This is a genomic window from Vibrio sp. R10-SG-ISO4 (assembly GCF_059834135.1).
Map to the genome: position 1 here is coordinate 57,672 of NZ_JCBDHJ010000013.1, position 387,949 is coordinate 445,620.

Below are 387,949 nucleotides of genomic sequence, written 5' to 3' on the forward strand. Positions count from 1 at the left end.
CAGTGAAGTATTTGCGGAGATGTCCGAGTATTTTAACGAGTGTTATGTGGTCCTTGATGACTACCACCTCATTTCTGACGATGAGATCCACGAGGCGATGCGCTTTTTCCTCAAGCACATGCCCGACAACCTGACATTAGTCGTCACCAGTCGCGCCGCGCCGCCACTCGGCACGGCCAATTTACGTGTGCGCGATCTGATGATTGAGATCGGTGACGAGTTGCTGGCGTTCGATACCGAAGAGACCACCCGTTTCTTCAACCAGCGCATCGCCGATGGCATTGATGATGCCACAGCAGACAACCTGCGCAACTACGTCGAAGGTTGGCCATCGGCCCTGCAGTTGATCGCCCTTCAAGCGCAAGGTCAAAATCGCACGTTGGCGCAATCGGCTGAGTCTTTTTCGCAGTTTAATCACGCGCATCTGTGGGATTATTTGGTTGAAGAAGTGTTTGATCTGCTCGACCAAGAGACACGTCAGTTCTTACTGCAATGCTCGGTGCTGGATCACTTCAACGACAGCATGGTGGCGGCGCTGACTCAGCGTGATGACGCTCTCAGTATGATTGAGTCTCTCAACCGCTATGGGCTGTTTATCCACCCGCTTGAAGGTGAACAAAACTGGTATCGCTTCCACAATCTATTTGCCGAGTTTCTTGCACATGAGCGCTCAGCGCGTATGCCGCAAAAAGAGCAAGAGCTGCACCAAGTCGCCGCGCGCGCTTGGCTCAAACAATCCTCGCCCCATGAAGCACTCAAACACGCGCAAGAAGCCAAAGACAGCCAACTGATCGCCGATATTTTGAGCCAGTTTGGCTGGAAAATGTTCAATGGTGGTGAACTTAAAGCCCTAGAGCAGGCCATTGATTCGTTATCGCCGGAGCAGCTCTACAGCGAACCGAAATTGTGTATGTTGCAAGCGTGGCTCGCGCAGAGTCAGCACCGTTACAACGATGTCGGTGACTTACTTGCCAAAGCCGATGAGCAAATGCGCCAGTTCAACGTAGTACTCAACAGCAAAGAGCAAGGTGAATTCAACGCCCTGCGCGCGCAAGTCGCCATCAACCAGAACCAACCAGAAAAAGCGTTGGAGCTGGCTGAGCTGGCACTGAGCCAAGTTGACAGCACGGTCTATCGAAGCCGCATTGTTGCGACCTCGGTCGTCGGCGAGGTCAATCACGTCCTTGGCCGTCTCAGCCGCGCGTTGCCTATGATGCAGCAAACAGAGAAACTGGCTCGCCAGTATCAGGTCTATCATCAGGCGCTGTGGGCGATGTTACAGCAAAGCGAGATTTTGATAGCACAAGGCTATGTGCAAGCTGCGTACGAAGTGCAAGATAACGCCTTCAAACTGATTGAAGAGCAACAACTGCAGCAAGTACCGATGCATGAATTTTTGCTGCGAGTACGCGCGCAAATCCTCTGGTGTTGGAACCGTTTGGACGAAGCCGAAGACTGCGCGTTCAAAGGCATCGATGTACTGGGCAAACAGAGCCCAAGTAAGCACTTACATAGCTATTCGATGCTGGCTCGCATTGCAATTGGCCGTGGCGAGCTCGACCGAGCCGCGAAATACATCGACCATATTTTGCATCTACTCAAACAATCAACCTATCACGTCGATTGGACTGCAAACGCATCACTGTCGTTGATTCTGTTTTGGCAAGCACGCGGCGATCTTGACTCAACGAAGCAGTGGCTCGATACCGCCGTGAGACCAGAAACCGCCTGCAACCACTTTACTCAGTTGCAATGGCGTAATATTGCACGAGCGCAGATCAATTTGGAGCAATACGAAGACGCGCAGCAAACGCTCGAGTTCATTCAGCAAGAAGCGGCAGACAAGCACTTGCTGACCGACACCAACCGTAATCTGATTGTCCAAGCGGTATTGGCGATTTCCAAACAAGATGAAGAGAAAGCGCGTCAATTGCTCAAAGAAGCCCTAAAACTCACCAATCAAACGGGAATGCTGGGTAACTTCTTGGTGGATGGCGCCAAAATTGGTCACATCCTTAATAAACTCAACACCAAACAAGAGCTTGGTGACCTTGAACGTCACCGCGCGCAGCAACTGCTGAAAGATATTTCCACCACGCAGCGCAGCCGTTCGGTTCATTTTGATGAGGAGTTTGTCGAGAAGTTGGTCAATCACCCGAACATTCCTGAATTGGTGCGCACCAGTCCATTGACGCAACGTGAGTGGCAAGTGCTCGGACTTATCTATTCGGGCTTTAGTAATGAGCAAATTGCACAAGAACTCGATGTGGCGGGCACCACCATCAAAACCCACATCCGTAACTTGTATCAGAAGCTCAATATTGCCAACCGCAAAGAAGCGGTCAAAACCGCAGAGAATCTGCTGCAATTGATGGGCTACTGATCCTATCGTCTAATGCAAAGAGGTCGCCCACATTGGCGACCTCTTTTTCATTTCATCTTGTCACTGCCTAGCCTCATATCACAGAAGCTCAGGATTGCGCACTGTGGCATTGTCCATGTGCTAGAATGATTTCGGTGCGAAGCCTGTCATCACTTCCAAACGCAGCTCTTTGCCGAGTTTTGTCATCGGGTGTACCACCACCAAGCCACGAACGGATTTTTTCAGCTTACCGAGATCCGCTTGCTCAGCCTTGGTAATTTCACGAGAAAACGGCATGTCGAGCAAGCTTTTGCGCTCTTTGTTCATGTCGTACTTCTGCTTACCTTTTAGAGAGTTCAACTTCTTGGTCAAAGACTCCACGTCATCAGTAAATTTACTGATCATCTCATCGTCTTGACGGCTTTTTGCTGCATCAAGTTTACGATTAGCGCTGTCTAAACGGTTGTGAAGTTGCTGGATCTCTTGCTTTAAGCTCATGGTGTGGTTCTCTGCTGGCACTTGGGGGCGGCGAGTGTAGCATAGTGAGGCAGCCCGACCTAGCGCTATCGTTCAATCACGACTTTTTCACCCCGAACCACCGCTGTACTGTCGCTGTGATTTCATATGAGATCACAAGCATTTACAACAAGATAGAACTGCTCCTACCAGCGATAGAATCGGTGATATTCCACACAATTTGTTCAAAAAACAGTAACACAACTATTCAGCGTCACATTGTGCTGTCGATATATAGGCTACTCTTAACTCATAAACCTTTGGTTGACCAACACTACTTTCATAACAACCAAGGTGTGACAACGGCTAGGTTACATTAGATAACCGCATGATAATAAACAGGAAGTTTTGTATGAGTCTAACAATCAAAAGCCGCCTATACATATTAGCGCTTGTACCCCTTATCGTTATAGCACTGGGCATGCTTAGCTTTACGTACATCAAAACCACAGAACTCAATCAAACACAGATTGAGGTTACTCGTGAGAACATGATGAACATGAAAAAAGCCGAGCTGAAAAACTACGTGCAGATGGCGCAATCTGCGATCCAGCCGTTTCTTGACCAAGGCGCTTCGCTTGAAGAAGCGATCCCAACCTTGAAACAGCTCGAATTTGGTGATTCAGGCTATATCTTTGGTTATGACTCCAAAGGTATCCGAGTTGTGGTCGGGAAAAGCGATAAAGGCATTGGCGACAACTTTTACAATTTGCAAGATCAGCAAGGCAACTACTTGGTTCAAGACTTGCTGAAAAACGCCAAAACCGGGGATTACACCACCTACTACTTCCCTAAACCAGGCGGCACCGTCGCACTGCCGAAGTTAAGTTTTTCCATTTTTATCCCACAGTGGGATTTGATGCTCGGGACGGGTTTCTACACCGATGACATCGATGCGATTATCGCTGAAATGGAGATGGCGACCACCTCAGCACTTGAAACCACCTTGTCTGCCATCGCCCTGTTCTGCTTGGTGATTGCCATTTTGGTGGCGATTTTTGCTGTCACCGTGAACCGTACCATCATGTCACCCATTGAACAATTTGATGCCTCTATCAGCTCATTTGCCAGCGGTGAAGCGGATCTCACCGCACGTATGGAAGCATTCAAAGTACCTGAGTTTGCAAAACTCAGTACCAACTTCAATGCGTTCGTTGCCAGCTTACAACAGATCATTCGCAGCGTGAGCGACGTCGGTCAGCAAGTATTGGCTGAAACCAACAACATGACTCAGCGAGCGACGCAGGTCGATGAACTGGCTTCAGGTCAACGTGAAGAGACCGAACAAGTGGCAACAGCAATGACGGAAATGACCACAACCGCATCTGAAATTTCCAACAACGCAAGCCAAGCGGCGAACTCGGCCAAGGAAGCCGACGATAACGCCAAAGAAGCGCGTCAAATCGTCAACTCTGCCGCCAACTCAGTGGAAGCGCTGGCTGAAGAGGTGATGCAAGCGGCGTCGGTGATTTCGCGTCTAGAAGCCGACGTGCAGAATATCTCTTCATCGCTGGAAGTGATTCAAGACATCGCTGAGCAGACCAACTTGTTGGCCTTGAACGCTGCCATCGAGGCTGCGCGCGCGGGTGAACAAGGTCGAGGCTTCGCCGTGGTAGCCGACGAAGTACGTAAGCTGGCCAGTCGTACCCAAGACAGCACCGGTGAAATTCACAATATGATTGAAAAACTGAAAGCCGCTTCCGATGACGCCGTACGCGCGATGGAATCGAGCCAAAAACGGGGTTCAGCCACTGTTGAGGAAGCTAATGCGGCCACCAAAGCGTTGATCCAAATTCAGGAATCAATCGATACCATTATGGACATGAACTCGCTGATTGCGACTGCGACCGAAGAGCAGAGCCTTGTCGGTCAGGAGATATCGCAGCGCATCGTGGTGATTTCAGACCAAAGCTCGCAATCTGCGGATCTGGCCAATGAAAACCGCCAAGGCAGTAATGAGCTCAATGGTCGCGCCAACGAGTTGTACCAGCTAGTGAGCCGATTTACGGTGTAAATTGCCCTCAAAAAAACGGCCCATCGCAAGATGGGCCGTTTTTATTGGATGCCGTTCTGAGGACGCGTACTTTAAAAGCGCTTAGTTAGCCTCTGACTGCGTCATCGCAATGGCGAGCGCTTCCGCTACCTTAATGCCATCAATGCCCGCAGACAAAATTCCGCCCGCATAACCCGCGCCTTCCCCAGCTGGGAAGAAACCTTTTAAATTGACACTTTGGTAATCTTTACCCCGTGGAATACACACCGGCGATGACGTTCGCGTTTCTACACCAGTGAGTAGCCCATCTTCCGTCGCAAAGCCTTTGATTTTCTTGTCAAACGCAGGGATTGCTTCACGAATCGCTTCAATCGCAAAATCCGGTAACGCTTTGGCTAAGTCGGTCAATTTAATACCCGGAGTGAACGAGGGTTCTACCTCACCCAGTGCGCTCGGATCGCGCCCTTTAAGAAAATCACCGATCTTTTGCGCCGGCGCATCATACGTCTCGCCGCCAAGCTCATAAGCCGCCGACTCTAATTGACGCTGGAACTCAATCCCAGCCAGTGGATGGCCTGGGTAGTCTTGCTCTGGGGTAATCCCCACCACAATCGCGCTGTTAGCGTTACGCTCTGCACGTGAATATTGGCTCATGCCGTTAGTGACCACGCGGCCCTCTTCTGAGGTCGCAGCCACCACCGTGCCACCTGGACACATACAGAAACTGTAAACGGTGCGACCATTTTTACAGTGGTGCACCAACTTGTAATCTGCCGCGCCTAAAATCGGGTTACCGGCATTTGGACCAAAGCGCGCTTCATCGATCATCGATTGTTTGTGTTCGATACGAAAACCGACCGAGAAAGGCTTAGCCACCATCTCCACACCGCGCTTATAGAGCATTTCAAACGTATCGCGGGCACTGTGACCTACGGCCAGCACCACGTAACGAGACTGAATTTTTTCGCCATTGGAGAGCGTTAACCCCGTGATCTGGCCATTATCAATGTGGATATCATCAACGCGCGTGCTAAAACGAATCTCACCGCCGAGCTCAATGATTTTGGCGCGCATCTTTTCAATCATGGTCACTAGCTTAAACGTGCCAATGTGCGGCTTACTCACGTAGGCGATCTCTTCTGGCGCGCCCGCTTCCACAAACTCTTTGATCACTTTGCGACCATAGTGTTTTGGATCTTTGATTTGGCTGTAGAGTTTACCGTCAGAGAAGGTGCCTGCGCCGCCCTCACCAAACTGCACGTTCGATTCAGGATTCAACGCACGTTTACGCCAAAAACCGAAGGTATCTTTGGTGCGCTCACGCACCTCTTTACCGCGTTCAACGATGATAGGTTTGAAACCCATTTGCGCCAGAATCAAACCCGCAAACAAACCGCAAGGGCCAAAACCGATCACCACTGGGCGCTCGGTCAAATCCGCCGGTGCGTTGGCGACAAATTTGTATTCCATATCTGGCGTTTCTCTGACGTGAGGGTCGCTGACAAACGCCTCAAGCACCGCGGCTTGATCCGCCACTTCAACATCCAGCGTATAAATCAGCAAGATTTGCGTTTTTTTGCGAGCATCGTAGCCACGTTTAAAGACATTAAAGGAGAGGATCTGATCGGCGGGAATCGCCAGTTTTTTCACGATCGCCGCGAAAATAGCGTCTTCCTCGTGATCCAAAGGAAGTTTAATTTCAGTTAAACGTATCATACGAGTATCTCAGTTAGGGTGGTGTCTTAGCGGCGCTGTCTACCTACACCGCTCACAATGGCGCGCATTTTACGTCAACTCGATTGGCCTGTCATACGAAAACCACTTTTTGTCTCGGCTGAGGATTGCTCAAACGCAGCGGGATGGGTATTATCGCCGATTCGAAAATGAACCAAGATGAGTGCGCACCATGGCCTTTGTCGTGACTGATAACTGTATCCAATGCAAATACACAGACTGTGTCGCGGTCTGCCCTGCTGATGCCTTCTATGAAGGCCCAAACTTCATGGTGATCAGCCCTGTAGATTGCATTGACTGCGGCTTGTGTGTACCTGAATGCGACGCCAACGCCATCTTCCAAGAAGAAGAACTCGCGGAAGATCAGCAAGTCTTTATTGAGTTAAATGCCGAACTTGCCGAGCTGTGGCCCAATCTCACTGAAGTCAAACCCGCCATGGACGAGGCTGAAAAGTGGAATGGCGTGCCCAATAAGCTCGGCATGCTGGAGAAATAGACCGACGCTCTGCCTACTGATGCTGCCTGCGCAGGTTGTCCAAAATAATACCCGTCGCCATCGCGACATTCAGTGATTCTGCCCCGCCAAACGCCGGAATGGTGATTTTGTCACTCACATGCTGAGCGGCGTGCTCGCGGATACCGTGCGATTCACTGCCCATCAAGATGATGCCTTGCGGCGCAAACTGCGTCGTGTGAACACTCTCGCCCTCTAGAAATGCGCCATAAACGGGTAAATTGGCACTGGCAAGATAGGCAGGCAGGTCGCACTGCGTCACGCTGACGCGGCCAAAACTGCCCATGGTCGCACTGATGGTTTTCGGGTTATAGGGGTCGGCGCAGTCCTGACTGGCGATGATGTGTTTGATGCCGTACCAGTCGGCGACACGAATGATGGTCCCTAGATTACCCGGGTCGCTGACGCCATCTAACGCGATGAGCCAACCCTGCGCTTTTGGCACTGGCAAGTTAGGGATCGCCACCACGGCGATGGCCGAATTATTACTTACCAATGTGCTGGCTTTCGTCAACTCATCCAAACTCGCTTCGACACAGTCGTAATCGCTCAGCGTCTCTTGATGCTTGTCGAGAAAGTCTCGGGTGGCGAAAATCTGTTTGACCTCAAGATCACTCACGATGAGCTCTAGGACGTTCTTTTCACCTTGAACTAAAAACAGTCCATTGGCTTTACGCTGCTTCTTTTGTCCCAATGCGCGCAGTAATTTGAGTTGGTTTTTCGATATCATTCATCGCCCCGACGTGCGTTAACCCAGTAAAAACTCGGGGAGTATAACCCTAAACCGCGCTGAGATGCGAGCGTTGGCACCTAGCCTTTCAAGCACGTTAAACTGACGTGCTTTTCATGGTCAACATCCCTTGTGTCACGATGAAATCGATGATGGTGCTCAGCCCTTGGCTCTCTTTTAAGTTGGTAAACACAAACGGTTTGGTCGGGCGCATGCGCTGGGTATCCGACTCCATCACTTCAAGAGACGCCCCGACATACGGCGCAAGGTCGATTTTGTTGATCACCAGTAAGTCCGAGCGTGTGATGCCCGGCCCGCCTTTACGCGGGATTTTTTCCCCTTCTGCCACATCAATGACGTAGATGGTCAGATCAGCGAGCTCAGGGCTAAAGGTCGCACTGAGGTTGTCACCGCCACTTTCAATGAACACCACATCGAGATTTTGATGGCGTTTGGCCAACTCTTCCACTGCGGCGAGGTTCATAGAGGCGTCTTCGCGGATCGCCGTGTGAGGACAGCCGCCGGTTTCGACACCGATGATGCGATCGGGCTCAAGCGCCTCGGCGCGAGTGAGGATCTTCGCGTCTTCCTGGGTATAGATATCGTTAGTGACCACCGCGATGTTGAGCTTATCGCGGATCGCTTTGCACAGCACTTCCAACAGCGCGGTTTTGCCTGAACCTACCGGGCCGCCAATGCCGACCCTTAATGGCTGTTTGTAACTCTCCATTGTCCTTCTTCTCCAATTCTATGTACAAAACTGCACAGACGTTATGAGCGAAATAATCGCGTGTATTGTGTCTCGTGTAAGCTGCTGGCGATGGAGACGCTGGGGGTAAAGCTGCCCATCATCCACTCTTCAATCTGCCGAGCGTGCGCGATGGCGTGCTCAAATTCGTCACTAAGAGCGATCAGCGCTCGCTGGCCATCCGTTTGACCGAGCGGCACTAATTTCACCCCGGCCATAATAAGATTTTCCGCCCAGCTCCAAAGGTAGCCTTGTTTGAGTGATTCGGGTTCGATCTGCCACTGCTCGGCGGCAACACACAAACCAAGCAGTTGATTGATTTTCACCTCAGGGTGATGAAACGCGTCGTGATCCACTCCCAGTTGCACCAAAAGCGTTTTGAGGGCGAGTCCTCGCTGAGATTCTTCGGCGCGCAACTCCTTGGTTTCACGACTGGCGTACAGGGTGTCACTGAGTGATTGAATGCGCGCGATGTCCGCATTCCCGAGCGCCTCGAAGTATCTGTCAATCAACGGCAGTTCTAAGGTCGCCACGCTATTGAACAGCATGTTGCTCAACCATTGGTGCATGCCCTCTTTGTCGGTCACCCATTGTGCTTCGACCGCCCACTCTAGCCCTTGCGAGTAGGTGAACCCGCCGATAGGCAAAGAGGGACTGATCAGCTGGAACAGTCGATACACCGCGCGAGGTTCGCTCATCATTGGCTAAACCCCGTTACGGCAGTAGAATCAAAGCACTGGCAGACGCAACGCCAACCGATAACCAAGGGCTCGACAACGCTCGGCCAAACTGTAAGCCCAGCACCATCAAACCGGCGGCGGCGGTCAACATGCCACTGGCAAAGGGAAGAACACTGCCCGTTGATTCAACGCCATGCGCGTAACCATGAAAAAACATCAAGCCAACGCTGAGGCCAACCGCCAAATTCAATAGCGGCTTGGAGCGATTGAATGACTGCCATATGGCGCCGCTGACCACAAACAGTGAGGCCCCAATCGCCAGCTCGACGCCACCAAAGCCGCCAAACACTTTACCTGCGCTTAGCCCCAGTAATAACGTCGCGAGTGCCGCTAGCATCAGCGTTACTTTGCCGCGCCAACTGACCGATAGACACGCAGTCAGCATGCCGAACGCAATCAACATGACGAGGTGATCCAACCCGGTCACAGGGTGCGTCAATCCGGCCGAAAAAGAGCCGCCCTCATGGCCGGGGTGAGCAAATACTGGGCTTGTCATCGTGGTGGCGGCAAATGCGCCGACGGAGGGAATAAAAGAGATTCGCATAACACTGTCCTTGTAAGTCATCTATCCGTTGAAATAGGTTGAAAGAGAAACTGGCCACGCTGTCGTCAACGTTGACAACGCGCGTGCCCTATCAAAGCCATTTAGTGATGGTGATGATGGCCCCCAGCAGAACGCCCGCCATAAGCACCACTTTCTGGCTCAAAGGCCGCTTGCTCGACCGTCACTTTCGCGCCGAGCCCAGTGACCATGTCATCGAGTACGTGATCATGCTGGTAACGTACCCAGCCAAACGCCACTTGCAACGGCACATGGCGGTTTCCTAAGTGGTAGGCAACGCGCGTCAATAAATGCAGGTCACTGCAGTAGACGGTCGAGACACTTTCTGGCGCGGCAATCACCTCAACCACCAATCCGCATGGGCTTTTGAGCTGCTCTCCCCCGCGTAAAATGTGTCCGCGAGGAAGAAATAGTCCCGCGTCACGGCCATCATCCAATTTGACCTTTAAACGGCTTTTGATACGGCTGTCGATCGGCAAACTGAGAAATGTGTGGGGTTGAATGGTTATCTCCTGAGCAATTTCCGTCAGTTCGATCATGGTTGTTCTCCTAGAATAAGAAATAGCGCTGCGCCATCGGCAGCACGTCTGCAGGTTCACACACCAGCAACTCGCCATCCGCGCGAACTTGATAGGTTTGTGAGTCCACTTCGATGTGCGGCTGCCAGTCGTTTAACTTCATATCGGCTTTACGGATGTCACGACAGTGGCTTACCACACCGATTTGACTGCCTAAGCCCAGTACAGCGGCAATCCCGGCTTGGTGAGCGGCTTGCGAGACAAACAGCATCGAGGTCTTTAGCGCCGCTTTGCCGTAGCTACCAAACATGCCACGGTAATGGACCGGCTGTGGAGTGGGAATGGATGCGTTCGGATCGCCCATCGGCGCCATGGCTATCATGCCGCCTTTCAAAATCACGCTCGGTTTAACGCCGAAAAAAGCCGGTTTCCACAACACCAAATCCGCCAATTTACCCACTTCAATCGAACCAATTTCATGGGCCATCCCGTGAGTGATCGCCGGATTGATGGTGTATTTGGCAATGTAACGCTTCAAGCGAAAATTATCGCTGTAGCTTGAATCTTGTTTCAAACTGCCGCGCTGCACTTTCATTTTGTGCGCCGTTTGCCAAGTGCGTGTGATCACTTCACCCACTCGCCCCATAGCTTGTGAATCCGAAGCGATCATCGAGAAAGCGCCCAAGTCGTGAAGAATATCCTCGGCGGCGATGGTTTCTCGGCGGATGCGAGACTCCGCGAACGCTACATCTTCTGCAATGGATGGTGAGAGGTGATGGCACACCATCAACATGTCCAAATGCTCATCGACCGTGTTAACGGTGTACGGGCGTGTTGGGTTGGTCGACGACGGCAGCACATTGGCTTCACCGGCGGCGCGAATAATATCTGGCGCGTGACCGCCCCCTGCCCCTTCGGTGTGATAGGTATGAATGACGCGATCGCCGATCGCATTCAATGTCGATTCGACAAAGCCGGATTCATTGAGGGTATCGGTGTGTATCGCCACCTGCACGTCCATCTCATCCGCTACCGTCAAGCAGGTATCAATAGAAGCTGGCGTCGTCCCCCAGTCTTCATGCAGTTTCAACCCCACCGCGCCTGCCGCAACTTGCTCTCGCAGTGCGTCAGGTTGGCTGGCATTGCCTTTACCAAGCAAGCCAAAATTCATTGGAAAGCCATCAAGGGATTCGAGCATGCGATGCATATTCCACGGGCCTGGGGTGCAGGTGGTCGCATTGGTGCCGGTGTTCGGGCCAGTGCCGCCACCAATCATGGTGGTGACACCCGATGCGAGCGCCTCTTCAATTTGTTGTGGGCAGATAAAATGGATGTGCGAGTCAATGCCACCAGCGGTTAGAATCGCCCCTTCCCCAGCCAACACCTCAGTGCCCGGGCCAATCACTATGGTGACGCCGGGCTGAACATCGGGGTTGCCTGCTTTGCCAATCGCGTGAATGCGACCATCTTTGACCGCCACGTCGGCTTTGACAATGCCCCAATAGTCGAGCACAACGGCATTGGTGATCACTAAATCTGGGGTTTCTTGGCTTGGCATTTGACTCTGGCCCATGCCATCGCGAATCACCTTCCCGCCACCAAATTTCACTTCATCACCGTAGACGGTGTAATCTTTTTCTACCTCAAGCCACAATTCGGTATCCGCGAGGCGAACTCTGTCTCCGACTGTTGGCCCAAACATTTCGGCGTATGCCCGTCGAGAGATGCTTGCCATGACTTATCCTTGTCTGTTACGTGTGCGCATTACCCATCTGTCTATCAACTTGTCAGTAAACATGTCTGTCAACTGGGTGGTATAACGCCATCGAGCTATAACTTGCCCATCACCTTGCCTTGAAATCCGTACACTTCGCCTTTTCCGGCATATTCCACTAGCTCAACGCTGCGTGATTGGCCGGGTTCAAATCGCGTCGCCGTACCGGCGGGGATATTGAGTCGAAACCCGCGCGCAAGCGCTCTGTCAAACACCAAGGCTTCATTCACTTCAAAAAAATGGTAATGCGATCCGATTTGAACCGGACGGTCACCGACATTCTCAACGCTCACTTTGACGGTGCGGCGGCCCACATTGAGCGCAATCTCACCGGCGGCGGTCTCAATTTGACCCGGCGCCCAACCCTTGCCGATTGTCGTCCCTGCCATCCCTGTATCTCCTTATCCTATTGACTTTGCCTTTCCCCATCACTGACTACACTATCGGCTCGTGCACGGTGACGAGTTTGGTGCCGTCTGGGAACGTTGCCTCAACTTGCACGTCCGGAATCATACTGGCGACCCCTTCCATTACATCCTCTACTGTAAGCAACGTACGCCCGTAATCCATCAATTCGGCGACGCTTTTTCCCTCCCGAGCGCCTTCTAAAATGGCGCTACTGATCAGCGCAATCGACTCTGGGTAGTTGAGTTTTAGCCCTTTTTCTTTGCGACTTTGCGCCAACAGGCCCGCGCAAAAAATGAGTAATTTGTCTTTCTCTCTCGGGGTGAGTTCCATTGCTATCCCTCGCAATTCATCGCTTTGTTCCGCCGCCTACACTCTCATGTTTATGGTTGAGTGTGCTTGTGGATGAGTGTGCTGTAGATGAGTAATTCAGCTTGCATCCACACTCTCAGTCCACCTTGTTAGGTAGCCCAGATCCTCGGAGGCTGAGGCTTCTCGCCAAACCAGTGCAACCTGATCTGCTGCCAAATACGCTCAAAACTGGCCAGAATCACTTCACTCCATTGACCCAATACCCTGACGACTATCAGGTTTTCCAGCTGAGTGGCACCAATGACCAACGACGCCTTACCCACATCATCTTGTATAGAGCAGAGCAAGCTCCGTACCAGCTCGATTAAGTCCTCGTCTTGTGAGGAGATATAAAACGTGCCCATCATTGGAAAGCCGAGCAACCCCTTATTTATCAGATATTTATCGCCGCCTTTCATATTGAGCCCTTCGCTGAGTATTTTGCTCCCTTGGTAGTAAATCTCTGTTTTTCCTACCAAATGTCCACTTAAAAAGCCCTCATTTAGTGCGGGTCTCCCAAAACAGTGCATCTCCCAGCCCATAAATTGTGCATCACGCTCTAAGTGGATCTGTGTGTCTACTCGCGCGTGGGCATCGGGGAAAAAGATGTTCTCTTGCGGTAGCCACTCTAAGGTGGCGTTTGACGCCACGCGCAGTATTTGCGTCTGGCGAGCAAAGCGCGCCGATGAGCGATAAAACTTGGTAGCGCCGGGGGTCGTGACCAGAGCATGCCCCCCCTCTCGCACCTGTGCCTCGATGGCTAACGTGTCGCCGCCGACTACGCCGCCAGGCGGGTGCAACAAATAGGTATGGCACACGGGCCCCTCAGGATAGAGCGGGCGCTGTATCGCCAGCGGGCCTTGCTGCTGGCGCTCTTTGATCACCGTTTTATCTCCTCTGTCGGTAAACAGCAGAGCCAGTTTTGCTTTCCAGCCAGAGCGAGTATCAGAATCGAGTTTTTGTTCAAGGCTGGGGTTGTCATTGGCATCCGTCAAGGCAAATGCCACAGCAGGGTCACACATCATACGGTTAGATACTCCTTAATCAGCGCGTCATTGAGCGCCTCCATGGGGCCATTGGCCACCGGCCGGCCGCGATCCAAAATGCAAAACTCATCGCCCACTTTACGGGCGAAAGGCAGCTTTTGCTCCACCAGCAATACCGTCAGACCATATTGCTGATTGAGCATGCGAATGATGTCGCCAATCTCTTGCACTATATTGGGCTGGATGCCTTCCGTGGGCTCATCCAAAATCAGTAGACTCGGGTTGACCACCAGAGCACGGCCAATCGCCAGTTGCTGCTGCTGCCCTCCCGACAGATCGCCACCGCGGCGATGAAGCATCTCTTTAAGCACCGGGAACAGCTCGAAAATGAATTCTGGGATCTGGCGATCGCCTTTGGCGCGAATCGGCAATCCCACTTCAAGGTTCTCTTGCACGGTGAGCATCGGAAAGATTTGCCGTCCTTGCGGCACATAACCGATACCGAGTCGCGGGCGATCTTCGGCGTCACGTTTAATTAATGACTGATCACCCAGTTTGATGTCGCCACTTTGTACCTTCACCAGCCCCATAATGCACTGCAATAAGGTGGTTTTCCCCACCCCATTGCGACCCATAAGTACGGTACATTTGCCTTTGGGGATCGTCATATTCAAGTCCCACAGGGTGTGGCTTTCGCCATAGAATTGATTCAATCCATTGATGGTCAACATACTACTCTCCCAGATAGACCTGTTTGACTTGCGGATGGGCCTGGACGTGGTCCATCGTCCCTTCTGCCAGCACATGCCCCTGGTGGAGCACAGTGACATGGCTGGCAATTGAACGGACGAAATCCATATCGTGCTCAACGACCACGACCGAGTGTTTCCCGGCGAGCGAGTTAAGCAGCTCAGAGGTGCGATCCATCTCTTGGTGCGTCATCCCCGCGACCGGCTCATCGATGAGCAACAGCTTCGGGTTTTGCATCAAAAGCATACCGATCTCGAGCCACTGCTTTTGACCATGCGACAGATTACCGGCGAGTCGCCTTGCACTGTCTTGTAAATCAATCAGCGTAAGCACTGACTCCAATTTGTCTTTCTGCTCGCCCGATAGCTGCGCGATGTACGTACCCCACACAGAGCGTACGCCCGCCATCGCCAACTCAAGGTTCTCCCACACGCTTAAGCATTCAATCACCGTCGGCTTTTGGAACTTACGTCCGATGCCGGCATTGGCAATTTGCGCCTCGTTCATCTTAAGGAGGTTAATGTTAGAGCCAAGCCACACCGACCCACTGTCGGGTTTCGTTTTGCCCGTGATGATGTCCATCATGGTGGTTTTCCCTGCACCATTGGGGCCGATGATGCAGCGCAGCTCACCCTCTTTGATGTACAAGTTCAAATCGTTGATGGCTTTAAAGCCGTCAAAGCTTTTGTTGACGCCTTCGACATAGAGCAAAATGTTGTGCCGCGTATCAATCAGCGGGTGGGTCTCGGGCTTGAGAAACGAAAAGACTTCATCACGACGGGTCAGTTGCTTGACCGAATCAGTCAATGTTGTATGGGTCATGTTCATGCCGTCACCTCTTTGCTCTTATCTCTTTCCTCATCGCTTGCTGCGCGACGGTTGGCCGTGTCGACCTTCGCAAGCTTGTCGCTGACAAACCCCATCAACCCTTTCGGGAAGTACATAGTCGAGAGCACGAACATGCCCCCGAGGGCGAAGAGCCACACCTCTGGGAACTCAACGGTGAACCAGCTTTTGGCGTAGTTGATCACCAAAGCGCCAACAATCGCGCCGAACAAGGTAGCGCGGCCGCCTAATGCGACCCAGACCACCACTTCAATCGAGTTGAGCGGCGCAAATTCCCCGGGATTGATGATGCCCACTTGCGGGACATAAAGCGCCCCCGCAATGCCCGCTATCACCGCAGAAAGGACAAACACCCACAGCTTGATGCCGTCGACGTCATACCCCATAAATCGAGTGCGGGATTCGGTGTCGCGAATCGCCAACGCCACGCGGCCAAGACGGCTGGCCACCACAGTGCGGCACACCCAGTAGCTCAGGGCCAGCATCAGACCGGTGGCCATAAACAACACGATGCGCGTGCTGTCTTGCTGCAAGCTGTAGCCAAGTATGTCTTTAAAATCCGTGAGGCCGTTGTTGCCGCCAAAGCCCATTTCGTTGCGAAAAAATGCCAACATCAGGGCATAGGTCAGCGCTTGAGTGATGATCGACAAATAGACCCCCGACACGCGAGAGCGAAACGCCAAATAACCAAACAGGTAAGCCAGCGCCCCCGGCACTAATACCACCATCACACATGCGAACCAAAATTGATCAAAGCCGAGCCAGAACCACGGCAGCTCTTGCCAATTTAGAAACACCATAAAATCCGGCAGAATCGGATTCCCGTACACACCACGATCGCCAATTTGACGCATCAAATACATGCCCATCGCATAGCCGCCAAGAGCAAAAAAGGCGCCGTGGCCCAAACTCAAAATGCCGAGGTAGCCCCACACCAGATCCACCGCTAAGGCGAGCATGGCATAGCTGAGATACTTGCCCATCAAAGAGAGCGTGAATGTCTCAACGTGAAAGGGATGACCGACGGGCAGCAAGGTATTGGCCAAGGGCACTAACACCACCGCCAACAGAATGAGCGCCACGGTCACTTGGCCACCTTTGTCGCCTCGCATCGCTGAGAGCACTACCGAGCGTGACTGAATAGATTGACTCATGTGAACTCCTTAACCTTCTGCCGCTCGGCCACGTTGTGGGAAGAGCCCACGAGGACGTTTTTGAATAAATAGGATGATAAACACCAGCACCAAGATCTTCGCCAGTACCGCACCAGCCCAAGGCTCCAATATTTTGTTAAACAGCCCAAGGCCGAGCCCCGCCACTAAGGTGCCCCACAGGTTGCCGACGCCGCCAAACACCACCACCATGAAGGAGTCGATGATGTAGGCTTGGCCCATATTGGGCCCCACGTTGGTGAGTTGAGACAGCGCAACACCTGCAATACCGGCCACCCCGGAACCTAAGCCGAACGTCATGGCATCGACACGCTCTGAGCGGATCCCCATCGCACGAGCCATCGCGCGATTTTGCGACACCGCGCGCACTTGCAGACCCAAAGGTGTTTTTTTCAAGACCATCACCAAGCCAATGAACACACACGCGCAAAATAGGATGATGTACAAGCGGTTGTAGGTGAGAGAGAGCATGGGGTTGATGCTGAGTGCACCGGACATCCAATCCGGCGTGCTGACTGAGCGGTTGAGCGGCGAAAATACCGAGCGCACCGCTTGTTGCAGAATCAGGCTGAGACCAAACGTCGCCAGTAAGGTTTCCAGCGGTCGTCCGTACAAGTGGCGAATCACACTACGTTCAATCGCAACGCCCACCAACCCAGAGACGACAAATGCCGCCGGTATAGAAAGTATCAACGCCAACCCAATGTGATTGGGCATCAACTGCTGCATAACGTAAGTGGTGTAAGCGCCAAGCATGATAAGCTCACCGTGCGCCATGTTGATCACGCCCATCACACCAAAGGTGATCGCCAAGCCAATACCGGCCAACACCAATACCGAGCCTAAACTAAGACCAAAGAAAAGGGTCTCCACCCCCGAATACAAACGCTGGCTTTGTTGGTAGCGGTCGAGGGCCTTTTGCGCCGCCTCAATCACTTCCTCATCTTGCTCACGGCTTAACACTGCATTGAGGGTTTGCACCACCACTGGCTGTTTGTAATCCGACAACAGCGCAATCGCGGCCGTTTGGCCCGGATCACTCGCATTGAGGGCACTGTCCACCGCCAACGCCAGATGCAATTGCTCAATCACCGCGGGCGAGGTTTCGCTCACCAGACGCTTTTTAAACTTAGCCACCACACTGGGCTCTGTATTGCCCACCAGCGCCGTCACCGCCGCAAGTCGCACCGCTTCATCGGCACTGCTTAAGCCCAGTGAGGCGATTTCAGCGCGAATCAGACCGCGCAACGCGTTATTCACCCGCACTTTGCTAAACTGGCGTTTACTTTCAATAACGAGTGTCTCGCCCGTCCAAACCTGAGTGGCGGTTTGTTGCGTTTTGAGCTCTGGCGCGATGTAAAGGTCTTGCTTGTTGGCTTTTAAGCTGTAGAGATCGCCTTCTAGCCAGGCGGTCAAAATAGGCTTCGCTACCTCCACTGGTTGCGACTCCACCAGCCAAGTCATGGCTTGCTCTTTCGCTTGATTGTTCTTGCCATTGAGTATGCTGGCAAAGTCTTCCTGACTTTGCGCATTGGCGAGATTCAACCCGATCAGGCTCAATAGACTGATCCACATAAACTTGATAATCGGCACACTCCTTGGCCTCATGATGTCTGTCCTTGCGTGGGTGAAAAGGAAAGGGTCTCAACGGAAAAAAGACGCCCAGCTTCCACGTAAAAGCCGGGCGCCAATCGTGGAGATTAATTAGAACCTGAACACTGCTTGGTTTCGACGTTAAACGCGCCGCAAGAGAAAGGTTTCGACCAGCTTGAGAACAGTTTCGCCGACTCAGGAAGGTAATCAGACCAAGCATCACCAGCGACTAAACCTGTTGTTTCCCACACCACATCGAACTGACCGTCATCTTGGATTTCACCAATCAAAACCGGTTTGGTGATGTGGTGGTTAGGCATCATGGTCGAGTAGCCTCCTGAGAGGTTAGGAACAGAGACACCAATCAATGCATCTTGCACGGCTTGTGCGTCGGTCGTACCTGCGTTCGTCACCGCTTGCGCCCACATGTTAAAGCCGATGTAGTGCGCTTCCATTGGGTCATTCGTGACACGCTCTTCACTGCCAATGAACGCTTGCCACGTTTCGACAAACTCTGCGTTGCTGTCTGTATCGACACTCATAAAGTAGTTCCAAGCGGCAAGGTGGCCCACCAGTGGTGAGGTATCCATACCCGACAGCTCTTCTTCACCCACAGAGAACGCCACCACGGGGATGTCTTCCGATGAGACGCCTTGCGCCCCAAGCTCTTTGTAGAAAGGCACGTTCGCATCGCCATTGATGGTCGAGACCACCGCGGTTTTCTTCCCTTCTGCGCCAAATTTCTTGATGTCAGAGACAATTGACTGCCAGTCAGAGTGACCAAACGGCGTGTAGTTGATCATGATGTCAGACTCACCCACCCCTTTGGCTTTGAGGTACGCTTCCAAGATCTTATTGGTGGTGCGCGGATAGACGTAATCAGTGCCCGCCAATACCCAGCGCTCAACGCCGAGTTCATTCATGAGGTAATCAACCGCAGGGATCGCCTGCTGATTTGGTGCGGCGCCAGTGTAGAAGACGTTTTTCGACGACTCTTCCCCTTCATATTGAACCGGGTAGAACAAGATGCTGTTGAGCTCTTCAAACACAGGCAACATGGATTTGCGTGATACCGACGTCCAACCACCAAACACCACGTCGACTTTTTCTTTCTCGATCAATTCACGCGCTTTCTCTGCAAACAATGGCCAGTTAGACGCAGGGTCCACCACCACGGCTTCGAGTTTTTTACCTAGCAAACCGCCTTTTTTGTTCTGCTCATCGACCAACATCAGCACGGTGTCTTTCAGTGTGGTTTCACTGATCGCCATCGTCCCGGACAACGAGTGGAGCACACCGACTTTGATCGTCTCTTCTGCGTATGCCAAAGAGGAGCTCAGTGCGAGTGTGGTGCCCAAAGCGGCCAGTTTCAGTTTGAACGTCATGTTCATAGTGGCTATCTCCTTATAGATGAATGGTTATTCAACCTGTCGGTATCTATATCCAACCAATCCAAAAAGGGTGCCAATAAAACTCGTTCAACAATTTAATTTTAACTCATTGAATTATAGTGATTTTATTCTAATCCGCTTCTTAATTGTGCAAGGACGGTTATTTTTTGCGCTGTATATTAGTGCAATCGATTCTCTCCTCTCACCATTTTGGTCTGACCTTAACCCCAAAAAAGAAAACTTGATGCATATCAGTCAGGTAGTTCAGCCGAACGCACCCATCCAGACCAAAACCATAACGGCAAGCAGGATGAGATTGTGCATTCATCCCCAGTAACGAAAACATGCTATGCTCCGAGTTCAGTCTGGCAATCAAAAGGAATAAAGAATGAAAAAAGTGGCGTTTATCACTGGTGCGACATCTGGATTTGGCCGAGCCGCGGCAGAGCGTTTTGCACAAGCGGGTTGGTCATTGGTGCTCTCTGGTCGCCGCCTCGAGCGTTTAGAGGCACTGAAAGCCGAACTCAATGTGCCTGTGCACATCATTCAACTTGACGTTCGTGATTCAGACGCGGTGAAACAAGCCGTGGCAGAACTGCCAAGCGAATTTGCCGCCGTGCGACTGCTCATCAACAATGCCGGTCTGGCATTGGCTCCGCAAGCGGCGCAAGACGTCGAGCTTGATGACTGGAAAACCATGATTGACACCAACGTCACAGGATTGGTGAATGTCACGCACGCGCTACTGCCGACCTTGATCCAATCTGGCGCCGGCAGCACCATCATTAATGTGGGATCTATTGCCGGACAATGGCCCTACCCAGGTAGCCACGTCTATGGGGCAACCAAGGCGTTTGTTCAACAATTTAGCTACAACTTGCGCTGTGATTTGCTCGGCACCGGTGTACGTGTGACTGACATTGCGCCAGGCATGGCAGAAACCGAGTTCACTTTGGTACGCACCAAAGGCGATCAAGCGGCGTCCGATAAGCTCTACAACAGCACTACCCCACTCACCGCGCAAGACATTGCCGAACAGATGTTCTACGTGGCGACGCTACCCGATCACATCAACATTAACCGCCTTGAAGTGATGCCGACACGTCAAGCATGGTCTCCTTTTGCGGTTGACCGCGATTAAGCGATGATTCAACTAGAGCGTGGTGAACTAATCAGCGCTGCGCTCTAGCCAAAATATTTCTTCTCAAACGCCTCAACAGGCAATGGCTGCGAGTAAAAATAGCCCTGATGACGCGCCACCCCGACTCCCTGACAAAGGCTGCTTTGGTACTCGGTTTCTATACCTTCAGCCACGGTATCGTACTCTAGACTGGTCGCAAACAGACAGATGGCCGTAAAGAGTTGCTGAGCGCTTTTCTCTTCAACGTTCGCCATGAACGATTTGTCGATCTTAATGATATCAATCGGGTAATCTTTGAGATGCGAGAGCGACGAGTAGCCAGTACCAAAATCGTCCACCGCAATTTTGAACCCCAGCCCACTGAGCTGTTGCAGCATCTCAGTTGAAGCGCCTTCTGCGACCAAACAGTTTTCCGTGATCTCCAACTCCACCTGACTCGGAGAGACTTCATAAAATGAAAGATACTCTTCAAGCTGTGTTTTTAAACTCAGCTCTGTCAACTGCTTGGGTGAGACATTAATCGCGACCACAAACGAGGCGCTAAAGCGTGCAAATTGCTCTTTCCAAATTTTGAGTTGATCAAACGCCGCGCGAAATACCCAATGACCAATTTCGATCATCAAATGAGACTCCTCCGCGATCGGAATGAAGTCGGTAGGTGACACAATACCCAGCTTTTTGTGATTCCAGCGCAGCAGTGCCTCTGCCCCCACTAAGTTGGCGTTGCGGTCAAACTGAGGCTGAAAGTAGAGTTCAAACTCATCATTTTGAATCGCGCGTTTAAGATCGTTTTCAATGCGTATGCGCTTTTCAATCAAGTTATGAAACTCTTTCGAGTAATACTGCGCTTGATTTCGACCTTGATCTTTGGCTCGGTACAAGGCGATGTCGGCACACTTGGTTAATTCTACGGAGTTAGTGGCACACTCTGGCGCGGAAGCGATGCCAATACTGATGGTCATATCAATGCTATGGCTCTCCACTATGATCGGCTCTTCAAACGCTTTAAGCAGGCGCAGGACCAATAGGTGGACGTGATTTTTCATCTCAAGGTTTTGGATAATAATGGCAAACTCGTCGCCACCGATGCGGCACAAGTAATCACTTTTTCGTGAGCAATGGGAGAGACGCTGCGCCACATGCCTAAGGACCGCATCACCGACAACGTGGCCAAGGCTATCATTGATGTCTTTGAACTTATCGAGATCAATCAACAGGAGCATTAATGGCTTTTTCGAGCGAGAAGCAATCAATAGTGCTTTTTTTAAGGTTTCATCAAAAAAGTAGCGATTACTCAACCCAGTCAAACTGTCCTCTTCTGCCATACGTTTGAGCTCGGTGTGTTTGGCTTGAATCTGCTGCTCGAGGTAGTAGCGTTCGGTGGCAATCACGATAGCGCGACGTAATCGCGACGCGGTGATCTCTTTTTTCATGATGAAGTCTTGCGCACCCACTTCAATGCACGACAGCGCCAACTCCTCATCATTGCTGTGGCTGAGCATCACAATCGAGGTAGAGAAATCGCTCACACTCCTCAATTGCATCAGCACTTCAATACCATTGGATGGTGGAAGCTGATAGTCGAGCAAAATCACATCATATTTATTGGCGAGCGCCATCTTGAGCCCTTCATGGGCCGTCGTTGCTTCGTCGATCTCCTGGATGGGTAAATCGGTATCGCGCAAAGTCCGAATCGCAGCAATTCTATCGATGGTATCATCGTCAATAATCAAGATTTTCATCAGTCAAATCCCATCCTTATGGAGTAAAGGTTAGATTGGCGCGCTCGATGGTTAGCGCGGCAAAGTACGGCTGTTTGGGCCAACTAAAACGGAACGTGCAGCCCTGTTCAAGGTTGTTTTCTAATCGATAGTCGCAACCATAGAGATCGAGCGTTTTCTTAATAATCGACAGGCCAAGGCCACTGCCTTCTACTTTGTCTCTTGGTTGCAGAGTGTGGAAGAGTTCAAACACTTTCTCTTGATAGGCCTCTGGAATGCCTGGCCCGTCGTCTTGTACGGTAAACACATAGCGGTCATCGATTTCCGTGGCGGTCACGCGAATCAACCCCTTGGCTTTGTCATGATGCTTAATCGCGTTGCCAATCAGGTTTCTCAGTACCATTTCAAGCGGCGTAACTAAGGTAGAGATCTCACCCAACTGATCGTCATACTCTAAGGTGATCCCTGTCGGCGGGCTAAGCAGCTCAAAAATCTCTTCAGTCTTATTCCCAACATGAAACAGATCTAAGCTCCACTGTTTCCTGCCTACACGCGAATAAAGCAGCAGATCATCGAGCAAGCGCTCCAAACGACTGACTCGATTTTGCAATAAGGCGGCGTACTGCTCTGTTTGCTCAGTGAGATGGGGTTTTAAGTCATCGATGGTCCAAGTAACCAACTGGGATATGCCACGCAAGGGCGCTTTTAAATCATGGGAAGCGACGTAAGCGAACTGATCCAGTTCGTGGTTGGCCTCTTCGAGCGCGTGGTTGCGCTTCTCTAAATCGGCCGTCACTTGTTCTAAGGTTTGAGTGCGCAACTGCAAATCTTGGGTGGCTTGATCGGCGTACTGCTGAGCACGCTCTTTCTCACGACTGAGCATCAAGAAAATGACCAGTAGCAGAACATCAACCAATAGACCAAACACTAAGATCAGCGCAGGTTGACTCAGGCTTTGCTGCTCTTTAAATAGCAGCGAGGACTGAACATGAAACACCCAAGTACGACCATACAAATCCAAACTGATTTGCTCAGAAAACGTCGGATCAGCATCGTAATGACGGTTGCTATCATTGAGTTCACTGTAGAGCTCCGTGTCGCCATCATAGATGCTGAAATTCACTAAACGTGTACTTCTGTCGAGCGTACCATCCATCAATTTGTAGACCACAAAAGGCGCGTAGACTAAACCCTGAAAATCGCCGCCACTTTCACCATATTGATTGTTTTCCATACCTTGGCGATACCACGGGGCATAAAAAAGAAAGCCCGGCGTGCGCTGAGAATCTTGTACCAAGACGATCGGCCCGGTGATGCTGGCCTGACCGCTCGATTTTGCCCGCTGAGCCGCACTGTAACGATTGGTTTCATGCGCCATGTCTAGACCCACCGCTTTGAGATTGTCTTGCTGAGGCTCGATGTAAGTGATAGGCCAATACTCCTTGCCAGAGCGCGTGGGATGCATGGCATAGGTCGCCATCGTCTCACGCTGCCAAGACAAATACGTCGGTACTTTCTCTTCTGGCACGTAATGAATCACACCAATCCCGTTGATGCCCGGGAACCGAGATTCGATGCGCAGCTCATCGGCAAACACTTTCCAATCCGCGCGGCTCGCCGCTCTATCAAGCATGTGTAGCGCAGAGACGCCGGCCCATAGCGCTTCCTCATACTTCTCCATCCGCTCATGAACCAAGGCGACCAATTGTTTGGCTTGATGTTGAAATTGAACCTTTGATTTCTGATGACTCTGTTTGAGCGTCACTTGCCAAGCAGTCAGCGTTAACGCAAGCGAAAACACAATCACGACCCAGTGATACCAATGCAGGACGCGAGGCGCCCGGACAGCAGAACGGAACAACGAGCTTTTCAGCATTCAACCTAGCCTGTTTTTGTGAGGTATTTAGTAATCACTCTAGTCTATTTCTTTCCACCCTAACTCAGTCAAAAGCACTAACTGGTCAATTTGTGAGCTCCCGCTCTAATTTGTCTCAATAATATTAAAAACGACAATAGTTACAGTTCAATATACTGCGATAAGCCATCAAGAGCTCTTCTCGCGAGAGAAACACGCTACTGGTCGATCAGCTCTGGTGAGTGTTTCAACATTTCCACCAACCCCTGCCTAACAGAATCGGAGCACCCTTTAAGCCAAGCTGCGGCCAAAGGTAAACCGATATGGCTGTGTCCCTCTATCTCCCTAAAACACACATTCGATGGGGCGACACCGGTTGACCAAGAAGGCACAATGGCTAACCCCATTTCCTGAGCAACCAAATTCAAAATCGTCTGCTTTTCATTAGCCACTTGTGAAATCGTGGGCTGAAAGCCTGCAGCCTGAAACAACTTAAAAGTCAGGTCGTAACTATGAGGTCTGTCTTTGCGGTTCGGTACGATCATCGGAAAATCCGCAATCAAGTCGATGGTGACACGCTCGAGCGTCGCTAATGGATGAGAGTCTGGCAGTGCCAAGCGCAGTGATTCATGGCAAATAGGCTCGATTTCAATGCGTTCACTCAGACTGTCCGGCGGTCGGATGAGCGCCAAATCAATCGTGCCGGAGAGCAGCTTTGGAATCAGGCGCTTAGTTTTATCCTCGATGATACGAATCGATGCGTTCGTATGAGAGCGCTTATATTTAAGAATCAATTTCGGCAGCAACCCAATCGCGGCGCTGTCAATTGCCCCGACGCGCAATGTGTGAGGCGAACCAATCCGCAAGTTTTTGTACCGATTTTCTACCGCATCTATCTGATCAATGAGATGACACGCATCAAAATAGAACTGCTGACCAATCAACGTCAGCTCCACGCTTCTCGTCGAACGATTAAACAGTACGAGCCCCAGAGATTGTTCGAGCAACTTAATCTGTCGCCCAAACGCGGCGGGTAGCATGTTCAAACTTTGTGCAGCGCGCCCAAAATGTAGAGTGTCGGCGGCGGCGATAAAACACCTAAGCTGTTCCGTCTTCATCTTACCTCCTTATTATATCGTTAATTTATATAATAGAATGCCAGTGATAACAATTTATTTACATCTCATAATCAAAATCTAACAAGTAAGAAGGTAACCATTATGTCAACATACAAAATCGCGACCATTCCTGCTGATGGCATTGGGATGGAGGTCATTTCAGCAGGGGTTCAAGTACTTAAGTCACTAGCGAGCAGATTCCCGGAGCTCAGATTTGAGTTCAAACACTTTGACTGGGGCTCGGACTACTACCGCCAACACGGTGAAATGATGCCCCATGATGGCCTAGACACACTAAAAGGGTTCGATGCGATTTACTTTGGTGCGGTGGGCGATCCTGACATCCCCGATCACATTACCTTGTGGGGCTTAAGACTGCAGATTTGCCAAGGTTTTGACCAATACGCCAATGTTCGTCCAACCAAAATCATCCCAGGAATCCCATCCCCCCTCAAGGGAAGAACCAAAGGCGACCTAGATTGGGTCATCGTCCGAGAGAACTCGGAAGGCGAATACTCAGGTCACGGCGGACGCGCGCACAAAGGTTTTCCAGAAGAAGTAGGAACGGAAGTATCGATCTTTACCCGTGCAGGCGTAACCAGAATCATGCGATATGCATTCGAGATTGCGCAGCAACGTCCACGTAAGCTCCTGACCGTGGTCACCAAGTCTAATGCTCAACGCCACGGGATGGTGATGTGGGACGAAATTGCAGAGGAAGTGTCGAAAGAGTTCCCTGATGTCACGTGGGACAAGATGCTAGTTGACGCAATGACGGTAAGAATGACGCTTAACCCTGAATCACTCGATACTATCGTCGCCACTAACCTTCACGCCGATATCCTTTCCGATCTTGCCGGTGCCTTAGCAGGCAGTCTAGGAGTGGCTCCGACAGCAAACATCGCACCAAATAGCCCTTATCCCTCAATGTTTGAGCCGATCCATGGCTCTGCGTTCGACATCACTGGACAAGGAATTGCCAATCCTATCGCGACCTTTTGGACTGCAGTCCAAATGCTCGAGCATTTAGGCGAACATCAAGCCGCTCGCCTGGTGATGAGTGCCATAGAGTCGGTGTCTTCCGAAGGGATTTGCACACCCGACATTGGTGGGAAAGCAACCACTAAGCAAGTGACCGATGCGGTCATTGACTACATCCACAACCATTAAAAACTCGTCACACATTTAGAGGAGCTCATCGAACAAAGAATATCAAGGCGCGAAATAAGAACGATAAAAAATCGTCACCCGCTTCGCGCTTAAGTGAACCAATAACGAGGACGAAACAATGAAAACAAGTAAGTTAAGCTATATCACTAAACCATTGCTCACAACACTGGCTGCCGGTGCTCTATCGCTGTCTGGCTCCCTGTTTGCAGCCGATGACTACCCCAGCAAACCCATTAATTATATTCTGCCCTTTAACGCCGGTGGCGAGTCTGATCTTTCTGCACGCTTTCAACAGACCGTGTTTGAAAAACACGCAGGTGTGAAAACCGTCATTCAATATCAACCCGGTGCGGGCGGCGCAGTAGCTTGGTCACAGCTCAACAGTATGGAAGGTGATGGCTATACCGTGATGGGGATAAATATCCCTCACACCATCATGCAGCCGATTGTTAAGGAGTCTGGCTACACGACCGATGACCTCACGCCCATTTATTATTTTCATTACACTCCGAACGCGATTTTCGTCCCGGCAAACAGTCAATTCCAGAGCCTACCTGAACTGATCGATTACGCAAAAGCCAATCCAGGACTGGTCACGTTTGCAGGCTCAGGATCCAACTCAGCCAATCATATTGGTCAGGTATCGTTTGATAAGCAGGTGGGAGTGAAAACAACCTACGTCCCATTTAGCGGTATTGGTCCTGCCATGACAGCGCTAATGGGTAGCCAGGTGACCGCAGGTTTCAACTACGCCACATCTGGGGCAAATGCTGGTGACAAACTGCGCATGCTCGCAGTCTCGGCAGAAGAGCGTCTCGCGGCGTTTCCAGATGTCCCAACGTTCAAGGAGCTAGGCATCGATTTAGTGGGAGGGGCATACCGCGGCGTCGCTGTTCCGAAATCGACCCCAGAGGCCATTCGTGTGGAGCTCTCTCGAATTATCGGCGATATCAATAAAGACCCTGATTTTGTGGAAAAAATGGAGAGCAACGGATTTGTGCTTACCGACATCCCTTATCAAGAGATGGAGGCATTTATTGAAAAAAACAAAGCTGAAAACCAAGAAGTAGCAAAACTGCTTGGGCTAGTTAAATAGGGGTTCACGATGGAATTGCTTAGTTATTTACTTGATGCACTCACACCGATCAACCTGTTACTCGCACTGGTTGGTGTCGTAGCCGGCACAGTAATCGGAGCAATGCCAGGATTGTCTGCCACCATGGCGGTGGCAGTTCTCGTCCCTTTTACCTATGTGATGGGCCCCGCTTCGGGCTTGATTGTCCTCGGTGCAATTTACACCGGAGCTATCTATGGTGGGGCGTTTGCAGCAATTTTGGTTAATACTCCGGGCACCCCTTCTGCCATCGCGACGACGTTCGATGGCTATCCAATGGCTAAGAAAGGAGAAGGGGCCCTTGCCATTTCTCTGGCAACGTTCGCTTCAGTAGGAGGTGGTATCGTGGGTGGCCTTGCCTTATTGATGCTGGCACCACCACTCGCTCAAGTCGCCTTGGCCTTTGGTCCATCAGAATATTTCTGGATGGCGGTTTTTGGTCTGACACTCATATCGTCTCTTTCGGTGGGCAACACTCTCAAAGGCTTGATCGGCGCTTGCATCGGCTTATTGCTTTCTACGGTTGGCGTGGCGGTAGTCGGTGGTGACGTCCGCTATACCTTTGATCAGGTCTCACTGCTCGGCGGAATTGATATTACCTCTGCAATCATTGGATTGTATTGTGTTCCAGTGATCATCGACCTAGTCGCGAACAAAACCCCTCATCTAGATTTTGCTGAGGTATCAGGAAAATCGTCGCTGTCACGCGCCTTTTCTCTCATCAAAAATAGTAAGTTCAATCTGATGCGAAGCTCCATTATCGGCACCGTCGTCGGAATCCTACCCGGTGCAGGTGGTTCTATTGCGGGATTAGTGGCGTATACAGAAGCTCGCCGCAATGCGAAGAAAGATCAAAAATTTGGCGAAGGCGCATCAGATGGTATCGTCGCGACCGAATCTGCCAATAACGCGACCGTTGGCGGTGGTTTTATCCCAACATTGGTGCTTGGCATTCCTGGTACGCCACCTGATGCGATCATACTTGGGGCTTTGCTAGTCCAAGGCATTAAGACCGGTCCATCACTGTTCACTGAACAAGGCAGCATTGTCTACACCTTTATCTACGGTTTGATCATCGCAACGCTATTGATGCTGCCCGTCGGTTTAATTCTTGGAAAATATGCCTATCGTTCGATTGCCAAAACGCCAAAACAGTTGTTGGTCCCCACCGTCGCGTTCTTAACCGTTATTGGGAGTTATGCGATTCACAGCAACCCTCATGACACCTTTATGATGTTCATACTGGGTGTGTTTGCGTGGTTCTTAGGTAAATTTGGCTTCAGTGCTTCGCCAATTGTACTTGGCTTAGTACTAGGAAAGATCGCAGAACAAGGGTTTGTTCAGGCCTATTTGATAGGCTCGGCGCAAGGTAAAGTCTTCGAGATGTTTTTTGCTCGCCCCATCTCTATTGGCATCATTATATGTGCAATCATTGCGCTTGTGTTCCCGCTCTGGGCAGCAAAAAAGCATAACTTTGCTCCCTCTGACACGCCAAGAGATCACAAAGGCTCGACCATAGCGATCGGTGCACTGCTCATCGTCATAGGTGGCCTGCTGCTCAATCAAACGCAGAGCATGTCTAAACTAGGCGCAGTATTTCCCACTTATATTGTGGTCGCCATGATGGTCTTGGCAGTATTACTCATCGGTAAAGTATGGCGCGCTAGCGATACGGTCAATTGGTCTTCGCTAAAGATAAGCCCAACTATGCGACAAAGCGCTCTGATTGCCATTATGGCCCTCTGGACGCTCTTGATGACCACGCTTGGTTTTGGGTTATCCTCGTTACTCGCTTTTGTTGCCATTATGTTGATCGCAAACTTCGATAAAATAGAAACCTGCTCTATGAGTAAACACCTCACCGCTTCATTTGTTATCGTGGTGATGTTTTATCTGCTGATGCGTGATGTACTTTTACTCAGGCTGCCCACTGGGTTATGGTTTTAACACTGATCCAACGTAGCCCGTTCAAACAATGGGCTACGTTGGGCATTCAGAAGTGAATACTCGCTTTGCCCTTAGCTCTTTGTGCTCAAGGTTTGCGTTCTCACCCACCCGATTTGGCGAGTAACCAAACTGCTTTTTGAACGCGAGAGAGAAATTGGAGGGGTGACGATAACCATAACTGTAAGCGGCTTCACTGACCGTCATACAACCGGTCGCCAGTTTCACTCTGGCATCATTCAGCTTTCTGCGCCGTACATAGTGAGCAGCGGTCATGTTCATGTGATCTTTGAACAGTCTCTGCAGCGACGAAATACTCATATGCGCAAACTCAGCGATAGCCTCTAAAGTCAGCGCCTGCGTTAAATGGGTTTCAATAAAGGCAACAATCTCCGCCATCTCGACGTCTTGGCGCGCGTTAGGATGAGGGGCCTGAGTCACCTCGCACGCACACAGCTGGTTCATCAATTGGAGAAGCAGCTGATGGATGTTGATTTCCAGTTCGATGCGTTTGGCAATCGTCTCGGGGGGCGGCGTGCGAAGCAGTCTCTGTATTTCCTTAGCGGCCTCACTCGGCAAATCAAAATGAGCACTGGCGAGGTGAGCGGAGTAAAAAGTACGAAAAGCGCCGCCTTCAAGCGGTTTTGTTTCAAACCAAATTCGCGGCAACACAAGGTGAATTTTCTCGACCCACTGATCTTTCTCTACACTTCGCCAAAAACTGGCAGGGTGAACGAGATTGACGGCCATCACTTGCGCCTGAGGTTGCGCACTAAGCGTACATTCAAGCTGGTCATAACCAAACTCTAAATCTCCATCTAACAACACGGTAAAGATCACCGATGGGGTCGCAGGGGCAATCACTAGGCTCTCTTGCTGACTCCTCTTCCCGCCGCCAAAGACGTTAATCCCGTCCGCCATTTCCATGCGAAACAGTGACGGGGTGATCGGTTTTGAATGCATAACTTTCCTCATAACAAGTTGGCGATTTTGCATAATCATAAAAGCTGTTCATGTACTAGCGGTGTAGCATAACATTAATGATATTAATTATCATTTACAATGCATAAGAGGGAGTTCATGAACTCACATCACCAACCGATCGTTTCGGTATCGACTCTAGCCTTGGCCATTGCGGTCACACTCAGCAGCGGTGCCTATGCCGAGACCCAAAGCGACAACACGAACGATGAAACGCTCACAGTCTGGGGCACTCAAGTTTCGAGCAGCTCTGAGTTCTTGGGCGATCAAGACATCTCCATTAAGCAAGCGGATCACATGTCGGATCTACTGCGCAGTGTACCCGGCGTCGATGTCGGCGGTACTCATTCCGTTAACCAACGCATTACCATTCGTAGCCTCGGGGAAACGGACTTAGACATTCGCCTCGATGGCGCATCGCAGCACGCCAATATGTTCCACCATATCGGCAACCTCACACTCAACCCAGACATCCTTAAAGCGGTCGACATCCAAGTGGGCAACAACTCCGTCACCCAATCAGGCCTTGGTGGTGCGGTCTATTTTGAGACGAAAGACGCTCGAGACCTGCTGCGTTACAACGAAAGCTTTGGCGTCCGTGTGTATGGTGGTGTCGCCAGCAACGACAGTCGTCAAGGCTCTGTCACCGCATATGGTCTCTTGAACGATAATGTTGATGCGATGGTGTACGCGAACTACGTCGAACGTGATGACTTTAAAGACGGCAATGGTGACACCACCTATGGCGCAGCCGGCGATGTCGGCAATATGCTGTTCAAACTGGGTTATGAGCCTTCTTATCTGCATCGTTTTCAGCTCAGCTATGACCTCTACCGTGATGAGGGCGACTACAGCCCAAGACCGGATATGGGTGGCAGTGCCAACACTGAGCTCTCTGGTGAAGACTTAATCCCGACTCAGTATGACCGCGACACCTTTACGGGCTCCTATGAACTGCGGGGCGACAACCATCAAGGTAAAGTCACGCTCTATTCCAGTACCACTCAAATCGATCGTGACGAGTCAGCAATTACTGGCCGCTGGCCAGCCAACCGACACAGCCAGAACACCGCTAAAAACCAAAACTTGGGTGCCACCGCTCAGTTTCAGTCTAATCTAATGTTGGCTGAGCGTGGGCATCGCTTCACCTATGGGCTTGAATACATGGATAAGACCAGCGAAAGCGCCTATGGGGGTACGCCATTTATGCAAGAGCATGCAAAAAGCAGCGCTGGCTATCTCGAAGACAGAATTCAGCTCTCGCCAAGTTTCGCACTGACAGCGGGCCTGCGTTATGACCACTACATCCGTGATGCCGAAACCAGCAAGGACACGTTTAACGAGTGGACTTGGGCGCTTGGCGCCGATTGGGATATCACCGAGCAATGGACGCTCTTTGCCAGCACTCGCAGTCTATTTAAGGGCCCGGAGCTGCTTGAAACCTTTATCGCCTATCAAGATGTCGCCTATCTCGCTGACGATATTAAGGCAGAAACTGGCCTCTCAAGCGAAGTGGGCGCTCGCTACTTCCAACGCTTTGACCAGCATGCCATCAGTGCGAACCTAACGCTGTTCCAAAACGAGATTGACGACTACATCGGTGAATCCTACCAAGATGATGGCAGTTACTTGATTGAGAACATTGGTGATGCGGAGATCAAAGGCTTTGAGCTCAGCGCAGCCTATAGCTATCAGGCTCTGAGTGCGCGAGCGTCCTACGCTCGCAGTGACACCACCAACCAATCCACAGGCGGCCCACTGATTGCAGCGAACGGACGCAGTATGGACATCGGTGACTCAATTTCGCTCGGCATCGACTATGAGTTTGCAGCGATTGATACCACCGTCGGTTGGACATCCATCATCGTGCTGGAAGAAGATAATGTTCAAGAGGATCAGCCGGTTAAAGAAGCGTATAACACGCACGATCTCTATGCTCAATGGCGCCCTAGCCAACTGGATCGCTTGCAGGTCACCTTTGGTATAGACAACATTTTCGATGAAGCCTACACCTCGCACGCCTCACGCTCTGGTGCCGCACGTGGCGCTACCTTGGATGATCTAGAACCCGGGCGCAACTACAAACTGTCCGCCTCTTACGAATTCTAATGATAAGGAGACGCGCCTTGGGCCTTTAGCCTAAGGCGCACATTGCTATGGAATCCAACCAACTCTCCCCTAACGATTGCCAGGTTCATACTCAGATTCATTCTGAGCACTGCGCGCGCTACCTCACCACTTTATGTCGACATTTCAGTCGTAAGATTGAGGTTGAGTATAACGAGCGCCAAGGCGTCGCTTATTTTCCCTATGGGGTGTGTACACTCACCCTCAGCGAACCCGACAGTTTAGATATTCACTGCGCAGCACAAACCCCCGAGGCGCTCAGCGCCGTCAAGCAAGTGCTCACCTCGCACCTGGAGATGTTTGCCTATCGCGGCGATCAGTTTGCTATTCAATGGACTCAACCTGCTTCGGAGTAATGCACATGTTTACGCGTCTATTATTTCAATTCACGCTGGCCGTGATGACCTGCAAGGCACATGCGGCATCAATCGATGTCTCGCATATCAAAGGCCATATCGAACTCGATAAGCCGGCACAACGGGTTGTCGTGTTGACACATAGCGCCCTCGACACGCTCGACTTCCTCGAAGTCACGCCAGTCGGCGCTGTGCATATGCTGATGCCGAGCTACTTGGCCCACTACGGTGAGACGGTCACCAACGTTGGCTCTCTGTTTGAGCCCGATTTTGAAACCCTCTTTACCTTAAAACCCGACTTGATCATTGCCGATGAACGCATGATGCGCATTTATGATGATCTCAACGAGGTCGCACCCACGCTCATGCTGTCAACGACCAATGGACAATATTGGCACGATACCCAAGTGAACTGGCGTGCTATCGCGACGTTGGTCGGCAAAGAAGATAAAATGGCGTCGAAGATTGAAGAAACCGAGCAGCGCATTAACGCCATCCAGTCTGCGGTTCGCGCTGAGAAACGTGACGCGATGATGGTCATGAGCAGTGGCAAAAAAATCTCGACCTTCGAGCCACAAAGTCGCTTTTCCATCATCTTTGAAGAGTTCGGATTTTTGCCCGCATCGAGCCAAACAGTGGCCAGCGAGACTGGCCCGCACGGTAAACTGATTTCGTTTGAATACATCGCCGATGCCAAACCATCAACACTGTTTGTGCTCGACCGAGAGCAAGCCACTGGCAAAGCCCACGGCGCCGCGCAGCAACTCTTTGACAATCCGCTTATCGCGCACACTCCCGCAGCCAAAGCGCAGCGCATTGTCTACGTCGATCCTGCTGCATGGTATCTCGCCTATGGAGGCATTCATGCGACCGAGATCATGCTGGATGATGTCGCCAGTAGCCTCGACAGCTCGCCTCAGTAGTAGACTTAGGCAACACACATTAGAAACGCGAGTAAAACGCACACTCAATGGCAATGCCAAAGGGTGTGCTACTGCACCTTTTTCACAAACTGCGCCGTAATCACCATGTCACCGGACCCATCGACTTTGCAGTCCAACTGGTGATCTTTACCTTCTGTAATCCGACGAATGAGCGCTTTAGTGCCAATTTTCAATACTAGCGAACTGCCTTTCACCTTAAGATCTTTTGCCAACGTCACTTTATCGCCCTCACTGAGCAGCGTTCCGTTCGCATCTTTGACTTGTGGCTCACCCTGAACCTCATCAGGATTCCACTCATAAGCGCATTCCGGACACACTAAATGGGATTGGTCTTGATAAACGTATTCAGATTGACAATTCGGGCAAGGAGGTAAGGACATACTCATCATTCTTTTAGCGAGGAAACACACGGATAGTGTTCAACGTCTTGCGAGCGAAAGCAATGTTTTCGCCACTGATATCCATTGCACGCCAGTTTCATCAGCGTGTTGAAATTCTATTTGTAGTTCGTATTTTCGTGTGGACGCTACCCCTGACAATGCGCCGATGATGATGGAAATCGGCCCTGTGATCACGCCCAAAGATTGCGGGCAAATCATCCAGGCAACTCTTGAAACAATAAAGCCAATAGTCAGGATACGTATGATATGGTCTTTAATCGTATTCGCCTTAGGAGCTAAATCATGGCATTCCTTGCACATTAAAACCAAATTTGAAGGCTCTTCTGTACCACCCAAAGAATGTGGGATTATATGACAAATTTGCAATGGACATTTTGCCCACGCTTTGAGGTAATCACCACCTACAATATCGTATCGCCCATCCCACCCCTGACCGCAAGCCCAGCAAGTTGGTTCATTCAGATCGATAAAGCTTTTAAACACATTGGATTTATCGATCCAAAAATCTATGATTCTTGAAAGCTCTATACTTTCTCTTTCCGATTTCATGTTTCGTCCATACGATTTATCACTAGAACGCCTTGCTAAATGGCGCCTGCGATGAACTCGCAAAACCCACTAAACCCCAAACCAAAACCGCCGAGAGTTTGGCGTCCACTTGAGTAACTGGTTAGTTTGCGTGCCAAAGTGACACAGAGATTGATTATTGCACTCTTTAAGACCATAATACAGATGTGACATTTTGACACGCAAGGAGATAACATTATGGCTACTACTTTGCCTCGCATCACCGCTAGAGTTGATGTCGATACACAAGACTTGCTTGCTAAGGCTGCCGCGATCGCCGGTATGTCTAGCATCAACTCGTTTGTTCTAAGCGCTGCAATCGAAAAAGCCAAACAAGTCATCGAACGTGAACAAGCTTTAAAACTGAGCCAAGCTGATGCGATGCTGCTGATGGAAGCTTTAGACCGTCCTGCGACACAGAACTCAAAACTAAAAGCTGCTGCTGATCGATACGAGAGCAAAACTCAATGATGAATACGGTACTTCTAGATAAAGCTAAACACGATAGAAACCGATTCAACTGTGGCATCGAAGCTCTCAATAATTACTTAAAAGTAATGGCGAGTCAGCAAGCAAAGAAGGACAACACCAGAACGTTTGTTTTGGAAGATGACAGCGACAACTCACATGTCATCGGCTTTTACACGCTAACAATGACACCAATTGACTTAAAGGCATTGCCAAATAAGTTACAAAAAAAACACCAATCATCCACTTCTGGTGGTCTGATTGCCCGTCTTGCTGTTGATGACCGATACAAAGGGAAGGGCTTTGGTGAGTGGCTGCTTATCGACGCACTAAGAAAGCTATTAGCCGCTAGTGATAGCGTTGCATTTCCAGTTGTTGTCGTTGACGCCAAAGACGGAGCAAAACATTTCTATGAACGCTATGGTTTTCAAGCATTTCAAGACGCTGAAAACAAACTCTTCATCACCATTGCAGATGTGAGAGCAAGCTTAGGCTAGTTAACCGCTAGCCTTTAGCCACGCGTGCCGAATCACTCTTAAATTGTTATAGCTCAGCGATGTGCGACAGGGTTTCTGGGTGACGCTGAACCAACTTTAGAAGAGTTACAGCTTGTCCATTTGGTGCGCTACGCCCTTGCTCCCAGTTTTCTAACGTACGGGATGATGTGTGCAACAAACGAGCAAAAACACCACGAGACATATTAAACTGCTCTCGAATACTCACGATTTCATCAGGTGAGATATTTAACTCACTGATGTCGTTAACTTGATGAGTTTTAAGGGTAAGCTTGCCCTCTGAATGTTCTTTAGCCTCAACAAGTGCTGAACTTAACTCCGCAAATAGATCACGATTGCTCATTACGCCATGCCTCCACAAAAGCCTTTAGTTGTTTCTTTTGGTCTGCGGTTAAGTCGGACATTTCATTCTTGCCGTAAATCGCCAGCAAGTAGAAACGACGTTTTTCATCGAGGAAGTAATAGATAACGCGAGAACCACCACGCTTGCCCTTACCTTTACTTGCAACTCGAATCTTTCGCAAACCACCTGTACCTTGAATCACGTCACCCTACTTCGGGTTAGACATTAACTCAGCTTGAAAAAGCCTAAACTCATCATCGCTGAGATATTCATTACGGTACTTTTCAAATATGGTTGATTCGACAAATACACTTTTCATACGCAAAGTATACGCAAGTAACGTACAGATAAGCAAAACTATACGTGATTAACGTAGCAATATTTTTGGGGCAGTAAATCTGACCTAAGCTATAACGCCGCGTTAATGTGTAACTATAAAAAACACAAAACCATTATAAACAACAACTTAAACCAAAAATAAACATCACAAACACTACTCATGTAGCATATGTGTAGCTTAGCAATTGTACAATCTCAGTCAGAGTTATAAATCCTTCTTTACTGTATCAAACGCGCTTTTGGACATTTGTGAGTTACGACAAAGGGCTTGTTTCTACCCTTGAGGAAGTTCTAAACCTCTAACAACGAAGAACGGCACCACTTTTCAGGGTGCCGAATCTGCAAAAAAATGGACATTACCGTGCAACGCGATTTTGTAACTGCCACCTGATTTATGCAGCCATAAAGATAATCTATGCAATATTACAGTTCATTCCAACGAGCCTATCGGCTATGCTCGATTGGTTAGAATTTCTTTTTCGACAATGGTGGGGAATTGGAGTGGCAGGTAAGGTAAGTGTAAAAAAAGGCCACCGAAGCAGCCTTACTTACATTTATATTTTTGCAATTATAGGCTAGCCATAACTACGTTATAGTAAGCTTCAGGAGTCGCTTGTTTTGCTACAACCTGATCAGCCATTTCGGTGCGGATAGTTTTTAGAACTTGTGGTTGTTGGCTTTCTTCAACTTCAAGCATATTCAACATTGTAGTCAGATGAATACCTGCCCCTTGTGATGTTTCTTCAATAACCTGATCGTAGTTATCTTGGATAAACTGTGCAGTTTTTACTTCTTTGCCGTCACATGAGTCTTCTGAAGAAACTTTAGATGATACTGCTGTTGTACCTAAGTCCCAGATGATATTGGAAATAGCTGCTGCGGTACCGTTGTCATCAAAAATCATTGCGCCAATACCACAATGCTTCCATGGGTTAATAGTAGGTTTTTCTTCCGCAATTGCATTTCCAACCAATAGATTTGATACAACTAGTGCACAAAGTGTTAGTTTTTTCATTTTTATTACCAATACGTTGAAAAGTTTATAGCGTATTCAAAAGCTTTATCATATTGGACTAGCGTTCTAAAATCGAAGTCTCGATTCTGAAAAAAACGCTGTTCCCATTTGAGATAGTTTTTGTATTCTGCTATTTTATTTAAGTTATAGCCACTTCCCACTTTTAGGGAAGTAACCCAGTACGGAGCTATATTTAGCACCGCTCCAACTTCCGGACCAAGGTAAGCAGTACCGTTAGAAAGGTCCGAAAACTGAATTTCACCAGCTATAGCTGCATAGCCTGCTGAATTATTTGTCAAATTAAGGCTTTCCCCTATAAAACCGCCAATATACATATCAGAGCAGTCAATACAGGAGATATTGTTTGGTTTATAGCCTGCGTTAAGAGCCCATGCATGGAATTTATCTTCAGCTAATCCGGTCTGAGATACATTTAGATTCAATACATTGAACAAAGTTAGCTCTCGTACTGACCAGCTATTTTTTTCTGAAGTGTATAGCAAGCTCAAATCAAAGGTATTTAACTCAGAAAATGGTATTCGCGCAGCATTGATATTCAGCAAATCATAGTAGTTTGCACGAAAGCGCAGGTTTACCCCTTCTCCAAATGCATCATTGTATAGCGGAGATAGTTGAAACATTGCAGTATTTTGGGCTTTATGGGGTGGTTGCGTGTTTGGCTCTTTCCAGCTAGTTTGTCCTGCCGGCAAATTGAAACGCTCGGTAAGCAGCTTTTCTCGTTTTGCCATTTCTGCCTTAGAAAGACCGTCATGTTTAACTTCTAGGAACGCGTAATAGTCATACATGGTGTCAATCACTCGCTTTGCCTCTTCTTCATCAAGAACGCGAATGACAGCCAGAGTTTCATCCAATGGAGCTTCAATAATTTTTTCTACACTATTTTTCTCATCAGAATTGAGCTGACTGAATCGGTTGTATAATTTCTCCTGACGAGACTCATGGTAGATCACCTTGTGCACATAGCTTTGTGTCTCAGGTTGGTTGAGCATCATCACTAAATCATAGGGCATTACCCAGACCTTTTTGGGAGCCAAAAGGGGCTTATCAACAACCAGCTCTAATAGCTTAGCCAATTGATAGCCGCAATTTTGCTTGAAAAAGTAGTAGGTCATGCTGGTATTTTCTAGCTCCCACAAGTGTGCAAGTAGAAAATCAATTTTTTCTTGGGGTAGGTCTAGCTGGTACTCCCATAAATCACGAAGCTCCGACTCGTTGTAAGCCAGGTTTTGATGGTGGTACTTCTGGTTTGCAAAGTGCCCTTGATAACCTCCAGTAATGCCTTTGTAGATATAAACAAGCTTGTTGTCAGAGCCCGGAACCATCGCTCCATAACTATACGTGTTATCGAGTAATTCCGTGCTACCACGGGCATTAAATTTTAGTAGAACATGCCCATACATTGATGCAGGATTTCCAAGATAGCCGCTTGCGTATACCACACTAATGCTTTCGGTTCTAAACGCATCAATATATTGTTCATACGATGGGCATCTTGCTTCAGGAAATGACATGTCGGGCATCACATTTTTTAGCCATATTTTCCTAGCAGGGAAACGGCATTGCATACTAGGCGTTTTAGTAAATGCCTGAACAGTCTCTCTTAGTTCTGTTTCTGGGTCATCTTGACCGATGGGTGATAAAAAGAATGATGGGCTAGTAACAGCGCTACCAGATGAAAACAATCCTTCTTCATGATGAAGAAGTAAATGCCACGTAGGCGAAGAGCTAATTGTTGCCAAGTCATACTTTAGTATTGTTTCTTTCTCCTGTGAGAAAGCTGCTCTAGATACAACGCAAGATATGGCGATAAAAATAAATATAATTAACTGTTTCAAGTGTAATAAGGTATACCAACCAAACTCTAGTGTATTTGTTCTAGAGGGCAATCTATACTAATACTTTAGTTAAATCAATAAAATTAGTTATAAACATTCTTGGTATCTATATGATAAATAATTAATTTAATTATCAGTACCACATACTTGCTTATGAGGTTGCAGGTTAGACCACTGCTTCAACTGGCAAATGAGTTTATTACGCCAGACTGGGTCATCCCAAATCGTAATATGGCCTCTGGTTTCAGAAATCCAAAGTTGCTTAGGAGCATTGGTTTGTTCAAACAGTGCCTCTGCATGACTTGAGCTAATTAGAGGATCATTGTTACTGTGAGCAATAAGAATGGGAACGCCCATTACCTGAGATACTGCGGTTAATGGGGAGTAATCAGTGGTAATAAACCAGCTTAAAGGATATTGAAAGAGCCAGGTGAGCCATGATTTCCCAAGGGTTTCTTGCACTATCCTCCGGTGTGAACTAAAGGCACTGTCAATAATCAACCCTTGTGGTTGCTCTGTCGGGGAAAGCTCGGCAACTAAATTCACTGCGACGGATGCTCCTAAGCTTTGTCCCCATACTATATTTGGCAGATTGCTTGTTTGTTGACCTAGAAGTTGCTGATATCCTGCTCGTGCATCTATCTGAATCGATGCAAAGTCTGGCTCCCCTTCAGAGAGACCATAACCGCGATAGTCCATTATCACAACTTCCCACCCAATTTTAGATAGCCAATAGATATTAGCAACATGATAACTAAGGTTCTGAGCATTCCCATACAAAAAGAAAACTGTACCTTGCTTTTCCTTGTCTCTAAGCACTTTCCACGCGTGTAACTTTGTACCGTCATCGGCATAAAAAAGAAATCAGTCTTCGTAAACTCCAAGATTTCGGGAGATTGTACTAATTTTTTTGTTGGTCAAAAAAACAAACTCTCGCATCCCCAAAGCGTAAAAGAGATTGATAGACATACTAGAATTTTTAGCAACCGAACCATCTGCACCTCTCTATAGATGTATTCACTTTAGTTTGAGTATCGTTGCTAGGGTGAAAATGTCTAATTGCAAACGATCTCGTTAAATGAATTTGCATAAAAATGCAGACAATGATTCCTGGTTGGCCACACCGTTTTTGGGCGGTTCTGGGAGAAAGCTATCACCGCATCTTAACTTCCGTTCGTGCAGGTAGTGCCGATCAATCAGGGACGGAATTTATCGGTTCAAAATCAGGCTGAATTGCAAAGGGGCATAAACAAGTTACTTATTGTTCAGCGCCGTGATCAGCCTTCTATAGAATGGGTCATTGGCTGGGTCATATGACTCAGCCCCTCCCCAATAGTATCGGCCCAATACTGTTTTCATGTTGTCATAATGCGCTGTTAAAGCACTGGCTCGGCGTTTTGACGTTGTTCCTAGTGCCGTTTGAATTTTGGACTTCCAAGGATGGTTGCTGCCCATAATGTTCTCGTTGCGCGCTATGAGCTTTCGTATGAAATGTTCACCAACCAAGCGGTCTAACTTTAATAGATTACAGTCACCATGCGCCAACACCAAGTTCCAAACTTCATCATGGTTTATCACTTGCCTAGGCAAAACATGATCGACATGAATATCGTCACCCATCGGTTCACCACAGTAGAAACACACGTTCCCCTGATAACCAGATAGAAAAGGAATGTTGTGGGTCAACGATTTCCGCTCATACCCGTCTTTGAGATAGATTTCTCTGATATCGTTAGCTAACTCAAATGAGCTTTGGTTTATGCTGAACGCGCCTTCAAGCAGCCCCCACCTTGCACTAATTTCACTTTCCAGCGTGTCTATCTGGTTTTGAGATAGACCTAACAGGCTATCCTTGAGAACTAATCGCTTACCTTGCTCAATGTCATAAAAATAATTAGCAACGATACTTTTGTCAGTGCCAATTGTCTGAAATCTAGGTACGACATCTTCAAACGCTGTATCACCTACTTTTTGAATAGCTTCATTTTCTGTCAAAACACCGAGTTGATATTCTTTAACGATACGCTCCATTTTGGTGAGTCTATTCGGGTTACCTTGCTGTGGCATAGGATTCGACTCCAAGCGACTTAGGTAGGCATTAAAGTAGTTTCTAGACAAATCTCCCCAGAGTAATTCATTGGATTGATTTCGTGACGCTTGAAGCAAAGTTTGCGCTAGTGCCATTTTGTAAGTTGCGGCATTTAATCCAAAAAGCACGATGCCTTTGAAGAAGTCTTCATTGGTAAATTTCATGTTTGCCCTTTATTAGCAATGCGTTCAACCAACGCTCATTCTCTCGACCTTTACGTAAATCTGACGTAACCCAAGTTTTCTTTATCGTCAGTGGTGTTTCGTCAAGTATGGTGGCGAGCCGTAGTTCATTAAGATTAGTAAAATGGCGCCCATCTCTTTCAACTTCATCTTCTCCATACTTGAATGAGCAATAGAATACGCCGGAGCTTTTCAAGTGAGCACATAGATTGTTGAACGCCAATACTAACTCTTTATATGGGACATGAAGTAACGAAGCACACGCCCAAACCGCATCAAATTTATCTTTTGCTACAAAGCGCTGAAACGTTGTCACCTCTACAGGCTGACCAATTAGCTCTTCTGCGAGTCTAGCTAGCTCCCGACTGGCATCAATGGCATGTACTTGATAGCCCATTGACTTAAACGCTAAGGTATCGCGACCAGAGCCGCACCCTGCATCTAGGATGTGCGCGCTTTCCTCTAAATGTGGAATGAATTGCTCATAGAGACTCATCATTTCTACATTGATTGTTCCATTGTAGAAATCCTGAGCATTGTCATCGTAGTAGTTCATTAAGCGCTATTTTGATTGCCAACTTTCCTAGTAGTTTACTATCAAACTCATTGGTTCTACTCGTTTTATATCAAAAATACAGTTATTCACAGAACTCCAAGTTAAAAAGCATGTCGCACGATTGATTCGATGCGCCACTCAAAAATTCTTGTAATGAACTCGCGCCCTGCGGTGATGACACCTTTTAACGCCCGTATAAGCTCCTGTGTGCAATATTGGCTTGTTTTTACCACCCCATTGCCTTTATCTACCGAAAGCTCGTAGTAAGGCTTAAAAACCTGCTCTTTACGCATACTAAAGACTCCACCCATTTTTTGAGTAAATGTTTTCCAGTCACCTTTGTCTGCTGCTTCGATGATTTCTTTCGCTCGTTCTGGCAAACCTTGCATATCTTTGAGCCGTCTTAACTCTCGCCATACCGTCACAGAGCAACCACCCAATTGCTGAAACTGTCGAATACCCCAACACGCCGCCCACGCATCGACTCGCGCAGCGGCTTCTAATGGGTCTTCACCATACACACCACAATCTATGTCACTGCCATCGATATTTTTTGAAATGTACTTGGCGATGTAACCCGTTGCTGAACCTTTCTTTGGGTCAATTTTCACTTCTGTAAAACGGTGCTCACTCGCCCCTGTTTCTTCGCCGTCTTCCTTTAGAGCATATTCACGCATTATTGAGACCATTTCTTCATAGTGTTTCGGCTCGACAAATAACAGCAAATGCCAATGCGGTGTTCCATCATGTTGTGGCTCTGCTACACGAAAACCATAAAACCGAATATTCAAACGGCTCAATTTCGCTCGGATAAGTTGCCATACGTTATTTAAGTAAGATTGTCCGTCTAGCGGTGTATAGCCGCCCCATTTAGGATTTTCACGCCCTGACTTTGAGTAACTACGGTGATACTTAGATGGGCACGTAATGGTAAGAAACGTTGCTACATGAGAAAGCTCATTGGCCAAGTCCTCAAACCCTCGCGCGCGTACCATTAATTCACTTTTACGAATCTTTGGATCGGACACGCCTTTCTGGGACAATTCAAGCAATGAAAAACTTTGGCCATGCTCATTGGTCGCAATTGTATTTTCTAGATAGGCTTTTTGATATTGCTTCTGTTTAACACGAGCAATCAGAGTTGGCGTAGAACAGTACAGACTGTTTTTCTTATTCACCCGGTTAAGATGATGCAAAACCGTCTCGATATTACGTCTTAACGCCTTTCTAAGCTGTCTAAGCCACCATTTGTGATCACTGTACCGTCCTAACTCACCCGCCAGCGAGTACAACTGTGCTTTGATTACTATCCCCTCAGTTTTCACCAGCGCACGAACAGGCTCTAAAGCAATGGTGTCATTACGGTATTGCCTACGCAATGCCAGAACCGATTTAGCGTTATGTTTGGCTCTTTGTCTTAAATCGTCTTCTGATAGATTTAGCTCAAGCTTAGATAGTGGGATCGATAACTTTTTAGCCAATTCATCGGCTGTCACCCTTAAGTAAGTATTGCGCTCAAACTTAGTCGGTTTGCGCATATATTCACTGAACAGAATATTTTGAACTTCTACCGGAAAGCGATAAAGCCTTTGCTCTGCAAAGGCTCTATCATCACGGTCTATCACTGATAAGTTTATGCAACTCATAACGCCGTTTTCCCTTTTTCAGTAAGAGAAAACACGTCCCAACGAATACCAAACATCAAGGTGCTCTTATAGGTGATAAGCCCCTCTTGAAATAGCTTCTCAATGGTCTTTCTAAATACGCGTATTGGTAGCCGTGTTTTAGGCTGAACATCACCGTAGTTCGGACAATATTCCGAACACATTTGAAATGTCCGTCCTGTGCGCATCCATGTTAATAACGTGATTTGGTCAGGCGTCAGATTACACATACATCAGCCCCCCTTCAGAAAGGTGACTCAACTTAGTATGGCTTTCTAACCATTGGTCTAAATCTTCTTTGAGGTAGCGTACTGCTCGACCAATTTTAATGAATGGTGGTGCATCAGTGCGATTCTTACGATGCCCTTCCATTCGAGCTTGTCGTAAGAATGAACGACTCATACCGATATAAGCCGATGTTTCCTGTTCAGTGTATGCGCGTTTTTCAACAGTAACCTGTGTCATGTTGTTGTCTCCTTGTGTTTATGGAGACTCAACACTAATCGCTTGAAACGTCAATTGACGCTGACATTGACGTTATCATTGACCTTAATTGTTATTCGGCTTTGACCGCCTTTCTTACACGAGCTACCAGCCCTCTTCGAAAGGAGTCATAAGACATCGTTAGTGTCGAATCAACACCCCGACCAAACCAAGAAATATCATCCGCTGTCATTTCGTCAATGACACTATCAATATCATACTTTCGCTTCCCTTCTCGATTGACATCAAGGCGTAGTAAGCGCCATATTTTGTCGGTTCTCAAGTTACGGTCGCTGCGAAGTATTCGATACACAATCTGTTCAATAGGGTGTGTGACCACTTCATCAGAGCACACCTCAATCACGTTTTGACACGTCGGTTTTTCAGTGTCATTTGAACCCAACACTGTGCTCAATTCATGCAAATCTAAGCGCAAATCTTCAGGCTTGATGACAATATTGGACGCTTGGAAATACAGAGTATTATCAACCTCTCTTGGCATCCCTTCGGGCGGTTCCTTATCACTTAAGCTCATCAAAGTTGCAATAAAGTTCGACCCTACTTGCTTCAGTGATTGCCCCATTAGAACTTTGGTGAGCGCGACAAATGGTTTTTGTGGAATAGCGACATTTGAAACCATTTTCAATCGAGTATTGGTAATTGCTCCAAAGACAGACTCTGGGCTTTTCCAATGTTGTATCTTGTTTGGTTCTAGAACTAAGACTCGCTTAACGATTTGCTTCTGATTGGTGCGAGTGAACGCCCGCGAAACATCCTTAGACAGTGCTACCATTCCATCGTAAGAAAAGACCATAGAGACCGCGTCTTTCCCTTCAACAACGTGTAGGGCAGACATATGGCGCTCAGTGATTCTGGCGCATAGTGGAAACAAGCCTTGCTCTACGAAGTCCAGGATGTCGCCTTGTGTATAAGAGGTTTTTTGTTCAATCTCATCTAATCGAATAAAGCGTCTTTTCACTGCCAACCGTCCATTTGACGTTATCTTACTACTATAAAGATTCGTTACATAACGTTAGGTAACGAACTGTGTGTGCATATACTTTTTAAAACATTCCAAATCGATTTTAAATCCGTTAGGTAATGTTATTTTAAATAGCTCACGCAATTGCCAAATAGCATCGGCTATTCTGGCTTTAAGCTTGATTGTACAAGGCTCAAGCTTTACTACATTGACCGTTAATCAAGCCTATTAGGTTAAGTGATTAGCCTATTAGGCCAACACACTAACCTATTAGGTTTACCGCAGCGGATTTATGTTCGGGCGCAAGATGCGCATAACGCAACGTCATTTTCATATCGGCATGACCAAGCAGCTCACGGACAACGTTTAAATCAGCCTCTTTCATGACAAGCTTGCTAGCGAAGTGGTGGCGCAAATCATGAAAACGGAAATTCTCTATTCCCGCATCGTTGAGTAAGGTTTCCCACTGGTACTGATAGGTACTAATCGGAGAACCGTTTTTTTCAAACACCAGTATCGATTCTGGATTTTGCTTATGCCATACCGACAACATTTCATAAACAGTGTTGTTAAGAGGAATGGTGCGCTTGTTCTTAGACTTGGCATTTTCCGAACGAATCGTAAGGTAGCGGTCTTCCATGTTGATGTGCTCCCACTTCAAGGTAAGCATTTCGCCCTTACGCATGCCAGTGTTCATCGCTAAGATGATTAGTGGCTCTAGGTAGTCGATATAGCGTTGTGAAACGATAACCTCGGCTCGCTTGCCGTATTTGTCTTGGTACTCTTGTTTCAACCGCGCGTCTCGCATGCGGATACTATTAAGCAAAGCATTTTCCTCACTGGTTGAAAGATAACGAATCCGTTTGTTATCAATTCGAGGAATCTTCACGTTGTCGAGCGTATGAGAATCAATAAACCCCCACTCCACAGCCCGATTGAAGACAGCACGTAAACGGTTATAGAGGTTGGAAATCGTTGCAGGGGTGCGACCTAGTTTACTTTTCTCCGATACCCATTGCTGAATATCCCATGCCTTAATGTCTATCAGCGGTGTGTCTGCTAAATGTTTGAACGCATTCTTGAGAGATTTGAACGCCTTTTCTGCCGTTTTAACGTTAATCGAGAAGAGGTAAGCCTTATAGTGCTCATCGAGAAACTTCCCAAGGGTTAGACTGTTTCTGAGCGCTTCTTTTTTTGCATCATGGCGGGTAACTTGAACATCTTCACCACTGGCAACTTGACCTGCTTTCTCTTTTGCAAGGTCTCGAGCTTGTGCAGGGGTCAGTGCGGTTGCAGAGCCTAGTAAGAAGTTACGTTGTTTGCCGTTAATGCGGTAGTAGAGGTAATACTTGATCACGCCCTTGGGAGATATGCGCGCATGAAATCCACTGATTTCCGTATCGTTGAGCCGCTTATCTTCGACCTTAAAGTTCTTAATCGAGTTTGCTGTGATTTTTTGCTTGATTGCCATGACACATTTCCTTGTGTAGCTAATATGTAGCAAAAATATTGTATAGCGGCAGACTTCAATGAACAACCATAAACACATAAAATCCATGTAACCAATTGATATTAATTGTATTAAATATCTTTATTGTTTTTCTTTGTTCATTGAGGATTACTAGACAATCGCAGCGTTAAGTAGTGAGCAACGCTACCACCTAACATAAAACTTTGTGCCGTAAACACTAAAGCGGATTCAAATCAAAACTGCCAAGCGTTGCGAATCTGCCTTAAACGCTTTGTTATACGTTTGTTTCCACCATATCCACAGCTAGACATTTACCTTATATGTCAGGTCTTTAACGTCATCTCCGGTCATGCCACGAAAACCCCAGCAGTGTGGTGGTTGCTCCTTGATCGTGATTTCGATGTCTACAGGAGAAATACCCAAACTAGATTCGATATTGGCAAAAAGTGCCTTTATAAGAGCTTTTTTAGTTTCAGCTTTACGCCCTTCCATCATATTGATTTCGATGACTGTATAAGCATCCGTACGACCTTCTGGATAATAGAAGTTAGACTGATCGAGTGGCACAATTCTGTGAGCACGCTTGCTTTCGGGCAGACTCAACACTTGTGTCATCGAGGCTTGAATTACATCAGATAATTGAGCCTTGATCGGGTTCAAATACTCTTTGATTCCATATATTACTACCACCGTTCCTCCTTAGAACGTATAACGCCGCGTTAAGTGGTGAGCAACGCTACCACCAGACTTAAACCATTGTGCCGTAAACACTAAAGTCGAATCAAACCGAAAATGCCAAGCGTTGGGAATCCGTCTTGAACGCTTTGTTATGTTTAATTAAACACTCCGGATAGCAAATTCAGAACATTGTTTGCACTTAGTGCATCCCTAACTAGATTTGTCGCATAATCTATAGAGCCTCTCTTAACTGCATCTTTAAGTTGCTCACCAAGTGACTCGTTTGACTCGACTGAAGATGGTACGGATTTTAGCAACTGAAGACCTTGAAGCGATAGTGTCATTCGGGAGTTCCACGCACCACCAAATTTCCCAATTAGATAACCCGAGTCAAACAGCCAGGAAAGAGTATAAGAAAAAAACTCATTATCTTCTTCACTAAGAGGATCGACAAATTCGCCACCGTCATCCCAATATCCGGTTGCGTCATAATCCATTAATTCACAAGGATCGAGAACAATTTGCTTAGGAAACTCTGAATATAGTTTTTCAAAGACTCTTGCAACAAGCTCATCAAATTTTTCTATATTTTCGCTCATACTTCCTCATTAAACATAACGCCTTGCTAACGGGCGATAACGCTTAACCACCCAACTAAAAATTTGTGCCCTAAACACTGAAGCCGATTTGAATGAAAGTGGCCAAGCGTTAGGAGTCCCTGTTAAGCAATTTGTTATGCGATTGGTGATGATAACTTTGAATTTGCCATTCGCACGATTTGACGGATGGGCTGCAATTGAATTTCTGAAATAATAGCAGCAACAAACCCAACAATTACAACTGGAATTCCAACTGATAAACCAAACCACATAGTGCCACTCAAATCAGGCTGCCCCCACTGACTAGAGAGCGACGATAAGATGGAAGAAAGACCCAAAGTCAACGCTAGAAGCTGAACCCAAGTATGGCTAGACACTACAAAAGTATTTGAATAAGTACTTTTACGAATGATAGCTTTACCAGCTAATCCTCCTACTTTAACTCGAATACTTGAGTTACTACCGGATACTTCATACCCCTGAGCAACCAGTTCATCAATTATTTTTTCCACTCCAAATTCCTTTTTCGTCGGGTCGCATAACGCCTTGCTAACGGGCGATAACGCTTAACCACCCAACTAAAAATTTGTGCCCTAAACACTGAAGCCGATTTGAATGAAAGTGGCCAAGCGTTAGGAGTCCCTGTTAAGCAATTTGTTATGCGACTTGGATTCAAGTACGAAGTGCGACACTTGCCACCAATAAAACAGTGAGATGTGCTATTCATAAGTTTTACTCCCGCCAAGAAGTGAAGAACCATGAATTACACACACCTCACTGAGAATGAAAGGTATATGATTTCTGCGCTTAGAAAGCAAGGAACAACGGTTGCCAACATAGCAATACAGCTAGGTCGTCACAAGTCGACCATCTATCGAGAAGTTGAGCGTAACGCTCGCTATTGTGGTTACAACAAACGGTATTCTTATCAGCCAGCAAGAGCTCAACAGCGAGCTCGAACAAGATTAAGCTATTCGAGGCGCAACAAGCGCTACGATAAATCTGATTTCAGTCTAGTAGAGGCCTTGCTGCGCTTGGACTGGAGTCCAGACCAAGTGGTTGGATATTTGCGATTGAGAGGCTATCCGACGATGAGCCACGAGCTGATTTATCAGCACGTTTGGCAGGATAAAACTGAAGGCGGAACGCTGTGGAAGCACCTGCGTCAGTCAACCAAAATAAGGCGTAAAAGGTACAACTCAAAAGACAGCAGAGGACGCCTAGCCTCGAAGCGCCATATAACGGCAAGACCGGCAGCCGCAGAGGAGAGAAAAGAGCCAGGCCACTGGGAAATTGATACCGTCGTTGGTCGGGGAAGTAAACACTGCATTGTGACCTTAGTCGACAGAATGACGGGTTATACTTTTATAGGTCAATTGGACGATAGAACGACAGAGTCTCTGAATATAAGAATGAGCAAGATAATGAGCCGCTCAAGCTTGCCCTTTAAGACAATTACAGCAGATAACGGGACTGAATTTCACCAATACGCACAGTTAGAAAGGTTCCATAGCTGTTTGTTTTATTTTGCAAATCCATACCATTCGTGGGAACGAGGAACTAATGAGAACACCAATGGATTAATACGGCAATACTTACCAAAACGAACATCTATGTCACACGTGACACAGAAGTTGTGTGATGAAATTGCACATAAATTAAATACACGCCCTCGCAAAAGACTTGGGTATAGGACACCAACGGAGTATATTCATGCGCATCTGTAGAAAGTGTCGCACTTCAAACTTGATACTAAGCGATTGGTGATGATAACTTTGAATTTGCCATTCGCACGATTTGACGGATGGGCTGCAATTGAATTTCTGAAATAATAGCAGCAACAAACCCAACAATTACAACTGGAATTCCAACTGATAAACCAAACCACATAGTGCCACTCAAATCAGGCTGCCCCCACTGACTAGAGAGCGACGATAAGATGGAAGAAAGACCCAAAGTCAACGCTAGAAGCTGAACCCAAGTATGGCTAGACACTACAAAAGTATTTGAATAAGTACTTTTACGAATGATAGCTTTACCAGCTAATCCTCCTACTTTAACTCGAATACTTGAGTTACTACCGGATACTTCATACCCCTGAGCAACCAGTTCATCAATTATTTTTTCCACTCCAAATTCCTTTTTCGTCGGGTCGCATAACGCCGCATTAAGGTGTGAGCAACGCTACCAAGAAACTTAACCAGACCACAGTAAACACAAAACCCAACGATGGAATGAAAAATGCCAAGCGTTGGGAATCACTCTTAAATGCATTGTTATACCGCTTAGTTCTTGACCTGTTGGATGCCTTTCACATCTTTTTCATCAGAATCTAAAGCACTTGTGTCATAGTTAGGTGGCTGTATTGCCAACTTTTCTTTAACGCTATCTAGACCATTAGCCTCCGCTCGTTTTATAACTAAGTCGATTAACTTATGCCTAGTATCAAGGTCGATTAAACCGTCAACTCCTAGGTGTGCATTACCGAACATAAGTGAGTAAATAAAATATGCCGAAGCCATTTTCTTACCGACATGTAACTTAGCTAAAATATCACCAGGCGAGTGAAATTGCGCTTTAGTGGTTAATAACAGCTCATCATTTTCTACAAGAGATAGAAAATATTTTTGGTAACTCTCAACCGTCACATCGTTTAAGTTGGCTTGAGTTAATGCTTCTAAATCATTTAAAGAATCTAGAATCTTTGAAACATATACATTTCGTATATTTTCTTTTTGTTTAATCTTAACGGTGAAGTAAATATCATCATCTTTTCTAAACACTGGGAACAACATATGGTACAAAGCTTCCCAATGCTCATCGATACAAAAGAGTGTCTGATTAGCCATTAAGCTTCGAACAACTCCATAAGGTAGTTCTGATTTAGGCACTCTAGGCCCCCAACTTACATCTCTTCGAAGCGTCATACCCAATGTAAGTTTCAGATCTTTCTGAACATCGTAGATAATTTCCAGAGGCTTACGACTTACATAAGCAGGGCTAGTCACTCGACCGACGCGAATAGCATTATCACCAACAGTTACAACCCAATCCCCTACACTCATATCTGCAACAAAGTGCTTGGCTTGGTTAAAGTGATTTGTACTATGCCTAGAACTTTTGTCGTTTTTGGTGTGTAAGTTTGTTAAGGACTCTTTTAATTTATCGTATTCGGGCTTGAAAAAGTCTACTTTGGTCTCTGGAAGGTTGAGTTTATCTAAGTGCCCTAAAGCCACAACGCCAAACTTCGAAAAATGCTGAAAATACTTCCCTCCGTCAGCACGGACGACCCAGAAACGTCGATTTTCTGGGGGGCTAGAAATCAATTGGTCAATCATAGTCAAACCTAACACATTGCAAATAAGCACATATTACAGTGAAATCAATCGCTAGTCTCTGATTGAACTCTCGATTGCGGTATAACGCCTTGCTAAGTGGCGCCTGCGATAAACGCACAAAACCCACTGAACTCCAAGCCAAAACCGCCGAGCGTTTGGCGTCCACTTGAGTAACTGGTTAGTTGGCTAGTGCGTTGCTCTACCAGAAACGCCACCGTACGAAAAAGTAAACCACCGAACCCAAGCCCACAACACCGCAACCAAAGTTACCCACGATTTACTCAAAGGAATGTGAGCCACTACGCTCCGACAAAGAAAGCGGACACAAAATACCCGTTGAAGTTATTGAGGCGGCAATTCTGACGAGCAGATGAACAACACATAAACCATCTCCTGAAACACCAAAACTCAACGCAACTTTACGCCCACGAAACTGGCAACCAACCTGCACGAAACCTCAATGAGGCAACCCACGAACATTAAAAAGCACTTGGTTCGAGTGATTCAAGCACTGATACCGACAATGCCAAATTGCCGATAACACCAGACGAATGGCCAAAGAAGACGATGAACTAGCCCTAAAAATCACCCGCCAACTAACGCTTTATATACAACCCCAAACCACCTAACCCAACCAACTAGCGCCGCCTATTCTGCATCGATTCTGTGAACGGAATCTGCTAAATCCTTGCAAAACAACTCGCTAAAGGATGAACCCTTATGATACTGGTCGCAATGTGCGGCAAAGTGCAGTCTAACACCAATAGGGCAGCGTACACTGTTTTATATCCGTTAACCGACACACAAAACGTCATGAAAATCCAATCACCGTTTCTGCAACAAGTGACCGATTATATGCGAGCATCGCACTATGCCAATAAAACGATTGAGGCTTACGTGTCGTGGATCAAACGCTATATTCTCCATCATGATAAGCAACATCCGAGCACGCTTGATGTCCAGCATGTTGAGCAGTTTCTCTCGCACCTATCGCTTGATCGAAATGTCGCGGCGAATACTCAGGCTCAAGCACTAAACGCGCTGGTTTTCCTCTATGAGCATATCTTGAAACAGCCGATTAAAGTCGACATCCGATATCGAAAAGCGACCAAACAAAAGAAACTGCCAGTGGTGTTAACCAAACAAGAAATCCGCGCGCTGCTCGAGCATACCAATCCCAAATGGCGTTTGCCTATCCAGTTGATGTATGGCTCAGGTTTAAGGGTCAAAGAGTGTGTCAGGCTGCGCTATGGAGACATCGATTTTGATTTTTACGCGTTGCGTATCCACATCTCCAAGGGGAACAAAAGTCGCATTGTGACCTTGGCCAAAGAACTGTGTCCAGCACTGCATCAGCAAAGAGAAGCGGTAGCAAGCCTTTGGCAAACCGACCTGCTCGCACCGGAGTATGCCGGTGTGATGATGCCTAGCGCGCTAGACAAAAAGTATCCAGGCGCCAACAAAACGCTCAATTGGCAATTTCTGTTTCCTTCCGACAGGCTTAGTGTCGATCCCGCATCCAATCAAACTCGCAGGCACCACATTGATGTCACCACCATTCAACGAGCGATTAAAGCGGCGGCCAAACGGGCCAACATTGAAAAACCTGTGACCTCACATACGCTGCGCCACTCGTTCGCCACGCATCTTCTTGAGAGTGGCGCCGACATTCGAACCGTGCAAGAGCAGCTTGGCCATACGGATGTCAAAACCACTCAAATCTATACCCACGTGATTGAACGTGGAGCAAGCGGCGTTATCAGCCCATTCTCAACGCTTTAAGCTTGGTATTCCACCAAGCAGACAGGCGCATCAATTGAGCACTCATAACCGGTGGGCCTGAATGCATCACTGAGGGTCTCTCGATGAAAACTGACGATGTTATTGGAGTGCTGATTGGCCACCAGCAGCCAATACTCACACGCGCTCAGGGTAAAATCGCGCGGGAACTGACCTTGTGTATCGACTCTGCCAATATTCTGAGGTGGGGTCACTGAGACATCCAAAATAGAGAGGCAGTTCTGCTTACGACAAGAGACGTACACGTAGCGCTCATCTTGGTTAAGGTAAATAGCACTCGCCGCCTCATAGACTGTCTCTTCTGGCAATAGCGGGATCTCAGCGCTCTGAGACCAGCGGCCTTGAGAATAGGTCAGCACTGCAAGCGTTTCAGAGAGCTCACACACCACATAAGCGAGGTTGCTAGCTTGATTGAATACAAGGTGACGCGGTCCACTGCCGGGAGAAAGGGCCACGGAGTAGTCCAGTTCAAACGACGCGAGCGAATCTTGATGACGATAAAAATGGACCCGATCACTGCCTAAATCGACCACCACTAAATGACCATCGATAAAGGTGACTTGATGCGCGTGTGGGCTTGATTGGCGGTGAGTCTTAGGTCCAAATCCGTCAATAAAAAGCGTTGTCGACGTAGAAGAAGGGTGATGATTCTCATCGAGTAAGTGAACACTTACATTGCCACTGCCATAGTTAGCAACAGCGACAAACCGTTGAGCAGCATCGATAGCGATATGGCAAGGCGCATCGCCGTGGATCGGCGCACAGTTCATTGCTCCGTTCTTCTCCGCTGGTTGGAGATGGACAACTTGCGCCCCCTCTTGCTCAGAGACCTCCGAGAAGGTGTAGAGCCCAGTCGAGGTGTTCACCAGATAAGAAGGATTACGCAGCTCACACACATCCTCTAAACGTGTGATTTCTCCTGTCTGAGTATCTAGGGCGATGCGCGCAATGCCGCGGCTTTGGCTAGGGGCATCGGTGTAGGTGCCGACGTAAAAGTGTCTCTGCGTTATGGTCATAATGTGTGTCTTGATGGCGTTTGTTCTACCATGCCGCCAGCAGACGCTGGCGGCAATCGTACTGAGCGATCAGTTATCGAAAGTGTGAAGTAACCTCTCAGTCGGCGTGACGATGGCGACAATGATTTCATCCATGATGATGGCGTTCTCATCAATCACCTGCTGATAGCTCGTGCGCTTGGATCACCAACCGCTGGATGAATCAAAATGACAAGGCGCCAACAACGGCACCTTGTCACGTACTCACGTAAACTTCTCACTTCCCCTCGTAAAGAAGTGTAAATGGCTCATTTGGTGTTTGCATAAATTATGAACCCGAGTATAGTGAACTTAATTGTGAGCCAATACATCATTTGGACTTTTACGTTAACTAAGGAGTCACTATGGCGACTTACCTCTATACTCGCTTCTCACCCAAAAACCGAGCGTATCAAGAACACTTGGCCGCACTACAAGCACACACCGGCGATGCCAAGCACTTTGAAGACCAAGTACAAGGCTGCGTGCCACCCAATGAAAGGGAGCAATTTCAATCGCTCTTCAACAATCTACAATCTGGCGATACGCTGGTGATTTGGTGGTTCACCGTGTTTGGGCGTGATTTTAGCCAAGCTCTCGCAACAATCGAGGATATTCTCGACAAGGGAGTGACACTGCAAACCCTTTGCCAACCCATGACCTTTGCGCCTAATTCCGCAGAAACACAAACGCTACTGAGTATGCTCAGCGGCTATGCGCAAGTACAAACACAGCATCGCTTGTTTGCCGCCGAGCAAGGACGCCGAGCACTCAAGCGTCACCCAGAACAATGGAAACAGAAGTTTCGTGGTAGACCTGCCGATCGCAGCAAGCACAAGCAGATTGCCGCGCTGCTCTTTGAAGGCCTTACCTTAGCTCAGGTTGCCGAGCAGTGTGATGTCAGTTTATCGACCGTCAAACGCGTTAAGGCCAAGCTCAGTGAGCATGATCACGAAGGTGGATTGCGCCGCCGCGGTCATGGAAAACACGCTAACGCTACGCGCAAAGGGGACCGTTAATGGCCAAGGCGATTCACTTTCGCTCCATCTTACTGGCGTGCCTTATCATCAGTATCGGCCAACTCAGTATGGGGTTGGTCTTTCCAGCGCTGCCTTGGATCGCAAAAGATTTTGCGATCACGCTTGATGAAGCGCAGCTTTTGGTCGGTATTTACCTGCTCGGCTTTGGTCCTTCGCAATTTATCTACGGCCCTATCTCTGATGCCTTGGGTCGCAAAAAGGTGCTGCTGACTGGGCTGCTGATTGCGATGTCAGGTCTTATGCTGATCATTGCGCTTAGCGACTCATTTATGGGCATGGTCGCGGGGCGCTTTCTACAAGGGCTCGGCACTGGCTGCTGCGCAGTATTAGCGCGCGCTTCGACTCGCGACCGATTTAGTGGCCCAGAGCTGCCTGTGGCGATGTCATACATTGCGATGGCGGCGTCCATTACCCCACTCATGGCGCCGGTGCTTGGCGGCTTTATCAACTTTCACTTTGGCTGGACGATGGTGTTCGTCTCACTGCTCGGCTATCTCGGATTAGCCTGGGTGGTGATTGCGCTCCGTTTTGATGAAACGCTGCACAGCACCAGTGCCATTCCCTCGCCAAAGGCGATGGTGAGCCAATACCGTGCTCTGCTGACCTCGCGCTACTTTATGAGCTTTGCTAGCATCGGCTGGCTTAATTTTAGCTTGATGATCACCACGGTGTCGGTGATGCCATTTATTATGCAAGATCACATCGGCATGACCTCCGACGAATACGCGATGTGGGCGCTGATCCCAACACTGGGTATGTTGGCAGGCACGAGCCTGTGCAACCGAGTAAGACCGCTGATTGGCACCAAAAAGATGCTGCTGTTTACCCCCGCCTTACACCTCAGCGCAGCGCTGTGGCTGTTCTTTTGCCCGGTAGAACCACTGTTTTTAATGTTGGGGCAACTGTTGATGATCTTAGGCAATGGTATTGCGCTGCCCTGCGCGCAAGCGATGGTGATGCTGCCCTACAAAAAGCAAGCGGGCGCGGCGGCGGCGATGTCGGGAGGCGGGCAAATGGTTGTCTCTGCGCTAGTGAGTATGACGCTAGTGCAGATCGGTCTCAGCCAGGCTTGGCATTTATCGTTTGTCATCGCACTGTTTGCGGCGGTGACCCTGAGCAATATTTTGCGCGGGTTTGATGAAGTTGAGCGCTCAGCCGCAGCCGAGCGCTCTGCACTTTCCACCGATTGACTTAGCGCTATACGCCACCAAAGCAGAGGTATTTGATGTCGAGGTACTCATCCAGTCCCTGCTTGGCACCTTCTCTGCCGATACCGGACTGCTTTACGCCGCCAAATGGCGCCACTTCGGTAGAGATAATCCCTTCATTGATGCCAACCATGCCGTATTCCAGCGCCTCGGCGACCCGCCAAGCTCGGCCAATATGCTGAGTATAAAAGTAGGCGGCGAGACCATAAGGCGTATCGTTGGCCTGCTCAATTAACTGCGCCTCATCGTCAAAGGCGATGATGGGCGCGATGGGGCCGAAAATTTCATCTTGGACCAGTGCCATCGTGTGCTCAACATTTGTCAGCACCACTGGCGCCATAAACTGCCCGTCTAACGTCCGCGCTTTGTTGGCAACGACCGCGCCTTGCGCTGTGGCCTGCTCCACCAGCGATAGGAGATTTTGTTTGGCTTCATGGGTAATGATGGGGCCTATCTCCACGCCTTCGTCGAGGCCATTACCAACCGTTAACGCCTCCACTTTCGCGACAAATTTCGCCACGAATAAGTCGTAAATCTCACGCTGAACATAAAAGCGGTTGGCACACACGCAGGTCTGCCCAGCATTGCGAAACTTAGAGGCGATGGCCCCATCTACCGCCGCGTCTACATCTGCATCGGCAAACACGATAAAGGGTGCGTTACCGCCAAGCTCCATCGATGTGCGTTTAACGTCATGTGCGCTTTGCGCCAGCAAGGCTTTGCCCACTCGGGTAGAGCCAGTAAACGAGAGTTTGCGAATCAACGGAGAAGAGGTAAACCGCTCACCCACCTCTGGGGCGCTGCGCCCAATCACCACCTGAAACACATCAGAGTGGATGCCCGCCTGATACGCCAACTTGGCCAATGCGAACGCGCACAGCGGGGTGAGCTCAGACGGCTTAACGATAAAGCTGCATCCCGCCGCCAACGCCGGCGCCGCTTTGCGGGTGATCATGGCTATCGGAAAGTTCCAAGGCGTAATGGCGCAAGCCACACCCACCGGCTGCTTAATAGTCACAATGCGCTTATCCCCACTTGGTGCGGGGATGGTTTCACCGTAGGCTCGCTTTCCCTCTTCTGCAAACCACTGAATAAAGCTCGCGCCGTAGGCCACCTCACCTCGCGCTTCGGGCAGCGGTTTACCTTGCTCAAGCGTCATCAGGGTTGCCAGTGCTTCTTGGTGTTCAAGCAACAATGCATGCCAGGCAAGCAGGCGATTCGCCCGCGCTTTGGCGCTCAGTGACGCCCACTCAGGCTGTGCCTTATGCGCGCGCCCGATGGCCTGCTCTATCTCTTGTGAAGTGCTAACAGGCACTACACCCACTGGCTCGCCTGTTGCAGGGTTATGCACGGCAAGCCCAGCGTCGGTGTCTGGTAAAAGCAATGAAATCTCGCTCGGATCAAGCCTATTTTCCATGATATTCCCCTAACTTGACTATTCTTACTGATTGACAGCTCTTGTTCACTGAACGTATGGATTTTCACTCTAAGTGGATAAGAAAAAGGGTGCAAGCGCCCAGTTTCAGGTGTAGCTTGAATTTAAAAGATATCATCCATTTTCAAAAGGAATAACAATGAGTTCAGAGATGATCGCCTTGACCCTAGCCGGTGTCGGGGTTCTAGGATTAGTCTGTCAGTGGGTCGCATGGCAACTTAAACTGCCGGCGATTCTATTTTTGTTGATTGCTGGATTGCTAGTGGGGCCAGTGCTTGGCCTGTTCTCACCCGAGCAAGCCTTGGGCGACCTGTTTTTCCCCATCATTTCACTGGCTGTTGCCGTGATTCTATTTGAAGGCAGCTTGACCCTGAACTTCAAACAAATAAGGGGGATCAGTAAAAGTGTTTGGAGTATCGTCACCATAGGGGCAGTGATCTCGTGGATCATTACCTCGTTCGCGACCCACTATTTGCTTGGCCTAGACTGGACCATCGCCTTCCTCTTTGGCAGCTTAACCGTGGTGACAGGGCCAACAGTGATCGTGCCGCTGCTACGCACGGTCAGGCCAAGCTCACGCCTGGCCAATATTTTGCGCTGGGAAGGGATCTTAATTGACCCATTAGGCGCGCTGTTTGTGGTGATGGTGTATGAGTTCATCGTCTCACAAAGCGAAGTGCACAGCTTAGCCGTATTCGGCACCATTTTGGTGGTCGGTTTTGGCTTGGGCATCGCGGCGGGCGTGTTGGTGGCCGCCATGATGCGCCGCCATTGGTTACCGGAGTATTTACAGCCGTTTGCCGTGCTAACGATTGTGCTGGGGGTGTTTGCCGCCTCCAATTACCTTGAACACGAATCGGGTCTTTTGACCGTAACCGTAATGGGCGTATGGCTTGCCAACGTCAAAGGCGTCAGCATTGCGCACATCCTCCATTTTAAAGAGAACCTCACCATTCTCTTTATCTCTGGTCTGTTTATTCTACTCGCCGCGCGAGTGCAAGTGTCCGACTTTGAGCAGCTTGGTTTCGCGGCGTTGGTGCTGTTTGCCGTCATCCAGTTGGTGTCTCGTCCGGTGTCAATTTTCCTGTCCACGGCGCGCAGCCAGCTGTCGACCAAAGAGAAAGCCTTCCTCGCTTGGGTTGCCCCGCGCGGTATCGTTGCCGCTGCGGTCTCTTCACTGTTTGCCATTAAACTGACCTTTTTGGAGGTCGAAGGCGCAAACTTGCTGGTACCACTGATCTTTATGGTCATCATCGGCACCGTAGTGCTGCAAAGTGCCACGGCCCGCCCGATCGCGGCTTGGCTGGGTGTCGCAGAGCCTTCGCCAAGAGGCTTTTTGATTGTGGGTGCCAACGATGTTGCGCGCAAAATTGGTAAAGCGATTTCAACCTACGACTGCCGAATTCTGATGGCCGATTCCAACTGGGACTACGTACGCAAAGCGCGCATGGACGGGTTTGATAGCTACTACGGCAACCCCACCTCGAGCCATGCCGAAGACAACCTCGACCTGATTGGTATTGGTCAGGTGCTGGCGGTCACCCCCGACCAACATTTCAACTCTATTGCCAGTGTGCAACTCGCGACCGACTTTGGCCATCGCAAGGTGTTTTGTCTGCATGAAAAGAAAAGCGATGAGTCACAAGATAAGCATACTCACAACTCTGAACACGCCTACTCCCTGCTGCTCGGTGGCACAGTCAGCTATAAAAAGTTGGCCAGTATGATTGGTCAAGGGGCTGAAATGAAGCACACCAAGATCAGTGATAACTTCACCTTTGAGGATTACAAGACGCAATACAAAGACGCCACCGTGGTGCCGTTGTTTGTGGTCAATGTGAAAAACCGCATCCAGATTGTCAGCCAGCCTGATGAACTCAAGCCCGTGGCGGGCGAAATCATGGTGTCACTGATCCACAGCAAAGAGAACAATCACAAAGAAAGCACTCTCAAAGACAATAACGGCCGAGAGGCGAAAGCCGAATAACGGTACTCGGCGAAGCATCACACGCCAAGCCATAAAAAAACCATCGCCCACCGATTTGGTGGGCGATGGCGTTTATGAATAACCGCTCGCTACAACCAGCGTTTGCGCCTAAAGACGTACAATAGCGCCGACGCGACACCAATCATCACACCCCACAACACAAAATAGCCGTGCTCAAACCGCAGCTCAGGAATGTATTCGAAGTTCATTCCGTAGATACCGGCAATAAAGGTCAGCGGCACGAAAATCGCTGATACCACCGTCAATAGCTGCATGGTCTTGTTCAGTTGATGCGAGCTCAGCGAGATGTAACCTTCAATCAAGTCGCCGCACAAGTCGTAGTACATAGAAGTTAAACTTTCGAGACGATCGAATTTATCAAACACATCACGGAAGCTGTGTTTCACCTCTGAATCGTTCATATCAATGAAGGCCAGCTCTTCTTCCATCACCTGATCAATCAACTTCACGTGGTAGGACTGCACGCGGTGAATTTTACGCAGATGGGATTTAAGCAAAATCAGTCGCTGCATCAGCTCATCACTGGATTGCGTCAGCATGCCATCTTCCAACTCACTGATTTCATCTTCCGCTTCTAACACCGCATCGGTAAAACGCTGCGCCGAGGCGTTCATGATTTTACTCAACAGCAAGCTTGGTGAACGCAAATACTTCGCCAGCGATTTGTGCGCCGCTAACGCTTCAATACCAAACGAGTGTTCCACACGGCGGGTGATCAGGATTTTTTCACCGACAAAACAGGCAAGCGCCATGGTTTTTAAATCGAGATGTTCTTCAACATGACTAAAACCGCGATAAAGCACGAAAGTATGCTGATCAAACTCTTCCACCTTAGGCGGACGGCGATCGCGCTGCGCATCTTGAATGGCTAATGGGTGGCAGCCTAGCTTAGCGAGAAGCTCGGCTTCCTGCTGAGCGGGCTCCTCATAAAAATCTAACCAAATGTGGCCACCTTGAGTTTGCCACTGAGTGATTAACTCCTCGCCGCCTTCGGACAACTGATTGTCATGTAGATAAAACGCTTTTAGCACTCTGACGCTCCTTAATTTTCACGCCCAACCGTGATTTTTTACGGTTAAAAAGTGAGTTGATAAAAAAAATCGAACAATTAACCGGATAAAACAAACATTATCTAATGCTGAAGGTTATCTAATACTATAGGGAAACAGCATCAGTGAATCCTCAATCAGCTCACGTTTGTGGCTGCTGGCCAAGTAAATCGCATAGATATCACGATGAAACGTCGGCGTATTGGGCACCAAATGCAGTTGCTGACGTCGCAACTGGGCAAAACACATCTGCCGCGGCAAGTACGCCGCCCCGCCCGCATCCAGAATAAATGAGAGGGCAACATTGGGCTGCGTCATATGATGCCTTGGCGCGAGCTCTTCGCCAAAGTGATGGGAAAACATAGAGTTAATCGCATCACCGTAATCCACCATCACAAAGCTCTCTAGCTCCGACGCTTCCCTTACTGGCGTCGTACTGACCAACACCAAAGGGACAGTGCAGAGCTTTTTCGCCACGACTTCATCGGTATGTGGCGGCTCAAACAGAAACGCGATATCTAAGATTCGGTTGAGGACCCGTTTACGCAATTCCACCGATGAGTATGTGTGGGTGTAAAGATGGGCATCATCAATATTACGGTGAATTTTTTGTAACCAGTCATGCAGCACGATATCCCAAATGGACATCATGGCACCTAAAAATAGCTGCGAGCCATCGCTGTCTGTCACGCCGACTTCTTGCTTAATTTTGTGCCACATCGCCATCATGTCGTTGGCGTGCTTGACCATTTTATCGCCTTCTGCGGTCAGTTTTAGGCGCTTGTTAGCGCGATCAAACAGCATCACCCCCAACTCATCTTCAAGCTGTTTGATTCGGGAGCTGACCGCCGCCTGCGTCAGGTGTAAGTTCTGAGCAGACATCCGAATATGGAGCGTTTGGCTCACTTCAATAAAGGTCTTTAGTAATTCAATCTTCATCGGTTTTGATAAATTTTTTCAAACAAACTGTAAGAAATATAGAGTTTTGCTTATCGATTTTCAAAGACTACAGTTAAGTCGCACAAACACAAAGGAGTGCCTCATGAAAATCGCTATTCTGTCTCGCAATAAAAAACTCTATTCCACTCAGCGTCTCGTCGAGGCGGGTATCGAACGTGGCCACGAGGTCGATGTGATCGACACTCTACACTGTTACATGGATATAACAAGCAGCCGCCCTACCGTGCGTTATCACGGTGAAGAGCTGCCGCTGTACGATGCGGTGATTCCGCGTATTGGCTCTTCCATCACCTTCTACGGCACTGCTGTGGCAAGGCAGTTTGAAATGATGGGCACCTTTAACGTCAATGAGTCGGTGGCGATTAGCCGCTCTCGTGACAAATTGCGCTCGCTACAATTGCTGTCTCGCAAAGGCATTGGTCTACCAAGAACAGGCTTTGCAAGCAAACCGGACAACATCAAAGACTTGATCAAAAACGTCGGTGGCGCACCGCTGGTCATTAAATTGCTTGAAGGTACTCAAGGCATTGGCGTGGTACTTGCGGAAACCTCTAAAGCGGCGGAGAGCATCATCGAAGCCTTCATGGGACTGCAAGCGAACATTTTGATTCAAGAGTACATCAAAGAGTCTGGCGGCGCTGACATTCGCTGTTTGGTGATTGGTGGACGCGTGGTTGCTGCAATGAAGCGTCAAGCGGCCGAAGGGGAGTTTCGCTCCAACCTGCACCGTGGCGGCTCTGCGGAGATCATTCGTTTGACCAAAGAAGAGCGCGAAACTGCGGTCAATGCGGCCAAAGTGATGGGCTTGAATTTCTGTGGCGTTGACTTGCTGCGCTCTAACAGCGGACCGATGGTGATGGAAGTCAACTCCTCTCCAGGTCTAGAAGGCATTGAAAAAGCAACCAACCTCGATGTGGCGGGCAAGCTGTACGAATTTATTGAGAAAAACGCCAAATTTAACGCCAACAAGACGCGTGGCAAGGGTTAATAAGCATGACAGAACTGAAAATTGGCGCTCACACGATTAAGCCGGGCGAGCGTAAAAAGATTGCGCTGCCAGTAGCAAAGCTGTATACAGACGCCGAAGTTTCGCTGCCGGTGTATATCGTGCGTGGAAAACAGGCAGGGCCGACGATTTTCGTCAGTGCCGCGGTGCATGGTGATGAGCTCAATGGCATTGAAATTGTCCATCGCATCATCAACATGAAACGCTTTCGCGTCCTGCGTGGTACGGTGATTTTTGTGCCTATGGTTAACGTGCATGGTGTGATTCATCAAAGCCGTTATTTACCTGATAGACGCGATCTCAACCGCAGCTTTCCGGGCTCACCTAAAGGGTCCCTCGCGGCTCGAGTCGCCAATATTTTTAAAACCGAAATCATCGACAAATGCCAATACGGTATCGATTTGCATACTGGCGCGATTCATCGCACCAACTTGCCACAGATCCGGGCTAACGTTGAAGATGAGGTGACCGCAGAACTGGCCAACGCCTTTGGTGCGCCTGTGGTACTGCACTCGGAAGAAATTGACGGCTCACTGCGCGATTGCGCCGCCAACTCGAATACCAAAGTCTTGGTGTATGAAGGAGGTGAAGCACTGCGCTTTGATGAGACCTCGATTCGTATGGGCACCCGTGGCGTGATTCGCGTCCTGCGCCATCTCAACATGGTCAGCAAAGGTCGCAACCAACGTAAAGGGGTCCCTGAGCCTGTGGTCGCTCGTGGCAGCCAATGGGTTCGCGGCAGTGCCAGTGGCATCGTCAGACACAAGTACCAGTTGGGTGACTACGTCAAGAAGGGCGATGAACTGGCTACCATTAGCAGTGCGTACGGTGAAAAGTTGGCGGTGATTGTCGCGCCTCGCACAGGGGTCATCATCGGTAAGCAAAACATTCCTTTGGTTCAAGAAGGCGAAGCCATGTATCACATCGCCTATTTTGATGAAGATGAAAAAGCGGTCGCCGAACAGATAGACAAACTGTCTGAAGACGTCGCCTCTAGAGAGATAAAAGAAGGTCTGTAATGAAAAGAAGCAACACAGAAAAAGTCATTATTGGTCGCTTAGAGAACATTTCCTTGCCTGAACTGGGCATTGATAATCTCACCGTGCGAGTGGATTCAGGCGCGCAAACCTCGTCCCTACACGTTGATCACATTAAGCTTATCAAAGTGAACGGTAAACCCGGTATTCAGTTTGATATTCACCCAGAAGTGCACGACGTCGACAAAGTGGTGCGATGCAAATCTGAGTTGTATGACCTGCGCAAAATCAAGTCATCCAACGGTATGTCAGAGCAGCGCTACGTGATTGAAACGATGGCCAAATTGGGCGAGTTAGAGTGGCCGATTCAGATCACGCTCACCGACCGCTCAGACATGACTTATCTGATGTTGCTGGGCCGCCAAGCGATGGGCAAACGCTTTTTAATCGACCCTGCGCAGGTATTTTGCGGGTCTAGCATACAGGAGTAGAACACTATGTTTGAGCAAACCATTTCATGGTTAGAAATGACGCTCTTTACTTTTAACGAACAACCGATCACCTTGTGGGCCATCTTGATGGTCCCTACTTGGGTGGTGGTGAGCTTGTGGATCGCGAAATTGATGATCAAAGCGGTCTCATCAAGGTTGGCGTCCAATGGCAAAGATCCCAACATCATCCATTTGATTGAGCGGATTTTGTTTGTGATTGCCCTTGGCATGATCTTCCTCACCACCTTGTCGATGCTCAACATTCCGATCACGGCGTTTGCGTTTCTCTCCGGCGCTATTGCGATCGGTTTTGGTTTCGGCGCACAAAACATCATCAACAACTTCATCAGTGGTTGGATTTTGATTGGCGAAAAGCCGATTCGAATCGGCGACTTTCTTGAGGTGGAAGGCGCAAAGGGCAAGGTGGAGCAAATCAACACCCGCTCGACCCGTATTCGCCGTGTCGATGGCGTGCATATGTTGATCCCAAACAGCAAGTTGCTTGAAAATACAGTGATCAACTGGACGCTACGCGATGAACTGGTGCGCGCGTCGGTTGTCGTCGGTGTGGCATACGGCAGTGATGTTCGCTTGGTCGAAAAGCTGATGCGTGAAATCACCACCAGCAATCCAAAGGTGCTGCCTAAACCTGAACCCAAAGTCTTTTTCCAAGACTTTGGCGACAACGCGCTGATCTTTGAATCCTTCTTCTGGATTCACTCGCAAGTTGAAGGGGGCATCCGATCCGTCTCAAGCGAGATTCGCTTCGAGATTGACGCCGCGTTTAACGAGCACGGCATCACCATCGCCTACCCGCAGCGTGATATTCACCTCGACGGAGCCATAAAGATAGTGCGAGAGCCGCGTTAAATGGCAAGGAAGGGAGCATGTTGCTCCCTTACTAATCTTTTGAAAATGCTCACTTAACACAAAGAGCCAGCGCCGCCGCAACGTTTCTCGCCGTCAGCTCCACATTGAAGGCCGCTTCTTTTAGTGCAGTAGGAAGATCGGTCGCGCCGAGTACGACGCTAAAAACGGCATCAAGCCCATGTTGATGGACAATCGCGCAATCTTTAGCAAGGCTACCGGCAATACCGATCACAGGAATATCGTAGCGTTTGGCGGCTTTAGCTACACCGATGGGGGTTTTACCATGAATGCTTTGGCTATCGATGCGTCCTTCGCCTGTGATCACCAAATCCGCATCTTGGAGGTGAGAATCAAGCGCCAGCGCTTGCATCACAATATCAATGCCGGGTGTCAGCTTCGCATGAAGCACACCCAGTAACGCCGCCCCTAGACCACCAGCGGCGCCCGCTCCGGCCTGATGTTTGACCATAGCCCCAGTGGTGTGCTCAATGATGTCAGCATAATGCGCTAAGTTGTCATCTAGCTGCTTCACCATCGCCGCTGTCGCCCCTTTTTGCGGACCGAACACAGCAGAAGCGCCAAACTCACCACACAGTGGGTTGTCCACATCGCACGCGACATTGAGCTCCACCTGAGTCAAGGCAGGAAGGAGTCCACTAAGATCAAGGCAATCTAGCTCACGCAACGCACCGCCACCGAATGCGATCTCATTGCCTTGTCTGTCCAGACAACGCGCGCCAAGCGCCTGCAACATGCCGACTCCGCCATCGTTGGTCGCACTCCCACCAATACCAATGATGATGGACGTGACGCCCTGTGCGATGGCAGCGAGAATCAACTCTCCCGTTCCATAGCTGGTGGTGGTAAGCGGATTGCGATCCTCTGCGGCAACGAGATGAATGCCCGATGCCGCGGCCATCTCTATCACCGCAGTGCGGCCATCACCCAGCAATCCATAAAACGCCTCAACAGGCTCGCCCATCGGGCCGGTTACCACTGCAGGTACAATACTGCCTCCCGTGGCATCAACCAGCGACTGCACTGTGCCCTCCCCGCCATCGGCCATCGGCAACTTGATGTAATTCGCATCCGGCCAAACGGTGCGGCAGCCTCGCTCAATCGCATCAGCGACCTCCATCGCGGTTAAGCTTTCTTTAAATGAATCTGGTGCAATCACTACTTTCATCGGTTTTCCTATTTCGCCAAGCACAAATGAGTATCACCAGTATAGAATGGCTTGAACGTCATTTAATTGGATGTATTGACAATATTGATGAAAAATAATGCTAGTTTATTGTGTCAATAAACAATTTTTGCTTGCAGCGCGAGGTAAAGCGCCACTTTATCTTCGAGGCAAGAAAGTCGTTTGTCAGTGAGTGCTTCCACTTTCTCTAGACGGTAGCGCAGCGTATTTTTATGAATATCCAACATTTGGCACGTGCTCATCGCATCCTCATTGTGCTCAAAATAGGTGCGTAGCGTATGTAGCAGCACGCCCTTACGATCTTTGGCTATTAGACGCTCAATCGGCTCTACAAGCTGATGCTGATGCCAGGACGATTGTCGTAAACTCGCCACCAATGCCGCCAAGGTGTGTTGATGATAAAACTGGATGGACAGAGACTCAGAAGTGGCGATAAACAGCAGTGATTGAGCACTGAGATACGAGCGCTTGAGACCATCTAGCCCTGGATAGTAGTGCCCAACGGTCAACCGAGCGGAGTAGCCGCTATCACAATGGCGCTGGATGCACTGCTCAATGGTCTGCCATCGCCTCAAACATGCATGTTCCTCACGAGATTTATCCCAGAGCTGAGCCTTAACTTGCGCAGGCACCAACAAGACAATCTCATCCGGTGCATCAGGCATCAGGCCAATTAAGGCGTCACGCTGAGTATGCTCTAAATCCGCAATGAGCGCTTGAATCGCCTCTAGCGACAAAGGCGTTGGCACCGTTGAGCTCACTTTGAGGATCAATGCAAGACGTGGCTGACGTAAATCAATGGTAAGCCGCTCGGCAATCGTCGCCAATTGCCCTTCTTGAACATTTGGCGCTCCTAGTAATTGCTGCAGGAGTTTCTCTCTATGGCGATTATCCCATTGCAGTTCCGCCACCAAAGCGGCTTGCTCAATGACCATTTCCGCCGTCATTTTGACTAACTCAGCGTAATAGCGTACCTCTTGGGGTTCTCCGGATAAGCCGACTACGCCAATCATTTGTCCACGATAACGAATCGGTAAATTGATCCCTTGTTTAACCCCCACTAACGCCTTGGCCATCGAACTATCCACTTCGACCGCACGTTGCTCTTGCAGTACCAATAAGGCGCCTTTATGAGAGCGATGAAGACGACTCTCGTCACTCGAACCAATGACGATGCCACACTCATCCATCACATTGACGGGGTAAGGCAAGATGGACGAGGCGCGCTCAACAATATGAAGCGCGATGGCAGGGGTTAATTGCATCGGCATACTCTTTGGTTGTCCGTCATCTAAGATTCCAGTTGCTGCTGCCACTCTTTAAGCAGAGCGGTCAGCGCTTCACGCTGCGAAGCGTTCAGCCCTTCGACAAGGCGATGCTGAAGGGCCACGTGCTCGTCGAGCAAGGCATCAATCACAGTGCGCCCACGCTCCGTCAATTCAACCGCAACGCTGCGTCTATCTTGCTCACTGTGAATACGTACGATCAAGCCTTTACTTGTGAGTTTATCAAGACGGTTGGTCATCGCCCCAGAGGTCAGCAGCATCGCGTTGATAAGCTCAGAAGGGGTCAAACGATACGGCGCGCCACTGCGGCGCAGGGTGGCCAAGACGTCAAATTCTCCCAATTTCAAGTCATACTGCTTGTGCAATTGAGCCAGCGCCGCTTCGATCTGCTTCGCAATGCGCAATAGCCGCCCCATCATGGCCATCGGCCCTGTGTCGAGATGCGGTTTTTCTGTCGACCACTGCTGGGTCAAGGTGTCAATGACATCCACCGGGGTGCCTCTCCATTATTCTGACATGCGGATTTACCTTAACATAAAGATACTTTACAAGCACGGTGAATAGGCGTATGGTTCGGGCCAATATCTTAACGTAAAGATAAATTAAATGAATATATTGCTTGCCATGATCCCTGCGTTTTTTTGGGGTACCACTTACGCCGTGACACAGTTCGCCCTTACAGACTGGCCGCCTTTGCTGCTTGGCGCATTGCGCGCGCTACCGGCAGGGCTGTTATTGCTTGCAATAAAACCGAGCTGGCCCAAAAGAGGTGAATGGCGAGTACTGGCTCTACTAGGAACGGTCAACATCGGGCTGTTTTTCAGCTTGATTTTTGTCATGGCACTGCGATTGCCGTCTGCAATTGCCGGTGTTGGCATGGTCTCTGTTCCTGTGTTTGCGCTGAGCTACGCGGCGATCGTTCATAAAATCAGACCGACCTTACTGCAATCGGTTTGCGGCGCATCCTTGATCATGCTTGCGTGGTGGTTGTTCGATCCCAGTGCGATTGTCCTTGATCCGGTTGGCTTGCTCGCCATGCTGGGCGCGATTTTATGCATAGTGACAGGCAGCGCGTTGACCAAATCTTTGGGCAGTCGCATCCACTGGTGGAAAGTCCTGACGTGGCAATTACTCATTGGGGGTGGTGTACTCACCTTAGCGGCGCTGCTCCACAGTGTCTCGTCACCGGAGCAGTACGCCTCCGTCATTGAGCACTTTTCAATGGGCAATGCACTCGGGTTAGTCTGGGTGGTCGGTCTGAATACGGCGTTTAGCTACGCCATGTATGTCTGGCTGCTACAAAGAATGACTGTGGTCGATTTTACTTTTGGCGGCATTGCCAATCCAGTCGCGGGCATCGTGTCAGGGATGATACTGCTTGGTGAATCCTTCACTCCCTTTCAGTACAGCTTAATGCTGGGCATGATCATTATGTCACTGCTGCCTCAAGCGGTTTCGGCGTTAGCGCACGATAGAAAGCGTGTCGCATAATCGTCGAGGTTTACACTGTAAACCGGTTAGACACATTACTCACTCGCATGCAGAATAGCCAAAACAACCATTTAATGAGGAGCTACAATGAGTCGTAAACAATTTTGGATTTCAGCCCTACTGTCATCCTTCACAATGGCGTTTATCATGTCTGGGCTGCTGTCTGGCTACAATTTGGGCTTTAACGCCACCTGGCCAGCCGCTTGGATGAGAGGCTTTACCTTGGCGTGGCCATGCGCTTTGGTCTTGAACCTCACGGTACTGCCACAAATTCGCCGCTTATCAGCCTGGTTGGCCAGCCCAAAGACCAACTCACAGGCATAAAAAAACCGAGCCAAGCTCGGTTTTTGTTACTCTATTCGTCTTACTCGTCGATTACGACAATTCAGCGTTGTGGTAAACCTGCTGAACATCGTCACAATCATCAAGCATATCAAGGAACTTTTGGAATTTCTCCGCATCCTCACCACTGACTGGCGTGTGAGTCTGCGGTACGAAGGTGATTTCCTCAACATCCAAAACTAAGTCTGGGAACGCTTCGCTCAATGCCGTTTTGGTTTTAAAGAACTCGGTATGAGGTGCGAACACTGTGATCACGCCATCTTCCAGTTCTACGTCAGTGACGTCCACATCTTCCATCATCAAGGTCTCTAGGATGACCTCGTCGTCATCACCTTTAAACTGGAACACCGCTTGATGGTCGAACATGTGTGATACTGAGCCTTCCACACCGATTTTCGCGCCTGTTTTCACAAAGCACTGGCGAACATCTTGGAAAGTACGATTGCCGTTATCAGTCAAACAGTCAACGATAACGCTCGTGCCACCCGGACCGAAACCTTCGTAGCGTGCAGGTTGGTAATCTTCACCGCCACCGCCGCTGGCTTTATCTAGCGCTTTATCGATCACGTGCGCAGGAACTTGGTCCTTTTTCGCTTTTGCAATCAAATGCTTAAGCGACAGGTTCATGTCTGGGTCTGAACCGCCGTTTTTTGCACACACGTAAATTTCTTTACCGTACTTGGAATAAACTTTAATTTTTGCGCCTGCAGTTTTCGCCATTGAGGCTTTGCGCACTTCAAAACTTCTTCCCATCGGGATGTTCTCTCTAATTTCAATTTAACGCGAAGGATTTTAGCAAAATGCGAGGGCTTTTCAATTTCTCGCCTTGCTGAGAAATGGGGTCACAACACGCCCATTACTCGCTTATATTTGGCTACAGAGTCTAAGAAGAACGCTTTCTCGTTCTCATCTTTGATTTTGGCCGCTTGCTGATTCACTTCATCTGGGCCAGTTTTAGCCTCACGGAGCTTCCAAACCAAAAATGACGCTTGTTTATCAAGCTCAACCTTGTTTTTTTCTTCGGCAGGAAGGTTCGACAGGTTAATCGACATCAATCACGCTCAGTTTCTGTAAAAATATGGAGTGGGAATATACCACACACCAGCGAGCAAAGTAGAGTCTCAATCACCTCGCTCACCCGCCAAGATCAAAAAAACATCGCTCTTTTGGAAAAACTAAGGGCGGCACTATGGCCGCCCTTAACTAATTAGGGGATTGCTTAATGAAGTAAGCCAAGTTCTTTCGCTTCTTCAATCGATAAGCCGCTTTCACGTATCTCTCTCAATGCTTCAATACGTCTACGTGCCTCGGCAGATTTGACTGCCTTGGTTGGCTCTTTTGTTTCTACTTCTTCCGTGAAGTCCCACTTACCGGCAATATGAGTCATTTCATCATGGTCAATAGAATTAATGGACATAGTAACCTCCGAACAAACCATGCTAGGGACGCCTAATCTGTAGCAAATACGCCTATCCCTTGTTAAGAATTTTAGCGTCAGAATGTGATTGCGCTAATAGTTCGAACACTCTTACCGATTATTTTATAAATAGCCTTTGCAGGGCAGAAAAACTAGCGATACATTTAAATGATTACCCTTAAGAAAAGTCAGGCGATCCAGCTCTCATTTTTTCTAAGGTGTGCCCTACTCTCTCCCTCTGCCACATCCAACTCTCCGCACTCCCGAAGCGTAACAACGGGCTGACTCCATCCTGAGACCAAGGTTTATCCAAACAAAAAGATTCAAGCGAAGCGGTGTCAGTACCGAGATTTCAATCTTTGGAAGAATGATCAAGGGATGTCGGTGATCTTGCACTGTGATCCGAAAGCATGATCAAGGTAATGAAGGTCGCATGGGCGCTTAAGAGAAGCAGCGTAAAAGGAGAAATAGGGGATCAACAGGCAAAAAAATAGCGAGTTCATCGAACTCGCCAAATATTCAGAATGAATGTAACAATATGAGCCAATCTATCAGAGATAATCCTATCTCTCATTCATCAGAAAGGACAAAAGGTTGTCTATTCGGGATAAATAATAGCCAAGCTCGGCGCGCTTTATGTCAGTAAAGTGTCAGGGTAATGTAGTGATAGTGTCCAATTGTCAGACAAGGCCGCAAACTACACCGCCACTTCATCTAATGCGCGGAATACGGTCTCATCCAGATGCCCTTCATGGACTTGTTTGCACACTTTTCGGCGCACGGCGAGGCCCGCAATCAAGCGTTCGATCGACAAGTGCTTGTTTTCACTTTGGCTGTTGTACAACTCGACCATTTTACTCAAAGTCTCGTATGGGATGACCTCTTCACCGACCCGCAGGTAATCAAGCTTGTCAATGAGCTCCAGACACTCTTCTTGGATGGAGTTATGGGAGTGCCCTGTCATCGCCGCTAACGCCGTTATAGAGCGTTCTAGAGCCTCTGGAGAGGTATATTTGGAGAGAGTAATGGTGATCTCATCGGCGTTGATCTCAACTAAGTGCTTACGCTGTTTTACCCGACGGCCCAATTTGCCTTTGGCCGCGCGCTCTTTACGTTGGATAGGCTCGAATTCGCCATCAATGATCTGCGACATCTCATCAAGCTGTTGGCGTGTGACCATCTCATTACGTAGCGGGTTGGGCAGCGTCGGCGCCATGTTGCGCTTACCCGCGTTGGTGGTACGTGCACGCGAATAACGCAGCACTTCTTCAGCATCGCATTTGATGTCGAATTCGTAATCTTTGATCTTGTCGCCTTCCGCGATCGTGCGGATCGTTAAGTGATAACCCCACAAATTGACCACAAACAGATCGTCACTGCCCTTCCCTTCCGAGAGTTTTTTCAGCTCTCGGATCAAATCCATTGAAAAACGGCGCCACTCAATGTTGCGCGCAAGCTTTTGATTTAGCTCGCTTAAGAGCATTTGATCTGTGTGTCGACGAACCATACGGCTACGGAAATAGCTATACAGCTGGAAGACCAAGGTATGCTGCTTCAAAATTTCAGGTGGGAACAAGAAGAAATAGTCACGCGTGAGCAGTTCTTCGTAGAACGACGGCTCCCAGACCAAGATGTAGAGGTTCGGTTTAATGCGAATTTCGCCGTCAGCGCCCTCTGTAGGTGCCTCTTCCGATGCGGTAATGGTTCGGGCCAAGAAACGAAAACGATCGCTCTTAAAGCCTTCTGGCATGTTCTCGCTCAGCCAACGGCCGGTGAGTTCGTGTAACTGAAAGTCGGTAAACTCGATTCTATCGATGCTGTCACGAATGGAGTCTCGTGCAGGGCCGCTGTCTTTTTTGCCACGCAGCGACAAAATGTCGGTGATGTAGAGTGGCGTTTTGTTAGGCACGTGCGTTGCATCGAGTTGATATTGTTGCTGGTGGTGCTCATGGTATTGCACGGTTAAGGTGAACAGCGCGAAGAGCGTCATCAGATCATCCACCGTCATGATGTTTTTAGATGATCGTGTTTCGATCACCGCGCGCGTGCCTGAGATCGACACCATGCTTTTTTGGTACTGTTTGCGCGTTCTGGGCGGCGCTAAGGCTTGATCGATAATGCCCGCCCAGTTGGTAGGCGATACCACAAACTGATCCGCTTCATCTTTCATTGCTGGGGGAATATTCAAGCCATGCTCATTGAGCAAGCGCTTGTTCACCTGAGTTTGAGCCAGTGCCTTAGAGCGTTTTTGTTTCTCACTTTGCTTCACCGATTCCGTGACCAAGCTGGTGGCGCCCAACACGGAAATCAACTGGTTTGGGTTAACAAAGCGATGGAGCATGGTTTTGCCCGCTAACCCTTCTTCAAAACGCACTGGTACCTGTAAAAACAGGCCGATGTTGACTGCGGCGCGTAATCGCTGCTGAATGGCTGCTCGTGTGACTTGCCCATCTGTTGCATCGATCAACTCAGTGGTTGAAACCAAACCATCTTTGCTGCTGAATCCTCGCAGTGAGATGAGATTGAGCAGTTCGACAATACTTTTCGTCACCCCTTTGAAGTGTTGGTATTGTTCTATCCAGTGGACAGCCGTTTCAGACACCTCAAATAAATGGCCATCCTTGTGGCTTCTTGGGGCTTTGATCAGTATTTTTTCGTCAGAACTCATGATTAGATCCGTATCACACTAGCCGTAATATCGCTATAGTTCCTGAAGAATAAAGAAAAAAAGATCATAAATAAAGAAAAAATTAGAGGTTTTTAAATAACTGATCTTTTTGATTTATTTGATCTATATTGGTTATATGATCTTATGATCTGGCCGTCAGTTTCCTTCTAAGTCATTGTTTATTGGCGCGTTATTTTTTTTGACTTGGAAAGCATGATCATGTGAAAGACGAAAGCATGATCATTAAGTTATTGAAAGCATGATCAAAATATCCAAGAACCATGATCATGTGGTTGCTGAATCAATGATCATTGGGCTGGCAGAAGCATGATCATCACTCTCTCACACGTTATCCACAGAGCGCATCGTTAAGTGTCAATAAGCGGCGGTTTATTGGTTGTGCTGAGCGCTCTGTGATGCCGAAAACATGATCAAGGAAACGCCATTTCTGCTGATGTCTCTGAGCCGTGTCGCTTATTTCGCTCAGATTTCCACCGTTTATTGTCCATCATCGCATTTGAACGGCAATCTCGACCAACTTTGCTCTCAACGGCTTCTATGACGATATAGGTCGAAAGCATGATCAAGTGATTCGTGTTTCTTCCCATATTCTGTGCCTGTCAATCTGATTTATTGGCTAAACACCGCTATTTTGGCATGAGTTCTTATTCCATCTGCATTTGTCCGTAAATAAAGCTCTATTTTACATGCTTCCGAAGCATCAATTCACTTGATCATTGATCCGATCATTTGCGATGAAAGATCGCGAGGTTCAATTGATGAGATTTAGGGTTTGTTGCCTTGATCATCGTTCCAGTTTCACAGATTTGGAGCGAAAGCATGATCAAGTGATGTCCCTTGATCATCGTTTCGAATACTCAACCGCTGGATCCGGTTGAATTATGATCGCGTTGCGAGAGCTATTATCACTCATTCTGCTCACGTAAACGGCTTCGTACCGCAACGCGAGTGAGGTTTTGGTTAGATCGGTAAAGATTGAAATGACACGCTCCGTAAAATAGGAGGAAAACCTAATCGTTCCGATACAGGCGATGAGATTTTCTGTGGTGAGTATGTCAGAAGTGAATAATGCGAACGCTGTGGTGCATTAATGGTTTGAACGCACTCGTTGGATTAAAACACCACACTTCTGCCCTACTTCATCTTTCGGTTTGCTTTTGTAGTTTACAATGTAAATATGTGACAAGGTAACACTTTTACGAGAGGTTAGAACGCGAAGCAAAGTGGCTAAGATTTTTAGGCGATTTTGCTCACCTTATTGACGAAAATAACATCAGATTGCAAGAAGTCATCAAATTGTTCCGATTTCTTTTATTTAATGTGATTTTAATCCATAAGTGAATGTTCACCTTTTTATTGTTTGTTTTATTAAATGCTGTACAATTTATTTTAGTCACTTACAACGGATTTTGGCAATGAAAAGAGAACAAACCATAGAGAGTCTCTACCAATTGGCGGAGCAGACGGCTCAAGTTCAAGCGGACCGCATAGAGATCGTATTAGAAGAACGTCGTGACGAACATTTTCCTCCGATGTCGAAAGCGCTGATGGAAACCCGCTCAGGGCTAACGCGTCGCAAACTAGATGATGCGATCAGTAAGCTCGAAGCGGACGGTCACCAATTTACGAAAAACAACGCCAATCACTACTCCATTTCATTGCAAGAAGCGCACATGTTGATGGATGCGGCGGGCATCCCCAAGTTTCATGAACGTAAAAAGAACACAGAGAATAAGCCGTGGATCATTAACGTTCAGAACCAAAAGGGCGGAACCGGTAAGTCGATGACCGCTGTACACTTAGCGGCGTGCTTAGCGCTCAATCTGGATAAACGTTACCGAATTTGTTTGATTGACTTAGATCCACAAGGTTCGTTGCGTCTATTTTTAAATCCACAAATTAGCATCAGTGAACACCAGAGTATCTATTCTGCAGTGGATATCATGCTCGATAACGTACCTGAAGGTACTGAGGTCGATAAGGCATTTTTGCGCAAAAACGTCATGCTACCAACGCAGTACCCGAATTTAAAAACCGTGTCTGCCTTCCCAGAAGATGCGATGTTTAACGCAGAAGCGTGGCAAAGCTTGTCGCAGAATCAGTCGTTGGATATCGTAAAACTACTTAAAGAAAAGCTGATCGATAAGATTGCTGACGATTTTGATGTCATCATGATTGATACCGGTCCGCACGTGGATCCTCTAGTATGGAATGCCATGTACGCGTCAAATGCGCTGCTGATCCCTTGTGCGGCGAAGCGCTTGGATTGGGCGTCGACGGTCAATTTCTTCCAGCACCTACCTACGGTGTATGAGATGTTCCCAGAAGATTGGAAAGGGCTTGAGTTCGTGCGTCTGATGCCCACCATGTTTGAAGATGACAACAAGAAGCAAGTCTCTGTGTTGACTGAGATGAACTACTTGCTTGGCGATCAGGTGATGATGGCCACCATTCCGCGAAGCCGCGCGTTTGAAACCTGTGCGGACACCTACAGCACGGTGTTTGACCTCACGACCGGCGACTTCGAAGGCGGTAAGAAAACCCTAGCGACCGCGCAAGATGCGGTACAAAAGAGTGCACTGGAGCTAGAGCGAGTGTTGCACAGTCACTGGTCATCACTGAATCAGGGGTAAACTAGAGTATGGCAATTAAAACTTCAGACTTAAATGCAAGATTGTTCGGCAAGGCGAATAAACGCCAAGTTACGACACCACAAGAAGCCCAGCAAGCAGCGAAAGATAAAGCGCAGTTTATCGAGTTAGCGGTTGCGGGTGAGGAGTTAGTGCAGTTTGAGTTGGTGCGTATTCCGGCCGATCAAGTGGAAGCGCAGACGGTTGTCTTTGCGGATAATGCCCGCGAGCAATCTTTCCTCAATGAGCATGCGTTATCGGATGTGTTGGTCACTTTACGTGAGCGCGGCCAGCAGTATCCGGCCGTCGGTCGCAAGCGTGAAGATGGCAAGATTGAAGTACTCGATGGTAGCCGTCGCCGCATGTCGTGTATTTTGTCCAACAAAGAGTTCTTGATCTATGTTGCCGATGACATCAACACCCAACATGCAAAATTCTTATCCGATGTGGCGAACGCCCACAAGCCTTTGTCTCTGTATGAGAAGGGCAAAGAGATGCAAGCAAAGCTCGCTAGCGGTGAAGCTGAGGATCAGAAAGCGCTGGCGAAGATGTTTCAGTGCAGTGAAGCCTTGGTCAGTGGAGCGTTGAAAGCCGCTGATTTGCCACTTGAGCTGCTGCAAGCGTATCCGAATGTGGCGGATTTAGGTCGACCTACCATTGTGAAGTTGCACAAGCAGTTCAATGCACTCAGTGATGAGAACCGTGCAAAGCTGCTTGAAAAGTGTCAGTGTGAAGAGGGATTTGTGTGGCAACGCAGTGAAGCCCAAGGGGTTGCACGCATTACCAAAGAAGTCTCTGAAACGATCGAGTCTTGGATTGAAGAGATGACGCCAAGCAAATCCAGTGGCAGTGCGAAAACCGAGCTGGTCAAAGGCCGCGCGAGCTACAGCCGTAAAGGTTCCAGTTTGTCGCTGAACCTAAAGAAAGTCGATGATGCTTTGATGCAAGATATTCTGGATTTCTTGCAAGCCAAGCTCCAGTAACTTCTCCATCAACGTCATCTAAAACCGCTCCTTGTTCGAGCGGTTTTTTTATTGCTGGCGCGCGGCGGCGGGCAGAAACGATGAGCGAATGTCGCAGCGCACAGCGAGAGTGATATACTCACTCCATCGTCCACCGTTAACCACGTGTTATGAATCCGATAGAGTCCTTTTTTCGCGATCTTTTTCAACAAGCCCAATTGATGCGTCATCGTTATGGTGTGGTGATTGAAGGCGATGGTCAATGGCAATACACGGTATTGCGCGCTGCGCTTTCAGCGAGCGGCGCTCAATCGGCGGTTTGTCTCGGTCACACTGTCTTTAATCAAGATGACCGTCTCGTTCGTCATCTATCGGCTAAGCAAGGCACCCAGCTACTGGGCCAAGAGATAGAGCTCTTAGTGGTCGCGGTGAACGACGATTTCGATGCCAACAGCGTCAGTGCGGCACTCGGTGCGGTCAAAGGGGGCGGGGTAGTAATATTCACGCTTGACAAGTGCATCGATGCTTCTTCATCGAAAACGTGGTTGCTGCGCTCAATGCAATCCTTGTATTGGTTATCATCCGATAAACCACTCCCCAACATCACTATGACGAGCGGACAAACTCAAGATCCGTTTATCGAGCAACACTCAGCGATTGAAGCGATTTGTCGCGTGGTGGAAGGCCACAGAAAGCGCCCATTGGTGTTAACGGCAGACCGAGGTCGAGGAAAAAGCAGCGCCTTAGGCATCGCGGCGGCAAGGCTGATGAAGGCTTCTCGAAAACGTCTTCTTGTCTGTGCGCCGAGTTTAGCCGCGACACGCGCAGTGTTTGAGCACACCGCCTCACAACTCGAGGGCGCCACGGTCAGCAAATCATGTATAGACTACCAAGAGAGTCAACTGGCGTTTATTGCGCCAGATGAGTTACTTCGCCAGCGCCCGGATTGTGATGCTTTGTGGGTCGATGAAGCGTCTGCGATTCCTATTTCCATGCTCAAACAGATCACAGAGCGCTATCATCGCGTCGTGTTTTCGACCACCATTCACGGCTATGAGGGATGTGGACGCGGCTTTACGCTCAAGTTTTTAGATTGGCTTAAAGTGGCAAGACCGGGGATGGTACAACTTCATCTCCAACAACCGATTCGTTGGAACGCGGGCGATCCGTTAGAAGCATGGCATTTTTCGACGTTTGCCTTAGACGCCGATTTAGAACCTGCGCCTGTTCAGTTGCCGGAGATAGCGCTCACCTGCATCGACAAAGCGCAGCTGTTGGCAAAACCTGAGTTGCTGCGCCAGTGTTTTGCGCTGTTGGTCAACGCCCATTATCAGACGTCACCCAATGATTTGATGCTTATCCTCGATGAGCCTAGCGTCAACGTTTATGCTCAGTTTGAGTCAGGGACATGCATTGCCTGCGTGTTGACCGTCGATGAGGGCAACATGCCCGCAGAGCTGGTGCAAGACATTGTGCTCGGTAAACGACGCCCCAAAGGTCAATTGGTGCCGAGCACCTTAGCGAATCAATTTGGTATTGAGCGAGCGGCGCAGCAAAAAAGCGTGCGTGTCATGCGAATAGCGGTTCACCCCGATCTACAAAGGCGAGGGGTAGGGCTGGCGGTACTCGCACAGCTTGAAGAGAGCATTGAGTGTGACTTTCTCTCCACCAGCTTTGGCGCCACCGCTGATTTGGTTAAGTTTTGGCGCCAAGCTGGTTTTGCACCGATCAAAGTGAGCAGTCAAAGAGACAGCGCCAGCGGTACACACTCGGTCATTATGATCAAAGGCGATACTGAGTGGCTAGCACAGGTGGCACAACATTACTCCACGCAATTTCACTATTCTCTCTCAGACAGTTTGCGTCAACTTGAAACTGAGGTCGTCCGTAGTTTGGCGCCAAAAACTAATGCTTCCATTGTCCCTACTGGGACGGCTGCGCTTCTGTTGTGTTATGCAAAAGGTGGGGCGAGTTATGACAGTTGTGCGCCACTGCTCGATCGCTTTGCATTCACACACGGTTTTGAGGCGTTCAGCGATGTGATGATAAGAAAGGTATTGCAAAAACAGAGCTGGAGTGAGTGTGCCTTGGCTTTAGGTTTTCCTGGTAAAAAGCAGGTCGAAGCTCAGCTTCGGCTTGATATAGAAACTTGGTTATCTCAATGTTCTGGCTAGTCGAATTTACACTGTAAAATAGACGATAAATTTACAGTGTAAACGGCCACACAATCGAGTCGATTTACACTGTAAAATCTCATTCTATAACACCCTACCTTCAACGCGGTTGCGAACTAGTACTAAAGAACCAGTCAATAAAACACAGTAGAAAATAAGATTTTTTCCAAATAGCCTCCATCGGCAACCCACTAAATCTTCGATAGTTTTTATTCCAACGACAAAAATTTTAACGGCAACTTGCTGTATCAAAAGTTAAGTCACATTTGCCAAATGACGAACCTTTCCTAAACTCAATATAAAACTTTGTGCGTAGTGTTTTGTGGCTAGGAAATAAGAATAACAATGAAAAAGGATTGTCTACTTCCTGATGCGCTTGATATCTCAAGTGCGCTCAATGTCGCTGCTGAATCTAAGCAGTGGCTTCAAGATCATCGCTCGCTTGTGATTCTCGCCTCGAATGTGGAGCGAGTCGACGCTGCGGGCCTACAGGTCCTTGTTTCTCTTTTTCTTAGTGCAGAGCGCGACTCAGTCGAGATACGACTCGACAAGCCGAGCGCCACATTAAAACAAGGAGCAAACGCCTTGGGATTACAACACTTATTGAAGTTAAGTTCAGACGTTGGAGATGGATCTCATGACTAAAATTCTTGCTGTTGATGATTCTGTATCAATCAGACAAATGGTCAGTCACACCCTGAAAGATGCCGGCTATGAGGTAGAAACTGCAAATGATGGTAAAGACGCGCTGAATAAAGTGATGAGCGCAAAGTTTGACGTTGTGATCTCCGATGTCAACATGCCTAACATGGGCGGCTTTGAGCTGGTTAAAGCGCTGCGAGAGAAACCGCAGTACAAATTTGTGCCGATCCTCATGCTTACCACGGAAACCAGTGCGGATAAAAAGCTGCAGGGCAAACAGGCCGGTGCGACGGGGTGGCTAGTGAAACCATTCAATCCCGATACCTTGCTAAAAACATTGAAGCGCGTGCTGTAGTCAGCGGTTTAGAACAGAGAGCGTTTGAGGAGAAAGTATGTCGCTAGATATGGCTCAACTGCGTAAGATGTTCTATGAAGAGTGTCGGGAAAACCTTGAAACTCTCGAACAGGTGTTGCTCAACCTTGATGTCACCAACATCGACAGTGAAGAGATCAACACCATTTTCCGCGCCGCCCACTCGATTAAAGGCGGAGCCGGCACGTTTGGCTTACTCGATATCAGCGAGTTTACTCATTCCGTTGAAGCGTATCTGGATCTGGTGCGTAATGGCGAGCGCCAATTAACCCCCGCCAGCATTGATCTCTTGCTGCGCAGTGTTGACTGCATACACTCGTTGCTTGAGGCGCACGAGTCTGGCGTCCCTAGTGAATCCAACCTAAAAACTGAGATCAGTCAGGAGCTAGAACGCTTATTAGGTGACGAACCAAGCGTTGAAAGTGAGCCCGACGAGTCATTGGCGGAGGCATCCGATGCGGGTTCTCTACCTTACTACATCACGTTTGCTCCCCATCCTGAACTGTTTTTTAGCGGCAACGACCCGTTACGCATCCTTCGCGAATGTCATGAACTGGATCCGAACATGTCGATTTGCGTCGACACCAGCACCTTACCCATGATTGAGCAACTGGAGGCGGAGCTCTGTTATCTGAAATGGCATCTCGTTATGGATGGTCAGCTCGCGCAAGAAGAGATTAGCGAGATATTCGAATGGGTAGAGGATGAGTGCGATCTCATCATTATGCGAGGAAAACCAGAGAGTGGTGAGCGTGGGGTTGAGGAGGCATCGTTAGAAGTCGCCCCATCTGAGTCAATCTCTTCTGCTGCGACGGCGTCTAAGTCCACCGAGTCTGAGTCCATTATACCTAAGCCAATTGCATCTGAGCCCACTGCACCTAAACCTAGCGCAACCAAACCAAGCATTGAGACACCCGCGAAAACCGCGTCTAAGCCGACGAAAATCGAGTCAAGCGTCGGTTCCATTCGGGTAGATATTGATAAAGTCGATAGCTTGATCAACTTGGTGGGCGAACTGGTCATCACGCAATCCATATTGACGGAAATTGGTAACGATTTTACCCCTGACAAATTGGATAAACTCAAAGCTGGCCTCGAGCAGCTGTTGCAAAACAGCAAGGAGCTGCAAGATAAAGTCCTCAATATTCGCATGTTGCCAATGAGCTTTGCCTTTAGTCGCTTCCCCCGCTTGGTTCGAGATTTGTCATCTCGCTTGGACAAACAGGTGGAGTTGGTGATCAAGGGCGAGCATACGGAACTCGACAAAACGGTGCTAGAGCGCATTGTTGATCCGCTCGTGCATTTGGTCCGAAATGGCATTGACCACGGCATAGAGTCACGCCAAACGCGCAGTGAACGAGGTAAACCCGAGGCTGGGATCATTGAGCTTAATGCTTTCCATCAAGGCGGCTCTATCATCATTCAAATATGCGACGATGGCGCCGGACTCGATTGCGATGTGCTGTGGAGAAAAGCGCAGGAAAAAGGCGTTGTCGCGAGCGATGCCAACCGGGACGAGTTTTCCAAACAGCAGGTGATGAACCTGATTTTTTCCCCCGGTTTTTCGACGGCGGAATCGGTCTCAGATATTTCTGGGCGAGGCGTGGGTATGGATGTGGTCAAGCGCAACATTGAAGAATTGGGCGGCCACATCGAGGTGGAATCCGAGCTGGGTAAAGGCAGCCGTTTCACCATCAGCTTACCCCTTACCTTGGCGATTTTGGACGGTCAGCTTATCAAAGTGGCCGACCAAGTGTTTGTCATTCCGTTGCTGACCATCATCGAATCGGTCTCTTTGGATGAGAGCAAAATCAAACGCGCTTCCGGTGGCGTGTTGTTGTATCGCCTACGAGAAGAAAGCATCCCTATCATGAATCTGCAATCCGAGCTTGAACTGGCTCCCGCTACGCCCAGTGAGCACCCCATACTCTGCTTTGTGGAAGCGGCAGGCAATCGCGTTGGGTTATTGGTTGATGAACTGTTAGAGCAGCAACAGGTGGTCATCAAGAGTTTGGAGTCGAACTACAGCAAAGTCTCCGGTATTTCTGGCGCCACCATTTTAGGGGATGGGTCGGTGTCATTGATTTTGGATATTCAGGGATTAATCACCGGCTTTTTGAAAACCCACCTTGATGCGGCGGGCAGTAACGGATTAGCGGCGTAGGGAGACATCATGAATCAAGTGACCGCCATTCAACCAGATACAGACGCGCTAGCTCATGACGCGGCGCTAGTGTCTGGGCAATACAGCGAAGAGCTTGGTGAGCAGAGCGCGGATTTTCTCAGCTTTCTGCTTGCTGACGAGTTGTATGCGGTGCCGATTAAGGATGTCGAAGAGATTCGGGTTTGGGAAAAGCCGACGCCGATACCTCGCGCCCCGGAATTTGTCTGTGGCGTGATCAATATTCGCGGCATGATCGTGCCAGTGACGGATTTAAGACGACGATTTTCGTTAGGTGAATGCCAATACTTGCCGACGACCGTTGTGATTGTATTGCGAGAAGAGGGGGATCAAGGTGAGCGCCTGATGGGCGTCGTGGTGGATGCGGTCAGCGATGTGTTGGCGCAAGACGACAAAACCCTTCACCCCTGTGTTGGCGACACGGCCGTGACACCCTATTTGGTTGGGTTGATGAATGTGGGCGAGCAGGTGATGTCCCTGCTTGATATCCACGAGCTGCTCAACATGGACAAAATCTTGAGGGCGAAGTAATGGAAACCCGACATGAGTTTTTGAGTTTCACCCTACAAGATGACGAATACGGCGTGCCGATTTTAGATGTGCGAGAACTACGGGGCTGGTCGCCTGTGCGCAAAGTCCCGAACTCTCCAGACTATTTCAAAGGCGTGTGGGAAATCCGCGGCGAGTACTTACCCATCATTGACCTCAAAATGCGTCTTGGTCTGGGCAAAACCGAGCTGACCGACGTGACGGTCATCGTGGTGTTGAGTGATGGTCAAGGCAACCCGTTTGGCATCATGGTTGATGCGGTGTCAGAGGTGTATCCCCTTAGTGATGAGGCCATCAAGGCACCACCTAAAGTGTCGATGGGGGTAGACCAGCGTTTTATTCGGGGGCTCGCTTCGGTGCAAGCAGGTCACCTCATCCTACTGAATATAGAAGCTTTATTGGATGTCGAAAAGCTTTCTGAACTGACTCAACATGAGAGCTGGGTCTAAAGCAAACACTGATAACAATAGAGCATGGCAAGAAGAGGGACAGGTATGGGATTTTGGAACAGAAAGGCAGAGCAAGCTCAGCAATTTTCAACCCCGACGGAAGACACGTTGACTCAAGACTTTACTCTGGATGTGGAGCAAGAGAGCGGCATTTCCAAAGAGCAACTCATGTCTGCACTGAATGCGGCGCAAACCGCGCTGATGATGATTGATCGTAATTTCAAGATTACCTATCTCAATCAGAAGTCTCTGGAACTACTCAAGCACCATGAAGCGCTGTTTCAATCAATGTGGCCGAGTTTCAAGGCAAACGAAGATGACTTACTCGGGTTCTGTATAGATGCGTTCCACGCTAATCCAAGCCACCAGCGCCAACTTCTTTCTAATCCCAATAATTTACCTTACACCACGACCATTTCGGTCAAAGACGTGAGGATTGAACTCAATGTCGGCGCCATCATAGATGCCAAAGGGCAGTATGTTGGTAATACCTTGGAATGGTCTGATGTCACGCAGTCTGAGCAGATAAGCCAAGACATTGCGAGACTCCAAGCCGCTGTTGACCAAGCGCAAACTGCCATGGTGATGATTGACCGAGACTTTTTGATCACCTACATCAACAAAGAGACGCTGACGCTATTTCGTCAGCACGAGGCGACGCTGCGCTCGGTATGGTCTGGATTTACCGCAAGTGCGGAATGGCTTATGGGGCGTTGTATTGATGAGTTTCATCAAAACCCCGCTCATCAGCGCAAGATGCTGGCCGATCCGAACAATTTACCTTACAGCACCGATATCACCATTGGTGATTTGAAGATTGAGTTGAACGTCGCTGCCATACACGATGCCCAAGGGGCTTACATTGGCAATACGCTAGAGTGGCGCGATGTCACCGATGAGCGAGCAAAAGAAGAAGAGATCGGGCGCCTCGCCTCTGCGGTGGCGGGCATGACGACGAATCTAATGATGGCCGATATGGAAGGGGTGATTACTTACGTCAACCCGGCTTTGCTCACTTTACTAAAATCGCGTGAAGAGGAGCTAAGGCAAGCACTTCCCGGCTTTGATGCCAGCAATTTAGTTGGGCGTAACATCGATGTATTCCATAAAAACCCCGCCCATCAAAAGAGCATCATTGCTAACCCTGACCGCTTGCCATTTAGCTCTAATATTGCGGTCGGAGGACTAGAGTTCAATTTGACCTGTATTGCCATGAAAGATGGCCAGGGCAAGTACATCGGTCCTGCCTTACAGTGGGTGGATATTACCGAACAGCAAGATGGGCAGCGTCAGGTCGAGTCTTTGATACAAAAAGCGATCGCCGGTGAGCTGCAAGAGCGGATTGACACCAGTGTGTACAGCGGCTTTATGAAAGAGTTGGGGGATGGCATTAATAGCCTACTCGACACTATGGTGACACCGATAGGGCAGTGCATTGATGTGATGAGCCAAGTGGCGAAAGGGAATCTTAATACGACGATGCCCGAGAGCAATAACGGGGAACTGGGTCGATTGTCTCACTCGGTCAATACCTCGATTCTCAACTTGCGCGATATGGTGGATAAGATCACGCAATCCTCGGCGCGCGTTGCTACCGCCTCATCAGAGATCGCCGAAGGCAACAACGATTTGAGTCAACGAGTGGAAGCTCAAGCCGCGAATCTCGAGCAAACCGCGGCGAGCATGGAACAGATGACAGCAACGGTGAAACAAAATGCCGACAACGCGAAAGGCGTTAACGAATTGGCCGTGGATGCAACGAAAAAAGCCACCAAAGGCGGCCAAGTGGTTGGTCAGGCGGTTTCTGCGATGGCTGACATTAACTCGGCCAGTAAAAAGATCTCCGACATCATTGGCGTAATAGACGAAATTGCTTTTCAAACCAACTTGTTAGCACTTAATGCAGCGGTGGAAGCGGCGCGCGCTGGCGAGCAAGGACGCGGTTTCGCCGTTGTCGCGGGTGAAGTGCGCAATCTAGCGCAGCGCAGTGCGGCGGCCGCCAAAGAGATCAAGGGCCTTATCAAAGACAGTGTGGAGAAAGTCGATGAAGGTTCACGCTTAGTGGGTGAGTCCGGCGACACACTCAGTGAAATTGTCGAAGCGGTGGAGAAGGTCAACCAGTTGATTAAACAGATTGCTTCTTCCAGTGTGGAGCAATCGACCGGCATTGACGAGATCAATCGAGCCGTCGCGACGATGGACGAAATGACACAGCAGAATGCGTCGCTGGTTGAAGAAACCTCAGCCGCCAGCCAATCGCTCAAAGATGAAGGCAAAGAGTTGCTCAATCTTATGAACTTCTTTGTGACCGACGCCAAAGTGGCCAGCTTTGATTCGCGCAGCAACAAAGCCCCTAACGAAAATAACGTCAGAGAGATTCGCACCAACAAAGTCAGCAACACGGCATTTAAGGTGGAAGAGGAAGGCGACGAATGGGAAGAATTTTGAACACGGAATTGACGCTACCCGAGCAAGAGTTTGAGCTCACGGATAAAGATTTTCATTTTATCCAATGGTTTATGCATAAACACGTGGGCATTTTTCTCTCGGATCAGAAGCGCGCTATGGTCTATGGCCGTGTCAGTCGTCAGTTGCGCCGATTGGGGCTACGCCGTTTTAGAGAGTATCGCCCGTTGATTGAGAATGACCGCCAGGAGCGAGTCACTTTCATCAATTGTTTGACGACCAATAAAACGTCGTTTTTCCGTGAGTACCACCATTTTGGATTTTTGGAGCAGGTGCTCAGTCGCCAGTGGCAGGAGCAAGGCAAAAAGCAGGTCGCGGTGTGGTCCGCGGGCTGCTCTAGTGGTGAGGAGCCCTACAGCATTGCCGCTTCACTTGCGGCATTTGAACGCAAAGGTCAGTTGGACGAAGTCGTGATTGTTGCGACAGACCTAGATACTGCGGTACTCGAGAAGGCGCAACTTGGCATTTACAGTGATGAGGCACTCAACTCTATTCCTAAGCACTATCTAAAGGGGAACTTTGTTCGAGGTGTTGGACGCCAAAGTGGCCAGATCAAAGTCAAACAGCGACTGATGGATCACGTACAGTTTTCACCACTCAACTTGCTTGAAACTTGGCCATTTACAGCGAGCTTTGATGTCATATTCTGCCGTAACGTGATGATCTATTTCGACAAAAAAACGCAGGCGCGATTGCTCAAACGCTTTTATCAACAGCTATCCCCTGATGGGGTGCTGTTTTTAGGCCACTCGGAGAGCTTACCAGATGGAGTGGATTGCTTTCATCACCTCGGTCACACAATTTATGTCAAAAAGTAGGAAGCGGTTATGACGCCATACCACGGCCCGAACGTCGACCCGCAAAATGGGGCTTGTCATGTTAGTCGGTTTTATCACCCTATCCGAGAAAAGCACTTTGTCAAAGTGTACCCCGGCGGCGTTTATTGCAGTGAGGCGAGTGACGAGTTGATTGTGACTGGTCTAGGGTCATGCATCTCAGCCTGCATGTGGGATCCCGTCACACGTATCGGCGGCATGAATCACTTTCTCCTGCCTTTTGAGAATCGCAGCCAAATCAAATCTTGGCAGCCGAGCGCGTTGGATTCGAGTGCTTCTCGCTACGGTTGTTATGCGATGGAAATGTTGATCAATCAACTGATTGGTTTGGGTGCGCGTCGGCATCGCTTGGTGGTTAAACTGTTTGGTGGGGCGCAAATGCTCGGCAAAGAATCGATGATAGGGGAGAAAAACGTCAGTTTTATTCTGAGTTATGTTGAGCGCGAGCAATTGGATGTGGTGGCGCAAGATCTTGGGGGAATGGAGCCAAGAAAGATACTCTTTGATCCCTCGATTGGAAAAGTGTGGCTGAAACGGGTGCCCTTTAGTGAAGTGCATACGGTGCATCAACAAGAATCGACCTATGCCTATAAGTTGGAGCACGAACGTGACAATGGCGATGACGCGGAGCTGTTTATATGAAAAAAATCAGAGTATTGGTGGTCGATGATTCGCCGGTATTCCGCGCGATCTTGACTGAGCTGATCAACAGCGATCCGGATCTTGAGGTGGTCGCCAGTGCAGAAGATCCATATCAAGCTCGGGCTTTGATCAAACAACACAACCCCGACGTGCTGACTCTGGATATCGAAATGCCAAAAATGAATGGCGTTCAGTTCTTAAAAAATCTGATGCGTTTACGGCCGATGCCTGTGGTGATGATCTCCACGTTAACGCAGCACGGCGCAGAGCCGACGCTGGCGGCACTCGAGCTCGGGGCGGTGGACTACTTTCCCAAGCCTGCGGTGCAAAACACCGCCGAGATGGTCAATTACAAAAAGCTGGTGAATGAAAAGATCAAAGTCGCCGCAGGCGCTAACGTAGGACGAGAGACAGTGGCGCCTGATACGCAAAAACTCGACCCTATACGCCAAACCAATCACATTGAGCTGATTGCCATCGGTGCCTCGACGGGAGGGACGGAAGCGGTCAATCAGGTGCTTAAAACCTTGCCTGCCGGTTTGCCGCCGATAGTGATTACCCAGCACATTAGCGCGATGTTTTCCGCCTCGTTTGCGCGCAGGCTCGACGCGAACTCGGATATACAGGTGACAGAACTTGGCCAGACTCGTGAGGCGCTGAAATCAGGCTGCGCTTATTTAGCCCCCGGCGATAAGCATTTGGTCGTTACCCGACGTGGCGGGCAGTTGTACGCAGAACTTGACGACAGGCCAGCGATCAATCGCCACAAACCCTCCGTGGACGTCATGTTTGATGCCGTTGCCGAGACGTTAGGCGAGCACGCGATCGGTATCTTGCTCACTGGTATGGGTAAAGACGGTGCGCGAGGCATGTTGAAGATGAAGCAGCAAGGCGCGCCGACCATTGCTCAAGATGAGTTGAGCTCAGTGGTGTGGGGTATGCCGGGCGCCGCGGTGTATTTGGGCGCTGCGGAGTACGTTCTCGGGCTGCATAAAATACCGAAACAGATTTGTCAGTTGGTGAGCCTATGAAGAAAAAGAGAATACTGAGTCATCGCGTACGCTGCGCGCTCGCGGTGCTTATTCAAGTGATGCTGTTGGGTGTGGGGGTGAGTTATGCGCTGTCTCAGCTTCAACTTGCCTTAATGATCGCCGTAGCGGCGGTGCCTTGGATTGTCTTAGCCAAGTCACGCCCGATGCCAACAGAGAGCGCTGCGTCTTCACAGGCACCCTCGAGCGATGATCCTAACCCTGCTCGGGAAGCGGCGTTGGGGCACATCTTGCAACGTGTTATCCCTCAATTATCGGATCCGCTTAGCCATCAACGCAGCGTGGTAGACGAATCAGTAGACACCTTAAATGAAAGCTATTTTGAATTGCAAAAGCTGGCGGAAGAGCAGAGCCAAGTGACGAGTGAGTTGGTGGAAACCTTGCTGGGCAATCACGGCAGCGATCATGACATCAGCCAAGTGTTACCGAAAACCGAAGCCATTATTCGCCACTTTGTGGACACCTTAGTCATCGTCTCGGAAAAAAGTATTTCTGCGGTGCACAGCATTCACGATATGTCAGACAAGCTCGATTCGGTGTTTAAGTTGCTCAACCAAGTTCGCGGGTTATCCGAGCAGACCAACTTACTGGCGCTCAATGCGGCGATTGAAGCGGCGCGAGCGGGTGAGGCAGGGCGCGGGTTTGCCGTCGTCGCCGATGAAGTACGCCACCTTTCGGTCAAAGCGGAAGAGTTGAATAACCAAATTGAGCGCGAAATTAACACCGCGCAAGCCACGGTACAAGAGGCCAACAAAACCGTTGGGGAGATGGCCTCCATCGATATGACGGAAGCGATCGAGTCGAAAGAAAAAGTCGATGACATGTTGCGAGGCGTGCAGCAGCTCAATGTGTCGGTTGAACAAGAAGTCCACAAAATCAAGCACAGCGGTGATCTGCTCAGTGTTCAGGTTGCCAATGGCATACGCGCCCTGCAATTTGCTGACATCATTACGCAGCAAGGGGAGTACGCGCAAGGTAGCGTGGCGTTTATCCAACAGCTGGCCGATCTGACGCTGGCATGGACAGAACGAACCCTCAGTGACGCGGAGTTTGCGAGTGAACTGCACGCATTGCTTGAACAGGTTGAGCAAAGAGGTTCACCGGCGGCAACGCAAGCAAACATTGATGAAGGCGAAGTTGAGCTGTTCTAATCCACCAAGGGGGCAATATGTCGGTTAAGTCTACAGTGAATTCAGGCTCACTTGAGGTGACCATTACCATTGAAGGGGCGTTTGGGTTTAACCTCGTTCAAGATTTTCGGCGCTGCTATACAGACAAACACAGTTATCGGTTTACGATTGATTTACGCAAAGTCGACTATATCGACAGTGCAGGGCTTGGGATGCTGTTAAACATGCACAATTATCTCGGGCAGCCCGATGGGGCGATTCGCATCACTAACACCTTGCCACAGGTGCGAAAAATCCTCGCCATTTCCCGTTTCGATAAGAAGTTCTCGATAGAGTAAGGACTGCCTATGCATGTCATGATCATCGATGACCACGCCACCAACCGTGAGCTGTGTCGTTTTATTCTCGATCACATCACCGAACGCATTACCATGTTTGAAAATGGCCAAGGGGTGGTGGAGGCGATGCAACAGATGGATTCGATGCCGGATCTGATTTTGTTGGATGTCATGATGCCGGTGAAAGATGGGTTCACTACTGCGCAAGAAGTCAGAGAAGCCTTTCCTAACGTCCACATTCCGATCATTTTCTTAACCGCTTTGGATGATCGCGCCTCTTTTGAGCGCTGCCTTGCCTTTGGTGATGACTTTATCCTCAAACCGGTGGAGCGCAATGTCCTCATTGCCAAAGTGCAAGCGCACTATCGGATTGTCAAAATGCACAATGAAGTGATGCAGCAGCGTGATGAACTGAGCCAGTTTCATGAGCAAGTACGGTACGACTATTCGATTGCCGAGTCGATTTTTGCCAATCTCGCTCAAGAGATGAGCCGCCAGGTCAGCAATGTGTACGGCATCCATTATTTGTCGACCCCCTCAACCATCTTTAACGGTGATTTAATTGTTCTTGCAAAGCGGCCACACGGTGGTGTCTATGTGATGATCGCTGACGCCACAGGACACGGCTTACCGGCGGCGATCTCCGCGCTACCTGCGACGCGCGCATTCTTTACGATGGCGGCGAAAGGATTACCGCTCGGGGAAATTGTTACCGAAATCAACGAAGTGTTGGTGCGTTTCCTTCCGATGGGAATGATGCTTGCCGCCAGCGTGTTTGAAGTAAGAGCCAATGGCTTTGAAGTCTCTTGGTGGGGAGGCGGTTTGCCTGATGGGTATATTGTCGATCCTGGAGGCGAGATTGTCAGCCGTTTAGTCTCAAGCCACATGCCGTTGGGCGTGCTTGAGCCGCACGAGTTTGAAGCCGACATTGTGCACTACAAACTGGAGCCTGATCAGCAGATCGTTTGCTACACCGATGGCGTGATTGAAGCCGCCAGCCCCAACAATGAACAGTTTGGCGCCAAGCGCCTTGAGGCCTGTTTCACAGGTCAGCGCGCGGTCATCCCAACGCTGTATGAAGCGGTACAAGCCTTTAGCAATCAAGAGGTGCGTGACGATTTATCCATTTTGACCATGCATTTCCCCATTACTGTAGCGGAAGAAGAGGCTTGTCAAACGGTGGAACAGCAGAGACGTCAAGTGCCGATACATGCCAGTCTGCAATTTGACGGCCATAAGTTGCGTCACCTGTCGGTAATGGCCGAAGTTAGGCAATTTTTACAGGGAATGTTATCGGGCGGCCCACATCTGGATCTGATTTGCTCGGTGGCCTCTGAGCTCTTTTCTAATGCCATCGAGCATGGTTTGCTCAAGCTTGATTCCTCGGTAAAAGATGACCCCGACGGCTTCTTTACCTATTACCAGCAGCGAGAGGACAAACTCAAGCAGCTTGAAGACAGTGCCTGGGTCAAACTTGAGCTCGATTATCAGCCTGACAGTGAGAAGGTCACCATGATTTTGCTTCATAACGGCGAGGGGTTTGACTACGAAAAACGCCAGCAAGTTCAAGACGGACACACCTATGGCCGAGGTATCGTGCTGGCTACAGAACTGTGTGACTCGCTGCAATACAGCGAACAAGGGCGCAAAGTGACCGCGATCTATTCATTAAACGCGCCGCACCATTTTCCGCTTTCCGCATGATGCGCAGAGGAGCCTGAAGAGAAGCAGCGCGACCGAATGATTATCCACCCAGTGAGTGGATGGCGCACTCAACCATAAGATAGGCCGATAAACGGCACTGGCAAACTTTACACTGTAAATAGCGTTGATGGACGATTCTACAACAAAAGTTCAGTGACCTATGCCTGAATTTGTCACACATTCCATACTGTGTCAGTATCAAATTGAATAGACTGGACAGGTTAAGTGGGTTAAGCAGGTCAGTTATGTGGGACAAGTTAGTATCTCTGTCAGAAGATGAGCAGGGAGTGGTCGCGAAGCTATTGCCAGACATCAGTGTGGATGGAAATTTCGATACGCGTGGATTAGACGCTGCGTTAGCCAATATTGGCGCCAGTGATTTTTATCTGATGGAAGAGGCGGTGAACCGCTTTATCAAGTGTGCGCGAGAAGCGAAAAGTGAAGCGTATGTGGGCTTTCCTATCGCTGAAGTGCGTGACGCGACGGTGGAAGTGGTGCTCTCAGAACACGACATGCTGGCCAGTATGGTGGTGACCGGCGCTTACAAAGGCCAACCTCTGAAAGGACCGCAAATCGTGCATGCCTTGGCGCAATCCCATGTCACTAAAGGCATCAATAAGCTCGCACTGAAAAAAGTGTTGGTGATGAGCCATCAACTCAAACCCGGTGAAACCTTCACTCAACCTGTCGCCAAAGGCAAAAATCCCATCCAAGGCAAAGACGCCAAGTTTGTTCCTTTAGTCAAAGACCCTGCTAGACAAGTGCTCGCTCCCAAAGAATCAGATCAAGATGGGGGCAAAGTGGACATGCTCAACTTAGGCGAGACCATCACCGTCTCAGCAAATGATCCCCTTATGAAACGTGTACCTGCGACGAAAGGGACACCAGGTATGACAGTACAAGGTAAGGTGATTCCGCCTAAGCCTGGTAACGATGCCATGCTCAAAGCGGGCAAAGGCACGAAAGTGAATCCCAACAATCCCAATGTATTGCTGGCTGAGGTATCCGGTATGCCGGTGCTCAAAGAGCGCAGCGTGGAAGTGGAAGATGCACTCTGCTTACCGACCATAGGTGTGGCGACGGGTCATGTTAAATTCAAAGGCAACGTGGTGGTGTTTGGCAACATTGAATCGGATATGGTCGTTCGGGCAACCGGATCACTCACGGTGGGTGGATTTATTGAATCGGCGGATGTTCAAGCACAAGGTGACATTGAAGTTGCCAAAGGCATCATTGGTCACAATGTCTCTGAAGGCGAAGAAAAGAGCTGTGTGGTGAAGTCGGGCGGCAGCATAAAGGCCAATTATGCACAGTTCAGTGAGTTACAAGCTGGACAAGATATTATTCTCAATGTCCACAGTATGAACAACGCCATTCGCTGTGGTCGCCACCTCGTTGTCGCCGATAGCAGCGAAAAACACGGCACCTTAAGCGGCGGCAGTGCCAAGGTGGGTGGAAAAATCACCTGCGTCGAGCTGGGTGTGGAAGGCGACACCGCGACACATGTTCAGGCGTTTGCGCGCTTTCAGATGTATAAAGAGCGCCAAGCCAAGCTCAAAGAACAATACACTCAAGCACAAGAAGCGACCATGGCGGTGGTGCGTAAAGAGCTGGAGTTGAAAAAAATTCCGAAATCTCAACGGACGCCAGAGCAAGAAGAAGAGGTAGAAACGCTCAAACGAGAGAGCAACGCACACCTTGAGAAAGTCAAACGTGCCCGTGATGGCAATGAAGCGGAATTGACCTCTGCACTCGAAGACAACACCATCGAGGTAAAAGGTAAGGTGTTCACCCATGTTACGGTGCAATATGGGGAAGAGAAAGTGATCACTAAGCGCGTTCATGGCCCTAGCATCTTCTCGTTCAATCAGTTTGAAATCAAATGCTCATCTATGTTCGAAGAAGAGGATATCGAACAAGAAGCCTAACGACGTTCACAAGATGTGCAGCCGCGGCAGGCCGAGCGAGTGTGTTTATCCAGCTTGCTGCGCTGTACTTTACAATAAGCATTTTTTAGCGCACGTCGCGCTGAAAACCAATCATCAGGCTTTTGTAAAATAAGATTACCCCCAAACCGCTTCACCAACTCGGTACGATTCTGCTCGATAAACGTGCGGTCATAGCCTATCTCAAAATAATCCAATGCCTGTTCGATAGAGGTGAAACTGGCGAGGGTTTCTGTTATCGAGTCGGTCATTCGCTTAATCGCTTCTTTCGTTCAGAATGGGTGTCCTATTATTGAACACTCGTTCACCATTGTCTACGATAGTAAGACACTCTCCACAATGGATACGGCAACAATGACGAAGACTTATGCGTTTGATGTCTATGGCACTTTGATTGACACACATTTTGTGGCGACTCAACTGGAAGCGTGGCGTCCGGGGCTTGGGCAGGCCATGAGTGTGACTTGGCGAAATAAGCAGCTCGAATACGCGTTTCGACGCGGGTTGATGAACGAGTATGTGCCGTTTTCAACCTGCACCGAACAAGCGCTGGATTACACATGCGCCGCCCATCAAACAACCTTGTCGCCGGAACAGAAAGCGCAGCTTCTCGACCTCTATCTTCGCTTACCCTGTTTTGATGATGTCAAAGAGAGCCTAGCCTCACTGGTAGCGAAAGGGCATCGGCTGGTCGCTTTTTCTAATGGTGAACAACACAGTGTTGAGACGTTGCTGCGCCGCGCGGGCATTCGGGACGAGTTTGCGCAGATAATCAGCTGTGAAAAGGTCAAAACCTTTAAGCCCAACCCATCTGTCTATCAGCATCTTCTGTCGGTCACCCAAGACAACGACACCTATTTAGTCTCGAGCAATCCGTTTGACGTGCTGGGTGCGCAATCAGCCGGTATTAAAACCGTCTGGTTGCAGCGCAGCGTGGATGTGCCTTTTGATCCGTGGGGAGTTGAGCCCGATCGCGTTATTCGTCGTTTGACCGAGCTGTAAAAAAGATAGCCGCCTAGGGCGGCTATCTCAGTTAGCTTGTGATTGGCACGACGAGGATATCAATCGGTGACTTATTGATGAGGTGGCGGGAGTAGGAAACAATTTTGCTCCAAAAGTCCTGATGGTGGCCACAAATCAACAGATCAAAGCCGTGTTCTTTAATGGTGTACGTTAATTTCTCACTGAGATCGCCGGTACCGACAAGGAAGTGCTTGATCGGGACAGGTGAATCGGTTTGAAACTTCTCTAGCCATTGGTTGTTGTTTTCGTTCAAAGGTCGACGGCTAGGATCGGCTTGAATATCGACCAAATCAGGGTAGATTTCCCCATGTGTGCCATCGATATGGATGAACGAGACTTTTGCACCCACTATCTCAGCGAGAGACGCGGCGCGTTCAATGAGAACGTTACTCTCTTCAGACAGCTCTAGTGCAACTAGGATATGTTTGTATTTCATAACCACGCCCTCTTACGTCATTGTTTACTCTATAAGCATAGTATTTCTGTGGAAAAAGATGTGTCGGATAGGTCTCGTAATGGCTTGAAAATACCGAGCTATCATTCAGATTTTGCCGATTTTTGTCGCTGCGCTCTGGCCTAAAAATGGGAAATATCCTGATAAATATCTAACCTTATTTAGTGTCTAATGGTTCGAGTACACTCAAGTCAAAATCATAAATAAAGAGAATGAACTATGACTTTTCCATCCGATTTTCTTTGGGGCGGAGCCATTGCGGCTAACCAGGTAGAGGGCGCTTACCTCACTGGTGGCAAAGGGCTTTCCACCGCTGACATGCTGCCAAAAGGGATCTTAAACCCACATCAGACCCGCGAAGCGCGTACTGAGGGGATCAAAGATCTTGCCATCGATTTTTATCATCGTTATCCAGAAGACATCGCTTTGTTTGAGGAGATGGGGTTCAACTGCCTTCGTCTATCCATTGCTTGGACGCGTATCTTTCCGCAAGGCGATGAAACCGAGCCGTGTGAAGAAGGGCTCGCCTACTATGACCGACTATTTGACGAATTGGCCGCCCACGGGATGACACCGTTTGTCACGCTTTCACACTACGAAATGCCTTACGCCCTAGTGGAAAATTACGGCGGTTGGGGTAGCCGAGAAGTGATTACCTTCTTTGAGCGCTATGCGCGCAGCGTATTTACGCGCTATAAGGAGAAAGTGAAGCTTTGGCTTACCTTTAATGAAATCAATATGTCGTTGCATGCGCCGTTTACTGGGGTTGGACTCCAAGAAGACGCGAGCGAACAGGCGATCTACCAAGCGATCCACCATCAGCTGGTGGCCAACGCCAAAGCTGTGCAGCTCTGTCACGACATCATCCCTGACGCGAAAATCGGCAACATGCTGCTCGGCGCGATTAACTACCCTTACACCTGTAATCCTGATGACGTTTTGGCGGCGATGGATGAGAACAATAAGTGGCTCTTCTTTGGCGATGTGCAGACTCGCGGCAAGTACCCAGGTTATATGTTGCGTTATTTCCGTGATAACGGAATCACCATCGAGATGGAAGCGGGGGACATCGAAACCCTAGCGGCGGCGAGTGTCGACTTTATTTCTTTCAGTTATTACGCCAGTGGGTGTGCGAGTGCTGATCCGAAACAAAAAGAGGTGGGTAATATCGTCGACAGTGTCCCAAATCCGTATCTGGAAAAGAGTCAGTGGGGCTGGTTGATTGACCCTAAAGGATTGCGCATTCTGCTCAACTTCCTCCACGATCGCTACCAAAAGCCACTGTTTATCGTTGAGAATGGTCTCGGTGCGCGTGATACCGTGACTGACGAAGGTGAGGTGATCGACGACTACCGTATCGCGTATCTACGTGATCATTTGGTGCAAGCGCATGAGGCGATATTAGATGGCGTCGAGCTAATGGGCTTTACCAGCTGGGGGCCAATTGACTTAGTCGCGAACTCTACTGCAGAGATGAGCAAGCGCTATGGCTATATCTATGTCGATCGCCACGATGACGGCTCGGGTACCTTGACGCGCCTGCGCAAAAAGAGCTTCTATTGGTATCAAGAGGTCATCAAAACCAATGGGCAGGCGCTCTTGGCCCAAGAGTGATGAAGTCAGCAGGATGCCGTAGTATTGGGCATCCTTAGGACGGATCGCTTAGAAGATTGAGCGACTGAGAAGCGCATAAACACAGAAACACATAAACATAGCAACAAGGGGCGCTGCTGCGCCTCTTATTGTGCTTGTTGCGTCTGGAGGAAGAAATCCAACGCGGAGTGAAGGTTGGCCCGGCGCTGCTCGATATTATCGTCATTCATACCAAGAAATGTGGGGTAGAAGGTGCGACCTTTCACTAATGCCAGCAGATTCGTCGCCAGTTCTCGCGCGTTTTGCTGCGGCAGTGTGTTGTGTGCCATGGCGTCGCTCAGCCAATGCTCCATTGGACAAGTTTTGATCTGTTCAAGATCGTTGAGATGACAACTGCCATGACACATGGCTTCAATCGTGATGGCCACCAGCAGGCGGCGGCGCTCGCAGCTTAAGACAAAATCCAACTGCTGATCGAAAATATCAAACAGCTGAGATTTAATGCTACGGGTCGGATCAAATGGCGGCAGTTTTTGCGTCTCTTGCTCTTGGTGCAAAATGTGTTCGACGACATTCTGATAGAGCTTCTCTTTCGAGCCGTAATGGGCATAGATGGTGGGCTTTGACGTGCCTGCGCATTTGGCGACAGCTTCAAGCGAGGCGCCTTGCACACCAAAATCCTGGTAGCACTCCATTGCTGCCTGAATAATATTCTGCCGAGTTTTTTCGCTTCGTTGACTTCTTTTATCCATACAAAGGTCAGAGCAGTGTTCTAATTTCTTCCATGTGGTCATTGTGTTAACGCTACCATAAGCATGGTCCTACCAGTATGCCCGTCGCTGAGAGTTGAGAGCTGACTCAACATTGCGACACTCTATTGCCGAGATTATCCGCGGCTAAGGATTTGGTTTAGCCCTTCAACCAGATTCACAATGGGCTCAATCTTGCGCCCGACCAGCTCATACGCGTAAGGATCGTTGACGACAAACTGGTTGGCCTCTAACCCGGTGACCGCGAGATAGCCCTCGATCTCAGATTTGACCATCAGCGGCGCGACCGGCACTTCTAGCACTTTCTTATCACCATCAAGGACATAGACAAAGCTTTGGGTCTCTTTGGTATGCACCGCCTGTTTAGGGACAAACAGGGTCGCCTGGCGTTCTATGGCGTTAAGGTAGAGCTCGGTTTTACTTCCCACCAGTAACTGATTATCAGAATTAGTAAAGGTCGCATAGGCGGAGAGTGTCTGGGCCTGTTCGGTGGTTTTGCTGTCGACAAAACTGAGCGTGCCATCAATAAATTGGCCGTGGGCATTTTTTACCGACACTGTCGGTGGCGTTTGCGCTGCGGGATCACTCAGTGTCGTTAGGTAGGGGTAGAGCACGTCATTCGGCGCACTGAAATGGAGCTCCACATCAGAGACGGCGATCAACTCTGTTAACTCCTGACCTTTGGTGACGAAGTTCCCGGCACTGACCAGAATTTGCCCCACTTTACCTGAAAAGGGCGCGACGATGGTGGTATCGACGAGCGCTTCTTGGGCGACAAGCAGATTCTTTCTCGTCGCGTCAATGGCTTGCCGAGCGCCGTCGAGTCGTTCACCGCGCGTCACGCCGGATTTCGTTAAATCAAGGATATTGTCGAGCGCGCGTTGGTATTCCTCTTGGGCGGCTTGAACCGCTAAACGAGCGAAGGTGGTATTAAATTCAAACAGCGGCGTGCCTTTTTTAACCACCGCACCATCGTTGACCAAGACATTGGTAATTTTGCCTTCCTGATCCGACAGAATCTTCGTGTATTCAGACGCTTGGAATTCACCGGAGAGCTTCTCGAGCCGGATCGCTTGCTTCTCTATCGGCAACTGAACTTGATACGCGTTGGATTGATAACGTTCGCTGGCGTTAGACAGTTGGCAGGTGACACTGAGAGTGGCCGCCGCGCCAAACAGAACGCTGAGGGTGAGTGCTAGAGGCTTCATGTTATCCCTAAACCTTGTGGTCGTTGATCCCAAAACGAGATGGCCGCTGGGCGGCTCGAGATGATTATGCAACATAGATTATTTTAACTTTACCGTTAAGTAAAGTTATATTGATGGTTTGAATGGGTTGCGTAGGGCGTGCTTTTTATCACTCAGTGAAAATGTAGGTGCTCTTTGTGCTCACTATTCTCGCCTTATAAGAATATAATTTGAACTCACTCTATGACCCAGTTAGAAAAGAATTGACCATGAAAAACGGCAGCGGCCAAGTGAACGAGAAAATCTTACAACTGCTCATGCAGGTAGCGGTCAACGACGAGCCGGTGACCGCCAAAATCTTAAGTCATCAGCTCGGGACACCACTGAGCAGTTTGTATCGCCACCTCAAAATGTTGAAAGAGTGGAACCTGATTGAAGAGAGTACGCATGACAAAACCTTGATCATCGGTCCGGCGGCTTTGATGTTGATGCGCAGTTACCAATCGAGTCAAAGTGAGCTGGAGTCAGTGTCCGCGGTGCTCAGACGCCTACAAAAGCAGACGGGCGAAATGGCGGCTTACATGGTGCCTGTTGGTTATCGTGCACTGTGCGTCAGCCGAAAAGAGAGCATGCAAGCGCTTAGGTGCAGTTATGTCGAAGGGCAGAGTCAGCCGCTGCTGCATGGCGCTTCATCGAAAGTGATGTTGGCGTATATGCCGAGTGCGCGCTGCGAGAAAATCTTGCGTTACTTTGGCCAAGAGTCGCAATGGGACGCTTGGCAGACCAAATTGGACGCGATTCGAACCCAGGGGTACGCGGTCAGTACCTCTGAAATTGATCCCGGGGTGTCTGGTATCAGCGCGCCGGTGTTAAAGGGTAGCAAACTTGTTGGCGCTGTGTCGGTAATGGCACCGGCTCATCGCGTTGAGATGAACGAGCAAAAAATTGTACTTCATGTATTGCAGGCAGCGAGAGCTCTGCCTCCTGAAAGGTAAAGGATATGTTTAGGCTATTTCAACGGCGCAAGCTACACAGTATTACTGGGCTCTGTTGCGACAAACTCACCTTGCTCAGTGTCAGTGAACAGATCAAACCGATGAGCCAAGTGGAGTTTGATATGGCCAACCAGAGCTTGGAAGAGCTCTACGATTGGCTGGCGGACAAAGTCTCGACCAATATTGGCTATGGCGGTCATTTCAATCTCCAACAAGCGGCCAAACATCACTTGCTTGATACCGTTGCTGCGTTGATGGAGTCGGCCAGTTTACCTGTGCTCTTTGCCAATGACGGTGAAAGCTTACTGCATGCGCTGCCGATGGTGGCGAGTCAAGGCAGAGAGTTGGGGTTTATCCATATCAGCCGCAGCTTGGATATCAAACCGACTCTAGAGCCTGAGAAAGGCTCGCTGTTTCATTTTGTCTTGCAGCGCAGTCAGCAAAGCCGCTTGTTCTGCCTTGGCGTGGATTCGGACAATCAAGATCCGAAGCTGCTTGATTATGCAGAAGATCTCGGCTGTGATTGGTTGTCCGTCAACGAGTGCCACTTTCGCTCTCGTTTTACTGTGAAGCAGCAGTTGAGCCACTACTTGTCACATTGTGATGACGTGGTGATCAATATTGATCTCGCCAGCTTACAGCCCGTGACGCGGTTGGAATCCGATACGTTGATCGAAGTGCAGATGGTCAATCGAGTGTTGCGCCAAGTTCTGCTTTCATGCAAGGTGCGCTTAGTGCAATTTGTCGGTTACAAAGACAAGCACATTTATTCGAAAGAGACATTGGGTGTGGTGAATGGCTTGGCGTCACTGTTTCCCAGTCATCATAGAGCAGCGTAATGCTCAAGTGGGTGAAAAACGGGGGCCTATAAAACTACTAAAGCTGGCGGTTAAGCCAGCTTTGTTGGGGTTGCACAGTTATTGAGGTTTGCTGTTCGTGTTTTTGTTCGAATCTTTCCAGTATTGAATACGAACACGATGCAATTGTGCTTTTCTCATTTTCTTCATGATAATCCCTCACGTTAAATACCATGCTCTTCATTGAGCAGATGTGAATCTAGTTCCTCATGAACAATTTCAATTTAGCGGCGAAATGCGCGAAACACCAGTGTTTTGATCACAAATTTTTCGCGAAATTGGCGTAATTTCTAATTTACATGTGACTGAGATCGCCATTTATTGGTCTTGTCATGTAATCGAAGTAAAAGCATCATCTTTACTTTGTATTTGTTAAATAAAACCTTAACTGATGTGTAACCTTACTCGCCTAACATTTGCTCGCTTATATAATGATAACTCAGCAAGGAGTCAGCAATGTGGGATCGTGATGAACAGGATTCACAATTCAGCCAGATGATCGAAGCGCGACTATCTCGTCGTCGTTTCTTAGCCGGAACCGCTGCCGTCAGTGCAGGGGCGTTTCTTTCCCTCAACCCGATCGCGAAAGCGATAGCGGCATCAAGTGATAGTCGTTTGCTCAACTTCGAAGCAGTGCCAGCCTCGACAAAAGATGCGATCATCGTACCTAAAGGTTATAAAGCCACGCCGCTTCTCTCTTGGGGTGATCCTATTTTTGCTGATGCGCCAGAGTTTGATCAAAGCGGTAAGCAAGATTCAGCCGCGCAGGCGCGTCAGTTTGGTGACAACACCGACGGGATGAGCCTATTCCCTATCAGTGACGATCGCGCTGTTATTGCGGTGAACAACGAATACACCAATTACGAATACTTGTTCGAACATGGCGGTAAAGCGATGACGGCGGACGACGTATTAAAAGCGCAAGCGGCACACGGTGTGACGGTGTTCGAAATCGTCAAATCCGGCGGAGAGTGGAAAGTGGATAAAGCAGGGAAACGCAACCGCCGTATTACCGCTAACACAGAAATGCGCCTGACAGGCCCAGCGGCGGGTCATGCGTTGATGAAAACCAAATTGGATCCTTCAGGCTTAGCGCCACTCGGCACCTTTAATAACTGCGCCAACGGTCAAACGCCTTGGGGCACATACTTAACCTGTGAAGAGAACTTCCACGGCTATTTTGGCACCAGTACGACGGCAGAGTTGAGCGACGATCATAAACGTTACGGAATCAAAGCAGCGAAGAGCAGTTACCAGTGGCATGACACCGATGAGCGTTTCGATGTCGCTAAGCATCCGAATGAGCCACACCGTTTTGGTTGGGTTGTGGAGATCGATCCAAACGATCCGACGTCGACGCCGCTTAAGCGCACTGCACTCGGGCGATTTAAGCACGAGAATGCGGCACTGTTGATCAACGATGATGGTCATGTCGTGGTGTACCTAGGTGATGATGAGCGTGGGGAGCACATTTACAAATTTGTCTCTCGCGATCGCTACCAACCGGGCAATGATGCTGCCAATCGCAACTTGCTTGAAGAGGGCACCTTGTACGTCGCCAAGTTCGAGATGGACGACAACGAGTTGAAAGGCAAGGGGCAGTGGATTGAACTGACTTATGGCAAAAATGGCCTGACTAAAGAGAACGGTTTTAACGATCAAGCCGAGGTGATGATTTTTGCACGTCGCGCTGCGACTCAAGTTGGCGCGACCACGATGGATCGCCCAGAGTGGGTGGCGGTGCACCCAGACAACCAACACGTCTTCTGTACCCTCACCAACAACAAAAACCGCGGCGTAAAAGAGGGCCAACCTGTCGGTGGTCCGAACCCTCGCGCTGAGAACCACTACGGACAAATTGTTCGCTGGGTACCGACCTCGGGCGATCACACCCAAGCAGAGTTTGATTGGGATTTGTACCTGATTGCTGGCAACCCAACGGTGCACAAAGATTCGCTCTACGCGGGCAGTGACAACATCAACGCCGACAACATGTTTAATAGTCCGGATGGTATCGGTTTTGATAAAGCTGGTCGTTTGTGGATTCAAACGGACGGAAACTACTCAAATCAGGGCGATTTTGCAGGTCAAGGGAACAACCAAATGTTGTGCGGCGATCCTAATACTGGTGAAGTGCGACGTTTCTTGACGGGGCCAATTGCCTGTGAAATCACGGGGCTGACCTTCTCCGCCGACTACAAAACCATGTTTGTGGGTGTTCAGCATCCGGGCGAGAAAGGTGCGCCTTCTCACTACCCTGGTGGTGGTGACAGCAAGCCTCGCTCCACCATCGTTGCCATTACCCGTGAAGATGGCGGCGTTATTGGCGCTTAAGCTGTCTCACTGTTTGCATCAACAATCATTCGCATCAAGATGGGCGCCACGAGCGCCCATTTTTTATTGCCGATATCCACATTGGCATATTTATGCGATCGCTCGCATAAAAAACGTCAAGGTTTCGTGTGTTCACCGCAAAGAGTGTTGCGCTTCACAATCGCAATCCCTATATTGAAAGAGTACTCAGCATAACCTTAAGGTGTTCTAATCCGAATAAACTCCAGATAACAATACGACATTGAGCGATTGACCCGGCGAATCTACCCCATTTCTTTTGGTGCAGACGCCCCAACGTAAAAAGAATAAAGTCTATCTGAGCGCCTTCTGATGAGAGAAGTGGCACCTTTAGGTTATTAAGGACGGTGATGATAACTGAGGAGGAGGTTAGGCTATGGTATCACTACTTTGGGTAGCATTAGGTTGTGTGGTCTTCTTATGTTGTTGGAGTGCTCAGCATGGTCTCCCTATGCTGGGGCTTAAACTGGATGAGTCCGATCTACTGATTATTTCTGAACTCGCTGGCGAAGACGTCTTAGAGGCATGACCTCAAATAACGACGATAATGAGCGTTGAAGCAGCAGCAAAAATGGAGCCTTGGGCTCCATTTTGCGTTTCAAGCCTATCGAAAATTTTGGCTATGGCAGTGCGTTGGGTTATAGCGAGATCACGTCCGTCAACTTATCCACCACCGTATGAAAACGGGCTGGCCACGCTCTTTGTTTTTTGCTCACCAAATACAGGGTCTCGACGACGGCTTTCTTTGGCTGATGCACAGCAAGTTGATCGCGCAAAGTGAAAGAGCTGAATGCGCTGTGTGGCAGCACCGTAAAACCGAGCCCTTTGGCAACTGGCAGAAGAATTTGGCTGAGTTGGTTGATGTAGCCCGAGGTGCGCAGGGCGCGAATATCAATCCCCGCCAGCGCTTTGTCGCCACACTGCGAAAAGTAGAGCGAGAGATAGTGCTCCGCGTCGGGGTGGCGAATTAAACCGATCTCAAGGAGAAGTTCAGGGGTAATAGGCTCGTCGACGTTTGCCGGCACAATCAAACACATGGTTTCTTGACCTATCTCTTGCGCTTCGATTCTCGGGTCGAGCGGGATGTGAGTGACAAGGCCCAAATCGGCGCGCCCCTCAGCCAAATCGTCGATGATCTTACGGTTGGGGGCGACTTCCAGCTTGACGACCAGTTGTGCAAATTCACACTGTAAATCGAGCAGATGCGGGTAGATAAGCTGCGCCAACGCGCCAGAGCAAGAGACCGACACCTCACCGCGATGCGCGTCGTCCTGAGATAACGAAGCAATCAGGTCTGTTTCTTGTTTGGCGCGCTGCTTTGCGTACTGATAGACCTGTCTGCCTTGTTCCGTTACTTCAAAGCTCTTGTTGTGACGCGCAATCAGTGGGTAGCCGCAAGCCTGTTCGAGCTTTTTGATGTGCTGGCTGACACCGGGCTGAGTCATGAACAGCTTTTCTGCGGTATGAGTAAAGTGGCCGGTCTCGACCAAGGTTTGAAACGTTTTGAGCCAGAGTGGATTGAGCATAACCGTCAAATCAATAACGAAAATTTATAAAATTAAGAGTAAACGATAATGTTCTGTGTGCCAAACGTCGCGTTCGTATCGCCCACTCCTCGATTCACTCGGGTTATTTAAGTGATCTGAATAGGTTGCATCTGCGCTATCACAGGGTTAAGGTTGGCGACATAGTCGGGGAGCGTTCCTTCTGCTCGAGTCATAACGATAGCTTGATTAACGAGCCTGTCGTAGAAGCATAGAAGGAGGGCTGAGATCGCATCGCGAGACCCGTTGAACCTGATTCAGTTAGCACTGACGTAGGGAACTATTCATAACGCGGTGTCGTGGGGTCGCCACAATCTCGCCCGTTATGTGTTGTGCTTGGCCAACGCGCTCTGCACACAGTTCCTGACGCGTGCGTGAGGAACACCGATGAACCAAACCGCATTTTATGACCCTCAAACTCCGATTGTCCTAACCATCGCTGGCTCCGACAGTGGCGGCGGCGCGGGCATCCAAGCCGACATCAAAGCGATCAGTGCAACAGGCAGTTACGCCTGCTCCGTTATTACGGCCATTACCGCGCAAAATACCTGTGGTGTTCACGCCATTCATCCTATCCCTATCGACCATGTTCAAGCGCAGCTCGATGCGGTATTGAGCGATCTCAATGTCGTGGCGGTGAAGGTTGGCATGCTGGCTGACGCTGAAATCATCCGTGTCGTGGCACAAAGTTTGGCGGCGTATCAGCCCAAGTTTCTCGTGGTGGACCCGGTGATGGTGGCCACCAGTGGTGACAGCTTACTGCACGCCAGTGCGGTGGGGGCGCTCAAGAAAGAACTGCTACCGCTTGCCGATATGATCACACCAAACTTACCCGAGGCGGCGGCGCTGACTGGGCGAGCAACGCCGACATCGGAAGAGGAGATGGGAGCGATGATTGACGCCCTGCGCGCCTTGGGCGCCAAAACAGTGCTTCTTAAAGGGGGGCATCTAGAGGGCGAAAGCAGTAACGATCTGCTGATTGAAAGGAGTGGCAGTGAATTGATTCGCGCTAAGCGAGTCGCCACTCATAATACTCATGGTACGGGCTGTACGTTGTCATCGGCCATTGCGTCCTATCTTGCCCAAGGGTATCGGCTGCACAAAGCGGTCCATTTGGCTAAACAATATATCTCACAAGCCATTGCGCATGCCGACGAACTCTCTGTTGGTCAAGGACATGGGCCTGTTCATCACTTTTTCTCTGGTCACCAAAATGTACGTTAATCGCGATGGTGTGCAGTCGCATTACAAGGCTCTATTTGGGCATCGAGACCGAGCCAGAGCGGCTAGAGTTAAGAATAAAACGCGCCGCGTCATAGCGATCGTTGGAGAGAGGAATGTAGCCAGAATGGGAGACGACTTTGTTGATGTTGTCTCTGTCGATATAACTATCGACAAAGCGTTTCAGTGATGGCCGCTTCTCTAGCGCCTGTTTGTTCACGTAAATAAACAGAGGGCGGGAAAGTGCGGCATATCGTCCCATAATCACGTTCTCGACACTGGGTTTGACCGCGTTGAAGCCAGTGGGAGCGATGGCGATCGCTTTCAGCTTGTCTTGATTTTGCAAATAGTAGGCAAAGCCGATAAACGCCATGGCGTTGGGATCGGCGGCCACTTCGGCGACTAAGGCTTCATCGTCTTCATTTGCGGTGTAGTCTTGTCGACTCGCTTTGCCATCCAGCACCACCTCAACAAAATAGTCATAAGTGCCTGAGTCTGATCCAGGGCCGTGCAGGACGATGGGGCGATCAGGGAAGTGCGGATTGACTTGCTGCCAGTGAGTTATCGTGCGTTCAGCGGTGCTTTCCCAGAGTGTTTTCAGTTCATCAAGAGAGAGCGCATCGATCCACTGATTTTCTTTGTTCACCACCACGGTTATTGCATCGAGTGCGACAGGGAGCTCAATATAGTCGATGTGGTTGATTTCACACAGCGCTCGCTCTTTCTCTTTAATCGGGCGAGAGGCGTTAGAAATATCCGTGCGGCCTCGGCAAAACTTACGAAATCCGCCACCTGTGCCAGTGATGCCCACCACCACTTGGGTGTTGTGCCGCTCGGCACGCATAAAGTGATCGGCGACGGCTTGGGTAATCGGGTAAACGGTACTCGACCCTTCAATTTTGATCAGATCTTTCCCGTGTGCCGTGGTACTCATCAGCGCTAGGCATACAGAAGCAAGAACAGTCGAACGCAATCGAAAAGTCATGGTTGAGCACAAAGGAAGAATCAACATACCGCGACTATACGAGCTAGCACTTTTGAGCTCAATATCTTCACGTGAACTGTCACTAAAGATTCATCAATCACTCATCAATAATAACTACGCTGAATATTTTCATGGGGATGTAACATTTCTTCACTAGGCTGACTCGCCTATGTTTTTATTCCTGCCCGCAAAATACGTGGGTAAACGTTCGTGTGATGCTATGAAGCGCAAATTCATTTTTACTTCCATTCTCGCCTTGTTGGTGATCACGTTTACGTCGGCGCTGGTGACCCAAGCGACCCACCTGTTAGTGAAAAAGTCCCCGCTTGCGGAAGCGGCCGCTGAAATTAAAGTCAACGGTACGCTGGCCTACCTTTGGTTTGATGAGATCATGTCGGGCGATACCGCTCAGTCGATTCAGGAAGTGTGGTACTACTTAGAAATCGCCGATTGGCATGTGGTCGCGCTGCTTGAAGGCGGCGAGAGTATCATGGGCAATTATGAGCCAGTCACGGACAACGAATTACGTGAGCGTCTGGTTGAGCTTCGCAAAACGCTGGCGCAATTTCGCCTTCATGTGGAATCCACCTACCAAAAAATTCAGGCGCAGCGAGCGGATGCGTTTTTAAGCGCCGGACGCGACGAGCAATTTTTGGAGTTTGCCAGCCAAGCGGATGAGATCCAGCGCGTGATCAAAGCCAGTTATGAGTCTGGGATTTCCAATTACACGCAAACCAGCATCACCCTGATTATTGCGGTGATTGTGATTGCTGCCTACTCAATACGATTGCAGCACCGCTATGAGAAAAACCGCGATCAATTGCTCCACTCTCTCACGCAAGCCAAAGCCGCAATAGAGGAGAAAAATGAGCAACTGCACAACCGAGCTTACTTCGACCCTTTAACTGGGTTGCCAAACCGAGCACTGTTTTTAGACCGACTAGGCCAATCTATCCTCAACGCGGACCGCTCGAAAAAGCCGTTTGCTTTACTGTTCATCGATTTAGACCATTTTAAAGACGTCAACGATCTCTATGGGCATGAGATGGGCGACCGCTTGCTTGAGCAAGTCGCAAAGCGGATTGAGAGCAGCATTCGCATCACCGACTTGTCTGCGCGCTTCAGCGGTGATGAGTTTGTGGTGGTGCTGAGTCACTTAAACAGCGTCAATAGCGCAATCAGTGTTGCCAACCGTATCGCCTCCAAGTTGATAGATACCTTGCAGCAGCCGTTTCACATAGAGGGTGTGGCGGTGAATGTGTCCGCCAGTATTGGCATTTCGCTCTATCCCGAAGACAGTGCGACGCAAGACAGCTTGCTACGCTACGCGGACAACGCCATGTATCACGCCAAAGCGATGGGCAAAAACAATTTTCAGTTTTACTCCAAAGAGCTCAACCGCATTGCGATGTCGCAAAAAGAGACCGAGAGCGATCTCAATAAAGCGATTGAGCGTGATGAATTCGAGCTGCACTTTCTGCCCAAATGGCAGTTGAACGATGAGAAAGTGCTCGGCGTTGAAGCCTTAGTACGTTGGAACCATCCCACCAAAGGGCGGTTGTACCCCAATGATTTTATTCCCGTGGCCGAATCCACCGGTTTGATTCGCTTGCTTGATTTGTTGGTGATGCGCAAAGCGCTGCAAGCCAAGAGAAAGTGGTTAGATGACGGCGTCGAAACTGGGGTGGTGGGAGTGAATATTTCCGCGAAGAGCTTAAAGCATCCGGGCTTTTTTGACAGTTTGAAAAAGGTCATTGTCCAGTCCGGCGTTCCGACACGCTACTTAGAGGTGGAAATCACCGAGACTGTGATGATTGAGAATACCGAACTCGCGCAGGTGATTTTCAAAGAGTTGCAGCAACTGGGTGTGCGCGTGGCATTGGACGATTTCGGTACCGGCTTTTCATCACTCTCTTACTTGAAAGATTTCGAGTTTCAAACGCTCAAAATCGATCGCAGTTTTGTTATCGATTATGCCAATAACGCCACCTCGTCGGTATTGCTGAAAAACATTATCTCGCTTGGCAACGAACTTGGTGTCTCTGTGGTTGCAGAGGGCGTTGAAACCGCTGCTCATCAGCGGGATCTACTCAAAATGGGCTGCGCGATCGGCCAAGGTTTCTATCTCACTAAACCGGTTAATGCAGAGGCGCTAGCCAAATTGCTTGCTCCAGAAGCGTACCTCAGAGAGCGTGGAAACGTGGTGCCCATGACCCGATGGTCTTAGTTATATTCTTGTCCTAATCAGCCGTTGAACACCGATAATTTGGCATGATGCGAACTTGCAGCGAATTGACACGCGGTTGATAAAATCATTAACGCCACACGCCTAAGATCATCTCTCGAGAGTTGAGGTGAGAGGCGAGTGTGAAACATAGAGTCAGTGAGAAGCAAAAAGGGTTAGGGCTGTTGATGGTGCTGTCGGGTGCCATTGCGCTGATGAGCCTGATGTTTAGCTCAGTGGATCTGCTGAGTGACGTCTCAGACCCCATCGGGAAAGGGATGACATGGTTGACTTACTCCGCGGGATCGCAAGGCTTTCTCGTTACTCTCGCTTTGCTGGTGGCTCTGGCTCTTTGGGTCATTCGTTCGACTTCTTCTCGTTATTCTTTTTCTCATCGTTCTCTTTTGACCACGGAGCTCTCAAGCGTTTCACATAGTCCAAGCGTTTCACCTCGTCGTCAGCTTGGCGTGTCGCTGATAGGAAAAGCAGCGCAACTGGCGCTGGTGCTGGTGTTTGCCTTTGTTGCCAAAAGTGGCTTGAAGCTCGCGACAGAAAGCCCGCGTCCTTACACGGAACTGTTAAGTCATCAGCTGTTGATTCCCCAGCCCGCGCACTTTTATAAGCTCGATGCCGAGCAAAAAGATCAGGTGATTGATGCCCTGGATACTCGGGTGAGTGATTGGCGTACGCGCCATTGGCATGGCGAGAAAGATTACTCTTTTCCTTCCGGCCATACGTTGTTTGTCGCGGTGTGCGTGGCCTTTTTTGGCGGCCTGTTTGCTGAGCGTAAGCACTATGCTCTGGCTGCGGGGGTGTTGATTTGGGCGCTAGCGGTCGCGTACAGCCGACTGTGGCTTGGTATGCATCGACCCATTGACCTTGTTGGATCTGTGGCGGTGGCCGCGTTGATTTACATGCTGGTGCCGCGGTTAACTGTGCCACTTAGATGGCAAGAGAAGCTCACCTTGGGCCATGTCAAGCGCTAGTATTTTGCTTGGGGGAACCACGGGTTTGTCGCGGAGCAAGCAAGGCGAACTTTCGGTGCTATTCTTTAAGGTACCTTACTCATTTATCAATAAGACACGAGCCAGAGATGAAAGCGCCTGATTTACCACCCGATGAGCAGCAACGCATCCAAAGCCTTCACCAGCTTCAGATTCTCGACACGGAACCGGAGGAGCGTTTTGACCGCGTGGCTCGCCTTGCGAAGCGGTTGTTTGACGTGCCAATGGCCTTGGTCAGCTTGGTGGATGTGAACCGTCAATGGTTCAAATCTTGTTTTGGCTTGGAGGCGAAAGAAACCGGGCGTGATGTCTCTTTTTGTGGTCATGCGATTTTGGGCGATGCCCCGTTCGTGATTGAAGATGCCACGCAAGATGAGCGATTCGCTGATAATCCTTTGGTCTCCGGTGCGCCCCATATTCGCTTTTATGCTGGCGTGCCCTTGGTGTATCACGATGGCACCAAGCTCGGTACTCTGTGCATTATCGACACCAAACCGAGACACTTCTTACCGGATGAGATCAACGACTTGCTGGATTTGGCCAAAATTGCCGAGCAGGAGCTGTCGAACAGTTTAACCGCGACTCTAGACCCTCTAACGCTGATCTCAAACCGGCGCGGATTTTTCGCCTTGGGCGCAAAGTCGGTCGATTACTGCCGCGCGGCGCAGTTACCCCTCTCCTTGGCCTATTTTGATCTCGATAACTTTAAGCACATCAACGATACCCACGGTCACAGTGCCGGGGATGCGCTACTCAAAGCGTTTGCTGCGACGATGCGAGACTCCTTTCGTGAGTCCGATGTGTTTGCTCGTATTGGCGGTGATGAGTTTGTTGTGTTGATGTCTGGCGCGTCAGAGCCGGTTGCGGCTGTGGTGATAGAGCGGTTTAAGCAGGCAATAGAGGCGTACAATCAACGCAGCGGTCATGCCTATGCAATAGAGTTTAGCGTGGGCATTACCTCTGCCAGCTCCAACGCTAAACTGTCGATACAAGAGCTTGTCGAACTGGCCGACAAGCGCATGTATCAAGATAAGCAATCCAAATCCCGTAAAAGATAAGGTCCGCTAGGGAATAACTCGCAAAGAGAATCAATGAGCGAGTTATTTCGATGAGGCCGCATCAAGCGTCTCATTATCGCCAATAAAACCGCCGGTTTGATGTGCCCATAACTGCGAGTATATCCCTCCGGCACTGATCAACTCTTGGTGGGTGCCTTGCTCGACGACTTGACCTTGGTCGAGGACGATAAGGCGATCCATCGCAGCGATGGTTGAGAGTCGGTGCGCAATAGCGATGACGGTTTTTCCTTCCATCAGCTCATTCAAACTCTCTTGAATCGCCGCTTCGACTTCCGAATCGAGCGCCGAGGTGGCTTCATCCAAAATCAGCAAGGGCGCGTCTTTTAACAGTACACGAGAAATAGCGATACGCTGACGTTGTCCGCCAGACAGTTTCACCCCTCGCTCACCGACTTGCGCGTCGTAACCCGTATTGCCAAAAGGGTCACTCAGGGTTTCAATAAACTCATGCGCGTGCGCCTGTTGAGTGGCACGTAACAGCGCTTCCTCGCTGGCTTCAGGGTTGCCGTAAACGATGTTGTCACGAATAGAGCGATGCAGCAGGGAGGTGTCTTGCGTCACCATACCGATGTTACTCCGTAGCGAGTCTTGGGTCACGGCATCGATCGCTTGGCCATCAATGGTGATTTGCCCGCTTTCGACATCATGAAAACGCAGCAGAAGGTTCACTAGGGTGGATTTTCCTGCGCCAGAGCGGCCCACCAGACCCACTTTTTCACCCGGTTTGATGGTCAGATTAAGGTGAGAGATCACCCCTTTAGTTTTATCACCATAGTGAAAGCTCACGTTATCAAACTTGATTTCACCGTCAGTGACATTGAGCGCTTTGGCGTTGGGCGCATCTTGGATATCCACCGGTTTTGATAGGGTTTTCATCCCATCCACCACGGTACCCATGTTTTCAAACAGCGCGCCCACTTCCCACATGATCCACATCGACATACCGTTGATGCGCAGCGCGAGGGCAATGGCGATGGCGATCGCCCCGACACTGACGGCATCGTTCATCCACAGTACGATTGAGAGCGTACTGATAGTAAAGACCAACACATAGTTGGTGATTTCCACCGCAACATTGAACCCTGTGACCAAGCGCATCTGGTGATAGACGGTATCCAAAAAGCCGCGCATCCCGGTTTCGGCGTAGTCGGTTTCCCGCTGACTGTGGGAGAACAACTTGACGGTGGCGATATTGGTGTAACTGTCGACGATGCGTCCTGTCATGGTGGAACGCGCATCGGCTTGGTGTGACGCGATGTCTTTCAGCTTTGGTACAAAATAGAGCTGAATCCCCACGTAGCAGCATAACCAAATCAGCATCGGGATCATTAAGCGCCAGTCTGCCTGAGCGAGTAGCACGACGATGGAGGTAAAATAGACCGCGACATAAACAAACACGTTCATGGTTTTCATCACGGTTTCGCGCACCGCAAGGGACGTTTGCATGACTTTGGTTGCCACTCGGCCGGCAAAGTCATCTTGATAGAAGGTCAGGCTTTGTTTGAGTAAATAGCGATGAGCTAGCCAGCGGATAGCCATAGGGTAGTTACCCAGCAGTGACTGGTGGATGACCAAAGAGTGCGCCAAGATCAGCAACGGCATGATGATGAGAAGCAGCGCCGCGTAAAACAGTAACTGCGTTTGGTTCTCTTGCCAGAATGTCGCAGGGTCGCTATGCGTCAACCAGTCGACGAGATTGCCCATTGCACCAAACAGCGATACCTCTACCACCGCGACGATCATTGACAGAATTGACATGAGCAGCAGTGGCTTTTCAAAGCCTCGGGTGTAGTGGCGGCAAAAGGCCCAAATGCCCATTGGCGGCTGGTCGGGCTCTTGACGTGGAAAAGGGTGTGTCCACTGCTCAAACTTGTTAAACATGCGTGTTTCCTAAAGGCAAAAATGGCTCAATATGAAAGGATACGCAATGGTAACGCGTTAGTAATCAGAATGTAACCAGTGCGATATTCTTATTTGTGCATATTATTCATGCTGAAACTCTGAGTTGCGCTGGTGGCAGTAATATTTGCTGCATTGAAAATTATATTCAGAAAATATTACTGATTTACACTCGTTGTACTGCGTGATTTCAGTGATTTTTTGTTTAACATTATGTCTACAATTGGCTTTATCAAGTGGAAAAATGCGAGTTGGTCATCATGTTGGAACAGCAATCTGTAGTGAATTCCTTAGCGAATAACGACATGTTACAGGCACAGAACGCGAACTGCGTTGTGATGGTGCCACCGAAAGAGTTTGCTTTTAACGCGCAAACCGCCAAAGACAATGAATTTCAGCATGTCATTCAGGCTGAAACGAGCGCGATTCGCCGCAAGGCGATGGCGGAGTTTAACGCTATGGTGTCGAAGCTGCGTGCTGCGGGCGTTCAGGTGATTGAGTTTGACTACCTCACCTCGGAGATTGAGACGCCAGATGCGGTCTTTCCCAATAACTGGTTCAGCACCACAGCTGAGGGCACGCTCTATACCTTCCCAATGGCTTGCCAAAATCGCCAACAGGAAGTGAGACCCAAAGCGCTGGTCGAGGCGCTGCAAGCTGCGGGAAGAAGCGTGACTCAACAAGATAGCTTAGTGAGCTACCTTGAGCATGGCGCGCACCTTGAAAGTACGGGTGTCATGGTGATGGATCACATCAATCGCACCATTTATGCGGCATTGTCGCAGCGCTGCGATCGTGAAGTGTTGGAGGATTACGCGGAGCGTATTGGTTACCCTAAAGTGGTGTCATTTCAAACCGCGTTGCCGTCAGGCAACCCTATCTATCACACCAATGTGATGATGGCGATTGGTGAAGGCTTTTGCGTCATCTGTGATGAAGTGATCCCTGAGTTCGAGCGCCGCTTTGTTTTGAAATCCTTGGCAAAAGACAAACAGGTGATTTCCATCAGCTTGGAACAGATGAACCAGTTTTGTGGCAACCTTCTTCAGCTTGAAACCGTCAATGGCGACAAGGTGATCGCCATGTCGCAATCGGCCTATCAGGCGTTTGAGCCCGCGCAACTGGCGCAACTCTCTAGCCACGGTAAGGTGCTGGCGTTTGATGTTTCGACCATCGAATCCATCGGTGGCGGCAGCGTACGCTGCATGCTGGGTGAGGTCTTCTTACCTACCCGCAGTCGAGCACTGTAGTGCTAGTCGCGATTTCAGTCATAAGGCAGCGTTCGCTGCCTTTTTTGCGATTGCAAATACGCAATAGTTCCACAATAATGGAAATGTTTTTCTGTGGAGTGAATTATGGAACTGGAATCGGTTGCCAAAGCGCTAAAAGAATTGGGCCATCCGACTCGATTGGCGATATACAAAACCATCGTTAAGGCGGGTTATCAAGGGGTGGCGGTGGGCGCGATTCAGGAGCGGTTGTCTGTCCCGGGCTCTACTTTGTCTCATCACATCTCTAGCTTGGCATCGGCGGGATTGCTCAGCCAGCGCCGAGAAGGGCGCACTTTGTATTGCGTTGCGGAGTATGAATGTTTGGATCAGGTGATCCGCTTTTTGCGTGCCGAGTGTTGTAGTGACGAACGCTGCGATCAATAACGCCCACAGGATGTGTAAATCGAGTGGGCGCTGTTTGTTGTCTGTAACGGGGACTATTTCACAGGGTAGCCGTTAAAACCCAACTTCTCAGAAATATTGCGGCCGGCATTGTGTAGCAGCTCAATGTAGTAAGACATGCGCTTTTCATCAAAACGAATGGTCGGGAACGAAATCGAAACGCCAGCGATGACCGTGCCGAAACGGTCGTAGATTGGCGCAGCGATACAGCGCAGACCTGGCTCTTGCTCTTCGTTATCTTGACCAAAATGCAGTTCACGCACTTTTTTAAGCTCAGATAAGAGCTGATCAACATTTTCGTGTGTGCGTTCTGTGTGTTTAACAAACTCCACATTTGCCAGAATATCGCGTACGAAGCTCTCATCACGCTCCGCCAGCAATACCTTACCAATCGCAGTACTGTAGAGAGGGTTACGACGACCGACGCGTGATTGCATGCGTAGGTTGTAGTTGGAGTCTATTTTGTGAATGTAGATGATGCCGTCTTCGTCAAGGGCACCTAAGTGCAGCGCTTCATTGGTTTGCTGCGAGATGTACTTCATCTCTTTATCGGCCAGTTCAATCAGATCGACGTATTCGAGTGATTTCGCGCCGAGCTCAAACATCTTCAGGGTGAGGGAGTATTTATCCGCTTCACCTTCTTGTGCCACATAGCCTAACGTTTTCATGGTTTGCAGGAATCGGTACGTTGTCGCTTTCGACATCATCAGACGCTGTGATAGCTCTGAAACACCAATTTCCTTTTGCTCGCCCAATGCTTGAAGAATGTTGAATACCTTGAGAACCGAGGATACGGCTTCAGGTTGGGTGTTCTTTTCCATCTCTTTACCCTAGTTATATTTGTCTAGGGGTGATTATACCTATGAGACGATGAGTCGCCAGATTATTTTCAAAAAACGTTTTTAAAATTTTGAAACCGCGCAGCTATTTGTCATACAAAAAGACGATCTAGGTCATGCTTTTTGAAAGTCTGTTTTAAAAATAATTGAGATGCGGTTTTAAAAATTGCTATATTAGCGTCACAGGATGGCGAGCCATCGTAATGAACGTTAATTTGACAGCTTTTGAGGAATAAACATGATTCTTAATTCATTTAACCTAGAAGGTAAGGTTGCTATCGTAACGGGTTGTGACACTGGCCTTGGTCAAGGTATGGCACTAGGTCTTGCAGCAGCAGGCTGTAAAGTTGTTGGTGTTAACTACGTTGAACCAACTGAAACCATCGAAAAAATGAATGCAGCAGGTTACACGTTCCTAGATGTTCGCGCTAACCTACTAAAACAAGACGATATCCCAAGCATCATCGACAGCGCTGTGACTGAATTCGGTAAAGTGGATATCCTAGTAAACAACGCAGGTATCATCCGTCGTGAAGATGCGATCGACTTCTCAGAGCAAAACTGGGATGACGTGATGAACATCAACTCGAAAACGGTTTACTTCATGTCTCAAGCAGTCGCGCGTCAGTTTATTGCTCAAGGCACTGGCGGTAAGATCATCAACATCGCTTCTATGCTTTCTTTCCAAGGCGGCATCCGTGTACCTTCTTACACTGCATCTAAGAGTGCGGTTATGGGTATCACTCGCGCAATGGCAAACGAATGGGCTCGTCACAACATCAACGTGAACGCAATCGCACCGGGTTACATGGCGACAAACAACACAGCAGCACTACGCGCGGATGAAGATCGCAACACCGCTATCCTAGAGCGTATCCCTGCTGACCGTTGGGGCACGCCAGAGGACGTTGCTGGCCCATGTGTATTCCTAGCGTCTGACGCTGCTTCTTACATCAACGGTTACACTGTTGCTGTAGACGGTGGTTGGTTAGCTCGCTAATTAGCAATCTAGCGCCTAACCTTGGTTAGGCGCTGAAAAATGAGTAGATCGCGTGGAACAAAACACGATTGCACAAATTCTTGGATTCTTAAGCTTTTTCTTAGGGGTATGTACCTTTTATCAGAAAGACGATAAGAAGCTGAAGATTTTGATGTTGGTTTTTCATTTAAACCATCTACTGCATTTTTTCTTGCTTGGCTCTTTAGTATCGGTGGTCAGTTCAGTGCTTTCAGCGCTTCGAACGGCCACCGCTATTTACGTTTCATCGAAAAGAGTCGCAGCAATCTTCATCGCCATAAGTATGGCCAGTGGTTTCTATATTATGGAATCGCCACAGGACATCTGGCCAATTTTGGGCACTGTCATCGGGACATTCTCGGTGTTTGTCCTCAAGGGCGTGGCGATGAGAATCGGTTTTTTGGTCGGGGCGTTATGCTGGCTGACCAATAATTTCATCATAGGATCGATTGGTGGAACGCTGCTGGAAATGACGCTGATCAGCGTTAACTTAATGACCACAGCAAAATTGCTCAGAGAGCAAAAGAAAGTGAAGCTTGTCGATAACGAAGAGAAAGAAGACCCATGTTCGTATACAACAAAGACATCCAACTAGAAGACCTAGGTGACGGTATCTCACGTAAAGTGCTTGCGCACAGTGACAACATGATGGCCGTTGAAGTGCACTTTGAAAAAGGTGCTGTTGGTTCAATGCACAACCACCCACATGAGCAGTTGACTTACGTACTGTCTGGTAAGTTCGAATTCACTATTGGCGATGAGAAGAAAATCGTTGAAGCGGGCGACACCATGTACAAAGAGCCAAACATCGAGCACGGTTGTGTGTGTCTAGAAGCGGGTGTGTTGATTGATAACTTCACGCCAATGCGCAAAGATTTCGTATAAGTTTTAAAATTAGTTACGCGGTTCGCCGCAGGAGAATCCAATGAAAATTGCACTAACTATGGAAAACAGCCAAGCACCTAAAAACGCTATGGTTGCTGCTGAGCTAAACACGGTTGCTGGTGGTCTAGGTCACGAAGTATTCAACGTAGGTATGACTGACGAAAACGATCATCACCTAACGTATATCCACCTAGGTATCCAAGCGAGCATCCTACTGAACTCTAAAGCAGTGGATTTCATCGTAACGGGTTGTGGTACTGGTCAAGGCGCACTAATGGCAAGCAACCTACACCCAGGTGTTGTTTGTGGTTACTGCCTAGAGCCATCTGACGCGTTCCTATTCAACCAAATCAACAACGGCAACGCGATTTCTCTAGCGTTCGCAAAAGGCTTCGGTTGGGCTGGTGAACTGAACGTTCGGTACATCTTCGAAAAAGCGTTCACAGGCGCTCGTGGCGAAGGTTACCCAATCGAGCGTGCTGCACCTCAGCAAGCAAACGCGGCTATCCTAAACAACGTGAAAGCAGCAGTATGTAAAGACGTGGTTGAGTCTCTACGTGCGATTGACCAAGATCTTGTTAAGCAAGCAGTGGGCAGCGCGCAGTTCCAAGAGTGTTTCTTCTCTAACTGCCAAGTGCCAGAAATCGCAGAATACGTGAAGTCTCTAATCGACTAATCACGGATTGCTAAGGGAAGAGGAGGGCCGTTAAGCCTGCCCATTCCCGGCGAATCTAGCCAAATAAGCACCCAGATGAATGGGTGCTTTTTTTATGTCTTTTGGCCACTGATAAGTAGTGTTTATATAAAAATGAAACGCCGTTTCTAAGATCGCATTTTATTGGTTTTTTGCTTCTCACCCCTCTCTAGAACGAGTAAAGTGTGCGCCAGAAACTCTAAATCAAAACAATGTTTCAATATTGGTAAATAAAATGAGAAAACAGACTCTTGCCCTGTGCGTTGCCATGGCGTTGGCACCACAAGCGATTGCGAGTGAACTGACTGCTGACATCGAACTTGAACAATTAGGCCCAGAGACGGGCGCAACACCTAACCGCCAGGAAGGCGCAGGCATCATGGTTCGTGACATCGTAGGCGCAGAGCGTCTGATGCCACAACCAGAGGGCCACGAAGAGTTCCCTTCGGCGTCAAACATGGTGATGAACCTGATGCGCTCACACACGCGCACCAACGATGGTATGACCATCATCAACGCCTCTTTCCGTGAAGGTGTCTACCAACCTTGGGGCACCGCAGGTAACCGCCTAAGCCACGTGGATTACGTGGAAGGCGTCCCTTTTGTCTCACATTTGATATCAAGTGATGACACTTTAACCGTTACTGATAAATAAAAACTCAATTAGTGCCGAATGGCTAGTGATCTAGAGCATGTTTAGCGAGATTTTTTTGTTTATGAACCGATGTTTCGATTTCGGTCACGGAACTAAACGTAATACAAAACTACAATACACTTAAATTAAAACAGTATTTCGAGGTTCTGCTATGGAATTTGATTATCTTGTCATCGTGGGCTATTTCGGCCTAATGGTGGCGATCAGTTTGCTATTCAAAAAGATGGCGAGCAACAGCACCAGTGACTACTTCCGCGGGGGCGGTAAAATGTTGTGGTGGATGGTAGGTGCAACGGCGTTTATGACGCAGTTCTCTGCTTGGACGTTCACAGGCGCAGCCGGTAAAGCCTTCAATGATGGTTTTGCGGTACTGGGCGTATTCTTCGGTAACATCATGGCGTACGTCGTGGCTTACCTCTACTTTGCTAAGCGTTTCCGCCAAATGCGTGTCGACACCCCAACGGAAGGTATTCGTCGTCGTTTTGGTAACACCAACGAGCAGTTCTTCACTTGGGTTATCATCCCTCTTAGTGTGATCAACGGCGGTGTATGGCTAAACGGTCTGAGCGTATTCGCTTCAGCGGTATTTGACGCTGACATCATCACCACTATCTGGGCAACCGGTATTGCGGTTCTGATCATCTCTCTATTGAGTGGTGCTTGGGGCGTAGTGGCATCGGACTTCATTCAAACCTTGGTTATCGCGATCATCTCGATTGCGTGTGCTATCGTGGCGCTGGTTTACATCGGTGGTCCAGGTGAGATCATTACTGAGTTCCCATCAGGCTTCTTCATTGGTCCTGACATGAACTACCCACTGATGACGATCTGTGTGTTCCTGTTCTTTGTGGTGAAACAGCTGCAAAGTATCAACAACATGCAAGACTCTTACCGTTTCCTAAACGCAAAAGACTCAAACAACGCAACTAAAGCGGCGTTAATGGCAGGCGCAATGATGCTTGCAGGTGCGGTGATTTGGTTCATCCCACCTTGGGTAACTGCGATTGTGTTCCCAGATGCAGCGGCTCAGTACCCAGCACTTGGCGCGAAAGCCAGCGATGCGGTTTACCTAGTCTTTGCTCGTGAAATCATGCCTGTGGGTACTGTTGGTCTGCTGATGGCGGGTCTATTTGCTGCGACCATGTCTTCAATGGACTCAGCACTAAACCGTAACTCAGGTATCTTTGTCCGCAGCTTCTACGCAACGATCGTTCGTAAAGGCAAAGCGTCTGACAAAGAACTGCTACGTGCGGGTCAGCTAGTGTGTGTCGCGAACGGCCTAATGGTTATCATGATGGCGCAGTTCTTCACATCTCTAAAAGAACTCAGCCTATTTGACCTAATGATGCAAGTGTCTACCTTGCTACAAGGTCCAATTCTTGTTCCTCTATTCTTCGGTATGATTATCCGTAGAACGCCAAAATGGGCACCGTGGGCAACCGTAGTATTCGGTGGCTTGGTCTCTTGGTCTGTGATCAACGTGTTCACACCGCAAGTGGTTGGCGGCTGGTTCGGCATGACGGATCTAACAGGGCGTGAAATCTCTGAGATGCGTACGATGATCACTATCGCAGCGCACCTATTCCTAACCGCGGGCTTCTTCTGGGCAACCACCTTGTTCTACAAAGAAGAGACAGACACGCAGTTGGCGGAAACTGAGAAGTTCTTCAACGATGTGGAAACTGAAGTGGTCGCGTCTGAAGGTCAAGACATCGTTGACCGCATGCAGCGCAACAAGCTAGGTACATTGGTTATCTACATGGCGGGTGGCTTGAGCTTGATGGTATTGATTCCAAACCCACTGTGGGGACGCTTCGTGTTCGCCTGTTGTGCGGCCGCTATATTCGCCGTGGGTTATGCACTGAAGAAGAGTGCTCAGGTTGGTGATGAAAAAAAGCTCACTGAGCAAACCAACTAATCACGTTTAAATCATGATTGGCCACCTCCTCGGAGGTGGCTATACCAATTAAGAATTTAGGAGAATTTAAAATGGCCAAAGGTAATGTGATTCAACTGGGCTTTGAAACCTTCGTTGATAGCGATACCCAAGTGAAGGTAACGCGTCTGACACCGACTGATGTGATTTGTCACCGTAACTACTTCTACCAGAAATGCTTCACCAAGGATGGCTCAAAGCTCCTATTTGCTGGCGATTTTGACGGCAACCGCAACTACTACCTATTGGACTTAAAAACTCAGCAAGCGACTCAGCTGACAGAAGGTGCGGGCGATAATACATTCGGCGGTTTCATCTCTGACGACGACCGCTCTTTCTTCTACGTGAAAAACGAACTCAACCTGATGAAGGTTGACCTCGAAACACTAAACGAAACTGTCGTTTACACCGTTGATGAAGAGTGGAAAGGCTACGGCACTTGGGTAGCAAACTCAGAGTGCACTAAGTTGGTGGGCATTGAGATCCTTAAAGCGGATTGGCAACCACTGACTTCTTGGGAAAAATTCGCTGAGTTTTACCACACCAACCCAACTTGTCGCTTAATCAAAGTGGACATCGAAACGGGTGAGTTGGACGTGGTTCACCAAGATAACGCATGGCTAGGCCACCCAATCTACCGTCCATTTGACGACTCAACCGTTGGCTTCTGTCACGAAGGTCCACACGATCTGGTTGACGCACGTATGTGGTTGGTTAACGAAGATGGCTCAAACGTTCGTAAGATCAAAGAGCATGAAGAAGGCGAATCTTGCACGCACGAATTCTGGATTCCAGATGGCAGCGCAATGGCTTACGTGTCTTACTTCAAAGGTCAAACGGATCGCGTGATCTATAAAGCGAACCCAGAAACGCTTGAGAATGAAGAAGTGATGGTGATGCCACCATGTTCTCACCTAATGAGTAACTTCGACGGTTCTTTGATGGTGGGTGACGGCTGTGATGCGCCGGTGGATGTGGCAGACGCAGAAAGCTACAACATCGAGAACGACCCGTTCCTATACATCATGAACACCAAGAATAAGAGCTTTGCGAAACTGGCTAAGCACAGTACCTCTTGGGACGTGCTAGACGGTGATCGTCAGATCACTCACCCACACCCATCGTTCACACCAAACGACGATGGCGTACTGTTCACCAGTGACTTTGAAGGTGTGCCTGCAATCTACATCGCAGACCTACCAGAAGAGTACAAGAACTGATTCTGACTGACGAATCCAAGGCCAGCCGCCGATCGGTTGGCCTTTTCGTTGCTTTCACCCCACTCGCACACGCGGCTGGGGGGATGCCATAACTTAAGGCTCAATACTTAAGGCTGGTTCAATGAACAATCACTATATTCACGACAATTTTCTCCTCAACTCGACACTCGCTCAGCACCTCTATCACAACTACGCCGCGCCCATGCTCATTATTGATTATCATAATCACTTGGAAGCGCAGGACATCTTAGACAACACCCCCATTCACAACTTGGCCGAAGCTTGGCTGCACAGCGATCACTATGTGTGGCGTGCGATGCGCAGCAACGGCGTGGATGAGCACTTTATTACCGGTGCGGCGAGTGACGCTGAGAAATTTGCCAAGTGGTGCGAGTCTGTGCCGTATTTGCTCGGTAACCCGCTCTACCAATGGTCGCATCTTGAGTTAAAGCGCTTTTTTGAGTGTGATTTGCTGATAAACCCTGACAACGAGCAAGCCATTTGGCAGCATTGCCAACAGCAACTGGCGACTCAGCCGTTGACCACCCGTGAGGTGCTCACCTCGCTCAAGGTCAAAACGCTCTGCACCACCGACTCTCCGCTGAGTGATTTAAGCGCGCACGCCGCGCTCAAGCAATCTGATTTTTCCGTACAAGTTCTGCCGACGTTTCGCGCCGATGAGCTGCTGGCGTTCGATACCCCTGCTGCGCTGCAGACGGTGACGGGTAAATTGGCGGTGCTGACGGGCAATCCAATCGAACACTGGGATGACTATCTTGCTGCCATTGATGCACGCATAGAGACTTTCCATGCGCTCGGCTGCCGCTTGTCTGATCTCGGCTTAACGCAGGTGGCGTTTACACCATGTACGCCAGAAGAGGCTAAAGCAGCGTTTTCAACCCTGCTCAATGGACAAGCGCTGAGCGAGTCTGAACAAGTGGCGCTGCGAACTCGTCTGTTTATTGAGCTTGGCCGACGTTATCACCACTATGGCTGGAGCATGCAACTGCACATCGGCGTGTTGGTCAACGTCAACCAAAGGCGCAAACAGGCACTGGGTGGCGGCACCGGGTTTAGCATCATCAACGATCTGTCGATTGCTCAGCCACTGGCGCAGTTGCTCAGTGCGCTGGATGAAAGTGCCGAGCTGCCCAATACCGTGCTCTACAACCTCAACCCTAACCACAATGCGGTGCTGAGCTGCATGGCTGGCGCCTTCCAAGACAGCGATCGCGCCGCAGGTAAAATCCAGTTCGGTGCGGCTTGGTGGTTCAACGATCACAAAGATGGCATGGTGGCGCAGCTGACGACGCTGAAAAATCTCGGAGCATTAGGGCGATTTGTCGGCATGTTGACCGACTCACGCAATGTGCTCTCTTTCAGCCGCCACGAGTATTTCCGCCGCGTATTGTGCGATCTGTTGGCGAAGTGGGTCAGCGAGGGTGAGCTTCCTTACGATGAGTCACTACTCAAAACCACGATTGAAAACATTTGCTACTACAACGCCGAGCGCTATTTCGGCTTTTCAACGACTCAGATGGAGACGTCTTCATGATTCAATTTTCTCACTCTGACATGGATCTCATCCGCGAGCGCGCCACCCCTAAGGTGATTGACGCGCTTAAATCCAATAATCAGATTGTGCTCGAGAACGAGATCCTCGTGCCGTGCGATGGCCGCGCAACGTGGAACCTCTACTACTACTGCCCAGAGCACGGTGTGCGCTTGACATGGGATCGCGACAAGCCGCTCTCACACTGCTGCCCAGTGGACGGCAAAGAGTTTACCGGCGAACCGTATGATGGCGCATGGTGGCGCTGGATGAATGGGCTGAACGCCAAAGCGTGTTACGACCTTGGCTTGCTGTGGCAGATCACCAAAGAGCCGCTCTACCTTGAGAAAGTCACGGCGATTTTGCTTGAATACGCCAAGTACTACCCAGATTACGAAATTCACGGTGGCATTCCGTACAACGGCCCAGGCAAAGCCAACGCGCAAACCCTGTGTGAGGCCAACTGCCATATTGATATGGCGCGAGGTTATGATTTCATCCGTGAAGCGCTCAGCGCCGAGCAACAAGCGGTAATTGAGACGCGCCTGTTGCGTGAAGGGGCCGAGTTCCTGATGGAATACCGCACTCCGCAGTTGCACAACCATGAGATGAAAATCAACGCCACCGTGGGTGTGATTGGTCTGATTCTCGATGATTCGCGTTACCTCGATTTCGCGCTCAATACCGATTACGGCCTGCACTATCAGCTCAATCATGGCTGTTTGGGTGAGGGAATGTGGTTTGAAGGCTCGATTCACTACCACTACTACGCGCTGCAAGCGTTAATGAATTTTGAGAAGATCGCGTGCAACACGCCCTATTCGGTCGCCTCAAACCCGAATTACCTCAAGTTGCTGACTTTCCCGCTCAGTTTGGTGATGAACACCGGCGCCTTCCCGCGTCTTAATGACTGTATCGCAGGGCAAGAGCAGCTTACCCATGCGCACATTTTTGAGTTTGCTTACCGACAAACCCCATGTGAGCCGTTTGCACGCATGCTCAGCAGCATCTACCAAAACATAGAGCGCGATAACATTGATGCGCTGCTTTATGGCGTAGACACCTTACCGGAGGCGACGCCGCTTGCCTGCCACACGGTACACGCCAAAGAGGCTGGGATCAGCTTGGTGTACGATGACAAACAAGACAACGCCTTGCTACTTAAACACGCGCCCTATGGCGGTGAGCACGATCACTATGACCGCCTTGGCATGGTCTTAACCCGCGCAGGCAAAGAGATTCTGCCAGATCTTGGCACCACAGGTTACGGCGCTGAGCTGCACTACGGCTACTACAAAAACAGCGCGACGCACAACACCTTAGTCGTGAACCAGAAAAACCAGTCTCCTATCAACCCGACCTTGCTGGCCTATCAGCAGAGCGATGCACTGACGGTGATTGATACGCAAGTCGATTGGTCTAAGCCGCCAGCGCAAGTCGATAGCCACACGCTGGAGCATTGGGACAGCAAAGCGTACCAAGATGTGCGTTTTCGTCGTACCTTACTCTGGCTAGGCGATGCAGCGATCGAGCTTAACCGCATCGAGAACCCGCACCAACAGCACCTAGACTTGACCTATCACGTGCGCGGAAAACACCAGTTGGCTCAACGTGGTGAGGCCATCGACAATCCACTTGAAGGCCCATTAGCCCGCATGACAGACACCCAGTGGTTGGCAGAACAAAGCGGCTTAACGCTACGTTATGAGATTGAAGATCAGCCGACATTCAGTCAATTCATCGCCAGCGACACGCCGCTAGGCTTGCTCACGGGCTACGCCCCAGATAACCCAGCCACCAGTGATTTGGCCTACAGTGTGCTCAGAAGCCAAGCGACATTGTGTCAGGTTACGGTACTGCACGATTTGTCTTTAGACGGGCGCTACCAAGGGCTTAATGTTGAGTGGCAAGCTGAGCAAGTGGTCGTGCGTTACCAACGTGATGGGCATTGGCATGAGCTGCGTTATGACTGGACTCAGTGTCAGGTGGTATAAGCAAGCATCGCACACGCATGTCATCGTCATGTGCACTTAACGTGCATACTAACGTGACAGCCACCCTAGATCGGTGATGTGAAAAAGGCAGCGTTCATTGGGCGCTGCCTTTTGTTTCGGCTGGCATAATCCATCGTTCCCCATTATGTTAGAGATGACATCAATCAAGGAGACACACTATGGTAACGGCGCTATACGCGGTGATATTAGCCGGATTATTGATTTCGCTTGCGTGGCAAGTGATCAAACAACGACGCGCAGAGCTCATAAAATACGCTGACGGCGGCGTCGAAGCGCTGGTTTTAGCTCGCAGCGCACACAGCAATGCGGTTGACTATATTCCGATCACTCTGATTTTAATGGCCTTGGCGGAATACAACGGTGTGCATGTCGGCTTTATTCATTTGGCGGGGATTGCGTTTGTGATTGGGCGAGTGCTGCACGCGAAAGCGATTTTATCCGATACGCTAAAGCACCGTATCACTGGAATGAAATTGACCTTCTTCGTCATGGCCGCGCTGATGGTGTTAAACCTCATCGCGCTGCCGTACTCGAAACTGCTTGGATAGATAACAAGAGCGCCGCGTATCAGCGGCGCTTGAGTATCAACGGAACAACCAAGTATTGAGTTTGGTGCCATCCACGGCTTTCACCAGTAGAAACGTCAAAGTGAGTGTACCCACAAAGATACTGGCATCCCGCATCAACCCCTCTAATTCCAACGCCCCGGCGATGTTGAACATCACTATCATCATCGGTAAATGCGCGACGTAAACCGGCAACACGTAGCGCGCGAGCCCCGTCAGCCAATGACCTTGGCCGAGCGAAGGCTTGGTCAATAACCAGAGAAAACAGCCCGTTCCCCACAGCGCGGTCCCAAACAGAAAATCATTGGTGTTGAAAGGCTGGTCATAAAACGACAATCCGTACGCTTCAGCGAAATGAATCAACATCCCTAGCGCCGCCATCGTCAGTGCCTGCGCACTGCTCACGTGCCATTGTTGACGGCGGATCACGATACCCAATGCGAACAGGAGCGTTGAGAAAAACGGCCCGTTACGGGTGAAAAACGGCGACCAAAGATCCGTTACTCCTTGATAGCTGCCTGCCAATACGCCGTAGACATACAGTAGCAACGCCAACGGAATCAACCACTGGGATTGGGAAATATGCGCCAACCCTGCCGCAATCGCCGCCGCTAATACCAACGCCGGGATAAACCACAAGTGCACCAGTCCGCCTTCAAGCAAGGTATTAAGCGGTGTAGAGAGTAAAAACTGCCAGTAGCCCATGCGATCGGCCAAGTACCCTTGTTCCATCACCACATTGAGGTTAAACGGCATCACAAGACAAATCACACTCCACACAACAAAAATGCGCAGTAGCGGCGCGCTGTAGGCTTTGAGCGTCGCGATGGGGTTGGCGTCCAGTTTAGGGGCAATCAAATACCCCGAAATCAAAAAGAACAGCGGCACAGCAAAGCGTGTCGCCTGATTAAAAATGTACCCAAACCAAGGGGTGCCATCCGATAGCCAGTAGGAGAGAAATGGCTGCCCATGCATAGCAACAATCGCGATGATCGCCACCACACGGCCAAGTTCGATACTCTGGATTTTTTCTTTCTGCATAATAATTATCATTGTTAACAACCGGCTGTTAGGTATACCAGCTAACCACGCGCAGGAGGCGGGGTGAAATCAAGGAGTCGGGCAGGAAGGAGGGGATATGTGTTGTTTTTGTGGGGGAGTTCAAATGTTTGGTTGGTGTGGCAGTAGCGTGACTCATTTTTGCCCCAAGACGTGTTTAGAGCGCATGAAACCAACATGAGATGCCTGTACTCTTACCAGAGTACTAGCGGCATAAGTTTCATAATTTCTGTTGCGCTGCGCTTACAAACCGATAAGAACGTAAATCGATATCTACTTAGCCATCTTTACATGCCTTTACATCACATGACGTTATCTTACTTATATTAGTATGTTCTTAAGTAGTGAAACAAAGAGAAGGAAAACGTCATAAAAATCAAAAGCACAATAATCGCGTTACTCGGTATCGTTATTGCCTTCGGAGCAATGGCTGGTGGAATGAATAAAGGCATGAATAACAATATGTCACGCCCAGTATTCTCACAGTTTGATCTCGATGGTGATGGCAAGATAACCGAAGCCGAGTTCAATCAAGCACGCTCAGAACGTATTGCCCAGCGAGCAGAAGAGGGACGTACGTTGAAAAATATCAATCAAAGCCACAGTTTTGCTTCGTTAGATAGCAACGCGGATCGCGCTATCTCTCAACAAGAGTTTAATGCTCATCAAGGCATGGTGAACCCCAAAAATACCATGGGCAAAGGCAAAAACAATCAGTAGCTCAATTCAATCAGGCCTCCATTTGTGAGGCCTGACTTACTTTGAGATCAAGGAAGCAAATCCGCTTATGTTGGTGTGCTACCTTTTGATTAAGGAAAAGCTAATATATAGTAAGGGAATCGCTATGACTAGGTATAGCTGGTTACAAAGGGCTCTGTTTGTTCCTCCTGTTTTGTTGGGCATCGCGTTATTGGTGATCGCACCAGGGATGAAGGCTGAACCGCCTAAAGCGAGTAATACGGCTGCTAAAAAGGTGGTTCGGGTGTTGAAAGTCGAGCCGCGAAATATCCAACCTTCTGCCATCGGATATGGACATACCGAGTCTGTTCAAGACTGGCAGGCACAGTCTGAACTTGACGGCGCGGTTGTGTGGGTTTCTGAGCAATACAAAACGGGCGCTATTATCCGCAAAGACAGCGAACTCCTTAGAATTGACCCCACCTCTTATCAACTTACTATTGCCCGTTTGCAAGCTGAGCTTGAAGTGCTAATGCTAACGAATCAGACCATTATCGATTCGCTCAAGATTGCAGAGAAAGAGTTTGAGGTACAACAGTCAGAATATGCCCGCTCAATCAAATTGAGTGAAACCGGGCATATCTCCAAAACAGAGAAAGACCGCGCGACCAAAGACTTGCTCAGTAGCCAGCAACAGCTCCAGACACAGAAAAACCAACTGGCCATTAATCAAGCGCAGCAAAAGGTTTTGCAAACGGAACTAGCACTTGCAAACCGAGATCTCGAACAAACCGTAATTAAAGCCCCATTTGATATTCGCATTGTCGAAACCTTGGTTGGACTCGCCGAGTATGTCAACAAGGGGGAATTGCTGCTCAAAGCGGATGACATCGATGCCGTTGAGGTTCGCGCGCAGTTTCCGCTTGGTAAAATGCGTCCGCTAAGAATTTCCAATCGCTTTGACTCGCTTGACGAAGATGTTCATAGCAACTTGAGCGCGACAGTCGAGCTCCAAGCAGGCGATAAAGTAATTACTTGGCCTGCCGAGATCAGTCGCTCCGGCGGTGAAATCGATGCCCAGACTCAAAGCCAAAGCCTGGTTGCACAAATCAATCAGCCCTATCAGCAAGCCATTCCCGGGGAGAAGCCACCACTTATTCGTGGGACTTTCGTTAAAGTCACGATTAAAGCACCAATGATGGAGCAACAAGTCCTGCTACCGATAAACGCCATCCATGATGGTAAAGTTTACACTGTCTCTGAAGGTAAACTGAAAAGCAAACCTGTCAGGATAGATTTCGTCCAAGGGCAGGTTGCGGTGATCAAATCTGGCGTGGAATTCGGTGATGTGGTTGTGCTAAGTAAACTTTCACCCGCCGTTGAGGGGATGGCTTTACAACCGCAACCGGATGAGAAAATCGGCCTTTGGTTGGATACGCAGAGCGGATTTAAAGCCCTAAACGCGATTCAGAAAGAGGGCAAATTATGATCGCTTTTTTTGCTCGGCACACCACTGGCGCCAATGTCCTGATGATGGCGGTACTGCTGTTAGGGGCTTTTGCCTTGCCCAAACTGCAGAAAGACACTTTTCCGTTGACGCCGACCAAAAATGTTGAGGTTCGGATCGTTTATCCGGGCGCGTCACCTTTTGAGATGATGGAAGCAGTGTGTTACCCGTTGGAAGATTCTCTCGATAAGCTGAGTGGAATTAAAGAGTTAAGCTGTGATGCCCGAGAGAGTTTGGTCATCGCCAATGTGGAAATCAGCGATGATGAAGACATTGACACTTTAACCAGCGATATTCAACAGCAGGTTAACGCCATCAGTGATTTTCCGGATCGAGTTGAGCAGATCACGGTATCGAAACTGGACCGAGTGGCAACGGTGGCCAGTGTCGCGATTACCGGCAATATGTCAGATAGGGACTTATATCTCTATGCCCAACAAATTAAGCACAAGTTAAAAGAGAGCCCATTGATCGCTCAGGTGACCGTGAGCGGTTTTGCGGATCAAGAAATAGAAATTCGTGTATCGCAGTGGAAGCTGCAGCAGTACGGCCTGAGTGTGTCCGACTTGTCCAATCTAGTACAACAGCAAAGTATCAGCACTCCTGCTGGCGTATTTAGTAATGACTTGGAAGAGATCAGCGTCCGCTTCGACCACTTAGGCAGCAACGTCAGAGACTTCGAAAATATCGTGATTAAATCTAGTGAGACGGGGACTCAGGTTCGCCTCGGTGATGTTGCCGTTATTCAGCAGAAGTTCACTAGCGATGAAAATCAAATCCTGTTCAATGGTCAGCGTGCCGCTTTGCTTCAGGTGTCCAAAACGCAATTTCAAGATACCTTAACGGTCAAAGATGCGATCGTCAGCTTCGTTGAAAAAGAACAGGCGAGAGCCCCTGAAGGCGTCGCTTTAACCATCACCCAAGATTCCAGCACCAATATTATTGAGCGTCTGAGAATCCTCACCAGCAATGGCGCACAGGGATTAGCACTGGCATTTTTGATGTTGTGGGCGTTTTTTAATATTCGCTTTAGCTTTTGGGTCACCATGGGGCTGCCGGTTTCATTCCTTGGCGCCATTTTTGCGATACAACTTCTCGGTTATACCCTGAATATGATGACGCTGGTCGGGCTGATTGTTGCGATTGGTCTGCTAATGGACGACTCGTTGATCATTGCAGAAAACATCGCTGCCAAGAGGCAACAAGGGCTACCCGCGTTTGACGCTGCAGTTGAAGGTACCAAACAAGTCTTCCCAGGTGTGATTGCATCGTTTGCTACCACCATCATGGTGATAGGGCCGCTGATGTTTCTCACAGGCAAGATGGGCGAAGTACTACGCTATATTCCCATCGTGTTATTGATTACCTTGTTTGTTAGTCTGATAGAAGCTTTCTTGATCTTGCCGTCTCATTTGGCACATAGCCATACTGAATCTCGCTCTAATCCTATACGGGACAAGTTTATTGCCGGTTTTGAAAACATCAGAGACAGATTCTTTGTGCCAGTGAGTGTCAAGGCGATGAATGCACCTTATCTTTCAGTAGGGATATTGGTGATGGTGGTGATGATTTCAACCGCTTCCATTTCGTCAGGTTGGCTGAAATTCAAAGCCATGCCTGCCTTGGAAAGTGATGTGCTGCAGGCGCGTATCTTGCTCCCTCAAGGCAGTTTACTGAGCCAGACAGAGGCGGTGGTGGAGAAGGTTTCAAACGCGCTTGATGAACTCAACCAAGAATACGCAGAGAAATACCCAAGCTCAAAACCTTTGGTCGCGAGCACCACGATCATGTTCAACTCAAATGCTGATGCTAATGAGTCGGGGCCGCATATGGCAACCGTCAGTGCCGATCTATTGCCAGCGCAATTTAGGCAGCAGAGCATTAAAGATCTGATCCAAGATTGGAAACAAAAAGTAGGCCCTACGGCGGATGTGGTTTCACTCAAGTTTACCGACAAAGAACGGGGCATTGCTGGCAATGGCATTGATATTCGGGTTCAGGGGGAGTCGTTACAAGAGCTCAATCAAGTCAGCCGCTCGCTGGTGAAATGGTTGAAGGGATTTGACGGTGTCTATAACCTCTCCACCGATCTGCGTGAGGGCAGAACCGAATTTCACGTTAACCTTAAAGATGAAGCTGGCGTGATGGGAGTTAATGCTTCCAACATTGCTCAAACGCTGCGCAGCGCGGTAAAAGGCAGTACTGATCTGACGGTTTTCCAACAAGGCGAGCTGGTGGATATTAGTGTGAGACTGGATGAGTTTACGCACCAAGCTAGCCTGTATGAGTTGAATAACTTGATGGTGACGGCAGGCAATGGAACCCTAGTTCCATTATCAAGTGTTGCGACGTTTGACAGAAAACAAGCCTTCTCGCGAATTCACCGCATTAATGGGATGAACACTGTGGTTGTGCAAGGCAATATCGATACGCGGGTTGCCAATGCGCGTGAAATTATGCTGCAGTTCAATAGCGAATTTGTCTCGCAAACTCAACACAAATTCCCAGACATCACCTTCACCTCGCAAGGTCAGGATAAAGAAAGCTCAGATACGGGCTCCTCGCTGGCGACGTTCTTTGCTCTTGGCGTGGTGGGGATTTATCTTATTTTAGTGTTCCTGTTACAAAGCTACACTCAACCGATTGCTGTGCTGCTGGCAATCCCTATGGGCTGGATTGGTGTGGTATGGGGGCACTTGGGCATGGGGTTCGATTTGACTATTCCAAGCTTGGTTGGCTTTGCTACCTTAGCGGGTATCGTCGTTAACGATAACATTCTGTTGGTCAATTTTATTAAGAAGAATATCGCCCAAGGCGAGCGCTTGATAGACGCTTGTCGAGAGGCGGTACGTGACCGATTTAGAGCGATATTTATCACCTCGTTAACCACATTTGCAGGATTGCTTCCACTGTTAACCGAAACCAGTACGCAAGCGCAATTTCTGATCCCGTTAATTGCCAGTATTGCGTTTGGCTTAGTCTCGGCTACGTTACTCGCGTCAATTGTTGTGCCTTGCGTGCTGCTTATTTTGGACGATTTAAAGCTGACCAAATGGGCAGAAGGTGCTCAATCTTCCCTTTGAGGCCCCTGGGAGTGCATGCTGAACCATGTCATTTAGCCCGGCATGAAAATGGTAGTTTGCGTAGAATTTATTTGGCGATTAAACCCTATCACTGACTGCTGTTTTTTTTGCTTACCGTTAATCTTACTTTTGCTGCATCTCGGCCAATATTTATGGCATGATTTAAACTTACCGGCAGATCGCTAGTACTAGAGCCACTTCCCTTTGTCCTTGACACGAACCAACCATGATCACGAAATGCACTTTTTCTTATATCTCTGTTTGCGTGATGGCCCAAGAAATTTGGGCGAAGAGTCTGAGGTCACTAATAGAGAAGATAATCCGTACTTCGTTAATGTAGCAAAGTCCCTGAAACACTTTCGTCCAAAATCTATCTCCCAACAAGAATCTCACGCTCATCAACTAGTTTTGTTCAGAACCTTCAATAGATGGCACTTCCCAGCTCAGAAGTGCTCCAAAGCAATTTAGATTAGCTAATAATTCTGGAACTAGTAGTTGGTATATATTATCTAAGCGAAATCACTCTCCACAGAATGGCATTTGAATGGTTACAGGGAGGTTTACTACGATGTCAGTCGTATCACAAAGCGATTATCGACATCTCAAGTATGTCTCGGGTATTACATAAATTTAGCTTCAGCAGATGAGTAACAGTCCTTACCGATTAAAATGCGACTCTGCATTAAATACATACCTCTCTTTTCCATGAAGCAATGAGCCTGAACCTGAATTACTGAGTTGAGAGGGATTGGCTTGATATAGCGAACATCAAGTCGAGCTGTCATAGCGCAAACATCACGAGCGAATAGGCAATGAGTCATTGCTGCATCGTGCAATGTAGCAATCACACCGCCCTGCATGACACCTTGATAGCCTTGCACTTTTTTAGTTGGTACAATTTGCCCCACAACACCTCCGTCAGCCGTCAACTCAAAGTGGATGGCACTATGATCGTTGAAAAAAGGCTGGCAGCAAACCGCACATTGTTGGTGATTTTTGGGTATATAAATAGACATAAAATACTACTCAGTTAGAAAAGACGATAAGACTAGAGGTGTAAACAAAGTGGCAAGACCAAAAAAAGAGCGCAACATTTGCCGAAGCGCACCATACGAGAGTTTTAAGCCTAATGGCGTGCCTCTTTCTCAACTCGATAAAGTTGAGCTGTTGGCCGAGGAACTTGAAGCTCTGCGCTTGGCCGATCTCGAAGATCTCAGCCAAGCAGAAGCTGCGGCTAGTATGGGAGTCTCTAGGCAGACATTTGGCAATATTATAAAGCGTGCTCGTGCCAAAGTAGCTCAGAGCTTAGTTCATGGTCAGGCACTCATGTTTAGTCGAGAGTGATAGCCAGAACCTTATCGCCTGATGCCTGCGGTTCCTGTATTTGGTGAAGTACACGCACATGTTCATCGCACGTTTCGACGCAGTTGCACTCTCTTTCTATTTCAATACTAGCCAGCCCACCACAACTGCCTTGTATAGTCTGACGTTTTAGCATTACGCCTATCGCCATGAAAACCACAAAGGCCAAAAAAGTCGCAAAGCTGATTAGGTAAATCATTATTTTTTCTCTTGTTTATCGAGTAAGTTGAACGTTTTCGCCAAGTGATTCATCGTTTGTGGTGAAAGCTTATTAGTGATTATTCTAGGGCTTGTAACTTTTCCTTCACTGTATGTTTCTCGCATACCAATTGCAGTAGCGCGTATTGTACTCCGGCTTGAACACCTCGCTCTATTTTTATTCGCTGACGGCCGAGCAAATTCAATTTGAGTAACAGGAGTCAGTTGGCTTTCATCAAAGCTCTCCAGAGAGAACCCACGCGGTGCACTCAGAACACGAACATTGAGCTTAAACAGTGTACTTAGCATATTAGAACCAATTGAACGAACGACAACAGCATGAATCTGATTATCTTGCAATACCTCGCGCCAAAAGTGCTTATGGCCACAACACGATGATGACTTAGGCAGTTCAAGGATTCGTTTGGTATTTGCTTGGTTGTCCCACAGCATAATTTGAGGGGCTTTAGCAAAATGATTGGAAAGAGAAGATCCGCGGCAGGGAATGGCAAACAACATAGTGCTCTCCTTTATCTGTGTATAAAAGACACCATACAATTAGTTATTGGCATATGCCAATAACTAATTGTGAAATATAAAGATCCATCACCGTATTACTAGTTTGAGCGGCTATTCAGTACACCTTGACTGTGACGCTTATGCTTTTGGGCTTGCCCCGTGATTCAAACACGATGGAGAATGTCTTTCCTGTAAACTTGCGATCTGGCGATACTACCCAGTTAGCTTTCTCGCGAATAGAACGATGGCACTAGCGAGAAAAATCCTGATCTGACTGGGCCAAATACACCTCACATCAGAGAACTTGATTTGACTAAGGGCAGGAACAGCAAATTACTGAGATAGATGTTTTGGGATCTCTACGTTCCCTTTGCGACGCCTTTCGATAACGGTGCATCGTGTTCGGCAGCTCATGAACCATCCTCATCCATCATTTCTGAGTTTTCTAACCATAGAGCGTTAATAATGCCGAATGAGCTCGCTAGTAACACACCTAAAATCCATGCAAAGTACCACATGTGAATTGCTCCCTAGTAAAGTGAATTCTTGTTATTTTCAATAAATTCATTATCGAGACGGCCAAACATTTTGTAGTATGCCCATGAAGTGTACATAAGGATAATAGGCACGAATATAGCAGCTATACCTGTCATTATTTGAAGCGTCAGTTCACTTGACGTTGAGTCCCACATTGTCAAGCTGTGATTTGGTTCCAGATCAGAAGGCATAACGAACGGGAACATTGAGAAGCCCGCGGTCAGTATAATTCCAGTAGATGTAAGGCTAGAGAACAGGAAAGCTAAACCGTTCTTCTCAACTTTGGTTGCTAAAATGGTCAACAGTGGCATTAGTACCCCCAAAAGTGGTGCGATACACATAGCAGGGTAGTCCGCAAAATTTCCCATCCACGCACCAGACTCACGTACTACTTCTTTAGCCAGCGGGTTAGATGCAGCTAGAGTGTTTAGCTCACCAACAATTACATAACCGTCAATAAATTGAACCCAAAAACCTGCTAGAACAAATAGAACAGCAACTGACAGCGACGACTGCGTCGTATACTTACGTGCACGACAATAAACTTCTTCGGTTGTCTTCATTTGCAACCAAGTAGTCCCCATCATCAGAAACATACCCAAACTAATTGCACCACAAAGCAGTGCGAACGGATTGAGCAGACCGAAGAAAGAACCGTGGTAAGTAACCATCATCAGATCATTCAGTGTAAACGGTACTCCTTGAATTAAGTTGCCGAATGCTACACCAAAAATTATCGGTGGGATAAAACCACTAATACTTATAGCTATATCCCAGTTACTACGCCATTTTGAATTTTCGATTTTAGATCGGTAATCCAGCCCTATAGGACGTAACCAAAGAGCTGCCAGTGTCACTATCATAGCAAAGTAAAACCCAGAGAATGAGACTGCATATATTAGTGGCCATGCTGCGAACAAAGCACCACCCGCCGTGATCAGCCATACCTGATTACCGTCCCAGTGAGGTGCAATGGAGTTGATCATCACACGGCGTTCGTTGTCCGTTTTACCGATAATTGGTACCAGGGCACCCACACCCATATCAAAACCATCTGCAATGGTAAAACCAATTAGCAACACACCGACTAGTACCCACCAAATAAATCGAAAAGCTTCGTAGTCAAACATTGTCATTCTCCCTTGTTACATTTCTACTTGGCGGTTAACTTCGTCTTGTGCAAGTTCACCGTTCTTTTCAAAGTGGTAGCGACCCGTCTTGAGGATGCTCGGTCCCTTACGTGCAAATTTAACCATCAGATAAACTTCCACGATCAGGAATACGGTATACAAGGCTGCTATTGCAAGTAGTGACCCCCACAACTGGCCGGCAGTCAAGCCCGATACCGCGAGGTCAACTGGCAGGATTTCACCTACAGCCCAAGGTTGACGCCCATACTCTGCGACGAACCAACCTAGTTCAACGGCAAGCCAAGGCAAAGGGATGCTCAAAAGTGATGCTTTGAGAATCCAAGGCTTCTGAGTGATTTTCTGTCGGCACGTTTGGATAAACGCGGCACCAAACACGAACAGCATCGTGAATCCGATAGCGACCATCAGGCGGAAAGACCAAAATAATGGCCCCACGGCTGGGATAGAATCTTCAACTGCAGACGCAATCTGCTCATCTGTAGCATCGACCACTTCATCGGTGTAGCGCTTGAGAAGTAAACCGTAACCTAGATCGTCTTTGACATGATCGAATTCGAGCATGTTTTCTTCTGAGGTTTCTCCACCTCGCAGTTTTTGAAGCAATTCATACGCGTGCATACCGTTACGTATACGTTCTTCATGCTCCACCTTGAGATCAGCGATACCAGTTACTTGTCCGTCTAGGGAGCGAGTCGCTATGATACCTAGAACCCAAGGGATCTTGATTGCGAAGTCATTGTGCATCGTTTCCTGATTTGGAAAAGCGATGACAGTAAATGCAGCAGGAGCTGGTTCTGTATGCCATTCTGCTTCAATTGCTGCCAGCTTAACTTTTTGTACGTCACCGAGTTCATAACCAGATTCGTCACCAAGTACGATTACAGAAAGTACCGCCGCTAGACCAAATGATGATGCGATTGCAAATGAACGACGTGCAAAAGGAATGTCACGTCCTTTGAGGAGGTAGTATGAGCTAATGCCAAGTACGAACATTGCGCCTGTTGTGTAGCCCGCTGCTACGGTATGAACAAACTTAACTTGAGCTACTGGGTTAAGAACAAGTTCTGCAAAACTGACCATTTCCATACGCATGGACTCAAAGTTAAACTCTGAACCAACAGGGTGTTGCATCCAACCATTGGCAACTAAGATCCATAGAGCAGAAAAGTTTGAGCCCAAGGCAACCAACCAGGTAACAACTAAGTGCTGGCGCTTAGACAGACGGTCCCAGCCAAAAAAGAAAAGGCCTACGAAAGTGGATTCTAAGAAAAAGGCAACGAGGGCTTCAATGGCTAGTGGTGCACCAAATATGTCACCGACATAATGAGAATAATACGACCAGTTCGTTCCGAACTGAAATTCCATAGTCAAACCGGTTGCTACACCTAGTGCGAAGTTTATACCGAACAGCTTGCCCCAAAATTTGGTCATGTCCTTATAGATTTCTTTGCCTGTCATAACGTAGACAGATTCCATGATGGCGAGCAAGAAAGCTAAACCTAAAGTCAATGGAACGAACAAAAAGTGATACATCGCTGTAAAGGCAAATTGCAGTCGTGATAGATCAACTATGTCAATCATAGTTACTCCTATTTGTCGGTTAAACGACACAGATACCTGTTGTATTAAATCGAGAGAATGCTGAGCCAGTAATTATCTGACAGTGCTAAGATAAAGTCGTAAGTGTCAGATTAGGCGCGAATTAATTTACTCTACTCGGCTGAAATAGCCCTTAACATCCATGCCGTTTTTTCATGCACGCGCATTCTATCTGAAATCAGTGCCGCTGATGATTCATCATTGGCTTCCTGAGCTATCGTTAGTATTTCACGGCAAGTCCTAATGACTTGTTCGTGACTTTGAGTGAGAATTTTCACCATATCCATTGCTAGCGGGATCTCCTCTACTTCTTCAATGGAGCTTAGTGCTGCTAAGGATTTATAAGTACCAGGAGCTATGATATTCAATGAACGAATTCGTTCAGCGATATCATCTACAGCTGTTGCAAGTTCTGTGTAATGTTCTTCGAACATCAAATGAAGCTCGCGGAACTGGCGACCGGTCACATTCCAGTGAAAGTTGTGAGTTTGTAAATAAAGGGTGTATGAGTCTGCCAACAATCGCTTTAGGCCATCAGCAATAGCAATACGGTCAGGTTCATTAATTCCTATATTGATAGTATCCATAGTAACTCCTTGATTAATAATAAAACCCAGAGAGAAAGTATCAGCATCTCTATCGAAAATATAGTTTGGGAATCGACCTATGCTGAAACTGGGCTAACAACTACTTTACAATATTATTTTTTTTTAAAATACCGGCTGTCGTATTAGGAATATGAATTGTCGTATTTTTTGTCAAAAGCGTCACTAATATGCGGTTATATTAAGATGCAACTAATAGTTAAAGTCAGTTTCTTAAAAGGCTTGTTATGAATAACGTATCCATAAACCACTCATCCTCTGCAAAGGTAGAAAGCCGATTAATACATTTCCCTATTTCAATGTTTTCCATCGTTATGGGGTTGAGTGGATTTTCAATTGCGTGGCAAAAAGCTCTGGGGATGTCTTTTCCTGTGGTGACAACATTCACCAGTGCTTTGGCAAGTATCGTTATGCTGCTGGTGAGCAGCCTTTATCTACTAAAACTCTTTCGCTATCCAAATGCAGTGATCGCAGAAACAAAACACCCGGTCAAGATTAATTTCTTTTCAGCTTTCTCAATCAGCCTATTACTCCTTTCCGTCGTTTGGCATAGGTTTGAATCGCTTTCCTATTTTTTATGGGGCATAGGAGCGGCCGTCCAGTTATCGTTAACTTTATTGGTTATGCATAGCTGGATACACCACGATCACTATCGACTAGAGCACGCTAATCCTAGTTGGTTTATTCCGGTTGTTGGTAACATTATTGCTCCAATCACAGGAACTAAGTTGGGATATATGGAGGTAAGCTGGTTCTTTTTCGGCGTTGGTATTGTTTTTTGGATTGTACTATTAACCATCATTATCAACCGTTTGATTTTTCATGAAGCTCTGCCAAAACGTTTTAAACCTATGCTGTTTATCTTGTTAGCACCACCATCTATTGGTTTTGTGTCCTATAGCTCACTAGTGCCAGAGCTGACTGACTTATCCAGAATACTTGCTTCTGTGGCACTATTCACCGCTATTTTACTGGTACTAAATATCAATGAATTTAGAAAAGGTGGTTTTTATCTTTCATCTTGGGCTTTTTCATTTCCGGTAGCAGCTTTTAATGTTGCTTTATTTAGATATGCCGAGCTAGTTCATTTACCTGAATACTTCTATATGGGAATAGCGCTATTAGGATGTCTAACCCTTCTAATTTTTTGGCTTTCATTTAATACACTCAAAGCCATAAAGTACGGTGAAATCTGCAAGCCAGAGTAAATAAATTTAAATATACAACTAAGGTAAAGTTATGAGCAAAAATTATACAGAAATTAATCAGCAACAACGCAAACTAGGCTCCGCTTTTCGAAAAGAGAGCCCTGATACTCTCAACGCATTTTTAAGCCTTCACAAAGCAGCTTTTTCTCCGGGCGCTATGGGAACCAAGTATAAAGAGCTTATCGCAGTTGCGATTGCCATCAATGTCCGTTGCGATGGCTGTATCGGTTCCCACGTTGAATCAGCGGTTAGAGCGGGAGCTTCCAGAGAAGAACTGGTTGAGACCATAAATGTTGCGATCTTGATGGGTGGTGGCCCTGCTGTTATTTATGGAACACAAGCGCTAGCTGCTGTGGACGAATTTAGTCGCTAATTAATTGTATCCGCTCTACTTGGTACAAGTAGGACGGATACACCATGTTAACCATCATTGTGCTTGGACTCGATACATTGCTGAGGAGGAACACCAAAAAATTTGCTGAACTCTCTAGTGAAGCTCGGAACACTCTTATATCCGATTTGATGTGCTACGGCTTTGCTTGTCATCCCTTGCTCTATAAGATCTCGCGCCAGAATCAACTTATACCGACTTTTCCATGTTCTAAACGTCAGTCCTGTTTCTTTAACAAATAGCCTCTCTATCGTACGCGGGCTTGCGCCAACCTTAGGTGCAAGGGAGAACAACTGATGGTTAGAAGAAAATTCGTTAATTAGTAAACTTAGTAATTTTTTCAAACGAGGGTCTGCCCCAGATGGCATCCAATAAGTTGTTTGCTCTAAAGAAGATAACTCTTCCAACACAACAAGACCCAATAAGCGACTGTAGTTTTGATTAGTCTTATCACTTACAAGCCTTTCCATAACATCTTTCAATAAACTACTGAGTTTCATTACGACGGCTTGCTCATTTCCTGGAAGAACGTCATAAAAAGGATCAACATATAAACTCAACAACACTGTGTTTGTGTCACTGGATAGCTCATGAAAGACGTTACTAGGAATCCATATCCCACATGATGTTGGTACTATCCATACCTTGTTACTACTAAGGATACTGAAGGTACCTGATTTAGCCCATATAAACTGTCCTCTAGGATGCTGGTGTTCAGGAACGCCAGTACCCGCTTCTAGTTGCCTTTTTTCTATAAGTACGGGCTTTGCACTATCAAGGATATATGCTTTGGCGCTTGGCTGAAGGTTTGTCGTGTTGAGATAGTTTCTTGTCATTTTTTGGTGAGTTTTATGTCATTGAGGGTTGTATACTGTGCGTATGGTTGGTCGATTATTAAACAGTATACAGTGAGTCGAATACGTCCACTTTGTTCCTAAAGTGATTATTAGAGATCGATCAGATTAAACCATAGCTTTTTAACTAGCCAGTTATTACTGAACTGATGATAACTAATCGATTGTAAGATGATGAAAGGTGACCTATGTGCGAACATGAAAAACAAATGGTAGCAATGCCACAGTTAAACAAACCAGCACCGGCATTCAATGCCAAGACAACACACGGGACGTTAAAGTTGGAAGACTACAAAGGAAAATGGCTCGTGCTATTTTCTCATCCTGCCGACTTTACACCAGTATGTACAACCGAATTTATGGCTTTTGCGAAGGCCAGTGATGACTTTAAAACACTAAATTGTGAATTGATGGGGCTGTCTATTGATGGTGTTCACGCGCACATCGCGTGGGCTCGTAGTATTAAAGATAACTTTGGAGTAGAAATTAACTTCCCGATTATCGCCGACCTGAATATGAAAGTTGCTAGCGCTTACGGCATGGTTCAGCCAGGAGCAAGTGATACTTCTGCTGTACGTGCCACTTTCGTTATCGATCCTGAAGGCGTTTTACGTGCAATGTTGTACTACCCCATGAGCAACGGCCGTTCAGTTGCCGAAATTCTTCGTTTGGTTAAAGCGTTACAAACTACAGACTCTAATGTTTGTGCAACTCCGGAGAGCTGGACTCCCGGCGATGAAGTGATTGTTCCACCACCAGCAACTACTCAAGAAGCCGAAGTGCGTAAAGATCAAGGTTACAATTATGTTGACTGGTACTTCAGCAAAAAAACGCTGTAATCGGCAAGCTCCACCCACTCTATATTGAGACGACATTTTAACGGGTACCTTCCGGTGCCCATCATTCCAATGCCGAGAAACTCAATATTTACAGCAACGGAGGAAACATGACTCCCAACGTTTATGAATTTTTTGATTCAAAAACCTTCACATACAGCTATGTCGTCGTTGATTTTAACAGTCAACAATGTGCTGTGATTGACTCAGTGCTCGACTATGATCCAGCATCAGGCAGAACTTCATACGAAATGGCTGACAAACTGATTGAGTTTGTAGTGGAAAGTGACTTACAGGTTGAGTGGATTCTTGAAACCCATGTCCACGCCGATCATCTAAGCGCGGCTCCCTATATCAAACAGAAACTCGGCGGAAAACTGGGCATTGGTGACAAAATCACGGTGGTACAGGATACGTTTGGCAAACTGTTTAATGCCGGTAGTGATTTTGCAATGGACGGCAGTCAGTTTGATCACCTGTTTGCTGATCAGGAAAGTTTTACCCTTGGCGGTATTAAAGCTCAGGCAATTCATACTCCGGGCCACACACCTGCTTGCATGGCTTATGTGATTGGGAACTGTGTATTTGTTGGCGACACCTTATTTATGCCCGATTACGGCACTGCCCGTTGCGATTTCCCCGGCGGAGATGCAGCGACCCTTTATCAATCAATTCAGAAGTTATTCGCTCTGCCTGATGATACACGCGTCTTTATGTGTCATGACTACAAAGCACCACACCGCGAAGAGTATCTGTTTGAAACGACGATCGGTGATGAGCGTTTACACAATATTCACGTCAAACAGGGTATTTCTGAGCAGCAATTTGTTGAAATGCGTGAAGGACGTGATGCCACGCTGAATATGCCGACCCTGATTTTGCCTTCGGTTCAAGTCAATATGCGAGCCGGAGAATTACCACCGGAAGAAAATAACGGTGTGCGCTATCTGAAAATACCATTGAATAAAGTCTGAAGCGGAGTTTCTGTTATGCTGGTACCAATCTATCTAACCGATTCAATTACCGTTTCATCACAAATTCTACCCAGCGATGTAGCACGTCTTGCTGTGATGGGATTTAAGTCTATCGTCAATAACCGCCCTGACGGGGAAGAAAATGGTCAGCCTCTGAATAGAGAAATTGAACGACTGGCTAAAGAACAGGGCTTAGCCTATTTCCACTTACCAGTGATATCCGGAAATATTACTCAAGAGCAGGGGAAACAGTTTGGTCAGTTCTTTGCGCAGGCCCCTAAGCCTATTTTTGCTTTCTGTCGTACAGGCACACGTTGCAGTGCACTTTGGTCGATGAGCAGCGACGAATTAGGCTCATTTGATCACCGTATTGCCCAAGCCGCCGAAGTGGGTTTTGACCTGAGTTGGGTTAAGCAACCCGATTGAACGAATTCACATACATTGCTTAGGATAACCAAGGCATGAAAAATTCCTGGTTGAAATGGTTGCCGATATCGTCTTGGTTGCCTGACTATTCGCGTCATGATGCTACTAAAGATGGCTTAGCGGCTATTATCGTGACTTTGATGTTAATTCCACAAAGTCTTGCATACGCGATGGTCGCTGGCCTGCCGCCCGTTGTTGGTCTGTACGCCAGTATTCTGCCGCTGATCGCTTATACTCTGTTTGGTACTAGTAAAACACTAGCTGTTGGTCCGGTCGCAGTCATCTCACTAATGACCGCAGAAGCCGTTGCTCCTCTGTTTGAAATGGGTAGTCAAGGTTATATCACTGCTGCTGCAACCCTGGCATTTCTTTCCGGTATCGTGCTATTTCTGATGTCGGTACTAAGACTGGGATTTCTGACGACGTTTTTAAGCCATCCAGTGCTTTCCGGCTTTATGACCGCCTCCGGTATCCTTATCTCTATCGGACAGTTTAAACATATTCTTGGCGTGCCGCTGCACGGAGAAAATGTAATTGAACGCCTGACTAATTTGATTCTTGCGTTACCTCAAACCAATTTTTATACCTTGCTGATTGGTACCTCCTGTTTGATTGCCCTGATCTACGCACGTAAGAACCTCAAAACTAGTTTAATTAAGCTAGGGCTTTCGTCAGAATTGGCAAGTCATGTAACTAAACTGGCTCCAGTGATGGTGATGATACTGAGTATTGTACTGGTAGCCCTGTTTGATTTGGACAAAAAAGGCGTCAGCGTAGTCGGCCAGATCCCAAGCGGTTTGCCCAGCTTTTCACTTCCATCACTCGATCTGGCACTAATCGGTGACTTGTTTCCAGCCGCTATTTTGCTGAGTATTATCGGTTTCGTCGAGTCAGCTTCCGTTGGGCAGACATTAGCAGCAAAACGTCGCCAGAGAATTGAGCCTAATCAGGAACTGATTGCCTTAAGTGGTGCCAACATTGCCTCCGCTATTAACGGTGGATTCCCGGTTACCGGTGGTCTATCGCGCTCAGTAGTCAATTATGATGCCGGCGCAGAAACACCATTAGCGGGCACATTTACTGCCATCGGCATCGGTATTACCGTGCTCTATTTCACACCGCTGTTTACCTACTTGCCACATGCGGTGCTAGCGGCAACCATTATCGTAGCAGTATCCGCATTGATTGATGTGAAAGCCATTATCCATACCTGGAAAAGCGCCAAAAGTGACGCTATCGCCATGTTTCTTACCATTATTGGTGTACTGGCCTTCAATGTTGAGATTGGCGTACTGGCTGGACTGGCTGCCTCTCTGGCGCTATTTCTCTGGCGCACCAGTCGGCCACATATTGCAGTGGTCGGTTTAATTGAAGGGACTCAACATTTCCGCAATATCCTGCGCTTTAATGTGATCCAAAGTAAAACAGTACTCAGCCTGCGAATTGACGAAAGCTTATATTTCGCCAATGCTCGCTATCTGGAAGATCAGATTCCGGAATATCTGGAACAGTACCCACAAATCCAACACTTGGTATTGATGTTATCTGGGGTAAACATGGTGGATGCCAGTGCGCTGGAAAGCCTCACGTTGATTCACGAACGTCTGAAAGAATCCGAGATTCAACTGCACTTATCAGAAGTTAAAGGCCCAGTCATGGATGACATTCTAAAGTCAGATTTTTTTGAACACTTAAAAGGCAAGGTATATATCAGCCATTATGAAGCGATGGCTGATTTGGATAGTTCGATTTGCAATCGTTGATTTATTGCTACTCAATGAAGGTGTAGGATTGAGATAAGCGATTGTTTCTTTGTTTAATTTGTGCATTTCTAAAGGACCTATTTATGCCTATAACACGTAGAACATTATTAAAGTCCGGGCTCACTTTGGGCGCTTTAGGCGCTGTTGGTGTCGGGTATAATGAAGCAAGTAAAATCGATAGCAAAGCTAAAATTGTTATTGTTGGTGGTGGAGCCGGAGGAATTGGCATTGCAAACATGCTGCTACGCAAGCTTAATGGCGCGCAGATTACGGTTATTGAGCCACGCGACTTCCATTGGTATCAGCCAGGACAAACATTACTTCTTGCTGGATCTTATGATAGTAAAAGTGATGTCGTTGCGCCCTTAAACCGTTATGTAGATCGCCAGATAAACTGGAAACGCGGTACAGTGGTTGAGTTTCAACCAGATATGAACATAGTGATAACTGAAAGCGGTGAAAAAGTTGGATATGACTATCTAATCGTTTCAACTGGTATTGAGCTACGCTATGATCTTATTGAAGGAATGGAAACTGGATTAATAGGAAAAGGTGGAATAGCGAGTATCTATCACAGTCCAGAAGCTGGTCTAGCGAGCTATAAGCAGGCGCAACAGTTTGTTGAAAACCCAGGAAATGGTCAGGCAGTGTTCACCCGTCCAGTTGGTGCGATGAAGTGCGCCGGTGCACCAATGAAAGCCACAAACTTAGTTGAATATTTTGCTGCTCAAAGTGGGCGAAGAGACGAATTTAATTTCAACTACTATACGTCAGAAAACATACTTTTTTCTGTTAAGGCGTTCAATGACAAGTTGAAAGAGGTTTGGCAAAAGCGGAACATAACACCAAATTATGAGCAAGTACTTACCTCTATTGATAGCAGTAATAAATCGGCAATCTTTACTCAGCCAGATGGCTCAAGCCAACGCATTAACTGGGATTTTATTCATATCGTACCGCCGATGACACCGCCTAAGGTTATTCGTGATTCTGCGTTAGCAGACAATAAAAATTTCCTAGGATATTTGGATGTTGATAATTTTACTATGCAGCATAACCGTTATCCTAATGTTTTTGGCATTGGCGATTGTGTTGGTACACCAATTGGTAAAACAGCGGCATCAGTTAAATCCCAGCTTCCTGTTGTGGCGGAAAATTTATGCAGTTTAATAAAGGGGCAGTCGTTAACCGCTAATTGGGATGGTTATACTTCTTGCCCAATGATTTTGGATGTCGGCCATGCAATGTTGTGGGAATTTAACTATGCTTTGCAGCCAGTAACCGCCTTACCTTTTGAGATTGTTGATCCATTGGATGAAAGTGCGATCGCCTGGCGTTTTGAAGAAACGCTTCTGAGACCAGTTTATGATGTGATGCTTAAAGGATATACACCGATTTAGTCATTTTCAAATGATAGGTGGGGCTTTCCCACGGTACAACCGGCAGTATTGTGGTTAATGAGTTTGTGTAAGCATAATGAAAAACCATTCATTCTTGATGTGCGTGGCCAGGATGAATATGAGCAGATGCGGCTTGGTATTGGTGAAACGTTAATTCCTTGTGCTAAGGTAGCGCTTGGACGAATTGCCACAAGATAAAGAAACGGAGATTATCTGCTATTGCAAAATCTCGTTAAGAGGTTATGAAGCTCAATTGGTACGTAGTGCTTATGGCTGGAAAATGTAAAAGTAATGGAAGGCGGCGTAATGGCTTGGCCATATACTCGGGGAAAAATAGCTCAAAGTAGTAGTAAGCTGAAAACGCAATCACAAGTGATTTATTAATAAGAGCCTGACCAATTCAATGTGGTCAGGCTCTTATTATTTAGCATATTGATTGTATAAAGTATTAGTGGCAGGTTATTAACCAATCCAGCCTAGTAGTTGCCACCATAGGAAATCTAAAGGCATCAGCACAACAACCGTAATGGCCGTTAACGGAAGAGTAATTTTTAATAGCTTAGACAGAGGCTCTTTTGATAAGTGCATTGCAACGACTAGTGGTCCTACTTGATATGGGAAAATTACGGTCGAAAAACCAATTACCTGAGTCATTATAACAGCGGGTAGAGAGAACCCGGTTATTTGAGCGAAATCTCCGGCCATCGGTGTTAATACTGTTGGAACACCAGGGATTGTTGCGATTAATCCTGTGAGAGTTGAAATGATAGACAGTGCCATGAAACTCAGGAATGAGCTGTTTTGGTCTGCTGGAAGTATATGTCCAAATAACTGCCCTAATGCTGAGCCAATTCCGGATTCATTAACAAGAGCTCCCAGCCCTAAAGCACCTGCGACAAAAATCACTGTGGCAAAATCAACTGAGCTATTAAACGCTTTGGGTTCTACAATTCCCCATTTAGGTAATAGAAGTATAATTGCGGTCACTAAACCTACCCAGGCCGGATTAATGCCGTGAATGGTATCTGTTATCCAGAATAGCAACGTGATAGCGAGCAAAATACCCACTTTTTTCTGCATCTTTTGGTCAGAAACAAAACTTTCGCTACTGGTGTCTTCAGCGGCTGATGGGGCCGAAATTTCGTCAGGGAAAATACGCAGTACTAACCAAATGACGACCAAAGATTTAACGATACCCAATATGGGAAAATGAAGTAGCAAGTATTCAGTGTAGCCAAAGGTAACATTAAAGAGGTTTTCACTGGAGCCAGCTAAAATCATGTTGGGAATATTGGCAGGTAACACTGCAAAACTTGGCATATTGCACGAAATTGCAAGGGCAGTAGCAATGCCAATTCGGCCGTTACTGCCTTTTTTCAGTCCAATGGTGTCAGCTAATGCCATACCAATGGGAATTAACACCACTGCTCTGCCTACGGAAGAGGGCATGATAAACCCCAGTAGCATGGCACTAAATACCAAACCGGCGATAAGTTGCGGGTAACTAACTGTTAAGTAAGGTGAAATCATTGTCGCAAGTTTTTGGCCCAACCCGGATTTGGAAATTGCTGCACCAATGATAAACCCTGAAATGATGAGCCATACAGCGGTAGAACCAAAACCCGCGAATACTATCGATGGTGAAATTAGGCCCAATATCGTGACTAAAGCAAAGAAAATCAAACTAGCCAGAAAGGGCGGAACGAATCCTGAGCTCCAAAAAACGAGTGTGACTAAGACAACTGCGGCACTCCGAGAAAACATCTCGGACTGACCTGGAAGTGGAAAGATACTAATCACAAGTGCAAATATCAAAGCGATAATTACAGCGACTGACTTTACATTGAGCCGGCTGACCATATGTGTTTTCTCCTGAACTTTTATAACTATTAGGTTCCGTTGACTTAAAAGATCAACAGGCTCTAGATATATTCTTTAGTTATTCCTAAAATACCTTTTTTTTTGATACGTTTTAACGAGACAGGATGTCAAAACATATTCCTAACACGACAATGTTATCGCCCAGCGACGTTGCCTTTGTCTTAGACCCAACTCAACCCGTGCTTGCCCATAGTCGCAGTATGGTTGCTGAGTCTGCTATCGAACCGCATGCTCATCCCAGAGGGCAGCTTCTTTGGGGCTCTAAGGGAATTTTGCGTGTAACCAGTGAAAAAGCTGTCTGGGTCGTTCCATCTACGCATGCTGTGTGGATTCCTGGCGGTCATTACCATCAGGTGAGTAATGAAACTGCCACTCAGACTCGGAATTTATACGTTGATCCTTCGTTTTGTGTACGTCAGAACTCTGATAAAGTCATCATGTTAAAAATGAGCTCGTTACTGCGAGAAGTGATACTCAAGCTTACTGAAAGCGCAGGTTCCCTCGCAAAAGAACGAGCACATAATTTGGGCTTGGTCGCCCTTGATGAACTTGAATCATTGGAAGCATTGGAGCTCTATATTCCATCAGGACATGACCCTCGCCTGCAACGGTTGATCAGTCTTATTGTTAATCAGCCTGACCAAACTCTGTTACTTGAACAGCTGGCAAATCAAGTAGGGGCAAGTGTTCGTACTATCGAAAGGTTGTTTAAGGCAGAAACGGGACTCACATTCCGTCAATGGCGTAGCCGCTTTCGTTTGATGAGTTCACTGGACAAGATTTCTCAGGGGTATAACACAACCTTGGTTGCGCATGAGTTGGGTTATAGCAGTGTGAGCAGCTTTCTCTCTTCTTTTAAAAAATTGTTTGGTTGTACACCGCAGGAATATGCTCAGAGGTAATTATTTTATTACGAAATCCTGAGTTGATTTTCAACGACTATAGGAATAGGACCTCGTTTATTCGTCAACTGCAATATAAAATCTATACAATTATTTTTCCATTATCTGTAGTAATTTGTGATTTGCTAATTTAAACAAAAACTCTAGCAAGGTTTTGTCCAAAACCAAGCTATCAAACTGAAGCACACAGACGGCGCAGCCACAGTTAGCGAAGTGATGAAGATACTCTTTACAAATAAATCTAAAGCGTTGGTGACGAGGGGAGTTCACTCATCCCGATGTCTTTTATGTATTTCTCTGGGAGTTTTTTTAATGCGGCTTTGAGCGCATTAAAGCACAATGGATCGATGGCTGTGCCGACGTTTTCTTCCATGATTTCTAATGTTTTTGGAATCGGAATGGCGCCTCGATAAGGGCGTTCAGCGGTAATGGCGTCAAAAATATCAGCCGTGGTAATAATCCGTGTCATCATCGATATTTCTTCGGCAACCAACTTGTCGGGATAGCCTGTTCCATCTAACTTCTCGTGATGGGCCGCCGCCATTTTGGCAAAGTGTCTGAGCGGCGATATCTTTTCAAGGATCTCTCTTGTCAGCACCGCGTGGTTTTGCACTTGTGCCCATTCGTCGTGATCCAGTTTTCCTGGTTTATCCAAGATGGTGTTGCTGACCCCAAGTTTTCCGAGATCATGCAAGAGAGCGGCGCGTTTCAGCCATAGTCGATCCTCTTGGTCAATATTGAGCTCTTCGGCAATGAGGGTACTAAAAACAGCCACTCTGGCGCTGTGTCCGGAGGTAAAAGGACTCTTGGCGTCGATGATCTTGCCAAATGCGGTCACGATTCGGTCGAAATAATCATCGTCTAAGGGAATCATTGCTAGTGCGGGTGACATGGAGAGGACAAAAGAGACGATGGATGGGGCGTTGAGTGCCTCAATAAAATCCGCGTTCTCTTCCAACTGCTTAGCGATGGTCACTAAGCTAGGGTCCAGCCAGTTTCCGGAGCGACGTTCCAGTTCAGAAAAGGCAATGCTCAAATCATGTTCACGTTGGAACACATCCATTACTTGAGCGAGAAGTGCAATTCTTGAAAAGAGTGGGATGTGATCATGTTGCAGCCCTTCAGGACGGCCCGATCCGTCCCAGTGTTCATCCAAATGTTTGATACCCTGCGCCACGTTTTCACTGAACAAGAGTTCACGGGCGACTTCTGCGCCTTTTGTGCAACGTGTTTGGATCAGCTCTTGTGCGTAATCGGTGCCATTTTTTAAGATATCAATGGTGGTCGAAATACGCTTGCGCCAATGCTCTCCCGAGCCTGCATTTTTAAGTACGAAGTTAATCGCGCTCGTCAGGCTGGTGCCGACCGTTTTATAACGCTGTTTAAACCTCAGATCATCGGTGGCGTAAAGCTCGCAAATACGCGCGGCATTACTGCTACAGCCCGCATCTTTGAGTAACAACGTAAAATACAGGTCATGCAGCTCTGATGAGGAAAGGTTCATTCGCTCACCAATATGCATGCCTATCCAGCAGCAACGCATGCTGTGTTCAGGGGGCTGGCCCTCTGTCATATCGAGTGCGACGGTTAGTGAAGAAATCAGTTCCGCCAAAGGCATATTGAGGTTTGAACCCTGTAACAACATCATGCTCTACTTATTCACATGTAAACAAAAATTGTAGTGCAATCATTCGTTATCGCCTAATGACAAACAATAAAAGCTTGGCGAACGATCCAGGAGGTACCTTTCCTCCTCGTTTTCAATGCTCCGCTAAGACTTCATACTTGGCAAAAAAGTACGAACGTGCTAAAAAGGCGTTCAGTCCACACAGTGAGTCACCGATGAGTAAAGGCAAAATCACCCGCGAGAATATTCTGAGCAAGGCATTTGAACTGGCCAGTGAAAATGGGTTGGAGAGCCTGACGATCGGAGAGTTGGCGAAGCAGTGTGGTATGTCTAAGAGTGGGTTGTTTGCCCATTTTAACTCGAAAGACAACTTGCAAATTGCGGTGCTGGAGTACGCCAACCTCGTGTTTACCGAGCGAGTGATCGCGCCAGCGAGGGCGCAAGGTGATGACAACATCGAGCGCAAACTGCGCAGCCTGCTCGACAATTGGTTGGGGTGGAACCACTCGTTTCAAGGCAGTTGTATGTTCCTTGATGCGTGGAAAGAGGCGTGCCCACAACCGACGCCGACACAGCAAGTATTGAAGAAAACCATCGCCACTTGGATTGAGTATTTGCGCATTCAGGTAGCGAAAGGGATCGAGAGTGGTGAGTTCGACCGCCAGCTCGATCCAAAACAAGCCACGTTCGAGTTGTATGGGCTTTATTTGAGTGCTCATCTGTTTTACTCCATCCACGGCGAGCAGGCGAGTTATGCGCTGTTCTGGTCTGGGGTAGAGGCGCTATTGCAGCGCTGGAGAGTGAGCGCTTAACCAACAGAATAATCAACACGCGTCATCGATTGACGCGGTTTTTTTAACTTAAAATAGTACGGTCGTTCGTTTTTACGAACAGATAAGGATACGACCATGAGTGATAAGATCTATTTCAACACATCAACGAAATTCAGCTTAAAGAAAAGCATGGTGAACTGGGGCACAAGGCTTCATCACACCTTAGCGCCTAAGCATGCGGAAAAAACGGCGCGCAAACTGTTGCTGACGCCGGTGCGCACCAAACCGAAAAACGCCGCGCCGCAAGGGTTGATTGAAGGCGAAGTGCAAAGTGGTGAGGGGGTGTTGAAAACCTATCGTTTGGGGTCGGGGCCGGTGTGGGTGTTGACCCACGGTTGGTCGGGCAGCGCAAGCCAGTTCTACCCTTTGATGGCGCATATTGCTAAGCGAGGTTACACCGCTCTGGCGTATGATCACCCGGCTCATGGTCAAAGCGAAGGCGTCTATGGCCATATTCCCGCCTTTGTTCAAGGGCTAGAAGCGGTACTCGACAGTGTCGATGATGTGGCGGGTCTGGTTGGGCACAGCATGGGAACCGCGTCTGCGATTGAGTGCCATCATCAAAAATTGGTGGATAAACCGATGTTGCTGATTGCGCCGGTGCTGGACTACCTCGACAATCTGTTCGGCAGCATTTCTCGCTCAGGCTACTCGATGCGTTTGTTTGATGCGGTGGTATCGAAAGTGGAAGAGCAATATCGCTATCCGATCCAATCCATCGATCCCTACAACAAACTCAAATTGCGCCAAGCACCGACCATTATCGTTCATGATCAGCAAGATAAATTCACCCACTTCTCCGTGTCAGAAAAAGCGGCCAGTGAGATGGCGAACGTCAGCTTGGTGGCGACACAAGGCCAAGGTCATGGTCGCGTGATGAAGTGCCCAAAAGTGATGGAAAGTTTCGATAAATTAACGGATTAGTGAAGCGTTTGTCCGCCTATTACTGATAGTTAAGCCATTAATGTCCATGATATTGATGCGGTTAACAAATTCGCAAAGGAAATTATTTCCGCCTGCAACATTGTGGGATCATCTAGGGGCCAGTTCGGCCCTTAGAAGGAAATATAATAATGCATAAAAATGATAGTGTCCCTTTGCCCACCAATACCCGAGAGTGGTTATTTAACCGCAACAGCGCCATCGTCTTAGCGGATATAGCGCTGTTTTTGCTGCTCTATTTTACCCTCCCGTTTGATCCCCCCGTTGTACTGGGTATCAGCATGCTGTTGTTTATCGCCATTTTATGGCTCACCGAGGCGTTGCACGTGACGGTGACGGCCATTCTTGTCCCTGTGATGGCGGTGTTCTTTGATGTGTTTGACACCCAAACCGCGCTCAACAACTTTGCTAATTCCATTATCTTCCTGTTCCTTGGCGGTTTCGCCCTTGCGGCGGCGATGCACAGGCAAGGCTTGGATAAGGTGATTGCCGATAAAGTTTTGATCTTGGCGAAAGGCAAAATGAATGTGGCAGTGTTTATGCTGTTTGGGGTGACCGCTGGGTTGTCGATGTGGATCAGCAACACCGCAACAACGGCGATGATGCTGCCGTTGGTGCTCGGCGTACTGAGTAAAGTTGATGCAGATAAAGAGCACCCAACCTATGTGTTTGTGCTCTTGGGTATCGCCTACAGCGCCAGTATTGGCGGTATTGCCACCATCGTCGGTAGCCCACCGAATGCCATCGCCGCAGCGGAAGTGGGGCTAACTTTTACCGATTGGATGCGCTTTGGTGTACCGACGACGTTGGTGCTTTTGCCTGTCGCGATGGCTGTGCTGTATCTGATGCTGAAACCCAATTTGCAAGGGAAATTTGAGCTTAACTATCAGCCAGTACAGTGGGATAAAGGCAAAATCGTCACGTTAGGTATTTTTGCTGCCACGGTTTGTCTGTGGATTTTCAGTAAGCCGATTAATGCCATGCTGGGCGGTTTTGCTAAGTTCGATACGCTGGTGGCGCTCGGTGCAATTGTCGCGGTGAACTTTGCGCGCGTCGTGCACTGGAAGGACATCGAAAAAACCGCAGATTGGGGCGTGTTACTGCTGTTTGGCGGCGGGATCTGCCTGAGTAATGTACTCAAAGCGACGGGTACCAGCGTCTTTTTGGCCAATGTCCTCAGCGAGGCGATTGCTCACCTTGGCATAGTGTTCATTGTGGCGGTGATTGCGATTTTTGTCGTGTTTCTTACCGAGTTTGCCAGCAACACGGCGAGCGCAGCCTTGTTGATTCCGGTTTTTGCCACCGTCGCCGAAGCGTTTGGCTTATCGCCAGTAATTCTGTCTGTGCTGATTGCGGTTGCTGCCTCTTGCGCCTTTATGTTGCCGGTCGCCACGCCGCCCAATGCCATCGTGTTTGGTTCAGGTCACGTGGAACAAAGTGAGATGATGAAAGTCGGTATTGTGCTTAATCTTGCTTGTATCTTAGTGCTGACGGGCATTGCCCTCACGTTTTGGGCATAACGCAATTGAGGCGCCTAGAGCGCCTCTTCTTCTTGCACGGTATTCACCTTGGCTTGGGTAGAATGGCAGGATGTGGATTGTGGTTTCGATGACGATAGTGCGCCAGATAATTGCATGGCGGTGTGCGCATCGATGCGACTTGCGTCAAACAGCAAGTAGCTGCGCTGGGCACTACCATCTTGATGCGGCACAATGCTCAATGTGCCTTTAAACCCAAGGCGAGAAAGATGCTGGCACAGCGCCTCGGGCGCCATGTCATAAACGGGGTGCAGATACGGCAGTGACGTGTCGGTCACCCAAGCGTGTGTTTGGTAATGTGCCATCGCATTTTCTAGGTGGTCTGAGTCGGTAAATTCGATGATCTCTAGTACGTGTTCCAATCGCATCGAGGTGCTAATTCCATTTTAATCATAGAGTTAATAATGGCGATACTACATCAATCCCCTCTGTTGCCACCTGTAATGGATCAATTTATCTTCTGCTCTATGCCCTCGACCTAAATTAAAAAGGAATGGCGATGAATCACGAACAATTCAACCAGTTCTGCCGCGCCTTACCGGCAACCACACACGTGGTGCAATGGGGCAACAGCGAGGTGTGGAAAGTGGGCGGCAAGGTGTTTGCCATCGGTACGCGCACGCCAAGTGGTACACCTGCTTACACGTTTAAGACATCAGAGAGAAACTTTGTCTTCCTCAGTGAAAGTGACGGCTATATCCCGGCGCCGTACTTTGCCAGCCGCGGCATGAAATGGATTCAGCAAATCGATGCCTCGCCCGAGCGCGATGAAGCGCTCCAATACTATTTGCACGCCTCCTACCAACTGGTGAGTAAAGGACTGAGTCAGCGTGTACGTAAAGAGTTAGGTATTGAGATCGAGAAGTAACGCAGCGTCGCGCAGAAATTTGGTACACTCATCCTATGTTTTTATTGTTAGAGACGTCGCTTGCACACCCATCAGACACTGACGTTTGCCACCGCAAACCTGTTTAATTTTGTCGCGCCGCCCAACGCGTTTTATGATTTTGAGAATATCTATGAGACGCAAGCGTGGGCGGAAAAATGTCGCTGGACGAAGGAGAAATTAACGCTTCTTGATGCGGATATCGTCGGGCTGCAGGAGGTGTTCTCGATTGAGGCCGCGAGACAGATGATGGCGGATCTCGGGTATGGCTATTTTGCGGTCGTCGATACGCCGCATATTGAGCAGGAATACATCTACTCCCAGCCCGTTGTGGCGCTGGCGTCTCGCTACCCAATCACACGTTGTCAGGCGGTGACGCCGCCTAGCGCTTTAATGGAGTGCTATGACGTTCCCTTTCCAGATTTTAGTCGTCAGCCGATTTCGGCCGTGGTCTCGGTGCCCAATATAGGCGAAGTTTCCGTTTATGTGTGTCACCTAAAATCTCAACGCGCGACAGAGAGCGCAAGTGGTGAGAGTGAGCATCCACTTCTCGGGCGCTGGTTGTCTCATCAACAACGTGGCTGGGAAGCCGTGATGCTTCGAATTGCGATGGAAAACGCCTACCGTTCACATCCGGTGCCGACTGTGCTGATAGGCGATATGAATCAAAGTTTGGACAGCGTACTGACCGGGCAACTCACGCTCAATACCAGTAGCGATAGTGCGACACTCACACTTGAAGACAGCTGGAGCCTCTACCAAGCCAATGACAAAGCAAAAGACCGAGCGGCCACACATTATCATTTCGCAACGGGCAATGTGTTGGACTACCTGCTTCTCTCGCAAGAGTTTCAAGCTCACTCGCCATACTCACTTGCGGATGTTGTTGGCTATCAGGTGTTGGATCAACATCTGATTAATCCGTCCTTCGCGCAAGATAGCCAAGCGAGCGATCACGCGTTTGTCTCGGTGACGGTCTCGTTTGTTTTATAGTTTGACAACACAAAGGAAACCCAACCATGATTGAATGGCCATGCATGTTCAAGTTAGACGGCGATTACGAGCTACTCTATATACCCTCTCAAGATGTATTGGAAAGTGAACTCACGTCGCTGATCTGGAGTGAAGACGATTGGCTGATTGATAGCCGTGGTCGGTGTTTTCTCATCTCAACAGACGAGCAAGGCTATCACTACCAGCCTCACGGCGAGCTTATTACGCTCGAACAAGTGACCCAATGGGTACAAGAACATGAGTTTGCCAAGGTGGAAATGTGCTTGACGAAAATCCACTTTACTTCAATACAGCAAGCCATCGAATCGCTGAGCGTGGTGTAAGTCACCTCAAATGACAACGCAGAAAACAAAACAGGGAGCAGTGGGCTCCCTGTTGGTCAGTGATGTTGTTATTCTTCGATGCGATTGGCTGCCCAAGCGTACATCAACTCTAGTGCGATGGTGGCGCCTGCGAGTGAGGTGAGGTCTGCGTGGTCGTAGGGAGGAGACACTTCTACGACGTCCATACCGACGATGTTCATACCGGTAAAACCGCGGATGATTTTCAGCACTTTATCAGAGTTCAGACCGCCACATACAGGGGTGCCTGTACCGGGTGCAAAAGCAGGGTCTAAACAGTCGATGTCAAAAGTCACATACACTGGTTTGTCGCCGACGATGTCTCGCACTTGTGCAACAATCTCACTCGCGCTCAGTTCATTGGCTTCCATCGCATTGATGACGTTAAAGCCATGATCTTGCTTTTTGTATTCCGTACGAATACCAATTTGTACTGAGTGTTTAGGCGAAATCAACCCTTCTTTTGGCGCATGATAGAACATAGTGCCATGATCGTATGAGCTGCCGTTCGCGTAGGTGTCGGTGTGCGCGTCAAAGTGGACGAGCGCCATTTCACCGTGATGCTTCGAGTAGGCGCGCAAGATGGGTAAGGTGACAAAATGGTCACCGCCCAGTGCCAACATGGTTTTACCATCACGCAAAATTTCACTGGTCGCTGCTTCAAGTCGGTAAGTGAAGTCTTCAGCGTCGCCGCAGTCGAACACTAAATCACCCGCGTCAATCACGTTAGCACGTTTGAACACGTTGAAATCCCATGGGAACTTTTTGCTTTCCCAAGCCAAGTTGACCGAGGCACGACGAATGGCGTCAGGGCCCATACGCGCGCCAGGTCGTCCTGACGTCGCCATATCTAAAGGTACGCCGAGGATAACCAAATCGGCATCACTGCCGATAGGGTCGCGCATATAAGGGCGACGACAAAAGGTCATCGCGTTGGAGTAGAGCGAATAATCGATTTTGCTAAACAAATCGTTCACTTAGAAATCCTCTAAATAGGTATAGCCACTTAAGCCTTGCTCAAGTTCTTGCAATACGCTTTGCTGTTCTTGTTCACTGACGCGCTGCGTGACCAGTTCACGGTAGTGCTCACGGATGTTATCGACATCAATATGCACGTAGCGCATCATATCTTCTACAGTATCGCCCTCATCAATACGCTCGATGATAGGTTCACCATTGTCATCTACGGTCACGACCGCACTGTGCGTGTCACCGAATAAGTTGTGCATATCACCCAAGATCTCTTGGTAGGCACCGACCAAGAAAAAGCCCATAAAGTACGGCTTATCTTTGCTCCATGCCGGAACAGGGAGAGTCGTCTCAATGCCTTGACCATCGACGTACTGATCGACAGTACCGTCTGAGTCACAGGTGATGTCGAGCATCACCGCGCGGCGGTCTTCGACATTCTCAAGCCCTGACAGAGGTAGGACAGGGAACACCTGATCAATACCCCAAGCGTCAGGTAGCGATTGAAACAGCGAAAAGTTGATGAAGAACTTATCCGCCAAACGCTCACTCAGTTCGTCCAAAATAGGGCGATGGAAGCGGTTTTTGGTGCTCATCAATCGGCTGAGCTCGTAGTAAATACGCAATGACATCTGCTCTGCCCAAGCGCGCTGGTGCAGGTTCAACACCCCCGCAGCAAATAGCGAATGCACTTCGGCAAGGTCGCTTTGCGTATCGTTGTAAATTTCAATTAATGCACGCGCATCACTGCCATCTTGCAAACTTTCCCAGTTGCGCCACATGTTTTGTAGCAGCAGTGGGTCATCAAGTTCTGGCTCATTGACCACTTCCGGCTGGTAGGCTTCTGTGCCGATCACGTTGGTGATCAGTACCGCGTGATGGGCGGTAAGTGAGCGACCCGATTCGGAAATGATCGTCGGCATGGGTTGTTCGTACTGCGTGCACACATCCCCAACCGTGTTGACGATGTTGCGCGCATATTCAATCAAGCCATAGTTCATCGAGCTGGTGGATTGGCTACGTGTGCCGTCGTAGTCCACCGCGAGTCCGCCACCAATATCGAAATATTGAATGTTGGCACCCATGCCGCGCAGTTCACAGTAGAAGCGCGCCGATTCATTGACACCATTACGAATATCGCGGATGTTCGCCATCTGCGAGCCCAAGTGGAAATGCACCAGTTGCAAAGAGTCCAATTGGTTCTCTTTCGTTAGCCTATCAATCACGCTAAGCACTTGTGATGCCGCTAGACCAAACTTCGATTTGTCACCGCCACTTGATTGCCATTTCCCCGCACCTTGAGAGGCCAGGCGAATACGAATGCCCATGCGCGGTTTAACGCCAAGACTTTTCGCTTCTTTAAGCACTAAGTCCAGCTCGGACATTTTCTCAAGCACGATGAAGACTTTGTGACCCAGTTTTTCACCGATCAGCGCTAGGCGAATGTACTCTCTGTCTTTATAGCCGTTGCAGACGATCACTGAGCTCGCTTTTTGTGCCAATGCCAGTACCGCCAAAAGTTCAGGCTTACTGCCCGCTTCTAGGCCAAGTTGTTTGGTCTCTAGTTGCGCTTGGCTGGCAAGGATCTCATCGACCACTTCTTTTTGTTGGTTCACTTTGATCGGGTAAACCAGCAAGTAGTTATTCGGGTATTGGTACTCATCAATCGCTTGGTTGAATGCGTCACAGATGCCGTGCACACGTTGATGCAGGATCTGAGGGAAGCGGACCAGTACCGGCAAATTAAGCTGTTTTTGTTCGAGTTGAGCGACAATTTTGCTCAGTGGCACTTGGTGATCTTGACCAAGCGCAGGTGACACATACACCTCACCTTGGTTATCGATACCGTAAAAGCCTTGGCTCCAGTGTTGAACATTGTAGTCAGCGCGAACGCGGTCGAGTTTGGAAGAATTTTCCACATCAAGTCTCACAAAGCTAAAGAATAAAACATGACTTCAGTGTAGTTAGAAATCATACGAGTCGCGGGCTTAATTTGATGACCGGGTTATCGCGACGAGCGCATTAACGGACAAACGCCCCCTGGTGTCCAACAAAAACAATTTGTCGATAGGACAAGGATTACTTTACGCCTGCTTCATCAAAAATTTCGAACTATTAAGCCAAATTTATCCGCTGTTTGTGAGCGCAAGCATCTCTTAATCTAGGAGAAAAGAAAGAGGAGTAATGTCATGATCACAGTGAGACACGCACACGATCGCGGCCGCGCCAATTTTGGTTGGCTCGACAGCAAACACACGTTTTCATTTGGCCACTATTACGATCCGCAGCAGATGGGTTTTTCCGCGCTGCGCGTCATCAATGACGATGAAGTGGCACCCGGCGCGGGGTTTGATACCCACGGTCACCGAGATATGGAAATCATCAGCTACGTTCTTGAGGGCACCATCGAACATAAAGACAGTGAAGGCAATATTAAGTCACTGCCTGCGGGTGAGTTCCAATTGATGTCGGCGGGAAAAGGCATCTATCACAGTGAATACAATGCGTCGAAAACCGATGCATTGCGCTTCTTGCAAATTTGGATTGAGCCGCACACTTTCGGTCAAACGCCTGGTTATCAGCAAAAAGACTTTGGTCAAGCGCCTGGGTTAACGACCATCGCGACGCCCACAGGCGAGGCGGGTACCTTACATATTAAACAAGATGCCCAGCTACATCAGCTGATTTTATTACCGGGGGAATCGCTGGAGTACGCGCTTGGCGCTGATCGTAAGGTGTATGTGCACCAAATCGACGGCACGTTAGAGGTTGACGGGAATCCCCTACAAGGGGGAGATGGTGCAAAGGTAGAGTCCACCTCTCGAATCACGCTCATCAACCGCGGCGCTGACAACGTCAAAGCGTTGCTGTTTGATCTTCCCTAGCGCCTCAAGAGTAAATAGAGAAAGCGTGATGTCACTGGCGTTCTCCAGTGGCTAAATTGTACACACAGAGCCATACTTGAAATGAGAACATAACAGGAGGGTCAGCGATGAAAAACGAACTGGATCCGACCAAAGTATTGCAGGCTTACGAGATGGTAATGGCGCGCGGTACGCCGACCGAGTTTGGCAAGATGTATGAAGGGGTCGAAGCGTTTTCCGACTATGATGGCTACAACGTCTTTCTACGCGGTAACGGCGTTGAACTCAAAATCGGTTTCCACAACACCTATCATTTGGAGTATGACCAAGAGCATCTAAGAGACAGCTTCTTGAAAAAGGTCGCCTCTTTGGCCAAATAGCCGAGCCGCAGAAAAGTTAAAACCCAGATTGTTGCCAATCTGGGTTTTGTTATTCTGTGCTTGCGGGTCGAGATTAATCTTCTTCCACCAAGCTCACATCATCGGCGTAATCTTCCACATTGCCATCTGGTTTTGAACGACCATTTAGGGTGTGAAAGCGTTTACGACCACGAGCGAGTTGAACGTATTTTAACCACACACGTTCCAGCTTGGTTTTCGCTTTTCCAGGGTTTTCGATAACTTTTACGAAATGCTTTTCTTCTGCGTTTTCAGGTGAGAGATCGCCGTTCTCTAAGCCCAACATGGTGTCACCATAGAGGGTTAGGATTTCTTCTTCAGCGAGCGTAAAATCACCAGACTTAGCAAAGCCGCGTGGAAACTTAGTGTTGTCGTAAAAACGTTTTTTGCCGTGACGAAATTCAGTGTCAGACATTGTGGTAGCCTCTGTAACCTACAATTGATAAATGACCTAAGCGGTACAGATCGAAAATTAGGCGCAAAGTTAGCAAAAGGAAAACAAAACTTTTTTATTGTCACTATTAAACATTTTTATGGTTTTAAGGTAACATTTTGCCCATTCAATGGTTTGCTTAATGGCAAGATTTGGTAGGCTTGAACGCTTGCACTTTGAGGAATATTAATGGACGTTAAAGTCTTCAGAACCTTTTTAGAATTGGCCAATGTACGCCACTTTGGTCGTGCGGCGGAAAACCTGTACATCACTCAAGCTGCGGTTAGCGCACGTATTAAGCAATTGGAAAGCTATTTTGATACGCAACTCTTCATCCGTGATCGCAACAACATCAAACTGACTTCCGCCGGTGAGCGCTTGATTGGCTACGCGGAAGTGATGGTCAGCACCTTGCAGCAGGCGAAATTAGAACTCTCCCTAGAAAATGGCAAAGCACTGCAACTGACCCTAGGCGGGACGCCAAACGTGTGGGATGCGTATCTGCAAAATGGCTTAAGCCTCATCACGGATGCCTTCAGTGGTTATGGCTTTATGGCTGAAATCATGGGCAGAGAAGCACTCAATCGCAGTTTGCAAGAACGTACCTTGGATATGGCGTTCGCCTTTGACCAAATCAAAGCCGATGAGCTCAATTGTAAAAAAGTCGCGGATGTGGTGTTGGTCTTGGTTTCGACCTCAGAGGGCACCGTGGATCAAGTGCTGGAAGACAAGTACGTGTATGTCGATTGGGGCACTAAGTTTGCCTCTGAACATGCTGAGCGTCACCCTAAAATCCCAGCGCCTTATCTACGTACTTCAACGGCGCGCATCGCTTTAGACTTCATCCTTGAAAAGGGAGGAAGTGCTTACTTACCCACCTCTCTTGTCGAGCCCTTCTTAGCCAGCGGGCAATTGGTCAAAGTGGATGGCGTGGCAGAGTGGTATCGTCCGATCTACTTGAGTTATCGCAAGGCGAGCACGTCGATCGATGCCATCAGTCAGGTAGAGAAGTTGGTGAAAACCATCGATCCTGTCACGGCGTTCAGCTTTCAGCAGATGGCGGATTGGCCGGTAGACGAGTAGGCCTGAGTGCTTGAAACGGAATAGTTGGAAACGGGCTGGTAAAAACTAGCTGGATAGAAAAGAAAAACCTCGACGATACGAATAAGTGAAGCGTCGAGGTTTTTTTGTGTCTAGCAATCGAGAGCGTCGTGTTATACGAGCTCAGCCAATTGAGTAAGTGCTTGCTCACGAGCTTCTGCAGCAGGCTCATCACCCATGTTGAGCGCTTCTGCGTAAACAAACTCAACGTCGGTAAGGCCGATAAAGCCAAGAATCGTGGTGAGGTAACTTTCAATCGAGTTACGAGGTGAATCTTTGTGTAGACCACCGCGTGTTGTGACCACCACGACTTTTTTGTTTTCAAGTAGGCCAACAGGACCGTTTTCCGTGTAGCTGAACGTGACGCCCACACGAGCAATCAAGTCGAAGTAGTTCTTCAGTTGAGTCGGGATCAAGAAGTTGTACATTGGCGCGCCAATCACGATCTGATCGGCCGCTTTGATTTCATCGATCAACTGGTTCGAAAGTGCGAGTACCGCTTTGAGCTCGTCAGATAAATCTTCTGCTGGGCTACGAAGCGCAGTAGCGACGTTAAGGTCAAGAACAGGGATTGGGTTGGCGGCCAAATCACGCTCGATGATGCCTGATTTTCCCTCTAGCACCTTGTCAATGATTTGGTTTGACTGAGAGTGCTCACCCAAGATACTGGATTTTAGAACGAGTGTCTGTGCCATAATTTTATCCTTTCAATGAGGTTCTTAAACTCTAAACACGAATCGCAGAACGGTTAAGTGTGTCTAGCTCGGCTAGTTAACAACCAGTCTATCGCTATGTCGGAGAAAGGATAAGCGGAGAAAACTGAGTGACTCATTCAATTTTTTTGAATGAGTCACTCTCTCAACAACTAGAGGTCATTCAGAGATTCATCAGGCTTTCGATGGACTCTTCAACGCTCAAATGATGGAACGACTGCACATGCGCCCCGTCGGAGGCATCAATCAGAATGTGGTCAATATTGGCTGCGCCATGCGAGTCGATGTAACCGAGCGATTGTTCGACGCTGTCGCAGATCATGGTGATGTTGTCCTTTAGGACAATCGTGCAAGTGTGTAAATTCATAGCCAACTACCTTATTTTTATTGTTCATCTTTTAATTTAGATGAGGTTCGCACTTTCGCCAAGATCTTCATCCCAAAGTTTTCATCCAAAAGTTGACAAGGTTGAGTTCCGAAAATGGCTAGTATTGCGTGTGCAAACCGTTAGACTTTCTCTATGACTTAGCGCCAAGAGAGCAATGTGAATAATGACCACAGGTGAAAAAGGACAGGGTGTGTCATCGCCGATGGCGATGCTCGGATCATTGAGTGTGCACGAATGCCAGCAAGCGAGGTTAAGCCGAGATGCGCGCTTTGACGGCCAGTTCTATATTGGCGTCAAAACAACGGGTATTTTCTGTCGTCCGATATGCCCAGCCAACTTACCGAAAGAGGAAAACGTCACCTACTTTCTTGATCGCGCCCAAGCATTGCAGGCGGGCTTTCGGCCATGCCTACGCTGTCGACCGGACAGTGCGCCGAGTTCGTGGGCATGGAAAGGGGTGGAAACCACATTTCAACGTGCCATCACTCTGATTGAGCAAGGTGAGGTAGACAGTAAGGGATTGCCTCATTTGTCCGAGCGTCTGGGGATCAGTGATCGCTATTTGCGCAAGCTGTTCGAAAAATACTTAGGGATGTCGCCGAAACAATACCTGCAATCGACTCAGCTGCTGTTTGCCAAACAACTGCTTCATTCGAGCTCGATGCCGATTGGGGCGATTGCGTTTGCGAGTGGATTTCAAAGCGTGCGGCGCTTCAACGACGCGTTTAAACAGGTGCTGAAATTGACGCCGAGCCAAGTGCGTCGGCAAGGCCGTGATGCCCAATCGCACTCTGTGATTGATCTTGCTTACCAAGGCCCACTGGATTGGTCGCAAATGCTGGATTTTTATCGTTTGCGCGCAATAGAGGGATTAGAGCAGGTCAGTGACCGCCATTATTCGCGCGTTGTCACTGTCGGTCATCATCAAGCTCATATTTGCATTTATCCCCATAAACCGGGCGTGATGAGGGTAGAGTTTGAGCTTGAGGACACACGCTTGCTACGCCCTTTAGTGACTCAGCTAAGACGCATGTTTGATTTGGACACCGACATCACCGCGGTCGAAGCGCATTTGACGGCGATAGAGTCGTCATTGGTTAAGTATTCTGGGCTGCGAATTCCCGGTGTCTGGGATTGTTGGGAGGCGGGCGTGAGGGCGATTTTGGGTCAGCAAGTGTCCATCAAAGCGGCGATCGGACAGCTCAATTTGTTGGCCACGACCCTGCAACCAGGCGGCGTCACTCACTTTCCGACGCCGGCCGAGGTGGCGAGTGCCGATTTGGCATTTTTGAAAATGCCGCAAAGTCGCAAAGAGACGCTCTCGCGGTTTGCCCAGTTTATGCTAGAACAACCTCAGGCAGAGCCCGATGAGTGGCTGACCTTGAAAGGCATCGGCCCTTGGACAGTCAACTACGCCAAACTGCGCGGCGCCTCGCAAGCGAACTGCTTTCTTGATACGGATCTGGTCGTGAAAAAAGCGTTGGCGCGCTTTCCTTCTCTCACCTCGACACGCGTCGCCCCTTGGGGGAGCTACGCCACTTTTCATTGTTGGAGCCATGCATGACCACGCACAACGAGCAAACTCAATACGTCTACACCACCATGACCAGTCCTATCGGTGAGATGGTGTTACAAGCCACTCGTGAGGGGTTGACTGGAGCGTGGTTTGAAACACAGACCACTCAGCCAGAAAATTTAGGCCAGCGCTGCGATTCTGATCCTATACTGACTAAAGCAATCAAACAGTTAGAGCAGTACTTTGCCAATCAGCGTGACAGTTTTGACCTGCCTCTCGCCGCACAGGGCACGCCATTTCAACGTCAAGTTTGGCAAGCGCTAACGACGATACCTTTTGGTGAAACGTGGAGCTATCAGCAACTCGCCGATGCCATAGGCAACCCTAAAGCGGTGCGCGCGGTTGGGGCGGCGAACGGGAAAAACCCTATTTCGATCATTGTGCCTTGTCATCGCGTAATAGGTAAAAGCGGTAAATTAACGGGTTATGCGGGGGGCGTGGAGCGTAAGGCGTCTCTCTTGAAATTGGAAAGTACGAGGTAAAGTTATGGTTGGTCGACAATGCAATTGGGGGATGAGGGTACTGCTGGCGTCACTGGTTCTTGTCGGCTGTTCAGAAGATGACGCTGAACGTTACCTCAACAAGCAAACCTATGAGTTTGTCGGTGACTACGAAAACCAGTACAACGACGACGTGCTGCGCTTTAATAATGCGATGGTGACCTTTATTAAAGCGGGGCAACCGAACTTAGAAAAGAGTTTTAATGTCGAGGGCAATCAGTTGTTCATCCAAATGCGCAACAACTCAAAAGAGCAGCGAGAAGACATCGTGATGCGTATCCACGGCAAAAATGAAGTGCTGACGTGCAGCGTGTGTGCTAAATATCAGTTGGCGAGCATCTGGCAAAAGCGCGGTGCGCAGCCTTTGCCAGTGAAGCCTTAATTTTGTCTGTTACGCGCGCTAGAGCGTTTAGAACGTTAAAACGTTAGAACAAGCCCCCATTGAGCGCCATGTGGCAGACGATACTCGCGATATAACCAAGCGCAATAACGGGCATCCATTTGAGGTGACCAAAGAAGGTGTACTTACCGTGCGCCGCCCCCATCAAGGCTACCCCGGCCGCAGACCCTATTGAGAGTAAGCTACCACCGACACCGGCGGTCAGTGTGACCAGTAGCCAGTTACCCATCGACATACTCGGCTCCATGGTGAGTACCGCGAACATCACAGGAATGTTATCGACGATGGCTGAGAGAATCCCCACCATGACGTTGGCCCACATGGGATCCCACTGGGTGTACATCACCTCAGAAATCACGCCTAAGTAGCCGAGCAAACTTAGCCCTCCCACACACATCACGACGCCGTAGAAGAACAGTAAGGTGTCCCACTCCGCGTGAGAGACGCGGCGAAACACATCAAACGGGACGACAGACCCTAGGCGCTTGAGTGCGTAATCATCACGGTTCGCAATCGCGCGCGCGGCTTTTTTGTGTAAAGAGGTCTTGAGGGTTTTTCGAAGAAAAAAGCCAAAAAACTGCAAATAGGCGAGCCCCATCATCATGCCCATCACCGGTGGGAAATGCAGCACGGCATGGAAGGCTACCGCCGTCGCGATCGTCAGGATAAACAGCACGACAATACGGCGCGCGCCGCGTTTGAGCTCAATGTGTTCATGCACCACGTTCGGCTTACTATTGGGTACAAACAGCGACATGATGAACGCCGGAATGATGTAGTTAATCAGTGAAGGGACAAACAGCGGCATAAACTCAGCAAAGGAGACATGGCCCGCCTGCCACACCATCAGGGTGGTAATGTCACCAAATGGGCTAAAAGCGCCGCCTGCGTTGGCGGCAATAACGATATTAATACAGGCTAAATTGATGAATTTAGGGTTATTGCCCGCCACTTTCAGTACAACGGCGCACATTAGCAGTGCGGTGGTTAAGTTATCGGCAATCGGTGAAATAAAGAAGGCGAGAATCCCGGTAAGCCAAAACAGCGCGCGGAAATTAAAGCCCTTGCCCACCATCCACGCTTGCAGCGCATCAAACAGTCGACGCTCTTCCATCGCGCTGATGTAGGTCATGGCGACCAATAAGAACAGTAACAGCTCAGCGTATTCGAGTAGGTTATGTTCCAGCGCGGCTTTGGCGACCTCTATCTGATCGTGCTGAGAATAGACGTAGCCAATCATGGCCCAGATGATACCCGCAGCCAACAAGACAGGTTTGGACTTTCTCAGCTGCAAGTACTCTTCGAGCATCACCAAGGTATAGGCCATCGCAAAGATCAGCAGTGCGGCGTAACCTATGGTCGATTGGGTAAGAGGCAGTGTGTCATGGGCGGTGGAAGCAAGGGTCGGAAAAGGGAGCAACAAAAAGGCAAATAGGGCTGACCAATGCAATTTCATACTTTCACTCCTTGAAAGAGTTGTTATAGAAAGATAGCGAGAATGTTGAGTCCCTATTTTAAAGAGTTATCAGATGGGGATGTGTGAGATAGATTGGATATGCCTGAATTTGAATGAGTTATTGTCGACGTTTGACTAAATGGGTAGATGAGAAAGCAAAAGCCTCAAACCGAGGTTTGAGGCTTTTGGCGTACTTTCATTGCCCAAGGTCCGCGAGATGAGCGGTTAGACCTCAACCTGCTTGAGATGAACCTCTTCCTCTTTTACGCCCGCTTGAGGGTCGTTAAAGCGTGTCTCATCCAGTGCGCCTTCCGATTTCGCGACGATGACCGTCACTGCGCTATCACCGGTAATGTTGACGGCGGTACGGATCATATCCAACAAACGGTCGACACCCATAATAAGGGCGATGCCTTCCAGAGGCAGACCGACTTGGTTAAGTACCATCGCCAGCATCACGAGACCAACACCTGGTACGCCTGCTGTGCCGATAGACGCCAGTGTCGCGGTCATGATTACCATCAAGTAGTCACCCATGGTGAGGTCGATGTTAAAGGCTTGTGCGATAAAGGCTGTCGCGACACCTTGCATGATGGCCGTACCATCCATGTTCACTGTCGCGCCTAGCGGCACCGTGAATGAGGAGACGCGGTTTTCCACGCCCATGCGGTTTTTCACCGTTTCCATCGTGACCGGAATGGTGGCATTTGACGATGCGGTCGAAAACGCAAACATGACCGCGTCTTCCATCTTCTTCAAGAAGGTGATTGGACTCAGACCGGTGAAGCCTTTCAGCATCACGCTGTAAGTGACTAAACCGTGCAAAATCAAGGTGCCAGCAAGGACAAGGAAGTACTCCGCCAAGTTGATGATGGCGCTAAGACCCAGACCAGTAAACAGTTTCGCCATCAAGAAGAACACGCCAAACGGCGCCAAGTTCATCAAAATCGCCACCAGTTTCATGATCACTTCATTGAGATCAGAGAAGAACGCTGCAATGCGCTCACCTGGCTTGCCCGCCGCGCTGATGGCAACGCCAAATAACACGGCAAACACGATCACTTGCAGAGTTTTACCTTCTGCCATTGCGCTGATTGGATTGGTCGGGAACATGTTAATGATCACCTGACCCAGTGATGGTGCTTCGGCGGACTGGAATGAGCTTGCTGCCGTAAGATCAGCGCCTGCACCTGGTTGGAACAGGTTACCCATGGTCAGCGCAAGCGTGATGGCAACCGCCGTGGTGATAATGTAAAACCCTAAGGTTTTGCCGCCCATGCGGCCCAGTGTAGAAAGATCTTTCAGTGAGCTTGTGCCACACACCAGTGAAACAAAAACGAGAGGAACAACAAGCATTTTTAAGCTGGCAACAAATATTTGGCCACCAACTTCAAACAGTCCATTGACGATGTATGTGTCGACAAATCCGTTGTCGGCAAAGAGGGTGCGAATTGCAAATCCTGTCAAGATACCTGTAACCATACCGAAAATCACTCGGCCGGTTAGCGACATGGGTTTCTTGGTATTCATAGTGAACACTCCTAATAGTTATGCGCCTAAAATTCACTTTAAGGCGGGCAGGGAGGTTAGCAGGCAGGATGAAAAATCAGAAAGCGAAAAAGCGCTGACGATAAGGAGATGTGACCTGGGTCACTGCTATTTGTCAGTATTTAACGCCAGGTTAACGTCTTAATGTAAATTAATTGACGTATTTTTATTGTTTTTAACAGTTAAAATCCCGACCATTAATACTTGGCTTCTTCTCACCGCATGGGAATAGAGACGATGTGTCCACTTGATTGATTTAGAAAATGCATAGATAAGCATATTTTATTCACTTTATTGCCTATGTCGGCGTAATTGCCGTGAACAGCGACCTTAGGTGCATTTTTGTCGAGCCTCGCAAGAAAAATCTTGTTACTCTCGGCCATTATAGAATGACATCATCAGGCTTTTTTCATGATCAACACCGCTTTATTAGGGATGTTTATTCCCACTTTCTTTTTTGTCTCTATTACTCCCGGCATGTGCATGACATTGGCGCTGACGCTGGGGATGAGCATTGGTTATCGTCGTACCTTGTGGATGATGGTGGGTGAGTTGATCGGCGTGGGTTTGGTGGCGGTGGCGGCGGTGCTCGGTATCGCCGCGGTGATGCTCAATTACCCATGGCTATTTACCGCGCTTAAGGTACTCGGGGGCGGCTATCTGTTCTATTTAGGGATTCAGATGTGGCGCTCGAGAGGCAAGCTCGCTTTAAATCTTGATGAGACGGTCGAATCAGCCCCTCACAGTGACTGGGATTTGGTGGTACAAGGTTTTGTGACCGCGATTGCCAACCCGAAAGGCTGGGCGTTTATGATTTCTCTGCTGCCGCCTTTTATCGATCAATCGGTGGCGCTGACACCGCAATTGGTGGTGCTGGTATCGATCATTCTGCTGTTTGAGTTTGTTTGCATGACGCTCTACGCCACAGGTGGTAAAGGCTTGAAACGCATGCTAGGTCAATCGCATAATGTCCGATTGATGAACCGAATAGCGGGCACCTTGATGATGGGTGTCGGTGTTTGGTTATGGGTGAGCTAGGACAAAGGAGCCATATGTTGGGATCAATCGGTCAGTGGTGGACGTCGACCAAATCCGAATTGCGTGAGGTGCTGGAGTTCCAGTCCCGTGTCTGGGTGGTGAATGTGTTCTCAGGGCGCAACAAAGGTGAGGCGTTTATCGTCAATGAAGACAGCTTTAACGAGCCAATGCAATGGATGAAACGCAAAGGTTACCCTAGCGAGCAGTTAGCGAGAGTGAGTGAGATGAAGCGCTCTCAGGTGCTTGAGATAGAACTCTCGAACGTTAAACATCGCGTGATGCGAGTAAAGTAAACCAATCAGGCCAGCGTAACGCTGGCCTGATTGGTTTTTGGTTGGTCATTATGGCTCGCCAAGAGAGTGGAGCCTCTTGGTTATCGAGAGGGCGTTAGATTTTTGCCCATTGAGTTCGGCGGTCTAGCGCGCCGCTAAAGCGAGTCAGCAGGAGTGCCAGAGCGACAACAATAGCGCCGACCCAAGGTGTGTTCATCAGCCCAGTTTGTTCAACGACTAAACCCCCACCCCAAGAGCCCAGAGCGATACCGACGTTAAAGGCCGCGATGTTGAGTCCGGAGGCGACGTCTACGGCATCAGGCGTATAACGCTCGGCTAAGTTCACCACGTACACTTGTAGCCCCGGGACGTTACCAAACGCAAACGCACCCCAGATAAGAATCGTCACCACCGCGGCAATCGGTTCGTAAGCGGCAAAGTTGAACACCAAAAGTACGGCGCCAAGGCCAGTGAAAATGATCGTCAACGCTTTGATGGGTCCCATGGTATCGGCCATCTTTCCACCCCAAATGTTGCCAAACGCGACAGACACGCCATACACCAACATGATGAGGCCGACAGAGCTGGCTTCAAAGCCGGACACTTCCTGCAAAATGGGCGCAAGGTAGGTGAACGCGGTAAAGGTGCCGCCATAACCCAGTGCTGTGATCGCATAGACCAGCAGTAAGCGAGGCTGAGTCAGTACGCTCAGTTGTGCGGAGAGTTTGGTCGCCGGAGGCTGTTTCAGATTACTGGGTACTAAGAGCGCACTTCCTACCCAAGCGATGAGACCCAAGATGGCGACGATCAAGAAGGTCGCTTGCCAGCCAAACGTCTGACCGATGTAGGTGCCAAGAGGCACTCCCGTCACTAAGGCGACCGTGAGGCCAGTAAACATGATCGCGATGGCGCTGGCGGCTTTCTCTTTGGACACCAAACCTGTCGCGATGGTCGAGCCAATCGAGAAAAACACGCCGTGAGCAAGACCCGTTAGGATCCGAGCTGCCACCAGGGTGTTGTAACCTGGCGCTTGCCAAGCCAGCAGGTTACCCGCGACAAACAGGGCCATGACGGTCAATAGTACCGTCTTACGGGGCCAGTTTCCCGTCAGCGCGGTCAGCACCGGGGCGCCGACGGCAACGCCAAGGGCGTATAAGCTGACCAGCAGACCGGCTGAGGGCAGCGAGACCGATAAGTCAGCGGCCATGGTTGGGATCAACCCAACGATGACAAACTCAGTGGTGCCGATGGCAAACGCACTGAGGGTTAGAGCAAAAAGAGCAATAGGCATACTTTCATTCTCAATGATGTGTTCAGTGGCGGCCATTATCGAGCTGAATTCTTTTGTGAAAAACAGCGTCTTTTGCAAATGACTTTTGTCAAAATTATGGGTAATTAACGGTGAACTGACCGGTGAGGCTTTTTCGTCGGCGATGTTATTCTCTATAATCGAGCCATAAGCCTACGGGTTTAGCGTCACCTCTGCCAAGACAACTACAGGACACTGACATGACCACTCGACTACTACTCAACGGAAAAAAAGCGGCGCAACAAGATATTCGCGATGCGGTGATGGCCCTGCGCAAAGAAGGCCATACGCTCGAAGTACGGCCAACATGGGAAGCAGGAGATATTGAGCGCCTCGTGTGCGAAGCCGCTGAGCAGCAGGTCACCCGGGTGATTGCAGGAGGCGGTGATGGGACGGTGAATGAAGTGGTTGACGCGATTCTCAAACATCAACTGGCGTTGGAGGTGGCGGTGTTACCACTTGGCACGGCCAATGATTTTGCCACTGCCTGTCATATTCCGACCGATTCCCCGTATCAAGCCCTCAAGCTGGCGCTTAGTGGAGAGAGTTACCGAGTGGATGCCGCCAAAGCCAACGAGCGTCACTTCATTAATATTGCGACCGCGGGTTTTGGCGCGCAGGTGACCGCCAATACGCCGGTGGCGCTGAAAAACTTCTTGGGCGGCGGCGCATATACGCTGTCGGGGTTGTTGCAGGCGATCAATTTTCAGCCTTTTGAAGGCACAATTCGTTTTGATGACAATACGCGCGAAGCCGGTGTCGTGGTGGGGGCGGTGTGCAACGGTCGCCTAGCCGGTGGCGGCCAAGAGCTGGCACCCAATGCCTATATTGATGATGGGTTGCTCGAAGCAGTATCGATTGAAGCCTTTAGCGCGGCCGACATCCCTGTCGTGCTCAGTGAGCTTCAGCAGCAAGGTGATGGCGAGACGCAATTTATTCATCGTAAACAGGTCAAGCGCATTGAATGGCTCTCCAGCCAAGTTATGCCGATCAACCTCGATGGTGAGCCACTCTCTTGCCCCGAAGTGGTGATGGAAGTGTTACCGCAAGCCCTCGCCCTTGTACTACCAGAGAGCACGCCGGTATTAAGCCGTCATCAAAAGCGTAATAACGCCTAGGCTAAATAGGTGGGGATGGATGCGAATGTAAACGTTTCCATCTTTTTTGCCTCTGCTCACAGAATCACAGCGTGATTGCGTTATGATATTCGGCTCAATTCATACAAAGGATGTCATGATGGAGCCAACGCAACGCATAGAATTAGTCGGGTCGCGCACGCAACTGCTGGTGGAGATCGGTGAGCTCGCCGAAGTCTTGCACTGGGGTAAACGTCTGCCAAGTCCAGAGCATGGGTTGCCTAACGCCTCTTTGGCGCTGCAACGCCCGGTGCCGTTTGGCCGTCTTGATAAGGATGTTCCGGTCTCTTTGCATCCCGAACTGGGGCGCGGATCGTTTGGCTCGCCTGGCCTTGAAGGACACCGTCATGGTCTAGCGTGGGCGCCGGTTTTCTCTCTTACCCACTGCGAACATGACTTACATTCACTGACTCTCATCTACCAAGACGCACAGGCTGAGCTGCGTTTAACCATTGACGTGCATCTTGGTGAGGATGACGTGCTCAAAACTCGCCAAACGGTCACTAATTTAGCGCAGGGCCCCTATTGGGTGACACGCTTTGCTCATACCTTGCCACTCGATAGGCGCGCTGAAGAACTGCTCACCTTTCATGGTCGCTGGGTTAATGAATTTCAAACCGAGCGCCTTACGCTCCATCACGGTGGTTACCAACAAGAGAATCGACGCGGGCGCACCTCGCATGAGCACTACCCGGCGCTAATCGCGGGCACACCAGGCTTTGGTGAGCTTTCGGGTGACGTATGGGGCTTTCATCTGGCATGGAGTGGCAATCACCGCCTGCGAGTGGACGTCAAAGCGGATGGGCGGCGCGTAATGCAGGCCGAAGCGCTCTATTTACCGGGCGAAATCGCACTGGCTGAAGGAGAGTCGATATCCACCCCTTGGCTCTATGCTACCTACAGTGAGCAAGGGCTGAGCCGCATGAGTCAGCAGTTCCATCGCCATGTGAGAGAGCAGATTGTCGCCCGTTCAGTCACACAACAGCCTCGGCCTATCCATCTCAATACGTGGGAGGGGATCTATTTCGATCATGATCCCCAATACATCAAACAGATGGCGACTGAAGCGGCACGTATGGGCGTTGAGCGTTTCATCATTGACGATGGTTGGTTCAAAGGGCGCAACAACGACAAAGCCGCATTAGGCGATTGGGTGTTGGATGAGCGTAAATACCCCGAAGGGCTGACGGACATCGTCAACCACGTCAACGAACTAGGCATGGAGTTTGGTCTTTGGTTTGAACCTGAAATGATCAACAAAGACTCGGATCTCTATCGTCGCCACCCCGAGTGGTTACTGGCGGTGGAGGGCTATCATCAGCCCACCGGCCGTCATCAATATGTGATTGATTTACAAAACCCTGAGGCGTTTGATTACCTATTTGAGCGTTTGGATCATTTTCTCTCCAACTATGCGATTGCCTACATCAAATGGGACATGAACCGAGAAGTGGTCCAACCGGCTCATCACGACCGTGCCGCTGGGCACAAGCAGGTCGAGCGCTACTACCAACTGGTCGATAAAGTGCGCGCTGCCCATCCGCAGGTAGAGATCGAATCATGCGCTGCAGGCGGAGGGCGGATTGATTTTGAAGTGCTCAAGCGCACCCATAGATTTTGGACGTCTGACAACAACGACGCGCTCGAGCGGCAAACCATTCAACGCGGCATGAGCTTGTTGTTCCCGCCAGAAGTGATGGGCAGCCATATTGGTTCTGGCCACTGTCACAGTACCCGCCGCAGGCACAGTATCGAATTTCGCGGCCTCACCGCGCTGTTTGGTCACATGGGGATAGAGCTTGATCCCGTTTCTGAATCTGAGCAAGAGAAAGCGGGATTTGCCCGTTATGTGGCGCTGCATAAGCAGCTTCGTCCGCTGCTTCACCATGGCGTTAACTGGCGTTTACCCACCGAAGATAGTGCGCACCAAGCCTACTGCGTTGTTGCAGACGATCAATCGCAAGCGGTGGCCGTAGTGGCGCAACTGGCTATGCCTACTTATGCACTGAGCGGCCAATTAAGATTTGCAGGGCTGTACGACAGTGCTCAATACCATGTCAGCTTGCTTGATAAGCCCCTCAACTTTGACACCATGGTGTGCCGTCAGCCCCCTTGGACAGCACAAGGTTGTACCCTGTCTGGCGCATGGCTACATCAAGTGGGCTTAGCCATGCCGATATTGGATCCTGAAAGTGCGATTTTGATTGCGCTCACGCGGGTGGACTAGCGTTCTACGTGTCAAGTTCGTGGTGGGTTTACAGTGTAAAGCCAGCGCGGACTTCGCTATACTCTGGGCATTCGTAGTCACCACTTTAGGTCTGACATGCTGACACGCTCCGATGATTTACAAATATTGCTCAGTGTCGTCGATAGCGGCGGTTTTTCAGCGGCGGCTGACGCGCTCAACATCCAAGTGGCGCGTGTCTCTCGTGCGGTGAGCAAGATCGAGCAGCAACTTGGTGTGTCCATCCTTAATCGCACGACGCGCCGTGTTGAGCTTACGGTAGAAGGCAAACTGTTCGTCGATTCGGTTCGCCAAGGGTTACAGCTGATTGGTCAAGCCGAAGCGGATTTGATGTCTCGTGGTGAGTTGCCCAAAGGGCCACTACGCGTTGATGCGGCCAGCCCGTTTGTGTTTCACCAACTTGTGCCGTTGATTCAATCGTTTAAAGTCGCGTATCCCGATATCGAACTCGAACTGACGTCCAATGAAGGTTACGTCGACTTACTTGAAAAACGCACGGACGTTGCGATTCGTATCGGCCACCTTAAAGACTCCACTTTACACGCCAGTCCGCTCGGTAAAAGTCGACTCTATATTGTCGCTTCGCCAGATTATCTCGCGCGTTATGGCACACCCACTCGCGTCTCACACTTATCCTCTCACCAGATCATTGGTTTTACGGCGCCGAAAGTGCTCAACCATTGGCCACTGAAAGGACTAGAGCCCATCGCGCCGACGCTTCGTAGTGCGAACGGAGAGACGGTGCGTCAATTGGCACTCGCGGGGAATGGCATTGCGTGTCTCTCCGGTTTTATGGTCAATCAAGATTTGGCGAATGGCGCCTTGGTGTCTTTGTTGGAGGAATGGCGAGTGGAAAATACCGCGCGCGAGCAGGTCAACGCGGTATATTACAAATCTTCCCACGTCGCCAAGCGCATTTCGGCGTTCATTGAATTTATCAAACCCCGTTTGACACTTTAGGCGGCAGCGCCATTGATGTCAGCGAAGGGCACTTAAGCAAGGCAAGGAGAACCGTATGATCAAAACTACTACCTCAGTGGTCGAGGGCAAACCTGTTGACGCCTATCTTGGCGTTGTGGTCGGAGAGGCAATATTAGGTGCCAACATCTTCAAAGATATGTTTGGTGCTATTCGAGACGTCGTAGGCGGTCGCTCTGGTGCTTACGAGCGAGAAATGGGCCGCGCTCGAGAAATCGCTTTTGCCGAGATGGAGCAACACGCGCAGTCTCTGGGCGCCGATGGTATTGTCGGTATCGACATCGATTACGAAGTGATTGGCAGCGGCGGCAGTATGATGATGGTCAGTGTTAGCGGTACCGCCGTTAAATTTCGCCAATAACGCGCGATAACTTTTTATTCGCGATAACGTAAATTAATGAGGCAATCAATTTGATGAAAATATGGGTGGATGCGGATGCGTGTCCTGTGGTGATCCGCGATGTGCTTTACCGCGCGTCGCAACGCACTGGCGTCGAAGTGACGCTCGTCGCGAACCAGTTTATACGCACGCCAGCGTCACCAAAGGTGAACATGTTGCAAGTTCAGCAAGGGTTTGATGTGGCAGACAATGAGATTGTTAAGCGTTGCCAAGCGGGCGATTTGGTCATCACCAGTGACATCCCTTTGGCCGACGAAGTGATCACTAAAGGCGCACAGGCGCTCAACTCGCGCGGTGAAATGTACAGCAAAGAAAACATTAAAGCGCGCTTGAACATGCGCGATTTTATGGACACCATGCGCAGCAGCGGCGTCCAGATGGGCGGACCACCGCCACTTAGTCAGGCGGATAGGCAGCAATTTGCTAACCAGCTCGACAAATGGCTGGTCCATTGGCAACGTTCGGTCAAGGCCACAAAACCCGAGTAGGCTTTGCTTACCCAACAATCAGTTTACTCAACATCAAGAGGAGGGGGGATGTCTCTGGTCAATCAATTGGCGCTGTTTATCGATGTGGTGCAGCAAGGCTCATTTACCAAAGCGGCGGCGCTTCATAATATGGATAACTCCTCGCTCTCCAAGCAAATTAAAAAGCTTGAGAGTGAGCTCGGTGTGCAGTTACTCAATCGCTCCACGCGTTCCTTTTCGTTGACGCCGGCGGGGGAGGAGATCCTAGAGCAAGCGCATAATCTGCGTAAAACGGTAGAAGACGTCAAACTGATTGCCGACACCTACCATGCTGAGCCCAAAGGACGCATTCGTATTACGGCGCCTTTGCACATTGGTCAGCAATATTTGCAACCGGTGATCAACGCGTTCATGCGCCGTTACCCAGAGGTGGAAGTGACGCTGCTGATGGACGACAAACGCTCAGACATTATCTCTGAGCATTTTGATGTCGCATTTCGTCTCGGAATCTTGCAAGACTCAAGCTTGATCGCCAGTAAAATCGCAGAGATTCGCCCGGTGATCCTCGCCTCTCATGACTTCATTGCCCAGCATGGCGAGCCTTGCTCACCACAAGAGTTGGTGCGCCTGCCTTCTGTGGTCTACAGCAACGGCTCAGTGACCATTGACACAGTGCGCTTAGGGGCAATGTCCGACGCCTCCGATCTGCACAGTTACAAAATGCAAGGGCGATACAAGGTTAACGACGTCCGCACTCTACTCGATGCCGTGCAAGCGGGGCTCGGTTACGTGATGATCTCATCCAGTAACTTAACCCAGTCTGTCGAAACCATGAACCTCACCCCGTTGCTGACCGATTACCGGCTATGTAACCAAGGCACAGCGCTGTATGCCCTCTATCCCCATCGCAAACAAACGGTATTAGTGCGCGAGTTTATTCAAGCCGTCAAAGCCTTTATCGGCCTGCCACCGATTTGGGAGCAGCATATTGAAGGCTTTGAGGGGATGTATCTTGGTAAGGGGTGACTGTTAACGCTCGACTATCCCTTCTATCGCCTCGATCACCGCCTGCACCTTTCTATCATCTAGTGCATCTGGATGAGGCTGCGCAAAGGCTTCAATATCGTTGTCGTAGTAGCGTCCGCCTGCGCCTCTGAAGGCGTCATCTAGGCTGGCGCTAACGAGAATGTCGGCGCCGAGGGAGAGATCGCCACCTGCAATACCAAACGCCTCTTTGACCATTTTGCTACCGAGCAGTGATTTCGGGTTAACCGAGACAATCATTGGCCCCGAGTGTCGATGTGCTTCACCCAGTGCGCGAGACCACATGGTAATCGCTAGCTTGCTTTGCGCGTAAGCCTCTCTGTCAGACAAGTGACCTTTTCCTTGCAGGGCTTCAATGCTCACACTGGCTTGCGCTGCAGAAGAGAGGTTCACTACGCGCCCATGGGCAGGAATGAGTGGCAACAATCCTTGGGTCAGCAGATAAGGTGCGACCGTATTGACGGCAAAGCGAATATCTAGGCCATCGGGCGTTTTGTCCGCTGGCGCGTTGAAGATACCTGCGTTGTTGATCAACACGTCAAGTGGTGTCTCTCCCAGTGTGGCGCTCACTTGTTCAATCAATCGCTGCACATCGCTGAGGACAGAAAGATCGGCGATAAAGGCTGTGAGTGTGGTGTTATGTTCTTGATTAAGCGTTTCAACCACTTTGGCGAGCTTGTCAGGGTTGCGGCCATGAAGCAATACGCGATGCCCTTGCTTTACAAGTTGGCTTGCAGTCAATAGACCAATACCATCGGTCGCGCCTGTGATTAGAATAACTTTTTGTTCGTTCATGATTGTGCTCCGAAGGTAAGTGATGACAGTGCTATTGTGCACAAAGGCGGTGTTAGATGCATTAGCCGAGGCGCCCAATCATTATGGACAGTTTGTTCCAAAATGAGCAACCAGCAGTGATGAATATAGCTGTGGCCTACGTGATTCAAAAGGCACAAAAAACGGCGCAGAGCGCCGCTTTGAATAAAATCTGCTGGTTACCTATTTTGGCATAATGACCGTATCAATCACATGAATGACGCCGTTGCTTGCCTTGACGTCAGTCATGACAACGTTAGCGTTATTGACCATCACTTTGTCGCCCATCACTTTAATCATCACATCTTGGCCTTGGACGGTGGTGGCTTTATCCATTTTGACGACATCGGCAGCCATCGCTTTCGCTGGAATGACGTGGTAGGTCAAAATAGATACGAGTTTGTCTTTGTTCTCAGGCTTGAGGAGCATCTCTACTGTACCTTCAGGCAGTTTGGCGAACGCATCGTCGGTGGGCGCAAGTACCGTGAAAGGACCGTCCCCTTTCAATGTCTCTACCAGTCCTGCTGCTTGGACAGCGGCGACCAATGTGGTGAAGCTACCATTCTCTACGGCGACATCGACAATGTCTTTTTTCATGCCGTGGTGGTTAGCGTTTGCAGTCGACATCATCAAAAGGCTGCTCATAGCGATAACGAACGTCATTAGTGTTTTGCGAATCATAACGAATGTCCCTGTGTTGTGTTGGATTCGCTGGTTGATACGTGTGCAGTTTGGCACCGATCAGGATTATTTTTTAAATTTTTCTAGGCTGAACTTTTTCTCGTGACCGACGTAAAGACTGGTTTAATCGCATAAAAGTAAAGTCGGTAAGAGAGGTGGACATGGAGATGCCATTGAGCAAGTTGGAGCAATTTTTTTATCTCGATAAACTGATTATTCACTCACTGGATCTGGCACTTTATCAGGCCAGTGTCGAAGTGGATGGCGAGCGATACTCTGTGATGGACAATTCTGGCAAGCGCTTAGTGACACACTCATTAGTGGAGATGCAAAAGCGCTGTCGAAAACTCAATGCGACGCAGCAGCTTCTCAGACACGAGAGTGCGTATGATGAGATGGTGGGGGGACCTGAGAAAGGGTCGACCAATGCACTCGAGGTGCCACTGAAAGATCATCAACTCTACTAATAAGGCGTCTTGCGGTTAAACCCGAGTTCATCACCGAGTGATACTGCATCGGATCCTGACAAATCGATGAATGTCCCATTTCTGATCGGCAAGAGGTGCTAAGGTTAAAAAACGTACAACACAACCGACAGGACGAGGTGCAAATATGCTAGGTGAAGACCATTCTCTACTTAAAGAGTTTCCAGAGCATAAGGATGACATTTTATCGCTCGCAGAAACCGACCTAAACTTCAACGACCAGATGAAAGAATACAACGCCATCGACAAACAAATACGTACCCTCGAACTTCGAGACTCTCCTATCAGCGACGAAGAAATGCACACTCTCAAACTGCGTCGCGCGCAAATGAAAGACGATTTATTCCAACAACTTCATAAATAAAGACGCCCATCCCTGATGATGTGAGCGAGCGGTATTGCGTGTTGCTCCGACTTGGGTAGACCTAAGCTCCATGTCATGCGTGGAGCTTTTTTGATCCGTAGGCCTGTCTTTCTCCGATTAACTGTTTGGATAAGCGATGTTACGGTGCGCTAGAACGAGGGTTTACTGCGTAGCGCCTTGGTACTGGCCTTGATGCCTTTGGCTTTCAGACGACGCTCTTTGGAGGCGCGAGTCGGTTTGGTTGGGCGGCGTTTCTTTTGTACCACCATCGCGCTGCGGATCAGGTCGGCTAGGCGGGTCAGGGCATCCTCACGATTTTGTTCTTGGGTGCGATACTGCTGCGCCTTAATGGTAATCACGCCCTCTTTTGAAATGCGAGAGTCCGAAAGCGCCAACAGACGCTGTTTGTAGACATCGGGCAAGGTAGAGCGTTTGATGTCAAACTGCAAGTGAATGGCCGATGACACCTTATTCACGTTCTGGCCGCCAGAGCCTTGAGCGCGAATGGCGGTTAATTGGATTTCCCAGTCACTCAAGGTGACGGTATTGGATATAACTAACATGACAATACAGTGAACCGACAGCGCAGAAGCTGTTGTGGCTACTTAAATTCTTCTCCGTGGTTATCAAGTGTCAGATGCCCGCACGTTTGGCACTGCTCGTAACGATCAATCAATTCTAACGAGGCCAACGCCGGGCCCACGACCATACCGCTAAAAAAGCCAGAGAAAAAGGCTTTTACGGTTTCTTTTCGGCTTTTTCCATACGGCGAGGGCTTTTGCTTGATGCACTCTTTGTACTCGGTTTCACTCTGACATTGCGGGCAGAATCGAAGACTCATATCGGTCGCTCCCTATTCCCTATGCTAACTGGCTGGATAGTAACGACTTATTGCGATGGCAGTGGCGAGAGATCTCTCATTATTCAAAAATTTCGAATATCTAGCTCAACCTGACCGAGTCTTCTTTAGTGATAAGAGGCGATACACTGTTTTCATCGCCTAACAGGAGACCTGTGATGACCACCCAACGACAAATTCGCCAACTGATCCCTGCCCACGCCACCTCTGACGGCGATGGTGTGAAAATTCAGCGTGTCGCTGGATTTAACAACACGGCATTTTCTCCATTTTTGATGATGGATGAACTGAAATCTGATCAAAAAGCCGATTATGTCGGTGGGTTTCCACCTCATCCGCACCGTGGTATTGAAACCCTGACTTACATGATGAAAGGGCACTTCCAGCACCGTGACCACATGGGCAACGTTGGAGAGCTACGCAGTGGTGGTGCTCAGTGGATGGCCGCAGGCCGTGGTGTGATCCACAGTGAGATGCCGATTATGGAAGAGGGCGATCTGCATGGTTTTCAAATCTGGATCAACCAGCCCGCTAAGAACAAAATGCAGCCTGCCAAGTACTTTGATTTTCAGCCAGAAACCATTACCGAGTATGTCGGCAAGGATTCAGGTCTGTTTCGTATCTTAGCGGGTGAGATTGAGATTGACGATGAGGTGCAGCGAGGGCCACTGACCGATACGGGTGTACCCCTGTCCGTGACAGACTGGCGCACCCAAGCTGGTCAGCAGGTCACCATTGGCACACCGGCACATCACAATATGATGCTGTTTGTCTATCAAGGAGAGATCCAATTGGGTGGCCAGTGCGTAAACCAAGGTGAAATGGCTCTGTTGACTCTTGGCGACTCGGCATCCTTGATCGCCAACAAAGATTCTGGCGTTTTGTTGTTCGTCGGTGAGCCCATCAACGAACCGGTCGTGCATTATGGTCCCTTTGTGATGAACAGCATGGCAGAGATTGAACAAGCAGTACGCGACTACAATCAGGGTGTATTTGAGACCTATTGATTAGGTCGTAAAGCTCATGGCTGAGAGGGGCAGAAATGGCGCCTGCTAGGCAAAATCGAGTCGAAATGAATCGAAGAATTTCGGTTGCCGAATTGGCGACTGGTCAGTGCAAAAAGTGAATAATCCACTGCCTTACTTTTTGTTTGTGCCACACCCTAGGGTGTGGCTTTTTATTTTTGATAATGCGTTGCTTAGCTTTCGGTCAGCAAGCCTAATTCACGCGCCTGCTCAAGTGAGATCTGGTTAGAAATCAAGTTATGTAAAGCGGCTTCGCTTAACTGAACAACGTTAACACCCTGCGGTGGTGGCGTGACATGGACGACCATGCTTTGCTCACTGCGCTGCGACCACAACTGTCTGTCGACCAGATACACATACGTACCAGACGGTAACTCTGGGTAGATGTCGACCATCAGATTGAGCCACCAACTGGCGCGTCTTAGGCCTTGGGCGCCATCAAGCTTTTCAGGCAATTGGATAGACTGTGCACGTAACGCTTTTTGCGTGGCGATGGAGACATCCAGTGCCCCAGGATAGCTCTCACTAAATGGGTTGCTGAACAACCCATCGTAAGAGCAAGCCCAACTGATTGGGCTTGCCAGCGTGATGACTGAGCAGGTGAGCAACGTCGCGACCTGTTTCATCATAACGCCTCCTTAAGGTGTCACAATGTTGAACCAGAAGTTGAAGGTATCAAGCATACCGACAAAGTCTTTGAACACATCGCCGTCACCGTCGAGCGTGATAGAACCATCAGCAATGGCTTGCTCAAGAGTGATGTTACCCAATTGGACGTCATCCAGTGTCGCTTTGGTCAGCGTCAACGCCACATCCGGCTTCTCTGCTTGCTTATGAGTGTGATTGAGCACAGAGTTCTCAACGTACAAGGTGTACTTCTCATCTAGGTCAGTGAAGTTAATGTTGATGGCGTAGTTCTTCCCAGCCGCTTTTTCTGGTAACAAACGTACCGCGAGATAATCAAACAGCATTTCTGGTGGCATGTTCTTGATAATATCTGGCGATGCAGTGTTGGTACCGCCCGCACTTGGTGTGCCGTTACGCAGCTCGTAAGCGCCTTGCAAGTAGACAGAACGCCAAGGGCCAGATTCCGCTTGGTAACCCAACTGCTCATAGGCATCAGCGAGGAGTGCTTTACCGTTTTTGCTCTGTGGATTAGCAAACACCACGTGTTTCATCACTTCCGCGACCCAGCGATAGTTACCCGCGTCAAAGTCGGCTTGTGCTTTTTTGATCGCTTCGCGTTCGCCGCCCATGTACTCAACGTACTTCACAGCAGCATTGGTTGGCGGCAGGTTGTTCAGATCCGATGGGTTACCGGTGTACCAGCCCATGTAACGTTGATAAACCGCACGGCTGTTATGGCGTAGGGTGCCGTAGTAACCGCGGTTGCTCCAGGTCTTGTCGATTTCTTCTGGGAATTGGATGATTTCAGAAATCTCAGAACCCACATAACCTTGGTTCATCAAACGGACCGTTTGGTCATGCGTGTACTTGTACATATCACGCTGTTTCTTAAAGTATTTGACGATGTCGCCTTGGCCCCACATTGGCCAGTGGTGACTTTGGAATTTCACTTCGACATCATCACCCCATAGTTCAATGGTCTCTTGCAAGTAGCTTGACCATTTCAGCGCATCACGCACTTGAGCGCCACGGAGTGTAAGGATGTTGTGCATGGTGTTGGTGGTGTTTTCCGCCATCCACAACGCTTTTTTCTGAGGGAACCAGACGTTCATCTCAGTCGGTGCTTCTGTGCCTGGTGTGTATTGGAAGACCATTTTCACGCCATCGACCACGCGTTCGTCACCGGTTTTCTCAATGGTGTCGGTTGGGGCAATCATGGTCGCAAGACCGGTTGACGTGGTTTGACCCAAGCCACCGTTGACGCCGCCTTTTTCGTTACGTGGAAGCAGGGCGCCATACATGTACACTGCGCGTCGACCCATCGCATTACCTGCAATCACGTTTTCAGATACGGCATGCTCGGTAAAGCCAGGGGAGGCCATAATGGTCACTTTTCCGTCGATGACATCTTGCTCATCGACGATACCGCGCACCCCACCAAAGTGGTCAATGTGGCTGTGGCTGTAGAAGACACCCACAACAGGACGCTCGCCGAGTTCACTGTTAATGAAGTCGAGTGCCGCTTTTGCGGTTTCTTGAGAGATGAGTGGGTCGAATACGATCCAGCCTGTATCCCCTTGAATAAAGGTGATGTTCGACAAATCGTAGCCGCGAACTTGGTAAATACCATCGGTGACCTTAAACAGGCCGTTGATCATGTTTAATTGCGCATTACGCCACAAACTTGGGTTGACGGTATCGGGTGATGGCTTATCAAGGCCGATGTACTTTTTGTAGGCTTCTAAATCCCAAACAACATCGCCGTTTTGGTTTTTAATGGTAACGACATCCTGAGTCGCGATAAGCCCTTTTTGCGCGTTATCGAAATCTTTGGTGTCACTGAATGGCAGACTTTGCTTGAGTTGGTTGTTCGCATCAATCGTTGCCTGTGTCGCGGGTTTGGGCTCTGACGCAGTGGCATTGGTGGCCACTAGTATCGCCATGGCTAATACTCCCATTCGCTTCATAGCACTCTCCTTGTATATGCACTTTTATGAGCAAGTTAAGCATACGTGAAGAGTGATACAATTCACACTACAAATGCCACCTCAATGTGAAATTTCTGTGAAGATCTCACATTTGTGAACCTCTATATCCCTAATTTTTGGAATGGTATTTCACCTTTACCTTGTTATTGACTCGCTGATCAGAGCGCGAGCGCTGATTTCAGGTGCGTGACGAACGCTTTGACCTGAGAAGGGATAAAGGGCGATTGTGGATATTGGGCGATGATTTGACCTTGATAGCTGCCCGCTAATTGCCAGTCGCTCAAAATAGGTTGTAAAACGCCTTGTTGGCACTCATTTCTGAACACAAATTCAGGGAACAACGAAATACCCAGCCCTTCGAGTACGGCTTGGCGACGGATCTCACTGTGATTCACGGCAAGATGACCGCTGACAGGGACAGCTACCGTTTGTGTTCCTTGAGTCATCCGCCAGATGCGATCTTTGGGGGATTCACCCAAACAGAGACATTGATGATGGCGCAGGTCATTGGGGTGTGCGGGCGTACCATGCTTCGCTAGGTACTCTGGGCTGGCGCACAGTACAAGTTGGCAAGGGGCAAGCGTTACCGCGACTAAACCTTCCACAGGATTCGGTGTGATGTGGATGACCACATCGACATCGTCATGAATGGGATCGAGATAGCGGTCTTCCACTTTAAGGGTCAGATTGACGTTGGGGTACTGTTTAGCAAACGTCAATATGGGTGACATAAGCACTTGCTTGGCAAGCGCTTTCGGCACGGCAACGCGAAGCGGCCCTGCGATCGCCTCTTTGTTGGCGTGTGCTGCGCTCACAGCAAGTTTGGCTTGCCCTAGCATAGTTTGACAAAGGTGGAACACCTCTTGCCCAGTGACGGTTAATCGCATCTGACGCGTGGTGCGCTCCAAGAGCTGCTCTTTCAGCGCTGTCTCAAGGCGCCGCAGTGAGCGGCTGACCGATGAGGGCGCCACACCCAATTTCACCGCCGCATTGGCGAAGCTTCCTTCTTCCACCACAGTAACAAACACCGCCATTTCAGCCAGTAAGGGGATAAGTTTATTCGTGTCCATGGTGCAATTATCCTTTGCAAAATCGACCAATTGTTTCATTTAAGTTACTTGTGGATACTGGGAGGGTCAACCACTCTGGGAGAAAATGATGCAAGGAACGCAAACTCTGCCGCTCGCACAGCGGCTACCCATTACTGAAGGATTACTGCTGCTGGTGGCGATCTTTTGGGGCACCAGCTACGGGTTAACTAAAAGTGCGCTGCTTTACACCTCGGCGTTAATGTTCATTACGTTACGTTTTTCCATCACTGCCTTGGTGTTGTTGCCATTGGTGGTGAGAGATTTCAAAGCAGGGCTCAACAAAGATTGGGTGGTTGCGCTGCCAACCGGAGCAATTTTAAGTGCTATTTTGCTGTGTGAAGTGTTTGGCGTTGCGCATACCACAGCGTCGAACGCGGCGTTTTTAATCAGTCTTTGCGTATTGTTCACTGCGCTGGCTGAAGTGTTGGTGAACCGCCAGAAGGTCGCCTGGTCTCTGGTATTGTTGTGTGTCGCCAGCGTGGTTGGCGTACTGCTGCTCACCGGTAGCGATGGGGCGCGTGTCGATTTCACGTTGGGGGATTATCTGATTCTACTTGCGGCGCTGCTACGGGCACTGATGGTGACCACCACCAAGCGATTCAGTCTCGGTCGCGCCGTGACGACCACCACACTCACCGCCATTCAATCAGCGGTTGTTGCTGGCGTTGCCGCTATCTTGGTCTTGAGCACGTTGCCCCAATCTCAATGGCACCTGCCCACAGAGTCCAGCTTTTGGGTGACGCTGCTGTATCTGGTCGCGTTTTGCACGCTCTTTGCTTTTTATGTACAGAATTACGCGGTGCGCCGCACCTCTCCCACTCGTGTCGCGCTGTTGATGGGCAGCGAGCCACTTTTCGGTGCTCTGTTTGCCATGTTGTGGCTGCAAGAGACGTTTACCTTCGCGCAAAGTCTCGGCGCGGGGTTAATTTTGCTCAGTGTGATGCTGACTTCGCTGCGAAGGGAGTCTGGGCAGCACTAGCGTTGGCGCTTCAAATCCAGCCCAAGCCTCCACGCAAAATAACTGAGGATCAAAAAAGCGCCAGTGTTGCTGGCGCTCAATATAGGGAGTAGAAAAGGCGTGTCAGTTAGGCAAAAAACGACGACACCACACCAATCAAGCCGCCAAATACACCGCCCCATACCACCAACCAGCCTAGGTGCTGTTTGATCATGGTTTGAACCATCTCTTTGACTAGCGCAGGTGTCAATTCATTCAAGCGTTGATCGATGATTTGTTCAATGTTCTGTTTGATCTCATCCATCATGGCAGGCGCTTCAAGCTGCGCTTTGATCGCTTGCTTGACGTTGTCGCTCTGGCTGATTTCAATCACCGATTGCTGCATTTTTTCAACGAAAGGCTGCTTAAGTGGTGCCAGCGCGTCACTGCCACCAAACATCGCCAACATGCCGCCGAAGGATGAGTTGGCGATCACCTCAACCAAAGAATCGAACGTGGGGTTAAAGTCGATGGTCTCTATTACAGGTTGCAGATTGAGCGTGTGCTCACCGGCCATCTCTTTGTTGAGGAACTTGTCGATGTTTTCATCGGTAAAGAACTGACTCATCATCAGCTGTTTGATGGCGGCTTTAAACTCTTCAAAACGCGCAGGTATTACACCCGAGCCATACAGCCCCGGCTCCTTTTCAAACAACATGTGGACAGCTAACCAGTTGGTAATGGCGCCTGAAAAGGCAAACAGACCCGCATAAAACGCGATCTGATGACCGGATTGAATCCCGCCAGCAAGCAGTGCAAGGGCGATGAGATTGGTGAGTAGACTTTTGTTGATAGGTTGCTTGTTCATAAGACGATAACAGTCAAGGTGTTAATGGGTGGAGCGCAGTATACACCAAGGCGGATTCAATCAACCAGTGCGTGATGAGCGTCACAGCAAGGGTTGGAATAATCGGTATTCCGAAAAAAAGGGGAACTCTCTCTACACTAGTAGCAGTTTTTAAATTGCACACTTTCAGTGAGACTTTTTTATGTTCAAACCCAACTCAATTGCTCGTTCAATGAAATGGCCATTTATGACGGCAGTGGCGTTCTCCTCTGCGATGGCAAGTGCCAGCGGTATTCTACTTCAAGAAGCTGTGGTGGCGAATGCAGGTACTGCAGGTGCAGGTGACGGTGTTTACACCGGTTCTGCTGCTGCAATGTGGACCAACCCAGCGACGATGTCATTTATGGGTGAGAGCAAGACGACAGTGAATGCGATGGGGTTTGATCTCAAACTCAATTACAGCGATGACAATGATGGTCCAGATGGCTCGAGTCATTCCACACAACCAGCAGTGGCGGTTTTCCACGCTCGTCAAATCACAGATGAGATGCACTTTGGTATTGGCTTTGGCGCTGCGGGTGGCTCTAGCCTTGATTACGGTAAGCAATGGGCAGGTGCTCCGTTTCTAGAAAGCACTACATTGATGCTACTTCAGATTAACCCAACGCTCTCTTACCAAATTGATGAGCAGTGGTCCGTGGGCGCAGGCGCTCAAATCAACTATGTATCGTTTGAGCAAGACACCTTACTCATGTCTATCGAGCAAGAAACCGATTGGGCGATGGGTGTGACGTTTGGTGCGATGTACCGTCACAATAACGATCTGGATTTTGGTTTTAGCTACCGCTCTAAGGTGAAACATAACATCGATGCGAAGGCAACAGGTTCACTGCTTGTCGATGGTAACCTCTATGAATTAGTTGGGGCATCGACTGAAGTCGCATTGCCAGCGATCTACGATATTAGTGCTCGTTGGGGTGTGAACTCCGACCTAAACCTATTAGCCAGCGCGCAGTGGCATCGATGGAGCGAGTGGAAAGAGTTGCCACTTGAACTGATTACTACAGCAGGCAATGCGAATGGCTCAATCGAGCGCGATTGGAGCGACGTTTGGAAACTAGCATTGGGCGCAGATTACCGCCTCAACGCGGACTGGCGTCTAAAAGCGGGTATCTCTTACGAAAGTTCACCGCAAAACGACGCCTCACTACAATGGGTTGACGTGCCAGTAGGCGAGCAATGGCGCTACTCAGTGGGTGCAGCAACCGAGTGGAATGGGTACACGTTTGACATGTTCTACGAATATGCTGATTTAGGTGAAGTAGACATTGAACGTGCAGGTATCAAAGGCACCTTCGACGGCCGTATTCACTTTATTGGTCTAAACGTGACGTTCTAAGTCGCCTGTGATTGATGACAAAGCCCTCCTCGTGAGGGCTTTGCTGTTTATCGGCCCTCAGACCACACTGCAAACTCATTGCCGCTGGGCTCTAGAAAATGGAATCGACAGCCCCCGGGGAAATCGAAAATGGGTTTGATGATATCGCCGCCACTGGCGATAACTTTGGTCAGTGTTGCTTCTATGTCTTGGCTATAGAACACCAACAGCGCGCCGCCGGATGCAGTTTGGCTCTTGGCGTCGGCTCTGAAGAACCCGCCGTCGAGCCCTTGGTCGGCAAACGCCGTGTAGTCGGGGCCGTAATCGGTGAAGCGCCAATCAAACGCTTGGCTAAAAAAGGCTTTGGTGGCTTCAAAATCGTGGGCGGCCAATTCGACGTAATTGAGTTTCTCGTGTTGAGGCATGCTGTGCTCCTTGCAGGGTGTATGGCTTTATCTTAGCGCAAACCCCGTGCGGAGCGTTGGCATTTATCATTTGCCGCGCTACAATCAGCGCGCTGCACAAGCAGCGATTACTTTATTCTCAGGGCGGGGCGAAATTCCCCACCGGCGGTATGCCCGAATGGGTGAGCCCGCGAGCGCTCGATACGTCGAGGTCAGCAGATCTGGTGAGAAGCCAGAGCCGACGGTTACAGTCCGGATGAGAGAGAATGAAACCAAGCCGCCACCGTCGTGGGGGCGATTTCGTTTATCTGGCGCTGACGCCAGAACTCTTCTATGCCCTGATTCTGGTGAAATTTAGGAGTTAACCATGAATCAGTCATCACTACTTGCCGAATTCGGCGACCCAATTACCCGCGTTGAACGCGCATTGACGGCCTTACGTGAAGGTCGAGGTGTGTTGTTACTCGATGATGAAGATCGTGAAAACGAAGGGGATATCATTTACTCGGTTGAGCACCTTACGGATGCGCAGATGGCGCTGATGATCCGCGAATGCAGCGGTATTGTTTGCTTGTGCTTGACCGAAGAGCAAGCTGACAAATTGGCCTTGCCACCGATGGTTGAAAACAACAATAGTGCCAATCAAACCGCGTTTACCGTCTCTATTGAGGCCAAAGTGGGCGTGACAACGGGCGTGTCGGCGCAAGATCGCGTCACCACCATCAAAACCGCCGCTAACCTTAATGCGAAGCCTGACGATTTAGCGCGCCCAGGACACGTATTTCCGCTGCGCGCGCGCAAAGGTGGGGTGATGACTCGTCGTGGCCATACTGAAGGCACCATCGACTTAATGCAAATGGCGGGTTTGCAACCTGCTGGCGTATTGTGTGAGGTGATGAACCCGGATGGCACCATGTGTAAAACGCCGGAGATTGTCGCGTTTGGGAAATTGCACTCGATGCCAGTTCTGACCATTGAAGATATGGTGCTCTATCGCCAGCAACACGAGTTGAAACTGGCGTAATTCGCCTGCGATAAGCGAAGCTACAATACCAATAGATAAGCAAAAAGGTGTGGCCTCAAAACCACACCTTTCTATTTTTTTTGACACATTGTTGCCTGATTGAGTCAATCACTACCCTTTTAATGACTGACCGATTGAGAAAAGACGTTCATCACAATCACGCCACTGATGATCAATAACATGCCAATCACTGCCGCCCAATCGAGCTTTTGACCGAACGCCACCGCACCGACAGCGGTGATCAACACAATGCCGAGCCCCGACCAAATCGCATATGCAATGCCAACGGGAATGGTCTTCAATACCATGGCGAGAAAATAGAACGCCACGCCATACCCCACCACGACCAAGAGACTGGGCGTGAGCTTGGAAAACCCGTCTGAAGCTTTCAGCGCGCCCGTCGCGATCACTTCTGCCACAATCGCAATGGTTAGATACCAATAACCCATACTCATTCCTCTACTTTACGAACGCCTGTAAACCGCAAGGGATGGTGCCATTTCCTATCGATGGCGGCAAGTCTGACTAAGAGGTCGATGCTTCTTGTCCGACACAAATCTACCCTGTAATGAAATTTTCTTCGTCTATTCCCTATCTTGTTCAATAAGACATCGTTGCATCGCGGGGTTCACAGTCGTTTTCACTGTGATTCTCCCCCGTTAGTGGCGGTGGTTATCAGGGAGCAGAGAAGGCAGATGGACATGGCACACACACTCAACGCTTGGATTTTGTCTCATTCCCATTCACTGGGGTGGATGATGATCGCGCTGATCCTCCTTTCCTATTTACTTGAAGATCTCGCTTTGGTGACGGCAGCGACCTTGTCGGTTAATCAAGTGATGGCGGTGGAGTGGGCGCTGCTGGCGATCTTTATTGGTATTGCCAGCGGCGATTTGGCGCTCTATGCCCTCGGGCGATTAGCACAGCGTATCGGTTGGTTGAAGGTTCGCTGTTTCCGACACCATAAAGCCCGTCGGATGTGTAAAAAGCTCAATGCCAACGCTTTTGTGACCTTGTTTATCGTCCGCTTTGTACCGGGAATGCGCAGCGTGAGTTACACCGTCAGTGGTTTTTTAGGCGTAGCGTTGCCGGTGTTTCTTTTGGCCGTTTTTATCGCCACAGCCATGTGGACGGCAGTGATCTTTACCTCTTTCTATCAAGTGGGCGGTTGGATAGGCAGTGAGGATGCATGGACTCGCTGGTTGATGATACCTGTGGGATTGCTCGCGCTTTGGGCATTAAACCGCGCAGCGCAACAGTTTTGGAGAAGTGAACAGAATGCACAATCATGATGTGGAAGTGATCCCGCAAGGGAAGGTCAACGCAGGGATGCCCGTACTGAGCAAGCCAAAAAGAGTGATTTCGCCGTTTGAGTTTCTGCCAGCGTGGCTTTTTTATACGCCGGTTGTGGTGCAAAGCGCGCTCCTCAGCGCAAGGCACCTAGATTGGGCACTGCCACTTATCGCTAACCCTGCCATCAAGTTAAGCGGCATGGTGGGCGAGTCAAAAAGCGACATTTTCGCCAGTGCCGGAGGGAAAACTCGCCAGTGGATTTTGCCCTACATCACTGTCGAAGTGGGTGACTCGTCAAACTCCGAAGATCTCAATAACGCGATGATGGCGCTGCATGATGCCGGGCTCGATTTTCCGCTGGTGGCCAAGCCTGATTTGGGGTGTCGCGGCGCTGGGGTCAAGCTCATCAATGACTCGGACGATTTGGCACGTTACTTAGCGCATTTTCCTGCCGGTGGCCGTTTTCTTTTGCAACAAAAATCCCGTTACCGCGCAGAAGCCGGGCTGTTTTACGTGCGTCAGCCAGGGGAGAAGCGCGGCAGAGTCATCTCCATGACACTCAAATACTCCCCCTTTGTGGAAGGCGATGGTGTTTCGACGCTTAGAGAATTGATCGCCCGCTGCCCACGCGCTGGGCGACTGCAACATCTCTATTTGCCGCGTCATGAGGCCAAGTTAGAGAGCGTGGTGAAAAAGGGCGAAGAGTATCCGCTGGCGTTTGCGGGCAGTCATTCTCGAGGCGCGATTTTTCGCAACGGCAACGCCTTTATCACACCGGAGTTGGAAGCGACGCTCGATGACGTGTTGGGTGAGTTTGAAGGGTTTCACTACGGCCGTCTTGACGTCAAGTTCGACACCATCACCGCGCTGATGCAGGGCAAGCGCTTTGATATTTTGGAAATCAATGGTGCGAGCAGTGAAGCCGCGCACATCTGGGATAGCGATACCCCATTGCTGCACATCTTTAGCACCTTACTGACACAGTACCGCTTGTTGTACCGAATTGGCTCTCAGCATAAGCAACGCGGGGTGAACACACCTTCTCTGGCGGCGTTATTCAACGCTTGGCGAGAGGAGAAAGCGTTAACGCAGCGCTACCCCATGACGGATTGATCAAAGGAATGATGATGAAAAAAGCGATGACTTCTCCCGCCACTCTCACCGCGAGAGCGACGCTCAGCGATAAACATAGGGCGAGCCTCTCTGGCGCGGTGCTAGGCGGCATTGAAACCTTGCACCAAGGTCAACGGTTTCTCAGTGTGCTTGGCAATGACGACTACGTTGCATTAGCCGCGCCCCATGTATCGAGCTCGATTGGTGAGCATTTTCGCCATTGGTTGGATCTGTTTCATGCCATTCGCCATGCACAGGGGCAAGACCAAGCAACACCAAACAGCGACATGAACAAAATTGATTACAACGTGCGTCGGCGCGGCCATCCCGTCGAGCGAGATTGCCGCGTGGCCGAGCGAGAGATAGCGCAGCTGGTGGATTGGCTATGCCAACTGCCGCCAGATGCACTCGAAGCGCGAGTGAGTGTGGAATCGGAAGTGATGATGTCTCAGCGTCAAGTCGAAGAGGTGGAATCCACCTTGGCACGCGAGATTACCTTTGCCGCGTTGCACGCCACTCATCACTTTGCGATGGCGAAAGTGGTGGCGTCTCTGCGCGGCATCGAAGTGGAATCGGGTTTTGGCGTGGCTCCGGCGACCGCGACTTATCAGAGGGCTCAATAACATGTGCACCTTATCTTGGACCTATCACGGCGTGAGTCATTACCGCGTCTACTTTAACCGTGATGAGCAGCGAACTCGGCAGCCCGCCACTGAGCCCCAAGCCATGCAGTTGGAGCAGGTTAACTGTCTGATGCCACTTGATCCAGAAGGCGGTGGCAGTTGGATCGCGACCAATGAGTATGGCGTGACTGTGTGTCTGCTCAACTTCTACCAAGGGCAGATACCCCAAGGACCACTGACAAGTCGCGGGCAAATCGTTAAGCAGCTTGCCAGCAGTGTATCGAGTCAAGAAGTGGACAGAAGAATGCTGGCACTGAACTTGAGTCACTATGCCCCGTTTACTGTGGTCTCGTTCGATACTCGTCGCAACGCGAATGAAACCGTGATGTGGACATGGGATGGCCAAGCGCTCAGCCATCATCGTGCGGTGGCGCCGATTGTCTCGTCCGGTCGGTTCTTTTATGACGCGCTCGACTATCGCACTAGCCTGTTTGCTGACTTGGCCTCTCAGTCGAATGATGACACGCTCGGTGAGCGTTTTCATACCCGACACGATACGCAGCGGCCTCATCTCTCGCCATTGATGGCCAGAGAGGACGCGCGCACCGTCAGTATTACGACCGTCCATGTCAGTCCTACCGACAAAATCATGGGCTATCAAGCGCTCGACGCAGGCCCTTTGGCCGATTTATCCCTAAATGCACGCCACTACCGCGTGCCAACCAATATTGACCTACCCACCAGTATCAAGGAGTCATGACATGAGACTACTACGTCTATTTGCGCTGCTTTTGGTCAGCGTCTCCGCCAACGCGGCGGATCTTATCTCCACCTCGTTTTTTAGTAATAAGGCGGTCAGCGGTTACGATACCGTGGCGTATTTCACTCAAGGCCAAGCGGTCAAAGGTGACAGCCAATGGACAACCGAATACCAAGGCGCGCAGTGGCTGTTCTCATCCGCTCAGCACTTAGCGATGTTTGAAGCAGAGCCGGAAAAGTACGCTCCGCAGTATGGTGGCTACTGTGCTTGGGCTGTGTCTGAGAAGAGCGACTTTGCCCCTTCCGATCCTGAGCAATGGGCGATTGTCGACGGCAAGTTGTACCTCAATTACAACGCGGACATTAAAGGGCGATGGGACAGCGCGCGCACTCTGCACATTCAACAAGCCGACCAAAACTGGCCAGGTTTGATTGCTCAATAGACCAGCGGCGAGTTGACGCGCCACGTTTGTTAATCAAGAGGATGTGATTATGTACGCCAGTCCATTTCGTTTACCACGTAAAACCCCGTTCGGTGTTGGCGAAAGAGCGCTTGAATGGGCGACCGGTTTGTCGCAGTTGGATGCCTTGTATCAACAAGCGGCGCTGCCACAAGACAGTTTTGAGTTTATGCATGAATCGCTGGCGAGAATCGGCACTCAGTATTCAGTTGATCACGGCAGTGTGTCGTCCATTCCACAGGAAGGCCCTGTGGTGATTGTCGCGAATCATCCATTTGGCGGTATTGAGGGCATTATTTTAGCCTCGCTGGTGGCGCAAGTACGCAAAGATGTCAAAGTGCTGGCCAATGAGTTGCTTAAGCGGATACCAGAGCTCGATTCACTGTTCATCGGCGTGGATGTGTTCGGCGGTGAGCGGGCAAGAACCACCAATCGGCGCGCGATTGCTGAGGCCAATCAGCACTTAAAAGAGGGCGGAGTGCTGATTCTCTTTCCTGCGGGAGAAGTGTCGGCATGGCAAGCCGATGCGAAGCAAATCACCGATAAAGCGTGGAGCCAGTCGGTGGCGAAGTTTGTCCGCCATGCCGAGGCGACAACCGTACCTATTTTTATTCAAGGCATGAACAGCAAATGGTTCTATCAAGCCGGTCGTGTGCATCCGCTATTGAGAACGGCCATGCTTGGGCGTGAGCTGCTCAATAAATCCGGGCAGACGATTTCTGTTTCAGTCGGAGCGCCGATCCCGTTTTCTGAACTGCAACATTTCGATGATGATCAGCAACTGACCCACTATCTGCGGCTGAACACCTATTTGATGGGCAGTCGAGAGGAGAATACAGCAACTCGGCGATCTCCTGAAAGTGCCCAGCAGCCGATCATCGCCCCCATTGCAGTAGCAGAACTCGAGCAAGAGATGGCGACGCTCAGCGACTTTCAACTGCTCGAACAGGGCGAGTTTGTGGTCTACTGCGTGCCCACCGCGAGGATGCCGCGCATGATGCAAGAGATCGGGCGAGTACGAGAGGAGAGTTTTCGCGCCGTCGGTGAAGGCTCAGGACGCGGCTGTGATGTCGATGATTTCGACCCCAAATACCATCAACTCTTTGTGTGGCATCGCGGCGATCGCGCGTTGGTGGGCGCTTATCGACTCGGTTTGGTGGATGAGCTCACCGCGCAAGGCGGCATTGAGGCGCTCTATTCTCGCAGCCTGTTCGAGTACGATCACGCGTTTGTTAGCCAGTTGGGGCAATCCATCGAACTTGGCCGCTCAGTGGTCGCCGAGCAATACCAAAAAAATCTGCACTCCTTGCTGCTTCTTTGGAAAGGGATTGCGGCGTTTGTGGCGCGCCACCCCCGCTATACCCATTTGTTTGGGCCTGTCAGCATTAGCAATGATTACAGCCCAGTGGCGCGACAGCTCATCGCATCGGTGATGACGGTGCATCATTACGATCAAGACAAGGCGAAACTGGTTCGACCCACCACGCCACTGAAAGAGAGCGGCAACACCTTCTGGCGACCCGACATGCTCAGTTCATTGGCCGAACTGCCGTTATTGTCGAAAGTGTTGCAGCGCTTAGAGCGTGGGGTAGGGGTGCCGGTCCTGTTGCGGCAATATCTGGGGCTAAATGGCAAACTGGTGTGCTTCAATGTTGACCCTGCTTTTCATTTTGCTTTAGATGGTTTGATTGTGGTTGAACTGACGTCATTACCCGCAAGAACTTTGGGCAAGTACATGGGCAGAGAGTGCGCGCAGGCGTATTTAAGCCACCATAACCGAAAGGCATGAGTCATAAGTGATTCGACTAAACCGCGCGGGCTTATTAGCTCGCGCACGCTAAGTGCTGGGGTATACTGGCGCTTCACGTAACGGACGCTCATACCCTCTTAGATTGGATTTTCTCGCATTATGCCCCACATGATGACCTTGTGCTTGGCGCTTACCGCCTTTGCCGCCAACTCCTTCTTTTGTCGTCTTGCATTGGCAAGCGGCGCGATTGACCCAGGCAGCTTCACCTTGCTGCGTCTCTTCTCCGGTGCGGTCACTTTAGCCCTTTTACTGTTTATGCGCGGTCACTTTCACGGTAAGGCGTCGCTCGGTTTTCTCCGTTCGCCGCTCAGTTGGTGGTCTGCTATCGCTCTGTTTGTGTATGCGGTGTGTTTCTCGTACGCCTATACCGAACTCAGCACAGGGACGGGCGCGCTACTGCTGTTTGGTATGGTGCAAATGACGTTAATTGCCTATCACGTAGTCTCAGGCAATGCGCTGACTAAGCTGGAGAAAGTCGGTATTTTGGCCTCGGTGACAGGTTTTGTGGTTCTGATGCTGCCATCCGCGCAATCACCGAGCCTTGGCGCAGCGAGTTTGATGTTGGCCTCTGGCGTTGCATGGGCGATGTTTACCGTGCTTGGCAAAAAAAGCGGTGTCGCATCCGTTGCGATTACCCACGGATTTATTCTCGCCAGCCTCCTCGCACTGCTCGCCAGCCCCGCGCTGCTTATGGATGTCACCCTAACCTCTTCGGGTGTGATGTGGGCGCTTGCCTCGGGTATCGCCGCCTCAGGATTGGGTTATATCCTTTGGTATCAAGTGCTCAAGCAGATCACCGTGCTCAAGGCCTCCATCGCACAACTCGCCGTTCCGGTGATCGCCTTTCTTGCCGGTTCTATTGGGCTTGGTGAGTCCATCACCTATAGCGCTGTATTGGCTTCGGCTTTGGTGCTTGGCGGGATTGCGGTGATTTTTGTGGCGAAGGCGGAGTGAAAGCGGTGACGAGTATGTGCAGATGTTGATGTTCGACTCTTATTGGTTCGAAAACCATGTCATCCCAGTCAAGCGTACTCTCCACCTGAAACAAGAACACCTATGTATAGAGGTGCTGCCCCTGATAGTGATAAGATCTCCGCGTCAAAATCAACGAGAAACACTATGTTCATCCATCATGTAAACGGTATCGACTGGCTGGTGATTACCGCTTTTGAAGAATTTAAAACGTTATTCATTGAAGACGCAGGTGAGATACCCCGTTGCTTTTCTACCGCCAGCGAATTGAGTTTGATTGATCAAGCTAAGCGCACGTACGGTTGTTTGCCTAGGCTCAGCGGCGTTATCACCGACACCGGGACTTTTCAAAGCCAAGATAACCAAGAAGATCTGAACCCACAGCTTGCTTGTTTAGTAGAGGGACGTGGCCGAGTGTTTATCTATCACGGCGGCTTTGTCGCGTTTGTGGATGACGAGCAGACGTTTATTACTCGGATAGATTGAGCCTTGATCAGGGCACTGAAATCACTGACTTTCCATCACTGCGGTTATCTCAATGCCGGGTTGTATTGGGCTAACGCGTATTTGGACAACACCTTCTTAGCTCATCTGCCTAAAGCTATCAGGTCAGATGAGGAAAAGTATCTTGTAGCCTTAAACACTTGTATGGCGCTCATCCCCAAAGGTTATTGCTTACTCAACAGGAACTTACGCAAATCTCGCTCAGCACGCATAACAAACAGAATATAGACTTTGTCACTGTCCTGTTTATAGAAAACACGACATGGATTAACGACAACTTCACGATAACTTAAATGTTCTAATTCTGGCGGAATACGACCTGATTCAGGGAAAGTTTCTAGGCGTTCGACTTTAGAGAAAATCGTTTGTACTAACTGCTTTGCCGCTACGACATTTTCAAGTGCTATGTATTCAGCGATATCATTGAGGTCAGATAACGCTGGCTCAGTCCAGATTATTTCAGCCATTTTGACATTTTGTCCTTGGCTTCATCATGACTCACCACTTTGCCGTCAGCTAGTGCGCGCTCACCTCGCGCAATACCCTCCAGAATAGCCAAACGATTTTGCATAAACTCGTAATCATCAACATCAACTAAATACGCGGATGGCTTACCATGTTCAGTAATTAACACTGGTTCTTTTGTGTCGTGGAGATCTGCGAGGATCTTAGTTGCTTGACGCTTGAGTGATGTAACTAGTTCTACTTTCATGAGAGCTGCTCCAAAGGAATACAAAAGTGATACTATTCTATCACTTTGAGTATAGCAAGCTCCATGACGGCCACTTGAGTAACTTGTTAGCTGATTAACTTAAACGTTTAAGTCAATTTGCAACTGCGAACAGTCGACGATATGGAAACCAATTTCTTTGTCACTTAATGATTCATGATCAATTACGGGTCTAGCTTTAAACTGAGTTGCCTCAACATCAACAACCTTCAATAGTTTGTCCCTAAGCTCTTCATCCCAAGTGACATTAAAACGCTGACAATCCGATACGATTGCACCTCGGTGACTGCTGACGGAAATCATATCCAATCGACCGATAATATTGAGTGTCGTGGGTATTTCCTCTTTGCGACGACCTAGTAAGTTCTTATTTTTTCATGTAATCGAAGATCATTTACACCCGAACCAAAGTCGACATATTCTACATTTGAGCCATCTATAGATTTTATGACATTATCAACGGCAGATTTGGTCGTTTGCGCAGCTAGTAAAATCTTCGGGTCACCAATTAAGATCGAACCATCATTCAGGTTGCAACAGCATCCCTTAACGCAATAGCGTCTTTGTACAATGAAACAATTGTATTGGATAGTTGATAGCCACCGTCGTCGGCAAGAGGCGCAAAAAGCGCCTTGTTGTTCATAACGAAATCAACCAACAGCTCAATAGAACCTTCTTTAATTTCTACTTGATAGTCAATTTGTTCACGTATATGTCTATCCGCTTTAGACTTTCCTAAACTAACAGCTATGAGTTGATATAGAATGTTTCGATAATTTGAAATAAATACATCGAGAGAGCGCAGGCTAAAACTACCTCCAGTAAATGCCAAGCCTTTGGCATATATTCTCAAATCCTCTTTCATAATACTCCTATCTCAATTATGTAGGTGTCAGCTAACGCTTTATAGGCGGACTTTTTCAGCCTTTGAATTCCGTATATTTTTCTGCCATTTGTTATGAAACTAAACTAATATCAGCCTGTTGTGTGAATCGACGTGTAATTTTGGGGGCGAGCTACGGAAAATTTCGTAGTATAAGAGATCAAAATACGGATTAGATTGACTTGGCCTATTGGTGTGCTGATCAGGTATTCTGTTCGCAGGTCCTGAGAAGGAGCGAGGCAACAATGAGCGACGAAAAATTTCACAGTTACAGCCCATGAATAATGTTCAGCAGGAGATGTCTAGTCGCAAGATAACAGACTACCCATTTCTTTCTATTCTCTGTTTTAGCACTGCTTGCATCTCCCGACGCTAAACCCGCGGCAACCTGACCAAGAATTCAACTAGTCTACTTTTGGTAACCTAGAGTCGCCTTTCCCCTCATATGTCTGCTCCAATGCAAAAAATTAAAGTCATATTAAACATGTAGTTAATGTAATTTTTATCAACCTTCAGGGTGGTTACTAAAAGTTAACTAATTGCACTCGAAATGTAGGTAACCATAATAAACCGCAACACAGCGAGATTATTGCTCGCTTTGTCATACAGCCAATTATTGAAGGGTTAATATCATGAGTCACGTTCTAATCATTAACGCACACGAGCCATCTCCATTTTCTGAAGGCAAACTCAATGCGGCTTTAGTAAAGAAAGCTCGCACCCAGTTAGAATCAAAGGGTCATGAGGTTCGCGTTGTCACAATGCAAGATGACATCGTAGTGGATGAACAACTGGCGAACTTTGAGTGGGCAGACCGAGTAATACTCCAATCGCCTGTCAACTGGATGACGATTCCGTGGTCTTTCAAAAAATACATGGATGATGTCTTCACGGCGGGAATGGGCGGTGCGCTGTGTGCTTTTGATGGTAGAACGCCGGAAGAGCCAAAGAAAAATTATGGAACAGGCGGCACTCGTACCAATACAAAATACATGCTCTCTTTCACATTCAATGCACCAGAAGAGTCATTTAATGATGATACTGAGTACCTATTCCAAGGTCGTAGTGTCGATGATTTGATGTTCCACATGCACGCAAACTTCCGCTTCTTTGGTATGTCTGCACTGCCAACCTTTGCTTGCTACGACGTGATGAAAAACGCCGACATTGAGAACGATTTTGCTCGCTTTGAAGCGCACTTAGACGCACACTTTTGAGAAGATTGTTCTGAGCACAGTGCTTTAAGTAAGGGACCCATATGAATAATACAATTAAGCTCGATATTGTTAGTGATGTTGTCTGTCCGTGGTGCATCATCGGATACAACCATTTAACAGCGGCGATCAAACAACTCGGCATTGAAGATCGCATCGAGATCGAGTGGCAGCCTTTTGAGTTGAACCCGGATATGCCTGCTGACGGTGAAAACCTTCGAGAGCACGTTGCTCGCAAATATGGCAGTACCGCAGAGGAAAGTCACAACGCGCGCCTTCGTATCGCCAGCATTGGCGCTGAACATGGCTTCAAGTTTAACTACTTTGATGACATGAAGATGGTAAATACGTTTGATGCACACCTTTTACTCGATTACGCCAAGAGCTTAGGCAAGCAGACTGAGCTAAAAATACGTTTATTTAGCGCATTTTTCAGTGAACAGAAAGATGTCTCTGACCGTGAGATTCTCAAGCAAGAGCTCATCACTGTAGGCCTAGATCCTGAAGAAGGGATGCGCTGGCTAGATGATGTTCAGCGACGTAACTCAATCCGCAGTACTGAGAAACAATGGCAAGAACTGGGCATATCGAGTGTGCCAACGGTGATTTTCAACAGAGAACATGCGGTGTCTGGTGCGCATCCTGTGGAAGGTTACAAACAGATCTTAACTGAGTTAATGGCTCAGACGAATCAAAGCTAGGTTACTAAAAGTATACTGGTTGCAACTGGTCTATTAGTATCTTATCGTTTTTTCTAGTTAGTAATGACTTCAATCCCAGGAGCCGAGATGACTTACTCACAAAAACTCAAAGCGGGTGACGCTTTTCCTACATTAGAGGCAACAAAGCTGGATGGAACCACAGTCAAGCTAGGCCAGCCTCAAGGTGATGCAACATGGCAAGCGGTGTTTGTCTATCGTGGTAAACATTGCCCACTTTGCACTAAGTATCTGAATGAAATTGATACCTATAAACAAGCCTTTAGTGAGGCGGGCGTTGATATTCTGGCTGTCTCTGCTGACTCGAAGCAACAATTGGAGCAACACCTAGACAAGCTCGATATCAGTTTCCCAATCGCCTACGGTCTTACTGAGCAACAAATGAAGACATTAGGGCTTTACATATCGCTACCACGCTCCGAAGCTGAAACCGACCATAACTTTGCAGAGCCGGCGTTGTTTGTTGTCAATGAACACGGCAACCTACACGTGGTTGATCTATCCAATAACCCGTTTGTCAGGCCAGAACTTGGAGCACTGACTCGAGGTTTGGCATGGATTCGCAATCCAGACAACCATTACCCTATTCGTGGCACGCTAGACTACTGAGCCGCTAGGTTCGAGATACAACAAGGCAACAGTTTTGGTTGCCTTGTTACGTTATAGAGGGAAGCGATGAAGGTTACGCACGCTATTTCAGCGGAACATTCATTATTTGAGTTGCACATTGTTGCTTTCAGACCATTTTCTCAACTCATCAAGAATCGATAACGCACTGCGGCCAAACTCAGTAAGTTCGTAGCTGACTGCCAGGGGTTTTTCATTGAGCACACGACGTATTACCATGTTTTCACTTTCTAGCTCTTTTAGACGCTGATCGACCATCTTCTTGCTAGCGCCGCCCAACATTCTGGACAGATCATTAAACCTCACTGGGCCATCTTTGAGATGGTAGATGATGGAGCCTTTCCATTTGGAGCCCAAAATCCTCATACCTTTTTCGATCGCACAAGGTTCGGAGCAGGCATCAACAACGCTCTTACGCCCTTTTGGGTCAACTTCAACTTTTGCTTTCATATAGCACCGCGTCATTTTAAGAAGCGACATAACGTCATTTATCAGCATTGATAATAAAAACGTCACTCATAGTGATTGAAGACCCACATCGAATAGGTGAACGAGTGGGCACCTAATTGCAAGTCTATTCCGGTATATATTAGTTACCTAGAGATTGAATGCAATCAGTATACTTTTAGTAACCTGGTGCATGACGAGCGGTAACCACTGACATGAAAGTTATTGGTATGAATGAAATCAACCCGAGAGATCATCGGTAAACTTGTACAGTTCCTCAAAGAAAGCTTGCGCCACGGGAGAAAGTGAATCAAGTGGCTGCTTCATCACGGCATAGAACTGGCTAGTTAGAAACCATTTTTCTGGTTGCAATGGAACTAAAGATTGGTCGTAATGGCCACGATCAATCAAGTGAGAAGGCAGAAAGCTCAAATGGGTGCCAGCCAGGGTGAGAAGCACGCTAGACTCTACATGCCAACCATCGTAGGGCTTAACTGAGGCATATTGCTCGACGTTGAGGAGTTCTAACATTTCGTCCTTGGCGTAGCCGCCCATATTGATACGACAGCCATCAAGGGAAAAATCTCGGTCCATGATTTTATCGGCTAGATCGCGGCGTGCGTAGAGGTAGCTTCGTTCATCAAACAATGGGTAACTATGCTTGAAGGCAGGCTTTTGATGTGTCCCCAGTACCACGACCATGATATCAATTTGGTTTTTGCCGAGTTTTTCGTTGAGTTGAGTGAAATCACCGACTTCAATGCTCACTTCGACGCTATCGCTGCGCTGATAAAATGACTCAACTGCTTTAGGTAGTGGGTTATTGGGGAGTGTAACAGTGTTGTCTAAGCAGCCAATACGGACGTGCCCCGAGAGTTCAGTTTTCACACCTCGTAATTTATAAGCAAAGTCAATAAGGGTAGATTTTATCTGATTTGCATATTTATAGACTTTCTCGCCCTCGTGAGTCAGTTCGAACCCCTTTCTTCCACGTTGGCATAGTGTTAAATCTAGACTCTTTTCTAATGCAATAAGCTGATTGCTTAGTACGGGTTGACTAAGTCCTGTACTTGCAACCGCTTGGTTGATGCCTCCTTGCTCAACAATTTCACAAAAAAGCTCTAATCTTCGTAGGTCACGCTTATCTAACTTATTGTTTGAACTCATTTTAATTAATACATTTGTTTTTTGTTATGTTTAAACTTTATTATATTCATTTAATAATAAAAAATACACCAGTATGATTTATTCAGGCTTATGGAATAACAATGCAAGGATGCAGCATGAGTAAAGAAACATACATAGAAGAAGAGACGACAGAGCCAGGCCAAAAAACTCAGACTCACAAGGCAATCGATGACTTCGAGTTAGAGCCAGTGCCAGAAAAAGCCAAGCGGTCTTGGTGGGTGATAAGCCTCATTTGGTTAGCGATTGGTATCGATATTTCTGGGCTTTTCTTGGGCTCTATCCTCAGTAGTGGTATTGGTTTTGAAGATGCCCTTATTGCAACCTTTGTCGGCTCTGGCCTGCTCGCGGTGATTGCGATGCTGTGCGCTAATATCGGCTTTCAATCTGGTGTGTCTACGCCTTTAGTGAGTAGCGCCGTTTTTGGTCGTAATGGTGGTAAGATTCTTGGGTTTATCAACGGTATCTCGCTGGTCGGTTGGTTTGCGTTCCAAGCAGACTTCTTTGCATTCATCCTCGTTGATGCTCTGGCAAACTATGAGATTGTGGTGTCTCATCTATCTGCGCTGATTGGTGGCAGTATTCTGATGATGGCGACGGCAATCTATGGTGTCCGTGCTCTGGGTAAGCTCAGTACTTACTCTGTGCCTCTCATGGTCACCCTCATTACTCTTGGCTTGTTCATGGCGGCGGATTACAAAGGTGGTAGCGCCCCTTCAATCACCGATCCCCTAACGATGGGGCAAGCAATCTCGTTTGTGATGTCCATCTGGATCCTAGCTGCCGTCGCCGCGCCAGATATTGCTCGTTACGCGAAGACCCGTAAAGATGCGATCTTAGGTGCAGGTATTGGTTTTCTCGTTGGCAACAGTGCCATCATCCTTATCGCTCTTATTTTGACTAAAATGACCGGTACTGATGACCTAGTTGAAGTCTTCTTTAGCCTAGGCTTGGGAATGGCTGCCATCATCGTGTTGGTATTCGCTCAATGGACGACCAACAGTAGCAACCTCACGTCTGGCGGCCTATGTATGTCGATGGTATTGCCAAATGTGCCACGTCCCATACTAGTGATTTTGATGACGGTCGCGGGTATCGCTATTGCCCAATTAGGCATGGTGGACAAGTTCACTGAGTTCTTGATGCTATTGAGTGTCACTATCGCACCCGCAGCGGGCGTTTATATCGCACAGTACTATGTGCTTGATTCGAACAAAATGAGCTTTGAGAACATTCAACAAGTGCCGGACTGGATGCTTAAAGGTTTGGCATCTTGGGTGTTTGGTACTGTATTTAGTGCTTGTACGGCCCCAGAGTTCTTTGACCTATTCTCGTTGACCAGCATTTCAGCACTGGATGGCATTGTTGCTTCAGGCGTGTTCTATCTTGCTCTGATGAAGTTATTCAAGCAGCAAAATCTTCCTAAGTGAATGGATATTAAGTAATAAGGAAAGTTGTAGTGATTATTACTGAACAGATGATTGACGATATCGCTCTGGGTGCCACCGTACTTGGCACCGGAGGTGGTGGTGACCCATACAGCGGCGCGTTGATGGCCAAGGTGGCGATTGCGAATGCAAAGCAACCTGTGCAATTAATCGCTTTGGATGACGTGCAGGACGATTGGATGACCGTTCCTTCGTCCATGATTGGAGCACCGACGGTGGCAGTTGAAAAGCTGAACTCTAAAGATCAAATGCTTATGGCGTATGAGGCGATGGAGAAGGCGCTTGAAACCGAAATAGCAGCGACATTCCCGATTGAAGTGGGCGGCTTCAACTCACTCATTCCTATCTTGGTGGCAGCACAAAAGAACATCCCTGTCATTGATTGTGATGCGATGGGACGCGCTTTCCCTGAAGCACAAATGGTCACGTTCTTTCTTGATGGCTTGCCATCGGCACCCAATACCTTAGCTGACGAGCGAGGCAACGTGGTCGCGCTCTATCCGGTTGATGGAATTTGGTCTGAAAAGTTTGCTCGCCCAATTACCGAGCAAATGGGCGGCTCTGCAGCCATGTGTGATTACCCAATGGAGGGGAAAACCCTCAAGCGCAGTGCTTTGCCAGCGACGCTGAGCAAAGCGATGAAAATTGGTGAATCAATACGCCAAGCCAATGAGCGCAACCAAAGCGGCACTCAAGCGGTGTTGGATATTGTCGGTGGTCATATCCTGATTAGCGGCAAGATCGTTGATATTCAGCGCCAAACCGATGGTGGCTTTGCCACGGGTGGGGTGGTGATCGAGAAACTTGCTCAGTTTGAAGACTCGGGGGTGGATTTAGTCTTTGTCCAGTTCCAGAATGAGCTTCTACTCGCCCATAAAGGACGCAGTAGGGCGGATATGTCACAAGAGAACTTGTTGGCATCAACTCCTGACCTTATCTCGATCCTTGACCATGAAACAGGCAAGCCCATCACTACGGAACAACTGCGATATGGTCAGCGCATCGACTTAATCGCTTACCCTTGCGATCCGAAGTGGCGCACAGCGAAAGGGATTGAAGTAGCAGGACCAAACTACTTTGGTTATACCGTGGATTATCAGCCTATCGAACAATTGAAATCGGCGCTTAGAGGGGAGTAATGGGATGATAAACAATAGATTAGATTACTGCCGTTTGGGTATTGATGTTGGCGGCACGAACACCGATGGTGTGCTGCTCGATGCCGATCTCAACGTGATTGCCAAGATCAAAACCGCCACCACTCATGATATTTCAACCGGGATTGATAATGCAATATCAAAGCTATTGGAGCAGGTGAACATTGATGGCTCGCATGTCAAGCATGCGATGCTTGGCACAACGCAATGCACCAATGCGATTGTTGAGAAAAAAGGACTCGACCGAGTGGGTATGATCCGCCTCTCTTTACCTAGTGGTGATAGCGTTCCGCCATTGTGTGGTTGGAGCCAATCATGGCAGAGATTACTTGGTGAACACTTCTATCAAACGCACGGTGGATATGAATACGATGGTCAACTCATCGCTGAGATACAAGAGCAGCAGATCCGCGATGTCTGCCGAAAGATGAAAGATCAGGTTGACTCGATTGCCATCTGTGGTGTGTTCTCTCCGGTGAATGGTGATCAAGAGTTGAGAGCTGCTGTGTGGGTGGCTGAAGAGCTTCCGGGTGTGAATATCTCACTGTCTCACAAGGTTGGAAGCTTAGGCTTACTCGAGCGTGAGAATGCAACAATCTTGAATGCAGCGCTTCAAGGCACAGCCAAGCGCTTTGTTGACGGATTTTGCAGTGCTCTAGTCAATCACGGTATTCAAACAACGCCTTACTTTGGTCAGAACGATGGCACACTGATGTCACAGCAGTTCGCATTGTTGTACCCAATCTTAACCGTCGCTTGTGGCCCAACCAACTCTATTCGTGGCGCGAGTCATCTTACTAAACTCAAAGATGCCATTGTGGTTGATGTGGGTGGTACAACATCCGATATTGGCGTGCTTACCCACGGATACCCTCGTGAGTCTAGTCTAGCCGTCGAAATCGGAGAAGTGCGTACCAACTTCCGAATGCCCGATATTCTGGCATTAGCGATTGGTGGCGGAACCAAGGTCGCCATTGATCAAGAACATATCGTTCTGGGACCTGAAAGTGTTGGCCACACCTTGACTTCCGCGGCGCGCAGCTTTGGCGGTGATGAGCTGACGTTAACGGATGTCGCGCTAAAGACAGGCAACATGCAGTGGCAAGCTGCTCATCCTTTGACAGATAACATCGGCATTACTCAGCAGCAAGCAAAGGCGGTTTACCAACAAATGGTGCTTGATGTGGAAGAGGGTATCGACAAGATGAAAACCTCTGCTGCCAGTGTGCCTGTGATTATGGTCGGGGGGGGCAGTGCGCTTTTCCCAGACCATCTCGAAGGGGTAAGCCAAGTGGTTCGTCCAGAACATTTTGAAGTTGCTAATGCGATTGGGGTTGCTCTTGGGGAGATTTCCGGGCAATTCGATAAAATAGTACCGATTGAACCCACTTTGCGTGAAGAAGTGTTGCTAACACTAGAAGAGCAGGCAAAGCAGTTAGCGATTGAAGCGGGTGCATGTGGGGAGAATGTCTCCATTATCGAGCGCAGTGAAATTCCACTGAGTTATCTGCAGGGCAATATGGTTCACGTAAAAATCAAAGCGGCTGGGCATATTAAGATGAACTAGTCAGGGCTCGATAGAACGGTCTCTAAATTATGATGCGACTTGCTCATACACGTAGCATCTCTCACTCATCGGGTTACTTTTTTAGGTTGCTGGCTACAAATAATAAATTTTCGTTATTATTTTTATAACTATCGATAATTTTTCATTTTGTTTGGTCGTCCTTATACTTCTCTCTATCGAAACAAAACACGCAACAAATAAATCAGTTTTTGGAGAAAGTTATGAAAATGAACCACGTTGGTATCATGGTGGGTGATATGGACAAAGCGGTCGAGTTCTACACGAAAGCACTCGGTCTTCGCATTGTGATGAACAACACCAAAGTGATCGAAGAGCGCGAATCTGCGATCGGTCGTATGTGTATTGCTGTCTTTGGTGAAGGCTTTAAAGGGTTTAACATTGCTCACTTAGTGACAACCGATGGGATCGGTGTTGAGCTGTTTGAAATGGTTGACCGTGAAGAGCGCCACAAGGTTGATTTCTCTCGCCTAGGTATCTTCCACTTCTGTCTTCAACTCCCTAAAGAGCAATTTGAACCAGCGATCAAGCGCGTAGAAGAGTTTGGCGGTAAAGTGCGCATGGATATTCACCGTTACCATCCTGAAGATGATTCTAAGCAAGCGCAAATGGTGTACCTAGAAGACCCGTTTGGTAACTTATTTGAGTTCTACTCGCACTCTTATGAAGACACTTACGCGTCTGATTACGAGTAATGCGTTGACTTGCTAAAGCGATGATGTTCGTACCCACTAGAGATTTGCTCTAGTGGGTATTTTTTTATCTATACGAGTTTGGTGCTGTCTGTATCGCTAGGGCTACCGCAGCTTGTATTGCGTGGGACAATAGGCCCGTAAAACGCGTGGATCTCGGCGTTGGAGGTGTTTGGTTGCCCGTCCGCTGACTCTTGCTCTCCAAAGCTTAAAACTGCGTGGTTTGAGGTGGAGACGCATCAACTGAATAACAGCGGATTCATTGAGACCAAATTGCCACTCAATGGCCTCAAACGGGGTTCGGTCTTCCCAAGCCATTTCGATGACTCGGGATTGCATTTCTTGAGATAGATTCATTAATCACTCGCAGAGGTTTTTTGACCTTTTACGCGTTGAGATGGACCTTGGTTCAAGTCTGGCGAGTGAAACGCTTTAACCTTTATGGCGTTTGGCGACTAAGGTAAATTTGTAGTCACTCGACTTAAAGTAGTTTCGGCTGTACTCAAACACGACATCACCAAGCAGGTAGCCTCGTGTGCGCTTTTCTATGATGGGGTCGGCTGGGTTTATGCCCAGTAGTTCGGCAATATCTTGCGGAGGTAAAACGGGAATGATCTCTTGTTCGCTGCGATCAATGACCAATCCTTTCTGCTTTTCAATATAGTCGTATTTTGACCCTTGCATCACTTGGTAGGTCAGATCAGGGAACATGGCGGTAGGCATCCAGGTCTCTTCGACGGTAATGGGGTTGTTGTCAAGAAAGCGAACGCGCTTGATATAAAAAATACGCTCTCCTTCTTTGATGTCGAGGTGTTCAGCCATCGTCAGCGATGCGGCTTGAATTTCAAAAGACAACACATCACTGTGAGTGACCCCATCTAAATGCGCCCACTTCTCTGCAAAGCTACTCTGTTGGTAGATGTCGTAGTTAACTTTGTTCTCTTTGACGTAGGTGCCACTGCCTTGAATGCTCTCCAGCTCTTCATTTTCGACCAGCAGTTTTAACGCTTGTCGAACCGTCACGCGGCTGACGGAAAAGGCTTCTCTCAGCTGTGCTTCAGTTGGAAGAGCTTGACCGACTTTGTACTCTCCCGAGCGGATCTTTTCTCGTATCGCATCTGCGATTTGTCGATACATTGGCAGTCTTGCCATGTGGACCTCGTTTGCTACTCACCCTTTGAGACAACACCTGCTGTACTGAGTCCCAAATACGCTATATTTTAGAGGTATCATACGAATTTAGTGCAATATGACAAGTGGTTGTTTGTAAGTTATTCCTTTGCTGATAATACAACATTAATACATATATTGACGCAAATGAGATCTCGATCATGGATCATTTGTATTTAAGATGTATTATTGGGCTCATTGTTGAACAGACAACAATACACGAATGAGACAATGGGACAAAAGTTATGAATTTGACATCTCTTACCAACCCATCGCTGATCAACCTACAAACGACGTTTAACAGTCGTGATGAAGCGATAAAAGCGCTTGCTGAACAACTAAACCAACAAGGCAAGCTGCATGATAAAGACGAGTTTCTCAAAGCGGTGTTTGTACGCGAGGAACAAGGCCCAACGGCGCTTGGCGAAGGCTTAGCTGTACCTCATGGCAAGACGGATGCGGTCAAAGAGGCGGCGTTTGCCGTCGCGACCTTAAAACAGGATCTCAAGTGGCAAGGATTAGATGAAGAAGAAGAGGTGAATCTGATCTTCCTTATCGCGATTCCTAATGCAGAAGCTGGGTCGACGCACATGCATTTGCTCACTGAGCTGACGACCACATTGGTCGATGATGACACACGTGAAGCGGTCCTTAATGCGACAACAGTAGAACAAATTCTCACGCTACTCAGTAACGAGCAAGAGACATCTAAAAAACAAGACAACTTAGATACAAATGCGCCGACAATTGTCTGCGTCACTGCCTGTCCTGCGGGCATCGCGCATACGTACATGGCAGCAGAATACCTTGAGAAAACGGGTATGAAGCTGGGCTATCACGTACATGTCGAGAAGCAAGGCGCAAATGGCATTGAAGATAGGCTTACCGCAGAGCAACTCAACAAGGCCACGGCTGTCGTGTTTGCTGCTGAAGTCGCCATTAAAGAAATCGAGCGTTTCAACGGTATTCCGCGTGTTGAAGTTCCCGTGGCAGAGCCAATCAAGCATTCTGAGCGTATTTTGCAACAGGCTGTCGAAGCAGGTAAAAAAGGTATCGGGGCTGAGCGCACTATCGCGACCGACGATAAACCAAAAAAACTACCACTGAAAACCGAGCTCAAACAAGCGCTGCTCTCTGGTATCTCTTACGCGGTACCTTTGATTGTGGCTGGCGGTACGGTCCTTGCTGTCGCTGTTCTTATCGCGCAAATTTTTGACTTGCAAGACTTATACGCCACCCAAGATTCTTGGCTTTGGATGTATCGCAAGTTGGGCGGTGGCCTACTAGGGACACTTATGGTGCCTGTGTTAGCTGCGTATACGGCTTACTCATTGGCGGATAAACCCGCTCTCGGTCCCGGTTTTGCAGCGGGTATTGCCGCGAACTTGATTGGCTCCGGCTTTCTGGGCGGCGTCGTTGGCGGTTTGATTGCAGGTTACGTGATGCGCTGGGTGAAAGAGAACATTCGTCTCAGCCCTTCATTTAACGGCTTTTTGACCTTTTATCTCTACCCTGTCATCGGTACGCTCGTTGCGGGTTCTTTGATGTTGTTTGTGATTGGTAAGCCAGTCGCATGGTTAAACCAAGGGCTCACAGATTGGTTGAACGGTTTATCCGGTACTAATGCGTTGCTGCTTGGCGCGGTCATTGGTTGCTTTGTCTCCTTTGACTTGGGTGGGCCGGTCAACAAAGCCGCTTATGCATTCTGTCTAGGCGCGATGGCAAATGGTGTTTATGGCCCATACGCTATCTTTGGCTCGGTCAAAATGGTATCGGCGTTCACTGTTACAGCGTCTACGCTTCTTGCTCCTCGTCTATTTAAGGACTTTGAAATAGAAACGGGCAAATCCACTTGGCTGCTTGGCCTTGCTGGCATCACGGAAGGTGCCATTCCTATGGCGATCGAAGATCCTATCCGAGTGATTGGCTCCTTCTTACTGGGTTCAGTGGTGACAGGCGCGATGATTGGTGCGGCGGGGATCGGCCTCTCCACGCCAGGAGCGGGTATCTTCTCTCTCTTCTTACTTCATGATTCGGGATTAGGTGGCTTTACCGCCGCGGCTATCTGGTTGGGCGCAGCGCTCATTGGTACAGCCATCTCGACTATCACTCTACTTATGTGGCGAGCACATGCGGTAAAAAAGGGCAAATTTGAAGCCCAGGTCGCTCAGTAAGCCGCACTCTCTCTAAATAAAAATAATAACTCAGGGCACAGGATAACTGTGCCCTCATTTAGCACACCTATTCCCTTGGTATACAACGAATTCAACACTGCAATGCAGTTCGAAAGGTACACACAATGACTACATCACGCGTTCATATTACTCCTCACATGCACTGGGATCGCGAGTGGTATTTCACCACCGAAGAGTCACGCATTCTTCTGATCAACAATATGGAAGAAATCATGCAACGTCTGGAGAGCGATCCCGAGTACAAGTATTACGTACTGGATGGCCAGACAGCCGTACTGGAAGACTACTTCGCGATCAAGCCGGAAAACAAACAGCGCGTTCAATCTCTTGTAGAAGCGGGCAAACTGATTATTGGTCCTTGGTATTCGCAAACCGACACGATGCAAGTATCGGGTGAATCGATCGTTCGTAACATGCTGTATGGCATGCGTGATTGTCTGGCGTTAGGGGAGCCAATGAAGATTGGCTACTTGCCCGACTCATTCTCCATGAGCTCACAACTGCCTATGATTTACAACGGCTTCGGAATTGACACCGCCATGTTCTGGCGTGGTTGTTCTGAGCGCCATGGGACCAACAAGACTGAGTTTGTATGGCAGTCTAACGACGGTTCTGAAGTTCTGGCACAAGTGCTGCCATTAGGTTACGCGATTGGTAAATACTTACCTCAAGATGAAGCAGGTTTGCGTGCGCGTCTTGATAAATATTTCCCGGTATTGGAAAAGCCATCAGTTACCAAAGATATTTTGTTACCCAATGGCCATGACCAGATGCCGATCCAAAAAGACATCTTTGAGGTGATGGACAAGCTGCGTGAGATCTACCCTGAGCGCGAATTTATGATGAGCCGCTTTGAGGAGGTGTTTGACCGCATTCGTGAGGAACGCGACAACCTAGATACCGTCAAAGGCGAGTTTAATGATGGAAAGTACATGCGTGTTCATCGCACCATTTCTTCGACGCGTATGGACATTAAACTGATCCACGCTCAGGTTGAGAACAAGATTGTGAACATTCTTGAGCCCTTAGCTTCTATCGCATGGACACTCGGTTTTGAGTATCACCACGGTCTGATTGAAAAGATGTGGAAAGAGAGCATGAAGAACCATGCACACGACTCGATCGGCTGCTGTTGTTCTGACAAGGTGCATGCGGAAATCCTCAACCGTTATATTCTCGCGGATGATATGGCGTCGAACCTCATCAACTTCTACAAGCGCAAAATCGTTGATCACATGCCTGAGCGCGAAGGGTGTGACAAGCTTGCGCTATTCAACTTGTCGCCCTATGAGCGCGATGAAGTGATCAACACCACGATTACGATTCGTGCCGATACGTTTAACTTGTTTGATGACCAAGGCAAACCGGTTGAGTACTACATCCAAGATCAGCGTGTGATTGACCCTGGCAAGATTGACCGTCAAATCGTTCATTACGGCAACTACGATCCGTTCATCGAATATGACATTCAAATCAAACACGCCGTTCCTGCAATGGGTTACACGACATTGCATATTGAAGCCAACCAAACCGGCACACAAAAAGGTGTGGATACCCCAGATCAGGCGCAGGTGATGGAAAACGAGTTTTACCGCATCCAAGTCAACGCCAACGGAACACTGACTATTTTTGATAAAGAAACGCACATGACGTTTGATCAAGTGCTGCGCATTGAAGATGGTTCGGACGATGGTGATGAATACGATTATTCGCCGTCGCGCAAAGAGTGGTTACTCTATTCTGATGAGTTTGATGCCAACACGTCGGTAAAACATGAAGGATTCCAGTCCGTTGCAACCATCGAAACTCGCATGGCGGTACCCGCAGATTTGACAGAACGAGAGGCTCGTAGCGGTCAAAATGGCTATGTGCATGTCCAGTGCCAAGTGGTGCTTGCGCAGGGCTCTCGCCGTATTGATGTGCGCATGCTGGTGGACAATCAAGCAGACGACCATCGAGTTCGCGTGTTGATTCCAACGCCATTTGTTTCAGAGCACGTTGTGGCCGACAACCAGTTTGGTTTGATTACTCGTCCAACGAATGACCCAGCGATGGCGGTGTGGGAGCAAGAAGGTTGGAAGGAAGCGCCTGTTCCTGTCTATCAATTGATGAATTTCGCTGCCGTGGAAAATCAGGCGGGCGGTATGGCTATCATGACTAACGGTTTGCGCGAGTTTGAAGTGATCGCAAGCCAAGGTGACGATCAGCGTGACACTTTCGCGCTCACCTTGCTTCGTGGTGTGGGTGTATTGGGTAAAGAAGAACTGTTGCTGCGTCCTGGTCGTCCATCAGGCATTAAAATTCCTACGCCAGACTCTCAAACCCGTGGACCGTTGGAGTGCCATTTCGCGCTGTATGGATTTGCGGGCAATCACATTGACGCCAACATCATGGCGCATGCACGCGATAACGTCACACCGATTGAGTGCTACAACAAGATTCCTTACAACGCAATGAAGTTGAATGTGGGTGAGCAAGACAAGCCGTTAACTTACTCACTACTGAGCAAGTCTCAACAAGGTGCGGTGCTCGGTGTGTTGAAAAAAGCGGAAGACGAGGATGCCTTAATTCTGCGTGTCTATAACCCAGCAGAGAGCGGTGAGATAGAAGACTGCGTGTCATTCACGCGTCCAGTCCGTTCATGGCGTGAAACAGGCTTGGATGAGCAAGTGAAAGAGAGCGAAGTCGAAATGCAATCATTCGCAACGCTTCAAGCCTGCCAAGCCAAATCGTTCCAAGTGAAATTTTAACTCCGTCGTGAACCCAATGAGCCTGCGTTCTCGCAGGCTCTTGTTAAGCTGTTGTGAGAAGCATCATGTCGATTTTTAAACTAGAAAACGTCATTCAAAACTACGCTTGGGGAAGTAAACATGCCATCTCCAAGTTATTTGGTATTCAGAACCCTAACGATGAGCCGCAAGCGGAAATTTGGATGGGTGCGCACCCAAATGGCTGTTCTAAAATTGCCGCCACGGGAGAGTTGCTGTCAGAGGTGATCGCGAAAGACAGCAAAGGTATGTTTGGAGATTACACGGCTGCTCGTTTTGGTGAGTTGCCCTATCTGTTTAAGGTACTGGCGGCAGAAACGCCGTTGTCGATACAGGTCCACCCGAGCAAAGAGAAAGCACAACAGGGCTTTGAGAGAGAAAACGCCTTGGGTATTGCCCTAGATGCGCCAAACCGTAACTACAAAGATCCGAATCACAAGCCGGAGTTGGTGTATGCGTTAACCTTCTACAAAGCCATGAATGGTTTTCGTCCTATCGCAGAGATCATCGCGCTGTTTAACGAAGCCAACATATCGTCACTAAGCCAAGAATTGGCGCAGCTTAAGCAGCAACCCAATAGCGATTCGCTCAAGTGCTTTTTTAGCGCGATTATGTCACTCGAGGGCGCTGCGAAGCAGTTTGCTCTCGAAGAGCTGTATGCCGCGATTGAGCGCCCTGCAAAAACCGCTATGTCACGTGAAGCATTTCAGTACGTTGCGGATTTTAAACAACACTATAAAGATGACATTGGCTTGTTCTCACCCTTGTTGTTGAACACGGTTGAGTTGGCGCCTGGAGAGGCGATGTTCTTACATGCGGAAACACCTCACGCCTATGTACAAGGGACAGGGCTGGAGATCATGGCAAACTCTGATAACGTTCTACGCGCGGGGCTGACGCCGAAATACATTGATGTTCCAGAGCTGATAGATAACACGCGTTTTGAGCCTATTGATCCTCGCCACATTAAGCTGGAGCCCGTACTTAAAGAGGGTAAGTTGAGTTATCCGATTCCTGTCGATGATTTCGGTTTTGATGTTCTGTCTGCGACGGATGAAGTGAAATCCATCTACCTGCGCAGCGCAGAAATCTTATTCTGTGTTGAGGGTGAAGCGGTCATCAGTGCCAATGATGAACACGTCACTCTGCGTCCAGGAGAGTCGGTGTTTGTCAGCCATAATTCTAACGTTTACCAATATCAAGGGAACGGTATCTTGGCTCGTGCTTACAACTAGTGCCCCCCGGACGGTTGTCAGCAATAAAGGTACCAGAGCCTAAACGGATAGGTTCGATTTAGGCTCAGTATTGGTTTGATGGTCGCTCACAACTCTGTCGAACGCAGTTTGACCATGCCGCCGCAAGGCGGTTTTTTTACGTGTTGGATTCCGGTCATTCTCCGCGTTCAAAGCAGCGCTTTTATCTCTTCCAACTTGGCAACAATCGCATTCTTGTCCAAGGGCTGGGCGACTTTCATCGCGCTACTCTCTCGTTGGATGAGGGTAACAGGTACGGTGATCTGGGCGCGCTGGTGAGGGTCTCTGTTGTCACTCTCAATCGCGATCTTGACCGCTTGTTGACCAATGGTGAAAAAGTCTTGCTCGACAGTGGTGAGGGCAGGGGTGAAATAGGCGCTGTCTTGTTGACCATCAAAGCCCACCACCGAAACGTTATCGGGTACTCGAATACCATGTTCATTGAGGGCGCAGAGAACGCCCAGCGCCATTTGGTCACTGGCCACTAAGACCGCATCGAATGAGAGACGCCTTGCAAGGGCGGTTTTGATGGCCAAATAGCCGCTCTCGGCCTGCCAATTCCCAGTTTCACACAGCACTACTTGCGCTTGATGGTTTGAGAGGGTCTCTTGCCAGCCTTGTAAGCGTAGGGATGACGCCGTGGATTCTTGTGGCCCTGAGATCAGCACAAAACGCTCGCGACCACAGTGAATCAAATGCTGGGCCGCAAGACTTGCGCCCTCATAGTGAGCGGCGCACACCGAGTGGGCTGGCGTATCGGGCGGAACGTCGATAAAGACTAAGCGAAGCTGCGAGAACTTCTCGACCAACTGCACCGCTTGGCCACTATCTAATGGGGCATTGATGATGATGGCGTCCACTTGCTGCGCCATCAGCTCACGAATGGCGCTTTTCATCGCGTCCATGTCTGTCTGGCTGACCACAGAGAGTGCGGTGCCATAACCCAACTGTTGCGCCTGTTGGCGAATTCCACTGTCAATCAGTGCCACGCCATGCAACGAGAGATCCAATGACACCACGCCCACCATATGACTTTTCGCTCGGCTGAGCATTTGTGCGCCCTTATTGGGCACGTAGCCCAACGCCTTGATCGCTGCGTTGACTCTATCGCGTGTGGCAGGGGAGACACTGTCAGCACCATTGGTGACACGTGAGACAGTCTGCGTTGATACACCGGCCAATTTTGCGACATCTTTAAAGGTGACGGACATAAAAACACCACTCCAATATCACGAACTTAATGTGATCATAACACGACAATTTTGTTTCCGAAAACAAATTGAAGTGGTGCACAGTCTTGTCAGTATGAGGTTAATATTGATCACATTTATAGGCGGGTGTTGTCGTATCGCTAGTGAAAATTAGCACAATGAATCTATTCATTATGTTTGCGAAAACATCAAGAGGGTGTATGAGCCAATTTATTCATTTATCAAGTCAACAACACAGCGTGATCATTAAAGTGGATCGCGTTCCTGAGATTCTTCATTGGGGAGCGAAGATTGCTCAAATCGATGAGGATTTACTGCTCTCTACCGAGCGACCAATATCTCAAGCTCGACTGGATGTCGATGTGCCTTTGTCCTTGTGTCCTGAACTCGGTAGTGGGCACTTTAATGCACCGGGTATAGAAGGGCATCGTGATGGAGAAGACTGGGCACCGGTTTTCCAGGTGACGGGAGTCTCTCACAACGATCACAGCGCAACCTTTGAGCTCAGTGATGATGTGGCAGGGCTCGCGCTCACGATTGAGTTGCAACTGGATCCTGTCAGCGATGTGCTGCAAAAACGTGTTGCGGTAAAAAATGTTGGCGCATCAACCTATTACCTTGGCAAGCTATCGTCGACGCTACCATTGCCGAATCACGCGAATGAACTGATGACCTTCCACGGCCGTTGGTGTCATGAGTTCCAAACTCAGCGTCAGCGCTTTGAACATGGTGGCTTTATGCAAGAGAATCGCCGTGGACGTACCTCTCACGAGAATTTCCCAGGCTTGTTTGTCGGAACCAATGGCTTTAGTGAGCAGCAAGGTCAGGTGTGGGGTGTTCACCTCGGTTGGAGTGGCAACCATCAAATGCGCGCTGATGTGCGAAGTGACGGACGCCGTTTTGTTCAAGCGGGTGAGTTGCTGCTCTCTGGTGAAATGCGCTTATCGCCCGGCGACATTTACCAATCACCTTGGCTCTATGGCGTGTACAGCCAAACCGGTCTCAACGGTATTTCTGAGCGCTTCCATCAGTTCGTGCGCTCTCATATTGTGCGTTTCCCTCAAACCAAGCCTCGTCCAGTGCATCTGAATACGTGGGAGGGCATCTATTTTGACCACAAGCCGGAGTACATCATGCAGATGGCCAGCGAAGCGGCAGAAATGGGCGTGGAGCGATTCATTATTGATGATGGTTGGTTTGTGGGCCGCGACGGTGAGCGAAGCGCCCTCGGAGACTGGTATCTGGATGAAAACAAATACCCCGATGGGCTCGAGCCAGTGATTGCACACGTTAATGATAAGGGCATGGAGTTTGGTTTGTGGGTGGAGCCTGAAATGGTGAGCCAAGATTCCAATCTCTACCGCGCATACCCTGATTGGGTGCTGGGCTTACAAGGCTATCATCAGCCGTCAGGTCGCTGGCAGTATGTGCTAGATCTGCAAAATCCGCTCTGCTTTGAGTACCTCTATGACAGGCTTAACGATCTGTTAAGCCGCTACAACATCACCTATCTTAAGTGGGATATGAACCGTGAATTGGTTCAACCTGGCCATCAAGGCAAACCGGCGGTGCATGGTCAAACCAAGGCGCTTTATCGCTTGGTGGATAAGTTACTTGAGTCACATCCAACAGTGGAGATTGAGTCTTGTTCATCGGGCGGTGGACGTATTGATTTTGAGGTCTTAAAACGAACCCATCGTTTCTGGGCGTCAGACTGCAACGATGCGTTGGAGCGTCAAACCATTCAGCGTGGCATGAGCTACTTTTTCCCACCGGAGGTGATGGGGGCGCACATTGGCCCCGCTGAGTGTCACTCAACCAACCGTCGTCACAGCATCAACATGCGTGGTGTGACTGCTTTGGGTGGACATATGGGGGTTGAACTTGATCCCGTGTCGGTCAGCAAAGAAGAAAAAGCCGCCTTTGCGCACTATATCGCCTTGCATAAACGCTATCGCCATTTGTTGCATCACGGCCGCTCATTTCGCATCGACCCTGCTGATGATCGCCAGCACATCTATGGCGTGGAAAACGGCGAAGAAATGCTGCTGACGGTGTGTCAATTGGCGATGCCGAATCACGCGCTACCTTCGCCGCTGCGTGTCAGCTGTGTGGATGAACACGCGCGTTATGAAGTGACGATCGTCGAAATGCCGCAAACCAGCTTCCAACTGATGAAACAAAGACCGAAATGGTTGGATAAGACGCTGAAATTAAGCGGCGACAACCTCAAAGAAATTGGTGTGACTTTACCCATTTTAGACCCGGAATCGGCGTTGATTGTCCATCTGAAAAAGACCCATTAACGTCACAAGTTTACCATCACGCTAGGCTTTGCCTGCTGAGCTTCTAAGCAGACCCCCGGCACGGTTTAGCGTGATCCCCTACATAACGAAAAAGCGATCCCCAAGCGCTAATTAGAATATTTCAATAATGAAGGAAACAAGATGTCTATAACCGTACTGCTGTCGTTTTTGCTGTTTACGGGCTTTGTGGTGGTATTTACCTACAACAAAGTGCGTAACGATAAGAACAATTCTGAAGAAGGTTTCTTCCTCGGTGGACGAAGCCTGACCGGTGGGTTGATTGCTAGCTCACTGATTTTGACTAACCTCAGCGCCACCAGTTTTGTCGGCATGAGTGCCCAATCCTATACCCACAATATGAGTGTGATGGGGTGGGAAGTCGCGTCCGGTGTCACCTTGGTGATCATCGCGCTACTGCTGGTCCCGCGATACCTTAAACAAGGTATTACCACCATTCCGGACTTTCTCGAAAGCCGCTATGACATGTCGGTGAAAAAGTTCGTTACCTTACTCTTCCTCTGCCAATATGTGATTAACATTCTCCCGACCACCTTGTACGCTGGCGCAGTGGTATTGGGTGAGATCTTTGATGTGCAAGGTTTGCTTGGTATTTCTGAGTTTGGCTCGATTGCGTTGATCTCCGCGACCATAGGTGTACTCGGATTTTTCTATGCTATTTATGGTGGCCTGAAAGCGGTGGTGATCGCTGATACTATCAATGGTGTTGGGCTGATTATTGGGGGATTGATGATCCCAGTGTTTGGCTTAATGGTGCTTGGTGGTGGCAGCTTTGCCGAAGGGTTGGATATTCTACTAACGGCGGCGCCAGAGAAGCTGCAATCGGTCGGTACCGAAAGCGATCCACTGCCGTTCTCAACCCTATTTACGGGTTTGTTGCTGGTGAACCTTTACTACTGGGGAACGGATCAATCGATCATTCAACGTGCATTGGGCGCAAAAAACCTCAAAGAAGGTCAAAAAGGTGTGATTTTGGCCGGTGCGATTAAGGTCATTTCGCCGCTGTTTTTGATCATTCCCGGTATCATTGCGTTTCACATGTTTGGCGCCGATGCAGGCAATCCAGACTCAATGTACACGCGCCTTGTCAATGAAGTGTTGCCTAAGCCATTGGTGGGGTTCTTTGTTGCGGTCATGTTTGGTGCGATATTGAGTACCTTCAACGGGGTACTCAACAGCTCAACCACGCTTTTTGCACTTAACGTTTATAAACCTTTGTTTGGCAGAGATAAAAGCGACGAGGAGCTGGTGGGCAAAGGACGTGTGTTTGGTGTGTTGATTGCTATCGTCTCGGTTTGCATCGCGCCATTTATCATGTACGCACCGGAAGGTTTGTTCCAATACTTGCAGATGGTTGCGGGCTTCTTTAGTGTGCCGATCTTTACTATCGTATTTGTCGGTTACATCTCTAAACGTGTGCCTGCACTGGCGGCGAAAGTGGCATTGGTGGTGTTTGTGTCATCCTACGGGGCCATGCAGTTGGTGTTCGATACGCCGATTCACTTCCTGCACCAACTGGCCATTCTATTTGTTGTTTGTACGGCGTTGATGTTCATCATTGGCCGTATTGCTCCTCGTGACACCGAGTACGAGATGCCTATCAACGAGTCAATGGACGTGACACCGTGGGCATTTCGCTTTGAAGCGTCAGCGATCATCTTATACATGGTGTTGGGTGCGTATGTGATGTTCTCGAATGTAGGTTTTGTCTCCAATGACCCGACGGTAATGCAGGTGTACGGTGTCTGTGGTTTGGTGATGTTGGTCGGTATCGCTTTGAGAGTCGCCAAGCGCCGTAAATCGACGTTGCTAACCACTCAAACAGAGTAACCGCCTCGTGACTGTTAACAAATAATAAAATCCCCCGCTTATCAATGGATAGGCGGGGGATGTTTATCATCTGAATTTGCCTGCTTGTTGGGCGAGACTTAAGCGATTTTCGTCATCTTATCGACGGAGAAACGCTCCACCATGCCCTCAACTTCGGCGCCGTAGGCTTGAAAGTGCGCGCTGGCGGCGTGCGCTTGAAGTGCTTGCTCGGATTGCCAGATTTCATACACAACGAAATGGGCAGGATTGTCGTTGTTTTTGTGCAAATCGTAGCAAATACACCCTACTTCTTTGCGAGTTTGCGTCACTAACTTGGTCAGAGCGCCTTCTACCTGTTCAATATCGTTCGTTTTGGCGATCACATTGGCGACGACAGTAACGGGTTGTTCAGTCATTTTGATGCCTTACAACGTGGTGATTACATCGTCTAGCGCCAAGCGCGCTTTAGGCAAGCCGTGGTTATAGTCTTCACCGTCTAGGTGGTAACCCATCGCAAGTGCGACTTCTACCACGTGACCGTCGAGCTCTTGTTTAAACTCTTCACCAATCAATGCCGGGTCCACTCCTTCCATTGGCGTAGAATCAATGCCAAGGCGAGCTAAGGTGTGAAGAATATTGCCCAGGGCTAGGTAGACTTGGGCTTTGGTCCAGTGACCATTGAAGCCGGTCTCATCGGTGTTCATGTCAGCAAACGCATAGGCACCCATAAACGCATCGTACATGTCAGCAGGTAGGTGGCCCGAGGTAACTTCAGCGTCAACACGTTTGGCGAACTTCTCCTTGGTGAACTTAGGATCGTAAGCAAACAAGATGGTGTGTGAGGCCGCGGTCGCATGCGGTTGGTTGAATTGGTGCATGTTCGCGAACGTATTATGAAAACGCTGCTTCGCTTCGTCAGACTCAACAATGATGAACTTCCAAGGTTGAGAGTTGATTGACGAGGCCGATAAACGCAATGCTTCTTTGATCACCGCCATATCTTCTGCCGAGATACGTTTGCTCGGGTCGTATTTTTTCGCGGTGTAACGAGAGTTCAAATCTTGAATGATTGGGTGAGTCATGTTGGCTCCTAAATTGTCTATGTTGTACTGATGACTAGGGCTGATGTTCACAATGGTCAACCACCACTTGGCCCGCTTATCAAAAGGTTTTCTGCGCTGCGTTGAGGCAGCGAAGCGATGGCGTTACTATAAGCGCGGTCTATGAATGGAAAAAGTGTCATCCTGTCCAATCACTTTGGACGCAATCGTCCATAATCTTTCTAGGACACTGAAAAAATAAGGAAAAATGACTGATGTCTATCAAAGGGTTCCACCATGTCGCCATTATCTGCTCTGACTATTCGACGTCGAAAGCGTTCTACACTCAGGTGTTAGGATTTGAAGTGATCGCGGAAAACTATCGAGCGGAAAGAGCCTCCTACAAACTGGATTTGGCTTTGCCTGGTGGTGGTCAAATTGAGCTCTTTTCCTTTCCATCACCGCCTGAAAGACCAACCCGACCTGAAGCGCGAGGATTGCGTCATTTAGCCTTTGTGGTGGATGACGTTGAGGCGTACGGGCAATATTTAACAGAGCAAGGGGTAGAGGTGGAACCCATCCGAGTGGATGAGTTCACAGGTAGAGCCTTCACATTCTTTCAAGATCCCGATGGTTTACCGCTGGAAATCTATCAAGCTTAGTGGTGCTCATCGAGGAGCAGGGCATCAAAGCGTGGGTTGCCATGTAGCCCCTCCAAATCCGGCTCCGTATTGATCAATTCTCGAATCGAAGGACTTGATTCAATCGCTAATTCCAAATCCAGAATTGCCTGCTCTTCAATCCCCAAACGAGAGTAGGCACAAGCACGCTGATAGAGTGCAGGGCCATTATTGTTGTCGAGGTTAAGGACACGATTACACAGACTCAACGCCCAGTGGTACTCGCGAATTTCCATCGCTGCATCCGCCTTGTAGGTCAGCGCTTCAAGATCGCCCGGTCGCATGGTCAAGATCTCATCATACACATCAATTCGCTGCTCGGCGGTCGGCATACTTTGCGCTCTTAGCCATAAGTTGTGGATTTCATTGATCTTCTCAATCTCTTTGTTGTTTTCACTGATCACGCGCGTCTTACGTTTTAGATCGCGTTCCAGTGCACTGAATTTCTTCTCGTACTCTTTGGCAATCGCATCGAGTCGCTTGTCGGCCATGTCTTTGGTGTTGTGCTTGAACTCTCGCAGAGATTGCCAACCAACAAAGGCAATCAACGACGCGACACCGGCGATGATGTAGAAAAAGTAGGTCACGGTGACGTTGGCGTAGTTGAGGGATTTGTCGGCCACTTCGAGCTCTCGGTCGGTAATTTGAACCACCAAGCGGCGCTCTAAATCTTGTTGGTCTTGGCGCAGAGCTTTGAGCTCATCGAGGATATAGCGCTCCATTAGCGGGCGATCGAGCATCTCGGAGTCGGAGTATTTTTCTTGCTCCGCGAGGGTAGGGAAACTCAGTGAGAGGAGCATGAGAAAACTAATTAGGGTTCGAATCATCGGGGGTTCCAATCGAGTCACTTAAGATAAATATAAGCTTAGTTAATCATAGACGCGCGCGACATGATACTCCGAATGAAATAATTTAGTGCACTAACCATTGTTAAACTTTATGTGCAATTTGGGTTTATGTGATTTTAATCACAAAAATGCGGTTGATTCGGCGCCAGATTTGATTTTTGGTGCCCGATTTTGCTCATAATAATGGCGAATTTAATTAGAGTTCAAAGGAAATGTATCTGCACATGATTACGTCAGCGCCCTGGGTTATGTATCCGGAAATTACACAACCCCAACGCCCAACGTGGCGGTTTAGAGAGCCGAGTGATACCGATGGCGACCAGATTTTCCAACTCATCAAAGATTGTCCGCCACTGGATGTTAACTCTTCGTACTGTAACTTTCTTCAGTCTACCCACTTTGCGGACACCTGCATTTTGGTTGAGATTGATGATGAGGTGGCTGGATTTATCTCTGCCTACCGCAAGCCACAACAGCCAGATGTGCTGTTTGTTTGGCAAGTGGCGGTATCGAGCGATCACCGAGGTAAAGGCATCGCTTCGAAAATGTTAGACCGCCTGCTCGCTCGCGACACCTTGTCCGACATCAACGCGATAGAAACGACGATAACAAAGAACAATACGGCGTCGTGGATGTTGTTCGAAAAGCTGGACAAACGTCATGGCAAGCGCGGTGAGATTTCGGTTTTCTTGGACCAAAACACCCATTTTAAAGGGGAGCACGATACTGAGTATTTGTATCGCATCCCACTTTCTCGTGCTCACGCACACTCGTCCCAATAAATAATTGAGGAACCCAAACGGTCTTATTATGGATATTTTTAATAAGCAAGAATCAAAAGTACGTTCATATTCAAACAACTTTCCGGTGGTATTCACCAAAGCCAAAGGTTGCTGGCTAGAAACTGAAGGGGGCGAGCGCTATCTCGATTTCTTAGCCGGTGCGGGCTCATTGAACTATGGCCACAACAACCCGGTACTAAAAATGGCCTTGTTGGAGTACATCGAATCTGATGGCATCACGCATGGTTTAGACATGCATTCCACCGCCAAAGCGGCGTTTCTTGACGCGTTTAATCGCATCATCCTTGCGCCGCGTGAACTCAACTACAAACTGCAGTTTACTGGCCCAACGGGCACAAACGCGGTAGAAGCCGCGCTCAAATTGGCGCGTAAAGTGACAGGACGTAGCTCGATTGTCGCCTTTACCAACGGTTTCCACGGCTGTACTGCTGGCGCACTGGCTGCAACGGGTAACCAGCATCACCGCCAAGAAATGGGCCAAATGCAGAGCCAAGTGACGCGTATTCCATTTGATGGTTATGCCGATATTGATGGCTTAAAACTGTTTGAAACCATGCTGCAAGATAACTCAAGCGGTATGGACAAACCTGCTGCTGTACTGCTTGAAACCGTACAGGGTGAAGGGGGGTTGAATGTGGCCTCTAACGCTTGGCTACAAAAACTCGATGCACTGTGTAAAGCCAACGGTATTCTATTGATTGTTGATGATATTCAAGCGGGCTGTGGCCGTACGGGCACCTTCTTTAGTTTCGAACCTGCAGGGATCACCCCAGATATCGTGACGCTCTCGAAGTCGATTGGTGGGTACGGCTTACCGATGGCCGTCGTACTGCTGCGTCCGGAACTGGATATTTGGAAGCCTGGTGAGCACAACGGTACGTTTAGAGGTAACAACCATGCTTTCGTCACCGCAGCGAAAGCGCTTGAGACCTACTGGGCCGATCCACAGTTTGAAGCCCACGTGAAAAACTGCGCCGACAAAGTGACGCAAGTGACTACTCGCAGCTTGAAGCGTCACCCTAACTTGTTTGAGCAAGTGAAAGGTCGCGGCATGATGCAAGGTATTGAGTGTGTCAACGGCGACATTGCCAGCGAGATTGCTAAGCACTGTTTTGAGCTCGGCATGGTGATCGAGACAGCAGGACCTGACGATGAAGTGGTGAAGTTTTTCTGCCCACTGACCATCACAGAAGAAGAATTAGAACAAGGTCTGCGCATCTTTGAAGAGGCGGTTCAACGGGTCGCGGTTAAGCAGTTTAAGCAAGCGTCTTAAGTTCAAAACAACGTCGTACCGACCCCATTCGGTTGGCAGAAAAAGAAAATGAAAAGGAACAGAGAATGATAGTCAGAACCTTAGATGAATGTCGTGATAGTGAACGTCGTATCGCGACGGATAATTGGGAAAGCGTGCGTATGTTGCTCAAAGACGACAACATGGGTTTTTCTTTCCACATCACGACGATTTACGAAGACAGCGAAACGCACATTCACTACAAAAACCACTTGGAGTCTGTCTACTGCATGAGCGGTAAAGGTGAAATTGAAGTCGTCGGTGGTAAGACATACCACATTGAGCCGGGCACATTGTACATCCTCGATAAGCACGATGAGCATTATCTGCGCGCCTACAAAGGGGCCGACATGGTGATGGCCTGTGTCTTCAACCCGCCACTGACAGGCGCAGAAGTGCATGATGAAAAAGGGGTCTATCCCATCGCAGATTAGGGGCAATGAGCAGGAACAACGCACCTAATCCTAACCATTAAATCGAACGAAAGGCGATATTATGACTTATACCGTAGAGAAAATCGGCGGTACCTCAATGACGGCATTTGATGCCGTGCTAGAAAACATAATCCTGCGTCCCAACCGGGACAACCTCTATAATCGAGTGTTTGTGGTGTCCGCGTATGGCGGCATCACGGATGCGCTGCTGGAGTGTAAAAAGACCAGCAAACCTGGGGTGTATCAGCTGATCGCGAAACGCGATGACAGCTGGAGCGATGCATTGGCAGAGGTTGAGCAGCGCATGCTGCTGACCAACGAGCATATGTTTGCCGACCCCATGAACCGGATGCGCGCGGACAAGTTCATTCGCTCGCGTATTTCTGAGGCGCGCAACTGCATCTCAAATATTCTGGAAACGTGCCAATACGGCCAGTTCACTTTGCGCCACTACTTGCCTCAAGTACGTGAATTTTTGGCGTCAATAGGTGAAGCGCACAGTGCATTTAACACGGCATTAAAACTGAAAAATATGGGCATTGAAGCGCGTTTTGTTGACCTCTCAGGCTGGAGCTCTGACAAAGTCGAGAGCTTAGATGAGAATATCCTCAACGCCTTTAAAGAGATTGATGTCAGCCAAGAGCTCCCCATCGTCACGGGTTATGCGTCATGTAAAGACGGCCTGATGTCGACTTTTGATCGTGGCTACAGCGAGATGACGTTTAGCCGCATCGCCACACTGACCAATGCGGATCTCGCCATTATCCACAAAGAGTATCACCTTAGCTCGGCGGACCCTCGCGTCGTTGGCCCTGAGAAAGTATTGCCAATTGGCCACACTAACTATGACGTGGCGGATCAGTTGGCAAGTCTCGGGATGGAAGCCATTCACCCGAATGCTGCGGCAGGGCTGCGTGAAAGCGGCATTGAGCTGCAAATCAAGAACACGTTTGAGCCTGAGCATCGTGGTACTCTGATTTCCAACCAGTTCCAGCCGACGGCGGACAAAGTGGAAATTATCGCCGGTAAGCAGAAGGTCTTTGCGCTGCATCTCTTTGACCAATCCATGGTCGGCGAAGCAGACAACTTCAGCTACGAGCTGATGGAGATCATCTCGGATGCCCATGTCAGCTTGATTGGTAAAGAGATGAACGCCAACTCTATTACCTATTATTTGGGCGGTAACAGCGATAGCCTGAACAAGGTGTTGTACAAAGCGGAAAAACGCTATCCGAATTCAGAAATCAAAGGCCGAATGGTGGCGCTGATTTCGGTGATTGGTTCGCAAATCGATACCAACAAAGCGTTAGCGAAAGGAGTGAGCGCCCTCATGAACGCTGACATTACGCCTTACGCTTTGCACTCGTCGATGCGTAACGTCAACGTGCAGTTTGTCGTCAGTGATAAGGAGTACAAAGCGGCGATTTGTGCCTTGCACGAAGAGTTTTTCGACAACCAGCTACAAGGTATGGCTCCCCGCGACACGAAAGTGGCGTAATCTAAGTCTCACCTTCCCCTATCGAGCAGGCATCGCCTGCTCTTTTTTTGTATCTTAACCCTCTCTTAACCCCGCCTTGTTTACTCTTACCGTTATCAGATGGGAGAGATGTAAGCATGACCTTTCGAACAACCTTAATCAGCCTTGTCGTGGCGAGCCTTCTGGGCTGCAGCTCAGGCAATCGCACCGATTACGTAGACCAAGCGCAAATCAGCAATGAGCTGGCCATTGAACAGCTAGTCAGCAAGTTGGTGGATGAACAGTCACCAAGTGATGAGCCTTTGCAGGCGATCACCGATTTGGTGAACATTCCAGCGCTAGCGCCCTATTTAGCGGCGGCCATGGAGAATAATCCCAGCCTTCAACAAAGTATTGTTGCCCTGAAAATGGCGTATGCGCAGCACGGTATCACCGCGGCGGACCAATGGCCGACACTGAGTGCTGGGTTGTCTGGTGAGCAAACAGAAGGCAGCGATGAGAGCTACACGGGTGAGCTTAATGTCAGTTGGGAGCTGGATATCTGGCGTCAATTGGCGGATAGCAGCGCCGCCGCGCAGAGAGACATCGCCGCCACACAGGCGAGCTTGCAGGCGGCAAAAGATCTGCTTGCGGCCAACGTGATGCGGGGCTGGCTTGAAATCAGCGTCAATAAACAACTGTTGGATATAGAGCAGCGACGCTTGGACATTCTCGAAAACAACGAAGTGCTGGTGCTAGAGCGCTACAAAGTTGGGCTAGGCAGTCTAGAAGAGATCGACAGTGCAAAAACCAACTCCTCTTCCACGCGCGCGACCGTGGCGGAATATCGAGAGAACCTGGCCCAAAGTCAGCGCAACTTAGCACTGCTCACTGGGCTGCGTGCCCCTCAATTGAGCGGGGACGAAGTGCCGACGGTATTTGCGACGGTGCTCAATCCGCTCGACAGTCTGGGCGTACAAAACATGGCTGGTCGACCTGATTTACAGCAAGCCTTTTACAACATTGAAGCGGAAGCACTGCGCACCGATGCCGCTTACAAAGCGATGTTGCCCTCATTTAGTCTTTCAGCCAGTTTGACCGACCTAGCGCAAACCCCGAGTGAGGCGCTACTCACCAACCCTGTGTGGAGCGTGTTGGGTCAGATTTCAGCGCCGATTTTTCAAGGTGGTAAGTTGAAATCTCAAGCGGAGTTGGCCGAGCTGACCACCGAGCAAACCTACTGGGTTTACCAACAGACACTCCTTGATGCCGTAAGTGAAGTAGAAACCGCTGTCGGCCAAGAACATGCTTTGGAGAAGCAGCAGCAATATCTCGAGAGCGCGTTACAGAGCGCGCGCCGTAGCGTCGAAAGTTATGAACAAAAGTATCGAGAGGGGCTGGTGGATATTTTTGACCTTCTCACTGTTCAGCAGCAAGCCTACGACATCGAAGCGCAACTCACGAGCGCCACGTACCAGCGATTGTTAAACCGAATTGATTTGGGCCTCGCGCTAGGCCTAGGAGTATCTTGATGAAAAAAAATGCACTGACCCTAGCCGTGACGCTGGTTGCCGCGGGTTCGATTTTTGCCGCTGTTGCCTACAATGGAAGCCAACTGGCGCCGCCCAAGGGCCCTGGAGAGACCCCCGCGCAGGAAGCGCAAAGGGTACAACCAGAGCAAAGCGCATCGGCCAGTCGCGTGCTGTCACAAGTTGCGGTACAGACCACTCAAGCTAACCGCTATCAGGCGCAAATCACCAGCTACGCTGAGTCGCAGCCGAGATACAACCTCAGTTTCACCAGTGAGGTCAATGGCCGCGTGGTGAGCTTGGCTGATGATTTTGAAACGGGGAAAGTGGTGAAAAAAGGTCAGATCCTTGCCACGCTGGATAATACGCAATACCAGCAAGCGGTCGCGAGCGCAGAAGCGGACGTCGCGGCGGCAAAGCTTGCCTACCTAGAAGAGCAGCGTGAAGGTGAACAAGCCAAATCAGAGTGGCAACGCTCTGGATTATCCGGTGAACCAAGTTCCACCTTGGTGCTACGTGAACCCCAGCTCGAGAGCGCTAAAGCGGCATTGGATAACGCAGAAAAAGCCCTCACGGCTGCGAAAAAAGATCTCGAGGACACCCGCATTCGTGCCCCATTTGATGCGCTGATTGTAGCCCGCTCTATTCAGCCGGGCAGCTACGTCTCGACTGGCGATAGCATTGCGACGCTCTACAGCGTGGATCGTGTTGAAGTCGAGTTAGCCTTGTCGGAGCAGCAGTGGTTGACCTTACAAGCAGACGGCCAGAGTGATGTCACGCAGTGGCAAGTTACGTTGACGGACAGTCAAAGCCAACACCAATGGCAAGCGCGCGTTGATCGCGCTAACCAACATATCACAGAGACCACTCGCCAGCGTTCAGTGATAGCGGTAGTGGAACGTCCTCTTGAGCAGGCGTCTCCGCTGTACCCGGGTACATTTGTCAAAGCTACTTTAACTGGGCCTGAGGTCGATAACCTTTGGCAAATTCCTGCATCTGCGTATTCGCAGCAAGGGGAAGTCTGGATGGTCAACCAACAAGGCAGCTTGGTCAAAGCCGCCGCAACTAAGCGATTTGAGCGCAACAATTTCGTCTATATTGATCCGCTGAGCGAAGAAGCGGCTCAAGTGGTGATGCGTCCGTTGAGCAGTTTTCAAGTCGGCATGAAAGTGTTGGCTAATGAGGAGGGCAAATTATGAGTCAGTCGAATCACTCTACGGGTGTGATTGCGTGGTTTGCTCGCAACCCAGTGGCGGCCAACTTATTGATGATGGGTGTCATCATCGTGGGGTTGTTTTCCGTCAGTTCGTTGCGTAAAGAGGCATTTCCTACTCTTGAACCTGATGTGGTCAGTGTTGCTGTCAGCTATGACAGTGGCGATCCGGTTCAGGCGGAAGAAGGGATCGCGATAAAAATTGAAGAAGCGCTGGAAACCGTACCGGGCATCAAACGCATTACCTCCACGTCGGATTCGACTGGCAGCTATGTGTCGATTGAAAAAGAGAGCAGTTACGATCTGGATACCTTGCTGACGGATGTCAAAAACGAAGTGGATGCCATCAACAACTGGCCAGCGGAAGCGGACAATCCGGTCATCGAAAAAGCACGTCGTCAGGATCATGCGATTTGGGTGCAACTGTATGGCGATGCGGACCGTTCGACATTGCAGATCTTGGCTCAAGATCTGAAATCCGATTTGTTGAGTGAGAGTGCGATCAGCGATCTCTCTATCAATGCAGAGCTAGAGCGGATGATTTCGGTGGAGGTGAATGAGCAGGCTTTGCAGGCCTATGGCTTATCACTCACGGATGTCTCGGATGCCATCAACGCAGAAAGCGCGACGGCCATTTCGACCAGCCTGCGCAACAGCGAAAAAACCGTGCGCCTCAAAGCGTCAGAGCAAGCGTATCAAGTGGAAGATTTTCGCCAAATTCCCATCATTACAACTCAGTCAGGCGCACAGATTCTACTTGGCGATATTGCCATGGTCAGCGACACGTTCGAAGAAGATAGCTACTCGTTGTCCCGTTATAACCAGCAACATGCCATCGGCATCCAGATTTTGATGGATGACAGCAGTGATGTGGTCAACATTGTTGAGCAGGCCAAACAGGTGGTTGAGCAGTGGCGAGCAAGTAACGTATTGCCTGACAATGTCGACATGGAAACTTGGTATGACAAAAGTACCATGATCAAAGAGCGTCTATCACTGCTCGCCACCAACGCGCTCACCGGTATTGCGATGGTGTTTATTGTGTTGGCGCTATTTCTTAACCTGCGCGTGGCATTTTGGGTCGCAGCTTGTTTGCCCTTTGTCTTCTTTGGCACCTTGTTTTTTATGACCGACTCGTTCGTTGGGCTGACCATCAACGAGATGACCACCTTTGGTTTCATCATGGCGCTCGGCATTGTTGTGGATGATGCGGTGGTCGTGGGCGAGAGCATTTACGCGACCCGCCGAGCTGAGGGGGACACCATAGAGAGCACCATTAAAGGCACGCTCAAAGTGGCGGCGCCGACCGTCTTTGGGGTTCTGACCACCGTGGCTGCCTTTTTGTCGATTGCCGCCATTGATGGCAACATGGGCAAAATTTATGCGCAATTTGCCACCGTGGTGACCATCTGTTTATTGCTCTCATTGGTGGAGTCTAAGTTCATTCTACCGGCGCACCTGGCGCATATTGACACTCACCGGAAAGACAACAAAGGGATTTGGAACCGCATTCAAAGCGGCGCGGAGCGAGGGTTAAATGGCTTCAACCAACGCGTGTATAAGCCGCTGATTAAAATCGCACTGCAATTTCGCTATGCCGTCGTACTCAGCTTTTTGGCGTTATTCATTTTAGTGATTGGTATGCCGCTCACCGGCGCCGTGCGCGTTGCGTTTTTTCCAGACATCGCCGGCGACACCGTCTCGGCTGAAATGTCGATGTACAACGATGTCAGTTTTGGTCAAACCGAAACCAATTTACTGACCCTCGAGCGCCATGCGCTTACGGTGGATGCCCAATTGCGAGGCGAGAGCGATACGTCGGCGATTGCCAGTCTACAGGTGTCGGCCACGGCCGACCGCTCAGGCTCTATCCAAGTGGAACTAGCGCCAGAGGCGCCGTATAACATTGATGAGTTTGCTGATGCATGGCTGGCGATGTCGGGTAACATGGAAGGGGTTAAAAAGCTCAGCATTCGCTCTCATCAGGAGATGGTGGACAACTTTAAAGTCGAACTCAAAGCGAGTAGCGACGAGATTGTGACTGATGCCGGGAACCGAATGAAAGCGGTACTGCAATCGATTGACGGGGTGAGTGGTATTGATGACAACCTTGATTTAGGTGAGCCGCAGTATCGATTTGAACTGACAGAGCAAGGCCGTGCAATGGGCATGGATACCGCCAGCCTGTCTCAGCAAGTCTTACAATCGTTTGGTGGCGACATTGTACAGCGTTTTCAGCGGGGCAAAGACGAAGTCAAAGTCCGGGTCCGTTACCCTGAGGGTGAGCGTCAAACGCTAGCGGACATCGCGCAATCAAGCGTGCGAACCAGCGATGGTACTGTGGTGCCCTTGTCGGCGGTGGCGAAGGTGTACTCGGATTATCAGCCGTCAGAGATCACCCGTATCGACAACTTACGTGCGGTGTATGTCAGTGCCTCGGTGGACAAAGATATCCTCGCCTCGAATGAGTTAGTCGCACAACTTGAAAACACCTTGGTGAAGACACTGAAAGCGGATTATCCGACGCTCAAAATCGACTTTACCGGTGAAGCTGAGCAGCAAAAGGAGTCCACCGACTCAATGGAGTCGACGTTCGTGCTGGCTCTGATCGTCATTTTTGCGCTGCTTGCGATTCCACTCAAGTCGTACGTTCAGCCCTTGATCATCATGGTCGCCATTCCGTTTGGGATTGTTGGCGCTATCTTGGGTCACTGGTGGAACGATTTGACCATCAGCATCTTGTCACTGAATGGGGTGTTGGCATTAAGTGGCGTCGTGGTTAACGACAGCTTGCTCCTCGTTTCTCGTTACAATAAGCTGGTCGAAGAGGCCAAACTGTCGGTATCAGAAGCGATTGAACAGGCATGTTCAGGTCGACTGAGAGCGGTGCTGCTCACATCCGTGACCACGTTTGCCGGTCTTGCGCCGCTGTTGAGTGAGACTTCGATGCAAGCGCAGTTTTTGATCCCTGCCGCTGCAGCGCTGGGTTACGGCATCTTGTTTGCTACTTTGATCACTTTGATCTTAACGCCATCACTGTTGATGATTGATCAGGATTTCAGAGCGCTCTTGTTGGCACTCAAGCAGCGCATCAGTGGAGCGGGACGTCGAGTTACTCAACAAGTGAACTAGGCTATGATTGTCTAAGCCCTTATTATGTAAAGAATGAACATCGATGGTGGGTGTGGAGGAGAGCATGAAAAGCGACCATTTACAGTGTTTACTGGTGGAAGACGATCTCGATTTGGCCACTGCGGTTATCGACTACCTCGCGCTAGAGGGCATTGAGTGTAACCACGCGGCGAATGGTGTGGCGGGGCTCAACCTGATACAAAATCAGCGCTACGATGTGGTGATCCTCGATTTAAATTTGCCCAAAATGGATGGTCTAGAAGTGTGCGCGAAACTGCGCGCCAGTGGCCTTGATGTGCCGGTTCTCATGCTGACGGCACGCGATACCTTGGACGACAAACTGGGTGGCTTTTCCGCCGGGGCAGACGACTACCTCATTAAACCGTTTGCGATGGAAGAGTTGATCGTTCGCGCGCAAGTGCTTTCGCGTCGGCGCAGTGGCGAAGTGACGCTACTGAGTGCGGAAGGAGTCGAACTCGATCTCACCACACAAACCGCGACCTGCGATGGGCAGGAGATGAAACTGACACCGATAGGCTACAAACTGCTGGAAACGTTACTGCGCGCCAGTCCAAACAGTGTCTCGAGAGACAAACTGGTGCAGAGCGTCTGGGGGGATGAACAGCCCGACAGCAACAGCTTGAAAGTGCACATGTACCACCTTCGCAAGGCGGTGGATGGCCAAAGTGGAATCAAACGGATACAGACTCTTGTGGGGCGAGGCTTTGCGCTTAAACGTGAGGAGCGAGTATGCGATTAAGGCGCAGTCTACGGCTCTATTTTGTGTTGGCGATGGTGGCGATGGGCAGTAGCGCGATTGTCGGGATGTCAGGCGTTGCGGTGAGCTACTTTTTCTCAGGGATGGATGAGGCCATGCGCGGCTTTGTCCATTCTCAAGCGTTTCATCTCGACGTTGCGCCGGGTCAGGTCACACAGCAAGATGACCTCTTGGTTGCGAAGCGATGGCAAGACATACCCACCCGTATCACGCAGCATTTTGATCAAGAGGATTTGGCCGATGGCCGCCTACTCAAACACATCGAAGGCATTCCCTTACTCAGTCCGCCGAAGAAAGGCTATTTTGTTATGCAGCTTGAGCAAGATGGCGAGCGCCGTTTTGCCGCTATAGAGATAGGCGAGCGTGATCGCACCACGCCGATGAGACGTGATGAGCTGCCGCCATTTTTCTATATCGTTTTTACCGCGATTGGTGCGATAGCGCTTTTTTCCGTGGTGTTGCTGATGATTATTCGTAATGTGTCGGCACCTGTTGAACAGTTGGGCGCATGGGCGAAATCGCTGGATGAAGATAAGCTGGATGCGGCGATACCCAATTTTCACTACCGAGAGCTTAATACGCTCGCCGAGATGATTCAGTCGAGCTTGCGCTCGGTACAAGCCAGTGTCGAGCGTGAAAAGCGTTTTCTTGGCTATGCCAGCCATGAGCTACGCACGCCGATTGCGGTCACGCGAACCAATACCGAGCTGCTGGGCAAAATGATCGAGCGTCAGGTTGAGCCCGCTAAGCAGCGTGAGGTATTGGCGCGCATTGAGCGTGCTTCGCTGACCATGACCGATCTCACCGAAACCCTACTGTGGCTCAATCGTCGTGAGGAGAAAGCCTTGCCCAGCACCTCGTTCGCCATCGGCCAGTTAGTGATTCAGATCCGTCAGGAGCTCAACTATTTACTGCATGGCAAAGCGGTCACCGTTGCTGAGTCGACCGACGATACTCAGGTGACACTGCCCAGTGGCCTGACGCGTATCGTCATCACGAACTTAGTGCGTAATGCCTTCCAACACACGCAAAAAGGCCAAGTGGTCATCTCGCAAACGGGTGACACATTGGTGATTGAAAACCACAGTGACACTGACCAGGAGAGAGACAGCGATCTAGGCTTTGGGCTAGGGCTGGAACTCACCGATAGGCTGGTTAAGCAGCAAGGTTGGTCTTATTGCAATACCGTCACCGCGAACGGGCGAGTGGTGACGGTACGATTTGGTGGCTAACGCATCGCATACATCTCTTCGTGATAGTGATGCGCGGTATCGAAACGATGGCGTTTAATATCATTTTTAAGCTGAGCAGACATCGACTCTGGCCCGCAAAAATAGACATCGTAGTGGTCTAAATGCACAAAGCGCTGCGCTAAGCCTTCGATGGTGAGGCGCGGTTGGTATCGCGTATCGACAATCTCCAACGTCACCCCACTGCGTGTCGCAAGTTGATGCAATTCTTGGAGCATGGCCGTATCCATTCCGCGACAACTGAAGAAAAAGAAGACCGGATAGCGTGGTGGCTGCTCGGCATAACCGTGTAAAGCCGCCACAAAGGGTGCCACGCCGACACCGCCAGCGATCCAAATTTGTGGGCTGGATTGATGGAGTGAAAAATGCCCATATGGCCCTTCGACGCGAACCGAATCTCCTAGGTTGATACGCTGATTTAGCCCAGTAGTGAAATCGCCTAACTCTTTGATAAGAAATCGCACTTTATCCCCTTTGCAGCCAGACACTAGCGTAAACGGATGGGGATCTTCATGGCCAAATTGAAGATAGGCGTACTGTCCACAGCGATGGCCGGGCCAAGAGGTGGGCATATGCAGTTCAAGATCTAAAATGCGGCTCAGTGGGTGATATTGAACGCGGCTAATCCGCGCATCATATTGATGGTAACGGCCAATCAACCCCAGCAAACTGTATAACGCTGCCAAGACGCCAATCACGATGAATGCCATGGTGAGAAAGTAAATTGGCGTGCCCCAATAGCTGTGTTTGAGAAGCAGTGCAGAGTGTGCGGCGACCATCAAATAGGCCACAGCCATGAATTTATGTGAGACGCGAAATGGGCGATAGCGGAGGGCGGTCCAGAGCGAGAGCGCAATCAAGGCAATCAACAGATAAAATCCCCACTCACCTAAAGCGAGACCGGTTGAACGAAGTTCAAGAATCCAGCTTGAGAGTAGGTCGTTACCAAGGTGCGCAGGCCCACGGCCAGAAAAGCGTTGCGGCGCAGTGAGAATCCCTGCACTGACCAATTGAATAGGAAGGTGATAGAAGAGCCAATGGATGATAGCCAGTACGCCACCCGCGATCCCCGTCCACTTGTGAAGTCGGTAGGATTTGTCTAACCCTTGCGTGACCTGTTCAACCCAATCTAGGCGCAGTGCCAATACCATGGTGAGAGACATCAACATGATAGCCACAATGCCTGAGTACTGAATCAGTGCCGAGCGCCATTGAAATATGAGCGACGAACTCAATAGTGACGGCTCAGCGAATAGCCATAGCCCCGTCACGAGAGCAGTCATCATTGCGATGCCGACGAGAACCCGTTTCATGACACATCCTCCCTCTATCTCGCTAATTTAAGCGTAGCAAGCCGGGTGTCAAGTAAGGTCAAGTCGTGTAAATGTGGGTAAAGGAGAAGAGTAAACGTCATACTGCGCGACGCTTACTCTATCAACGCCGAGGTTAGCTGAGAAGGGTGGCCTTGATCACCTTAAACACCCCTGCCTCTTTATTGCTCGGCGCAAGAAAACGGGCGACCTCTTTCACTTTCGGATGCGCGTTATCCATGGCGTAGGAGTGGTAGCTCACTTTGAGCATTTCTAGGTCATTGAGGTAGTCGCCAAAACTCATCGTCTGTTCGAAAGAGAAACCCAGTGTGGATTGTAGATGCTCGATCGCCGCGCCTTTGGAGGCGTGTTTGTTCATAATGTCGAGCCAGATTTTTGCGCTCACCACCACTTGGTGAGAATTGCCAAACTGTGAGGACACACTTGGGTAAACCAGCGCTTCGCTGCCACCGAAATGCAAAATGGCGACTTTGATAAAGTCATCGTCAACGTCGAGAAGATCCTCGACATACTGATAGCGATGATAATACTTTTTGAACTCGTTGAGCGCTTCTTCTGCTTGGGTTTCGATGTATGCCGATTGAGTACCACACAGCACGATGTAGGCGCCGTCTATGCGTCTCGCCTCTCGAATAATATCGGCAATATCTTGCTTGTCGATTTCACAGCGGTAAAGCTCTTGACCTTGATGCATCACCAGCGTGCCGTTTTCGGCAATGAACATCATACGATCTTTTATTGGGGAGAAGGTTTCCATCAGGCTGTAGTACTGTCTGCCTGAGGCCGCCGCGAAAATGATCTCTTTCGCTTCGAGTTGTGGATAGAGTTCGAAAAATTCCGGATTCAGCTGGCTGTTTTCATCGAGCAGCGTACCGTCCATGTCGGCAGCAATGAATTTGATCGGGTGTTGAGGCATAAGGTTAATCATTGACGAAGTGGATTTTCGGCCATGATAACATTGATTGATCGTCAAAACAGGCGTTAGCCAATGGATTTCTGTTCAAGCTTGGCAAACTTCATTTCGTACATATTGGCATCGGCAATCGAGATGAGTCGGCTCAGTGATGCACCATCATGCGGGTAGTGCGCAGTACCAATACTGGTCGATAGGGAGACTTGGGTACCCGCGCGGATAGCAATAGTCTTTCTAAAGCAGCTTTCAATCTGCTTCCAGTGATGCTGTGGATGCGTATCCCCAAGGTAGACCAAAGCAAACTCGTCGCCACCGATTCGATAGCAGTAAGCTTCCAGTTTATTGAGGCGATTAGCAACAGTGGCGAGCACTTCATCGCCCGCTTGGTGACCATGACGATCATTCACTTCCTTAAAGCCGTTTAAGTCTAAAAGGTAGAGGTTGAATGACTGGCCTTGTTCCACCCACTCGGCCATATCGTTGAACATGGCCAACCGATTGGACACTCCGGTGAGAGAATCGGTGAGCGCCAATTGCTTGTGGTAAATGGCCTCTTTGTGAATGATGTAGCCGACTAAACACGCGCAGACAAACAGCAATACCATCAAGACAAATTGCGCCTGAGTTAAACTTTGCGCTTGGCTCATTTGTGACAGGTAGAGCGGACTTTTAATTCTAAAATTGGTGTTGACGTACTGAATCATCGACATGTAGAGCGCGTCAATATCATCGCACAGCGCTTTGGCCTGATCCGGTGAGTTGAGCGCTATGAGCTCGGGTTCTAGCTGCTTAAACTGACTGAACAAGTCACTAAAGAATGCGGCGGCACCGGGAAGGGTAATCAGGTTGTCCGCCTCTTTGCTACTGAGAAGTATGTCGAAACGGCTCCAGGTCAACTCATATTTGAGTAGGGTGCGATCGTAGTACTCTTCACTGTCCGCTGCGAACGGTGTAATCGCTCTGAGTTCAGAAAACTCTTTGTTCAACTGAAACAAAAACCATGTGGCTTGGTTTTGCTGTTCATTGTAGGAGGCCGCTAACTGGCGTGTTGAGGTAAGAAAATAGAGATTAATGATGAACAGGGTTGCCGAAAGCACGATTAACAGTACTTTCGCTTTGGCAAGAATGGCGTGTAAGTGGTCGTCTTTACTCTTTGGACTCATCATCGGCGGTATGCACTAATATCTCATCGATCTGCCACACCATTTGTGAACGAAATGCAGCATTATCTATTTCAGGGAACTGACTTAAGTTAAAGACCAGCCAATAGGGGCCTTTATTTCGCACTTTCATTTTTTCTCCATCCATTTCGTACGCCACGATAGGATCGTACTTAAGAATATCTTCGATTCTTGAGCTCGCCGCGTAATCATTTAGGGCGACAAAAGAGACGGAGAAGGTATTGTTCGCGCGGTAGTAATCAACTAACGATGAGACTTTGAAGCCGGTGAAGGTTTTTTTGCCGTCGAACCAAGGTAGGGTCGTAGAGAAGGTAGAGGGTTCGAAATTCGCTACGATGTCTTCATGAGAGAGGGTGATAGGATCGCGATCGGTGATGCGAATCACTAAGCTAGAGGCTGAAGCACTAAAAACAGACAACGCAGCGAACAGCGCAAGCACTCTTCTCATGATCTCTCCCCAAAGGTACGGACAATAACGTCTTTTTAATATAATTATTGATTATATGATTGTTTTGCAGGTGAGCAAAACCTTTTATCAATATTGATTCTTATTTATTGAGTATAGACAACGCACAGAAACCGCAAAGCCCCGCTATGAAATCCATAGCGGGGCTTTGCGTCAATCGTCACCAGAGGCGCACATTAGAAGATCAGATGCGCGACACCCGCAATCACAGGTAAGGTGATGAGCGTACGCAAGATAAAGATGGCGAACAGCTCAAAAATATTGACAGGAATTCGGCTCCCAAGCAGCAGTGCACCCACTTCAGACATGTAGATTAGCTGGGTCACAGACATCGCAGCGATGACAAAGCGCGTCATTTCGTTGTCGATAGAAGCTGCAAGGATGGCAGGGATAAACATGTCCGCAAAACCGACCACCATGGTTTGCGACGCCGCTGCGGCTTCTGGGATTTGTAGTAGCTCTAGGAATGGGATGAATGGCTGGCCTAAGAAGGCAAACACCGAGGTGTACTCAGCAATCACAAGTGCAATCGTACCCAGACCCATAACCACTGGCAGTACGCCAAACACCATGTCAACAGCGTTACGCACACCTTCAGAAAACACGCCTTTTAATGATGTCACTTGTGAGGCTTTCTTCAGGGCCAACTCTAGACCCCAAGTGAAGCTGTTATGTCCAGCTGGCAGAGCGTCCGCTTCGGCATCCGGTTTAGTACCGTCGATGAAGGTGTCTTTCTTGTAGCTTAGGGGTGGCAGTCTTGGAATGATGATCGCGGCAACCACACCGGCTAAACAGATAGCGCCGTAAAAAGGTAGGAATAGGTGCTCAAGTTCGACTTGGGCCAATACCACCAAACTAAACGTAATGGAGACGGCAGAGAAGGTCGTACCGACGACCGCCGCTTCGCGCTGCGTGTAGAACTTGTTTTCGTACTGCTTACTGGTCAGCAGGATACCGACGGAGCCATCGCCTAGCCAAGAAGCCATACAGTCAATCGCACTGCGTCCAGGTAGATTGAATACTGGGCGCATGACTTTGCTGAGCAAGGTGCCAAACAGTTCTAGCAAGCCAAAGTTGAGCAGCAAAGGAAGCAGCAAGCCAGCAAAAATGAACACAGAGAAAAGAGTTGGCAACAAACCTTCCAGCACTAGGCCGCCGGTGTTTTCTTCCCAAATCGCCTCTGGGCCCAGTTGGAAATAGGTCATCGCAACGGCAAGACCACCGATCACACGCACAGCAAGCCAAAGTGGTGATGGGTTAAACAGGCCGTTTAAAAAGTCGCTGTTGGCAATAAAAGCTGGCGTTTTAATACGGCAAAGCAGCGAGGCAACCGCCATGAAGCTAATGATGGACGTCACCATGCCGACCAGAGCGTCACCGAACAGTGCCTGAATCGATTTCGCCAATACGGCCACAGGGATAGTGATGTCACCGTCAAACGTGATCGGCGCCATAAAGACAAACAGACCCAACAAAGACGGAATAAAGAACATCCAGAAGTTCTTCTTCCCTTTTGGCTGATTGATAGATTGAGCGTTTTCTTGCATTACAAATCTCGTGTTACATCTGGTCAATAGTATTGCCGTATCCCTTGGCATACATATTCACTAAACATCCCTATTTAGTCATGGGGCGCAAGATTACTGCCTTTTGTCATACCGTGCAATACTATTCAATAATTATCCCTAAATATTCAGAGATAAACTCGATATTAGCTTGGCAATGCAGTAATTTGTTTTGTGAATGTTAAATTTTTTGGGGTTGTGTTGCAACTAAGCGGGTTTATTTGGGTGAAATATAGAGGTAGAGCCAATAGCTGAGCGCGAGACACAAGGCAAGGGTAACGGGCGCAAGCAGTGCTGCAATGCTGAGCTGTGCATATAAACCCGCTCCGGCAGTACCGCCGAGTAAGAATCCGGCGAAGATAAAGGAGAAGAGTTTGGCTTTGCGATAATCGAACTTTTCCCCGCGCAAGCGCGCACCGATCATAATGCCCAAATCAGTGACGATACCCGTCATGTGGGTGGTGCGCACAACCGCGCCGCTGAAGGTGGTTAACATGGCGTTTTGCAGCCCACAAGCAGCAGACGCGAGATACTGACCACTGGTGTGTTCCTCCTTAAGCAGCAGGTAGGCGAGCAAAAGTAGCCCACTTTCAAAGCAGAGTGCCACCCCGTAGCGGCGGCCCAATTTCAGCGCAGTGCTTTCGATAAAGACGCCACTGAGTATCGCGCCGAGCAGAAAGCTGAGTACCACCCATAGGAGGTGCTGCGTTTGTTGATCGAAGAGGTAGAGGTTGGTGCCCAGTAGTGTCACGGTACCCGAGATATGAGACACGGACTGGTGCTGGAAACCCAACAAGCCAATCGCATTGACGGTTCCGGCCAGTAGTGCCAATAAAAATGCGCCGTGCTCCACCCAGCGTGGTAGTTTTGAAATCACCGTGATCCCCCTTTTGTTAAGCAGGACATTATACGCGTCAGCCCAAAAGTTGCAGCTGACTTATGTGGCCTCCTTATCTGGCTTCTTAGCAGAGCGCGCATGGTGATTTCGTGGTGGCACAGAGCCGCAGGCGAAATTAATCGTGGATAGGCGTTTTGCCTCACTGACCCGCCTGTTACTATATGTTTGAAAATACGATGTGTTTGAAAATCACCCTCTTTGAAGAACTCTGTTGTGAAGTGATCATCATGAAAAAGCGCCGACTTCCCATTCCCCTTATTTTATTGATTCCGATTGTCCTGCTGGTGGTCGTTGCCGCAGCCGGTCTTTACCGCTTCAGTTTGTCTGATGAGGAGATTCGAGCGAAGTTTCCTCAGCCTACACCGACGCAAGATGCTCTCATGCAACAGGTCTTTGGCATTGCGACGCCCAATCCCTGGACGATTAAAGTGCCAGAAACCACCGCCTACAGCTTGCTTACTCGACGTCAAGACGCAAGAGCGATAGGACAATATCAAGACGGTGAAGTACGCGGTGATATTTGGGTCGACACGCATCAATTGATCGAACTGGGAGAGGGCCGCTACGCCGCGCCGCTCATCGTATCCAATCAAGGCAGTGGTCTTTTTTACTATCTAGCCCTGTTTGAATATGATTCCACCCGCCAGAGAATGATCTCGCGTGATGCAGTGCTGCTGGGTGATCGAATCGTGGTGGAAGCGGTAGAGCGCAATCAGGATGTGATCGCCGTTACACTGCGAACTCGTGAGGAAGATCAACCTATGAGTGAGGAACCCAAAGTAACGCGCACTATAATGATGACTGTGACCGAACAAAATAGTTGGGCAATTCGACCATAATATTCATAGGGTTTTACATTGTTTTTGATGCAAACTGTTGCGCATATTTGTAAGCTAACAAAGATGAGATGGACATTTTAACGTCGTTAACGGAGTAAACTATGATCAACAAACGTTTTTTCAAAACCAAAGATGAAGTCGAAGTCACCTTCGAGTTGGATGCAGCAAACGCTGACCAATCGGTGGCACTCGTCGCAGATTTTCTTGATTGGCAACCGGTCGAAATGAAGAAAGTGGCGAAGTCGAAAAGCTTCAAATTCAAAACCCGACTACCCAAAGACCAACACTTCGAATTTCGTTATTTGGTCGACAACAACAAGTGGGTCAATGATGCCAATGCAGACCAATATAAGCCGAATGGCTTTGGTGATGACAACGGCTTGCTATCGACCTATCAATAGAGCTTTTAGGGTTTTAGCGACATCAACTGCAAAAAGGCGCGTAAGCGCCTTTTTCGATCCAATCTTTACATTAGAAAAGATGACTTTTAGTGGATAAATTCGTAATCTTACGGCTTCGTTATTTCTCTCTATAGGTAGCATTGTGCAAGCGAAAAGTCTGACATTACGCTTGAAAGAGCTCTCTAAGCGTAAAAAGATGGCCGTATTAAGTTTACCGATTTTTATCGCTGTGGCTTTGTCGTCTGCGCCGAATTCAGGTCGCTATCATCGCACTATTGAGCTTTCTCTCCCAGAATCCACACTGATGAATGACTGGCTCGCTGAACACGACGAGACGGTGGATATCCCAGATTACGAATACGTGATCCAATCAGGCGATAACCTAAGCACCATTTTTAATCAATTGGGTTTTGGTTATAGCGAGCTGATGCAGATCATGGAGACGGATTTAAACTATCTTGCTCTAGATACACTGCGCCCTGGTAATACCTTGCGTTTTTGGCGTGATGAAAACCGTAAACTGGCGAAGATGGAGCTTGAGTTTAGCTTGGTCGAGCGTGCAGTTTACACGCGGTTGGATGATGGCAACTATGAGTACAGCGACGTCAAAATTCCAGGCGAATGGAAAGCCTTTCCAATGGTGGGCGAAATTAACGGCACCTTCTCGCAATCTGGCTACGCGCTTGGCCTTGGCAGCAGCGAAGTCGACCAGATTGTCAGCTTACTGAAAGATAAGATCAATTTTGCTCGTGACTTGCGAGCGGGCGATCGTTTCGAAGTGGTACAGTCTCGTCAATACGTCGGTGAAACGTTGACGGGTAATCGCGAGATACAAGCGGTTAAGATCCACAATCGTGGTCAAACCCTCTCGGCGTATTTGCACAGTGACGGCCAATACTATGATGCGAAAGGGGACAGCCTACAGCGTGCGTTCCAACGTAAGCCAGTCGGTGGCAACTATCGCTTAAGTTCGCATTTTAACCCTACTCGCCTGCATCCTGTTACCGGACGTGTTGCACCGCACAACGGCACGGACTGGGCAACCCCAACCGGTACTCCGATTGTCTCAACGGGCGATGGCGTTGTCGTCATGACACGTGACCACCCTTACGCAGGTAAATACGTGGTGATTGAACACGGCAGCCGCTACAAAACGCGTTATTTGCATCTAAGTAAAATCTTAGTTCGCAAAGGCCAAACGGTAAGTCGTGGGCAGCGAATTGGTTTATCTGGAGCGACGGGGAGGGTAACCGGCCCCCATATCCACTACGAACTCCTTGACCGCGGCCGCGCGGTGAATGCGATGAAAGCCAATATCCCGATGGCCAACTCGGTTCCAAAAGCAGAAATGGCGAGCTTCAAGGCGCGCAAAGCAGAGCTTGATGAGATGCTGCGTCAGCAAGAGATGGAGTGGGCCAGAGAAGGGGAATCTGCGCCAGCGAGTTGATGCGCTGGCGCTGGTTGTTTGTGGCTGGTTGTTTGTGATTAAGGAGCAGACGCGAGCAGTAATTACTTGGCGGGATAGATGCTAATTTCTACCCGTCGGTTACAGGTTCGCCCTTGTGCGTTGTCATTGCTACAAATTGGCGTACTTTCGCCCATTCCAAGGGTTGATAAGCGGTTGGTCGCCACTTTCTGATACATCAAATAGGTTCTCACTGACTCCGCGCGTTTGAGTGAGAGACTTTGGTTGTAGGCTTCACTTCCTGTGCTGTCCGTGTGTCCTGCAATCATCAATACGGTATCTGGATATTCGACCAATATACGCGCGACGCCGTTGAGCGTGTTGTAGATCGATGCGTCCAACTGGTAGGAATCACTGGCGAAACCAATTCCGTTTTCCATCACAAGTTGGATTTGATCTTCTCCCACCCGTTTCACCTGAACCCCTGAATTGAGTAACTCTTCACGCAGCGCCGCTTCTTGCTGGTCAAAGTAATAACCCACTCCAGCACCCACCGCGCCGCCCGCTGCGGCCCCTGCCAGTGCACGTTGTCTGCGTTCTGTTGCGTTATCGCCTGTCGCTAGGCCGACGAGTGCGCCTGATACCGCGCCAATTAGGGCACCTTGAGTGGTTGCATTGGTTTCGGTTTCACCTGTGGTAGCGTTCTGACGCTGTGTGGCTTGGCACCCAGCGAGTAGAGTGCAGAGAGAGAGTAAAGTGAGGGATTTGTTCATCATAATAGCTCGATTCATCCTGTTTCAAGTGTGTGCTTACCTTAAAGGAACAGCGTCATTTTGTAAGTCTGACAAAACGATAACTTACTAAAAATTAACACTTAAGTGACGTATGGCGCTCGGTATCATAACAAAAAGCACCGCCTTTGAAGGCGGCGCGAGAGGGGCTAGCTAAGTTGACTACGCAGCCTGGGCTACTGGTTTGGTTTAACCGTCCCCAGTTTTAGCCAAGTATCGATCACCGTGTCAGGATTAAGAGAGACGGAGCTGATCCCTTGCTGCATTAGCCACTCGGCAAGGTCATCATGATCTGATGGCCCTTGACCACAGATCCCCACGTACTTGCCCGCTTTGGTAGCCGCGTCGATGGCCATTTTCAGCATGGCTTTGACCGCCGGATTTCGCTCATCAAACAGATGTGCGACATCGCCAGAATCACGGTCTAACCCGAGGGTTAACTGCGTCATGTCGTTAGAGCCAATCGAGAAACCATCAAAGTATTTTAAAAACTCGTCAGCGAGCACTGCGTTTGACGGCAGTTCGCACATCATGATCACTTTCAGCCCTTGATCGCCGCGTCGTAAATCGAACTTGGCGAGAAGATCGATCACCGAAGCAGCTTCGCTTGGTGTGCGAACAAAGGGGATCATGATCTCAACGTTCTTTAATCCCATCTCGTTGCGTACGCGCTTGATGGCTAAGGTTTCCAGCTCAAAACAGTCTTCGAATACAGGAGATATATAGCGCGAGGCGCCACGGAAACCGAGCATGGGGTTCTCTTCATGAGGCTCATAACTTTGGCCGCCGATGAGGTTGCTGTACTCGTTCGACTTAAAATCCGACATGCGCACAATGACGCGTTTGGGCCAAAACGCTGCCGCTATGGTGGCAATCCCTTCGGTCAGTTTGCTGACGTAAAAGTCGATAGGGTCGTGATAGCCGCGGATACGTTGGCGGATCTGAGTTTTGAGCGCGTCGCTTTGCTGGTCAAAATTGAGCAATGCTTTCGGGTGGATGCCAATCATTTTATTGATGATGAACTCCAATCGCGCAAGACCAACGCCCTCATTGGGGATTTGGGCAAAGTCGAAAGCGCGATCTGGGTTACCGACGTTCATCATCACTTTGGTTGGCAAAAGAGGGAGCTCATCGACCGAAGAGCGTTTGATCTCAAACGTCAGCTCGCCTTCATAGACATAACCTGATTCGCCTTCTGCGCACGAGACGGTGACCGCCTGGCCACTGCAAAGGCGCTCCGTGGCGTCGCCGCAGCCAACGATGGCAGGAATGCCAAGCTCTCTCGCAATGATGGCCGCATGGCAAGTTCGCCCACCACGGTTGGTGACGATGGCTGAGGCTTTTTTCATCACCGGCTCCCAATCGGGGTCGGTCATGTCGGTAACCAGCACGTCGCCTTCTTGGACTAAGCTCATTTCATCCAGTGAGTCGACAAGACGCACAGGACCTTGGCCGATACGTTGCCCAATCGCGCGTCCTTCGACCAGCACGTTTGCTTTGTCGTTAAGCTCATAGCGCTCAATGACGTTTTGTTCATTCTGAGAGCAGACTGTTTCTGGCCTCGCTTGGACGATATAGAGTTTGCCATCAATGCCGTCTTTGGCCCATTCAATGTCCATCGGGCGTTGATAATGACGCTCGATGATCATCGCTTGTTGGGCAAGCTGTTTGATTTCTTCATCGGTCAGAGAAAACTGTTCCCGTTCCTTCTCATTGGTATCGACAATCTCGACTTGTTTGCCAATCGTGGTGTCATTGGCGTAGATCATCTTGATCAGTTTTGAGCCAAAGGTTTTCTTCACAATCGGTTGGTGACCGGCTTCGAGAAGCGGTTTATGGACGTAGAATTCGTCTGGGTTTACCGCCCCTTGAACCACCATTTCTCCCAACCCCCACGCCGAGGTGATGAACACCACTTGGTCAAAGCCCGATTCGGTATCTAAGGTAAACATGACGCCGGAGGCCGCTTTGTCGGACCGCACCATGCGCTGGATCCCTGCAGACAGGGCGATGCCGCGGTGATCAAAGCCTTGGTGCACACGATAAGAGATCGCGCGGTCATTAAAGAGCGAGGCATAGACGTGCTTGGTCGCTTCGAGTACGCCTTCTACACCGGTGACATTGAGGAAGGTCTCTTGTTGTCCGGCAAAGGAGGCGTCGGGAAGATCTTCGGCAGTGGCAGAAGAGCGCACTGCGACGGAAAGCTCGGGGTTACCGTCGACCAATTGCAGATAATGCTCACGTATATCGGCTTCGAGGTCGGCGGGGAATGGGGCATCAAGCACCCATTGTCGTATGGTGGCGCCGGTTTGGCGTAGGGCTTCAACATCGTCGACGTTCAGGTCATCGAGCAGTTGGTGAATTCGGTCATCTAGGCCTTCAAAGTCGAGGAAGCGGTTAAACGCATAAGAGGTGGTGGCAAAGCCGTTGGGGACGCTCACGCCCGCATTGGCTAGGTTGGACACCATCTCTCCGAGGGACGCATTTTTACCGCCGACTTTGTCGACATCATCCATGGATAGACCATTAAACCAGAGGGTGTTCTTTTGCATGTCTTTCTCCAGAAACATTGCAGCTTGTAGGGACTTAAAGCAAACGATTACGTATCAACTTAAAAAAGGCGAACCAATTTAAAAAGCTGTGGGGGACGTAATAGTCAGCAGGGTTTTATTATCGATATTATGAATGTCATCCTACTCAACATTATTTTAGCTATTCAACAAACCATGCAAACTGATAGTCAAAGTCGTGATGTATTCTATGTTTCTGATGGCACGGCACTCACGTGCGAGACATTAGGGCATGTCGTTTTGGGGCAGTTCTCTTTTTACGCGAATGAAAAGACCTTTCCGTTCGTGGAAAGTGAAGAGAAATTGGCGGCGCTAGTTAAAGAGATTGACGCCTCGTATCGTACCCACGGAGTCAAGCCGCTGGTGTTTTTCTCTATGGTGATTGGTGAACTAAGGGCCAAGCTATTGCAGGCTCCGGCGCATTGCTACGACGTATTGGAAAGCTTGGTGCAAAAAGTCCAAGACGATATTCAGATGGAGGCCAAACCCAAGTTGCAACGTTCGCGTAGTGTCAGTAAAGATTCACATCGCTATTTTGACCGCATTGCCGCCATTGAATACACCCTTGCACATGATGATGGCATTACTCTCAGAGGCTTGGATGAGGCGGACATCATTTTATTGGGCGTGTCGCGCAGCGGTAAAACACCGACCAGTCTCTACATGGCGATGCAGTTTGGTTTGCGGGTCGTGAACTACCCGTTTATCGAGCAAGATATTCAGCGTTTGAGGTTGTTGCCGGAGTTTGAAGTGGTGCGGCACAAATTGTTCGGCCTCACTATCGATTCTGAGCGCCTAACGCAGATTCGCCAGAACCGACTGGCTGACAGCGATTACGCAAGTAGTCAGCAGTGCCAACAAGAGCTTGAACATGTTGAAGCACTGTTTCGCCGTGAGGCCATTCCCTACATCAATACCACCTCGTTATCCGTGGAAGAAATTTGCGCGCGTGTATTGGAGCGCGCCGGCTTAAGACGGCGCCTGCTCTCTTAAGATTTACGCAGCGGGCATTACCATGGGGAAGTCCAACGAGGGATGGCGATTGACTAATGCTTGGTAGCCGTACACCTGCTCGATGAGACTTGGAGTTAACGCTTGCCAAGGTTTGGCGTCACAAGCAATTTTTCCCTGATGCAGAATCACAAGTCGATCGGCGTATTGCGCCGCGAGGTTGAGGTCGTGCAACACGACGACGACGGCGGTATGGTGTTCATCGGCTAATTGGCGTGCAATTCGCAGTGTGTTGTGCTGATGGGCCAGATCCAGTGCGGAGGTCGGTTCGTCGAGCATGAGGATTTTTTTCTCAGCGGACTGATCGAGTTGGACTAACACTCGCGCGAGATGCACGCGCTGTTTCTCTCCGCCAGACAGGGAGGGGTACAAGCGTTCACTCAGGTGGCTGACATCGGTGAGCGACATGTACTTAGCCGCTACCGCTTGGGTCTGTTTGTGCGCCAAGTTGAGCGGTATTGCCCCAAGCTCCACCACTTCATGGGCAAGAAACGGAAAACTCAGGGTACTGTGCTGAGGAAGCATGCCTAAGTGTCTGGCCAGTTCATCATTTGGCCATTGGTTTGCTGCGCGGCCAAAATAGCGAATATCGTGACGTGAAGGGATCTCCCGACACAACAATTTCAGCAAGGTACTTTTCCCCGCGCCGTTTGGCCCGAGCAGCGCAGTCACTTCTCCGGCGTGAATATCAAGGTCGATGTTATCCAATACACAGCGCTGACCAAAGTGCATCGACAGACCTTGAGCGGAGATGGATGGAGCGTCCATTACAAAATCTTCCCTTTTTGTTGAAACAGCAGATAGATGAAAAACGGTGCGCCAATGATCGCCGTGACGATGCCTACAGGCAGTTCAGCTGGGGCGACCGCAACACGAGAAAACATATCGGCAAAGGTGAGCAGCAGTGCGCCCATCAGTGCAGAAATGGGCAGCAGGCTGCGGTGGTCTGGTCCGGTCAACATGCGTCCTAAATGGGGAATCACTAAGCCAATAAAGCCGATCATCCCTGAGACGCTCACCGTGACCCCAACGCCAATGGCGGTCAGTAGAATCAACTGACGTTTGAGACGCTGAACGGCGATGCCAAGATGCGCCGCCTCCGCTTCGCCAAGCAAGAGAGCATTGAGCGCCATCGCCCGTCGATAAAAGCAAGCGCCAAGAATCAGCAAGGTGACGCTACAAAGCGCAAGGCTTGTGAGGTTTGCGCCCGCCAGTGAGCCCATCGACCAGAGCGACAGATCGCGCAACATTTGATCGTCCGCGATGAAATTCATATAGCCAATGCCTGCCCCAGAGAGGGCACTGATCGCTACCCCTGCTAGCAGCATGATGGTGACAGACGTCCCGAGCTTACTGGTGCCCAATTTGTAGACCAGGACCGTGGTTAACGCGCCGCCCAAAAAAGCAAACATGGGCAGTGCGGCGATATTCATCAAGGTTGGGTATTCGGCGAACACATCGGCAAACATCACAATGGCGATCGCTGCCCCTAAGGAGGCCCCAGCAGAGACACCAATGATCCCCGGCTCGGCCAGTGGGTTGCGAAACAGCCCCTGCATCACCGTGCCGCACAGGGCTAAAATCGCGCCGACTAACATACACAGTAGGGTACGCGGAAAGCGAATTTCATGGATCACCAAATGCACGTGCGGTGCCAGTTGCTCCGATTTAAGCAACAAGCTCTGTACACTCTCGATAAATCCAATATTCATTGGCCCAACGGTGATTGAGCTGATCGCTGTGATAAGCAGCAAGACAGCAAAAAGACCGAGCGTAATGGGTAGCGGGATTCTTTTCAAAATCATAGGTTTAATATCATAGCGTTAAAGTCACAATCCAGTCTTGTATGTTGCCAGTCTGAGGCTTGTCGCTTGAGTGGCGGGTTATAGCAGCAACGCGCTGATGCGCTCCGCTTCAGCCAAACTTTTCAGCCCCAATCCACCGACTAAAGCATGACCATCAATTTGGATGAAGGCTTTGTTTTGACCCGCAGGTGTGGCGGCGAGCATCGGTAACTTTTTTAATATCTCATCCGCACCGCCCAAGCTTTGGTAGCTGCGGCCACTGACGAGGATAATGTCGGGTTGCATCTCGACCATCGCCTCACTCGACAGCGGTTTGTAGGAAGAAAGTGTCGAAGCTGCAGGGTTAATGCCGCCCGCAAGTTCAATAATCGCGTTAGGCGTGGTGTCGGCACCGGCGACGTTGGCGGGGCGACCTTCATGTATCAACAAAAACAGCACTTTTTTCGGCGTCGCGATCTGCTGACGGCGCTGCTCTAAATTGGCCAGTTGACGCTCGACATTCTGCTTGAGTTGCGCAGCATGCTCGCTAGAATCCGTCAGCGCGGCAATCTCATCAATGCGCTCAAGTAGACCTTCGGCAGTCGGTTTGGTGTTGACAATATCCACCGCGACGCCCGCTGATTTAAGCTGAGCGAGCGCAGAAGCGGGGCCCATTTCATCGGAGCCAATGAGTCGATTCGGGCCTAAAGCCAATAGCCCCTCTGATGACAGTTGGCGATGATAGCCAATTTTGGGTAGTGTGAGTCCCTCTGGCAGCTCACTGGTGACATCCACCGCAACGAGACTTTGCTGCTGGTCTAGCGCAATCAATAGCTCAGTAACGGCGCTGCCGGCGCTTATGATGCGCTCACTTGCCATCGCATGGTGAGAGAAGGCGGTGAGCGAGAGCGCACACAGTGACACCGCCGCAGTGAGGCGGCCGATCGTGCGTCCCCATCTTGCTTTTGAGAAAGTTCGTGTAGCACGCGCTGTCTGGCTAGGGTGCTGAGATAGTGTGGTACGTTGAGTCATAAACAAGGTTTGCCTTAAATTAATTGGGCTGCTCAGTCAGCAGCTGCGTGGCTTGAATGCCGTTTTCTTGTAAGTAGGCCAGCAGTTTGACCAAATGCTGAACGTCGGCGGTTTTCTCTGCGCCGATAACGATCGGTTGCGGGTTCGATTGGTGTTGCTCGAGCAAAGCGAGCGTAAAGTTGTGCCAATCGAGATAGGTTTGGCCGTCTATCGCCCAATGCGGCGCCGCATCGAGAATGTTGATGGTCAGAGAGCGCTTATCCACCGTAGACACCTGATTCGAGTCTGTGGTGGGCAGATCCACTTCCAATGAATCAAGTTTTACCGCCGCGGTCAGCATCAAAAACACCATCACGATGAAGATGATGTCGAGCAGTGGTGTGAGATCCGGTGTCAGCCCAAATCGTGATTCATTTTGGGGTAACTTGATCATGCGTTCACTCGCTTTTCTCGGATGGGGTGAACATGCTCATCAGAGTTTTTGGTCACGGTCATCGGTGGTGTATTGGCTTGCACGCTGACCCCTTCCAACCATAAATTGACGTAATTTAATGTGTGCTCGAGCTTGGCGGTAACGCGGTCAGCCCACAATCCCAGCAACTGCGCGCCAGCGATGGCGGGCAGCGCGATCAAAAGCCCTGCAGCGGTGGTACGCATGGCGAGGCCAAGGCCGTCAGCCAGATCATTGGGCGTGATGTTACCCGAAGAGGCCGCCACGCCTTTAAACATCTCAATCAGCCCAAGCACGGTGCCGAGCAATCCGATCAACGGGCTGATGACGCCAATCAAGGTCAATAGGCGCAACCCAGAATTGAGCTGGTGGCGTTTTTCTTGTAACCACATCCCGGCCACATCTTCTCGAAGTGACTTCGCAAAGGAGTGGTGGGCTAAGACCATGGCCACACCCTTGAAAAGTAGCGGGCGACGTGGTGACCAACGTTTCGCAAGTTGCTCAATGGCTTGATTGTCCGTCGGGCTCAGTTGGTTGAGTTCTCTTGATACGGCGCGCTTGCCAACACCGGTGCTAACCAGAACTTGGAACAAGCGTTCGAGGATGATCATGACCGTCAGTGCAGAGCAGAAAATCAAGGGCCAAGCCATAAGGCCCAGTTGTTGCTGTATTTGTTCAATGTGTTCCATTATCGATCCAACTTAAAACGAACGGGAATATGCACGCGGTGGGCCATGGAGTGCCCATTCACAGTGTGAGGAGAAAACTGCCACTGCTTAATCGCATCCAACGCGGATTTATCGAGCAAGGTGGCTCCGGATGAGCTGATAAGCACCTGTTTGACTTGATTTCCTTCATCGTCGAGCCAAATTTCATACAAAGCGACGCCTTCCAAGCCCCGTTTTCTCGCCAGTCTTGGGTAGTGAGGCGCGGTTGGGCGACTCAAGAAAGAGGGCTTCTCGACCAAGATGGGCTGCGCGCTGGCGCCTTGATTGGCTTTTTGTGGGACCTTTGCGGTGTCCGTTGGGGCAGGCTCAGCCGGTGTTGCTTCTGTTGGCTTGGCGTTGGCAGGCGCTGCCTGAGTATTGGCCACCTTGGCAGTTTCTTTCGGCTTAGGCGCCGCCTTTTTTGGGGGCGTTTTCGCCACGACTGGTTTCGTCGTTTCTTGTTTGGCGACCACCTTTTTGATTGGGTCTTTGCTGACCGGCTTTTTCACTATTGTTTTTTCTGGTCTAACCGCAGCTTTGTCTGGCCTCACTACAGCTGTGTCCGGTTTCACAATAGCTGTGTCTGTCTTCACCGCAGGTTTATCTGGCGTGGACATCGGTGTCGGGATCGGCTCGGCAATAGCTGCCGCTTCGATCGGTGCAGGTTCCGGTTTCACGGGCAGGTCGGCCTCTGGCGAGACACTAGGCGCTGGAACTGCCGCTGCTTTAAAGTTAATTGAGACACTTTGAGACTGCGTTCCCGCGGGCATCGCAAATACTTTCGCTTCATGAGCGACGAGTAATATGGCCCCGTGAACCGCTAGTGAGAGCGTTCCTGCGATAGTGTAGCGTTTGACATTCACGGTGAATTCTCTTGTCCGACATCAACAAATTGCCAAGATTATTACTTACAATGCAAATAAGATCAATTATCAATTGCATTATCATTAACGCGGAATTATGATCTTGTCCAGTTTTTAAGATTTTGGCGCGAAGCAAGAGCTGACAAGCGCTAAGCGAGTAAATAGCATGTTGGATATCCATCAATTTGATGAATCAGTGCTCGGTAAAGAAACCTCTGATCCGTTGCATTTTGCCTTCGCGGATAAAACCTCAAGACTTGGCACAAGCGGCGATCAAGGTTCTACAATTTTATTATCAACCCGCCTCAATGAGCCCTCATCATGTCGGTTCAATCGCTTAGAAATGGAACGTTTATGGATTCAGTAATGACAAAGACCCAACAGCCAGACACGCTTGCTCAGCAAGTCGCAGCGCTATTAGACAGCGACCCAGCATTATTGCCTGCTGCCATCGCAGAGCAGTTAGGAGTCAGTGAGTATGACGTGGTGGCCGCTTTGCCGACGGAGATGGTGACCTTGATCTCGGGCGACCATGCGCAAGCTATGCTGGAAGCGTTGGTTGACTTTGGGCCAGTGACGACAATAGTCCACTCATTTGGCTCTATTTTTGAAGTCAAAGCGCCGTTTCCAAAAGGGAAAGTGGCCCGCGGCTACTACAACCTAATGGGACGCGAAGGTCAGATGCATGGGCATCTCAAACTCGACAACGTACGTGCGATTGCCTTAGTCAGTAAGCCTTTTATGGGACGTGAGAGCCACTATTTTGGTTTCTTTAGTCAAGAGGGCAACAACATCTTCAAGATCTACTTGGGGCGCAATGAAAAACGTGAACTCATTGCGAGTCAGGTTGAACAGTTTCACCAGTGGCATGCGCATTATAAAGGTTTATCAAAGTAACCGCGCACCGCCAGGACTTAACAACAATCATAAAATTGAGAAAGACAATCAGGAGCTCAACATGGAACAACAGGTCAAGCAGGAACGCTTGCAAGGTCGCTTAGGTCCAGAAATCAAAGAATTTCGTCAAGCGCGTAAGACATTGCAGTTGGCGACAGTCGACGAACATGGCAAACCCAATGTCAGTTACGCGCCGTTTGTACAAAATCAAGAGGGATACTTTGTGCTGATTTCTGAGATTGCCCGTCACGCGCGCAATTTGCAGGCGAACCCGACGGTGTCCATCATGTTGATTGAAGATGAAGACAGCTCCAAGCAACTCTTTGCTCGCAAGCGCTTAACCTTTGATGCCACTGCACACGTTGTGGAGCGAGAAAGCGAGCAATGGCGACAAGTGATCGCGCAGATGCAAGAGCGCTTTGGTGAGATCATTGATGGCTTGAGTCAGTTGCAAGACTTTGTGCTGTTTAATCTCAAAGCAGAGCAGGGCTTGTTCGTTAAGGGATTTGGTCAGGCGTATCAAGTATCTGGTGACGATCTGGTGGATTTTGTCCACCTGCAAGAAGGGCATCGCAAAGCCTCTAACGCGTAATATAGTCAGGTGCTTAAAGTCATCATCTGCTTAAAGCCATTATCCGCTTAAAGAAAGCTGCTGCCTAAATCAATCAGCGAAAAAGACAAAAGGGAGCCTGTGAGGGTAATCACAGGCTCCCTTTTACTTGTCTAACAAGACTCAGTGAGAGGATTGAGCGATGAGGCTTGCCAAATCCTCAATACCTTGCTGCCAATCCGCGGTGGTGGTTAAGTTGGCGCAGCTAAAGCGCATCGAGTGTTGGAATTGCGTGCCGGTGGCAAAGAGTGAGCCGGGGAGAAGGCTTATTCCACGTGGCTTCGCGTGTTGATAGATGGTTTGACTGTCGCAGTGGTCGGGCAAGGTTAGCCAGACTAAAAAAGAGCCTTGCGGTTGGTGTAGTGAATAGCGACCTGAAAGGGTGGGATAGCGCTGCAAGGCGAGATCCAACTGGGTGATAAACAGTTTAGTGTTGTGCTGATAGAGCCGGCGCATTTTCTGCACGTGCGAGCGGTATTTACCGGTGGTGAGAAACTCTGCCACGGCAGACTGCATCAGGTTAAGGCTGCCCATGTTATCGCTCATCAGGTAACGCTCAATCTGCGCTTGGTATTGACCCGCCATAATCCAGCCGATCCGCAACCGCGAATCGAGCATCTTCGAGAGCGAATTGACATAGATGACCCGGTTGTCCTTATCGAGTGTTTTCAGTGGCGTGATGCTTTGGTCGTAGGCCAATGCGCCAAACACATCATCTTCAATGATGGGCACCGCGCCTGACACCTCTAGTAATCGAATACGGGCCGCGAGTGGCATGCAGGCTCCCGTTGGGTTGGTAAAGTTGGGAGTGACTAAAATCGCCTTAATATCCCAGCGGTCAAGTGCTTGTTCAAGTGCGTTCGGATCTAAGCCATCTCGAGGACAACTCGGCACTTCTACCACTTTAAGGCCCAGCGATTCCATCAGTAGCAGATTGCCAAAGTAACAAGGCGATTCGACCGCGACGATGTCGCCTGGCTGTGTCAGTGCACGCAGGGCGAGGCTGATCGCTTGTTGGGCACCATGGGTGACAGACAAAGACTCACCGCGTGCATCCACCCCCAAATCATGACTTATTTTCGCCAGCTGCCGGATCAGCAAATCGTTCCCCGGTGGCAGTTGGTAATGGCTAGGAATGTGTGCTTGGCGTCGGCTGTGGCGGCCAATTTCGGCGTACAGGCTTTTGATCGCCGGTGTGTCGATAAAAGGGTGTGCAGACCCGGTTACGAGCCGTTCTTGGCTTGGGGTGTAGGTGAGAATCTCTTTGCAAGCGCTCAGTAAATCGACTTGCATGGGCCTTTGAGTGGGGGCCGGTGGTGTCGTTTTGGCGCTGACTCGGTAGCCCGATCTCTGCTGCGTATAAATCACGCCTTGCGCCTCGAGTTCTTGATAGGCACGAATGACGGTGTTTTTGCCCACGTCTAACTCCGTGCATAAAGTGCGGATAGAGGGCAATTTGTCATCACTGGCATATCGACCCTCCTCGATACCTTGGCGAATGAGCTGCTCTACTTGGCGATACTTGCTGCGACTGTCCATCTTTCTGTACCCATAAAACTAACCTGATCTGTGCCTTTAAAATCAACCTGTACCCACTACAGTAACGTTAAAACAGAATAAAAAGCGAGGAGAATGTGTATGTGGGCGCGATTGATCCCTTTTGTGTTTGTGGTGCTTTGGGCATCGGGGTTTGTTGGAGCAAGGTTTGGTCTTCAGTACGCCGAGCCAGCGACCTTGTTGTCACTGCGAATGATCGCCAACGTCGCGTTATTCCTGCTGTTGATTGTGCTACTTCGTCGTCGCTTGCCGAGAGGTAAAGCGTTACTTCATAGTGGCGTGGTAGGGCTGTTCATTCACGGCTTTTATCTCGGCGGTACGTACTTTGCGATCCATCTTGGTATGCCTGCGGGTCTTAGCTCTCTGTTGGTTGGTCTGCAACCCATTCTTACTGCGTTTTTGTTGGTGGTCTTTACTCAGCACTCGTTTAAACCCTCGCAGTGGTTAGGGCTGGTGATTGGGTTTGCGGGTATTAGCCTTGTGCTTATGGGTAAAATGGACTGGCAATCCGAGCAACACAAAACCTTAGCGGTTGCCGTCTGTTTGGTGTCGCTCATCGGCATTACATTGGGCACCCTGTACCAAAAGCGTTTCTGCCAAGGCGTGGATATGGTTGGAGGGGCCACCGTGCAGTATTTTGCCGCGGGACTGCTGTTTGTACCCGTCGCGCTGACCTTTGAAACCAATGTGATTGTTTGGTCTCCTGCCTTTATCATGACCTTGGTATGGATGGTGGTCGTGCTCTCTTGCATTGCGATTCTCTTGCTACTCTATATGGTGGAAAATGGCGTGGCGTCGAGTGTGGCGTCGGTGTTTTACCTGGTTCCGCCCGTCACCGCCTTCCAAGCGTGGTTGATGTTTGGTGAATCGTTCGATGCGATGGGCGTGATGGGCTTTGTTTTAGCCGCTTTGGCGGTATTCTTGGTCACCAAAGCACCAACTGTGCCGCGAATCAGAAAGTGGGCACGCGTCTAAAAACATCGCTAATTTGCAGCGCGGCATTGAACGGCTTAAATCGATGCCAGGTGAGCAAGGACAAAGCCGTTATCAAGAGATTTTAGCCAAATACGAGTGACGGACTGTGATGATAGCGGCCTCTAACGTCAGACTGATATCGTCAAGGCGGTGTAATCTCAGCGCCGTCTAGACGGTGTGCTTTTTCACGAAGTAGGGGTTAGCAAATTTCTTCGCTTGGCCGAGCTCTGACACCACCAATTTGTTCCACAGGGTTACGTCAAACTTCTCTTTTGGTATCGAGGGATAGAGTGTCTCTAGCTCTTCTAATGCGAAGCGCAAGAACTGTTTTTTCTTAATTTGATTGTATTTTTTCGCCACACGATTGTGCTTGGCGATGAACTCTTGTTTGAACGCGACCAGGGCTGGCGTCGCTTGCTCAAGCGGCACTCGAGAGAGGTAAATGCGTTTATACGACACCTTACGGTCCATCATGGTACGCATCGCGGTTTGAATATACTTACCATGCTCGGTGATGGAGATGTCCTGATTATCAAACAGGTTGACGCACCACCCCGCCGGGAAAAAATCAGGTTTACGGTACTGTTTATTACGCGCTTCAATAGCACGGTGAAGCACAATGTCTGATGTTCCGTTGAAGGTCTGCTGCCATTTGCCAATGCGAATTTGAATCGCCGTGGGTAAGCGATAAATATTGGTAAACTTATCTTGATCCATAAACAATCACACTTTTCTACAGTCAGCCACCTGGGCTGCAACATGCATGGTTTTTGGTTATTACGTCGCTCATTATCACCCAAGCCAACGCGACGTTAAGCGGCGCTTAATGGGTATATTAACGCGATAATGAAAGAAATTTGTTTGATCGGTCGCATTTTAGTGAAAACAGTGCCGAGGTGCTAGTCGTTTTATTGATACGACCAATAATAGCGAATAAAGCGGCTTAGGTGGACGTTGGGTAGGGGGAGGGCATAATTGGGTGATGGGTGGTGGGGCAGCGCGTGTGACGGGGCGTCAAACGCGCTGCATCTATCGATAAGATTAATCGTAGATGGTCGGGATAGGCTGACGTTTGTGCTGCGTGATGGTGTAGATGTGCACAAGACGCTGCGAGACTTCCTCTGATACCGGTTTCCCTTCTAGGAAATCATCGATCTGATCATAGGTGAGGTTCAACGCGTCTTCATCGGCTTTTTGTGGTGCCAGTTCTTCAAGATCCGCGGTTGGCGTCTTTTTCACTAATAGCTCTGGGGCGCCGAGGTGAGCTGCCACTTCACGAACTTGACGTTTGCTCAAACCAAATAGCGGTGCAAGGTCACAGGCGCCGTCGCCAAACTTGGTGTAAAAGCCAGTGATGTTTTCCGCTGAGTGATCGGTGCCGAGTACGAGCCCGCCCACATAGCCTGCGATCTCGTACTGCGCAACCATGCGCGCGCGCGCTTTCACGTTGCCTTTAACAAAATCCAATTTTGGTGCGTCAGTCGGTAGCAAGTCGGTGCCTTCAAGGGCGGTTTGTGTGGCGGCGTGAATACCATCCACACCCGCTTTAATATTGACGGAGACAGAATGTGTCGGCTCAATAAATTTCAATGCAATTTGGGCTTCATCTTCGTCTTTCTGTTCACCATAGGGCAATCGGACGGCAATGAACTGGTAACCGCCATCGGTTTCCTCATTGAGTTGGTTGACGGCTAGCTGAGCCAAGCGGCCACAAGTGGTGGAGTCCACCCCTCCACTGATCCCCAGTACCAAAGACTTGCAGCCTGCTTCTCGCAGTTTGCGTTTAATAAAATCGACTCGACGTGTCACTTCAAATTCAGGGTCAATTGAAGGTAAGACACGCATCTCATCGCGAATCAACTGTTCCATTGTGTTTCCTTCCTGCAAGCAATGTATTTTCAAATTTGCGGATATTCTTGATACCCTTAAAGCGTCTAGCCGATATCATACCAATTTGAACAGATTAGAAAACTGCTACGACCGTTTAGCAGCAGAAAGGAAGAAAATGAGCCATATTGCGGTGTTTGGAAGCGCGTTTAATCCACCCAGTTTAGGGCATAAAAGCATCATAGAGTCGTTGACTCATTTTGATAAGGTGCTGCTCGTGCCAAGTATTGCCCATGCATGGGGCAAAGTGATGCTCGATTATGCGCTGCGTTGTGAACTGGTGGATGCGTTTATTGATGATCTCTCGCTGCCTAATGTCGAGCGATCGCCAATCGAAGAAAGTTTGCTTAGCCAAGATGGTGGCGTTACGACGTTTGCTGTCCTGCAAGCGTTAGAGGCGCAATACCCTAATGCCCATTTAACTTTTGTCATAGGGCCAGACAACTTATTAAACTTTGCCAAGTTTTATAACGCCGAGGAGATCCTAACTCGTTGGTCTGTATTGAGTTGTCCAGAAAAGGTGGCGATTCGCAGCACGGACATAAGAAATGCCCTACAGGACAAGTCGCCTATTTCCCACCTGACAACAGAAAAAGTGAATCGCATATTGAGTAAAAAAGCGTATTATTGAGGGTGTATTTAGTGGTTACATAAGAGATATGAATGCGTTTTTCTCAATATATAGGGTTTTGTTTTGGTGCAATGGCATTCGCATCACAAGCATGCGATTTATACGATTATTCGTATGAAGAGAAAAACAAGCCGTCCAACTCTCTGATGTTTCACTCAGCCCAAGGCCTCTGCTTTTCGATGCTAGATGGCATCGAGTACACGGTTAAAGCGCTCGACGATCTTGAGTTCTATCTCGATGATGACAGTCGAGACTACGCCTCTTACTGGGATGATTGGGTATTGAAAAGTGCCAGCAACCCAATTTTGTCCCGCCACTTATCATCCAACTATTTTGGTATCGGCGTGTGGATGCCTTCTGAGCTCGAAGAGAAGATGGCCACGATGAGCATGGATGAGTGGTTACGCAATCATGGTGTGCAGTTCAGTGTCGGTTTTGGTGACAAAAAAGCCGGCGAGCCAAGAATGAGGCTCGACTACCGCTGGCATGATGACTACGAAGGCGATGTGATGATGACCATCGAAGTCCCTTTGTAATCTCGCCAATGATTGTGCGCCGTACCTTTGTTCAATCCCACTTCTGATTGTGTTTAGCCAAGCGATCGCCGCGAATGTGTGTGATCGTCAGCGGACTCTTGCGCTTTAACTATGGACAGGTTGCTCAATTGCTCAACTTCGCAGTGCGGGTGAGAACATCGTCTGCAGAGGGGCGCGCTCTTCAGAGAGTCTGGCCTTTAAATAATCGAGAAACAGTTGGGTCCGAGTGTGCTGATAATCGAGCTTTGGGTAGTACGCATACACCGTCGCTTCGTCGGCAGTGATGTCGGGCATGATCCGTTTTAACGTACCGGACTTGAGATCCTCTTTAATCATCACATCGTAAGTGAGCAAAATGCCCATGCCACTTTTGGCTGCATAAAACAGCGCCTCTGGATTGGTGGTGGCGAAATTGCCGGATAAACTCAAGCGCTGTCCTTGACTGAGCCTCACTTCACGCTGTGGGCGTTCTCCCCACATCAGAACATTATGATTGAGCAGATCGTCCGCTGAGGTAGGTTCACCATACTGCTCGATGTAGGACGGTGACGCATAGAAGGCGCCTTTGTGTTCAAACAAGGCGGAGGCTTTGAAACTCAGTGAGTTAAGCTGCTCGATTTCTCGGCTAATAAAAAGATCCAAACTCAATTCTGGCAGTTGGCCGGGGGTCGTCGTCAGCAACTGAATACGAATATCGGGATACATCTGCAAGAAATCATTGAGGTATTGGACAAGAAATTTCGACCCTATCGCCAAGGTCGCGCCAATTTTGAGTAGCCCAGCTGGGCTTTGATTGACCGAGCGCGTTTCATCGACGATCGATTGCCACTCATCCAATTGGACTTTAGCCCGCTGATAAAAAAGCGCGCCCGCTTCGGTTTGGGTGACTGAGCGCGTGGTGCGCTTTAACAGCTGGACACCGAGGCGCTCTTCAAGCCAGTGAATGCGCTTGCTGACCGCGGAGTTGGTGGTGTTGAGTTTACGCGCAGCGGCGCTAAAACTGCCTTCGTCTACGACACGAAGGTAACTGTGTACACTTTGAATCCAATCCATACTGGCTCATTGTTTCGCTTTAGGAAGTAATGAGACCACATCTTAATAGATTACGACGAAAACGCACGGGGTTTCGTCTGGAGTACCACTCAGCAAAGGATGTAGGTACAATGGCGCGGTTTGAATGCGATGAGAGATCGACAATGGAATACCAAGAGTTTGAAAGCTTAGTGAAAGCACTGTGCGAACAAGACAGTCTGCCACAAGCATTAGAGATGCTGAAAGCCAGTAGCGATGAAGAAGTGGCGCAGGCGGCCGAGGCACTGACGGGTCAGTTTGCTCTAGCGGAAGTCGATGGGGAATCGCGTATTTACCATGTGACTCTGCAAGAAAACGAGCAAGGCGAAGAGCAGGAATTCATTGAGCACGTGATGAACGAAGGGGATGAGGTGATTCGCTTTGTGGCTTGGTTCTTCGATACGCAGTTTGACGTTAAGCGTAAAGATACCTACCAAATGGCGGGTAAAACCTACCAACAACCCAAGCGCAGTTAACGACACGCAGCCATGAAGGTGACCGTTTGAGAGCAGCGTTATTTGCACCCAAATGATCTATCGCGCACTAAAATGAAACAAGTGTGCAATTAAATAAAATAAATGTGACATATCTCTTTCTTTTGTTGTTTTTGTGATTAAAATCACACTCATATTCTTTGAGGAGAAAATCATGAACAACGATCTAGCAGGTGCATACCTAGGCCAAATGATTGCAAAGCACGCCATGAACGAAATGTTTTACGGCAAGCCAAAAGCGAAAAAAGCGTCTTTCTTTAAGCGCGTACTGAACAAAATCGCTAAGTAATCTGGCACTGGTGAATCTAACGCCAAACGAACGAATAGATAATATTAAGCCCCATTTTCGATGGGGCTTAATTGTTTGTTCAAAACGTCAATCTGATAGCCAGTGCTAGCCGTTAGAGGACTGATTTTGCATAATGACGACATTGTCAGGCACCTTGCCTAATCCTTTGTTGACAAGCCACGCCTCTAAGTTGTCTGCCCCGCCAATGTAGTGACCATCCAGCCATATTTGTGGCACGGTAACGGGCGTTTTTTCACCGATGATCGCTTTTACTTCCGGGATCATTCGATACAAAGCCGCACTCTCTTTGACCACGTCGTGATAACGATATTCGATGCCAGCCTCATCGAGCAATGCCTTCGCTTTTACACAATAAGGGCATGTTGCTTTACCAAAGACGATATTACCGCTCAGTGTATCGTGCTCGGTCCATGCTTTTATGATCGACTGCACCAATACACCGCGGTTGAGGGCTTCCCCTTGACTGATCACTTTACCCTCGACCATCACAATTGGCGCATGCCACGCTCCGGCTTTGAGCGGCTCCCACCAATGAGAGAGCCAATCTTTCACCTCAAGTTCGACCGGCACATCGGCCAGTTCGTTGGCGAAGGTATCAGTGAGAATGTCTTTGGTCAGCGTGCACTCACCACAGGGAATGTTCACTTTGAATGGTCCCCAACTGCCCGCCCAGCGATAGAGTGTTACTTTGATTGGCGCTGCCATATGTCTCTCCTAGGTACGTCGTTTTTGTCTGCTTTGTATTAAGAACGGCGAAAGCCACCTTTCATTTCAACTTATTTTATTTGGCCGATTCAATCGAGCGTAACGTACGCTGATACAGTACCCAAGCGCAGGCACCCGCGAGGAGATTACCGATGCTCGCTCCCCAAAAGAGCCCTTGAATCCCGCCGAGATAAGCGCCGACCCACAAACAGGGTAGGAAGAAGGCAAACAGTCGCAAGGCAGAGATGGTTAACGCTGTGTAGGCTTTACCCAGAGCGTTGGAAATAGAGACCATCAACATGCACACCCCCAGCGGACCTAAGCTAAATGGTACCAGCATCAAGTGCATCGAGAGGATCGATTCGACTTGGTTCTCCCCCGTCATGAGATCGGCTAACAGACCAGAGCTAAGACCGGTCACCAGTGCAATCGCTAGCTGGAACAGCAAAATAAACTTAACCGCGATCGTGACGAGTTGGCGGATATCCTTAATATTGCCGGCGCCGAGTAAGCGACCGACCATCGGGGGCATAGACATCGTCAATGCCAGCACTGAGACGATGGCAAAAAATTCATAGCGCGACCCCAATGCCCATGCGGCCACGGCAGCGGTGCCGTAACCGGCAACAAGCTTGGTCGCAAGCATTGAAGATAGGGGGGGAAGGAGCTGACTGACCATCGCTGGGCCCATAATATTGCCAATAGAACGCACGCTGCTGAGCACGTTCAAGTCACTCCAATCAAAGCTCATCCACTCTTTACGTAGCACTTTAGGGGCGACGACCAGAATACCGCAGCCAAAAGCAACAATGGTGGCTATTGCGGCGCCGTTTATCCCAAGGTCGAGAGTAAAAATAAACACAGGATCAAGCGCTAAGTTTATTGCGCTGGTGACCATCATCATGGTGCCGGGTAGCAGAGTATTGCCGTTGGCGCGGCATATGCTGTAGAGAAAGTACAACACCGCGCCGACCCATGCGCTCGCCGCCCAAACGATCCAGTAGGTATCGATGATCGGTAAGACAGAGTCTGGTGCACTGAGTAGGCTCAGTATTGGCTTGCGCAGTAGATAAAGCACAACGGCGAAGGCCGCAACCCCTACGCTACCAATGGTAAGGACTAGCCCACCCAGTTGTTTGGCGTAGCGAGTGTCGTTGGCGCCCAGTGCTTTGGCGATGACTGCTGTCGTGGCGATACCTAAGCCAACTTGAATGCCAATAATGATCATTTGGATAGGCAAGGTAAATCCTTGCACCGCGAGTGGAAGCACACCGAGTTGGCCGATGAATGCACTGTCCACTAATTGAAAACTCATTAGCGAAAGGACGCCAAACAGCATAGGCCAAGTCATGGTGAACAGTTGCTGGCCTAATGAGGCTGTCTGTGAGCTTGTCTGTGTGTTAGTAGCGCTGTTGGATTTTCTCTTCATGGTCACTTCATTGCTGGTAAAACATGGCGACCGAGCTAGGCTCGATCTTGGGGATCGCTGTCATCAAGTTTGTCCGCGTATCCTTTGGGCGGTGGTGTCCAACCTCGTTCTCCGGGTTCATGTTGATCCTGTCTATCGGTGGACATCGACAATTTGATTTGCTGTTCTAACTCGATAAAGAGCTTGCGATAGTTGTTGTCAAAACGTTCGCCGTGGGAATCATCCTCCCAAGCGCGATAGAGCATATCCGATTTGCGCTCTTCCACTTCTTTGTAGGCGGTTTTATGTTGCTCGACATAAAACGGATGAAAGTCTAGGGCCCTCATGGCCTGCGCGCCCATCTCTAGGGCTGAGTGGTACGTCTCTAGCTCAATCACATCGGCCCCCGCTTGACGAAGACGATAGCCGTGTCCTCTATCGAACGCACGAGCAAGAATCTTGACATGAGGGTAGGTGTGTTTCACGTACTTAGTCAGCTCTACGCTGCTTTCGCGATTGTCCATGGCGAGTATGATCATCGCCGCCTCTTCAATGCCTGCGGTATGGAGTAAATCAGGACGAGTCGCATCACCAAAATAGGCTTTGGTCTCAATTTGCCTCATCATATCCACCTGATCCGCTTGGTGATCCAGTACAACGGTGTGTACGCCGTTAGCGACCAGTAGGCGATTGACCACTTGGCCAAATCGACCAATCCCAGCGATGATAACTGAGCCTTTTTCATCAATCACATCGGCGTCCTGATCGTTGGCCTTCGTCTGAAAACGCGGCAAGATAAACTTATCGTAAAAGATGAATAAGCCAGGGGTGAGGAACATCGATAGCGCGACGACTAAAGAGAGCCTCTGAGCGATATCAAACGGCAATACGTGATTTTGCATACTGAAACTGAGCAGCACAAAACCAAATTCCCCTGCCTGAGCCAAGCTGAGCGTGAACAACCAACGGTTGTTGTTTTTAATTCGAAACGCCCAAGCAAGGAGATAGAGGATGCCACCTTTCAGTGCCATCACGCCCAGTGTTAGGCCTATAATCAGGAAGAAATCGTTAAAGAGAATCGAGAAGTCGATGCCAGCGCCGACCGTGATAAAAAAGAGCCCCAGTAACAAGCCCTTAAAGGGGTCGATGTTGGATTCGAGCTCATGACGAAACTCACTGTTTGCCAGAACAACCCCCGCCAAAAAGGTGCCCAGTGCGGGGGACAGGCCAACTAAGCTCATCAATGCGGCGATACCCACAACTAACATTAGGGCCGTAGCGGTGAATATTTCTCTTAGGCCGGAGCTGGCTACAAAGCGAAGCAGTGGCCGACTCAGGTAGTGCCCGCCAATGACCAACCCTGCAATGGAGGCGACAATCACCATCGCATACGCCCAGCCTGGCAGATGCGCGACTAAGCTGAGCTCTTCATGGTGCTCGGCGGCATTAGCTGCCAGGTTTTGTGCTTGCTCGACCAACTCAGGTAATGCTAACAGTGGGATAAAGGCCAGCATAGGGATGACGGCGATATCTTGAAAGAGCAATACAGAGAAGGCGTTTTGGCCACCCTCTGTTTTGGATAGCCCTTTCTCGTTAAAGGTTTGCAGGACAATCGCTGTCGAAGAGAGGGCAAAAATCAGCCCTATCGCTAACGCTATCGTCCATGTGATCCCAAACCAAATCGCGATGTACATGGTGGCCAGTGTCGTGAGCGTGACTTGCAATCCGCCCAGCCCTAATAGACGATTTCGCATTGACCAGAGCATTTTAGGTTCAAGCTCTAAGCCAACTAAAAACAGCATCATCACCACACCAAACTCAGCGAAATGCTGGATTGTGGTGGTCTCTTCACCGACCAAACCGATAATGGGCCCGATCACCACTCCCGCAATCAAATAGCCCAGCACAGAACCGAGGCCAAATCGCTTGGCTAAGGGCACGGCAATCACAGCCGCGACTAAATAGATAAAGGCTTGGAGAAAATAGAGGGTCATGCATGGCCTCCTTGACTCAGATAGTCATTGAGTGTGGCGGCCTCTGCGGCGCTATTGACCTCCACACGGTCTGCGACCAGATCATTCAGGAGTTGGGTCCACTGTGATAAGTGAGCCTCAATCCGACCATCTTCCTTAGCGGTTCGAGCGCCAAAAAGAGCAAACGGTGGTAGGTAGGTCATGCCAGTGAGTGTCGCCATTTGTTCAATGGGATGCAGTAGCGCACGAATGGGGAAGTGATTGTAACCATCGGTTTGGTAGGCATCTTGTTTCCCTCCGGCCGATAAAGCGCAAAAAAACAGTTTACCGTGTAGCGCATTGGCATCTTGCCCGTAAGCAAAGCCGTACTCAAGTACCAAGTCTTGCCACTCTTTTAAAATAGCGGGCGTGGAATACCAATAAAGCGGAAACTGGAAAATCACCACGTCGTGTTCGCGCAAACGTTGCTGCTCTCTGTCTATGTTGATGTTGTAGGTCGGGTATTCCCAGTAGAGGTCGACCGCGGTGACACCTTGGCATTGCTTGGCTGCATCAAACAGTCGCTGATTGACTTCTGAACGCGCAGAAGAGGGATGTGCGTAAAGCACCAACACTTTCTTTTCAGGCATACACAATCTCGTGTTTTTTCAGGTAAGTACCCATTTTTACAATGGTGAGCGCCCATTGTGGCACAGGACCGAAAGGATAACTATGAGTGACCTACAAGTCACAGATATTAGCTTAGTGTATTTGAAGAGAATGTGTTGAAAAGGGCGACACAACAATGTGTGTGTCGCCCGAATAGAGGATCAGTGCTGATGCTGAAGTGTCGTGACTGCGACTTCAAATGAACCCTGTTCACAATCAATAAAGAGACTATCGCCGGTGATCATCACCGACAAATCCATCGTGCGAGCGACCACATCGGCAAGCGCTTCGACGGTGTCAGCGTCTAAACGGTAAATCGACGCAGGGTATTGATGGGCCTTGTTTTTACTTTGCTCCCACCATACATCAGATTTGCTATTGAACGAGTAGACGATCACTTGCTGAGCGATTCGCGTCGACTTTTTGATTCGGTCAAGAGAGGGCTCACCCACATCGACCCAAAGCAGTGTTTGATCGTCGAGTGATTTGACCCAAAGGTCTGGTTCTTCGGTGGTAGAGAGACCTTTAGTAAAGGCTAAATCCGGTTGCCATTGTAGGCAGTACGCTAAGACGCGGGCCATCATACGAGCGGTCGTTTCTGACGGGTGCTGGGCAAGCGTCAGTTGAGTGGCATCGTACAAGTCACGATTGGTATCAGACAAGTTGATGCGAAATTTATAAATAGTGGGTTTGAGTGCCATAATACTTCAATAAAAAAATAGCCAGCGAATGCTGGCTATCATAATTCTTTAGTACTTGAAAATTAAAGTACTTTGATGTTCTCAGCTTGTGGGCCTTTTTGACCTTGAGAAACAACGAACTCAACTTTTTGACCTTCAACTAGAGTACGGAAACCGTCGCCAGTGATTGCAGAGAAGTGAGCGAAAACGTCAGGACCGTTTTCTTGTTGGATGAAACCGAAACCTTTAGTTTCGTTGAACCATTTAACTGTACCAGTAACAGTGTTAGACATAATGTATATCCTTGATAAATCTTATAAAGCCATGACGGCACCTATAGCGTGGAAAAGGAGATTGCTATTGCGCACGACGTTAAGGCAGATATACAAGAAATCTAACGATAACGGCGAAAGTAAACAAGAACCGTTTTCTAGCTGCCTGACAGTCTAATGCTAAGTGCAACTAAGTCAATAAAAATCGGTGTAAATTATTTAGAAAAACAAATGTTTTCATTAGAATTTTGCGCTAGGTTTACTTTCGAAAATATTATCGTAGCTCGTATAACTAGTGTAACATTCGATTGCTTGGTTGAATGTGTGGCTAAGTGACTGGTGAAAACCTGCTATTGAGTGTTTTGTCAGTCAAATAAACCGTGTTATGAACCGAACAAATCAAAGAGAAAAAAGGAACAGTGATGAAAAAAAGTAAGGGCGATCTCACGCTTAGTGTGACGTTGGAACATGATATGGGCAGAGGGGTGGTGAAAGATAACGCCTTAAAAGCACTTGTGACGAGTTCGATGTATCGAACACAAGTCGAGAAAGCGAAGAAAGGCAAAGGCAGTTTCAGTCGTAAAATGAAACACAAAGGCAAAGAGCCCTACTCCATAGCTGCCTAAAGGTAACTATCGAATAGGGCTCTTAGTTTCAGAAGCTAGAGTGTTTGGCGTTAGCGTTCAATTTTTGGCGAATAGAGGGAGTACGCGGTAATCTGCCCTGCCACGATCGCTGAGAACATGAACAACGCAGAAAGCCCGATACTCGGAATGGGCAAAATCGATTGTTCAAAGACGGATTGGCCCGCACTGACTAACACGCGGCTACCCGGAACCAAAATGATGATGCCCTGCACAATGTAGATGCTACCCGTCAATTCCATCTTTTTCGCCAACCACGTGCCATATAAAGTGATCAGCACTGTCGTTACCCAAGTTCCGACGACCCAGCCGCTCTCAAAGCCTAAATAAAATGGCCCCCACATGCCGAGCATCGCCACCGGCAGCCCCAGCAAAATGTCCTTTGGTCTTGCGTTAAAGATAATGCCGAGTGAAATCGAAATCAGAAACAGGCCACTGACGTGCAACCAAAGCGGAACTTGATTGATGTAAGTGCTAGCGGCAGCTTGCCCCCATATGGCTTCACCAATGTTGAGCCCCATAACGATACCGACAAACAGCTTAATCAACGAGAGCGCACTTTGTCCGAGTAAGCTCGTGCCAGACACCAAATCATTGAAGGCGAGACACTCAAGGGAGTTGGCAATCGACAACCCCGGAACGAACAGCACGATGGAGGCAATACAAAGTGCCCAGACCGGTATCTGCGCCGATGTGCTGGCAAAATAGGCCACCAGAATGCCAGTCAATAACGCCGAGACAAACTCCACCGCGATCGCACGGCGAGCTTTACACACTTGCTGCGTCATCCACACCACAAAACCAAGTAGCACAGAGAGTAAAATCGCATCGATGGTACTGCCGACCAGCATCAAATAGGCCGGTGGAATCCCCATGTTCGCCAGAGCAATCACCCATTTCGGGTAACCGATAGGCTCTGGAACAGGTTCGGAGCTGGGTTGGTTAATACGAATGATGGTATTGGCCAATAAACTCAGATTGATCGACGCGAGAGGATGGCGGCGCATCACGACGGCGTTATTGTCATCCGGAAACTGATAGTTCACCGTGGTAGGCGTGGCTTGAACCATCACATCGACGCCGTGTTTACGGGCGTAAAACTTAGTGTATTTTTCTAGCTTATAAGGCGCACAGCCGCTGCGATGGAGCGTGTCTCCGATTTCGACGATTTTTTTGATTCGGTATTCTGAAGGCATGAGTGAATGACATCCGTTGGAATGCACAAAGTTGAGTGCGCGAAAGGTATCAGAGCGTGACTAGCGTGTAAATATCGAACAGCGCATTGTTATAGAGGTGGGGTAACCGATGTTTTAAAACTGATGACGCATGCGCTTATGCCAATCTATGGATCAAAAATGAAAACTAGGGTTTTGCTGTATATAAATGGCGCTACTTTTGCCTGTGTTGAAGTGATTTAGATCATAAAACAGCCACTATTTTTAGATGTAACGTTTGTTATCGACTTGTAATTTTTGTGCCGATTTATGTGTGTGAAGGCTGCAAGCCCAGGTAGTGTAATCACTCCAGTAAATCTATCTGTAACAATTATTTAACCATTGTTGATTCTGGTCGGATGAGCCTATTTTGGGTCAAAAAACGCGCTTGCATTTGGTGGGGGAAAGGCGAAAATATACGCAAAATGAGTTTGCGAAAATGAAAGGAAGCTTTTTTCTAGGTTTAAAAAGCGAGGCACACAATGAAACTGTTTCTTATCCTTATGATGTCTGTATCTGCGGGCGTAGCGTCTGCTGATCACTTTCACTCTTTCTTGCTCGGTGTTTCGATTGCGACACTGGCAGTCGCAAGCTGCTACTGGTGCGCGTTTCAGCGTGTTCAATTCCCGCAATTGGCGTTGGCGATGTTGATACTCGGTTTGTTCGCGAAGTTCTTTGTCGCCGCGGCGGGCGTGCTCTTCGGTGTATCACAAGGTCTAATTACTTCACCGCTGGTATTTGTGATGAGCTATCTCTATTTCTCGATCGTCGCGACGTACCTCTGGTATCGCTACCGTAATCGACGCACCAAAAATCCATTTTCGGTGAAGCGCACGCTCTCGGGATTCGCAAATTGATAAGCGGAATCCACACTCAGCATCGATGCTGAGTGTTGTGACCTATTACTAAAGCCAGCGACCAGTCGCTGGCTTTTTCGTCCTTACTCTTTTTACCTGTTGCCGTGTGATTGTTACGTCAAATCTCGCTCAATAGTAACCATTGATTACAACAGGGCTGCAAGCAGCATCAGGTTGTTTATACTCAGGTAAGTGTGTTAACCCAACAGGACATTTACCGCGAATTATGAAAAAACACTCTTTGATAGCGTCGGTCTTCCTTTCTTCTTTGGCGACTGCTCACGTAGCAGTGGCTGCTCCAACGATTGTTCCTGATGCGCCGGTGTTGGGCGCCAATGGGTATATTTTGATGGACTACAACACAGGTCACGTGTTAGTCGAGAAAAACGCCGACACCAAACTTAACCCAGCCAGTCTGACTAAGTTGATGACGGCCTATGTCGCTGGGCAAGAAGTGAAAGCAGGCAACATCTCCTTAGACGATGATGTTCGAATTAGCCAACGCGCATGGGCGAAGAACTTCCCTGATTCATCGAAGATGTTCATTGAAGTCGGCACCGACGTGAAGTTGATGGATCTCTACCGCGGGTTGATTGTTCAATCAGGTAATGACGCCAGTGTCGCCATTGCTGAGCATGTGGCAGGCAGCGAGGACGCGTTCGTTAGCTTGATGAACTCTTGGGCGGACAAGTTGACACTCACCAACACGTCCTACACCAACCCCCATGGTCTAGATAGCGATGGTCTGTTCTCCACACCTCGGGATATCGCTAAGCTCAGCCAAGCGATTATTCGTGAACTACCGGACATTTATCCGCTCTACAGCGAAACCTCCTACACCTACAACGGCATTACTCAATACAACCGTAACGGTTTATTGCGTGACCGCAGCATGAATGTCGATGGTATGAAAACCGGTTATACCAGCGGCGCCGGCTACAGCTTAGCGACATCAGCAACCAGTGGCGACATGCGTTTGATATCGGTTGTGATGGGTTCAAGCAGCACCAAATCACGTGAGTCAGAAAGCAAGCAGTTACTGAGCTACGGTTTTCGCTTCTTCGATACCATCTCGCCAACCCGAGCCGGTCAATCGGTCGCCTCACCTAAAGTGTGGATGGGTAAAACCGATACCGTGGACGTGGGTGTGGAAAAAGATGTTTTCATCACTCTAGCGAAAGGAGACGTCACCAAGCTCACCGCCGAAGTTGAATTTAGTTCCGATCTTGTTGCGCCGATTGCACAAGGCGAAACCCTAGGACAAGTCATTTACAGCATCGATGGCGAAACCGTGGCGACGGCCCCACTGATTGCCCAGCAACCTGTCGAGGAAGGTGGCTTGTTTAAGAAGCTGGTGGATTGGTTTAAGCGCCTGCTAGCGAGCCTGTTCTAACTCTCCCCTCGATATATCGCGGGCACTTTGTGCCCGCAGATTTCTCGCCAAAGATTCAAATTGCGCTAACTTCTCTCTGACATCGTCTTGACGCGCTGCGCGGACAATACCGCCTTATTGACTCAACTTTATTATCGCGACCATTGAACAACGAGAGCAGCATGGAATTTACCGAACAAGACAGAGAGGCGATCTACACGACTTGGATGTCGCAAAAATCAAAGATGCGCCTAACGCAAATGGAGTTTGCGAAGAAACTGGGCATGAACCAACTGAGCTTCTCGCGCGTGCTGCGCGGTGAGGCGCCGATGACAATGCCTTTTGTCACCAAGTTCTGTCACTTACTTCACTTAGACCCCAAATTGGTGGTGCCCAGCTTAAAAGAACGCAGCGATCAGGGACCGAAAATTGTCTACTTGCAGAGCCGTATGAGCGTTGATGGCGAAATCCAAAACGCCTATATCGAAGGCAATCAAGTGATTGTCGAATACGCACATGTGGTGCGAGAAGGGTAGTCATGTTAGGGTATCGCGCGACCCATTTATCCAAACAGCGCACTCTGGTTACCCCACCATGCTTGAAAAAGAAAACCTCATCAAACTGGCTCGCACCCCTATGCCTTTTGGCAAATACGCGGGCCGCATGCTCATTGACCTACCTGAAGAATACTTGCTGTGGTTCGACCGCAAGGGTTTTCCAAATGGCGAGCTAGGTGATCTTCTAAAATTATGCTTAGCTTTGAAAATAGAAGGCTTGGATAATGTAGTAAAGCCCCTGAAGCGAGACTTTTAGCTTGACGTAGTATCAAGTTGAAGCTGTTAATGAAGAAGGCGGCCTGATGGCCGCCTTTGTATTGTTGGCTAAAGATTATGCTTTAAGATTATAGAACTTAAACGCTTAGAGCTTGCGATGTTATTTCTTATACATGGAAATGGTTGATTTAACTAAACCATCACTACTTAGTGTACGGCGATTAAGTGTGCCTTGATCCCAATCTTTGCCAGCAGGTGAATATTCCCAGCGATTGAATTTAACATCGTCGTCAGCACAATCGGCAGACATATCATCTTCGTCTTTATCGCACCAACGAATAGTGGTGTTTAGCTGTGCTAGTGTCGCTTTACTTTCGTTACTTGCGCCATTGGTAGTAAACCACCAGAAATCCATTTCGGCGAGTTCAGCATATGACTTTGTTTCTGAAATCTGAGCGGTCTCGCAGCCACTTTCAAACTCTGCGCCAGTTACAGTGACACCTTGTTCATCAAAAGTATAGGTTGAAGTCGCTACCACGTCACAGCCATTGCGAGTCGCGACCGCATGCCAGTTCCCTTTAAAGTCCACGTAGCGCTCCGCAGTTGGGCTATCGACTAGGTAAGCAAAGCTCAATGACTCTGACGTACGACCATTATACATACCACTAGTTACCGTGCGTTTCTTCACTTCAGTGTAAATGCCAGTTATTGAATCGTAGCTCGTTGATAGTTTGTCTTTTTGCATCGCTGAGCCATCTTGCTCATCGCTGTCATCGTATTCGGTGATACTAAATCCAGTTAATTTGGCTTCTGAGCAGTTTTGGTCTGCAAGACACTCATAGAGGACGCCAAATTCCTTCACATCCTCCCACGGTTCATCTTCATCTTCGCTAGACTCAGTATTTGGATTGAGCAGGTTGTATTGAAAATAAGTATTGTCTATGTCGAACTTGGGGCTAGGTGTAGTGATTTCGGCACCATCACAATAAGACTTACCATTGTCAGTATCATAACTGTAGTTTGCGTCGTCAGCTCCATCAATGCAGGTTAAGTATAGCTTGGCTGCATCACCACTTAGCTTGGTGTCGTTTGAGCCTTGTAATATGAGCAGTTCTGCTTCGTTTAAGCGCATGGTCATGATTGGCATGCCTTGGACTTGATCAAACAAATCTTTGTCTAGCAGTTTGTCGGCATGCACATAAAGGTGTTCATGTGTATCGCTTGGGTTTTTCGCCAACAGTGCCGAGTCAACAGTGCGAAGGTACTTGCCTGAGCCTCGTTGCCAATCGGTTAAGATCGCTTTGCTACCGCGCTCAAGGCCTTTTAAGGAGTCGTTTAAGTGCTCAAGTGCGTCTTCCTCACTGATCCAGTCACTATGATTCAGTTCCGATAGAAGATCGGTTGCAGAGGTTAGATCGTGCAGCATCACATTGTTAAGAGCAGCAATCATGCTTGCGCTCGGCGACTTGACGGTATCTGGTAGCGTAATAGAGCCGTTGCTGGCATCGTCCATGGTTTGCAGAATACGTGCTAGATTGAGGGCTTTTTGGAAATTACCCGTAGCTTCAAAGGGAGAAGTAATCGAGCGCGCAGACGTGCTGCCAATTCTTAGGCCATTTTCACCACCTAAGAAAAATGCGATTGTATCCCCTTCTTCATAGTTGTAGTTACCTTCGGCATCGGTGTAACCAGACTTGCCACTAGGTTTAGCCACATAATATAAGCCTTCCACTGCGGCATCGATGAATTGGCCTTGAGTTGTTGGTGATTCTGTTGGAGGTGGTGGTGCAGTCGATGAGTCACTTTTACAACCTGCCAGTGCGATTGCAGCAATAACTGACGTTGCAATAGCTGAGTGTTTTAAAAACATTTTGTTCCTTATTTATTAGATATTTATCCATATTTCTGTAGAGGTTAAACCTCTGTTGCATAATAGCCTGAAAGCATATCTCAGAGGGGAATTTATCACGGGGAATATGTAACAATTCGTGATATGGCAATGATTTATATTTGGTTTGCATGCATTGACTCGGGCAATGGTAGGTAATCAAGGATTCTAGTTTCAACTTGATCGAAGAAAGTGATTGACGCCAAAAATGTTTGATCGTTTGGCAGAGGTCTATATTTATGTGTAAACGTCGCTAACGACGGTAAAGTTACTCAGGGTCTTGGTTGTTTATCGAACAGTCTAGATTTTGACTCAAATACAAATCAAAAGTGACTCACTTCACAGTTTCCAGAAGGTGACTGTATTGTTTTTGGTCCGAAAGCAGGGTTTTCCGGAAGGGGAGTTAGGGGATTTACTAAAACTGTGTTTGGCCTTGAAAATTGAAGGCTTAGATAGCGTTGTTAAGCCTCTAAAACGAGGTTGAAGATCCCTTTCAAAAAGGTGGTTGAAAATAGTCATAAGCTGGCCTTAATGACCAGCTTCATAACACAAATTAATTAGTAGTTCGGAATGTTCATGGTATTAACATCACTTCCGATGTCGTGAGCAAACAATTGCTTCAAAACTTCTTTTGCTTGGTGTCCGAAAACATGAGAACCATATACTGGCCGTGGGTCTGAAGGGCGATCTTCACCGCCAAATCCAGCAAAGTGGTATCCGAAACCAAGGGCATGAACTAACTCATGTGCGACAAGCTCTGGTGAGTGAGTACATGTAGCTTCTTCACTAGCGATTCGTACCCAATGCCAACCAAGGTTAGCGATTGTGCTATCGGCGTCAATGATTGTAGTACCACTGGAACTCCATGGCCCCCTGCCAACTCCGCCACATAGCCCTGTATGACCTGCTGTTTCGTAGTTGGACTCAAAGATGAAGCCACCTTCGCTTGGAATACTTGAATAATCCACCTCATGACCCCACAACATATCTCCATCATTGGTCTGAATTTCAATGTTAACTTCTGGAATCTTATTATCTATTTCGGACAACTTGAATACTTGACGGCCTACCGCGTCTTCAATTAACTTGATCCCGTCGTAAATATTTTGGTGAGCTTCAAAGTTTGGCTCATTCGTTGAATTATTTACGTAGACTGGAATTAAGTTCTGATCGATGTCATGGCGACGAATCATACCGTCGACAGGTGGGGTGTTTAGATCCAGAGCGCAAGCAAATGCATCGCAATACCATTGGTTGTTCTTCGCTGCCAAATCTGACAATCCATCATGTGGTAGTAGAATTCCCTGATAGAGTTCTGAAAATTCATTTTCACCTAGGAGAGTAAATACCTTTGTAATACTCTCTGTTGTAGGTTTAGGGTTTCGGAAGTCACCACCGTCTCCACTATCACTATCACTGCCCCCACAACCTGCAAGCGCGATTGAAGCAATAACTGACGTTGCAATAACTGAGTGTTTTTAAAACATTTTGTTCCTTATTTATTAGGTATTTATCCATATTTTTGTAGAGGTTAAACCTCTGTTTCATAATACCCTGAAAGCATGTCTCAGGAGGTGAGTTTGTTACGGGGGTTTGTAAAAATTCATTACATAACAATGGTTTATACTTGGTTTGCATGTATTGGTTTGGGTAATGATGGGTGATCAAGGATTAGTTTCGACTTGCTCGAAGAAAGTGATTAACGCCAAAAATGTTTGACAGTTTGGTAGAGGTCTATTTTTATGTGTAAATGTAGCTAACGACGGAAAAGTTACTCAGGGTCTTGGTTGTTTATTGAATAGTCTAGATTTTGACTCTAATACAAAGCAAAGGTGAGTTACTTCACACTTTCCAGAAGGCAACTGTATTTGCTTTGGTTCGATAAAAAAGGCTGGCCGAACGGTGAGCTTGGTCAGTTATTGAAGCTGTGCCTCGCACTCAAAATTGAAGGGTTAGATAGCGTGGTAAAACCGCTAAAGCGCCTATGATTTGCCGCAGATACTCCCACTTTAACGACAAGAAACCGTATGAAACTTGATATCAACGCACTGAAACACCACCAACTAGTCGAAGATGGTCAATTGGAGGGGTGTTACATTCATCAACCTGCTAAGGGCAGTCAGCAAGACGACCAAGCCGTATTGGCCGAGCGCCAAGCACTAGAGAATATGGGATATAAGGTCGTCCAGGTACAAACTAAAGGCCGTACCACAACGTTTTCTGAAGCCATGCAAGAGCTAGCCAAGAAGACGGCCAATCAGTCTAAGTAGTTAGCGACAGTGCCTATCGTTGTCTGAATGGATATCACTATGCGCTGACCCCTTCGTGCTCGGTAGATTGGGAAGGTAAACCCATTAAATTGCCTTCTTTTCCACTAATTGGTCGAGAATTGAACTGGCTTTCTCTCTAAACAAATCTCTCAATAAACGAACCGTTGGCGTGATTGACTGTCTGCTAGGGCAGACCAACCAAAGTTCGGTTGGTGTGGGCTTATAATTGCGCATAATACTGACGACACGCCCATTCAGAAGGTCATCGGACATATCGAGACAAGACTTAATTGCGATCCCTTTCCCTGCAACACACCAGCGTCTCACTAGGTCCCCATCATTTGAGGCCCTGTTACCCTTCAGCTTTACCTTGTGAGTAATACCTTGATCGCTAAATTGCCACTCATTTTGCAAGACATCATGTAGCTGATAAAACAGTGCATTGTGTTGTAGCAGATCATTGGGGTGCGTTGGCGTTTGATGCTCAGATAAATAGCTCGGGCTTGCACACAATACCCTAGGTACATCGCAGATCTTAAATCCATACATATTGGCATCAGTTGGTGACCCATAGCGCAATGCCAGATCAACAGAGTCACGATAAAAATCAATAGTGCTATCACTGATGTTTGAGCGCAGTGATACATTTGGGTATTGGCACAAAAACTCATCTAACCAATACGTGACAAGGTTTCGGCCTAAATCAGAGGATAGGGCGATACGAATCTCACCATGGATAGTGCCTAATTCCTCGTGTAGGCTCATTTTGGCCTGTTCAAGTTGCTTTAGTGCTTCCTCACACTTAGGTAAGTAGCGCTCTCCAGCAGGCGATAGTCTCAAGTGGCGTGTAGTGCGCACAAAAAGCTCGACACCCAAAGAGGCTTCTACGCGCTTTACTGCAGCACTAGCTGTCGCGGTGCGCATATCTAAATTGGTTGCCGCTGCGGTGATACTACGAAACTCCGCCACTTTCAAAATCACCTGTAAATCTTCCAAGAGCATAACGAGACCTTTCCAGTCCAGAGAGGACAACATTGAGGTATGAGTTAAACCATATATAGCAATGGAGCGTTTTGAGCAATCTATTTTCAAATTATTTTTGAAAATAATTCAATTTATCACCTGTTTTTAATGGTAAATGATTATTCTACTATACAAACGAACCGAAACACGCCGCCAAGTGTAGTGGTCACGCTACTATCAAATGATTTTTGATACTGCTTAAAAAATGAAAGGATAAACCTGAAAGTTACTGTATCTATACTAAATGGTATAGCAAGCTCTTTTGCTTTGGAAGGAGTTTAACTTTTTGTTTTGTATGATTTTTAATGCGTTGATATATAAAGGAAGCAAACATGACTAAATTAACTATTGTTGCAAATATTGTGGCGAATGAAGATAAAGTTGAGCTGGTAAAAACAGAGCTACTCAAGTTGATTGACATTACTCGCTCGGAGGAAGGGTGCGTTAATTATGACTTACATCAAGACAACGAAAATCCAGCTCATTTCTTGTTTTTCGAAAACTGGGCATCCCGTGAACTGTGGCAAGCACACATGGGGAACAAACACCTAGCCGATTACCTGGCGGCAACAGAAGGAGCCGTAGCGAGCTTTACCATTAACGAAATGACTCAAATCGCGTAATTCTGTATTGGGAGCACGTTGGTTATTTGTCGTAGCCCGTTCTCCAGAGTATCCCATTAAGGTATATCGAATGAAAAACATCAAACCACTTCTAGCAATTACGATTGCGGCTATCTTAAACACTGCGCAAGCCGCGGATATTGAAGTTGTCGCCCAGCTCAACGGAACACGTCCAGGAAACATCACGGTTACTGAACAAGGCCGCACATTCCTATCTATGCAACCTCTAGATGGACCTCAATACCGTGTTGTTGAGCTGATGAAAGATGGTTCAACAAAACCTTTTCCTAGTGAGGATTGGGCAAATGGTCCCGAGATTGGCGAGGTCGGTTTGTCTTCGGTGATTGGTATTGATAGTACAGACGACGGTGTCGTTTGGATTCTCGATATGGGCAGTGCTGAAGCGCCAGCGCAGATTGTTGCTTGGGATACGGAAAAAAACACCTTGTTTAAGCGTTTAGAGATAAGCAAAGATGTGACAGTTGGCAACTCTTTCCTGCAAGACTTTGCTTTAGATACAAAACGCAACCAGATGTATATTGCGGATACTAGCCTTGGAAATCTATTTGGTGAGCCGGCACCAGCTTTTATTGTGGTGGATCTAGAAACTGGTAAGTCTAGACGCGTGCTTGAATCATATAAGGCTTTACTATCACCAGAGTATGATGTGGTAATTGATGGCTCATTGATGGGGACGAAGCGCGAAGATGGTTCATCGGATGCACTCTACCTTGGACTAAATCCTATCACAATTGATGCGGCGAACGAATGGGTCTACTTCGGCACGGTTAATGGTAGCGCTATCTACCGGTTACCAGCGGGCGCTCTTGCAAACGAAAATCTGACTGACATAGAGCTAGCTCACTCCATTGAGTTCTATAACGAAAAACGGCCGAGTGACGGTATGATCATTTCGGAAAATGGAGATATTTATGTGGGCGATGTTGAGAAAAACGCCGTGAGTATTGTAACCAGTGAGAATTTCAAGACATTTGCACAAGACGATGAATTGCTCTCATGGGCGGATGGCTTCTCCATTCACGGGGGCTACCTCTACATTACGCAAAACTCCCTGCACCTAAATCCTGCTCTGAATGAAGGAGAGGAAGGGGCAAGCAAACCGTTCCACGTTTTACGCATCAAACTATACTAGTGAGTTGTCACTACTCCCTCCACTATTAAGCGTATGCTCTTCGCCATAACATACGCTTTTTGTTTTGGTTGCCACTCTCGTCCATTAAAATTTATTTGGTTATGCAATGACCTTTTTGTACTAAGCAGTAGAGCCCTTTGATTTTCAAAAATTAATTGAATGTGACTAAAAGATTGGGCGCTTTATCGCGAATATCAGAACGCTATCATTAAGCTGTCCAATTAAAGGAGAATGAACAATGTCAGTCCCAAATACAATGAAAGCCATTGGCTTTACCCGATCATTAGCAATTACCGAGAAGGAAAGCTTGGTTGAGTTTGATACAAGTATTCCTGAACTAAGAGAGGACGATCTTCTCGTCAAAGTGAGTGCTACTTCCATTAACCCTGCAGATGCGAAAATTCGTATCCGTAATGCAAAAGACAAAACTCTAGCGCAACCCAAAGTACTCGGTTACGACGCAGTTGGTGAAGTGATTGCTAAGGGTGGCAATGTTTCAGGCTTCAACATAGGTGATCGTGTGTATTATGCAGGTGATGTAACTCGTATGGGCGCTAATGCTGAATACCAAGTAGTCGACTACCGAATTACCGCTCACGCACCACATAGTCTTTCTGATGAGTCTGCGGCAGTGATGCCATTGGCGACATTGACCGGCTGGGAAGCTTTGTTTGATCGTCTGCGTATTCGTCCAGAAGAAAAGAAATCGATCTTGATTATTGGTGGTGCGGGGGGCGTTGGCTCAATAACTACTCAATTGGCGAAACAGCTCACTAATCTGACTGTGATTGCTACGGCTTCAAGGCTTGAGACAGAACAATGGGTAAAGGGCATGGGCGCTGACCACGTTGTCAATCACCGTAATCTAGTAGAATCTGTACGTGAAAAGGGCATCGAACATGTTGACTACATCTTCAATGTGGCTGATACCAAAGGTCATTGGGATGCGATGGTCGAGCTAATTGCTCCACAAGGCATGATCAGTTCAATTGTAGAGTTCGATGGTGGTGTCGATCTCTCTGCACTACAAGGTAAATCAGCAGGCTTTGTCTGGGAGTTAATGTTTACCCGCTCATTGTTTAACACTGACGATCTTCAGAAGCAGCAAGAGATTCTCTTCCAAGTTGCGAACTTGATCGATGCAGGGCGTATTAAGTCGACACTTACCACAACATTGAAGGGCTTCAGTGTCGAGACGTTCAAAGAGGCACATCAACGCATAGAAAGTGGTGCTTCAATTGGCAAAACTGCAATTAAATATTAAATCAGCGCTAGATACACTGAGTGTGTATGACTGATTGTTGACAAGACTGATTAAGCGGAAAAATCATTATGAAAAGTCAAATTATCAAGGATTTAGAGCAACGGTACACAGCAAAACGTTACGACAAACATAAACGCATTCCCCAAGAACAACTGAATATTATTTATGAAGCGATTCGTTTGTCTGCGTCATCAATAAACTCGCAACCTTGGAAATTTATTGTTATTGAAAGTGATGAGGCAAAAGAGCGTATGCATCGCACGTTTAGAAATAAGCATCACTTCAATCAGCCCCATATTAAGGCAGCCTCTCATATTATTCTGTTTGCGCATAACCCTAGCTATACCCGTGAAGATTACGCGAAGGTTGTTGATAAAGGAATTGCTGATGGGCGAGTCTTGCCGGAGAATCGAGAGCAAGCGTTTGGTAGTTTCGCATTTGCCGAGCTAAATACCCATGGTTCCGGCGATACCTCTGCTTGGACCAAAGCACAAACCTATTTGGCATTGGGTAATACATTACATGTGTTGGCTCGATTAGGAATCGACTCTACTACAATGGAAGGCGTAGACTCTGCATTAATCAGCGAAGAGTTTTGCCGAGAACTGGGTGGGTATCAATGTGATGTCGCACTGGCCATGGGTTACCACCATCAAGAAGAAGACTATAATGCAAGTTTACCTAAATCGAGGCTGGCTCTTGATTCAGTGTTAACGGTGCTATAGGCCACAAAAGCATGAGTGAGATTTCATCACCTCTCATGCTTTCCCGCTGCGTCTCCTTGCTATACCATTGTTTTGGGCAGATTGATTAATGGATCGTTGAATTACAAAATTATCCACATCCTTCTGTCCCATCACAATTCAGAAGTTATTCCACTAGCAGCGCTTTTATCTTTGGCATCACCTCTTTTGTGGCGAGGTACCCGGCTTCAATAGCCTGCTCTTTTTCATCAAATGCACTGCTGCTGCTTGGCTCAAACTTTGGGGCAATGATGATGTCTGCACTATTTAGCTCTTGCTGAGATAACCGACAGCTCTGCATGCGAAAAGTAGCAAGGGTGACCCTGCTTGCCTGTGCGTCAGGAGTCGGTTGATTGTGGCAAAATATATCGACTGCAATGATCTTTTGTGCGCCTAACTCTCTTGCCGCATCGACAGGAATCACGCTAAGAACACCACCATCAACCAGAATATCTCCTTGGTGCTCAATCGGGACAAATGCCCCAGGGATTGTTGATGAGGTTTGCACCGCGTTACCGGGATTTCCGGAACGAATCATCACGACTTCTTGCGTTGTGAGATTGGTAGCGGTAACGGCGACAGGTATTGGCATATCAGTTAAGTCATCATAGTCAACTTGGCTATTTATCCATTCAGAGAGTCTTTTCCCATTAACTAACCCTCTCGAAGACACCACAAAATCGGCCAGATCTAATATGCCAATCTCTTCAATTGCCGTTTCCATTTTCTCAACGGTCATGCCCGATGCATAGAGGACCGCCGCGATTGAACCTGCGGAAGTGCCGCTCACCACTTCTGCTTTTACCCCCTCTTCTTCGAGCGCTTTAATAACCCCAAGATGCATAAACCCTCGAACACCACCACCGCCAAAAGCAATACCGAGTTCATGTTTATCAGGTACTGGGGTCGTTACTGCGTTAAGGTCTTCGTAAACATTAGGAGAAGAGCAAGCCACTAAGCTGGCTGCTATGACTGAAAACATTAGCCTCTTGAACATCAAATTTTCCTAAACTGTGTAATCGTCATCGTCTGAACCTCTGTCATCTTGTTGAGCTAGTTACTTCTATTTGCAAGCTGCGATCGGAGCGAGTATCGTCAATAATAGTTAACTATATCTCTCAAAAGGTTTGCTCAAATAGGTCAAATACTCTTTAAAAAATGCCTATTTGTATCACCACGGCGATTGAGGCACAAAATGAAACAGAGAATTAAACAAATAGTAGAGAGCCGGATTGTTGAAGATGGCATGGTCGAAACGGGCATCAAAGGTGTTAGTTTGTTTCGAGTGACGCACTCGATACCCTGTGCACCTGCGGTATATGAACCGACGGTGATTGTTATTTTGAGTGGTAAGAAAGAAGCGATTCTCGACGGCGATCATTACGTATATGACAGCAGTCAATATATGTGCTGTACAGTCTCACTACCCGTCGAAGCGGGGACACCTGAAGCCTCTCCAGAAGAGCCTTTGCTAGGCGTTTATATTTCTCTAGATACCAAGGTTATGACTGAACTGGTGATTGAAATGGAGAGTGCCGTCAGCGCGATAAAACGACCAAAAAGTGGCTCGCAACCACCTAGTATGTCACTGGCTAATTGGGATGATACCTTTTCTGATGCGCTACTTAGGTTACTTCAATTGGGCGACAGTAGTATCGATACCGCTATCTTGGGTGAAAGCCGTCTGCGGGAATTCTACTACGCAGTGCTGAAAGGCGATGCTGGTATTTCTGCAAGAAGAGCGTTTGGAATTGGAAACGAAATCGCGAAGGCGATCGAGTACCTGTCACTGAACCTGAGTAAGAACGTCACTATTGATGAACTCGCTTCTATCGTTTGCATGAGTCGTGCAGTTTTCCATCGTAAATTCAAACAAGCAACTCGTATGTCCCCTATCCAATTTATGAAGTCTATGCGCTTAAACAAAGCCGCTATGAAGATAGCAGGAGGGATGGGCGTTAACGAGGCTGCAATGGCGGTAGGGTATGTGAGCTCTTCTCAATTCAGCCGTGAGTTTAAACGTATGTATGGCCAATCGCCTAAGCAATGGAGTCAAGCCAAGGGCATGATTGAGAATATTGCGTAGTTAGCTAATTATTAGATAGTTTAAAATGCCTATTTGATACAAATAGGCATTTTTTAAAGAGCAATTCGCCTATTTCCTGTTCTGGGTGATAGATATAGTAATTCCACTGCGTCAGTGAAAGGTGACTTGCCGTGAAAAAAATTATTCTATCTATAGGAGTCAGTATGGCACTTGCTACTACAACCTTTGCTAAGGACATCAATGAGGATCTTTACCAACTGGAAAATACGGTTCATGACATGGAAGGTAATGTCTATCGAACGGTGACCATCGGTGATCAGGTCTGGTTAGCTGAAGGGCTGAGAAGTACCAAGTTCCAAGATGGTTCGGCTGTTAGCTCTGGCGTCATTCCAAAAGATGATGAAGCTAACTTGTTGAAATATGGTCGACTATACAACTGGCATGATGTCGCTGATGAGAGAAACTTATGTCCTGAGGGTTGGAGAGTTGCGACAGATGAGGACTGAAAAAAGCTTGAGCGAAGCATTGGCATGCCTGAAGAGGAAGTTCACCAAGAAGGTTGGCGAGGCGGTGACCAACAGCTTGGCTTACAGCTAAAAGAGGCACAAGCTGACGGGCCATTTAAAAAGGTGGATCAGTCTTTAGTCAACAAACATAACTTCTTTGCCAGACCTGCTGGTGTTAAATGGAATGGCTTTTACATCACAGAGGGAGCTTATACCGAGTTTTGGACTGCCGATAGCGCATCTGACGCTAAAGGTATCATTCGCACATTGGCTTACTCTTGGTGGAATGCGCACAAAGGCGAAATTCGTCGTGCGACCAGCTCAAAAGATTATATGTTCAGTGTTCGCTGCGTAAAAATTTAAATTTGATCCAGAAGTTTTCTTCACTATATCAATAGCGCTTTCATTGTAGTTCTTCTATTTCTACTCGGTACTCGATATGACATATTCTTCAATTTTAATTACCGGCGCAAACTCTGGACTTGGGTTTGAGGCTGCTAAACAGTTTGCTCAAAGAAAAGGTATTTCAAAAATTATTTTGGCATGCCGAAGTGAAGAGCGAGCGGAACAAGCGCTTCAGCAGTTGGAAAAACTCACAGGCAAGAACATTTTCGAAACATTGATTGTAGATGTAAGTGATTTAGAGTCCTGTCGAAAAGCAGCTGAAAATCTTGATACCCAAGTCGATGGCATTGTACTAAATGCTGGTGGTGCAGGCGGTTCTGAGCCTACAAAACTTACAAAAGATGGTGTTATTTTTACCTTCGCAGTTAATGTATTAGGGAATATCCATTTAGCGGAACGTTTAATGAATAACGGGAAGTTAAACACTAGGGGATCGGTCGTGTATGTCGCCAGCTTTGCAGCAAGAGGAGCGCCTGAGATTGGCGTCGCGAAACCGCCGATTGCAGAAGGCTCGATAGAAGAGTGGGTATCGGTTGTAAATGGAGAAAAATTTGCCCAAAACAAGGCCTATACTGACCACTATGGTTCGGTAAAACTTATGGGTGCCCTATGGACCATGAGCATGGCACGCAAACATTCGAACTTTAGGTTTGTCACTGTTGATCCAGGAGTGGCAGCGGGTACATCGGGGGCAGATGCTTTCCCTTGGTATCAAAAATGGGCAACCAATGCCACAATGAGAGTTTTGCAGTTCTTTGGTAAAGCACATTCTGTTGAAGTGGGTGCCAAACGTTATGTGGACGTGATGCTAAATACAGAGGATTTTGAGACTGGTATTTGGTGGGGCAGTGAAAAAGGGTTAACGGGAAAATTAGCCAACCAAGCAATACATTGGTCGGAAATTATTGGTCAAGAGTCAGTCCAAGATAATGCAAATACCGTTATTCATGAGTTTATAAAGTAGAAGTTTTAGTGTGAAATTATTCAGAGAACTCAAACAAATTGAAGCTATTGGATTAAAAATCAATAGCTTCAACTGACGGGTTAGTGAGTCCCAAGTCCCAGAAAAACAGAGCAACCGCTAAGTCACTCATATTACCGTCGAACACTACACGCTTCGGGTGGCTAAATTAAAACTAAGCGCCCCCGAAGCGGCTCGATTCAATTGAGCTGTTGATGGTTTGATTGGTTAATTAGGCCAATAAATCCACAATGGCTTTGCCAACAGCGTGCGCGCTAGTTGGATTTTGCCCTGTGATAAGACGGTCATCGACAATCACAAACTCTTGCCATGGCTGGACTTTAGAGTAGCGTGCTGCACTGCGTGCGAGAGACTCTTCAAGAAGAAAAGGAATGTCGTTGATTGTACCGAAGTCAACTTCTTCTTCGCGAGTAAACCCTGTCACGGATTTAGAGGCGATGAGCTTCTCGCCGTTGCTGAGTGTGATTGGCAGAAGAGCACCAGGACCATGACATACTGCCGCAATAATACCGCCGTTTTCATAGTGTGTTGCGGAGATATTTGCGAATTCTTCATTGCTTGCTAGGTCTGAAAGAAGGCCAAAGCCTCCAGGGTAGAAGATCGCATCATAGTGTTCTCCGTTCACTTGTGATACAGGGATCGTGTTATTGATGCGGTTTTGGAAATCATCATTCGCTAAGATTTTCGCGTTGACCACATCACCTTCTATATCGGTACCGTACAGTGGCGCCTGACCACCTTTGATTGAAGCAATATCGTACCCAAAGCCAGCTTCAAGCAGTTGGTCAAGCGCATGAGTAAGCTCTGGCGCGTAAGTTCCGTTCGCTTGCTCGGTATCACCGAGTGTCGCGTGGTTTGTCACAATAATTAGTACTTTTTTCATGCTGCTTTCCTCAAATGATTTGCGTCTCTTTGTTCAACACCCTCATACTATTTGCTATTCAAATGAGTGATAATACACTGGTTTGACAAAACATTATTGCTAAATAGCAAAGGTAACTATGGATAGCTTTGAGGGTATCAACGAATTTGTTACGGTCGCGGAGAGCTTAGGGTTTTCTTCTGCAGCAAAACAATTAGGTTGCAGTACGAGTCACGTTAGCCGCCAAGTGACGAAATTAGAGGAACGACTGGGTGTGGCGTTGTTAGCTCGTTCAACACGGATGGTGAGCTTAACTGAGGCCGGTCGAGCGTATTACCAGCAATGCAAAGAGCTAGTGATTGGGCTACAACAAGCGAACGAACAGCTTACGACACAGCAAACTCAGTTAAGTGGTACGTTGCGCGTTAGTGCCGCTGGCGCATTTTCTGAAAACTATGTCGCTCCTGCTCTGATGGAATTCGCGAAACTGCATCCGAATCTCACCGTAGAAATTAACTTCAACACCCGTATGGTCAATTTTATTGAAGATGGTTTTGACTTTGCCATCCGTTATGGACGGTTGAGTGATTCGGGTTTGGTCGCGAGAAAACTCGTTGATCGACCCATGGCAGCAGCAGCCAGCCAGCACTATATTGATGAACATGGTCTGCCTATTCATCCAGAGCAGCTAAAGCAGCATAGCTGCATCATTGCCAATAAGGATGTCTGGTTGTTTGAAAAGGATGGAAAGCCCTTAGATGGCGTCAAAGTTCAGGGGAGATGGAAAAGCAACAATGTCCACACTGTTTTACAGGCTTGCAGCGAAGGATTAGGCATCGCGTATCTACCCAAAAGCAGTTTTAACGATGCACTTTCATCCGGTCGATTAGTCCCTATTCTGGAGCCTTATTGGGGAAGTGGTAACAGTAGCTGGATTGTTTATCAGAATCGTCACTTCCTGCCATTGAGAGCAAGGTTAGCGATCGATTATCTTCTTGAGCGATTTTCAAAATGGCAAGAGTGAGAAACTCGCTACAAATGTGAGCAATCCAATCATCGATTAGATAATCTCTACATTTAAATGCAAAGTGGATAATTGGTGGGTTTGAGAAGCACGATCAAGCTTAAATCACGGTCTCATCAGTGTTCGCGTGATACCATCAACACGTTTATTTTCCACAGAGACACACGCATGTCATCAGATTACTACGGAACCAGCGCAGGTTATGCGCGCAAAGAAGCGGGCTATCGTGAAAAAGCGCTGAAACTTTATCCTTGGGTATGCGGCCGTTGTGCCCGAGAGTTTGTTTACTCCAATCTTCGTGAACTCACCGTGCACCACAAAGATCACGACCACACTAACAACCCGGAAGATGGCAGCAATTGGGAGCTGCTTTGTCTCTACTGCCACGACCATGAGCACAGCAAATACCTAGAGCACGATCGCTATGGCAGCGAAATCAAGCCAGGTGAAGATGATCACCAAAGCGCGACTTACAACCCTTTTGCCGAACTGGCGAAGATGATGAAAAAATGACAAGGCGCTCGCCATTACAAGGCAAAATCATCGTTTTTCTTTCTATATGCGGAGGGTGTCATACCTGTGCATTGTTTGAAAATGCTGTTGAACGATGATTTTGATTTGAAACCGCAGTTAAGCGCGATATCCAATAAGGTGAATCGGCGAGTATGCGGGTCTTGTAGCTGACGCTTTACTTCATCCACCCTCCATTCATTGATGAATTGAAAAAAATTCTTATTCAATCCATTGTTTAAAAGTGACGATACTTCTCGCCTCGGCATCCCAAGTGAGTGAGAAAGTTGATATATCGTCAGGTCCGGATTTAAGTAGAGCTTTTCCGTTGCCATTAGTAAATTGAGCTTTTGCAGATCTTCTGGGGCGTATGTTGGGGCGTTGACATCATCACCAACAGATGAGGTTTGTCTTTCATCTTGTTGCTCCCAACCCAAAGTTTGGTGTAACGGAGGTTGTTCTACTCCAAAGACGCACAACACGATAATAAAGGTTAGGTATGAGAGCAGATGAGCGTCCATCGGAGCAAGCAACGAGGTATCACCTGACTCATTGATAGTATTGAGCAAGACCAAAAAAGCAAACAGTGAGGGGATGACGTAAATCCAAATCAAACTGATCGTCGACCCTTGCTGGGAGAAATAAGTGGATAAATTTCTATTATGTTTGCGAAGTATGCGAATGGTCCAAGCCGAATAGATCATAAAGATGATCAGATTGCATTGACCAAAAAACGCCAAAATCCCCTCGATGACATCCGGTGTTGCGCTGATGAAGTTCAGTTTATCCAACAAGCTGGAACTTGACCCAGGTAGAACAACGGCGTCTGGCTGATAGAGCGTGAATAGTGCGTAGAAGAGCAGGAAAGGGAGCATGTGAAATGCGTACTTGTACGATGGCCAATACTCTTTGCTGATTAGCTGTTGTGTATAGATGAGCATGATTGGACCATGCAATAAGTTTAATGCTGGATTAAGCCACGGAGCCATTAAGTGTGGACCGTGATCGTTTATCAAATCCAGCATGTGGCTAGTAAATGGAGCGAGTAAGACAAATAACCAGATCGTAATAATCACATATCCACGATGGAATTGAGGTTGCCTCAGCATCTTGAGGACGGTAAATGCCGAGAGAGTCAGTGCAATGACCCCGAGGTTCCATGTCATATTGAATTCTATCACTCTCACTTTTCCTCGTTGACAACAAAGGTTTTTGTTTCGGCAAGCTGTCCGTTATTTCTTCGTGCATATCATATTGGAAAAATATAAAAAGTTCTAAAAATGGCGTCCAAACTTATGTTTTGGGACGATCGAGTTTGGGCTTGAGGGAATACTGTGGCTTATCAACTCAATACTAATTAGGTGATTTAGATGTTAAAGGTTCTTAGTAAAGCAGTGCTTGTAGGATTGATGACGGCGACAGCATTCCCGCTTCTCGCCCAAGACGATTTCCCCAAGTTACCAGATACAGGGCAAACGGGTCATTTTGATACTAACGGAAAACCATTGGCTGCTTCGAGTGACAGTTTGTATTTAGGCCAAGATGCGTCTTATGAAGGCGTGCCCTTGCGATATCAAGACAATGGTGATGGTACGGTGACCGATTTGAATACCGGGTTAATGTGGCAACAAGATCACGACACAACGAGAAGAAACCTAGCTGACTCAGCAGCGGTCGTGGAATCAATGACCCTCGGCGGCTATGATGATTGGCGCCTTCCTACCATAAAAGAACTTTATTCTCTCGCCAACTTCGATGGTGAATTAATGAAGCCCGAGAGCGGTGCAGTTAGCCAACCTTATATCGATACCGAATACTTCGATTTTGAATACGATAAGCGTTTGCCTTTTGCCGGTGCATTTTGGTCTAGCACCGTGTATAACAAAGGGGCAGTACAAAGTTTCACCACTCATGGAGGGCTGCAGGGTGGCTTCGGCTTTAATTTTGCCGATGGACATATCAAATCCTATGAAACAGGGTTGTTTTTTGATGGGTCAGAAATTCAGGACTCCGATAATATGTTTGTACCAGGTAACTACGTACGCGCAGTTCGTGGCACAACAACTCTCTATGAAATGGATTACGTTGATAATCAAGATGGTACCGTTACAGATCGTTCGACTGGCTTGATGTGGGCGAAAAGTGACAGTGGCGAAAGGATGAACTGGGTTGACGCACTGGAGTACGCCGAAAACGCCACTTTGGCAGGGTATAGTGATTGGCGTTTACCTAACGCAAAAGAGCTTCAGTCTCTGGTTGACTATGATAAGAAAGATCTACCCGCGATCAACACGACTTATTTTGATGTGACATCAACTCAGTTTGAGTCAAGCAATGATTCGTACTATTTTTGGACGAATACCACTCAAGGTGACTTTAAACACACGGCGGTCTACGTTTCTTTTGCGCAGGCATGGAGTAAGAAAAATTCTGATTCTACTCAATACTACGATTGGCATGGCGCCGGCGCACAACGTAGTGATCCCAAAAGCGGTATACCTGCCGACTATGAGCTTGCTTCTGAGATGGCCACGGATTACATCTCAATTGATAATTGGGTTCGCTTGGTGAGAGACGTGCATTAATTTAATGTCGATGACTAACTAAGAATTACGGGCTGAGATCATCTTGCGTAGCTAATACAGGTTGCGCTCATTTTACAGCATTATGATTGCAGCCCTTTTGCCCCCTAGACTCACAAGACACGCCATTTCCACGCTGGCTCTCCCTCGTGCTTAGCGAGTTATTCTCTCTGTTCACTATCACAAATGTATATCAGCCCTTTCTAAAATAAAGGCTGATATATCAGTACGATCGATGATTAACTAAAGCATCATCACGGTAATTGTTGACTATACTTTCGTTTAGATAGCTTTCTCAAAGGCGAAGTGTTTGTGACCAAATCCATTCTGATTGTTGATGATCAGCCCATTATCCGCACCATGTTAGCGTCCACGCTTAATGCGTTGGGGCGCTTTGATATTCATGAGGCAGGGAATGGGGCGCAAGCGTATGACGTAGTGGCTGGGGCGCATATCGATCTTATCTTTTGTGACATTAATATGCCCGATTCGGATGGCCTCTACTTACTGAAAAAGTTGAGTAATGAACGATTTCGCGGCGACATCGTCATCATTAGTGGTGAAGACGATGCGTTGATTCGCTCTACGCGCACGCTCACCGAAAGCTACCATCAGCGTATTTTAGGCGTATCTTCCAAGCCCATCACGGCTGCGATGATTCGTCACTACCTGCATCGTAAACCGGGCTGTGATGTGCACAATCAACTGTAATGACCAACAATACCGATAAACACAGTTTTGTCGAGTGCCTCAAATTGGGCGCGGTGGATTACATCGTCAAACCGACTAATGCGGAAACCTTGCTCAAAAAGCTGTTGGCGGTGGTATAGCGCCTTAGCCCAACACAGCACATTGTTGCCACAAGCCAAGTTTAGTGTTGTGCACTTTGTTTAGTGGGCTAATCAACAATATTTCGTATACGTGATTTTTATCTCTTGCTGCTCTTGCGTGTAAATCGCACTCATTGGTCTCCTCTCACTTTTAAGTGGCGTAATTGATGCTGCTATTACTTCATATCTATAACTTTCAGTTATTTGAAGGCGATCATTGTCGCTAAAATGTAGCAATTTTGTGTCGTTTTTGCGGTTTTCTTCTCACCCGTTTTCGCCTCTCAATCAGGATTGATTCTTTACGTTAATGAAAAATCATTTGAGTTCGAACTAATTTTCAGGCATTTTATATTTAACTGAGCGTTCAATAAAAAATAAATGGAGCCGTTTGATGCCGAAAGTTGGGATGCCGCAAATTCGAAAACCGCAATTGGTGCAGGCCACCATGACGGTGATTGACCGCGTAGGACTACACGCGGCGAGTATCTCGCTGATCAGCAAAGAAGCGGGTGTGTCGACGGGCATCATCAACCACTATTTCGGCGGTAAACATGGCCTGTTAGAGGAGACGATGCGTGAGATTTTGCGTCAGCTCTCAACCACCATCACCGAGAAACTCAAGGTGTTGCCAAAAGACGCCCACGTTGAACGCATCAACGCCATCATTGATGGCAACTTTGTCGGTTATCAAGCAGAGAATAAGGTGGCCAAAACCTGGCTGGCTTTCTGGTCATACTCAATGCACGACGCTCAGCTCAAACGTCTTCAGCAAGTCAATGAGAAGCGCTTGCTCTCTCATCTGAAGATCGAACTCAAGGCGCTGTTCTCTGCCGAACAGGTGGAGGTGGTCGCGCACGGTATCGCTGCGTTGATCGATGGTATTTGGATTCGCGGGACGCTCAACCCGCAAGGCATAGACGCCGATATGGCGCGCCAAATCATCAACGATTATCTCGATAAACAACTCACGTTTTACTCACAAAAATAATTTAAGTCAGACTTTACATGGATATGAAATCACTATTTATCGACGGTAAAGCCCACCAGGCAGCGTCTGGTGAAACATTTACCACCTACAACCCGGCAACGGGTGAACCTTTGGCGACCATAGGTCAAGCCAGCGAAGCCGATCTCGCGCTTGCGATTGAATCGGCGAAGAAAGGCTTTGCTGTTTGGTCAGCGATGAGTGCCATTGAGCGCAGCCGCATTTTGCTCAAAGCGGTGGCGCTGCTGCGTGAGCGCAATGATGAACTCGCCGCACTCGAAGTGTCGGATACGGGTAAACCTTTGCAAGAAGCGTTGGAAGTGGACATCGTCACCGGCGCAGACGTGATCGAATACTTTGCCGGGCTTGCTCCTGCGCTTCAAGGTGAGCAGCAGCCGCTGAGTGAATCACAGTTCTTCTACACACGTCGCGAGCCGCTGGGCATTTGCGCAGGGATTGGCGCGTGGAACTACCCGATTCAGATCGCGATGTGGAAATCCGCTCCAGCACTCGCCGCAGGGAATGCGATGATTTTCAAACCGTCGGAAGAGACACCACTGACCGCGCTGAAACTGGCTGAGATATTCACTGAAGCAGGGCTGCCTGATGGCGTCTTTAACGTCTTGCAAGGGGATCATCGCGTTGGTCAAATGCTGACCGCACATCCTGATATCGCCAAGGTGTCGTTTACTGGTGAGTCGGGTACGGGCAAGAAAGTGATGGCAGACAGTGCGCGTACGCTAAAACACGTCACCATGGAACTTGGTGGTAAGTCACCGCTGATCATTTTTGATGATGCCGAGCTTGACGATGCGGTGTCGGCGGCGATGGTGGCGAACTTTTATACCCAAGGCGAAGTGTGTACCCACGGCACTCGTGTGTTTGTGCATGAGTCATTATACCCCTCATTTATAGAACAACTTAAAGCGCGAACCGAGAAACTGGTGGTTGGCGATCCTATGGATAAGGCGACCCAGATTGGCGCGCTTATTTCTAAAGAGCATCAACAAAAAGTGCTCGCAGCGATTGAAAGCGCCAAGCAGAGCGGCGCGACCTTATTGACTGGCGGTGAAGCGGTGAAAGATGGCGCGCTAGCAAGCGGCAATTTTGTTCAGCCAACAGTGTTTATTGATTGCGATGATGATATGCCTCATGTGCAGCAGGAAATCTTCGGCCCTGTCATGTCCGTGCTCACCTTTAGCGATGAAGACGAGGTGATCGCACGGGCGAACAATACCGACTACGGCTTGGCAGCGGGTGTCTTTACTCAAAACCTGTCTCGAGCGCATCGAGTGATTCATCAGATGCAAGCAGGTATTTGCTGGGTCAACACTTGGGGCGATTCCCCGGCAGAAATGCCAGTGGGCGGCTACAAGCATTCTGGTCTTGGTCGTGAAAATGGCCCAGAAACCCTGCGCCACTATACCCAAACCAAGAGTATTTTGGTGGAACTTGGCGGCTACGAAAGCCCATACGCGTAACGGGAGGCAGACAATGACAACTCGTTACGACTACATCATTGTGGGCGCCGGTTCAGCGGGCTGTGTACTGGCGGACAGATTGACCGAAAGCGGTGAGCACCAAGTGCTGCTGCTTGAGGCCGGGGGCAGCGATAAGAGCATTTTTATCCAGATGCCAACGGCGCTCTCTTACCCCATGAACAGTGAAAAATACGCATGGCAATTTGAAACGACGCCTGAGCAAGGCTTAGATGGCCGACAACTGCACTGCCCAAGGGGCAAAGTGTTGGGTGGTAGCTCATCCATCAATGGCATGGTGTATGTGCGCGGTCACGCCTGTGACTTTGACCAGTGGCAGGAACACGGCGCCGAGGGTTGGAACTACCAAGCCTGTCTGCCTTATTTCCGCCGAGCGGAATCTTGGCAGGGCGGCGCAGATGCCTACCGAGGCGGCGATGGGCCGCTTGGCACCTGTGGTGGCAACAATATGGAACTCAATCCGCTATACCGCGCCTTTATTGATGCTGGCGTGGAAGCGGGCTATCCCGAAACCGACGATTACAATGGCTATCAGCAAGAAGGTTTTGGTGCGATGGACATGACGGTAGACAAAGGGGTTCGCGCTTCTACGTCTAACGCCTACCTAAAGCGTGCCCGTAAGCGTTCAAACTTGACTCTGATTAAAGGCGTCGTTGCGCGCAAAGTGCTGCTCGATAACGGCCGTGCGATTGGCGTGGAGTATGAAAAGTCGGGTCAGATAACACAAGCAATGGCGAGCGTCGAAGTGATCGCCAGCGCCGGTTCCATTGGCTCGGTGCAACTGCTGCAACTGTCCGGTATTGGGCCTAAAGCGGTGCTTGAGGCGGCGGGTGTCGAGGTCAAACATGATCTACCGGGCGTGGGTGCAAACCTGCAAGACCACTTAGAGGTCTACTTCCAATATCACTGCACCCAGCCGATTACGCTTAACAGCAAACTTGGCTTAGTCAGTAAGGGCATGATCGGCGCTGAGTGGATCCTGACGCGCAAAGGTTTAGGGGCCACCAACCATTTTGAGTCGTGCGCCTTTATTCGTTCACGTGAAGGGTTGAAGTGGCCCAATATTCAATATCACTTTTTGCCTGCGGCGATGCGCTACGACGGACGAGCGGCGTTTGATGGCCACGGTTTCCAAGTGCATGTTGGCCCCAATAAGCCTGAAAGTCGTGGCCGCGTGGCGATCACGTCGGCGAATCCGCACGATAAGCCGCAGATTGAGTTCAACTACATCTCGACTGAGCAAGACAAGCAAGACTGGCGAGATTGCATTCGCCTGACACGAGAGATTCTCAACCAGCCAGCGATGGATGCGTTTCGCGGTGAAGAGATTCAACCCGGCAGCGACGTCACCAGTGATGAGGCGATTGATGAGTGGGTGAAACAGAACGTAGAGAGTGCGTACCACCCGTCGTGCAGCTGCAAAATGGGCGCAGACGATGACCCGATGGCGGTATTGGATGAAAGCTGTCGAGTTCGTGGCGTGGAGAGTTTGCGTGTTGTGGACTCATCCATCTTCCCGACCATTCCTAATGGCAACCTCAACGCGCCCACCATCATGGTGGCTGAGCGTGCAGCGGATATGATTCTGGGCAAGCCTCTGCTTGAGCCAGACAACCAACCTGTGTGGGTTGCACCGAAATGGCAAGAAAAACAGCGAATTCATGCGCCCAAACGTGCGCACATCATCAAGTAAAGCGAAGGAAATACTCGCAAAAAGCGAGCACGGACCGGCACGTTGCGGCCGGTCAACATAATAAGCAGTTAGTAAAAACAGAAAGTTAGTAAAAAGGAAATCAACATGTCTATGATGACGAAAACCTTCTCAACACTCGCTCTGTCGAGTTTAGCGATCAATGCGTATGCCAACCAGTGTGAAACCGTGCGTTTCGCCGATGTCGGTTGGACGGACATTACCGCGACCACCGCAGTCACGTCTGAAGTACTGAAAGGTCTGGGTTACCAAACTAAGACGGATCTGCTCTCCGTGCCCGTCACTTACTCTTCGATGGCAAACGGTGATATCGATATCTTCCTTGGCAACTGGATGCCAACGATGGAGGGAGATATCGCTAAATACCGTGAGGCTGGCACAGTGGAAACCGTACGTGCCAATCTAGAGGGTGCGAAGTACACGCTAGCAGTACCGAAATACGTCTATGAAGCGGGGGTGAAAGACTTCGCTGATATCGCGAAAAACGCCGACAAATTCCGCGACCGCATTTATGGCATTGAGCCAGGAAATGACGGCAACCGCCTAATCCAATCCATGATAGATAGCGATGCATTTGGCCTGAAAGCGTTCAGCCTAGTTGAATCAAGCGAGGCCGGCATGGTGTCTCAAGTGGCACGCGCTGTACGCCGCAATCAGTGGATTGTCTACCTTGGCTGGGCACCGCACCCAATGAACAGCAATATTGAGATGGAATACCTCGCGGGCGGCGATGACTTCTTTGGCCCGAACTACGGCGGTGCGAACGTGTACACCAACGTGCGAGCGAACTACTTGTCTGAATGTGGCAACGTTGGCCAACTGCTGAAAAACCTTGAGTTTAGCCTTGAGATGGAAAACCAGTTGATGGAAGCCATCTTGAATCAAAATGTTAAACCTTCAATTGCGGCTCAGCAGTGGCTAAAAGCCAACCCAGAGCAGGTTGAAAAGTGGCTAGAAGGCGTGAAGACCATCAACGGTAAAGACGCGGCTTCAGCGGTGAAAAACTACATTGATTCAAAAGCGTAATTCAAATGGGTGGGCACTGCCCACCCGCAACATCAAGGTTATATTGTGAATTTTATTACTGACAACAAAATCCCATTGGGTGAGTGGATGGAAGCAGGGGTTGATTGGCTAACATTTAACGCTGCTGGGCTGTTTGATGCGATTTCTCTCTTTCTTGAAACCATTATTCTGTTTGTTGTAGACATTTTTAAATGGATGCCACCTGCGATGCCGATCTTAATGACGGCGGCCATTGCTTGGTATCTGCATCGTAGTCTTCCGCTGGTGTTATTCATTATTGGCGCGTTGCTGACGATTCTCAATCTTGGCTACTGGCAAGAGATGCTAGAAACCTTTGTTTTAGTCTTTGCTGCGACAACGATTTCTGTATTAATTGGCGTGCCTCTGGGCATTATGGCGGCGCACCGTCGTTGGCTCTACACCCTGCTCAGACCGATTCTCGACTTAATGCAAACCGTACCCACGTTTGTTTATTTAATCCCCACGCTGGTTCTGTTTGGCTTGGGTATTGTCCCGGGGCTGATTTCAACCATCATCTTCGCCATTGCTGCGCCGATTCGTTTGACTTACCTCGGCATCACTAAAGTACCGGAAGAGCTGGTCGAAGCCGGTAAAGCGTTTGGTGCCACGCGCATGAAACTGCTGTTTAAAGTGGAACTGCCTGCGGCCATGCCAAGCATTATGGCGGGCGTGACTCAGTGCATTATGTTGTCTTTGTCGATGGTGGTGATTGCCGCGCTGGTGGGAGCGGACGGCCTAGGAAAACCCGTAGTGCGTGCTCTCAACACGGTGAACATTTCGCAAGGTTTTGAAGCCGGACTTGCCATCGTATTGGTCGCTATCATCCTTGATCGACTGTGTAAATCACCGAACCAGAAGGAAGCCTAATCATGAAAGCGATTACGATTAACAATCTTGATGTGGTGTTTGGTGACAAACCACAACTGGCCCTCGATTTACTCGACAAAGGATTATCACGCCAAGAGATCATTGACCAAACCTCGCAAGTGGTGGGGGTCGATAATGTCTCTTTGTCGGTCGATGAAGGCGAAATTTGTGTCTTGATGGGCCTCTCTGGCTCGGGCAAATCCAGCCTGCTTCGCGCGGTCAATGGGCTTAATACGATCTCTCGTGGCTCATTAACCATCAAAGATGGTGATTCACAAGTGGATCTCGCTAACTGTGATGAACAGACACTGCGCCATTTGCGCACGCACCGTGTCTCTATGGTGTTTCAAAAGTTCGCCCTTATGCCTTGGCTCAGCGTATTGGACAACGTCGCCTTTGGTCTTGAGTTGCAAGGGCAAGGAAAAGCTGAGCGAAGAGCCAAAGCGCGTGAACAGCTCGAGATGGTAGGCTTAGCTGAGTGGGAAGATAAGTTCCCACATGAGCTCTCAGGCGGGATGCAGCAACGTGTCGGTCTTGCGCGCGCCTTTGCGATGGACAGTGATATTTTACTGATGGATGAGCCGTTTTCCGCGCTCGACCCACTGATCCGTGCTCAGTTGCAAGATGAACTGCTTTTGTTGCAGAAGAAACTGAATAAAACCATCTTGTTTGTCAGTCACGATCTCGATGAAGCACTTAAAATCGGCAACAATATTGCGATTATGGAATCAGGCAAGCTGATCCAGCACGGCAAACCAGAAGCAATCATTCTGACGCCAGAGAACGACTACGTACGAGATTTTGTTGCGCACACCAATCCTCTTAATGTATTGAAAGGGCGCTCCTTGATGCAGCCGGTGGAAGAGTTGAAGCACAACGCCAACCAATGGCAAGTGTGCGGCAGTGACGCGCTGTGGGTGAGTCAACAAGGAGAGCGCCTCGAACTCGCGCCTGACTCCTCGCTCTCTTTGCTGTATTGGGATGCCAGCAAGGGGGATTTCGACGCCGTGAATGCCTCGACCGTGGTGGTCACCAGCCCGGACATTGGGATGCGTGAAGCGATTGAACTGAAACAGCGCAGCGGGCAGCCTATCTTATTGATGGAAGAGGGGCGCTTAGTGGGCGTGTTGAACGACAGTGAGTTTTATGACGCGTTGCTAGGCAACTACAACGCGCCGAAAGCAGCGTAGTGAAACCCTTGCATCGTTAGCGTTCATCTCAATCTGAACGCCATCAAAAAGGGCTGACGTATCGTCAGCCCTTTTCGGTTTAGTGTTTACGGCCAGTGCCGCTTCTGACTAACTCTTGACCATTTTGGAACACATCTTCCGTGACCCAGCGGCCCAGAATCAATTGATGATTGTCATCGAGCACTGCGACAAATCGGCGACCGTCTGCGTTGCTGGTCGCAAGGGCGATACCGGCGACACCCTGTAGGCCAAGCGTGCCGTTTTCAACGGCGATCAAAAAGGCTTCAAGTTCTTCTAGGCTGGCGATAATTGTGTCGTCATTAATCATATTGGTTATCTCTTGGTCTATCTTGTTGACATCTGTGCGGCATTACACGCATAGCCGCCACTCTATCACTGCCGCTTAGGCTGTGACAAACAAATCACCCTCTTGGCCAACATACAGGATACCTTTTAGGCATTCATCACTGAGGCTGATACACTGAAGGTGAATATGGATTTCAGGAACCTTCAGATGCAAAGCGCGCCCATTCTCTATTATGTTTACGATCCGATGTGCTCATGGTGTTGGGGCTATCAACCCGTATGGCAGCAAGTCAAACAGCAACTCTCAGGTACGGTTAGCGTGCAGTACGTGGTTGGCGGTTTAGCACCAGACAGTGATGAGCCGATGCCAATGGCGATGCGAGAGCAAATTGCCTCCTACTGGCGCAAAATAGAAAACTTGCTCGGCACGCCATTTAACTACGATTTTTGGACCAGCAACACGCCAAGGCGCTCAACGTACCCCGCATGTCGCGCTGCGTTGGCGGCGCGCAAGCAAGACGCTGAACTGGTGATGATCAACGCGATTCAACGCGCCTATTATCTTGAGGCGAAAAATCCCAGTGATGATGAGGTGTTACTTGCACTCGCCAGCCAGGCTGGGCTGGATATGACGCGCTTTGAAGAGGACTATCGCAGTGCGCAGCTCAACCAGTCTTTGCTGGATGAGATTCGTTTTTCTCGCCAGATTGGCGCGAATGGGTTCCCATCTTTGGTACTACGCATTGAGGATCACGTCTATCCCATCGCCGTGGATTATCGCGACGCACACAATACAGTTACCCTCGTGCGCTCGGTGTTGGAGGGGCAATCATGATTCGTATTGAGCCGCTCAGTGAACGGACGATTGAGGGCGTAAGAGGGGTCACGCTACCCCAAGCGCAAGTGAAGTTTGCGGGGACCGCCGAGGAATTTCTCTCCGATCATTGCTCAACCACGCATCGGCATGTGATTTTGGCCGGTGATAACGTGGTCGGCTTTTTCAAACTCGATATCGCCTATCGTCGCCGCTACGACTTTTGTCCCGATCACGCAATGGGGCTCAGAGCGTTTGCCATCGACGCCGCTCATCAAGGTAAAGGGTATGGCAAAGCAGCGATTCGCGCATTGATGCCGTATCTCGTCGCCAACTATCCGCAGTTTGAGACGATTTACCTCACGGTCAACTGCAAAAATCCCGGCGCGCAAGCCTGCTACCTCAAAAGCGGCTTTGTCGATACTGGCAAGATCTATTTAGGTGGTTCTGCTGGCCCGCAACACATCATGAGAGCGACTATTCATGCTTAAGTCGTTGGTATAAAAAGGGATAAGTACCAGAAAAAACGGCTCGACCGTGTCTGAATTTCTCTAGACAGGGTCGAGCCGTTTGAGTGGCGGCGCAGGGCTTAGACGAGTTTGGTCTTCGTCACTTCTTTAATCGCCGACAGAATCAAGGTAGGCAGAGAGGCGGCCATGATGACACCAAATAGGTGACCACCTTGCAAGGCTTCAGTGCTGAAGATCAGCTGACCAATACCGGTATAGATGACGCTAAGCGACAGCGTGGCTGAGATAGCAACGGCGCCAAGCAGCGACTTGTTGGTCAATGGGTTCTTACGGAACAAGGTCGTGAATGAGCGCGAGTCAAACAGGTGCCACAGCTGAGCAAACACCAGCATCGCAAAGGCCATAGTTTGTGCGTAGTTTGCACTAAAACCATTGTCTAGCGCCCAGTTAAACGCTAAGTAGCTCATTGCGCCAAGGGCCAAGCCACGGGTGACAATGCGAGTGCCTAAGTGGTCGCTGAAGAAGCTCTCGTTACGCTTGCGAGGTTTGCGTTCCATCAAATCTTTTTCTTCTGGATCAACACCCAGAGCCAGTGCCGGTAGGCCATCTGAAACCAAGTTAATCCACAAGATCATCAATGGCGTGAGCGGCAAAATCGCCTCTGGTCCCATCATCAAGAAAGCAAATAGGATCACCGATACTTCACCGACGTTCGCCGTCAGAGCTTGGCGAATGAACTTGCGTAGGTTATCGAAGATTTGGCGACCTTGACGAACCGCTTTCACTATGGTGCTGAAGTTGTCATCCAGCAGAATCAAATCACCGGAATCTTTGGCGACCGAGGTACCCGTGATACCCATCGCAACACCGATGTCAGCACGGCGCAAGGCTGGAGCGTCATTGACGCCATCACCTGTCATCGCAGCAACTTCATTGTTGAACTGCTGAGCTTGAACGATGCGCAGTTTGTGCTCAGGCGTCACGCGAGCAAACACGGCCACTTGTGGGCATATACGGCGCAATTCGTCATCGTCCATCGCATCGAGCTCGGCACCGGTGACGACGCGGTCTTTCTCGCTGCGAATAATGCCGATCTCACGTGCAATTGCGGCGGCGGTCAATGCGTGGTCGCCGGTGATCATCACAGTGCGAACGCCCGCATCGAAACAGCTGTCTACCGCAGCGCGTACTTCAGGGCGCGGTGGATCCATGATGCCGTAAAGACCTAGCAGAATGACCTCTTGCTCAAGCTCGCTGTGATCGCGTTTGAGATCGTCATCGCTTAACTCTTTGTAACCGACCGCCAAGGTGCGCAGCGCTTGGTGGGCAAAATCTTGAATCGCCGCTTCGTAATCACTCACGATGCGATCCGCAATATCGTTGTTAAGGGCAACGTTACCCACTGTCTGGCTGACTGGTAACTTAGACACATATTGACCATCCACCATAAAACCGGCGGAGTGGTTCAATACCACATCGGGTGCGCCTTTAATGGCGAGGAAGTGCTTACCTTCAGGGCCTCGAACAATCACAGAAGCCATTTTGCGCGCTGAATCAAACGGGAACTTTTCAACAATAGAGTAACCGCCCGTGCTCAGCATTTCAGATTGCTCTAGGCCTGCTTTGGCGGCTGCGACGATCAAAGCGCCTTCGGTTGGGTTACCGCGTACTTTGGATTGGTCGCCATCTTTGAGGTATTCCGCATCGTTACACAGAGTCGCGACGACTAAGCCTTTCATCATTTCTGGGCTTTGCTTGGCATCAATGTGGTGACCGAGCGGTTTGAATTCACCCTCTGGGCTAAAACCTTTACCACTCACTTCCCAGTAGCGGCCGCTCACATCGTAAGCTTTCATCACCTGCATTTGGTTTTGAGTCAGCGTGCCGGTTTTGTCTGAACAGATCACGGTAGTCGAGCCCAGCGTTTCAATCGCAGAAAGCTGTTTAGCCAGTGCGTTGTTCTTCACCATTCGCGTGGAGCCCATGGTCAATACAATCGAGATAACCGTTGGCAGACCTTCTGGAATTGCTGCGACCGAGAGCGAAATACCGGTGTTAAGAATTTCAAGCCACGGCATACCGTGATAAAGACCAATACCACACACCACAGCCACGACGGCGAGCGCCGCGACCATCAAGATTTTTGCGATGGTATCCATGCGCTCTTGCATTGGCGTTTTGGTCTCTTCGGTGTTCGCCATCATATCGGCGATGTGGCCCACTTCGGTTTTCATACCCGTGTTGACCACAATACCTAAGCCAGTACCTGACGTGACGATGGTGGTCATAAAGCCCATGTTGCGCTGATCGCCAAGACCAACCGTGGCATCATCGATCACCTCGACTTTCTTATCGACAGGTTCCGATTCACCTGTGAGCGCCGCTTCATCAATCGACAAGCGGTTGGCTTCGATAATGCGCACATCGGCGGCAAGAATGTCACCGGTGCTGATTTTTAGGATATCTCCCGGCACGATCTCTTTGGCCGGAATATCCATCCACTGGCCGTCACGTTTTACTTGCGCGGTAGGCGCCGCCATCTCGCGTAGGGCTTCCATCCCTTTTTGCGCTTTGAACTCTTGCCAAAATGCGATGATGGCATTGATGAAGATGATCACCGTGATCGCAATGGCGTCGACGAGGTGTCCGGTAAAAAAGGACACTATCGCGCCAATACCGAGGATAAAGATTAGAGGGTTTTTGAACTGGTGAAGGAAAAGCTCTAGCGCGGATTTGCCGGCTTGCTCTTGCAGTTCATTTTTACCGTATTGTGATTGTCGGTTCGCGACGTCTTGCGCTGTTAAGCCTTGCTCAATGGAGGTTTCAAGCACCTCTTTTGTAGCGTCAACCGACTCAGTAAACCACTTTTTAGTCATCGTTTGCTCCGTTTGGATTCAGTCGATATCAGTAAAATCACCAACTGATAGAAAAAATCGCTGAATCTGAAAATCAAGATCTCTGCAAAAGCATGTTCCTTGGGGGAAGGTTAAAGTCATATTGAATGACAATTATCTAGTGCAGAGATAAATAACCTACTAAAAAGTGGATGGGCTTGTAATTATCTTTCAAAAGGCAAACAGGTGGAGTAGAGCACTTCTATGATGCAGGTCAGGTCAAGTGAGATCGGCTGAGGGAAAGGTGCAGTTTAGTGTAAGCAAGTATAAATAAGACATGAGTTTAACGGAAATTTGGCTTCCAAATTTCCGAATTGTGAAAGTAACTTTCACAATGGCACGGTTTCCAATGCGTGCAGTTGCGTCGAAACCATGCTCAAGATTGAGCATGGTTTAACGCGTAGGAGCAACGACTAATGATAGAAAAGTCGGTTTGAGCGCCATTTTAGTAGATAAGGATCGTAGATTTGGAATATGGCTTATTCCAAATCCGTGTTGGATTCCTCAATCAAGGCTCGTGAGTAGTCATTCAACAGCAGAGCAAAGGTGTTGACGCTGTGGTCGCGGTAAATGCCCGCTTTAAAATAGGGGCCGAGACAATCGACATAACTGGTTGGCCCGCGGTGGTTCACGACGCGTTCCTCATCGATAGTAATGGCAAGGTAGCCGTCAGAGTTAGGCGTCCACTTCACCTTGACATCAAACTGATACCAGCGATTCTTCTCGATAGGCGCGCTGAGGTAGTGCTGAGTTCTCGTCATGCCGTGTTTGTTGTCGGTGTTCACCGCCAGCTGACTGGTTTGAGAGCGAATCAAAAAGCGGTCATTACGCAGTTCAATCCCAAGGTTGGGGCTACGGCTGATTTCATTCAAATGACGATCTGGCGTGGCATGCCACTGAACAATTAAAGCGCGCACATCATCGTACTGTCATTGGTCCGTTATCAGCACTTTAAATCGATAGTGTATTGGCTGATTGAACGGTGCTTTATAGCGCTCGTACACTTCCGTGCGATAGGCGTACCCAGAGCGCGTACGAAATTGATCGCCGTCTCGTAATTCTAATCGCAGTACATTATTGCTTGAGTCCATCGGATCTTGAACTATCATCGCAGAGTGCGGGTAGCCAAAATGGCTTCCCCAACCCCGTAAATCATCAAACGGACTGTGCCATTGATGCGCTGTGTCATCGGGTTTGATATCAGGGCGACTCAAGTGAGTGACCGATTGCTCAGCACACGCCATCAACAGTGGCGCCAGAAGAATGGGTAAAAGTAACTTCATGATAAACGCAGACCTGCCACCACTGAAAAAGAGGTCAATACCGATGAGATGGTTCGAGAAGTATATCGTTGAAATCGCCTACGCGTCTGTGCCCTGTGCCATTGTTGGGACACTGGCGCTTAATTTGCTGTAGGGCGATGGATGGGGTCCTCGTTTTGGTTGGGAGGGGGTATTGCTGATCAGCGCATGTTTTGTGTTGATAGCTTTTCGCATGGAAGTGCCTGATCCTTGCTAGAGTAATTAATTTCTAGAATCAACTGTCTAGTCATTGTCCTAGTTTAACTTATTCTTCTTGCGTAGTTATTGGGTTACAAGAATACGTAAAGGGATAAAAAAACGGGCAATTCGCCTAGATGGAGCTTGACTTGTTCACCATTGCTATGTGGGGCGCTAGCAAGTCTGCGGTATTTTCTATTCATCAAACAAGTGCTGTATAATTATGACATTAATTGATTCAGGCTAAGGTCTAAGCTATCAGTTTGAGGGGTTAATTTGTCTGACAAGATCATTTGGATTTGTTGTTTCGCATTAGTTGTGGTCGGGGTTATCTTTGGAATCAATATCGCGACCAGCCCAGAAGTAACTGCGGGAATCGCCAACTCTTTAGATATACTAGTAAGCTTAGCGACTATTTTTGCGGCTTTCATTGCCATATACACCCTAAATTCTTGGAAGAAGCAATTATGGCATGAGGCAAGGTTCAATGCGTTTAGTCGGCTAGAGGAAAGCACTCGTATCTGTTTTAGGCATTTGTCTCAGCACGACTCGCTTTACTTTTTGAAGTTTTTGACGGCTATGGTTGAGGGTAAGTCAAATACAAGATATGACAGTGAGATTGAGGACAGCATACGTCTTAGCGTAGAGGCTCATAGTGAGTATTCAGGTAATTTAGACTTTGCAATTTCGCTTCTGGAGTCTGATGATGAGCTCCCCGCCTTGCTTCGAGCTGAGAGCTTAAATATTTACCTGCAAGAGGCGATACAAAAAAGAGCCGATGAGTATGAAGATTCTGTTCAGAAATCGCGAGATATGACGGCTTACTCATCTCTGGATAGAGAAAGGCTTAGTCAAATGATGGCTGAGATTAGGAAGTTGCGGGATAAATAGATGAATAGCCATCGAGTAATTCGACATATATGAGCCATTATTTCCTCAAACTCAGCTTATTAAAAGTTGACAATTTTTAGTTTAAGTCCTAACACGAGATTGTCCAATTACTTGTTGTATCCCGAGCAAATCACAATTTCACGTAGATTTACGGACTTTGAACCAATAAAAAAGCGAACCTTACTCGGTTCGCTTTAGATTTAACTAGGACATCCAACAAAATAGCGGGTTGTTCTATCTACGTCACTTACCCTTCATAGCTCTCAATACTCGGGCAAGAGCAGATCAAGTTGCGGTCACCGTAGACGTTGTCGACACGGTTGACGGTTGGCCAGTATTTCCATTGCTTAGTCGCGCTGGATGGGAAGCAACCTACTTCACGTGAGTATGGGCGATCCCAGTGTTCGCTCGCCAAATCCACTTGTGTGTGCGGTGCGTTGACCAGTGGGTTGTTGTCGAGTGGCCAAGCGCCTTCTTTAACGGCGTTCATCTCTTCGCGGATGGCAATCATCGCATCGCAGAAACGATCCAACTCAGCCAGATCTTCAGACTCCGTTGGTTCAACCATCAAGGTACCGGCGACTGGGAACGACATAGTTGGCGCGTGGAAACCGTAGTCCATCAAACGCTTCGCGATGTCTTCTTCACTGATGCCGATCTCTTCTTTTAGCGGGCGGATGTCGATGATGCACTCATGCGCTACTCGGCCGTTCTTACCGCGATAAAGTACAGGGTAGTGAGGGCGCAGGCGCTCCATTATGTAGTTGGCGTTCAAGATTGCGACTTTAGTGGCTTCAGTGAGGCCAGCTTCGCCCATCATTGCGATGTACGCCCAAGAGATAGGCAGGATAGATGCACTGCCAAGATCCGCCGCAGAGACGGCAAACTCTTTACCTTCAACACCGTTTTCAATGTGACCCGGCAAGAAAGGCGCGAGATGCGACTTGACGCCAATCGGGCCCATACCCGGGCCACCGCCACCATGCGGGATACAGAAGGTTTTGTGTAGGTTGAGGTGAGAGACATCAGAGCCAATCAAGCCCGGTGAGGTCAAACCTACCTGCGCGTTCATGTTGGCACCGTCGAGATAAACTTGGCCACCCGCCGCATGCACCATTTCACACACCTGCTTCACTTGCTCTTCGTACACGCCGTGTGTGGAAGGGTAGGTGATCATGATGCTAGAGAGGTTGTCAGCGTGCTTTTCAATTTTGTCCGCCAGATCGGTCAAATCGATGTTGCCGTCTTCATCACATTTCACCACCACAACTTTCATCGACACCATTGAGGCCGTCGCAGGGTTGGTGCCGTGCGCTGAGCTTGGGATGAGGCACACATTACGGTGACCTTCGCCACGGCTCTCATGGTAACGCTGGATAGCAATCAGACCCGCGTACTCACCCGACGCGCCAGAGTTAGGCTGCAATGAAAAATCATCATAACCCGTGATTTCACATAGCTTCTCTTTCAGATCTTTCGCCAGTGCCGCGTAGCCTGCGGCTTGCTCTAGTGGTGCGAACGGGTGAAGAGCGCCGAACTCAGGCCAAGTGACAGGAATCATCTCGGCTGCGGCGTTAAGCTTCATAGTACAGCTGCCGAGCGGGATCATGCCGTGTGTCAGTGAGAAGTCTTTGTTCTCAAGCTGCTTGAGGTAACGCATCATCTGCGTTTCACTGTGATGCGTGTTGAAGACTGGGTGCGTTAGGTACGCTGACGTGCGGCGTAGCGTTTCAGGAATCGCGGCGAACTCATTGCCACTGATTTCTGACGACAGTCCGTTGATCTCTTCTTTCACACCAAACACGTCAAATAGTGCGGCGATGTCATCAGTGGTGGTGGTTTCATCAAAACTCACGCCCAGTTGCGCTTTATCTGCGATCAGGCGCAGGTTGATGTCTGCCGCTTGTGCTTTAGCATACAGCGCCTCTGTTTGGCTGCCTGAATTGATGGTGATGGTATCGAAGAAGCTGTTGTGCGCCAGCTCGAAGCCAGATTTGGTCAGGCCAGCGGCTAAAATTGCTGTCATGTGATGCGTGCGGCGTGCGATGGTACGTAGACCTTCCGCGCCGTGGTAAACCGCGTAGAACGACGCCATATTGGCCAGCAGTGCTTGCGCGGTACAGATGTTCGATGTCGCTTTTTCGCGGCGGATATGTTGCTCACGGGTTTGCATCGCCATACGCAGGGCTTGGTTGCCGTTGGCATCAATCGATACGCCAATCACGCGTCCTGGCATGGTGCGCTTGTGTTTGTCACGCGTCGCCATAAACGCTGCGTGTGGGCCGCCGTAACCCATAGGTACGCCAAAACGTTGCGCTGAACCAATCACCACGTCTGCGCCCATTTCGCCCGCTGGCTTAAGCAGTGCGCACGCGAGTAGGTCGGTCGCAACCGCAACCAGTGTTTTGTTGGCTTGCGCTTTGGCGATCACGTCGCTCAAATCGCGCACTTCGCCAGTTGTTCCCGGGTATTGAACCAAGGCACCGAATACGTCTTGTTCTGGGAGAGAGTCCAGTGACCCTATGGTGACATCAAAGCCGATGTATTTTGCACGCGTTTTGACGACTTCAATCGTTTGAGGGTGCACATCATCGGCAACAAAAAAGACGTTGCTCTTGCTCTTGCCGGCGCGTTTACACAGGGTCATCGCTTCTGCCGCTGCGGTCGCTTCATCAAGAAGGGAGGCGTTCGCGATGTCCATCGCGGTTAAATCCATCACCATCTGTTGGAAGTTGAGCAGAGATTCCAAACGGCCTTGTGAGATTTCTGGCTGATAGGGCGTGTAGGCCGTGTACCAACCTGGGTTTTCCATCACGTTACGCAGAATCACGTTGGGCGTGAAGGTGTTGTAGTAGCCTTGACCAATGAAGGTGCGTTTGACTTGGTTTTGATCGGCGAACTGGCGCATAGCGCTCAGCATATCCGCTTCGCTCTTGGCTGGGGCCAAGCTTAGTGGCTGCTCAAGACGAATCTGCGGCGGCACCGTTTCCTCAATCAGAGCATCTAAACTAGTGGCATTGATGGCCGCCAACATAGCTTGTTGGTCTTGTGTGTTTGGGCCGTTGTGGCGAGCAACGAACTCATTTTGTGTGCTGAGGCTTTGAAGTAATTCAGTCATTGTCCTTTACCTGCTCCAAAGTTCGCTGAGCGAACCGTGAAAAAAAGCTGCCTCCTAGATGGGGGCAGCTTTGCTGTTGTGCTTATTACTCGTCTTCGATTGAGTTTAGGTATTCTTCGGCGTCTTTTAGGTCATTAAGCTCAGAAGGATCCGACATCTTCACTTTGACGATCCAGCCGCCTTCATACGGTTCTTCGTTGATTAGCTCTGGGCTGTCTTCGAGCTCTTCGTTGATTTCGATGATTTCACCGGTGATCGGCGCGTAAATATCAGAAGCGGCCTTAACCGATTCAACCAACGAGAAGCTGTCGCCGGCTTCAATCTCGTCTTCTACTTCCGGTAGGTCGACGAAGACCACGTCACCAAGCATTTCTTGAGCGTGCTCAGAAATACCGATAGTTACAGTGCCATCACCGTTGTCACGTACCCACTCATGGCTATCTGCAAACTTCAGTGTTTTGTCCATTGCTTAATCTCCAAAATAACTAAGATAAAATTGATTATTGGTACAGTGGGAAGCGATGACACAAGGCTTTCACTTCTTTGCGAACGCGTTGCTCTACTTCTGTATTTCCGTCAGGGTTATCCACTAACCCGTCCAGAACATCACCAATCCATTGTCCGATAAGTTTGAATTCTTCAGCGCCAAAGCCGCGGCTGGTTCCCGCAGGCGTTCCCAATCGAATGCCCGATGTAATCATAGGCTTCTCAGAATCGAATGGGATGCCATTTTTGTTACATGTGATCCCGGCACGCTCAAGCGCTTCTTCTGCTTTGTTACCCTTTAACCCTTTTGGCCTTAGGTCGACGAGCATCAAATGCGTGTCCGTTCCGCCTGTCACAATGTCACACCCGCGAGTTTGCAACACCTCGGCAAGAACTTTTGCGTTGCTGATCACCGAATTGATATAAGTCTTAAACTCTGGCCCGAGTGCTTCACCAAACGCCACCGCTTTCGCTGCAATAACATGCATCAACGGTCCGCCTTGCAGCCCTGGGAACACGGCAGAGTTAATCTTTTTGATGATGGTTTCATCATTGGTCAAAATCATGCCACCACGTGGGCCGCGTAGGGTTTTGTGCGTCGTTGTGGTGACGACATCAGCATAGGGAAGAGGGCTTGGGTGCGCGCCAGTAGCGATAAGGCCGGCGATGTGCGCCATGTCTACCATTAGTAAAGCACCGACTTCGTCAGCAATCGCGCGAAACTGGGCAAAATCAATCGTACGAGGAATGGCGCTGCCACCGGCGATGATAAGCTTCGGTTGATGCGCTTTTGCCAGTGCTCGGACATCGTCGTAATTGATTTCGAGTGTGTCGCGATCCACCCCATATTGCACTGCGTTGAACCATTTACCCGATAGCGCAGGTTTTGCGCCGTGTGTGAGGTGGCCGCCGGCATCAAGAGACATGCCTAAAATGGTGTCGCCCGGTTGCAGCAGTGCGAGCATGACGGCGCCGTTTGCTTGTGCGCCAGAGTGAGGTTGAACGTTTGCGTATTCACACTGAAAAAGCTTTTTAGCGCGTTCGATAGCGATGGCCTCGACCGTATCGACATGCTCACAGCCACCGTAGTAGCGGCGACCTGGGTAACCTTCTGCGTATTTGTTGGTTAGGCAGGTGCCTTGAGCCTGCATCACCGCTTTTGACACAATGTTTTCTGAAGCGATCAACTCGATTTGTTCGTTTTGCCGAGACAGCTCTGCTTGGATGCCTGCAAAGACGGCATCGTCGGTGGCACTGAGTTGAGTTGAGAAAAAATTCTCTAAGCGATGATTGTGATAGGTGTTGTTCATAGTCGATGACCTTCCAATTGAGTCGTCAGCGTGCTGACTAAATTTTGTGTAAATCCATGCCCCGAAAAGAGAGGGGAAAACCCAACTTGGTCGCAAAAATGGCGCGAAACACTGGGGTAAAAATGCATCTCGACAACTAACAAGTTGGTAACATAGCGGGAGTTGCATCAACAATCAACCAAAAATTTCCTATTGGAAACACGCTTGCGGTTTTTGTTAACGAGTGCACACTATATTTCCTATCCTCACCTTTCCAGTTTTACGACCTTGGGGCACAATGAAATCCAAATAGGAAGTAAAGAAAGTATGACTGAGGGAAACATGTCAGAAGATATCTACGATGAGTACCCGTCCATCACCCTAGCGAAGGAAGCGGGTGATCAAAACATCGAGCCGCTTAAGTTAGGCGAGCGCATCAAAGAGATTCGTAGCAAGTTAGGCATCACGCTTGAGGAAGCCAGTCAACGCACTGGGCTCGCGCGTTCAACGCTTAGTAAAATTGAGAACGAGCAAATATCACCGACTTTCCAAGCGATGCAAAAGTTGGCATCGGGGTTGGCGATAGATATGCCACAACTCTTTGAGCCACCTAGAAAAAAGGTCGCAACAGGGCGAAGAGATGTCACCCGAGTTGGGCACGGCAAACCGCACCCCACGCAGACGTATGAACACGAATTGCTGGCTACTCAATTGTCCAATAAAAAGATGATGCCTTTCAAAAGCCGCGTCCACGCGAGGCGTTTTGAAGAGTACAGTGACTGGGTTCGTCATGATGGTGAAGAGTTTCTATTGATCTTATCGGGCACGGTTCGGTTCTACTCAGAGTTTTATGAACCGATTGAGTTGACGGTCGGTGACAGCGTCTATTATGACGCCAATATGGGCCACATGTTGATCTCAACCAGTGAGCAAGACGCGCATATTTTGTGGGTGACAGCCAAATAACGTGAATCAAATGTAAATTTCTTATAGTGAAAGCAAACGTTTGCTTTTGGGTTGTTTATGCGTAGAATAACGCCGCTTTGATCGAATCTTGCTCAAGGCGGCGTTTTTATTGATGATGCCTTGTTGTGAATTTAATGTTAAATGTCACACTTTCACTTCTCCCGCTCTTATTTAGGGTGCATTCTCGCCATCGTCGTGTTTATTATTGGAAACAAGGTTTCCTCTCAAGGAAAACGGACCGGATCACATGGAGACAACAATGACTCAAGAATTACTGAAAACCCCTCTTCATACTCTGCATGTTGAAGCGGGCGCAAAGATGGTACCGTTCGCTGGCTATGATATGCCTGTGCAATACAAACTCGGCGTTAAGAAAGAGCATCTTCATACCCGAGACGCTGCCGGACTTTTTGATGTGTCCCACATGGGACAATTGCGATTGCATGGTGAAGGGGCTGCGGCCTTCCTTGAGTCTTTGGTTCCTGTCGATATCATTGATTTGCCAGTAGGCAATCAGCGCTACGCGTTTTTTACCAACGACAACGGCGGCATTATGGATGACTTAATGGTGGCCAATTTAGGCGATCACTTGTTTGTCGTGGTTAACGCAGCATGCAAACAGCAAGACATCGATCACTTGCAAGCACATTTGCCATCGGGTGTGGAGCTGGAGGTGATTGAAGATCGCGCCTTACTTGCGATTCAAGGCCCGCAAGCGGTGGACGTATTGGCAAGATTCAACCCTGATGTAGCGAATATGGTCTTTATGGATGTCAAACGCCTCAACTTATTGGGTGTGGAGTGCGTGATCAGCCGAAGCGGCTACACTGGCGAAGACGGATTTGAAATCTCGGTGCCGAACTCGCACGCGCAGGAGTTGGCGACCCGTTTAACGGCGGAAGATGAGGTGGAGTGGATTGGCCTAGGCGCGCGCGATTCTCTGCGCTTAGAGTGTGGTCTATGTCTATACGGCCATGACCTTGACCCGACCACGACACCGGTTGAGGCTAGTTTGCTTTGGGGCATCCAGAAAGTGCGTCGCATCGGCGGTGAGCGAGAAGGGGGCTTCCCAGGGGCCGACATTATTCTTGGTCAAATTGAATCGAAAGATGTCTCGCGCAAGCGCGTCGGTCTTGTGGGTCAAACCAAAGCGCCAGTTCGTGAAGGCACTGAGTTATTTGATGAATCAGACAACAAAATCGGCATCGTCACCAGCGGCACCGCAGGCCCGAATGCCGGCAAGCCCGTCTCTATGGCGTATGTCCGCGCCGATCTAGCCAGCATCGGCACCACTCTGTTTGCCGAGGTTCGTGGTAAAAAACTGCCCATGACCGTTGAAAAAATGCCGTTTGTACCGCAGAGATACTATCGCGGTTAATCATGGTTAAATGATAGATATTGTGAATAAACCTCTCTGCGGAGAGGTTTTTTTGTATCAATAATTGGGTAGAATCAAGGCTGCTGTTTCAAGGATGTATTGAATGAAAAACGTATTTCTCTTATTGGGTGTCATGCTCGCGACCCCGCTCTATGCCGCCGATGTGTCTACTTATATAGTGAATGGTGATGATGTTTCAGTCAGCAGCTATCCCTCATTTGCGAGTTTATATTTTGATGATGACGCCTACTATGGTTATCGCTGCGGCGCGACGGTCATCAACGCTGAGTACGTGCTGACAGCGGCGCATTGTGTGTACGGTGCCGAGAGTGAGATGCTTCACTACTGGGTGGTTCCCCAACTCCAAGATACGGCCGACTATTTGAGCACGTCCAATAAATACCGAGTGAAAGAGTACTATTATCCGGACACTTATGTTGATTCCGCCCCTTGGCCAGACGACATCGCGATCTTAAAACTTGAATCAACGATCAGTGGTAATCCAGACTACAGTGCTTCGCTCAACAGCATAGCCAACGATACGTATGTTGAATCGAAATCGAGCGATAATTTTATCGCTATCGGTCATGGTTTAATTGAGGGGAATCAATCCAGCAGTGGCTACCTCCAAGCTACCTCTCTCGATATCATCTCACCAAGTTCGACCTGCGATTCGAGCATTTCCGACAAACAGCTCTGTTTTGATGGGGAAGTGTCCGGTAACTACAAAAACTCCACATGCGAAGGGGACTCTGGTGGACCAGTGTTTTGGTACAATGGTGCCGCCTACGTGCAAATTGGGATCACCAGTTGGGGATTCAAAACGTGTGGAGCGAAGGCTTATGACTACTCTTCCGTATTTACGGAGGTGTATGACTACGATAGTTGGATTCAGTCGGTGATCAGTGGCGGTGAGACCGCCAAGTACTATGTGACCACGTCAAATGGTACACGGACTTTATACCAAACGAGCAGCGGTACGGTGATTGATAGCGCAGATGTCGTGTCAGATACAACAACCACCTCTTCCTCTGGTAGCGGCGGTAGCCTTGGCCTCTTCTCCTTATTGGCACTTGTTCTGTTTGGTCAACGTCGTCACGCTTAAACGGCGTCGATCTTCTCACAAGCGACACTCGTAAACTAAACTTATTGAGTAGAGTGTCGTGAGGGATGAGCATGATGGGTCGATGGAGAGTGGCAGGGTGGGCGCTGATGGTGTCCAACGCCTGTGTGAGCGCCGCAGAAATCTCGCCGTATATTGTCAATGGCACGACGACCGATTTAACGGATTACCCCACCTTTGCCAGCTTGTTTTATAAAACGGACAGCGTCTATCAACCTTCCTCATTTTGCGGCGCGACGCTCATCAACAGTCGTTACGTGTTAACGGCGGCGCATTGCATTTATGGTGATGATGATTTAATGCTCTACACCGTCGTCGCGCCGGGGCTTGATGATGAGGATGATTTTCTCAACGCAGAACAAGCGCGCGCAAGCGAGTTCTATTACCCCGATAACTACCAAAACAGTGAAGCGGCGCTTTGGCCAAATGACATTGCCATCATCAAGCTCGAAACGGCGGTCAGTGCGAGCGACTACACCTATCTTATCAATTCAACAGTCAACAATAGCTTCAGTGATAGCGATACCTTTAAAGCCGTCGGGCATGGCTTGATCGAAGGTGGTACTGATGGCGGCACGCAAGCGCGAGATACGACGCTGGACTACGTCTCCACCGCCACTTGCCGTAGCGAGTTTGGCAGTAATATTACCAGCAAACAACTCTGTTTCAGTGGTGAGATCTCAGCCGGTTACCGAAACTCGACGTGCAGTGGCGATTCCGGAGGCCCTGTCTATTGGGACAATGGCGTCGAGTTTGTTCAGGTGGGGATCACCAGTTTTGGTCCTTCTCAGTGTGGTGATCAATCGGTGAGTGTGACTTCGGTTTTTACCGATGTGTACGATTATCAGGATTGGATCGAGCGGGTCATTAACGGGCAAGAAACGCCAAAAACCTATGTGGTGACAAGCAATGGCCAGCGTCGTTTGGTCTACAGCACTGAAACGACGTCCTCTCCATCAAGTGGCGGTGGTGGAGGGAGCTCAGGTCTACTCTTTTTGGTTTTATTGCTACTTTCTGGCACGCTGAAATGGCACTTGAGAGAAAGATCACAAGGTTAAAATCGATCTGTTTCGATTCTTAAAAATGAGATAATCAATATAAACATCTGAATATTGGAGTAATTGCGTATAAAACTTGAGGAATGTCTCAATCATCCACGTTGACTAATCTGTGCTAAACGATAGTTTTAAATTGTGAATGGGTTGAGCTAGGACTATTACTATGACAAATGGACATCACTACCAAATTACGCTTTTATCAGACGTAAGTATGCAATCAAAACTGTTTCGAGATTCTCTTGAGCAGGGATTACACCTCAAAGTGAACATTGTCACCATGGAAGATTTGCAGTCGGGGCACTTCGATAGCAGCTTGTTAGGTGATTTTGTACTCTTCGATTTTCAGTACATCGACGAAGAAAAGTTTGAACTGTACAGCCAAGCAAAAACGAACAATGACCATGTGTCGCGTGAGATCGTGATTAACTGCCCACAAGAGGTGCCTTCTACGCAACTCTTCAAGTGGCGCAACTTGGTGGGCGTATTTTATAACGATGACGATTTATCGCTGCTTCTCAAAGGCATGGAAAAGATCATGCAAGATGAGATGTGGCTGTCTCGTAAACTGGCCCAGGATTACATCGAACACTTTCGCTGTGCTAACACCGTGACCACGTCGCAATCCTACGCCAGTTTGACCAAGCGAGAAAAAGAGATCATGCGGCTACTTGGGCATGGGGCATCCAACTTACAGATCGCCGATGAATTGTTCGTCAGTGAGAACACGGTGAAGACCCACTTGCACAATATCTTCAAGAAAATCAACGCAAAAAACCGTTTGCAAGCGCTACTTTGGGCAAACAACAACATTGCACTTGAGGAACGCGTTTAAACGCATTCCCCTCTCATTAGGGCGCGGCCAGTCATTGATGTGAGTCAACGATGGGTCGTGCCTTTTCTCTTTTATTCTCGGTCACTTTTTATACTTATCTATTCATCGCATCGATAAAACGTGTCTGGTCCGACCGTCTTGAAAGTGAATGCGATCACTTTTTTGTCGGCGTGTTGCTCGTTTCTATCGATCATTCTCACACTCTCAACGAAGAGGTATCGCATTCATCACTGAGCGTTCTATTATTTCATCGAAACGTTTCGATGGTGTTTACAAGGTTGATTAAAGCAAGGTGTTTTAAACAGCGCTTCAATCAGCGACAGGGGTATTAACGCGATGTGATCGCGCTGTTTCCGGTAAGAGAAGCCCACGGCCAGCGAAACGATGAACGAGAAAAAGGTTCCCTACATGAAAAAAAGTTCCCTACTGAATGCGGAGTTGTCCCACCTAGCGGCGACACTCGGCCATACCGATGAAATCACCGTGTGTGATGCCGGTTTGCCTATTCCAGAGTCGGTGCAGCGCATCGATTTGGCGCTGACTTATGGCGTGCCCAGCTTTTTAGATACGGTGCGTGTCTGGCTAAGTGAAGCGCAGATTGAAGGAGTGATCGTGGCGCAAGAGTTTGCCGAAGTCAGCCCTGAGCATCATCGAGCATTGATGGCGTTGATCGATGAGGAGCGTCGCACGTCAGGTAAGACAATCGAAGTGCACACCCTCTCTCATGAAGCGTTTAAACAGCGTAGCGAGCGCAGTCGTGCGATTGTGCGTACGGGCGAATGTACACCGTATGCCAATGTTATCTTCCAATCGGGCGTCGTGTTTTAACCATCATGACGTTGGCGACATCGTGTGACGCGGTGACGCTGCACAAAGACAGGAACAATTATGTCTCAAGCTATCTTACAACTGAGTGACATCGACAAAGCGTTTCCCGGGGTCAAAGCCCTAGATAGCGCCAGTCTCAATGTGTACCCAGGCCGAGTGATGGCGCTGATGGGAGAGAACGGAGCAGGCAAATCAACCTTGATGAAAGTCCTGACCGGCATCTACACCAAAGATAGCGGAACCATCCACTATCAGGGCCAACCCGCGGCTTTTAAAGGACCAAGGGACTCACAACAAGCAGGCATCAGCATTATTCACCAAGAGCTGAACCTAATCCCTGAGTTGACGATTGCGGAAAATATCTTCTTAGGCCGCGAATTTACCTCTGCGTTAGGGCGCATTCAGTGGGACACCATGTACGCGGAAGCGGATAAATTGTTGCGCCGCTTGAACGTGAAACATAGCTCGAAGCAGTTGTTGGGCGAGTTGAGTTTGGGTGAGCAGCAAATGGTGGAAATCGCCAAGGCGCTCTCATTCGAGTCCAAAGTTATCATTATGGATGAGCCGACCGATGCCTTGACCGATACCGAAACGGAATCGCTGTTTGCGGTGATCAATGAACTGCGCGATCAGGGTTGCGGCATTGTCTATATCTCCCATCGCCTCAAGGAAATTTTCCAGATTTGTGATGACATTACCGTGCTGCGTGATGGTAAGTTCATTGGTGAATGTCCGGTGTCTGATACCGATGAAGATGGCCTGATTGAGATGATGGTCGGACGCAAATTGGACGAGCAGTACCCACGCATCGCGGTTTCGCATGGCAAGGTCTGTTTGGAAGTGATTGGCCTGACCGGTTCGGGTGTTTCAGATGTCAGCTTTACCTTAAACCAAGGTGAGATCTTGGGCGTTTCTGGCCTGATGGGCGCTGGACGTACCGAGCTGATGAAAGTGATCTACGGTGCGCTGCCAAGTGAACGCGGTGTGATCAATCTCAATGGCAAAACGGTGAATCCAGAAAACCCACAAGATGCGCTGGCAAATGGTATTGCCTATATCTCTGAAGATCGTAAAGGCGATGGACTGGTGCTTGGGCTTTCTGTCAAAGAGAACATGTCGCTCTGTTCACTGGATAAGCTCACCAAAGGAGGGCGTATTCAGCATGGCGATGAAGTGATTGCCGTCGATGATTTTATTCGTCTGTTTAACATCAAGACGCCAAGTCGAGAGCAGATCATTGGCAACTTATCGGGGGGCAATCAGCAAAAAGTAGCGATTGCGAAAGGCTTGATGACTAAGCCTAAAGTGCTGATTCTCGATGAGCCAACACGCGGCGTGGATGTCGGCGCCAAGAAAGAGATCTACCAACTGATTAATAAATTTAAAGCCGATGGGATGAGCATCATCTTAGTGTCGTCGGAAATGCCAGAAGTGCTCGGAATGAGTGATCGCATTTTAGTGATGCACGAGGGCCGAATTAGCGGCGAATTTGATGCCAAAGAGGCAGACCAGGAAACACTACTGGCGTGTGCCGTCGGTAAAAAGCGTATTGAGGATGCAGCATGAGCAGCAAAACCCTAACTAAAGCGAACCCAAGCCACAGCAAAAAGCTGCTGAGCAAAGAGTGGTTAATCGAGCAGAAATCTTTGATTGCTCTGCTGTTTTTGATTGTCGTGGTGTCGTTCTTAAACCCGAACTTTTTCACCCTTGATAACATTTTAAATATTCTTCGCCAAACCTCGGTCAATGCGATCATTGCGGTGGGGATGACGCTGGTGATTTTAACCGCGGGCATCGATTTGAGCGTCGGCTCAGTGCTGGCCTTGTGTGGTGCTTTTGCCGCGAGCATGATTGCACTGGAAGTTCCGGTACTGATCGCCGTGCCAACCGCACTGCTGGCGGGAGCGGCGCTGGGTGCGATCAGTGGGGTCATCATTGCCAAAGGTAAGGTGCAGGCGTTTATCGCAACCTTAGTCACCATGACCCTTCTGCGTGGTGTCACTATGGTGTACACCGATGGTCGTCCTATTTCAACCGGCTTTACCGATACCGCCGATGCGTTCGCTTGGTTTGGTACGGGCTACGCCTTAGGGATCCCTGTTCCGGTCTGGTTAATGGTCGTGGTATTTGCAGCGGCGTGGTATCTACTCAATCACACTCGTTTTGGTCGTTACGTCTACGCGCTGGGCGGTAATGAGTCGGCCACTCGCTTATCGGGCATTAACGTCGACCGAGTGAAAATCGGAGTTTACGCCATCTGTGGTCTGTTGGCGGCACTGGCAGGGATCATCATCACTTCTCGCTTGTCGTCAGCACAACCGACGGCAGGTATGGGCTATGAGCTGGATGCCATCGCAGCGGTGGTATTAGGTGGTACCAGCTTAATGGGTGGTAAAGGGCGAATCATGGGCACCTTGATTGGCGCGCTGATCATTGGTTTCTTGAACAATGCGCTGAACTTGCTCGATGTCTCCTCTTACTACCAAATGATCGCCAAGGCCGTAGTGATTCTACTTGCGGTACTGGTCGATAACAAAAACAAGTAATTAGGTTAACTCTGACTCGTCGTGGTCACACTTCGAGTCTCCCCCTACATAAAGGACTAAAACAATGAAAAAACTAGCAACTCTTATCTCTGCTGCTCTGCTGTCATCCACTGTGTCTGTTGCCGCTCATGCGCAAGACACGATGGCGATTGTCCTCTCAACGTTGAATAACCCATTTTTTGTCACCATGAAAGATGGCGCGGAAGCGAAGGCGAAAGAGTTGGGTTACGAGCTGATCGTTCTGGACTCGCAAAATGACCCAAGTAAAGAGCTCTCCAACGTGGAAGACCTTACGGTACGTGGCGTCAAAGCGATCTTAATCAACCCAACCGATTCTGATGCGGTATCGAACGCGATTCGTATGGCAAACCGCAGCAATATCCCTGTGCTGACGCTTGACCGCGGTGCAAGCCGTGGTGAGGTTGTCAGTCACATTGCGTCAGATAACGTTGTAGGGGGCGAGCTTGCAGGTAACTACATCGTTGAAAAAGTGGGCATGAAAGCCAAAGTGATTCAGCTTGAAGGTATCGCGGGTACCTCGGCAGCGCGTGAGCGTGGTGAAGGTTTCATGAACGCGGTGAAAGGCAGCGAAATGGAACTTTTGGCCAGTCAGCCAGCAGATTTTGACCGTACTAAAGGTTTGAACGTAATGGAAAACTTGTTGGCAGCGAACCCAGATGTACAAGCCGTCTTCGCCCAAAACGATGAGATGGCACTGGGTGCACTGCGCGCGGTCGAAGCATCGGGTAAAGAGGTTGTGATCGTTGGTTTTGACGGCACAGACGACGGCATTGCCGCGGTTAACCGTGGGAAACTGGAGGCGACCATTGCTCAGCAGCCGGATCTGATTGGTGCATTGGGCATCGAGACCGCAGCGAAAGTGCTGAAAGGGGAAAGCGTTGAAGCATACATCCCAGTACCGTTGAAAGTTGTGACTAAGTAATCACGTCATGAAATAACGCATGGTGATCGTGCGAGCCTTCCTACTTCCTTTACCTGAAGGGGAGTAGGAGGGCGAATACCTTTGCACTTACAAGGCTTAGTTTTGATAAAACCGAGCGAGAGTCATCCTTGTGAGTGAAAAGGTATTTAGCGTAACTCGAAACAAGGTTCACTCGAGCCGAGGAATTTTCTATGAATAAGTTAGTGGTATTGGGTAGTGTTAACGCTGACCATGTTCTTCAGGTGCCTTCTTTCCCGCGTCCAGGTGAGACGCTGCACGGTCGACATTATCAAGTCATTCCTGGTGGCAAGGGCGCCAACCAAGCGGTAGCGGCCGCTCGGCTCAATGCGGATGTCGGATTTATCGCATGTGTCGGCGATGATGCGTTTGGCATTAACATCCGTGAGAGCTTTAAGTTAGATAAAATCGCCATCTCTGGCGTGAAAATGCAACCTAACTGTCCGACTGGGATTGCGATGATCCAAGTGGCTGACAGCGGTGAAAACAGCATTTGCATCTCAGCGGAGGCGAACGCGAAGCTGATTGCAGAGGCGATAGACAACGAAGATTGCCAAGCGATTCGTCAAGCTCACTATCTATTAATGCAATTGGAAACCCCGATGTGCGGCATTGAGAAAGCCGCCCGCATTGCCAAAGAAGCGCGCACCAATGTCATTTTAAACCCGGCCCCTGCGCAGGTGCTCAGCGATGAGTTGCTGGCGTGTGTGGATGTCATCACCCCAAATGAGACCGAAGCGCAAGTGCTGACGGGGATCACGGTGACCGATGATGCTTCAGCGCAGCAAGCCGCGAATGCCTTGCACCAGAAAGGTATTGAGATCGTGCTCATTACTCTGGGCGCTAAGGGCGTATGGCTCAGTCAAAATGGACGGGGGGAACTTATCCAAGGTTTTCGTGTTGAGGCTGTGGATACCACAGCCGCAGGGGATACCTTTAATGGGGCCTTGGTCACTGGCTTATTAGAGGATTTGCCTCTAGAATCTTCGATTAGGTTCGCTCATGCAGCGGCGGCGCTCTCCGTGACACGGTTCGGCGCGCAAACGTCTATTCCTAGTCGTCAAGAAGTGGAAGCGTTTCTTGCTGAGCGAGTCTAGCTTGTCTAGATGGCTGCCGGGTCGGCAGCCATAATATCGCTGTAGTAAGGAGACGATGATATGGCGACCATGAAAGATATTGCCAAACTGGCAGGGGTCTCAACCTCTACGGTTAGCCATGTGATCAACCAATCGCGTTTTGTGAGTGAAGCGATCTCCGAGCGCGTGAATCAAGCCGCTTCTCAGCTCAATTATACGCCATCGGCGCTTGCGCGCAGTCTTAAAGTCAATCGTACGAACACCATCGGTATGCTGGTGACGACCTCGACGAACCCGTTTTTTGGTGAGGTGGTCAAGGGCGTCGAGCGCAGCTGTTATCATCAAGGCTATAACCTGATCTTGTGCAACACCGAAGGCGATCATGAGCGGATGCGTCAATCGATCAATACTCTGCTGCAAAAGCGTGTCGATGGGCTGATTTTGATGTGCTCGTCGCTTGAAGGCGAGCGCATCGATATCTTTGACAAATACCCAGACATCCCCGTTGTCGTCATGGATTGGGGCCCGATGCTGTTTACCAGTGACAAGATCCAAGACAACTCTTTGCGCGGCGGCTATTTAGCGGCGAAATATTTGATTGATTGTGGTCACACTCAGGTGGGGTGTATTACCGGGCCACTGGCAAAACACCAAGCGCAGATGCGCTATGAAGGGTATAAACGCGCGATGAACGAAGCGGGCAATGAGTTCAAAGCGAACTGGATCATCGAAGGGGACTTTGAGTGTGAAGGCGGTTACAACGCACTGCATAAGATGGTCGAGAAAGGGCCGCTGCCCAGTGCGATTTTTGTCTGCAATGACATGATGGCACTTGGCGTGATTAACGCTGCAGCCGAATTAGGGATCAAAATTCCGGATCAGCTCTCTATCATCGGGTATGACGATATTCATATCGCGCGCTTTATGACACCCGCTTTAACCACTATCCACCAACCTAAGTATCGACTCGGCAAAGCGGCGGTCGAGGCTCTATTGCAGCGTCTTGAAAACAGCGTCGAGGAGAGCCAAGTCGTGCAACTAGAGCCGACCTTGGTCGAGCGTCACACAGTGAAAAAGTTGTCGCTCTCATAGTGCCGACTTTTTACTCAGGCAGATTCGGATTGATTAGCGTGATGATTTTTCAGTGATCATGCTGACAATCCTGTCTACACTAAAAGTACCACAACGCACAGACCTCGCTATTCGTCACGGAATCGACGCAAATTTGGTTATTCCTACGTCGAACCTACGGGGTGGCAATTTACAAAAGCGTGAATAGCGGTTAAAAAGGCGTATATCATCAAGTTGAGAGCAGGCAATAAGTCATTATGAGCGTATCTAGCAGTACGATACTCACTGAGAGCGGTACCAATGAGCTGGAAATCATTGAATTTCATTTAGAAAAACAGCTCCCAAATGGTAAAACCAAAACGTGTTATTACGGTATCAACGTCGCCAAAGTACGCGAAGTGATTCAGGTGCCGGAAACCACCGATTACCCCAACGCACAGCCGCATATGGTGGGCGTATTTTCATCACGTGATATTTTGACCCCGCTGGTGGATTTGGCTGGCTGGCTCGGTGTCCCGACCAACCCAGATCTCGCTCGAAAGTTTGTTATTGTCACTGACTTCAACAATATGACCAATGGGTTTTTGATTGACAGTATCAGTCGCATTCACCGTATTTCGTGGAATGACGTTGAGTCACCAAGCCAGTTTTTAGAAGCGGGCGAACAAGACTGCGTTGTTGCGGTGGTCCGTAAAGATGGCAACCTCATCATGATCCTCGACTTTGAAAAAATCATTGCCGACATTAACCCAGAATTGTCTATGGATAAATACGACGTGAAAGAAGATAAGAGCGTCGATATGAACCAACGGATGATCACCAAACGTAATGGCAAAACCATCATGGTGGTCGATGACTCTGCTTTTATCCGCTCTCTAATCCAAGATACCTTGAGTTCATCTGGCTACAACATCATTGCTTGTAAAGATGGTGGTGAAGCACACGACAAGCTGATGAATTTGATTGAAGTGGCGAAAGAGGAAAACTTACCGGTCAACGAGTTGATCGATGGTGTGGTGACGGATGTAGAGATGCCTCGTATGGATGGCATGCACTTAGTTAAACGCCTTCGAGAGAGCGAAGCGTATCAATCGATCCCCATCGTGATGTTCTCTTCTTTGATGAGTGAGGACAACCGAGCAAAAGCACTGGCACTTGGCGCGAATGACACCATTACGAAACCAGAAATTGGGAAAATGGTGGCCATGATGGATAAATACATTTTTGGTCGAACGGCCTGATTGCCAGGTCAAACGGTCCAATCCTAACAACAAAAGACACAAAAAAAGGTACGCAATGCGTACCTTTTTCTTATTTAACCAATGAAGATTAAGCTTCAGAGTGGCGAGCTTTACCATGGCCGCGTTCGCCACGGTAGTTACCACGGTGATCACCACCACGGTTACGGTCGAAGCGACGTTCGCCATCACGGCCGCCTTCGCGATGACCACGACCACCTTCACGGTTGCCACGGTAACCACCTTCGCGGTTGCCATCACGACCACGGTGACCACCAAAGCCACCTTCGCGACGTCCGCCTTCACGGCGACCACCGTCACGACGTCCACGAGGCTCGCGGAAGTCGTCAAAATCACAGACCACGGCATCCACTTGCTTCTGACGAATACGCAGCTTGCGAAGTTTGCTTGCCGTGTCAGAAGACATCGCTTTTGGCAACTGAACGTACGTTTCGCCTTGAGCCAGCTTGATCGCACCGATAGAGCCTTTAGTTAGACCCAACTCGTTCGCCAATGCGCCAACGATGTCTTTCACTTGTACGCCTTGCTCGCGACCCACTTGCAATTGGTAAGTATCCCAATCTTGGGTGTTAAAGTTGCGCTCACGACCACCTTCGCGACGACCATCACGGCCACCTTCACGGCGCTCTTTACGACGTTGCTTGTCACGCTCAATTGCTTCAACCATTGGATCTTCACCAATGTAGAATAGCGGGCGTTTACCTTGCTGACGTTTCAGTAAGATAGCCGCTAGCGTGCTTGCGTCAATCTCTAACGTGGTTTGAAGCTGTTCAACCAGTTCCGCAAATTTGTCTAGAGACTTGTGCTCTTTCTCACCAGCAAGTTCTTCACCAAGTTTTACAAGGCGCGCTTGGGCAACTTGGTCACGCAGTGGCAGTTGAATCTCTTCCATAGAAGATTTAGTCACGCGCTCGATGGTGCGTAGCATGCGCATTTGGTTAGTGCGCACAAGCAGGATCGCTTTACCTTTACGTCCAGCACGACCAGTACGGCCGATACGGTGGATGTAGGACTCAACATCGAATGGGATGTCGTAGTTAAATACGTGTGTGATACGTGGTACATCAAGACCACGAGCGACAACGTCTGTCGCAACCAGAATATCAATCACACCTTGTTTGATGTGATCTACGGTGCGCTCACGCAATGATTGAGGGATGTCACCGTGCAGTGCCGCCGCTTTAAAGCCACGTGCAGACAACCAGTCAGCCAAACGCTCAGTATCTTGACGAGTACGAACGAACACGATAGAGGCATCTGTCTCTTCTGTTTCAAGCATGCGAGACATCGCTTCGTCTTTTTCTACGCCTTTCACGACCCAGAATTGCTGCTCTACTTTATCAACGGTGTGGTTCTTACCCGCGACGTCGATCATCACAGGCTCACGAAGGAAACGCTCAACGATGTTTTTCAACATTGGAGGCATAGTCGCAGAGAAAAGAACGCGCTGTGCAGATGAAGGCGCGTGCTCCATGATCGCTGTTACATCGTCAACAAAGCCCATGTTGAGCATTTCATCTGCTTCATCAAGGACAAAGGTGTGTACTTCATCGAGGTGAAGACGGTCGCGGTTAATCAGATCTTGAACACGACCTGGAGTACCGACGATGATGTGCGCGCCATTTTTAAGCGCTCGCATTTGGTCAACGATGGACGTACCACCGTAGATTTCCAATACCTTTAGACCTTGGATGTTTTTACCGAGGTTTTTCACTTCCGCTGCAACCTGGATAGCCAGTTCACGGGTAGGAGCAAGAACGATCGCTTGAGGCTTGCGCTGAGCAAGGTCAAGTTTGTTCAACAAAGGTAGAGAGAAAGCCGCTGTTTTACCGGTACCGGTTTGTGCTTTACCTAGTGCGTCAGAGCCTTCCATCAGGTGAGGGATTGCTGCTGCTTGGATAGGAGTTGGAGATACAAAGCCCATTCCGTCTAGAGCGGATAGGATGGCGTCGTTCAGTGACAAGTCACTAAACTTGATTACAGAATCTGTCATTGGGATCCTACTATATTAATTCAACTAAAGGTCCCATGAGCTCTACCAATTCCAATATCAATCCAGAAAGAGCTGATTCCGTTCAGATGCGGATGAGTCGTAAATCGCATCAAGCCACTAGGGACGTAAACAAGGGTGCGAATTATTCCTGAAAAACATAACAAAAGCCAGAAAAACTTGAGTTTCATCACAAAAAATTCTCAAAACTGAACTGGGTGTTCATGAAAGCGTCATCATCGCTGCCTTTTTCAGCGCTTTGCGCGGCTTTTGCTCGCTTGTTATCGGCGTGAGGTGGTTTGGTCGATGCGGCAATGTTATAGTGTGCGCAATTTTTTTGCTTAGAAATGTATCCATGTTCCAAGACAATCCGCTACTCGCTCAGCTAAAGCAGCAAATCCAAGAAACCCTTCCGAAAAAAGAAGGCACGATTAAAGCCACCGAGAAAGGGTTCGGCTTTCTCGAAGTCGACAGCAAGACCAGCTTCTTTATTCCACCACCGTACATGAAAAAATGTCTGCATGGGGATAAAGTCAAAGCCATCATTCGTACTGAAAAAGAGCGCGAAGTCGCTGAACCGGAAGAGCTATTGGAGCAGGGCTTAACGCGCTTCATCGGCCGTGTGAAATGGTTCAAAGGCAAACTGAACGTTGCGCCGGATCATCCTCAGTTGAAAAAGTTGTCTCTGAAAGCGAAAACGCGTAAAGGCATTAAAAGCGATGATTTGAAAGAGGGCGACTGGGTTGTTGCTCACTTAATCCGTCATCCGCTCAATGGTGACAATGGCTTTTTTGTTGAAATCTCACAAAAAATCACCGATGCAGACGACAAAATTGCGCCGTGGTGGGTGACGTTAGCGCAAAATGACTTGCCCAACAGTGAGCCAGCAGGTATCGACCACTGGGAACTCAAAGACGACGCTGACCTTGAGCGTGTCGATATGACTGACGTTCCGTTTGTGACGATTGATGGCGCGTCGACCAAAGATATGGACGATGCGTTGTACGCGAAGAAAACGGAATCGGGCGATTTTGAACTGACGATCGCGATTGCCGATCCTACCGCGTACATCACTCCAGATAGTGACATGGATAAAGTCGCGCGTGAGCGTGGTTTTACCATTTACTTGCCTGGGCGCAACATCCCAATGTTGCCGCGTGATCTTGCCGATGATCTCTGCTCTTTGATTGAAGGTGAGCAGCGCCCGGCGCTGTGCTGTCGTGTGACGGTAAGTAAAGATGGCGTGATCGGTGATGACATTCAGTTCTTTGCCGCGCACATTCAGTCTCATGCGCGTTTGGTGTATGACCAGCTATCTGATTGGTTAGAGACCGGCCACTGCGACAATTGGCAACCGGATGAGACCATTGCGCAAGTGGTTCAAGATCTCTACCAGTTCTCATTGGCACGTGCGCAATGGCGTGAGACGCACGCGGTTGTGTTCCCCGACCGTCCTGACTATCGCTTCGAATTGAGTGAAGACAACGATGTGGTTGCCATTCATGCGGATATGCGCCGCTGCGCGAACCGTTTGGTAGAAGAAGCGATGATCACCGCCAATATTTGTGCGGGTCGAACGCTGCAAGCGAGCTTTGATTCAGGTGTATTCAACACCCACGCCGGCTTCAAGCCAGAGAAGATCGCGGACGTGGTAAACTTGGTTAACCCAGAAGGTGAGCTACCCTTTACGGAAGAGTCTATTGCGACCTTAGAAGGTTTTGCTGAGTTGCGTCGCTGGTTGGCGGCACAAGAGACTTCTTACCTAGATAACCGCATTCGTAAATACCAAGCTTACAGCGAAATTGGCAATCAACCTCTTCCGCACTATGCGATGGGCTTAAACTTATACGCCACGTGGACCTCACCGATTCGTAAGTACGGCGACATGATTAACCATCGTATGCTTAAGGCTCACATCTTAGGGAAAGCGCCGGTACAAATGGCAGACGAAACCGTGGGTGAAGAACTTGCGCTGCACCGTAAGCATCATAAAATTGCTGAGCGTAATGTGGGTGATTGGTTGTATGCGCGCACACTGGCGTCAGAGGTGGAAAAAGCGACGCCTTTCCATGCAGAGATCTTCGATGTCTCTCGCGCTGGGGTACGCGTGAGACTGCTAGAAAATGGTGCAGCAGCGTTTATTCCAGGCTCATTGATTCTCGCCAACAAAGAGCGCCTAGCGTGCGATGGCGAACAAGGCACAGTGAGCATCGACAACGAGGTGATTTACCGATTGGGCGATGTGCTTGATGTGGTGCTCAATGAGGTGAATCAGGAGACGCGAAGCCTAGTTGCCAAACCGACTCAAGTCTTTGCAGATGTGGTCGCGGCGCCTGAAACGCAAAAGAGCCCAGCGTCATAAACTCAAAGAGCACGATACGTGTTGTTAAGGGAGCCTCGGCTCCCTTTTTAGTCCCAAAATACGGCTTTAGGATCTTTATCGACTTCTCGCATGATGGCGGTGAGGTCGAGGCTAGGGGGAAGATAGGGGTAGGGAGTCCAACTCTCTTGGTCAGAGTCTTCCGGTGACAGCATAAAGAGCTGCCAAGCGCCGAGGTCGTCATTCCAATCCACTTTCGCTACCGGTGACATATATTCGCAGTGGTTGGAATCGAGTAAAAAGAATTGTTTGATGAACACCACACCTTGCCCAGCCATTTCATAGCTGGCTTTGCCAAATTCAGCGGGTAAGCTTTGATTGCGATGCTTACAGATCATTTCCGCGCGCCTTTGGGCTTGTTTTTGTAGCAAACTGACTAGTCCCATTCTCACTCCATGACGTGAAGTCTCATGCATGCGCACTCTGTGTAGTAAGTACTTAAGCATAGACCCATTACGAATACAGTGCGCCTGAATCGATTTTCACAAAATTGTCATCTTATCGAAATATGATAGCGGCTGTTATCTGCCTAATTGTTTGGAGAAAGTTATGTTTCGCATTGCGTTGACCACTTTGATGTCAACAGTCGTGGCCTTTTCTGCGTGGTCTGCTGAGGTCAATATTTCTGGCTCGACTTCTGTCGCGCGTGTCATGGATGTTTTGGCAGAGGATTACAACAAAGCCCACCCCGAAACTTACATTGCGGTGCAAGGTGTCGGTTCCACCGCTGGGATCACGCTAGTGAAAAAAGGCGTGGCCGATTTGGGGATGAGTTCGCGCTATTTGACGGAAAGTGAGCTCGACGCGTCGTTGTCTGTATTAACCATCGCCTATGACGGCTTAGCGGTCGTAGTCAACCAAGCGAACCCAGTGAAAAACGTCACGCGCGATCAGTTGTTTGATATCTACAAAGGCAAGATCACCAACTGGAAAGATGTCGGTGGCCCGGATCAACGCATTGCTGTAGTAACACGAGAAGATTCGTCAGGTTCGCGTTACAGTTTTGAAAGTCTGCTTGGCCTTACAAGAGTGATCAAAGGCCGTTTGGTGTCTGATATCAGCCCGAACAACTTGGTGGTGAACAGCAATAGCATGGTGAAAACCATCGTTAACCACAATAAACAGGCGATTGGTTTTATTTCGACGGGATCGATTGACAACTCGGTCAAAGCGATTCAGTTTGAAGGCACTGAATCCAACAACGACAACATTGCCAGTGGCCAATATGAGCTGGCTCGTCCTTTCATCATTTTGTACAAGACGGAATCGATTGATGACGAGAGCCAAGCCTTTGTCGACTATCTCACCAGCAGCGCGGCGAAAAAACGCATTGAAGAGTACGGCTATGTGGCAGTGGATAAGTCTCAAGAACCGATAGAGCCGCGCGATAGCGAGTAAAACGCAGCTAGGGTATATAAGATGAAAGGCGCCACTAGGCGCCTTTCGTTTGTCATTTTGCCAGCCAACCCGCGGCATCTTCTATGTGGTAGACGCGATTTTTGCCCTCGTTTTTGGAACGGTAGAGCGCGTTGTCCGCTGCGGTAAACAGGTTTTTCGAGTTGTAATGGGTCTGCTCATCGGACGTGACAATACCGATACTCAGCGTAATGTCATGGTGCTGACTGAACTCAAGCTGGTTAAACGCGTCACGTAGTCTCTCAGCGTAGTGCTTACCGTCTGCCGGCGTTAAGTTCGGGCAAAGGACAATAAACTCATCGCCACCCCAGCGGCCTACATGGTCATAGGCGCGAGTATGATTGAGAAGAAATTGCGCGGTTTGTCTGAGGACTTGATCGCCCACCCCATGCCCCTTGTGGTCGTTGACCGCTTTGAAATTATCCAAATCAATCAGAAACACGGAGAGAGGGTCGCCAGTGCGGTGACTTCTTTGTAGCTCTTTGCGCAACATATCGTCCATCACACTGCGGTTGTAGAGTTGAGTGAGGTGATCTTTTTCGGCGCGCTGCTTGAGGTCGAGCGTTGGTTGCAAGTCTCGGACGATACACACGGCTCGGTTCTGGTTAATGTCACTGCCAGAGGCAATCGCCACTGCCAAATCCAACTGCTTGCCCGTCTTGGACATCCCCTGAATGTTTGATCGGTGCTGCTCCATGCGGCGATGTTTGGCTTTGTTCATAAAGTCTATACGGTATTGCTGGTGTTTCTCTCTTAGCTCGGGCGAAACTAAATCTTCGACTTTACGCTGGGTGAGCTCTTCAAAACTGTATTGAAACAGCTGGCAAGCCTTCTTGTTGGCGTAGAGGATTTGGCCGTTGTCTTCAATGTAGAGCATTCCATCAGGCGACACATCAAAGATCGCATTGAGTTCATGAGCCAAACGATACGAGCGTCGAGAAGTCTTAAAGATATACAAGCTTGCGCCCAATATGATGGGGATCATCAGCATGTTGAAGGCTAACGTGTAGCGAATGGATTGATAGACATCCTTCTCTGCCTCGACAGCAGTTTTGGCTAAGTGAGGTTCCAGTGAGTCTTGCATTGATTTTAGTGCGGTCGCCGCTGCGATATCATTCACCGCGACGATCTCATCCACTTCCGCACTGGTTAGGGTGTAGGGCAGTGAGCGGGCGAGTTCAAGGTTGGCTTTGTATTCATTTAAAGTGTTGGAGAGGATCTGAATTTCGGTTGAGAAGTCATTGGTAGTTTGCATCTGCGCTAGTTCACTGAGCAATTGATGTGATTGCTCGTAACTGGCTATAGCCGCGTGATAGTAGCTGTCATCGCGTCTGAGGACGTAGTTTTTAAAGTGGTGTATGAAACCTAGGTAACCCATGCTGCTTTCTATCTCGGTGAGCTTACGGGCCATATCGAAATGCTGAGGCGTCTGCTCGACCACCAGAGTTTCAACACGTTTGAGTGCGCCGTACTGCGTGATGACATACGCGACCAACAATAGGTTGAGCCCCATTGCAATCGCGATGATACACAACAGAGTCCGACGGATGTCGGAAACTTGATTTTCCATTTTATTCTTCTCACTAGCCAACTATTGAACAGTATAGTCATACAACCCAGTAAGTATAATACCCACACTAAGAATATATGAAATTACTTGCAATATTGTAGATTAATGGGTTAGAAGCTGTGAGGTAGGCATAAAAAGCCCAGCGATGAAGGCTGGGCAGAAGGACAATAAACGGTATCTCGGTTTTAAGCGCTAGGGAGCGCTACGCCCGCTTCTTGGTGAAGACGGCGACAGGCTCGGCCATCACTGTGGAACAGATGGCAGCGATGCGCAGGGATGCCAACCGCAATGGTATCACCCGGTTCAACATCCAACGTGTCTGGTTGACGGTAAATCATGTCCGCATCCGCAGCGTCGATGTGCATGTAGACTTGGGTTTCGTTACCCAGTTTCTCAACGATGTTGACTTCACCTTCAATCACGGCATCACCCTCACCGGCAGGCAACAAGTGCTCAGGGCGAACCCCTAGTGACATACGCTCACCTCGATTGACGGTTGTACCATCGACTGGGATCCAGAATGTAGTGCCGTTAGCAAGTTGAACCATCACGCGCTCTTTTTCCACTTCTTCGATAAAGACGCTCATGAAGTTCATTTTTGGTGAGCCGATAAAGCCTGCGACAAAACGGTTTTGTGGGTAGTGGTAAAGCTCAAGTGGTTGACCAACTTGCGATACATAACCACCATCGAGGACCACAATCTTGTCGGCCATGGTCATCGCTTCGACTTGGTCGTGCGTTACATAGATCATGGTGCAGCCGAGCTTACGTTGCAACTTGGTAATCTCAGAGCGCATCTGAACACGCAGCGCGGCATCAAGGTTAGACAGCGGTTCATCAAGCAAGAACACGTTAGGCTGAGAGACCAGCGTACGACCAATGGCCACGCGTTGGCGCTGACCACCGGAAAGCGCTTTCGGTTGTCGCTCTAATAGGTGGCTCAATTGCAGGATCTCTGCTGCGTGCTCGACGCGCTTATCAATTTCTGCTTTGTTCGCTTTTGCCAGTTTGAGACCAAAAGACATGTTGTCGTAAAGGTTTAAGTGTGGGTAGAGCGCGTAAGACTGGAATACCATGCCCACGCCGCGCTTAGAAGGCTCAACCTCGTTCATTCGCTCATCACCGATGTACAGATCACCGGAGGTGATGTCTTCTAAACCGGCGATACAACGCAATAAGGTGGATTTACCACAACCTGATGGACCCACGAAGACAACAAACTCGCCCTCTTGGATTTCCAAATCAACGTTCTTTGAAATAAGTACGTCACCGTAAGCTTTACATACATTTTTTAACGTGACACTCGCCATCTAGCTCGTCCTCGATCAATATTTTTGTTTTACTGCTCAACATTATATGAATTATCTGGCAAGCAATAATAGTAGGAATTCAGGTAAGGTGAACTTGAGTGTAAGAAAAAATGGGTGACGGAGTCGCTCACATCACCCATCAAGCCAATTAAGGTTTGCTTCCCCCGTGTGAAACAAGCGTCTCCCCCGTATCAAATCAGTTTCCTGAACAATCACGTGCTTGCACCATCACAGCAAACCCTGCGGCATTGCAACCAGCTATTGCGTAAAAACACGTCGCTGGAAAGGGTTCTTACCATCCACTCTTGGATGTCTGTAGTTTGCGAGAAACCGATCACGCCGACATCCTCCCGACACAATTAATTGTAGGGGGAGTAGAGGGGGAGGAGGCTTAGGGTGGAGGAAAAGGCGTAGCGAGATCAAGTTCAAATTATTGCTTGCGGTAAGCATGAATCTGATCACATTACTGACTGGTTTTGTGATTTGGGTCGCCAACCTTCGTCGATGGTGATCACGAAAATAGGCCATAATACGGAGGGCGTAGGGAGCAGGAGGATGAGTTACTTGTCACGATGGCTAAAAATATATGTCGAAATACGGCGAATCCTCTGGTGACGCCCTACAACACAAATATAAAAAGGATATGAACATGAAAAACGCCCTAAGCGCAGTAGCACTCGGTACTCTTGTTGCTCTTGGCTCATTCGGTGCAAGTGCTGCTATCGAAGAAGGTCAACTTACCATCTGGATCAACGGCGATAAAGGTTATAACGGACTTGCTGAAGTTGGTAAAAAGTTTGAAGAGGATACGGGTATCAAGGTGACCGTCGCTCACCCAGATGCACTGCAAGACAAGTTCCCTCAAACGGCTTCTACTGGCGATGGCCCTGATATTGTGTTTTGGGCGCACGACCGCTTTGGTGGTTACGCAGAAGCGGGTCTTCTTGCTGAAATCAAGCCTTCTCAAGCAATCAAAGATGGTATCGTTGATTTCGCGTGGGATGCAGTGAAGTACGACGGTAAACTTATCGGTTACCCAATCGCCGTTGAGTCATTGTCTCTTATCTACAACAAAGATTTGGTTCCTAACCCACCAAAAACGTGGGAAGAAGTGGAAGCACTAGACGCTGAGCTGAAGAAAAACGGCAAGAAAGCGATCATGTGGAACCTAAAAGAACCGTACTTCACATGGCCACTTATGGCGGCTGATGGCGGTTACGCATTCAAATACGGTTCAGCGGGTTACGACGTGAAAGACGCGGGTATCGCGAACGAAGGCGTAAAAGACGCGATGAACTTTGTTAAAGGCCTAGTCGACAAAGGCGTGATCTCTTCTGATATGGATTACTCTGTGTCTGAGTCTGCGTTTAACCAAGGTAATGTTGCGATGACCATCAACGGTCCTTGGGCATGGGGTAACGTTGAGAAGTCAGGCATCAACTATGGCGTAGCCACACTACCTAAATTCCAAGGTCAATCGTCTAAGCCATTCGTTGGTGTATTGACTGCAGGTATCAGCACAGCGTCACCAAACAAAGACCTTGCGGTTGAGTTCATTGAAAACTACTTACTGACCAACGATGGTCTACGCAAAGTGAACGATGACAAGCCACTGGGCGCGGTAGCGTTGAACTCATTCCAACGTGAGCTTGATTCTGACCAACGCATTGCAGCGACAATGGACAACGCAATGAACGGCGAAATCATGCCAAACATCCCTCAGATGAACGCTTTCTGGGGCAGCGCGAAAAATGCCATCATCAACATCGTTGATGGCCGTCAAACTGTGGATGCAGCACTTGCAGACGCAGAGAAACAAATGACTAAGTAATTGTTCGACCTTTTGAGGAGGGGGTAACCCCTCCTTCATTTCTCTTTTTTTGTTTATCGCTAGCAGGTTCTCATATGCAGTCAGTTCAAGGTACAGATGCCATGGCATCACCCACAACGAGCTTGCCTACAAGTAAAAACGTATTCATCAAATGGGCGTTGCTAGGCAGTGTCGGTATCGTTAACGGATACGCAACCATTCTAATGTATTCTCGTGGTGAGATGGCGTTTGCGCTGCTCACAGTCATTCTTACCGCGCTCGCACTGTTTATCTTTGGTAGTAAAAAGACCTACGCCCACCGCTATATCTATCCAGGTATCGCGGGGATGATCCTTTTCATTCTTTTTCCTTTGGCGTACACAATCGGTCTTGCATTTACAAACTACAGTGCGAAAAACCAATTGTCCTTCGACCGCGCGCAAACGGTTCTGCTTGATCGAACCTACCAAAGTGGTCAGAGCTACTCCTTCTCTCTCTACAACACGGGAACAGGGCATAAAATCGCGATTGAAGATGGCGAACAGCTGCTCGTGACGCAAGAGTTTGATTTGGCCAATGTCATCACAACGGACATGGATCTCACGCCTGTCACCAATGTGGATGGCGAACCTGAAGCGATCAAAACCATTATTCAAAACCGCCCGGTGCTCAATGGCTTAGACTTGCATTTACCGAGCGGTGAAGATATCCGCATGAGCGGTTTACGTAAGTTTGCTGCCGTGGTTCCTCTATACACCCTGCAAGAGGATGGCGAGGCGTTGTACAACAACCGTACTGGTGAAATGCTACGCCCGAACATGGATGTCGGCTTCTATCAGCCGGTGGATGAGCAGGGGCAGTTTGTCGGTAATACTGTCTCACCTGGCTTTATCGTCACTATAGGGACTGACAACTTTGAGCGTGTCTGGAAAGACGACGGCATCAAAGAACCGTTTATCAGTATTTTCATCTGGACAGTTGTCTTTTCAGCGGTGAGCGTGGGCTTAACCGTCATCATCGGCTTGATCCTCGCCAGCATTGTTCAGTGGGAAGCCTTGCGAGGCCGCGCGATTTACCGTGTGCTGCTTATCTTGCCTTATGCGGTGCCTGCGTTTATCTCTATCCTGATTTTCAAAGGTTTGTTTAACCAAAGCTTTGGTGAAGTGAACATGGTTCTGGAAGCCTTCTTCGGCATCAGCCCATCTTGGTTCTCAGACCCGATTATGGCGAAGATGATGATTTTGATCGTCAACACCTGGCTTGGTTTCCCTTACATGATGATCTTGTGTATGGGTCTATTGAAAGCGATTCCAGACGATCTTTACGAAGCGTCTGCGATTGATGGTTCCAATTTCATCTCCAACTTTACCAAGATTACCCTGCCACTGATGATCAAGCCGTTGACACCGCTGCTCATCGCAAGTTTTGCGTTTAACTTCAATAACTTTGTATTGATTCAGCTGTTGACGCAAGGTGGTCCAAACATGATTGGTACCTCCGAGCCGGCGGGCTACACCGACCTACTGGTGAACTACACGTACCGCATCGCGTTTGAAGGTGCAGGCGGTCAAGACTTCGGTCTGGCGAGTGCCATCGCGACGCTTATTTTCCTATTGGTGGGTGCACTTGCGCTACTCAACCTACGTGTCACGAAAGTTGCTCAAGATTAAGGAGGCTCATTATGGCTATGGTACAAGGTAAGTCATTAAAATACCGCGTTTGGGCAACACACATTGCAATGTGGGCGTTCCTATCGCTAATTATCTTCCCGCTGTTGATGATCGTTGCCATCTCATTCCGTGAAGGTAACTTCGCAACGGGTAGCATCATTCCAGATAATCCATCGTTGGAGCACTGGAAACTCGCACTGGGTTTCTCGGTCACCAACGCAGATGGTAGCGTGACACCACCACCGTTCCCAGTGTTAACCTGGCTGTGGAACTCGGTCAAAGTGGCGGGCATTTCATCTATTTTGATTGTGTGTCTATCGACCACTTCGGCGTACGCCTTTGCCCGAATGAAGTTCAAAGGTAAGAACACCATCTTGAAAGCGATGATGATCTTCCAAATGTTCCCAGCCGTTTTGGCACTGGTGGCACTCTACGCTCTGTTTGACAAGCTCGGCCAGTACATCCCATTCTTGGGTTTGAATACACACGGTGGTTTGATCTTCTCTTATCTCGGTGGTATCGCACTGCATGTTTGGACCATCAAAGGCTACTTTGAAACCATTGATGGCTCGCTAGAAGAAGCGGCAGCGCTGGACGGTGCAACGCCATGGCAAGCGTTCCGATTGGTTCTACTGCCATTGTCTGTGCCGATTCTTGCGGTGGTGTTCATCCTCTCGTTTATCATGGTTGTGGGTGAAGTTCCGGTGGCGTCGTTACTACTTTCTGATGTAAACTCTTACACGTTAGCGGTTGGTATGCAGCAGTATCTCTACCCGCAAAACTACCTCTGGGGTGATTTTGCCGCGGCAGCAGTCTTGTCCGCATTACCAATAACCATCGTATTCTTACTTGCGCAGCGCTGGTTGGTCGGAGGATTAACCGCCGGTGGTGTGAAAGGCTAATAAGAACGATAAGGGCGACCGCGAGGTCGCCCATTTTGTTTCTTCACTTAACATTCTTGGTTTGGCCGCCGATCCGTTAAGCGAAGAGCAGTCCTGGCGTTACGCATAGCTGGCTGTTAGCAAGATTCCTTACTATTTTTACTTCTAACAGTTTTTGTAACCAAAACCCGAACTTGTTCGGGTTTTTTTATAGGACAAATTCAAGATAAATGAATAGGTTAGAGGCAGTATAGCGACCGATTATATCCCGCATAGTGGTGTTGAGAATCACTGCGAGCAACAGAGCATATTTATCTGAAAAGTGCGCCAGTAGTTACATGACGCTGAGAAGTGGCTCTAGAACTCTCGGTTTGAAGGGGCGCACCCAACGTATTGCAACAGCACATAGACACTCTCTTGAGAGAGCGCGACTTTACGAAACAGATCGGCAAACACGTCATCACCGCCAAAGCAGGTGCGGATGTAGTGGTTTATCTCTTGCGGGTTATACCCTTCCACATACAGTGTCCGTACCCATTGGTACTCCACTGCGCGTGGGTCTGAAATGGTCGATTCACTGAGCGTGGTTTCACTGACGTTCAATGGGGTTTCCTTCCGATCTTAGCGGATTATCATCATAAGCCTAGCCATAGGCGTGTGGGTTCCCATCCAAGCGATGAAAACGTTTGCGGATTTAACCAAAACTAGATGAAGGAATGATGACAGTATGATGTCATTGCTGTGAAGGGCATATCAGGCCTCAGTTCGCGCTACCTCTCTAATCAAACGCATTGCCTTTTTGTTTGAGAAATTTAATCAAAGTTCTCACACGTAGTGGCATCAGGGCTTTCTCCTGATAAACCGCATACAGAGGAATTTCACGGTCATGAAGATGAGGTAAAATCCGCACAAGCTGACCGGCATCTAGCTCTTCTTTAATCATAAAACTGGGCATGATGGCAAATCCTAACCCGTTGAGCACAAATTGCTTCACTGCGTTGGCGGTGCGCACTTGCACCTTAGGTTGATGTACCAGTCGGGTGACTTCACCTTGTTGATTGGTTAAAACCAAGTGCTTATCACCGTGGACGATGTGATGACTTATCCAGTCAAGATTGACTAAGTCCTTCAGCTCTTCAATTTTCCCGACGCGTTTTAAGTAATCCGGCGAGGTGCAAATCATGTCGCGGAAAAAGCCAATTTTGGTGGCATAGAGACGAGAGTCCTCAAGCGCTGAAGAGGCTCGCAGTGCAATGTCACAACGCGACTCAATCAGATTGCTGTAGCTATCACTTTCAATAATATCGAGTCGAATATCGGGATATTGGCGAATGAACTCGCTCAGTAGCTCGACCATCGCATTGCTGGGGGTGGAGATTCGAATGGTGCCACTCGGGGTTTGGTTCCCGGTGAGTGTCTCGCTGTTGGCCTCTTTGGCAATATCGTTGATCGCTCGGCATTTTTCGTAGTAGCGCTGACCGGCATCGGTGAGAGATAGCGAACGGGTTGTGCGGTGAAGCAGGCGTGTGTTCAGCGAACGTTCTAAGCGAGTGACAATCTGCGACACTCTTGCCTTACCAAGACCCAGCGCCTCGGCTGCTTGAGTAAAGGACTGTTTCTCTGCCACCATGGCAAACACCAACATATCGTCAAGGGAGATCATGACTTTCACTGTTTATTATTAATAAACAATAAGTTTAATAATTGGCTAATTATTTATCAAATTAATAATTATATAGTCAGTTCATCCCATGACAGGCTGAAGGAGTCTGTCGCTTTGGAACAGTTAGAGAAACGGAGAATATCATGATGTCAGATCGTAAATATTTGGTGACCGGCGCATCCGGCAAATTAGGTTCAGCAGTAGTAGAGCAACTTCTTAGCTCAGGCGCGTTAACAGCGCAGCAATTGATCGTCACCACCCGTGACAGAGCGAAGTTGAGCTCGCTGGTCGAGTTGGGTGTGGACGTGAGAGAAGCAAATTTTTCTGATCCGAGCTCGTTAGAACAGGCCTTTACTGGGGCGGATAGCCTACTGTTAGTCAGCATTGATTTGTCTGCGGGCTCTCGCACACAGCCGCATCTCAACGCAGTTAACGCTGCGAAAAAAGCGGGCGTTGACCATCTTATCTATACGTCTATGCCAGCGCCGAGCCAGTCACCGGTTATGTTTGCTCATGAACATGAGGCGACCGAAGCGGCGATCGTTCAAAGTGGTATCGACAATACCGTGATTCTTCGCAACAACTGGTATTTTGAAAATCTACCTGAGTACTTTGCCAGTACGTTACAAACGGGCCATTGGTTGACGTCTGCCGGTAATGGCAAAACAGCGCAACTCTCTCGTCGCGATCTCGCGATGGCGGCTGCGGCGGCGTTGGTTAAAGCCCCTTCAGGACATCAAGTATTGACTCTGAATGGGCCCGAGTCACTGACCAATGATGAAATGGCGCATATCATGGATCGCATCTTGGGTACGTCAATCAATATGGTGCACTTGAGTGACGATGAATTTCGTTCTCAACTGACCTCATTCCAACTGCCAGAGCCTGTTATTGAGCTGTGTGTTACGATGGACCAGCACAATCGAGGTCTCTTCTCGGATGGCAGCAGTGATGAGTTTGTTGCCCTGACTGGCTCCCAACCGCAGACGTTCGAACAGTGGTTAACAAATCATAGAACGGAACTGAGAAAGTTGGCTAATCTTGATGGCTAATCGATAGAATGAGAGGGGGAACTGCAAGCGCCCCCTGTTGATGTCTATTTGAGGTATTTGACGTGCGCTTCCATCTCTTCGCCGATTTCTTTGCGCATGTTCATTAAGCGGATCGCCGAGTCACGCAGTTTAATATCATCGGCAGTCTCGGGAATCCACTCAGGGACAGGTGATGGCTTTCCATGCTCGTCTACCGCGACCATGATGACAATGCAGTGTGTGGTGAGGCGATTTTTCATCTCTTTAGGGTCGCTGGCTTGCACGTCAATGGCGATGTGCATCGATGAGGTGCCGGTGTAGATCACTTTGGCACTTACTTCGACCAAGTTGCCAACATGGATTGGCGCTACAAAACGAATTCCGCCCGCGTAGGCAGTAATGCAGTACTTACCGCTCCATGCGGCGGCATTGGCGTAGGCCGCTAAATCTATCCACTTCATGACTGCGCCGCCGTGGACCTTACCGCCAAAATTGACGTCACCCGGCTCGGCCAGAAAACGCAGTGTAATGTCCCTTTTCCCATGGCTCATAAACTCTTCCTTTTTATTCTCTTGAGCAAGCAGGGTATAGAGTTAGCACACTTTTTGGTCGAGGTGCAAACTTAACTAGCGCTGGACCTCTTCATAGTCACCTTCAATCGTGTTGCCGCTTTTATTGGCGGATGGTTCAGTGCGTGAAAATGCTGCTGAACGCTGAAGTCGTTTGCCAGCGAAAATCGCAGCGATGGTCAACGGAATAGCAAGGATAAGGCTCATTATCAAAGTAAACATGCCAACAAACAGGGCGAAGATAGCGGTCATTGCGCGTGCCATATAGGGCTCCTCTTAATGTGAGAGGCTATCGTACTGAAGGCGGTATGAATGAAAGATGAATGAAAAAGGCCGCTGCATTGATGCAGCGGCAATTCGGGGGGGGATTATTATTGTTGTGGAGTTGAATTGAGATTAAGCGCGGCTTTGTGGGAACGTGGGATAGCGAACGCCCATCATTTGTTCCATACAGTGGACAACCTGGCAGCTATAGCCAAACTCATTGTCATACCAAATGTAGAGCACGCAGCGGTTGTCTTGCGTAATGGTAGCTGCGCCATCGACGACACCAGCAAAACGTGAACCGACCAAATCACTCGAGACGACTTCGGTGGAATCCGTATAGTCCATCTGGGCAGACAGGCTTGAGTTCAACGCGGCATCACGAAGATACGCGTTGAGTGAGGCTTTGTCGGTGCCTTGGGCCAAGTTGAGGTTCGCGACTGCCATCGAGACGTTCGGAGTCGGAACGCGAATGGCATTGCCCGTGAGCTTGCCCGCCAATTCAGGTAGGGCTTTAGCGACCGCTTTAGCCGCGCCGGTTGACGTTAGAACCATATTTAGCGACGCGCTGCGACCACGGCGTTCGCCTGAGTGGAAGTTATCAATCAGATTTTGGTCATTGGTAAAAGAATGCACGGTTTCTATATGGCCAGAGAGTATACCGTACTGGTCATTGACCGCTTTGAGCACCGGTGTAATCGCATTGGTCGTGCAACTGGCTGCGGACACTATGGTGTCATTCGCTTCGATTTCATCGTGATTCACACCAAAGACGATGTTTTTGATTTCACCTTTGCCTGGAGCGGTCAGCAGCACCTTGCTCGCACCCGGGCAGGCCAAATGTTGGCTCAAGCCTTCGGCGTCGCGCCACACGCCCGTATTGTCGACCACTAACGCATTTTGAATACCGTAAGCGCTGTAATCGACGTCTTGAGGTTGGTTGGCATAGATGAATTGAATGTAGTTGCCGTTCACAATCAGCGCTTTGCGCTCTTCATCGACAATGATGCTACCATTAAACTGGCCATGAACCGAGTCGCGTCGTAGTAGACTCGCGCGCTTGGCTAAATCACCCTGTTTTCCACCGCGTACGACTACTGCGCGCAAACGTAACGGATAACCCGGGCCGGATTTTTCGACCAACAAGCGGCTTAGAAGTCGTCCAATTCGACCAAAACCATACAACACCACATCGCGAGGTGTCGGCACCGTGTTGCCATTCATCGTGCCGACCAGCGCCGTGTGCAGAAAGTCACTGACGCCGTGGGCATCATCGCGACCTTGCCAAAATTGATGGGCGAGTTGGCCGACATCAATACGACATGGTGACAGCGCCATGGTTGAGAGCGCCTGAATCAGAGGCAGGGTTTGCTCTGTGCTCAGCGGCTTTCCGGTGTAGTGACGAGCGAGGCGATGCGCTTTGATGATGTCGATGGTGGCGGCGTTGACCAGTGTTTTGCCAAACAGCAGCACTTCAACGCCTTTTTGTCGGTAAAGTTGGCTGAGTAAAGGGGAGATCGTTTCAGCATTCGTTTGGCTTTTCTGCCAGTCTAGAAGGTGATGTTCTGGACTCATGGTTTAGGGGACCTTTCACGTTTTAGGGCTGATGCTGTATTCAGTTGGGGTGCTCAATACAGCGATAGGGTTGTAACTGTTTTGTAATTTTTATGCGGCAGGATTGTAATGGCTAATATCTTATTCTGCTAGTAAAAATAATGTCGGTGCTTATCACTAGCTATCGTCGATATTGCAGAGGTTGATCACGTTAAGAATCAGTAGAAGTGCCTATTGACAAAAAATGAAGAGCGCAGTTAATTCGCGACAAAAAATACTTGTGACACGTCATTGTTGCAATCTTGCCTATAAGGTACATAAGGAATGCGCTTTGACTCATGGAATCTACAGATTTGGTAAACAAAATGCGATCTTAAAGTGGTAAACCAAGGTCGAACGCAGTGGGGGCGTGATGTCTTTAAGTGTCGATGAGTAAGAATGAAAAAACGGAGCGCGGTGGGCTCCGTTTTTGGGGATAAATGGGTCGAGAAAAGTCTATGGTCTTGGGATCAGATCATCGAGCGGCAACCAGTTCACTTTCACACCCGCTTGTAAGAACATGTCTTGGCTGACTTTGATCTTGTCACCCCAGCGAGAGAGAAAATCCTCAGTTTGCTCTGGGCAGTGCACCGAGGAGATACCAGTCTGAATGATTTTCGCTGCACAGTTTGGGCACGGAAAGTGAGTCACCCAGATCTCGCAGCCATCTAAATCTCGCTTAGCAAACAAAATGGCATTTTCTTCGGCATGCAGCGTTTTTAGATACTTCATGTCTCTGTCATCCGTATTGGCACTGTCGGAAATGCCATGTGGATAGCCATTAAAGCCGACAGAGACGATGCGGTTCTGTTTTGTAATGACGGCGCCGACCTGAGTCGAAGGATCTTTACTCCAAGAGCCAACCAATTCTGCCATTTGGTAAAAACGTTGCGCCCACTTAGATATCATCAAAGCTTCCTCAAACAAATTAGATGGATAGGGTTGCTGACTAATATCCTTGTTTCGACGCCATTAGTCCAGCCCCACCTAGCCAATCCTACCGTTAACGGGTGAAATCGACCGCTTCACGCTCCTCGAGGTGAATATGCGTGGTCGCGGGTTGAGTCTCAGCGATCACTTTGCCGCCACGAATCGAATAACGCACTGGAACTTGACGTCTGACCGCGTCGAAGCCGTTTTCTGCTTCAAGCAGCAGCAGGTTACCCGGTTTACCCACTTCAATGCCGTAACGTTCTGTGATGTTGAGGGTACGCGCAGAGTGGTGGCTAATCAGCGCCAGTGACTGGTTGATTTGATCGTAACCCATCACTTGGCACACATGCAGCCCCATGTGCAGCACTTGCAACATGTTGGCGGTACCGAGTGGATACCAAGGGTCAAACACATCATCGTGGCCAAAACAGACATTAATGTTTGCGGCTAACATCTCTTTCACGCGTGTGATGCCACGGCGTTTGGGGTAGTCGTCAAATCGACCTTGAAGGTGAATGTTGACCAGCGGGTTAGCGACAAAATTGATGCCCGACATGCGTAGCAGTCGGAACAGTCGTGACGCGTAAGCGCCGTTGTATGAACCCATTGCCGTCGTGTGGCTTGCGGTGACCTTGTGCCCCATATCGAACTTGTGAGCCAATGCGGCTACGGTTTCGACGAAGCGTGATTGCTCATCATCAATTTCGTCACAGTGCACATCAATCAGACGGTCGTATTGTTGTGCTAGCTCGAAGACGTAATGCAGCGATTCGACACCATACTCGCGCGTAAACTCAAAGTGCGGGATAGCACCAATCACATCGGCGCCTAGTTTGACTGCTTCTTCAAGCAGTGCTTTACCATTAGGGTAGGAGAGGATGCCTTCTTGTGGAAAGGCGACGATTTGGATATCTACCCAAGATCGCATCTCTTCACGCACTTCAATCATTGCTTTTAGCGCAACCAGAGTCGGATCAGAGACATCCACGTGAGTACGCACATGCTGCACACCGTTTGCAATCTGCCACTTTAACGTCTGTTTGGCACGCTGCTTTACATCCTCAATAGAGAGCAGCTGCTTGCGTTCTGCCCAGCGCTCGATGCCCTCAAATAGTGTGCCCGAGATATTCCAGCTCGGTTCACCAGCCGTTTGAGTTGTGTCTAGGTGAATGTGTGGTTCGCAAAAGGGTGCGACGGCCATCGCCCCTTGTCCATCCAGCGTTTCCCCCTCAAAGTTGATAGTGGAGTTCGCATCGGTGATGGACGAAATGTGTCCATCTTCAATAAGAATCTGTTTAAGGCCGCTTTGCGCCTCAAGCGTGACGTTTTTGATCAGTAGCGATGGCATGCGATCTCCTTACGCAGTTTGCGTGGTCAGCGAAGATTTATTCAATAATGGGTTGAGTATGACATAGCATAACGCACCGCCCAATACTGCGTTGACCGGCACGACACCCGGAATGAATTTACCCGCTAGCACACCAACGGCTACGGCAATAATGCCGGCCCAGTTAACACGTTTGAAGGTTGCATTGGCAAAGTCTTTGTAGCGTTTTCGATTGATGAGGTAGTCAGCAATCAACACGCCGCCGATAGGAGGAATCGCCGTTGAGAGGAAGGTCAACCAACCGACAAAGTTGTTGTATAGCCACAGCGCAAAAATGGTGCCGACGACGCCATTTACGATCGACATTAAGGTACTTGAGCGGCCGGTAATGTTGGCAAAACCTAGGCCCGAAGCGTAAAGGGCGTTTTCGTTGGTGGTCCAGATGTTGAGACCTAAAACGATGATGGCAGGCAGTAACAGTCCTTGCGCGATCATCACGTCAGAAATATCCGCGTGGCCGGTCGCTGCAGCGCCAGCAGCACCGAAGATGAACATCAGTGAGTTTCCGATAAAGAACGCAATCATGGTGACAAGAACAGCGCCAGCGGGTTTTTTACCAAAGCGAACGAAATCAGCCGTCAACGTCCCCGCGCTGATGAAAGAACCGACCACCATTGCCAATGCGATAGAGAAATCCATCGGCTCTTTGGGTGAAACCTGCATTAAGGCATCCACGCCGCCCACGCTGTCCACCGCCAGTGAAACCGAGTAGCTACCAAGAATAGCAATCGCAGGGACGGCGATGGCAGAGAGCACCATCAGCGCTTTGATGCCAAAGTAAACCGTTGCCGTCATCAATAAGCCCGATGCGAGGATCAGCAAGTTGACGTCTAACCCCGTCGCTTTTTGGACTGGAATAGCAAACATCGCCACACCCACGCCAAACCAACCGACTTGCGTACCGCCCAATAGCGCAGAAGGTAGCCAAGAGCCTTGTGTACCAAATGAATAGCGAGCAAGGAGGTGAGTAGATAGGCCGGTGGAGGCACCAATATAGCCAAGAATCGAGGTGTAGACACCGAGGATCAAATTACCGGCTAACACGGCAAGAAAGAAATCGTTGAACGTTAAGCCCGTACCCAAAGCGCCACCTGTCCACATACTGGCGGAGAAAAAGGTTAAACCAAGCATAACCATAGTGAGAGACGCAACCCCTTTGCGTGCGTTGCTCGGGACCGGTCCTAAGCTGTAATTGTTGTCATCAGCCATTGTATTACCTCCGCAGAATGAGACTGTCTTTACCAGAATGTATTCGATTGCGGCGCGTATTATGGGGGTGTATTTTGCGCTGTCAATGCAAGTGGCGGCTTGTAAAACGGTTGCTTGGATGTTTTTGATTGATTTGATCAAGGAAAACAGTGCGTTGTGTATTTATTATTTTATGTTTTCTATTGGAATATTGATTATTCCAGGATTTGTGTTGCTAATAATTGGGTGAGTGCCATCAGTATTTTGTATGGATGAGCAAAAATAAAAAATAGAGCCAGAAACCGTGAGGATTCTGGCTGATATTGGGTGTGAACAAATTGGGTTCACTAACAACGTCAGTTGGCTAGGTGACCCTAACGCTAGGGTCACTGTATAGATAGCAGGTTATGTGCCAACTTTAATATGCTCGCTGTGTCAGGCTTTACGTTGAGATTGAGACTAAGAAAGAGTGGCTGGTTGCATATTGGCATTGCATATTGCGAATACATCAGCATATTGCGAACTGAGGATCAGATTGCGCACCTTGTGGGTGCGCGCAATCGGAGGTCATCTTATGTGCCGCTAGGGCTTAGAGCATGACGAGACTCGCTGTGCCGAGAAAGGCGAAAAAACCCACCACGTCAGTCACAGTTGTCAGGATGACGGAGCCTGCCAGTGCAGGGTCAAGTTTGAGTTTGTCGAGAACAATTGGGATCAGCACACCAAATAGAGCGGCGGTAATAATGTTGACGACGATCGCCAGCGCGATGGTGGCCCCTAATATGACAGACTGAAACCACAGTCCGGCGAGTCCACCAATGATGACTGCCCACAGCAATCCGTTGATAGAGCCAATGCCCACTTCATTTTTCATTAGCGCCCAGCGGTTCCCCGCTGTGATCTGGTTGAGCGCCATCGCACGGACCATCAGCGTTAACGTCTGGCTACCTGCGATGCCACCCATCGAGGCGACGATGGGCATCAAGACCGCCAGTGCAACCACTTGAGCGATAACATCTTCAAACAAGCCGATAGTGACTGAGGCAAGGATTGCCGTCATGAGATTGATGCCAAGCCAAACCCCACGCTTTTTCGAGCTGCGAATGATGGGCGCAAACAGGTCGTCCCCTTCATCCATACCGGTACCCGCCATTAGGCGCGCTTCGTATATTTCTCGTTGAGTACTGAGGGCAAAATGCCAATCCACTTCACCAATCAAGGTGTCATCGTCATCGGTCACTGGCATGGTGGAGAGTGAAGAGTGCTCCAACGCCTCGATACTTTCAGAAAGTTCTAGCTTGGCGTTTAATGTGACAGGGTGCTCTAGCGCCAATGATTTAAGCCTGTCGCCCGGCTCGGCGCGCAGCAAATCGATATAGCGCACTATACCTCGAAACTGTTTCTTCTTGTTGATCAGATAGATGTGCTCAGGGGCGTCATAGCTGTAGCGCTCCATCAAACCTTTCGCTTTCTCAACGGAAATGGTGAAGGGGAGCGTGACCACTTTTCGTTCGGCCCAACGACCAATCTGATCATCTTCATAGGCATTCGCTTGATCGTAAAGCTCAAGTTCATCTTTTTCGATCAGGCGTAGCGCTTCATTGATGATCTCCTCAGGGAGTGAGTCAGACCATTCAATCAGAGATAAGTTATCCAGTTTGGCGAGGGTTAATTTGAGTTCAACCTCAGACAGCTCTTTGATGATGGAGTGGCGAACTTCCGCACGCGCTTCGGTAAGTACTTCAATATGCAGCTCAAGGGGCAGGCTGCGCCAAAGTCGCACACGGTCATCAATGGGAAAGGCCTCGAGAATCAGCGCCAAAGCGCCGGGCTCAAGTCCGTGTTCGATAGATTCGTTAAGAGTTGTGACCTGCTCACTGTCTTCACTGCGAAGCAGTTCGGCGATCAAAATAGAGAGATCTTGAAATTGGCTCACAGAGCACTCCAGCCGTTATTGTCCGTTTAAACGCTGTGTTCAAAGTACTCGAAAACGGCAGAAAAACAATACTCTATCTTGAAAAACCTAGCACACAAACCCAACAAAACGGGACATGTTGGGTTGAATGATTGCTTTTGCACCAATAACGTCGGTCAATCTCTCTCTTGTACTGGTTTTAGGTGGCTTGCGGCGGCAGTTTACGCCATTTATGCCAAGGGAGTGTGAGCACGGCAAAAATGGTCACGGCGTAAAACATCGACCAGCCTAAACAGAGAAACACAAGGCTACAGAGCAGTAGCGCGACGCTCGCTAAGACTTTATCCACGCCGCGCAGCAGTTTGTAGGCCGCCAGCATCGCCAGTAGATAAACCAAAACAAAGATCCCGTTGGCGAGCTTAAGGAAAAACTCCAAGTTAAGGCCGGAAATTTCACCCACGACGCAAGAAAGCAGCAGCACAGCGCCAACGGCAATCGTTGCGTTTGCCGGCACGCCACGCACTGACAATCTTGCAAGCGCACTGTGTGGCGTGTAATCGCGCGCTTGCGACCAAACCATACGCGAGAGACTTTGAGTGTAGAGATTGACGCTTGCAAAACAGGCCGCAAAGCCGATGATGCTGATGAGCCACTTGACGCTCGGACCAAACAACTGAGCTGCCATCCACGGAATAGAGGTGCTTTCAAATTGCGCAGAGCCATACGCGCCCAATTTTAAAATCACGACCGAGCAAGCCCAATAGGTAAGGCCGGCGACTAAACAGCCAATCACAATTGCGATGGGAAAATCGCGCTCTGGGTTTTTAAACTCTTCCCCCATGTGGGCGAACGCTTCGATACCGACAAAGCACCAAAACATCACGCCGAGCGCCGCGCCAATCGGCAGCCAATCTTGTTGGCTCAAGGTGGGGAGCGTGATGTCATCGGTCTTTAGATCACTTTGCCACCAAAACGCGACGACGAGTGCAAAGATCGCGAGCGCAATCACCGTTTGTAGACGGCCCGAAGATTTCGCCCCAGATAAGTTAACCAGCACGAGTAATAACACGGTGATCACTTGCGCAAGCAAAGGGTCTTGAAGGCTAGTAGGAAGAATCTGTTCAAGAAAGCCCGCAGCCAACGCAATGGCGGCAGGTACCCCGACAGGAATGACACTCAAAAACAGCCACGCGACACTTTTTTCAAGGCGGGGGCCAAACGCCATTCGCACAAAATAGGCGGTTCCGCCAGCGTTGGGGTAGCGTTTACCTAACTGGGCGAACGTGAGCGCAATGGGGCAGATGGCGATAAACAGCAGCAACCAAGCCCATAGCGACGCTTCAGCGGCAATGCCGGCAGCGATGGCGGGCACCATAAATAGCCCAGTGCCGAGTAATGTGGTCGAGAGTTGGCCGATGCCTGATAATAACGAGATTTCTTGTTTGAGTTGGTTCATGTCGCATCCTAGCGCGGGGTGATTGGCCAAGCTTAACCAATTGTGTCTGTCTCGGCATCCATCAATGTGTCTCGCTTATCCGTCACTTTGACGTTTTTTCACGTATCGCCCGCCATTTTGTCACCTTTTCTTCCTGTTCGTTTTGTGTCAAATTGACCAAAGGGCAAGTATGAGAAAAAGAAATGGATAAATTCGATAATAAAATCATTACATTACTTAGAGGCAACGCTCGATTGTCTGTCAGTGAACTCGCCCGTCAGGTCAACTTGTCCCGCTCTGCTGTGACGGCGCGTATTCAGCGTTTAGAAGCGGAGCGAGTGATCCTCGGTTATCACGCAGAAATTGCTCAGCCAGACACCAGTAGCGCCAAAATCCAAGCCTATCTCGCACTCAAATTTGATACGACGAAAACCAGGCACTATTGCGATCATTATGCCCCGCGTATTTATCAGATTGAAGGGGTGAAGTGGTGCCATGCCATCAGTGGTGAAACGGACATGATGCTGTTTGTCGAAGTGGAGAGTATGGCGCAGCTATACCGGATCCGAGATGAGCTGTACACCATCCCAGAGCTGCGTCATTTGGTGACGCATACTGTTTTAACTGAGTTCTTCAACACGCTTCATGATGCTCAATAACATCAACTTAAACTTGCTACGGGCGTTATCGGTGTTACTGGACGAGTGCCATGTCAGCCGCGCAGCAGAGCGTTTGCACATTACTCAATCTGCGGTGAGCCGTCAGTTAGCTCAGCTACGTACGCTATTTGATGATCCACTGCTGGTGAGAGACGGTAACCAATTGGTTCCAACCCCTCGTGCGCTGGTTATTAAGAAGCGCTTGGATCGGATGTTCTCTGAGGTGGATAATCTGTTGGCCGATGCGCCGTTTCAACCGCACAATTGGCGACAAGAGTTTGTGTTTTCCTCGAGTGATTATGTCGCGCAGTACATCGTACCTAGCGTAGTCTCGGTGCTGACCGATCAAGCCCCTAATTTGAATCTGACCTACAAGCTGTGGGACCCAGATTATTTGGACCAGCTTCATACGAATGGTATTGATCTGGCGTCAACCATGCTCCCCCGTCAGCCAGAGTACGTCAGTTCCGTGCTGATCGGTGAAGACAAATCCGTTTTGTTGATGCGCCAAGGGCACCCGCTTGCCGATAAAGGTGCGGTATCGATGGAAGATATGCTGGCTTACCCACATTTGAAAGTCACAGGGGGCGGCGACAAGGACACCAGCACCGATGTGGTACTGAACGCGCTTGGTCACACACGACGCGTTGCCTTGAAAGTGCCGTTCTTTACCGCCGCAGTCAATGCTCTGCAAAGCAGCCACTACCTGATGGTGGTACCAGAACACATAGCGATTAACTTGTCGCGGGATGCGTCACTTCTTTATCGTCCTTTGCCTTTTGATACGGCCAGTCATCTCTATTGGTTGATTTGGCATCCCAAGTACGATCTTGATCCCGCTCATCAATGGATGAGAGAGGTTGTGCTGAGCGCTATGCGCACATCCCCTTACTCGATAGGTATGATATGAAATCATGATGCTTATGAAAAAGTTTGATTTCAAATCATAGCTAATCAGCATTATCGTTACGCCATTCACATGGATTAGGACACGTTTTCATGACCTTAACGATTTGGTTTTCACTTTTCACGATTTGTCTACTCGGTGCTATGTCTCCGGGGCCTAGTTTGGCCATGGTGGCAAAGCACAGTTTGGCGGGCGGGCGCATCAATGGATTTGCCGCCGCATGGGCGCACGCTTTTGGTATTGGCGTCTATGCGTTTATTACCTTAATTGGCTTAGCTGTGGTGTTGCAGCAATCACCCTTGCTATTCAAGGGGATTAGCTACGCCGGTGCCGCGTACCTTATCTACCTTGGCTATAATGCGCTGCGTTCTAAAGGTGGCGTAGCGGCAAGGCTAGAGTCGGGCGAGCCAACACCAGTGGCTCAATCGGCGCGAGAAGGGCTGCTGATTTCTCTGCTCAGCCCGAAAATTGCGCTGTTCTTCATCGCGCTGTTTAGCCAATTTGTCGCAGTCGGTGACACCTTTGCCGCGAAGTCGATCATCGTGCTCACACCGTTTGTGGTGGATGGGCTCTGGTATACCTTAATTACGTTTTTGCTCTCAAGTCCGAAGCTTATCGATAAAATTCGCTCTAAAGCCGTATTGATTGATAGACTATCAGGGTGTGTATTGATACTGCTCGCAGCGCGAGTTTTGCTGACCGTATAATCGCTAATCGCCGGTATCAGCATGCGCTGAAGCAATGAACAGACAACAGAGCGCGAGTGAGTTTTTCACTGGCGCTTTTTACACACTGACGTTTTCGCAGTTTTTAAATGAGTAGAGAGACAATCATGCAAGCAGAAGTTAAGTGGATCGATGAGTTCAAGTTTTTAGGTCATTCCCAATCGGGCCACTCTGTCGTGATGGATGGCAATGGCGGTGCGAGCGCGCCTAGCCCAATGGAGATGGTGTTGATGGCAGCGGGGGGATGTAGCTCGGTAGACGTGGTCGATGGTCTCAAACAAGCCAACCAAGCGGTGAGCACTTGCGTCGCCAAGCTGACCACTGAGCGCCGTGACAGCGCTCCACGTATTTTTACCAAAGTGAATATCCATTTTGAGGTGTCTGGAGAGGCGCTTGATCCCCAAATCGTGGCGCAAGTGGCGGCCGCTTCACTGACAAAATATTGCTCAGTCTGCTTGATGCTCGGAGAGGGCGTTGAAATGACCCACAGTTGGGAAATCGTCTAAATCGTGTCCGTCGATCGATACACAATGGCCGGTATTGCGGCCATTCTTCTTTGGAGCAGCGTGACGGGATTAGCCCGCTTAGTCGCGGAGTCCTTTGGCCCAGTGGCAGGGGCTGCAGCGATGTACAGCGTGGCGTCGTTGTTTTTGCTGCTGGTGATGGGGCGGCCGAAGTGGCGCCAGTACTCTTGGCGGTATGTGCTCATTGGTGGCGGGCTGTTTGTCGCCTATGAGATTTGTCTCGCCTTAGCGCTGGGCATGGCCAACTCGCGCATGCAAGCGATTGAAATGTTGGTGATAAACTATCTTTGGCCAGCACTCACTGTACTGATGGCTCTGCTGTTAAGCCCGAAACGGGCCAGTTGGCTGGTGTACCCAAGTATTGCACTCGCGTTTGTTGGCGTTGCGTGGAGTATCACCGGCGATGCGGGTCTTTCTGTCAGCCAAATTGCAGCCAATGTCGCCATGAACCCAGCGACGTATTCGATGGCCTTCATCGGAGCCTTTTTATGGGCGCTTTATTGCAATCTAACCAAAACCCTGGCGCGAGGGCAAAACGCCATTACGTTGTTTTTTCTTCTCACGGCCATCACTTTATGGATTAAAGCGGCACTGTTCACAGAGTACAGCGCTCTGCCTTTGAGTGAGGTGTTGACGATGGAATCTGGCGCGATTCTGTTGCTTGCCGGCGTAACGATGGGGGCAGGGTATGCGCTGTGGAACTACGCGATTATCGGTGGCAACATGGTGTTTCTGGCGACCTTGTCGTACTTTACTCCCATCATCGCGACCGTTATCTCGTCATGGTTGCTGGGTGTGGCGATCACTCACAGTTTTCTTCAAGGCGTGGCGATGGTCACCATTGGCTCGTTGATTTGCTGGTGGGTGACTCGAGAAAAGCGCAAAACGCCGACACTGGAAGAGGTCAACTCTTAGCGGCTCACCAGTGGATGTCGATTGGGGTTCCCGTTTCCACTAGGCTGAGTAATTCATCCATTTCAGGGTTGCTGAGAGCAATGCATCCATTCGTCCAATCGAAACTCTGCACATAGTTGGCGGGCCTTTGCTCTCCATTTCTCAAACCGTGAATTTTAATGTCTCCGCCCGGCGACACATTCAACGCACTGGCGTATTCGAGATCCGCTTGGTTTGGGTAACTGATGTGGATGGAACGGTAGAACTCAGAATCTTCCATAATGAAATCCAAGTAGTAGCGTCCTTCGGGCGTTTTTTGATCACCCTCTTGTGTTTTGTGTCCTTTGGGCGCTTTACCCAGGGCGATGCGAAACTCTCTAACCACTTCGTTGTTAGACAGTAGGTACATACGTCGTTTTGATTTATCGACTTGGATCAAATCCACTCGGGGTTGACTAAAGGCATCAGAGTCGGCGGCGAGGCTCTCAGGGCTTCCCCATACACTCGTAATAAAACAAAGCGCTGCAATCGTCAGCGCACGCTGTGGTAACCCCTTCAAAACCCTTCTCTCCAAGCTGCATCATTCTCAACCAAAGTAGTATAACGACAACCGATGCCCAGTGCGATGCGCTTGTCTCTTTTGGGCTGCTCATTGCGCCTAAGTTCAGTCTTGAATGATAAATGATTGATATTAAAACAATGGTTCATAAAAATGAGGTAAATTGTTTCAATGTCTAATTTTTGGCGTGTTTTTGGCAAAAAATGATGGCCAACATCACACAAAATTTCCCTTTAGAGGTTAGGTAGCGGGTGAAGATCTCAATTCGTTTTTGATTATATTTGAACGATATTGATCATATATGAATTAAAGATACACTTACTGCCAACACAAAGGAGAGAATGATGTTTACCAATTACAACAGCAATCCGCTCGATGCGAAGCACTACGATACGGATCGCTTACGCGCAGAATTCTTAAATGAACAGTTGTTTGCTGAAGACTCGATTACCTTGCTTTACAGCCATATCGATCGTGTGGTCGCACTGGGTGTGTGCCCTACGACTCAACCACTTTCTTTGGATGAGTACATCGATAATGGCGTATTCGGCACCGACTATTTCTTGCAGCGCCGCGAACTGGGCATGGTCAACTTGGGAGAAGGGGCGATTGAAGTCCACACCTCGGAAGAGATCTACCGACTTGAGCCGCTCGATGCCCTTTACCTAGGCAAAGGGGTACGCAATATCCGTTTCCACTCTAAAGAGAGTGCGCACAAACCGTATCTTTACTGCTTAAGTGCGCCTGCGCATCATGGCTACCCATCGCGTTTGATCACCCGTGAACAAGCGAAAGTGGTCGAGCTTGGCTCAAACGACACCTCTAACCTGCGAGTGATCAATCAATACTTGCACCCAGATGTGCTGCCGACCTGCCAACTGTGCATGGGCGTGACGCATCTTGCACCAGGCAGTGTATGGAACACTATGCCTGCGCACACTCACGAACGCCGTATGGAGGCTTACCTCTATTTCAACGTTCAACCGAATCAAGTGGTTTTCCATTTCATGGGAGAGCCGCAAGAAACACGACACATCGTCGTACGTGACAAACAGTTAGTGCTATCTCCGAGTTGGTCAATTCACTCAGGTTGTGGGACCAGCAACTACAGTTTTGTCTGGGGCATGTTGGGCGAAAACCAGACCTTTGATGACATGGATTTCGTGGACATGACCGCCATCCGATAACAACCAATAACGACATTACCCTACACATTGACAAGGACTACTGTGATGAAAAAAGTACTGAAAATGACGGCTCTATCTGCTTTGGTCAGCGTTGGCCTAGGCACCGTTTCTATGGCTCAAGCGGCAACTGAAATCAAAGCGGCGTTTAACCAGTCAGACAATCATCCGCAATACATCGCATTGCAAGAGTTTGGCAAAAAACTCAACGAGCAAACGGACGGCCGTTACAAACTGTCTATTTACCCAAATGAACTGCTTGGCGACCAACGTGCGGCACTTGAGTTGGTGCAAAATGGCGCGATTCAAATGGCGGTTGTCGCCAACCCACTGATTGAAAACTACGACGCGACCTACCGTGTGATTGGTATGCCGTATGTCTACTCTGGTCCAGCGCACCAAGAGGCAGTATTTACGTCGGGCGAGTTGGACGAGCTGTTCGCGTCCACCAAACGCTTTGGTTTTGAAGTCTTGACGGCGTACACCGCAGGCGCTCGCAGCATGTACACCAAGAATGCGCCGGTTGAAAACGTCTCGGACATGAAAGGCAACAAGATTCGTGTAATGCAGTCTGAAACCATGATTAAGATGCTATCGTGCATGGGCGGTACGGGCGTACCTATGAGTCAAGGTGAAGTGTACACCGCGATTCAACAAGGCGTATTGGATGGCGCTGAAAACAACGAGATCACTTATGCGGATCTTAAGCAGTACGAAGTGGCACCTTACTTCTCATCAACCCGTCATTTGATGGTGCCCGATCTGGTAGTGGTGAGCAGCTACTTTGTGGATACGATGTCGAAAGAAGACCAAGCGACACTGCGCCGCCTAGCGAAAGAGAGTACGCCAGCGCAGTTTAAGCTTTGGAATGATCGTATCAGCACGGCAATGGAGACCGCGAAATCGCACGGTGCGACCTTCAATGAAGTCGACATCACGCCATTCCAAGAGAGCTGTCAACCGCTTCAGCAGGCGCTCACTGAGTCTCCAGCTCAGAAGAAGCTGTTCGAAAAAATCGCCGCTTTAAAATAAGTTCAAGAGTAAGGGGCCAGCGCGGTGCTGGCTCCTTGTCGGATCTTCATTATGCAAAAAACCGTATTTCAAACCTTGTTGTCAGCCATGACAACCTTAAAACAGTGGGTGGACAAAGTGCTGTCCCTGTTTTTGATTCTGATTGTGGGCACCATGACCGCCTTGGTCACCTATCAGGTTGCCTCACGCTATCTATTCAATAGCCCAAGTGCGGTGAGTGAAGTGCTGTCGCGCTATCTCTTCATTTGGCTGATTTTATTTGGCAGTGCGTACGTCTTTGGCCTACGTGAGCATATGGCCATCACCTTTATCCGTGACAAGTTCAATGACAAAGTGCGCGTGTTGGTGGAGATGTCCATCGAGTTGGTAACGGTCAGTTTTGCCTACGCGATCATGATCATCGGTGGTTACAACAGTGCAGTACGCCAAATGTGGCAGTTAGATTCGGCACTGCAAATCCCGATGGGTGTCATCTACGCGGCCATCCCGATTTCTGGAGGATTGATTCTGTTTTATTTCCTCTATAACGAATTGAATCTAATCCATCAATTCAAAGCTCTCAAACACAGCAAAGCTTCAAGCGAGGTGTAATATGGATATGGCTCTTACCGCCTCACTGGTGATGTTTGTTGGGGCGATCGTCTTGCTGATTATCGGTGCGCCGATCGCCATCAGTGTCGGCGCGGCCTCTTTTGCCGCGATGACGGTCATTCTTCCGTTTCAAGGGGCAATGACGACCTCAGCGCAGCGTATGTTCGTCGGGCTTGATTCCTTCGCGCTGCTCGCGATTCCGTTTTTCATTTTGGCCGGTAACATCATGAACAATGGTGGCATAGCAATACGGCTGATTAACTTTTCTAAAATCATCAGCGGCTTCTTCCCTGGTTCACTGGCGCAGACCAATGTGGTCTCCAACATGCTGTTTGGTTCAATCAGTGGGTCTGGCGTGGCATCCGCGGCGGCGGTTGGTGGCATTATGTCGCCGATTCAGAAGAAAGAGGGCTACGACCCAGCCTTTAGTACCGCGGTAAATATTGCTTCCGCGCCGACGGGAATGTTGATTCCACCGAGCAACACCTTGATTGTCTACGCGACGGTTGCCGGTAGCGTATCGGTCTCGGCGCTGTTTGTCGGTGGCTACGTACCTGGTATTTTGTGGGGCTTGAGCGTGATGATCATCGCCGGCTTTATGGCAAAACGCCGTGGCTATATCGCCAAACATACCATGACGTTGAAAGAGTGTTTCTCTGTCACGATTCAAGCGGTGCCAAGCTTAACCTTGGTTCTGGTGGTGATTGGCGGCATTCTTGGCGGCGTATTTACCGCAACCGAAGCGTCGGCGATTGCCGTGGTCTATTCACTCTTTTTGACGTCGTGCTATCGTTCGTTGAAATTCAGTGAGTTGCCGCAGATTTTCCTCAGTACGGCGAAAATGTCAGCGATTGTGATTTTCATGTTGGCGACCTCGTCGATTATGTCTTGGGTCATGGCGTTTACCCAGATCCCGGGTATGATTGCAGACTCGCTGCTCTCATTGACTGACAACCCATTTATGATCTTGCTGATCATCAACTTGGTGTTGTTGTTTGTCGGCACCTTTATGGATCCGACGCCTGCGGTGCTTATCTTCACACCGATTTTCCTACCTATCTGTACTTCTCTGGGTATGGATCCGGTGCAATTTGGTATCTTGTTGGTGTTTAACTTATCGCTTGGCACCATTACGCCGCCGGTAGGGCCGATTCTGTTTACCGGTTGTAAGGTCAGTGGCATCAGCATTGATAGCGTGATTCGCACCTTGTTGCCATTCTTTGTGATGATCTTTGGTGTGTTGATGCTCGTCACCTACATTCCTGCGATTTCCTTGACGATTCCTCAGTGGATGGGATTGATCCGTTAATCAAGGCGTTAACCTACTTTAAAGGACCTAGATTGGCTGTCATACTGAGACTTCTCTATGGCAGCCTCTATTGATCATGAGCAACATTAAAAAAACTGAATATCGCGCGCCCGCACTTGAGAAAGGGCTCGACATTTTGGAGCTTCTTGCCGCGTCTCCGGTGGCGCTGAGTAAAAAGCAAATCGCGGAAAAACTCGATCGCAGTGTCAGTGAAATCTTTCGCATGTTGTCGGTGCTAGTGGAGCGGCAGTATATTGAGCTCGACGCTGAACAATCGGCGTATTCGCTCAGCCTAAGAATGTTTGTGCTGTCCAACCAACATCCTCCCATTGCGCAGATGCTCAAACGTGCGGTGCCTATGATGGAAGATCTGTGTTTGAAGGTGAACCAATCTTGCCACTTAAGCCAATACAAGCATGGTGAGCTCGTGGTGATCAGTGTGCAGGAGAGCCCTTATAAAATGGGCTTTGGCTTACGCTTAGGGGCAACGTTAGACATCTGCTCATCGGGCTCGGGCATTGTGCTGCTCAGTTTTACCGAGCAAGCTCAGCGCGACAAAATCCTTGCGCAAACCGATGCGACGTCCGCTGAAATTGAACACGCGTTAGCGAACATCGAGAAAACGCAGCGAGACGGCTACTTCGTCGGCGCCAGTCCGCAAATTTCTGGCGTTACCAACATCAGCTATCCAATTTTTGGTGCTTTAGGCGAACTGATGGCAGTGATGACAGTACCTTACATGACCTTAAATTCGCGCACTGTTCATCATCACATCGAAGACATCGAGCAAACCCGTCAAGAACTGGCGCAGGTGGCCGCTCAATTGAGTATGCGTCTCAATAACTAAGTAGCCTTGACGCAACTGGTACAACTTGTGGGTTATTTGCCGGTTATTTCCTATCACTTAGGTTGAGGGTGGTCACATTCTGAACTAACTTCAAATGAGTAGCTGTCTACTCATTCGAGCTTAGGAGGGAGTATGCTCTCAGCCATGTCAAAAAGTATCCGTTTAAAACTATCTTCCGCACTGGGTTTGCTGGTGGTCTCCTTGGTGGTGGTGTTTGTCACCTTTAGTACCATCTCCTACGCACTCAATAATGGCCTGGGTTTGTTTGGCCAAACTTATATGCCTGCGCTGTCCGATATCCTCAATGCTGACCGAGATTTATACCAAGCCAGAGTGGCGCAAATGAGTTACATCACGGCCAATGGCACTGAGGATGATCTTGCTGATTTTGAAGAAAACGCACAGCAAGCACTGGATAGAATGAACAACTATCTCGGTTATATGCAAGAGGAGCAGGCAATATTGGCGAAGCTTAAAGGCTACCAACAAGCGTTTGACCTATGGAAAAGCTCCTCTCTTGAAGTTATTGCGCTGCGTGACAAAGGGGAGATGCAACGGGCTTCTGAATTGCTCAGTGGTGATAACAGCGCGCACTTTTCCACGTTAAGAGCTTTCTATGACGTCGCCGGTGAAGCGCTCGATGCACAAGCAAAGCAAACCGTCGATGTGCTCAATGCACGCATGGATGTGAATCACCGCAATCTTCTTCTTTTCGTCATTTTCGTCGGTGTGCTCTCGTCTGTACTGACCTTCTTTGTCCCCAAACTATTGGTCGACGGTATGCGCCAATTGACCTCACGCGTGGGTGAAATCTCACAAGGTGATGGGGATCTCACACAACGTATCGACTCTAAACGCAAAGACGAACTCGGGCTTCTGGCCGGTACCTTTGATAACTTTGTCAGCAAACTGCAGGGCATCATTATCGGTATTTACGATAACACCAATAATCTCAATCATACGGCTGATGAACTCAACCAGAGCTATTCACAGGCGCAGGTAGTGAACGAAGAAATCAGTCGTGGTATCGATATGATCGCCACCGCCGTCAATCAGTTCAGTGTCTCGGTAAAAGAGGTCGCGGAGTATTCCGACAAAGCGGCAAGAATGTCGGAATCGACCGCGAAAGTGACGCAAAATGGCCAAGCCTTGATTGAGGGGTCGGTACGTGGCACGCATGAGTTGTCTGATGCGATTACCGATGCCAATAATGTTATCGAAAACCTGTCGACCGAATCGCAAAACATCGTCTCCGTATTGGATGTGATTCGTAACATCGCAGAGCAGACTAATCTACTGGCGCTTAATGCGGCCATCGAAGCAGCCCGAGCGGGTGAACAAGGACGCGGCTTTGCTGTGGTAGCGGATGAAGTTCGCTCATTGGCAAGTAAAACCCAACAATCTACTGAGGAGATTCAGAAGATGATCGACTCCTTGCAGGTGGGTGTGCAAAACGCCGTGTCATCGATTCGCGTCGGGAATGATAAAGTACGCAGTTCAGTCGAAGCGGCGGAGAAAATTCAAACACTCTTTACCGAGATTCATCAAGCCACCATTGATGTCAGTGACATGGCGACCCAAATTGCCGCTGCGACGGAGGAGCAAAGCACCACCTCTGAAGAGATCAACACTAACCTTGTCAGCCTCAATGATCAGAATCAGAGCAGCAAAGCCTTGTCAGAGCGTATCCATCAAGTCGCGCAAAATGTCATGGAGCTATCGAGCGGGCTGAGCCGTGACGTCAATCAGTTTGTGGTGAGATAACCCTTAAGCAATGAGAGTGATGATGGTGCGTTTAGTCGCAGTGTGGTGGCTTCTGTTGATGCCTTGGGTAAAGACATGGGCCAATCCTGTTGAGCTTTATACGGAAATTTCTAAACCTTATCAAAGCTTTGATAATGGCGAGCTACATGGCACTGTGGTGGACACGGTAAAGTGTATTTTTGAAAATATGGACATGGATTACCGTATCCAACTCTCACCGTGGAAGCGCGCCAGTCAGTCGTTGAAAACTGGCGGTGTGGATGGCTTTTTCTCTTCAACCTATAACTCAGAGCTCTCTGGTAATGCGACCTTGACGCACCCTCTAGTACTGGAAAAGTGGTATTGGGTGTACAGCGGTGACACCGTCAATTTTGACAAACTCGGCGTGGTGCATGGCAGTGCTCAAGATGCTTGGCTATCAGGCCAAACTCTGTACACCCCCATCATCCGCGCCAAGGATTCCGCACAATTGATCAACTTGCTACTGAAAAATCGCATCGAGGTGATCGCTATCGACCTGAATGCGTTCAACAGTGAAATTGCCTCCGGCTCTTACCCGATGGACAGAGTGTCGCAGCTTAACTCACAGTTTTTGACATTCTCTGCACTGGGCATTTACTTTAACAATGAGTTCGTCAACGAAAATGAAGGCTTCATGGCAAGGTTCAACAGCTATATTCCTGTCTGTTCGAGTGTTTCCTATTCGCTGAGTGATAAGGAGGAGCAAGTGCTTAAGCAGTTCGCCATGCAAGATATTGTGCCTTTGGCGAAAAGTGGGTTGGTCAGTGATGGCGTCGCGGTAGCGAATAAAGATCCTCAGCACAGACAAATGAAAAACAATTTTGATGCCTTGATGGACAATGCGCTCTCGCAACACCTGATTCAATTTCAGCAACAAAGCCAAGAGATCTTCTCCGAAATCATGGTTTTTGATGCTCAAGGCTATAACGTAGGGCAAAGTGTGGTGACATCAGACTTGTGGCAAGGCGATGAGCTCAAATACTTGAGGCTCTTGAACGGCATTGACATGTTTATTGACGACATTCAGTACGATCCTTCGACCAATTTGTTTCAAACCCAAATCAGTGTTCCTATCCGCGACAGCCAAACAGGGCGATTTATCGGCGGTATGACGGTGGGCGTGAATCTGGAGCGATTCTTTCAAAACGATCAAGCAAAATGATTAAGTTCCAAGCTCAATCACACACATTGAATTAAAGCCCCGTCGCGTTTTGTACCGCTCGGACGACCTGCGCCGCCTCTTTTCGCTTGTGTACATGCAGCTTTTTATACAGTTTGTAGATGTGGCTTTTGACTGTACTTTCAGCGAGATAGAGTTGGTTGGCGATCTGCTGGTTAGATTTGCCATGATAGATTAAATCTAGAATCTGCTTCTCTCGGCAGGTCAAGTTGGCGTAGTAGTCGTGTTGGACGGTGTCCGGATCTCGATAGTGGAGCACGGTGCGTTCTAGGCATTTTCTGGGCAGCCACAATCCACCGGACAAAATGTATTTTACACTCTGTGTTAAGTGGTCGACCGAAGCGGATTGAAGGAGTAGGCCGCGCAAAAACTTCCAACGCACAAAGGTAAAATTTTGTGCCTCTTCCGGTACATTGTGAACGAGCAAACCAAATCCGAGCAGCTCGAAGTCGGGCAGGGCATCTTCGCGTAACATATCGTCTAAGTAGGCGTAATCCACCACGACCAGATCCACTTTGCGCTTAACAGAAAGCTCGACCAATTGCTCTGGCGCGCAACTCTCAACGCTGACATTCTTAATGGTTGAGAGCTGTTGTTGAATTAAGCTACTTTGCAAATTTTTTTGCGTCAGGAGCATCAGTGTATAGGTATCCATGGGTTTCCCATCCTGGCAACAAAATGAACGTCGAAAGCCTCTAAACATCGTCCTTTCAATAGGGGTAAGTATACGCCAGCGCCCAGTATGACTGCGTAAAATCATAAAGAGAGACTAGAAGCGGATTAGGGCGGTGACCTTTAGTTTCAACATGATCGGCGGTATATAAACTAAGCGCTTAGTCGGAACGTTGTTTTGTGATTTTAAATCAGTAGGTTAACTTTGCTCTGACTTTATCTTTCATCATGACTGTATGAGCGTGCAAGACTGAAATTAGCCGTAAACACGTCATACTTTTTCCCTCCAAAATAGTCATCTTCTTTCATACTTCAGTCAGCAGTGCCCGATAAGATATTGTTTTTAAATATTAAAAAAACAAGCAGTGATAAGTGTTCCCTAAATTGCTGGTGTCTGGCTTTAGACAGTCTTAGCGGTGAGACAATTCTAAATTGCGCACCCCCTATACTGAGCTTGCCTTAGGGCGAGGAACAATCAGTCAACTTAATGGAGTGCACATTATGAATCTTCAAAAAACCGGTATTGCTGTCGCGATGTCAGCGCTATTTGTGAGTGGTATTGCGTGGGCCGATAACAATAACAGTGACGACTTTCTAAGTCACAATACAGATTCAAGTAACAACTGGGACGACAGTGCCAACACCGTGACGCAAACGCAAACGGTGTATGACAATGATACCGACAACAGTGTGGCCAACAGTGGGAATACGGCGAATTTAGCCAGCGGCAACACCATGACGGACAACAGCGTTGACGATAGTGGTAACACAGCGACGTATACCGAAGCGAACACCGATACTGACAACAGTGTGGCCAATAGTGGAAATACGGCGAATTTAGCGAGTGGTAACACCATGACGGATAACAGTGTTGACGACAGTGGTAACACTGCTACGTATACCGAGGCGAATACTGATATCGACAACAGTGTTGACGATAGTGGTAATACTGCAACGGTCGCCAGTGGTAACACCAATTCCAGTACTAATGGCAGCTACAACGATGGCAGTGATAACAGTAATACTTGGAACAACAGTGCCAATACCTACACTAATACCTATGAGATTGATCTCGACTCCGACACGGTTGTGGCGAGCTCAACACTGGGCGGTAGCGTATCGGGTGTATCTGTCGTTTACGGTGCCGGTGGAAACAAAGGCCGTGTGAGCGTAGACAACATCAATCGTATGGATGGCTTTGGCAGTGCAGCGGGTATCGTGACTGTGGCGCAGAATGCGGGTTCAAACTCATTGATCCAACAGTCTGTATCCACTAACGCGTCTGTGTTTACCGATTAAGTTCGCACTCTAGGAGCAAAGCGATGCGTACAGCTCTATTCGTCCTGATGACGTTGGGCACGCTATCTGCTTATGCCGATGAGTTGATATTGGAACAACCGGGGCTGTCGGAGCAGCAACTCGACAGCTCCCGTGGAGGCCAATATCACATCGACATCGAGAGTGTGACTGCGTCGTCAGAGATAAATGGTATCAACGCAGGAAATGCGGTGACAAACAGTGTTACGGGAAACAACGTGATCGCGAGCAGTGCGCTCATGCACAGCTCAGGTATCACGAGCGTGGTCCAAAACACTGGCAATAATGTGTTGATACAAAACTCAACAGTTGTCAATTTAACACTGAAATGACCATGAAACTTTGGTGCGTAATTCTAGCTTGGGTAGGAGCGATGCTCTGTTCTTCTGCTCAAGCTCTCAATTTTCTCCCCCAGCGCGGAATGTACAGCGTGCCCGTAAAAAGCTACAAGGAGTTGCAGTTTGGTGACGTGCATCGTCAACAATACGATTTTAGTTGTGGCTCTGCGGCGCTGGCTTCCCTTCTGACTTACCACTACCAAACCCCTTCCGCCGAACAAGAGATATTTGAAGTGATGTTCTCAAATGGGGATCAAGCCCTCATTGAGCAACAAGGCTTTTCGTTGCTGGATATGAAGCAGTATCTTGACGCTCAAGGGCTGCGCGCAGATGGATTTCAGATCAGTTTGGAGAAAATGAAACAAGTAGGCGTTCCTGGGGTGACCTTAGTGAATTTTGACGGTTATCTTCACTTTGTGGTCATAAAGGGAATGAACCAACATTCTGTGATCTTAGGCGATCCTTCTCGTGGCACCATGATGATGAGCTTTGAAGAGTTTGAGCAGTACTATCAAGGTGTTGTCCTGCTGATTCGCAATAAAGCGGAAGTGGGGAGGACCTCGTTTATTACCGATGATCACTTCGCGGTTTATCATAGCGCACCATTAAGCACAGGGGTATCTCGAGAATCTCTCGGGGTATTTTCGATCACGTTACCAGAGGCTGGGGAATACTAGCCTTTAGGGCGACATTATGAAAACGGTAAAGGTGGTAATAGGAGTATTAGCCAGCATGGCGTCGATGTCCGTGTTTGCTGATGCCATTGATATACAGCAAGTTCAACTGACACCCATGAGTCAATCGAGATTGGCTCTGTATCGAGGAGGGTTTCAAATCAACAGAGACTACGTCATCAATATAGGCTTGAGTGTACGAAGCAGTGTTAATGGACAATCGGTCTTTAATACGCAAATCGCCAACTTGGTGTTTGAAAACGGTCAACTGCTCAAGCAGTCGGCGAACTATAAAGTCCGGCAAGCCAATCCAACGGACTCGTCGACTACAACGACTGCGGTGCCTGTCACCGATGTGGTGAATGTTGTTCAAGTAGGCGAAGGCAATCAGATTGCAGGAGATGTGAGTGTCAACCCAGCGGCGTTAGTCAATTCACTGGATGTGACCAACAGTACATCGGCGTCGATCACCTCAGCAAGCATCACTAATGTGATTCAAAATACACTCGATCACAGTGTGTTGGGGGTGGATACGATTGTCAATATTGACGCTCAAGTCAGCGGCTTAGTGCAACAGATTCGCAGTCGCACCAAGCTTCAAGATGCCTTATTGATCGGAGGATATTAGAAACTGAACGGCACCCTCACTGTCAGTTGGAAGTCGGGGGTGTCTTCGGTTAAGCCTGCCTGAGCGTTGACGTTCAATGACGATGTCTTTGAAAACGCGTAGTTGACACCAAAGTTAATCGAATCCAGTTGCAGTAGTTTTGCATCGTCCGCCTCTTCGCCATCCAGTTTGCTTTTCAATATCGTTTTGTGGCTCAAGCCGAGCGAAAACGACAGATCAGGATTGACCGAAAAGCCAATCCCCGCGCCTAATGAAAGGGTATCACCCAATTTTACGGCACTGCTGCTGTCCCCTACATTGACGTCATCTTCAAAATTGTAAATGTAGCTGAAACTGGTAAAGAGGACGGCAGGGTCGGTCGGATAGATCATCGAAAGGCTGGGCTCAATGCTCCAAAAACCGGATCCGGTTGGGACCTCTTTGTAGGTATTGGTGGTGTCGTCGATCTCGATGTCATAGGGCGACTTTCCGCTGTCTGATTTGACGCTTAGGCCGCCAATCCAGTAAGGCGTTGAGTCGACATTGAATTGATGGCGCAGCGCTAACTCCACATCGCCTAATCCCCCTCCATCTAGCGTGATATTGACCGTGTTGTCTTGCGCACCGTCTTGGATTGGGCGGGTAGAGATTTGATCGTTTCGATACACAAACGGTAAGCGCAGTTCCAACTCTGTTGTGTTGGTGAGTCCATAACGCGCACTCATCCCTGCGGTAATGGTGGTTCTGTCTGAATCACTCACCTCGATACGTCCAACAATCAGCGTGGGTAACACGGTATACCCAACCACAGAGACTTTATTGGATGAGTTTTGCGTGTAACTGAGTGAGGCGTCAAAAGTGAGTTTTCCTTTCGGTGTCAGTACGCCGGGTCGTGCGATCACATCGCCCACAGTTAACGGTCGAGCCGCCTTTTCTTGCGCGAATGTCGTGTTGGACAAGAGCAATGCGCTTAAGCAGGGTAGGGTCAAGGTTGTTAGGGAGAATTTCGTCAAGGGAAAGGACATCGGGTAAGCCTCTTCTATCCATAGGTACTTGATTAGATAGAACAGGGTGAGAGGCTCCGCTATGAACGAAAGTTTGTGTTGTGTCTCTTCCAAGCCCTGAGACGGTTAGACGTGTCGTGTTGCAGGCAAAAGGAGGAGAGAGTGTTCATACTTTTTCGTCTGCAGTTAAGGCCAACAACATGCTAGGGAGAGGATTTTACCGTTAAGGGAGAGGTAAACTGTTGGCGAAACTCGCTCGGCGTCATCGCCTTAACCCCTTTGAATTGACGGTTAAAGTTGGAGAGGTTTTTAAAGCCGGTACGCTCTGCAACAAGGGCGATCGGCAGACGAGTACTGGCCAGAAGCTCACACGCTTTGCCGACGCGATACTGCTTGAGATGCTCAGAGAAACTTACCCCATAGTGTTTTTCAAACAATCGATAGGCGGAGCTTTCACTCATGTGCAGTGTTTGACACAACGCGGCCATTGTGATGCTTTGTGCGTAGTGTTGCTCAATGTAATGCGTGGCCAGTTCAATGCGGCGATCCGTGTCGTGCTGGGAGGACAAAGGCTGAATGCGATATGGTGAAGTGCAGAGTTTGGTCGCCTTAAGATCGTCGGCAAGCGTGAGCAGCACGTCAATGACTTTGACCACTTGGTGATGGCGCGGCAGATGGATACACCCTTCCATGATGTTGGCCACTTTCTGGGCAATCTCAGGGCTAAAATGCAGCCCGTGCGAAGCTTGGCTCAGCAAGCGAGAGAGGTGTCTCGCTTCGGGCACTAAGTGTTGCAGTTGATCCACCCAGTGCTGTGAGAACCAAATGATCACCGTGTGTTGCTCACTGTTCTCTGAGGCAACACTTTTGCCTGCGAGCATATGGGGTAGCCCAGGACCATAAAGCAGCAGAGTATGATCCACAATCTCGCCAATCGCATCACCCGCGTAATAGTTACCCTGAAACACCGAGTGCGGATCGAGATAGAGCACTAACTCATACTCACTGTGATAGTGCCATGAGCAGGCGTACTGATCGTTGTGCTCTCGGCAACGAAATTCACGCACCAGCCAGTCAAAGCTAGGGGTTGTCAGTACATGCTCTTTAAATGGCTTCACAATGTTCTCCTTGGTTGGACACTAGCCTAGCTACATGACGCTTTTCTGTCAAAGATGATTATAAAGTTGAAGGAATAGTATCAAACCTGGCTCGAATACTACCATTGTCGGCGAAGGATCGGCGTAGACTGACGGGCATTGCTTGCGGCGTATTCGCCGTGTTCGTTTTCAATGTGTCTGGATGGGGAGTCCGCCATGTACCGGGATAAAACCGCACTCTATTTTATATTTACCACTTTTGTCACCGGCTTGTGCGGCGCGTTTTTCTATCCATTATCGAGTCTCTTCATTGTGCAAGAACTGGGTGCTTCACCATTGATGTTGAGCCTCTACATGGTGGTGGCGGTCAGCAGTTCGGTATGGGTCTCGTCGGCGATCGCCAAACGATCAGACAGCCATTGGAATCGCAAAACCATTTTAGTCGTCTCGTTAAGCAGCTACCTCATTACCGTGGCGAGCTTTACTGTGATTCGTGACTACTGGTTGGCGGTTGCTGTGGTCACACTGTTCGGCAGCGTCAGTGGCGCTTCGTTTGGTCAATTGTTCGCTCTCGGCCGAGAGTATGGCGACCGTCATGTCGACAACAGCACACGTTTTGTTGCAACCATGCGAGCGGGTCTAGCGATTGCGTGGGTGTTTGGTCCACCCGCAGCGTTTATGCTCAAAGCTCAGTTTGGCTTTAGCGCCTCGTTTGCGGTCTCGGCTGTGATCGTGGCCTTGGGTATTTGGGTGGTCGTCAAGCAGATCCCCTCGAATGTGGTGACGCAAGAGGAGCGCTCAGCAAGTCGCGTCAATAAACCTCTGGGTAAACGTGTGCTGTTGTACTGCGTGATCGTGGTGTGCGCTTTTTCAGCGAATAACCTCTACATAATCAGTATTCCGCTCTACCTCTCTCAAGAGTTAGTGGTCGATGCCAGTTGGCTTGGGCTGTTATTTGGGGCTGCGGCCGCCTTTGAGATTCCGGTGATGCTGGCCGCCGGCCGTATGGCGGACAAATTTGGTACGACAAGGGTAATGACGACCGCGGTTGTCTCTGGTGCGCTGTTCTATTTGGTGATGCTCGTAGAAACCCAATTTAGCGTGATGCTGTTTGCTCAATTGCTGAATGGTTTCTTTATTGGGATATGCGCGACCTTGGGTATGGTGGCATTGCAAGACATGATGAAGGATCGCCTCGGCACCGCATCGACGCTGTTTTCCAACATGTTGAACATCAGTACCCTTGTTTCGAGCCTCGCGGTGGGTGTGGTCGCCGAGCTGTATAACTATTACAGCGCGTTATATCTCTGTTTGGCGGGAGCCATCACCGCCGCCTTATTACTGGTGGTGTTAGAAATGATGAGTCACAAAGCAGAACCCGAGTGTCACGCGCCGAGCGCGTGATGGGGGGCGCTGGGTCAACGGCGCTGTCACCGTTGACCCCAAGGTTCGCCTCGATGAATCGGCTATTTCGCCCGTGTTGCCCCATTTCTTTTACGAAGAGGTGGCAGCATTTTCCGTCCAAACACATTGATCAAAGCGCCGGTAATAATCAAAGTGCCGCCTAGGTAGGTCCATAGCGATGGCACTTCATTAAAGACCCAAACACCAATTAGGGTAGAAAAGACGATTTGCACGTAAGAGTACGCCGAGGCTTTGCCTGCTTCTTGGGTTTGCATCGCTTTCGTCAAACCGTATTGGCCAATTTGGGTGAAAATGCCCACCAGCACCAACATGCACAGCATTGGCAAGCTTGGCCAAACGACGTTATCGCCCATCAGTAGCAAAGAGGTAGGTAGGGCGACCAACGGGAAATAGAAAATGATCACTGAACTGTCTTCGGTTTGGCTCAATTTACGAACGATGACGTAAGCAATCGAACTGCCAAACGCGCCGCCGAGCGCGAGCATCACACTAAGTGGAGGCAGTTCATGGTGAACACTGTCACTGAAGTTGGGTTGCATCATCACGGCAAGCCCAGTTAAACAGAGAGCGATGCACACTAAGGTGGCGCTTTGAATGCGCTCCTTTAAAAACAGCACGCCAAGCAGCGCGGTGAACACCGGGTGCACGTATTGCAAGATGGTCGCTTCCGCAAGGGGCAGCGTGGTGACCGAATAGTAGACACACATCAAAGCGAAGGTGCCCACGGCGCCGCGAACGAGGAGCAATTTACGATTGTGTCCCCATACCGAGAGGCGCTTACGCTTCACATCCAGATAGCTGATGATGAGAGACACCAAGGCCCTCGCTGCAACAATCTCAAACACAGGAATACCGTGCTCACTGACGTACTTGACGCTTGCCGACATCAGAGCAAAGCCCAGTGCAGACAAGAGCATAAATCGAACCCCAACGGGGATAAGTTGGGTTGGCGTAGTGACGTTCATAGCAGTAAATGGCTCAAGGGGAGCTTGAGCTGACTTCTCATTATTATTCGCAATAGTCTCGCATCATACGCCAAGCCTTGCTGGGTAGATAGGTTAGATTGTGGATGACAGTTCTTGATGGGCAAAATCAATCAGCGCGCGGACTTTACGTGGGATTTCATGCCCGGCTAGATAGATGGCGTACATCGAACGTGTGCCGAGGTCGTAATCGTCCAGTACCCGAACCAAACGCCCACTTTTGATGCCATCGTGAGTGACAAAATCTGGGCACAAAGCGATACCCATCCCTTGCTCTGCCCACTCTTTTGCCACGCGTGCACTGTTGACTTTAAGTTGGCTGCGCGGTTTGAAGTCACTTTGGACGCCCTCTCGCGTAAAGGTCCAACGTTGGTAACCTTGCCGATTGGTGTCAATGATCAATCGATGTTGCGCTAAATCGTCGATGTTAATCGGCGTGCCGTGGGCGGCCAAATACTCCGTAGAGGCCACTAACTGACTGTGAATAATGCCTAACTTACGGCCACGAACGGAAGCGTTGTCGGGCAGGCCGATGCGAAAAGCAAGATCAAATCCCTCCATCGCTAGGTCAACGAAATCATCGGTTAAGCGCAGGTCAAGTTCAATCTCTGGATGAAGCAAGGCAAAGCGGCGCAGTAGATCTTGCAGGTAGAGTTCACCAAAGGTGATGGGGGCGGAGATTTTGAGTGGCCCAGAGAGTTGTTGATGACTACGACCGACTTGCTCGAACAGTTCGTCAAATTCGGCGAGAAGACGTGGCGCTTGCTCGAGTAGGCGCAACCCCGCACTGGTGACACTGACATTGCGTGTCGTGCGTTGCAACAGGCGGGCGCCGACCTGCGCTTCCAATTGAGCCACATATTTGGAGGTGAGTCGGTTAGAGATGCCAAGCCTTTGCGCCGCTGCGGTAAACGATCCCGTTTGCGCGGTGGCGACAAAGGCTCTAAGTCCATCCATTTTATCCACGGGTATCCTCCTAAGATCAATCGAAATGGGGAACATTCTTGCGAATGAGATTGCGAACAAAATATAGATAATTATTCCACATAATCTACATAGTGTTCATTATTTATTTTGCGCATACTGAGTTCATCCGCTCCTACTTACAAGGGAGCATCTCCAGCGAATACTATGAGGCACAACAATGACCAACGTGACTTATCAACAACTAAAACGCTCATTGAGCGCATCCGAACGCATGCCGGTAATCTTCCTGGGTCATGGCTCACCGATGAATATCATTGAAGACAACCGCTACAGTCGTTCGTGGATGGAACTGGGCGCCAGTTTACCTACTCCTCAAGCGATCTTGGTGCTGTCTGCTCATTGGATGAGTCAAGGCTCGACCCTGGTCGATGTTTCTGCGCAGCCTCGCACCATTCATGATTTTTACGGCTTTCCCAAGGCCCTGTATGAAGAGCAATATCCGGCCCCCGGGGCACCAAGGCTCGCGCGAGAAGTGGTGCAGTTACTTGACCACATCAAAGCCCATGAAGATGAGACGTGGGGGCTTGATCACGGCGCGTGGGCGCTGCTGAAATCTCTTTACCCAGAGGCCAACGTTCCTGTGTTCCAGATGTCGATTGATGTTACGAAGCCGCTCGACTGGCATCTCAATCTCGGTAAAACATTGCGTGAACTTCGCCACCGTGGCGTCTTAATTCTCGGCTCTGGCAATGTGGTGCACAACCTACGCGCTCTGGATTTAGACGGTCATGTTCATGATTGGGCGCTAGAGTTCGATGATAAAGTCGGTCAGGCGCTGCAAACGCGACGCTTTTCATCGTTGGCGGATACACGTGAGCTGGGTTCTCTGCTTTATCAAGCGAATCCAACGCTTGAGCACTATGTGCCAGCGCTAACGGTTGCGGGAGCGTCGGATGAACAAGATCGGCTTTTCTCTATCACAGGTGGCATTGAACTGGGCGCGGTGTCGATGCGTTCATTCCTCTTTTATTGATAAAGCCAATGGGTGCATCCTAGTGTGTGAGGTGGTAGTCTCGAAGCTGTTCAATAGCCTAGCGTCATCATGACGGGAAAAGAGACCATTTGATGGGACGAGCATCCACCAATCAGCCAAATCACACATCTTCGGCAACACCAAGTGCCCAATCACGTAAAAGCTTAGCGATTTTATTCGAGTTACTGGCTTTTGTGCGTCCTTATCGCTGGCAGGTCATCGGCGCGTTGATTGCGTTGGTGGCGACTTCCTCGTTGACGCTTTCGGTGGGTCAAGGGGTACGCATGCTTATCGACAATGGTTTTTCACAGCAGTCATTGGCGGAGCTTGAGCAAGCGATCCTTTATATCGTGGCGGTCACCATCATGATTGCGGTGGGCACCTTCTTTCGCTTTTATTTGGTTTCATCGGTGGGGGAACGCGTCAGTGCGGATATACGCCTCGTGGTGTTTAATCATGTGATTTCTTTGCACCCCAGTTACTTTGAAACCAACAGCAGCGGCGAGATCATGTCACGCCTCACCACCGATACTACCTTGTTGCAAAGTATCATTGGATCCTCTTTCTCCATGGCGATGCGCAGCGCACTCATGTGTTTAGGCGCGATAGTGATGCTGTTTGCCACCAATGTGAAATTAACTTTGGTGGTGCTGGCGTCCGTGCCGTTTGTGTTGGTCCCGATTCTTTTTTATGGCCGTAAAGTTCGCGCTTTATCACGACGTAGCCAAGACTCGATGGCGGATGTCGGTAGTTACGCCGGCGAAGCGGTCGAACAGATTAAAACCGTGCAAAGTTATTCCCGTGAGGCGTTTGAGCGTGCGGCCTTTGCCACTGAAGTTGAAAAGGCCTACGACGTTGGCCGTCAGCGAGTGAAGCAGCGCGCCATATTGATTTCCGGAGTGATTGTGATCGTCTTTACTGCGATTGCAGGGATGCTTTGGGTCGGCGGAAGAGATGTGATTCATGGCTCCATGTCGGCTGGCGATTTGGGCGCGTTCGTGTTCTACGCCATTATGGTCGCCTCCTCGTTAGGCACATTGTCTGAGGTCATGGGCGAGCTGCAACGCGCGGCGGGGGCAACAGAGCGTTTGGTCGACATTCTTCAAGTGAAAAGTGATATTGTGGGGCCGAGTGAGGCCACGAGCGACAGCCCAATCCAAGGAGCGAGCGTGCAACTGGAGCAGGTGACGTTTCACTACCCATCGCGGCCAGATGTGGCAGCAATCGATAACCTCTCGCTTAAGGTCGCAGATGGTCAAGTGCTGGCGCTTGTTGGTCCGTCAGGCGCAGGAAAAACCACGCTGTTTGAACTACTACAACGCTTTTATGACCCGCAATCTGGTCAGGTGCGCATCGCAGGGCGTGATGTGAAGCAGTTTGAACCGAGTCAACTGCGCGAGTATATGGCGCTGGTTCCTCAACAGCCGACCCTGTTTAGCCAAGATGTGATGCACAATATTCGTTATGGTCGTCCAGACGCGAGTGATGAAGAGGTGATGCGGGCGGCGAAAAAAGCCCATGCGCACGAGTTCATTATGGCGCTGCCTGACGGTTACCACAGTTTTCTCGGCGAGCGCGGTGTGCGTTTGTCCGGTGGTCAAAGGCAGCGCATTGCGATTGCGCGAGCGATTCTGAAAGATCCCGCGATATTACTACTCGATGAGGCCACCAGTGCACTCGACAGTGAAAGTGAACATCACGTTCAGCAGGCGCTTGAGCAACTGATGCAAGGCCGCACGACGTTGATCATTGCGCATCGTCTATCGACCATTCAACACGCGGACAGTATTGCCGTACTCGACGGGGGCCAGTTAGTTGACCAAGGCAGCCATGCGGCGCTGCTCGAGTCATGTGAGCTCTATCAGCGCCTGGTTGAATTACAATTTAGCCACCAAGCAAGCGCGCGCCCATCGCTAGTAGGGTAATCTGCATGGATTCTCCTTCGACGGGAAGGGCGTGCTTGTCGAGTAAGTCGGTCAACACAAACACTGGTTTGGTGAGCTTCCACAGTGGAATAGAGACGATTTGGTTTTGGTTGCTGACGTTAAAGGCGGCAACAATCACTTCATCGCCTAGGGTACGCGCAAACACAAAACTGTTGTTGTCGTGTACCAGAGGGACGTAATCACCGTATTGCAACGCAGGGTGTTGTTTGCGCAAGGCGATCAATGCCTGAAACAGAGCCAAGGTGGGGTTGGCGTCCACCTTATCCCACGGCATGCAGCGGCGATTATCGGGGTCATGACTGCCTTCGAGTGCCAATTCACTGCCGTAATAGACACAAGGTACGCCGACATAGCTGAATAGCAGCGTGGCAGCCAAGGCGTATTTTTCGGGTTCCTCTTTGACTAGTTCAATAAAGCGCGCAGTATCGTGGCTGTCGAGCTGATTCAACTGTGCCAATTGATTGGCCCACGGCAGCTTCGCTCTCGCCTCGGCTTGCCAATCCAAAAACTCGCTGACATTGATGTCGATTGGGTCAAACGCGATGTCTAAGCCTGTCAGTAGCGCTCTGAGTGGGTGTGCAAACCCATAGTAGTTCATTGCGCCATCTTCTTGATCGCCTTGCAGCCATTGAGTCGCTTCAAAGAAGTGCTCACCCAGTACGTAGCAATCCGGGTTGACTTGCTTGGCAGCGTCACGAAAAGCTTTGACGTAGTGCGCGTTGTTCTTTGCCCCTTCCCCTTCGCCCAGCATATGAATCACATCAAATCGCCAAGCATCAATGGAGTAGGGCGGTTTTAGCCAATGCTTGACCACCGCATCGTCCCCTTGATAGAGGTATTCTCTTACCTCTGGGTTGTCAAAATTGAGCACAGGCAGAGATTGTATGCCCTTCCAACCGATGTAATCTTGGCCCTCATCTTTAAACAAGTAGTAATCGCGGTAAGGTGAGTTCACCGATTGATACGCGCCTAGGGTGTCATGCCAGCCTTGCAAGTTAAACCACGGGTGCTCGGTGGAGGTGTGATTGAAGACGGCGTCCAACATGATGCGCATGTTTCGCGAGCGTAATTGCTCACATAATTGAGCAAAATGGGCGTTGCTGCCAAGGTGGGGGTCGACGTTGCGATAATCTGCAGTGTCGTACTTATGGTTGCTGGGTGCGGTAAAAATCGGATTAAGGTAGAGCGCCGTCACACCCAGTGATTGTAAGTAATCGAGTTTACTTTCAACGCCGTAGAGATCGCCGCCATAAAATTCGCAGCCGCCATTTCCCTCCAAATCGACGGGTTCGCCCCAGCGTTTACAGGTGACTGGCTTAGTACCACGAGACACCAAATACTCGCCCTCTTTCACGCTTAACTCGGGCTTACCGTTGCAAAAGCGATCAGGGAAAATTTGGTAAAACACTTGTTGACTGACCCACTTAGGTGGCTGATGTTCGCGATTGTACTTAAAGTGCGTCTCTTTACCCGGCATGCGGGTGCTCACTTGCCGGCCATCGAGCCAGTACTGACGCTGGTTGCTCAGCAGTTTGAAGACATAGTGCGTGATGGCGCGATCTTGATTGAGTGGGAAACTGGCCGACCAGATATCCAAATAGGGCGTCTCGTCGACGCGGGTCATGGCCACCAAATACTCTTCGTTGTCGGGCTCATGGCGCACGAGAACCTTATCAAAGTGAATGCCTTTTTCCGTCGCTAAACGCACGGTGAGGATAGGTTTGGTCTCATCTAGCGTGACCCAATCGTGAGATTGGCCATGAAAAAGATATGGCAGCGTCATAGTGTTTCCCCTAGTTCCAAGTAAAAGGTGCACAGTGGCGTAAAATTCAGGGTGGCTCGGCCAATCCCATTTTTGACCTGCAGTTGGTGTGTGTCGCCGCTTAGGCAGTTGGTCAAGGCGTAGGTCCCCTCAGTGAGTTGCCATTGGGCGATGAGCGTTTCGTTTAACGTTAACGTCACCTCATGAGACTGCGTTTGGCTAAAATTGGTGGCGATGATCAAGGTTTGCGTCGAGCAAGAGCGCGCGAAGGCGTAGAGGTAATCTGCGCCATCACCAAAAGCTAGGTGGTTGTCGGCATAAAGGTCATGGTAGTCGCCACACAGCGCAGGGCTGTTTAACGTTAAGTTAAGCAGCCTTTGGTAGAAGTGACGCAGTGTGCTTTCTTGCTCGGCGAGTTGGCCGCCATCAAACTGGCCGTTATTCATCCAGCGTTGGTGATGAGGGACACCAACGTAGTCAAAAATAGAGGTTCGAGACGGCTGGCCATAGCCGGCCATTTCAGCGCCGGGTTCTGCAACTTCTTGGCCGAAATAGATCATGGTCGGCGCGCTCGATAGGCACGCCGAGACTAACATGGCCGGTATGGCGTTTTCACCCGAAGCGCAACACGCGGGTGAAGCGAGACGTTGCTCGTCATGGTTCTCCATAAATTTGAGCATATGATGCTCAATATCGCGCAGTTGGTATTCAATGCGGCCTATCTCGCTGGTGGAAGCGCATCCTTGGGTGACCTTAATCAGGTGATCATACAGATCCACCTTGTCGTAGAGGTAGTCCATCTTGCCCAGTTGGATGTAATCACGATAACGATCGGGTTGGTACACCTCGGCAATCACTATCGCGTCGGCGTTGGTGTGCTTAATGTGTGCGTTGAGGTAGCTCCAAAACTCGACCGGTACCATCTCGGCCATATCAAATCGAAACCCGTCGACGCCTTTGTCTAGCCAGTAAAGCGCGATATCACGAAATTTCGTCCAAGAGTCCGGCACATTTTGCGATTGCCAAAAATGCAGGTGTTCGCCGCAATCTAAATGGCGATAGTGCGGAGGCAGAGAGGCAAAATCGTGGCTACCGTCGGGCCTTACCCCATAATTGATTTTTACCGTTTCATACCAATCGTCGGCGTTGGGCTGAGCCAAGCGTGAACCGTTGCCGGTCCATTTGGCTGGGTACTCAACGTACGCTTCTTCTAATGCGGGGTGAGATTCTCCCCCGAGCGGGGGATTCGTCGCCAATTCGTCAGGCACTGAGAAGTGTTCGCCGGGCAGGTAATAGAAATTATTGTCACGATGATAGATTACTGAGGTGTCATCGTCAGCGCCAAAATCGCGCACGCCAGGCGGGTTATATTCTCCTTGGTAGACCCGCGCGACATGGTTCGGGACTATGTCGATGATCACTTTAAGCCCCGCTTTATGAGTGCGCGCAATCAGCGCCTCAAACTCTTGATTTCTGTGTTCCGGATTGTCAGCAAGGTCGGGATTGACGCTGTAATAGTCCTTCACGGCATAGGGTGACCCTGCTCTGCCTTTAACGATACTGGGGTGATCACTGCGTATTCCACATTGCGAATCGTCGGTGACCCGCGCATGGTGCGGCACACCGGTATACCAAATATGGGAGATGCCGAGATCTCGAATCGCCTCTAGTGCGCGAGGCGTAAAATCGCTGAATTTGCCAACACCATTTTGCTCGCGAGTTCCCCAAGGAACGTTGGCGGTACAGATATTGCCAAAAAGGCGAGTAAAGACTTGGTAAAGGGTAATTTTGTTCATGCTTCACGAATTGTGGTGTGGAATGTTGATCGGATGAAGGCAAAGTGTAGAACAGTCAATTGGGCCATCCCTCATCCAAAGTAAAAATATGAGGGGCGTAGATCTGTTTTTTTGTGATCTTGCTATGTTTTTCTGTGATCTCACTATATATTGCGCGCGAGTGTATTTATGAGACATATTGTTTTGTCACATATCCACACTGAATGAGGGCTAAGTTTGATGGAGAAAAATGATTCGCTGTCTAAATAAAACATGCATATATTGAGCCGGAATTGATAGATTTTATGTGATCATTGCTCGTTTTTTTAGTAAATGATACAATTTCTTTCGGTAAGTTATAATTAGTGTTCAAATTATCAGGAGACGGCTTTGCGCTTTGTGCTGTTGAACCAAAACAAATACTGCGCGAGCTAAAAACTAATTTATGGATAATGAATTTAAAAAATACAGTATCGACACGACGGATTATCAAGTTGGTCAAGACAACGTTCAAAAGTGGGGATTTGATATCCACAACCCCGTTTTTGGTATCAGCGCAGGACTCGTCATCCTCTGTTTGGTCTCTTTGTTGGTGGTTGAACCAGCAACAGCGCGCGACGCACTAAATGGTTTACGTAACGGTATCATTGCCGATTTTGATGTTTTTTTCATGTGGGCGACAAACTTCTTTGTCGTGTTTGCGATAGCGCTCCTCTTCTCGCCCCTAGGTAAAATTCGCATCGGCGGTATCGATGCGAAGAAAGAGTATTCCACCGTCTCTTGGCTTTCTATGCTGTTTGCCGCGGGCATGGGTATCGGCCTGCTTTTTTGGAGTGTAGCTGAGCCGACGGCTTACTTCACGGATTGGTGGGGCATGCCGTTAAACGCTGAACCGTATTCCGATCAGGCGAAGTCCCTGGCGATGGGGGCGACGCTGTTCCACTGGGGTATTCATGGCTGGGCGATTTACGCGATCGTCGCGCTTTCGCTGGCGTTTTTTGCGTATAACAAGGGGCTACCTCTGTCGCTACGCGCAGCGTTTTATCCCATTTTTGGTGACAGAGCGTGGGGTTGGTTAGGTCATGTGGTCGATATTCTTGCGGTGTTGTCGACGCTGTTTGGCTTGGCAACGTCTCTAGGGCTAGGGGCACAGCAGGCGACCAGTGGGATTAACCATGTGTTTGGTCTTGATGGTGGTACCGGCTTACAGATGGCGGTCATCGCTTTCGTAACCTTTATTGCGGTCATTTCTGTCATTCGTGGTATCGATGGCGGCGTGAAAGTGTTGTCAAACGTCAACATGATTGTCGCGTTTGCACTGTTGGTGTTTGTGTTATTCGTCAGTTTTGATATCGCGACCACTTCAATCTGGGACTCCACGGTTGCCTACGTACAAAACATCTTGCCGCTGAGTAACCCTCATGGCCGTGAAGACATCGACTGGATGCATGGTTGGACAGTCTTCTACTGGGCATGGTGGGTATCTTGGTCACCGTTTGTGGGGATGTTTATCGCTCGAGTTTCGAAAGGTCGTACCGTTCGTGAGTTTATTTTTGCCGTGATCGTGATTCCAACTGTGGTGACGCTGATCTGGATGGCGGTGTTCGGTGGTATTGCACTGGATCAAGTGGTCAATAAAGTCGGAGAGCTGGGCACCAATGGCTTAACGGATATTTCACTGACGCTGTTCCATGTCTATGAGCAGCTGCCTTACAGCTCCATTATTTCTGTACTGTCTATTGCCTTAATCTTGGTGTTCTTTGTGACGTCGTCGGACTCGGGCTCTTTGGTGATCGACAGCATTACGGCGGGGGGTAAAATTGATGCACCTGTCCCTCAGCGCATTTTCTGGGCGTTTATTGAGGGTTCGATCGCGGCGGTGATGCTTTGGGTCGGAGGCAAAGAGGCCCTGCAAGCCTTGCAGTCGGGCGTGGTCGCGACCGGTCTTCCTTTCACGCTGGTGCTGCTGGTGATGTGTGTCAGCTTATTGAAAGGCTTGAAGTCTGAGCTGCCCGCTTATCAGTAAGTGATTAAGTGGTAATGAAAGAATGAAAATGAGCACAGCGATGTGCTCATTTTTTTGTAGTGATGCTCACAAATCGAAATTAAGGGGCAGGGCTTGCCTGGCATCGTGTCTACGCTTAAGTAAGAAGACACAACAGCAACGTCAAAAAGGAGACAATGATGGCTACGTTTAAGCAGGACATCCCGCACCGCGTGACGGTTTATCATGATGACCTTGAGCAAGAGAAAGCGCTAAAAGACGCAATGAAGCCAGAAAAGCCACGTTACTTTAACGGCAGTCCTACTTATCAAGCAGACAGCATCGAAGAATTCAAAAGTAAAATCAGTCAGGTGGGGTTGTCGTTAGACAAATAATCACTCACATCGATTAAAGAGGCAGCCTGTTGGCTGCCTCTTCTTTTACCTGTGTTCTATTGTCTGTGGTATGACGCTTTTCTGTTACTGACTCTGGCCCAGCACGTACTCAAGTCCACCTACAATCGCCGCAACTTGAGCTGCATTGCACTCCTCGTCGGTCACGCTTGCGCTGTCTGGATACACTTCAGTTGTGGTGCCGTACAAGCAGGTACTGACACCACCACATAGGCCAAGTTGTTTCATTGGATAGAGAATGACGCCGTGGCTTACGACAGGAGATCCAATGATTTCGCCTTTTTCGTCCGCTGGGGCAATGTGCGTGACTTTGCTCACCGCGTTAATCACCGCGGCTTGAAAGTCTAATTGCGGATTGTCGCTATCGCCAACAGTGTAAAATCCGTCGGGAATCATGCCTTCTATGTACTCAAGGCCATCACGAGCGGCCAGTGCCGGGCGAAACTCACTTTCATCGGTATCGGTGGTTTCATGTAGGTCGATGTGCACCAAAATCTCTTCGTTGATGCTTTCAACTAGCCTCATCAATTGCGCGGATTCTTTGGCAGGGGAGTTGGCGTAAAAAGAGCGATTGGGGTCAATGGCATTGGGGTTCCAGCGATTGATGGTTTCATAGCCCCAAGGGCTGACACACGGCGCGACGATCACATTGAAATATTGGCTGTAATGGGCCATTTTTTCTGCGGCAAACGCCAGCGCACCGTGGACACCACTGGTCTCATAACCGTGCACGCCGCCAGTGATCAACACCACTTTTTTACTTGCGTCCCATTGGCGGGTTTTGATGCAGTAAAGTGCGTAGTGCTGCTCGTCGTAGTCAAGTGAGCCGTATTGTTCAACGTCGAATTGACCACGAAGTGCTTCAATCTTACTCACGACTTGCTGCTGATAATCGCGCTGTTTTGTCACGCTCGCTCGCCAAGCCGCTCGCTCTGTGTCCGTCCATTTCTGCCCGCGTGTTCCGATAGGGTAAGCGTGTGTTTGATTCATTGGTGACCCCTTGTCATTGGTGATGGGCACACAGCATAGTGATAGCTTGCGCAAGAGGCAATCATTGATGGGCGGTTGCTGGAATTTAGTGCGGCTCGTAAATACTGATAGCCGACAATGCACTATAGACACACCAAATCGGAAACCATATCAATTCGAACTATACTCATGGTATATCTGCACCCTTATCCGTCGCTTCTCACGACGATGTGGCTTAGCCAATGAATCAATCAGGCTGACGATTATTGAGCAAGCTTATGTGAGTTGACGCCCATTTACCATCGAACAACACCTCTCTACGCCTCGCACCTACTACGGCAAGAAGCGGATAAAGGGGGAATCGCAAGCGGATCTCGCTTTGGTAAAATGGCAGACAATCGGGTTACCGACGTAGCCGTTTGACAAAAAGGTAAAGGAAATCGTGATGTTAATCTCGAATGCAACCGACGTCATTTTGCATGCTTTCGATTGGCCTTATGAGATGGTCAAAGCGAGAGCAACAGATATTGCTAACGCGGGCTATAAATCCGTGTTGGTGTCGCCACCGATGAAATCGCTTAAACGCGAACAAGGTACTCAGTGGTGGCAGCGCTATCAACCGCAAGATTATCGAGTGATAGATAATCAATTGGGTAATACTGAGCAATTTACTGCGATGATTGCCACGCTGAAAGCGCACAAGGTTGAGGTCTACGCCGACATAGTGTTTAACCATATGGCGAATGAATCCTCGTTACGTGATGATTTACACTACCCCAGTGCTGCGGACATAGCGACCTACCAGCAGGACAAGGCGTATTACGAGCGTCAACGTTTATTTGGTGATTTGAGTGAGCCACTGTTCGATCACGATGATTTTGTCGAAGCGTTCGGCATCTCGGATTGGCAGGACAAGTGGCAAGTGCAAAATGGCCGAATTACTGGCGGGCCAAGCGATCCGGGGCTGCCTACTCTGCGTGATAACGCGCATGTGGTGAGCATGCAGCAGCAATATCTCAAAGCCCTAAAGTCACTAGGGGTCAAAGGGTTTCGCATTGATGCCGCAAAACACATGACGCTGGAGCATCTGCAAAAAGTGTGGACGGATGAGATTTGTCACGACGTGCATATTTTTGGTGAGATCATCACCAGTGGCGGTGCGTCCAAACCTGAGTATGATCTCTTCTTAGAGCCCTTTCTTGCTCAAACCGATCTTGGCGCCTACGACTTTCCCCTGTTTCAAACACTGTTTGACGCGCTACAACCGAAAGGAAGCTTGAAAAGCTTAGTGGATCCTTATTGCTTTGGCCAAGCGCTATCGGAAAGTCGAGCGATCACGTTCGCCATTACCCATGACATTCCCAATAATGATGTCTTTGCGAATTTGGTGATGGATGAGACGTTGGAGTGGTTGGCTTACTGCTACATTTTGGGCCGAGATGGCGGTGTACCGCTGATCTATACTGATCTCGATACCAGTGGCATTCAAGACAGTACGGGGCAGCCTCGCTGGCAATCCGCTTGGAAGGATAAAAAAATGTGCGCCGCCATTGCCTTTCACAATCAAATGCATGGCAAACCGATGCGCATCATTGAAGCCGGTGACGATCTCTTGGTGTTTGCTCGTGGCAATGATGGCCTTGTGGTGGTCAACAAATCGACACGCAGTCAAACCATAGAGCGAAAAGAGGGGACGGCGATGACGGATGTGCTGACAGGAAAGAGAGTATTTGGTACTGAAAATACGCTGACTGTGGCCCCTAAAAGCGCCATGATGTTGGTACGCAAATCCAATGAAGCTCTTTAGGCACGTTGACGCTCCGTAGGTCCAACGATGTTTAGTGGGAGAGTTTGAAATGGACGGGTTGGCTAGGCGTGCATCACCTAGCCAACCAGTGCTCGTTCCAGATTGTCGAACAGGGCGTCGTTGCCATCAAACCATTGTTTGATTACCTGGCTGCGCGCTTGACCTGACAGCATCTGTTTACGCGCTTCACGTACTCTGAGTAAAAGTTGCACTTCACTTGGCAACGGGCTTTGCGCTCGCAGGGTGTTGTCGCTTAACCATTGATTGAGCTGTTTAGTGAATGTGGATTCGCTCAGCTTAGGCGTAATAGAGGGCAATTCATCACGCACGACCGTGAGTAGCGGAAGCTGTTTTTGTCTGTCATCAACCGTGCTTAAGCGATCAAGCAGCGCGGTTAGCAGAGGGGTGGGCTGGATGTAGCCCGCTTGCCTTACGAGTGGCAGTTGGGTTCGTACCGATACCTCGATGCTATCCAGTTGGGTGTTCGGCGTATAGGTGACGGCCGCGAGGGTATCAAATGGTAGCCAAAAGGTATCGCCTGGCTCGACGACATACTCTTTTTTGCCCAAGCGGATAAAGACGAATCCTTGAGTGACGCGCAGCAAACCGTGCTTGATGGTGTGACGACGTGGTGTTGTCGTCAGATACTCGTGGGATTGCGCTTGATAGGAAATGGCGTAATGCATGGAAAAACTCACTCTTTCTGGGGCGACAAGGGTACCGTTTTCTTGTTGAAATGCCAATCTTGGCGCTGACCTACACAATCAAATCACGCTTTTCGGTCTCAAGTGGTGATGGTTTGCGCAAAAACGGACCGACGTTCTGGTCTGACCTTACTAATTGTGCGACAACGATAGCTGCTAAGCGCACTAACTCCGCGTAGAATAAGGCAGCTTTAAATTTGATGTAGTAGACCATGACCACAACCACAGACCCATTTGTAGACATCCGCCCATACAACGACGACGAAATCCCTGCTGCGATTGAACGCTTAATTAATGATGAAGAGTTTATCAGCGCCATCATAAAACATCGCTTCTCACACCGTGGACGCTGGTTTACTGCGCTGATGTCGCCATTGGTGAAAATCGCGCTAAAAATGAAATGGTCCAAGCTCAACTCTGTTGAAGCCATTCAATTGGAAGTGAAATCCTACCTCGAGCGTACGCTTAACACGACAACAGACGGCGTCACCTATAGCGGTTTAGACCAGCTAGATCCTAATCAAGCCTATTTGTTTGTCTCTAACCACCGTGACATTGCTATGGACCCGGCGTTGGTTAACTATGGTTTGCACGTGAATAACCACAAAACTGTGCGCATTGCGATTGGCGACAATTTGTTGAAAAAACCGTGCGCGACGGAGCTGATGAAGCTCAATAAGAGCTTTATTGTTAAACGTTCAGCCAAAGGTCCGCGTGAGATGATGAAAGCGTTGGGCACCTTGTCTGCGTACATAAAACACTCTCTCGACACTGGTCACTCGATTTGGATTGCACAAAAAGAGGGCCGAGCGAAAGATGGGAATGATTTTACGGATCCTGCGATTTTAAAGATGTTTCATGTCGAAGGACGTAAACAGAAAATCGACTTTGCAGATTACATCCGCTCACTTAATATTGTCCCGGTTTCGATCTCTTACGAATATGATCCCTGTGATAGTGCTAAGGCTCTGGAACTGCATCAAAAAGAGACTCAAGGTGTTTATCAAAAAGGTGAGTTTGAAGATATCGAAAGTATCATTCAGGGTATTGTGGGCTACAAAGGCCGCGTCCATGTGGCATTTGGCGACGTAATTCAATCGGGCTGTGATAGTCCTGATGAGTTGGCGAGTACTATCGATGAGCAAATTCACCGTCACTACAAGTTATTCCCAATTAACTTGCTGGCCTCTGGCGATGAAAGTGTCGAAGAAGGGGTTAAGCAGCGCTTAGCTGACAAATTGCAAGCGTTACCAGAGGGCGCGCAGCGCCACCTGATCGCTAGCTATGCCAATCCGGTGAAAAACCAGTAAGCGGTATTCGCGGTTCAATTAATAAGGGCACAGTAGTTTGAATACTGTGCCCTTTTTTCGGTCGGTTAGTGCTCACTCTAGGGAGCGACCGCACCGCCGAGGGTCAGATTGGTCGGCCAACGGCTAATGCGATTTCCACCAAGGAAGATATTGCCATTGACAGTCATGGTGTCTGGAAATGTGGTGATGGCGGAGCCGCCAATATAGAGGTTCCCATCAACGGTCAGTCCTTCCGGCAGTTCGGTCAGTGGTGTGCGCATCACACTCAAATCGCCTTTAACGCGAAACCTAGGTGGCAAGCTTGCTAGAGGTGTGTCAGTAAAATTGAGAAAACCACCCACCTGAATACCGGGAGGCCAACGAGTCACTTGTGACCCGAGGAGGTTGGCATAGCCGCGTATTTTGACCCCAGGGGCGATTTTTTTCAGCCCGCTGTTTGAGGCATCCAAACTGCCTTCAATCTCTATCCCTTTCGGGATTTGTGTCATTTGAGTTTTGGCAATATTGAGATTGCCCTTGATCACAAGGCCATCAGGCAAAGAGGTGTAGGGCTTGTTGCGCAGATCCAAGTTTCCGTAATTATCAAGATGATTCAAAATACGGTAGGTGTCGAGTGGCTCCCCGACAGCGACACAGGAGGCGGCACTGAGCCAAAGCGCAACAAGTTTAACGAGATACTTCATGTACACTCACGATGAACAGACGTGTGTTTAGTATCAGAGAGAGCGGGCTTAGGGTCAATTTTAAGCCAATAAAAAACGGGGATGGACCCCGCTTTTAACACATCAAAACACTCTATACGTTTGATTAGCGCGCGAGTGAACGTGTTTTGAGTTCAAAAATCAGTTTTTCAGCGCTCACTTCAAATTTGAAGTGTGCGGTCAGCTCTTTTGCGTCATCGGCGATAGGAGATACTTGATACTCCACGTTCTCAGATACTTGTTTCGCCAGTTCAAGATATTTGGCCAACTCAGCTTCAAGCAACGTTTTGTTCTCAGCGAAGATGGTCACTTGTGCAACATCGTCTCCTTCTTTGATGATGAAGCCCATTTCGCCTGCACAGCCACACGCTTCGCATACTTGTTCTTGTTCAGTGCTCATAGTCACTATCCTCTTACAAAGTTTGTGGTCATTTTATCGGTTTATTTGAAGTGAATCCACACAAAAACCCATGATGCAGCATGACATACCATTTACTGTGCTACGCTGTAAGATGTCAGTGGGGCGCTTGATTGATTGTGAATGAATCCTATTATCAGTGTGATCTTTGTCAATTAATTGAGAAAATTAATGATAATTACTCACGCCGAATGTGCGCTCTCGGTTGTCAGTCGGGGGGATTTGTAAGATTATCGGCGGTCTTATTATATACAGAAGTAATGATGTCTTTGCATTTCATAAAAATGCCCTATGGCCTTTTATGAAAACTTAGCTTACGCCAGATCGTTAGATTTTGCGTTGCTCTGCATTAGCCACGACACGAAATGCGCTCGCGCGCTTTTCATTGCCAGGGTGTTATGCACCGTAAAGCTAACTCGTAGAGGTGTCATGTTTGATTCACTTTGATTTAGATGGATATACAAAGAGAAGAGCCTAAACATGCCTAAGCGTAGTAAAGAAGATACTGAAATCACCATTCAGAAAATAATGGATGCCGTCGTAGACCAACTGTTACGCCTCGGATATGACAAAATGTCATACACCACATTGAGCCAACAAACCGGCGTGTCGCGAACTGGGATCAGTCATCACTTCCCGAAAAAAACCGATTTTACCGCCGCTTTGGATGGCCGTATTTTCAAAATGTTTGTTGAACACTTGGATTTTGATCACTCATTAAATGAGTTTTCGGCCAGCTGGTTAACGGCGCTAGAAAATCCAGAATTTAAAGCGATTTTACGCCTGCTATTCCACCATGTGGTGACGTCGCACAACGCACCTGAATTTGCGTCAAATGGGATTGAGCGTCTATACAAAACCGTAGAAACTCAGTTTGGTGATGAGAGTGCGAAAGAGCTCGAGTGGTTGATGGGTAAATCCCTTGTCAGCATGACCGCTTAATCATCAAATCGGAAAAATCTTAAACCGCGCCCTGTGAAGACAGGGCGCGGTTTTTCTTTTTTAGTATGTTAAACGCGAAGTGACGCTCGTGTAGAATCGTTTCTACGACTATTATTGTTGCGAGCTAGAAACGGTAGTCTCCGATTAGTTTGATAGCTGCGAAGCATTGATTGACAAACACTCCTCTGATGAGACATAGGAATTCTCTCTATATTAGTGTTTCATAATGCTCGCTTTGCTAACTATCTGTTACACTGAAAGTATTAAACCAATAACTAGCAGTAGGTGCATGAATGTCTTTACCTGTTCTTATTTGTGATGATTCTGCTTTAGCCCGCAAACAAATGGCGCGTTCACTACCTGCTTCGCTGAATGCCGACATCAGTTTTGCGGTTCATGGCCTTGATGCATTAAAACAGCTTGAAGAGAACTCATTCAAACTGATGTTCCTTGATTTGACCATGCCTGAGCTGGACGGGTTTGGCACCTTAGATGAGATCCAGAAACGCAACATAGACATCCCGGTTGTGGTTGTGTCAGGGGACATTCAGCCCAAAGCGAAAGAGCGTGTGATGTCTTTGGGGGCGAAAGCTTTCATCCAAAAACCCATCAATCAAGACGCGTTGAAAGCGGTTCTACGCGATCTGGTGGATCCTCAGGCCAAGCCACAAATCGTGACTCCCGTGTCTCTGGAATTGCCGGTTCTTCGCCGCCGTGACATCTACATGGAAGTGGCGAACGTGTCGATTGGTCGCGCCGCAGATGCGCTTGCGCGCCACTTTGATGTGTTTGTCCATTTGCCTCTGCCGAACGTCAATATTTTTGAAGTGAGCGAGCTGCACATGGCGCTCAGAGACTTGGCGGAAAATGACCAAGTCTCCGGCGTGTGTCAAGGGTTCAGTGGTGAGGGGATTGCGGGAGAAGCGCTGGTCTTACTCAGTGATTCCAGTGTTTCCGATTTGAAAAAACTGATGAAAGTGCCCGCGGACAGTGAGGAGTTGGAAGAACTCGAACTCCTAATGGACGTCTCTAACATTCTCGTTGGATCGTTTTTAAATGGTTTAGGCCAACAAGCTGAAGTCCGCTTTTTCCAAAGCTCTCCGGTGTTGCTCGGGCAGCATATTTCGATTGACTCCGTGATCGAGTCAACGACGGGCTCTTTTAGCAAAACCATGACCTTTGAGGTGAGTTATAACATCGACGGTACATCGATTCGTTGTGATTTACTGTTTATGTTTGTCGATGAATCTCTGCCACTACTCGACAATAAGTTGGCGTACTTGATGGAGGACTTTTGATGTTGAATCTTCCTGCTGAATTTGAGCAATTCCACTGGATGGTGGATATGGTACAAAACGTCGATTTGGGCTTAATCGTCATCGACCGTGAGCATAAGGTCCAAGTGTGGAATGGCTTTATGACCCATCACAGCGGCGTGCAATCTCATGATGCGATCGGCAAGTCTTTGTTTGAGCTGTTCCCAGAGATCCCTCAAGACTGGTTTAAACTCAAAACCAAGCCGGTCTACGACTTAGGCTGTCGCAGCTTTATTACGTGGCAGCAACGTCCTTATTTATTTAAGTGTCGAAACGTGCGTCCAGTGACGCAACAAGCCGATTTCATGTATCAGAATATCACCCTAAACCCAATGCGCACGCCAACCGGTGAGATTCGCTCGCTGTTTCTCTCGATTCAAGACGCCACGGCGGAAGCCCTTGTCTCAAAAAAGTGATCGATAAGGTC

The 387,949-nt window shown here is 49.0% G+C and carries 372 protein-coding genes, 5 pseudogenes and 2 riboswitches (1 of these 379 running past the window's edge); of the genes and pseudogenes, 213 read left to right on the top strand and 164 right to left on the bottom strand.

Annotated elements, in window-relative coordinates; genetic code table 11:
* On the top strand, positions 1-2,383 hold the 3' portion of the coding sequence (gene malT, locus AC6R03_RS06720) for an HTH-type transcriptional regulator MalT (RefSeq protein ID WP_500630250.1). Its footprint begins 326 nt before the window's first position; only the last 2,383 of its 2,709 coding nucleotides appear in the window; its start codon lies beyond the left edge, outside the window; the stop codon is at positions 2,381-2,383.
* 120 nt (positions 2,384-2,503) lie between these two features.
* Here malT and AC6R03_RS06725 read toward each other — a convergent pair whose 3' ends face one another.
* Positions 2,504-2,860, bottom strand: coding sequence for a YibL family ribosome-associated protein (locus AC6R03_RS06725; protein ID WP_334552909.1), 357 nt, complete (start codon positions 2,858-2,860; stop codon positions 2,504-2,506).
* A gap of 370 nt (positions 2,861-3,230) precedes the next feature.
* On the opposite strand from AC6R03_RS06725, the gene AC6R03_RS06730 reads away from it, so the two are divergent.
* A complete protein-coding gene (locus tag AC6R03_RS06730; protein ID WP_500630251.1) occupies positions 3,231-4,892 on the top strand; it encodes a methyl-accepting chemotaxis protein in 1,662 nt (553 codons plus the stop codon).
* Positions 4,893-4,973: 81 nt separating this feature from the next.
* On the opposite strand, the gene AC6R03_RS06735 is transcribed toward AC6R03_RS06730, so the two are convergent.
* Positions 4,974-6,587 carry an NAD(P)/FAD-dependent oxidoreductase gene (locus AC6R03_RS06735; RefSeq protein WP_500630252.1) on the bottom strand — a complete coding sequence of 538 codons (1,614 nt, stop codon included), beginning with the start codon at positions 6,585-6,587 and terminating at the stop codon, positions 4,974-4,976.
* A 190-nt stretch (positions 6,588-6,777) separates the two neighbouring features.
* On the opposite strand from AC6R03_RS06735, the gene fdxA reads away from it, so the two are divergent.
* A complete protein-coding gene (gene fdxA, locus AC6R03_RS06740; RefSeq protein ID WP_334553421.1) occupies positions 6,778-7,101 on the top strand; it encodes a ferredoxin FdxA in 324 nt (107 codons plus the stop codon).
* A 13-nt stretch (positions 7,102-7,114) separates the two neighbouring features.
* Here the strand turns inward: fdxA and AC6R03_RS06745 are convergent, their stop codons facing one another.
* From AC6R03_RS06745 to urtA, 14 genes are all read right to left on the bottom strand, one after another.
* Positions 7,115-7,849, bottom strand: coding sequence for a TrmH family RNA methyltransferase (locus AC6R03_RS06745; protein WP_487903042.1), 735 nt, complete (start codon positions 7,847-7,849; stop codon positions 7,115-7,117).
* A 97-nt stretch (positions 7,850-7,946) separates the two neighbouring features.
* Entirely contained in the window at positions 7,947-8,579 is a 633-nt protein-coding gene (gene ureG / locus AC6R03_RS06750) for an urease accessory protein UreG (RefSeq protein WP_500628902.1), read from the bottom strand.
* 41 nt (positions 8,580-8,620) lie between these two features.
* Complete coding sequence (locus AC6R03_RS06755; RefSeq protein WP_500630253.1) at positions 8,621-9,298, bottom strand: urease accessory protein UreF; 678 nt, start codon at positions 9,296-9,298, stop codon at positions 8,621-8,623.
* A 13-nt stretch (positions 9,299-9,311) separates the two neighbouring features.
* On the bottom strand, positions 9,312-9,881 hold the full coding sequence (locus AC6R03_RS06760; protein WP_500630254.1) for a HupE/UreJ family protein: 570 nt from the start codon (positions 9,879-9,881) through the stop codon (positions 9,312-9,314).
* A gap of 101 nt (positions 9,882-9,982) precedes the next feature.
* Positions 9,983-10,438: an urease accessory protein UreE gene (gene ureE / locus AC6R03_RS06765; protein WP_334552921.1), complete on the bottom strand. Its 456-nt coding sequence runs from the start codon at positions 10,436-10,438 to the stop codon at positions 9,983-9,985.
* 10 nt (positions 10,439-10,448) lie between these two features.
* On the bottom strand, positions 10,449-12,152 hold the full coding sequence (gene ureC, locus AC6R03_RS06770) for an urease subunit alpha (RefSeq protein WP_500630255.1): 1,704 nt from the start codon (positions 12,150-12,152) through the stop codon (positions 10,449-10,451).
* A gap of 95 nt (positions 12,153-12,247) precedes the next feature.
* On the bottom strand, positions 12,248-12,580 hold the full coding sequence (locus tag AC6R03_RS06775) for an urease subunit beta (protein WP_500630256.1): 333 nt from the start codon (positions 12,578-12,580) through the stop codon (positions 12,248-12,250).
* 46 nt (positions 12,581-12,626) lie between these two features.
* Complete coding sequence (gene ureA / locus AC6R03_RS06780) at positions 12,627-12,929, bottom strand: urease subunit gamma (protein ID WP_487903048.1); 303 nt, start codon at positions 12,927-12,929, stop codon at positions 12,627-12,629.
* Between the two features lie 128 nt (positions 12,930-13,057).
* Positions 13,058-13,972, bottom strand: a complete 915-nt coding sequence (locus AC6R03_RS06785; RefSeq protein ID WP_500630257.1) for an urease accessory protein UreD — start codon at positions 13,970-13,972, stop codon at positions 13,058-13,060.
* Positions 13,969-14,664 (bottom strand): urea ABC transporter ATP-binding subunit UrtE, encoded by a 696-nt coding sequence (gene urtE / locus AC6R03_RS06790; RefSeq protein ID WP_500628908.1) that lies wholly within the window; start codon positions 14,662-14,664, stop codon positions 13,969-13,971. Before urtE ends, AC6R03_RS06785 begins: the two co-directional genes overlap by 4 nt.
* Before the next feature lies 1 nt (position 14,665).
* Positions 14,666-15,505: an urea ABC transporter ATP-binding protein UrtD gene (gene urtD, locus AC6R03_RS06795; protein ID WP_500630266.1), complete on the bottom strand. Its 840-nt coding sequence runs from the start codon at positions 15,503-15,505 to the stop codon at positions 14,666-14,668.
* 2 nt (positions 15,506-15,507) lie between these two features.
* Positions 15,508-16,671, bottom strand: coding sequence for an urea ABC transporter permease subunit UrtC (urtC, locus tag AC6R03_RS06800; RefSeq protein WP_500630267.1), 1,164 nt, complete (start codon positions 16,669-16,671; stop codon positions 15,508-15,510).
* A 21-nt stretch (positions 16,672-16,692) separates the two neighbouring features.
* Positions 16,693-18,276 (bottom strand): urea ABC transporter permease subunit UrtB, encoded by a 1,584-nt coding sequence (gene urtB, locus AC6R03_RS06805; protein ID WP_500630268.1) that lies wholly within the window; start codon positions 18,274-18,276, stop codon positions 16,693-16,695.
* A gap of 125 nt (positions 18,277-18,401) precedes the next feature.
* Complete coding sequence (gene urtA / locus AC6R03_RS06810) at positions 18,402-19,685, bottom strand: urea ABC transporter substrate-binding protein (RefSeq protein ID WP_334552934.1); 1,284 nt, start codon at positions 19,683-19,685, stop codon at positions 18,402-18,404.
* 388 nt (positions 19,686-20,073) lie between these two features.
* Here urtA and AC6R03_RS06815 point away from each other — a divergent pair, with 388 nt between their 5' ends.
* Positions 20,074-20,826: an SDR family NAD(P)-dependent oxidoreductase gene (locus AC6R03_RS06815; protein WP_487903052.1), complete on the top strand. Its 753-nt coding sequence runs from the start codon at positions 20,074-20,076 to the stop codon at positions 20,824-20,826.
* Between the two features lie 44 nt (positions 20,827-20,870).
* On the opposite strand, the gene AC6R03_RS06820 is transcribed toward AC6R03_RS06815, so the two are convergent.
* From AC6R03_RS06820 to AC6R03_RS06830, 3 genes are all read right to left on the bottom strand, one after another.
* A complete protein-coding gene (locus tag AC6R03_RS06820) occupies positions 20,871-22,568 on the bottom strand; it encodes an EAL domain-containing protein (RefSeq protein ID WP_500630258.1) in 1,698 nt (565 codons plus the stop codon).
* A 16-nt stretch (positions 22,569-22,584) separates the two neighbouring features.
* Positions 22,585-24,423 (bottom strand): CHASE domain-containing protein, encoded by a 1,839-nt coding sequence (locus AC6R03_RS06825; protein ID WP_500630259.1) that lies wholly within the window; start codon positions 24,421-24,423, stop codon positions 22,585-22,587.
* A 197-nt stretch (positions 24,424-24,620) separates the two neighbouring features.
* The gene (locus AC6R03_RS06830; RefSeq protein ID WP_500630260.1) at positions 24,621-25,520 is read right to left on the bottom strand and encodes a LysR family transcriptional regulator; all 900 of its coding nucleotides are present in this window, start codon (positions 25,518-25,520) and stop codon (positions 24,621-24,623) included.
* A 102-nt stretch (positions 25,521-25,622) separates the two neighbouring features.
* Between AC6R03_RS06830 and AC6R03_RS06835 the strand changes: the two genes are divergently transcribed.
* From AC6R03_RS06835 to AC6R03_RS06845, 3 genes are all read left to right on the top strand, one after another.
* Positions 25,623-26,690, top strand: a complete 1,068-nt coding sequence (locus AC6R03_RS06835; RefSeq protein WP_500632341.1) for a tartrate dehydrogenase — start codon at positions 25,623-25,625, stop codon at positions 26,688-26,690.
* Positions 26,691-26,808: 118 nt separating this feature from the next.
* A complete protein-coding gene (locus AC6R03_RS06840) occupies positions 26,809-27,786 on the top strand; it encodes a Bug family tripartite tricarboxylate transporter substrate binding protein (protein WP_500630637.1) in 978 nt (325 codons plus the stop codon).
* Positions 27,787-27,795: 9 nt separating this feature from the next.
* Positions 27,796-29,751: a tripartite tricarboxylate transporter permease gene (locus AC6R03_RS06845; RefSeq protein WP_500630636.1), complete on the top strand. Its 1,956-nt coding sequence runs from the start codon at positions 27,796-27,798 to the stop codon at positions 29,749-29,751.
* 33 nt (positions 29,752-29,784) lie between these two features.
* On the opposite strand, the gene AC6R03_RS06850 is transcribed toward AC6R03_RS06845, so the two are convergent.
* On the bottom strand, positions 29,785-30,711 hold the full coding sequence (locus tag AC6R03_RS06850; RefSeq protein WP_500630635.1) for a helix-turn-helix transcriptional regulator: 927 nt from the start codon (positions 30,709-30,711) through the stop codon (positions 29,785-29,787).
* Positions 30,712-30,828: 117 nt separating this feature from the next.
* Between AC6R03_RS06850 and AC6R03_RS06855 the strand changes: the two genes are divergently transcribed.
* The 3 genes from AC6R03_RS06855 to AC6R03_RS06865 are packed head-to-tail and all read left to right on the top strand — an operon-like array spanning position 30,829 to position 34,135.
* Positions 30,829-32,838: a TonB-dependent siderophore receptor gene (locus tag AC6R03_RS06855; RefSeq protein ID WP_500630634.1), complete on the top strand. Its 2,010-nt coding sequence runs from the start codon at positions 30,829-30,831 to the stop codon at positions 32,836-32,838.
* Positions 32,839-32,885: 47 nt separating this feature from the next.
* Positions 32,886-33,212, top strand: coding sequence for a DUF2218 domain-containing protein (locus tag AC6R03_RS06860; protein WP_500630633.1), 327 nt, complete (start codon positions 32,886-32,888; stop codon positions 33,210-33,212).
* Between the two features lie 5 nt (positions 33,213-33,217).
* Positions 33,218-34,135, top strand: a complete 918-nt coding sequence (locus tag AC6R03_RS06865) for a siderophore ABC transporter substrate-binding protein (RefSeq protein ID WP_500630632.1) — start codon at positions 33,218-33,220, stop codon at positions 34,133-34,135.
* A 68-nt stretch (positions 34,136-34,203) separates the two neighbouring features.
* Here the strand turns inward: AC6R03_RS06865 and AC6R03_RS06870 are convergent, their stop codons facing one another.
* Both AC6R03_RS06870 and AC6R03_RS06875 read right to left on the bottom strand, forming a co-directional pair.
* The gene (locus AC6R03_RS06870) at positions 34,204-34,536 is read right to left on the bottom strand and encodes a zinc ribbon domain-containing protein YjdM (protein ID WP_500630631.1); all 333 of its coding nucleotides are present in this window, start codon (positions 34,534-34,536) and stop codon (positions 34,204-34,206) included.
* Between the two features lie 39 nt (positions 34,537-34,575).
* Complete coding sequence (locus tag AC6R03_RS06875; protein ID WP_500630630.1) at positions 34,576-35,106, bottom strand: HNH endonuclease; 531 nt, start codon at positions 35,104-35,106, stop codon at positions 34,576-34,578.
* A 216-nt stretch (positions 35,107-35,322) separates the two neighbouring features.
* Between AC6R03_RS06875 and AC6R03_RS06880 the strand changes: the two genes are divergently transcribed.
* Both AC6R03_RS06880 and AC6R03_RS06885 read left to right on the top strand, forming a co-directional pair.
* Positions 35,323-35,595, top strand: a complete 273-nt coding sequence (locus AC6R03_RS06880) for a type II toxin-antitoxin system TacA family antitoxin (RefSeq protein WP_017191059.1) — start codon at positions 35,323-35,325, stop codon at positions 35,593-35,595.
* Entirely contained in the window at positions 35,592-36,089 is a 498-nt protein-coding gene (locus tag AC6R03_RS06885; protein WP_500630629.1) for a GNAT family N-acetyltransferase, read from the top strand. The genes AC6R03_RS06880 and AC6R03_RS06885 overlap by 4 nt, the downstream gene beginning before the upstream one ends.
* Positions 36,090-36,135: 46 nt before the next feature.
* Here the strand turns inward: AC6R03_RS06885 and AC6R03_RS06890 are convergent, their stop codons facing one another.
* The 15 genes and pseudogenes from AC6R03_RS06890 to AC6R03_RS06960 all read right to left on the bottom strand — a co-directional run bounded on the left by AC6R03_RS06890 (position 36,136) and on the right by AC6R03_RS06960 (position 48,876).
* Positions 36,136-36,450 carry a helix-turn-helix domain-containing protein gene (locus tag AC6R03_RS06890; RefSeq protein ID WP_017049537.1) on the bottom strand — a complete coding sequence of 105 codons (315 nt, stop codon included), beginning with the start codon at positions 36,448-36,450 and terminating at the stop codon, positions 36,136-36,138.
* A pseudogene (locus AC6R03_RS06895) lies at positions 36,437-36,769 on the bottom strand (type II toxin-antitoxin system RelE/ParE family toxin). Before AC6R03_RS06895 ends, AC6R03_RS06890 begins: the two are co-directional and overlap by 14 nt.
* A 588-nt stretch (positions 36,770-37,357) precedes the next feature.
* The gene (locus tag AC6R03_RS06900; RefSeq protein WP_500630628.1) at positions 37,358-37,804 is read right to left on the bottom strand and encodes a DUF3015 family protein; all 447 of its coding nucleotides are present in this window, start codon (positions 37,802-37,804) and stop codon (positions 37,358-37,360) included.
* 5 nt (positions 37,805-37,809) lie between these two features.
* Entirely contained in the window at positions 37,810-39,660 is a 1,851-nt protein-coding gene (locus AC6R03_RS06905; RefSeq protein ID WP_500630627.1) for an Lnb N-terminal periplasmic domain-containing protein, read from the bottom strand.
* Positions 39,661-39,786: 126 nt separating this feature from the next.
* Positions 39,787-40,479: an alpha/beta hydrolase gene (locus tag AC6R03_RS06910; protein WP_500630626.1), complete on the bottom strand. Its 693-nt coding sequence runs from the start codon at positions 40,477-40,479 to the stop codon at positions 39,787-39,789.
* A 435-nt stretch (positions 40,480-40,914) separates the two neighbouring features.
* Positions 40,915-41,913, bottom strand: a complete 999-nt coding sequence (locus tag AC6R03_RS06915; protein WP_500630625.1) for an HNH endonuclease — start codon at positions 41,911-41,913, stop codon at positions 40,915-40,917.
* Positions 41,897-42,487 carry a class I SAM-dependent methyltransferase gene (locus AC6R03_RS06920; RefSeq protein ID WP_500630624.1) on the bottom strand — a complete coding sequence of 197 codons (591 nt, stop codon included), beginning with the start codon at positions 42,485-42,487 and terminating at the stop codon, positions 41,897-41,899. The genes AC6R03_RS06915 and AC6R03_RS06920 overlap by 17 nt, the downstream gene beginning before the upstream one ends.
* Before the next feature lie 101 nt (positions 42,488-42,588).
* Positions 42,589-44,133 (bottom strand): replication endonuclease, encoded by a 1,545-nt coding sequence (locus AC6R03_RS06925; RefSeq protein ID WP_500630623.1) that lies wholly within the window; start codon positions 44,131-44,133, stop codon positions 42,589-42,591.
* Entirely contained in the window at positions 44,130-44,315 is a 186-nt protein-coding gene (locus AC6R03_RS06930; protein ID WP_500630622.1) for a hypothetical protein, read from the bottom strand. The genes AC6R03_RS06925 and AC6R03_RS06930 overlap by 4 nt, the downstream gene beginning before the upstream one ends.
* 58 nt (positions 44,316-44,373) lie before the next feature.
* Positions 44,374-44,616, bottom strand: a complete 243-nt coding sequence (locus AC6R03_RS06935) for a helix-turn-helix transcriptional regulator (protein ID WP_500630621.1) — start codon at positions 44,614-44,616, stop codon at positions 44,374-44,376.
* A gap of 91 nt (positions 44,617-44,707) precedes the next feature.
* Complete coding sequence (locus AC6R03_RS06940; RefSeq protein ID WP_500630620.1) at positions 44,708-45,613, bottom strand: hypothetical protein; 906 nt, start codon at positions 45,611-45,613, stop codon at positions 44,708-44,710.
* Positions 45,614-45,878: 265 nt separating this feature from the next.
* Positions 45,879-47,087, bottom strand: coding sequence for a site-specific integrase (locus AC6R03_RS06945; protein ID WP_500630619.1), 1,209 nt, complete (start codon positions 47,085-47,087; stop codon positions 45,879-45,881).
* A gap of 303 nt (positions 47,088-47,390) precedes the next feature.
* Positions 47,391-47,777, bottom strand: coding sequence for a tautomerase family protein (locus AC6R03_RS06950; protein WP_500630618.1), 387 nt, complete (start codon positions 47,775-47,777; stop codon positions 47,391-47,393).
* A gap of 143 nt (positions 47,778-47,920) precedes the next feature.
* Positions 47,921-48,364, bottom strand: coding sequence for a hypothetical protein (locus tag AC6R03_RS06955; protein ID WP_500630617.1), 444 nt, complete (start codon positions 48,362-48,364; stop codon positions 47,921-47,923).
* A gap of 134 nt (positions 48,365-48,498) precedes the next feature.
* Positions 48,499-48,876 (bottom strand): hypothetical protein, encoded by a 378-nt coding sequence (locus AC6R03_RS06960; protein WP_500630615.1) that lies wholly within the window; start codon positions 48,874-48,876, stop codon positions 48,499-48,501.
* Positions 48,877-49,122: 246 nt separating this feature from the next.
* Between AC6R03_RS06960 and AC6R03_RS06965 the strand changes: the two genes are divergently transcribed.
* Positions 49,123-50,091, top strand: coding sequence for an IS30 family transposase (locus tag AC6R03_RS06965; RefSeq protein ID WP_500630616.1), 969 nt, complete (start codon positions 49,123-49,125; stop codon positions 50,089-50,091).
* Positions 50,092-50,116: 25 nt separating this feature from the next.
* On the opposite strand, the gene AC6R03_RS06970 is transcribed toward AC6R03_RS06965, so the two are convergent.
* Together AC6R03_RS06970 and AC6R03_RS06975 are read right to left on the bottom strand one after the other, a co-directional pair.
* On the bottom strand, positions 50,117-50,494 hold the full coding sequence (locus AC6R03_RS06970; RefSeq protein WP_500630615.1) for a hypothetical protein: 378 nt from the start codon (positions 50,492-50,494) through the stop codon (positions 50,117-50,119).
* Between the two features lie 155 nt (positions 50,495-50,649).
* Positions 50,650-51,702 (bottom strand): hypothetical protein, encoded by a 1,053-nt coding sequence (locus AC6R03_RS06975; protein WP_500630614.1) that lies wholly within the window; start codon positions 51,700-51,702, stop codon positions 50,650-50,652.
* Positions 51,703-52,521: 819 nt separating this feature from the next.
* Between AC6R03_RS06975 and AC6R03_RS06980 the strand changes: the two genes are divergently transcribed.
* The gene (locus AC6R03_RS06980; RefSeq protein WP_500630640.1) at positions 52,522-53,484 is read left to right on the top strand and encodes an integron integrase; all 963 of its coding nucleotides are present in this window, start codon (positions 52,522-52,524) and stop codon (positions 53,482-53,484) included.
* On the opposite strand, the gene AC6R03_RS06985 is transcribed toward AC6R03_RS06980, so the two are convergent.
* The gene (locus AC6R03_RS06985; protein ID WP_500630613.1) at positions 53,481-54,518 is read right to left on the bottom strand and encodes a lactonase family protein; all 1,038 of its coding nucleotides are present in this window, start codon (positions 54,516-54,518) and stop codon (positions 53,481-53,483) included. The two genes, AC6R03_RS06980 and AC6R03_RS06985, sit on opposite strands and share 4 nt — an antisense overlap.
* 383 nt (positions 54,519-54,901) lie before the next feature.
* Between AC6R03_RS06985 and AC6R03_RS06990 the strand changes: the two genes are divergently transcribed.
* A complete protein-coding gene (locus AC6R03_RS06990; protein ID WP_500630612.1) occupies positions 54,902-55,555 on the top strand; it encodes a recombinase family protein in 654 nt (217 codons plus the stop codon).
* On the top strand, positions 55,555-56,766 hold the full coding sequence (locus AC6R03_RS06995; RefSeq protein WP_500630611.1) for a multidrug effflux MFS transporter: 1,212 nt from the start codon (positions 55,555-55,557) through the stop codon (positions 56,764-56,766). The genes AC6R03_RS06990 and AC6R03_RS06995 overlap by 1 nt, the downstream gene beginning before the upstream one ends.
* A 7-nt stretch (positions 56,767-56,773) precedes the next feature.
* On the opposite strand, the gene AC6R03_RS07000 is transcribed toward AC6R03_RS06995, so the two are convergent.
* Entirely contained in the window at positions 56,774-58,201 is a 1,428-nt protein-coding gene (locus AC6R03_RS07000) for an NAD-dependent succinate-semialdehyde dehydrogenase (protein WP_500630610.1), read from the bottom strand.
* 157 nt (positions 58,202-58,358) lie between these two features.
* On the opposite strand from AC6R03_RS07000, the gene AC6R03_RS07005 reads away from it, so the two are divergent.
* The gene (locus AC6R03_RS07005) at positions 58,359-60,206 is read left to right on the top strand and encodes a cation:proton antiporter (RefSeq protein ID WP_500630609.1); all 1,848 of its coding nucleotides are present in this window, start codon (positions 58,359-58,361) and stop codon (positions 60,204-60,206) included.
* Between the two features lie 89 nt (positions 60,207-60,295).
* Here the strand turns inward: AC6R03_RS07005 and AC6R03_RS07010 are convergent, their stop codons facing one another.
* Positions 60,296-61,258 (bottom strand): magnesium transporter CorA family protein, encoded by a 963-nt coding sequence (locus AC6R03_RS07010; RefSeq protein ID WP_500630608.1) that lies wholly within the window; start codon positions 61,256-61,258, stop codon positions 60,296-60,298.
* 114 nt (positions 61,259-61,372) lie between these two features.
* Complete coding sequence (locus AC6R03_RS07015) at positions 61,373-62,215, bottom strand: LysR family transcriptional regulator (RefSeq protein ID WP_500630607.1); 843 nt, start codon at positions 62,213-62,215, stop codon at positions 61,373-61,375.
* A 103-nt stretch (positions 62,216-62,318) separates the two neighbouring features.
* On the opposite strand from AC6R03_RS07015, the gene rimK reads away from it, so the two are divergent.
* The 4 genes from rimK to AC6R03_RS07035 are packed head-to-tail and all read left to right on the top strand — an operon-like array spanning position 62,319 to position 65,580.
* On the top strand, positions 62,319-63,224 hold the full coding sequence (rimK, locus tag AC6R03_RS07020; RefSeq protein WP_334552982.1) for a 30S ribosomal protein S6--L-glutamate ligase: 906 nt from the start codon (positions 62,319-62,321) through the stop codon (positions 63,222-63,224).
* 5 nt (positions 63,225-63,229) lie between these two features.
* The gene (locus AC6R03_RS07025; RefSeq protein WP_334552984.1) at positions 63,230-64,261 is read left to right on the top strand and encodes a succinylglutamate desuccinylase/aspartoacylase family protein; all 1,032 of its coding nucleotides are present in this window, start codon (positions 63,230-63,232) and stop codon (positions 64,259-64,261) included.
* Positions 64,261-64,710: an ATP-dependent zinc protease family protein gene (locus tag AC6R03_RS07030; RefSeq protein WP_500630606.1), complete on the top strand. Its 450-nt coding sequence runs from the start codon at positions 64,261-64,263 to the stop codon at positions 64,708-64,710. The genes AC6R03_RS07025 and AC6R03_RS07030 overlap by 1 nt, the downstream gene beginning before the upstream one ends.
* Before the next feature lie 6 nt (positions 64,711-64,716).
* Entirely contained in the window at positions 64,717-65,580 is an 864-nt protein-coding gene (locus AC6R03_RS07035; RefSeq protein WP_500630605.1) for a mechanosensitive ion channel family protein, read from the top strand.
* A gap of 49 nt (positions 65,581-65,629) precedes the next feature.
* Here the strand turns inward: AC6R03_RS07035 and AC6R03_RS07040 are convergent, their stop codons facing one another.
* From AC6R03_RS07040 to AC6R03_RS07050, 3 genes are all read right to left on the bottom strand, one after another.
* Positions 65,630-66,766 carry a glycerate kinase gene (locus AC6R03_RS07040; protein WP_500630604.1) on the bottom strand — a complete coding sequence of 379 codons (1,137 nt, stop codon included), beginning with the start codon at positions 66,764-66,766 and terminating at the stop codon, positions 65,630-65,632.
* Between the two features lie 113 nt (positions 66,767-66,879).
* Positions 66,880-68,049, bottom strand: coding sequence for a sugar diacid recognition domain-containing protein (locus tag AC6R03_RS07045; RefSeq protein ID WP_500630603.1), 1,170 nt, complete (start codon positions 68,047-68,049; stop codon positions 66,880-66,882).
* A gap of 26 nt (positions 68,050-68,075) precedes the next feature.
* Positions 68,076-68,561 (bottom strand): MarR family winged helix-turn-helix transcriptional regulator, encoded by a 486-nt coding sequence (locus tag AC6R03_RS07050; protein ID WP_500630602.1) that lies wholly within the window; start codon positions 68,559-68,561, stop codon positions 68,076-68,078.
* 115 nt (positions 68,562-68,676) lie between these two features.
* Between AC6R03_RS07050 and AC6R03_RS07055 the strand changes: the two genes are divergently transcribed.
* Together AC6R03_RS07055 and AC6R03_RS07060 are read left to right on the top strand one after the other, a co-directional pair.
* Positions 68,677-69,561, top strand: coding sequence for a DMT family transporter (locus AC6R03_RS07055; RefSeq protein WP_500630601.1), 885 nt, complete (start codon positions 68,677-68,679; stop codon positions 69,559-69,561).
* Between the two features lie 87 nt (positions 69,562-69,648).
* Positions 69,649-69,885 (top strand): DUF2798 domain-containing protein, encoded by a 237-nt coding sequence (locus AC6R03_RS07060; protein ID WP_500630600.1) that lies wholly within the window; start codon positions 69,649-69,651, stop codon positions 69,883-69,885.
* A 51-nt stretch (positions 69,886-69,936) separates the two neighbouring features.
* On the opposite strand, the gene AC6R03_RS07065 is transcribed toward AC6R03_RS07060, so the two are convergent.
* The 5 genes from AC6R03_RS07065 to AC6R03_RS07085 form a co-directional block, all read right to left on the bottom strand.
* Complete coding sequence (locus AC6R03_RS07065; RefSeq protein WP_500630985.1) at positions 69,937-70,656, bottom strand: YebC/PmpR family DNA-binding transcriptional regulator; 720 nt, start codon at positions 70,654-70,656, stop codon at positions 69,937-69,939.
* A gap of 89 nt (positions 70,657-70,745) precedes the next feature.
* Positions 70,746-70,955, bottom strand: coding sequence for a DUF3283 family protein (locus AC6R03_RS07070; RefSeq protein ID WP_500627348.1), 210 nt, complete (start codon positions 70,953-70,955; stop codon positions 70,746-70,748).
* A gap of 167 nt (positions 70,956-71,122) precedes the next feature.
* Positions 71,123-71,320 carry a PA3496 family putative envelope integrity protein gene (locus AC6R03_RS07075; RefSeq protein ID WP_334553016.1) on the bottom strand — a complete coding sequence of 66 codons (198 nt, stop codon included), beginning with the start codon at positions 71,318-71,320 and terminating at the stop codon, positions 71,123-71,125.
* Positions 71,321-72,017: 697 nt separating this feature from the next.
* Positions 72,018-73,988, bottom strand: a complete 1,971-nt coding sequence (locus AC6R03_RS07080) for a replication initiator protein RctB domain-containing protein (protein WP_487902458.1) — start codon at positions 73,986-73,988, stop codon at positions 72,018-72,020.
* Between the two features lie 431 nt (positions 73,989-74,419).
* Positions 74,420-74,596, bottom strand: coding sequence for a hypothetical protein (locus AC6R03_RS07085; RefSeq protein WP_500630984.1), 177 nt, complete (start codon positions 74,594-74,596; stop codon positions 74,420-74,422).
* A gap of 828 nt (positions 74,597-75,424) precedes the next feature.
* Here AC6R03_RS07085 and AC6R03_RS07090 point away from each other — a divergent pair.
* The 16 genes from AC6R03_RS07090 (at position 75,425) to AC6R03_RS07165 (ending at position 94,063) form a co-directional block, all read left to right on the top strand.
* Positions 75,425-76,642 (top strand): ParA family protein, encoded by a 1,218-nt coding sequence (locus AC6R03_RS07090; RefSeq protein WP_500630983.1) that lies wholly within the window; start codon positions 75,425-75,427, stop codon positions 76,640-76,642.
* 8 nt (positions 76,643-76,650) lie between these two features.
* Positions 76,651-77,622: a ParB/RepB/Spo0J family partition protein gene (locus AC6R03_RS07095; RefSeq protein ID WP_334553022.1), complete on the top strand. Its 972-nt coding sequence runs from the start codon at positions 76,651-76,653 to the stop codon at positions 77,620-77,622.
* 149 nt (positions 77,623-77,771) lie between these two features.
* A complete protein-coding gene (locus AC6R03_RS07100) occupies positions 77,772-79,775 on the top strand; it encodes a tRNA(Met) cytidine acetyltransferase TmcA (RefSeq protein ID WP_500630982.1) in 2,004 nt (667 codons plus the stop codon).
* A gap of 345 nt (positions 79,776-80,120) precedes the next feature.
* Positions 80,121-80,420 (top strand): STAS domain-containing protein, encoded by a 300-nt coding sequence (locus tag AC6R03_RS07105; RefSeq protein ID WP_500627343.1) that lies wholly within the window; start codon positions 80,121-80,123, stop codon positions 80,418-80,420.
* Positions 80,413-80,772 carry a response regulator gene (locus AC6R03_RS07110; RefSeq protein ID WP_334553027.1) on the top strand — a complete coding sequence of 120 codons (360 nt, stop codon included), beginning with the start codon at positions 80,413-80,415 and terminating at the stop codon, positions 80,770-80,772. The genes AC6R03_RS07105 and AC6R03_RS07110 overlap by 8 nt, the downstream gene beginning before the upstream one ends.
* Before the next feature lie 37 nt (positions 80,773-80,809).
* Positions 80,810-82,954: a chemotaxis protein CheA gene (locus AC6R03_RS07115; RefSeq protein WP_500630981.1), complete on the top strand. Its 2,145-nt coding sequence runs from the start codon at positions 80,810-80,812 to the stop codon at positions 82,952-82,954.
* Between the two features lie 9 nt (positions 82,955-82,963).
* A complete protein-coding gene (locus AC6R03_RS07120; RefSeq protein WP_500630980.1) occupies positions 82,964-83,503 on the top strand; it encodes a chemotaxis protein CheW in 540 nt (179 codons plus the stop codon).
* The gene (locus AC6R03_RS07125) at positions 83,503-83,970 is read left to right on the top strand and encodes a chemotaxis protein CheW (protein ID WP_500630979.1); all 468 of its coding nucleotides are present in this window, start codon (positions 83,503-83,505) and stop codon (positions 83,968-83,970) included. The genes AC6R03_RS07120 and AC6R03_RS07125 overlap by 1 nt, the downstream gene beginning before the upstream one ends.
* Positions 83,971-84,015: 45 nt before the next feature.
* Entirely contained in the window at positions 84,016-86,418 is a 2,403-nt protein-coding gene (gene aer2 / locus AC6R03_RS07130; RefSeq protein WP_500630978.1) for an aerotaxis transducer Aer2, read from the top strand.
* Positions 86,403-87,254 carry a CheR family methyltransferase gene (locus AC6R03_RS07135; RefSeq protein WP_500630977.1) on the top strand — a complete coding sequence of 284 codons (852 nt, stop codon included), beginning with the start codon at positions 86,403-86,405 and terminating at the stop codon, positions 87,252-87,254. The genes aer2 and AC6R03_RS07135 overlap by 16 nt, the downstream gene beginning before the upstream one ends.
* Before the next feature lie 9 nt (positions 87,255-87,263).
* Positions 87,264-87,914, top strand: coding sequence for a chemotaxis protein CheD (locus AC6R03_RS07140; protein WP_487902466.1), 651 nt, complete (start codon positions 87,264-87,266; stop codon positions 87,912-87,914).
* Entirely contained in the window at positions 87,911-88,945 is a 1,035-nt protein-coding gene (locus AC6R03_RS07145) for a protein-glutamate methylesterase/protein-glutamine glutaminase (RefSeq protein ID WP_500630976.1), read from the top strand. Before AC6R03_RS07140 ends, AC6R03_RS07145 begins: the two co-directional genes overlap by 4 nt.
* On the top strand, positions 88,942-90,114 hold the full coding sequence (locus tag AC6R03_RS07150; RefSeq protein WP_500630975.1) for a methyl-accepting chemotaxis protein: 1,173 nt from the start codon (positions 88,942-88,944) through the stop codon (positions 90,112-90,114). Before AC6R03_RS07145 ends, AC6R03_RS07150 begins: the two co-directional genes overlap by 4 nt.
* A 17-nt stretch (positions 90,115-90,131) precedes the next feature.
* On the top strand, positions 90,132-90,431 hold the full coding sequence (locus AC6R03_RS07155; protein WP_500627334.1) for an STAS domain-containing protein: 300 nt from the start codon (positions 90,132-90,134) through the stop codon (positions 90,429-90,431).
* A gap of 9 nt (positions 90,432-90,440) precedes the next feature.
* Entirely contained in the window at positions 90,441-92,135 is a 1,695-nt protein-coding gene (locus AC6R03_RS07160; protein WP_500630974.1) for a SpoIIE family protein phosphatase, read from the top strand.
* 245 nt (positions 92,136-92,380) lie between these two features.
* Complete coding sequence (locus tag AC6R03_RS07165; RefSeq protein ID WP_500630973.1) at positions 92,381-94,063, top strand: flagellar assembly protein A; 1,683 nt, start codon at positions 92,381-92,383, stop codon at positions 94,061-94,063.
* Here the strand turns inward: AC6R03_RS07165 and AC6R03_RS07170 are convergent.
* Positions 94,060-94,332, bottom strand: coding sequence for a nitrogenase-stabilizing/protective protein NifW (locus AC6R03_RS07170; RefSeq protein ID WP_487902471.1), 273 nt, complete (start codon positions 94,330-94,332; stop codon positions 94,060-94,062). The two genes, AC6R03_RS07165 and AC6R03_RS07170, sit on opposite strands and share 4 nt — an antisense overlap.
* 103 nt (positions 94,333-94,435) lie before the next feature.
* On the opposite strand from AC6R03_RS07170, the gene AC6R03_RS07175 reads away from it, so the two are divergent.
* Entirely contained in the window at positions 94,436-95,083 is a 648-nt protein-coding gene (locus AC6R03_RS07175) for a haloacid dehalogenase type II (RefSeq protein ID WP_500630972.1), read from the top strand.
* A 31-nt stretch (positions 95,084-95,114) separates the two neighbouring features.
* Here AC6R03_RS07175 and AC6R03_RS07180 read toward each other — a convergent pair whose 3' ends face one another.
* Positions 95,115-95,540 carry a universal stress protein gene (locus tag AC6R03_RS07180; RefSeq protein ID WP_500630971.1) on the bottom strand — a complete coding sequence of 142 codons (426 nt, stop codon included), beginning with the start codon at positions 95,538-95,540 and terminating at the stop codon, positions 95,115-95,117.
* A 237-nt stretch (positions 95,541-95,777) separates the two neighbouring features.
* Between AC6R03_RS07180 and AC6R03_RS07185 the strand changes: the two genes are divergently transcribed.
* Positions 95,778-97,172 (top strand): glycoside hydrolase family 1 protein, encoded by a 1,395-nt coding sequence (locus tag AC6R03_RS07185; RefSeq protein ID WP_500630970.1) that lies wholly within the window; start codon positions 95,778-95,780, stop codon positions 97,170-97,172.
* Between the two features lie 125 nt (positions 97,173-97,297).
* Here AC6R03_RS07185 and AC6R03_RS07190 read toward each other — a convergent pair whose 3' ends face one another.
* Together AC6R03_RS07190 and AC6R03_RS07195 are read right to left on the bottom strand one after the other, a co-directional pair.
* Positions 97,298-97,903, bottom strand: coding sequence for a TetR/AcrR family transcriptional regulator (locus AC6R03_RS07190; protein ID WP_334568186.1), 606 nt, complete (start codon positions 97,901-97,903; stop codon positions 97,298-97,300).
* 134 nt (positions 97,904-98,037) lie between these two features.
* Positions 98,038-99,129 carry an efflux RND transporter periplasmic adaptor subunit gene (locus AC6R03_RS07195; protein WP_500630969.1) on the bottom strand — a complete coding sequence of 364 codons (1,092 nt, stop codon included), beginning with the start codon at positions 99,127-99,129 and terminating at the stop codon, positions 98,038-98,040.
* A 248-nt stretch (positions 99,130-99,377) separates the two neighbouring features.
* Here AC6R03_RS07195 and AC6R03_RS07200 point away from each other — a divergent pair, with 248 nt between their 5' ends.
* From AC6R03_RS07200 to AC6R03_RS07215, 4 genes are all read left to right on the top strand, one after another.
* On the top strand, positions 99,378-100,103 hold the full coding sequence (locus AC6R03_RS07200; protein ID WP_500630968.1) for an IclR family transcriptional regulator: 726 nt from the start codon (positions 99,378-99,380) through the stop codon (positions 100,101-100,103).
* A 5-nt stretch (positions 100,104-100,108) separates the two neighbouring features.
* Complete coding sequence (locus tag AC6R03_RS07205) at positions 100,109-100,942, top strand: arginase (RefSeq protein ID WP_500630967.1); 834 nt, start codon at positions 100,109-100,111, stop codon at positions 100,940-100,942.
* 474 nt (positions 100,943-101,416) lie between these two features.
* Positions 101,417-103,294 (top strand): PhoX family protein, encoded by a 1,878-nt coding sequence (locus tag AC6R03_RS07210; RefSeq protein WP_500629169.1) that lies wholly within the window; start codon positions 101,417-101,419, stop codon positions 103,292-103,294.
* Between the two features lie 394 nt (positions 103,295-103,688).
* Positions 103,689-103,841 (top strand): hypothetical protein, encoded by a 153-nt coding sequence (locus AC6R03_RS07215; RefSeq protein WP_334553060.1) that lies wholly within the window; start codon positions 103,689-103,691, stop codon positions 103,839-103,841.
* Between the two features lie 109 nt (positions 103,842-103,950).
* Here the strand turns inward: AC6R03_RS07215 and AC6R03_RS07220 are convergent, their stop codons facing one another.
* On the bottom strand, positions 103,951-104,838 hold the full coding sequence (locus tag AC6R03_RS07220; RefSeq protein ID WP_500627323.1) for a LysR family transcriptional regulator: 888 nt from the start codon (positions 104,836-104,838) through the stop codon (positions 103,951-103,953).
* Positions 104,839-104,994: 156 nt separating this feature from the next.
* Positions 104,995-105,152, top strand: a riboswitch (TPP riboswitch).
* Between the two features lie 91 nt (positions 105,153-105,243).
* Here AC6R03_RS07220 and thiD point away from each other — a divergent pair.
* Positions 105,244-106,080 (top strand): bifunctional hydroxymethylpyrimidine kinase/phosphomethylpyrimidine kinase, encoded by an 837-nt coding sequence (thiD, locus tag AC6R03_RS07225; protein WP_500630986.1) that lies wholly within the window; start codon positions 105,244-105,246, stop codon positions 106,078-106,080.
* Between the two features lie 31 nt (positions 106,081-106,111).
* Here the strand turns inward: thiD and AC6R03_RS07230 are convergent, their stop codons facing one another.
* Entirely contained in the window at positions 106,112-107,062 is a 951-nt protein-coding gene (locus AC6R03_RS07230) for a PstS family phosphate ABC transporter substrate-binding protein (RefSeq protein ID WP_500630987.1), read from the bottom strand.
* A gap of 169 nt (positions 107,063-107,231) precedes the next feature.
* Here AC6R03_RS07230 and AC6R03_RS07235 point away from each other — a divergent pair, with 169 nt between their 5' ends.
* The 3 genes from AC6R03_RS07235 (at position 107,232) to AC6R03_RS07245 (ending at position 111,348) form a co-directional block, all read left to right on the top strand.
* Positions 107,232-109,289, top strand: coding sequence for a putative bifunctional diguanylate cyclase/phosphodiesterase (locus tag AC6R03_RS07235; RefSeq protein ID WP_500653651.1), 2,058 nt, complete (start codon positions 107,232-107,234; stop codon positions 109,287-109,289).
* A 140-nt stretch (positions 109,290-109,429) separates the two neighbouring features.
* Complete coding sequence (locus AC6R03_RS07240) at positions 109,430-110,272, top strand: phosphatase PAP2 family protein (RefSeq protein ID WP_500630989.1); 843 nt, start codon at positions 109,430-109,432, stop codon at positions 110,270-110,272.
* Positions 110,273-110,379: 107 nt separating this feature from the next.
* Positions 110,380-111,348, top strand: a complete 969-nt coding sequence (locus AC6R03_RS07245; protein ID WP_500630990.1) for a GGDEF domain-containing protein — start codon at positions 110,380-110,382, stop codon at positions 111,346-111,348.
* A gap of 42 nt (positions 111,349-111,390) precedes the next feature.
* On the opposite strand, the gene AC6R03_RS07250 is transcribed toward AC6R03_RS07245, so the two are convergent.
* A complete protein-coding gene (locus AC6R03_RS07250) occupies positions 111,391-113,250 on the bottom strand; it encodes an ABC transporter ATP-binding protein (RefSeq protein ID WP_500630991.1) in 1,860 nt (619 codons plus the stop codon).
* 278 nt (positions 113,251-113,528) lie between these two features.
* On the opposite strand from AC6R03_RS07250, the gene AC6R03_RS07255 reads away from it, so the two are divergent.
* Both AC6R03_RS07255 and AC6R03_RS07260 read left to right on the top strand, forming a co-directional pair.
* The gene (locus AC6R03_RS07255; protein WP_500630992.1) at positions 113,529-114,518 is read left to right on the top strand and encodes an arginine deiminase-related protein; all 990 of its coding nucleotides are present in this window, start codon (positions 113,529-113,531) and stop codon (positions 114,516-114,518) included.
* A gap of 105 nt (positions 114,519-114,623) precedes the next feature.
* A complete protein-coding gene (locus AC6R03_RS07260) occupies positions 114,624-114,923 on the top strand; it encodes an ArsR/SmtB family transcription factor (protein ID WP_500630993.1) in 300 nt (99 codons plus the stop codon).
* 53 nt (positions 114,924-114,976) lie between these two features.
* On the opposite strand, the gene kdgR is transcribed toward AC6R03_RS07260, so the two are convergent.
* Positions 114,977-115,762, bottom strand: coding sequence for a DNA-binding transcriptional regulator KdgR (gene kdgR, locus AC6R03_RS07265; protein ID WP_487902488.1), 786 nt, complete (start codon positions 115,760-115,762; stop codon positions 114,977-114,979).
* A 256-nt stretch (positions 115,763-116,018) separates the two neighbouring features.
* Between kdgR and kduD the strand changes: the two genes are divergently transcribed.
* From kduD to AC6R03_RS07315, 10 genes and pseudogenes are all read left to right on the top strand, one after another.
* Positions 116,019-116,780, top strand: a complete 762-nt coding sequence (gene kduD / locus AC6R03_RS07270; protein ID WP_500630994.1) for a 2-dehydro-3-deoxy-D-gluconate 5-dehydrogenase KduD — start codon at positions 116,019-116,021, stop codon at positions 116,778-116,780.
* A gap of 52 nt (positions 116,781-116,832) precedes the next feature.
* On the top strand, positions 116,833-117,393 hold the full coding sequence (locus tag AC6R03_RS07275) for a YgjV family protein (RefSeq protein WP_500627313.1): 561 nt from the start codon (positions 116,833-116,835) through the stop codon (positions 117,391-117,393).
* Positions 117,363-117,683 carry a cupin domain-containing protein gene (locus AC6R03_RS07280; RefSeq protein ID WP_487902490.1) on the top strand — a complete coding sequence of 107 codons (321 nt, stop codon included), beginning with the start codon at positions 117,363-117,365 and terminating at the stop codon, positions 117,681-117,683. The genes AC6R03_RS07275 and AC6R03_RS07280 overlap by 31 nt, the downstream gene beginning before the upstream one ends.
* Before the next feature lie 40 nt (positions 117,684-117,723).
* Positions 117,724-118,359 (top strand): RpiB/LacA/LacB family sugar-phosphate isomerase, encoded by a 636-nt coding sequence (locus tag AC6R03_RS07285; RefSeq protein WP_334553081.1) that lies wholly within the window; start codon positions 117,724-117,726, stop codon positions 118,357-118,359.
* A gap of 319 nt (positions 118,360-118,678) precedes the next feature.
* Positions 118,679-118,981, top strand: a pseudogene (locus AC6R03_RS07290) (right-handed parallel beta-helix repeat-containing protein); the annotation flags it as partial.
* Between the two features lie 202 nt (positions 118,982-119,183).
* Complete coding sequence (locus AC6R03_RS07295; RefSeq protein ID WP_500627916.1) at positions 119,184-120,950, top strand: sodium:solute symporter family transporter; 1,767 nt, start codon at positions 119,184-119,186, stop codon at positions 120,948-120,950.
* A 71-nt stretch (positions 120,951-121,021) separates the two neighbouring features.
* Entirely contained in the window at positions 121,022-122,188 is a 1,167-nt protein-coding gene (locus AC6R03_RS07300) for an oligogalacturonate lyase family protein (RefSeq protein WP_500630995.1), read from the top strand.
* 121 nt (positions 122,189-122,309) lie between these two features.
* A complete protein-coding gene (gene uxaC / locus AC6R03_RS07305; RefSeq protein WP_500630996.1) occupies positions 122,310-123,743 on the top strand; it encodes a glucuronate isomerase in 1,434 nt (477 codons plus the stop codon).
* A complete protein-coding gene (locus AC6R03_RS07310; protein WP_500630997.1) occupies positions 123,740-125,734 on the top strand; it encodes a heparinase II/III domain-containing protein in 1,995 nt (664 codons plus the stop codon). The genes uxaC and AC6R03_RS07310 overlap by 4 nt, the downstream gene beginning before the upstream one ends.
* Before the next feature lie 179 nt (positions 125,735-125,913).
* Positions 125,914-126,303 (top strand): MAPEG family protein, encoded by a 390-nt coding sequence (locus tag AC6R03_RS07315; RefSeq protein WP_500630998.1) that lies wholly within the window; start codon positions 125,914-125,916, stop codon positions 126,301-126,303.
* Between the two features lie 36 nt (positions 126,304-126,339).
* On the opposite strand, the gene AC6R03_RS07320 is transcribed toward AC6R03_RS07315, so the two are convergent.
* Positions 126,340-127,362: an acyltransferase gene (locus AC6R03_RS07320; protein WP_500630999.1), complete on the bottom strand. Its 1,023-nt coding sequence runs from the start codon at positions 127,360-127,362 to the stop codon at positions 126,340-126,342.
* A gap of 468 nt (positions 127,363-127,830) precedes the next feature.
* Between AC6R03_RS07320 and AC6R03_RS07325 the strand changes: the two genes are divergently transcribed.
* The 3 genes from AC6R03_RS07325 to AC6R03_RS07335 all read left to right on the top strand — a co-directional run bounded on the left by AC6R03_RS07325 (position 127,831) and on the right by AC6R03_RS07335 (position 132,648).
* A complete protein-coding gene (locus tag AC6R03_RS07325) occupies positions 127,831-128,100 on the top strand; it encodes an EF-hand domain-containing protein (protein WP_500631000.1) in 270 nt (89 codons plus the stop codon).
* 124 nt (positions 128,101-128,224) lie between these two features.
* Positions 128,225-129,547 carry an efflux RND transporter periplasmic adaptor subunit gene (locus tag AC6R03_RS07330; RefSeq protein ID WP_500631001.1) on the top strand — a complete coding sequence of 441 codons (1,323 nt, stop codon included), beginning with the start codon at positions 128,225-128,227 and terminating at the stop codon, positions 129,545-129,547.
* Positions 129,544-132,648, top strand: a complete 3,105-nt coding sequence (locus AC6R03_RS07335) for an efflux RND transporter permease subunit (RefSeq protein WP_500631002.1) — start codon at positions 129,544-129,546, stop codon at positions 132,646-132,648. Before AC6R03_RS07330 ends, AC6R03_RS07335 begins: the two co-directional genes overlap by 4 nt.
* Before the next feature lie 620 nt (positions 132,649-133,268).
* On the opposite strand, the gene AC6R03_RS07340 is transcribed toward AC6R03_RS07335, so the two are convergent.
* Complete coding sequence (locus tag AC6R03_RS07340; RefSeq protein WP_500631003.1) at positions 133,269-133,664, bottom strand: PaaI family thioesterase; 396 nt, start codon at positions 133,662-133,664, stop codon at positions 133,269-133,271.
* Positions 133,665-133,713: 49 nt separating this feature from the next.
* Between AC6R03_RS07340 and AC6R03_RS07345 the strand changes: the two genes are divergently transcribed.
* Positions 133,714-133,992, top strand: a complete 279-nt coding sequence (locus tag AC6R03_RS07345) for a DUF134 domain-containing protein (protein ID WP_500653652.1) — start codon at positions 133,714-133,716, stop codon at positions 133,990-133,992.
* On the opposite strand, the gene nqrM is transcribed toward AC6R03_RS07345, so the two are convergent.
* The 6 genes from nqrM to AC6R03_RS07375 all read right to left on the bottom strand — a co-directional run bounded on the left by nqrM (position 133,979) and on the right by AC6R03_RS07375 (position 138,601).
* Entirely contained in the window at positions 133,979-134,209 is a 231-nt protein-coding gene (nqrM, locus tag AC6R03_RS07350; RefSeq protein WP_500630959.1) for a (Na+)-NQR maturation NqrM, read from the bottom strand. The two genes, AC6R03_RS07345 and nqrM, sit on opposite strands and share 14 nt — an antisense overlap.
* On the bottom strand, positions 134,209-134,727 hold the full coding sequence (locus tag AC6R03_RS07355) for a NifB/NifX family molybdenum-iron cluster-binding protein (RefSeq protein ID WP_500630958.1): 519 nt from the start codon (positions 134,725-134,727) through the stop codon (positions 134,209-134,211). Before AC6R03_RS07355 ends, nqrM begins: the two co-directional genes overlap by 1 nt.
* A 410-nt stretch (positions 134,728-135,137) precedes the next feature.
* Positions 135,138-135,245 (bottom strand): cytochrome bd-I oxidase subunit CydX, encoded by a 108-nt coding sequence (gene cydX / locus AC6R03_RS07360; RefSeq protein ID WP_203514106.1) that lies wholly within the window; start codon positions 135,243-135,245, stop codon positions 135,138-135,140.
* Positions 135,246-135,257: 12 nt separating this feature from the next.
* Positions 135,258-136,394: a cytochrome d ubiquinol oxidase subunit II gene (gene cydB, locus AC6R03_RS07365; RefSeq protein ID WP_500630957.1), complete on the bottom strand. Its 1,137-nt coding sequence runs from the start codon at positions 136,392-136,394 to the stop codon at positions 135,258-135,260.
* A gap of 15 nt (positions 136,395-136,409) precedes the next feature.
* A complete protein-coding gene (locus AC6R03_RS07370) occupies positions 136,410-137,996 on the bottom strand; it encodes a cytochrome ubiquinol oxidase subunit I (RefSeq protein WP_500630956.1) in 1,587 nt (528 codons plus the stop codon).
* Between the two features lie 131 nt (positions 137,997-138,127).
* Positions 138,128-138,601: a Dps family protein gene (locus AC6R03_RS07375; RefSeq protein WP_500630955.1), complete on the bottom strand. Its 474-nt coding sequence runs from the start codon at positions 138,599-138,601 to the stop codon at positions 138,128-138,130.
* Positions 138,602-138,846: 245 nt separating this feature from the next.
* On the opposite strand from AC6R03_RS07375, the gene AC6R03_RS07380 reads away from it, so the two are divergent.
* Entirely contained in the window at positions 138,847-139,827 is a 981-nt protein-coding gene (locus tag AC6R03_RS07380) for an SLAC1 anion channel family protein (protein WP_500630954.1), read from the top strand.
* 31 nt (positions 139,828-139,858) lie between these two features.
* The gene (locus tag AC6R03_RS07385) at positions 139,859-140,200 is read left to right on the top strand and encodes a carboxymuconolactone decarboxylase family protein (RefSeq protein WP_500630953.1); all 342 of its coding nucleotides are present in this window, start codon (positions 139,859-139,861) and stop codon (positions 140,198-140,200) included.
* A 47-nt stretch (positions 140,201-140,247) separates the two neighbouring features.
* Here AC6R03_RS07385 and AC6R03_RS07390 read toward each other — a convergent pair whose 3' ends face one another.
* Entirely contained in the window at positions 140,248-141,054 is an 807-nt protein-coding gene (locus AC6R03_RS07390) for an AraC family transcriptional regulator (RefSeq protein ID WP_500630952.1), read from the bottom strand.
* 206 nt (positions 141,055-141,260) lie between these two features.
* On the opposite strand from AC6R03_RS07390, the gene AC6R03_RS07395 reads away from it, so the two are divergent.
* From AC6R03_RS07395 to AC6R03_RS07415, 5 genes are all read left to right on the top strand, one after another.
* The gene (locus AC6R03_RS07395) at positions 141,261-141,911 is read left to right on the top strand and encodes a peroxiredoxin (RefSeq protein WP_500630951.1); all 651 of its coding nucleotides are present in this window, start codon (positions 141,261-141,263) and stop codon (positions 141,909-141,911) included.
* Positions 141,912-142,018: 107 nt separating this feature from the next.
* Positions 142,019-142,882, top strand: coding sequence for an MBL fold metallo-hydrolase (locus AC6R03_RS07400; protein WP_500630950.1), 864 nt, complete (start codon positions 142,019-142,021; stop codon positions 142,880-142,882).
* A gap of 15 nt (positions 142,883-142,897) precedes the next feature.
* Positions 142,898-143,308 carry a protein tyrosine phosphatase family protein gene (locus tag AC6R03_RS07405; protein WP_500630949.1) on the top strand — a complete coding sequence of 137 codons (411 nt, stop codon included), beginning with the start codon at positions 142,898-142,900 and terminating at the stop codon, positions 143,306-143,308.
* 35 nt (positions 143,309-143,343) lie between these two features.
* Positions 143,344-145,071, top strand: coding sequence for a SulP family inorganic anion transporter (locus AC6R03_RS07410; protein WP_500630948.1), 1,728 nt, complete (start codon positions 143,344-143,346; stop codon positions 145,069-145,071).
* Positions 145,072-145,154: 83 nt separating this feature from the next.
* A complete protein-coding gene (locus tag AC6R03_RS07415) occupies positions 145,155-146,471 on the top strand; it encodes an NAD(P)/FAD-dependent oxidoreductase (RefSeq protein ID WP_500630947.1) in 1,317 nt (438 codons plus the stop codon).
* 462 nt (positions 146,472-146,933) lie between these two features.
* Here the strand turns inward: AC6R03_RS07415 and AC6R03_RS07420 are convergent, their stop codons facing one another.
* Complete coding sequence (locus AC6R03_RS07420; RefSeq protein WP_500630946.1) at positions 146,934-148,331, bottom strand: SLC13 family permease; 1,398 nt, start codon at positions 148,329-148,331, stop codon at positions 146,934-146,936.
* 125 nt (positions 148,332-148,456) lie between these two features.
* Here AC6R03_RS07420 and AC6R03_RS07425 point away from each other — a divergent pair, with 125 nt between their 5' ends.
* Positions 148,457-149,254, top strand: coding sequence for an AraC family ligand binding domain-containing protein (locus AC6R03_RS07425; protein ID WP_500630945.1), 798 nt, complete (start codon positions 148,457-148,459; stop codon positions 149,252-149,254).
* 241 nt (positions 149,255-149,495) lie between these two features.
* On the opposite strand, the gene AC6R03_RS07430 is transcribed toward AC6R03_RS07425, so the two are convergent.
* Positions 149,496-150,872 carry an HD-GYP domain-containing protein gene (locus AC6R03_RS07430; protein WP_500630944.1) on the bottom strand — a complete coding sequence of 459 codons (1,377 nt, stop codon included), beginning with the start codon at positions 150,870-150,872 and terminating at the stop codon, positions 149,496-149,498.
* A gap of 224 nt (positions 150,873-151,096) precedes the next feature.
* On the opposite strand from AC6R03_RS07430, the gene AC6R03_RS07435 reads away from it, so the two are divergent.
* The 3 genes from AC6R03_RS07435 (at position 151,097) to AC6R03_RS07445 (ending at position 154,176) form a co-directional block, all read left to right on the top strand.
* Positions 151,097-151,693, top strand: coding sequence for a TetR/AcrR family transcriptional regulator (locus tag AC6R03_RS07435; RefSeq protein WP_500630943.1), 597 nt, complete (start codon positions 151,097-151,099; stop codon positions 151,691-151,693).
* Between the two features lie 96 nt (positions 151,694-151,789).
* Positions 151,790-152,638, top strand: coding sequence for an alpha/beta fold hydrolase (locus tag AC6R03_RS07440; protein ID WP_500630942.1), 849 nt, complete (start codon positions 151,790-151,792; stop codon positions 152,636-152,638).
* A gap of 149 nt (positions 152,639-152,787) precedes the next feature.
* Complete coding sequence (locus AC6R03_RS07445; RefSeq protein ID WP_487902977.1) at positions 152,788-154,176, top strand: SLC13 family permease; 1,389 nt, start codon at positions 152,788-152,790, stop codon at positions 154,174-154,176.
* A 14-nt stretch (positions 154,177-154,190) separates the two neighbouring features.
* Here the strand turns inward: AC6R03_RS07445 and AC6R03_RS07450 are convergent, their stop codons facing one another.
* Complete coding sequence (locus AC6R03_RS07450) at positions 154,191-154,562, bottom strand: hypothetical protein (RefSeq protein WP_500630941.1); 372 nt, start codon at positions 154,560-154,562, stop codon at positions 154,191-154,193.
* 131 nt (positions 154,563-154,693) lie between these two features.
* Between AC6R03_RS07450 and AC6R03_RS07455 the strand changes: the two genes are divergently transcribed.
* The 3 genes from AC6R03_RS07455 to AC6R03_RS07465 are packed head-to-tail and all read left to right on the top strand — an operon-like array spanning position 154,694 to position 156,417.
* Positions 154,694-155,062, top strand: a complete 369-nt coding sequence (locus AC6R03_RS07455; RefSeq protein WP_500629058.1) for an MmcQ/YjbR family DNA-binding protein — start codon at positions 154,694-154,696, stop codon at positions 155,060-155,062.
* Positions 155,063-155,122: 60 nt separating this feature from the next.
* Positions 155,123-156,073 carry an endonuclease/exonuclease/phosphatase family protein gene (locus tag AC6R03_RS07460; protein WP_500630940.1) on the top strand — a complete coding sequence of 317 codons (951 nt, stop codon included), beginning with the start codon at positions 155,123-155,125 and terminating at the stop codon, positions 156,071-156,073.
* Positions 156,074-156,099: 26 nt separating this feature from the next.
* Positions 156,100-156,417: a DUF4144 family protein gene (locus tag AC6R03_RS07465; RefSeq protein ID WP_500630939.1), complete on the top strand. Its 318-nt coding sequence runs from the start codon at positions 156,100-156,102 to the stop codon at positions 156,415-156,417.
* A 68-nt stretch (positions 156,418-156,485) separates the two neighbouring features.
* Here AC6R03_RS07465 and speB read toward each other — a convergent pair whose 3' ends face one another.
* Positions 156,486-157,412 (bottom strand): agmatinase, encoded by a 927-nt coding sequence (speB, locus tag AC6R03_RS07470; RefSeq protein WP_500630938.1) that lies wholly within the window; start codon positions 157,410-157,412, stop codon positions 156,486-156,488.
* Positions 157,413-159,335, bottom strand: a complete 1,923-nt coding sequence (gene speA / locus AC6R03_RS07475; RefSeq protein ID WP_500630937.1) for a biosynthetic arginine decarboxylase — start codon at positions 159,333-159,335, stop codon at positions 157,413-157,415.
* A gap of 258 nt (positions 159,336-159,593) precedes the next feature.
* Between speA and AC6R03_RS07480 the strand changes: the two genes are divergently transcribed.
* The gene (locus AC6R03_RS07480) at positions 159,594-160,289 is read left to right on the top strand and encodes a pirin family protein (RefSeq protein ID WP_500630936.1); all 696 of its coding nucleotides are present in this window, start codon (positions 159,594-159,596) and stop codon (positions 160,287-160,289) included.
* Between the two features lie 107 nt (positions 160,290-160,396).
* Positions 160,397-160,648: a DUF3081 domain-containing protein gene (locus AC6R03_RS07485; protein WP_487902985.1), complete on the top strand. Its 252-nt coding sequence runs from the start codon at positions 160,397-160,399 to the stop codon at positions 160,646-160,648.
* 73 nt (positions 160,649-160,721) lie between these two features.
* Here AC6R03_RS07485 and AC6R03_RS07490 read toward each other — a convergent pair whose 3' ends face one another.
* Positions 160,722-161,081 carry a MaoP family protein gene (locus AC6R03_RS07490; protein WP_334553142.1) on the bottom strand — a complete coding sequence of 120 codons (360 nt, stop codon included), beginning with the start codon at positions 161,079-161,081 and terminating at the stop codon, positions 160,722-160,724.
* Between the two features lie 207 nt (positions 161,082-161,288).
* On the opposite strand from AC6R03_RS07490, the gene AC6R03_RS07495 reads away from it, so the two are divergent.
* On the top strand, positions 161,289-162,182 hold the full coding sequence (locus AC6R03_RS07495) for a LysR family transcriptional regulator (RefSeq protein ID WP_500630935.1): 894 nt from the start codon (positions 161,289-161,291) through the stop codon (positions 162,180-162,182).
* A 131-nt stretch (positions 162,183-162,313) separates the two neighbouring features.
* On the opposite strand, the gene AC6R03_RS07500 is transcribed toward AC6R03_RS07495, so the two are convergent.
* On the bottom strand, positions 162,314-162,895 hold the full coding sequence (locus tag AC6R03_RS07500) for an FMN-dependent NADH-azoreductase (protein WP_500630934.1): 582 nt from the start codon (positions 162,893-162,895) through the stop codon (positions 162,314-162,316).
* Positions 162,896-163,076: 181 nt separating this feature from the next.
* Positions 163,077-163,280 (bottom strand): hypothetical protein, encoded by a 204-nt coding sequence (locus AC6R03_RS07505; RefSeq protein WP_334553147.1) that lies wholly within the window; start codon positions 163,278-163,280, stop codon positions 163,077-163,079.
* A gap of 223 nt (positions 163,281-163,503) precedes the next feature.
* Between AC6R03_RS07505 and AC6R03_RS07510 the strand changes: the two genes are divergently transcribed.
* Genes AC6R03_RS07510 through AC6R03_RS07520 form a run of 3 tightly spaced genes read left to right on the top strand, consistent with a single transcriptional unit; the run spans position 163,504 to position 165,759 of the window.
* A complete protein-coding gene (locus tag AC6R03_RS07510) occupies positions 163,504-164,865 on the top strand; it encodes an AlkA N-terminal domain-containing protein (RefSeq protein WP_500630964.1) in 1,362 nt (453 codons plus the stop codon).
* The gene (locus AC6R03_RS07515) at positions 164,862-165,359 is read left to right on the top strand and encodes a methylated-DNA--[protein]-cysteine S-methyltransferase (protein ID WP_500630933.1); all 498 of its coding nucleotides are present in this window, start codon (positions 164,862-164,864) and stop codon (positions 165,357-165,359) included. Before AC6R03_RS07510 ends, AC6R03_RS07515 begins: the two co-directional genes overlap by 4 nt.
* A 4-nt stretch (positions 165,360-165,363) precedes the next feature.
* Positions 165,364-165,759 (top strand): hypothetical protein, encoded by a 396-nt coding sequence (locus tag AC6R03_RS07520; protein WP_500630932.1) that lies wholly within the window; start codon positions 165,364-165,366, stop codon positions 165,757-165,759.
* A 43-nt stretch (positions 165,760-165,802) separates the two neighbouring features.
* On the opposite strand, the gene nhaD is transcribed toward AC6R03_RS07520, so the two are convergent.
* Together nhaD and AC6R03_RS07530 are read right to left on the bottom strand one after the other, a co-directional pair.
* Positions 165,803-167,233, bottom strand: coding sequence for a sodium:proton antiporter NhaD (nhaD, locus tag AC6R03_RS07525; RefSeq protein ID WP_500630931.1), 1,431 nt, complete (start codon positions 167,231-167,233; stop codon positions 165,803-165,805).
* A 225-nt stretch (positions 167,234-167,458) separates the two neighbouring features.
* On the bottom strand, positions 167,459-168,763 hold the full coding sequence (locus tag AC6R03_RS07530) for a dicarboxylate/amino acid:cation symporter (RefSeq protein WP_500630930.1): 1,305 nt from the start codon (positions 168,761-168,763) through the stop codon (positions 167,459-167,461).
* 432 nt (positions 168,764-169,195) lie between these two features.
* On the opposite strand from AC6R03_RS07530, the gene AC6R03_RS07535 reads away from it, so the two are divergent.
* Both AC6R03_RS07535 and AC6R03_RS07540 read left to right on the top strand, forming a co-directional pair.
* Positions 169,196-169,819, top strand: a complete 624-nt coding sequence (locus AC6R03_RS07535) for a LysE family translocator (RefSeq protein ID WP_500625560.1) — start codon at positions 169,196-169,198, stop codon at positions 169,817-169,819.
* A 14-nt stretch (positions 169,820-169,833) separates the two neighbouring features.
* The gene (locus tag AC6R03_RS07540; RefSeq protein WP_334553157.1) at positions 169,834-170,112 is read left to right on the top strand and encodes a hypothetical protein; all 279 of its coding nucleotides are present in this window, start codon (positions 169,834-169,836) and stop codon (positions 170,110-170,112) included.
* Between the two features lie 94 nt (positions 170,113-170,206).
* On the opposite strand, the gene AC6R03_RS07545 is transcribed toward AC6R03_RS07540, so the two are convergent.
* Positions 170,207-171,382, bottom strand: a complete 1,176-nt coding sequence (locus tag AC6R03_RS07545; protein WP_500625561.1) for an MFS transporter — start codon at positions 171,380-171,382, stop codon at positions 170,207-170,209.
* A gap of 218 nt (positions 171,383-171,600) precedes the next feature.
* On the opposite strand from AC6R03_RS07545, the gene yegS reads away from it, so the two are divergent.
* The 6 genes from yegS (at position 171,601) to AC6R03_RS07575 (ending at position 177,652) form a co-directional block, all read left to right on the top strand.
* Positions 171,601-172,518 carry a lipid kinase YegS gene (gene yegS, locus AC6R03_RS07550; RefSeq protein WP_500630929.1) on the top strand — a complete coding sequence of 306 codons (918 nt, stop codon included), beginning with the start codon at positions 171,601-171,603 and terminating at the stop codon, positions 172,516-172,518.
* Positions 172,519-172,633: 115 nt separating this feature from the next.
* The gene (locus AC6R03_RS07555) at positions 172,634-174,763 is read left to right on the top strand and encodes an alpha-galactosidase (protein ID WP_500630928.1); all 2,130 of its coding nucleotides are present in this window, start codon (positions 172,634-172,636) and stop codon (positions 174,761-174,763) included.
* 96 nt (positions 174,764-174,859) lie between these two features.
* A complete protein-coding gene (locus AC6R03_RS07560; RefSeq protein WP_500630927.1) occupies positions 174,860-175,741 on the top strand; it encodes a LysR family transcriptional regulator in 882 nt (293 codons plus the stop codon).
* Between the two features lie 55 nt (positions 175,742-175,796).
* Positions 175,797-176,120 (top strand): heavy metal-binding domain-containing protein, encoded by a 324-nt coding sequence (locus AC6R03_RS07565; protein ID WP_334553164.1) that lies wholly within the window; start codon positions 175,797-175,799, stop codon positions 176,118-176,120.
* 53 nt (positions 176,121-176,173) lie between these two features.
* Entirely contained in the window at positions 176,174-176,647 is a 474-nt protein-coding gene (locus AC6R03_RS07570) for a YaiI/YqxD family protein (RefSeq protein WP_500630926.1), read from the top strand.
* A 48-nt stretch (positions 176,648-176,695) separates the two neighbouring features.
* Positions 176,696-177,652, top strand: coding sequence for a LysR family transcriptional regulator (locus AC6R03_RS07575; protein WP_500630925.1), 957 nt, complete (start codon positions 176,696-176,698; stop codon positions 177,650-177,652).
* Positions 177,653-177,655: 3 nt separating this feature from the next.
* Here the strand turns inward: AC6R03_RS07575 and AC6R03_RS07580 are convergent, their stop codons facing one another.
* Together AC6R03_RS07580 and AC6R03_RS07585 are read right to left on the bottom strand one after the other, a co-directional pair.
* Complete coding sequence (locus AC6R03_RS07580) at positions 177,656-178,465, bottom strand: SDR family NAD(P)-dependent oxidoreductase (RefSeq protein WP_500630924.1); 810 nt, start codon at positions 178,463-178,465, stop codon at positions 177,656-177,658.
* A gap of 201 nt (positions 178,466-178,666) precedes the next feature.
* A complete protein-coding gene (locus AC6R03_RS07585; RefSeq protein WP_500628207.1) occupies positions 178,667-179,146 on the bottom strand; it encodes a fasciclin domain-containing protein in 480 nt (159 codons plus the stop codon).
* A gap of 179 nt (positions 179,147-179,325) precedes the next feature.
* Between AC6R03_RS07585 and AC6R03_RS07590 the strand changes: the two genes are divergently transcribed.
* The gene (locus AC6R03_RS07590; RefSeq protein WP_500630923.1) at positions 179,326-179,631 is read left to right on the top strand and encodes a DUF6482 family protein; all 306 of its coding nucleotides are present in this window, start codon (positions 179,326-179,328) and stop codon (positions 179,629-179,631) included.
* Positions 179,632-179,776: 145 nt separating this feature from the next.
* A complete protein-coding gene (locus AC6R03_RS07595; RefSeq protein ID WP_334553188.1) occupies positions 179,777-180,013 on the top strand; it encodes an HP1242/YdcH family protein in 237 nt (78 codons plus the stop codon).
* Between the two features lie 149 nt (positions 180,014-180,162).
* Here the strand turns inward: AC6R03_RS07595 and arfB are convergent, their stop codons facing one another.
* Positions 180,163-180,576 carry an alternative ribosome rescue aminoacyl-tRNA hydrolase ArfB gene (gene arfB / locus AC6R03_RS07600; protein WP_500630922.1) on the bottom strand — a complete coding sequence of 138 codons (414 nt, stop codon included), beginning with the start codon at positions 180,574-180,576 and terminating at the stop codon, positions 180,163-180,165.
* A gap of 38 nt (positions 180,577-180,614) precedes the next feature.
* Complete coding sequence (locus AC6R03_RS07605) at positions 180,615-180,854, bottom strand: hypothetical protein (RefSeq protein ID WP_500630921.1); 240 nt, start codon at positions 180,852-180,854, stop codon at positions 180,615-180,617.
* 176 nt (positions 180,855-181,030) lie between these two features.
* Here AC6R03_RS07605 and AC6R03_RS07610 point away from each other — a divergent pair, with 176 nt between their 5' ends.
* A complete protein-coding gene (locus AC6R03_RS07610; protein WP_500630920.1) occupies positions 181,031-181,879 on the top strand; it encodes a pirin family protein in 849 nt (282 codons plus the stop codon).
* Positions 181,880-182,070: 191 nt separating this feature from the next.
* Here the strand turns inward: AC6R03_RS07610 and AC6R03_RS07615 are convergent, their stop codons facing one another.
* From AC6R03_RS07615 to AC6R03_RS07625, 3 genes are all read right to left on the bottom strand, one after another.
* Complete coding sequence (locus AC6R03_RS07615; RefSeq protein WP_487903001.1) at positions 182,071-182,526, bottom strand: hypothetical protein; 456 nt, start codon at positions 182,524-182,526, stop codon at positions 182,071-182,073.
* A 9-nt stretch (positions 182,527-182,535) separates the two neighbouring features.
* Complete coding sequence (locus tag AC6R03_RS07620; protein ID WP_500625441.1) at positions 182,536-184,491, bottom strand: alkyl/aryl-sulfatase; 1,956 nt, start codon at positions 184,489-184,491, stop codon at positions 182,536-182,538.
* Between the two features lie 179 nt (positions 184,492-184,670).
* Positions 184,671-185,582 carry a LysR family transcriptional regulator gene (locus AC6R03_RS07625; protein WP_500630919.1) on the bottom strand — a complete coding sequence of 304 codons (912 nt, stop codon included), beginning with the start codon at positions 185,580-185,582 and terminating at the stop codon, positions 184,671-184,673.
* Between the two features lie 85 nt (positions 185,583-185,667).
* On the opposite strand from AC6R03_RS07625, the gene AC6R03_RS07630 reads away from it, so the two are divergent.
* Positions 185,668-186,582 carry a DMT family transporter gene (locus AC6R03_RS07630; RefSeq protein WP_500630918.1) on the top strand — a complete coding sequence of 305 codons (915 nt, stop codon included), beginning with the start codon at positions 185,668-185,670 and terminating at the stop codon, positions 186,580-186,582.
* A gap of 106 nt (positions 186,583-186,688) precedes the next feature.
* Here the strand turns inward: AC6R03_RS07630 and AC6R03_RS07635 are convergent, their stop codons facing one another.
* Positions 186,689-187,393 (bottom strand): DUF445 domain-containing protein, encoded by a 705-nt coding sequence (locus AC6R03_RS07635; RefSeq protein ID WP_500630963.1) that lies wholly within the window; start codon positions 187,391-187,393, stop codon positions 186,689-186,691.
* Between the two features lie 214 nt (positions 187,394-187,607).
* Here AC6R03_RS07635 and AC6R03_RS07640 point away from each other — a divergent pair, with 214 nt between their 5' ends.
* The gene (locus AC6R03_RS07640; RefSeq protein WP_500630962.1) at positions 187,608-188,786 is read left to right on the top strand and encodes an OmpP1/FadL family transporter; all 1,179 of its coding nucleotides are present in this window, start codon (positions 187,608-187,610) and stop codon (positions 188,784-188,786) included.
* Positions 188,787-188,833: 47 nt separating this feature from the next.
* On the opposite strand, the gene AC6R03_RS07645 is transcribed toward AC6R03_RS07640, so the two are convergent.
* Positions 188,834-189,190, bottom strand: coding sequence for a VOC family protein (locus tag AC6R03_RS07645; protein ID WP_500630917.1), 357 nt, complete (start codon positions 189,188-189,190; stop codon positions 188,834-188,836).
* A gap of 110 nt (positions 189,191-189,300) precedes the next feature.
* Positions 189,301-189,441, top strand: a riboswitch (FMN riboswitch).
* A gap of 95 nt (positions 189,442-189,536) precedes the next feature.
* Between AC6R03_RS07645 and ribB the strand changes: the two genes are divergently transcribed.
* Entirely contained in the window at positions 189,537-190,193 is a 657-nt protein-coding gene (ribB, locus tag AC6R03_RS07650) for a 3,4-dihydroxy-2-butanone-4-phosphate synthase (protein WP_500630916.1), read from the top strand.
* 119 nt (positions 190,194-190,312) lie between these two features.
* Here the strand turns inward: ribB and AC6R03_RS07655 are convergent, their stop codons facing one another.
* Positions 190,313-190,642, bottom strand: a complete 330-nt coding sequence (locus AC6R03_RS07655; RefSeq protein ID WP_334553205.1) for a DMT family transporter — start codon at positions 190,640-190,642, stop codon at positions 190,313-190,315.
* A 246-nt stretch (positions 190,643-190,888) separates the two neighbouring features.
* Here AC6R03_RS07655 and AC6R03_RS07660 point away from each other — a divergent pair, with 246 nt between their 5' ends.
* The 8 genes from AC6R03_RS07660 to AC6R03_RS07695 all read left to right on the top strand — a co-directional run bounded on the left by AC6R03_RS07660 (position 190,889) and on the right by AC6R03_RS07695 (position 197,710).
* Positions 190,889-191,485 carry a DedA family protein gene (locus AC6R03_RS07660; protein WP_500630915.1) on the top strand — a complete coding sequence of 199 codons (597 nt, stop codon included), beginning with the start codon at positions 190,889-190,891 and terminating at the stop codon, positions 191,483-191,485.
* Positions 191,472-192,599, top strand: coding sequence for a D-alanine--D-alanine ligase (locus AC6R03_RS07665; RefSeq protein WP_500630914.1), 1,128 nt, complete (start codon positions 191,472-191,474; stop codon positions 192,597-192,599). Before AC6R03_RS07660 ends, AC6R03_RS07665 begins: the two co-directional genes overlap by 14 nt.
* Positions 192,600-192,625: 26 nt before the next feature.
* Positions 192,626-193,222, top strand: a complete 597-nt coding sequence (locus AC6R03_RS07670; RefSeq protein ID WP_500630961.1) for a hypothetical protein — start codon at positions 192,626-192,628, stop codon at positions 193,220-193,222.
* A 1-nt stretch (position 193,223) separates the two neighbouring features.
* The gene (locus AC6R03_RS07675; protein WP_500630913.1) at positions 193,224-193,982 is read left to right on the top strand and encodes an NRDE family protein; all 759 of its coding nucleotides are present in this window, start codon (positions 193,224-193,226) and stop codon (positions 193,980-193,982) included.
* A 1-nt stretch (position 193,983) separates the two neighbouring features.
* Positions 193,984-194,424 (top strand): YHS domain-containing (seleno)protein, encoded by a 441-nt coding sequence (locus AC6R03_RS07680; RefSeq protein WP_500630912.1) that lies wholly within the window; start codon positions 193,984-193,986, stop codon positions 194,422-194,424.
* Between the two features lie 49 nt (positions 194,425-194,473).
* The gene (locus AC6R03_RS07685; protein WP_500630911.1) at positions 194,474-196,231 is read left to right on the top strand and encodes a bifunctional lysophospholipid acyltransferase family protein/GNAT family N-acetyltransferase; all 1,758 of its coding nucleotides are present in this window, start codon (positions 194,474-194,476) and stop codon (positions 196,229-196,231) included.
* Positions 196,232-196,351: 120 nt separating this feature from the next.
* A complete protein-coding gene (locus tag AC6R03_RS07690; RefSeq protein WP_500630910.1) occupies positions 196,352-197,206 on the top strand; it encodes a DMT family transporter in 855 nt (284 codons plus the stop codon).
* A gap of 165 nt (positions 197,207-197,371) precedes the next feature.
* Complete coding sequence (locus AC6R03_RS07695) at positions 197,372-197,710, top strand: cytosolic protein (RefSeq protein ID WP_500630909.1); 339 nt, start codon at positions 197,372-197,374, stop codon at positions 197,708-197,710.
* A gap of 182 nt (positions 197,711-197,892) precedes the next feature.
* On the opposite strand, the gene AC6R03_RS07700 is transcribed toward AC6R03_RS07695, so the two are convergent.
* The 3 genes from AC6R03_RS07700 to AC6R03_RS07710 form a co-directional block, all read right to left on the bottom strand.
* Positions 197,893-198,195, bottom strand: a complete 303-nt coding sequence (locus tag AC6R03_RS07700; protein ID WP_086495638.1) for a type II toxin-antitoxin system RelE/ParE family toxin — start codon at positions 198,193-198,195, stop codon at positions 197,893-197,895.
* Positions 198,183-198,440 (bottom strand): type II toxin-antitoxin system Phd/YefM family antitoxin, encoded by a 258-nt coding sequence (locus AC6R03_RS07705; protein ID WP_005448240.1) that lies wholly within the window; start codon positions 198,438-198,440, stop codon positions 198,183-198,185. The genes AC6R03_RS07700 and AC6R03_RS07705 overlap by 13 nt, the downstream gene beginning before the upstream one ends.
* 544 nt (positions 198,441-198,984) lie before the next feature.
* Positions 198,985-199,323 (bottom strand): hypothetical protein, encoded by a 339-nt coding sequence (locus AC6R03_RS07710; RefSeq protein WP_500630908.1) that lies wholly within the window; start codon positions 199,321-199,323, stop codon positions 198,985-198,987.
* A gap of 650 nt (positions 199,324-199,973) precedes the next feature.
* On the opposite strand from AC6R03_RS07710, the gene AC6R03_RS07715 reads away from it, so the two are divergent.
* From AC6R03_RS07715 to AC6R03_RS07725, 3 genes are all read left to right on the top strand, one after another.
* Entirely contained in the window at positions 199,974-200,558 is a 585-nt protein-coding gene (locus AC6R03_RS07715; RefSeq protein WP_500630907.1) for an NAD(P)H-dependent oxidoreductase, read from the top strand.
* A 41-nt stretch (positions 200,559-200,599) separates the two neighbouring features.
* Positions 200,600-201,256: a DsbA family oxidoreductase gene (locus tag AC6R03_RS07720; RefSeq protein WP_500630906.1), complete on the top strand. Its 657-nt coding sequence runs from the start codon at positions 200,600-200,602 to the stop codon at positions 201,254-201,256.
* An 87-nt stretch (positions 201,257-201,343) separates the two neighbouring features.
* Positions 201,344-201,883, top strand: coding sequence for a peroxiredoxin family protein (locus AC6R03_RS07725; protein ID WP_500630905.1), 540 nt, complete (start codon positions 201,344-201,346; stop codon positions 201,881-201,883).
* A 102-nt stretch (positions 201,884-201,985) separates the two neighbouring features.
* Here AC6R03_RS07725 and AC6R03_RS07730 read toward each other — a convergent pair whose 3' ends face one another.
* Together AC6R03_RS07730 and AC6R03_RS07735 are read right to left on the bottom strand one after the other, a co-directional pair.
* Entirely contained in the window at positions 201,986-202,351 is a 366-nt protein-coding gene (locus tag AC6R03_RS07730; protein ID WP_334553241.1) for a winged helix-turn-helix transcriptional regulator, read from the bottom strand.
* A gap of 237 nt (positions 202,352-202,588) precedes the next feature.
* A complete protein-coding gene (locus AC6R03_RS07735; protein WP_500630904.1) occupies positions 202,589-203,515 on the bottom strand; it encodes a LysR family transcriptional regulator in 927 nt (308 codons plus the stop codon).
* A 101-nt stretch (positions 203,516-203,616) separates the two neighbouring features.
* Between AC6R03_RS07735 and AC6R03_RS07740 the strand changes: the two genes are divergently transcribed.
* The 4 genes from AC6R03_RS07740 to AC6R03_RS07755 all read left to right on the top strand — a co-directional run bounded on the left by AC6R03_RS07740 (position 203,617) and on the right by AC6R03_RS07755 (position 208,418).
* The gene (locus AC6R03_RS07740; protein ID WP_500630903.1) at positions 203,617-204,963 is read left to right on the top strand and encodes a purine-cytosine permease family protein; all 1,347 of its coding nucleotides are present in this window, start codon (positions 203,617-203,619) and stop codon (positions 204,961-204,963) included.
* 29 nt (positions 204,964-204,992) lie between these two features.
* Positions 204,993-206,120 (top strand): S-methyl thiohydantoin desulfurase family protein, encoded by a 1,128-nt coding sequence (locus AC6R03_RS07745; RefSeq protein ID WP_500630902.1) that lies wholly within the window; start codon positions 204,993-204,995, stop codon positions 206,118-206,120.
* A gap of 4 nt (positions 206,121-206,124) precedes the next feature.
* Positions 206,125-207,705: a hydantoinase/oxoprolinase N-terminal domain-containing protein gene (locus AC6R03_RS07750; protein WP_500630901.1), complete on the top strand. Its 1,581-nt coding sequence runs from the start codon at positions 206,125-206,127 to the stop codon at positions 207,703-207,705.
* A 221-nt stretch (positions 207,706-207,926) separates the two neighbouring features.
* Positions 207,927-208,418 (top strand): VOC family protein, encoded by a 492-nt coding sequence (locus tag AC6R03_RS07755; protein ID WP_334553242.1) that lies wholly within the window; start codon positions 207,927-207,929, stop codon positions 208,416-208,418.
* Between the two features lie 102 nt (positions 208,419-208,520).
* On the opposite strand, the gene AC6R03_RS07760 is transcribed toward AC6R03_RS07755, so the two are convergent.
* Both AC6R03_RS07760 and AC6R03_RS07765 read right to left on the bottom strand, forming a co-directional pair.
* Complete coding sequence (locus AC6R03_RS07760) at positions 208,521-208,772, bottom strand: TIGR03643 family protein (protein ID WP_500630900.1); 252 nt, start codon at positions 208,770-208,772, stop codon at positions 208,521-208,523.
* A 75-nt stretch (positions 208,773-208,847) separates the two neighbouring features.
* Positions 208,848-209,567 carry a GntR family transcriptional regulator gene (locus tag AC6R03_RS07765; RefSeq protein WP_487902768.1) on the bottom strand — a complete coding sequence of 240 codons (720 nt, stop codon included), beginning with the start codon at positions 209,565-209,567 and terminating at the stop codon, positions 208,848-208,850.
* Between the two features lie 263 nt (positions 209,568-209,830).
* Between AC6R03_RS07765 and mngA the strand changes: the two genes are divergently transcribed.
* The 3 genes from mngA (at position 209,831) to manA (ending at position 215,783) form a co-directional block, all read left to right on the top strand.
* Positions 209,831-211,759, top strand: coding sequence for a PTS 2-O-a-mannosyl-D-glycerate transporter subunit IIABC (gene mngA, locus AC6R03_RS07770; RefSeq protein WP_500630899.1), 1,929 nt, complete (start codon positions 209,831-209,833; stop codon positions 211,757-211,759).
* Positions 211,760-211,884: 125 nt separating this feature from the next.
* Positions 211,885-214,530, top strand: coding sequence for a mannosylglycerate hydrolase (gene mngB, locus AC6R03_RS07775; protein WP_500630898.1), 2,646 nt, complete (start codon positions 211,885-211,887; stop codon positions 214,528-214,530).
* A 65-nt stretch (positions 214,531-214,595) separates the two neighbouring features.
* The gene (gene manA, locus AC6R03_RS07780; protein WP_500630897.1) at positions 214,596-215,783 is read left to right on the top strand and encodes a mannose-6-phosphate isomerase, class I; all 1,188 of its coding nucleotides are present in this window, start codon (positions 214,596-214,598) and stop codon (positions 215,781-215,783) included.
* Positions 215,784-215,950: 167 nt separating this feature from the next.
* Here manA and AC6R03_RS07785 read toward each other — a convergent pair whose 3' ends face one another.
* On the bottom strand, positions 215,951-217,012 hold the full coding sequence (locus tag AC6R03_RS07785; protein WP_500630896.1) for a LacI family DNA-binding transcriptional regulator: 1,062 nt from the start codon (positions 217,010-217,012) through the stop codon (positions 215,951-215,953).
* Positions 217,013-217,212: 200 nt separating this feature from the next.
* On the opposite strand from AC6R03_RS07785, the gene AC6R03_RS07790 reads away from it, so the two are divergent.
* Both AC6R03_RS07790 and AC6R03_RS07795 read left to right on the top strand, forming a co-directional pair.
* Positions 217,213-219,318 carry an alpha-galactosidase gene (locus AC6R03_RS07790; RefSeq protein WP_500630895.1) on the top strand — a complete coding sequence of 702 codons (2,106 nt, stop codon included), beginning with the start codon at positions 217,213-217,215 and terminating at the stop codon, positions 219,316-219,318.
* Positions 219,319-219,459: 141 nt separating this feature from the next.
* The gene (locus AC6R03_RS07795; protein WP_500630894.1) at positions 219,460-221,166 is read left to right on the top strand and encodes a solute:sodium symporter family transporter; all 1,707 of its coding nucleotides are present in this window, start codon (positions 219,460-219,462) and stop codon (positions 221,164-221,166) included.
* A 98-nt stretch (positions 221,167-221,264) separates the two neighbouring features.
* Here AC6R03_RS07795 and AC6R03_RS07800 read toward each other — a convergent pair whose 3' ends face one another.
* Both AC6R03_RS07800 and AC6R03_RS07805 read right to left on the bottom strand, forming a co-directional pair.
* Positions 221,265-221,561 (bottom strand): putative quinol monooxygenase, encoded by a 297-nt coding sequence (locus AC6R03_RS07800; RefSeq protein ID WP_500630893.1) that lies wholly within the window; start codon positions 221,559-221,561, stop codon positions 221,265-221,267.
* A gap of 9 nt (positions 221,562-221,570) precedes the next feature.
* Positions 221,571-222,227: a nitroreductase family protein gene (locus AC6R03_RS07805; protein ID WP_500628203.1), complete on the bottom strand. Its 657-nt coding sequence runs from the start codon at positions 222,225-222,227 to the stop codon at positions 221,571-221,573.
* Between the two features lie 233 nt (positions 222,228-222,460).
* On the opposite strand from AC6R03_RS07805, the gene gloA2 reads away from it, so the two are divergent.
* Complete coding sequence (gene gloA2, locus AC6R03_RS07810; protein ID WP_487902759.1) at positions 222,461-222,847, top strand: SMU1112c/YaeR family gloxylase I-like metalloprotein; 387 nt, start codon at positions 222,461-222,463, stop codon at positions 222,845-222,847.
* Here the strand turns inward: gloA2 and AC6R03_RS07815 are convergent.
* Positions 222,844-223,665, bottom strand: a complete 822-nt coding sequence (locus AC6R03_RS07815; protein WP_420378219.1) for a tetratricopeptide repeat protein — start codon at positions 223,663-223,665, stop codon at positions 222,844-222,846. The genes gloA2 and AC6R03_RS07815 overlap by 4 nt on opposite strands.
* Before the next feature lie 272 nt (positions 223,666-223,937).
* Here AC6R03_RS07815 and ectA point away from each other — a divergent pair, with 272 nt between their 5' ends.
* From ectA to AC6R03_RS07860, 9 genes are all read left to right on the top strand, one after another.
* Positions 223,938-224,495, top strand: a complete 558-nt coding sequence (gene ectA / locus AC6R03_RS07820; protein WP_487902758.1) for a diaminobutyrate acetyltransferase — start codon at positions 223,938-223,940, stop codon at positions 224,493-224,495.
* A gap of 28 nt (positions 224,496-224,523) precedes the next feature.
* Positions 224,524-225,789 carry a diaminobutyrate--2-oxoglutarate transaminase gene (gene ectB / locus AC6R03_RS07825; protein WP_487902757.1) on the top strand — a complete coding sequence of 422 codons (1,266 nt, stop codon included), beginning with the start codon at positions 224,524-224,526 and terminating at the stop codon, positions 225,787-225,789.
* A gap of 65 nt (positions 225,790-225,854) precedes the next feature.
* Positions 225,855-226,241 (top strand): ectoine synthase, encoded by a 387-nt coding sequence (locus AC6R03_RS07830; RefSeq protein ID WP_334553271.1) that lies wholly within the window; start codon positions 225,855-225,857, stop codon positions 226,239-226,241.
* 61 nt (positions 226,242-226,302) lie between these two features.
* Complete coding sequence (locus AC6R03_RS07835) at positions 226,303-227,739, top strand: aspartate kinase (RefSeq protein ID WP_334553273.1); 1,437 nt, start codon at positions 226,303-226,305, stop codon at positions 227,737-227,739.
* Positions 227,740-227,855: 116 nt separating this feature from the next.
* On the top strand, positions 227,856-229,229 hold the full coding sequence (locus AC6R03_RS07840) for a TolC family protein (protein WP_500630892.1): 1,374 nt from the start codon (positions 227,856-227,858) through the stop codon (positions 229,227-229,229).
* A complete protein-coding gene (locus AC6R03_RS07845; RefSeq protein ID WP_500630891.1) occupies positions 229,229-230,425 on the top strand; it encodes an efflux RND transporter periplasmic adaptor subunit in 1,197 nt (398 codons plus the stop codon). The genes AC6R03_RS07840 and AC6R03_RS07845 overlap by 1 nt, the downstream gene beginning before the upstream one ends.
* On the top strand, positions 230,422-233,571 hold the full coding sequence (locus tag AC6R03_RS07850; protein WP_500630890.1) for an efflux RND transporter permease subunit: 3,150 nt from the start codon (positions 230,422-230,424) through the stop codon (positions 233,569-233,571). Before AC6R03_RS07845 ends, AC6R03_RS07850 begins: the two co-directional genes overlap by 4 nt.
* A 64-nt stretch (positions 233,572-233,635) precedes the next feature.
* A complete protein-coding gene (locus tag AC6R03_RS07855) occupies positions 233,636-234,331 on the top strand; it encodes a response regulator transcription factor (protein ID WP_500630889.1) in 696 nt (231 codons plus the stop codon).
* Positions 234,322-235,581, top strand: a complete 1,260-nt coding sequence (locus AC6R03_RS07860; protein ID WP_500630888.1) for a sensor histidine kinase — start codon at positions 234,322-234,324, stop codon at positions 235,579-235,581. The genes AC6R03_RS07855 and AC6R03_RS07860 overlap by 10 nt, the downstream gene beginning before the upstream one ends.
* Here AC6R03_RS07860 and AC6R03_RS07865 read toward each other — a convergent pair.
* From AC6R03_RS07865 to AC6R03_RS07890, 6 genes are all read right to left on the bottom strand, one after another.
* Positions 235,578-236,912, bottom strand: coding sequence for a ferredoxin reductase family protein (locus tag AC6R03_RS07865; protein WP_500630887.1), 1,335 nt, complete (start codon positions 236,910-236,912; stop codon positions 235,578-235,580). The genes AC6R03_RS07860 and AC6R03_RS07865 overlap by 4 nt on opposite strands.
* Positions 236,913-237,045: 133 nt before the next feature.
* The gene (locus AC6R03_RS07870) at positions 237,046-237,846 is read right to left on the bottom strand and encodes a Cof-type HAD-IIB family hydrolase (protein ID WP_500630886.1); all 801 of its coding nucleotides are present in this window, start codon (positions 237,844-237,846) and stop codon (positions 237,046-237,048) included.
* Between the two features lie 65 nt (positions 237,847-237,911).
* Positions 237,912-239,009, bottom strand: coding sequence for a GGDEF domain-containing protein (locus tag AC6R03_RS07875; protein ID WP_500630885.1), 1,098 nt, complete (start codon positions 239,007-239,009; stop codon positions 237,912-237,914).
* Positions 238,990-239,472, bottom strand: coding sequence for a putative pterin-binding protein (locus AC6R03_RS07880; protein WP_500630884.1), 483 nt, complete (start codon positions 239,470-239,472; stop codon positions 238,990-238,992). Before AC6R03_RS07880 ends, AC6R03_RS07875 begins: the two co-directional genes overlap by 20 nt.
* Positions 239,473-239,666: 194 nt before the next feature.
* The gene (locus AC6R03_RS07885) at positions 239,667-241,037 is read right to left on the bottom strand and encodes a YjiH family protein (protein WP_500630883.1); all 1,371 of its coding nucleotides are present in this window, start codon (positions 241,035-241,037) and stop codon (positions 239,667-239,669) included.
* Positions 241,038-241,272: 235 nt separating this feature from the next.
* Complete coding sequence (locus tag AC6R03_RS07890) at positions 241,273-241,932, bottom strand: YoaK family protein (protein WP_500630882.1); 660 nt, start codon at positions 241,930-241,932, stop codon at positions 241,273-241,275.
* Positions 241,933-242,129: 197 nt separating this feature from the next.
* Between AC6R03_RS07890 and AC6R03_RS07895 the strand changes: the two genes are divergently transcribed.
* The 3 genes from AC6R03_RS07895 (at position 242,130) to shyA (ending at position 244,640) form a co-directional block, all read left to right on the top strand.
* Entirely contained in the window at positions 242,130-242,792 is a 663-nt protein-coding gene (locus AC6R03_RS07895) for a hypothetical protein (RefSeq protein WP_500637200.1), read from the top strand.
* Positions 242,793-242,893: 101 nt separating this feature from the next.
* Complete coding sequence (locus AC6R03_RS07900) at positions 242,894-243,193, top strand: isoamylase early set domain-containing protein (protein WP_334553297.1); 300 nt, start codon at positions 242,894-242,896, stop codon at positions 243,191-243,193.
* A 142-nt stretch (positions 243,194-243,335) separates the two neighbouring features.
* The gene (shyA, locus tag AC6R03_RS07905) at positions 243,336-244,640 is read left to right on the top strand and encodes a peptidoglycan DD-endopeptidase ShyA (RefSeq protein ID WP_500630881.1); all 1,305 of its coding nucleotides are present in this window, start codon (positions 243,336-243,338) and stop codon (positions 244,638-244,640) included.
* A gap of 62 nt (positions 244,641-244,702) precedes the next feature.
* Here shyA and AC6R03_RS07910 read toward each other — a convergent pair whose 3' ends face one another.
* Together AC6R03_RS07910 and ppsA are read right to left on the bottom strand one after the other, a co-directional pair.
* Positions 244,703-245,371: a YiaD family glycine zipper/OmpA-like lipoprotein gene (locus AC6R03_RS07910; RefSeq protein ID WP_500630960.1), complete on the bottom strand. Its 669-nt coding sequence runs from the start codon at positions 245,369-245,371 to the stop codon at positions 244,703-244,705.
* A 194-nt stretch (positions 245,372-245,565) separates the two neighbouring features.
* Positions 245,566-247,959: a phosphoenolpyruvate synthase gene (gene ppsA, locus AC6R03_RS07915; protein WP_500630880.1), complete on the bottom strand. Its 2,394-nt coding sequence runs from the start codon at positions 247,957-247,959 to the stop codon at positions 245,566-245,568.
* 156 nt (positions 247,960-248,115) lie between these two features.
* On the opposite strand from ppsA, the gene ppsR reads away from it, so the two are divergent.
* Positions 248,116-248,952, top strand: a complete 837-nt coding sequence (gene ppsR, locus AC6R03_RS07920) for a posphoenolpyruvate synthetase regulatory kinase/phosphorylase PpsR (protein ID WP_500630879.1) — start codon at positions 248,116-248,118, stop codon at positions 248,950-248,952.
* A 3-nt stretch (positions 248,953-248,955) separates the two neighbouring features.
* Here the strand turns inward: ppsR and AC6R03_RS07925 are convergent, their stop codons facing one another.
* The 6 genes from AC6R03_RS07925 to AC6R03_RS07950 all read right to left on the bottom strand — a co-directional run bounded on the left by AC6R03_RS07925 (position 248,956) and on the right by AC6R03_RS07950 (position 253,807).
* Positions 248,956-249,738 (bottom strand): heme ABC transporter ATP-binding protein, encoded by a 783-nt coding sequence (locus tag AC6R03_RS07925; protein WP_500630878.1) that lies wholly within the window; start codon positions 249,736-249,738, stop codon positions 248,956-248,958.
* Positions 249,738-250,775 (bottom strand): FecCD family ABC transporter permease, encoded by a 1,038-nt coding sequence (locus AC6R03_RS07930; protein WP_500630877.1) that lies wholly within the window; start codon positions 250,773-250,775, stop codon positions 249,738-249,740. The genes AC6R03_RS07925 and AC6R03_RS07930 overlap by 1 nt, the downstream gene beginning before the upstream one ends.
* Before the next feature lie 78 nt (positions 250,776-250,853).
* Positions 250,854-251,786, bottom strand: coding sequence for a heme/hemin ABC transporter substrate-binding protein (locus tag AC6R03_RS07935; protein WP_500630876.1), 933 nt, complete (start codon positions 251,784-251,786; stop codon positions 250,854-250,856).
* A gap of 19 nt (positions 251,787-251,805) precedes the next feature.
* On the bottom strand, positions 251,806-252,219 hold the full coding sequence (locus AC6R03_RS07940; RefSeq protein WP_334553309.1) for an ExbD/TolR family protein: 414 nt from the start codon (positions 252,217-252,219) through the stop codon (positions 251,806-251,808).
* On the bottom strand, positions 252,216-252,926 hold the full coding sequence (locus AC6R03_RS07945; RefSeq protein ID WP_500630875.1) for a MotA/TolQ/ExbB proton channel family protein: 711 nt from the start codon (positions 252,924-252,926) through the stop codon (positions 252,216-252,218). Before AC6R03_RS07945 ends, AC6R03_RS07940 begins: the two co-directional genes overlap by 4 nt.
* Positions 252,926-253,807, bottom strand: coding sequence for an energy transducer TonB (locus AC6R03_RS07950; RefSeq protein WP_500630874.1), 882 nt, complete (start codon positions 253,805-253,807; stop codon positions 252,926-252,928). The genes AC6R03_RS07945 and AC6R03_RS07950 overlap by 1 nt, the downstream gene beginning before the upstream one ends.
* 166 nt (positions 253,808-253,973) lie before the next feature.
* Here AC6R03_RS07950 and AC6R03_RS07955 point away from each other — a divergent pair, with 166 nt between their 5' ends.
* From AC6R03_RS07955 to hutZ, 3 genes are all read left to right on the top strand, one after another.
* Positions 253,974-254,174, top strand: coding sequence for a hypothetical protein (locus tag AC6R03_RS07955; RefSeq protein ID WP_500630873.1), 201 nt, complete (start codon positions 253,974-253,976; stop codon positions 254,172-254,174).
* Positions 254,174-254,704: a heme utilization cystosolic carrier protein HutX gene (gene hutX / locus AC6R03_RS07960; RefSeq protein ID WP_500630872.1), complete on the top strand. Its 531-nt coding sequence runs from the start codon at positions 254,174-254,176 to the stop codon at positions 254,702-254,704. The genes AC6R03_RS07955 and hutX overlap by 1 nt, the downstream gene beginning before the upstream one ends.
* 61 nt (positions 254,705-254,765) lie before the next feature.
* On the top strand, positions 254,766-255,296 hold the full coding sequence (gene hutZ, locus AC6R03_RS07965) for a heme utilization protein HutZ (RefSeq protein ID WP_487902734.1): 531 nt from the start codon (positions 254,766-254,768) through the stop codon (positions 255,294-255,296).
* A 141-nt stretch (positions 255,297-255,437) separates the two neighbouring features.
* On the opposite strand, the gene AC6R03_RS07970 is transcribed toward hutZ, so the two are convergent.
* Positions 255,438-256,853 (bottom strand): aminotransferase-like domain-containing protein, encoded by a 1,416-nt coding sequence (locus AC6R03_RS07970; RefSeq protein WP_500630871.1) that lies wholly within the window; start codon positions 256,851-256,853, stop codon positions 255,438-255,440.
* A gap of 99 nt (positions 256,854-256,952) precedes the next feature.
* Between AC6R03_RS07970 and AC6R03_RS07975 the strand changes: the two genes are divergently transcribed.
* Positions 256,953-257,846, top strand: coding sequence for a DMT family transporter (locus AC6R03_RS07975; protein ID WP_500630870.1), 894 nt, complete (start codon positions 256,953-256,955; stop codon positions 257,844-257,846).
* Positions 257,847-258,014: 168 nt separating this feature from the next.
* On the opposite strand, the gene AC6R03_RS07980 is transcribed toward AC6R03_RS07975, so the two are convergent.
* The gene (locus tag AC6R03_RS07980) at positions 258,015-258,563 is read right to left on the bottom strand and encodes an MSHA operon transcriptional regulator (RefSeq protein ID WP_500630869.1); all 549 of its coding nucleotides are present in this window, start codon (positions 258,561-258,563) and stop codon (positions 258,015-258,017) included.
* Between the two features lie 324 nt (positions 258,564-258,887).
* A complete protein-coding gene (gene nadE / locus AC6R03_RS07985; RefSeq protein WP_500630868.1) occupies positions 258,888-259,715 on the bottom strand; it encodes an NAD(+) synthase in 828 nt (275 codons plus the stop codon).
* A gap of 136 nt (positions 259,716-259,851) precedes the next feature.
* Between nadE and AC6R03_RS07990 the strand changes: the two genes are divergently transcribed.
* Both AC6R03_RS07990 and AC6R03_RS07995 read left to right on the top strand, forming a co-directional pair.
* Entirely contained in the window at positions 259,852-260,364 is a 513-nt protein-coding gene (locus tag AC6R03_RS07990) for a nicotinate-nicotinamide nucleotide adenylyltransferase (RefSeq protein ID WP_500630867.1), read from the top strand.
* A gap of 32 nt (positions 260,365-260,396) precedes the next feature.
* Positions 260,397-260,900 carry a hypothetical protein gene (locus AC6R03_RS07995; protein ID WP_500630866.1) on the top strand — a complete coding sequence of 168 codons (504 nt, stop codon included), beginning with the start codon at positions 260,397-260,399 and terminating at the stop codon, positions 260,898-260,900.
* A 132-nt stretch (positions 260,901-261,032) separates the two neighbouring features.
* Here AC6R03_RS07995 and AC6R03_RS08000 read toward each other — a convergent pair whose 3' ends face one another.
* Entirely contained in the window at positions 261,033-261,953 is a 921-nt protein-coding gene (locus AC6R03_RS08000) for a LysR family transcriptional regulator (RefSeq protein ID WP_500630865.1), read from the bottom strand.
* A gap of 143 nt (positions 261,954-262,096) precedes the next feature.
* Here AC6R03_RS08000 and AC6R03_RS08005 point away from each other — a divergent pair, with 143 nt between their 5' ends.
* Together AC6R03_RS08005 and AC6R03_RS08010 are read left to right on the top strand one after the other, a co-directional pair.
* Positions 262,097-262,447: a hypothetical protein gene (locus AC6R03_RS08005; RefSeq protein WP_487903671.1), complete on the top strand. Its 351-nt coding sequence runs from the start codon at positions 262,097-262,099 to the stop codon at positions 262,445-262,447.
* 172 nt (positions 262,448-262,619) lie between these two features.
* A complete protein-coding gene (locus AC6R03_RS08010) occupies positions 262,620-262,754 on the top strand; it encodes a hypothetical protein (protein ID WP_500625496.1) in 135 nt (44 codons plus the stop codon).
* 105 nt (positions 262,755-262,859) lie between these two features.
* Here AC6R03_RS08010 and AC6R03_RS08015 read toward each other — a convergent pair whose 3' ends face one another.
* The 6 genes from AC6R03_RS08015 to AC6R03_RS08040 form a co-directional block, all read right to left on the bottom strand.
* Positions 262,860-263,480 carry a glutaredoxin domain-containing protein gene (locus tag AC6R03_RS08015; protein ID WP_500630864.1) on the bottom strand — a complete coding sequence of 207 codons (621 nt, stop codon included), beginning with the start codon at positions 263,478-263,480 and terminating at the stop codon, positions 262,860-262,862.
* A gap of 76 nt (positions 263,481-263,556) precedes the next feature.
* Complete coding sequence (locus AC6R03_RS08020) at positions 263,557-264,909, bottom strand: MATE family efflux transporter (RefSeq protein WP_500630863.1); 1,353 nt, start codon at positions 264,907-264,909, stop codon at positions 263,557-263,559.
* A 35-nt stretch (positions 264,910-264,944) separates the two neighbouring features.
* Complete coding sequence (locus tag AC6R03_RS08025) at positions 264,945-266,882, bottom strand: monovalent cation:proton antiporter-2 (CPA2) family protein (RefSeq protein ID WP_500630862.1); 1,938 nt, start codon at positions 266,880-266,882, stop codon at positions 264,945-264,947.
* A complete protein-coding gene (locus tag AC6R03_RS08030) occupies positions 266,879-267,490 on the bottom strand; it encodes an NAD(P)H-dependent oxidoreductase (protein WP_500630861.1) in 612 nt (203 codons plus the stop codon). The genes AC6R03_RS08025 and AC6R03_RS08030 overlap by 4 nt, the downstream gene beginning before the upstream one ends.
* Before the next feature lie 180 nt (positions 267,491-267,670).
* Positions 267,671-268,210: a YaeQ family protein gene (locus tag AC6R03_RS08035; RefSeq protein WP_500630860.1), complete on the bottom strand. Its 540-nt coding sequence runs from the start codon at positions 268,208-268,210 to the stop codon at positions 267,671-267,673.
* A gap of 62 nt (positions 268,211-268,272) precedes the next feature.
* The gene (locus AC6R03_RS08040; protein WP_038204438.1) at positions 268,273-268,482 is read right to left on the bottom strand and encodes a cold-shock protein; all 210 of its coding nucleotides are present in this window, start codon (positions 268,480-268,482) and stop codon (positions 268,273-268,275) included.
* Between the two features lie 401 nt (positions 268,483-268,883).
* On the opposite strand from AC6R03_RS08040, the gene AC6R03_RS08045 reads away from it, so the two are divergent.
* On the top strand, positions 268,884-269,087 hold the full coding sequence (locus tag AC6R03_RS08045; protein WP_334568195.1) for an alternative ribosome-rescue factor A: 204 nt from the start codon (positions 268,884-268,886) through the stop codon (positions 269,085-269,087).
* A 50-nt stretch (positions 269,088-269,137) separates the two neighbouring features.
* On the opposite strand, the gene AC6R03_RS08050 is transcribed toward AC6R03_RS08045, so the two are convergent.
* A complete protein-coding gene (locus AC6R03_RS08050) occupies positions 269,138-270,301 on the bottom strand; it encodes a threonine/serine exporter family protein (protein ID WP_500630859.1) in 1,164 nt (387 codons plus the stop codon).
* A 500-nt stretch (positions 270,302-270,801) separates the two neighbouring features.
* Between AC6R03_RS08050 and AC6R03_RS08055 the strand changes: the two genes are divergently transcribed.
* The 4 genes from AC6R03_RS08055 to AC6R03_RS08070 all read left to right on the top strand — a co-directional run bounded on the left by AC6R03_RS08055 (position 270,802) and on the right by AC6R03_RS08070 (position 273,361).
* Complete coding sequence (locus AC6R03_RS08055) at positions 270,802-271,176, top strand: NADH:ubiquinone oxidoreductase (RefSeq protein WP_500630858.1); 375 nt, start codon at positions 270,802-270,804, stop codon at positions 271,174-271,176.
* A gap of 226 nt (positions 271,177-271,402) precedes the next feature.
* Positions 271,403-272,569 (top strand): serine hydrolase, encoded by a 1,167-nt coding sequence (locus AC6R03_RS08060; RefSeq protein WP_500630857.1) that lies wholly within the window; start codon positions 271,403-271,405, stop codon positions 272,567-272,569.
* A gap of 161 nt (positions 272,570-272,730) precedes the next feature.
* The gene (locus AC6R03_RS08065) at positions 272,731-273,084 is read left to right on the top strand and encodes a helix-turn-helix domain-containing protein (protein WP_334553355.1); all 354 of its coding nucleotides are present in this window, start codon (positions 272,731-272,733) and stop codon (positions 273,082-273,084) included.
* Between the two features lie 58 nt (positions 273,085-273,142).
* Positions 273,143-273,361, top strand: a complete 219-nt coding sequence (locus tag AC6R03_RS08070; protein ID WP_500630856.1) for a DUF3820 family protein — start codon at positions 273,143-273,145, stop codon at positions 273,359-273,361.
* Between the two features lie 120 nt (positions 273,362-273,481).
* Here the strand turns inward: AC6R03_RS08070 and AC6R03_RS08075 are convergent, their stop codons facing one another.
* Positions 273,482-275,191, bottom strand: a complete 1,710-nt coding sequence (locus AC6R03_RS08075; RefSeq protein WP_500625505.1) for a hypothetical protein — start codon at positions 275,189-275,191, stop codon at positions 273,482-273,484.
* Between the two features lie 397 nt (positions 275,192-275,588).
* On the opposite strand from AC6R03_RS08075, the pseudogene AC6R03_RS08080 reads away from it, so the two are divergent.
* Positions 275,589-275,693, top strand: a pseudogene (locus AC6R03_RS08080) (putative quorum-sensing-regulated virulence factor); the annotation flags it as partial.
* A 73-nt stretch (positions 275,694-275,766) separates the two neighbouring features.
* Here the strand turns inward: AC6R03_RS08080 and AC6R03_RS08085 are convergent.
* Positions 275,767-276,480 (bottom strand): hypothetical protein, encoded by a 714-nt coding sequence (locus tag AC6R03_RS08085; protein WP_500630855.1) that lies wholly within the window; start codon positions 276,478-276,480, stop codon positions 275,767-275,769.
* A gap of 594 nt (positions 276,481-277,074) precedes the next feature.
* Here AC6R03_RS08085 and AC6R03_RS08090 point away from each other — a divergent pair.
* Together AC6R03_RS08090 and AC6R03_RS08095 are read left to right on the top strand one after the other, a co-directional pair.
* Positions 277,075-277,197 (top strand): annotated as a pseudogene (locus AC6R03_RS08090) (putative quorum-sensing-regulated virulence factor); the annotation flags it as partial.
* A gap of 39 nt (positions 277,198-277,236) precedes the next feature.
* On the top strand, positions 277,237-277,479 hold the full coding sequence (locus AC6R03_RS08095) for a hypothetical protein (RefSeq protein WP_500629631.1): 243 nt from the start codon (positions 277,237-277,239) through the stop codon (positions 277,477-277,479).
* 84 nt (positions 277,480-277,563) lie between these two features.
* Here AC6R03_RS08095 and AC6R03_RS08100 read toward each other — a convergent pair whose 3' ends face one another.
* Entirely contained in the window at positions 277,564-278,481 is a 918-nt protein-coding gene (locus AC6R03_RS08100; protein ID WP_500629632.1) for a LysR family transcriptional regulator, read from the bottom strand.
* 353 nt (positions 278,482-278,834) lie between these two features.
* Between AC6R03_RS08100 and AC6R03_RS08105 the strand changes: the two genes are divergently transcribed.
* The 4 genes from AC6R03_RS08105 (at position 278,835) to AC6R03_RS08120 (ending at position 282,267) form a co-directional block, all read left to right on the top strand.
* Positions 278,835-279,125, top strand: a complete 291-nt coding sequence (locus AC6R03_RS08105; protein WP_500629633.1) for a putative quinol monooxygenase — start codon at positions 278,835-278,837, stop codon at positions 279,123-279,125.
* A gap of 70 nt (positions 279,126-279,195) precedes the next feature.
* Positions 279,196-280,278 carry an L-dopachrome tautomerase-related protein gene (locus tag AC6R03_RS08110; RefSeq protein ID WP_500629634.1) on the top strand — a complete coding sequence of 361 codons (1,083 nt, stop codon included), beginning with the start codon at positions 279,196-279,198 and terminating at the stop codon, positions 280,276-280,278.
* A gap of 238 nt (positions 280,279-280,516) precedes the next feature.
* The gene (locus tag AC6R03_RS08115; protein ID WP_500630854.1) at positions 280,517-281,542 is read left to right on the top strand and encodes a zinc-binding alcohol dehydrogenase family protein; all 1,026 of its coding nucleotides are present in this window, start codon (positions 280,517-280,519) and stop codon (positions 281,540-281,542) included.
* Between the two features lie 68 nt (positions 281,543-281,610).
* Positions 281,611-282,267, top strand: a complete 657-nt coding sequence (locus AC6R03_RS08120) for a nitroreductase family protein (protein WP_500629636.1) — start codon at positions 281,611-281,613, stop codon at positions 282,265-282,267.
* A gap of 145 nt (positions 282,268-282,412) precedes the next feature.
* On the opposite strand, the gene AC6R03_RS08125 is transcribed toward AC6R03_RS08120, so the two are convergent.
* A complete protein-coding gene (locus AC6R03_RS08125) occupies positions 282,413-283,282 on the bottom strand; it encodes a patatin-like phospholipase family protein (protein ID WP_500630853.1) in 870 nt (289 codons plus the stop codon).
* Positions 283,283-283,480: 198 nt separating this feature from the next.
* Here AC6R03_RS08125 and AC6R03_RS08130 point away from each other — a divergent pair, with 198 nt between their 5' ends.
* From AC6R03_RS08130 to AC6R03_RS08140, 3 genes and pseudogenes are all read left to right on the top strand, one after another.
* Positions 283,481-284,371, top strand: coding sequence for an AraC family transcriptional regulator (locus tag AC6R03_RS08130; RefSeq protein WP_500629638.1), 891 nt, complete (start codon positions 283,481-283,483; stop codon positions 284,369-284,371).
* A gap of 239 nt (positions 284,372-284,610) precedes the next feature.
* Positions 284,611-285,201 (top strand): annotated as a pseudogene (locus AC6R03_RS08135) (fibrobacter succinogenes major paralogous domain-containing protein).
* A gap of 76 nt (positions 285,202-285,277) precedes the next feature.
* Positions 285,278-286,207 (top strand): SDR family NAD(P)-dependent oxidoreductase, encoded by a 930-nt coding sequence (locus AC6R03_RS08140; protein WP_500630852.1) that lies wholly within the window; start codon positions 285,278-285,280, stop codon positions 286,205-286,207.
* A gap of 229 nt (positions 286,208-286,436) precedes the next feature.
* Here the strand turns inward: AC6R03_RS08140 and AC6R03_RS08145 are convergent, their stop codons facing one another.
* Complete coding sequence (locus tag AC6R03_RS08145; RefSeq protein WP_500630851.1) at positions 286,437-287,108, bottom strand: type 1 glutamine amidotransferase domain-containing protein; 672 nt, start codon at positions 287,106-287,108, stop codon at positions 286,437-286,439.
* Between the two features lie 118 nt (positions 287,109-287,226).
* Here AC6R03_RS08145 and AC6R03_RS08150 point away from each other — a divergent pair, with 118 nt between their 5' ends.
* Complete coding sequence (locus tag AC6R03_RS08150; protein ID WP_500625512.1) at positions 287,227-288,111, top strand: LysR family transcriptional regulator; 885 nt, start codon at positions 287,227-287,229, stop codon at positions 288,109-288,111.
* A gap of 168 nt (positions 288,112-288,279) precedes the next feature.
* Positions 288,280-288,624: a YajD family HNH nuclease gene (locus AC6R03_RS08155; protein ID WP_500630850.1), complete on the top strand. Its 345-nt coding sequence runs from the start codon at positions 288,280-288,282 to the stop codon at positions 288,622-288,624.
* A 14-nt stretch (positions 288,625-288,638) separates the two neighbouring features.
* Here AC6R03_RS08155 and AC6R03_RS08160 read toward each other — a convergent pair whose 3' ends face one another.
* Positions 288,639-289,787, bottom strand: coding sequence for a helix-turn-helix transcriptional regulator (locus AC6R03_RS08160; RefSeq protein ID WP_500630849.1), 1,149 nt, complete (start codon positions 289,785-289,787; stop codon positions 288,639-288,641).
* A 204-nt stretch (positions 289,788-289,991) separates the two neighbouring features.
* Here AC6R03_RS08160 and AC6R03_RS08165 point away from each other — a divergent pair, with 204 nt between their 5' ends.
* The 8 genes from AC6R03_RS08165 (at position 289,992) to choV (ending at position 299,332) form a co-directional block, all read left to right on the top strand.
* Positions 289,992-291,206 (top strand): Lcl C-terminal domain-containing protein, encoded by a 1,215-nt coding sequence (locus AC6R03_RS08165; RefSeq protein WP_500630848.1) that lies wholly within the window; start codon positions 289,992-289,994, stop codon positions 291,204-291,206.
* A gap of 309 nt (positions 291,207-291,515) precedes the next feature.
* Positions 291,516-291,914, top strand: a complete 399-nt coding sequence (locus tag AC6R03_RS08170; RefSeq protein WP_500630847.1) for a response regulator transcription factor — start codon at positions 291,516-291,518, stop codon at positions 291,912-291,914.
* 510 nt (positions 291,915-292,424) lie between these two features.
* Positions 292,425-293,021: a transcriptional regulator BetI gene (betI, locus tag AC6R03_RS08175; RefSeq protein WP_487903301.1), complete on the top strand. Its 597-nt coding sequence runs from the start codon at positions 292,425-292,427 to the stop codon at positions 293,019-293,021.
* Between the two features lie 17 nt (positions 293,022-293,038).
* Positions 293,039-294,499, top strand: coding sequence for a betaine-aldehyde dehydrogenase (gene betB / locus AC6R03_RS08180; RefSeq protein WP_500630846.1), 1,461 nt, complete (start codon positions 293,039-293,041; stop codon positions 294,497-294,499).
* 13 nt (positions 294,500-294,512) lie between these two features.
* A complete protein-coding gene (gene betA / locus AC6R03_RS08185) occupies positions 294,513-296,210 on the top strand; it encodes a choline dehydrogenase (protein WP_500630845.1) in 1,698 nt (565 codons plus the stop codon).
* 105 nt (positions 296,211-296,315) lie between these two features.
* Entirely contained in the window at positions 296,316-297,254 is a 939-nt protein-coding gene (locus tag AC6R03_RS08190) for a choline ABC transporter substrate-binding protein (protein WP_500630844.1), read from the top strand.
* A 45-nt stretch (positions 297,255-297,299) separates the two neighbouring features.
* Positions 297,300-298,142 carry a choline ABC transporter permease subunit gene (gene choW, locus AC6R03_RS08195; protein WP_334553378.1) on the top strand — a complete coding sequence of 281 codons (843 nt, stop codon included), beginning with the start codon at positions 297,300-297,302 and terminating at the stop codon, positions 298,140-298,142.
* A 2-nt stretch (positions 298,143-298,144) separates the two neighbouring features.
* Positions 298,145-299,332 (top strand): choline ABC transporter ATP-binding protein, encoded by a 1,188-nt coding sequence (gene choV, locus AC6R03_RS08200; protein WP_500630843.1) that lies wholly within the window; start codon positions 298,145-298,147, stop codon positions 299,330-299,332.
* A gap of 79 nt (positions 299,333-299,411) precedes the next feature.
* On the opposite strand, the gene AC6R03_RS08205 is transcribed toward choV, so the two are convergent.
* Complete coding sequence (locus AC6R03_RS08205; RefSeq protein ID WP_334553381.1) at positions 299,412-299,660, bottom strand: hypothetical protein; 249 nt, start codon at positions 299,658-299,660, stop codon at positions 299,412-299,414.
* A 186-nt stretch (positions 299,661-299,846) separates the two neighbouring features.
* Between AC6R03_RS08205 and AC6R03_RS08210 the strand changes: the two genes are divergently transcribed.
* Positions 299,847-300,473, top strand: a complete 627-nt coding sequence (locus AC6R03_RS08210; RefSeq protein WP_500630842.1) for a DsbA family protein — start codon at positions 299,847-299,849, stop codon at positions 300,471-300,473.
* A complete protein-coding gene (locus tag AC6R03_RS08215; RefSeq protein WP_500630841.1) occupies positions 300,470-300,943 on the top strand; it encodes a GNAT family N-acetyltransferase in 474 nt (157 codons plus the stop codon). Before AC6R03_RS08210 ends, AC6R03_RS08215 begins: the two co-directional genes overlap by 4 nt.
* Positions 300,944-301,041: 98 nt before the next feature.
* Here the strand turns inward: AC6R03_RS08215 and AC6R03_RS08220 are convergent, their stop codons facing one another.
* The 3 genes from AC6R03_RS08220 to AC6R03_RS08230 all read right to left on the bottom strand — a co-directional run bounded on the left by AC6R03_RS08220 (position 301,042) and on the right by AC6R03_RS08230 (position 305,099).
* Complete coding sequence (locus AC6R03_RS08220; RefSeq protein ID WP_500630840.1) at positions 301,042-303,798, bottom strand: cation-translocating P-type ATPase; 2,757 nt, start codon at positions 303,796-303,798, stop codon at positions 301,042-301,044.
* Positions 303,799-304,295: 497 nt separating this feature from the next.
* On the bottom strand, positions 304,296-304,733 hold the full coding sequence (locus AC6R03_RS08225; RefSeq protein WP_500630839.1) for a heparin lyase I family protein: 438 nt from the start codon (positions 304,731-304,733) through the stop codon (positions 304,296-304,298).
* Positions 304,734-304,745: 12 nt separating this feature from the next.
* Positions 304,746-305,099 (bottom strand): hypothetical protein, encoded by a 354-nt coding sequence (locus AC6R03_RS08230; RefSeq protein ID WP_500630838.1) that lies wholly within the window; start codon positions 305,097-305,099, stop codon positions 304,746-304,748.
* 492 nt (positions 305,100-305,591) lie between these two features.
* Here AC6R03_RS08230 and AC6R03_RS08235 point away from each other — a divergent pair, with 492 nt between their 5' ends.
* Positions 305,592-306,206, top strand: coding sequence for a hypothetical protein (locus AC6R03_RS08235; protein ID WP_500630837.1), 615 nt, complete (start codon positions 305,592-305,594; stop codon positions 306,204-306,206).
* 247 nt (positions 306,207-306,453) lie between these two features.
* Here the strand turns inward: AC6R03_RS08235 and gcvP are convergent, their stop codons facing one another.
* The 3 genes from gcvP to AC6R03_RS08250 form a co-directional block, all read right to left on the bottom strand.
* Positions 306,454-309,324, bottom strand: coding sequence for an aminomethyl-transferring glycine dehydrogenase (gene gcvP / locus AC6R03_RS08240; RefSeq protein WP_500630836.1), 2,871 nt, complete (start codon positions 309,322-309,324; stop codon positions 306,454-306,456).
* An 85-nt stretch (positions 309,325-309,409) separates the two neighbouring features.
* Complete coding sequence (gene gcvH, locus AC6R03_RS08245) at positions 309,410-309,790, bottom strand: glycine cleavage system protein GcvH (RefSeq protein WP_334551500.1); 381 nt, start codon at positions 309,788-309,790, stop codon at positions 309,410-309,412.
* A gap of 34 nt (positions 309,791-309,824) precedes the next feature.
* Entirely contained in the window at positions 309,825-311,120 is a 1,296-nt protein-coding gene (locus AC6R03_RS08250; RefSeq protein ID WP_500630835.1) for a serine hydroxymethyltransferase, read from the bottom strand.
* 321 nt (positions 311,121-311,441) lie between these two features.
* Here AC6R03_RS08250 and AC6R03_RS08255 point away from each other — a divergent pair, with 321 nt between their 5' ends.
* The 12 genes from AC6R03_RS08255 (at position 311,442) to AC6R03_RS08310 (ending at position 324,179) form a co-directional block, all read left to right on the top strand.
* Positions 311,442-312,065, top strand: coding sequence for a helix-turn-helix domain-containing protein (locus AC6R03_RS08255; protein WP_334551502.1), 624 nt, complete (start codon positions 311,442-311,444; stop codon positions 312,063-312,065).
* A gap of 259 nt (positions 312,066-312,324) precedes the next feature.
* A complete protein-coding gene (gcvT, locus tag AC6R03_RS08260) occupies positions 312,325-313,443 on the top strand; it encodes a glycine cleavage system aminomethyltransferase GcvT (protein WP_334551503.1) in 1,119 nt (372 codons plus the stop codon).
* A 103-nt stretch (positions 313,444-313,546) separates the two neighbouring features.
* Entirely contained in the window at positions 313,547-314,548 is a 1,002-nt protein-coding gene (locus AC6R03_RS08265) for a S1 family peptidase (protein WP_500630834.1), read from the top strand.
* Positions 314,549-314,619: 71 nt separating this feature from the next.
* Positions 314,620-315,624 (top strand): S1 family peptidase, encoded by a 1,005-nt coding sequence (locus AC6R03_RS08270; RefSeq protein WP_500630833.1) that lies wholly within the window; start codon positions 314,620-314,622, stop codon positions 315,622-315,624.
* A gap of 163 nt (positions 315,625-315,787) precedes the next feature.
* Positions 315,788-316,456, top strand: a complete 669-nt coding sequence (locus tag AC6R03_RS08275) for a LuxR C-terminal-related transcriptional regulator (protein ID WP_500625536.1) — start codon at positions 315,788-315,790, stop codon at positions 316,454-316,456.
* 408 nt (positions 316,457-316,864) lie between these two features.
* The gene (gene rbsD, locus AC6R03_RS08280) at positions 316,865-317,284 is read left to right on the top strand and encodes a D-ribose pyranase (RefSeq protein WP_500630832.1); all 420 of its coding nucleotides are present in this window, start codon (positions 316,865-316,867) and stop codon (positions 317,282-317,284) included.
* 60 nt (positions 317,285-317,344) lie between these two features.
* Positions 317,345-318,850: a ribose ABC transporter ATP-binding protein RbsA gene (gene rbsA / locus AC6R03_RS08285; protein ID WP_500630831.1), complete on the top strand. Its 1,506-nt coding sequence runs from the start codon at positions 317,345-317,347 to the stop codon at positions 318,848-318,850.
* Positions 318,847-319,830 carry a ribose ABC transporter permease gene (rbsC, locus tag AC6R03_RS08290; RefSeq protein ID WP_500630830.1) on the top strand — a complete coding sequence of 328 codons (984 nt, stop codon included), beginning with the start codon at positions 318,847-318,849 and terminating at the stop codon, positions 319,828-319,830. The genes rbsA and rbsC overlap by 4 nt, the downstream gene beginning before the upstream one ends.
* Positions 319,831-319,894: 64 nt before the next feature.
* Positions 319,895-320,773 carry a ribose ABC transporter substrate-binding protein RbsB gene (rbsB, locus tag AC6R03_RS08295; protein ID WP_500630829.1) on the top strand — a complete coding sequence of 293 codons (879 nt, stop codon included), beginning with the start codon at positions 319,895-319,897 and terminating at the stop codon, positions 320,771-320,773.
* 191 nt (positions 320,774-320,964) lie between these two features.
* Positions 320,965-321,888 (top strand): ribokinase, encoded by a 924-nt coding sequence (rbsK, locus tag AC6R03_RS08300; protein ID WP_500630828.1) that lies wholly within the window; start codon positions 320,965-320,967, stop codon positions 321,886-321,888.
* Positions 321,889-321,948: 60 nt separating this feature from the next.
* Positions 321,949-322,959, top strand: a complete 1,011-nt coding sequence (locus AC6R03_RS08305) for a substrate-binding domain-containing protein (protein ID WP_334551515.1) — start codon at positions 321,949-321,951, stop codon at positions 322,957-322,959.
* A gap of 236 nt (positions 322,960-323,195) precedes the next feature.
* Entirely contained in the window at positions 323,196-324,179 is a 984-nt protein-coding gene (locus AC6R03_RS08310) for a chemotaxis protein (RefSeq protein ID WP_500625541.1), read from the top strand.
* 88 nt (positions 324,180-324,267) lie between these two features.
* Here the strand turns inward: AC6R03_RS08310 and AC6R03_RS08315 are convergent, their stop codons facing one another.
* Positions 324,268-326,190, bottom strand: a complete 1,923-nt coding sequence (locus AC6R03_RS08315; RefSeq protein ID WP_487901641.1) for a DEAD/DEAH box helicase — start codon at positions 326,188-326,190, stop codon at positions 324,268-324,270.
* A 352-nt stretch (positions 326,191-326,542) separates the two neighbouring features.
* Here AC6R03_RS08315 and rnb point away from each other — a divergent pair, with 352 nt between their 5' ends.
* Positions 326,543-328,549: an exoribonuclease II gene (gene rnb / locus AC6R03_RS08320; RefSeq protein WP_500630827.1), complete on the top strand. Its 2,007-nt coding sequence runs from the start codon at positions 326,543-326,545 to the stop codon at positions 328,547-328,549.
* A 47-nt stretch (positions 328,550-328,596) separates the two neighbouring features.
* Here rnb and AC6R03_RS08325 read toward each other — a convergent pair whose 3' ends face one another.
* Entirely contained in the window at positions 328,597-328,953 is a 357-nt protein-coding gene (locus AC6R03_RS08325) for a DUF3024 domain-containing protein (protein ID WP_487901639.1), read from the bottom strand.
* A 163-nt stretch (positions 328,954-329,116) separates the two neighbouring features.
* Here AC6R03_RS08325 and AC6R03_RS08330 point away from each other — a divergent pair, with 163 nt between their 5' ends.
* On the top strand, positions 329,117-329,965 hold the full coding sequence (locus tag AC6R03_RS08330; protein ID WP_500630826.1) for a phosphate ABC transporter substrate-binding protein: 849 nt from the start codon (positions 329,117-329,119) through the stop codon (positions 329,963-329,965).
* Between the two features lie 52 nt (positions 329,966-330,017).
* Here the strand turns inward: AC6R03_RS08330 and AC6R03_RS08335 are convergent, their stop codons facing one another.
* Both AC6R03_RS08335 and malK read right to left on the bottom strand, forming a co-directional pair.
* Positions 330,018-331,553, bottom strand: a complete 1,536-nt coding sequence (locus AC6R03_RS08335) for a GGDEF domain-containing protein (protein WP_500630825.1) — start codon at positions 331,551-331,553, stop codon at positions 330,018-330,020.
* Positions 331,554-331,738: 185 nt separating this feature from the next.
* Positions 331,739-332,863 carry a maltose/maltodextrin ABC transporter ATP-binding protein MalK gene (malK, locus tag AC6R03_RS08340; RefSeq protein ID WP_487901637.1) on the bottom strand — a complete coding sequence of 375 codons (1,125 nt, stop codon included), beginning with the start codon at positions 332,861-332,863 and terminating at the stop codon, positions 331,739-331,741.
* A 649-nt stretch (positions 332,864-333,512) separates the two neighbouring features.
* Between malK and malE the strand changes: the two genes are divergently transcribed.
* The 3 genes from malE (at position 333,513) to malG (ending at position 337,245) form a co-directional block, all read left to right on the top strand.
* Positions 333,513-334,694, top strand: a complete 1,182-nt coding sequence (gene malE / locus AC6R03_RS08345; RefSeq protein ID WP_334551527.1) for a maltose/maltodextrin ABC transporter substrate-binding protein MalE — start codon at positions 333,513-333,515, stop codon at positions 334,692-334,694.
* A 74-nt stretch (positions 334,695-334,768) separates the two neighbouring features.
* Positions 334,769-336,343 (top strand): maltose ABC transporter permease MalF, encoded by a 1,575-nt coding sequence (malF, locus tag AC6R03_RS08350; RefSeq protein ID WP_500630824.1) that lies wholly within the window; start codon positions 334,769-334,771, stop codon positions 336,341-336,343.
* An 11-nt stretch (positions 336,344-336,354) separates the two neighbouring features.
* Positions 336,355-337,245 (top strand): maltose ABC transporter permease MalG, encoded by an 891-nt coding sequence (gene malG / locus AC6R03_RS08355; RefSeq protein ID WP_334551530.1) that lies wholly within the window; start codon positions 336,355-336,357, stop codon positions 337,243-337,245.
* Positions 337,246-337,581: 336 nt separating this feature from the next.
* Here malG and AC6R03_RS08360 read toward each other — a convergent pair whose 3' ends face one another.
* Entirely contained in the window at positions 337,582-337,827 is a 246-nt protein-coding gene (locus tag AC6R03_RS08360; protein WP_334551531.1) for a hypothetical protein, read from the bottom strand.
* A 175-nt stretch (positions 337,828-338,002) separates the two neighbouring features.
* A complete protein-coding gene (locus AC6R03_RS08365) occupies positions 338,003-338,887 on the bottom strand; it encodes a LysR family transcriptional regulator (protein ID WP_500630823.1) in 885 nt (294 codons plus the stop codon).
* 143 nt (positions 338,888-339,030) lie between these two features.
* Between AC6R03_RS08365 and AC6R03_RS08370 the strand changes: the two genes are divergently transcribed.
* On the top strand, positions 339,031-339,939 hold the full coding sequence (locus tag AC6R03_RS08370) for an SDR family oxidoreductase (protein WP_500630822.1): 909 nt from the start codon (positions 339,031-339,033) through the stop codon (positions 339,937-339,939).
* Between the two features lie 44 nt (positions 339,940-339,983).
* Here AC6R03_RS08370 and AC6R03_RS08375 read toward each other — a convergent pair whose 3' ends face one another.
* From AC6R03_RS08375 to yjeH, 8 genes are all read right to left on the bottom strand, one after another.
* Entirely contained in the window at positions 339,984-340,469 is a 486-nt protein-coding gene (locus AC6R03_RS08375; RefSeq protein ID WP_487901632.1) for an acyl-CoA thioesterase, read from the bottom strand.
* Between the two features lie 75 nt (positions 340,470-340,544).
* Complete coding sequence (locus tag AC6R03_RS08380; RefSeq protein ID WP_487901631.1) at positions 340,545-340,751, bottom strand: hypothetical protein; 207 nt, start codon at positions 340,749-340,751, stop codon at positions 340,545-340,547.
* Positions 340,752-340,883: 132 nt separating this feature from the next.
* Positions 340,884-342,326: a glyceraldehyde-3-phosphate dehydrogenase gene (locus tag AC6R03_RS08385; protein WP_500653653.1), complete on the bottom strand. Its 1,443-nt coding sequence runs from the start codon at positions 342,324-342,326 to the stop codon at positions 340,884-340,886.
* Positions 342,327-342,800: 474 nt separating this feature from the next.
* Positions 342,801-343,253 (bottom strand): dCMP deaminase family protein, encoded by a 453-nt coding sequence (locus AC6R03_RS08390; protein WP_334551540.1) that lies wholly within the window; start codon positions 343,251-343,253, stop codon positions 342,801-342,803.
* A 94-nt stretch (positions 343,254-343,347) separates the two neighbouring features.
* Positions 343,348-344,625 (bottom strand): cytosine deaminase, encoded by a 1,278-nt coding sequence (locus tag AC6R03_RS08395; protein ID WP_500632054.1) that lies wholly within the window; start codon positions 344,623-344,625, stop codon positions 343,348-343,350.
* 9 nt (positions 344,626-344,634) lie between these two features.
* On the bottom strand, positions 344,635-345,873 hold the full coding sequence (gene codB, locus AC6R03_RS08400) for a cytosine permease (protein WP_500632053.1): 1,239 nt from the start codon (positions 345,871-345,873) through the stop codon (positions 344,635-344,637).
* 568 nt (positions 345,874-346,441) lie between these two features.
* Positions 346,442-347,788 carry a magnesium transporter gene (locus tag AC6R03_RS08405; RefSeq protein WP_500632052.1) on the bottom strand — a complete coding sequence of 449 codons (1,347 nt, stop codon included), beginning with the start codon at positions 347,786-347,788 and terminating at the stop codon, positions 346,442-346,444.
* A 178-nt stretch (positions 347,789-347,966) separates the two neighbouring features.
* Positions 347,967-349,223: an L-methionine/branched-chain amino acid transporter gene (gene yjeH, locus AC6R03_RS08410; protein ID WP_500632051.1), complete on the bottom strand. Its 1,257-nt coding sequence runs from the start codon at positions 349,221-349,223 to the stop codon at positions 347,967-347,969.
* 182 nt (positions 349,224-349,405) lie between these two features.
* Here yjeH and AC6R03_RS08415 point away from each other — a divergent pair, with 182 nt between their 5' ends.
* The 5 genes from AC6R03_RS08415 to yddG all read left to right on the top strand — a co-directional run bounded on the left by AC6R03_RS08415 (position 349,406) and on the right by yddG (position 352,932).
* Complete coding sequence (locus AC6R03_RS08415) at positions 349,406-349,861, top strand: Lrp/AsnC family transcriptional regulator (RefSeq protein WP_334551550.1); 456 nt, start codon at positions 349,406-349,408, stop codon at positions 349,859-349,861.
* On the top strand, positions 349,851-350,771 hold the full coding sequence (locus AC6R03_RS08420; RefSeq protein WP_334552186.1) for a LysR family transcriptional regulator: 921 nt from the start codon (positions 349,851-349,853) through the stop codon (positions 350,769-350,771). The genes AC6R03_RS08415 and AC6R03_RS08420 overlap by 11 nt, the downstream gene beginning before the upstream one ends.
* 89 nt (positions 350,772-350,860) lie before the next feature.
* Positions 350,861-351,475: a LysE family translocator gene (locus tag AC6R03_RS08425; RefSeq protein WP_334551552.1), complete on the top strand. Its 615-nt coding sequence runs from the start codon at positions 350,861-350,863 to the stop codon at positions 351,473-351,475.
* 125 nt (positions 351,476-351,600) lie between these two features.
* Complete coding sequence (locus tag AC6R03_RS08430; protein ID WP_500632050.1) at positions 351,601-351,999, top strand: OsmC family protein; 399 nt, start codon at positions 351,601-351,603, stop codon at positions 351,997-351,999.
* 24 nt (positions 352,000-352,023) lie between these two features.
* Positions 352,024-352,932, top strand: coding sequence for an aromatic amino acid DMT transporter YddG (gene yddG, locus AC6R03_RS08435; RefSeq protein WP_500632061.1), 909 nt, complete (start codon positions 352,024-352,026; stop codon positions 352,930-352,932).
* A 4-nt stretch (positions 352,933-352,936) separates the two neighbouring features.
* Here the strand turns inward: yddG and AC6R03_RS08440 are convergent, their stop codons facing one another.
* A complete protein-coding gene (locus AC6R03_RS08440; protein ID WP_500632060.1) occupies positions 352,937-353,356 on the bottom strand; it encodes a L,D-transpeptidase family protein in 420 nt (139 codons plus the stop codon).
* Positions 353,357-353,814: 458 nt separating this feature from the next.
* Here AC6R03_RS08440 and kduI point away from each other — a divergent pair, with 458 nt between their 5' ends.
* The 7 genes from kduI to AC6R03_RS08475 all read left to right on the top strand — a co-directional run bounded on the left by kduI (position 353,815) and on the right by AC6R03_RS08475 (position 361,380).
* Positions 353,815-354,657 carry a 5-dehydro-4-deoxy-D-glucuronate isomerase gene (kduI, locus tag AC6R03_RS08445; RefSeq protein WP_500632059.1) on the top strand — a complete coding sequence of 281 codons (843 nt, stop codon included), beginning with the start codon at positions 353,815-353,817 and terminating at the stop codon, positions 354,655-354,657.
* Positions 354,658-354,702: 45 nt separating this feature from the next.
* Entirely contained in the window at positions 354,703-355,686 is a 984-nt protein-coding gene (locus AC6R03_RS08450) for a TRAP transporter substrate-binding protein (protein WP_334551556.1), read from the top strand.
* Between the two features lie 51 nt (positions 355,687-355,737).
* Positions 355,738-356,277, top strand: coding sequence for a TRAP transporter small permease (locus AC6R03_RS08455; RefSeq protein WP_500632049.1), 540 nt, complete (start codon positions 355,738-355,740; stop codon positions 356,275-356,277).
* A 1-nt stretch (position 356,278) separates the two neighbouring features.
* Positions 356,279-357,586 (top strand): TRAP transporter large permease, encoded by a 1,308-nt coding sequence (locus tag AC6R03_RS08460; protein ID WP_334551560.1) that lies wholly within the window; start codon positions 356,279-356,281, stop codon positions 357,584-357,586.
* 76 nt (positions 357,587-357,662) lie between these two features.
* Positions 357,663-358,433, top strand: coding sequence for an IclR family transcriptional regulator (locus AC6R03_RS08465; RefSeq protein WP_500629977.1), 771 nt, complete (start codon positions 357,663-357,665; stop codon positions 358,431-358,433).
* Between the two features lie 144 nt (positions 358,434-358,577).
* Positions 358,578-360,197: a methyl-accepting chemotaxis protein gene (locus AC6R03_RS08470; RefSeq protein ID WP_500653654.1), complete on the top strand. Its 1,620-nt coding sequence runs from the start codon at positions 358,578-358,580 to the stop codon at positions 360,195-360,197.
* Between the two features lie 19 nt (positions 360,198-360,216).
* Positions 360,217-361,380 (top strand): transporter substrate-binding domain-containing protein, encoded by a 1,164-nt coding sequence (locus AC6R03_RS08475; RefSeq protein WP_500632047.1) that lies wholly within the window; start codon positions 360,217-360,219, stop codon positions 361,378-361,380.
* A gap of 31 nt (positions 361,381-361,411) precedes the next feature.
* On the opposite strand, the gene AC6R03_RS08480 is transcribed toward AC6R03_RS08475, so the two are convergent.
* Positions 361,412-362,053: a helix-turn-helix transcriptional regulator gene (locus tag AC6R03_RS08480; protein WP_500632046.1), complete on the bottom strand. Its 642-nt coding sequence runs from the start codon at positions 362,051-362,053 to the stop codon at positions 361,412-361,414.
* 518 nt (positions 362,054-362,571) lie between these two features.
* Between AC6R03_RS08480 and AC6R03_RS08485 the strand changes: the two genes are divergently transcribed.
* The 4 genes from AC6R03_RS08485 to AC6R03_RS08500 are packed head-to-tail and all read left to right on the top strand — an operon-like array spanning position 362,572 to position 365,027.
* Positions 362,572-363,369, top strand: a complete 798-nt coding sequence (locus AC6R03_RS08485) for a hypothetical protein (RefSeq protein WP_487901618.1) — start codon at positions 362,572-362,574, stop codon at positions 363,367-363,369.
* Between the two features lie 23 nt (positions 363,370-363,392).
* A complete protein-coding gene (locus AC6R03_RS08490; protein WP_334551568.1) occupies positions 363,393-363,719 on the top strand; it encodes a carbon storage regulator in 327 nt (108 codons plus the stop codon).
* Between the two features lie 2 nt (positions 363,720-363,721).
* A complete protein-coding gene (locus tag AC6R03_RS08495) occupies positions 363,722-364,402 on the top strand; it encodes a C39 family peptidase (RefSeq protein WP_500632045.1) in 681 nt (226 codons plus the stop codon).
* 16 nt (positions 364,403-364,418) lie between these two features.
* The gene (locus AC6R03_RS08500; RefSeq protein ID WP_500632044.1) at positions 364,419-365,027 is read left to right on the top strand and encodes a hypothetical protein; all 609 of its coding nucleotides are present in this window, start codon (positions 364,419-364,421) and stop codon (positions 365,025-365,027) included.
* Here AC6R03_RS08500 and AC6R03_RS08505 read toward each other — a convergent pair.
* On the bottom strand, positions 365,024-366,031 hold the full coding sequence (locus tag AC6R03_RS08505; RefSeq protein ID WP_500632043.1) for a transporter: 1,008 nt from the start codon (positions 366,029-366,031) through the stop codon (positions 365,024-365,026). The genes AC6R03_RS08500 and AC6R03_RS08505 overlap by 4 nt on opposite strands.
* 182 nt (positions 366,032-366,213) lie before the next feature.
* On the bottom strand, positions 366,214-367,128 hold the full coding sequence (locus tag AC6R03_RS08510) for a helix-turn-helix domain-containing protein (protein ID WP_500632042.1): 915 nt from the start codon (positions 367,126-367,128) through the stop codon (positions 366,214-366,216).
* A 195-nt stretch (positions 367,129-367,323) separates the two neighbouring features.
* On the opposite strand from AC6R03_RS08510, the gene AC6R03_RS08515 reads away from it, so the two are divergent.
* Positions 367,324-368,511 (top strand): sugar efflux transporter, encoded by a 1,188-nt coding sequence (locus AC6R03_RS08515; protein ID WP_500632041.1) that lies wholly within the window; start codon positions 367,324-367,326, stop codon positions 368,509-368,511.
* A gap of 62 nt (positions 368,512-368,573) precedes the next feature.
* Here AC6R03_RS08515 and AC6R03_RS08520 read toward each other — a convergent pair whose 3' ends face one another.
* Positions 368,574-369,497 (bottom strand): DMT family transporter, encoded by a 924-nt coding sequence (locus AC6R03_RS08520; protein WP_500632040.1) that lies wholly within the window; start codon positions 369,495-369,497, stop codon positions 368,574-368,576.
* Between the two features lie 93 nt (positions 369,498-369,590).
* Positions 369,591-370,472, bottom strand: a complete 882-nt coding sequence (locus AC6R03_RS08525; protein WP_500632058.1) for a LysR family transcriptional regulator — start codon at positions 370,470-370,472, stop codon at positions 369,591-369,593.
* A 187-nt stretch (positions 370,473-370,659) separates the two neighbouring features.
* Here AC6R03_RS08525 and ygiD point away from each other — a divergent pair, with 187 nt between their 5' ends.
* Positions 370,660-371,475, top strand: coding sequence for a 4,5-DOPA-extradiol-dioxygenase (ygiD, locus tag AC6R03_RS08530; protein ID WP_500632039.1), 816 nt, complete (start codon positions 370,660-370,662; stop codon positions 371,473-371,475).
* A 92-nt stretch (positions 371,476-371,567) separates the two neighbouring features.
* On the top strand, positions 371,568-373,400 hold the full coding sequence (locus AC6R03_RS08535; protein WP_500632038.1) for an ABC transporter ATP-binding protein/permease: 1,833 nt from the start codon (positions 371,568-371,570) through the stop codon (positions 373,398-373,400).
* On the opposite strand, the gene malZ is transcribed toward AC6R03_RS08535, so the two are convergent.
* Both malZ and AC6R03_RS08545 read right to left on the bottom strand, forming a co-directional pair.
* The gene (gene malZ / locus AC6R03_RS08540; protein WP_500632037.1) at positions 373,360-375,204 is read right to left on the bottom strand and encodes a maltodextrin glucosidase; all 1,845 of its coding nucleotides are present in this window, start codon (positions 375,202-375,204) and stop codon (positions 373,360-373,362) included. The genes AC6R03_RS08535 and malZ overlap by 41 nt on opposite strands.
* Complete coding sequence (locus AC6R03_RS08545) at positions 375,201-376,979, bottom strand: alpha-amylase family protein (RefSeq protein ID WP_500632036.1); 1,779 nt, start codon at positions 376,977-376,979, stop codon at positions 375,201-375,203. The genes malZ and AC6R03_RS08545 overlap by 4 nt, the downstream gene beginning before the upstream one ends.
* Positions 376,980-377,403: 424 nt before the next feature.
* Here AC6R03_RS08545 and AC6R03_RS08550 point away from each other — a divergent pair, with 424 nt between their 5' ends.
* Positions 377,404-378,984, top strand: coding sequence for a BCCT family transporter (locus AC6R03_RS08550; RefSeq protein WP_500632035.1), 1,581 nt, complete (start codon positions 377,404-377,406; stop codon positions 378,982-378,984).
* Positions 378,985-379,142: 158 nt separating this feature from the next.
* Positions 379,143-379,337, top strand: coding sequence for a hypothetical protein (locus AC6R03_RS08555; RefSeq protein WP_500632057.1), 195 nt, complete (start codon positions 379,143-379,145; stop codon positions 379,335-379,337).
* An 84-nt stretch (positions 379,338-379,421) separates the two neighbouring features.
* On the opposite strand, the gene AC6R03_RS08560 is transcribed toward AC6R03_RS08555, so the two are convergent.
* Positions 379,422-380,345: a M14 family metallopeptidase gene (locus AC6R03_RS08560; RefSeq protein ID WP_500632034.1), complete on the bottom strand. Its 924-nt coding sequence runs from the start codon at positions 380,343-380,345 to the stop codon at positions 379,422-379,424.
* Between the two features lie 424 nt (positions 380,346-380,769).
* Here AC6R03_RS08560 and AC6R03_RS08565 point away from each other — a divergent pair, with 424 nt between their 5' ends.
* Positions 380,770-382,131, top strand: a complete 1,362-nt coding sequence (locus AC6R03_RS08565; RefSeq protein WP_500632033.1) for an alpha-amylase family glycosyl hydrolase — start codon at positions 380,770-380,772, stop codon at positions 382,129-382,131.
* A gap of 77 nt (positions 382,132-382,208) precedes the next feature.
* Here the strand turns inward: AC6R03_RS08565 and AC6R03_RS08570 are convergent, their stop codons facing one another.
* Positions 382,209-382,817: an AraC family transcriptional regulator gene (locus AC6R03_RS08570; protein ID WP_500632032.1), complete on the bottom strand. Its 609-nt coding sequence runs from the start codon at positions 382,815-382,817 to the stop codon at positions 382,209-382,211.
* 230 nt (positions 382,818-383,047) lie between these two features.
* Between AC6R03_RS08570 and AC6R03_RS08575 the strand changes: the two genes are divergently transcribed.
* A complete protein-coding gene (locus AC6R03_RS08575; protein ID WP_500632031.1) occupies positions 383,048-384,145 on the top strand; it encodes a 1-acyl-sn-glycerol-3-phosphate acyltransferase in 1,098 nt (365 codons plus the stop codon).
* 77 nt (positions 384,146-384,222) lie between these two features.
* Here the strand turns inward: AC6R03_RS08575 and AC6R03_RS08580 are convergent, their stop codons facing one another.
* Positions 384,223-384,828: a hypothetical protein gene (locus tag AC6R03_RS08580; RefSeq protein ID WP_334551597.1), complete on the bottom strand. Its 606-nt coding sequence runs from the start codon at positions 384,826-384,828 to the stop codon at positions 384,223-384,225.
* Positions 384,829-384,952: 124 nt separating this feature from the next.
* A complete protein-coding gene (locus AC6R03_RS08585; RefSeq protein WP_487901602.1) occupies positions 384,953-385,246 on the bottom strand; it encodes a YfcZ/YiiS family protein in 294 nt (97 codons plus the stop codon).
* Between the two features lie 498 nt (positions 385,247-385,744).
* Here AC6R03_RS08585 and AC6R03_RS08590 point away from each other — a divergent pair, with 498 nt between their 5' ends.
* The 3 genes from AC6R03_RS08590 (at position 385,745) to AC6R03_RS08600 (ending at position 387,938) form a co-directional block, all read left to right on the top strand.
* A complete protein-coding gene (locus AC6R03_RS08590; protein WP_334551601.1) occupies positions 385,745-386,206 on the top strand; it encodes a TetR/AcrR family transcriptional regulator in 462 nt (153 codons plus the stop codon).
* 293 nt (positions 386,207-386,499) lie between these two features.
* Entirely contained in the window at positions 386,500-387,504 is a 1,005-nt protein-coding gene (locus AC6R03_RS08595) for a response regulator (protein WP_500632030.1), read from the top strand.
* Entirely contained in the window at positions 387,504-387,938 is a 435-nt protein-coding gene (locus tag AC6R03_RS08600) for a PAS domain-containing protein (RefSeq protein ID WP_334551613.1), read from the top strand. Before AC6R03_RS08595 ends, AC6R03_RS08600 begins: the two co-directional genes overlap by 1 nt.
* The last annotated feature ends 11 nt before the right edge of the window (positions 387,939-387,949 follow it).

What these genes read in the sequence shown, in the direction of transcription:
- AC6R03_RS07015 (WP_500630607.1), bottom strand. Translation starts at nt 62,215, where the DNA reads ATGAAGATTGAATTACTAAAGACCTTTATTGAAGTGAGCCAAACGCTC.
- AC6R03_RS08095 (WP_500629631.1), top strand. Translation starts at nt 277,237, where the DNA reads ATGAAACTTGATATCAACGCACTGAAACACCACCAACTAGTCGAAGAT.
- AC6R03_RS07370 (WP_500630956.1), bottom strand. Translation starts at nt 137,996, where the DNA reads ATGATTGACATAGTTGATCTATCACGACTGCAATTTGCCTTTACAGCG.
- manA (WP_500630897.1), top strand. Translation starts at nt 214,596, where the DNA reads ATGTCGATTTTTAAACTAGAAAACGTCATTCAAAACTACGCTTGGGGA.
- AC6R03_RS06835 (WP_500632341.1), top strand. Translation starts at nt 25,623, where the DNA reads ATGTCAACATACAAAATCGCGACCATTCCTGCTGATGGCATTGGGATG.
- AC6R03_RS07045 (WP_500630603.1), bottom strand. Translation starts at nt 68,049, where the DNA reads ATGCAATTAACCCCTGCCATCGCGCTTCATATTGTTGAGCGCGCCTCG.
- AC6R03_RS08205 (WP_334553381.1), bottom strand. Translation starts at nt 299,660, where the DNA reads ATGATTAATGACGACACAATTATCGCCAGCCTAGAAGAACTTGAAGCC.
- AC6R03_RS08270 (WP_500630833.1), top strand. Translation starts at nt 314,620, where the DNA reads ATGATGGGTCGATGGAGAGTGGCAGGGTGGGCGCTGATGGTGTCCAAC.
- ureE (WP_334552921.1), bottom strand. Translation starts at nt 10,438, where the DNA reads ATGATCGAACTGACGGAAATTGCTCAGGAGATAACCATTCAACCCCAC.
- AC6R03_RS08570 (WP_500632032.1), bottom strand. Translation starts at nt 382,817, where the DNA reads ATGCATTACGCCATTTCCTATCAAGCGCAATCCCACGAGTATCTGACG.
- AC6R03_RS08545 (WP_500632036.1), bottom strand. Translation starts at nt 376,979, where the DNA reads ATGAACAAAATTACCCTTTACCAAGTCTTTACTCGCCTTTTTGGCAAT.
- AC6R03_RS07260 (WP_500630993.1), top strand. Translation starts at nt 114,624, where the DNA reads ATGGAACTGGAATCGGTTGCCAAAGCGCTAAAAGAATTGGGCCATCCG.
- AC6R03_RS08115 (WP_500630854.1), top strand. Translation starts at nt 280,517, where the DNA reads ATGTCAGTCCCAAATACAATGAAAGCCATTGGCTTTACCCGATCATTA.
- betI (WP_487903301.1), top strand. Translation starts at nt 292,425, where the DNA reads ATGCCGAAAGTTGGGATGCCGCAAATTCGAAAACCGCAATTGGTGCAG.
- AC6R03_RS07085 (WP_500630984.1), bottom strand. Translation starts at nt 74,596, where the DNA reads ATGGGAAGAAACACGAATCACTTGATCATGCTTTCGACCTATATCGTC.
- AC6R03_RS08495 (WP_500632045.1), top strand. Translation starts at nt 363,722, where the DNA reads ATGAAACTTTGGTGCGTAATTCTAGCTTGGGTAGGAGCGATGCTCTGT.
- AC6R03_RS08045 (WP_334568195.1), top strand. Translation starts at nt 268,884, where the DNA reads ATGAAAAAAAGTAAGGGCGATCTCACGCTTAGTGTGACGTTGGAACAT.
- AC6R03_RS07080 (WP_487902458.1), bottom strand. Translation starts at nt 73,988, where the DNA reads ATGAGTTCTGACGAAAAAATACTGATCAAAGCCCCAAGAAGCCACAAG.
- hutX (WP_500630872.1), top strand. Translation starts at nt 254,174, where the DNA reads ATGACAAAGACCCAACAGCCAGACACGCTTGCTCAGCAAGTCGCAGCG.
- AC6R03_RS07675 (WP_500630913.1), top strand. Translation starts at nt 193,224, where the DNA reads ATGTGCACCTTATCTTGGACCTATCACGGCGTGAGTCATTACCGCGTC.
- AC6R03_RS07565 (WP_334553164.1), top strand. Translation starts at nt 175,797, where the DNA reads ATGATCAAAACTACTACCTCAGTGGTCGAGGGCAAACCTGTTGACGCC.
- AC6R03_RS06730 (WP_500630251.1), top strand. Translation starts at nt 3,231, where the DNA reads ATGAGTCTAACAATCAAAAGCCGCCTATACATATTAGCGCTTGTACCC.
- AC6R03_RS07200 (WP_500630968.1), top strand. Translation starts at nt 99,378, where the DNA reads ATGAAAAACGGCAGCGGCCAAGTGAACGAGAAAATCTTACAACTGCTC.
- AC6R03_RS07325 (WP_500631000.1), top strand. Translation starts at nt 127,831, where the DNA reads ATGAATAACAATATGTCACGCCCAGTATTCTCACAGTTTGATCTCGAT.
- AC6R03_RS07055 (WP_500630601.1), top strand. Translation starts at nt 68,677, where the DNA reads ATGAATATATTGCTTGCCATGATCCCTGCGTTTTTTTGGGGTACCACT.
- yegS (WP_500630929.1), top strand. Translation starts at nt 171,601, where the DNA reads ATGACCACTCGACTACTACTCAACGGAAAAAAAGCGGCGCAACAAGAT.
- AC6R03_RS07405 (WP_500630949.1), top strand. Translation starts at nt 142,898, where the DNA reads ATGCTGGTACCAATCTATCTAACCGATTCAATTACCGTTTCATCACAA.
- AC6R03_RS07005 (WP_500630609.1), top strand. Translation starts at nt 58,359, where the DNA reads ATGAGTTCAGAGATGATCGCCTTGACCCTAGCCGGTGTCGGGGTTCTA.
- AC6R03_RS07505 (WP_334553147.1), bottom strand. Translation starts at nt 163,280, where the DNA reads ATGAATTTACACACTTGCACGATTGTCCTAAAGGACAACATCACCATG.
- AC6R03_RS07165 (WP_500630973.1), top strand. Translation starts at nt 92,381, where the DNA reads ATGTGGGACAAGTTAGTATCTCTGTCAGAAGATGAGCAGGGAGTGGTC.
- AC6R03_RS07445 (WP_487902977.1), top strand. Translation starts at nt 152,788, where the DNA reads ATGCATAAAAATGATAGTGTCCCTTTGCCCACCAATACCCGAGAGTGG.
- AC6R03_RS08210 (WP_500630842.1), top strand. Translation starts at nt 299,847, where the DNA reads ATGCAAAGCGCGCCCATTCTCTATTATGTTTACGATCCGATGTGCTCA.
- AC6R03_RS08485 (WP_487901618.1), top strand. Translation starts at nt 362,572, where the DNA reads ATGAATCTTCAAAAAACCGGTATTGCTGTCGCGATGTCAGCGCTATTT.
- AC6R03_RS07605 (WP_500630921.1), bottom strand. Translation starts at nt 180,854, where the DNA reads ATGAGTCTTCGATTCTGCCCGCAATGTCAGAGTGAAACCGAGTACAAA.
- AC6R03_RS07645 (WP_500630917.1), bottom strand. Translation starts at nt 189,190, where the DNA reads ATGCCTCAACACGAGAAACTCAATTACGTCGAATTGGCCGCCCACGAT.
- AC6R03_RS06830 (WP_500630260.1), bottom strand. Translation starts at nt 25,520, where the DNA reads ATGAAGACGGAACAGCTTAGGTGTTTTATCGCCGCCGCCGACACTCTA.
- AC6R03_RS07760 (WP_500630900.1), bottom strand. Translation starts at nt 208,772, where the DNA reads ATGAATCTATCTCAAGAAATGCAATCCCGAGTCATCGAAATGGCTTGG.
- AC6R03_RS07980 (WP_500630869.1), bottom strand. Translation starts at nt 258,563, where the DNA reads ATGGATCAAGATAAGTTTACCAATATTTATCGCTTACCCACGGCGATT.
- AC6R03_RS07560 (WP_500630927.1), top strand. Translation starts at nt 174,860, where the DNA reads ATGCTGACACGCTCCGATGATTTACAAATATTGCTCAGTGTCGTCGAT.
- AC6R03_RS07765 (WP_487902768.1), bottom strand. Translation starts at nt 209,567, where the DNA reads ATGGCAAGACTGCCAATGTATCGACAAATCGCAGATGCGATACGAGAA.
- rbsA (WP_500630831.1), top strand. Translation starts at nt 317,345, where the DNA reads ATGTCTCAAGCTATCTTACAACTGAGTGACATCGACAAAGCGTTTCCC.
- rimK (WP_334552982.1), top strand. Translation starts at nt 62,319, where the DNA reads ATGAAAATCGCTATTCTGTCTCGCAATAAAAAACTCTATTCCACTCAG.
- AC6R03_RS07670 (WP_500630961.1), top strand. Translation starts at nt 192,626, where the DNA reads ATGACTTCTCCCGCCACTCTCACCGCGAGAGCGACGCTCAGCGATAAA.
- ureA (WP_487903048.1), bottom strand. Translation starts at nt 12,929, where the DNA reads ATGGAACTCACCCCGAGAGAGAAAGACAAATTACTCATTTTTTGCGCG.
- AC6R03_RS07385 (WP_500630953.1), top strand. Translation starts at nt 139,859, where the DNA reads ATGAGCAAAAATTATACAGAAATTAATCAGCAACAACGCAAACTAGGC.
- AC6R03_RS08420 (WP_334552186.1), top strand. Translation starts at nt 349,851, where the DNA reads ATGCTCAATAACATCAACTTAAACTTGCTACGGGCGTTATCGGTGTTA.
- AC6R03_RS07355 (WP_500630958.1), bottom strand. Translation starts at nt 134,727, where the DNA reads ATGTTGTTTGCCATTCCCTGCCGCGGATCTTCTCTTTCCAATCATTTT.
- AC6R03_RS07700 (WP_086495638.1), bottom strand. Translation starts at nt 198,195, where the DNA reads ATGGCTGAAATAATCTGGACTGAGCCAGCGTTATCTGACCTCAATGAT.
- AC6R03_RS06985 (WP_500630613.1), bottom strand. Translation starts at nt 54,518, where the DNA reads ATGACCATAACGCAGAGACACTTTTACGTCGGCACCTACACCGATGCC.
- AC6R03_RS07280 (WP_487902490.1), top strand. Translation starts at nt 117,363, where the DNA reads ATGTTCGTATACAACAAAGACATCCAACTAGAAGACCTAGGTGACGGT.
- AC6R03_RS07725 (WP_500630905.1), top strand. Translation starts at nt 201,344, where the DNA reads ATGACTTACTCACAAAAACTCAAAGCGGGTGACGCTTTTCCTACATTA.
- AC6R03_RS07065 (WP_500630985.1), bottom strand. Translation starts at nt 70,656, where the DNA reads ATGGGAAGAAGTTTTGAAGTGCGCAAAGCCTCAATGGCGAAAACTGCA.
- AC6R03_RS07815 (WP_420378219.1), bottom strand. Translation starts at nt 223,665, where the DNA reads ATGCTCCTCTCACTGAGTTTCCCTACCCTCGCGGAGCAAGAAAAATAC.
- AC6R03_RS08070 (WP_500630856.1), top strand. Translation starts at nt 273,143, where the DNA reads ATGCTTGAAAAAGAAAACCTCATCAAACTGGCTCGCACCCCTATGCCT.
- AC6R03_RS07785 (WP_500630896.1), bottom strand. Translation starts at nt 217,012, where the DNA reads ATGTCCGTCACCTTTAAAGATGTCGCAAAATTGGCCGGTGTATCAACG.
- AC6R03_RS08000 (WP_500630865.1), bottom strand. Translation starts at nt 261,953, where the DNA reads ATGGATTGGATTCAAAGTGTACACAGTTACCTTCGTGTCGTAGACGAA.
- AC6R03_RS07685 (WP_500630911.1), top strand. Translation starts at nt 194,474, where the DNA reads ATGTACGCCAGTCCATTTCGTTTACCACGTAAAACCCCGTTCGGTGTT.
- AC6R03_RS07845 (WP_500630891.1), top strand. Translation starts at nt 229,229, where the DNA reads ATGAAAAAAAATGCACTGACCCTAGCCGTGACGCTGGTTGCCGCGGGT.
- AC6R03_RS08160 (WP_500630849.1), bottom strand. Translation starts at nt 289,787, where the DNA reads ATGACATGGAACCTCGGGGTCATTGCACTGACTCTCTCGGCATTTACC.
- AC6R03_RS08455 (WP_500632049.1), top strand. Translation starts at nt 355,738, where the DNA reads ATGCAAAAAACCGTATTTCAAACCTTGTTGTCAGCCATGACAACCTTA.
- AC6R03_RS08370 (WP_500630822.1), top strand. Translation starts at nt 339,031, where the DNA reads ATGATGTCAGATCGTAAATATTTGGTGACCGGCGCATCCGGCAAATTA.
- AC6R03_RS07295 (WP_500627916.1), top strand. Translation starts at nt 119,184, where the DNA reads ATGGAATTTGATTATCTTGTCATCGTGGGCTATTTCGGCCTAATGGTG.
- AC6R03_RS08230 (WP_500630838.1), bottom strand. Translation starts at nt 305,099, where the DNA reads ATGAAGTTACTTTTACCCATTCTTCTGGCGCCACTGTTGATGGCGTGT.
- AC6R03_RS07935 (WP_500630876.1), bottom strand. Translation starts at nt 251,786, where the DNA reads ATGACTCAACGTACCACACTATCTCAGCACCCTAGCCAGACAGCGCGT.
- AC6R03_RS07630 (WP_500630918.1), top strand. Translation starts at nt 185,668, where the DNA reads ATGATGCAAGGAACGCAAACTCTGCCGCTCGCACAGCGGCTACCCATT.
- AC6R03_RS08265 (WP_500630834.1), top strand. Translation starts at nt 313,547, where the DNA reads ATGAAAAACGTATTTCTCTTATTGGGTGTCATGCTCGCGACCCCGCTC.
- AC6R03_RS08595 (WP_500632030.1), top strand. Translation starts at nt 386,500, where the DNA reads ATGTCTTTACCTGTTCTTATTTGTGATGATTCTGCTTTAGCCCGCAAA.
- AC6R03_RS07500 (WP_500630934.1), bottom strand. Translation starts at nt 162,895, where the DNA reads ATGGCACAGACACTCGTTCTAAAATCCAGTATCTTGGGTGAGCACTCT.
- AC6R03_RS08520 (WP_500632040.1), bottom strand. Translation starts at nt 369,497, where the DNA reads ATGAACGTCACTACGCCAACCCAACTTATCCCCGTTGGGGTTCGATTT.
- AC6R03_RS08125 (WP_500630853.1), bottom strand. Translation starts at nt 283,282, where the DNA reads ATGTTCAAGAGGCTAATGTTTTCAGTCATAGCAGCCAGCTTAGTGGCT.
- AC6R03_RS07895 (WP_500637200.1), top strand. Translation starts at nt 242,130, where the DNA reads ATGTGTTTGAAAATCACCCTCTTTGAAGAACTCTGTTGTGAAGTGATC.
- AC6R03_RS07795 (WP_500630894.1), top strand. Translation starts at nt 219,460, where the DNA reads ATGTCTATAACCGTACTGCTGTCGTTTTTGCTGTTTACGGGCTTTGTG.
- rbsC (WP_500630830.1), top strand. Translation starts at nt 318,847, where the DNA reads ATGAGCAGCAAAACCCTAACTAAAGCGAACCCAAGCCACAGCAAAAAG.
- AC6R03_RS07660 (WP_500630915.1), top strand. Translation starts at nt 190,889, where the DNA reads ATGGACATGGCACACACACTCAACGCTTGGATTTTGTCTCATTCCCAT.
- ribB (WP_500630916.1), top strand. Translation starts at nt 189,537, where the DNA reads ATGAATCAGTCATCACTACTTGCCGAATTCGGCGACCCAATTACCCGC.
- AC6R03_RS07170 (WP_487902471.1), bottom strand. Translation starts at nt 94,332, where the DNA reads ATGACCGACTCGATAACAGAAACCCTCGCCAGTTTCACCTCTATCGAA.
- AC6R03_RS07230 (WP_500630987.1), bottom strand. Translation starts at nt 107,062, where the DNA reads ATGACTTTTCGATTGCGTTCGACTGTTCTTGCTTCTGTATGCCTAGCG.
- AC6R03_RS07440 (WP_500630942.1), top strand. Translation starts at nt 151,790, where the DNA reads ATGAGTGATAAGATCTATTTCAACACATCAACGAAATTCAGCTTAAAG.
- AC6R03_RS06955 (WP_500630617.1), bottom strand. Translation starts at nt 48,364, where the DNA reads ATGAGCGAAAATATAGAAAAATTTGATGAGCTTGTTGCAAGAGTCTTT.
- AC6R03_RS06975 (WP_500630614.1), bottom strand. Translation starts at nt 51,702, where the DNA reads ATGATTGACCAATTGATTTCTAGCCCCCCAGAAAATCGACGTTTCTGG.
- AC6R03_RS06755 (WP_500630253.1), bottom strand. Translation starts at nt 9,298, where the DNA reads ATGATGAGCGAACCTCGCGCGGTGTATCGACTGTTCCAGCTGATCAGT.
- AC6R03_RS07145 (WP_500630976.1), top strand. Translation starts at nt 87,911, where the DNA reads ATGAAAAAAATCAGAGTATTGGTGGTCGATGATTCGCCGGTATTCCGC.
- AC6R03_RS07120 (WP_500630980.1), top strand. Translation starts at nt 82,964, where the DNA reads ATGAATCAAGTGACCGCCATTCAACCAGATACAGACGCGCTAGCTCAT.
- AC6R03_RS07485 (WP_487902985.1), top strand. Translation starts at nt 160,397, where the DNA reads ATGAAAAACGAACTGGATCCGACCAAAGTATTGCAGGCTTACGAGATG.
- AC6R03_RS08110 (WP_500629634.1), top strand. Translation starts at nt 279,196, where the DNA reads ATGAAAAACATCAAACCACTTCTAGCAATTACGATTGCGGCTATCTTA.
- AC6R03_RS07805 (WP_500628203.1), bottom strand. Translation starts at nt 222,227, where the DNA reads ATGACTCACCCAATCATTCAAGATTTGAACTCTCGTTACACCGCGAAA.
- AC6R03_RS07860 (WP_500630888.1), top strand. Translation starts at nt 234,322, where the DNA reads ATGCGATTAAGGCGCAGTCTACGGCTCTATTTTGTGTTGGCGATGGTG.
- AC6R03_RS08120 (WP_500629636.1), top strand. Translation starts at nt 281,611, where the DNA reads ATGAAAAGTCAAATTATCAAGGATTTAGAGCAACGGTACACAGCAAAA.
- AC6R03_RS07515 (WP_500630933.1), top strand. Translation starts at nt 164,862, where the DNA reads ATGACCACGCACAACGAGCAAACTCAATACGTCTACACCACCATGACC.
- ectB (WP_487902757.1), top strand. Translation starts at nt 224,524, where the DNA reads ATGGATATTTTTAATAAGCAAGAATCAAAAGTACGTTCATATTCAAAC.
- AC6R03_RS08565 (WP_500632033.1), top strand. Translation starts at nt 380,770, where the DNA reads ATGTTAATCTCGAATGCAACCGACGTCATTTTGCATGCTTTCGATTGG.
- AC6R03_RS06870 (WP_500630631.1), bottom strand. Translation starts at nt 34,536, where the DNA reads ATGTCCTTACCTCCTTGCCCGAATTGTCAATCTGAATACGTTTATCAA.
- AC6R03_RS08580 (WP_334551597.1), bottom strand. Translation starts at nt 384,828, where the DNA reads ATGAAGTATCTCGTTAAACTTGTTGCGCTTTGGCTCAGTGCCGCCTCC.
- AC6R03_RS08335 (WP_500630825.1), bottom strand. Translation starts at nt 331,553, where the DNA reads ATGGAAAATCAAGTTTCCGACATCCGTCGGACTCTGTTGTGTATCATC.
- AC6R03_RS08130 (WP_500629638.1), top strand. Translation starts at nt 283,481, where the DNA reads ATGAAACAGAGAATTAAACAAATAGTAGAGAGCCGGATTGTTGAAGAT.
- AC6R03_RS07830 (WP_334553271.1), top strand. Translation starts at nt 225,855, where the DNA reads ATGATAGTCAGAACCTTAGATGAATGTCGTGATAGTGAACGTCGTATC.
- AC6R03_RS06820 (WP_500630258.1), bottom strand. Translation starts at nt 22,568, where the DNA reads ATGAAAATCTTGATTATTGACGATGATACCATCGATAGAATTGCTGCG.
- AC6R03_RS08100 (WP_500629632.1), bottom strand. Translation starts at nt 278,481, where the DNA reads ATGCTCTTGGAAGATTTACAGGTGATTTTGAAAGTGGCGGAGTTTCGT.
- AC6R03_RS07715 (WP_500630907.1), top strand. Translation starts at nt 199,974, where the DNA reads ATGAGTCACGTTCTAATCATTAACGCACACGAGCCATCTCCATTTTCT.
- gcvH (WP_334551500.1), bottom strand. Translation starts at nt 309,790, where the DNA reads ATGGACAAAACACTGAAGTTTGCAGATAGCCATGAGTGGGTACGTGAC.
- AC6R03_RS07595 (WP_334553188.1), top strand. Translation starts at nt 179,777, where the DNA reads ATGCTAGGTGAAGACCATTCTCTACTTAAAGAGTTTCCAGAGCATAAG.
- AC6R03_RS08380 (WP_487901631.1), bottom strand. Translation starts at nt 340,751, where the DNA reads ATGGCACGCGCAATGACCGCTATCTTCGCCCTGTTTGTTGGCATGTTT.
- AC6R03_RS07125 (WP_500630979.1), top strand. Translation starts at nt 83,503, where the DNA reads ATGGAAACCCGACATGAGTTTTTGAGTTTCACCCTACAAGATGACGAA.
- ppsA (WP_500630880.1), bottom strand. Translation starts at nt 247,959, where the DNA reads ATGTTTCTGGAGAAAGACATGCAAAAGAACACCCTCTGGTTTAATGGT.
- AC6R03_RS08190 (WP_500630844.1), top strand. Translation starts at nt 296,316, where the DNA reads ATGTCTATGATGACGAAAACCTTCTCAACACTCGCTCTGTCGAGTTTA.
- AC6R03_RS07720 (WP_500630906.1), top strand. Translation starts at nt 200,600, where the DNA reads ATGAATAATACAATTAAGCTCGATATTGTTAGTGATGTTGTCTGTCCG.
- AC6R03_RS07570 (WP_500630926.1), top strand. Translation starts at nt 176,174, where the DNA reads ATGAAAATATGGGTGGATGCGGATGCGTGTCCTGTGGTGATCCGCGAT.
- cydB (WP_500630957.1), bottom strand. Translation starts at nt 136,394, where the DNA reads ATGTTTGACTACGAAGCTTTTCGATTTATTTGGTGGGTACTAGTCGGT.
- AC6R03_RS07205 (WP_500630967.1), top strand. Translation starts at nt 100,109, where the DNA reads ATGTTTAGGCTATTTCAACGGCGCAAGCTACACAGTATTACTGGGCTC.
- AC6R03_RS07375 (WP_500630955.1), bottom strand. Translation starts at nt 138,601, where the DNA reads ATGGATACTATCAATATAGGAATTAATGAACCTGACCGTATTGCTATT.
- kduD (WP_500630994.1), top strand. Translation starts at nt 116,019, where the DNA reads ATGATTCTTAATTCATTTAACCTAGAAGGTAAGGTTGCTATCGTAACG.
- AC6R03_RS08465 (WP_500629977.1), top strand. Translation starts at nt 357,663, where the DNA reads ATGAGCAACATTAAAAAAACTGAATATCGCGCGCCCGCACTTGAGAAA.
- AC6R03_RS07300 (WP_500630995.1), top strand. Translation starts at nt 121,022, where the DNA reads ATGGCCAAAGGTAATGTGATTCAACTGGGCTTTGAAACCTTCGTTGAT.
- AC6R03_RS07160 (WP_500630974.1), top strand. Translation starts at nt 90,441, where the DNA reads ATGCATGTCATGATCATCGATGACCACGCCACCAACCGTGAGCTGTGT.
- AC6R03_RS08505 (WP_500632043.1), bottom strand. Translation starts at nt 366,031, where the DNA reads ATGTCCTTTCCCTTGACGAAATTCTCCCTAACAACCTTGACCCTACCC.
- AC6R03_RS06785 (WP_500630257.1), bottom strand. Translation starts at nt 13,972, where the DNA reads ATGATGTGTGACCCTGCTGTGGCATTTGCCTTGACGGATGCCAATGAC.
- AC6R03_RS07925 (WP_500630878.1), bottom strand. Translation starts at nt 249,738, where the DNA reads ATGGACGCTCCATCCATCTCCGCTCAAGGTCTGTCGATGCACTTTGGT.
- AC6R03_RS07175 (WP_500630972.1), top strand. Translation starts at nt 94,436, where the DNA reads ATGACGAAGACTTATGCGTTTGATGTCTATGGCACTTTGATTGACACA.
- AC6R03_RS07430 (WP_500630944.1), bottom strand. Translation starts at nt 150,872, where the DNA reads ATGCCTTTGGCGGAACTGATTTCTTCACTAACCGTCGCACTCGATATG.
- nhaD (WP_500630931.1), bottom strand. Translation starts at nt 167,233, where the DNA reads ATGAAATTGCATTGGTCAGCCCTATTTGCCTTTTTGTTGCTCCCTTTT.
- AC6R03_RS07705 (WP_005448240.1), bottom strand. Translation starts at nt 198,440, where the DNA reads ATGAAAGTAGAACTAGTTACATCACTCAAGCGTCAAGCAACTAAGATC.
- urtE (WP_500628908.1), bottom strand. Translation starts at nt 14,664, where the DNA reads ATGTTGACCATCAATGGATTGAATCAATTCTATGGCGAAAGCCACACC.
- gloA2 (WP_487902759.1), top strand. Translation starts at nt 222,461, where the DNA reads ATGTCTATCAAAGGGTTCCACCATGTCGCCATTATCTGCTCTGACTAT.
- AC6R03_RS07070 (WP_500627348.1), bottom strand. Translation starts at nt 70,955, where the DNA reads ATGTCGATTAACCTGTCGAACCTTCCTGCCGAAGAAAAAAACAAGGTT.
- AC6R03_RS07880 (WP_500630884.1), bottom strand. Translation starts at nt 239,472, where the DNA reads ATGAGAAGAGTGCTTGCGCTGTTCGCTGCGTTGTCTGTTTTTAGTGCT.
- AC6R03_RS07140 (WP_487902466.1), top strand. Translation starts at nt 87,264, where the DNA reads ATGACGCCATACCACGGCCCGAACGTCGACCCGCAAAATGGGGCTTGT.
- rbsB (WP_500630829.1), top strand. Translation starts at nt 319,895, where the DNA reads ATGAAAAAACTAGCAACTCTTATCTCTGCTGCTCTGCTGTCATCCACT.
- AC6R03_RS08040 (WP_038204438.1), bottom strand. Translation starts at nt 268,482, where the DNA reads ATGTCTAACACTGTTACTGGTACAGTTAAATGGTTCAACGAAACTAAA.
- kduI (WP_500632059.1), top strand. Translation starts at nt 353,815, where the DNA reads ATGTTTACCAATTACAACAGCAATCCGCTCGATGCGAAGCACTACGAT.
- AC6R03_RS06825 (WP_500630259.1), bottom strand. Translation starts at nt 24,423, where the DNA reads ATGCTGAAAAGCTCGTTGTTCCGTTCTGCTGTCCGGGCGCCTCGCGTC.
- AC6R03_RS07245 (WP_500630990.1), top strand. Translation starts at nt 110,380, where the DNA reads ATGAAAGCGCCTGATTTACCACCCGATGAGCAGCAACGCATCCAAAGC.
- yjeH (WP_500632051.1), bottom strand. Translation starts at nt 349,223, where the DNA reads ATGAACCAACTCAAACAAGAAATCTCGTTATTATCAGGCATCGGCCAA.
- AC6R03_RS07695 (WP_500630909.1), top strand. Translation starts at nt 197,372, where the DNA reads ATGTTCATCCATCATGTAAACGGTATCGACTGGCTGGTGATTACCGCT.
- AC6R03_RS08535 (WP_500632038.1), top strand. Translation starts at nt 371,568, where the DNA reads ATGGGACGAGCATCCACCAATCAGCCAAATCACACATCTTCGGCAACA.
- AC6R03_RS07750 (WP_500630901.1), top strand. Translation starts at nt 206,125, where the DNA reads ATGATAAACAATAGATTAGATTACTGCCGTTTGGGTATTGATGTTGGC.
- AC6R03_RS07220 (WP_500627323.1), bottom strand. Translation starts at nt 104,838, where the DNA reads ATGCTCAATCCACTCTGGCTCAAAACGTTTCAAACCTTGGTCGAGACC.
- AC6R03_RS07110 (WP_334553027.1), top strand. Translation starts at nt 80,413, where the DNA reads ATGACTAAAATTCTTGCTGTTGATGATTCTGTATCAATCAGACAAATG.
- AC6R03_RS07790 (WP_500630895.1), top strand. Translation starts at nt 217,213, where the DNA reads ATGAGCCAATTTATTCATTTATCAAGTCAACAACACAGCGTGATCATT.
- AC6R03_RS06880 (WP_017191059.1), top strand. Translation starts at nt 35,323, where the DNA reads ATGGCTACTACTTTGCCTCGCATCACCGCTAGAGTTGATGTCGATACA.
- AC6R03_RS08035 (WP_500630860.1), bottom strand. Translation starts at nt 268,210, where the DNA reads ATGGCACTCAAACCCACTATTTATAAATTTCGCATCAACTTGTCTGAT.
- AC6R03_RS07035 (WP_500630605.1), top strand. Translation starts at nt 64,717, where the DNA reads ATGTTTGAGCAAACCATTTCATGGTTAGAAATGACGCTCTTTACTTTT.
- AC6R03_RS07285 (WP_334553081.1), top strand. Translation starts at nt 117,724, where the DNA reads ATGAAAATTGCACTAACTATGGAAAACAGCCAAGCACCTAAAAACGCT.
- AC6R03_RS07040 (WP_500630604.1), bottom strand. Translation starts at nt 66,766, where the DNA reads ATGAAAGTAGTGATTGCACCAGATTCATTTAAAGAAAGCTTAACCGCG.
- AC6R03_RS07545 (WP_500625561.1), bottom strand. Translation starts at nt 171,382, where the DNA reads ATGCCTATTGCTCTTTTTGCTCTAACCCTCAGTGCGTTTGCCATCGGC.
- AC6R03_RS08315 (WP_487901641.1), bottom strand. Translation starts at nt 326,190, where the DNA reads ATGACAGATTCTGTAATCAAGTTTAGTGACTTGTCACTGAACGACGCC.
- AC6R03_RS08150 (WP_500625512.1), top strand. Translation starts at nt 287,227, where the DNA reads ATGGATAGCTTTGAGGGTATCAACGAATTTGTTACGGTCGCGGAGAGC.
- betB (WP_500630846.1), top strand. Translation starts at nt 293,039, where the DNA reads ATGGATATGAAATCACTATTTATCGACGGTAAAGCCCACCAGGCAGCG.
- AC6R03_RS06815 (WP_487903052.1), top strand. Translation starts at nt 20,074, where the DNA reads ATGAAAAAAGTGGCGTTTATCACTGGTGCGACATCTGGATTTGGCCGA.
- nqrM (WP_500630959.1), bottom strand. Translation starts at nt 134,209, where the DNA reads ATGATTTACCTAATCAGCTTTGCGACTTTTTTGGCCTTTGTGGTTTTC.
- AC6R03_RS08275 (WP_500625536.1), top strand. Translation starts at nt 315,788, where the DNA reads ATGACAAATGGACATCACTACCAAATTACGCTTTTATCAGACGTAAGT.
- malZ (WP_500632037.1), bottom strand. Translation starts at nt 375,204, where the DNA reads ATGACGCTGCCATATCTTTTTCATGGCCAATCTCACGATTGGGTCACG.
- AC6R03_RS07585 (WP_500628207.1), bottom strand. Translation starts at nt 179,146, where the DNA reads ATGACGTTCGTTATCGCTATGAGCAGCCTTTTGATGATGTCGACTGCA.
- AC6R03_RS07730 (WP_334553241.1), bottom strand. Translation starts at nt 202,351, where the DNA reads ATGAAAGCAAAAGTTGAAGTTGACCCAAAAGGGCGTAAGAGCGTTGTT.
- AC6R03_RS06840 (WP_500630637.1), top strand. Translation starts at nt 26,809, where the DNA reads ATGAAAACAAGTAAGTTAAGCTATATCACTAAACCATTGCTCACAACA.
- ectA (WP_487902758.1), top strand. Translation starts at nt 223,938, where the DNA reads ATGATTACGTCAGCGCCCTGGGTTATGTATCCGGAAATTACACAACCC.
- AC6R03_RS08450 (WP_334551556.1), top strand. Translation starts at nt 354,703, where the DNA reads ATGAAAAAAGTACTGAAAATGACGGCTCTATCTGCTTTGGTCAGCGTT.
- AC6R03_RS07340 (WP_500631003.1), bottom strand. Translation starts at nt 133,664, where the DNA reads ATGTCTATTTATATACCCAAAAATCACCAACAATGTGCGGTTTGCTGC.
- AC6R03_RS06745 (WP_487903042.1), bottom strand. Translation starts at nt 7,849, where the DNA reads ATGATATCGAAAAACCAACTCAAATTACTGCGCGCATTGGGACAAAAG.
- AC6R03_RS06865 (WP_500630632.1), top strand. Translation starts at nt 33,218, where the DNA reads ATGTTTACGCGTCTATTATTTCAATTCACGCTGGCCGTGATGACCTGC.
- thiD (WP_500630986.1), top strand. Translation starts at nt 105,244, where the DNA reads ATGAACCAAACCGCATTTTATGACCCTCAAACTCCGATTGTCCTAACC.
- arfB (WP_500630922.1), bottom strand. Translation starts at nt 180,576, where the DNA reads ATGTTAGTTATATCCAATACCGTCACCTTGAGTGACTGGGAAATCCAA.
- AC6R03_RS07060 (WP_500630600.1), top strand. Translation starts at nt 69,649, where the DNA reads ATGAGTCGTAAACAATTTTGGATTTCAGCCCTACTGTCATCCTTCACA.
- AC6R03_RS07400 (WP_500630950.1), top strand. Translation starts at nt 142,019, where the DNA reads ATGACTCCCAACGTTTATGAATTTTTTGATTCAAAAACCTTCACATAC.
- AC6R03_RS07310 (WP_500630997.1), top strand. Translation starts at nt 123,740, where the DNA reads ATGATTCAATTTTCTCACTCTGACATGGATCTCATCCGCGAGCGCGCC.
- AC6R03_RS06990 (WP_500630612.1), top strand. Translation starts at nt 54,902, where the DNA reads ATGGCGACTTACCTCTATACTCGCTTCTCACCCAAAAACCGAGCGTAT.
- AC6R03_RS07180 (WP_500630971.1), bottom strand. Translation starts at nt 95,540, where the DNA reads ATGAAATACAAACATATCCTAGTTGCACTAGAGCTGTCTGAAGAGAGT.
- AC6R03_RS07150 (WP_500630975.1), top strand. Translation starts at nt 88,942, where the DNA reads ATGAAGAAAAAGAGAATACTGAGTCATCGCGTACGCTGCGCGCTCGCG.
- AC6R03_RS07885 (WP_500630883.1), bottom strand. Translation starts at nt 241,037, where the DNA reads ATGCAAGAAAACGCTCAATCTATCAATCAGCCAAAAGGGAAGAAGAAC.
- AC6R03_RS07610 (WP_500630920.1), top strand. Translation starts at nt 181,031, where the DNA reads ATGACCACCCAACGACAAATTCGCCAACTGATCCCTGCCCACGCCACC.
- AC6R03_RS07315 (WP_500630998.1), top strand. Translation starts at nt 125,914, where the DNA reads ATGGTAACGGCGCTATACGCGGTGATATTAGCCGGATTATTGATTTCG.
- AC6R03_RS08030 (WP_500630861.1), bottom strand. Translation starts at nt 267,490, where the DNA reads ATGCCTGAAAAGAAAGTGTTGGTGCTTTACGCACATCCCTCTTCTGCG.
- AC6R03_RS07155 (WP_500627334.1), top strand. Translation starts at nt 90,132, where the DNA reads ATGTCGGTTAAGTCTACAGTGAATTCAGGCTCACTTGAGGTGACCATT.
- AC6R03_RS08475 (WP_500632047.1), top strand. Translation starts at nt 360,217, where the DNA reads ATGATGGTGCGTTTAGTCGCAGTGTGGTGGCTTCTGTTGATGCCTTGG.
- AC6R03_RS07075 (WP_334553016.1), bottom strand. Translation starts at nt 71,320, where the DNA reads ATGTCCATTAATTCTATTGACCATGATGAAATGACTCATATTGCCGGT.
- AC6R03_RS08590 (WP_334551601.1), top strand. Translation starts at nt 385,745, where the DNA reads ATGCCTAAGCGTAGTAAAGAAGATACTGAAATCACCATTCAGAAAATA.
- AC6R03_RS07250 (WP_500630991.1), bottom strand. Translation starts at nt 113,250, where the DNA reads ATGTTTAACAAGTTTGAGCAGTGGACACACCCTTTTCCACGTCAAGAG.
- AC6R03_RS07975 (WP_500630870.1), top strand. Translation starts at nt 256,953, where the DNA reads ATGTGGGCGCGATTGATCCCTTTTGTGTTTGTGGTGCTTTGGGCATCG.
- AC6R03_RS07930 (WP_500630877.1), bottom strand. Translation starts at nt 250,775, where the DNA reads ATGATTTTGAAAAGAATCCCGCTACCCATTACGCTCGGTCTTTTTGCT.
- AC6R03_RS07615 (WP_487903001.1), bottom strand. Translation starts at nt 182,526, where the DNA reads ATGATGAAACAGGTCGCGACGTTGCTCACCTGCTCAGTCATCACGCTG.
- AC6R03_RS08525 (WP_500632058.1), bottom strand. Translation starts at nt 370,472, where the DNA reads ATGGATGGACTTAGAGCCTTTGTCGCCACCGCGCAAACGGGATCGTTT.
- AC6R03_RS08430 (WP_500632050.1), top strand. Translation starts at nt 351,601, where the DNA reads ATGCAAGCAGAAGTTAAGTGGATCGATGAGTTCAAGTTTTTAGGTCAT.
- AC6R03_RS07540 (WP_334553157.1), top strand. Translation starts at nt 169,834, where the DNA reads ATGTTGGGATCAATCGGTCAGTGGTGGACGTCGACCAAATCCGAATTG.
- AC6R03_RS07030 (WP_500630606.1), top strand. Translation starts at nt 64,261, where the DNA reads ATGAAAAGAAGCAACACAGAAAAAGTCATTATTGGTCGCTTAGAGAAC.
- AC6R03_RS08055 (WP_500630858.1), top strand. Translation starts at nt 270,802, where the DNA reads ATGAAACTGTTTCTTATCCTTATGATGTCTGTATCTGCGGGCGTAGCG.
- AC6R03_RS08375 (WP_487901632.1), bottom strand. Translation starts at nt 340,469, where the DNA reads ATGAGCCATGGGAAAAGGGACATTACACTGCGTTTTCTGGCCGAGCCG.
- AC6R03_RS07530 (WP_500630930.1), bottom strand. Translation starts at nt 168,763, where the DNA reads ATGAATACCAAGAAACCCATGTCGCTAACCGGCCGAGTGATTTTCGGT.
- AC6R03_RS08365 (WP_500630823.1), bottom strand. Translation starts at nt 338,887, where the DNA reads ATGATCTCCCTTGACGATATGTTGGTGTTTGCCATGGTGGCAGAGAAA.
- AC6R03_RS07835 (WP_334553273.1), top strand. Translation starts at nt 226,303, where the DNA reads ATGACTTATACCGTAGAGAAAATCGGCGGTACCTCAATGACGGCATTT.
- AC6R03_RS07465 (WP_500630939.1), top strand. Translation starts at nt 156,100, where the DNA reads ATGATTGAATGGCCATGCATGTTCAAGTTAGACGGCGATTACGAGCTA.
- AC6R03_RS07380 (WP_500630954.1), top strand. Translation starts at nt 138,847, where the DNA reads ATGAATAACGTATCCATAAACCACTCATCCTCTGCAAAGGTAGAAAGC.
- AC6R03_RS07095 (WP_334553022.1), top strand. Translation starts at nt 76,651, where the DNA reads ATGGCAATTAAAACTTCAGACTTAAATGCAAGATTGTTCGGCAAGGCG.
- AC6R03_RS08310 (WP_500625541.1), top strand. Translation starts at nt 323,196, where the DNA reads ATGAGCGTATCTAGCAGTACGATACTCACTGAGAGCGGTACCAATGAG.
- codB (WP_500632053.1), bottom strand. Translation starts at nt 345,873, where the DNA reads ATGGCTGATGACAACAATTACAGCTTAGGACCGGTCCCGAGCAACGCA.
- AC6R03_RS08560 (WP_500632034.1), bottom strand. Translation starts at nt 380,345, where the DNA reads ATGAATCAAACACACGCTTACCCTATCGGAACACGCGGGCAGAAATGG.
- yddG (WP_500632061.1), top strand. Translation starts at nt 352,024, where the DNA reads ATGGCCGGTATTGCGGCCATTCTTCTTTGGAGCAGCGTGACGGGATTA.
- AC6R03_RS07185 (WP_500630970.1), top strand. Translation starts at nt 95,778, where the DNA reads ATGACTTTTCCATCCGATTTTCTTTGGGGCGGAGCCATTGCGGCTAAC.
- ureC (WP_500630255.1), bottom strand. Translation starts at nt 12,152, where the DNA reads ATGGCAAGCATCTCTCGACGGGCATACGCCGAAATGTTTGGGCCAACA.
- AC6R03_RS07195 (WP_500630969.1), bottom strand. Translation starts at nt 99,129, where the DNA reads ATGAAGCCTCTAGCACTCACCCTCAGCGTTCTGTTTGGCGCGGCGGCC.
- AC6R03_RS08015 (WP_500630864.1), bottom strand. Translation starts at nt 263,480, where the DNA reads ATGGCAGCGCCAATCAAAGTAACACTCTATCGCTGGGCGGGCAGTTGG.
- AC6R03_RS07625 (WP_500630919.1), bottom strand. Translation starts at nt 185,582, where the DNA reads ATGGACACGAATAAACTTATCCCCTTACTGGCTGAAATGGCGGTGTTT.
- AC6R03_RS08020 (WP_500630863.1), bottom strand. Translation starts at nt 264,909, where the DNA reads ATGAAGAGAAAATCCAACAGCGCTACTAACACACAGACAAGCTCACAG.
- AC6R03_RS08575 (WP_500632031.1), top strand. Translation starts at nt 383,048, where the DNA reads ATGACCACAACCACAGACCCATTTGTAGACATCCGCCCATACAACGAC.
- AC6R03_RS07390 (WP_500630952.1), bottom strand. Translation starts at nt 141,054, where the DNA reads ATGACAAGAAACTATCTCAACACGACAAACCTTCAGCCAAGCGCCAAA.
- AC6R03_RS06760 (WP_500630254.1), bottom strand. Translation starts at nt 9,881, where the DNA reads ATGCGAATCTCTTTTATTCCCTCCGTCGGCGCATTTGCCGCCACCACG.
- AC6R03_RS07135 (WP_500630977.1), top strand. Translation starts at nt 86,403, where the DNA reads ATGGGAAGAATTTTGAACACGGAATTGACGCTACCCGAGCAAGAGTTT.
- AC6R03_RS07580 (WP_500630924.1), bottom strand. Translation starts at nt 178,465, where the DNA reads ATGAACGAACAAAAAGTTATTCTAATCACAGGCGCGACCGATGGTATT.
- AC6R03_RS07335 (WP_500631002.1), top strand. Translation starts at nt 129,544, where the DNA reads ATGATCGCTTTTTTTGCTCGGCACACCACTGGCGCCAATGTCCTGATG.
- AC6R03_RS07490 (WP_334553142.1), bottom strand. Translation starts at nt 161,081, where the DNA reads ATGTCTGACACTGAATTTCGTCACGGCAAAAAACGTTTTTACGACAAC.
- AC6R03_RS07320 (WP_500630999.1), bottom strand. Translation starts at nt 127,362, where the DNA reads ATGCAGAAAGAAAAAATCCAGAGTATCGAACTTGGCCGTGTGGTGGCG.
- AC6R03_RS07435 (WP_500630943.1), top strand. Translation starts at nt 151,097, where the DNA reads ATGAGTAAAGGCAAAATCACCCGCGAGAATATTCTGAGCAAGGCATTT.
- AC6R03_RS06850 (WP_500630635.1), bottom strand. Translation starts at nt 30,711, where the DNA reads ATGCATTCAAAACCGATCACCCCGTCACTGTTTCGCATGGAAATGGCG.
- malG (WP_334551530.1), top strand. Translation starts at nt 336,355, where the DNA reads ATGGCTATGGTACAAGGTAAGTCATTAAAATACCGCGTTTGGGCAACA.
- ygiD (WP_500632039.1), top strand. Translation starts at nt 370,660, where the DNA reads ATGACCAACGTGACTTATCAACAACTAAAACGCTCATTGAGCGCATCC.
- AC6R03_RS08325 (WP_487901639.1), bottom strand. Translation starts at nt 328,953, where the DNA reads ATGGGACTAGTCAGTTTGCTACAAAAACAAGCCCAAAGGCGCGCGGAA.
- cydX (WP_203514106.1), bottom strand. Translation starts at nt 135,245, where the DNA reads ATGTGGTACTTTGCATGGATTTTAGGTGTGTTACTAGCGAGCTCATTC.
- AC6R03_RS06855 (WP_500630634.1), top strand. Translation starts at nt 30,829, where the DNA reads ATGAACTCACATCACCAACCGATCGTTTCGGTATCGACTCTAGCCTTG.
- AC6R03_RS08555 (WP_500632057.1), top strand. Translation starts at nt 379,143, where the DNA reads ATGGCTACGTTTAAGCAGGACATCCCGCACCGCGTGACGGTTTATCAT.
- AC6R03_RS07425 (WP_500630945.1), top strand. Translation starts at nt 148,457, where the DNA reads ATGTCAAAACATATTCCTAACACGACAATGTTATCGCCCAGCGACGTT.
- AC6R03_RS06885 (WP_500630629.1), top strand. Translation starts at nt 35,592, where the DNA reads ATGATGAATACGGTACTTCTAGATAAAGCTAAACACGATAGAAACCGA.
- AC6R03_RS07990 (WP_500630867.1), top strand. Translation starts at nt 259,852, where the DNA reads ATGAGCCATATTGCGGTGTTTGGAAGCGCGTTTAATCCACCCAGTTTA.
- AC6R03_RS07215 (WP_334553060.1), top strand. Translation starts at nt 103,689, where the DNA reads ATGGTATCACTACTTTGGGTAGCATTAGGTTGTGTGGTCTTCTTATGT.
- AC6R03_RS07865 (WP_500630887.1), bottom strand. Translation starts at nt 236,912, where the DNA reads ATGAAACGGGTTCTCGTCGGCATCGCAATGATGACTGCTCTCGTGACG.
- AC6R03_RS07410 (WP_500630948.1), top strand. Translation starts at nt 143,344, where the DNA reads ATGAAAAATTCCTGGTTGAAATGGTTGCCGATATCGTCTTGGTTGCCT.
- AC6R03_RS07970 (WP_500630871.1), bottom strand. Translation starts at nt 256,853, where the DNA reads ATGGACAGTCGCAGCAAGTATCGCCAAGTAGAGCAGCTCATTCGCCAA.
- AC6R03_RS06890 (WP_017049537.1), bottom strand. Translation starts at nt 36,450, where the DNA reads ATGAGCAATCGTGATCTATTTGCGGAGTTAAGTTCAGCACTTGTTGAG.
- AC6R03_RS07210 (WP_500629169.1), top strand. Translation starts at nt 101,417, where the DNA reads ATGTGGGATCGTGATGAACAGGATTCACAATTCAGCCAGATGATCGAA.
- AC6R03_RS07115 (WP_500630981.1), top strand. Translation starts at nt 80,810, where the DNA reads ATGTCGCTAGATATGGCTCAACTGCGTAAGATGTTCTATGAAGAGTGT.
- AC6R03_RS06915 (WP_500630625.1), bottom strand. Translation starts at nt 41,913, where the DNA reads ATGAAATTTACCAATGAAGACTTCTTCAAAGGCATCGTGCTTTTTGGA.
- AC6R03_RS08255 (WP_334551502.1), top strand. Translation starts at nt 311,442, where the DNA reads ATGTCAGAAGATATCTACGATGAGTACCCGTCCATCACCCTAGCGAAG.
- AC6R03_RS06930 (WP_500630622.1), bottom strand. Translation starts at nt 44,315, where the DNA reads ATGTGTTCGGAATATTGTCCGAACTACGGTGATGTTCAGCCTAAAACA.
- AC6R03_RS07995 (WP_500630866.1), top strand. Translation starts at nt 260,397, where the DNA reads ATGCGTTTTTCTCAATATATAGGGTTTTGTTTTGGTGCAATGGCATTC.
- AC6R03_RS07900 (WP_334553297.1), top strand. Translation starts at nt 242,894, where the DNA reads ATGATCAACAAACGTTTTTTCAAAACCAAAGATGAAGTCGAAGTCACC.
- AC6R03_RS08415 (WP_334551550.1), top strand. Translation starts at nt 349,406, where the DNA reads ATGGATAAATTCGATAATAAAATCATTACATTACTTAGAGGCAACGCT.
- AC6R03_RS07840 (WP_500630892.1), top strand. Translation starts at nt 227,856, where the DNA reads ATGACCTTTCGAACAACCTTAATCAGCCTTGTCGTGGCGAGCCTTCTG.
- fdxA (WP_334553421.1), top strand. Translation starts at nt 6,778, where the DNA reads ATGGCCTTTGTCGTGACTGATAACTGTATCCAATGCAAATACACAGAC.
- AC6R03_RS07655 (WP_334553205.1), bottom strand. Translation starts at nt 190,642, where the DNA reads ATGGGTTATTGGTATCTAACCATTGCGATTGTGGCAGAAGTGATCGCG.
- AC6R03_RS08060 (WP_500630857.1), top strand. Translation starts at nt 271,403, where the DNA reads ATGAAAAAACACTCTTTGATAGCGTCGGTCTTCCTTTCTTCTTTGGCG.
- mngB (WP_500630898.1), top strand. Translation starts at nt 211,885, where the DNA reads ATGACTACATCACGCGTTCATATTACTCCTCACATGCACTGGGATCGC.
- kdgR (WP_487902488.1), bottom strand. Translation starts at nt 115,762, where the DNA reads ATGGAAAAGAACACCCAACCTGAAGCCGTATCCTCGGTTCTCAAGGTA.
- aer2 (WP_500630978.1), top strand. Translation starts at nt 84,016, where the DNA reads ATGGGATTTTGGAACAGAAAGGCAGAGCAAGCTCAGCAATTTTCAACC.
- AC6R03_RS08500 (WP_500632044.1), top strand. Translation starts at nt 364,419, where the DNA reads ATGAAAACGGTAAAGGTGGTAATAGGAGTATTAGCCAGCATGGCGTCG.
- malE (WP_334551527.1), top strand. Translation starts at nt 333,513, where the DNA reads ATGAAAAACGCCCTAAGCGCAGTAGCACTCGGTACTCTTGTTGCTCTT.
- AC6R03_RS08075 (WP_500625505.1), bottom strand. Translation starts at nt 275,191, where the DNA reads ATGTTTTTAAAACACTCAGCTATTGCAACGTCAGTTATTGCTGCAATC.
- AC6R03_RS07800 (WP_500630893.1), bottom strand. Translation starts at nt 221,561, where the DNA reads ATGACTGAACAACCCGTTACTGTCGTCGCCAATGTGATCGCCAAAACG.
- urtD (WP_500630266.1), bottom strand. Translation starts at nt 15,505, where the DNA reads ATGACCCATACAACATTGACTGATTCGGTCAAGCAACTGACCCGTCGT.
- AC6R03_RS07850 (WP_500630890.1), top strand. Translation starts at nt 230,422, where the DNA reads ATGAGTCAGTCGAATCACTCTACGGGTGTGATTGCGTGGTTTGCTCGC.
- AC6R03_RS07025 (WP_334552984.1), top strand. Translation starts at nt 63,230, where the DNA reads ATGACAGAACTGAAAATTGGCGCTCACACGATTAAGCCGGGCGAGCGT.
- AC6R03_RS08155 (WP_500630850.1), top strand. Translation starts at nt 288,280, where the DNA reads ATGTCATCAGATTACTACGGAACCAGCGCAGGTTATGCGCGCAAAGAA.
- AC6R03_RS07740 (WP_500630903.1), top strand. Translation starts at nt 203,617, where the DNA reads ATGCAAGGATGCAGCATGAGTAAAGAAACATACATAGAAGAAGAGACG.
- AC6R03_RS08460 (WP_334551560.1), top strand. Translation starts at nt 356,279, where the DNA reads ATGGATATGGCTCTTACCGCCTCACTGGTGATGTTTGTTGGGGCGATC.
- AC6R03_RS08220 (WP_500630840.1), bottom strand. Translation starts at nt 303,798, where the DNA reads ATGACTAAAAAGTGGTTTACTGAGTCGGTTGACGCTACAAAAGAGGTG.
- AC6R03_RS08480 (WP_500632046.1), bottom strand. Translation starts at nt 362,053, where the DNA reads ATGGATACCTATACACTGATGCTCCTGACGCAAAAAAATTTGCAAAGT.
- AC6R03_RS06920 (WP_500630624.1), bottom strand. Translation starts at nt 42,487, where the DNA reads ATGAACTACTACGATGACAATGCTCAGGATTTCTACAATGGAACAATC.
- AC6R03_RS07480 (WP_500630936.1), top strand. Translation starts at nt 159,594, where the DNA reads ATGATCACAGTGAGACACGCACACGATCGCGGCCGCGCCAATTTTGGT.
- betA (WP_500630845.1), top strand. Translation starts at nt 294,513, where the DNA reads ATGACAACTCGTTACGACTACATCATTGTGGGCGCCGGTTCAGCGGGC.
- AC6R03_RS08250 (WP_500630835.1), bottom strand. Translation starts at nt 311,120, where the DNA reads ATGAACAACACCTATCACAATCATCGCTTAGAGAATTTTTTCTCAACT.
- gcvP (WP_500630836.1), bottom strand. Translation starts at nt 309,324, where the DNA reads ATGACTGAATTACTTCAAAGCCTCAGCACACAAAATGAGTTCGTTGCT.
- AC6R03_RS07190 (WP_334568186.1), bottom strand. Translation starts at nt 97,903, where the DNA reads ATGGATAAAAGAAGTCAACGAAGCGAAAAAACTCGGCAGAATATTATT.
- AC6R03_RS07090 (WP_500630983.1), top strand. Translation starts at nt 75,425, where the DNA reads ATGAAAAGAGAACAAACCATAGAGAGTCTCTACCAATTGGCGGAGCAG.
- AC6R03_RS07870 (WP_500630886.1), bottom strand. Translation starts at nt 237,846, where the DNA reads ATGCCTCAACACCCGATCAAATTCATTGCTGCCGACATGGACGGTACG.
- AC6R03_RS08550 (WP_500632035.1), top strand. Translation starts at nt 377,404, where the DNA reads ATGGATAATGAATTTAAAAAATACAGTATCGACACGACGGATTATCAA.
- AC6R03_RS07710 (WP_500630908.1), bottom strand. Translation starts at nt 199,323, where the DNA reads ATGAAAGAGGATTTGAGAATATATGCCAAAGGCTTGGCATTTACTGGA.
- AC6R03_RS06845 (WP_500630636.1), top strand. Translation starts at nt 27,796, where the DNA reads ATGGAATTGCTTAGTTATTTACTTGATGCACTCACACCGATCAACCTG.
- AC6R03_RS07875 (WP_500630885.1), bottom strand. Translation starts at nt 239,009, where the DNA reads ATGATGAGTCCAAAGAGTAAAGACGACCACTTACACGCCATTCTTGCC.
- AC6R03_RS07105 (WP_500627343.1), top strand. Translation starts at nt 80,121, where the DNA reads ATGAAAAAGGATTGTCTACTTCCTGATGCGCTTGATATCTCAAGTGCG.
- AC6R03_RS07945 (WP_500630875.1), bottom strand. Translation starts at nt 252,926, where the DNA reads ATGGAACACATTGAACAAATACAGCAACAACTGGGCCTTATGGCTTGG.
- urtA (WP_334552934.1), bottom strand. Translation starts at nt 19,685, where the DNA reads ATGAACATGACGTTCAAACTGAAACTGGCCGCTTTGGGCACCACACTC.
- gcvT (WP_334551503.1), top strand. Translation starts at nt 312,325, where the DNA reads ATGACTCAAGAATTACTGAAAACCCCTCTTCATACTCTGCATGTTGAA.
- AC6R03_RS06860 (WP_500630633.1), top strand. Translation starts at nt 32,886, where the DNA reads ATGGAATCCAACCAACTCTCCCCTAACGATTGCCAGGTTCATACTCAG.
- AC6R03_RS07000 (WP_500630610.1), bottom strand. Translation starts at nt 58,201, where the DNA reads ATGGAAAATAGGCTTGATCCGAGCGAGATTTCATTGCTTTTACCAGAC.
- AC6R03_RS08140 (WP_500630852.1), top strand. Translation starts at nt 285,278, where the DNA reads ATGACATATTCTTCAATTTTAATTACCGGCGCAAACTCTGGACTTGGG.
- AC6R03_RS08425 (WP_334551552.1), top strand. Translation starts at nt 350,861, where the DNA reads ATGACCTTAACGATTTGGTTTTCACTTTTCACGATTTGTCTACTCGGT.
- AC6R03_RS07495 (WP_500630935.1), top strand. Translation starts at nt 161,289, where the DNA reads ATGGACGTTAAAGTCTTCAGAACCTTTTTAGAATTGGCCAATGTACGC.
- AC6R03_RS08050 (WP_500630859.1), bottom strand. Translation starts at nt 270,301, where the DNA reads ATGCCTTCAGAATACCGAATCAAAAAAATCGTCGAAATCGGAGACACG.
- AC6R03_RS07690 (WP_500630910.1), top strand. Translation starts at nt 196,352, where the DNA reads ATGCCCCACATGATGACCTTGTGCTTGGCGCTTACCGCCTTTGCCGCC.
- AC6R03_RS08470 (WP_500653654.1), top strand. Translation starts at nt 358,578, where the DNA reads ATGTCAAAAAGTATCCGTTTAAAACTATCTTCCGCACTGGGTTTGCTG.
- AC6R03_RS07420 (WP_500630946.1), bottom strand. Translation starts at nt 148,331, where the DNA reads ATGGTCAGCCGGCTCAATGTAAAGTCAGTCGCTGTAATTATCGCTTTG.
- AC6R03_RS06775 (WP_500630256.1), bottom strand. Translation starts at nt 12,580, where the DNA reads ATGGCAGGGACGACAATCGGCAAGGGTTGGGCGCCGGGTCAAATTGAG.
- AC6R03_RS08385 (WP_500653653.1), bottom strand. Translation starts at nt 342,326, where the DNA reads ATGAGTCCAGAACATCACCTTCTAGACTGGCAGAAAAGCCAAACGAAT.
- AC6R03_RS08490 (WP_334551568.1), top strand. Translation starts at nt 363,393, where the DNA reads ATGCGTACAGCTCTATTCGTCCTGATGACGTTGGGCACGCTATCTGCT.
- AC6R03_RS08215 (WP_500630841.1), top strand. Translation starts at nt 300,470, where the DNA reads ATGATTCGTATTGAGCCGCTCAGTGAACGGACGATTGAGGGCGTAAGA.
- AC6R03_RS07620 (WP_500625441.1), bottom strand. Translation starts at nt 184,491, where the DNA reads ATGAAGCGAATGGGAGTATTAGCCATGGCGATACTAGTGGCCACCAAT.
- AC6R03_RS07450 (WP_500630941.1), bottom strand. Translation starts at nt 154,562, where the DNA reads ATGCGATTGGAACACGTACTAGAGATCATCGAATTTACCGACTCAGAC.
- AC6R03_RS07555 (WP_500630928.1), top strand. Translation starts at nt 172,634, where the DNA reads ATGATGGAGCCAACGCAACGCATAGAATTAGTCGGGTCGCGCACGCAA.
- nadE (WP_500630868.1), bottom strand. Translation starts at nt 259,715, where the DNA reads ATGGAACAGTTGATTCGCGATGAGATGCGTGTCTTACCTTCAATTGAC.
- AC6R03_RS06875 (WP_500630630.1), bottom strand. Translation starts at nt 35,106, where the DNA reads ATGAAATCGGAAAGAGAAAGTATAGAGCTTTCAAGAATCATAGATTTT.
- AC6R03_RS07755 (WP_334553242.1), top strand. Translation starts at nt 207,927, where the DNA reads ATGAAAATGAACCACGTTGGTATCATGGTGGGTGATATGGACAAAGCG.
- AC6R03_RS07510 (WP_500630964.1), top strand. Translation starts at nt 163,504, where the DNA reads ATGGCGATGCTCGGATCATTGAGTGTGCACGAATGCCAGCAAGCGAGG.
- urtB (WP_500630268.1), bottom strand. Translation starts at nt 18,276, where the DNA reads ATGTGGATCAGTCTATTGAGCCTGATCGGGTTGAATCTCGCCAATGCG.
- AC6R03_RS07330 (WP_500631001.1), top strand. Translation starts at nt 128,225, where the DNA reads ATGACTAGGTATAGCTGGTTACAAAGGGCTCTGTTTGTTCCTCCTGTT.
- AC6R03_RS06995 (WP_500630611.1), top strand. Translation starts at nt 55,555, where the DNA reads ATGGCCAAGGCGATTCACTTTCGCTCCATCTTACTGGCGTGCCTTATC.
- AC6R03_RS06935 (WP_500630621.1), bottom strand. Translation starts at nt 44,616, where the DNA reads ATGACACAGGTTACTGTTGAAAAACGCGCATACACTGAACAGGAAACA.
- AC6R03_RS07455 (WP_500629058.1), top strand. Translation starts at nt 154,694, where the DNA reads ATGAATCACGAACAATTCAACCAGTTCTGCCGCGCCTTACCGGCAACC.
- rbsD (WP_500630832.1), top strand. Translation starts at nt 316,865, where the DNA reads ATGAAAAAAAGTTCCCTACTGAATGCGGAGTTGTCCCACCTAGCGGCG.
- rbsK (WP_500630828.1), top strand. Translation starts at nt 320,965, where the DNA reads ATGAATAAGTTAGTGGTATTGGGTAGTGTTAACGCTGACCATGTTCTT.
- uxaC (WP_500630996.1), top strand. Translation starts at nt 122,310, where the DNA reads ATGAACAATCACTATATTCACGACAATTTTCTCCTCAACTCGACACTC.
- AC6R03_RS07415 (WP_500630947.1), top strand. Translation starts at nt 145,155, where the DNA reads ATGCCTATAACACGTAGAACATTATTAAAGTCCGGGCTCACTTTGGGC.
- AC6R03_RS07955 (WP_500630873.1), top strand. Translation starts at nt 253,974, where the DNA reads ATGTTGGATATCCATCAATTTGATGAATCAGTGCTCGGTAAAGAAACC.
- AC6R03_RS07910 (WP_500630960.1), bottom strand. Translation starts at nt 245,371, where the DNA reads ATGAACAAATCCCTCACTTTACTCTCTCTCTGCACTCTACTCGCTGGG.
- AC6R03_RS06945 (WP_500630619.1), bottom strand. Translation starts at nt 47,087, where the DNA reads ATGGCAATCAAGCAAAAAATCACAGCAAACTCGATTAAGAACTTTAAG.
- AC6R03_RS08145 (WP_500630851.1), bottom strand. Translation starts at nt 287,108, where the DNA reads ATGAAAAAAGTACTAATTATTGTGACAAACCACGCGACACTCGGTGAT.
- AC6R03_RS08585 (WP_487901602.1), bottom strand. Translation starts at nt 385,246, where the DNA reads ATGAGCACTGAACAAGAACAAGTATGCGAAGCGTGTGGCTGTGCAGGC.
- AC6R03_RS07395 (WP_500630951.1), top strand. Translation starts at nt 141,261, where the DNA reads ATGTGCGAACATGAAAAACAAATGGTAGCAATGCCACAGTTAAACAAA.
- malK (WP_487901637.1), bottom strand. Translation starts at nt 332,863, where the DNA reads ATGGCGAGTGTCACGTTAAAAAATGTATGTAAAGCTTACGGTGACGTA.
- AC6R03_RS06965 (WP_500630616.1), top strand. Translation starts at nt 49,123, where the DNA reads ATGAATTACACACACCTCACTGAGAATGAAAGGTATATGATTTCTGCG.
- AC6R03_RS08165 (WP_500630848.1), top strand. Translation starts at nt 289,992, where the DNA reads ATGTTAAAGGTTCTTAGTAAAGCAGTGCTTGTAGGATTGATGACGGCG.
- AC6R03_RS08025 (WP_500630862.1), bottom strand. Translation starts at nt 266,882, where the DNA reads ATGACCCTCTATTTTCTCCAAGCCTTTATCTATTTAGTCGCGGCTGTG.
- AC6R03_RS08330 (WP_500630826.1), top strand. Translation starts at nt 329,117, where the DNA reads ATGTTTCGCATTGCGTTGACCACTTTGATGTCAACAGTCGTGGCCTTT.
- AC6R03_RS08395 (WP_500632054.1), bottom strand. Translation starts at nt 344,625, where the DNA reads ATGCCATCGCTACTGATCAAAAACGTCACGCTTGAGGCGCAAAGCGGC.
- AC6R03_RS07940 (WP_334553309.1), bottom strand. Translation starts at nt 252,219, where the DNA reads ATGATCAAGTTACCCCAAAATGAATCACGATTTGGGCTGACACCGGAT.
- AC6R03_RS08005 (WP_487903671.1), top strand. Translation starts at nt 262,097, where the DNA reads ATGGAATACCAAGAGTTTGAAAGCTTAGTGAAAGCACTGTGCGAACAA.
- AC6R03_RS06900 (WP_500630628.1), bottom strand. Translation starts at nt 37,804, where the DNA reads ATGAAAAAACTAACACTTTGTGCACTAGTTGTATCAAATCTATTGGTT.
- choV (WP_500630843.1), top strand. Translation starts at nt 298,145, where the DNA reads ATGAAAGCGATTACGATTAACAATCTTGATGTGGTGTTTGGTGACAAA.
- AC6R03_RS07665 (WP_500630914.1), top strand. Translation starts at nt 191,472, where the DNA reads ATGCACAATCATGATGTGGAAGTGATCCCGCAAGGGAAGGTCAACGCA.
- AC6R03_RS08305 (WP_334551515.1), top strand. Translation starts at nt 321,949, where the DNA reads ATGGCGACCATGAAAGATATTGCCAAACTGGCAGGGGTCTCAACCTCT.
- AC6R03_RS07590 (WP_500630923.1), top strand. Translation starts at nt 179,326, where the DNA reads ATGGAGATGCCATTGAGCAAGTTGGAGCAATTTTTTTATCTCGATAAA.
- AC6R03_RS07735 (WP_500630904.1), bottom strand. Translation starts at nt 203,515, where the DNA reads ATGAGTTCAAACAATAAGTTAGATAAGCGTGACCTACGAAGATTAGAG.
- AC6R03_RS07100 (WP_500630982.1), top strand. Translation starts at nt 77,772, where the DNA reads ATGAATCCGATAGAGTCCTTTTTTCGCGATCTTTTTCAACAAGCCCAA.
- AC6R03_RS07520 (WP_500630932.1), top strand. Translation starts at nt 165,364, where the DNA reads ATGGTTGGTCGACAATGCAATTGGGGGATGAGGGTACTGCTGGCGTCA.
- malF (WP_500630824.1), top strand. Translation starts at nt 334,769, where the DNA reads ATGCAGTCAGTTCAAGGTACAGATGCCATGGCATCACCCACAACGAGC.
- mngA (WP_500630899.1), top strand. Translation starts at nt 209,831, where the DNA reads ATGAATTTGACATCTCTTACCAACCCATCGCTGATCAACCTACAAACG.
- AC6R03_RS07235 (WP_500653651.1), top strand. Translation starts at nt 107,232, where the DNA reads ATGTTTTTATTCCTGCCCGCAAAATACGTGGGTAAACGTTCGTGTGAT.
- ureG (WP_500628902.1), bottom strand. Translation starts at nt 8,579, where the DNA reads ATGGAGAGTTACAAACAGCCATTAAGGGTCGGCATTGGCGGCCCGGTA.
- AC6R03_RS07575 (WP_500630925.1), top strand. Translation starts at nt 176,696, where the DNA reads ATGTCTCTGGTCAATCAATTGGCGCTGTTTATCGATGTGGTGCAGCAA.
- AC6R03_RS07855 (WP_500630889.1), top strand. Translation starts at nt 233,636, where the DNA reads ATGAAAAGCGACCATTTACAGTGTTTACTGGTGGAAGACGATCTCGAT.
- AC6R03_RS06725 (WP_334552909.1), bottom strand. Translation starts at nt 2,860, where the DNA reads ATGAGCTTAAAGCAAGAGATCCAGCAACTTCACAACCGTTTAGACAGC.
- AC6R03_RS08065 (WP_334553355.1), top strand. Translation starts at nt 272,731, where the DNA reads ATGGAATTTACCGAACAAGACAGAGAGGCGATCTACACGACTTGGATG.
- AC6R03_RS08515 (WP_500632041.1), top strand. Translation starts at nt 367,324, where the DNA reads ATGTACCGGGATAAAACCGCACTCTATTTTATATTTACCACTTTTGTC.
- ppsR (WP_500630879.1), top strand. Translation starts at nt 248,116, where the DNA reads ATGCAAACTGATAGTCAAAGTCGTGATGTATTCTATGTTTCTGATGGC.
- AC6R03_RS06925 (WP_500630623.1), bottom strand. Translation starts at nt 44,133, where the DNA reads ATGAGTTGCATAAACTTATCAGTGATAGACCGTGATGATAGAGCCTTT.
- AC6R03_RS07255 (WP_500630992.1), top strand. Translation starts at nt 113,529, where the DNA reads ATGTTGGAACAGCAATCTGTAGTGAATTCCTTAGCGAATAACGACATG.
- AC6R03_RS07680 (WP_500630912.1), top strand. Translation starts at nt 193,984, where the DNA reads ATGAGACTACTACGTCTATTTGCGCTGCTTTTGGTCAGCGTCTCCGCC.
- AC6R03_RS08010 (WP_500625496.1), top strand. Translation starts at nt 262,620, where the DNA reads ATGAACAACGATCTAGCAGGTGCATACCTAGGCCAAATGATTGCAAAG.
- AC6R03_RS08390 (WP_334551540.1), bottom strand. Translation starts at nt 343,253, where the DNA reads ATGATATCTAAGTGGGCGCAACGTTTTTACCAAATGGCAGAATTGGTT.
- rnb (WP_500630827.1), top strand. Translation starts at nt 326,543, where the DNA reads ATGTTCCAAGACAATCCGCTACTCGCTCAGCTAAAGCAGCAAATCCAA.
- AC6R03_RS08600 (WP_334551613.1), top strand. Translation starts at nt 387,504, where the DNA reads ATGTTGAATCTTCCTGCTGAATTTGAGCAATTCCACTGGATGGTGGAT.
- AC6R03_RS08105 (WP_500629633.1), top strand. Translation starts at nt 278,835, where the DNA reads ATGACTAAATTAACTATTGTTGCAAATATTGTGGCGAATGAAGATAAA.
- hutZ (WP_487902734.1), top strand. Translation starts at nt 254,766, where the DNA reads ATGGAACAACAGGTCAAGCAGGAACGCTTGCAAGGTCGCTTAGGTCCA.
- AC6R03_RS06735 (WP_500630252.1), bottom strand. Translation starts at nt 6,587, where the DNA reads ATGATACGTTTAACTGAAATTAAACTTCCTTTGGATCACGAGGAAGAC.